General features: G+C 51.1%; 401 protein-coding genes, 3 tRNA genes, 1 rRNA gene, 1 pseudogene and 1 riboswitch (1 of these 407 running past the window's edge). Of the genes and pseudogenes, 216 read left to right on the forward strand and 190 right to left on the reverse strand.

What is annotated here, in order from left to right; translation table 11 throughout:
• Positions 1-36 precede the first annotated feature (36 nt).
• The 8 genes from ACPAOP_RS04720 to ACPAOP_RS04755 form a co-directional block, all read right to left on the reverse strand.
• Positions 37-1,299 carry a putative Na+/H+ antiporter gene (locus tag ACPAOP_RS04720; protein WP_423709493.1) on the reverse strand — a complete coding sequence of 421 codons (1,263 nt, stop codon included), beginning with the start codon at positions 1,297-1,299 and terminating at the stop codon, positions 37-39.
• 138 nt (positions 1,300-1,437) lie between these two features.
• Entirely contained in the window at positions 1,438-3,723 is a 2,286-nt protein-coding gene (locus tag ACPAOP_RS04725; RefSeq protein WP_423709494.1) for a UvrD-helicase domain-containing protein, read from the reverse strand.
• Between the two features lie 266 nt (positions 3,724-3,989).
• Complete coding sequence (gene thiE / locus ACPAOP_RS04730) at positions 3,990-4,613, reverse strand: thiamine phosphate synthase (protein WP_423709495.1); 624 nt, start codon at positions 4,611-4,613, stop codon at positions 3,990-3,992.
• A complete protein-coding gene (gene thiD, locus ACPAOP_RS04735; RefSeq protein ID WP_423709496.1) occupies positions 4,610-5,407 on the reverse strand; it encodes a bifunctional hydroxymethylpyrimidine kinase/phosphomethylpyrimidine kinase in 798 nt (265 codons plus the stop codon). The genes thiE and thiD overlap by 4 nt, the downstream gene beginning before the upstream one ends.
• Complete coding sequence (locus ACPAOP_RS04740; protein WP_423709497.1) at positions 5,407-6,216, reverse strand: thiazole synthase; 810 nt, start codon at positions 6,214-6,216, stop codon at positions 5,407-5,409. Before ACPAOP_RS04740 ends, thiD begins: the two co-directional genes overlap by 1 nt.
• 64 nt (positions 6,217-6,280) lie before the next feature.
• Positions 6,281-6,481: a sulfur carrier protein ThiS gene (gene thiS, locus ACPAOP_RS04745; protein WP_423709498.1), complete on the reverse strand. Its 201-nt coding sequence runs from the start codon at positions 6,479-6,481 to the stop codon at positions 6,281-6,283.
• A 12-nt stretch (positions 6,482-6,493) separates the two neighbouring features.
• Positions 6,494-8,407 (reverse strand): phosphomethylpyrimidine synthase ThiC, encoded by a 1,914-nt coding sequence (gene thiC / locus ACPAOP_RS04750; RefSeq protein WP_423709499.1) that lies wholly within the window; start codon positions 8,405-8,407, stop codon positions 6,494-6,496.
• 75 nt (positions 8,408-8,482) lie between these two features.
• A riboswitch (TPP riboswitch) is annotated at positions 8,483-8,586 on the reverse strand.
• Positions 8,587-8,735: 149 nt separating this feature from the next.
• Positions 8,736-10,841, reverse strand: a complete 2,106-nt coding sequence (locus tag ACPAOP_RS04755; RefSeq protein ID WP_423709500.1) for a tetratricopeptide repeat-containing diguanylate cyclase — start codon at positions 10,839-10,841, stop codon at positions 8,736-8,738.
• A 237-nt stretch (positions 10,842-11,078) separates the two neighbouring features.
• Here ACPAOP_RS04755 and ACPAOP_RS04760 point away from each other — a divergent pair, with 237 nt between their 5' ends.
• Together ACPAOP_RS04760 and ACPAOP_RS04765 are read left to right on the forward strand one after the other, a co-directional pair.
• Positions 11,079-13,904, forward strand: coding sequence for a valine--tRNA ligase (locus tag ACPAOP_RS04760; RefSeq protein ID WP_423709501.1), 2,826 nt, complete (start codon positions 11,079-11,081; stop codon positions 13,902-13,904).
• 188 nt (positions 13,905-14,092) lie between these two features.
• Positions 14,093-14,536 (forward strand): DUF2147 domain-containing protein, encoded by a 444-nt coding sequence (locus ACPAOP_RS04765; protein ID WP_423681515.1) that lies wholly within the window; start codon positions 14,093-14,095, stop codon positions 14,534-14,536.
• Between the two features lie 15 nt (positions 14,537-14,551).
• Here ACPAOP_RS04765 and ACPAOP_RS04770 read toward each other — a convergent pair whose 3' ends face one another.
• The gene (locus ACPAOP_RS04770) at positions 14,552-14,821 is read right to left on the reverse strand and encodes a hypothetical protein (RefSeq protein WP_423709502.1); all 270 of its coding nucleotides are present in this window, start codon (positions 14,819-14,821) and stop codon (positions 14,552-14,554) included.
• 48 nt (positions 14,822-14,869) lie between these two features.
• Here ACPAOP_RS04770 and ACPAOP_RS04775 point away from each other — a divergent pair, with 48 nt between their 5' ends.
• The 3 genes from ACPAOP_RS04775 (at position 14,870) to ACPAOP_RS04785 (ending at position 18,812) form a co-directional block, all read left to right on the forward strand.
• Positions 14,870-16,474: a methyl-accepting chemotaxis protein gene (locus ACPAOP_RS04775; RefSeq protein ID WP_423709503.1), complete on the forward strand. Its 1,605-nt coding sequence runs from the start codon at positions 14,870-14,872 to the stop codon at positions 16,472-16,474.
• Between the two features lie 125 nt (positions 16,475-16,599).
• Positions 16,600-16,842: a YdcH family protein gene (locus ACPAOP_RS04780; protein ID WP_186897111.1), complete on the forward strand. Its 243-nt coding sequence runs from the start codon at positions 16,600-16,602 to the stop codon at positions 16,840-16,842.
• A gap of 296 nt (positions 16,843-17,138) precedes the next feature.
• A complete protein-coding gene (locus ACPAOP_RS04785) occupies positions 17,139-18,812 on the forward strand; it encodes a methyl-accepting chemotaxis protein (protein ID WP_423709504.1) in 1,674 nt (557 codons plus the stop codon).
• A gap of 102 nt (positions 18,813-18,914) precedes the next feature.
• On the opposite strand, the gene ACPAOP_RS04790 is transcribed toward ACPAOP_RS04785, so the two are convergent.
• The 10 genes from ACPAOP_RS04790 to ACPAOP_RS04835 form a co-directional block, all read right to left on the reverse strand.
• Positions 18,915-19,733 carry a DUF3025 domain-containing protein gene (locus tag ACPAOP_RS04790; RefSeq protein ID WP_423709505.1) on the reverse strand — a complete coding sequence of 273 codons (819 nt, stop codon included), beginning with the start codon at positions 19,731-19,733 and terminating at the stop codon, positions 18,915-18,917.
• Between the two features lie 5 nt (positions 19,734-19,738).
• Positions 19,739-20,791, reverse strand: coding sequence for a dihydroorotase (gene pyrC, locus ACPAOP_RS04795; RefSeq protein ID WP_423709506.1), 1,053 nt, complete (start codon positions 20,789-20,791; stop codon positions 19,739-19,741).
• A gap of 239 nt (positions 20,792-21,030) precedes the next feature.
• Positions 21,031-21,759 carry an amino acid ABC transporter ATP-binding protein gene (locus ACPAOP_RS04800; protein ID WP_423681524.1) on the reverse strand — a complete coding sequence of 243 codons (729 nt, stop codon included), beginning with the start codon at positions 21,757-21,759 and terminating at the stop codon, positions 21,031-21,033.
• A gap of 99 nt (positions 21,760-21,858) precedes the next feature.
• Positions 21,859-22,551: an amino acid ABC transporter permease gene (locus ACPAOP_RS04805; RefSeq protein ID WP_423681526.1), complete on the reverse strand. Its 693-nt coding sequence runs from the start codon at positions 22,549-22,551 to the stop codon at positions 21,859-21,861.
• 2 nt (positions 22,552-22,553) lie between these two features.
• The gene (locus ACPAOP_RS04810) at positions 22,554-23,306 is read right to left on the reverse strand and encodes an amino acid ABC transporter permease (protein ID WP_423681527.1); all 753 of its coding nucleotides are present in this window, start codon (positions 23,304-23,306) and stop codon (positions 22,554-22,556) included.
• 201 nt (positions 23,307-23,507) lie between these two features.
• Positions 23,508-24,455: an amino acid ABC transporter substrate-binding protein gene (locus tag ACPAOP_RS04815; RefSeq protein ID WP_423681528.1), complete on the reverse strand. Its 948-nt coding sequence runs from the start codon at positions 24,453-24,455 to the stop codon at positions 23,508-23,510.
• A gap of 170 nt (positions 24,456-24,625) precedes the next feature.
• Complete coding sequence (locus ACPAOP_RS04820) at positions 24,626-25,525, reverse strand: amino acid ABC transporter substrate-binding protein (RefSeq protein ID WP_423709507.1); 900 nt, start codon at positions 25,523-25,525, stop codon at positions 24,626-24,628.
• A 265-nt stretch (positions 25,526-25,790) separates the two neighbouring features.
• A complete protein-coding gene (locus ACPAOP_RS04825) occupies positions 25,791-27,077 on the reverse strand; it encodes a Glu/Leu/Phe/Val family dehydrogenase (protein ID WP_423681530.1) in 1,287 nt (428 codons plus the stop codon).
• Positions 27,078-27,278: 201 nt separating this feature from the next.
• Entirely contained in the window at positions 27,279-28,232 is a 954-nt protein-coding gene (locus ACPAOP_RS04830; protein ID WP_423681531.1) for a LysR family transcriptional regulator, read from the reverse strand.
• The gene (locus tag ACPAOP_RS04835) at positions 28,233-30,116 is read right to left on the reverse strand and encodes an ABCB family ABC transporter ATP-binding protein/permease (RefSeq protein WP_423709508.1); all 1,884 of its coding nucleotides are present in this window, start codon (positions 30,114-30,116) and stop codon (positions 28,233-28,235) included.
• A gap of 284 nt (positions 30,117-30,400) precedes the next feature.
• Between ACPAOP_RS04835 and ACPAOP_RS04840 the strand changes: the two genes are divergently transcribed.
• Positions 30,401-30,820, forward strand: coding sequence for an acyl-CoA thioesterase (locus ACPAOP_RS04840; protein ID WP_186882749.1), 420 nt, complete (start codon positions 30,401-30,403; stop codon positions 30,818-30,820).
• Positions 30,821-30,831: 11 nt separating this feature from the next.
• Positions 30,832-32,415: an alkaline phosphatase D family protein gene (locus ACPAOP_RS04845; RefSeq protein WP_423709509.1), complete on the forward strand. Its 1,584-nt coding sequence runs from the start codon at positions 30,832-30,834 to the stop codon at positions 32,413-32,415.
• A 254-nt stretch (positions 32,416-32,669) separates the two neighbouring features.
• Here ACPAOP_RS04845 and ACPAOP_RS04850 read toward each other — a convergent pair whose 3' ends face one another.
• The 3 genes from ACPAOP_RS04850 to ACPAOP_RS04860 form a co-directional block, all read right to left on the reverse strand.
• Positions 32,670-34,355 carry a long-chain fatty acid--CoA ligase gene (locus tag ACPAOP_RS04850; RefSeq protein ID WP_423681534.1) on the reverse strand — a complete coding sequence of 562 codons (1,686 nt, stop codon included), beginning with the start codon at positions 34,353-34,355 and terminating at the stop codon, positions 32,670-32,672.
• A 262-nt stretch (positions 34,356-34,617) separates the two neighbouring features.
• Positions 34,618-36,696 (reverse strand): molybdopterin-containing oxidoreductase family protein, encoded by a 2,079-nt coding sequence (locus ACPAOP_RS04855; RefSeq protein ID WP_423709510.1) that lies wholly within the window; start codon positions 36,694-36,696, stop codon positions 34,618-34,620.
• Positions 36,697-36,815: 119 nt separating this feature from the next.
• On the reverse strand, positions 36,816-37,730 hold the full coding sequence (locus tag ACPAOP_RS04860) for an NAD(P)-dependent oxidoreductase (protein WP_423709511.1): 915 nt from the start codon (positions 37,728-37,730) through the stop codon (positions 36,816-36,818).
• A gap of 117 nt (positions 37,731-37,847) precedes the next feature.
• Here ACPAOP_RS04860 and ACPAOP_RS04865 point away from each other — a divergent pair, with 117 nt between their 5' ends.
• Positions 37,848-38,390, forward strand: coding sequence for an acyloxyacyl hydrolase (locus ACPAOP_RS04865; protein WP_423681537.1), 543 nt, complete (start codon positions 37,848-37,850; stop codon positions 38,388-38,390).
• Between the two features lie 731 nt (positions 38,391-39,121).
• Here the strand turns inward: ACPAOP_RS04865 and ACPAOP_RS04870 are convergent.
• The 5 genes from ACPAOP_RS04870 to ACPAOP_RS04890 form a co-directional block, all read right to left on the reverse strand.
• Positions 39,122-41,695 carry a DUF1631 family protein gene (locus tag ACPAOP_RS04870; protein ID WP_423709512.1) on the reverse strand — a complete coding sequence of 858 codons (2,574 nt, stop codon included), beginning with the start codon at positions 41,693-41,695 and terminating at the stop codon, positions 39,122-39,124.
• 107 nt (positions 41,696-41,802) lie between these two features.
• Positions 41,803-44,379 carry a DNA topoisomerase III gene (locus ACPAOP_RS04875; protein WP_423709513.1) on the reverse strand — a complete coding sequence of 859 codons (2,577 nt, stop codon included), beginning with the start codon at positions 44,377-44,379 and terminating at the stop codon, positions 41,803-41,805.
• 164 nt (positions 44,380-44,543) lie between these two features.
• The gene (locus tag ACPAOP_RS04880) at positions 44,544-45,008 is read right to left on the reverse strand and encodes a DUF494 family protein (RefSeq protein ID WP_423679832.1); all 465 of its coding nucleotides are present in this window, start codon (positions 45,006-45,008) and stop codon (positions 44,544-44,546) included.
• 189 nt (positions 45,009-45,197) lie between these two features.
• Positions 45,198-46,301 (reverse strand): DNA-processing protein DprA, encoded by a 1,104-nt coding sequence (gene dprA / locus ACPAOP_RS04885; protein WP_423709978.1) that lies wholly within the window; start codon positions 46,299-46,301, stop codon positions 45,198-45,200.
• Positions 46,302-46,314: 13 nt separating this feature from the next.
• The gene (locus ACPAOP_RS04890) at positions 46,315-47,430 is read right to left on the reverse strand and encodes a LysM peptidoglycan-binding domain-containing protein (RefSeq protein ID WP_423709514.1); all 1,116 of its coding nucleotides are present in this window, start codon (positions 47,428-47,430) and stop codon (positions 46,315-46,317) included.
• A 159-nt stretch (positions 47,431-47,589) separates the two neighbouring features.
• Between ACPAOP_RS04890 and def the strand changes: the two genes are divergently transcribed.
• From def to ACPAOP_RS04910, 4 genes are all read left to right on the forward strand, one after another.
• Complete coding sequence (gene def, locus ACPAOP_RS04895; protein WP_423709515.1) at positions 47,590-48,117, forward strand: peptide deformylase; 528 nt, start codon at positions 47,590-47,592, stop codon at positions 48,115-48,117.
• A complete protein-coding gene (fmt, locus tag ACPAOP_RS04900) occupies positions 48,114-49,079 on the forward strand; it encodes a methionyl-tRNA formyltransferase (RefSeq protein WP_423709516.1) in 966 nt (321 codons plus the stop codon). Before def ends, fmt begins: the two co-directional genes overlap by 4 nt.
• A gap of 198 nt (positions 49,080-49,277) precedes the next feature.
• Positions 49,278-49,955 (forward strand): hypothetical protein, encoded by a 678-nt coding sequence (locus ACPAOP_RS04905; protein ID WP_423679838.1) that lies wholly within the window; start codon positions 49,278-49,280, stop codon positions 49,953-49,955.
• Between the two features lies 1 nt (position 49,956).
• Positions 49,957-50,538: a FlgO family outer membrane protein gene (locus ACPAOP_RS04910; protein WP_423679839.1), complete on the forward strand. Its 582-nt coding sequence runs from the start codon at positions 49,957-49,959 to the stop codon at positions 50,536-50,538.
• A gap of 134 nt (positions 50,539-50,672) precedes the next feature.
• Here ACPAOP_RS04910 and nhaR read toward each other — a convergent pair whose 3' ends face one another.
• A complete protein-coding gene (gene nhaR, locus ACPAOP_RS04915; RefSeq protein ID WP_423679841.1) occupies positions 50,673-51,587 on the reverse strand; it encodes a transcriptional activator NhaR in 915 nt (304 codons plus the stop codon).
• Between the two features lie 160 nt (positions 51,588-51,747).
• On the opposite strand from nhaR, the gene ACPAOP_RS04920 reads away from it, so the two are divergent.
• The 7 genes from ACPAOP_RS04920 (at position 51,748) to ACPAOP_RS04950 (ending at position 62,805) form a co-directional block, all read left to right on the forward strand.
• Complete coding sequence (locus ACPAOP_RS04920; protein ID WP_423679842.1) at positions 51,748-52,434, forward strand: Bax inhibitor-1/YccA family protein; 687 nt, start codon at positions 51,748-51,750, stop codon at positions 52,432-52,434.
• Positions 52,435-52,437: 3 nt separating this feature from the next.
• Positions 52,438-53,394, forward strand: a complete 957-nt coding sequence (locus ACPAOP_RS04925) for a TerC family protein (RefSeq protein ID WP_423709517.1) — start codon at positions 52,438-52,440, stop codon at positions 53,392-53,394.
• A 452-nt stretch (positions 53,395-53,846) separates the two neighbouring features.
• A complete protein-coding gene (gene metH, locus ACPAOP_RS04930) occupies positions 53,847-57,590 on the forward strand; it encodes a methionine synthase (protein WP_423709518.1) in 3,744 nt (1,247 codons plus the stop codon).
• A 197-nt stretch (positions 57,591-57,787) separates the two neighbouring features.
• Positions 57,788-57,910 carry a hypothetical protein gene (locus tag ACPAOP_RS04935; protein WP_423709519.1) on the forward strand — a complete coding sequence of 41 codons (123 nt, stop codon included), beginning with the start codon at positions 57,788-57,790 and terminating at the stop codon, positions 57,908-57,910.
• Entirely contained in the window at positions 57,865-58,884 is a 1,020-nt protein-coding gene (locus ACPAOP_RS04940) for a transporter (protein ID WP_423679847.1), read from the forward strand. Before ACPAOP_RS04935 ends, ACPAOP_RS04940 begins: the two co-directional genes overlap by 46 nt.
• A 250-nt stretch (positions 58,885-59,134) precedes the next feature.
• Positions 59,135-60,415: an HD-GYP domain-containing protein gene (locus ACPAOP_RS04945; protein WP_423709520.1), complete on the forward strand. Its 1,281-nt coding sequence runs from the start codon at positions 59,135-59,137 to the stop codon at positions 60,413-60,415.
• Entirely contained in the window at positions 60,412-62,805 is a 2,394-nt protein-coding gene (locus ACPAOP_RS04950; RefSeq protein ID WP_423679849.1) for a sensor domain-containing protein, read from the forward strand. Before ACPAOP_RS04945 ends, ACPAOP_RS04950 begins: the two co-directional genes overlap by 4 nt.
• A gap of 5 nt (positions 62,806-62,810) precedes the next feature.
• Here the strand turns inward: ACPAOP_RS04950 and ACPAOP_RS04955 are convergent, their stop codons facing one another.
• Positions 62,811-63,575: a tetratricopeptide repeat protein gene (locus ACPAOP_RS04955; RefSeq protein ID WP_423709521.1), complete on the reverse strand. Its 765-nt coding sequence runs from the start codon at positions 63,573-63,575 to the stop codon at positions 62,811-62,813.
• A 161-nt stretch (positions 63,576-63,736) separates the two neighbouring features.
• On the opposite strand from ACPAOP_RS04955, the gene ACPAOP_RS04960 reads away from it, so the two are divergent.
• From ACPAOP_RS04960 to ACPAOP_RS04975, 4 genes are all read left to right on the forward strand, one after another.
• Positions 63,737-64,630 carry a methylglyoxal synthase gene (locus ACPAOP_RS04960; protein ID WP_423709522.1) on the forward strand — a complete coding sequence of 298 codons (894 nt, stop codon included), beginning with the start codon at positions 63,737-63,739 and terminating at the stop codon, positions 64,628-64,630.
• 155 nt (positions 64,631-64,785) lie between these two features.
• Positions 64,786-65,274, forward strand: a complete 489-nt coding sequence (locus ACPAOP_RS04965; protein WP_423679852.1) for a phage regulatory CII family protein — start codon at positions 64,786-64,788, stop codon at positions 65,272-65,274.
• A gap of 60 nt (positions 65,275-65,334) precedes the next feature.
• Positions 65,335-65,907, forward strand: a complete 573-nt coding sequence (locus ACPAOP_RS04970; RefSeq protein ID WP_423709523.1) for a chromate transporter — start codon at positions 65,335-65,337, stop codon at positions 65,905-65,907.
• The gene (locus ACPAOP_RS04975; protein ID WP_423679855.1) at positions 65,907-66,503 is read left to right on the forward strand and encodes a chromate transporter; all 597 of its coding nucleotides are present in this window, start codon (positions 65,907-65,909) and stop codon (positions 66,501-66,503) included. Before ACPAOP_RS04970 ends, ACPAOP_RS04975 begins: the two co-directional genes overlap by 1 nt.
• On the opposite strand, the gene ACPAOP_RS04980 is transcribed toward ACPAOP_RS04975, so the two are convergent.
• Together ACPAOP_RS04980 and ACPAOP_RS04985 are read right to left on the reverse strand one after the other, a co-directional pair.
• On the reverse strand, positions 66,500-67,900 hold the full coding sequence (locus ACPAOP_RS04980) for a DUF1501 domain-containing protein (RefSeq protein WP_423709524.1): 1,401 nt from the start codon (positions 67,898-67,900) through the stop codon (positions 66,500-66,502). The two genes, ACPAOP_RS04975 and ACPAOP_RS04980, sit on opposite strands and share 4 nt — an antisense overlap.
• A 10-nt stretch (positions 67,901-67,910) precedes the next feature.
• The gene (locus ACPAOP_RS04985; RefSeq protein WP_423679858.1) at positions 67,911-69,722 is read right to left on the reverse strand and encodes a DUF1800 domain-containing protein; all 1,812 of its coding nucleotides are present in this window, start codon (positions 69,720-69,722) and stop codon (positions 67,911-67,913) included.
• Between the two features lie 218 nt (positions 69,723-69,940).
• Between ACPAOP_RS04985 and ACPAOP_RS04990 the strand changes: the two genes are divergently transcribed.
• Both ACPAOP_RS04990 and ACPAOP_RS04995 read left to right on the forward strand, forming a co-directional pair.
• Positions 69,941-70,801 carry a hypothetical protein gene (locus ACPAOP_RS04990; protein WP_423679859.1) on the forward strand — a complete coding sequence of 287 codons (861 nt, stop codon included), beginning with the start codon at positions 69,941-69,943 and terminating at the stop codon, positions 70,799-70,801.
• 328 nt (positions 70,802-71,129) lie between these two features.
• Complete coding sequence (locus ACPAOP_RS04995) at positions 71,130-72,440, forward strand: dicarboxylate/amino acid:cation symporter (RefSeq protein WP_423709525.1); 1,311 nt, start codon at positions 71,130-71,132, stop codon at positions 72,438-72,440.
• Between the two features lie 77 nt (positions 72,441-72,517).
• Here ACPAOP_RS04995 and ACPAOP_RS05000 read toward each other — a convergent pair whose 3' ends face one another.
• The gene (locus tag ACPAOP_RS05000) at positions 72,518-73,741 is read right to left on the reverse strand and encodes a TCR/Tet family MFS transporter (protein ID WP_423709526.1); all 1,224 of its coding nucleotides are present in this window, start codon (positions 73,739-73,741) and stop codon (positions 72,518-72,520) included.
• Between the two features lie 127 nt (positions 73,742-73,868).
• Between ACPAOP_RS05000 and ACPAOP_RS05005 the strand changes: the two genes are divergently transcribed.
• Positions 73,869-75,179 (forward strand): hemolysin family protein, encoded by a 1,311-nt coding sequence (locus ACPAOP_RS05005; protein ID WP_423679862.1) that lies wholly within the window; start codon positions 73,869-73,871, stop codon positions 75,177-75,179.
• An 81-nt stretch (positions 75,180-75,260) separates the two neighbouring features.
• Entirely contained in the window at positions 75,261-76,535 is a 1,275-nt protein-coding gene (locus tag ACPAOP_RS05010; protein ID WP_423709527.1) for an Hsp70 family protein, read from the forward strand.
• A 79-nt stretch (positions 76,536-76,614) separates the two neighbouring features.
• Here the strand turns inward: ACPAOP_RS05010 and ACPAOP_RS05015 are convergent, their stop codons facing one another.
• Entirely contained in the window at positions 76,615-77,133 is a 519-nt protein-coding gene (locus ACPAOP_RS05015; RefSeq protein ID WP_423709528.1) for a Spy/CpxP family protein refolding chaperone, read from the reverse strand.
• A 303-nt stretch (positions 77,134-77,436) separates the two neighbouring features.
• Between ACPAOP_RS05015 and ACPAOP_RS05020 the strand changes: the two genes are divergently transcribed.
• Positions 77,437-78,162 (forward strand): response regulator, encoded by a 726-nt coding sequence (locus ACPAOP_RS05020; RefSeq protein WP_423679865.1) that lies wholly within the window; start codon positions 77,437-77,439, stop codon positions 78,160-78,162.
• Complete coding sequence (locus tag ACPAOP_RS05025; protein WP_423709529.1) at positions 78,162-79,508, forward strand: ATP-binding protein; 1,347 nt, start codon at positions 78,162-78,164, stop codon at positions 79,506-79,508. The genes ACPAOP_RS05020 and ACPAOP_RS05025 overlap by 1 nt, the downstream gene beginning before the upstream one ends.
• 50 nt (positions 79,509-79,558) lie before the next feature.
• Here the strand turns inward: ACPAOP_RS05025 and ygiD are convergent, their stop codons facing one another.
• Positions 79,559-80,335 carry a 4,5-DOPA dioxygenase extradiol gene (ygiD, locus tag ACPAOP_RS05030; RefSeq protein WP_423709530.1) on the reverse strand — a complete coding sequence of 259 codons (777 nt, stop codon included), beginning with the start codon at positions 80,333-80,335 and terminating at the stop codon, positions 79,559-79,561.
• A 220-nt stretch (positions 80,336-80,555) separates the two neighbouring features.
• Between ygiD and ACPAOP_RS05035 the strand changes: the two genes are divergently transcribed.
• Positions 80,556-81,011 (forward strand): DUF2721 domain-containing protein, encoded by a 456-nt coding sequence (locus ACPAOP_RS05035; protein ID WP_423709531.1) that lies wholly within the window; start codon positions 80,556-80,558, stop codon positions 81,009-81,011.
• 36 nt (positions 81,012-81,047) lie between these two features.
• Here the strand turns inward: ACPAOP_RS05035 and ACPAOP_RS05040 are convergent, their stop codons facing one another.
• On the reverse strand, positions 81,048-82,433 hold the full coding sequence (locus ACPAOP_RS05040; protein WP_423709532.1) for a hypothetical protein: 1,386 nt from the start codon (positions 82,431-82,433) through the stop codon (positions 81,048-81,050).
• Positions 82,434-82,601: 168 nt separating this feature from the next.
• Here ACPAOP_RS05040 and ACPAOP_RS05045 point away from each other — a divergent pair, with 168 nt between their 5' ends.
• Positions 82,602-84,269, forward strand: coding sequence for a long-chain fatty acid--CoA ligase (locus ACPAOP_RS05045; protein ID WP_423709533.1), 1,668 nt, complete (start codon positions 82,602-82,604; stop codon positions 84,267-84,269).
• A gap of 61 nt (positions 84,270-84,330) precedes the next feature.
• Here the strand turns inward: ACPAOP_RS05045 and ACPAOP_RS05050 are convergent, their stop codons facing one another.
• Positions 84,331-84,759 carry a PaaI family thioesterase gene (locus ACPAOP_RS05050; protein WP_423679872.1) on the reverse strand — a complete coding sequence of 143 codons (429 nt, stop codon included), beginning with the start codon at positions 84,757-84,759 and terminating at the stop codon, positions 84,331-84,333.
• Between the two features lie 39 nt (positions 84,760-84,798).
• Positions 84,799-85,482 carry a glycine-rich domain-containing protein gene (locus ACPAOP_RS05055; RefSeq protein ID WP_423709534.1) on the reverse strand — a complete coding sequence of 228 codons (684 nt, stop codon included), beginning with the start codon at positions 85,480-85,482 and terminating at the stop codon, positions 84,799-84,801.
• A gap of 230 nt (positions 85,483-85,712) precedes the next feature.
• Here ACPAOP_RS05055 and ACPAOP_RS05060 point away from each other — a divergent pair, with 230 nt between their 5' ends.
• The 3 genes from ACPAOP_RS05060 to ACPAOP_RS05070 all read left to right on the forward strand — a co-directional run bounded on the left by ACPAOP_RS05060 (position 85,713) and on the right by ACPAOP_RS05070 (position 89,388).
• Positions 85,713-87,380, forward strand: coding sequence for a methyl-accepting chemotaxis protein (locus ACPAOP_RS05060; RefSeq protein WP_423679874.1), 1,668 nt, complete (start codon positions 85,713-85,715; stop codon positions 87,378-87,380).
• Between the two features lie 45 nt (positions 87,381-87,425).
• Positions 87,426-88,289, forward strand: coding sequence for an HDOD domain-containing protein (locus ACPAOP_RS05065; RefSeq protein WP_423679875.1), 864 nt, complete (start codon positions 87,426-87,428; stop codon positions 88,287-88,289).
• A gap of 133 nt (positions 88,290-88,422) precedes the next feature.
• Positions 88,423-89,388, forward strand: coding sequence for an MBL fold metallo-hydrolase (locus tag ACPAOP_RS05070; protein ID WP_423679877.1), 966 nt, complete (start codon positions 88,423-88,425; stop codon positions 89,386-89,388).
• A 117-nt stretch (positions 89,389-89,505) separates the two neighbouring features.
• Here the strand turns inward: ACPAOP_RS05070 and ACPAOP_RS05075 are convergent, their stop codons facing one another.
• Both ACPAOP_RS05075 and ACPAOP_RS05080 read right to left on the reverse strand, forming a co-directional pair.
• Positions 89,506-89,832: a SlyX family protein gene (locus ACPAOP_RS05075; protein WP_423679878.1), complete on the reverse strand. Its 327-nt coding sequence runs from the start codon at positions 89,830-89,832 to the stop codon at positions 89,506-89,508.
• A gap of 107 nt (positions 89,833-89,939) precedes the next feature.
• Entirely contained in the window at positions 89,940-90,254 is a 315-nt protein-coding gene (locus tag ACPAOP_RS05080; protein WP_423679879.1) for a hypothetical protein, read from the reverse strand.
• Positions 90,255-90,526: 272 nt separating this feature from the next.
• Here ACPAOP_RS05080 and ACPAOP_RS05085 point away from each other — a divergent pair, with 272 nt between their 5' ends.
• Positions 90,527-92,047, forward strand: a complete 1,521-nt coding sequence (locus ACPAOP_RS05085) for a DUF4080 domain-containing protein (protein ID WP_423709535.1) — start codon at positions 90,527-90,529, stop codon at positions 92,045-92,047.
• Positions 92,048-92,102: 55 nt separating this feature from the next.
• Here ACPAOP_RS05085 and ACPAOP_RS05090 read toward each other — a convergent pair whose 3' ends face one another.
• Positions 92,103-92,417: a metal-sensitive transcriptional regulator gene (locus ACPAOP_RS05090; RefSeq protein WP_423709536.1), complete on the reverse strand. Its 315-nt coding sequence runs from the start codon at positions 92,415-92,417 to the stop codon at positions 92,103-92,105.
• Positions 92,418-92,826: 409 nt separating this feature from the next.
• Between ACPAOP_RS05090 and ACPAOP_RS05095 the strand changes: the two are divergent.
• Positions 92,827-95,745, forward strand: a pseudogene (locus tag ACPAOP_RS05095) (bifunctional diguanylate cyclase/phosphodiesterase).
• Here the strand turns inward: ACPAOP_RS05095 and ACPAOP_RS05100 are convergent.
• Positions 95,704-96,579 (reverse strand): Dyp-type peroxidase, encoded by an 876-nt coding sequence (locus tag ACPAOP_RS05100; protein WP_423709537.1) that lies wholly within the window; start codon positions 96,577-96,579, stop codon positions 95,704-95,706. The pseudogene ACPAOP_RS05095 and the gene ACPAOP_RS05100 sit on opposite strands and share 42 nt — an antisense overlap.
• Before the next feature lie 181 nt (positions 96,580-96,760).
• On the opposite strand from ACPAOP_RS05100, the gene alaC reads away from it, so the two are divergent.
• Both alaC and hisC read left to right on the forward strand, forming a co-directional pair.
• Entirely contained in the window at positions 96,761-98,026 is a 1,266-nt protein-coding gene (alaC, locus tag ACPAOP_RS05105) for an alanine transaminase (RefSeq protein WP_423709538.1), read from the forward strand.
• A 143-nt stretch (positions 98,027-98,169) separates the two neighbouring features.
• On the forward strand, positions 98,170-99,231 hold the full coding sequence (gene hisC, locus ACPAOP_RS05110; protein WP_423709539.1) for a histidinol-phosphate transaminase: 1,062 nt from the start codon (positions 98,170-98,172) through the stop codon (positions 99,229-99,231).
• Between the two features lie 125 nt (positions 99,232-99,356).
• On the opposite strand, the gene ACPAOP_RS05115 is transcribed toward hisC, so the two are convergent.
• Positions 99,357-99,851 (reverse strand): hypothetical protein, encoded by a 495-nt coding sequence (locus ACPAOP_RS05115; protein WP_423679886.1) that lies wholly within the window; start codon positions 99,849-99,851, stop codon positions 99,357-99,359.
• Positions 99,852-99,861: 10 nt separating this feature from the next.
• Positions 99,862-100,347 (reverse strand): asparaginase domain-containing protein, encoded by a 486-nt coding sequence (locus tag ACPAOP_RS05120; RefSeq protein WP_423679887.1) that lies wholly within the window; start codon positions 100,345-100,347, stop codon positions 99,862-99,864.
• A gap of 120 nt (positions 100,348-100,467) precedes the next feature.
• On the opposite strand from ACPAOP_RS05120, the gene ACPAOP_RS05125 reads away from it, so the two are divergent.
• Both ACPAOP_RS05125 and sugE read left to right on the forward strand, forming a co-directional pair.
• On the forward strand, positions 100,468-101,241 hold the full coding sequence (locus ACPAOP_RS05125; protein WP_423709540.1) for an L-asparaginase: 774 nt from the start codon (positions 100,468-100,470) through the stop codon (positions 101,239-101,241).
• Between the two features lie 319 nt (positions 101,242-101,560).
• On the forward strand, positions 101,561-101,881 hold the full coding sequence (gene sugE, locus ACPAOP_RS05130; RefSeq protein WP_423709541.1) for a quaternary ammonium compound efflux SMR transporter SugE: 321 nt from the start codon (positions 101,561-101,563) through the stop codon (positions 101,879-101,881).
• Between the two features lie 365 nt (positions 101,882-102,246).
• On the opposite strand, the gene ACPAOP_RS05135 is transcribed toward sugE, so the two are convergent.
• From ACPAOP_RS05135 to ACPAOP_RS05180, 10 genes are all read right to left on the reverse strand, one after another.
• Positions 102,247-102,621, reverse strand: coding sequence for a hypothetical protein (locus ACPAOP_RS05135; protein ID WP_423709542.1), 375 nt, complete (start codon positions 102,619-102,621; stop codon positions 102,247-102,249).
• 99 nt (positions 102,622-102,720) lie between these two features.
• Positions 102,721-103,863 (reverse strand): DNA adenine methylase, encoded by a 1,143-nt coding sequence (locus ACPAOP_RS05140; protein WP_423709543.1) that lies wholly within the window; start codon positions 103,861-103,863, stop codon positions 102,721-102,723.
• On the reverse strand, positions 103,856-104,701 hold the full coding sequence (locus ACPAOP_RS05145) for a hypothetical protein (RefSeq protein ID WP_423709544.1): 846 nt from the start codon (positions 104,699-104,701) through the stop codon (positions 103,856-103,858). The genes ACPAOP_RS05140 and ACPAOP_RS05145 overlap by 8 nt, the downstream gene beginning before the upstream one ends.
• A gap of 501 nt (positions 104,702-105,202) precedes the next feature.
• Complete coding sequence (locus ACPAOP_RS05150) at positions 105,203-105,595, reverse strand: VOC family protein (RefSeq protein ID WP_423709545.1); 393 nt, start codon at positions 105,593-105,595, stop codon at positions 105,203-105,205.
• A gap of 161 nt (positions 105,596-105,756) precedes the next feature.
• Positions 105,757-106,257: a RidA family protein gene (locus tag ACPAOP_RS05155; RefSeq protein WP_423709546.1), complete on the reverse strand. Its 501-nt coding sequence runs from the start codon at positions 106,255-106,257 to the stop codon at positions 105,757-105,759.
• Between the two features lie 10 nt (positions 106,258-106,267).
• Entirely contained in the window at positions 106,268-106,678 is a 411-nt protein-coding gene (locus ACPAOP_RS05160; RefSeq protein WP_423709547.1) for an ester cyclase, read from the reverse strand.
• A gap of 239 nt (positions 106,679-106,917) precedes the next feature.
• The gene (gene rnk, locus ACPAOP_RS05165; RefSeq protein WP_423709548.1) at positions 106,918-107,331 is read right to left on the reverse strand and encodes a nucleoside diphosphate kinase regulator; all 414 of its coding nucleotides are present in this window, start codon (positions 107,329-107,331) and stop codon (positions 106,918-106,920) included.
• Positions 107,332-107,913: 582 nt separating this feature from the next.
• Positions 107,914-108,174 carry a hypothetical protein gene (locus ACPAOP_RS05170; RefSeq protein ID WP_423709549.1) on the reverse strand — a complete coding sequence of 87 codons (261 nt, stop codon included), beginning with the start codon at positions 108,172-108,174 and terminating at the stop codon, positions 107,914-107,916.
• A 128-nt stretch (positions 108,175-108,302) separates the two neighbouring features.
• Positions 108,303-108,698, reverse strand: coding sequence for a hypothetical protein (locus ACPAOP_RS05175; RefSeq protein ID WP_423709550.1), 396 nt, complete (start codon positions 108,696-108,698; stop codon positions 108,303-108,305).
• A gap of 675 nt (positions 108,699-109,373) precedes the next feature.
• Entirely contained in the window at positions 109,374-110,348 is a 975-nt protein-coding gene (locus ACPAOP_RS05180; RefSeq protein WP_423709551.1) for a D-2-hydroxyacid dehydrogenase family protein, read from the reverse strand.
• A 343-nt stretch (positions 110,349-110,691) separates the two neighbouring features.
• On the opposite strand from ACPAOP_RS05180, the gene ACPAOP_RS05185 reads away from it, so the two are divergent.
• Complete coding sequence (locus ACPAOP_RS05185; protein WP_423709552.1) at positions 110,692-112,554, forward strand: phosphoenolpyruvate carboxykinase (GTP); 1,863 nt, start codon at positions 110,692-110,694, stop codon at positions 112,552-112,554.
• A 227-nt stretch (positions 112,555-112,781) separates the two neighbouring features.
• On the opposite strand, the gene ACPAOP_RS05190 is transcribed toward ACPAOP_RS05185, so the two are convergent.
• Both ACPAOP_RS05190 and ACPAOP_RS05195 read right to left on the reverse strand, forming a co-directional pair.
• Positions 112,782-113,174 (reverse strand): DUF2798 domain-containing protein, encoded by a 393-nt coding sequence (locus tag ACPAOP_RS05190; RefSeq protein WP_423679900.1) that lies wholly within the window; start codon positions 113,172-113,174, stop codon positions 112,782-112,784.
• A 55-nt stretch (positions 113,175-113,229) separates the two neighbouring features.
• On the reverse strand, positions 113,230-113,547 hold the full coding sequence (locus ACPAOP_RS05195; RefSeq protein WP_423679901.1) for a hypothetical protein: 318 nt from the start codon (positions 113,545-113,547) through the stop codon (positions 113,230-113,232).
• A 139-nt stretch (positions 113,548-113,686) separates the two neighbouring features.
• On the opposite strand from ACPAOP_RS05195, the gene ACPAOP_RS05200 reads away from it, so the two are divergent.
• The 3 genes from ACPAOP_RS05200 (at position 113,687) to ACPAOP_RS05210 (ending at position 117,650) form a co-directional block, all read left to right on the forward strand.
• Positions 113,687-114,658 carry a LysR family transcriptional regulator gene (locus ACPAOP_RS05200; protein WP_423679902.1) on the forward strand — a complete coding sequence of 324 codons (972 nt, stop codon included), beginning with the start codon at positions 113,687-113,689 and terminating at the stop codon, positions 114,656-114,658.
• Between the two features lie 137 nt (positions 114,659-114,795).
• Positions 114,796-116,841, forward strand: coding sequence for a sensor histidine kinase (locus ACPAOP_RS05205; RefSeq protein WP_423709553.1), 2,046 nt, complete (start codon positions 114,796-114,798; stop codon positions 116,839-116,841).
• Between the two features lie 104 nt (positions 116,842-116,945).
• Complete coding sequence (locus ACPAOP_RS05210; protein ID WP_423679904.1) at positions 116,946-117,650, forward strand: riboflavin synthase subunit alpha; 705 nt, start codon at positions 116,946-116,948, stop codon at positions 117,648-117,650.
• 73 nt (positions 117,651-117,723) lie between these two features.
• On the opposite strand, the gene ACPAOP_RS05215 is transcribed toward ACPAOP_RS05210, so the two are convergent.
• A complete protein-coding gene (locus tag ACPAOP_RS05215; RefSeq protein WP_423709554.1) occupies positions 117,724-118,608 on the reverse strand; it encodes an EamA family transporter in 885 nt (294 codons plus the stop codon).
• A 93-nt stretch (positions 118,609-118,701) separates the two neighbouring features.
• Here ACPAOP_RS05215 and ACPAOP_RS05220 point away from each other — a divergent pair, with 93 nt between their 5' ends.
• Positions 118,702-119,214, forward strand: a complete 513-nt coding sequence (locus ACPAOP_RS05220) for a MarR family winged helix-turn-helix transcriptional regulator (protein WP_423709555.1) — start codon at positions 118,702-118,704, stop codon at positions 119,212-119,214.
• A gap of 125 nt (positions 119,215-119,339) precedes the next feature.
• Here ACPAOP_RS05220 and ACPAOP_RS05225 read toward each other — a convergent pair whose 3' ends face one another.
• Complete coding sequence (locus ACPAOP_RS05225) at positions 119,340-119,798, reverse strand: Lrp/AsnC ligand binding domain-containing protein (RefSeq protein ID WP_110254407.1); 459 nt, start codon at positions 119,796-119,798, stop codon at positions 119,340-119,342.
• Between the two features lie 151 nt (positions 119,799-119,949).
• Here ACPAOP_RS05225 and putA point away from each other — a divergent pair, with 151 nt between their 5' ends.
• A complete protein-coding gene (gene putA / locus ACPAOP_RS05230) occupies positions 119,950-123,609 on the forward strand; it encodes a trifunctional transcriptional regulator/proline dehydrogenase/L-glutamate gamma-semialdehyde dehydrogenase (RefSeq protein WP_423709556.1) in 3,660 nt (1,219 codons plus the stop codon).
• A 145-nt stretch (positions 123,610-123,754) separates the two neighbouring features.
• On the opposite strand, the gene ACPAOP_RS05235 is transcribed toward putA, so the two are convergent.
• The 6 genes from ACPAOP_RS05235 to glpK form a co-directional block, all read right to left on the reverse strand.
• Positions 123,755-124,225: a GNAT family N-acetyltransferase gene (locus ACPAOP_RS05235; RefSeq protein ID WP_423709557.1), complete on the reverse strand. Its 471-nt coding sequence runs from the start codon at positions 124,223-124,225 to the stop codon at positions 123,755-123,757.
• Positions 124,226-124,501: 276 nt separating this feature from the next.
• Positions 124,502-125,035, reverse strand: coding sequence for a DUF2059 domain-containing protein (locus ACPAOP_RS05240; RefSeq protein WP_423709558.1), 534 nt, complete (start codon positions 125,033-125,035; stop codon positions 124,502-124,504).
• 1,027 nt (positions 125,036-126,062) lie between these two features.
• Positions 126,063-127,160 (reverse strand): hypothetical protein, encoded by a 1,098-nt coding sequence (locus tag ACPAOP_RS05245; protein ID WP_423709559.1) that lies wholly within the window; start codon positions 127,158-127,160, stop codon positions 126,063-126,065.
• A 13-nt stretch (positions 127,161-127,173) separates the two neighbouring features.
• The gene (locus tag ACPAOP_RS05250; RefSeq protein WP_423709560.1) at positions 127,174-128,388 is read right to left on the reverse strand and encodes a DUF3419 family protein; all 1,215 of its coding nucleotides are present in this window, start codon (positions 128,386-128,388) and stop codon (positions 127,174-127,176) included.
• 124 nt (positions 128,389-128,512) lie between these two features.
• On the reverse strand, positions 128,513-128,893 hold the full coding sequence (locus ACPAOP_RS05255; protein ID WP_423709561.1) for a hypothetical protein: 381 nt from the start codon (positions 128,891-128,893) through the stop codon (positions 128,513-128,515).
• Between the two features lie 209 nt (positions 128,894-129,102).
• On the reverse strand, positions 129,103-130,572 hold the full coding sequence (gene glpK / locus ACPAOP_RS05260) for a glycerol kinase GlpK (RefSeq protein WP_423709562.1): 1,470 nt from the start codon (positions 130,570-130,572) through the stop codon (positions 129,103-129,105).
• Positions 130,573-130,675: 103 nt separating this feature from the next.
• Between glpK and ACPAOP_RS05265 the strand changes: the two genes are divergently transcribed.
• Entirely contained in the window at positions 130,676-130,954 is a 279-nt protein-coding gene (locus tag ACPAOP_RS05265; protein WP_423709563.1) for a hypothetical protein, read from the forward strand.
• 37 nt (positions 130,955-130,991) lie between these two features.
• Here the strand turns inward: ACPAOP_RS05265 and ACPAOP_RS05270 are convergent, their stop codons facing one another.
• The 4 genes from ACPAOP_RS05270 to ACPAOP_RS05285 all read right to left on the reverse strand — a co-directional run bounded on the left by ACPAOP_RS05270 (position 130,992) and on the right by ACPAOP_RS05285 (position 133,645).
• Positions 130,992-131,432 (reverse strand): FKBP-type peptidyl-prolyl cis-trans isomerase, encoded by a 441-nt coding sequence (locus ACPAOP_RS05270; RefSeq protein ID WP_423679098.1) that lies wholly within the window; start codon positions 131,430-131,432, stop codon positions 130,992-130,994.
• Between the two features lie 79 nt (positions 131,433-131,511).
• Positions 131,512-131,775: a hypothetical protein gene (locus ACPAOP_RS05275; RefSeq protein WP_423709564.1), complete on the reverse strand. Its 264-nt coding sequence runs from the start codon at positions 131,773-131,775 to the stop codon at positions 131,512-131,514.
• Complete coding sequence (locus ACPAOP_RS05280; RefSeq protein ID WP_423709565.1) at positions 131,775-132,506, reverse strand: substrate-binding periplasmic protein; 732 nt, start codon at positions 132,504-132,506, stop codon at positions 131,775-131,777. Before ACPAOP_RS05280 ends, ACPAOP_RS05275 begins: the two co-directional genes overlap by 1 nt.
• Positions 132,507-132,751: 245 nt before the next feature.
• Positions 132,752-133,645, reverse strand: a complete 894-nt coding sequence (locus tag ACPAOP_RS05285; protein WP_423679101.1) for a LysR family transcriptional regulator — start codon at positions 133,643-133,645, stop codon at positions 132,752-132,754.
• Between the two features lie 169 nt (positions 133,646-133,814).
• Between ACPAOP_RS05285 and ACPAOP_RS05290 the strand changes: the two genes are divergently transcribed.
• The 8 genes from ACPAOP_RS05290 to ACPAOP_RS05325 all read left to right on the forward strand — a co-directional run bounded on the left by ACPAOP_RS05290 (position 133,815) and on the right by ACPAOP_RS05325 (position 143,318).
• Positions 133,815-135,311 (forward strand): CoA-acylating methylmalonate-semialdehyde dehydrogenase, encoded by a 1,497-nt coding sequence (locus tag ACPAOP_RS05290; protein WP_423709566.1) that lies wholly within the window; start codon positions 133,815-133,817, stop codon positions 135,309-135,311.
• A gap of 186 nt (positions 135,312-135,497) precedes the next feature.
• On the forward strand, positions 135,498-136,559 hold the full coding sequence (locus ACPAOP_RS05295) for an NAD(P)H-dependent flavin oxidoreductase (protein WP_423709567.1): 1,062 nt from the start codon (positions 135,498-135,500) through the stop codon (positions 136,557-136,559).
• An 11-nt stretch (positions 136,560-136,570) separates the two neighbouring features.
• Positions 136,571-138,196 carry a GMC family oxidoreductase gene (locus tag ACPAOP_RS05300; protein ID WP_423709568.1) on the forward strand — a complete coding sequence of 542 codons (1,626 nt, stop codon included), beginning with the start codon at positions 136,571-136,573 and terminating at the stop codon, positions 138,194-138,196.
• 292 nt (positions 138,197-138,488) lie between these two features.
• Positions 138,489-139,262: an ABC transporter ATP-binding protein gene (locus tag ACPAOP_RS05305; RefSeq protein ID WP_423709569.1), complete on the forward strand. Its 774-nt coding sequence runs from the start codon at positions 138,489-138,491 to the stop codon at positions 139,260-139,262.
• Positions 139,259-139,993 carry an ABC transporter ATP-binding protein gene (locus ACPAOP_RS05310; protein WP_423709570.1) on the forward strand — a complete coding sequence of 245 codons (735 nt, stop codon included), beginning with the start codon at positions 139,259-139,261 and terminating at the stop codon, positions 139,991-139,993. The genes ACPAOP_RS05305 and ACPAOP_RS05310 overlap by 4 nt, the downstream gene beginning before the upstream one ends.
• 66 nt (positions 139,994-140,059) lie before the next feature.
• Positions 140,060-141,271, forward strand: a complete 1,212-nt coding sequence (locus tag ACPAOP_RS05315; RefSeq protein WP_423679107.1) for an ABC transporter substrate-binding protein — start codon at positions 140,060-140,062, stop codon at positions 141,269-141,271.
• 170 nt (positions 141,272-141,441) lie between these two features.
• Positions 141,442-142,326 carry a branched-chain amino acid ABC transporter permease gene (locus ACPAOP_RS05320; protein WP_423679108.1) on the forward strand — a complete coding sequence of 295 codons (885 nt, stop codon included), beginning with the start codon at positions 141,442-141,444 and terminating at the stop codon, positions 142,324-142,326.
• Positions 142,327-142,337: 11 nt separating this feature from the next.
• Entirely contained in the window at positions 142,338-143,318 is a 981-nt protein-coding gene (locus ACPAOP_RS05325; protein ID WP_423709571.1) for a branched-chain amino acid ABC transporter permease, read from the forward strand.
• A 286-nt stretch (positions 143,319-143,604) separates the two neighbouring features.
• Here the strand turns inward: ACPAOP_RS05325 and ACPAOP_RS05330 are convergent, their stop codons facing one another.
• The gene (locus tag ACPAOP_RS05330; protein WP_423709572.1) at positions 143,605-144,762 is read right to left on the reverse strand and encodes an iron-containing alcohol dehydrogenase; all 1,158 of its coding nucleotides are present in this window, start codon (positions 144,760-144,762) and stop codon (positions 143,605-143,607) included.
• 123 nt (positions 144,763-144,885) lie between these two features.
• On the opposite strand from ACPAOP_RS05330, the gene ACPAOP_RS05335 reads away from it, so the two are divergent.
• The 19 genes from ACPAOP_RS05335 to ACPAOP_RS05425 all read left to right on the forward strand — a co-directional run bounded on the left by ACPAOP_RS05335 (position 144,886) and on the right by ACPAOP_RS05425 (position 163,206).
• Entirely contained in the window at positions 144,886-145,647 is a 762-nt protein-coding gene (locus ACPAOP_RS05335) for a sulfite exporter TauE/SafE family protein (protein WP_423679111.1), read from the forward strand.
• A gap of 178 nt (positions 145,648-145,825) precedes the next feature.
• On the forward strand, positions 145,826-147,778 hold the full coding sequence (gene mnmG / locus ACPAOP_RS05340) for a tRNA uridine-5-carboxymethylaminomethyl(34) synthesis enzyme MnmG (RefSeq protein ID WP_423709573.1): 1,953 nt from the start codon (positions 145,826-145,828) through the stop codon (positions 147,776-147,778).
• On the forward strand, positions 147,775-148,422 hold the full coding sequence (gene rsmG / locus ACPAOP_RS05345) for a 16S rRNA (guanine(527)-N(7))-methyltransferase RsmG (protein WP_423709574.1): 648 nt from the start codon (positions 147,775-147,777) through the stop codon (positions 148,420-148,422). Before mnmG ends, rsmG begins: the two co-directional genes overlap by 4 nt.
• An 18-nt stretch (positions 148,423-148,440) precedes the next feature.
• Positions 148,441-149,217 carry a ParA family protein gene (locus tag ACPAOP_RS05350; protein WP_423679114.1) on the forward strand — a complete coding sequence of 259 codons (777 nt, stop codon included), beginning with the start codon at positions 148,441-148,443 and terminating at the stop codon, positions 149,215-149,217.
• A 2-nt stretch (positions 149,218-149,219) separates the two neighbouring features.
• A complete protein-coding gene (locus tag ACPAOP_RS05355; protein WP_423679115.1) occupies positions 149,220-150,113 on the forward strand; it encodes a ParB/RepB/Spo0J family partition protein in 894 nt (297 codons plus the stop codon).
• Between the two features lie 7 nt (positions 150,114-150,120).
• Positions 150,121-150,681 carry an RBBP9/YdeN family alpha/beta hydrolase gene (locus ACPAOP_RS05360; RefSeq protein WP_423709575.1) on the forward strand — a complete coding sequence of 187 codons (561 nt, stop codon included), beginning with the start codon at positions 150,121-150,123 and terminating at the stop codon, positions 150,679-150,681.
• A gap of 159 nt (positions 150,682-150,840) precedes the next feature.
• Positions 150,841-151,185: an ATP synthase subunit I gene (locus ACPAOP_RS05365; RefSeq protein WP_423679117.1), complete on the forward strand. Its 345-nt coding sequence runs from the start codon at positions 150,841-150,843 to the stop codon at positions 151,183-151,185.
• Entirely contained in the window at positions 151,182-152,003 is an 822-nt protein-coding gene (atpB, locus tag ACPAOP_RS05370; protein ID WP_423679118.1) for a F0F1 ATP synthase subunit A, read from the forward strand. Before ACPAOP_RS05365 ends, atpB begins: the two co-directional genes overlap by 4 nt.
• A 77-nt stretch (positions 152,004-152,080) precedes the next feature.
• On the forward strand, positions 152,081-152,320 hold the full coding sequence (atpE, locus tag ACPAOP_RS05375; RefSeq protein WP_423679119.1) for a F0F1 ATP synthase subunit C: 240 nt from the start codon (positions 152,081-152,083) through the stop codon (positions 152,318-152,320).
• Between the two features lie 67 nt (positions 152,321-152,387).
• Complete coding sequence (locus ACPAOP_RS05380; RefSeq protein WP_423679120.1) at positions 152,388-152,858, forward strand: F0F1 ATP synthase subunit B; 471 nt, start codon at positions 152,388-152,390, stop codon at positions 152,856-152,858.
• Between the two features lie 2 nt (positions 152,859-152,860).
• Positions 152,861-153,394 (forward strand): F0F1 ATP synthase subunit delta, encoded by a 534-nt coding sequence (locus ACPAOP_RS05385; RefSeq protein WP_423679121.1) that lies wholly within the window; start codon positions 152,861-152,863, stop codon positions 153,392-153,394.
• Positions 153,395-153,419: 25 nt separating this feature from the next.
• Entirely contained in the window at positions 153,420-154,961 is a 1,542-nt protein-coding gene (gene atpA, locus ACPAOP_RS05390) for a F0F1 ATP synthase subunit alpha (RefSeq protein ID WP_423679122.1), read from the forward strand.
• 18 nt (positions 154,962-154,979) lie between these two features.
• Entirely contained in the window at positions 154,980-155,849 is an 870-nt protein-coding gene (atpG, locus tag ACPAOP_RS05395; RefSeq protein ID WP_186884086.1) for a F0F1 ATP synthase subunit gamma, read from the forward strand.
• A gap of 29 nt (positions 155,850-155,878) precedes the next feature.
• Positions 155,879-157,285, forward strand: coding sequence for a F0F1 ATP synthase subunit beta (atpD, locus tag ACPAOP_RS05400; RefSeq protein ID WP_423679123.1), 1,407 nt, complete (start codon positions 155,879-155,881; stop codon positions 157,283-157,285).
• A 76-nt stretch (positions 157,286-157,361) separates the two neighbouring features.
• Positions 157,362-157,784 (forward strand): F0F1 ATP synthase subunit epsilon, encoded by a 423-nt coding sequence (locus ACPAOP_RS05405; protein WP_186884084.1) that lies wholly within the window; start codon positions 157,362-157,364, stop codon positions 157,782-157,784.
• 84 nt (positions 157,785-157,868) lie between these two features.
• Positions 157,869-158,324, forward strand: a complete 456-nt coding sequence (locus tag ACPAOP_RS05410; RefSeq protein ID WP_423709576.1) for a CoA-binding protein — start codon at positions 157,869-157,871, stop codon at positions 158,322-158,324.
• A 3-nt stretch (positions 158,325-158,327) separates the two neighbouring features.
• Entirely contained in the window at positions 158,328-159,152 is an 825-nt protein-coding gene (locus tag ACPAOP_RS05415; protein ID WP_423679125.1) for a PPK2 family polyphosphate kinase, read from the forward strand.
• 430 nt (positions 159,153-159,582) lie between these two features.
• The gene (gene hemE, locus ACPAOP_RS05420) at positions 159,583-160,674 is read left to right on the forward strand and encodes a uroporphyrinogen decarboxylase (protein ID WP_423679126.1); all 1,092 of its coding nucleotides are present in this window, start codon (positions 159,583-159,585) and stop codon (positions 160,672-160,674) included.
• A 495-nt stretch (positions 160,675-161,169) separates the two neighbouring features.
• Positions 161,170-163,206 carry a primosomal protein N' gene (locus tag ACPAOP_RS05425; RefSeq protein ID WP_423709577.1) on the forward strand — a complete coding sequence of 679 codons (2,037 nt, stop codon included), beginning with the start codon at positions 161,170-161,172 and terminating at the stop codon, positions 163,204-163,206.
• 155 nt (positions 163,207-163,361) lie between these two features.
• Here ACPAOP_RS05425 and ACPAOP_RS05430 read toward each other — a convergent pair whose 3' ends face one another.
• On the reverse strand, positions 163,362-168,707 hold the full coding sequence (locus tag ACPAOP_RS05430) for a fibronectin type III domain-containing protein (protein WP_423709578.1): 5,346 nt from the start codon (positions 168,705-168,707) through the stop codon (positions 163,362-163,364).
• 510 nt (positions 168,708-169,217) lie between these two features.
• On the opposite strand from ACPAOP_RS05430, the gene ACPAOP_RS05435 reads away from it, so the two are divergent.
• The 5 genes from ACPAOP_RS05435 to ACPAOP_RS05455 are packed head-to-tail and all read left to right on the forward strand — an operon-like array spanning position 169,218 to position 171,642.
• Entirely contained in the window at positions 169,218-169,727 is a 510-nt protein-coding gene (locus ACPAOP_RS05435) for a phage tail protein (protein ID WP_423679129.1), read from the forward strand.
• Positions 169,728-169,737: 10 nt separating this feature from the next.
• Positions 169,738-170,271 carry a phage tail protein gene (locus ACPAOP_RS05440; RefSeq protein WP_423679130.1) on the forward strand — a complete coding sequence of 178 codons (534 nt, stop codon included), beginning with the start codon at positions 169,738-169,740 and terminating at the stop codon, positions 170,269-170,271.
• 10 nt (positions 170,272-170,281) lie between these two features.
• Entirely contained in the window at positions 170,282-170,797 is a 516-nt protein-coding gene (locus ACPAOP_RS05445) for a phage tail protein (protein ID WP_423709579.1), read from the forward strand.
• Positions 170,798-170,847: 50 nt separating this feature from the next.
• Positions 170,848-171,141 (forward strand): DUF6916 family protein, encoded by a 294-nt coding sequence (locus ACPAOP_RS05450; protein WP_423679132.1) that lies wholly within the window; start codon positions 170,848-170,850, stop codon positions 171,139-171,141.
• Positions 171,142-171,156: 15 nt separating this feature from the next.
• Positions 171,157-171,642, forward strand: coding sequence for a GNAT family N-acetyltransferase (locus ACPAOP_RS05455; protein WP_423709580.1), 486 nt, complete (start codon positions 171,157-171,159; stop codon positions 171,640-171,642).
• Positions 171,643-171,918: 276 nt separating this feature from the next.
• Here ACPAOP_RS05455 and dbpA read toward each other — a convergent pair whose 3' ends face one another.
• On the reverse strand, positions 171,919-173,310 hold the full coding sequence (gene dbpA, locus ACPAOP_RS05460) for an ATP-dependent RNA helicase DbpA (protein ID WP_423709581.1): 1,392 nt from the start codon (positions 173,308-173,310) through the stop codon (positions 171,919-171,921).
• Positions 173,311-173,624: 314 nt separating this feature from the next.
• Positions 173,625-175,748 carry a S46 family peptidase gene (locus tag ACPAOP_RS05465; RefSeq protein ID WP_423709979.1) on the reverse strand — a complete coding sequence of 708 codons (2,124 nt, stop codon included), beginning with the start codon at positions 175,746-175,748 and terminating at the stop codon, positions 173,625-173,627.
• A gap of 265 nt (positions 175,749-176,013) precedes the next feature.
• Between ACPAOP_RS05465 and ACPAOP_RS05470 the strand changes: the two genes are divergently transcribed.
• From ACPAOP_RS05470 to ACPAOP_RS05500, 7 genes are all read left to right on the forward strand, one after another.
• Entirely contained in the window at positions 176,014-176,172 is a 159-nt protein-coding gene (locus tag ACPAOP_RS05470) for a hypothetical protein (protein ID WP_423709582.1), read from the forward strand.
• Positions 176,173-176,466: 294 nt separating this feature from the next.
• The gene (locus ACPAOP_RS05475) at positions 176,467-177,117 is read left to right on the forward strand and encodes a hypothetical protein (protein ID WP_423709583.1); all 651 of its coding nucleotides are present in this window, start codon (positions 176,467-176,469) and stop codon (positions 177,115-177,117) included.
• A gap of 116 nt (positions 177,118-177,233) precedes the next feature.
• Complete coding sequence (locus tag ACPAOP_RS05480) at positions 177,234-177,545, forward strand: hypothetical protein (protein WP_423709584.1); 312 nt, start codon at positions 177,234-177,236, stop codon at positions 177,543-177,545.
• Positions 177,546-177,672: 127 nt separating this feature from the next.
• The gene (locus ACPAOP_RS05485; protein WP_423709585.1) at positions 177,673-178,296 is read left to right on the forward strand and encodes a DUF2238 domain-containing protein; all 624 of its coding nucleotides are present in this window, start codon (positions 177,673-177,675) and stop codon (positions 178,294-178,296) included.
• A gap of 2 nt (positions 178,297-178,298) precedes the next feature.
• Entirely contained in the window at positions 178,299-178,796 is a 498-nt protein-coding gene (locus tag ACPAOP_RS05490) for a hypothetical protein (RefSeq protein ID WP_423709586.1), read from the forward strand.
• Positions 178,797-178,953: 157 nt separating this feature from the next.
• Entirely contained in the window at positions 178,954-179,334 is a 381-nt protein-coding gene (locus tag ACPAOP_RS05495; RefSeq protein WP_423679138.1) for a hypothetical protein, read from the forward strand.
• 109 nt (positions 179,335-179,443) lie between these two features.
• On the forward strand, positions 179,444-179,689 hold the full coding sequence (locus tag ACPAOP_RS05500) for a hypothetical protein (RefSeq protein WP_423679139.1): 246 nt from the start codon (positions 179,444-179,446) through the stop codon (positions 179,687-179,689).
• Between the two features lie 87 nt (positions 179,690-179,776).
• On the opposite strand, the gene ACPAOP_RS05505 is transcribed toward ACPAOP_RS05500, so the two are convergent.
• On the reverse strand, positions 179,777-180,868 hold the full coding sequence (locus ACPAOP_RS05505; RefSeq protein WP_423709587.1) for a hypothetical protein: 1,092 nt from the start codon (positions 180,866-180,868) through the stop codon (positions 179,777-179,779).
• A 21-nt stretch (positions 180,869-180,889) separates the two neighbouring features.
• On the opposite strand from ACPAOP_RS05505, the gene ACPAOP_RS05510 reads away from it, so the two are divergent.
• Positions 180,890-181,195, forward strand: a complete 306-nt coding sequence (locus ACPAOP_RS05510; protein WP_423709588.1) for a hypothetical protein — start codon at positions 180,890-180,892, stop codon at positions 181,193-181,195.
• 125 nt (positions 181,196-181,320) lie between these two features.
• Here the strand turns inward: ACPAOP_RS05510 and ACPAOP_RS05515 are convergent, their stop codons facing one another.
• The gene (locus ACPAOP_RS05515; protein WP_423679141.1) at positions 181,321-181,803 is read right to left on the reverse strand and encodes an AtaL-like protein; all 483 of its coding nucleotides are present in this window, start codon (positions 181,801-181,803) and stop codon (positions 181,321-181,323) included.
• 178 nt (positions 181,804-181,981) lie between these two features.
• Here ACPAOP_RS05515 and ACPAOP_RS05520 point away from each other — a divergent pair, with 178 nt between their 5' ends.
• The 4 genes from ACPAOP_RS05520 to ACPAOP_RS05535 all read left to right on the forward strand — a co-directional run bounded on the left by ACPAOP_RS05520 (position 181,982) and on the right by ACPAOP_RS05535 (position 186,503).
• A complete protein-coding gene (locus ACPAOP_RS05520; RefSeq protein ID WP_423679142.1) occupies positions 181,982-182,947 on the forward strand; it encodes a phytanoyl-CoA dioxygenase family protein in 966 nt (321 codons plus the stop codon).
• 129 nt (positions 182,948-183,076) lie between these two features.
• Positions 183,077-185,119, forward strand: coding sequence for a UvrD-helicase domain-containing protein (locus tag ACPAOP_RS05525; RefSeq protein WP_423709589.1), 2,043 nt, complete (start codon positions 183,077-183,079; stop codon positions 185,117-185,119).
• Between the two features lie 13 nt (positions 185,120-185,132).
• Positions 185,133-186,095 (forward strand): TraB/GumN family protein, encoded by a 963-nt coding sequence (locus tag ACPAOP_RS05530; protein WP_423709590.1) that lies wholly within the window; start codon positions 185,133-185,135, stop codon positions 186,093-186,095.
• Between the two features lie 3 nt (positions 186,096-186,098).
• Entirely contained in the window at positions 186,099-186,503 is a 405-nt protein-coding gene (locus ACPAOP_RS05535) for a hypothetical protein (protein WP_423709591.1), read from the forward strand.
• A gap of 81 nt (positions 186,504-186,584) precedes the next feature.
• Here ACPAOP_RS05535 and ACPAOP_RS05540 read toward each other — a convergent pair whose 3' ends face one another.
• Entirely contained in the window at positions 186,585-187,775 is a 1,191-nt protein-coding gene (locus ACPAOP_RS05540; RefSeq protein ID WP_423679146.1) for a GIN domain-containing protein, read from the reverse strand.
• Between the two features lie 268 nt (positions 187,776-188,043).
• Between ACPAOP_RS05540 and ACPAOP_RS05545 the strand changes: the two genes are divergently transcribed.
• On the forward strand, positions 188,044-188,685 hold the full coding sequence (locus ACPAOP_RS05545; protein WP_423679147.1) for a YcbK family protein: 642 nt from the start codon (positions 188,044-188,046) through the stop codon (positions 188,683-188,685).
• Between the two features lie 67 nt (positions 188,686-188,752).
• Here the strand turns inward: ACPAOP_RS05545 and ACPAOP_RS05550 are convergent, their stop codons facing one another.
• From ACPAOP_RS05550 to ACPAOP_RS05560, 3 genes are all read right to left on the reverse strand, one after another.
• Positions 188,753-191,503: a M16 family metallopeptidase gene (locus tag ACPAOP_RS05550; RefSeq protein WP_423709592.1), complete on the reverse strand. Its 2,751-nt coding sequence runs from the start codon at positions 191,501-191,503 to the stop codon at positions 188,753-188,755.
• Positions 191,504-191,740: 237 nt separating this feature from the next.
• Positions 191,741-192,565, reverse strand: coding sequence for a D-hexose-6-phosphate mutarotase (locus tag ACPAOP_RS05555; protein WP_423709593.1), 825 nt, complete (start codon positions 192,563-192,565; stop codon positions 191,741-191,743).
• Between the two features lie 79 nt (positions 192,566-192,644).
• Positions 192,645-194,246 carry a GMC family oxidoreductase gene (locus tag ACPAOP_RS05560; RefSeq protein ID WP_423709594.1) on the reverse strand — a complete coding sequence of 534 codons (1,602 nt, stop codon included), beginning with the start codon at positions 194,244-194,246 and terminating at the stop codon, positions 192,645-192,647.
• A 222-nt stretch (positions 194,247-194,468) separates the two neighbouring features.
• On the opposite strand from ACPAOP_RS05560, the gene ACPAOP_RS05565 reads away from it, so the two are divergent.
• Complete coding sequence (locus ACPAOP_RS05565) at positions 194,469-195,485, forward strand: AraC family transcriptional regulator ligand-binding domain-containing protein (RefSeq protein ID WP_423709595.1); 1,017 nt, start codon at positions 194,469-194,471, stop codon at positions 195,483-195,485.
• 10 nt (positions 195,486-195,495) lie between these two features.
• Here the strand turns inward: ACPAOP_RS05565 and ACPAOP_RS05570 are convergent, their stop codons facing one another.
• Both ACPAOP_RS05570 and ACPAOP_RS05575 read right to left on the reverse strand, forming a co-directional pair.
• Positions 195,496-197,856 carry a PAS domain-containing sensor histidine kinase gene (locus ACPAOP_RS05570; RefSeq protein WP_423709596.1) on the reverse strand — a complete coding sequence of 787 codons (2,361 nt, stop codon included), beginning with the start codon at positions 197,854-197,856 and terminating at the stop codon, positions 195,496-195,498.
• Between the two features lie 124 nt (positions 197,857-197,980).
• Positions 197,981-198,460 (reverse strand): thioredoxin family protein, encoded by a 480-nt coding sequence (locus ACPAOP_RS05575; RefSeq protein WP_423679153.1) that lies wholly within the window; start codon positions 198,458-198,460, stop codon positions 197,981-197,983.
• Positions 198,461-198,732: 272 nt separating this feature from the next.
• On the opposite strand from ACPAOP_RS05575, the gene dinB reads away from it, so the two are divergent.
• A complete protein-coding gene (gene dinB, locus ACPAOP_RS05580) occupies positions 198,733-199,911 on the forward strand; it encodes a DNA polymerase IV (RefSeq protein ID WP_423709597.1) in 1,179 nt (392 codons plus the stop codon).
• A gap of 29 nt (positions 199,912-199,940) precedes the next feature.
• Here the strand turns inward: dinB and ACPAOP_RS05585 are convergent, their stop codons facing one another.
• Both ACPAOP_RS05585 and ACPAOP_RS05590 read right to left on the reverse strand, forming a co-directional pair.
• Positions 199,941-201,062, reverse strand: coding sequence for a YbdK family carboxylate-amine ligase (locus tag ACPAOP_RS05585; protein ID WP_423709598.1), 1,122 nt, complete (start codon positions 201,060-201,062; stop codon positions 199,941-199,943).
• A gap of 1 nt (position 201,063) precedes the next feature.
• Positions 201,064-202,251 carry a cation:proton antiporter gene (locus ACPAOP_RS05590; protein WP_423709599.1) on the reverse strand — a complete coding sequence of 396 codons (1,188 nt, stop codon included), beginning with the start codon at positions 202,249-202,251 and terminating at the stop codon, positions 201,064-201,066.
• A 557-nt stretch (positions 202,252-202,808) separates the two neighbouring features.
• Between ACPAOP_RS05590 and ACPAOP_RS05595 the strand changes: the two genes are divergently transcribed.
• From ACPAOP_RS05595 to ACPAOP_RS05605, 3 genes are all read left to right on the forward strand, one after another.
• The gene (locus ACPAOP_RS05595) at positions 202,809-203,336 is read left to right on the forward strand and encodes a MarR family winged helix-turn-helix transcriptional regulator (protein ID WP_423709600.1); all 528 of its coding nucleotides are present in this window, start codon (positions 202,809-202,811) and stop codon (positions 203,334-203,336) included.
• A 177-nt stretch (positions 203,337-203,513) separates the two neighbouring features.
• Positions 203,514-204,035, forward strand: a complete 522-nt coding sequence (gene pal / locus ACPAOP_RS05600; RefSeq protein ID WP_423679158.1) for a peptidoglycan-associated lipoprotein Pal — start codon at positions 203,514-203,516, stop codon at positions 204,033-204,035.
• Between the two features lie 133 nt (positions 204,036-204,168).
• Entirely contained in the window at positions 204,169-204,966 is a 798-nt protein-coding gene (locus ACPAOP_RS05605) for a serine hydrolase (RefSeq protein ID WP_423709601.1), read from the forward strand.
• Positions 204,967-205,226: 260 nt separating this feature from the next.
• On the opposite strand, the gene ACPAOP_RS05610 is transcribed toward ACPAOP_RS05605, so the two are convergent.
• The 5 genes from ACPAOP_RS05610 to ACPAOP_RS05630 all read right to left on the reverse strand — a co-directional run bounded on the left by ACPAOP_RS05610 (position 205,227) and on the right by ACPAOP_RS05630 (position 210,414).
• A complete protein-coding gene (locus ACPAOP_RS05610; RefSeq protein ID WP_423709602.1) occupies positions 205,227-205,559 on the reverse strand; it encodes a hypothetical protein in 333 nt (110 codons plus the stop codon).
• 114 nt (positions 205,560-205,673) lie between these two features.
• Positions 205,674-205,988, reverse strand: coding sequence for a transporter substrate-binding domain-containing protein (locus ACPAOP_RS05615; protein WP_423709603.1), 315 nt, complete (start codon positions 205,986-205,988; stop codon positions 205,674-205,676).
• Positions 205,989-206,187: 199 nt separating this feature from the next.
• Positions 206,188-207,525 carry an aminotransferase class V-fold PLP-dependent enzyme gene (locus ACPAOP_RS05620; protein ID WP_423709604.1) on the reverse strand — a complete coding sequence of 446 codons (1,338 nt, stop codon included), beginning with the start codon at positions 207,523-207,525 and terminating at the stop codon, positions 206,188-206,190.
• Positions 207,522-209,930, reverse strand: coding sequence for a TonB-dependent receptor plug domain-containing protein (locus ACPAOP_RS05625; RefSeq protein WP_423709605.1), 2,409 nt, complete (start codon positions 209,928-209,930; stop codon positions 207,522-207,524). Before ACPAOP_RS05625 ends, ACPAOP_RS05620 begins: the two co-directional genes overlap by 4 nt.
• Positions 209,931-210,337: 407 nt before the next feature.
• Positions 210,338-210,414 (reverse strand) — tRNA-Arg (locus tag ACPAOP_RS05630).
• Positions 210,415-210,644: 230 nt separating this feature from the next.
• On the opposite strand from ACPAOP_RS05630, the gene ACPAOP_RS05635 reads away from it, so the two are divergent.
• From ACPAOP_RS05635 to ACPAOP_RS05645, 3 genes are all read left to right on the forward strand, one after another.
• Complete coding sequence (locus ACPAOP_RS05635; RefSeq protein WP_423679163.1) at positions 210,645-211,184, forward strand: c-type cytochrome; 540 nt, start codon at positions 210,645-210,647, stop codon at positions 211,182-211,184.
• 865 nt (positions 211,185-212,049) lie between these two features.
• Positions 212,050-215,187 (forward strand): TonB-dependent receptor, encoded by a 3,138-nt coding sequence (locus ACPAOP_RS05640; protein WP_423709606.1) that lies wholly within the window; start codon positions 212,050-212,052, stop codon positions 215,185-215,187.
• Between the two features lie 105 nt (positions 215,188-215,292).
• Positions 215,293-215,481 carry a hypothetical protein gene (locus tag ACPAOP_RS05645; RefSeq protein WP_423709607.1) on the forward strand — a complete coding sequence of 63 codons (189 nt, stop codon included), beginning with the start codon at positions 215,293-215,295 and terminating at the stop codon, positions 215,479-215,481.
• Positions 215,482-215,484: 3 nt separating this feature from the next.
• Here the strand turns inward: ACPAOP_RS05645 and guaD are convergent, their stop codons facing one another.
• From guaD to xdhA, 3 genes are all read right to left on the reverse strand, one after another.
• Positions 215,485-216,789 (reverse strand): guanine deaminase, encoded by a 1,305-nt coding sequence (guaD, locus tag ACPAOP_RS05650; protein ID WP_423709608.1) that lies wholly within the window; start codon positions 216,787-216,789, stop codon positions 215,485-215,487.
• A 109-nt stretch (positions 216,790-216,898) separates the two neighbouring features.
• Entirely contained in the window at positions 216,899-219,214 is a 2,316-nt protein-coding gene (gene xdhB, locus ACPAOP_RS05655) for a xanthine dehydrogenase molybdopterin binding subunit (RefSeq protein WP_423679167.1), read from the reverse strand.
• Entirely contained in the window at positions 219,211-220,704 is a 1,494-nt protein-coding gene (gene xdhA, locus ACPAOP_RS05660) for a xanthine dehydrogenase small subunit (protein WP_423679168.1), read from the reverse strand. The genes xdhB and xdhA overlap by 4 nt, the downstream gene beginning before the upstream one ends.
• 475 nt (positions 220,705-221,179) lie before the next feature.
• Here xdhA and ACPAOP_RS05665 point away from each other — a divergent pair, with 475 nt between their 5' ends.
• Positions 221,180-222,949: a methyl-accepting chemotaxis protein gene (locus tag ACPAOP_RS05665; protein ID WP_423679169.1), complete on the forward strand. Its 1,770-nt coding sequence runs from the start codon at positions 221,180-221,182 to the stop codon at positions 222,947-222,949.
• 86 nt (positions 222,950-223,035) lie between these two features.
• On the forward strand, positions 223,036-223,383 hold the full coding sequence (locus tag ACPAOP_RS05670; RefSeq protein WP_423709609.1) for an energy transducer TonB: 348 nt from the start codon (positions 223,036-223,038) through the stop codon (positions 223,381-223,383).
• A 90-nt stretch (positions 223,384-223,473) separates the two neighbouring features.
• Here the strand turns inward: ACPAOP_RS05670 and ACPAOP_RS05675 are convergent, their stop codons facing one another.
• Entirely contained in the window at positions 223,474-225,627 is a 2,154-nt protein-coding gene (locus ACPAOP_RS05675) for a M3 family metallopeptidase (protein ID WP_423709610.1), read from the reverse strand.
• Between the two features lie 275 nt (positions 225,628-225,902).
• Positions 225,903-227,114 (reverse strand): MFS transporter, encoded by a 1,212-nt coding sequence (locus tag ACPAOP_RS05680; protein WP_423709611.1) that lies wholly within the window; start codon positions 227,112-227,114, stop codon positions 225,903-225,905.
• 209 nt (positions 227,115-227,323) lie between these two features.
• Here ACPAOP_RS05680 and ACPAOP_RS05685 point away from each other — a divergent pair, with 209 nt between their 5' ends.
• The 4 genes from ACPAOP_RS05685 (at position 227,324) to ACPAOP_RS05700 (ending at position 231,557) form a co-directional block, all read left to right on the forward strand.
• The gene (locus tag ACPAOP_RS05685; RefSeq protein ID WP_423709612.1) at positions 227,324-228,907 is read left to right on the forward strand and encodes an AlkA N-terminal domain-containing protein; all 1,584 of its coding nucleotides are present in this window, start codon (positions 227,324-227,326) and stop codon (positions 228,905-228,907) included.
• Positions 228,908-228,916: 9 nt separating this feature from the next.
• A complete protein-coding gene (locus ACPAOP_RS05690; protein WP_423709613.1) occupies positions 228,917-229,420 on the forward strand; it encodes a methylated-DNA--[protein]-cysteine S-methyltransferase in 504 nt (167 codons plus the stop codon).
• A gap of 206 nt (positions 229,421-229,626) precedes the next feature.
• On the forward strand, positions 229,627-230,187 hold the full coding sequence (locus ACPAOP_RS05695) for a phasin family protein (RefSeq protein WP_423679176.1): 561 nt from the start codon (positions 229,627-229,629) through the stop codon (positions 230,185-230,187).
• Between the two features lie 191 nt (positions 230,188-230,378).
• On the forward strand, positions 230,379-231,557 hold the full coding sequence (locus tag ACPAOP_RS05700) for an acetyl-CoA C-acetyltransferase (protein ID WP_423679177.1): 1,179 nt from the start codon (positions 230,379-230,381) through the stop codon (positions 231,555-231,557).
• A gap of 94 nt (positions 231,558-231,651) precedes the next feature.
• On the opposite strand, the gene ACPAOP_RS05705 is transcribed toward ACPAOP_RS05700, so the two are convergent.
• Positions 231,652-233,190: a peptide MFS transporter gene (locus ACPAOP_RS05705; protein WP_423709614.1), complete on the reverse strand. Its 1,539-nt coding sequence runs from the start codon at positions 233,188-233,190 to the stop codon at positions 231,652-231,654.
• Positions 233,191-233,527: 337 nt separating this feature from the next.
• Between ACPAOP_RS05705 and ACPAOP_RS05710 the strand changes: the two genes are divergently transcribed.
• The 5 genes from ACPAOP_RS05710 (at position 233,528) to ACPAOP_RS05730 (ending at position 239,789) form a co-directional block, all read left to right on the forward strand.
• Positions 233,528-236,017, forward strand: coding sequence for a prolyl oligopeptidase family serine peptidase (locus ACPAOP_RS05710; RefSeq protein ID WP_423709615.1), 2,490 nt, complete (start codon positions 233,528-233,530; stop codon positions 236,015-236,017).
• A 151-nt stretch (positions 236,018-236,168) separates the two neighbouring features.
• Positions 236,169-236,591 carry an ANTAR domain-containing response regulator gene (locus ACPAOP_RS05715; protein ID WP_423709616.1) on the forward strand — a complete coding sequence of 141 codons (423 nt, stop codon included), beginning with the start codon at positions 236,169-236,171 and terminating at the stop codon, positions 236,589-236,591.
• Between the two features lie 113 nt (positions 236,592-236,704).
• Positions 236,705-238,081 carry a sensor histidine kinase gene (locus ACPAOP_RS05720; protein ID WP_423709617.1) on the forward strand — a complete coding sequence of 459 codons (1,377 nt, stop codon included), beginning with the start codon at positions 236,705-236,707 and terminating at the stop codon, positions 238,079-238,081.
• Positions 238,078-238,833 (forward strand): LytR/AlgR family response regulator transcription factor, encoded by a 756-nt coding sequence (locus ACPAOP_RS05725; protein ID WP_423679182.1) that lies wholly within the window; start codon positions 238,078-238,080, stop codon positions 238,831-238,833. Before ACPAOP_RS05720 ends, ACPAOP_RS05725 begins: the two co-directional genes overlap by 4 nt.
• An 89-nt stretch (positions 238,834-238,922) precedes the next feature.
• Entirely contained in the window at positions 238,923-239,789 is an 867-nt protein-coding gene (locus ACPAOP_RS05730; RefSeq protein WP_423679183.1) for a DMT family transporter, read from the forward strand.
• 180 nt (positions 239,790-239,969) lie between these two features.
• On the opposite strand, the gene ACPAOP_RS05735 is transcribed toward ACPAOP_RS05730, so the two are convergent.
• Both ACPAOP_RS05735 and ACPAOP_RS05740 read right to left on the reverse strand, forming a co-directional pair.
• Entirely contained in the window at positions 239,970-241,898 is a 1,929-nt protein-coding gene (locus ACPAOP_RS05735; protein WP_423709618.1) for a CocE/NonD family hydrolase, read from the reverse strand.
• A gap of 172 nt (positions 241,899-242,070) precedes the next feature.
• Positions 242,071-242,733, reverse strand: a complete 663-nt coding sequence (locus tag ACPAOP_RS05740) for a GGDEF domain-containing protein (protein WP_423679185.1) — start codon at positions 242,731-242,733, stop codon at positions 242,071-242,073.
• Between the two features lie 304 nt (positions 242,734-243,037).
• Here ACPAOP_RS05740 and ACPAOP_RS05745 point away from each other — a divergent pair, with 304 nt between their 5' ends.
• From ACPAOP_RS05745 to ACPAOP_RS05755, 3 genes are all read left to right on the forward strand, one after another.
• Positions 243,038-243,874, forward strand: coding sequence for a 1-aminocyclopropane-1-carboxylate deaminase/D-cysteine desulfhydrase (locus tag ACPAOP_RS05745; RefSeq protein WP_423709619.1), 837 nt, complete (start codon positions 243,038-243,040; stop codon positions 243,872-243,874).
• A gap of 5 nt (positions 243,875-243,879) precedes the next feature.
• The gene (locus ACPAOP_RS05750; protein WP_423709620.1) at positions 243,880-244,779 is read left to right on the forward strand and encodes a substrate-binding periplasmic protein; all 900 of its coding nucleotides are present in this window, start codon (positions 243,880-243,882) and stop codon (positions 244,777-244,779) included.
• Positions 244,780-245,036: 257 nt separating this feature from the next.
• On the forward strand, positions 245,037-247,334 hold the full coding sequence (locus tag ACPAOP_RS05755; RefSeq protein ID WP_423709621.1) for a DEAD/DEAH box helicase: 2,298 nt from the start codon (positions 245,037-245,039) through the stop codon (positions 247,332-247,334).
• A gap of 82 nt (positions 247,335-247,416) precedes the next feature.
• Here the strand turns inward: ACPAOP_RS05755 and ACPAOP_RS05760 are convergent, their stop codons facing one another.
• Positions 247,417-248,358, reverse strand: a complete 942-nt coding sequence (locus ACPAOP_RS05760; protein ID WP_423679189.1) for a peptidylprolyl isomerase — start codon at positions 248,356-248,358, stop codon at positions 247,417-247,419.
• A gap of 309 nt (positions 248,359-248,667) precedes the next feature.
• On the opposite strand from ACPAOP_RS05760, the gene ACPAOP_RS05765 reads away from it, so the two are divergent.
• Positions 248,668-249,183 (forward strand): hypothetical protein, encoded by a 516-nt coding sequence (locus ACPAOP_RS05765; protein ID WP_423679190.1) that lies wholly within the window; start codon positions 248,668-248,670, stop codon positions 249,181-249,183.
• Between the two features lie 120 nt (positions 249,184-249,303).
• On the opposite strand, the gene ACPAOP_RS05770 is transcribed toward ACPAOP_RS05765, so the two are convergent.
• On the reverse strand, positions 249,304-250,209 hold the full coding sequence (locus ACPAOP_RS05770) for a DNA ligase (protein WP_423709622.1): 906 nt from the start codon (positions 250,207-250,209) through the stop codon (positions 249,304-249,306).
• 107 nt (positions 250,210-250,316) lie between these two features.
• Positions 250,317-250,802 (reverse strand): arsinothricin resistance N-acetyltransferase ArsN1 family B, encoded by a 486-nt coding sequence (locus ACPAOP_RS05775; RefSeq protein WP_423679192.1) that lies wholly within the window; start codon positions 250,800-250,802, stop codon positions 250,317-250,319.
• A gap of 382 nt (positions 250,803-251,184) precedes the next feature.
• Here ACPAOP_RS05775 and ACPAOP_RS05780 point away from each other — a divergent pair, with 382 nt between their 5' ends.
• Positions 251,185-252,174, forward strand: coding sequence for an LLM class flavin-dependent oxidoreductase (locus ACPAOP_RS05780; protein ID WP_423679193.1), 990 nt, complete (start codon positions 251,185-251,187; stop codon positions 252,172-252,174).
• Between the two features lie 96 nt (positions 252,175-252,270).
• Here the strand turns inward: ACPAOP_RS05780 and ACPAOP_RS05785 are convergent, their stop codons facing one another.
• The 6 genes from ACPAOP_RS05785 to ACPAOP_RS05810 form a co-directional block, all read right to left on the reverse strand.
• On the reverse strand, positions 252,271-255,519 hold the full coding sequence (locus tag ACPAOP_RS05785) for an efflux RND transporter permease subunit (RefSeq protein ID WP_423679194.1): 3,249 nt from the start codon (positions 255,517-255,519) through the stop codon (positions 252,271-252,273).
• 2 nt (positions 255,520-255,521) lie between these two features.
• Complete coding sequence (locus tag ACPAOP_RS05790; RefSeq protein WP_423709623.1) at positions 255,522-256,724, reverse strand: efflux RND transporter periplasmic adaptor subunit; 1,203 nt, start codon at positions 256,722-256,724, stop codon at positions 255,522-255,524.
• Between the two features lie 280 nt (positions 256,725-257,004).
• Positions 257,005-257,484, reverse strand: a complete 480-nt coding sequence (locus ACPAOP_RS05795; protein ID WP_423679196.1) for a low molecular weight protein-tyrosine-phosphatase — start codon at positions 257,482-257,484, stop codon at positions 257,005-257,007.
• Between the two features lie 236 nt (positions 257,485-257,720).
• Positions 257,721-257,972, reverse strand: coding sequence for a hypothetical protein (locus ACPAOP_RS05800; protein WP_423709624.1), 252 nt, complete (start codon positions 257,970-257,972; stop codon positions 257,721-257,723).
• 27 nt (positions 257,973-257,999) lie between these two features.
• Entirely contained in the window at positions 258,000-258,392 is a 393-nt protein-coding gene (locus ACPAOP_RS05805) for an MAPEG family protein (RefSeq protein ID WP_423709625.1), read from the reverse strand.
• Positions 258,393-258,589: 197 nt separating this feature from the next.
• Positions 258,590-259,177: a hypothetical protein gene (locus ACPAOP_RS05810; RefSeq protein ID WP_423709626.1), complete on the reverse strand. Its 588-nt coding sequence runs from the start codon at positions 259,175-259,177 to the stop codon at positions 258,590-258,592.
• A 100-nt stretch (positions 259,178-259,277) separates the two neighbouring features.
• Here ACPAOP_RS05810 and ACPAOP_RS05815 point away from each other — a divergent pair, with 100 nt between their 5' ends.
• Positions 259,278-259,514: a hypothetical protein gene (locus tag ACPAOP_RS05815; RefSeq protein ID WP_423709627.1), complete on the forward strand. Its 237-nt coding sequence runs from the start codon at positions 259,278-259,280 to the stop codon at positions 259,512-259,514.
• 208 nt (positions 259,515-259,722) lie between these two features.
• Here the strand turns inward: ACPAOP_RS05815 and ACPAOP_RS05820 are convergent, their stop codons facing one another.
• A complete protein-coding gene (locus tag ACPAOP_RS05820) occupies positions 259,723-259,950 on the reverse strand; it encodes a hypothetical protein (protein ID WP_423709629.1) in 228 nt (75 codons plus the stop codon).
• Positions 259,951-260,303: 353 nt separating this feature from the next.
• Between ACPAOP_RS05820 and ACPAOP_RS05825 the strand changes: the two genes are divergently transcribed.
• The gene (locus ACPAOP_RS05825) at positions 260,304-261,056 is read left to right on the forward strand and encodes a substrate-binding periplasmic protein (protein WP_423709630.1); all 753 of its coding nucleotides are present in this window, start codon (positions 260,304-260,306) and stop codon (positions 261,054-261,056) included.
• A gap of 46 nt (positions 261,057-261,102) precedes the next feature.
• Here the strand turns inward: ACPAOP_RS05825 and ACPAOP_RS05830 are convergent, their stop codons facing one another.
• The 4 genes from ACPAOP_RS05830 to ACPAOP_RS05845 all read right to left on the reverse strand — a co-directional run bounded on the left by ACPAOP_RS05830 (position 261,103) and on the right by ACPAOP_RS05845 (position 263,963).
• On the reverse strand, positions 261,103-261,693 hold the full coding sequence (locus ACPAOP_RS05830; RefSeq protein WP_423709631.1) for a hypothetical protein: 591 nt from the start codon (positions 261,691-261,693) through the stop codon (positions 261,103-261,105).
• Between the two features lie 147 nt (positions 261,694-261,840).
• Positions 261,841-262,089, reverse strand: a complete 249-nt coding sequence (locus ACPAOP_RS05835) for a DUF3297 family protein (RefSeq protein WP_423680305.1) — start codon at positions 262,087-262,089, stop codon at positions 261,841-261,843.
• A 93-nt stretch (positions 262,090-262,182) separates the two neighbouring features.
• The gene (locus ACPAOP_RS05840) at positions 262,183-262,977 is read right to left on the reverse strand and encodes a tRNA-uridine aminocarboxypropyltransferase (protein ID WP_423680307.1); all 795 of its coding nucleotides are present in this window, start codon (positions 262,975-262,977) and stop codon (positions 262,183-262,185) included.
• 290 nt (positions 262,978-263,267) lie between these two features.
• Positions 263,268-263,963 (reverse strand): DUF3334 family protein, encoded by a 696-nt coding sequence (locus ACPAOP_RS05845; protein WP_423680308.1) that lies wholly within the window; start codon positions 263,961-263,963, stop codon positions 263,268-263,270.
• A gap of 648 nt (positions 263,964-264,611) precedes the next feature.
• Here ACPAOP_RS05845 and ACPAOP_RS05850 point away from each other — a divergent pair.
• On the forward strand, positions 264,612-264,809 hold the full coding sequence (locus tag ACPAOP_RS05850; RefSeq protein WP_423680309.1) for a hypothetical protein: 198 nt from the start codon (positions 264,612-264,614) through the stop codon (positions 264,807-264,809).
• 194 nt (positions 264,810-265,003) lie between these two features.
• On the opposite strand, the gene ACPAOP_RS05855 is transcribed toward ACPAOP_RS05850, so the two are convergent.
• Complete coding sequence (locus ACPAOP_RS05855) at positions 265,004-265,624, reverse strand: glutathione S-transferase (RefSeq protein WP_423709632.1); 621 nt, start codon at positions 265,622-265,624, stop codon at positions 265,004-265,006.
• A 258-nt stretch (positions 265,625-265,882) separates the two neighbouring features.
• On the opposite strand from ACPAOP_RS05855, the gene ACPAOP_RS05860 reads away from it, so the two are divergent.
• On the forward strand, positions 265,883-266,104 hold the full coding sequence (locus tag ACPAOP_RS05860; RefSeq protein ID WP_423680312.1) for a helix-turn-helix domain-containing protein: 222 nt from the start codon (positions 265,883-265,885) through the stop codon (positions 266,102-266,104).
• A 2-nt stretch (positions 266,105-266,106) separates the two neighbouring features.
• Positions 266,107-268,065 carry a DUF2075 domain-containing protein gene (locus ACPAOP_RS05865; protein WP_423709633.1) on the forward strand — a complete coding sequence of 653 codons (1,959 nt, stop codon included), beginning with the start codon at positions 266,107-266,109 and terminating at the stop codon, positions 268,063-268,065.
• 75 nt (positions 268,066-268,140) lie between these two features.
• On the opposite strand, the gene ACPAOP_RS05870 is transcribed toward ACPAOP_RS05865, so the two are convergent.
• The 5 genes from ACPAOP_RS05870 to dnaA form a co-directional block, all read right to left on the reverse strand.
• Positions 268,141-268,461 (reverse strand): nucleotidyltransferase family protein, encoded by a 321-nt coding sequence (locus ACPAOP_RS05870; protein WP_423709634.1) that lies wholly within the window; start codon positions 268,459-268,461, stop codon positions 268,141-268,143.
• An 8-nt stretch (positions 268,462-268,469) separates the two neighbouring features.
• A complete protein-coding gene (locus tag ACPAOP_RS05875) occupies positions 268,470-268,889 on the reverse strand; it encodes an HI0074 family nucleotidyltransferase substrate-binding subunit (RefSeq protein ID WP_423709635.1) in 420 nt (139 codons plus the stop codon).
• Positions 268,890-269,088: 199 nt separating this feature from the next.
• On the reverse strand, positions 269,089-271,593 hold the full coding sequence (gene gyrB / locus ACPAOP_RS05880) for a DNA topoisomerase (ATP-hydrolyzing) subunit B (protein WP_423709636.1): 2,505 nt from the start codon (positions 271,591-271,593) through the stop codon (positions 269,089-269,091).
• 194 nt (positions 271,594-271,787) lie between these two features.
• Positions 271,788-272,894, reverse strand: a complete 1,107-nt coding sequence (gene dnaN / locus ACPAOP_RS05885) for a DNA polymerase III subunit beta (protein WP_423680334.1) — start codon at positions 272,892-272,894, stop codon at positions 271,788-271,790.
• 264 nt (positions 272,895-273,158) lie between these two features.
• Complete coding sequence (gene dnaA, locus ACPAOP_RS05890; RefSeq protein WP_423680335.1) at positions 273,159-274,541, reverse strand: chromosomal replication initiator protein DnaA; 1,383 nt, start codon at positions 274,539-274,541, stop codon at positions 273,159-273,161.
• A gap of 520 nt (positions 274,542-275,061) precedes the next feature.
• Here dnaA and rpmH point away from each other — a divergent pair.
• The 12 genes from rpmH to ACPAOP_RS05950 all read left to right on the forward strand — a co-directional run bounded on the left by rpmH (position 275,062) and on the right by ACPAOP_RS05950 (position 287,581).
• Complete coding sequence (gene rpmH, locus ACPAOP_RS05895) at positions 275,062-275,196, forward strand: 50S ribosomal protein L34 (protein ID WP_061535510.1); 135 nt, start codon at positions 275,062-275,064, stop codon at positions 275,194-275,196.
• Between the two features lie 40 nt (positions 275,197-275,236).
• Positions 275,237-275,644, forward strand: coding sequence for a ribonuclease P protein component (gene rnpA, locus ACPAOP_RS05900; protein WP_423709637.1), 408 nt, complete (start codon positions 275,237-275,239; stop codon positions 275,642-275,644).
• A gap of 1 nt (position 275,645) precedes the next feature.
• Positions 275,646-275,945: a membrane protein insertion efficiency factor YidD gene (yidD, locus tag ACPAOP_RS05905; protein WP_186896068.1), complete on the forward strand. Its 300-nt coding sequence runs from the start codon at positions 275,646-275,648 to the stop codon at positions 275,943-275,945.
• A 9-nt stretch (positions 275,946-275,954) separates the two neighbouring features.
• Positions 275,955-277,700 (forward strand): membrane protein insertase YidC, encoded by a 1,746-nt coding sequence (yidC, locus tag ACPAOP_RS05910; protein WP_423709638.1) that lies wholly within the window; start codon positions 275,955-275,957, stop codon positions 277,698-277,700.
• Between the two features lie 156 nt (positions 277,701-277,856).
• A complete protein-coding gene (gene mnmE, locus ACPAOP_RS05915; protein WP_423709639.1) occupies positions 277,857-279,263 on the forward strand; it encodes a tRNA uridine-5-carboxymethylaminomethyl(34) synthesis GTPase MnmE in 1,407 nt (468 codons plus the stop codon).
• Between the two features lie 165 nt (positions 279,264-279,428).
• Positions 279,429-280,664 (forward strand): tyrosine-type recombinase/integrase, encoded by a 1,236-nt coding sequence (locus ACPAOP_RS05920; RefSeq protein ID WP_423709640.1) that lies wholly within the window; start codon positions 279,429-279,431, stop codon positions 280,662-280,664.
• A 103-nt stretch (positions 280,665-280,767) separates the two neighbouring features.
• Entirely contained in the window at positions 280,768-281,013 is a 246-nt protein-coding gene (locus tag ACPAOP_RS05925) for a hypothetical protein (RefSeq protein WP_423709641.1), read from the forward strand.
• 837 nt (positions 281,014-281,850) lie between these two features.
• Positions 281,851-283,992 (forward strand): AAA family ATPase, encoded by a 2,142-nt coding sequence (locus tag ACPAOP_RS05930; RefSeq protein WP_423709642.1) that lies wholly within the window; start codon positions 281,851-281,853, stop codon positions 283,990-283,992.
• Positions 283,989-284,387 (forward strand): hypothetical protein, encoded by a 399-nt coding sequence (locus tag ACPAOP_RS05935; RefSeq protein WP_423709643.1) that lies wholly within the window; start codon positions 283,989-283,991, stop codon positions 284,385-284,387. The genes ACPAOP_RS05930 and ACPAOP_RS05935 overlap by 4 nt, the downstream gene beginning before the upstream one ends.
• Positions 284,380-285,078: a hypothetical protein gene (locus ACPAOP_RS05940; RefSeq protein ID WP_423709644.1), complete on the forward strand. Its 699-nt coding sequence runs from the start codon at positions 284,380-284,382 to the stop codon at positions 285,076-285,078. The genes ACPAOP_RS05935 and ACPAOP_RS05940 overlap by 8 nt, the downstream gene beginning before the upstream one ends.
• An 800-nt stretch (positions 285,079-285,878) precedes the next feature.
• Complete coding sequence (locus ACPAOP_RS05945) at positions 285,879-286,658, forward strand: class II glutamine amidotransferase (protein WP_423709645.1); 780 nt, start codon at positions 285,879-285,881, stop codon at positions 286,656-286,658.
• Positions 286,655-287,581 (forward strand): LysR family transcriptional regulator, encoded by a 927-nt coding sequence (locus tag ACPAOP_RS05950; RefSeq protein WP_423680351.1) that lies wholly within the window; start codon positions 286,655-286,657, stop codon positions 287,579-287,581. The genes ACPAOP_RS05945 and ACPAOP_RS05950 overlap by 4 nt, the downstream gene beginning before the upstream one ends.
• 77 nt (positions 287,582-287,658) lie before the next feature.
• On the opposite strand, the gene ACPAOP_RS05955 is transcribed toward ACPAOP_RS05950, so the two are convergent.
• From ACPAOP_RS05955 to ACPAOP_RS05975, 5 genes are all read right to left on the reverse strand, one after another.
• On the reverse strand, positions 287,659-288,798 hold the full coding sequence (locus tag ACPAOP_RS05955) for a BMP family ABC transporter substrate-binding protein (protein ID WP_423680353.1): 1,140 nt from the start codon (positions 288,796-288,798) through the stop codon (positions 287,659-287,661).
• A 70-nt stretch (positions 288,799-288,868) separates the two neighbouring features.
• Positions 288,869-289,780, reverse strand: a complete 912-nt coding sequence (locus tag ACPAOP_RS05960) for an ABC transporter permease (protein WP_423680354.1) — start codon at positions 289,778-289,780, stop codon at positions 288,869-288,871.
• A 2-nt stretch (positions 289,781-289,782) separates the two neighbouring features.
• Positions 289,783-290,859: an ABC transporter permease gene (locus ACPAOP_RS05965; protein WP_423709646.1), complete on the reverse strand. Its 1,077-nt coding sequence runs from the start codon at positions 290,857-290,859 to the stop codon at positions 289,783-289,785.
• Positions 290,852-292,399, reverse strand: coding sequence for an ABC transporter ATP-binding protein (locus ACPAOP_RS05970; RefSeq protein WP_423709980.1), 1,548 nt, complete (start codon positions 292,397-292,399; stop codon positions 290,852-290,854). Before ACPAOP_RS05970 ends, ACPAOP_RS05965 begins: the two co-directional genes overlap by 8 nt.
• 298 nt (positions 292,400-292,697) lie before the next feature.
• Complete coding sequence (locus ACPAOP_RS05975) at positions 292,698-293,966, reverse strand: glycerate kinase type-2 family protein (RefSeq protein ID WP_423709647.1); 1,269 nt, start codon at positions 293,964-293,966, stop codon at positions 292,698-292,700.
• 106 nt (positions 293,967-294,072) lie between these two features.
• Here ACPAOP_RS05975 and ACPAOP_RS05980 point away from each other — a divergent pair, with 106 nt between their 5' ends.
• The 6 genes from ACPAOP_RS05980 (at position 294,073) to ACPAOP_RS06005 (ending at position 303,260) form a co-directional block, all read left to right on the forward strand.
• Complete coding sequence (locus ACPAOP_RS05980) at positions 294,073-295,251, forward strand: serine hydrolase domain-containing protein (protein WP_423709648.1); 1,179 nt, start codon at positions 294,073-294,075, stop codon at positions 295,249-295,251.
• An 88-nt stretch (positions 295,252-295,339) separates the two neighbouring features.
• Complete coding sequence (locus tag ACPAOP_RS05985; RefSeq protein WP_423709649.1) at positions 295,340-296,773, forward strand: metallophosphoesterase family protein; 1,434 nt, start codon at positions 295,340-295,342, stop codon at positions 296,771-296,773.
• A gap of 225 nt (positions 296,774-296,998) precedes the next feature.
• Positions 296,999-299,227, forward strand: coding sequence for a TonB-dependent receptor (locus tag ACPAOP_RS05990; RefSeq protein ID WP_423709650.1), 2,229 nt, complete (start codon positions 296,999-297,001; stop codon positions 299,225-299,227).
• A gap of 345 nt (positions 299,228-299,572) precedes the next feature.
• On the forward strand, positions 299,573-300,730 hold the full coding sequence (locus ACPAOP_RS05995; protein ID WP_423709651.1) for a hypothetical protein: 1,158 nt from the start codon (positions 299,573-299,575) through the stop codon (positions 300,728-300,730).
• Between the two features lie 10 nt (positions 300,731-300,740).
• Positions 300,741-301,154: a hypothetical protein gene (locus ACPAOP_RS06000; protein WP_423709652.1), complete on the forward strand. Its 414-nt coding sequence runs from the start codon at positions 300,741-300,743 to the stop codon at positions 301,152-301,154.
• A gap of 351 nt (positions 301,155-301,505) precedes the next feature.
• Positions 301,506-303,260: a methyl-accepting chemotaxis protein gene (locus tag ACPAOP_RS06005; RefSeq protein WP_423709653.1), complete on the forward strand. Its 1,755-nt coding sequence runs from the start codon at positions 301,506-301,508 to the stop codon at positions 303,258-303,260.
• A 187-nt stretch (positions 303,261-303,447) separates the two neighbouring features.
• On the opposite strand, the gene ACPAOP_RS06010 is transcribed toward ACPAOP_RS06005, so the two are convergent.
• From ACPAOP_RS06010 to uraH, 6 genes are all read right to left on the reverse strand, one after another.
• A complete protein-coding gene (locus ACPAOP_RS06010) occupies positions 303,448-304,026 on the reverse strand; it encodes an ATP-dependent Clp protease proteolytic subunit (RefSeq protein WP_423709654.1) in 579 nt (192 codons plus the stop codon).
• Between the two features lie 50 nt (positions 304,027-304,076).
• Positions 304,077-305,285, reverse strand: coding sequence for a M20 aminoacylase family protein (locus ACPAOP_RS06015; protein ID WP_423709655.1), 1,209 nt, complete (start codon positions 305,283-305,285; stop codon positions 304,077-304,079).
• Positions 305,286-306,079: 794 nt separating this feature from the next.
• Positions 306,080-306,574, reverse strand: coding sequence for an ureidoglycolate lyase (locus tag ACPAOP_RS06020; protein ID WP_423709656.1), 495 nt, complete (start codon positions 306,572-306,574; stop codon positions 306,080-306,082).
• 30 nt (positions 306,575-306,604) lie between these two features.
• On the reverse strand, positions 306,605-307,615 hold the full coding sequence (alc, locus tag ACPAOP_RS06025; RefSeq protein WP_423709657.1) for an allantoicase: 1,011 nt from the start codon (positions 307,613-307,615) through the stop codon (positions 306,605-306,607).
• A 28-nt stretch (positions 307,616-307,643) separates the two neighbouring features.
• On the reverse strand, positions 307,644-308,849 hold the full coding sequence (locus ACPAOP_RS06030) for a urate hydroxylase PuuD (protein ID WP_423709658.1): 1,206 nt from the start codon (positions 308,847-308,849) through the stop codon (positions 307,644-307,646).
• Between the two features lie 203 nt (positions 308,850-309,052).
• Entirely contained in the window at positions 309,053-309,406 is a 354-nt protein-coding gene (gene uraH / locus ACPAOP_RS06035; RefSeq protein WP_423709659.1) for a hydroxyisourate hydrolase, read from the reverse strand.
• Positions 309,407-309,675: 269 nt separating this feature from the next.
• Between uraH and ACPAOP_RS06040 the strand changes: the two genes are divergently transcribed.
• From ACPAOP_RS06040 to ACPAOP_RS06055, 4 genes are all read left to right on the forward strand, one after another.
• The gene (locus tag ACPAOP_RS06040; protein WP_423709660.1) at positions 309,676-310,383 is read left to right on the forward strand and encodes a GntR family transcriptional regulator; all 708 of its coding nucleotides are present in this window, start codon (positions 309,676-309,678) and stop codon (positions 310,381-310,383) included.
• A gap of 3 nt (positions 310,384-310,386) precedes the next feature.
• Positions 310,387-311,349, forward strand: a complete 963-nt coding sequence (puuE, locus tag ACPAOP_RS06045) for an allantoinase PuuE (RefSeq protein WP_423709661.1) — start codon at positions 310,387-310,389, stop codon at positions 311,347-311,349.
• Entirely contained in the window at positions 311,346-311,864 is a 519-nt protein-coding gene (gene uraD, locus ACPAOP_RS06050; RefSeq protein WP_423680377.1) for a 2-oxo-4-hydroxy-4-carboxy-5-ureidoimidazoline decarboxylase, read from the forward strand. Before puuE ends, uraD begins: the two co-directional genes overlap by 4 nt.
• A gap of 92 nt (positions 311,865-311,956) precedes the next feature.
• Positions 311,957-313,048 carry a porin gene (locus ACPAOP_RS06055; protein ID WP_423709662.1) on the forward strand — a complete coding sequence of 364 codons (1,092 nt, stop codon included), beginning with the start codon at positions 311,957-311,959 and terminating at the stop codon, positions 313,046-313,048.
• A 97-nt stretch (positions 313,049-313,145) separates the two neighbouring features.
• On the opposite strand, the gene ACPAOP_RS06060 is transcribed toward ACPAOP_RS06055, so the two are convergent.
• The 14 genes from ACPAOP_RS06060 to ACPAOP_RS06125 form a co-directional block, all read right to left on the reverse strand.
• Positions 313,146-313,676 carry a DUF6985 domain-containing protein gene (locus ACPAOP_RS06060; protein WP_423709663.1) on the reverse strand — a complete coding sequence of 177 codons (531 nt, stop codon included), beginning with the start codon at positions 313,674-313,676 and terminating at the stop codon, positions 313,146-313,148.
• 346 nt (positions 313,677-314,022) lie between these two features.
• Positions 314,023-315,051, reverse strand: a complete 1,029-nt coding sequence (locus ACPAOP_RS06065) for an adenosine deaminase (protein WP_423709664.1) — start codon at positions 315,049-315,051, stop codon at positions 314,023-314,025.
• 5 nt (positions 315,052-315,056) lie between these two features.
• Positions 315,057-315,941, reverse strand: coding sequence for a xanthine dehydrogenase accessory protein XdhC (gene xdhC / locus ACPAOP_RS06070; protein ID WP_423709665.1), 885 nt, complete (start codon positions 315,939-315,941; stop codon positions 315,057-315,059).
• Between the two features lie 121 nt (positions 315,942-316,062).
• A complete protein-coding gene (locus tag ACPAOP_RS06075) occupies positions 316,063-316,320 on the reverse strand; it encodes a BTH_I0359 family protein (protein WP_423709666.1) in 258 nt (85 codons plus the stop codon).
• Between the two features lie 253 nt (positions 316,321-316,573).
• Positions 316,574-316,993 (reverse strand): GTPase, encoded by a 420-nt coding sequence (locus ACPAOP_RS06080; protein ID WP_423709667.1) that lies wholly within the window; start codon positions 316,991-316,993, stop codon positions 316,574-316,576.
• Complete coding sequence (locus tag ACPAOP_RS06085) at positions 316,956-317,678, reverse strand: response regulator (RefSeq protein ID WP_423680383.1); 723 nt, start codon at positions 317,676-317,678, stop codon at positions 316,956-316,958. Before ACPAOP_RS06085 ends, ACPAOP_RS06080 begins: the two co-directional genes overlap by 38 nt.
• A gap of 85 nt (positions 317,679-317,763) precedes the next feature.
• The gene (locus tag ACPAOP_RS06090) at positions 317,764-320,118 is read right to left on the reverse strand and encodes an ATP-binding protein (RefSeq protein ID WP_423680384.1); all 2,355 of its coding nucleotides are present in this window, start codon (positions 320,116-320,118) and stop codon (positions 317,764-317,766) included.
• Positions 320,115-320,702, reverse strand: a complete 588-nt coding sequence (locus tag ACPAOP_RS06095) for a DUF4390 domain-containing protein (protein WP_423709668.1) — start codon at positions 320,700-320,702, stop codon at positions 320,115-320,117. The genes ACPAOP_RS06090 and ACPAOP_RS06095 overlap by 4 nt, the downstream gene beginning before the upstream one ends.
• 56 nt (positions 320,703-320,758) lie before the next feature.
• Positions 320,759-322,171 (reverse strand): 16S rRNA (cytosine(967)-C(5))-methyltransferase RsmB, encoded by a 1,413-nt coding sequence (gene rsmB, locus ACPAOP_RS06100; protein ID WP_423709669.1) that lies wholly within the window; start codon positions 322,169-322,171, stop codon positions 320,759-320,761.
• 1 nt (position 322,172) lies between these two features.
• Positions 322,173-322,811 carry a LysE family translocator gene (locus ACPAOP_RS06105; RefSeq protein ID WP_423680388.1) on the reverse strand — a complete coding sequence of 213 codons (639 nt, stop codon included), beginning with the start codon at positions 322,809-322,811 and terminating at the stop codon, positions 322,173-322,175.
• Positions 322,812-322,836: 25 nt separating this feature from the next.
• A complete protein-coding gene (locus tag ACPAOP_RS06110) occupies positions 322,837-323,724 on the reverse strand; it encodes a lysophospholipase (protein WP_423709670.1) in 888 nt (295 codons plus the stop codon).
• Between the two features lie 3 nt (positions 323,725-323,727).
• Complete coding sequence (locus ACPAOP_RS06115) at positions 323,728-324,072, reverse strand: DUF1840 domain-containing protein (protein ID WP_423680390.1); 345 nt, start codon at positions 324,070-324,072, stop codon at positions 323,728-323,730.
• 157 nt (positions 324,073-324,229) lie between these two features.
• The gene (locus ACPAOP_RS06120; protein WP_423709671.1) at positions 324,230-324,727 is read right to left on the reverse strand and encodes a hypothetical protein; all 498 of its coding nucleotides are present in this window, start codon (positions 324,725-324,727) and stop codon (positions 324,230-324,232) included.
• Between the two features lie 35 nt (positions 324,728-324,762).
• Positions 324,763-325,710 carry a DMT family transporter gene (locus ACPAOP_RS06125; protein ID WP_423709672.1) on the reverse strand — a complete coding sequence of 316 codons (948 nt, stop codon included), beginning with the start codon at positions 325,708-325,710 and terminating at the stop codon, positions 324,763-324,765.
• Between the two features lie 231 nt (positions 325,711-325,941).
• Here ACPAOP_RS06125 and ACPAOP_RS06130 point away from each other — a divergent pair, with 231 nt between their 5' ends.
• On the forward strand, positions 325,942-326,307 hold the full coding sequence (locus ACPAOP_RS06130) for a hypothetical protein (RefSeq protein ID WP_423680393.1): 366 nt from the start codon (positions 325,942-325,944) through the stop codon (positions 326,305-326,307).
• A 12-nt stretch (positions 326,308-326,319) separates the two neighbouring features.
• Positions 326,320-326,823, forward strand: coding sequence for a GNAT family N-acetyltransferase (locus ACPAOP_RS06135; RefSeq protein WP_423709673.1), 504 nt, complete (start codon positions 326,320-326,322; stop codon positions 326,821-326,823).
• Between the two features lie 18 nt (positions 326,824-326,841).
• Here the strand turns inward: ACPAOP_RS06135 and ACPAOP_RS06140 are convergent, their stop codons facing one another.
• Together ACPAOP_RS06140 and ACPAOP_RS06145 are read right to left on the reverse strand one after the other, a co-directional pair.
• Positions 326,842-327,102 (reverse strand): DUF1161 domain-containing protein, encoded by a 261-nt coding sequence (locus ACPAOP_RS06140; protein WP_423709674.1) that lies wholly within the window; start codon positions 327,100-327,102, stop codon positions 326,842-326,844.
• Between the two features lie 216 nt (positions 327,103-327,318).
• Positions 327,319-328,857 (reverse strand): M20 family peptidase, encoded by a 1,539-nt coding sequence (locus tag ACPAOP_RS06145; RefSeq protein ID WP_423680395.1) that lies wholly within the window; start codon positions 328,855-328,857, stop codon positions 327,319-327,321.
• 174 nt (positions 328,858-329,031) lie between these two features.
• On the opposite strand from ACPAOP_RS06145, the gene ACPAOP_RS06150 reads away from it, so the two are divergent.
• Entirely contained in the window at positions 329,032-331,224 is a 2,193-nt protein-coding gene (locus tag ACPAOP_RS06150) for a PAS domain S-box protein (protein WP_423709675.1), read from the forward strand.
• Here ACPAOP_RS06150 and ACPAOP_RS06155 read toward each other — a convergent pair.
• The 5 genes from ACPAOP_RS06155 to ACPAOP_RS06175 all read right to left on the reverse strand — a co-directional run bounded on the left by ACPAOP_RS06155 (position 331,196) and on the right by ACPAOP_RS06175 (position 336,734).
• Entirely contained in the window at positions 331,196-332,410 is a 1,215-nt protein-coding gene (locus ACPAOP_RS06155; RefSeq protein WP_423680397.1) for a DUF1501 domain-containing protein, read from the reverse strand. The two genes, ACPAOP_RS06150 and ACPAOP_RS06155, sit on opposite strands and share 29 nt — an antisense overlap.
• A 69-nt stretch (positions 332,411-332,479) precedes the next feature.
• The gene (locus ACPAOP_RS06160; RefSeq protein ID WP_423709676.1) at positions 332,480-334,069 is read right to left on the reverse strand and encodes a DUF1800 domain-containing protein; all 1,590 of its coding nucleotides are present in this window, start codon (positions 334,067-334,069) and stop codon (positions 332,480-332,482) included.
• Between the two features lie 125 nt (positions 334,070-334,194).
• The gene (locus ACPAOP_RS06165) at positions 334,195-334,884 is read right to left on the reverse strand and encodes a DUF2076 family protein (RefSeq protein ID WP_423709677.1); all 690 of its coding nucleotides are present in this window, start codon (positions 334,882-334,884) and stop codon (positions 334,195-334,197) included.
• Between the two features lie 71 nt (positions 334,885-334,955).
• Positions 334,956-336,479, reverse strand: coding sequence for a YifB family Mg chelatase-like AAA ATPase (locus ACPAOP_RS06170; protein ID WP_423709678.1), 1,524 nt, complete (start codon positions 336,477-336,479; stop codon positions 334,956-334,958).
• A 15-nt stretch (positions 336,480-336,494) separates the two neighbouring features.
• On the reverse strand, positions 336,495-336,734 hold the full coding sequence (locus ACPAOP_RS06175; protein WP_186884197.1) for an accessory factor UbiK family protein: 240 nt from the start codon (positions 336,732-336,734) through the stop codon (positions 336,495-336,497).
• Between the two features lie 435 nt (positions 336,735-337,169).
• On the opposite strand from ACPAOP_RS06175, the gene ACPAOP_RS06180 reads away from it, so the two are divergent.
• The 3 genes from ACPAOP_RS06180 to ACPAOP_RS06190 are packed head-to-tail and all read left to right on the forward strand — an operon-like array spanning position 337,170 to position 339,868.
• Positions 337,170-337,916: a TorF family putative porin gene (locus ACPAOP_RS06180; RefSeq protein WP_423680401.1), complete on the forward strand. Its 747-nt coding sequence runs from the start codon at positions 337,170-337,172 to the stop codon at positions 337,914-337,916.
• 14 nt (positions 337,917-337,930) lie between these two features.
• Positions 337,931-338,269, forward strand: a complete 339-nt coding sequence (locus ACPAOP_RS06185) for a P-II family nitrogen regulator (protein WP_186883931.1) — start codon at positions 337,931-337,933, stop codon at positions 338,267-338,269.
• A gap of 21 nt (positions 338,270-338,290) precedes the next feature.
• The gene (locus ACPAOP_RS06190) at positions 338,291-339,868 is read left to right on the forward strand and encodes an ammonium transporter (protein WP_423709679.1); all 1,578 of its coding nucleotides are present in this window, start codon (positions 338,291-338,293) and stop codon (positions 339,866-339,868) included.
• Between the two features lie 208 nt (positions 339,869-340,076).
• On the opposite strand, the gene ACPAOP_RS06195 is transcribed toward ACPAOP_RS06190, so the two are convergent.
• The 6 genes from ACPAOP_RS06195 to ettA form a co-directional block, all read right to left on the reverse strand.
• On the reverse strand, positions 340,077-341,354 hold the full coding sequence (locus ACPAOP_RS06195; protein WP_423709680.1) for a tetratricopeptide repeat protein: 1,278 nt from the start codon (positions 341,352-341,354) through the stop codon (positions 340,077-340,079).
• Positions 341,355-341,483: 129 nt separating this feature from the next.
• Entirely contained in the window at positions 341,484-342,074 is a 591-nt protein-coding gene (locus ACPAOP_RS06200; protein WP_423709681.1) for a hypothetical protein, read from the reverse strand.
• 158 nt (positions 342,075-342,232) lie between these two features.
• Positions 342,233-342,535: a DUF2288 domain-containing protein gene (locus ACPAOP_RS06205; RefSeq protein ID WP_423709682.1), complete on the reverse strand. Its 303-nt coding sequence runs from the start codon at positions 342,533-342,535 to the stop codon at positions 342,233-342,235.
• Between the two features lie 114 nt (positions 342,536-342,649).
• Positions 342,650-343,231, reverse strand: coding sequence for an IMPACT family protein (locus ACPAOP_RS06210; protein ID WP_423680407.1), 582 nt, complete (start codon positions 343,229-343,231; stop codon positions 342,650-342,652).
• Positions 343,232-343,310: 79 nt separating this feature from the next.
• The gene (locus ACPAOP_RS06215) at positions 343,311-343,742 is read right to left on the reverse strand and encodes a flagellar basal body-associated FliL family protein (protein WP_423680408.1); all 432 of its coding nucleotides are present in this window, start codon (positions 343,740-343,742) and stop codon (positions 343,311-343,313) included.
• 69 nt (positions 343,743-343,811) lie between these two features.
• On the reverse strand, positions 343,812-345,479 hold the full coding sequence (gene ettA / locus ACPAOP_RS06220; protein WP_423680409.1) for an energy-dependent translational throttle protein EttA: 1,668 nt from the start codon (positions 345,477-345,479) through the stop codon (positions 343,812-343,814).
• Between the two features lie 182 nt (positions 345,480-345,661).
• Between ettA and ACPAOP_RS06225 the strand changes: the two genes are divergently transcribed.
• Both ACPAOP_RS06225 and ACPAOP_RS06230 read left to right on the forward strand, forming a co-directional pair.
• The gene (locus ACPAOP_RS06225) at positions 345,662-346,273 is read left to right on the forward strand and encodes an OmpW/AlkL family protein (RefSeq protein WP_423680410.1); all 612 of its coding nucleotides are present in this window, start codon (positions 345,662-345,664) and stop codon (positions 346,271-346,273) included.
• 292 nt (positions 346,274-346,565) lie between these two features.
• Positions 346,566-347,075, forward strand: a complete 510-nt coding sequence (locus ACPAOP_RS06230; RefSeq protein WP_423709683.1) for a DUF1993 domain-containing protein — start codon at positions 346,566-346,568, stop codon at positions 347,073-347,075.
• A 167-nt stretch (positions 347,076-347,242) separates the two neighbouring features.
• Here the strand turns inward: ACPAOP_RS06230 and ACPAOP_RS06235 are convergent, their stop codons facing one another.
• Positions 347,243-347,689 carry a group I truncated hemoglobin gene (locus ACPAOP_RS06235; protein ID WP_423680412.1) on the reverse strand — a complete coding sequence of 149 codons (447 nt, stop codon included), beginning with the start codon at positions 347,687-347,689 and terminating at the stop codon, positions 347,243-347,245.
• Positions 347,690-347,691: 2 nt separating this feature from the next.
• Positions 347,692-348,591 (reverse strand): DUF3034 family protein, encoded by a 900-nt coding sequence (locus tag ACPAOP_RS06240; protein WP_423680414.1) that lies wholly within the window; start codon positions 348,589-348,591, stop codon positions 347,692-347,694.
• A gap of 476 nt (positions 348,592-349,067) precedes the next feature.
• Here ACPAOP_RS06240 and ACPAOP_RS06245 point away from each other — a divergent pair, with 476 nt between their 5' ends.
• On the forward strand, positions 349,068-350,780 hold the full coding sequence (locus ACPAOP_RS06245; RefSeq protein WP_423709684.1) for a diguanylate cyclase domain-containing protein: 1,713 nt from the start codon (positions 349,068-349,070) through the stop codon (positions 350,778-350,780).
• On the opposite strand, the gene ACPAOP_RS06250 is transcribed toward ACPAOP_RS06245, so the two are convergent.
• The 3 genes from ACPAOP_RS06250 to yedA form a co-directional block, all read right to left on the reverse strand.
• A complete protein-coding gene (locus ACPAOP_RS06250) occupies positions 350,768-353,125 on the reverse strand; it encodes an EAL domain-containing protein (protein ID WP_423709685.1) in 2,358 nt (785 codons plus the stop codon). The two genes, ACPAOP_RS06245 and ACPAOP_RS06250, sit on opposite strands and share 13 nt — an antisense overlap.
• Positions 353,126-353,210: 85 nt before the next feature.
• Complete coding sequence (locus ACPAOP_RS06255) at positions 353,211-353,813, reverse strand: methylamine utilization protein (RefSeq protein ID WP_423680418.1); 603 nt, start codon at positions 353,811-353,813, stop codon at positions 353,211-353,213.
• Positions 353,814-353,997: 184 nt separating this feature from the next.
• On the reverse strand, positions 353,998-354,870 hold the full coding sequence (gene yedA, locus ACPAOP_RS06260) for a drug/metabolite exporter YedA (RefSeq protein ID WP_423709686.1): 873 nt from the start codon (positions 354,868-354,870) through the stop codon (positions 353,998-354,000).
• A gap of 131 nt (positions 354,871-355,001) precedes the next feature.
• On the opposite strand from yedA, the gene ACPAOP_RS06265 reads away from it, so the two are divergent.
• The 9 genes from ACPAOP_RS06265 to ACPAOP_RS06305 all read left to right on the forward strand — a co-directional run bounded on the left by ACPAOP_RS06265 (position 355,002) and on the right by ACPAOP_RS06305 (position 368,202).
• Positions 355,002-355,448: an Lrp/AsnC family transcriptional regulator gene (locus tag ACPAOP_RS06265; protein ID WP_423709687.1), complete on the forward strand. Its 447-nt coding sequence runs from the start codon at positions 355,002-355,004 to the stop codon at positions 355,446-355,448.
• 2 nt (positions 355,449-355,450) lie between these two features.
• Positions 355,451-356,389 carry a LysR substrate-binding domain-containing protein gene (locus ACPAOP_RS06270; RefSeq protein ID WP_423709688.1) on the forward strand — a complete coding sequence of 313 codons (939 nt, stop codon included), beginning with the start codon at positions 355,451-355,453 and terminating at the stop codon, positions 356,387-356,389.
• Between the two features lie 134 nt (positions 356,390-356,523).
• Positions 356,524-358,479, forward strand: a complete 1,956-nt coding sequence (locus ACPAOP_RS06275) for a prolyl oligopeptidase family serine peptidase (RefSeq protein WP_423709689.1) — start codon at positions 356,524-356,526, stop codon at positions 358,477-358,479.
• Positions 358,480-358,952: 473 nt separating this feature from the next.
• A complete protein-coding gene (locus ACPAOP_RS06280; protein WP_423709690.1) occupies positions 358,953-362,534 on the forward strand; it encodes an indolepyruvate ferredoxin oxidoreductase family protein in 3,582 nt (1,193 codons plus the stop codon).
• A 279-nt stretch (positions 362,535-362,813) separates the two neighbouring features.
• The gene (gene icmF / locus ACPAOP_RS06285) at positions 362,814-366,182 is read left to right on the forward strand and encodes a fused isobutyryl-CoA mutase/GTPase IcmF (RefSeq protein WP_423709691.1); all 3,369 of its coding nucleotides are present in this window, start codon (positions 362,814-362,816) and stop codon (positions 366,180-366,182) included.
• Positions 366,183-366,906: 724 nt separating this feature from the next.
• Positions 366,907-367,302 (forward strand): VOC family protein, encoded by a 396-nt coding sequence (locus tag ACPAOP_RS06290; RefSeq protein WP_423680432.1) that lies wholly within the window; start codon positions 366,907-366,909, stop codon positions 367,300-367,302.
• A gap of 395 nt (positions 367,303-367,697) precedes the next feature.
• Positions 367,698-367,810 (forward strand): 5S ribosomal RNA (gene rrf, locus ACPAOP_RS06295).
• Positions 367,811-368,015: 205 nt separating this feature from the next.
• Positions 368,016-368,091 (forward strand) — tRNA-Val (locus ACPAOP_RS06300).
• Positions 368,092-368,125: 34 nt separating this feature from the next.
• Positions 368,126-368,202: transfer RNA gene (locus ACPAOP_RS06305), tRNA-Asp, on the forward strand.
• A 160-nt stretch (positions 368,203-368,362) separates the two neighbouring features.
• On the opposite strand, the gene ACPAOP_RS06310 is transcribed toward ACPAOP_RS06305, so the two are convergent.
• Positions 368,363-369,271 (reverse strand): recombination-associated protein RdgC, encoded by a 909-nt coding sequence (locus tag ACPAOP_RS06310; protein ID WP_423709692.1) that lies wholly within the window; start codon positions 369,269-369,271, stop codon positions 368,363-368,365.
• Between the two features lie 178 nt (positions 369,272-369,449).
• On the opposite strand from ACPAOP_RS06310, the gene ACPAOP_RS06315 reads away from it, so the two are divergent.
• The 7 genes from ACPAOP_RS06315 to ACPAOP_RS06345 all read left to right on the forward strand — a co-directional run bounded on the left by ACPAOP_RS06315 (position 369,450) and on the right by ACPAOP_RS06345 (position 377,609).
• Positions 369,450-370,010 carry a DUF6622 family protein gene (locus ACPAOP_RS06315; RefSeq protein ID WP_423709693.1) on the forward strand — a complete coding sequence of 187 codons (561 nt, stop codon included), beginning with the start codon at positions 369,450-369,452 and terminating at the stop codon, positions 370,008-370,010.
• 55 nt (positions 370,011-370,065) lie between these two features.
• On the forward strand, positions 370,066-371,778 hold the full coding sequence (argS, locus tag ACPAOP_RS06320) for an arginine--tRNA ligase (RefSeq protein WP_423709694.1): 1,713 nt from the start codon (positions 370,066-370,068) through the stop codon (positions 371,776-371,778).
• Positions 371,779-371,897: 119 nt separating this feature from the next.
• Entirely contained in the window at positions 371,898-372,533 is a 636-nt protein-coding gene (locus tag ACPAOP_RS06325; protein WP_423680027.1) for an SPOR domain-containing protein, read from the forward strand.
• A 36-nt stretch (positions 372,534-372,569) separates the two neighbouring features.
• A complete protein-coding gene (locus tag ACPAOP_RS06330; protein ID WP_423709695.1) occupies positions 372,570-373,286 on the forward strand; it encodes a thiol:disulfide interchange protein DsbA/DsbL in 717 nt (238 codons plus the stop codon).
• Between the two features lie 58 nt (positions 373,287-373,344).
• Entirely contained in the window at positions 373,345-374,127 is a 783-nt protein-coding gene (locus ACPAOP_RS06335) for an SDR family oxidoreductase (RefSeq protein ID WP_423709696.1), read from the forward strand.
• Positions 374,128-374,163: 36 nt separating this feature from the next.
• Complete coding sequence (locus ACPAOP_RS06340) at positions 374,164-374,958, forward strand: helical backbone metal receptor (RefSeq protein ID WP_423680030.1); 795 nt, start codon at positions 374,164-374,166, stop codon at positions 374,956-374,958.
• 254 nt (positions 374,959-375,212) lie between these two features.
• Entirely contained in the window at positions 375,213-377,609 is a 2,397-nt protein-coding gene (locus tag ACPAOP_RS06345) for a TonB-dependent receptor plug domain-containing protein (RefSeq protein ID WP_423680032.1), read from the forward strand.
• 97 nt (positions 377,610-377,706) lie between these two features.
• Here ACPAOP_RS06345 and ACPAOP_RS06350 read toward each other — a convergent pair whose 3' ends face one another.
• On the reverse strand, positions 377,707-378,573 hold the full coding sequence (locus ACPAOP_RS06350) for a DMT family transporter (RefSeq protein ID WP_423709981.1): 867 nt from the start codon (positions 378,571-378,573) through the stop codon (positions 377,707-377,709).
• 137 nt (positions 378,574-378,710) lie between these two features.
• Between ACPAOP_RS06350 and ACPAOP_RS06355 the strand changes: the two genes are divergently transcribed.
• From ACPAOP_RS06355 to ACPAOP_RS06380, 6 genes are all read left to right on the forward strand, one after another.
• Entirely contained in the window at positions 378,711-378,878 is a 168-nt protein-coding gene (locus ACPAOP_RS06355) for a hypothetical protein (protein WP_423709697.1), read from the forward strand.
• Positions 378,879-378,958: 80 nt separating this feature from the next.
• The gene (locus ACPAOP_RS06360) at positions 378,959-379,258 is read left to right on the forward strand and encodes a helix-hairpin-helix domain-containing protein (protein ID WP_423709698.1); all 300 of its coding nucleotides are present in this window, start codon (positions 378,959-378,961) and stop codon (positions 379,256-379,258) included.
• Between the two features lie 278 nt (positions 379,259-379,536).
• Complete coding sequence (locus tag ACPAOP_RS06365; RefSeq protein ID WP_423709699.1) at positions 379,537-380,604, forward strand: zinc-ribbon domain-containing protein; 1,068 nt, start codon at positions 379,537-379,539, stop codon at positions 380,602-380,604.
• A 136-nt stretch (positions 380,605-380,740) separates the two neighbouring features.
• A complete protein-coding gene (locus ACPAOP_RS06370; protein ID WP_423709700.1) occupies positions 380,741-381,964 on the forward strand; it encodes a zinc ribbon domain-containing protein in 1,224 nt (407 codons plus the stop codon).
• A gap of 227 nt (positions 381,965-382,191) precedes the next feature.
• A complete protein-coding gene (locus ACPAOP_RS06375; RefSeq protein WP_423709701.1) occupies positions 382,192-382,689 on the forward strand; it encodes a YfbM family protein in 498 nt (165 codons plus the stop codon).
• Between the two features lie 44 nt (positions 382,690-382,733).
• Positions 382,734-383,606, forward strand: coding sequence for an alpha/beta hydrolase family protein (locus ACPAOP_RS06380; RefSeq protein WP_423709702.1), 873 nt, complete (start codon positions 382,734-382,736; stop codon positions 383,604-383,606).
• Positions 383,607-383,670: 64 nt separating this feature from the next.
• Here ACPAOP_RS06380 and ACPAOP_RS06385 read toward each other — a convergent pair whose 3' ends face one another.
• Entirely contained in the window at positions 383,671-384,744 is a 1,074-nt protein-coding gene (locus tag ACPAOP_RS06385) for an MBL fold metallo-hydrolase (protein ID WP_423709703.1), read from the reverse strand.
• Between the two features lie 131 nt (positions 384,745-384,875).
• On the opposite strand from ACPAOP_RS06385, the gene ACPAOP_RS06390 reads away from it, so the two are divergent.
• From ACPAOP_RS06390 to ACPAOP_RS06500, 23 genes are all read left to right on the forward strand, one after another.
• Positions 384,876-385,277 carry a MerR family transcriptional regulator gene (locus ACPAOP_RS06390; protein ID WP_423682345.1) on the forward strand — a complete coding sequence of 134 codons (402 nt, stop codon included), beginning with the start codon at positions 384,876-384,878 and terminating at the stop codon, positions 385,275-385,277.
• 100 nt (positions 385,278-385,377) lie between these two features.
• Entirely contained in the window at positions 385,378-385,839 is a 462-nt protein-coding gene (locus ACPAOP_RS06395) for a PaaI family thioesterase (protein WP_423680040.1), read from the forward strand.
• Between the two features lie 147 nt (positions 385,840-385,986).
• Positions 385,987-387,171: an isovaleryl-CoA dehydrogenase gene (locus ACPAOP_RS06400; protein ID WP_423709704.1), complete on the forward strand. Its 1,185-nt coding sequence runs from the start codon at positions 385,987-385,989 to the stop codon at positions 387,169-387,171.
• Between the two features lie 94 nt (positions 387,172-387,265).
• A complete protein-coding gene (locus tag ACPAOP_RS06405) occupies positions 387,266-387,544 on the forward strand; it encodes a hypothetical protein (protein ID WP_423709705.1) in 279 nt (92 codons plus the stop codon).
• Positions 387,545-387,553: 9 nt separating this feature from the next.
• Positions 387,554-389,338 (forward strand): bifunctional isocitrate dehydrogenase kinase/phosphatase, encoded by a 1,785-nt coding sequence (gene aceK / locus ACPAOP_RS06410; protein WP_423709706.1) that lies wholly within the window; start codon positions 387,554-387,556, stop codon positions 389,336-389,338.
• Between the two features lie 111 nt (positions 389,339-389,449).
• The gene (locus tag ACPAOP_RS06415) at positions 389,450-390,631 is read left to right on the forward strand and encodes an acetyl-CoA C-acetyltransferase (protein ID WP_423709707.1); all 1,182 of its coding nucleotides are present in this window, start codon (positions 389,450-389,452) and stop codon (positions 390,629-390,631) included.
• Positions 390,632-390,869: 238 nt separating this feature from the next.
• A complete protein-coding gene (locus ACPAOP_RS06420) occupies positions 390,870-391,538 on the forward strand; it encodes an SDR family oxidoreductase (RefSeq protein WP_423680044.1) in 669 nt (222 codons plus the stop codon).
• A 40-nt stretch (positions 391,539-391,578) separates the two neighbouring features.
• On the forward strand, positions 391,579-392,709 hold the full coding sequence (locus ACPAOP_RS06425; RefSeq protein WP_423709708.1) for an acyl-CoA dehydrogenase family protein: 1,131 nt from the start codon (positions 391,579-391,581) through the stop codon (positions 392,707-392,709).
• Positions 392,710-392,756: 47 nt separating this feature from the next.
• The gene (locus ACPAOP_RS06430; RefSeq protein WP_186897551.1) at positions 392,757-393,362 is read left to right on the forward strand and encodes a 2-hydroxychromene-2-carboxylate isomerase; all 606 of its coding nucleotides are present in this window, start codon (positions 392,757-392,759) and stop codon (positions 393,360-393,362) included.
• An 87-nt stretch (positions 393,363-393,449) separates the two neighbouring features.
• Positions 393,450-393,854 (forward strand): rhodanese-like domain-containing protein, encoded by a 405-nt coding sequence (locus tag ACPAOP_RS06435; RefSeq protein ID WP_186863423.1) that lies wholly within the window; start codon positions 393,450-393,452, stop codon positions 393,852-393,854.
• Complete coding sequence (locus ACPAOP_RS06440) at positions 393,851-394,252, forward strand: YchJ family protein (protein WP_186897552.1); 402 nt, start codon at positions 393,851-393,853, stop codon at positions 394,250-394,252. Before ACPAOP_RS06435 ends, ACPAOP_RS06440 begins: the two co-directional genes overlap by 4 nt.
• 21 nt (positions 394,253-394,273) lie before the next feature.
• The gene (locus tag ACPAOP_RS06445; protein ID WP_423680047.1) at positions 394,274-395,896 is read left to right on the forward strand and encodes a carboxyl transferase domain-containing protein; all 1,623 of its coding nucleotides are present in this window, start codon (positions 394,274-394,276) and stop codon (positions 395,894-395,896) included.
• A 5-nt stretch (positions 395,897-395,901) separates the two neighbouring features.
• Positions 395,902-396,834, forward strand: coding sequence for a dienelactone hydrolase family protein (locus ACPAOP_RS06450; RefSeq protein WP_423709709.1), 933 nt, complete (start codon positions 395,902-395,904; stop codon positions 396,832-396,834).
• A 36-nt stretch (positions 396,835-396,870) separates the two neighbouring features.
• The gene (locus tag ACPAOP_RS06455) at positions 396,871-397,671 is read left to right on the forward strand and encodes an enoyl-CoA hydratase/isomerase family protein (RefSeq protein WP_423680049.1); all 801 of its coding nucleotides are present in this window, start codon (positions 396,871-396,873) and stop codon (positions 397,669-397,671) included.
• Complete coding sequence (locus tag ACPAOP_RS06460) at positions 397,668-398,189, forward strand: DUF1569 domain-containing protein (protein ID WP_423709710.1); 522 nt, start codon at positions 397,668-397,670, stop codon at positions 398,187-398,189. The genes ACPAOP_RS06455 and ACPAOP_RS06460 overlap by 4 nt, the downstream gene beginning before the upstream one ends.
• 199 nt (positions 398,190-398,388) lie before the next feature.
• Positions 398,389-399,726, forward strand: a complete 1,338-nt coding sequence (bioA, locus tag ACPAOP_RS06465) for an adenosylmethionine--8-amino-7-oxononanoate transaminase (protein WP_423709711.1) — start codon at positions 398,389-398,391, stop codon at positions 399,724-399,726.
• 71 nt (positions 399,727-399,797) lie between these two features.
• Entirely contained in the window at positions 399,798-401,009 is a 1,212-nt protein-coding gene (gene bioF, locus ACPAOP_RS06470; RefSeq protein ID WP_423709982.1) for an 8-amino-7-oxononanoate synthase, read from the forward strand.
• A complete protein-coding gene (gene bioD / locus ACPAOP_RS06475; RefSeq protein WP_423709712.1) occupies positions 401,009-401,707 on the forward strand; it encodes a dethiobiotin synthase in 699 nt (232 codons plus the stop codon). Before bioF ends, bioD begins: the two co-directional genes overlap by 1 nt.
• A 10-nt stretch (positions 401,708-401,717) precedes the next feature.
• Positions 401,718-402,746 carry a biotin synthase BioB gene (bioB, locus tag ACPAOP_RS06480; RefSeq protein ID WP_423709713.1) on the forward strand — a complete coding sequence of 343 codons (1,029 nt, stop codon included), beginning with the start codon at positions 401,718-401,720 and terminating at the stop codon, positions 402,744-402,746.
• A 215-nt stretch (positions 402,747-402,961) separates the two neighbouring features.
• Complete coding sequence (locus tag ACPAOP_RS06485) at positions 402,962-404,965, forward strand: acetyl/propionyl/methylcrotonyl-CoA carboxylase subunit alpha (RefSeq protein WP_423709714.1); 2,004 nt, start codon at positions 402,962-402,964, stop codon at positions 404,963-404,965.
• 234 nt (positions 404,966-405,199) lie between these two features.
• On the forward strand, positions 405,200-405,601 hold the full coding sequence (locus tag ACPAOP_RS06490; protein WP_423680056.1) for an endonuclease domain-containing protein: 402 nt from the start codon (positions 405,200-405,202) through the stop codon (positions 405,599-405,601).
• Between the two features lie 9 nt (positions 405,602-405,610).
• Entirely contained in the window at positions 405,611-406,354 is a 744-nt protein-coding gene (locus tag ACPAOP_RS06495) for a pyridoxine 5'-phosphate synthase (RefSeq protein WP_423709715.1), read from the forward strand.
• Between the two features lie 78 nt (positions 406,355-406,432).
• Complete coding sequence (locus tag ACPAOP_RS06500; RefSeq protein WP_423709716.1) at positions 406,433-407,347, forward strand: hydroxymethylglutaryl-CoA lyase; 915 nt, start codon at positions 406,433-406,435, stop codon at positions 407,345-407,347.
• Between the two features lie 254 nt (positions 407,348-407,601).
• Here ACPAOP_RS06500 and ACPAOP_RS06505 read toward each other — a convergent pair whose 3' ends face one another.
• The 10 genes from ACPAOP_RS06505 to ACPAOP_RS06550 all read right to left on the reverse strand — a co-directional run bounded on the left by ACPAOP_RS06505 (position 407,602) and on the right by ACPAOP_RS06550 (position 415,686).
• Positions 407,602-408,438 (reverse strand): hypothetical protein, encoded by an 837-nt coding sequence (locus ACPAOP_RS06505; RefSeq protein WP_423680059.1) that lies wholly within the window; start codon positions 408,436-408,438, stop codon positions 407,602-407,604.
• Between the two features lie 110 nt (positions 408,439-408,548).
• Complete coding sequence (locus tag ACPAOP_RS06510) at positions 408,549-408,821, reverse strand: hypothetical protein (protein ID WP_423680060.1); 273 nt, start codon at positions 408,819-408,821, stop codon at positions 408,549-408,551.
• A 110-nt stretch (positions 408,822-408,931) separates the two neighbouring features.
• Entirely contained in the window at positions 408,932-409,438 is a 507-nt protein-coding gene (locus ACPAOP_RS06515; protein ID WP_423709717.1) for a hypothetical protein, read from the reverse strand.
• Positions 409,439-410,063: 625 nt separating this feature from the next.
• Positions 410,064-410,960 carry a DUF535 family protein gene (locus ACPAOP_RS06520; protein WP_423709718.1) on the reverse strand — a complete coding sequence of 299 codons (897 nt, stop codon included), beginning with the start codon at positions 410,958-410,960 and terminating at the stop codon, positions 410,064-410,066.
• Between the two features lie 464 nt (positions 410,961-411,424).
• Positions 411,425-411,811, reverse strand: a complete 387-nt coding sequence (locus ACPAOP_RS06525) for a VOC family protein (RefSeq protein WP_423678863.1) — start codon at positions 411,809-411,811, stop codon at positions 411,425-411,427.
• Positions 411,812-411,963: 152 nt separating this feature from the next.
• Positions 411,964-412,263 (reverse strand): hypothetical protein, encoded by a 300-nt coding sequence (locus ACPAOP_RS06530; protein WP_423709719.1) that lies wholly within the window; start codon positions 412,261-412,263, stop codon positions 411,964-411,966.
• 24 nt (positions 412,264-412,287) lie between these two features.
• A complete protein-coding gene (locus ACPAOP_RS06535) occupies positions 412,288-413,157 on the reverse strand; it encodes a hypothetical protein (RefSeq protein WP_423709720.1) in 870 nt (289 codons plus the stop codon).
• A gap of 231 nt (positions 413,158-413,388) precedes the next feature.
• Entirely contained in the window at positions 413,389-413,748 is a 360-nt protein-coding gene (locus ACPAOP_RS06540; RefSeq protein WP_423709721.1) for a hypothetical protein, read from the reverse strand.
• A gap of 151 nt (positions 413,749-413,899) precedes the next feature.
• On the reverse strand, positions 413,900-414,649 hold the full coding sequence (locus ACPAOP_RS06545) for an alpha/beta fold hydrolase (RefSeq protein WP_423678867.1): 750 nt from the start codon (positions 414,647-414,649) through the stop codon (positions 413,900-413,902).
• Positions 414,646-415,686 (reverse strand): M14 family zinc carboxypeptidase, encoded by a 1,041-nt coding sequence (locus ACPAOP_RS06550; RefSeq protein ID WP_423709722.1) that lies wholly within the window; start codon positions 415,684-415,686, stop codon positions 414,646-414,648. The genes ACPAOP_RS06545 and ACPAOP_RS06550 overlap by 4 nt, the downstream gene beginning before the upstream one ends.
• Before the next feature lie 247 nt (positions 415,687-415,933).
• Here ACPAOP_RS06550 and ACPAOP_RS06555 point away from each other — a divergent pair, with 247 nt between their 5' ends.
• On the forward strand, positions 415,934-416,725 hold the full coding sequence (locus ACPAOP_RS06555) for a TIGR00266 family protein (RefSeq protein ID WP_423709723.1): 792 nt from the start codon (positions 415,934-415,936) through the stop codon (positions 416,723-416,725).
• An 85-nt stretch (positions 416,726-416,810) separates the two neighbouring features.
• On the opposite strand, the gene gshA is transcribed toward ACPAOP_RS06555, so the two are convergent.
• On the reverse strand, positions 416,811-418,403 hold the full coding sequence (gene gshA / locus ACPAOP_RS06560) for a glutamate--cysteine ligase (RefSeq protein ID WP_423709724.1): 1,593 nt from the start codon (positions 418,401-418,403) through the stop codon (positions 416,811-416,813).
• Positions 418,404-418,679: 276 nt separating this feature from the next.
• On the opposite strand from gshA, the gene ACPAOP_RS06565 reads away from it, so the two are divergent.
• Positions 418,680-419,072 (forward strand): VOC family protein, encoded by a 393-nt coding sequence (locus ACPAOP_RS06565; RefSeq protein WP_423678871.1) that lies wholly within the window; start codon positions 418,680-418,682, stop codon positions 419,070-419,072.
• Between the two features lie 107 nt (positions 419,073-419,179).
• On the forward strand, positions 419,180-419,683 hold the full coding sequence (locus tag ACPAOP_RS06570) for a hypothetical protein (protein WP_423678872.1): 504 nt from the start codon (positions 419,180-419,182) through the stop codon (positions 419,681-419,683).
• A 43-nt stretch (positions 419,684-419,726) separates the two neighbouring features.
• Here the strand turns inward: ACPAOP_RS06570 and ACPAOP_RS06575 are convergent, their stop codons facing one another.
• A complete protein-coding gene (locus ACPAOP_RS06575; RefSeq protein ID WP_423709725.1) occupies positions 419,727-424,706 on the reverse strand; it encodes a PAS domain S-box protein in 4,980 nt (1,659 codons plus the stop codon).
• Between the two features lie 184 nt (positions 424,707-424,890).
• The gene (locus ACPAOP_RS06580) at positions 424,891-426,063 is read right to left on the reverse strand and encodes a response regulator (protein ID WP_423709726.1); all 1,173 of its coding nucleotides are present in this window, start codon (positions 426,061-426,063) and stop codon (positions 424,891-424,893) included.
• A gap of 314 nt (positions 426,064-426,377) precedes the next feature.
• On the opposite strand from ACPAOP_RS06580, the gene ACPAOP_RS06585 reads away from it, so the two are divergent.
• From ACPAOP_RS06585 to ACPAOP_RS06595, 3 genes are all read left to right on the forward strand, one after another.
• Positions 426,378-427,136, forward strand: coding sequence for a DUF1700 domain-containing protein (locus ACPAOP_RS06585; protein WP_423709727.1), 759 nt, complete (start codon positions 426,378-426,380; stop codon positions 427,134-427,136).
• Between the two features lie 76 nt (positions 427,137-427,212).
• Positions 427,213-428,037, forward strand: coding sequence for a head GIN domain-containing protein (locus tag ACPAOP_RS06590; RefSeq protein WP_423678875.1), 825 nt, complete (start codon positions 427,213-427,215; stop codon positions 428,035-428,037).
• A 405-nt stretch (positions 428,038-428,442) separates the two neighbouring features.
• Positions 428,443-429,549, forward strand: coding sequence for a substrate-binding domain-containing protein (locus ACPAOP_RS06595; protein ID WP_423709728.1), 1,107 nt, complete (start codon positions 428,443-428,445; stop codon positions 429,547-429,549).
• 86 nt (positions 429,550-429,635) lie between these two features.
• Here the strand turns inward: ACPAOP_RS06595 and ACPAOP_RS06600 are convergent, their stop codons facing one another.
• Genes ACPAOP_RS06600 through ACPAOP_RS06615 form a run of 4 tightly spaced genes read right to left on the reverse strand, consistent with a single transcriptional unit; the run spans position 429,636 to position 435,512 of the window.
• Positions 429,636-430,910, reverse strand: a complete 1,275-nt coding sequence (locus ACPAOP_RS06600; RefSeq protein WP_423709729.1) for a TolC family protein — start codon at positions 430,908-430,910, stop codon at positions 429,636-429,638.
• The gene (locus ACPAOP_RS06605) at positions 430,907-431,230 is read right to left on the reverse strand and encodes a DUF3240 family protein (protein ID WP_423709730.1); all 324 of its coding nucleotides are present in this window, start codon (positions 431,228-431,230) and stop codon (positions 430,907-430,909) included. Before ACPAOP_RS06605 ends, ACPAOP_RS06600 begins: the two co-directional genes overlap by 4 nt.
• An 11-nt stretch (positions 431,231-431,241) precedes the next feature.
• Positions 431,242-434,322 carry an efflux RND transporter permease subunit gene (locus tag ACPAOP_RS06610; protein ID WP_423709731.1) on the reverse strand — a complete coding sequence of 1,027 codons (3,081 nt, stop codon included), beginning with the start codon at positions 434,320-434,322 and terminating at the stop codon, positions 431,242-431,244.
• A complete protein-coding gene (locus tag ACPAOP_RS06615; protein WP_423709732.1) occupies positions 434,322-435,512 on the reverse strand; it encodes an efflux RND transporter periplasmic adaptor subunit in 1,191 nt (396 codons plus the stop codon). The genes ACPAOP_RS06610 and ACPAOP_RS06615 overlap by 1 nt, the downstream gene beginning before the upstream one ends.
• A gap of 112 nt (positions 435,513-435,624) precedes the next feature.
• Between ACPAOP_RS06615 and ACPAOP_RS06620 the strand changes: the two genes are divergently transcribed.
• The 7 genes from ACPAOP_RS06620 (at position 435,625) to ACPAOP_RS06650 (ending at position 441,314) form a co-directional block, all read left to right on the forward strand.
• Positions 435,625-436,311, forward strand: a complete 687-nt coding sequence (locus ACPAOP_RS06620) for a response regulator (protein WP_423709733.1) — start codon at positions 435,625-435,627, stop codon at positions 436,309-436,311.
• A complete protein-coding gene (locus tag ACPAOP_RS06625; RefSeq protein WP_423709734.1) occupies positions 436,308-437,741 on the forward strand; it encodes an ATP-binding protein in 1,434 nt (477 codons plus the stop codon). Before ACPAOP_RS06620 ends, ACPAOP_RS06625 begins: the two co-directional genes overlap by 4 nt.
• A gap of 125 nt (positions 437,742-437,866) precedes the next feature.
• Entirely contained in the window at positions 437,867-439,144 is a 1,278-nt protein-coding gene (locus tag ACPAOP_RS06630; RefSeq protein ID WP_423709735.1) for a TIGR03862 family flavoprotein, read from the forward strand.
• Between the two features lie 101 nt (positions 439,145-439,245).
• Positions 439,246-439,572 (forward strand): PilZ domain-containing protein, encoded by a 327-nt coding sequence (locus ACPAOP_RS06635; RefSeq protein WP_423678884.1) that lies wholly within the window; start codon positions 439,246-439,248, stop codon positions 439,570-439,572.
• Positions 439,573-439,671: 99 nt separating this feature from the next.
• Positions 439,672-440,169, forward strand: coding sequence for a YbaK/EbsC family protein (locus tag ACPAOP_RS06640; protein ID WP_423678885.1), 498 nt, complete (start codon positions 439,672-439,674; stop codon positions 440,167-440,169).
• Positions 440,166-440,372, forward strand: a complete 207-nt coding sequence (locus ACPAOP_RS06645; protein ID WP_423678886.1) for a DUF1289 domain-containing protein — start codon at positions 440,166-440,168, stop codon at positions 440,370-440,372. Before ACPAOP_RS06640 ends, ACPAOP_RS06645 begins: the two co-directional genes overlap by 4 nt.
• Before the next feature lie 21 nt (positions 440,373-440,393).
• Positions 440,394-441,314, forward strand: coding sequence for an MBL fold metallo-hydrolase (locus ACPAOP_RS06650; RefSeq protein ID WP_423709736.1), 921 nt, complete (start codon positions 440,394-440,396; stop codon positions 441,312-441,314).
• A gap of 14 nt (positions 441,315-441,328) precedes the next feature.
• Here the strand turns inward: ACPAOP_RS06650 and ACPAOP_RS06655 are convergent, their stop codons facing one another.
• Together ACPAOP_RS06655 and ACPAOP_RS06660 are read right to left on the reverse strand one after the other, a co-directional pair.
• Positions 441,329-442,183 (reverse strand): enoyl-CoA hydratase-related protein, encoded by an 855-nt coding sequence (locus tag ACPAOP_RS06655; protein WP_423709737.1) that lies wholly within the window; start codon positions 442,181-442,183, stop codon positions 441,329-441,331.
• On the reverse strand, positions 442,180-442,839 hold the full coding sequence (locus ACPAOP_RS06660) for a TetR/AcrR family transcriptional regulator (protein ID WP_423678889.1): 660 nt from the start codon (positions 442,837-442,839) through the stop codon (positions 442,180-442,182). The genes ACPAOP_RS06655 and ACPAOP_RS06660 overlap by 4 nt, the downstream gene beginning before the upstream one ends.
• A 161-nt stretch (positions 442,840-443,000) precedes the next feature.
• On the opposite strand from ACPAOP_RS06660, the gene ACPAOP_RS06665 reads away from it, so the two are divergent.
• Together ACPAOP_RS06665 and ACPAOP_RS06670 are read left to right on the forward strand one after the other, a co-directional pair.
• Entirely contained in the window at positions 443,001-443,978 is a 978-nt protein-coding gene (locus ACPAOP_RS06665; RefSeq protein WP_423678890.1) for an NAD(P)H-dependent flavin oxidoreductase, read from the forward strand.
• Positions 443,979-444,146: 168 nt separating this feature from the next.
• Entirely contained in the window at positions 444,147-445,238 is a 1,092-nt protein-coding gene (locus tag ACPAOP_RS06670) for a carbonic anhydrase (protein WP_423709738.1), read from the forward strand.
• Positions 445,239-445,514: 276 nt separating this feature from the next.
• On the opposite strand, the gene ACPAOP_RS06675 is transcribed toward ACPAOP_RS06670, so the two are convergent.
• Positions 445,515-445,658, reverse strand: coding sequence for a hypothetical protein (locus ACPAOP_RS06675; RefSeq protein WP_423709739.1), 144 nt, complete (start codon positions 445,656-445,658; stop codon positions 445,515-445,517).
• Between ACPAOP_RS06675 and ACPAOP_RS06680 the strand changes: the two genes are divergently transcribed.
• The gene (locus ACPAOP_RS06680) at positions 445,657-446,436 is read left to right on the forward strand and encodes an EAL domain-containing protein (protein WP_423709740.1); all 780 of its coding nucleotides are present in this window, start codon (positions 445,657-445,659) and stop codon (positions 446,434-446,436) included. The genes ACPAOP_RS06675 and ACPAOP_RS06680 overlap by 2 nt on opposite strands.
• A 161-nt stretch (positions 446,437-446,597) precedes the next feature.
• On the opposite strand, the gene ACPAOP_RS06685 is transcribed toward ACPAOP_RS06680, so the two are convergent.
• Entirely contained in the window at positions 446,598-447,056 is a 459-nt protein-coding gene (locus tag ACPAOP_RS06685; protein ID WP_423709741.1) for a cache domain-containing protein, read from the reverse strand.
• Between the two features lie 372 nt (positions 447,057-447,428).
• Here ACPAOP_RS06685 and ACPAOP_RS06690 point away from each other — a divergent pair, with 372 nt between their 5' ends.
• Positions 447,429-447,887 (forward strand): hypothetical protein, encoded by a 459-nt coding sequence (locus ACPAOP_RS06690; RefSeq protein ID WP_423709742.1) that lies wholly within the window; start codon positions 447,429-447,431, stop codon positions 447,885-447,887.
• 188 nt (positions 447,888-448,075) lie between these two features.
• Here the strand turns inward: ACPAOP_RS06690 and ACPAOP_RS06695 are convergent, their stop codons facing one another.
• The 9 genes from ACPAOP_RS06695 to ACPAOP_RS06735 form a co-directional block, all read right to left on the reverse strand.
• Positions 448,076-450,328, reverse strand: a complete 2,253-nt coding sequence (locus ACPAOP_RS06695) for a molybdopterin cofactor-binding domain-containing protein (RefSeq protein WP_423709743.1) — start codon at positions 450,326-450,328, stop codon at positions 448,076-448,078.
• Between the two features lie 13 nt (positions 450,329-450,341).
• Positions 450,342-450,800 carry a (2Fe-2S)-binding protein gene (locus ACPAOP_RS06700; RefSeq protein ID WP_423678896.1) on the reverse strand — a complete coding sequence of 153 codons (459 nt, stop codon included), beginning with the start codon at positions 450,798-450,800 and terminating at the stop codon, positions 450,342-450,344.
• Between the two features lie 205 nt (positions 450,801-451,005).
• A complete protein-coding gene (locus ACPAOP_RS06705; protein WP_423709744.1) occupies positions 451,006-452,253 on the reverse strand; it encodes a phenylacetate--CoA ligase family protein in 1,248 nt (415 codons plus the stop codon).
• A gap of 82 nt (positions 452,254-452,335) precedes the next feature.
• On the reverse strand, positions 452,336-453,178 hold the full coding sequence (locus tag ACPAOP_RS06710) for an ABC transporter ATP-binding protein (RefSeq protein ID WP_423678898.1): 843 nt from the start codon (positions 453,176-453,178) through the stop codon (positions 452,336-452,338).
• A 69-nt stretch (positions 453,179-453,247) separates the two neighbouring features.
• Entirely contained in the window at positions 453,248-454,549 is a 1,302-nt protein-coding gene (locus tag ACPAOP_RS06715; protein ID WP_423709745.1) for an ABC transporter substrate-binding protein, read from the reverse strand.
• Positions 454,550-454,630: 81 nt separating this feature from the next.
• Complete coding sequence (locus ACPAOP_RS06720) at positions 454,631-455,689, reverse strand: branched-chain amino acid ABC transporter permease (RefSeq protein WP_423709746.1); 1,059 nt, start codon at positions 455,687-455,689, stop codon at positions 454,631-454,633.
• Positions 455,690-455,808: 119 nt separating this feature from the next.
• The gene (locus ACPAOP_RS06725) at positions 455,809-456,711 is read right to left on the reverse strand and encodes a branched-chain amino acid ABC transporter permease (RefSeq protein WP_423709747.1); all 903 of its coding nucleotides are present in this window, start codon (positions 456,709-456,711) and stop codon (positions 455,809-455,811) included.
• A 24-nt stretch (positions 456,712-456,735) separates the two neighbouring features.
• The gene (locus tag ACPAOP_RS06730; protein ID WP_423678902.1) at positions 456,736-457,524 is read right to left on the reverse strand and encodes an ABC transporter ATP-binding protein; all 789 of its coding nucleotides are present in this window, start codon (positions 457,522-457,524) and stop codon (positions 456,736-456,738) included.
• A gap of 9 nt (positions 457,525-457,533) precedes the next feature.
• Complete coding sequence (locus tag ACPAOP_RS06735) at positions 457,534-459,480, reverse strand: AMP-dependent synthetase/ligase (protein WP_423709748.1); 1,947 nt, start codon at positions 459,478-459,480, stop codon at positions 457,534-457,536.
• Between the two features lie 465 nt (positions 459,481-459,945).
• On the opposite strand from ACPAOP_RS06735, the gene ACPAOP_RS06740 reads away from it, so the two are divergent.
• Positions 459,946-460,599 carry a Crp/Fnr family transcriptional regulator gene (locus ACPAOP_RS06740; protein WP_423682289.1) on the forward strand — a complete coding sequence of 218 codons (654 nt, stop codon included), beginning with the start codon at positions 459,946-459,948 and terminating at the stop codon, positions 460,597-460,599.
• A protein-coding gene (locus ACPAOP_RS06745) for a Rossmann-like and DUF2520 domain-containing protein (RefSeq protein WP_423709749.1) crosses the window boundary here: on the forward strand, positions 460,596-461,373 show its 5' portion. The gene runs 56 nt beyond the window's last position; the window shows 778 of its 834 coding nt (coding positions 1-778); the start codon lies at positions 460,596-460,598; the stop codon falls past the right edge of the window. Before ACPAOP_RS06740 ends, ACPAOP_RS06745 begins: the two co-directional genes overlap by 4 nt.

Genomic DNA, 461,373 nt, shown 5'->3' on the forward strand with positions numbered 1-461,373 from the left:
AGGTATTTTTGCTACCCTGATGACAATACGACGGGCTTACAGAAAATGTAAAAACAGCGTGGCGATCACCGTCGGCAGCGCGGCGGCGGCGATCAGACCCAGCGGGCTGATCGCTTTTTCATTAAACGTATCTTTTAATATCGCAAACCCGGCAGGATTCGGCGCATTGGCAATCACCGTCAAACCACCACCCGTGACAGCACCGGACACCAGCGCATATTTCGCCGCATCAGGCAAACCAACGACCAGCGACCCCAGATAAGTCAGCGCGGCATTATCGGTCACCGCCGTTAATGCAACCGCACCGAAAAACAGGACGGCATTATCCATACCGGCCAGCAAAGGTTGCAGCCACCATTCCTGCTTACCGCCCAGAACCACTAGGCCCGCCAGAAAAAATGCGACCAGCAAGCCTTCTCTCAACATCAGCCTGTCCTGATACTGTTTGTACGCCTCAGTAAATCCAAGGAAAAATAAAAACAGCCCCAGAAATACGACAGGATAATGTGCAAACCAGACCGTGGCCGCGAGAAAAGTAAAATGAATTGCCACGACATAAAAAGGCACAGGCGCATCCGCTGTCGTCGGCTCCGGCGCTTTCAGTGACGTCAGTTCTTTACGGAAGAACAGGCTCAGCAACAAGGCATTTAATACGACGGCACCTGCGGCCTTCCAACCAAACATCTGCATCATGAACGCACTGTTCCAGCCCCATTTCTCCGCAACCATCAGCACCGGCGGTGCCGCAAACGAAGTGAGTACGCCACCGATAGAAATGTTGACGAATAAAACGCCCAGCGTCATGTATTTCATGCGCTCGGAAATCGCTTGCGAATAAAAACGATCCCGCAACATCAGCGCTGCCAGTGTCATGGCCGCAGGCTCAGTGATAAATGAACCAAACAATGGTACCAATGACAGACACAGAAAATACGAAGCCAGCTGCGTATTGAACGGCAGCAGACGCGCAATACGGGAGACAAAAGCCTGCACTGCCCACAATACTGGGCGGGTGCCAGCCACCACCAGAATGACAAAGACGAATAAAGGCTCAGTAAAATTCTGCGCTTCAAGATAATGAATCGCCTCTTTCTGATTCATCAGTAAAGCCATCACGGCAACCAGCACAAAAGCCCAGAAGCCGAAGACGACCTCGACTTCCCCCAGCAAATGCCAGAGACCAGCATGATGCTGACTTTTGTGTGCCAGCGAAATAAAAAATTTGGTGGAAAAAGTATGCAGCACAGCGATGCCGAAGATCGCCGCCGCTACATACTGAATCAACATATCCGTTGTCATTCTGTGTCCTTTTCCCTTCAATAGATCAACTCACCAGCATCGCGGACATCGTGAATGCTGTTACCGGCGTATATCCAACAATACTGAAACAGCACTGAGCGGCATCGCCGGTACAGTGTGGCAGATCTGATTAAAAAATCAGATTTTTTCCAGTTTGGCGATACTCAGGTCCAGCAGCTTCATTCCGAACTTACCGAAATTGATATGCGCACGCGCATTCGTGCCGCTGCCTTCGATATTTACGATCACCCCTTCACCAAACTTAGGATGCGCGACGCCCTGCCCGATACGCCATGCATTCGCATCCGCGACCTGATTGAAATTCTGTGCAATGCGATTCGCGCCTGCAGCAGGAGCATCATCCCATGCCGATTTTTTATTGCCAAACCATTGCGGCTGAATTTTTGGCGACAGCCATTTCAAGGATTCTTCCGGCAACTCTTCCAGAAAGCGCGAGCGCATGTTGTAGCGTGTCTGCCCATGCAGCATGCGGGTTTGCGAAAAGCTCAGATACAAACGTTGCCGCGCACGGGTAATCGCTACATACATCAGACGCCGTTCTTCTTCGACGCCGCTATCTTCCTGCGCACTGTTCTCATGCGGAAACAAGCCCTCTTCCAGACCGGTGATAAATACCGCATCGAACTCCAGCCCTTTAGCCGAATGCACCGTCATCAACTGCATCGCATCCTGCCCGGCCTGTGCCTGATTGTCACCCGCTTCCAGCGAGGCGTGCGACAGAAAAGCCGACAATGGCGACATTACCGTAGGTAAGGCAGCATCGGCATCGATGATGACATTACCGTCGCTGTTCTCCAGCAAAACAGTGTTGGCCGATGCCGGGCCGGTCAGTGCAGGAGCATCTTTGCCAAAGCCTTCTTCCGAGACAAATAAACTCGCCGCATTCACCAGCTGATCCAAGTTTTCTATGCGGTCTGCGCCTTCTTTTTCTGTCTGATAATGCGTCTTCAAAGTACTGAGTTCGATAACGATCTGCACCATTTCAGGCAAAGGCAGATACTGCGTTTCAAAGCGCGCACCTTCGATCAGTTTGATGAACGCTGCCAGCGATGAGCCCGCTTTGCCGCCGACATACGGCACCGCCGCATAGAGCGAGCAACCGTGCTGTTTAGCGGCATCCTGCAGCTGTTCCAGAGAGCGTGCACCGATGCCCCGGGCTGGGAAATTGACCACCCGCAAAAAGGCGGAATCATTATGCAGGTTATCCATCAACTGCAGATACGCAATCGCATGTTTGATTTCAGCGCGTTCAAAAAAGCGCTGACCACCATACACACGATACGGAATATTCGCGCTGAACAAGGCATGTTCGATCACGCGCGACTGCGCATTCGAGCGATACAGAATAGCGATTTCGCTGCGCGGCAAACCTTCGCGGATCAGATTTTTGGCCTCTTCAATAATCCAGTTCGCCTCTTGTATATCGCTGCTGGCTTCCATCACGCGTACAGGTTCACCATGCCCGGCATCGGTACGCAGATTTTTGCCGAGACGCTTGCTGTTATTCGCAATCAGAATATTGGCGCTGTCCAGAATGTGGCCATGCGAGCGGTAATTCTGTTCCAGCTTGATCAGATTCTGCACTTCAAACTCACGTTCAAATGCCGACATATTGCCAACATTCGCACCGCGGAAAGCGTAAATACTCTGATCATCATCGCCGACCGCAAACACTGCAGCACCACGGCTGCTGCCAGCGCCAGCCATAAGCTTCAGCCATTTGTACTGCAGATCATTGGTATCCTGAAACTCATCGACCAGTATATGTTTGAAGCGAGCCTGATAATGTTCGCGCAAAGGCTGGTTGCGACTGAGTAATTCATACGTGCGCAACAACAGTTCTGCAAAATCGACCACACCTTCACGCTGGCACTGGGCGTCATACAAATCGTACAGCCCCACCAGTTTGCGATTGAAATCATCGTAAGCATCGACCTGCGCAGCGCGCAAACCCTGATCTTTGGCGCTGTTAATGAAATACATCAGCGTCTTCGGCGGGAATTTTTCGTCGTCGATATTATTGGCTTTCAACAAGCGCTTGATGAACGACAACTGATCGCCGGAATCAAGAATCTGAAATGTTTGCGGCAAACCGGCATCGCGGTGATGCGCTCGCAACAGGCGATTACACAGGCCGTGAAACGTGCCTATCCACATGCCACGGGTATTGATCGGTAACATCGCCGACAAGCGTGTCAGCAATTCTTTCGCCGCCTTGTTGGTAAAGGTCACCGCCAGCACACCCTGCGGGGACACCTGGCCGGTTTGGATCAGCCACGCAATACGGGTCGTCAGCACGCGGGTTTTGCCGGAACCGGCACCCGCTAAAATCAGCGCCGACTGCGCCGGCAACGTCACAGCGGCTAGCTGTTCAGGATTGAGATTGTGAAGTAAATTTTGCATACCCCGATTATACGGGACAGACCCTGCGCTGCCGCGCCGATCTGCAGAATATCCGGCAGACCGATCACCGTGATCTGATGCAGAAATGCCGCTGATCCGGTTGCCCGTGAAACCCGGGCCACAGTTCAGCATGCCGCCCAACTATATGCAGAAACATCAGAAATTCTGCATACTCCCCCTCAAAAATAAGAAAACCTGCTTTATCTCCTTATAAACAAAGGGCTTCAAAATATACTCCCGGGAGTATATTTATGCTCAAAATGTGCTCAAAACAAGCCACAGAAATCAGCAGCGGCCTGACGCGGATTTTCTGCCATATACACGCTGCTGATGGCAGCGACCATTTCCGCCCCGTTGGCAATCAGCGGCTGGCAGTTTTGCAGCGTCATACCACCAATCACGACCCGCGGCAGATCGAATTCTTTACCCGCTGTGGTCACGATATCGGCTGACGTGGTGACCGCATATTTTTTGATTCGCGACGGATAAAACCCACCGAATGCAATGTAGCTGGCACCACTCGCAACCGCGCTGCGGGCGAGTTGCATATCACCGTAACACGAGGCACCCAGAATTTTACCGGCGCCGATCTGCGCCCGCGCTTCGGCTACGGAAATATCGGTGCCGCCGACATGCAAACCATCGGCATCAATTTCCATGCACAAATCCAGATGGTCGTTGATGATCAGTGGCTTGTGATAGCGTCGGCATAACTCCAGCAAAGCCGTCGCCTGTTGCCGCCGCAATGACATGTCTGCCGTTTTGTGGCGATACTGAACCAGCGCCGCGCCGCCCAGCAAAGCCTGTTCCGTAACAGCAAGTAAGCGTGCGGTATCGTCCCAGTCTGGCGTCACGATATATAAACCACGTAATGCATGTGTCTTAGTCATTTGAATGATCTGCCCGGAATAAATTGCCCGTCTGCGATCGCGTAAGCACGCTGCAGACATTGTTGTGTGTAGATTTGCGCCTGATCTAAGGCATGTCGCATGGAATGCCCCAGCGCCAGCTGAGCCGCAATCGCAGACGCCAGCGTGCAACCGCTGCCGTGAAATTCACCGGATAAGCGCGGCCATTGCCAACGCTGTTCGCCACCGGCATGTGAATACCAAAAATTATCCACCAGCGCCGCCGCTGCATGCCCGCCTTTCAGCAACACATCGGCTGGTGTCATCTGCATCAACATTTCCACCTGCGCCTGCTGTTCTGCGGCGTGCGGCACCAGTCTTTGCAACTCAGGCAGATTCGGCGTGAGCAGCGTCGCGACTTTCAGCAAAGGCTGTATCGCAACGACGGCGTCGTCCAACGATAAACGATCACCGTGACCGCTGCCCAGCACGGTATCCACGACTACAGGCAGACGCGGATTTTGTGTCCGCAACTGCTGTATCAGTGCAGCGATGGCGCGCGCATTTTCTGTATTGCCAGCGATACCGACTTTCATCGCAGCCACCGGTATTTTGTCCAGTAAGCACTGTGCCTGTTGAATTATCAGCGTGTGCGGCACCGCCTTCAGCGCATAGACATGATCATTGTCTTGCACAGTTAATGCCGTAATGACCGGCAAGGCATGCGCGCCCTGCGCGGCGATCGCTTCGATATCTGCCTGTATGCCCGCGCCGCCACTCGGGTCATGGCCGGCAAACACCAGCACGCTCGGGCGCTGCGGGATGGTCGTTACCATCAGACGATGCGCCCTGCCATCGGCGAGGATGGCGATGCTGCAAACTTGCGCGGCATACGTCCCGCTAAAAATGCTTCACGCCCCGCCGCTACCGCCAGCCCCATCGCCCGCGCCATACGCACCGGGTCTTTAGCACCGGCAATCGCGGTATTCATCAGCACGCCATCACAACCGAGCTCCATCGCAATCGCAGCGTCAGATGCAGTACCAACACCTGCATCCACCAGCACTGGCACCCTGGTCTGTTCGATAATCAGCGATAGATTCCATGGATTCAGTATCCCCATGCCGGAACCGATGAGTGACGCCAGCGGCATCACTGCAACGCAGCCGATGTCTTCCAGCATACGCGCCTGTATCGGATCGTCGCTGCAATACACCATCACATCAAAGCCGTCCTGCACCAGTGTTTTCGCGGCTTTCAGGGTTTCCGGCATATTCGGGAACAAGGTCTTTTCATCGCCCAGCACTTCGAGTTTGCACAGTTTGTGACCGCCTAATAATTCACGCCCTAACTGCAAGGTGTAAACCGCATCTTCGGCGTTATAGCATCCGGCTGAATTCGGCAGTATCGTGTATTTGGATGGTGGCACCGCATCCAGCAAGCTAGGTGCACTCGGGTCCTGACCGATGTTCACGCGACGAATCGCGACCGTGATGATTTCCGCGTCTGCGGCTTCGGTTGCCAGTCTGGTCTGTTCCAGATCTTTGTATTTTCCGCTGCCAACCAGCAAGCGTGAACGGTAGGTTTTACCGGCGATTGTCAGGCCGCTGTCAGCGTCGATTTCCTTATTTATTTCTGTTTGCATATTCCAATCCTTTTCTGTATTTTCTGTAAGTGCGGTAAGCTTTGTCTGAGTTAATTTTCAGCGATCAGCCACCGCCGATAGCACGCACCACATCGACTTTGTCTCCAGCTTGCAATGCGTGATCTGCCCAGCATGAACGCGGAATAATCTGGCGGTTCACCGCCACTGCAATCGCTTTATCCATCAGGCTCAGATCGGCAATCAACTCAGCCAGCAGTTGTGCAGACCTGATCTGATGCGGCGCGCCATTTAACTGAATTTCCATCATCCTCACCGCTTACTGTTTTTTATAAATTTCAGCGCCGGATTGGATGAATTCAACCGCCTTGACTGCCATACCTTTTTTCAGCGCATCGATTTCGCTGATACCCTGATTCGCCGCGTAATCACGGACTTCCTGCGTGATTTTCATCGAACAGAAATGCGGCCCGCACATCGAGCAAAAATGCGCGACTTTGGCAGAATCTTTCGGTAGAGTTTCATCATGAAATTCGCGCGCTTTGTCAGGGTCAAGACCGATGTTGAACTGATCTTCCCAGCGGAATTCAAAACGTGCTTTCGACAAGGCGTTATCGCGGATTTGTGCACCAGGATGGCCTTTCGCCAGATCGGCTGCATGGGCGGCAATTTTGTAGGTGATGATGCCGTCTTTGACATCGGTTTTATTCGGCAGTCCCAGATGTTCTTTCGGTGTCACGTAGCACAGCATCGCAGTGCCATACCAGCCGATTTGCGCCGCCCCTATGCCGGAAGTGATGTGGTCGTAACCGGGGGCGATATCGGTCGTCAATGGTCCCAGTGTGTAGAACGGCGCTTCGTAGCATTGCTCTAATTGCAGATCCATATTTTCTTTGATCAGATGCATAGGCACATGACCCGGCCCTTCTATCATGACCTGTACATCATGTTTCCAGGCGATTTGCGTCAGTTCACCCAGCGTTTTCAATTCACCGAGCTGCGCTTCATCGTTGGCGTCGTAAATCGAACCCGGACGCAAACCGTCACCTAAAGAGAAGGAAACGTCGTAGGCTTTCATGATCTCGCAGATTTCCTCAAAATGCTCGTACAGAAAGCTTTCTTTATGATGCGCCAGACACCATTTCGCCATAATCGACCCACCGCGCGATACGATGCCTGTCATACGCTTGGCTGTCAGCGGCACATATTGCAAACGCACGCCGGCATGGATCGTAAAGTAATCGACGCCCTGCTCTGCTTGCTCAATCAGCGTGTCACGGAAAATCTCCCAGGTCAGGTCTTCCGCTTTGCCATTCACTTTTTCCAACGCCTGATAAATAGGCACGGTACCAATAGGGACCGGCGAATTACGGATAATCCATTCGCGGGTTTCGTGTATGTGTTTGCCTGTTGACAGATCCATCACGTTGTCGCCGCCCCAGCGTATCGCCCAGGTCATTTTTTCGACTTCTTCACCTATTGATGAAGTCACTGCAGAGTTACCGATATTCGCGTTAATTTTCACCAGAAAATTACGACCGATGATCATCGGTTCAACTTCCGGATGATTGATATTCGCAGGAATAATCGCACGACCGCGTGCGACTTCTGAACGCACGAATTCCGGCGTGATCTCGTCCGGAATCGATGCGCCGAAAGACTGCCCCGGATGCTGGCGTCCCATCAACTCTGCGAGTTTATTTCCCATCGGGCCGGATACTTTTAATTGCTCGAGATATGCTTTGCGTTGCAGGTTTTCGCGAATCGCGATGTATTCCATTTCCGGCGTGATGATGCCTTGCCGTGCATAGTGCATCTGCGTCACGTTTTTGCCAGCGAGTGCGCGACGTGGTTTGCGTTTCAGATTGAAACGCAGTTCCGCCAGTTTGGGATCATTCAGCCGCGCGATGCCATATTCAGACGTCGGGCCTGCCAGTTCTTCCGTATCGTTTCGCTCTGCAATCCAGCGACCGCGCACCAATGGCAGACCGGAACGGATATCGATGTTGACGTCAGGATCGGTGTACGGGCCCGATGTATCGTAGACATAAATCGGCGGATTTTTTTCAGAACCGAACATCGCTGGCGTATCAGACTGGCTGATTTCGCGCATGGGCACGCGGATATCGGGGCGACTGCCCTGTACATAGATTTTGCGGGAATTCGGCAGCGGCTGTATCGCGGCCTCATCGACTGTCGCGGTGGCGGACAGAAATTGTGGGTTGGCATTCATTTTGGCTCCTTTGCGTGTTGGCAGGAGCCAGCAAAGGAGTTTGTAAAGAGGTGGCAGTCGTCGCGAAACGACGTTGGCGTTCTTTAGCAGCTTCCCTTCGCTGGCATTATCCAGATCAGGTTCGAGGGTATTTCTCACCCGTCATCGCACAAGTGCGGACAGGACCCCTAGCATTTTTTCCGGGCAAAAACGGTGCTGCTGTTTTTTTACGGAAGACCGCCATTATAGCGGCTTCATTAAGGTTGGTAACGGTTTAATAGTGGATAAATAGAGGCTGAGCAGCAGTGTTCTTTTTTGGGCTGACTCACGATGATCAGATACACCCGTATCACTGCATGCCTGTATACGACTCCGCTGCTTTACTGACGGATAAATCGAGTTTGGGCGGACCAAAAACTTCGATCAGCTCCACCATACCGTTCGCAACTGCAGTCGAGAGATCGGTTTCCAGAACAGGTAACGCGCGTTCAGACGGCACCAGCAAGTGCGAAATGCCGTAAGCACGGTTACGGCCATTTGCCTTTCCAAGATACAGCGCCATATCGGCAATCTGCAGCACTTTTTCCCAGCCGAAAACCGACTCCGGCACATTAGAAAATGGCAGAGAAATAAAGCCCGCAGTCACCGTCACTTGTATTTCCTTGTCACCTGCCATGACGGGTTCTGTTCCCACGGCTTGCAGCAAGCGCTCGACCAGCCCCGCACTCTGGGACGGCGACGATTTCGGTGAGAACACCAGAAATTCTTCTCCGCCCCAGCGCAGCACCATATCACTATCACGTACCGCTTTGCGCAGGCGATGTGCAACTTCCATCAGTACGGCATCACCGATGGCATGACCCAGTCCATCGTTAATCTGCTTGAAATGGTCGATATCCAGCAGGATCAGGCAATCAGGATTGTTTTCCTGCGCGTCACGCCGCTCTGCTTCGGCCTGAGCAATCCTGGTCTTCATCATGTCGAGGAAAGAGCGCCGGTTGTACAGACCGGTGAGAGGATCGCGCACCGCATGAAATTCCAGCTGCGAATTTGCTTCGCGCAGTTGCAGATTAATCCGCTTGACGCGGCGATACAGCAGGAAAAGAAACGCCCCCACCAGCACCGTGAGAATCGCTGCCAGTATCGTAATGATCTGCTGCTGACGATGATTACGGATATCCGCGTCCTTCAGGTCATTTTCTTTTGCCAGCAATTCAATCTGTTTTTGTCTTTGTTGTGCGTGGAACTGTTCCTGCAAAGCGGCGACAGCCTTGGCTCTGTCTGAGCGGAATAATTCATTGCTGAGTTTTTGCTGATAGCGTACGGTCTGCAGGGCTTCTTTAAACATACCGGCACGCTCGTACATTGCTGCCTGCTCGCCAAGCACGGCTTCAGCATCCGGCTTCTGGTCAGCGTCAAGAAAGTACTGCACCACTTCATTAATCAGTTCAACACCCTGAGAAATCTTACCCTGCCCCGCCAGCGCAAACCCTATATTCACGCGGGCAACAGCAATCGATTGTTTATCCTTCAGCACTTCCGCCTGTTTCAATGCCTGCCTTGCGTAATTTTCCGCCTGCTTGTACTGATTCATGATCAGATAATGGTCACTGATGTTGATCAGGCTAGTCACCGCCATAGAGGCTAATCCGGCTTCGGTCGCAAGTTTCAGAGCGCGCTTATACGCCTCGCCAGCTTCCTCGTTTCTGTGCAGCGCCGATAAGGCAATGCCCTGACTGATATTCAGCGATGCCGCTGTCTTCGGGGAGTGCGACAAAGGCGACAAAGAAAAAGCTTCATCGATCGTTGCCAGCGCCTTTTCAGGATCTTTCATATTGGTGTACAGCTTGGCGATGGCGTCCAACTTGTACATGCGGTTTTCGACTTTGCGCGTTGTCAGCTCATCGGTCAGTCGCAGTGCTTCGAGATAATGCTGTAATGAAGCGGCAAAATTACCTGTGATGTAATACGCAGAACCAAATGCGCTCTGCAAACGCATGCGGACTTCCGCGCTGGCAGAAGTATGTAAACCAGCACTGATCTGCGACAAATTTTTCAGCGCGTCATCAGGTTTACCGTCATCAATCAGAGCATAGCTTTCCATGATGCGGGCAATCGCTGCACCGTCCTGATCGTGTTCAGATTCCGCCAGAGTTTTTAATTCAGCAATACTATTGAGCGCAGACTGTATGCGCCCTGCATCGTAATACAGGCTGACCATCACCTTGAGCGCCTCCAGACGCACCTTAGGCGTCGACTTGGAAAGCTGTTTCTGCTTCAGGTATTCCAGCTGCTTTAAAGCTTCTGTATTGTCGGTATCGGATAATTTCCGGATCCTGCTGATATGTTCAAGATCGGCTTTTTCGTCCGCTCTCGCAGGAGATCCCGATAGCGAAAGAGCTAACGCACCACAGACACACAGAGATATAAAAGTCCACGTTCTGAGGTTCGCCATCGGTATTTATAAGCAAGGAAAAGTAGAGACAAGAAGATCTATCCTAACACTATATATCGCCCGGAAATACCATTTTCGGTACAAATGTGGTGCGTCCGGAAAAACCGGTAGCAAAACTTCTACAACAATTGACAGGACTATACGGTAAAAAGCCGGACAGAATTAAGTATTAGCACGATGACAGGCACCACTGTCATTTATAATCAAAGGTTTAGCACACTCAACTTTCAGACAATCATGGAATTAGCGAAGTCTTTCGAACCGGCAGAAATCGAACAACAATGGCGCTCCGAGTGGGAGAAACGCGGTTATTTCGCGGCCAGCATGGACGATGGCAAACCCTCATTTTCTATCCAGCTGCCACCGCCGAACGTGACCGGCACGCTGCACATGGGCCACGCATTTAACCAGACCATCATGGATGGTCTGACGCGTTACTATCGTATGCGTGGTTACAACACGGCATGGATCCCCGGCACCGATCACGCCGGTATCGCGACACAAATCGTAGTGGAGCGTCAGCTCGACGCGCAAAAAATTTCACGCCATGATCTTGGCCGTGAAAAATTCCTTGAAAAAGTCTGGGAATGGAAAGAAAAATCCGGCTCCACGATCACCGGCCAGATGCGCCGCATGGGCGCGTCCGCTGATTGGGATCGTGAATATTTCACGATGGATGCCGAGCGCTCGAAATCCGTCACCGAAGTCTTTGTGCGCCTGGTCGAGCAAGGTCTGATCTATCGCGGCAAACGCCTGGTGAACTGGGACCCGGTGCTGGGCACGGCAGTCTCCGATCTGGAAGTGGTATCGGAAGAAGAAGACGGCTCGATGTGGCATATCCGTTATCCGTTTGCGGATGGTTCCGGTCATCTGACAGTGGCGACGACACGTCCGGAAACCTTGTTAGGTGACGTAGCCGTGGCCGTGGATCCAACTGACGAACGTTATATCCATCTGGTCGGCAAGATGTTGAAACTGCCGCTGACCGACCGTGAAATTCCGGTGATTGCCGACAGCTATGTTGATAAAGAATTCGGTACCGGTTGTGTGAAAATCACGCCAGCGCATGACTTCAACGATTACGCCGTTGGTCAGCGCCACAACCTCGACAAAATCAGCATCCTGACACTGGATGCAAAGATCAATGAAAACGCACCGGCGGCTTATCAGGGCATGGATCGTTTCGTCGCTCGTAAGCAAATCGTCGCCGACCTCGATGCACAAGGCTTACTCGAATCCGTTAAACCGCACAAACTGATGGTGCCACGCGGTGACCGTACGAATGTGGTGATTGAACCTATGCTGACCGATCAGTGGTTCATGGCGATGAGCAAACCTGCACCGGAAGGCACGCACTTCCCGGGCAAATCGATCGCTGAAGTCGCGATTGAAAAAGTCGCTTCCGGCGAAATCAAATTCGTGCCGGAAAACTGGACCAATACCTACAACCAATGGCTGAATAACATTCAGGACTGGTGTATTTCACGCCAGTTGTGGTGGGGTCATCAGATTCCGGCATGGTATGGCGACAACGGCGAAATTTTCGTGGCACGTAATGAGACCGATGCTAAAGCCAAAGCTGCTGCTGCAGGTTACAGCGGTACACTGAAACGCGATGATGACGTGCTCGATACCTGGTTCTCTTCTGCACTGGTCCCGTTCTCAACCATGGGCTGGCCGGAAGAAACACCGGATATCAAACACTTCCTGCCGTCATCCGTACTGGTCACCGGTTTCGACATCATTTTCTTCTGGGTGGCACGCATGGTCATGATGACCACGCATTTCACCGGCAAAGTACCGTTTAACACCGTGTATGTGCATGGTCTGGTGCGCGATTCCAGCGGTCAGAAAATGTCCAAATCAAAAGGCAACACCCTTGATCCGATTGATCTGATCGATGGCATCAAAGTCGATGATCTGGTCGCCAAACGCACGGCTGGCCTGATGAATCCGAAACAGGCAACGGCGATTGAAAAAGCCACCCGCAAAGAATTCGCCGATGGCATTCCGGCCTACGGTACAGATGCATTGCGCTTCACAATGGCGAGCTATGCTTCGCTCGGTCGCAATATCAACTTCGATCTGGGACGCTGCGAAGGTTACCGCAATTTCTGCAACAAGCTGTGGAATGCAACCCGCTTCGTGCTGATGAATACGGAAGGTAAAGATTGCGGTTTCGGCGCAGACGTGACCGATGCGGATCTCGATTATTCACAAGCTGATAAATGGATCATTTCGACGCTGCAACGCGCAGAAGCAGAAATCGAAAAAGGTTTTGCCGACTACCGTTTCGATAATATCGCTTCCGCAATTTATAAATTCGTCTGGGATGAATACTGTGACTGGTATCTGGAAGTTTCCAAAGTCCAGGTGCAACAAGGTACAGAAGCACAACAGCGCGCCACCCGCCATACACTGCTGCGCGTACTCGAAGTCACGCTGCGTCTGGCGCACCCTGTTATTCCTTTCGTGACCGAAGCGCTGTGGCAAACCGTGGCACCGCTGGCTGGTAAGACTTTAAATCCAGCAGGCGACTCCATCATGGTGCAGCCATATCCGCTTGCCGTGGCAGCGAATATCGATGAGACAGCCGAAGCCTGGATGCATGCGCTGAAAGCCATGACCGACGCTTGCCGCAATCTGCGCGGTGAAATGCAATTATCACCAGCATTGCGTGTACCTCTGCTGTTACAAGCAGCCAATGCAGAAGACAAGGCGCGTCTGCAATCCTTTGCACCGTATCTGCAGGCATTAGCCAAACTGTCTGAAGTGCAGGTGCTGGATGCTTTGCCGGAATCACCGGCACCGGTTTCCATCGTTGGAGAATCAAAACTGATGCTGAAAGTGGAGATCGATGTTGCGGCTGAACGCGAACGTCTGAGCAAAGAAATCACGCGTCTGGAAACAGAAATCGGCAAGGCAGAAGCCAAGCTCGGCAATGAAAGTTTTGTCGCGCGTGCGCCGGCTGCTGTGGTCGCCCAGGAGAAAGAAAGAATGGCGAATTTTTCTGCCACACTGGCCAAACTGCGCGAGCAATTCGGGAAATTACCTGCAGCCTGAGACGACGTATTTTGCGACTGAGCTGGTCTGCTGAATTAAAGTAGTTGCTCTAAAAATATTGTACGTGGCACAAGTATCGCCACGTACAATCAACGCTTAGGAAAGCGATCGTTAAACGTATGACGGCGTATGACAGCTGATCACAGCGGATAACATTCGCAATAATAATAAATTTATTTGGTGAGACTATGAAAAAAACAGCACTCCTGGCGACATTTCTTTCCCTCTTATTTTCCTCTTTTGCGCATGCAGAAGAAGCTGCTGTCGGCCTCTGGAAGAATATCGATGATAAAACCGGAAAACCGAAAGCACTGATCCGTATCACTGAAACCGGCGGCGAGTTACAAGGGAAAATCGAAAAATTATTTCTCGAAGCCGATGCAGATAAAAACCCTAAGTGTGACAAGTGCGAAGGCACCAATAAAGATCAGCCGATTATCGGTATGACGATTCTGTTTGGTCTGAAGAAAGACGGTAACGAATATAGCGGTGGCAAAATTCTTGATCCTGCCAACGGTAAGTTATACAGCAGCAAGCTGACTCTGGCGGATGATAAGAAAAAACTGAATGTCCGTGGTTATATCGGCACACCATTCCTTGGTCGCACACAGGTCTGGGTAAGGGAACAATAAGTCTCGCGCTGATCGCTATCGATTAAAAAAAGGAAGCCTTGTGCTTCCTTTTTTATTTTTCCCGAACAAGACCGCTGCGGTCAGGCAGATTTCAGTACAGCAGAAAACAGCCTGCTGGCTCAATCCTGCGGAGCACATCATAACTAATAAGCCGGACTGGTAAAAATAAGAACCTTCCTTGCGCAAAGAATCTCTGCCTTCAACAGCGGTATTTTTGAGAAAATAATTCCACAGGTAAATTTTTGCACTAAGATGAAACACCCTGCCCGGTACGGTCAGCAGCATCCGTAACGGATATTCTGGCAGATACTATTTATAGAAAAGAAACTGACCATGAACTACCTGACCGAACTCAAGATTCGTACTCGTCTGATGCTGGGCTTTGGCATTGTGTTGCTGTTTGCAACGGTCTTGCTGATACTCGGCTTATATAAAATGAGCCAGTTACAGGGTTCCACCGATTATATTTTCCAGACCAAAGTGGCGAGTCTGAATGCCGCTACCGAAATGCGCGAGCAAGGCCGTGCCTTAGCGCTGGTACTCAGAAAAATGAGTTCGCCGCGCGACCTGGCAGAGGCCGCGGCAGAATCGAAGCGGCTCGCCAACACACTTGAAATCTACGACAAATCTGAGACGCTGGCGAAAAAACTCATTGACGATGCGGCAGGTCAGAAAACACTGAAGCAAGCGCTGGATCAGAAAACAGCCATTCTGGCGATCTCAAAAAAAATCAATGATTTTGTCGTTGAGGGAAATTACTTCGATGCTTCTGCCCTGCTGCAAACGGAGTTCGTTGTACCCCATGAAAAATGGATGAACGAATTATCTGAACTGGCCAAGCAGCAGCATGAAGCGATGCAGATGACTTACGATGCTTCCAGCAGCAATTACAAAAAATCGCTGACCAGTATGCTGATCATCGGTTTGCTGACGCTGGCACTGGGCGGCGTCGCGGCATGGCTGATAGCCCGCAGCATTATCGGCCCAATCCGGAATGCAGCAGCATTTGCCGACCGTATCGCCAACAGCGATCTTAGTTCCAGTATGGAAGCCGAAGGACAGGATGAACTCGGCGATCTGCTGCGCTCGCTGCTGCAGATGCAAAACAACCTGCTGACAACGGTGACCCAGATCAAACAGGGAACCGAAACCATTACTGTCGCCTCGCAGGAAATTGCCCGCGGTAATGCGGATCTGTCAGGCCGTACAGAATCACAGGCAGGCTCGCTGGAAGAAACCGCCAGTTCCATGGAAGAACTGACCAGCACCGTCAAGCAAAATGCAGATAATGCGCGCCAGGCGAATCAGCTGGTCGTATCTGCTACGCAGGTCGCGGTGCGGGGTGGAAATGTGGTGAAAGAAGTGGTGACGACGATGGGGTCAATCAAAGACAGCTCTAAAAAGATTGTTGATATCATCAGCGTCATTGATGGCATTGCTTTCCAGACCAATATTCTGGCACTGAATGCTGCTGTGGAAGCCGCGCGCGCCGGGGAACAAGGCCGCGGCTTTGCCGTGGTTGCATCTGAAGTACGCAATCTGGCGCAACGCAGCGCCACCGCCGCCAAAGAAATCAAACAACTGATTGATGATTCTGTCAGCAAGGTCGATCAGGGCGGCGTGCTGGTCGACAATGCCGGCAAAACCATGGATGAAATCGTCAAGAGTGTGCAGCACGTGGCAGATATTATGAGTGAAATCACAGCGGCCAGTTCGGAACAGAGTTCCGGTATCGAGCAGGTGAACCTGGCGATTACCCAGATGGATGAAATGACGCAGCAAAATGCGGCACTGGTGGAACAAGCTGCCGCCGCTGCGGAAAGCATGGAGGAACAGGCAATGGCGCTGACGCAGGCAGTCAGTATTTTCAAGCTGCCAGGCACACACCGAGCCGGAACAATGCTCGCTGCCGGTCAGCCTGCATTGCATCTGAACTGAGTAACGCCTGAGCGCATTTGCACGCCCCGCATACTGTGAGAGAATTGATCTATATCACGATGTAAAAAGAGGAACCTGATACCATAAAGCTTGTCTGGCATTTTATTATTTTAACTGGAGCACTTATGCAAGTAGAACATCATCCTTTAGCAATGGAATTTCCTGAATTTAAAGACAAAATTCACAGCTTGAAATTGCAGAACGCGCACTTTGCAAAATTATTCGGTGAATATGATGAAACAGACAAAGCGATCAATCGTGCCGAAAATGACGTTGATCACGTGACAGATGAAGCTCTAGAAAATCTGAAAAAAATCCGTATCAGCCTGAAAGATCAGTTATTCCATTTGCTGCAGACAGCGTCCTGATCAGGATGCCTGTGCCTCCGGATAGTTGCTACTAGCCGGAGCTGGCATTCAACAGTACGTGGGATAAGACTACTTATCCGTCATAAGCGGTCCTTACACACGTTACCTGTTGAATGCTGTTCATATCTGCGACGGCCGGATATGACAATTCACGTTACACAAGTACAAACAGTATTGTTTAACGTTACCCGTTGCCGTAGCTTTTTGCGGGATATTTTTTCTTCGCCCGGACAACACTCTGATTTTTAATTCTCTCCATTTGTTTTCACAATGGCTGTATCTGCACGTCTATTACTATGAATCTCAATCACTTAAAAATCAGCACACGGCTTGGTCTTTGCTTTTTCATGATTCTGTTGCTCGCATTTATTGCGACCGGGTTTGCGCAATGGCGACTGGCACTGACCGCCTCAGAAACTAAGCTAATGATGGAACAGCCCCTGGCAAAAGAACGCATGATTTCAGACTGGTATCGCTATATTCAGGTTGGCGTCCGCCGTACTGCGGCGATCGCAAAAAGCAGTGACCCCTCGCTTGCCGGTTTCTTCTCTGAAGATGCGTCTGTCACCATGAAGGGCGCGACTGAAATGCGGGACAAAATCGAGCCCCTTTTGGTCACAGATGAAGAGAAGCGTTTGTTCACCGGAATTACAGAACAAAGGAAAATTTATACCGCTGCACGGGAAGATATTTTGCGTGCAAAAAATAGCGGTCAGGCAGATGAGGCAAACCGGATTATCGAACAGGTGTTTATGCCAGCAGCCAAGAAATATCAGGAGCTGGTGCAGCAATTGCTGGAAGCACAACGCGGACATCTGAATCAACTTGCCAACGCGGTTCAGAATAATTATCAGAGCGCAAAAAACGCGATTCTGGCGCTGTCGCTGGCAGCATTGATCTGCGGTGTGATCTGCGCCTGGCTACTGTCCCGCAGTATCACGCGTGAGCTGGGCGGTGAGCCTTCTTATGCGGCAGATATCGCACGCCACATCGCTGCCGGTAATCTGGCCACCGATATCAAGATTGAATCCAGCGATCACAGCAGCTTGCTGTATGCGATGAAAAATATGCGCGACAGTCTGGCGGAGATTGTCAGTCAGGTCAGAGCCGGTACCGAAACCATCGCCTCGGCATCAAACCAGATCGCCGCCGGTAACATGGATTTATCTGCACGCACCGAAGCAGAAGCCAGCGCACTGGAAGAGACTGCCGCCTCTATGGAAGAATTAAACGCCACGGTACGTCAGAATGCAGACAATGCGCGGCAGGCAAATCAGTTCGCAGCTTCCGCATCAGAAGTCGCGGCAAAAGGTGGCGCTGTCGTCAGCGAAGTGGTCAGCACTATGCATGGTATTAACAGTTCAGCGTCAAAGATTACCGAAATTATCGGCGTGATTGACGGCATCGCATTTCAGACCAATATCCTTGCATTGAATGCGGCAGTCGAGGCCGCACGCGCCGGTGAACAGGGGCGTGGCTTTGCCGTGGTGGCGACCGAAGTGCGCAATCTGGCGCAGCGCAGCGCGGCAGCCGCAAAGGAAATCAAAGTTCTGATCGGTGACTCGCTGGATCAGGTGCAGACGGGCAGCAAGCTGGTCGAACAGGCCGGTGCAACCATGCGCGATATTGTCAACAGCGTCGGGCAAGTGGCTGCGATTATGCAAGACATCACTAATGCCAGCCAGGAACAAAGCCTCGGTATCGCGCAGGTGAATCAGGCGATCTCGCAAATGGACGATACGACGCAGCAGAATTCTGCGCTGGTGGAAGAAGCTGCCACCGCCTCAGTATCGTTGCAGGATCAGGCGCAGAATCTGGCGCAAATGGTCAGTGTGTTTAAGCTCGCTGATCAGAGTACTCAGACGCACGTACGGCCTGTGTCAGTGAGATCGCAGAAAATCGCAGTATCTGGCGAGATGAGCACTGTGCTGCAAAAACAGAAGCAACAGCGCATCAGTGCAGCCTACTGAAACGGTGATGTCATCTCCGGCCTTTAGCGCTCTGTCGCGTTGAACGTGCCGGGCAAAACAATGCAGCTTATGTGCTTATGTAGCGGATACAGCGGACAAAATTTATGCAGCCTGTTCCGCTTTGTTTTGCCGCGCCGGACGAAATACCTGAGTGTCCTGATAAAACGCCAGATCCTGTGCATGCCACCATCCGGGAATCCCCAGCACCGGCAACGGTGTATAACCCGCTGTCGTTAGAGGCTGCGCTTGCAGTTGTGCCGTGACCAACTGATCTATCACGGCATAACGCTCCGGCGTACTCAGAGAAAAATAATCCGCATCCACGCGCACCAGCCAGCTGTGCGCCGTAATCGCCTTATACGGTTGCACCAGCTTTTCCATCAGGGCGTGACCAAAACTCAGCACTTCGGCTTGCACACCAAACTGTGCCCGGCAGTCGATAAATGCCGTGCTCCATTGATGCTGACGCAAAGCCGCCACCAGCGCATCGCCATCAGCGGAATTTTCCACCACCAGCAAGGCGGCATTTTCATCAAAAATCGTTGCAGCATCACGCGCAGGGCCACGTGATTTTCCTATCCCTAGTTCAGCAATCTGTGCCGCCTGTAAGGCATTGAGCTGACGTTTAATCCGGGGAAACGTCAGCCAGACCAGCGCATTAAAAAAATCATGCAGGTTTTCGCGGGTCGGCACATTTCCTGTCGCGCTGATATGCGCTTCGTACGCCACGCCTTCCGGCAAATCTTCCTGCGGAATGAATTGCGTCGGCAGCGAACGGTGATTCTGCAGGTGCATTTCCTGCGCCATGCGATTCAGTGCAGGACGCCACTCCGGCGCGGCAACTAACTGCATTGCCGCCGGACGTACCGTTGCAAACCAGGCTTGCGACCAGTCGATCTGATCAAAAAAACGCGATGGCATGCGACTTAATCCGCCTGCATTTTCCAATGGATGGTTTCACCGCTGTTCAGGGGCACGATGGTGGTGCCGGCAAATGGTAATTCTGCGGGTAAAGTCCAGTCTTCGCGCTGGAGTGTGATCGTGCCGCTGTTACGTGGCAGACGATAAAAATCCGGACCATTGAAACTCGCAAAAGCTTCCAGCTTATCTAAAGCGCCAGCCTGATCAAACGCCTCAGTGTACAACTCCATCGCATGCAGCGCGGTGTAGCAACCGGCGCAGCCACACGCGTGTTCTTTCAGCCCTTTAGGATGCGGCGCCGAATCGGTACCGAGGAAGAAACGGGGGCTGCCGGATGTCGCCGCTTTCAGCAGCGCCTGGCGATGCGTTTCACGTTTCAATACAGGCAGACAATAGTAATGCGGACGAATACCGCCTTTGAAAATCTCATTCCGGTTATACAGCAGATGATGCGCGGTAATCGTCGCGGCAACTGGGCCGGCAGCCTCGGCCACATACGCTGCGGCTTCGCTGGTGGTGATATGTTCAAACACTACGCGCAGTTCCGGCATGTCTTTGCGCAGCGGCTGCATGACGCGCTCGATAAAGACGGCTTCGCGGTCAAACAGATCAATCGCGGCATCCGTCACTTCACCATGCACCAGAAACGGCAGCCCGACTTCCTGCATGACTTCCAGCGTCTTGTAGCATTTTTTCAGGTCAGTTACGCCGGCATCGGAATTCGTGGTGGCACCGGCAGGATACAGTTTGACTGCATGTACAAAGCCGCTGTCTTTGGCACGGCGAATTTCGTCGGGCGGCGTATTGTCTGTCAGGTACAAGGTCATCAGCGGCTCAAACTGCATTCCGGCTGGTAAGGCGGCGAGGATGCGCTGACGATAAGCGGCCGCCTGCTCCGTTGTCGTGACCGGTGGTTTCAGATTCGGCATCACAATCGCGCGCGCGAATTGTGCTGCGGTATGCGGCAATACGCTGGCTAAGGCATCGCCATCGCGCAGATGCAAGTGCCAGTCATCGGGACGGGTAATCGTCAGTGTCTGAAGTGGGGAAGTCGTCATGGTGGCTTTCAGTAGCAAAATTCCGGATAGCCGCCATTCTACCTTTCCGGACCGTACGCAGAAAGCATAAAAATATACTCCCCCCAGTATTTATAAACACCCTTTGTTTTTGCTGACATCAGGGCGTTTTTTATAAAAACAGGGGGGTGTATATGAAAAACGCATTCCTTTGAGGGAATGCGTTTTTTGTTCAGACCGCGATCAATACACGACAGCGCAGCGCTGCGCCGACGATGTGATCAGTGCGTGATGATCTTCGCAAGGAAATCGCGGGCACGGTCAGAGCGCGCATTAGTGAAGAATTCGTCTTTCTTACAATCCTCCACAATCACACCTTTATCCATGAAGACGATACGATTCGCGACTTTTTTCGCAAAACCCATTTCATGCGTCACGACCATCATCGTCATGCCTTCTTGCGCCAGACCAACCATGACATCGAGCACTTCGTTAATCATTTCAGGATCGAGCGCCGATGTCGGTTCATCGAATAACATCGCAATCGGGTCCATCGACAAAGCGCGTGCAATCGCTACGCGCTGCTGCTGACCACCGGACAACTGACCGGGGAATTTATCTTTCTGTGCCAGCAGGCCGACACGGTCGAGATATTTCAGGCCACGTTCAGTTGCTTCCTCTTCCGAGCGCCCCAGCACTTTCATCTGACCGAGTGTCAGATTCTGGCGTATCGACAGATGCGGAAACAGCTCAAAGTTCTGAAATACCATACCGATACGGGCGCGCAATTTGGATAAATCTGTTTTCGGATCGCCGACAGAAATACCTTCCACCGTGATCTCACCTTTCTGGAATGGTTCGAGACCATTGACGGTTTTTATCAGTGTCGATTTGCCTGAGCCGGACGGGCCGCAAACCACCACCACTTCGCCTTTGGCAACCTCGGTTGTGCAATCGGTCAGGACCTGAAACTGTCCATACCACTTACTGACGTTATTTAATTTGATCATTTTTATCTCCAATATCTCAACAAGAGAAGTAACGGAAAATGTACTGGCGACAGAACCTGGCAGCGCGTTATTTTTCCGGCGTTTCTCAGGGAATAATCCTCAGCGAATAATCGCTACTTTCTGCTGCAGTTTTTTCACCAGGCTGGACAAGCCAAAGCACATAATGAAATACACGACAGCGACAAATGAATACATTTCCACCAGACGGCCATCGCGTTGTGCGACTTTGGATGCCGCACCGACAAAGTCAGTGATCGACAATACATACACCAGCGAAACGTCCTGGAACAGCACGATGGTTTGCGTCAGCAATACCGGGATCATGTTACGGAAAGCCTGTGGCAACACGATGTGTCCCATGGTCTGCCAGTAATTCATGCCCAGTGCATAACCGGCCCAGATCTGGCCGCGCGGAATCGACTGAATGCCGGAGCGCATGATTTCGCAATAATACGCGGCCTCAAACATCACAAACGTGATCAGACTCGACGAAAACGCCCCCACCTGTATCGGCTCGGTTGCACCGGTCAGCCAGGCACCGATGTACGGTACCAGAAAGTAAAACCAGAAAATCACCATCACCAGCGGAATCGACCGCATGATGTTGACATAGGTTGTTGCCACCAGTGAAATCAGTTTATTGCTGGACAGGCGCATCATTGCCAGTATGGTACCGAGTACCGTACCGCCTATCATCGCCATGAAGGTCAGCTTGAGCGTGAATGTCATGCCGGTCGTGAAAAGATAAACCCACGAACGCTGGATGACATCAAAATCGAAATTAGAAAACATGATTAATGCCCTCCTGTCTTGGCAGAACCCGAAGTGATGAAGCCGGGCACTGCGAGCAGTTTTTCCAGCACGTTGGCCAGTACCAACGCAATCACGGATACGATCAGATAAATCAGAGTAGCGGCAGTAAATGCCTCAAATACCTGGAATGAAAATTCCTGCATGGAGCGGGCACTGGCTGTCAGTTCCATCAAGCCAATCGTCAGCGCAACCGAGCTGTTTTTGATAATCGCCGCCAGTTCATTCGTCAGTGAAGGAATGATGATGCGGAACGCCATCGGCAACAGCACGTAACGGTAAGTTTGCGGCAAGGTCAGCCCTAAAGCCGTGCCCGCCATACGCTGACCGCGTGGTAACGCGTTAATACCGGCAGACACCTGTACCGCAACACGTGCCGAAGTAAAGAAACCTAAGCTCAGCACGGCAGTGATAAACGGCGCATTCGGCATGGATTTGAGCCAGTTGCCCATCTCTGTCGGTACCAGTTCCGGCATCACGAAATACCAGAGAAACATTTGCACCAGCAACGGTATGTTACGGAACAATTCTACGTAGCCATTCGCCAGCTTTGCTGCCCATTTATTCGGTGCGGTGCGTATCGTACCTATGATCGCCCCCAGAATCAGGGCGATAATCCACGCCAGTCCTGCTGTGGCTAAGGTCCACAACACGCCGGAAAGCAAAGAATCAAGATAGGTGCCGCTGCCGTCAGGCGCAGCCTCCCAAAAAATATTCCAGTTCCAGTTGTAATTCATCTTACTCCCCTAAAACAAACACCCATCATCTTATTGTCCGGACACAGTATTCCTCTGTCGTGACATCTTTTGTATCCAGGTGCAGAACACCGGATAGCTGCAACGCTGGAAATGCACGGCCAGCTCGCCGGCCATCCAAAAATAAAACGGGAGGCAAGTAACACCCCCCGTCAAGATGACTTCGATCTCAACTACTAAAAATTATTTTTTCTTCTTCAATACTGCTTTTTGTGCTTCCGGTACTGCAGCGTAAGCAGAAGGCTCACCGGAATCAGTTGGTTTTGCCATCACTGCTTTAAGTTGCTCAGAAACAGGCCAGTTCAGAGAAATACCTTTTGGCGGAATCGGTTGCATGAACCATTTGTGGTAGATGCGGTTGATATCACCCGAAGTCAGAACATTGCCGATCGCTGTATCAACCACTTTCTTGAAGGCAGGATCATCTTTACGCAACATGATGCCGTATGGTTCTACCGACAGCGCTTCTTTGCTGATCTCATATTCGCCAGGATTCTTGGAATTAGCCGCCAGCGATGCCATCAGAATATCGTCCATGACGAAAGCAACGGCACGTCCGGTTTCCACCATCAGGAACGCTTCAGCGTGATCTTTGGCCGGCAAAATATTCATGCCCAGATTCTGATCAGCATTGAGTGTGGTCAGCTGTTTCAGATTGGCTGTACCGGATGTCGATACCACTGCTTTACCTTTCAGGTCAGCCAGCGTTTTGATATTGGAGGATTTTTTTGCCAGGATACGGTTTGCTGTAACGAATGTCGTCGGTGCAAATGCCACCTGTTTTTGACGCTCAACGTTATTCGTTGTCGAGCCGCACTCAAGATCGATCGTGCCATTCGCCATCAGCGGAATACGGGTTGCGGATGTGACAGGATTGAGTTTGACATTGAGACTGCTCAAACCGAGTTGCTTTTGCACTGCGCTGACGATCTTCATGCACAAATCAATCGAATAACCCTGATATGATTGCTTATCGTCCAGATACGAAAACGGGATAGAAGAATCACGCACACCCAAAGTGATGGTGCCGGTATCTTTAATTTTTTTCAGTGTACCGGTTTCCTGTGCTTGTGCTGCACCAGCAATCGCACCTGCGCTGAGCATCAGCGCCAGAATTTTAATCAATTTCATACTATCTCCCAAAGTTAAACCAAAAGATCATCCAGCTAACGCAAAGTTTATCAAAACCACTTCACCGCAGATTCTTATTTTCGGCGATTTTAATAAGTAAAAACACGTATCTCATCGAAAAAAGTGACTAATCCTGTCACAAAAGGACGAAGTTCTGTCCTTTTTGATAATTAATAATCACCCACTTTATCGTTAGGAAAACGGATTGTGTCCCGCAACAAAACGCCCATAGGCATATTCAGGTTAGCACCTTTAGGCGGGATTGGCTTCTTAAACCATTTTTCATACAGCTTAGTCAACTCGCCATCGTTCATCATCCTTGCCATCTCACGGTCCAGCAATTCTTTGAACGCATTATCGTCTTTACGCAACATGATCGCATAAGGCTCTGTCGATAAGGAGTCGCCGACGACAGCAAATTTTTCCGGATTCTTGCTGTTGGCGCGGAATCCATACAGCAATACGTCATCCATAGGAAACGCATCGGCCTGGAATGTTTCAACCATGCTGAACGACTCCGCGTGATCAGTGCCCTCCAGTAAACGCAGATTCAGGCTACGCGCCTTATCCCTGTCATGTAACAATTTCACAGTGGTCGTGCCTTTGGTCGTGACGACTTTTTTATCTTTCAGATCTACCCAGTTTTTAATGCCGGCGTCAGCACGCACCAGCATACGGGTGGCGGCAAAAAAATGCGGAATCGTGAAGCTGACTTGCTTGCGACGCTCTGCATTGTTCGTTGTGGAGCCACATTCCATATCTGCTTTACCTTCAACAATGGCAGGAATACGGGTACTGGGAGTCACCAGCAAATAGTGCACCTTCAGATTCGGCGCTTTCAGTTCTTTCTTGATGGCCTCGACAAATTTGTGGCAGATGTCAACGGCATAGCCGGTCGGTACCTTGGCATCCGTCATGTAAGAGAACGGCAAAGATGCCTCGCGATGCGCAATTGTGACTGTCTGGGTTTCTTTGATATGGCTGAGCGTATCTGCCATCACTGAGGGGGAAAAGCTAAGAGCGAGAATACATAGTGACCAGAATTTCATCCGGCAGGTAACGGCTTTCATACAAACTCCTTTTAATCATGCTCAGGATAGTAATGAAAAATCTTTCCTTGTTTCAACCAAATATCTCTCTGTTTACAAAATTTAATTCGGTTCCGGCTGCTATTTTGCAGAAAATTTCAAAAATAATTACAAAAAAGCACAATACCCACGGTTTTGTATTCCGGCAGAGAATACAGAACCGTGGGTATTACGCTCTCAAAAAACACCGCCTGACGGCGATTGCAGACGATGCAGCGTCTGCCGCATCGTCTTATCAACGCAAAGATTACGGATACAGACCGCGTACTTCACGTGCCTGCAATACACGGGAACAACCAATAATGAAGGCTGCCGTACGCAAAGACACTTTTTTATCTTCGGTCACCTGCCATACTGAATTGAATGCATCACGCATGATGCGGGTCAGACGCTGATTAATTTCGTCTTCGGTCCAGAAATAGCTGGAGAAATCCTGTACCCATTCAAAGTACGACACAGTCACACCACCTGCATTGGCGATCACGTCAGGCACTACCAGCACGCCTTTGTCGCGCAAAATATCATCGGCTTCAGGTGTCGTCGGGCCGTTCGCGCCTTCCAGGATGATGGAAGCACGGATCTGGTTCGCATTTTTTGCTGTGATCTGCTGTTCCAGCGCGGCCGGAATCATGATGTCGCAATTGACTGCCCAGAATTCTTCATTCGGCAGCACTGCTTCAATTTCTTTGAAACCGGCGACACTGCCTTTTTCAGCAACGTGTGCCAGAAGTTTGTTCACGTCCAGACCGTTAGAATGGAAAATCGTGCCGCCATGATCCTGCACTGCGACGATTTTTGCACCGGCTTCCGCAAACAGACGTGCAGCAATACCGCCTACATTACCGAAACCCTGTACTGCAATTTTTGCGCCGACGACATTCAGGCCACGTTTCGCTGCGGCTTCACTACCGACCACAAACACGCCACGTCCGGTCGCCTCGCGGCGACCCAGACTGCCGCCGAGAGAAATCGGCTTACCTGTCACAACGCCAGTCGCAGTGCGGCCTTCGTTCATCGAATAGGTATCCATCATCCACGCCATCGTCTGTTCGTTGGTGTTGACGTCGGGCGCCGGAATATCTTTGTCCGGGCCAATGATGATACCGATTTCAGAGGTATAACGACGTGTCATCCGCATCAGTTCGCCGCGGGATAAAGTTTTAGGATCAACGCGGATACCGCCTTTTGCGCCACCGTAAGGCACGTTCACCGCGGAGTTTTTAATTGTCATCCAGGCCGACAAGGCCATCACTTCAGACAAGGTCACATCCTGGTGGAAACGCACGCCACCCTTTCCCGGGCCGCGCGAGGTGTTGTGCTGTACACGATAGCCTTCAAAATGAGAAATGCTGCCATCATCACGTTCAATAGGTACATCAACAATCAGGATACGTTTCGGACGTTTCAGCGTTTCCACCCAACGCGACAGATGGCCGAGGTAAGGGGTAACACGATCGATTTGCTCAAGGTAAACGGACCAAGGACCTGTCTCTGTCGGGGTAAGATAGGACGGGATCTGGTGTTGGCTGGACATGGTATGACCTCCTGATATGTTGAGATAGTTTTATCTGTCTTTTCCGGAATACTGTTTGCAGTTTCATCCGGAAGATGATGCATGGTAGTCTTCCCGCGTGAAATTCAGCCAATGCTTTGTTTGCATCAATCTATGCAAGAAACGCATAACTTTAATATAGGCGATTTCAGCATCAATCCGGCGCGCTGCCAGCAACCGTAATCAGGAGGATTTCTTCTGTTTCGTAGCGGTTTTTTTCTGCAACTCTTCGAGATATTCCCATAAGCGCGACACGATCATTTTTCCCGGACGCTGCGCCGAAGGTCGTTCACGATACAAACGAATTTCCATGTTAACTTCCCACGCACCGCTGCCGCCATCTGCGCGTGCCAGCAACTTTTGCTTCACTTCACGCGTCACCGCAGACTCCGGCAAAAAGGCGATGCCGCGCCCTTCCAGCGCCATCATTTTCAAGCCCTCGGCCATATCTGTTTCATAGCGTTTCTCCAGATGCAAAGGCATACGGCCATCATTCAGAATCAGATCCACCATACGTCCCAGATAAGCATTGTTTGCATAAGCTAAAAATGGCAAAGGTGCTTTATCCGTACCGGGAAATTCAAACGCAGGCACGCCTTGCTTATTGCAGCGAGTGTAGGCACGCAAAGCCTCGGTGCCCATGCTGATCATGTCGTACTGGCTTGCGTCCAGCAGCAAAGGTTGACGCGGGTGGTGATAACACAGCAGCAGGTCACAACCGCCTTCGACTAGCGTCATGACGGCGTCATGCACATTCAGCGCCAGCAGACGGCTGTTGATTTCCCCAAATGCAGATTCAAGGCCGGTCAACCAGCGCGGCACGTAGGTCAGTGACAAGGTGTGTGGTACTGCAAAATCGACGGTGGTTTGTGTACTCGGGCGTTTTCCGCGCAACAAAGCACGGGCGTTATTGATCTGCCCCAGCATCGCCAGCGCCTGCTCATAAAACACTTCACCGGCGTGTGTTAAGCGTGTCGGATAAGAAGTGCGGTCGATCAGATCGCTGCCCAGCCATGCTTCCAGCGATTGTATGCGCCGCGAAAAAGCCGGTTGCGTGACATGTCTTAATTCTGCCGAACGGCTGAAACTATTGGTCTCTGCAAGCGAGACAAAATCTTCTAACCACTTGGTTTCCATTTACGCCCCCGCTGCCGACAAAGACTGCGCTGATAGTGTGCTGCCGTCTTCGTCACTGACCTCATTACCGCTGCTTTGCTGGCGCTCCCACATCTGTGCGTACGCTCCTTGCAGTGCCAGCAAATCCTGATGTGTACCGCGCTCGATAATCCGGCCTGTATCCATGACCAGAATCTGTCCGGCATCAACGATGGTCGATAAGCGGTGCGCGATCACAAGACTGGTGCGGCTGCGCGCGATTTCTTTCAATTGCGCCTGTATCATCTGCTCGGAACGGGAATCCAGCGCCGACGTGGCTTCATCGAAAATCAGTATCGACGGATTTTTTAATAAGGTGCGGGCGATCGCCACACGCTGTTTTTCACCACCGGATAATTTCAGCCCGCGCTCGCCCACCATGGTGTTGTAACCATCGGGTAATGTCTCGATAAATTCATGAATATAAGCAGCTCTGGCAACGGCAATGATTTCATCTTTGGTCGCACCCGGTTTGCCGTACGCGATGTTGTATTCAATCGTATCGTTAAACAGCACAGTATCTTGCGGCACGATGCCTATCGCGGCACGCACAGAAGCCTGAGTCATATCGCGCAGATCCTGACCGGCAATGCTGATGCTGCCACTCTGAATATCGTAAAAACGAAACAGCAAACGTGACAAGGTTGATTTACCGGAACCGCTGTGACCAACCACCGCCGTGGTCGTTCCGGCGGGGATAGTGAAATCGACATCAAACAGAATCTGACGATTGCTTTCGTAGCTGAAATTAACATGTGCAAAGCGTATCTCTGCACCATTCTGCGCGGTGATCAGCAGCGGCTTTGCCTCAGCAGAATCAGCAATATCCTGGTTCTGATCGAGCAGTGAAAACAGTTTCTCAATATCGGCCAGGCTTTGCTTAATCTCACGGTAAAGCACACCCAGAAAATTGAGCGGCATATACAGCTGCAGCATGAAAGAATTGACCAGCACCAGATCGCCGAGACTCATCGTGCCATCGATCACACCCTGCGTCGCACGCCATAAAATCAGTGTGATGGCGCTTGCAATAATCAGTGATTGTCCGGTGTTCAACAGCGATAAACTGCTTTGCGATTTGACCGCGGCCGTCTCAAAATTTTTCAGTCCCTGATCGTAACGCTGCGCTTCGTATTCTTCATTGCCGAAGTACTTGACCGTTTCATAATTCAGTAAAGAATCAATCGCCTTGGTGTGTGCTTTCGAGTCCAGCTCATTCATCGTGCGGCGGAAATGGGTGCGCCATTCGGTCACGGTGATCGTGAAAATAATATACATCACCAGTGCGCCGAAAGTAATCACGCTGAACCAGATGTCGTAATGCGTACTCAGATAAACCAGTACCAGCGAAATCTCCAGCAAAGTCGGCACGATACTGAATAGTGCATACGACACCAGCGATGAAACGGCACGGGTACCGCGTTCGATATCGCGGGTGACACCGCCGGTCTGGCGATTCAGATGAAAACGCAAAGACAAGGCGTGCAAATGCCGGAACACCCGCAATGCTATCGTGCGTACCGCTCTCTGCGTTACTTTGGCAAAAATGAATTCACGCAGTTCGGTGAACAAAGTCGTCGATAAGCGCAACGCACCATAGCCGATCAGCAGACTCACCGGCAATACCATCAATGCCGCCGGATGGCTTGCCGTTACGGTCAGGCTATCGACCAGTTTTTTCAGTACCACAGGAACGCCGACATTCGCCAGCTTGGCGCCGACCAGAAATGTCAACGCCAGTAATACCCGCCATTTGTAAGCCCATAGATAGGGCAACAAAGTTTTAATGGTCGAGAAATCGCCGCGTGGCTGGTCAGTCGGTGGTAGGTGGGAAGCACTGTTACCTGTATTTTCTCTGCGACGCATCGTAAGAGTCTTTTCCTGAAGTGGTTTATCATGTCGGCAATGCCTGCAATTTGCGCAAAGAATTCTGAGCAACACCATCCGGTCTGATCGTTTACCCTTCTCAGAGCATGATTCCCGATGACTTTTTCTCTGCCAGTGTGCAGGCACATACAACGCCGTATCTCATTTTTTATCATTTTGACGTCTTTGGTCTGAGCAAGATTAAAAAGAACAGCCAGGCAGACGTTGAATAAATATCTGAGAGATGGATTTACTCTGATTGTAACGTTTTAAGGAAACTCCCGATGACTGATCATCACCAAACCACTCTTCCGGCAGGTATGCCAACCCTGCGCGTCATGCCTATGCCATCGGATGCGAATGTACATGGCGACGTTTTTGGCGGCTGGATCATGTCGCAAGTCGATATTGCCGGCGCTATTCCGGCTGCCCGCCGCGCCAACGGCCGGGTGGCAACGATTGCCGTGAATTCTTTCCTGTTTAAACAACCGGTGTTTGTCGGCGATTTATTGTCGTTTTACGCGCAGATCGTCAAGGTAGGCAATACCTCTATCACGATAGAAGTCGAAGTTTACGCAGAACGTAATCGCCTGCAAGCCAGCACTGTCAAGGTGACCGAGGCGACCTTAACTTATGTTGCAACGGGTGAAGACAGAAAACCACGTCAGATTCCGCCACTGGAATCCGTTTCGTCCGGCGTCTGAGGATAAATCAAGTGCCGTCACGTCGCCTGTTTTTACAGCGCAGCCTGCAACTGGCTGCGCTTGCTGCCTTGTCGCAGGCCTACCCTGGTTATGCAGCGGAACGCAGTAAAGTTTATCCGTTCACGCTGGGTGTTGCATCGGGATCGCCACGCCACGACAGCGTTGTCATCTGGACGCGCTTACTGCCGGATCCATTGAATGCACAGGCGCTAGCGCCTGCGGTGTACAAAGTCCTGTGGGAAGTCGCTGAAGACGAGGGATTTAAGCGTATCGTCAGCAAAGGTGAAGTGTTCGCGCTGCCGGATCTGGCTCATAGTGTCCATGTCGATGTGACGGGTTTGTCACCCGGGCGCTGGTATTGGTATCGCTTTATTCATGGCGAAACGATCAGCCCGGTCGCCCGCACACGAACCGCACCAGCGATGGACGCTCCGCTCAGTACCTTGAAATTAGCCGTGGCATCCTGCCAGCATTGGGAATTCGGTGAATATGCGGCACATCGCCACATCGCGCAGGCCAATCCCGATCTGGTCGCCTTCCTCGGCGATTACATTTACGAATGGGGCCCATACGACCTCAAGCATCCAGCCAAACCGCGCCGGCGCGATATTGAAAGCAGCAACCTGGATCAGTACCGCGCCCGTTATGCGCAATACAAATCTGATCCGCAACTGCAGGCAGCGCACCATGCGGCTCCCTGGCTGGTGACCTGGGACGACCACGAAGTCTGCAATGATTACGGCAATGAGCGCGACGAACGTCTGGATGCCAATTTCATTCTGCGCCGCGCTGCGGCCTATCAGGCGTTTTACGAACACATGCCGGTGCGCCTGCACAAAGTAACAGTGCTGCCATCACAGTTTGCCCACATGCGTATTTACGATCGATTTGACTGGGGCAGACTGGCACGTTTCCATGTACTTGATGACCGACAGTATCGTTCGCCGCAAGTTTGTGCAAAACCGGGGCGCGGCGGTTCGAATGTCGTTACTCAGGCCGAATGTGCCAATCGCAACGACAGCGCTTTAACGCTGCTCGGTGCGGAACAGGAAAAATGGCTGGCACAAGGTCTGGCAAGTTCGCAGGCGAAGTGGAATATTCTGACGCAGCAAACCTTCATGGCACAGACCAATCTGAGTAATGTGAATGTCGATGGCGAAGGAAAATTCTGGACCGACGGCTGGGACGGTTATCCGGCCGCGCGCCAGCGTCTGTTTGACGATATAGAAAAACACCGGCCTGCGAATCCGGTTGTTATTTCCGGCGACGTTCACACGTTTTACGCCGCCAACCTGAAACGCGATTTCTGGAAAAAATCTTCGCCGGACAACCCGGTACTGGCGACAGAATTTTGCGGCACCTCGATCACCTCCAATTCGCGCCCACAAGAACGTACCGATCATATCGTTGCACAGAATCCGCATATCAAATATGGTCGCAGCGATAAACGCGGATTCATGTTGCTCGACATTTCCGGCAGCAACATGCTGACGCAGTTCGTGGCACTGGATGATGTCAGCAAAGCAGATTCGGGCATCAGTACGCTCAAAAGTTTTATGGTCGAAGACGGTAAAGCCGGGCTCGTCAGTCTCTGAAACTGCGTATCTGAACCTGATGCGGCAATAAAAAAAGGAAGGCGATGCCTTCCTTTTTGCGTTGTAAAGCTGCTTTTATGCCGCTAGCATACTCCCACCAGTATCTAAAACACCCCCTTATTTTATGCTGACGATCAGCGGTTTTTATATAAAAAGAGGGGGAGTATCCTCAAAAGTGGCAATGAGATGCGTTTAAAACTATGGTCAGACGAACTCAGCACCGCCTGACGCAAGTCTGAACGACTGTTGTGCTATCAGGCCGGTTTCTTTTCGTCACGTAATTCGCGACGCAGGATTTTACCGACATTCGTCTTCGGCAATTCCAAGCGGAATTCTATGTACTTCGGCTTTTTGTAACCAGTGAATTGCTCTTTGCAGTAATCCATTAACTGATCAACCGTCAATGAAGGATCTTTGCGCACCACAAACAATTTCACGGCTTCACCGGAATTCGCATCAGGCACACCGACGCAGGCACATTCCAGCACGCCCGGGTGTAATGCGACCACGCCTTCGATTTCATTCGGATAGACATTGAAGCCGGATACCAGGATCATGTCTTTTTTACGATCGACAATCGTGGTGTAACCGCGGAAATCCATGATGCCGACGTCACCGCTTTTAAAGAAGCCGTCAGGCGTCATTACTTTTGCCGTTTCTTCCGGCATATTCCAGTAACCTGCCATCACTTGCGGGCCACGGATCGCGATTTCACCGGCGTGTCCCAGTGGCAGACGATTACCATCGTCATCCAGAATCACGATTTCTGTGGATGGAATCGGCAGACCGATCGTGCCGGAAAATTCTTTGGTATCCGGTAAGTTAGCGGTCGCGACTGGTGATGTTTCGGACAAACCGTAACCTTCTGCAATCGCACAGCCGGTAATTTTCAACCATTTATCAGCCACGGCTTTCTGCACCGCCATACCGCCACCACTGCAGATTTCGTAACCGGAAAAATCGAGTTTGGCGAATTCAGGATTATTCAGCAAACCGTTATACAAGGTATTCACGGCTGGGAAAATATTGACCTTGTAGTTTTTGAGTTCTTTGATGAAACCCGGGATATCACGTGGATTCGGAATCAGCAGATTCATCGCACCGATACGGGTTCCCAGCAGACTGCAGACTGTCAGCGCGAAGATATGGTATAGAGGCAGAGCGCAAACGATGATACGCGCGTCTTCTTTATGCCCGGACATACTCGGAGTCAGCCATGCATCGTTCTGCAAGACATTCGCCACCACATTTCTGTGCAGCAGCGTCGCGCCTTTGGACACACCCGTGGTTCCACCGGTGTATTGCAGGAAGGCGACGTCGTCACGCTGAATATCGACCGATTTCAGACTCAGTGAATCGGCCTCGGACAAGACTTGATTAAATCGTTTTGCGTTAGGCAAAGAAAAAGCCGGCACCATTTTCTTGACGTTGCGGACAACAAAATTCACCAGCACGCCTTTCAGCCCGAGCATGTCGCCCATGCTGGCGACGACAACGTGCTTCACCTGCGTTTTCTGGATTACATGTTCCAGTGTGGTCGCAAAGTTTTCGAGAATAAAGATGGCTTCTGCACCCGAGTCTTTTAACTGATGCTCAAGTTCACGCGGGGTGTACAGTGGATTAACATTGACGACAACATAACCGGCACGCAGGATCGCCGCCATGACGACCGGATACTGCAAGACATTCGGCATCATGATCGCGACGCGGGCGCCTTTTTTCAGACCGCGCTGCTGCAACCATGCACCAATTTTTTGCGACATCAGATCCAGCTTGCCATAAGTCAGATATTTACCCATGCAGGCGTAGGCATTACGATCAGAAAATTTCTTGAATGCCTCTTCTAATAACTGCACCAGTGACTGATATTGCGTCACATCTATTTCTGCGGGCATACCTTCCGGATAGGATTTGAGCCAGAATTTTTCCGTCGTTTGCATCTGTATTTCCTTGTCTCTGATTGTTGTTCTGTTAATCATCTGTCACTACACAGAATATTAAAGCATGGTCGTTCTTTTTAATAGTCACAATACTCCGAGAGCCGATGCTATCGGCTAAGTGAAAGTAAGGCAAGCATTTTGCGTTAATCTGAAAGCATCCTCTAGTAACTTGCTGCAACGCACAATAACTTACACTCAAATCCGGTAATTTTACTGATCAAGAACAAAGCGGCGCAGGCAAAACCCGGCTGCTTGCCTATATTCAGGCTTTCTCTACCTGCACCAGAACATCGTAAAAAGTCGGGCCGCCGCCCATATCGGTCAGTTGCTGACTGGTGACTTCATTCGCATTTTTATGATCGCTGGCGAGTTTCTTCCACCAGATAGACAAACCCACAACCAGCCCCCGTCGCGCTTTGTCCGTGACACGCGCTGTCGCCACAAAACTGCCGCGGTCATTAAAAATTCTGACCTGATCTCCGTCATGAATCTGGCGGAAAGCAGCATCGTCAGGATGCATATCCAGATGAGGCACGCCTTCTGTATCGCGCAGGCTTTGTACATTCACAAACGTCGAATTCAGGAAATTCCGCGCTGGCGGTGAAATCATGGCCAGCGGAAAACGTGCGCCCAATCGCGGATTCGCCGCGACGGATTCGTAAGGCGGAATATAAGTCGGCAAAGGATCCAATCCGTCTATACGCATGCTTTCGCTGTAAAACTCACACTTGCCGGATGGTGTGGCAAAGCCGCCTTCGGCAAAGGGCGCTGGCTTGACATTGACTTTCTGCCAACCGGCTTTCTTCAGCGATGCCCAGTCAAAATGGATCGCGCGCTCATCATTTTTATCAAATGCATGACTCGCCATCTCATCGTCAGACTCGTCAAAACACGCATCATCGAAGCCCATTTTCTTCGCCAGCAATCTGAAAATTTCGCTGTTTGGTTTTGCTTCGCCCAAAGGAGCGATTGCGGGATTATTTGCCATCATGTAGAGATGACCGTAAGTCGTGTGGATATCGGTGTGTTCCAGCTGCGTCGTTGCAGGCAACAAGATATCGGCGTAATCCGCGGTATCCGTTTGGAAATGCTCGATCACAACAGTAAACAAATCTTCGCGGGCGAATCCCTGTGCCACTTTTGAAGACTGCGGTGCGACCGCGACCGGGTTCGAGTTATAAACAATGACCGCATCAATTTTCGCGCCGAACTCTACGCTGCTCTGCTTTAACAAATCATCACCGATGGTACTCATATTGATGGTACGTCGTGGCTGTCCTCGCGGAAACAGATCCGGCCGCTGCAAATAAGATACGTTTTTGGGAAATGCATCGGATAAAGATAATTGAACGCCACCAGCCGCATGTCGCCACGCACCAACTAAGGCGGGTAAGCTGGCAATATTCCGCACAGCCATACCGCCACCGTGTACGCGCTGCACGCCGTAATTCATACGTATCAGGCTCGCCTCACCGCGTTGCGCACAATGTCCGTAATCGCGTGCAAGCTGAATTACTTCCTCTGCTGTAATACCACAAGTGGCGGCGACACGCTGCGGGGTCCATTCGGCGACACGCTGCCGGAGCTGCTCGAAACCCAGAGTGTGTTGCGCGATGTAGTCGTGGTCAAGCAGATCTTCTGCAATCAGAACATGCATTAAACCCAGAGCCAGTGCGGCATCAGTTCCAGGCAGTAGAGCGATATGCTGATGGCATTTTTCTGCTGTCAGCGAACGATAGGGATCAATCGCAATTAATTTGGCGCCATTGCGTTTGGCTTCCTGAACCCGCATCCAGAAATGCAGATTCGATGCAATCGGATTACCACCCCAGATCAGAATCAGTCTGGCATTTTGCGTCTGCTCAGTGTCAGTACCGATACGGGAACCAAGAGTATATTTATAGCCGACACCGCCCGCCGTGGCGCATATTGTACGATCCAGAAACGATGCGCCTATCTTATGAAAAAATCGCTGCGCCATGCCATCACCCTGCAGCAAACCCATGGTTCCGGCATAGCTGTATGGCAAAATCGCCAGCGGATCTCTGCTGGCCACTGTCTTCAGCTTGTCACTGATGATATTCAGCGCTTCTTCCCAACTGATGCGTTCAAACTTACCTTCTCCTTTTTTACCTGTCCGCTTCTGTGGATATAACAGGCGATCGGCATGATAAGTCCGCTCGGTATAACGGGAAACCTTAGTACACAAAACACCGGCAGTCGTTGGATGCTCAGGATCTCCTTTTACTGCAATGGCTTTACCATCCTCTACATGTACCAATAGCGCACAGGTATCCGGGCAATCATGCGGACAAACCGCACGTACTATTTCACTACTCATTCTGACTCCTGAAAAGATGGCTCACGAAGAAAAATAGTGAGTGAGCATCCATAAATTTTTTCCATTTGATCGGCACGCTCGTTGACGCACACCTCTGACGTTCGCTCTGGCAAACAAAATCAAGGCAACTGATCCTGTGCCGTACCGAGGCGAATTCCTGCATTCAGTCTTTCTAATTCGAGCAGAGCCGCTGAATGGTCTGCGGTTGGGTAACGAGTAGATAGGTTTCGATAAATATCCGTGACCAGGCTGGTCAATGGCAAGTCCAAACCCGCATCTGACGCCGCCCTCTGAATATTTTCCATATCTTTGGTCTGCGTTTTGACTTGTCCTCCGGGCATAAAACTACGATCCAGCATGCGCTGCCCATGTACTTCCAGAATCCGGCTCTCAGCGAATCCGCCCCGCAAAGCCTGGCGTACAGCGACGGGATCAGCGCCGCCGGCCTGTGCCAGCAACAATGCCTCCGCAACGATATTGATTGTGCCGCCCACAATGAGCTGATTACACAATTTCGCCAGTTGCCCACAACCCGGAGCGCCAACGTATGTCGGATGCCCCAGAACTTTTAATATTTCCTCTATCCGTACATACGTGTCAGGTGTCGCACCAACCATGATGGCCAGCGTTCCGGCCTGAGCGCCAATCACACCGCCAGAAACCGGAGCATCAGCAAAAGCAATGCCTTTGCTCAACAATGCCTCGTTTAGTCCTTTCGCCTCTGATTGGCGGGTTGAACTCATATCGATAACAATGCTGCCAGCTTTCAGGTAGGGCATGACTTGTCGCATGACATCTTCAACTACCGGCCCCGAGTCCAGCATAGTAATAAGCACGTCGGCAAACCAGTCACCCGCATTGACCGCATCCTCTGGTCTGTCCGCGGTGAGCGCGCCGTATTGTCGCAAGGCGTCGGCCTTTGAACTGGTACGGTTCCAGACCGTAAGCGCATAACCTGCCTCGAGCAAACGAATTGCCATTGGGCGTCCCATCAAACCAATCCCTAAAAATCCTATACGTATTTTCTTTGTCATTATATTTTCCGATAGTTGAACGGATTAAATATTATCGCCTTTTCGCGTCCGGTGAAGCTGAATGAAAATTCCAGCCATGTTATTCTTCAACTTTTACTCCACCTTCTTAAGCAGCGTATGACAACCTTTAATAAAAAAATCCTCTTGGCCGGAGTTGGACTTCTGCTAGCCCATGCCAGTTCATTTGCCGTAGATTCAGTTTCCGCAGAATTTGCCAGTGGCAATAAGTCACAGTTTGTGCGTGGCGGAGCTCAATGGGACTGGGACAACGCCTGGTTCAAATCGAATGGTACACAAGTAGGCGGGTACTGGGATGCTACGCTGACTCAATGGCGTAATAATGCCTATCAAGGAGTATCGGGAGCGACTCAAAATATTACTGATGTCGGCATCACCCCAGTCTTTCGCTTTCAGAATGAAAATAAAAAAGGGCTTTATGCCGAAGCAGGGATAGGTCTGCATTTATTCTCCCACGTCTATAACAATAACGGCCGCGCCTTTTCGACAGCATTCCAGTTCGGAGACCATATCGGAGTCGGCTACGTATTCAACAACGGCTGGGAAGCCGGTCTCAAGATTCAGCATTTCTCCAATGGCGCGATTAAAAAGCCGAACCCTGGAGTGAATGTGGCGACGCTCAAAGTGGGCTATCACTTCTGAGCAGAAGCAAAGAGTGAAGTTGAGAAGAAGAATAAAAAAGGGGCGAAAGCCCCGTTTTTATTGTTACGTTCAGGAATCAGTGTCCGGCATCAGACAAACCGGCTGAGAGTGAGCCTGTACGAACCGATCAACGGCCATCACAGCACCGCCAATGCGTAAGGACATCGGCGATCAGATGAACGCATTCAAAGCAAAGCCTAAAAGCTGTCGCTCACTCAAAATACTGACAGTTCAGATTCCATTTCTGAAATCCGTCTTGCTTTATTTCTTGTGAAGCATTTGATATTTTTTAAGCATGCCAATCAGTTCAACTGATCGGTGCGCTTTCATCAAGTGCTCACATTTATTGACTGTTAATTGTTAAAGAACCGCGAATACTTACATTCTTTTTCACTCAACTCTTCCGAGTTTTGCTTCGCATCGTTGTGTGCGTCAGCAGCAGAGAAACGAGATTATGAAGCACTTCACTCTCACTGTCAACTCCCTTCACGCTTCAGATCCGCTTTTTCTTCTCGGCGCATTCACTTCGTTGTGCGCGCACCAATCAAATCGCTTGGCATGGCTTCGGTCTGTTGACTGTCTGGCTGCTTTTTTACTTGCAGCGCTTCACTTTCTTCCCCGCCTTTCAGCGCGGGACCGGACGATAGCAAAGCCTCCACCTCCGGGCAATCTGTGAGGGAGATTATTTTGATTAATAGTGTTATTGGTTCTGGCGTATCAGCCTGAATCCGTCAGCTCACTTGCATATCAAGTATCTCTGCCGATTTGATTACGGCCTGCACAGCTCTGTCGATCAGAGGAGCGCTTTCGACAAATGTCAGCGCACCATTGCCGGAATAGTGGACGAAACTGTCATAGCTGATAATGACCGGCTCAGCTTGTTGATTCAGACTCAATACGAGATTACTCATATTAGGGTTGACCCAGACTATGCATCCCCGTTTGATTGACTGATCAATAGCGATTTCTATCGGTACACCACTACATAAGCGTGATTGGACTTCCGAAGATTTACTTTGTTCCAACGCAGTCATTGCAGGCAAGCTATCTTCGTCCTCCAGATCAGCTCTCGTGTCATTATCCTCAATGAAGATGACTTTTAAATGCAATTCCGCGAGCACTTCGCGCAAATGTTTTTCGACTTGATGGTACCTGTTTCTCTCGATAACATCGGATAGGATAACTGGTGGCTGCCGTATAAAGTTCGCGAACAACTCCCGCATCTGCGCCAAGGTCTCAGACGTTGAAAATTCTTGCGTGGCAAGTAATACGCGGCGATGGTTCTCATGCAGCCAGTTTAATAGAGCGTTCTGTTTAAACTGTGTCCAATCCAGCATCGCAATACCAAGCTTGAGGTCTGCCAGCATTCCGGGCAACATTGCAGTGAGCTGACTCTGTTCGTCCTGAGAATTTTTGGCTTGTATGCTCCACAGTATGTCAGGTACCAGTGTTCGCATACGATCGACCAGTGATGGATCTGTTCTTTCAGCGATATTTATTGCCCGCACCCATTCCGTGGCGAGAAAATTGGCGAAATGCTGAGGAACATTCAGCTTCGTCATTCCTTCCATCAGCAATGACGATGTTTGCTCAGAACGCAGGTAGCGGATTTGAGCCTCTTCGATCGACTTGACGGTACGTCTGAAAGACTTATCCTGCGTTCTTAATTCTGTAGAGATAAACGTGTCAAACCGGTTATAAATACGCTGGAATAGTTCAGGTACGTGACAATCATGTCTGGACAAAGTTTTAAATACCCGGGAAATTTCTTCCTCAATTTTGTGCTGACTCGCAGGTAAATGCTGCGTACCAAGTAACACAGAAGCCATCCGGTTCAGCAACAACCGGGCCGATTGCAGTGGATTACTCAGGAAAGTACGATCACTCAGAGCCAGTTGCAACAACAGAAATTGAAGGCGTCCCAGCTGTTCCCGCAGTGCTTTTGATAGCAGGTCATCAAATAAGATAGTCTCGAATAACATCGCCAGCACATCAATGATCATCAGCTCGTCGGCAGAACGGGCTAAAGCTGAAAGTGCCTCGCGTTGTTCTCGTATCAGGTTTCGTACCTCTCCGCGTTCATTCACGATATTCAGATCCGGCTTCATCGACAGATGTAAATAGCCAAGCGTACGAATCAGATCCCGCTCGCTGAGCAGCTCATCTAATTCAGCAGGCGCGGTATTCATTTGTTCGGGCGCAGGCAAATGACTGAAACGCTCTAATAAATCCCGGATAGCAAACTGGGCGATATCTGAACCTGGTAAAGGGAACTCTGTATTTACCTGCTGGCTGGCGAGATCAAAATCTCTTCCGCGCTGAGCCTCGCCAGACTGACCGAAGGTTGTTCGTAAAAGCGCAGGTAAATCGGATGTATTCGCAAGCCAGACAGGTGGCGGCAAATCATCTTTCACTGCAACAGCTGGCTGATACGCTGAAAACGTCGTTCTTTCCACGCCGCGTAAAGCCTGAAATAACTGTTCTATATTAATGGGTGAATTAACCGGTTGCGCCGGCACCGCCGACCTGAAAACAGCATCTGCAACAAAATCGGCCTGATTCAATGCAGGAAAAGCGTTACCACCATCTGGATTAACGACAAAATTCTGCTGCCGCCCGGCACCACTCGCCCCCCGGGGATGCAAGGTCTCTGCCGATTTGTTTATTTTTAAAGAAAGGTGCGCATGAACGCCCAGCCTTTCTAACTCGGCGTTGGTCTGATGGTAGATATCCGGAATATCTGCGGTCAGTGTTTCTCCCATTTGCGTCGACAATACAGAAAACATTTCCTGCGGCAAATGCAGACTTTCTACAGCCAGAAAAATGCAACGTGTTATCAGGTAAGGCCGGAAAGGGTTTTCGCGCTCGCGTATATCGTCCTGTGCAAACAAAACCGCGATACGGATATTCAGATCAACCAACTCCTGCTCTGCGGCATTCCTGAACAGTTGTGTGACGTCATTAAAGCGCAGCGAGCTTTCAAATGCAGAAGAATCGAGCAAGCTCAGATTATCGGCAGAAATGGCGAGGGCGGATAAATTGGGACGGAAGTTCTGATAGGTCGTTTCCATACTCCTATCAAGCAACTGTTGCATCTGTTTCGTCAGTTGCAGCTCAATTTCATGGCGATGTTCCTGCAACAGAAGCTGAGCACGGACAATGTCGGCCTGTTCTATCGGGCTGTTTTCTGAGTTGACCTTGGAAAATAAGGTCTCAACTGTACGCGGAACCAGAGTTGCAGCAGCATTTTGAAATGCGTTAAAAAATTCTCTGCGTGCGCTCGACAGTGTGTCAACCAATCCCATATATACCTTATTGCAGGAAAATCATTTCAGACAATATACCGAAGGAAGAGTATATCCTGCAACTTAAAGCGAAACGGTAGGAGCTGGAGGAATCGGCTCAGGCAATATCAGGCAGTTTTTTTCTTTCTGGTGGTCGCTTTTTTGACTGGTTTGTCAGCTTCATCCGCCGCCACTTCCGCCTTGACTTTACCCGCGGCGGGTGCCTTTGCTTTGCGCTCCTCAAATTCAAAGCTCACCTTGCCATCTTTTGCCCTGACCAGAAAGGCTTTGAACGGCCGACGTGTACGCTGAGAGATAAAACCCGGCAATAAATCTGTTTTACCGTCGATCAGTAATTTACTCATCTGCTCGGGTAAGATCTCTTGCTGCAAAATGATGCGGCCACTGCGGAAATCGCATGCCTTCGGTTTAGCGACGGTTTTCTCACAGACATAGGCAAGACCCATTTCGAATACGCCGCTGCCACATTTCGGGCAAGGGCCCAAAGACGTCTGACCAGTAAAATCTACGCCTTCGCCGTCCTCGCCCTCGTCCTGACTCTGGCCAAAGTCAAATTCCAGTTTTAAATTATTGTGTTCTGTATCCGGCACAATTTTCAAAATAGCCGCAAATGGTCTGCCCATTTTCGAGCGGAACCCTTGCAGAGGACCGATTTCACGCTTACTCAGCAACTCTTCAACCTCGGCCACCTCGAACTGACGGCTGCCAGGCGTTTTGCTCATAGAGAATTCACACTTCGTACAGGCAAATCGACGATAGTTTTCTTTGACAACACCGCCGCAATGCGGACAAGGTGTGTGTAGCGTCGCATAATCGCCGGGAATCGTGTCGTTGTCATACTCTTTAGCGCGTTTGACGATGATTTGTGTCATCTGGGCAATTTCGCGCATGAATTCTTCACGGCTGATTTTGCCCTTCTCCATTTGCGATAACTTGTATTCCCATTCGCCGGTTAATTCCGGTGAAGTCAACTCATCCACGCCCAAACCACGCAACAAGGTCATTAATTGAAAGGCTTTGGCCGTCGGCATCAACTCACGGCCTTCACGCAGCAAGTATTTCTCGGTCAGCAAGCCTTCAATAATTGCCGCCCGTGTTGCAGGAGTACCAAGACCCTTGCCCGCCATCGCTTCACGCAATTCTCCGTCATCCACCAATTTGCCGGCACCTTCCATTGCTGACAATAAGGTCGCCTCGCTGTAGCGAGCGGGTGGTTTCGTGACTAAACCATGCGCTTCAATTTTATCGGCGAGCACTTTTTCGCCTTTGGCAACAGGAACCAGCGTGCCTTTGCCTTCCGTATCTTTTTCTTCCAGTGCTTCTTTACCGTAAATAGCCAGCCAACCAGCGTTGGTCATGACTTTACCTTCGGTTTTGAAGTGGTGCCCTGTCACTTCCGTGATGCGCGTTGTCACCTGAAATTCTGCTGCCGGGAAAAACACCGCCATAAAACGACGGGTTACCAGATCGTAGAGCTTTTGCTCGGGCTCAGACAGATTTTTAGGTATCTGCCCGGTAGGAATGATCGCGAAGTGATCACTGATTTTCGTGTTATCGAAAATGCGTTTGTTCGGCTTGATCCAGTTATTTTTCAGAATCTGGGTAGCAAACTGATGATAATTATTACTTTCCGAAACCGTTTCTAAGGTCTGTTTAACGGTATCCAGATAATCTTCCGGCAAATGGCGGGAATCGGTACGCGGATACGTCAGCACTTTGTGTTTTTCATACAAAGCCTGCGCCAGACCCAAAGTATTTTTCGCGGAGAAACCGAATTTGGCATTAGCCTCACGCTGCAGGCTGGTCAGATCAAACAGTGCCGGTGCCATCTGGGTAGCAGGCTTAGATTCCTCGGTGACATTGCCCTGACGTCCACGGCATGCCGCAACGATGGACTCGGCGGCCAGCTTACTCCACAGCCGCTCCGCCTTCTTCTCTGGATCATGTTCATCTTTTTTGAACTGCTGATCCATCCAGCGTCCTTCGTAAATGCCGGCAGCACAAACGAATTCAGCACGCACTTCCCAAAAATCGCGGGCAACGAATTTCTTTATTTTTTCTTCACGCTCAACCACGATCGATAAGGTTGGCGTCTGTACCCGCCCGACGGTCGTCAGATAAAATCCGCCTTCTTTGGAGTTGAACGCCGTCATAGCGCGGGTACCGTTAATACCGATCAGCCAGTCCGATTCCGAACGGCAGCGCGCAGCGTCTGCCAGAGGCTTCATTTCCGCGTCACTGCGTAATTTTTTAAAGCCCTCGCGGATGGCTGCCGGCGTCATCGATTGCAGCCACAAACGTTGTACCGGTTGTTTTGCTTTCGCGTGCTGTGCAATCAGACGGAAAATAAGTTCACCTTCACGCCCCGCGTCGCATGCATTAATCAGTGCCGAAACATCTTTACGCTTGATCAGCTTATTCAGAACTTTCAGGCGAGTTTCGGTTTTGGCAATAGGATTGAGCGCAAAATGCGGCGGAATCATAGGTAAATGTGCAAAACTCCATTTACCGCGCTTGACGTCGTATTCCTCTGGAACAGTAATTTCGAGTAAATGACCGACGGCCGACGACAACACATATTCATCGGACTCGAAATAGTCATCATGCTTAGTGAAACCTCCAAGCGCTTTGGCAATGTCAGCAGCGACAGAAGGTTTTTCGGCAATGATGAGCGTTTTTGTCATTTCGGAATTCTCGAATGTTTTTGCACAAAAAATGATTAACAAGCAACATTTTTTGCTAAATAAGCGTAAGACTAACCTGAGTTAGTGCGGAATGATAAACGTGCAAACGCAAAACCCGCAACCACGCTGCGATTTTTGCCAGAAATTTTCTGTTTATGAAACGATTAATGCAAAAGACGTGGTGTATTGTCGTCATCTGACAACAATAGCTCATCAAACATCAACATATCAGGCTCAGCGCCCTGGCTCCACAGCATCATCAGGACAATGATGCGCAGTTTATTAAGAGGCAGCGGTGATTCGTTGACAGCGAGCGCGCGTTCGATAACGATTTCACGTTGCAAAGAGGACAATAATCCTGCTGACTCAAGAAACTGAATAAAACCTATCGCTTCAGTACCGAGAGCGGCAAGCTCGGCTGCCGCATAGACCCGGAACCCGCTTGAACTTAAGGGTGATGGCAACGACTGACCGGTCGTCTTTGCCAGACCAGTCAGCCAATCCAGAGCCTCAGAAATTTCGTCTTCAGGAAAACCGACAGCAGACAACTTTTTGACCAGAGCGGCCGTGTCCGGACATGCGTCAGGACGATAATAAGTTTCGTAGAGGTAAACAAGAATATCAAACATGTCGGTACTCTATCTGCTGAAACAGTTTCAAACAAGTCCCGCTCAGAAATATCACCGCAGTTTTTTTAATTTTTAACCATTCCGGGGCAGTATCCGCGTTTTTGGCAAAGAACTCCGCGCTAACACTGGGCTTTAAAATATACTCCCCCGGGTATATTCAACGCCAACGGCGCTGTTTATCACGGCTTGTCAGCCAAGGCGGCGAAACATCCCGCCCGGCAATGATTCAATCTGCCCGCTCAGCTCCAGTTCTAATAAATGCCCGGTTAAACTCGCAACATCCTGGCCGGTACGCAATGCCAGCACATCGACGGGAACCGGATCATAACCCATCAGTGCCAGCAAGCCAGTAGTCGCGACAACGCCCGGTGCAGGCGGGATCAGACCCGGCGCAACAACTGATTGAGGCAGATTCAGTTGCAACTCTTCTAAAATATCCTGAGCAGACTCGACGAGTTTTGCACCTTGCCGAATCAACTGATGGCAGCCTTTTGCTAATGGCGAATGGATAGAACCAGGAATTGCAAACACTTCCCGCCCCTGATCGGCCGCCATCCTCGCCGTAATTAAAGAGCCAGACTGCGCGGCGGCCTCCACCACCAGCACACCTCTGGTCAGGCCGGAAATAATCCGGTTGCGACGAGGGAAGTTAGAGGCAATCGCCGGAGTTCCAAGTGAGTATTCACTGACAATACAAGCCTCCGTGGCAATCTGATGTGCCAGCGAGCGATTTCTGGCAGGATAAACAATGTCCGCACCGGTACCGATCACTGCGATTGTCGAACCCATGCCACGAAGTGCGCCCTGATGCGCCGCAGTATCAATGCCTGCAGCCAGACCGGAACTGATCGTTAATCCGGCATGACTTAAGGCTTCGGAAAACTGTTCCGCATTCCGTATTCCCTGCGCAGTCGCATTGCGGCTACCCACGACACCTATTCCGGGATGCCGCAGTAAGTCGGGGCGTCCTTTCACATACAGCATCAGCGGCGGGTCGGGAATTTCCAGTAAGGTCGGAGGATATGCCGCATCGGCAAGCGTGACAACGTAGTTGCCTTGCTGCATTGTCCAGGATGCAGTGATCTCGGATAATCTGAGAAAATCATCACCCGGTGGAATTAACAGGGCGCGGGCAACTTTTGGTGTGACAACAGCACACAGTGCCTCATAACTTGCCGAAAAGATATGTTCTGGCAAACCAAAGCTGGTAAGCAGCTTGCGGGCCGTACCGGGACCGACGCCCGGCGTTTGTTCCAGCCTTAACCAGAAATAGAAGTCCGGTAACAATTCCAGACCTCCACGATCATTATTGAGGTGATTTGGCTACGTCGCCAACTTTGACAAAATCCGTCACCTGCATCACCAGACCATAAGAAATATGATCAAACAGACGGAATATAAATACGTGCCCGTATTGTTCATTTGGTAATTTTATTTTACGGTTACCGTCTGTACGGTCGGCAATCACACCACCGTAGCGTTGCAGGGACAGTACGGTACCAAGATCTAAGCCATCCTCTTTTCCGCGATTAATCGTGATGATCTGGTTTTGTCCGGCAACCGAAACACCACCATAGACACTGACGACACGTCCGCGGACTTCCTCTTCCGGTGGGTGCGGTACATAGCTGAGAATAGGAGTAGGCGTTACAGGCAGCAAGCGGTCGCCGACAGACATTTCCTCTTTTGAATTAACGACATTAAAGGTATACACGTCGTTGTTTGCATCCGGCTCACGTGCCAGCTTTAAGGTACCGACAAACGCTGCCTCATAGCCAATAATTTCGCCGTTATCAGGATCTTTCAAAGGGACGCCGGGACGGAATACCTGAAATGAGGTGCCGCCATCAAGATCACCGCGGACATAGGCCTTTTCGCCTTGCCCCATGTTTACTTTACTTTCCGGTGCGGCGACGATACGCGGTGTATTTTCGAGCGTATTAGCCTCAACAATCATCGGATGTGACAGGAACGGCTCAATCGCCGACGCGGGAATCGCTGGGATCGCATTTGCTCCCAGCCCCTCAACGCGCGATTTTGGGGATAACTTGACAGTAGGCACGCCGCCGACAACGCCATTTGCCGACACATTTCCCAGACGCAGACGCTGATTCGTACGGTCAAAATAGACAATCTGTCCCGGATAAATCCAGTGCGGATTACGGATTTCTTCTTTGTTCATGCCCCACACTTGTGGCCAGCACCATGGATTTTGCAGGAACTTGGAAGAAATTCCCCACAAGGTATCACCACTGACGACAACATGTTTATCCGGTGCATCCGGCAGGAAATCACATTTGCTGCTGCGGGCTAACGCCTGAGCTTGCGCAATCGTCGCTTCTGCCGGCGCCGCAACTGCAGAACTATAAGCGAATGGCAGACTGCCAACGAGGATGGCAGCGATTGTGCTAAACTTTTTCATAAACATATCCGATACGAGATGCTGTCTTACAGCAAACAGGCGAGCAAGCATGGAAACTGCTTGTAATAATTGCCAAATTGAATCAAATTCTGCCCACAAATCCTTGAACTAGCAAGAAAAACAGCGCAAAAGCCAAATCAGCTTGTTGCGAAATGTAATATGCCTCTACTAAATATACTGCGTTATCCCGACCCGCGCCTCCATAAAGTGGCAAAACCGGTGACTACTTTTGATGCACGTCTCAAGCAACTGATCGCGGACATGGCTGAAACGATGTACGACGCACCCGGCGTCGGTCTGGCAGCATCACAGGTTGACGTACATGAACAACTGGTGGTCATCGATATTTCTGAAACTAATGATCAGTTACAGGTATTCATTAATCCGGAAATTATCTGGGCCAGCGAAGAGAAAAAAGTTTACGACGAAGGTTGTCTGTCCGTACCGGGGATTTACGACGGCGTGGAGCGACCAGCCGAAGTCAAAGTCAAAGCGCTGGACGCCGACGGCAAAGAGTTCGAAATTCATGCCAAAGATTTGCTTGCTGTCTGCATACAGCACGAGATCGATCACCTTAAGGGAAAAGTGTTCGTCGAATATCTGTCTCCGCTGAAGCGAAACCGCATCAAGACGAAACTGGTTAAAGAAGAACGTGAGATGCAACGCCGTCCCGGGAATCGCAAATGAAAGTGATCTTCGCCGGTACGCCGGAATTCGCCGCCACAGCCTTGGCTTCATTACATGAGGCAGGTTTTGAAATTCCGCTGGTGCTCACGCAACCAGACCGGCCGGCCGGCCGGGGTATGCATCTGCATGCATCGGCAGTCAAACAATACGCACTGGAACACAATATTCCCGTTGCCCAACCCGTTTCGTTGAAATTAAACGGAAAATATCCGGATGTTGCAGCTGAGGCACACGACTTGCTGCGTAAAACCGCGCACGATGTCATGGTGGTCGCCGCTTACGGTCTGATATTGCCGGTCTCTGTGCTGGACATTCCACGTCTGGGCTGTCTGAATATCCATGGCTCACTCTTGCCTCGCTGGCGCGGGGCGGCGCCTATCCACCGAGCGATTGAAGCCGGTGACCAGGAAACCGGTATCACAATCATGCAAATGGAAGAGGGTCTGGATACCGGCCCTATGCTTTTAAAACAAAGTATCGCCATCAACAGCACCGATACGACCGGCAGTCTGCACGATAAACTGGCTGCGATGGGCGGCAACATGATCGTACAGGCTTTACAGCAATTAGAACGCGGCTCCCTGACTGCGGCCGTGCAGCCGGAACAAGGTGTTACTTACGCCGCCAAAATCAGCAAAGAAGAAGCGGCTCTCGACTTCCATCTGCCCGCCTGTGTACTAGAGAGAAAAATCCGTGCCTTTAATCCATTTCCGGGTACGCATGCTCAGTATGGCAACAGCACCATCAAGATCTGGGCAGCACAGATGATCACCGGTGCGAAAACCTCTGCAATACCCGGACAAGTTCTGACAGCGTCCGCGCAAGATGGCATTCTGATTGCCTGCGGAGAGGGTGTACTCAAACTGACGGAACTGCAAAAACCCGGTGGGAAACGCCTGCTTGCAGCAGAATTTCTGCAGGGCTTTCCACTGACCCCGGACACACAATTCAACCGGCTCTGAAGCTTGTTGCCTGTGAAGCAAAAAAACGACACTTTTAATCAAAGATCATGTCGTTAAACAAAGTTTGTCTCTATCTCTAATTAATTTAATGGCAAATTCTTTGTTGCTTTGCGGGACTTGCTGTATTCTCGCAAGCGGAATTCGGTTCGCCCACTTGTCGTGGACGACTCATTACAAGCATCCAGTAAAGGTAAACAAATGAAGAAATTTCTTCCGGTTGTCCTCGCAACGATGGCGCTCACGGCTTGTTCCACTCAATATAGTGAGACGCCACTTGCAGGAAATTTTGCAACCAGCACACAAAACAAATTACAAGCATCTGCGCACTGGTTATCGATTGCGAAAAATGTTGCTGAACAAATCAAACTGGGTACAGACAAAGTGGGAGCACCGGTTTATGTGACTCCACCTTCACAAAACAGTAAGTTTTCACACGTATTTTATGAGCAGATTGTGACGTCCTTAGTGAACCAAGGTGTCACTGTCAGACGAGTGCATGATCAAACGGTTCAAGTTGTTGATATTGATACACAATTAGTACGATTCTCCGCCGATCGCTCGCAAAATAAACGCTTTACAAGCGCAACAGCGATTGCCGGCGGCATCGCTGCTTTATATGGTGTGAACTGGGCGCCAGGAACGAAAGCGGCAGTTGGTGGCTTAGCCGCAACCGCCTCGTATGACTGGCTTAGCTGGGTTGACCAAGAATATGCAAAGGGAAGCACTCCTTCCTACGAGCTGATAGTAACAACGTCTCTCACTAAAAATGCCCAGTACTTAGCACGCCGCACAGATGCTTACTATATCAGCGACAGCGACGCGTCCTTGTATACAAAAGAATCTGATTTCAGTTTTAAGGTTGTCGGAGGACAATAAGATGAAAAAAATCCTAGTATGTACTTCTGTTGTCATGGCGCTGTCAGCCTGCTCAAGTCTCAACATGGGTAATAATTCAGGTCTGGCAAGTGCATCTCAGCCAACCTGGAGAGACGCTGAGAACAATGAATTCATTCCATCAAATCAAAAAGCTGCCAACGCTTTGATTTCTGCTGCAAACGCGGCGACTTCTGGAATACCTCTGGATAAGTCGCGCCCACTGATCGTTGCCACACTGGCAAACATCAACGCACTCGAAGAATCTTCACCATTTGGCCGTATTGTTGCGGAACAGGTTTCTGGTCAGTTCACGCGCAGCGGCTACAAAATGGTGGAAATGAAGTTCCGCGATAAAGTATTTATCAAACAAAACGTCGGCGAACTGCTGCTGACCCGCGAAATCAAAGAAGTTGCTCAAAACCACCAGGCACAAGCGGTCATTGTTGGTACCTATGCAGAGAGCGATAAGCTGGTATTCGTCAATTTAAAACTTATTCGTCCTGGTGATAACATCGTTCTGGCAACGTACGATTACGCCGTGCCACTGGATAAAACAGTCAAATCGCTGCTGGGCCGTCGCTGATACGTCGTTCTTACTCTGCCATACTGGCGATGCAACCCGAAAAAAAGCACCTGAATTGCAGGTGCTTTTTTTAATCTCTTTTCAGCAGCCAACCCCGTATCCGTTTTCAACACTGGGTCGATTCCGGCATCACTTTAGTCTGGTGAAAATGATTGAACCCAGTTTTGCTGTGCGGCCTGACTGATAGCTAACACAGCAGGGTGAGTCAGTTTACGCTGAACCGATATCGCGTAAAACTGTTCCTGAATTGCCTGCGTCTGGCCGATCAGCTCAACGTCATACTGGCGTATCACGCGATCAACGATGACGGTCGGCGCGGCAAACACGCCGGCACCAGCCTGACCGAATGCACTCATCAACGCACTATCGTCAAACTCGCCGGTAATCTTTGGATGCAATTGTTGCTGATCCAGCCATTGCAACAAACGCCCGCGCAGCGCAGCATCTTCGCCTGGCAATAAAAGTGGCGCACCATCCAAAAGTTCAGGAAAAGGTCCGGACAAACGGGCACGCAAATCACGGGTGGCAAAAAAACTGATGCCGGATTCGGCCAGCAAATGACTGTAACCGCGAACATTGGCTGTCACCGGCATGGGGCTATCGGATAGCACAACGTCCAGTTTATGCATCGCCAGCTCTGCTAACAGCAATTCGAGTTTGCCCTCACGACAATTAATTCTTAAGGTCTGCGGCAGAGTCATCGCGGGCTCCAGCAATTGATACGCGACCGTTTTCGGCACCGCGTCCGACACCCCGACACGCAATTGCACTGTGCGCGCGGTCGGCCGGTGATGCAGCACTTCTTCCAGCTCCCGCCCCAGTGCGAATATATCTTCTGCATAACTGAGCACCAAGCGGCCAGCCTCTGTCAGTTCCAGATTTCGCCCCTGCTTACGGAATAAAGTCTCACCCTGCATTTCCTCAAACAACGCAAGCTGTCCGCTGATGGTTTGCGGCGTCAGATGCAATTGTTCACTGGCGCGCGCAATACTGCCTGACTTGGCGACCATCCAGAAATAATGCAGGTGTTTGTAATTCAGTGTGGGCATAGCAGAACGATCAGCAATAAATCATCGGTTTTTACGAAGTATTTATCAATTATATTCGACTTTTCTTTCAATTTTCTAGCAACTAGACTGTCACCACCTTCTGTTGAGAAGGGGAAGTCCTGTGTCTTTTCATCAGACTTCAACATTTCAGGAGAAAAGCATGAAAATCTTGAGTCGCTCTACTGCACATGATGTGCAAACCGTTGACTATATCGACACCACAGCCAGTGACAGTCAGAAAGTCTTGCGCAACACATATATGTTGCTGTCAATGACTTTATTGTTTTCTGCACTGACGGCCGGCGCGACCATCGCTTTCGCAATTCCGGGTCCCGGCATCTTTCTTACCCTGATCGGCTATTTTGGTCTGCTGTTTGCGACCAACAAACTGCGTAACAGTGCATGGGGTATTGCCAGTGTGTTTGCCCTGACAGGTTTCATGGGTTACACCCTGGGTCCGATTCTTTCCCACTATCTGAAAATGCCGGGCGGCACTTCCATTGTGATGACCGCAATGGGGATGACAGGTCTGATTTTCATGGGTCTGTCTGCCTACGTACTGATCAGCAAACGTAATTTCAGCTTCATGAGCGGCTTCCTGATGGTCGGCATGATCGTCGCACTGGTGGCGAGTCTGGGCGCGATTTTCTTCCAGATTCCAGCCTTGTCGTTGACGATTTCTGCGGTCATGGTGTTGCTGATGTCCGGCATGATCTTGTTTGAAACCAGCAATATCATCCACGGTGGCGAAACCAATTACATCATGGCGACCGTCAATCTGTACGTCACAATTTTTAATCTGTTCACCAGCCTGCTGCAATTGCTGGGCTTTATCGAAAAAGAGTAAATCATGTTGCACTCCGTCGCTCAACCCTGGATGTGGGTCGCATTTATCGCTTTTGTCTTAGCGATGTTAGCCATAGACGTTGTGGCGCTGGGTGGTTCGCGCGCTCACAAAGTCAGCGTCAGGGAAGCGGCGGCCTGGTCCGTTGTCTGGGTCAGTTTGGCGCTGGCGTTTGATCTTGGTCTGTGGATGTATCTGACGGAAACCGTCGGGCGTGAAATCGCCAACGCGAAAGCGATGGAATTCCTGACCGGTTACGTCATCGAGAAATCGCTGTCGGTCGATAATATCTTTATCTTCCTGCTGATTTTCGGACATTTCTCAGTACCGCCGCAATATCAGCGCAAAGTCCTGCTCTACGGTGTTCTGGGTGCGATCGTCATGCGAGTCATCATGATTCTCGCCGGCAGCTGGGTCGTCACGCAGTTCGCATGGGTGCTGTATCTGTTCGGTGTGTTCCTGCTGATCACCGGTTTCCGCATGTTGGTCTCAACAGAAGCCGAACCGGATCTGGATGCTAATCCGGTATTGAAACTGGCGAAGAAATTACTGCCATTCACCAAAGAGTTTCACAAAGAAAAATTCAGTATCAAGGTCAATGGTAAGCGCGTCTTTACGCCTTTGCTGCTGGTCCTGATCCTGATTGAAGTATCCGATGTGATCTTTGCAGTGGATTCGATTCCGGCAATTTTTGCGGTGACGACTGATCCGTTCATCGTGTTCACCTCTAACATTTTCGCGATTATGGGTTTGCGGGCCTTGTATTTCCTGCTGGCCGATATGGCAGACCGTTTCCATTTACTGAAATTCGGTCTTGCATTTGTGCTGATGTTTGTCGGAATCAAGATGCTGATCGTGAAATGGATGCATGTGCCGACCGAGGTTTCGCTGATGGTGATTGGCCTGATACTTGGCGGTTCTATTATTGCCAGCCTGATCGCAACCCGTCATAAAAAGCATTAATCACACTTTCTCACGCTGTTAATTTCATCGTCATAAGCATTCCCTTTGGGCATATCTCTCATCTGAGGATATGCCCTTTTTTGTTAATACTTAAACAAAATAGTGTCACCCTCAGACGGTCAGCATATATCGATCTAACCACAATGTATAAGCAAAACCCGGTAAAAACCAGTAACCACGGCGTCAAGTCCTTGATCTGACGTATAATTTGACTTCCCAGCGCCGATTTGAGATTCAGATTGCGGGCGCGTAATAAGTGCTGCTAAAAGGACGTCGCCCGATCCGCCTGCATGCATGAGCCGATCGGGTTTTTGTTTTTCTGGACTGATGCAACATCGCCCTGGCGGCGTAATGGCTTCTGGTCGTACTAACTAATGTACTGCCCGCGTCGCCATGCCTTGCCGGAACAATGTTGCATCAGTCCTATTGATACGACGATGCGAGTAAAGATCATGACCAGAACCCTGCCTGTCTCCGCTACCGAAACCCGTTTGCGCGAATTACTGCAACAACGCATCCTGATCCTGGATGGCGCGATGGGCACCATGATCCAGCGTTACAAGCTGACGGAAGAAGATTATCGTGGTGGGCGTTTCAAGGATTTTTCGGTTCCGGGTAAGGAATTATTCGTCAAAGGCAACAATGAATTACTGACCCTGACGCAGCCACACATCATTCAGGAAATTCACGAACAATATCTGGCCGCCGGTGCCGATCTGATTGAAACCAATACCTTCGGTGCGACGACCGTCGCACAAGACGATTACCACATGGCGCATCTGGCTTATGAGATGAACGTGCAGGCGGCAAAAATCGCCCGTGCTGCCTGTGACAAATACAGCAGTGCCGACAAACCGCGTTTCGTCGCCGGCGCATTAGGGCCAACGCCAAAGACCGCCTCGATTTCACCGGATGTGAATGATCCTGCGGCGCGCAATGTCACGTTCGATCAATTGGTGGCTGCCTACCATGAGCAAACCCGTGGTCTGGTCGAAGGCGGCGCCGATGTGCTGCTGGTCGAAACGATTTTCGACACCCTGAACTGCAAAGCAGCGTTGTTCGCGATTGATCAGTATTTTGAAGAAACCGGCCAGACTTTACCAATCATGATTTCCGGCACCGTGACCGATGCTTCGGGTCGCATACTGTCTGGTCAGACCGTGCCGGCATTCTGGAATTCCGTGCGTCACGCCAAGCCGCTGACCATCGGTCTGAACTGCGCACTCGGTGCGGCGCTGATGCGTCCGTATGCAGAAGAGCTGTCGAAAATTGCCGATACCTTCGTCTGCATTTATCCGAATGCAGGTTTGCCCAATCCTATGAGCGATACCGGTTTCGATGAGCTGCCTGCCGACACATCCGCCTTGCTGAAAGAATTTGCCGAAGCCGGGTTTATCAATATCGCCGGTGGTTGCTGCGGCACTACGCCACCGCACATCAAGGCGATTGCCGATATCCTGCAAACCCAGGCGCCACGTATTGTTCCTGCCATTCCGCCGGCCTGTCGCTTATCCGGTTTAGAGCCATTCACCATCGATGAACACTCTCTGTTTGTGAATGTCGGTGAACGCACGAATGTCACGGGTTCCAAAGCTTTTGCACGTCTGATTCTGAATGAGCAATACGACGAAGCCTTAGCTGTCGCCCGCCAGCAAGTGGAAAACGGTGCCCAGATCATCGACATTAATATGGATGAAGCGATGCTCGATTCTCAGGCGGCCATGACGCGCTTCCTGAATCTGATCGCGTCTGAACCGGACATCGCCCGCGTGCCGCTGATGATCGATTCGTCGAAATGGAGTGTGATTGAAGCCGGTCTGAAATGCGTGCAAGGCAAAGCCATCGTCAATTCGATTTCGATGAAAGAAGGCGAAGCAGAATTTTTACGTCAGGCCAACTTGTGCAAGCGTTATGGCGCAGCGGTCATCGTGATGGCATTTGATGAAAAAGGCCAGGCGGACACCTATCAACGCAAAATCGAAATCTGCGAACGCGCTTATCGACTGCTGGTTGATCAACTCGATTTCGATCCGCAAGACATTATTTTCGATCCGAATATTTTCGCGGTCGCCACCGGTATTGAAGAACACAATAACTACGCGGTCGATTTCATTGAAGCGACACGCTGGATACATCAGAACTTACCCGGCGCCAAAATCAGCGGCGGTGTCTCGAATGTGAGTTTCTCTTTCCGTGGCAATGACCCGGCACGTGAAGCGATCCACACCGTTTTCCTGTATCACGCGATTCAGGCCGGGATGACGATGGGCATCGTGAATGCCGGTATGGTCGGCGTATACAGCGAGCTCGATCCCGAATTACGCGAACGTGTCGAAGACGTGGTGTTAAATCGCCGTGAAGATGCCACCGAACGCATGATCGAATTTGCAGCGACACTGAAAGCGGGTGGCAAGAAAGAAGAAGCCACGCTGGAATGGCGCAGCGAGCCGGTTGAAAAACGCTTGGCTCACGCGATGGTGCATGGCATCACGCAGTGGATCGTTGAAGATACTGAAGAAGCGCGCGTCGCTATCATGAACAATGGCGGCCGCCCGATACAGGTGATCGAAGGCCCGCTGATGGACGGCATGAATATCGTCGGTGATTTATTCGGTCAGGGCAAAATGTTCCTGCCACAGGTAGTGAAATCAGCACGCGTCATGAAGCAGGCGGTCGCGCATCTGGTACCTTTCATCGAAGAAGAAAAAAAACGCAGCGGCGACAATAAACCGAAAGGCAAGATCGTCATCGCCACCGTCAAAGGCGACGTACATGACATCGGTAAAAACATCGTCACCGTGGTACTGCAATGTAATAACTTTGAAGTCGTGAACATGGGTGTGATGGTGCCATGCTCCGAAATTCTGGCCAAAGCCAAAGCCGAAAATGCCGACATCATCGGTCTCTCCGGCCTGATCACACCATCACTCGAAGAGATGGCTTATGTCGCTAAAGAGATGCAGCGCGACCCGCATTTCCGCATGATGAAAATCCCGCTGCTGATCGGCGGCGCCACCACCAGCCGCGCCCATACCGCTGTCAAAATCGCGCCGAATTATGAAGGCCCGGTCGTATATGTGCCGGATGCTTCGCGCTCGGTATCGGTCGCGCAATCACTGCTGACGCCGGAAAGCCGCGAGCAGTATATCGATGAGCTGGTAACGGATTACGAACGTATCCGCGTGCAGCATGCGAACAAAAAAACCACGCCATTGCTGACGCTGGCGCAAGCGCGTGCGAATAAAATGAAGCTCAGCTTTGACGGTGCGAACGCGCCTGTGAAGCCAAAATTCATCGGTCGCCGCGTGTTTAAAAACGTTGATCTGGCAACAATTGCACAGTACATCGACTGGGGTCCGTTCTTCCAGACCTGGGATCTGGCCGGGCCATTTCCTGCGATACTGACCGACAGCGTGGTCGGTGAAGCCGCCAGCAAAGTGTTTGCCGAAGGTCAGGCGATGCTCAAGAAAATCATCGATGGCCGCTGGCTGACAGCCAACGGCGTCGTCTCTTTGCTGCCTGCAAATAGCGTGCATGACGACGACATCGAAATTTACACCGACGACAGCCGCAGCCAGGTCGCATTCACCTATTACGGCACGCGCCAGCAAACCGAGAAGCCGGTGGTTGATGGCGTACAGCGGCCGAATCAATGCCTCGCTGATTTCATCGCGCCGAAAGACAGCGGCATAGCAGACTACATCGGTATGTTCGCCGTCACTGCCGGTCTGGGAATCGAAAAATACGAAAAACGTTTTGAAGACGCACATGACGATTACAGCAGCATCATGCTGAAATCGCTGGCAGACCGTCTGGCCGAAGCCTTTGCCGAATATCTGCATGAACGTGTCCGCACCGATCTGTGGGGCTATGCCGCCGATGAAAAACTCAGCAATGAAGAACTGATCAAAGAATCCTATCAGGGCATACGTCCGGCACCCGGCTATCCGGCCTGCCCGGAACACACGGTCAAGACCGCGATGTTTAAGCAGATGCAATGCGAAGAAATCGACATGCACATCACCGAATCATGGGCGATGATTCCGGGCGCTGCGGTCTCTGGTTTCTACTTTGCACATCCGCAATCCAAATACTTCAGCGTCGGTAAAATCGGTGATGATCAGGTGGCGGACATGGCGGCACGGCGCGGTGTGGCAAAAGAAGAAGTCGAACGCTGGCTGGCACCGAATCTGTAGTCCTTTTCTCAAAAAATGGGGGGTATATGGCGTTTTACGCCGATTCTCAGCGGATTGACTTGGCTTTAAAATATACTCCCCCCCAGTATATTTATCCGCCGGGAAGCGCTCTGAGCGCCTTTTTGAGATGTCTGATGACAGCGTGAGCGACATAAGTGGGGGCGTCGGGGATTGTGACTCCCGCATGAAATCTGACCATGACAGACATTAAAAATGTCGTACCGGTAGGGGTGCTGTCTTACAATAGCGGCTCTATCGTTGTGCAGGAAAGCAGATGGTGCTGGATAACTTATCGTATGGCTCAGATCAGTCTGGTTTAATTTGTGGCTATCTGTTTGCGCATGGCCGGGCCGGCAAAACGCTGCATACCGATGAAGCGCTGGCATGGCTGCAGGCACCGCGTGCCGCCAGTGACAACAGCTTTATCTGGCTGCATTTCAATCTGACCAACGTGGCAGCCGAAAAATGGCTGCATGAACACGTGCAGCTACCGGAAGAATTCTACGAAGCACTGCACGAAGGTTCGCGTTCAACCCGGATTGAACATGCAGACCACAATCTGATTGCGGTGATTAACGATGTGCTGCACGACTTTGCATTTGAAGCGTCGGATATTGCGACCTTGTGGCTGAGTGTGACCAATAACATCATGATCAGCGCGCGCCGAAAACCTTTACAGTCGGTTGACCGCTTGCGCAATGCCGTCAATCACGGTGAAATTTTCCATTCTCCCAGCGAATTGCTGACGCATCTGTTACGCGATCAGGCCGATGTGCTGATCGGCATCGTGCGCAATGTCATCAAAAAAATTGACGACATCGAAGACCATTTGCTGGCGGACAGGCTGAACAAAAAACGCGCCAATCTGGGCGAAATCCGGCGTGTACTGGTGCGCCTGCAACGCTTGCTGGCACCGGAGCCTGCAGCCTTGTTCCGCCTGCTGCAAAAACCGCCGGTATGGCTGGCGGAAACCGATGTGCAGGAACTGCGTCAGTCCACAGAGGAGTTTGCGGTGGTGCTGAGTGACATGGCGTCCCTGCAGGAGCGCATCAAGTTATTGCAGGAAGAAATCGCCGCCAGCGAAAATGAACAGAATAACCGCTCGCTGTTTGTGCTGACTGTCGTCACGGTGCTGGCCTTGCCTATCAATATGATTGCCGGCTTACTCGGCATGAATGTCGGTGGCATTCCACTCGCGCAACACGAATACGGCTTCTGGATTGTGGTGGCGATCGTGCTGACATTCACGGTCATTGCCGGCTGGCTGGCGTTCCGTAAACGGGATCGCGATTAAAAAGCCGACCCTCTTCTGCTACCATAGGGCATGCAGGCGCTGGCTCGTGTATTCGATAACAACACCCTCACAGAATTACACCCGTACAAATCATTTTTCGGGAAGATTTCAGTTAGTATTGGAAAAAATGACGTGGTATTTTTTACAAAAAGCTGTTTTCCGTTAAAAATTTTGCTTTTTAAATGATTAAAATTGAAAATACCGCGGGGATCACCCCTACTATGTTGCAAGTTTTGGGTCAGCAAACGTGATGACTGACACTCATACCCAATTTATAGAACTATCCGAACTGCGGATAGGGATGTACGTCTATCTTGACGTCGGCTGGATGGATCATCCATTTCCGATCAGCAACTTCAAAATCAGCTCTCAGGAACAGATCGACACCATACGTTCGCTGGGCATAGAACGTATCCGTTATGCCCCCGATAAAAGCTCAGTCACCGACACCACTGACACTATCACGCCAGCAGAAACTGTCAGCGCAGTAACGGAAACGTCGACAGAATATGCGTTACGCCGCCGCCGGGCATTGCTTGCTGGTCAGGCTGCCAGTCTGCAGGTGTGCGAGCGGCAATTCAATCACGCCGCGCAGACATATAAACAAGTCACCGAGCAGGTCCATGCGCAACCGGGACTGGCAAAGCAACTGGTCGAACAACTGATACAGGGTTTCCTCGGACAAATCCTCAGCGAAGATGAGGCTGCGATCCGCCTGTTGTCAGAAAAAGCCGGCGAAAAGACTTCCCTGCATTCGATTAACGTTACCGTCATTTCGCTGTTGCTGGGTAAAGCAATGGGGCTGAATAAAACCGAGATGCTCAATCTGGGGGTCGGTGCGCTCATGCACGACATCGGTAAAATCGAATTGCCTGACCGGGTACGCTGGATCGATGAACATTTCAGCGCCCCCGAAAAACTGGCATATCAGGAACATGTGGTACACAGCGTGAATCTGGCACGTAAAATGGATCTGGCGCCGAACGCCATGCTGCTGATGGCACAACATCACGAACATTACGACAGCAGCGGCTATCCCAGCCGCATTCCGGGTGAAAAGATGTCGCCGTTAAGCCGTATCGTGGCGCTCGTGAATCAGTACGATAACCTGTGTAATCCGCCGAATCCGGCACTGGCGCTAACACCGCACGAAGCCTTGTCGCAGATCTTCACCAAGTTCAAAACCCGCTTTCACGCGCCAACACTGACAACCTTCATCCGTATGATGGGGATATATCCACCAGGCTCGGTTGTGCAGTTGAGTGACGACAGATACGCGCTGGTGGTCTCGGTAAATTCCGCTCGTCCGATCAAGCCCAAAGTGATCATTCATGACTCCTCAATTGACCGCGATGAAGCGCTGGTGATTAACCTCGAACACGAGCAGCAGCTGTGCATACATCGCAGTCTCAAACCCTTGCAATTACCTAAGTCCGCGTACGATTATCTGTCGCCACGCAAGCGTTTGTGCTATTTCTTCGAACGCGGACTGGAAGCGCAATCAGATACATCCAGCGAGAGTCCGCCATGAAGGCGCATCAACTGCAGGCACTGATAGAGGGAATGCTGGAAGCCGTGATTCTGGTCGATCCTATCTCTTTGCGCATACTTGCGGCAAACCGGGCAATACACACGCTGCTCAAAGTGCAGGAAGGCAGCCTGCGCGACAAGGGTATTGTCGAGCTGGCGGCAGCGCCCGAAGATGTATTTTTCTGGGAAGACGTCGCCGCAGGCCTGTCAGAAAATATTTACTCTGAAACCTTGCTCGAATGCGCGGATAAAACCGTGGTGCAGGTGGAACGCCGGGTCAGTCTGGTCAGAGTTGGTATGGACAACTCGATTTTTGTTGTCGCAGTACGCGACTACACCAGCCAGAAACAAACGGAAAATGAACTCGAGAAACTGATCGCAGAATTGCGTGCAACGCTGGAATCGACTGCTGACGGCATACTCGTTACCGATCTGGATGGCGCTATCCGCAGTTATAACCATTTGTTTGCCAGTCTCTGGGGGCTGCCTGACGAGCTGATGACGCAGCGTGACGATGCAGCAATTTATGCCTGGATGGATAAGTGCATGATAGACGCCGATCATTATACCGAGCGTCTCGGTACGATCAGCCGCTCACCACTGATGGAAGCCAGTGACGTGCTGGTCCTTCGTTCCGGCAAAATTCTCGAGCGCGTGACACTGCCGCAATATGCACGTGGCCGCCCGATCGGCAGAGTGTATTCGTATCGCGATATCACGCAAAAACTCGCTGATGAAGCACGCCTGCAGCTGGCGGCAAAAGTATTTGAATCCAGTACAGATGCGATTTTCATCACCGACAAAGATCAGCGCATCATCACCACCAATCCGAGTTTTGAGCGGCTGAGCGGTTACACCGAAAGCGAAATGCAAAAAAAGACGCCGCGCGATTTTTTTGCCGCAGAAAGTAATCCGGATCTGATCGATCAGTTACTGGCAAAGCTGGAAAAAGACGGCTGCTGGGAAGGTGAACTCTGGAATCGCCGTAAAAACGGACATGCGTATCTGTGCATGATCACTCTGGTCAAAGTGCAGGATGAAAAAAATAATACTCTGCACTACATCGGTTTTTTCAAAGACAGAACCGAAACCCACGTTGCCAAGCAAAAAATCGAGGAACTGGCTTTTTCAGATGCGCTGACTGGCTTGCCGAATCGCCTGCTGCTGTCAGAACGGATCAAGCAATCGATTACGATTTCCAGCCGCGATCACAGTAATTTTGCTGTTCTGTTTCTCGATCTTGATCACTTCAAACAAATCAACGATTCTCTTGGTCATCAGTTTGGTGACCGGGTGCTGCTGGAAGTCACTGAGCGCCTGAAAAAATGTATCCGACAGGTCGATACCGCCGCCCGTCTCGGCGGCGACGAATTTGTGTTACTGCTGCATGAGGCCGATGCCGCCGGTGCTGAAGTGTGCGCACAGCGCGTGCTAGAAGAATTATCTGTACCGATCAATCTGGAAGGAATGAGCTTTACCGTGACGTCCAGTATCGGCATTGCTTTGTTCCCCGATGACGGAACAAATATGGATGATCTGATCAAAAATGCCGACAGCGCCATGTATCACGTCAAGGAACGCGGCCGTTCGGATTTCCGTTTCTATCAGCGCCAGATGAACATCGGTTTGTTATCACGCATGAAGCTTGATCACGCCATGCGTCAGGCACTGGAACATCAGCGTTTCCGCCTGCATTACCAGCCACAGATCAACCTGAGTACCGGCGAAATCTTTGGCGTTGAAGCCTTGTTGCGCTGGAATGACAAGGATCTCGGCGAAATCGGCCCGGCACAGTTTATTCCGATTGCCGAAGAAACCGGCGTCATTGTTCCTATCGGTAACTGGGTCATGCAGACGGCAATCAGCCAGGCCGCGCAATGGAACCGCGCGGGGCATACATTACGGATGGGTTTCAATGTCTCGGCACTGCAATTTCAGCAAGCCAATTTTGTGGAGTCGATAGCCGCTGCGCTGGAAGAACATCAACTGAGCCCGGATAAAATTGAACTGGAACTGACTGAATCCGTACTGATACGGGATGTCGAGGAAAATTTAAAGAAACTGGAATCGCTGGCAAAACTGGGGGTGAAGTTATCGATTGATGATTTCGGTACTGGCTACTCCAGCCTCAGTTATCTGAAGCGTTTTCCTATCCATAAGCTGAAAATTGACCGTTCTTTCATCGATGAATTACCAACTGACGAAAGCGATGTTGCTATCGTCACGGCAATCATCCATCTGGCACATGCCTTGAAACTGCAAGTCATTGCTGAGGGCGTAGAAACTGAGGAACAGAAAAATTTCCTGCTCAATCTGCACTGCGACGAATTTCAGGGTTATCTGTTCTCACCGGCGATATCCGCCGGTGAATTTGAGGAAAAATTTCTGTAAATCATTCAGGATTTGAATTGCCAGTGGCGGCTCTCTTGCTGAATCGCTGCAACCTGTTCAGCAGTCAGCCCGGTATTGACCAGATCCCGGCTGTCTATCGCTTTGCTGCCGACATTGATGCTGGCTCTGAGTAAATACTGATAAGCCAGGAAAATATCCTTTGGCACACCAGCGCCATATAAATATTGACGGCCAAGTTCAAATTCAGCGGATGATAATTCCTGAGCAGCAGCAAGATTGAGCCAGTACACCGCCTGCTTTTCGTCTTTAGGCACACCCCATCCATTAAGGTACAACATCGCCAGATGGTACTGTGCGCTTGCGTTCCCCTGTTCGGCCGCATCCTGATACCAGACAGCTGCCTCACTATAGCTGTGCGGCACCAGCGTCCCCGCTTCATGCAGGGAACCAAGCACTAACTGGGCAGCGGCAAATTCCTGTTCAGCCGCCTGATACAAAAGCTCAAGTGCCTTCTGTTTTTCTTCCGGACTGGTATAACTGGATAAATACAGCAGACCGAGATTCGTCTGGGCACCGGGATGACCCTGATCTGCGGCACGCTTGAGCCAGAAACGTGCCTCATCCACGTTCTTATAACCAAAATCACCGTTCAGATACGACAACGCCAGGGCATTTTGTGCCTGCATGTCGCCGAGTACAGCCCAACGCTGAATCTGCAGTTCGTCATCGTCAAAATCATCATCGCCTGATGCCGTCGCACACGAAGACATGATCGCGAGCGCGCAAAACAAATGTCGCCACTTTTTCATGATTCTCTTCCACTATTGTCGGTACTCACGATGTTACGTCTTAACCTGAGAGAAACATATTTCCATACTGTCGATTAAGGTAACAAATTGTAGTCGTCACTGATGACGAGTTCCTGAGCAGGGGTTACACTGACGGTCTGCCCCTCTGAAAAGGATGAACCGTGAGTTTTACCATCGCTAAAAAATTGCGTATTGGCCTGATTGCAAACCGTTCTCATCAGGATGCACAGGATTCCGCCTTAGTTCAGTTAATTCGGGGTTCGCGTCAGGCTATCACATTCTTGCAACCGGAGTTTGTGGTCGTCGGCAGAACGCTGGACGCGATGGTCACACATGGATTACTCGATATTTGCCAGCATGTTGAGCGTTTTCCCTATGGTCGCGACGGCGGTCTGATGAAGCTGGTCTCACGCGTGGTTGACAGCGACCCGGCCAAGGCCGTGGATGCGGTGATTTATCTGATCGATCCGGTCGATCCCTCATCTGTTTTCCCGGAAGCAGTCGCATTAAAACGGCAATGTGTGATTCATAAAAAGCCGTTTCTGGCCAGTCTGGCCGGCGCACGCGAATGGCTGGAACTGGAAGCGACCGTCAATGGTGCACCTGCCGACCCTGTGCTCAATGCCAGTTTCAGTCTGGACAATGAAGGTATCGCTCTGATCGCGCACGATGCAATGAAAGATAAAATGCTGGCACTGGCAGAAAAACATTTCAGCGTACTGGATAAATTTGCGCACCGGTATGCGACCGGCACCACCGGTGGTCTGCTGAATCAGCTGGCAAAAAAAATCAAAGGCGAAACAGGACGTGACTGGGTGCAGCCCTTTCTGTCCGGCCCGCTGGGCGGCGATGCCCAATTAGCGGAACTGGTGCTCGACAGAAAAATACGGCGCATCCTGTTTCTGGAAGACCCGCATGTCGCCCGTCAGCATGAAGCCGATATCCAGTTACTCGAACGTGCCGCCCGCACCGTGACCGATTTCGCGCAGGTCTTTAGCGAAGTGGAAGGTGCCGATCGCTGGCTGACCTTCCTCAGTGAGCGTTCCTCCCTGTGAGCGATGAAAGTGGCCGCCACCGATATTCCCTGCGGTGGGCAACGCCTTGATTGCAACTGATTGATAAGCAGATATTGAATCAGTACAATCGCGTACCACTGCGCTGCTGCATGCGGCCTGGTCATGATCAATCTCCCGGCAATCAAGGACGCACGATGACACGTAAATATTCAGATATGAACCAGCACGACGCATTGTATAAAGTGGCGCGTGCTTATCCGGGCGGGCTGGAAGCGCTGGCACTGCGCATGGATATGTCTGTCAACGTGCTCAGGAACAAACTGGCTCCGGGCATAGACTCACACTATCCTTCGTTTGAGGAACTGTCAGTCATCATCGAACACTGTCATAACGCGGGAGTGAAAGAAGCGCATCTGCCATTGCACGCCTTGCTCGGACGCCACGGCATGGCCGCATTCGTCGTGCCGGAACCGGATGAAGTGCTGAAAGATGATCTCTCACAAACCGTGTGCCGGGTCATGAGTCAGGTGGGGGATGTCGCTGAAGCGGTCTCCACAGCGCTGCTTGATGGCGTCATCACCGATGCTGAAGCCGATCTGATCGAGCGTGAATTTCAGGGTGCGCTGACCGCGCTTGGCGAATGGCGCGCGCGTATCCGCGCTCATCGCAAGTCTCAGGAGTGAGTCTCTGCGTCAGCTGCAGCTCTGTTTTACAATAGCGCTCCTGCTGACCTTTCCATCACCATGTCTACCGAGCCTGAATCCGCACGACCGCGCCCGACGTCTTTAGCAGACATCTTCTTCTCATTTACTGTGCTGGCACTGCAAGGTTTTGGCGGTGTCGTCGCCATCGTGCAAAGAGAAATGGTAGAACGCAAACGCTGGCTGACCAACGAGGAATTCGTGGAGGACTGGGCCGTTGCGCAAATCATGCCCGGCCCGAATGTCATCAATCTTTGTCTGATGATAGGCAACCGCTACTTTGGTCTGCGGGGCGCACTGACGGCGCTGGCCGGTTTATTGCTGATTCCGCTGATCATCGTTTTGCTGATGGCAGCGGTATACGTTCAGTTTGCGCAACATCCCGGCGTAGCCGGAGCTTTGCGCGGCATGAGCGCCGTGACGTCCGGGCTGATTGCTGCCACCGGTCTGAAGCTGATTCCTGCACTCAATCATCATCCATTAGGCAAACGTCTGGCACTGTTATTCAGCGCTGTCTGTTTTGTCTGTGTCGCCATCTTCAAACTGCCATTGGTCTATGTATTACTGGGGCTGGGTGCCATCAGCTGGGCGCTGGTGTTCAGGAAACTGAAATAATGAGCGAAGCTATCCATCCGGTTTTACACATCAGCATGAATTGGGGCGACTGGCTTCATCTGTGGCTGCATTATCTGATGCTTTCCTTGCTGTCGATAGGCGGCGCCGTATCGACCTTACCGGACATGCACCGTTATCTGGTTGATCAGCAGCACTGGCTCACGGATGCGCAATTCAACGCCTCAATCGCGATTGCACAGGCCGCACCTGGGCCGAATGTGCTGTTTATCGCTCTGATGGGCTGGAATATCGGCCTCAACAGCGGCAGCATGTGGGCGGGCTTGCTCGGTGTGCTGATCACGATGTCAGGCATCCTGCTGCCAAGCACCACGCTCACGTATATGGCGGCCCGCTGGGGTCATGAAAACCGCGATCTGCTTGGCGTACGCAGTTTTAAACTCGCGATGACGCCTATCGTGATTGGCCTGCTGCTCGCGACAGGCTGGATCATGGCGAGTTCACACAATGTTGTGGCGCGCGACTGGTCACTGTGGCTGCTCTCGGCAGCATGTGCCTTCATGGTCTGGCGCACCAGCCTGCATTTGTTGTGGCTGCTGGCGGCGGGTGCGCTGCTGGGCTGGTTCGGGCTGGTCTAAACAAAACCCAGAGTACGGTTGCTGACATTATAGTTCGCCAGATTCGGTAACAGCATCAGTAAATCGCTGTCCGACACGCCCAGCCATTTACCGAGCGTTGCGGCATACTGATCTACCGACGTGGTCGGCAGTAAGCGCCCCTGACCAACATCATCCGGACCATTCGACGCAACAACGGGCGGTGTGCCGAAATAGCGCTGACCATTCACCGCACCGCCCATCACAAAATGCATACTACCCCAGCCGTGGTCTGACCCATCGTTATTACCACTGAGCGTACGGCCAAAATCGGATGCGGTGAACGTGGTTACCCGGTCCGCCACGCCTAACTCCAGTGTTGCGTTATAAAACGCAGCCATAGCGTCTGCCAGCGTTTTCATCAGACCGGGATGATTTGCCACCAGACCGTCATGCGTATCAAAACCACCCATAGACACAAAAAATACCTGGCGTTTTGCGCCCAGTGTGGTCGCACTGCAAATCATACGGGCCACTAATTTCAGCTGATCGCCCAGGCTGTTTTTCGTCGGGAAAGGCGTATTCAGTACAGGTGCGCTGGCCAAAGCCGAAGACAAAATGACGTTCGCATCAATCGCCCGTTTAGTCACGCGGTTGTATTCATTTTCAAATACATGCGTGCGGCTTTGTGTGATTAAGGCTTGTAAAGCCGCAGAGCATTCTTTCGAGCCGAACATAGGTGTCTGCAACGCAGATAACGGTACTGATCCGCTGGTCGATACCTGATACTGGACTGCCGTGTTGCCCGATAAATAGACAGCGTTGCCGGACACATTAATACAAGTGAACGTGGAGTTGGTATTCGCGGCCTGAAACAAATCTCCCATACGACCGCCCCAGCCGGTGCGTGCACCTTCAGCAGCACTCGACTGCCATACGGATTGCTGGTCGTTATGCGAAAACAGTTTCGGCGGTAAAGGTACGCTCTTGTTTGTGTACTGTAATTTGGTAGTCGGTTGTACCAGCGTGCCGGCATTCAGGATCACGCCTAATTTTCCGGCATTAAAAATAGGCATCAGCGGTGCCAGATTCGGTGCCAGCGCATATTGATGGCTGACACCTGCGCTGTCTTTCGGGTCGTTGAGCGAGGTCAGCGCTGTTGCCGTCAGCGCATCCCGTGCATATGCCAGAGTCGGGCGCAAGCTTGAATACGCATTGTAGGAGCTGGTATCGTAAGGCACCAAGGTGTTGCCGTAATCATTACCGCCGTATAAAAATACACAGACAATGGCTTTGTAATCCGTTGCGGTCGCTGCAGCTGCCTCTGACATCGCTGCCAGATTTAAAGCCCACGGTGTCGCAATACCTGCCACCGATAACGCTGAGGCGCGCTGTAAAAATGCGCGGCGTGATGCATTCATCCTGGTTTGATCGGTCATGATAAATTCCTTATTTAATGACGAGAAATTCTGGCGCTGCCAGAACCAGGGTCAGTGCGGCGTAAATGCGGTTATTCCGGCGTGCATCGGTACCGCTAGGCATGGTGTTGACGGCTGTAGCAATGGTGTTGAGGGTTTCATCACTGAGCTGCCCTGCTGCCAGCACGATATTGATTTCTTTCAACAGCGCCGGTACGTTGTCAGTTAAAGGCAGCAAACTGCTGTAATCGGGAATTAAATCCGTATTACCAAGGCTGACCAGCCGCTGCATATAATTGACATAACCGACGACCGTCGATTCATTCGTGATCTGAAATTCCGGGGCGACCAGGGATACTGCAGCAATCGCGCTATTTGGCGGTACGTAACCCGGTCGGAAAAAATTGAAAACCGACGAAGAACGCAAGGGACTTTGCCCGAGACGGGTAGCCGGGTCACTGGTATTACCTATGCTCCAGTTACCACTGACGGAAGAAAGCTTATACGCACGTGCCCATGCCAGCAAGCGCAACACCGGTTCACGCAATTTACCTGCGAGCGGATTGCTGAGAATTTCTGCGTTGCGCGCTTCATCATCCAGCAGCAAGGCTTTGATCACCGCACCCAGATTGCCTTTCACTCCTTTGCCATCGTTCAGGAATACACTCGCAACACGCTGTACATAGGCCGGCGTCGGGTTACTGGTCACCAATCGCTGTATCAGCTGACGGCAGATAAAAGGGGCCACATTCGGATGTGCAAAAATAATATCCAGAGCCGCTTTTAAACTTTGCGCTCCGTTTAAACCGGCGGGCACCGTCGCTCCCAGAAATGTCGAAGCGCCTGTTTCATGGCGACTATCAACCTGCGTCATCGGACGCCGTAAAAAATCCGGCGTGTCGGTTTTGCTGGTGGATAAATCGAAATCCCAGCCAGTGAAAATTCTGGCAAGACCGGTGATGTCATCAAGAGTGTAGGTTTCCTGCTGGACGCCATTCACGGTCTGTGGCGTCCCGTCAGGATTAAGCTTTAACAGGCCGATAGAAAATAACTGCATCAGTTCGCGCGCATAATTCTCGTCGGGGAGCGCACCGGTTTTGGCATTGTATTTGGTGTTGCCGCGATAGGTCAGGTATTGCCCCATGGCGGCACTGGTGGACACGTTTTCCAGCAAAGTACGGAAATTGCCAAAACATTGTGCTTCCAGTAAATCGAGAAACTGTGCAGCAGAAAACGCCTGCCAGCCCGCGCCGACCAAACCATCAATACCGATCACGATAATTTCCGACAAAGCCAGCGTCACGCGTTGACGTAAGGTATCCGGCGCGTTAATCAGCCTGTACCAGACCACAGAATCAAAACCGTTCTGGGTAAAAATATTCGCCGCCGCATTAAAGCCTTTGGCGACCAGCCAGTCCCAGCGGCTCTGGGACAACGGCATCGCCATCTGTTCATCTATCCACGCTGCGTAGCCTATCGCACTGACACGCGCAATCTGTTCGCGTGTCGCACCGGTTGACGCCTGAGCCAGAAAGCGGGACGCCTGAATATCGGTAACCGGTGGCCCACTGGTGACAGGGGGAGTGCCGCCGATACTGCCGGTCGTTCCGCCACCACAGGCACTCAGCAGCGTCGCCGACGCCACTACTGCTGCTGATAAATCCGCACCGGCATTGGTATACGGGCGGGACGGGGCAGCCACGGCCACCATCTCATCTTCTGTCTGAACCTGCATGTCTTTCCCCTTCTGTATGTACATGGCGCCGGACGCTGCTGACAACTCCGGCAACAGCATAAACGAGAGACTGCCGGTCCGCACACCGAATTTGTATGTGCTCTTCACAAAATAAATACATAAGCTGCTCAAAAAATAGCATGTTTCATAGGAGAACATCGCCGTTGGGACAAACCAACAGCATGAATTCTTGTTACATATTCGCTACTTAAAGCAACTCCCTTTAGCGGATACCCGCTACCGCATCATCAATCTTTGTTACAGTCCGCACCACAGATTAAGGTATCCTTGTCAATTCGCCACCCTGAAATTCCTGACCGCTATCCATGAAGTTGAGTATCGAAGCACCAGAAAATGACCCTGCCAAGTCTGGCGAAATTCATCTGCATATACGGTTTCGACCCGCCAATTTCGTAGGTATCCTGATTGTTCTGATCATTCACGCCTTGCTGCTGTATTTTTTACTGAACATGCATCCGGTCAAGAAAAAAAAACAGGGGGATGATGCTGCCGCACAAAATCCCATCGTTCTGATGCTGGATAAGGCCACTGTCGCCAAGATGGCTGTCCCTGAACCGAAAAAACCGGTTACCAAACCTGTGGTTATTCAACGGCCGAAAAAGTCTGTAGCCTCACCTGCAACACCAGCGGTCGCACCGGTTCAGATGGCGCAAACAACTGTCACACCGCCGACACCCATCGTTCAGGCACCACCTGAACAGGATATGATGAGTATGCTCAATGCTGCACGCGAACGCCGCCGTGCACAGGAACAGTCCAGCCAGGAGGCCGCCGTGAATCAGCCGGCGCGTGGCATGACTCCGCAAGAAGTCGCGGAAGCCAATGTCCGCCGTAGTATGCAACAAGCGAATGGTCGCGAAGGTACAGGCGGGGTGTTCCAGATCACCAGCAAAAGCTTGCGCGTAGCAACCTTTACTTTCCGCGGCTGGAAGCCCGACCGGCAAAACAGCTTCAAAAAGACTATTGAAGTGGATGCAGGTCTTGGCGGCGACATTGATATCGCCATCATCCGCCGCATGATCATGTTAATCCGCGAAGAATATCAGGGCGACTTCAGCTGGGAGTCACATCGCCTTGGCCGAGTCGTCACCTTATCAGCCAGACCACAGGACACGGCAGAGCTGGAAAATTTCATGATGAAAGAATTTTTCGGTAACGGTCGCTAACAACTGCGGAATCTGAATTCCACAAGATGTGCTGATGCTCTGCCATAGGGTGAGAAGGTGTCACTGCGAACCTGAACACGAAGACATTGGGTGTCTGCTGATATTGATTACACATCCCCGCAAAACTGTCCGGCACGCATATTAAACCCATACTCAGAGCCGGTTTACCGCATACAGCAGCGTGCTTGGCAGATTGGCAATCGTGTGGAAACCCACAATTGTCTGGCTTTCGCTATTTTTTGATAATGCTCCGATAGAAGTCATTGTGATTGTCATGGCGCATTCATTCACGCCATCAATTTCCCGCAACAATTCTCGGAGACGGCAAATGAATAAGCCACCAATTTACAAATCCCTGTATTTCCAGGTGATCAGCGCCATTATCATCGGCGTTTTGTTAGGTCACTATTATCCTGAAACCGGTGCGGCAATGAAACCGCTGGGCGATGGGTTCATCAAGCTGATCAAGATGATGATTGCACCGATTATTTTCTGTACCGTAGTCGTCGGTATTGCCGGTATGGAAGATATGAAAAAAGTCGGTAAAACCGGTGGTATGGCACTGCTGTACTTTGAGATTGTCAGTACGCTGGCGCTGATAGTTGGTCTCCTCATGATCAATTTCGTGCAACCCGGCGCCGGCATGCATATCGATGTGAATGCGCTCGATACCAAAGGAATCGCGGCCTACACAGCTCCGGGAAAAATGCAGACCACGACTGAATTTCTGATGGCGATTATTCCGACGACGATCGTCGACGCATTTGCCAAAGGGGAGATTCTGCAAGTCTTGCTGATTTCGGTCTTTTTTGGTTTTGCATTACATCGTTTCGGTGGTCGTGGCACGCTGATTTTTGACTTTATCGAAAAATTTTCCCACGTCTTATTCGTCATCGTTGGCTACATCATGAAAGCAGCGCCGATCGGTGCATTCGGCGCGATGGCATTTACAATCGGAAAATTCGGTGTTTCCTCACTGCTGTCACTCGGTTATCTGATGGCGACTTTTTACGGAACCTGCCTGATTTTCATTTTCGTTGTCCTCGGCACTATTGCTAAGTTCCACGGTTTCAGCATCTGGAAATTCGTCAAATACATCAAAGAAGAATTACTGATCGTGCTCGGCACGTCGTCGTCAGAATCGGCATTGCCAGGCATTATTGCGAAACTGGAAAAACTGGGTGTAAAAAAATCCGTCGTTGGTCTGGTTGTTCCGACCGGTTATTCATTCAACCTTGACGGTACCTCAATTTATCTGACGATGGCCGCCGTGTTCATCGCTCAGGCCACCGATACACCGATGAGCCTGATGCAGCAAATCACTTTACTGGCCGTACTGTTGCTGACATCCAAAGGCGCGGCGGGTATTACCGGCAGCGGCTTTATCGTGCTGGCCGCCACCTTATCTGCGGTAGGCCACGTGCCAGTTGCGGGTCTCGCCCTGATACTCGGTATTGACCGCTTTATGTCAGAAGCCCGCGCTTTGACGAATCTGATCGGGAACGGCGTTGCAACCATCGTCGTGGCAAAGTGGGGAAATGACGTCAACATGCAGCAACTGGAAGATGGTCTGAATTCAGTCAGTCCGGTCGGCAGCAATGATTACGAAGCGATGATGGATGTACCAAAGCATCGCTGATCAACTGAAGATAAAAAAAGCGGACTGATGTCCGCTTTTTTTATGAGAGTAAATTATCGTACGCAAATGATAATGCGCTATTTTTTCAGATGGCGTATCGCCAGCAAAAGCGCAAAGAATTGTACTGTTGCCGCCATAAAAAACGGTGCGCCCAGCATCCAGCTACCTCGCGGAAAATGACTCACCTGTGCCAGCAATGCTGTACCAGCGAGTGTCGCAGCAACACTCATGATACTCGCCAGTGCACTCAGTGAACCCATGGCTAAGCCTTGCGAACGCACATTCACAGCACGCGAAAAAAAAGCCTGTAAAGCGGGCCCGGAAGCAAATGCCAACATATTGCACAGGATCAGGACATACATCATCCAACCCTGCGTAGCCACGCCGTACAAACTCAGCGCAATACACGAAGACGTAAGGCCATACAAAACAGCATTCGCATCACCGACGCGCTGAATATAACGCGTAAGAAAAACACCTTGCATCAGCACACTGGAAATACCGACCATAAACAGGGAAAAACCATTTTGCATCGGTGTCCAGCCGAAACGTAATTCCGTTGATAAGACCCAGGTTGTTTGCAAAATAAACTGAGCAAACATCGACAAGGCGTACACCCATACCAATGGTCCCACGCTCTGTAAATGCGCGAGCCCATTCAATCCGGCAAATGGGTTGGCCGACAACAGTGAAAAGGCTTTACGGTGTTCCGGCGATAAGGATTCAGGCAAAGAGAAATAGCCGTAGACCACGTTTGCCAGCGACACAAGAGCCGCCAGATAAAACGGATAATGAATATTGGCTTCACCGACCAGCCCGCCGATCACAGGTCCGCAGATAAAGCCAAGACCAAACATCGCACCAATTTTTCCCAGCGCCTTGCTGCGATTTTCCGGAGCGCTGACGTCCGCAATATAGGCCGTTGCAACTGACAGATTACCCGCTGTCACACCGCCTAAAGCACGGATAAACAGGAGCCAGTATATGGATGTTGCCTGAGTCAGTAAAACAAAATTCAGCCCCAGTCCGAAGACACAGGTCAGCAACACCGGACGGCGACCAAAGCGGTCACTCAGTGCGCCGATCACCGGTGCAAAGAAAAACTGCATCACGCCATATATGGCGACAATCGCACCATACCAGTACGCCTGCATATCGCTCTGCAGAGTGAACGATGCCACCAGCCGGGGCAGAACAGGAATGATCAGACCGATGCCGAGAATATCCAGAAAGACAGTAATCAGCACAAAACGCACATTCGTCGACAAAGACGTTTGCTCAGAAGAATCCGGTGGAGGCATCTGCACTCTCTTTCGATACAATAAATTTTGGGAATTAATGCGAGATGACGCTGTCTTACGTGCAATCTCAGGCCAGCGTTTGCATAGTATATGATTAACCCTGACAACATGCTTCACGGGAGTTAACATGGCCTTATTTGATCATTTTCTGGTGATTGCTTTACTGGTTGCGATCAGTGCATTTTTCTCGATGGCAGAGATTTCTCTTGCCGCAGCAAGGAAAATGAAATTACAGGTACTGGAATCAGAAGGGGAGTTGCGCGCCACGAAAGTACTGGAGCTGCAACAGGCGCCCGGTCATTTTTTTACTGTCGTGCAGATCGGTCTGAACGCGGTCGCGATACTTGGCGGTATTCTGGGTGAACAAGCGCTGACGCCGTATTTTTCTGCGGTATTCCAAGCATTGTTCGGTAATACCAGCTGGGGCGATACCGCGGGCTTTCTGATCTCGTTTGTTTTTGTTACTTCGGTTTTTATTCTGTTCGCAGATCTGATCCCGAAAAAGCTGGCGATGATCGCGCCGGAATCGGTGGCGATGGTAGTCATTACCCCGATGCGCTTATGTGCGGGCATATTCAAGCCACTAGTCTGGATATTCAATGGTTTATCCAATCTGATGTTCAAGTTACTGAATCTGCCGACAGTCCGCGATGAACAGATCACCTCGGATGAAATTTATGCGATGGTGGATGCCGGAGCTGAGGCAGGGGTGTTGCAGGAACGCGAGCACCACATGATAGGCAATGTCTTTGAACTGGAAAGCCGCACCGTCCCGAGTGCGATGTCACAGCGCGACAGCATCGTCTTTTTTACCTTGCAAGACACGGATGCCGTCATACGTCAGAAAATTGCAGATAATCCGCACAGTAAGTTTCTGGTCTGTGACGGGCATATCGATAATGTCGTCGGTTACGTCGAATCCAAGGATATTCTGAAGCGCGTGCTGACCAATCAGGCTTTTTCCAAAGTGCAGGAACTGTCGATCAGAACCGCGCTGGCGGTACCGGATTCACTGACTTTGTCGGAGATGCTTGAGCAATTTAAAGGGACGCGCGAGGATTTCGCCGTGATCCTCAATGAATACGCGCTGGTAGTCGGTGTCATCACGCTCAATGATGTCCTGAGTACGCTGATGGGAAATCTGGTGCATCCGTTTCTGGAAGACCAGATCGTCCAGCGTGACACAAACTCATGGCTGATAGACGGTGCGACAACGATAGAAGACGTATGTCGTGCGCTGAACATAGACTCCTTGCCCGGGCAGGGCAGCTATGAGACTATTGCGGGCTTCATGATGACGATGCTCAAAAAGATACCGAAGCGTACCGATTTCGTGATGGTCGACAGGTATAAATTTGAAGTGGTTGATATCGACCATTACCGGATAGATCAGTTGCTGGTCGTTCTTCAGGAAGAACCACCGCTATCGCCGGAATGATGGTTCAGTTGACAGCTCATTCATTATCAGCGCCGCCAGCTTATGCTTGACGGCGTTTTCGTTTTTTTATCAGGAAGTTTCATGTCGCAAGCTTGTGGAGTAGATTTTGGTACCTCAAACTCAACCGTGGGTTGGCATCGTGGCGCGCAATCCGTTCTGCTGGCACTGGAGCAGGAAAAGCTGACTTTGCCATCGGTTATTTTCTTCAATGCCGAAGAACATGAGGTCAGCTACGGACGCGCCGCACTGGCGAATTATCTGGCGGGTTATGAAGGGCGCCTGATGCGCTCGATGAAAAGCTTGCTGGGTACCAGTCTGATTGATGGTCAGACTGAAGTGATGGGCAAACCACTCGCATTTCGCGATTTGTTATCGCAATTTATCGGTGAGCTGAAAAAGCGTGCTGAACACTCTGCAGGACAAGCGTTTGAACATGCCGTATTCGGTCGTCCCGTCCATTTCATCGACGATAACCGCCAGGCGGATCAGATCGCCCAGAACACGCTGGAAGATATTGCGCATGCGGTTGGTTTCAAAGAGGTGCATTTTCAGTTTGAGCCTATCGCGGCCGCCTTCGATTATGAGTCGCGCATAGGAAAAGAAGAGTTGGTACTGATTGCAGATATCGGCGGTGGTACTTCCGATTTTTCTCTGGTGCGTCTGGCACCGGAACGCGCGCATTTGCTGGATCGCCGTGATGATATTCTGGGCAATGGCGGCATCCATATCGGTGGTACGGATTTCGATAAATACCTGAGTCTGACGCATATCATGCCCATGCTGGGCTTAGGCGGCAGACTGGGAAATCAGACCGATGTGCCATCGAGTTATTATTTTAATCTGGCGACGTGGCATACAATTAATCTGGCCTACACGCAAAAAGTCTGGCGAGAATTACAGGATGTATATCGCGATATACAAAGCAGCGATGTGCGTCAGCGTTTTGAACGCTTGCTGAATTTAGTCGAAGACCGTGATGGACACTGGCTGGCAATCAAATCGGAAGAAGCGAAAATCTTATTGTCAGATCAGGATGCCATTAATCTGCCACTGGAACGTCTGCGCAGCAAACCGGTATCTGTGCCCTGTTCACTGATACTGGAGCAAGAAGGTTTGCAATCCGCCATCGGCCATCTGAGCCGCGATATTGCACAGGCGGTCTCCAAAGTATTGCAGCAGGCCGGTATTCGCCCGGATCAGGTGGACACCGTGTTCTTTACAGGTGGATCAAGCGGTGTACGTGGCTTACGCCAGCAAATCGCAGCGATTGTCCCGAATGCACGCAAGGTGGAAGGGGATCTATTCGGCAGCATCGGTGCCGGTCTGGGATTAGATGCGGCAAGAAGATTTGCCTGATGAGAAAAGATCGTACTGCGTAAAAAAACAAACGGGCATCCTGGTACAGATGCCCGTTTGCTTTTTCTTTTGTGTCGTTTTATGGCTTATTCATCATGCCGGGAGCATCACCGCGTTTATGCATTTGCCGCGCAATGTGGCTTTGCATTTTGTGCTGCAGACGGCGATGGCTTTCATCAAAAATCTTTTGCTGTTCCGGCGTCAGCGTTGCATAGAAAGTCTTGGTGGCCGCCAGACGATCCTGCATCTGTGTCTGATGCTCTTTCATTCTTTCCAGCATTTTTTCCATGCGCTGCGGTGTGGTCAGCTTATCCAGCTCTTTAAAATCTTCGCGCGGTGGCATAGCTTTCGGCGTGACCGATTGTATGAATGCTTTCCATGCGGGCTCCTGCGCCGCTGTGATCTTCAGGGTATCGTGCAGCTCTGCCTGATGCTTGGCAAAACGTTCTTTCATCTGCTCAGGATTTTTACCAGGCTCGCCCATAGGATGTTGCGGACGCGGAGGGACATCCGGTGCGGTTTGTGCCAACGCTATCGCGCTGACGCCACAACAGGAAGTAAGGACAACTGCCAGCAAAGTTTGTTTGAAATTTTTCATCATGTATCTTTCCGAATGCTCGAAAAAAGCTCAGACTTTGCAGATACTTATTCTGTAAATAAAACTACTGCAGTTGAGCAACGTTGACCGGTACACCTTTTTCCGTGGCCACAGTCATGGGTCTCATTGTGCTTGAGTCTTGTAACCAGTAAATATCAATTCCGCTCAGGTTTGTATCTCTGTGTAACAACCGCAGAATACGTGCCAGTCTGATGTTTCGTACTATGTCAGTGAAGCGTTATCATAACAAGACGATACAAAATCAGAATGCCTTTCGCAGAGACACGGTTCATAATGAAAACCATGGATACCCCAAATAAAATACTCATTGTTGATGATGACCGCGACATCCGCAGTTTGCTGGCGGAATACCTAGATCAGAATGGCTATTCAGCCGTCATGGCCGCTGATGGCACAGCGATGTGGGCGGCATTACAGGAACATCAGTTCGAGCTGATCGTTCTCGACCTGAATTTGCCCGGAGATGATGGGCTGACCTTGTGCCGCAATCTCCGTAGCAAATCGTCGGTCCCCGTCATTATGCTGACAGCACGTGGAGAACCCCTGGACCGTATACTCGGACTGGAAATGGGTGCGGATGACTATCTGCCCAAGCCATTTGAACCACGCGAATTGCTGGCCCGCATACGCAGCGTGTTAAGACGCACGCAGAATAATTCGCTGAGCTCGAATAATGAAGGCCTGCAAAAACTGAAGTTTGCCGGGTGGGTGCTGGATATGACAGCGCGTCACCTGATCAGCCCGGATGGTATGGTTGTATCCTTATCCGGTGCAGAATACAGAATGCTGACGATTTTTCTCGAGCATCCGAACCGCGTCCTGAATCGTGATCAGTTGCTGAATATGACGCATGGCCGCGATGCAGATCCGTTTGATCGTTCTATCGATATCCAGATCAGCCGTCTGCGCCAGAAACTAAGGGAAGATGCACGGTCTCCGCAGATCATTAAAACTGTCCGTAACGGCGGCTACGTACTGGCGGTCACGGTGACGACAGAGAAACACTGATGGCGATGTTGTCGTCCATGTGGGGGCGAGTGTTCAGCGCGCTTCTGATCGGTGTTTTATTATCCGCGACCCTGACCGTCTGGCTCGCCTTTGGTGAGCGCGAGAAGACGCTGATGCAGTATCGCGAGTCACATTCGATAGACCGGATAGAACAGTTAATCAGCGCACTCGATACCTTACCCACCGCTAACCGTGAGAGTTTTCTGGCGACAGCGCCGCGACTCGGCTTACAGATCACGACGTTGCCTGACAACATGGCTGACACAACCCCACATTCGGATTACGCGAAAGCGGTCAGTGAACGACTCGGTAAAAATTTTCGCGTGCAGTCTCTGCCGGCAGATCCGGCCACATGCCCGCGTCCACCTAAAAACGCAGTGCTGATGCGGGTTCCATGTGAAGCGCTCAGCATTACTCTGCACGACGGAACCGTGTTGCGACTAACGGTTATGCCACCGAAAACACCGGCACCACCGCTGCGCGATGATTTCGTTCAGTATCTCTTTTTATTCCTGATCTTCATCGCGGTACTGGCTCTGGTAATTGCACGTATGACGATGCGTCCCCTGCGCCAGATGGCAGAAGCTGCCACCGCGCTGGGGCAGGATATTAACCGCCCGCCCTTACCGGAAAAAGGCGCCAGTGAAATCGTCACCGCAACACGCGCATTCAATGCGATGCAGGCACGCATACGCCACCATATTTCACAGCGCACACACATGCTGGCGGCGATTACACACGATTTACAGACTCCCTTAACCCGTCTGCGTCTGCGCCTTGAAAAAGTCAGTGATGCTGAATTGCGCGATAAACTGATCGGTGACCTATCTGCGATGCAGATGATGATCAGGGAAGGTCTGGATCTTGCCCGCAGTATAGAAAGCAGCGAAGCGCGCCAGCCGCTGGATATTGATTCATTGCTGGACAGTGTCTGCAGCGATGCGACTGAGGCAAGACAGGATGTCAGCTTTTCAGGACTGCCGGGAATAACGGTACTGGCCAAACCTCAGGCTCTGCGACGCTGTCTGACGAATCTGATTGATAATGCAGTGAAATACGGACACTACGCTAAAGTCAGTATGTCAAAAGAAAAAGACGGCGGCAAAGATATCGTGCAGATTTTCGTAAGGGATGGCGGCCCCGGCATTCCGGCAGAACAGCAGGAAAAAGTGTTTGAGCCGTTTTACCGCATCGAGACCTCACGCTCGCGCGAATCCGGTGGTTCCGGTCTGGGCCTGACCATCGCGCAAAATATCGCTCAACAACATGACGGACAATTGCAGTTGCGCAATTTACCCGAGGGGGGACTGGAAGTGCGCCTGACCCTGCCGATTCATCATCCGTAGCAAACCACAGAGCGGAAAACCCGGAAGTCACGGGCTTTACCGCATCTGCATCAAGAGATGAGGACGCTCATCATGCTGATGGAACCGAGATCCATACCATCGACCACGATCTCGGTTTTGTCATGCGGATTTTTACTTCCTATCACATACAGCAAAGGCAGAAAGTGTTCAGAGGTGGGGACGGAAAGTGCCGCATCCTGACCGAATTGCTGGTAGTTCACCAATTTTTCAGTGTCATCTTCAAGTATCGCCTTGCGCATAACATCATTGAAGCGGTGCGCCCAGTCAAAGCCGGGCGACTGCAGCGCAATCCGGCGCAGATTGTGTACCACGTTGCCGCTGGCCATCAGCATGACACCGTCATCCCGCAAAGCCGCCAGCCGTTGTCCTAATTCGAAATGCCAGCTCGCTGGCTGAGTCAGATCCAGACTCAGTTGTATCACCGGAATTTGTGCCTGCGGATACATTTTCACCAGCACCGACCAGGTGCCGTGATCCAGCCCCCATTCCTGATCGAGTACCACCGGTAAAGGTGCAAGATGTTCAGCAATACTCTGAGCGAGCTCCGGATTTCCCGGAGCCGGATACCGGATATCAAACAAAGCTTGTGGAAATCCGCCGAAGTCGTGAATCGTCCGCGGCTGTTGCATTGCTGTTACTGCTACGCCACGCGTCATCCAGTGTGCCGATATCATCAGTATCGCCCTGGGTTCAGGAAAGCGTCGCCCCAGCGCCTCCCAGGCCTGCGTATAGACGTTATCTTCGATGGCATTCATAGGACTGCCATGTCCTATGAAAATGGCGGGCATACGCTGTGGCTGAGTCATAAATCGATCCTGACGCTTATCTGGAGTTAAACCGGTGAATAATCAATGTAAGCTGAGACGGCTTATCGCACGCACAAACCGGGTTCAGACCGGCACACAAGCTACAGATCATTCTCACTAACAGCCTCTAGGATAGAATATTTTTGAAAAGCAGGTATGCAAGAGGCTCAATACGATTCCGCCACAAGGTAGAATCACGCGAAATTAGAAAGGAATTTTCATGATCAGTCTTCAACTTGGCGATGTCAGCCATATTATCCAACTCGCGATTGCACCCGTTTTTTTACTTACCGGGGTGGGAACCAAACTGTCCGTACTGACCAGCCGTCTGGCACGGATTATCGACAGAGCGCGGGTAGTGGAAAATTTACTGCAGACCAAGGCAACGGTGGGTCTTGAAGAAGAACTGGTTGAGTTATTTCAACGTTCACACCTGATTAATCGCGCGATCACGCTGAGCACAACCTGCGGCTTACTGATCTGCCTGGTGATTGCATCACTCTTCGTCGGCGATGCAATGGGTCTGAATCTGGATAAGCTGATTGCGGGTCTTTTCGTTGGTGGTATTTTGTCGCTGATCGGCAGCTTCATTTATTTTATGAGTGAGATCATCGTCGCCACCCGAACCCTCGATCGCCAGCATCAACGCGACAGAATCAGACATTTGCAACGCTGATTCTGTCGCCGGAAATTCTGTTCCGGGAACTCTGTTTCAATTCTTCGGCTGCACCTGTACCAGCAGATCGACACTGGCACTTCCGGGATTGGCCACCGTGATCGGAAAATAATCTGCCGACACCCGGAAACTCAGGGTTGTAGCGACAGATACAGTCGGTGCGATAAAACCCGCAATCTGCGAATTTGTGCCGACCAGTGTGACCAGCGGTGTATTGGTCTGGGTCCAGCTGAAATACAGTGGCGCAGCCCCGTTATAATTCGGTGTTTCTGCTTTCAGCTGCACACTGGCTCCACTCTGCACTACCTGCACCAGATTATATGAAGTCAGCGTAATCGGCGGCAGCGCACTGACAAAGAACACCACGTCTTTTTGCTTAACGGTATCTGTCGAAGTACCATCCGCCGCAATCGGCGCAGTCGAAGCATTCAGCGTGAATACGTAAGTGGATGTGGTCGTGACGATGCTGGGAAAGACAACACTGGCAATGCTGCTGGTCGGATTATAGATTGTCAGCGGAACGGCACCCGCCGGACCTGATTTGAATTGCCACAGATAATAAATCGTACCGCTGACTTCTTTGCCAAAGACGTCATACATAGTGGTTTTGCTGCCATCCAGCGCCACCGCAGCGCCAGGTTGCACAGTGCCGCCACTGTAAGAAATCGGGACAATTGTCGGCTTGAGAACAGGCGTGATCGTGATTTTCTGCGTCGCAGTACCAGTCTTCTGTTTATCGTCTGTCACCCGGCATTGCAACTTCACTGTCGTCGCATCTTTCACCACGGGTGCGACAAAACTGCTGCTGGCACCGGTCGTGTTCGCGAGAGAAATTGCCAGACCGGCTGCATCTTCAACCACCCATTGATAGGCATAAGCTGCACCACTGGTGGCGGGAGTTCCACCGCTGCCGGTGCAATTCAGGCTGACTTTATCACCGGCAGTAACAGTCGCATCAGCACCGGTCTGAGCCACAGGATTATTGGTCACCGAAGCGGATTGCAATACCTTTAATGTCGTTGACGTACTGGACGTATTTCCCTTCGCATCGGTTGCCAGCAAGGTCAGCTTGTAGGTGTAATCGGCGCTCAGTTTTGCAGGTGGCGTCACTTGCAAAGTGCAACTCGCTGAATTGCCGGAAATCTGCATCGTCTTGCAATCCGCATTCGTGATCGCTGTCAGCGGATTCGCACCCAGCGTCAACGCTTCAGTCTGCCAGGACATTTGCGTTATCTGTCCGGCAGAGCTGCTGGCCTGGCCGACAAAGCTGAGCGGATCGCCGACAGATACCGTGGAAGCAGAGGGTACGCTGACAGCAACCGCAGCATTATTCACACTACCGCTGGTGCCGCCACTACCACCGCCGCAAGCGGATAACAGAAGACTGATTGCACTGAAAGTAATTAATCTGCTGAGAAACACACTGACTCCGATAAAAAATGGGACTGGCGGTCATTGTAACGTCAGGGGAAAACAGAATATGTTTAAAAATACAAAACGCAGTGATTAGTTAACAATTTTTTCGAACGATCATGCAATTTTCGTTGAAATATGGCAATCTCAATATAAACGATACCATGGAGACGTTGAATGAATACTGCTCACTACGCCCACTGGCCTCAAGGCCTGCCGCATCATCTGATCGTTCCCGCTACCAGCGTGTATGAAAATCTGCAGATTTCCGCACAACGCTATCCGGATAAAGCCGCAATTATTTTTTACGACTCGGTACTGACCTACCGCCAGCTCCATCAGGAAGTGCTGGCTCTGGCAGGATATTTGCAGCAGGTCTGCGGTATCCGGCGTGGCGACCGGGTGCTGTTGGATATGCAGAACAGTCCGCAGTTCGTCATCGCCTATTATGCAATCCTGCGGGCAGATGCGATGGTCGTGCCGGTCAACCCCATGCTGATGACGGAAGAGCTTGACTATTACATCAAAGATAGTGGTGCCAGAGCTGCACTGGTGTCACAGGATGTGTTTCCGCGATTAGCGCCACTCGTCGGCAGCACAGTGCTCAGTCACGCCGTGGTGGCGACCTATTCCGATCATCTGACCTGCGACACCACGCTGACCGTGCCTGATTTCGTTAAAGCCGCTGCAGATGTAGCGGCATCACCTCAGATCACACCGTGGAAGACAGCGATTGCTGCCGGCTTGTCACCGTCCGCTCATCTGGCGACACCGGATGATCTGGCCTGCATGCCATATACATCGGGCACAACTGGGCATCCGAAAGGTTGCATACATATCCATCGCTCGGTCATGTTCAATATTGTCGCCAGTCCGACCTGGTCCGGTCCTATCGTTCCGAATAATGTCGCGCTTGCCGTACTGCCGTTTTTTCATGTGACCGGTATGCAGTCGGTGATGAATGCCATGCTTTACAGTGGTGGCACGCTGGTGATTTTGCCACGCTGGGACAGAGACGTTGCCGGACAACTGATTACCCGCTACCACGTGACAAGCTGGACACTTGTGCCATCGATGATGATCGATTTTTTATCGAATCCGCGTCTTCCTGAATACGATATTTCCAAACTGACCCGCGTTTCCGGAGGCGGTGCAGCGATGCCGGCGGCGATCGCACAAAAATTACTGGATCTGTCTGGTCAGGTTTACATGGAGGGTTATGGCTTATCAGAAACGATGGCGCCCTCACATCTGAATCCGCCGCAAAGAATGAAACAGCAATGTCTGGGCATCCCCTTTTTCAACGTCGATTCCCGCGTTGTTGACCCGGTCACGATGCAGGAAGTCAGACAAGGTGAGACCGGTGAGATCTGGATACACGGCCCACAATTATTTCAGGGTTATTGGAATGATCCGGAAAAAACTGCGAATGCGTTTGCCGAACTCGACGGTAAAAAATTTTTCCGCTCGGGCGATCTTGGCTATATCGATGAAGAAGGATTTTTCTTTTTTACGGACCGCCTGAAACGTATGATCAATGCCAGTGGATTTAAAGTCTGGCCTGCCGAAGTCGAGTCCATGATGTATCAGCATCCTGCGGTACAGGAGTGCTGCATTATTTCGGCAAAAGATGCGTATCGTGGTGAAACAGTTAAGGCGCTGATAGTCAGAAAACCCGGCGCAGAGATTCATCCCGAAGAAATCATCGCCTGGGCACATGAAAAAATGGCGGCTTATAAAGTCCCGCGTCTGATTGAGTTTGTCGAATCTTTACCGAGATCCGGTTCAGGCAAAATCATGTGGCGCCTGCTGCAGGAAAAAGAAGCCGCGAATAACCGGGTATAACTGACTGAAAGACTGACGCTGAGATGGTGCATAAAATGATGCACCATCAGCACAGCCAGTCTCATTTTGGATAAAGTATCATCTGCGTGCATCGGAATAAGGCGATCGTCTTTCCTTCGTAAGTCACTTCAGCATCCCATAACTGAGTTGTGCGTCCGAGGTGCGAAGCTTTCGCCACCACTTCGATTTTGCCGCTGCGGGCCGTTCCCAGATGATTCGATTTTAATTCTATGGTTGTAAAACTGTGCGCGCCTTCCGGCAAACTTGCCATGCACGCATATCCGCAAGCGGTGTCAGCCAGCGTCACCACACTGCCGGCATGTAAAAATCCGTTCGGTGCCAGCAAATGAGGCAGTACGTCCAGTTCGCCATGCGAACGACCTTTTTCTACAGACAACATCCGTATGCCAAGGTGACCGGGTAAAAAACTGCTACCCAGCTGATTCAGTTTTTCAGCCTCTGCTGTCTGATTTGATAATACTTTTTCCATCTTCATCTTTCTGTTGTTTCATTCACTGGCAAACTATTATTAGTCGCCGCCACATCCACCACCGCATGACGAGCTGTCGCTGCCGCTGTCAGCGACATCACCAAAAGAACTGGTATCGCCGAAATCGACGCTGTCTCCTGCTCCTCCGGAAAAATCACCGCCGCAGTAAACCGTGCCATCACCATTTCTGCGTAAGGCACTGCAATCCGGTTCATAACGAAAACCATCTGCAATATTCCATTTCGCATCGAGCGCAAACAGCAGAGGTAAGCGAGTGGCACGACGCGGATTGATGTTTTCTTCGAGACAGGCAAACCACCAGGTACGGCGCAGCCCGATATTACTACGCTGGTTCTCACCTAATACGGCAGCCGGCGTGTGATGCATGTAACGACCGAAAGCTTTTTGACAAAACACGTCGTAGTTTTTTGTGTACAAAATGAATTCGTGCCACAAATCATCCACCACTTGCGACGGCATAGAGATATGCTTGTATCCAGACTTCAGATACACCAAAAAAAATTGTCGCAAAGCTCTGGCCACCAGTTGCCGGTCTTTCAGGGATAAGTCAGGGCGACGTTGATGTAAGCGTTCCAGCAAACCGGGAGGAAACATATAACTGCGGATGTAGTCAGCTCTCGTCAATAGTCGGGACCGCTGCCAGACATACCACAACGCAGCGGCAAGAGCGGTCATCAATACAAAAGTAAGGGCCAGAATCATACTGATCAATTTCTTTCTTATCTTATGTGTAATGAAGCGGATATGGGATACAGACGCTTATCACCTGATTAGGAAAAACGATAGCTCTGGCATCGTGCTTGCTTAAAAGATGAACGACACTGAGTAATAAGTAAAACCCGGTAATCGACGAGATGGATGTGCGTTGATTATTTCACGGACATTATTTTCTGTGCAATCGTATTTCGTTATATTTTGTAAAGGACGCCCAAATGAATCTGCGCCAACTTCGTATCGGAACCCGTCTCGCAACCGGCTTCGGCGTTATCCTGGTTTCTTTGCTTGCGATGCTGATGATCGGCAGCGCGCTCAGTGCACGCAACCGTCAACAGATGCTGACGGGCATAGAACTGTCCCATAGCAAAACAGCACTGGCAGCAAAGATGAGAAGCAGTTTGCTCGAAGGTGGTCTGGCGATCCGGAATATAGGATTGCAGACAGATCTGGCCGAAATCGACAAACAGAAAGTGATCGTCAAAAATCAGCAGAATGCGTTTAACGAGGCACATCAGAAATTGATTGCACTCGGTCTCAATGATGCAGAGAAAAAAATTCTCGACGCCGTGCTCAGCTTCAATCAGCAAGTCGATGCTCCGACCAAAGAAGCCTTCAAAATGTTACTCTCGTTTAATGGCGAAGAAGCGGTCAAAGTCATCTCCACGCAGATCGATCCTTTACAGCAGAAAGCCCTGCTGGAAATTAACAAACTGGTTGCCTTGCAGGATGCGGCCTCGGCAGAACTGGCATCGCGATCCGAAAGTACGGCAAACAAAACCGTGGGAACGCTGGTAATCATGGCGCTGCTGGTTTTATGCGCAGGTATTGCCATTTCCGTTTTCCTCACACGCAGTATCACTGCTCCGCTACGTGAGGCCGTCGCGATAGCAAAACGGGTTGCTGCCGGTGAGTTGTCTTTTCATGAAGAGCCTGAAGGTCACGATGAAATCAGCGAGTTACTGCTGGCACTCAAGGAAATGAACGACAACCTGTATCACATCGTCAGCGAAGTCAGACAAGGTACTGACGCGATTGCGATTGCATCCGTCGAAATCTCGACCGGGAATGCCGATCTGTCATCACGCACAGAATCGCAGGCAGGCGCACTGGAGGAAACGGCAAGCTCCATGGAAGAAATCACCGCAACCGTACGGCATAATGCCGATAACGCTCGGCAGGCAAACGCGCTGGTGACTTCCGCATCCAGTTTTGCGATCAAGGGTGGTGAAGAAGTCGGCAAAGTTGTTGACACCATGAATTCGATTAAAGAAAGTTCGCGTAAAATAGTCGATATCATCAGTGTGATTGATGGAATTGCCTTTCAGACCAATATTCTTGCACTCAATGCTGCAGTTGAAGCAGCCCGCGCTGGCGAACAAGGGCGTGGATTTGCCGTGGTGGCAAGCGAGGTCAGGAATCTGGCACAGCGCAGCGCCAACGCCGCCAAAGAAATCAAAACGCTGATTGGCGACTCAGTAGAAAAAGTCGGGGCCGGCGACAAATTAGTTGAAGCAGCAGGTAAAACCATGGAAGAAATTGTCCGTTCCGTCAGACATGTCGCGGACATCATGGAAGAAATCACTGCTGCGGGTCAGGAACAAAGTTCCGGCATTGAAGAAGTCAATCGTGCAATCACACAGATGGACGAAATGACCCAGCAGAATGCGGCATTGGTAGAACAGGCAGCAGCAGCGGCAGAAAGTATGGAAGAACAGGCTGGCAATCTTGCGCGGGCTGTTTCTGCATTTAAACTTGATACGGACGGACGTTATCATCGCCCCGCACAGCGGGTGCAGACCGGTATCACCGATGCGACTGCACCGGTATCTTTGCTATCTGCAACGGCAGGAAGAATTGTAAAAACTCTGGGGATGAAAACATGATTCCCGCCACCATACGTTTGGTAAAACAGACGGTTATCAGTATTTATGAAGAAGTCAGAAGTAATAAAGTCGCAAGCATTACGTAACATCGTTGCACAAATCAGCTCGGGCGAACTGGTGTTTCCTGCCAACGTCCGGGCAACACTCAAAATTCAGAAGGCACTGGACACTCCGCAATACGGAATCGACAACATCGCCAGACTGATTATTCAGGAGCCATTAGTCGCCGCACGTATCATCGCTGTCGCCAATTCGGTTGCCTACAGCCGCTTTGGTGGTGGTATTACCAATGTGCGCATGGCCATTTCGATTCTGGGATTCAGCACTTTACGATCCGTCGTTGCCGCTGTCATCATGCGTCAGATATGCCTGGCAATTTCGGATCATGCCATCCGGGAAAAAATGGAATATCTGTGGGTGCATTCTGCAACCGTCGCGGCAATCGCCCATCTTTTAGCACGCAAAGTCAGCAAGATTGATCCTGAAACGGCACTATTTGCCGGCGTCGTGCATGAAGTTGGCGGTTTCTATTTGCTATCGCGTGCAGAAGAATTTCCTGCGTTATTAGAAGCCGGAACAGAAGTGGATTCTCCATCCGCTGACGAATCCCATGAGCTGGAAATCGCCCGCGCAGTGCTGCAGAAATTAATGATCCCCAAGCGGGTACTGACCGGCATAGAAAGTTTCTGGCAAGGTGACCCCGCCATCCCTCCCGTCAGTCTGGGCGATACCTTATTGTTGGCGAATCATCTTACCGATACGGTCTCTCCGCTGAGACAACGCCATCAGACCAGGATAACAGCGAACACCGATACCATCGACTTCATGGTCGGAGACAAGTCTTTACAAGAAATTCTGACTGAGTCGCAAGAAGATATCGGTTCGCTGACCGACGCGCTGATCAACTAATTCTTCACGCAGCCGGCCAGGTCAATGATGGCTGCGCCGCAAAAAAAATAGACCGGTCGTCTGCAAACTTTGCATTTATTCGGCATAATCAGCTTTCCATGTTTGTCCGATCAATAACTTTGAAGGAAAAAAAATGAAAGTATCGCATCTGTTGTCTGCCGGAATATTTGCTACTGCCAGCGTATTGGCACTCTCCGTCAACACTGCTTATGCTGCAGCGCCCTTGGTAAAAACTGCTGCACCTGGCTTTTACAGAACGATGTTGGGTGACTTTGAAGTCACAGCAATATCAGACGGTACGGTGCAACTTCCTGTGGATAAGTTACTGACCAATACCACACCGGCGAAAGTCAATCAGGCACTCGCTAAATTGCATCAACACAGCCCGCTGGATACCTCCGTCAACGCTTATCTGATCAATACCGGCAGCAAACTGGTCCTGATTGATGCTGGTGCCGGCGCTTTGTTCGGCCCTACTCTGGGAAAAATGCAGGCTAACCTGAAAGCCGCCGGTTATCAGCCAGAGCAGGTCGATGAAATTTACATCACACACATGCATCCTGACCATGTCGGTGGTCTGATGGATGGCGAAAAAATGGTGTTCCCGAATGCCGTCGTACGTGCCGATCAGCACGATGTTGATTTCTGGCTGAATCAGGCCAATCTGGACAAAGCACCGCAGGACAGCAAAGGTTTCTTCCAGGGTGCGATGGCTTCACTGAATCCTTATGTCAAAGCCGGAAAATTCAAAGCGTTTGACGGAGCGACAGAACTGGTGCCTGGTATCAAGGCCTTGCCAGCACACGGTCACACAGCCGGCCACAGCATTTATAAAATCGAAAGCAAAGGTCAGACACTGGTACTGTGGGGGGATCTGATGCACGTCGCTGCGGTACAGTTTGCGAATCCATCCGTCACTATTCAATTTGACACCGACTCTAAAGCGGCAGCTGTTGAACGTAAAAAAGGCTATGCCGATGCAGCGCAGCAGTCTTATCTGGTGGGTGCATCACACCTGGCATTCCCAGGCTTGGGCTACGTGCGCAAAGAAGGCAAAGGCTATGCCTGGGCACCTTTGAATTACGCGCCACAACCATAACCAGCTTCATTCCTGCGTCGTCACGCAGGCCATAACAAAAAAGGACGAAACGCCTTGCAGCTTTCGTCCTTTTTTCATCTGCCGTATTTTCAGTAACCGGTAATGCTGAGTGAAAATTTAATAATGCGGTGGTCTTTCGTCGATGACTGTATTTTTCTGGCTCGCCATTACCGCCAGTTCACGGATACGGCCTGCCATCGCAGCACACAAGGCTTCCAGCTCATCAATTTTTTTCTGTTGACGATACACCTGCGTATTCAGGGTATCGACCAGATCATCCTGTCGTGACAAACGGATTTCCAGATCAATCAGACGTTCTTCGGTATTCATCATGCGACCACTTTGTTTGAAAGAGGTCGCAGTATGCCACATACTGCGGGCGACAAAAAATTCTCGTTCCGGCATGTTTTCAAAGCAAAACAATCCACAATCTTTCAGGTGCATCGCTTTGTTTTAAAAACGCACCTGCTCTAATTGGTCGCAGCTCCTGACAGCCCATCGCCTTTTTGAACCACTGATTTCAATAATTTATACCTCATCAATGTTTCCCCTCAGATCGCAGTGCGGCGACTGTTTTTCTCTGCGACAGATTGCTGTTTGAACTGGTCCTTTTGGTCTTGCTGATCCATTGCCAGTTTTTGCTCCGTCGTCAGGCGTTTAGCGGAAATCACGACAGTTTGTATCCCGTTTTGTTCAGCGTCATACGCCAGTTTTTGCGCTTCCGTCATTGCCTTTGCAGTGATGGTGACAGTCTGGATTTTATTCTGTGTACCATGATTGACAGTGTTGAAAGCACTGCCGGTAACGAAAACTGCAGCACACACAGCGACTGCAAAAATGGTGGTGTTTTTCAGTGATGATGTCATTTTATTTCTCCTTCAGTGGTTGTTTGATGTGTGTACTGTAGAAGAACGTTTGTCGAGCAGCGAGCGGTATGCGACGAACTGCAGAAACGCAGGAGTGAAATTACAAATAGCCGGAATAAAGAAGACATCGCGAGCCTTCTTACACTGCTCTGCATTGCAATGACAACGCCGGATATGCTGCTACCAGACAAGTTCCGGCATACCCCAAGACCACCAATCAGCATTGTCCGCGCACAGCGTACAATAGCGACTTTCTGCCTGCTCTCTGCTCCATGACTATCCTGCTGACTACCCTGAATGCCCGCTATACCCATGCCTCACTGGGTCTGCGTTATCTGCTCGCAAATATGGGAGAGTTACAGGAACAGACAAAAATTCGTGAGTTCGTGATCGGGGCGCGCAGCACTGACGTGGTGGAAAAAATTCTTGCCTTTCGTCAACCAGGGCAAAAATTCATCGTCGGCTTCGGTGTATATATCTGGAACGTGGTTGAAACGACCCAGATCGTTGCGATTCTGAAACGGGTGGCGCCGGATGTGGTCGTGATTCTTGGCGGGCCAGAGGTATCGCACGAAACAGGTGATCAGGAAATTATCCGTCTTGCAGACTATGTGATTACCGGCTGGGGCGATATCAGCTTTGCCCATTTGTGCCAGCAAATTTTGCGTGGCCCGCAACCTTTAATGAAAATCCATGCGGGGCTGCAGCCACCGATGAACGATATCCGTCTGCCGTATCAGCTCTACAGCGATCAGGATATCCGCCACCGCACTTTGTACGTCGAAGCCTCACGCGGTTGTCCGTTCAAATGCGAATTCTGTTTATCGTCACTCGATAAAACCGCCTGGCCGTTTGATATCGATGTCTTTCTGGCGGAGATGGAAAGCCTGTATCAGCGCGGTGCACGCTTATTCAAATTTGTTGACCGTACATTCAATCTGAATATCAAGACCAGCCTGAAAATCATGCAGTTTTTTCTGGATAAGCTGGCTGCCGCACCGGATGATCCGGTGTTTGCCCATTTTGAAGTGGTTCCCGATCATTTGCCCGACGCACTGAAAGAAGGGATACAAAAATTCCCCGAAGGCACGCTGCAATTTGAAATCGGTATTCAGAGTTTTAATCCTGAAGTGCAAAGCCTGATCAGCCGTAAGCAAAACAACGACAAAGCAGCCGAAAATATACGCTGGTTGTGCGAACACTCACACGCCCATTTGCATGTCGATCTGATTGCTGGTCTCCCCGGGGAAACGATGCAAAGTTTTGCGGCGGGCTTTAACAAACTGGTCGCGCTCGGTCCGCATGAAATTCAGTTCGGTATTTTGAAACGCTTACGCGGCACGCCGGTGATACGTCACACCGAAGCGTTCCAGCTGACATTCGATCCGCAACCACCGTACACGATACTGGCGAATAAAGATGTGCCCTTCGCCGACATGCAAAAGCTGGTGCGCTTTGCGCGTTACTGGGACATGGTGGCGAACTCGGGACGCTTTGCAAATACTTTACCCGTGGTTCTGGGCGACGCGCCGTTTGAAAATTTCCTGGCTTTCTCTGACTGGATGTATACGAATACAGATGCCACCCACAAAATTGCCCTTGATCGTCTGGCAGGTCTGGTCAGCAGATGGTTACAGGAAGAACGCGGCATGGAAAGAGAAGCTGCGCTGGCGCTGGTATCCAGCGACTATGCGGGCGATGCCAGGCATAAACAAACCAGCAGTAAACCCGCAGCAGAAAAAACGACAGCCAAAGCCACTCCGCAACGCCAGAGCAGACATATCGCGGCCTGAATCCCCCCCGCAAACGCTGATGCTGCCGGCAAGCAGCGTCGGCGGCATTACGGCATCAGGCGAATTTTTCTAACAGTGCAGCGAGGCGCTTGCTGCCCTCAATCGCCTCTGCAGTGGTCTTCGCTTTTTCAGCCTGAGTGACGACAGAATCCGTCAGCAAAGTCACAAAAGAACGATCCAGTGCCTTGCGTGCTGCCGACATCTGTTGCGCGATACCTTCACAATCTTCTGCCGTATCTGCCTTGGCAATCAGTTTTTGCACACCGCGCAACTGGCCTTCGATACGCGCCAGCCTGTGCATCAGATCTTTTTTCTGTGCATCGCTTAACGCATTCCCTGAAACTATCTTTAACGGGGGAGTATCTGCCATCTTCGTTCTCCTGAGTAGTGTTTATATGAGTTATACGGGCATGATTCCCTATACTCTACCGAGTATGCTAACAGCATTCAAGCCAGACAAGGAAACTGTGTCGCCTCATGCGACACACGCAAAAATGCCGGACAGCATTCTGCACAAAAGAACCGATCAGACTCAGACAGAACCCGCAGCATCATTTTATTAGAATGATTCATTCCGCTAAGAAAGAGATACATCAAAAGAGAGACATCAGTTCTTTATGTCTGCACAAAAAATTCCGGCAATGTCCCAACTCAATTCATTGCCGTTATAACGCATAATAGCCAGGCTTAGTCATCATTCAATTTTCATGTTAAAGACGCAGAACCCCAGCTTGTTTGCCCGCTTCAGATCAAAGCAGTCGCTTCCCCGGATACTGTCAGTGATACTGATCTATTTTCTCGCTTGCAGCCTGGCAATCTCCATTACTTATCGCGATTCAAATCTCAGCCTGCTCTGGTTGCCTGCCGGTGTCTCGATTGCCGTTATTTTTCGCTATGGCAAAGTGATGATTCCAGCAATTTTCATTGCGATTCTGCTCACGGAGTTATGGTGGAAATTATCCATTTATCAAGCAATCTTACTTGCCATCGGTTCCACGACCGGGCCTGCGGCAACCTGCTGGATGCTTCATAAAAAAAATTTCGACCTGCACTTTGCGGCGCGCCGCGATGTACTGTGGTTTACGATGTCTTCGCTCGCCGGCGCGATGATTTCTGCGACATTTGGCACACTGGCTTTAAGCATTCTGTCTGGTAAACCCTTCACCGTTAGCACCTGGTACATCTGGGTTGCCGGTGACACCGTGGGTGCTTTACTGGCCAGCCCGGTGTTACTTGCAATATCGCGACACTCTTTACGTGCACTTGAGCATAAAAAAGAAATTTTGATGTTTCTGATTCTGCTCGTAGCTGCGAACTGGTTCGTTTTTTTGTCGCCGTATAACTATCTGCGTCTCAGTTTCGTGATTGTCGCCATGATGATCTGGGCCGCGATGCGATTCAGCCTGTTGACGGTCAGCAGCATCACCCTGGCCTTGGCCATATTCTCGACCTGGGCCGCATCGAATAATCTCGGCAGGTTTTCCAGTTTCGAGGCGTCCGGTCTGGTTGTAGTCTGGGCATATGTGACCACGATTGCCTTGATTGCTCTGATGATCAACGCCATGCGATCAGAAAACGCAATCGCCAGTAAAAAAATAAACGAAACCTATCAGCAGCTCAATAAAGTGACGTCCCGCCTGCCCGGCCTGGCAATACAATACCGGGTACGTTCTGACAAAACCACGAGCATCCCTTACGCCAGTATCGGCATCTTGCAGATGTTAGAAGTCAGTCATCAAGACGTCAAAGATAACGCGCAGCAGCTCATAGACCGAATCGATCCTCGTGATGTAGAGACAGCCAGACAACAACTCGCACAGGCAACCCGAGAACTGTCGCCATGGCAAACGGAATTTCGCTTTTATCGCCTTGACGGCAGTGTGCGCTGGTTGTTTGTCGATGGACTGCCTGAGCGCGAAGCCGATGGCGCTATGCTCTGGCATTGTTTTCTCAGCGATATTACAGACCGCAAACAAGCGGAAAGAGATTTGCATATCGCTGCCTGCACCTTCGAATCACAAGAAGGTATTTTCATCACCGATGCCAATTGGAAAATTCTGAAAGTTAATCAGGCATTCACCCGGATCACAGGATTCACCGCAGAAGATATGCTGGGAAAACGCCCCCCTGTTTACAGAAGCGATGAGCAGGACAGCGCTTTTTTTCAAAGAATTTTTGACTCATTGAAAGAGAAACATTTCTGGAACGGAGAACTGTGGAGCCTCCGCCGCAATGGCGAAGCGTTCCCGCAAATGCTGACACTGACAGCCATCATGGAAGGCCAGGAAATCAGCAACTATGTTGCCTCATTCACCGACATCAGTCTTTCCAAAAGTTATGAAGCAGATATCCGCAAACTCGCATTTTACGATTCGCTGACGCAGTTACCGAATCGCCGCTTGCTGATGGATCGCCTGGAACATCTGATTTCTGTTCGTCAGCGCAACAGCAGTCACAGCGCCATCTTTTTCATCGATCTGGATAACTTCAAAAATCTGAACGACACCCGTGGGCACGACGCGGGTGATTTGTTATTGATAGAAACAGCAAAGCGTTTAAGCAGTTGCATACGCGAAAGCGACACCGTTGGCCGACTAGGTGGCGATGAGTTTGTTGTCATACTTGAAGAACTCAGTGCAGACAGAAAAGAAGCGATTATTCAGGCAGATAAAATTTCAGAAAAAGTCCGCCAGATTCTGAGTGAACCATACCAGATTGCCGATTTTTAACATCATGGTTCCAGCAGCATAGGCGTATGCTTATTTCAGGGTGACGAAATCACGGTCAAAGACTTGTTCAAGCGGGCTGATACCGCCATGTATGAAGCCAAGACTGCCGGGCGAAATACCGTTCGCTTTTTCGATCCGGCAATGCAGGCGATATTACTGGTGCGCATGCTGCTGGAATCGAATCTGCGACTGGCATTATCACAGAACCAGTTCCAGCTTTACTATCAGGTGCAAGTGAATGCTGACGGTAAATTTCTGGGCGCTGAAGCACTGATACGCTGGTGGTATCCGGATCGCGGCTTCATCTCGCCGGCTGAATTTATTCCGCTGGCAGAAGAAACCGGGTTGATCATTCCTATCGGTCAGTGGGTTTTAGAAACCGCTTGTGCGCAATTGAAGCAATGGGAAAAATCAGCCGCCACTTCAAACCTGAGCCTGGCAGTGAATGTCAGTGCCAAACAATTTCAACTCACGTCGTTTGTCGAAACACTGAGTGAGATCGTCGCACGGCATCAGATTAATCCAGCGCTGCTTAAAATTGAGCTGACCGAAAGTGCCATTCTCGACAACATCGATGCCACCACAGAAAAAATGCGCGAGTTGAAAAAACTCGGTATCGCTTTTTCTATGGATGATTTCGGTACCGGGTATTCTTCATTAGCCTATCTGCAGCGACTGCCGCTGAATCAGCTGAAAATCGATCAGTCATTTGTACGAGATCTGAGCCACGATGAAAATGATGCGACCATCGTTCGCGCCATCATCGCACTGGGTATCAATCTCGGTCTGAACGTTATTGCGGAAGGTGTGGAAACCAGCGCCCAGCGTGCATTTCTGATTAAACACAGCTGCACGGCATTTCAGGGCTATCTGTTTTCCAAACCTTTGCCGATGGAAGAATTTATGTGCTTGTTAGAACAGGAACATTCAGGCCACACCAAGCAAGCGCAGATCGGCTTTACCGGATAACAGCGGCGGGCACCAGAAATAACTGCCGGTTTGCGGCTGCGTGAATTGAAACAACGCATCGGTTATACCATCTTCAGCACCCGACATGCGACGCAACTGTGCTTCAAACGCCGCATAAGAAGTCGCAAATGCGACGAAATACAAACCGCCGCGCGCGCCATCTGCCCACGGCATAGAACGGCGCATCACGAAGGCTTCCGGCTCGAAATTTTCCTGCGCGGTGCGTTTCACATGGGCCGATTCCGGCGCCTCGTCCAATTCTTCATTGTCGTCTTTACGCCGCCCTATCATATTGTCCTGTTCCGCTTGCGGCATTGCCTGCAAACGTTCAAAACGGTGTTCCCATTGCTGTATCGCGACGTAGCTGCCGCCATCAGCTGCAATCGCAACCGCCAGCACCTCATCGCCTTGCGGATTTTCTGTTCCGTCTTCGTAACCGCTGAGATCGCGGCCACCGGCATATTTGAACGCCTCGGTTTTTTGCTGCAAAACAAACGCGCCAGCCAGTGCCTGTTGCAAGCGGATTTGCTGATGCAACAACTCGCCACGTTCATCTTCACGCAACCAACACCACAACGCCGCCGGTGTGACAGGCAAGCGGACTTTGCTGCCTGCTATGCCGGTGAATTCGCGTAAGCCAGGCACGCTGACCTGTAAAAATCCGGCCAGCGACGCACCGATGCCGATCACCACACGCTGCCCGTCAGCCAGCGCCTGTAATTGTTGTAAAGCCTGACGTACCGCAGTTTGACTGGCGTTTTCCTGTAAATCAAAACTCAGATATACCGCGTGCAATGGTAAATCCTGCACGATTGCTGCCTGATGCTGCGACATAATTTTCTCCGTATTTCTGTGAACGCTGATGAATGACGACAGCATAGCGTAAGCATCTTTTTTTAGCAGTACAAAAGTCTTGTGAACATCGTCATTTGGTGAGTACAATGAAAAAGGAAGTTCGCGCTTCCACGTCGCTCGGACGGTTCCGGGCGCTACGTTAACCACACACAAACTGATCATGACAAACACACTTACTCCGCCGGGCCGGGGTTCAACGGGTGAAAATACACCTGCATCCACGCCTGCTTCCTCGCCAAAATTTTCGTTCTCCCGCATCAATCGTCTGCCGCCTTACGTGTTTAATATCACGGCCGAACTCAAGATGGCCGCCCGTCGCCGTGGCGAAGACATCATCGATATGTCCATGGGCAATCCGGATGGCGCGACACCAAAACACATCGTCGATAAACTCGTCGAAGTCGCGCAACGGCCTGATACGCATGGGTATTCAGCTTCCAAAGGCATACCGCGCCTGCGTCGTGCGATTGCGCGCTGGTATAAAGACCGTTACGCGGTTGATCTGAATCCCGATTCCGAAGCCATCGTCACCATAGGTTCAAAAGAAGGTCTGGCGCATCTGATGCTGGCGACGCTGGACAAAGGCGACACCGTACTGGTACCGAATCCGAGTTACCCGATACACATTTACGGCGCGGTGATTGCGGGTGCCGATATCCGCTCGATACGCATGAGTCCGGACGTGGATTTTTTCAGCGAACTGGAACGCGCGATACGCGAAACTTATCCGAAACCGAAGATGATGATTTTCGGTTTCCCATCAAATCCGACCGCGCAATGTGTCGAGCTGGAATTTTTCGAACGTGTGGTGAAACTCGCCAGAGAACACAATATTCTGATCGTGCATGATCTGGCGTATGCCGATATCGTGTATGACGGCTGGAAAGCGCCATCCATTATGCAGGTGCCGGGCGCGCGTGACGTGGCGGTGGAATTTTTCACGCTGTCGAAAAGTTATAACATGGCAGGCTGGCGCATCGGTTTCATGGTCGGCAACAAAGAATTAGTCGCCGCACTGGCGCGCATCAAGAGCTATCACGATTACGGCAGTTTCACGCCGGTGCAGGTGGCGGCAATTGCCGCGCTGGAAGGCGATCAGACCTGTGTGCACGAGATTCGCGATCAGTATCAGAATCGCCGCGATGTGCTGGTCAAAGGTTTACACGACATCGGCTGGATGGTCGATAAGCCGAAAGCGTCGATGTATATCTGGGCGCATATTCCAGAACATTACCGCCATCTCGGCTCACTCGAATTTGCCAAGCAAGTGCTGGAAAAAGCCAAACTCTGCGTCTCGCCCGGCATCGGTTTCGGTGAATACGGTGACGACTACGTGCGCTTTGCGCTGATCGAAAACGAGTCGCGCATCCGTCAGGCTTTGCGTGGTCTCAAGCACATGTTCAAAGAAGATGGTCTGATCGGCTAAACTATGTCTGATAAAAAGTAAGGGCCGATTGCCCTTACTTTTTTGCGGCAAGACCAACGTCATCACAAACACCAGCGATATTTTTATCTTCACCCGATCAGCGCCAGACAACGGTTGTGCGCGGTCCCACTTGTAAAAACATCATGAGCCAATACTGGAGCAAGCTTGTACACACCCTGACACCGTATGTGCCGGGCGAACAACCCAAGCTGCAAAATCTGATCAAACTCAACACCAACGAAAACCCGTATCCACCGTCGCCGAAAGTGCTGGCAGCGATCACGCAAGCCACCTCTGGTGATCTGCGCCTGTATCCTGATCCGGGCTCAGACCGTCTGCGCGAAGTGATTGCTGATTATTACGGGGTCACACCGCAACACGTGTTTGTTGGCAACAGTTCAGATGAAGTGCTGGCGCATACGTTTCAGGCATTGCTGAAACACGATAGCGCCTTGCTGTTTCCGGATATTACTTACAGTTTTTATCCGGTCTATTGCGGCCTGTACGACATCGCGTACAAAACCATTCCGCTGAATGCGCAATTTCAGATTGATATCGAGGATTATGCACAGGCAGATGGCGGCGCGATTATTTTCCCCAATCCGAATGCACCAACCGGCTGTGCGCTTGGTCTGGCAAAAATCACTGAGTTGCTGAAGAATAATCCGCGCTCCGTCGTGGTGGTAGATGAAGCCTATATTGATTTCGGCGGTACTTCGGCGATCAGCCTGGTAGCGCAGTTTCCGAATCTGCTGGTGGTGCAGACCTTGTCAAAATCACGTTCGCTGGCAGGCTTACGGGTCGGGCTGGCGGTTGGCCATCCTGATCTGATCGAAGCGCTGAACCGCGTTAAAAACAGTTTCAATTCTTACCCGCTGGATAGACTTGCGGTTGCCGGTGCGATTGCCGCGTTTCAAGATCAGGACTATTTCAAACTGACCTGTGATGCCGTCATCAACACGCGGCAAAAGCTCACGGCACGTTTGCAGGAACTCGGATTTGAAGTCCTGCCTTCATCCGCCAATTTTGTGTTTGCGCGCCATCCTCAGCAAGATGCGGCAACGCTGGCACAGCGCCTGCGGGAGCGACATATCATCGTGCGCCATTTCCGGTTGCCACGCATAGAACAGTTCCTGCGGATTTCCATTGGCACCGATGCCGAATCGCAATTGCTGACCGAAGCGCTGGAAGCATTGCTGGCCTAATCATTCGCTACTGCAGCGAACCGTCAACAGACTACTATCCATACAAAAACGGCGTGATTTCCTTACTCAGAAATCACGCCGTTTTTTTAATGCGATGAAAAATACGATGTTCGCTGCTGCAATTTTTAATCCGGCCAGAGCGACATCACCAGTTCTTCAATGTTATTCGGATTGCTGATTTTTTTTCTTGCTGCCGGCCAGTCGGCAGGCTCAGGAACGGCTTTTCTGGTGAAGACCGGGGTATCGATCGCCATCTTCATCGCAAACACAAAGATGCCGGTTTTCACTTCCGGTGGCGGCAGTTTCTGTACGATATCGTAAATCTGATTATCAAAATATTCGTGCACCGTCGGCGTCATATCCAGCCATGAATAGGTCGCACCATCCGAGCGGATCGCGATCACGACATAACCTGTACTGGGTGCGACTTTCGTCTTTTTAAATGCCTTGTAAATCTGCGATTGCAACGCCCGCGTGTACCGGCCGAGGCTATCGACATTGATGCCTTTTTGTTGCATCACACTTTCAGACTGAAAGAAATAAAACGAGTCAAAACGCACATCCGCCGCCGATGCCAGCGCGGAGATCGTCAGCAGTGCGACTGCCAGCAGCCATCTCATGATGTCATCCTCATTTATTCACAAATACGCCCGCCGTGCGGTTTTTCTGCACGTCGTTCCACGGAAAGACTTTGCCGTTCATCGCCACATACACGCCCGGCGACAGTAATTGCGCAGCGGCACAGGCAAAACCCAGATTAAACAAAGCATCGGAATTGGCAATTTCATACGGAATCATCGCGCCGGTAAACACGATGGTTTTCCCAAGATTTGCCGCGCCCAGCACCTCAGCTGTTTCACGCATGGTGTCGGTGCCGTGAATAATCACAATCGCTTTTTCGGCCGACGCCTGACAAGCCGCTAATATCGTCTGGCGGTGGCTGTCATCCATATCCAGCGAATCCATCAGCATGCAGATGTCCAGCTCGACTGGCACCGTCAGCCGCGCACGGCGTATCACTTCCGGCAAATGGCTGTCGGCAAAACTCAGCTTGCCCGCGATTTCATCATAATGTTTATCAAAAGTGCCGCCGGTGGCGAGGATACGCAAGCTCATAGTGTGCCGGAAAAATGAAGTCTCAGAGGCTGTCATTGTAACGCGCCAGGCGGTGTGCTGAAAGCTGCTACACTTGCGCCTCATCATCGCTGAGCTGTTTTTTCTGTCCCACGCACCATCATGAAAACGATCGCCCCTGGCACTGTTATTTTTCACCGTCACCGCGGCTACGGCGTGCTGACCGCGGTGAATCTGCTGACCGGCTGGGTCGCCGCCCGTTTTGGCGATGAAAAGCGCACCCTTGATCTGAACTTATCCACCGACGACGTCCAGCATGCCGACGGCAGCCCGATCCTGTTTCGGCGCGACCCGCCGGAACGCATGCCGCAGGCGCGCCTGATGGCGATGGTGCGCGAGTTGCACGCCGCCGGTTATCAAAAACTGTATCTGTATATCTGGCCGAAAGCCTCCGGCCTGCATTGGCGCTGGCAGTTATTCACAGGCACGCGCAACTGGATGCAACGCCCCTGCCGCGAAGGCTGGTATGGTTCCGGCGCTGACTATATTTTTAATCCGGTGATGGGCTGGGGCGACGCGCCCGGTGCCAGCAGCGCCGAACTGTGTCAGGCACTGGCGCAGTTCGACCCCGCCGGGTTGGCGCAGGCATTGGGCCGCGACGAAGATCACAGCGCCTGGTTTGCCGACGTCTGCGATGCGCTGCTGCCCGATTACGCCTACAGCCTCGGTGCCGACACTGCCGACAACCCGCTGCCGCTGTATCTGCCCGTCATTGGCGTGCGCCAGCGCCAGCCCGCGCTCGACCGGCAATTACCGTATCCGCCCGGTTGGGAACGCACCTGGAGCCCCGACAGCCTCGCCCGCCGCCACCAGCAACGCGCCGTCGTGCGCCACGATGTGATTCCGTCCGGCTGGAGCCTGCCCATCGATTTTTAAACAGTGTCGGCAGATATACTCCCCCCTGTTTTTAAGAAAACACCCCAAATCTCAGCATAAACATTGGGCTGTAAAATATACTGGGGGGAGTATTTTTAGTGCCTGTAGCAGCCTGATGGCCGCACAATGACTGGCACTATCGGCACCACCGAGTACACAACAATGAGCACAACAATGCAGGCCACGACGCAAATGCGGCAAAACCGCAGCCACCACCACTGCCGATAACGCCGAATTCAGCAGCATCCCCGCCAGAGGACGACCTCTGCGGTTCCGATTTTTTGCAGGGACGACCCTGCCACCGCACAAGGAACACAATATGAACTGGCTCATCCTCATCGCCGCAGGCTTGTTTGAAATCGTCTGGGCGATCGGCCTCAAATATACCGAAGGTTTTTCCCGCTTCTGGCCCAGTGCCTTGACACTGGCCGCGATGGCAGTGAGCGTGGGCTTACTCGGTATCGCCATGAAAGCCCTGCCGGTCGGCACGGCCTACGCGATCTGGGTCGGCGTCGGCGCCGTCGGCACCGCGATTTTTGGCATCCTTCTGTTCGGCGAACCCGCCAACCCGGCCCGCCTGCTCAGCCTCGTCCTGATCGTCTGCGGCATCATCGGCCTGAAACTCGCCACGCCTGCCTGAGTTCACCGCCGGAAACTCATCTGTGCATAAAGGCGGATTTATGCACAGGCGCATCGGTCAAGCGTGTTAGTCATCCTGTGAAAGGTTACCGAACCGCCCGAATTTTGCATACTCCCCCCATTTTTTAAGAAAACACCCCAAACCCCTGCATCAACATTGGGCTTGTATCGATACCTAGGGGAGTATATTTTTGGCGTTTTTTGGGGCGGTGGATTGGATCGCCGAGGGCAGATGGGCAATGCCAGACTCAGGCTGATGCGATGATTGTTGAAGGAAGCTTGAGGATTTAGGGAACAACGCCGAGCTAACCGGCGCATAAGGCGGAAGGACCTCCCTCTCGATTGCAGGTTCAGGCCCGTACCTCATTAATTTGAACCATCAACCGAAATCCATTGCTCAAGAGCACAGTTTTTGTTGTAGCGGATCCGAGTGTTCTCCTGCAACACAAAGGCACGATAGCTCTTGTCTCGCGCCATCGCAGCGACAATCATTTGATAGCCCGTGCCAGTAACGCCTTGGATATTGATTTGTAGGACAACAGATTTTTGCGCCCCAAATTTCTTTTCTTCTGGCCACGGCGAACCAAGAACATCAACCCCTCGAAACCTCGCCGACTTGTGATAACACTTCACAGCCTGCATCGCAAAATCGGCGACGCTTTGTTGTAACTGAGCCGCCTCAACTCTACCAGGCGCATTGTAATTTTCAATCGCCGAGGTTGTGGCCTGAGGATTTTTCATGGCCAACGCAAAAATCATTGAAACTGGATCAAAAACTCCTTCTAGTGATAACAATGTCGCATAACGTTTGAGTCCAGCGGAGTCCGCTGGAACGAATTGTTATGCCTGCTTGTCGATTAGAAAGATGAATTCTCGGTTTGGTTCTTCAGCATCTCGCAACCATTCGTTCGTCCATTTCATATCTGCCATCACATTCTTTTTGTGATCTATTTCTATGGTCTTTATCAGCTTCCCGTGGCGATTCAATATATCGTTGAGTTCTTCCGCGGTAGCCTTTCCGCCAGAACTATAAGAGAGTGCCACATATTTTGCATTGACGTTTTGAATCAATCTTTCAATTGCCTTTACGGCAATAAACTGGCCGTCGTTATCTTTTCTAAACTCTTCAAAAACCGTGGCGGCCAATCGATCTGAGGTGTCTTCTCTACGGAGAGCTGCGCCGAAAACAGGCGGCTTGTCGTTTTTGCAAATGGTTGCCCAAACATGGTAGTAGGAGGCGTAGCGCACCCTCGATGGAGGCATTTTTTCATTATTGGAACCGTAGGGCGGATCAAAATACGCGAAGTCGACCGCAATGTTTTTCATCGAGTCAAATATATCGCCTTTCAGAACTATATTTTCTTCAGTATTTTCGAAAACTTTCGGCACCTTCAGCCGCATTTCTTTATACGAGCGTGAAGACCAATCTTTTAAATAAGAGGTGAAATGACCAAGCGTGCTGTCAACCTCATCCATCGCAAGGATTAGACTAGTTAATGCAACTGCCTTTTCTATTTCTGGCAAACACAGCGCATCAATTTCATCTCGTATTCCATCAAGCCTCCTTGTGTTGTGCACTTGCCAAGGCTTTTTGGTTCCGTCTGGTTGTACTGCACTACCCGAAAAATCATGGCCACCATAGTTTTTAGTGAACCAGCCGTCGTAGCCTTTCACTGAGTTCAAATGTTCTATTAATTCTTTGTATTCGGAAACCTTCTTTTTGTTTTTTAAAAAGCACAAGCCGAATACATGCGACCACTCAGAAATATCGTTGCTTGTGACTTTGAAGCCGGATTTTGCAAAAGCCTGCGATACTCTCGTAGTTCCTGAGAATCCATCGAATACTGTTTTTACTTCCAGATCATCAAATAATGACAAAATGTGTGGAATGAGTTTCAGCTTTGATCCTGCGTACTTAACCCCTTGGGTCTCTGGGGTGTTAAGCATGGTGCCACCAAATAAAGACAGCGTTGAATTACGCATTTATTCCATTCGCCTGTTTTAATCTAGCAATGTCACTTTTAATTTCTTCAAGCGCGGTTTCATGTCCTTTTGCGCTGGATACCAGCGCATGTGAAAACAGCTTTACTAAAACCAAGTTGTGAGAGTAGTCAACCCATCCATTTGTGACACTGTAAAAAAATGGGGTTGCATTTTTTGTGTTTGTCCAAAGTCCTCGCTGCAAGGCGTTAGCCGCTGCATTTCCATATCTGACTTCGCAGATGTAGCAGTCATTTTTATCGAAAAATCTATATGCCGGATGTTTGCGGCCAGCACCTTCGGTTTCTTTCTTTATATAAGCAGTCTCGTCCCTAGCGCGTTCCGCATCGAAAACCAAAATGTTACAGCGCTGTTTTTTTTCGTTGTAAATTAGGGGAAGGACGTTAATGTCACTGAAGCATGAAAACGCCGGATTTGAAAAAATATTGCTTATCTGGTCTTTGGCGGTAATTTGTTCGCCGATGCTTTCAAGCAAAGGGTACATCTGAAAATTCTTATCAGTAGATAGCTGGAGCGGGCCATCGCCATAGGCTTTAAGGCTTATGGGAAACTTTTCGTTTGTTATCTCATTCTCAACGGTTATGTCTTCTTCTTTTGACTTGGCTCTGTAAAGATCTTTTCCAACATGGACTGATTTGAAATCATACATGTATTGATTTATAAACTCAGAAATTGCAATTTCCGCAAGATCTCCATGCGTTTTGTTGCCAATAAGACGCATGGTGAAAATATTACTTAGCGTCATGGTTATAAGGGCTGGGTGCTTCTTAATCAGTAGCCCGAAGCGCCTTGTAAAATCTTTGTATGCGTCTTTACTCACAATTTCCTCATTATTTATTTTGTTCTTTTCAAGAACGGTTTCGTAAGTTTACACGACGCCATGCAGTTGCAGGCCTAACTTGTTTTAAAGTGCAAAATGGCAAAATATCAGTTCGATGAAAAATAAGCAACAATTTTTAATGTGTCGCAAGTCCTTATCTGGTCAAGTTTTTTTCGTTATACTGATTAAAAATACAGTATAACAACAGGAGCCTGCCTGCGCTCGTCGCAGGCTCAAATATTTCGGGTTATCACATCAGTTTGGCGCACAGACGCATGCGCCCAAATCCGTGAGGAAAACGCTCTCATTCTGCATACTCCCCCCTGTTTTTAATAAAAACCCCGAAATCCCTGCATAAACATTGGGCTTGTATACATACCCCGGGAAGTATATTTTTGGCGTTTTGAAGGCTTCAGACGCAGCAGATTGGATCACCGGGGGCGGATAGACCAAGCCGGGCTCGTCTTGCCGTGCCGTGCTACGACCGTGGCTGTGCCTGTGTCAGGCTGGCGGCAGTGCTTGCAGCATGGCAACGCGGTTGCCTTCGGTGTCGAGGAAGGAGACGTAGGTGCCGATGCCCGGGATGTTCATGGGCTCGCCGAGAACGGTTCCTCCCGCGCTGGTCACTTTGGCGATGGCGGCCTGCATGTTGTCGACCGCGATGACCACCGATGGCTGCTGCGCCGGGCTGTCCGGTGTTTTCTCGAAAAAGCCGCCGTTGATGGTGCCTGGCTGCGTGGGTCGTCCATCGGCGGTTTCGCAGGTGTTGGCAACGACGTAATTGTTCATCGCGGGGCCGAGCGCCTGTGTCTGCCAGCCAAAGGCGGCGCTGTAAAAATCCGCCACGCGGGCAGCGTCCTGATATGGCATTTCAAAGTGGATGACGGGATTCATCTTTCGCTCCTTCGCTCAAAAGGCGTTTGTGATCGTGACGTTTTTACCGCGTCGTATTTGGCATGAAGCCTGAGCAGTAAATTCAGCGGATGGCAAAATGCCGCTATCTGATGATCCGCTGAAATGATCGCTCAGGTTTGTTTCAGAACGGGTTGCGGCTGTTAATCAGGCAGCCGGACAACCAGTTCCATTTCCACCTGCAGATCCGGTGCCGCCAGCGCCGCCACGCCGATGCCGGTCACACAGGGTTGTGCGCCTTCAAAGGTGGCCAGAAACGGTGGCATCAGTTGTTCCATGCGTTCAGGCGTCAGGTTGACCAGATAAACACGCGCCAGCACAACATCGTGCGGCGTGGCACCGACGGCGTCCAGTGCGGCTTTGGCATTCAGCGCGACGAGCTGCATTTGCTCGGCCAGCCCGGCCGGCACCGGCTGACCATCTGCCCGCCACGCGACCTGGCCGGAGATATACGCCATGCGTCCCGGCGTAACGATGGATATTTGTGAATAGCCCATATCGCCAGCGTTTGGCAAGGTCGGTGGGTTCAGGCGGACGATGGATTGCGTCATGGTTGCTCCGGTGGGTAAATTGCAGAGGGTGTCGGGCGCATCGCTGCGCCCCGGTGTGTGGCGCACGCGCAGTGGGTAACCGGGCGCGCGCATGGTGCTGCCATTACTTCATTTGCGCCAATGCGCCGTGCAGATCAGCGTTGCCCCAGTGCTCGGCATACTGGCCATTCTTGATGCGGACGATGTCGGTCACGTTAATGCGGATGCGGCGCCCGGTCGCCGGAACGCCGAGAAACATGCCCTGGTGTGTGCCGGAAATCGTCTTGCGGGTGACGACTTTGTCGCCTTCGGCGATCTGATCGTGTAACTCGACCGTCAGATCGGGCAGGGCTGGCCGCAGGACGTTAGTAAAAAACGCAGCGAAACCATCACGCCCATTGGGTGTGCCGGGTGGCGCAGTATGATTGACGAAGTCGGCAGCCACCAGCTCATTGAAGGTCTGCATATTGCCTTGTTCTATGACTTCACGATTAAAGCGTGCAACGATGTGTTTGTTGTCAGACAGTGTATTCATAGCAGTGAGAAAATGAGGTGAGCCCGGATGTTCAACTGCAACGGGCGGGAAGGAAAACGCGGCCCGCAATCATGGAGCCACGGATAACGAACACGGTGAATAATTTCATGCGGACTCCTTTTCTCTGACCTGCAAGCACAACAAGAAAAAATCACCCTGTTCGTCATGCAGCGCAACGTGCTACTGATCCGTTGCGCAGACATGGTTTCGCCTGGCGACACAGCGTCGCCGGCCGCGGTCTATCGCAGGAAATCGCCGGCGCGCTCGGGCTGATAGACCACTTTCAGAATACGTACCTTGAGCAAGCCGCCACCGGGCTTAGGCCAGGACATTTCGTCGCCTTCGCGCAATCCTAAAAGAGCGCTGCCGACAGGCGCGAGTACGGAAATTTTTCCGGTGCCATCGTCAATATCATTGGGATACACCAGCGTCAGCGAGAACTCTTTGCTGGACGATTCCATCTGAAAGGTCACGGTTGAATTCATCGTCACCACGTCATGCGGCATTTCTTCAGGCTCGACAATGTGGGCACGATCCAGCTCGGCTTGCAGATCGTCCTTGTTCGGAATCTGTCTGCCGCCCACCGAAGCAAGCATTTTTTCAAGTCGCGCCGCGTCGAGTGTGGAGATGGTGATCGGTAATTTCTGTTCCATTGCAAATAAGCCTTATGTGATGGTTGTCTGACTCGCCCCTGATGTCATTGCATTTGACAAAGTAAAAGCCTCACGATGAATGTCAGAAAAGAGTCACTGTTCGCTCTGCCCTGAACACCATATAGAAGCTAATTGCTAACGATTATACTGCATTTATATACAGCATTGCCGGATGAACAAAAATTACGGTCTGTGTACAGAAAGAACCTGTAAATTCTGCATACTCCCCCTGATTTTTAAGAAAACACCCTTAATCTCTGCATGAACGTTGGGCTTTTTTAAATACCCCTGGGAGTATATTTTTGGCGTTTTAAGGGTGTGAGGCGGGCAGAAGCGATGATCGTTGAAGGAAACATACTTGGTAATCAGGGTTCAACATCAGAGCTTTGTGGCAGGCGACAGAGCGACGCCGCCGGGCAAGAATGAAAAGATGCCCGGCAGTGGAACGCCGGGGACTGTCCGATTGAACAATGGCTTAGCCGCGTTTGTCATTGGCGTACTGTTTCCGAAAGCTGGCAGCTTTCATTGCGCCATTGGAAAAACACCCTCGTTTAAAGCTAACTTGCCGAATGGCGGAGAGGTTTAATGCACAGCGCCATGCAGCATTGCAAAGAAAATCGCCAGCAGGATCAGAAATGCGGCTGAGTCCAGAAAGTCAATTTCTTTCAGCCCAAAGACCGGCGGCAAAACACGATTCCAACAAATCTTGAAAGTCCAGACGAACAAAGCAAGCATGAATGGCCCGATGACCAAAATTGGAATCGTGGTAATAGCAAATTGCACAACAGAATCAGACATTAAACTTCCTTTTTTTGATAATAGAAACTCAGGCCACTCGTTCATTTAATGTACAACGGGTGAACTGCTGCACAGATACATGCCTAGCGTTGGACGTAACCGGATGGCAAAAAGCGCAGCTTTTTGGCGTCCAGTGAGCGAAGCGAGCAGCCTTGAGCGACTTGTTAGGCGATTCATTTTTTTAGTGCCTCAACTACCGGCCACAGCCGATTAAGATAAGAAGAAACAGACTTGGCTTTTTGACTCTCACTTAGATCTACGGAATGAGCAACCTGAGCCATCTTTGAGCTGTCATCTGTAAGAATCTTTGTTTGGCGAGTTGAAAGAATCTTTTTTGTATTTATTTCTTTCGCAAGGGAAGCATATTGACTAATTAGTTCAAACTTCTCGGAGTAGACCTTATATCCATGCATCTCCATCTCTCTGAAGATAATTTCAAGCTTAATTCCGTACTCCCTCCGCTCCTTTTGACGAGGATAGTGATAAGAAAGAAGCCACGCGATAACCAATCCTGCGATTGTAAGAGGAACACCTAGAACGGTGGCAATATCTACGATCTCTTTTTGCATGGTAAATATCGCCTAACGTTTTAGTTGTATGGCGGCGAAGCCGTCCGAAACGAACGACCAGTTATGTTTTAGTTTGATTAACACACCACCTCCACGCTAATAAACAAGCAGCGACTGGAAGTAAAATGCTAATGCTACCTATGAGGACTATATTATCTAAATAAGGCAAAGAAGAAGTCGACAACGTCGCGACGATTACTGAAATAACATATATGGAAAACACTATCGCTCGATATCTTAAAGCGAGTTTTGAGACAAATGTAAAAATTAGAATCGCGATAAACAATCCAAGTTCCATCCACATTAAGATCAAAATATCGCCACCGCTAGCATAAGCAACAGATGGAATCACTAGCTGTAAAACAGCCGCGCTAATCTTCATGGTTTGGAAACATAACGTGATTTATTTTTCATTTTGCAACATTAATCATTAATGATCAAAATGTCAACGTAATCAAAATCCCTTGAAAACCGCATGAACATTGACTTCATGTATTTATACCGAGTCAGTTGAGCGAACGTTTGCCTGATCAGCATGACAGCTTTTCGACAGAAAAAGTGTACGTGTACTGGATATACGTTTCTTCCTTCGCTGGTGAAAACGCACACGTTCTGCCGCCACATCGCGTACCGCCGCTAATTGTGGATATATTCAATTTTATCCACACCCCACCTTCACCCCTGCAATAAATTAGTCGGTGTTCCGGCGGCGAAATTCAGGATGTTTTGAAATGCGGCGGCGAAATAGAGTTCGTAGCTGTCTTGTTCGACGTAGCCGATGTGCGGTGTGACGAGGACGTTTTCACGGCGTAGCAGCGGGTGATTTTGCGGTACGGGTTCGGTTTCAAAGACGTCGATGGCGGCGAAGCCGGGGCGGCCGGCATCAAGCGCGTGGACGAGGGCGTCCGGTGCCAGCAGTTCGGCACGGCTGGTGTTGACGAACAGGGCATCCGGTTTCATGCGGGCCAGATCGTCTGGCTGCACGATGCCACGTGTGGCGTCATTCAAGCGCAGGTGCAGGGTGACAATATCGCTGTCGGTAAAAAATGCCTCGCGCGAAGCGGCGGCCTGATAGCCATCCTGCAGCGCTTGTGCGCGGCTGGTTTCACTGCCCCAGACCGTGACGTGCATACCAAACGCGGCAGCGTAACTGGCGATGCGTTTGCCGATTTTGCCGTAACCCCAGATGCCGAGGCGGCGTTGTTTTAACACGCGCCCCAGTCGGTTGCGCTCCGGCTGAACGGAAGATGCTTGCCAGGTTCCCTGTTGCAGTAAAGACGAGTAATTAGTCAGGCGGCGCGAGGCGGCCATGATCAGCGCCCAGGTCAGCTCGGCGGGGGCGGTGGCGTCGCCGACGCCTTCGGCAATGGCGATGCCTTTTTCTCTGGCGGCGGCGAGGTCGATGTGTCCGGCGACTTTGCCGGTTTGCGAGATGAGTTTTAAATTCGGCAGGCGTTGCAGCAGGGCGCGGTTAAAGCGGGTGCGTTCACGGATCAGGACGAGGGCGTCAAACGGGGCAAGGCGTATTGCCAGCTGGCCGACGCCAACCGCGCTGCTGTTGAACACTTTGACGTCATGGTCTTTGAGCATGGCAAAACAGGCGCAATGCCGGACAACATCCTGGTAATCATCGAGGATGGCAATCTTCATGATTTTTTTTCCTTATGCAGCGAAACCGTTGAAACAGTTTCACTTTCAAAAACAGTATTACTGTGATAATAAATCTGATGTGAACTGCACCCAAATGGGCGCGTCCGTGTAGAATATCCGGTTACGTAGCTTTTTGATTCTTCCGTCCGCCTACCGCGCCGACGCAAGCTGGAGTCGGGATCATCCTCCTGATTGCCTATTATCCGACAGAACCGCCGCCATCGTGTTCGCCTTGCTGGAGCTGGGATCGTTTTCCAACCGTGCTCGCATCGCCTGACTTTCTAACGACGACACTGCCGCGCTGCTACCCCGGTTTTTTTATTGCAATCTTATTGGAGTCAGTATGAGTCAAACAACCGCCAACGACATCGCGGCAACCGGCGCAAAAATTAATGCGCCCGCTTATGTCAAACATCCTAAGCTGATCAGCTGGATCGCTGATATCGCTGCGCTGACGAAGCCAGACAATATCGTCTGGTGCGACGGCACACAGGAAGAATATGATCGTCTGTGCGCACAAATGGTCGCTTCCGGCACCATGAAAAAACTGAACGAAGCCAAACGCCCGAACAGTTATCTGGCGTGTTCTGATCCTACCGATGTGGCGCGCGTGGAAGACCGCACGTATATCTGTTCTGAGAAAAAAGAAGATGCGGGCCCGACCAATAACTGGATGGCGCCGGCAGAAATGCGCGCGACGCTGAACCCGCTGTTCGACGGTTGCATGAAAGGCCGCACGATGTATGTGGTGCCTTTCTCTATGGGCCCGCTGGGTTCACCGATTGCGCATATCGGCGTTGAATTGTCTGATTCACCTTACGTGGTGGTGAACATGCGCATCATGACGCGCATGGGCAAAGCGGTGTATGACGTGCTGGGTACGGATGGTGATTTCGTTCCTTGCGTGCATACCGTTGGTAAGCCGCTAGCTGCGGGTGAAAAAGATGTAGCATGGCCATGCAATGCAACGAAATACATCGTGCATTACCCTGAAACCCGCGAAATCTGGTCGTTTGGTTCCGGTTACGGCGGCAATGCGCTGCTGGGTAAAAAATGCTTCGCGCTGCGCATCGCTTCGACCATGGGTCGCGATCAGGGCTGGCTGGCAGAACACATGCTGATTCTGGGTGTGGAATCACCGGAAGGTAAAAAACATTATGTGGCAGCGGCGTTCCCGTCGGCTTGCGGTAAAACGAATTTTGCAATGCTGATTCCGGCAATCAAGGGCTGGAAAGTGACGACGATCGGCGACGATATTGCGTGGATCAAACCAGGTAAAGACGGGCGCTTGTATGCGATCAACCCGGAAGCCGGTTATTTCGGCGTGGCACCGGGCACGAACACAGCCACCAATTCAAATTGCATGGCATCGCTGACAGCCAACACGATTTTCACGAACGTCGCGCTGACCGATGATGGCGATGTCTGGTGGGAAGGCATGACGAAAGAAGCGCCAGCGCATCTGATTGACTGGCAAGGTAAAGACTGGACTCCGGAAATCGCTAAGGAAACCGGCCGTAAAGCAGCACATCCAAATGCGCGCTTCACTGTCGCCGCAACACAAAACCCTGTGATTGACGCTGCATGGGATGACCCAGCCGGTGTGCCGATTTCTGCATTTATCTTTGGTGGCCGTCGCTCAACGACAGTACCGCTGGTAACGGAAGCACGTAACTGGATCGAAGGCGTTTATATGGCTGCGACCATGGGCTCTGAAACCACTGCGGCAGCGGCTGGTCAGCAAGGTGTGGTGCGTCGTGATCCGTTCGCGATGCTGCCATTCATGGGTTACAACATGAGTGACTATTTCCAGCACTGGCTGAATATGGGTAAGAAGATCAACGAGATCGGCGCGACCCTGCCATCGATTTACTGCGTAAACTGGTTCCGTACTGATGCGAACGGTAAATTTGTCTGGCCTGGCTTTGGCGACAATATGCGCGTACTGAAATGGATGCTGGAACGTATCGAAGGCAAAGCCAATGGCGTGGAACACGTCTTTGGTGTGACACCGGCCTTTGATGATCTGAGCTGGGACGGTCTGGAATTCACCGAAGAACAATTCCAGACGATTACATCAATCGATGTGGAAGCCTGGGAAGAAGAACTGGTATTGCATACCGAGTTGTTTGAAAAACTGGCTTACCGTCTGCCGGCAGAGCTGGAAGCAACCCGCGTTGCTTTGAAAAACCGCCTGAGTATGTAAATTTCAGCGCAACAAGTTCTGTTGTTTAAAAAGCGCGACGTGGTCGCGCTTTTTTTATGCCACCATTTTTTGCGCTGTTGAGACACTGCCGGCGTGTGATCAGGGCTTACCGTCAGGCGCAGCAACAATGCTGGCGCTGCTGTTCATGCCGATGAATGCAAAAAAAAAAAGCCGCTGATGCACAGCGGCTTTTTTGTTCAGATCAGCTTTAATCAGCAATCTTTGCATTAATGGGTGATTTTCGGCACCCGGGGAGGTCTGAGAGTCAGTCCATTCTGCGCAGTCACTTCATCAGACACCTGCTGTACTGCTGCAATACCGATGCCCTGTGTACGATGTTGAAGCACGACAGGTTTGCTCAGGCTGCGTGAAATTTTTTGCACCACAGGCAAGGCCATGTACGCCAGCGGAAACGCGATAGGCCAGGTCGTCAGCCATGCTTCCATCCACGATGCGAAGAAGTCACTCGTCATTCCGACCCACAATAAACGCAAAATGGCAGTGACGAACAAGGTCAGCAAACCTGTCATCAGCAGACTAGGCAGCATTGATGCCAGACTTCTGGAACCAACGACTTCACGTGGTGTTGTGCGCTGGTAAGCTGTGGTATAGGCAGACATGGTTAACTCGCTGTACACTGGGCTATGTTGCATTGCAAAATTCTGAGCTTACCGCTTAAGCGCGGGAAGCAAGAGCGCGCAGTTCAGCGGCCATATTCGGCGATGTGCTGTCGAGCTCGTTAGCGATACGGCGCACCGCCAGCATGCTGCGCAAATTGCGTAAAGCAGATTTTTCTTCACGTGTTTTGTTTGGGAATATCGTCAGTTTCAATGCACGTAACATGCCTGTAATCAATGGCTTAAAGACCAATAACATTGTGGTCAGGATACTCAGGCCGATCAAAGGACGGGCGGCAGCAACTAAAGCGCTGATGGCAACTTCAGCGACAGGCAGTGCGCTGGTGGCAGGGAAAGCAATATTGAGGAAATTCATGATCATCTCTACTTTTATTTACATTTGGGAATAATCAGATAATATTGCATTGCAACATATAATTCTAATTTCGATTTCCTATAATCAATATATTGTTTGTGAATAATTGCAGATAACAATACCAACGGAGACAAACAACATGAACTTTTTGACACTGGATCTGAATTTATTGCGGGTGTTTGATGCGGTGATGATTGAGCAAAACCTGACCCGCGCAGCAGACAAACTGGCAATGACACAGCCAGCCGTGTCAAATGCGTTAAAACGCCTGCGCCATTCGCTGAACGATGAATTATTAATACGTACCGCTTATGGTGTGAAGCCGACCCCGCGTGCCGAGGCCTTGTGGCCGACCATACGTCAGGCCCTGTCCAGCCTCGAAGCAGCAATTGCGCCGGGCGTTTTTGATGTGTCGCAGGCGCAGCTGACCTTTCGCATGGCAATGGCGGATGCGACTGCTGCACTGTGGATGCCAACCCTGGTGCGATCCATTCAGAATGAGGCTCCCGGCATTAATGTCAGGATGATGCCACTGACAACGCGCGAACCGCGTCCTATGTTGTTGCACGGCGATATTGATATTGCAGTCGGTTTTTTCCCGGGTGTGGTTGCCCAGCTGGCAGGCGGACAAGCCGCTGGCACCAGCGCGATTCGCCATGAGCGGCTGTACTCGGGTCACTATATTTGTGTGATGCGGCAAAACCATCCTCTGGCGAACAAAACGCTGACGCTGGATGACTACTGCGCCGCAAATCACTTGCTGGTCAGTTTTTCAGGGCGGGCGCACGGTCTGATTGATGAAACTTTAAGCAAAATGGGACGTGAACGACGCATACTGCTGACCATTAACCAGTTTTTCACCGCCGGCCGCGTCGTTGCCAATTCTGACTTACTGACAGTCTTGCCGAGGCACCTGATTTCCGCCACCGGTATGACGGATGCGCTGATCTGGAAAGAATTGCCGTTTGAGACACCGGCAGTACATATCGACATGCTGTGGCATGAACGCGATGCGCGCAATCCTGCACATCAATGGCTGAGAAATAATCTGATCACAATGACGCATTCCAATCTGATCCCGGAATTACAGCAGGACAAAGAGGCAGAGTAAGGGAGAAAATTTTATTCTTGTTTCTGATTGCTAAGCTGATAGAAACTTGTTAGGCTGCTTCATCTGTTTAACAGTTTTTTACATTTTGTGTTGATTTTTCGCTTTTCTCCCTCGTAGCGACTTAACCGCCCAGAAAGATGCACACAGCCAGCTATCGCCGATTAATTATTTTCGCCCTGTTGCTGTTATCTTTATTTTTCAAAGGATACGCAGCGCAGGCAGCGGTAACTTCTCTGGAAAAGGGCGAACAGAAAATTCCTCTGAATGCCCATTTTCAGATGCTGGAAGATAAAACCGGTAAGCTCGATATTCAGGATATTCTGACGCCCTCAATCAATCAGCAATTCAGACCGCTGCACGGAAGTCTGAGTCAGGGTTATACCTCGTCAGCCTTCTGGTTACGTCTGGATATACAAAGAAGCAGTGCCGAAGCCAGCAATACCTGGTTGCTGGAAATGATGCCTATCATGCTCGATGATATCCGCATGTATCGTCTGGCAAACAATGGCAGCATCAGCGTGCAGCGCGCCGGTGACCATATCCCGTTCTCACAACAGGAAATGCGGCATCACTACCCGGTTTTTAAGATCAATCTTCCCGATACAGCTGTCACGACGATATATCTGCGGGTGCAAAGTACCAGTTCAGTTTTCTTCCGCGCGATATTGTGGACACCGGATAAATTCACTGAAACCTCGGATTTTTTGGCCAGTCTGATGGGGATTTATTACGGTGTCATGCTGGCAATGATTATCTACAATGCCTTACTGATGATCAGCTACCGCGATGTGTCGATGTTGTATTACCTGCTGCTGTCGTTCGGTACCTTAACGATAGGAATGTGCGTGAACGGCCACATCGGTATGTTTATCGCGCCCGATTCACCCTGGGTGGTGGACATCATTCCGGCACTGATGCCGCAAGTGATTATTCTTGTTTCGGCTTTGTTTATCAGCAGCTTTCTGCGGCTCAAAGAGACTATGCCTTTCTTCGCCCGTGTTTTCAGAGCAGTGCAAATCATGGTGCTGGTTTTCATCGCTCTGATTCTCGCCGGATACAACACGCAGATCGCTGAATTTGTGCAGGTGATCAATCTGCTGCAGGTCATTTTCTTTTTGCCTATCTGTTTGTTAGCCGGTCTGCGTGGTTATCCGCCTGGTTATATCGTCTGTATCGCGTCACTCTCATGGATCGTCAGCGTATTGCTGATCCCTTTGCGCAATCTCGGCATACTTGAATCAAGCTGGATCACGGATTACGGCTTCCAGATAGGCTCGGCAATGGAAGCCATCTTGCTGGCTTTAGCACAGGCCTACAGAATCAGCCTGATCAAAAAAGAGAGTGCCGATATACAGAGACAGTTGCTGAAAATATCGCAGCAGGCTGAATATGAACTGGAAGCCAAAGTACAGTTGCGGACCGCGGAACTCGACAACGCGATTCAGCGTATGAAACTGCTGGATAAAGAAAAAGACGATATTCTCGGAATTGCGGCGCATGATCTCAAAAATCCTTTAACCAGCATCATCGGTATGAGTGATCTGCTGCGTAAAACGCGTCACCAGATTTCTGAAGAACAGCAGCATCAGTATCTTGAACGCATCAGTAACAGCGGCCAGCGGATGATGCATATCGTCACCAATCTGCTGGATGTGAATGCACTGGAATCCGGACATTTTCACCTGTCGGCAGAAACCGTCAGTGTCAGTCAGTTATCACGCGATATCCTCCAACAATATGAATCGGCACTCAAGGCAAAAAATCTGCATACGGTTGTTGATATTGATGGCAGTGTTTTTGTCACCGCCGATCTGAATGCCTGCATCCGTATTGTTGATAATCTGTTGTCAAACGCGATCAAATTCTCACCGGCAGGAAAAACCATATGGCTGACCATCAGTCAGCACCACGGCATGGGCCGACTCGAAGTACGTGACGAAGGACCGGGTCTGTCCGGCGAGGATCAACAACACCTGTTCACCAAGTTTTCCAAACTGTCACCGACCCCGACAGCAGGAGAACATTCGAGCGGGCTGGGTCTGTCCATCGTCAAAAAACTCAGTGAAGCGCAGGGCGGCAGTGTGCGTTGTATCAGTGCTCTGGGTGCCGGCACCAGTTTCATCTTTGAATTGCCGCTGGCGGAGGTCTCGCTGGCACACATACCAGCGATGACCGGAACCTGAGCAAACAGATACCGCACTAATCGTGTGATTGCATCTGCACAGGCAATTCACCTTACAATCATGGCTGCTCGCTATCTTCCAAATTACTTTCGATTGTTATCATCATGTTTACAGGCATAGTACAAGGCATCGCCCGCATCGCAAAAGTCAGCGACAAACCGGGCTTGCGCACATTTCAGATTGAATTTCCCGAAGGCTTTGCAAAACAGCTGGAAATCGGCGCCAGCGTTGCCGTGGACGGCGTTTGTCTGACCGTGACTCAATTGCATGGCGAACGGGCAGCCGATTTCGATGTGATGCAGCAAAGTCTGGCGATCACTACGCTCGGTAGTTATTCTGAAAACAGCCGTGTCAACGTTGAACGTGCTGCCAGAGACGGTGCGGAAATCGGCGGACATCCTTTATCCGGACACGTTGATTTCACAGCACACGTCGCTCAGATTCGCGAACTGGAAAATAACTACGTGATCCGTATCGCGGTTCCACCGGAATGGTTACGCTATATCTTTGCGAAAGGCTATATCGCCATTAACGGTGCCAGCCTGACGATCGCAGAAGTCAACCGCGAAGAATCCTGGTTTGAAGTATGGCTGATTCCGGAAACCCTGCGCATGACAGTGTTTGCAGAAAAAAAAGCAGGTGCGGCACTGAATATAGAAATTGAACGCAGCACACAAGTCATCGTCGATACTGTGCGCAATATATTGAGTGAAACACTGGGTCCGCTGTTACCTGCACTTGAATCTGTCCTGCAACAACAAGGCGTCAGCAGCGCGCATCTGTTGAACAGCATCAAAGCTGAGAAGTGATCACAGGAACTCATTTCATCTTTCACAGCGAAATGGGTTCTGTCGTGTGAGACCGGACAGACAGCGATTGATACTATGTCTTGGCCGTTGCCGGCTTACTCAGCCATTGCACCGCAAGTATGCTGAACAGCACCATCAACAATCCGGCAAACGATAACCCGCGTATCGTTTGCCCGAGTAACACCCAGCCCAGTAGAACTGCAGTCAGCGGACTAAACAAACCTAATGACGATATCGCAACTGCCGGTAATCGTGCCACACCTCTGAACCACAGAACATACGCCAATAAGGCTCCTATCAAGCTCAAATATGCGTATCCACCAATATTCACAGGAGTCAGCAGTGGCAATGGCGGATCAAACAAACAGGCAAGTGGCAGTAATATCAATCCCCCCAGAAGCAATTGCCATCCGGTGAATGCCAGTACTGGTAAAACAATATTCCAACGCCGCGCCAAGTACGTACCTACCGCCATACATGCCGTACCGGTCAGCGCAGCGGTAATACCGAGCGGATCCCAGACAGAACCAGGTCCCAGTAAAAGAGCAGCCATACCTGCGACACCGGTAATCGCAGCGGCAATCACCGATATCCCCGGCTTGTGGTGATCAAATAGCCAGACCAGCACCATCATCAGTAAAGGTTGTAAAGCACCGACCACCGCAGCTAAACCTCCGGGCAACCGGTAGGCTGCAACAAATAACAAGGCCTGAAAAAATCCTATATTCAATGCTGCAAGTATCAGTAATCGTGGCCAGGCTGCGAACTGCGGAAGGCGGCGGGTCATCAGCAATAACAACATTCCGGCGGGTAGAACCCGTATCAGCGCTGCGGTAAATGGCCGATCCGGTGGTAATAACTGCGTTGTGACGATATACGTACTGCCCCAGATAACAGGGGCAAGTGCTGTGAGTAAGATATCTTTCAATGCGACCGTACCAACAGAACTATTTTTCATTATTTATCTTCAATTCAAGATAAATAATCTTAACACAGAATAAAAATAAATTAGCGATATAATCTTGATATCAAGATAAATGGAGAAATCAGAATGACACAGATTCAGCCCGATGCGGTCGATGTCGTACTGGAACAATGGCGCAATGAAAGGCCCGATCTGGATGTCAGCCCTATGGCTATTATCGGGCGGCTTGGACGTTGTACAGCATTGCTACGACCGCAGTTGGACGCTACATTTGCCGAGTTTAATCTCAGCGCCTGGGAGTTTGATGTGCTGGCGACACTGCGGCGTTCAGGTAAGCCATTTCGCCTGACGCCAACGGCTTTATTTTCCAGCATGATGATTACCTCCGGGACGATGACGCACCGTCTGCAAAGTCTGGAAAACCGCGCACTGATCAAGCGTCTGCCGAACCCGGCCGATGCCCGCAGTATGCTGGTGCAATTATCTGCCAGTGGCCTGAAGCTGATTGATCGTGCTGTCGCCGCTCATGTGGAAAATGAAAGACGGATACTGGCACCGCTGAAAGCAAGCAGTCAGGCAGCGCTGAAAGCGCGTCTGACGGAATTGCTTGCAGTGCTTGAGGAACTTAACCAGCAATAACAACACAGCATGAAAATTGGCCACCTGCATCAGGTGGCCAATTTTTTTACAGCGTTTATATTTAGCGGGTCATCTACTCTCGTTGTGACCTCATCACCGGCGTGATACCGGCAACTGTAAGTCACTTATTTGATTGGCAGACAGCTGGTATTTTTAACTTCTTCCATCACTGCATAGGTATGCGTTTCACGTACACCATTTAATTGCAGCAATGATTTACCGAGGAAGTCGCGGTAGGCGTTCATGTCTTTCACACGCGCTTTGACCAGGTAATCAAAACCACCGGCAACCATATGGCATTCCAGTACTTCGGGAATCGCCTGCACGCCACGGCGGAACGCGTCAAAAACATCGGGTGTGGTTCTGTCGAGCACAACTTCGATGAACACCAGCAAAGCCACATCCAGAAGATGCGGGTTGAGTTGTGCTGTGTAACCAAGAATGTAGCCGGACTCCTGCAATTTACGCACGCGTTCGAGGCAGGCAGCCGGGGATAGGTTAACCCGCGTCGCCAGTTCTACATTACTGATACGGCCATCGTTTTGTAATTCGGCCAGAATTCTTTTACTGATTTTGTCTAGCATAAGAAGTCAAAAATTGATCAGAGTGATGATTAATAATATTCGGGATAATTTTCTCATAAAAAAGAAAATTTCGATATGAGTTCTATTTTCCAGAATTAATCATTGAGCAGCGTCGATACAATGAAATCATATTTGTTTTAATTATTTCTATATGACTGCGACCTCTGTGACTACTTCTACATCCCCGTTTGCGGCACTGCGTGCCGAGCTGTTAGTGAATATCAGCCCACTCAGAAACGCCATTACCAGCGCTTACCGTCGCAATGAAACCGAGGCTGTGCAGTATCTGCTGTCACAAGTTAATTCTTACCCCTCGTTACAAAATAATGTTGCAGAACTTGCGAAAAAATTAGTCAGCAACGTCCGTCAGCAACGCACACGTGCTTCCGGCGTCGATGCGCTGATGCATGAATTTTCTTTGTCTTCCGAAGAAGGTGTCGCTCTGATGTGTCTGGCCGAAGCGTTGTTGCGCATTCCTGACCATCAGACCGCAGATCGCCTGATTGCGGACAAAATCAGTAAAGGCGACTGGGCAAAACATCTGGGCGAGTCACCATCAATGTTCGTCAATGCTGCGACCTGGGGTTTGCTGGTGACAGGAAAACTGGTCGCAACCAATAGCGAACAAGGCCTGGGTGCGGCATTGACGCGGCTGATTGCCAAAGGCGGCGAACCCTTGATCCGTAAAGGTGTGGATCTCGCTATGCGTATGCTCGGCAATCAGTTTGTCACCGGACAGACGATAGAAGAAGCGCTGAAAAACAGTCAGGAAAATGAAAAACGCGGTTACCGCTATTCGTATGACATGCTGGGTGAAGCAGCACTGACCGCCAAAGACGCGGCCTATTATTATCAGTCTTACGAAACCGCAATCCACGCGATCGGTAAAGCCTCAAATGGTCGCGGCATCAAAGATGGCCCGGGTATTTCGGTGAAATTGTCGGCCTTGCATCCGCGTTACTCACGTGCACAACGTGAGCGCACGATGACAGAATTATTGCCGCTGCTGAAAAATTTATTGCTGCTGGCAAAGCACTACAACATCGGCCTGAACATCGATGCGGAAGAAACTGACAGGCTAGAATTATCGCTCGATCTGATGGAAGCACTGGCATTCGATCCCGACCTGAAAGGCTTTGAAGGCATAGGCTACGTGGTGCAGGGTTATCAGAAACGCTGCCCGTATGCGATTGATTATCTGATTGATCTGGCGCGGCGCAGTGGCAGCAAATTTATGGTGCGTCTGGTGAAAGGCGCTTACTGGGATGCCGAAATCAAACGTGCGCAAGTCGATGGCATGAGTGATTTTCCGGTCTATACCCGTAAAGTGTATACCGACTTATCGTATCTGACCTGTGCGCAACGCTTGCTGGCGGCGACCGACGTGATTTATCCACAGTTCGCCACGCACAACGCACTGACGCTGGCGACAATTTATACCTGGGCAAAAGAAGCAGGTGTGACGGATTATGAGTTCCAGTGTCTGCACGGTATGGGCGAAACTTTATACGATCAGGTTGTCGGAAAAGATAAGCTGAATAAGCCTTGCCGTATCTATGCACCAGTTGGTTCGCATCAGACTTTACTCGCCTACCTGGTGCGTCGCTTGCTGGAAAACGGCGCCAACTCGTCGTTTGTGAATCAGATCGTCGATGAAAGCGTGTCGATTGAGTCACTGATCGCGGATCCGATTGCGATTGCGCGCGAACTCGGTGGCAAGCCACATGCAGGCATCGCCTTACCGCGCGAATTGTTTGGTCATGAACGTCAGAATTCTGCCGGTCTGGATTTTTCGAATGAAATCACGCTGCAGGAAATATCAGCACAGTTCACTACAGCAGCCAGTGAGTTCATCGTTGCGACACCATTATTAGCGAATGACAACAGCGCCAGCGAAAGGCGTGATGTACGCAACCCGGCCTGTCTGTCGGATACCGTGGGCGCAGTGATTGAAGCTAACACGCAAGACGTGCAACATGCCTTGCATGCAGCCGAACACTACGCACTGGAATGGCAAACGACTGCCCCATCGAACCGTGCGGCCAGCCTGAAAAAAGCGGCTGATTTACTGGAAGCAAATACTTCTGAATTCATGGCACTGGCCATACGCGAAGCAGGAAAATCACTGCCGAATGCGATTGCAGAAGTGCGTGAGGCGGTCGATTTTTTACGTTATTACGCAGCGCAGGTGGAGTCGCATAGCAATACCAAAGCCCTCGGTCCGGTAGTTTGTATCAGCCCGTGGAATTTCCCGCTGGCGATTTTTATCGGCGAAGTCAGCGCAGCGCTGGCGGCAGGTAACGTGGTGTTGGCGAAGCCAGCTGAGCAAACGCCTTTGATCGCGTATCGCGCAATACAGCTGTTGCACGAAGCAGGCATCCCGCGTGCTGCGTTACAGTTTTTGCCAGGAACCGGCGAAGTCGTCGGTGCGCAGCTGGTCGCAGATCATCGTGTTAAAGGTGTCATTTTTACCGGCTCAACCGAAGTCGCACAGATTATCAACCGCACCCTCAGCAAACGTGCGGTTGCAGAGGGTATCGATATACCGCTGATCGCTGAAACCGGCGGGCAAAATGCGATGATCGTTGATAGCAGCGCCTTACCTGAACAAGTCGTCAACGATGTCCTGACCTCTGCCTTTGACAGCGCAGGTCAGCGTTGTTCCGCACTGCGTATTTTGTGTCTGCAGGAAGATATCGCTGACAAAACGATAGAAATGCTACACGGTGCGATGCAGGAATTGCGTATCGGTCAGACCGATAGGCTGGCAACGGATATCGGCCCGGTCATCGATGCTGAAGCGCAAAACAATTTACAACGGCACATCAACGCAATGCGTGATCTGGGTAAATCGGTATTCAGTCTGACACTGCCGGAAAGCTGCCAGCAAGGCACCTTTATTGCGCCGACTGTCATTGAAATCAGCAATCTGGCTGAACTGAAAAATGAGGTATTCGGCCCGGTACTGCATATTTTGCGCTTCCGCCGCGATCAATTGCCTGAACTGATTGATCAGATCAATGGCACTGGCTTTGGCCTGACGCTGGGCATCCATTCCCGTATCGATGAAACGATCAATTTCATCACCAGCCGTGCACACGTCGGCAATATTTATGTGAACCGTAACATCGTCGGTGCGGTCGTCGGCGTGCAGCCTTTCGGTGGTGAAGGAAAATCCGGCACAGGCCCGAAAGCCGGCGGACCGCTGTATCTGAAACGTCTGCAAAGAACACCGAATACCAGCCTCGGTGGTCACACCGTTTATGAACGGCAAGAGCCTGCGGCACTCAGTACCTTGCTGGTCTGGATCAAGACGCAGCAGATGCAGGAACTGGCGACTACAGGCGAACAATACAGCCATCAGACGCCATATAAGATCACGCAAGTGCTACCCGGCCCGACAGGTGAGCGTAATACCTTATCGTTTGTGCCGCGTGGCCGTATCTATTGCGTCGCCAGCGGGCTGCCTTGCCTGCTGAATCAACTGGCAGCGACACTGGCAACCGGTAACACACCTGTCTTGCCAAAACAGGCACTGACGCTGTTGCCGGACAGTTTTCCGACAGAACTGCGACAGCAGATCATCAGCGCTGAAGTGCAGGATTGCGGTGCGCAGATTGTACTGGTGGAAAGCGGCTTGCTGAATATCTATAAGCCTGTTTTTGCGGCTCTCGAGGGGGCCATCGCCTCTGTGATTGAAACCTCAGACAACACAGAGATTCCGCTGTGGCGCCTGGTGGCAGAACGCGCTCTGTGCATCAACACAACTGCTGCCGGCGGTAATGCCAGCCTGATGGCAATGGCAAGTTAATCACCGCTTTCGCAGCTATCAACATCCAGCAAAAAGCCCGCAAATGCGGGCTTTTTTTTCTATATTGATCAGATCTCGCACTTCGCAGTCGCTGAGGTCATTTACAACCGTCGCTGCCTGAGCCGTTTTTACGACATTAGCAGCATCATTGTAAACGACAGCATCCGCGTACCAGAAATTGCTTAAAACCCTGGCTGTGCCAGAAAGCGGATGCCTGCACGTCTTCACTGAGCCAGTTAACCTCAATACTGCCGAGTTTCTGTTCTATTGCATACGATCTCGCGGCAGCAACCAGTTGTGCACCCAGACCGCGCCGCCGCTGTTGCGGGTGTACGTCGAGGTCCTGCAGATACAGACACGGCGTTTGCGCGAATTCCGGTTCAGGCAGATAAATTTTTGCCGTCAGATAAGCAAACAGATTTGTTGTTGCAGTGTCAAAAATTCCCCAGCCTAAACAAGTCTGCGCAGCCAGCTCATCAGCAATGATCTGGGCGTATGCTTGCTGCGACACTTGCGGCAGATAAGCAGCTTCGGTTTTTGCGCTTTCTGCTGCGCCTGTCAGCCAGAGTCCGGCTATCTGTGGCGCATCGGCAGTTTCAAGAGGTCGTAAATACATGATTGATCAGAAAAATCTGCAACTGAAGGCGCTCAGAACTGGCCTGGTGAGAAATAAATACTGGGGGGAGTATATTTTAAAACCCAGCGTTTACGAGGACATAAAGGCTAAAACTACGGATACTCCCCTAAAAAATCTTAAAACCCTGAAAATTTGCTTATATATTTTTCCGACAAAAAATATGTTTCGATGTCAAAAAAATCAGAAATAAAAAAATAAATTAACTACTTTTAATGGTATTTATTTTATTTTTAACGATAGTTAAGAGAAGATAAATTATTTTAATGATTTTTTCTTTTTATCAATACTGGCAAATTCTTCATTCAATTCTTTTTGTGCCTGTTTTATTTTTTCCGCCATTGGCTTTAATTTTGCCTGCATTTGGTTCATGGTTTGCTGCATGATCGCAGGGATTTTCTGTACATAAGCTTTGCCGGCGGGAGATTTATAAAACGCCGTAATGCCGTCAACGTCTTCCTGTGTCAGCGAGCTGGCGTAGATGTTGATCAGCATCGGTTCCATTTTTTCCCACGACAATTCTTCTTTTTGTATTGCAATAATCTTGTCGCGGAATTTATCGAGCGCTTTTTGCTTTTCTTCGTCAACTTTGGTGCCGTACGCTGCATCACGCATGATGGTGGCCGTCATGTTGTCCGTCTGTGACTGTACCGATTGCAGCAATTCTTTGCTCTGCGTTGCCAGTAACAACTCTCTGATGGACGCATCCGTCGGTTTTGCCGTCTGAGCGTGAGCAACGCTCAGTAAAAGACTGAACAACAGACTGAATGTCACGGTATGCCGGAGTTTCATAAATATCCTCAGAAAAAAAGGAGCACCTATTACAAGCGGTGCTGGATTTCTAAGTAACGGATTCTAAAGGAAATTTTTGCTTGCGGGGGTTTCCGTTTTTTTGCCTGTGGATACCTTTAAAGATAATAACTTTATATATACGTAGTAGTAGTTGTTAACATCTTGCCTGTTCTGTGGATAAGTCAGTAAACATCCACAGAATCAATTATTTAAGCAATTGATAAGGCGGTGCAAAAAGTCTGTATATGCACAGGACAAAATCGGGATAGAAAAATGTCAGAACAGCATTTACTTGTTTACGCACAATATATGCAGTGGATATCAGTGAGCTTATCCACAAAAATATTTTTCAATTTCGTGGTTTTTCTGCCTTTTTATGGCTGTTTTTATAAAAAAGTGTCTGCAAAAACGGGGATTTTCTGTCCTCGCTGTCAGCAGCGTTAAAAAAATCTGACTTTTCAACACGTGTTTTTTTGTTTTTTCATTGCTGATTGAAAAAACAGGCAGGCTTTTTTTAAAAAATACATATTCTTGAAATCCGATTGCCGGAATCCGGATCATTTTTTTTAAGTCCTTGCTAATACCGGATCTGGTTCGAGCAATTTTTCAATCTGACTCTGTTTTTTGTTTCACCAACGGCAGAAATGCTGAAAAGCGTCTGTAACAGGTTTACTTATATGACTTACTTTATATATACATAGTAGTGATAGTTAACGTCGCAATATTTTGTGGGTAAGTCTATATTTATTCACATAAACAAAGACTTATCGACTGTATATCTGTTCTGATAAACCTTGTATCGTTTGATGACAGTTTTGGGATAAATAAATGCCTGGGGAAAACTATGCTGGTTTTCCCCAAAGCATACCGTGGATATACAAGGCTTTATCCACAGGGTTTTTGCGTGATTTTGAGCCGGGTTTGCTGAGTACAGATGAACACAGCACTGGCCAGGCAACTGTTATCTTTTATACGGACCTGGTCAAAAAATGAGGATGCAGGCTGCTTGATTCATCAGGAATAACGCTTATTCTGATCGCCGCTTGATGGTTGCGGCTGATGACCGGAAAACACATTGCTGAAAAACTGCAGAGAACCAGTGGAGAGCGGTTTTCTGAGAAGATGGCAGATGTTGATCGTAAATCGCGGTATATTCAACAGCAACGCTGCTGTTACCGGGATCTGTTTTCAGTTCAGCTCCCCAGTGCACGTTGAGTTGTTTTTGCTTCGCTTCATCGATGAACAGTTGTTGCAGAATGCGATAGGCGTCTACTGCTGCGGGCAGCTTGTGATCCCATGCCATTAATGGCGCACTAAGCCAGCTGCAGCCTGGCTGTGTATAGGTTCCGAGCACACCGGCCCAGCGCCCTCGCCAGCGCAGACCGGTCAGCCCGGCAAAACCGGTTTCCAGACATAATTCAAAAAATGCCAGACTGAAATCAGCCTGCAGATGATTTTTATGCTGCGCCTGGTGCTGCTTGTACAGCGCATACAATTCGTGCAGGTCATGATCAGTGAGCTGATCATGAGGAACAATACTGACGTCAGCCTCAGCTAATAAATCGCTCTGATGACTTTGCTGCGGGTCCGCCAGCATAACCCGGCGTGTCGCTATCATTTTCCAGCCCAGATTACGCAGATGCTGCATCAGTTGCGGGCAGACTTCTGTGCTGAGATGCTGCATCATCAATGGACGTTGCGGATGGGCTGTCTGCAATTTTTCTGTCATCAGTCTGATATCGTCAGCATTCCAGGCTGGATAAAACGTAACAGGCAGCAGGTAATTGCCAACCAGCGCTGCCTGATCCAGCTTGCCAGTGTGCATGAGTGCCGATAGCGGCCCGTAGATCAGGCAGGACAGCGTATCAACCATACGGGCAACGGCGGATACCGGTGACGACCGGCAGTAACGGTTGACACGCAGTAAGGCCGTACGCGGGCTGGACGCGGCGCATTCCTGCCATTGGCTGTGTTCAAGCAGGCTGACGGGATGGCTGTGGCCACCAAATTCTATGGTCTGGATCTGGCAATGGGCATTACTGACCCAATGATTGCCGCCGCGCGAACGTGCGGTCAGCAACCAGAGGGCATCAGCCACCAGACGTGGTGGGATGGAAGTATTCAAATCAGGAAAAGACTCAGTTTTTTTGATAAAGATGCATGCCGCCATAGATGGCCGAACGGTCGGTCGCGTGTAAAGCACGGTTATGTTCCGTATCGGTATGCCATGTGGATAACAATGCTGTTGGTAATGCCGCTTCCAGTGGAGATGACTGACCCGCCGTACGGAACACGACTCTTGCGCCGGGAGCCGCAGTGCGGTTGACTTCTTCCCACAGACTGACGAGTTGCTGTTTGTCCATCCAGTCCTGGACATCGTGGAACACATAAGCATCCATCGAGGCACGCGGCTGAGTACGCAGGAAATCCGTCAGTGTCAGATGATGCGCATGCAGGCGGTCGATATTACGGCGCAGGCTGAAAAAATGGGCCTGTTGCAAATACATGGGCAAAGCTGCCTGTCGCCGTATGTCATAACACCGGCCAAACGCCTGTTGCGCGAAACAATTCTGATCGAGTGGAAAATCGCAGGATAAATGGCGCATTCTTTCTTTGAACAAGACATGCAAACCTTCTCCTGCATCTTTTTTTAACGCTGCGAATTGCGAGAGTGGTACACCCAGGCTATACAGCGCCAGCGGCTGTTGCGCCAGCAGTTTGAACAAGCCTGTATCAAATACCGGGGCAATGTCATGGTCGAATATATCGCGTTGTTCCTGCACGCTGCGGGCTTCGAGCATTTTGCTCATGTCGCCGCCCATCAATCTGACAAAACTGTGCGCAACGCTGATGAAGCGGCCCAGCAAACCATATTGATAAGCCTGATTGGTAAAGTAGTAATAACGAGGCTTGCCTGTAATCGTGCGGCTTTCCCAGAAGTTACTCGCATCTTCGGATAAGTGCTGGCGGATATGACGTTTATACCGTTTCAGATTATCGGCATGATTCGCGTCACCGAGATAGGCCAGCACAGCATCATAATCGGGCAGATGTTTGATTGCGGTCTGTTTGATGTTGAGCATCGCCAGATGGGCGGCGTTCAGATCAACCGCGTGTACGGCTGCCGGTTCAGCAGATAAATACGCCAGCGCGTTGCAACCGCCGGAAGAAATTGTGACGATGTTGGCACCGGGACGTAATTGCAGCGCATGCAGATCGGCTTGCGGGTCTTCCCAGACCTGCGCATGGACGAGGCGGCTGAACCAGTGCGCGAACAGTTTGTCAGCGATGCCTTTACGACCCTGGGTCGTCGAGTTAAACACCGCGCTGGCGATCAGTGCTTTGCTGGACATATTGTTCTCCGATTATCGTTATGGATAACAGAGACTGTAGGCCGGGCAGGTGACATGCTGGTGACAAACAGATGAAGTTTTGGTGAAAAACGATTTGCGTTCGCCGCGTCGGCGAACGTTACGCTCAGTTATCCTGAATATGCCGCACAGCTAAGCGACGGCGACGGGCAACGATGAACAGATACAACTGATACGCGAAATAAAGCGAGGCTAACACCGGCATCGATGCGACCAGAAAAAACAAACCACCCGATAACGGCACTGGGCCAGACCAGACTTGTGCGGCGGTGATAGGAGGAGATTCTTTTTTCTTTTCCGGTTCCGGCATTTTTGGCGTATCGATCACGACGCCGGCAGGTTGTTTTGGCAAATCTTCCGGCGCGACGACGAACACGGATTGGGAAACTGATACCGATGGTGAAGCTGGCGTTGACGGCGCGTCAGCAGCAAAGACTGAGACACTGAATAATTGCATGGCCAGAACCAGAGCGCACTTGAGTTTCATGAGTGGAGAGCAGTAAAAAGTACAGAAAATATAAAATGCTGAGCATCAAATGCTGCGTCAATCGCAGGTGAAGCTACGCTGTGTTCCGCAAAACGAAAGCAGATCCGCTTTGTTCATCGTCATTGCCGATGACGAACCAGCCTCCATTTTATCCATAAACCGTGTTCACGGTGACCTTATCGCTGGCTGACTGCCTTGTGCGTTAATGTTCAGCGTACCCGGTTTACCGCCGTTTCCCATTCAGTCATCAGCGATTGCGCCTGCGTACGGCTCATGGTCGGTATAAATTGTCTGTCCATTTTCCAGGTCGCTGCGCATTCATCCTGATTCGCAAAAATACCGGCACCCAGCCCCGCGAGAAAAGCCGCCCCCAGCGCCGTAGTTTCAGTGACTTTCGGTCGTATGACGGGAATGCCGAGTAAATTTGCCTGAAATTGCAGCAACAGATTATTGGCTGCCGCACCACCATCAACGCGCAATTCTGTGATCGGGGAGACCGCATCTTTCACCATGGCCAGCAACACCGCTGTACTCTGAAATGCAATCGATTCCAGCGCTGCGCGGGCAATATGGGCAACGGTGCTGCCACGGCTGAGGCCGACTATCGCCGCTTTGGCATCGGCCACCCAGTACGGTGCGCCAAGGCCGGTGAACGAAGGCACAAAGACCACACCGCCCGAATCCGGCACGCTGCTGGCGAGTTGTTCGACGTCGGTGGAATGTTGTATCGCCTGCAGCCCATCGCGTAGCCATTGCACAACGGCTCCCCCAATAAAGACGCTGCCTTCAAGCGCATATTGGCTGGTGAGGCCCGTCTGACAAGCACTTGTGCTGATTAAACCATTGTGCGATGTGGCGACTTGCGCGCCGGTGTGCATCAGCATGAAACAGCCGGTGCCATAGGTATTCTTTGCCATGCCGGGTGTAAAACACGCCTGCCCGAACAGCGCTGCTTGCTGATCACCAGCGATACCGGCGATGGGGATGGCGCTGCCAAGTAAAGCGCAGTGACCAAATAGATGGCTTGACGGCGACACGTCGGGTAACACCGCAGCCGGAATATCAAACAGATCAAGTAATTCCTGATCCCATTGTCCCTGATGAATATTCAGCAGCATGGTGCGTGAGGCATTCGTGATATCGGTCACATGCAGCTTACCTTCGCTGAGTTGCCACGCCAGCCAGGTATCGATTGTGCCGAATGCCAGTTCACCGCGTGCCGCCCGCTGGCGTGCGCCGGGAATATGATCGAGCAGCCATTTGAGTTTGCTTGCCGAAAAATACGGATCGAGTATCAGCCCGGTTTTTGCCTGGATTTTTTCAGCATAGCCCTGTGTGCGCAGCTCTTCGCAATACGCGGCGGTGCGGCGGTCTTGCCAGACGATCGCATTGTACAAAGGCTGGCCGGTTTTTCTGTCCCATAACACCGTGGTTTCGCGCTGATTCGTGATGCCGATGGCGCTGATGTCATTTGCCTGTAAAGCGGCGTTGCGCATCGCTTGCTGACAAGTCGCAAACTGACTTTGCCAGATCTCGATGGCATCATGTTCAACCCAGCCCGGTTGCGGAAACAGCTGACGGAATTCTTGCTGTGCCGAAGCGATAATCTGACCTTGCTCATCAAAAATTATGCTGCGTGAACTGGAGGTTCCCTGATCAAGTGCGAGCAAATAAGCCATTGGTGATCCTGCTGTGTGGATATTTTAAAACGACGTAAAACTCAAGCCGGGACAATACCATTATGTTATTTTTCTAAGATTACAAAAAATAAAAGGTCTTATTGTGATGGGATTTGTCAGCTTTTTATTATCTCTGTTGGTCATGCTGTTGTTTGCGGCAGCGACCATGCGTCGGTCTGGTCTGTTAATGAATATCTCTTTCGCCGTAATGATATTGTCCGGCCTCATTAACTGGTATCAGTTTGTTTTTCCGCTGGGTCTGGAACCGCTGTTTTTTATTGGAACAGCGGTGACCGTGCTGGCGGTCTCCTGTTTTTTCTATGCGGTGTATACATTCTATCCACCGCAGCCAGAAGCCCCGCAAGCTACTGACACCAAGTAAGCACATCCGGTTCAGGATGTGCATCAGCAGAATTTTTTTACCGTATTCCGACTAATTCCACATCAAAAATCAGGGTGGCATTCGGTGGTATGACGCCACCAGCACCACGCGTACCGTATGCCAGCTCCGGCGGAATAATCAGGGTACGTTTGCCGCCGACTTTCATGCCGATAATGCCCTGCTCCCAGCCCTTAATCACTCTGCCTGCACCGACAGTAAAACTGAATGGTGGCCGGCCGGATGAACTGTCAAACTGAGTACCGTGTTCTTTCGCAGCAAGAGGATCATGCAGCCAGCCGGTGTAATGAACCAGGGCATTATTTCCGGTCGCAATTTCTTGTCCTGTGCCGATTTTGATGTCGATTTTTTGCAGTGTGCTGGCCACAACGCTGGTATCACTTTGCATCTGTGCAGTGGCAACGCCGCTTGTGAAAAAAACAGATAAGCCAAAAGCTGCAACAAGCAGATGGGATTTCATAAATAAAACATCCTTTTTGAGTAAATCATGACTGGGATAATAAATAACAGACTCATGATGAGCACGTCATGTGTGTGGATTATTTTTTTGCGTTTTGTAATTTTTGTTCAAATGCCTGATCGAGCTTACTGACTTTTTTAGGCGCCTGTTTTTCGAGAGAATTGACGAAAGCGACAAAGGCATCGATTTCCATCGGCTCGCTTAATCTCTCCGGTGTAGCGGTACCGTCAGAACGGGTCAGAAAAAAGCGGCCATCGGCCATGCTGACCATAGAATAGGCTGCACCCTTACTCCGTTCTTTCAGTCTTTGTACGGCATTGCTTGCTTTTGTTGTGCGTGCCATCAGCGGATTCCATATTTACGCATCAGTTTTTCCATCGTGCCGTCGTTCTCTAAGTCGCGGTTGATTTTGTTAAAGAGATCAATGCGTTGTTTATCCATGCGGATATTACACAGCATATTGAGTTCGATATTTTTGTAACGGGCGGCGCGTACGATGTCATTGGCATAGCCCATTTGCTGTGCCAATGACATACCGTGTAATTCAGAAACCACCCAGTAATCGATACGTTTGTTGACGAGTAAACGCGGGTTGTCATCGTCTTCACTGGCGAAAATGATGTGATAACCCTGTTCGCTCAGTTGTATACCTGTTGCCGCATTTTTGTAGGAACCGATAGCGTAGGGTTTTGCATCTTCAAATTTTTTTAATACGCGGCTATCGTTTTTCCGGCCGTACAGTACCCAGTTATCATTGGTCAGCGGGCCGACCCATTTGAATAGATTTTCACGTTCGGGAGTGCGGCGAAAAGCGAACAGGCAAGTGTTATCGTCGTTCAGTGTGGCGTTCAATCCGCGTGCGAGTGAGGTGCTGCTGATCTCCGTTGTTTCGCCTGCCCGCCGCATGATTTCCATAATTTTGTCTGTGACGAAGCCGCGGATTTCACCCGTCTTCGGGTCAGTATATGAAAACGGTGCGTATTCCTGTATCAGCAAACGCAGATCTGCCGCTTGCGCGGTCAGCGGCAGAGTGGCGACACAGGCTGAGAGAAGAATAAGAGTCTGGGTTTTCAAAGCATTTACTTTCTGTACGTCCCTGAAGATCAGCACCAGTGCTGAGATTTATTTTTGTCAGTGGCGGTCTGGAGTGGATTGTATACCTTGTATCAGTTTTTTCTGAAAAACAGATGTCCTTAATGGTAATAAAAATGGCAGATAATAAAAACTGCAAATACTATGTGAATCTGATGTAACGAAATTCGGCTGAATGTTATTTTTTGATCGTGTTTTTGCGCGCTCATCATCCACCCGTACAACAGCTAAATCAGTAATTGCCAGCATTGTTTGATCAGCTCAAAACTGGCGGCGATCATCGCTTCGTTCTTGCGTTTTTCCTGACAAATAATACATAGTTGGGTTTCAACGCTGACGGCATCGGCGATGACCAGACCATGTGCATGTGCTTCCCGTATCGCAATCGAATCGCGGATCAGACTCAGACCAACACCCGATTTCACCAGATCCAGCATCGACGGTTCCTGATCGACCAGAGCGACTTTATTCGGCGTCAGATTGAGTCCGGCAAAGATTTTTGTCAGCAGACGATTGTGTGCCGATTCGGGCGGTGTCCATATCCATGGTAGCTGTGCAAGGCTTTGCCAGCTCTGACCGAGCACGCGCTTATTCCAGCCGCTGGGTGCGACCACGCGATAAGTAAAATTAGTCAGCACCACACTGTAGATAGGTGTTTTAACGTCGTCGGGGGCTTCACCTATGTAAAAGCCGACATCAAGACTACCCGCGCGGATTTGTTGTAACACCGAGCCGGACATCCCTTGTTGCAGTCGTGTGGATAACTGTGGATAAGTTTCCACCAGCCGTTTCAGAAACGCACCGAGGCGGGTGAACTCAGGGTCAAGTATCGTTCCTATCGCCAGTTCTCCACTCAGCGTGGAGTGTAAAGAATTCGATGCCTGACGAAATTCAACGATACAACTCAAGACGCGTTCTGCATACGGCAGTAATTTGGCGCCGTCATTGGTCAGTGTCATGCCGCTGGCACTGCGGCTGAACAGTTGCAAATTCAGGCTTTCCTGCAATGCTTTGATTTGCAGGCTGACGGCGGGTTGTGTGACATGCAGACGCTCGGCGGCGCGGGTCAGATTACCTTCTCTGGCGACAGTCACAAAGGCACGTAATTGAGTGAAATCCATGTTGTCTCCATCAGCGTGGGATATAAACTGGTGTTGATAACACTGGCACGCAGAATTTTTTGAATATTATAAGCATGTCTTATGTTGCTATTGAAAATAATTAATTGGATTTGCTATGGGTAGTCTATTAATCTGCGATTGAACTTCCATTTCTGACTAAGGGTTTCTTATGACATCGTTGATACAGCATTTTATGAATGGCCAGGTAGTAAGCTCGGCCAGTGGCCGTCAGCAGGACGTGTATAATCCGGCAACGGGCGCGGTGGTAGCGCAAGTGGTGCTGGCGAATCTGGACGAAGTGAATGCGGTGGTAGCTGCGGCCAAAGCGGCAGCACCGGCGTGGGCGGATACCGCACCACTCAAACGTGCGCGCATTATGTTCAAATTCAAAGAACTGCTGGATCAGCATCATAAGGAGATCGCCGCGCTGATCACGCGTGAACATGGCAAGGTCCTGTCGGATGCGATGGGCGAAGTCACCCGTGGTATAGAAATCGTTGAATTTGCCTGCGGTATGCCGCAACTGTTGAAAACCCAGTTTTCCGACAACATCGGCGGCGGTATTGATAACTACAATCTGCGTCAGCCGCTGGGTGTGACTGCGGGTATTACGCCATTTAATTTCCCTTTCATGGTGCCGATGTGGATGGCACCGCTGGCGATTGCGACTGGCAATACGTTTATTCTGAAACCGTCCGAGCGCGATCCTTCCTGCGCATTGCTGATTGCTGATCTGTTGAAAAAAGCCGGTTTGCCGGACGGTGTGTTCGGCGTTTTGCAAGGCGATAAAGTCGCGGTGGATGGCTTGCTGCAGCATCCGGATGTGTCCGCAATTTCATTCGTTGGTTCAACGCCGATTGCCGAATATATTTACAGCGAAGGCACACGCCTGGGCAAGCGCGTACAGGCGCTCGGTGGTGCGAAAAATCATCTGGTTGTGATGCCGGATGCAAATCTGGATCAGGCTGTCGATGCCTTGATGGGCGCGGCCTATGGTTCCGCCGGTGAACGTTGCATGGCGATTTCTGTCGCGGTGGCGGTCGGTGATGTGGCCGATAAACTGGTGGCTGCGCTGGTACCACGGGTGAAATCCCTGAAAATCAAAAACGGTATGGAGGCCGATGCCGAAATGGGCCCGGTCGTGACCGCCGTGCACAAGGCAAAAATCGAAGGCTATATTGCTGACGGTGTTGCTGAAGGTGCGCAATTGCTGGTCGATGGACGCGGTTTTTCTGTACCTGGTCATGAAGGCGGCTTCTTCCTCGGCGGCACACTGTTTGACCACGTCAAAGAAGGCATGAAAATTCATCGCGAAGAAATTTTCGGGCCGGTATTGTGCATTGTCCGCGTACCGGATTTTGCCTCGGCCGTGGAGCTGATCAACCGCCATGAATTCGGTAATGGCGTGTCCTTGTTCACTTCTGACGGCAACACCGCACGCGAATTTTCACGCCGCATTCAGGTCGGGATGGTCGGTATTAACGTGCCTATTCCTGTACCGATGGCATGGCATTCATTTGGTGGCTGGAAACGTTCTTTATTTGGTGATCAGCATGCGTATGGCGAAGAAGGCATACGCTTCTACACCCGCTACAAATCCGTGATGCAGCGTTGGCCAGACAGCATAGGCAAAGGTGCTGAATTCACGATGCCGGTAGCGAAGTAATTTCCTCTGCTCTCGGTGCGTTGATGTTGTAAAGACGTGCCGGGAGCAGCCCGAATAACCCTCCGCACCCAGATTACCTCTGCGGGATAGGGGAGTATCTTTCGGTTTGCATCTGATGTCCTTATAAATAAAAGGGATAACGGGTGCAGTAACTCATACTCCTCCCCAGTATGTGAAAGAACCACGATGTTCACGATCAACACCTTATGCCAGTACCCGATTATCCAGGCACCGATGGCAGGCGGCGCGACGACGCCGGAACTGGTGGCGGCAGTATCGGAAGCCGGTGCGCTCGGCTCTCTCGCTGCGCCTTTGCTGACGCCGCTGGCGATCATTGAGCAGGCCGAACATATCCGCCGCCTGATGGATAAACCCTTTGCCATCAATCTGTTTGTACAGACGCGCCCGCAAGTCGATTTTGCCCAGATAGAGGCGGCCAAATTATTGCTGCAACCGGTGTGCGCTGAATTAGGCTGGAGCACCTTGCCGACACCGACCCGCTGGTGCGAGGATTTTGAAGCGCAATTAGATGCCTTGATCACCGCACGACCAGCCGTCGCCAGTTTTACTTTCGATGTTTTGCATGGCAGCCAGGTACAGCGTCTGCACGAGGCCGGAATACTGGTGATCGGTACCGCGACGAATCTGGCGGAAGCCGTCGTCTGGCAAGCGATCGGTGCCGATGCGATTTGCCTGCAGGGCACGGAGGCTGGTGGACATCGCGGCACTTTCATCGGGGCGCAGCAGGATGCAACGCTGAGGACCGCAGAATTGCTGGCCGTTTGCCGCCCGCAGATACAGATTCCGCTGATCGTTGCGGGCGGCATCATGGACGGTGGGGATATCGCTGCTGCCCTTGCTGCCGGTGCGCAATGGGTGCAGATGGGCACGGCATTTCTGACCACGAAAGAATCCGGCATTCATCCGGCTTACAAGCATCGCTTACTTGATGCCCGCACTGATGGCGGAGATACCACGCGTCAGACGCGCGCGTTTTCCGGCCGTTTTGCGCGTGGTCTGGATAACCGTTTCATGCAACTGATGGAATCCGTGGCAGATCAGGTGCCGGCCTATCCTGTGCAAAACGCGCTGACCGGAGCAATACGCTCGGCAGCGGCAAAAGAAAATAAAACTGAATTCATGTCGCTGTGGTGTGGGCAGGGCGTTGCCCGCGCGCGTGATGTGCATGCTGCGGATCTGGTCGCCACGCTGGTGCAGGAAATGCAGGCAGCGACTCGTAAAAGCTAAGGAAAAAATACATGGAATCAGCAGGACAGTTTGATTACATCGTGATCGGTGCCGGTACTGCCGGCTGTGTATTGGCGAATCGTTTGTCGAAGAACCCGGACAAGCGCGTGCTGCTGCTCGAAGCCGGTGGTAAAGACGATTATGTGTGGATACATATTCCGGTCGGCTATCTGTATTGCATTAATAATCCACGCACAGACTGGATGCTGCGTACCGAAGCCGAACCTGGTCTGAACGGGCGCAGCCTGATCTATCCGCGTGGCAAAGTGCTGGGTGGTTGTTCATCGATCAACGGCATGATTTATATGCGTGGTCAGCAGCGTGATTACGATGAATGGGCGGCGCTGACCGGGGACGATAGCTGGCGCTGGGATCAGGTGTTGCCGCTGTTTAAAAAGAGCGAAGATCATTACAGTGGCAATGCGGAATTTCATGGTCAGGGTGGTGAATGGCGCGTAGAAAAGCAGCGCTTGTCGTGGGAAATTCTGGATGCATTTCGCGATGCGGCGGCAGAAGTCGGCATCCCGAATACCGACGACTTCAATCGCGGCAATAACGAAGGCTGCGGCTATTTTGATGTGAACCAGAAACGCGGCATACGCTGGAATGCGTCGAAAGCTTTTCTGAAACCGGCAGCGACACGCAGTAACCTGACGATCATGACCGGCTGCCAGGTCCGGCGTCTGCGTATTGTTGATGGCGAACATGGCAAACGTTGTACCGGCGTCGAATTTATTGGCGGTGGCCGCGAGTGGTTTGCTGATGCCGTTCAGGAAACGGTGCTGGCCGCAGGCGCGATAGGATCACCCGCGATTTTGCAGTATTCCGGAATTGGCAACGGCAGCCAGTTGCAGCAAGCCGGTGTATCGGTGGTGCATGAGCTGGCGGGTGTCGGCGCGAATTTACAGGATCATTTGCAGATACGTTCTGCCTTCAAAATTTCGGGTGCAAAAACACTGAACAAGATGGCCAACAGTTTGCTTGGCAAGGCGCGTATCGGTCTCGAATATGCATTATTCCAGAGTGGCCCGATGTCGATGGCGCCGTCGCAGCTGGGCGCTTTTACCCGCTCAGATGCATCGCAGGCGACACCGAATCTGCAATACCACGTGCAACCTTTGTCGCTGGAAAAATTCGGCGACCCTTTGCATGATTTTCCGGCGTTCACCGCAAGTGTCTGCAACCTGCGCCCAACGTCGCGCGGCTATGTCAGAATTACCGGAGCCGATCCTTTGGCGGCACCAAAAATTGTGCCGAATTATCTGAGTACGAATGAAGACCGTAAGATTGCGGCGGACTCGCTGACGCTGACACGCAAGATCGTTGCAGCACCTGCGTTGAAAAAATATCAGCCGGAAGAAATGAAACCGGGTGCGCAATTCCGCACGGAAGAAGAATTAGCCAAAGCAGCCGGTGATATCGGCACGACGATTTTTCATCCGGTCGGTACCTGCAAGATGGGCAGGCGAGATGATACCAATGCGGTTGTTGACAGCGCTTTACGCATCATAGGCATTGCGGGACTGCGGGTAGCAGATGCTTCTGTGATGCCGACAATCACATCGGGTAATACCAATTCGCCGACCGTCATGATTGCGGAAAAAGCGGCACAGGCGATTTTGTTAGAAGAAAGGTAAACGCACTTTATTTTCAGGTCGGCTTGCGTGAAACTACGTACAGTAGTTATACCGTATTGTTGAAAAAACCGTTTGATAGGTACTATCAAAAACTCAGAGAAACGCCGGTGACCTATTTGTTGAAAGGCGCGTCGCATATAGCTTAAATGCATTGACGTGTGGCAACATCAATATCGGTGACCGGAGCTTTCTGAATAAAATAATAAATGCTTGCTGCACGATCAGTAAGTTTGTCATGTTAAAAATACTGGATCCCCGAAGAGGGCCTGAAGCAAGACAATAAGGAGACGCGATGACCAATGTCATCCTCGAGACTAAGCGCTTGACCAAAGAGTTCAAGGGCTTCACCGCTGTGAGCGAAGTGAATTTGCAGGTGCAGCGTGGGCATATCCACGCGCTGATCGGACCGAACGGTGCCGGCAAAACCACCTGTTTTAATTTACTCACCAAATTCCTGGTACCGACTTCCGGTCAGATTCTGTTTAACGGGCGTGATATCACGTCGGCTAAACCGGCACAGATTTCACGCCAGGGCATCATTCGTTCATTCCAGATTTCCGCTGTTTTTCCGCACATGACCGTGCTGGAAAATGTACGTATAGGTTTGCAACGCAGCCTTGGTACCTCGTTTCATTTCTGGAAAAGTGCGAACAGCCTCAACAACCTGAATGAGCGCGCGATGCAGTTGCTGGCAGAAGTCGATCTGACAGAGTTTGCCGATACCAAGACCGTGGATTTGCCTTATGGCCGCAAACGCGCTCTGGAAATTGCCACGACGCTGGCGATGGAGCCGGAGATGATGTTGCTGGATGAACCGACGCAGGGGATGGGGCATGAAGATGTGCATCGTGTGACCGAGCTCATCAAAAAGGTATCAGCAGGACGCACTATTCTGATGGTCGAACACAATATGAGCGTGGTGTCCGGTATCTGCGACAAAATTTCTGTGTTGCAGCGTGGTGCCATGCTGGCCGAAGGCACTTACGCTGAAGTATCGAAAAATCCTAAAGTCATGGAAGCCTATATGGGAAGCACCAGCGGCGAACTGGAAGGAGCGCACGCATGAGTGTTGCAACGAATCAATCCGGAAAAGTACCTGCGCTGGAGATCACGCATCTGCAAGCCTGGTACGGTGAATCGCATATTTTGCATGATGTGAACCTGGTGGTGAATCAGGGTGAAGTCGTGACTTTGCTTGGTCGGAATGGCGCAGGCCGCACGACAACGATGCGCGCGATCATGGGGCTAACAGGCGCCCGCAAAGGCTCGATCAAAATTAACGGTGTCGAAGCCATTCATTTGCCGACGCATAAAGTTGCGCATCTCGGCGTTGGCTATTGCCCCGAAGAACGAGGGATATTTTCATCCTTATCCACAGAAGAAAATCTGATGTTGCCGCCGCTGGTGTCACGCGATGTGCAGGGCATGTCCATCGAAGAAATTTACGACATGTTTCCGAATCTGGCCGAGCGTAAAAACAGTCAGGGTACGCGATTGTCCGGTGGTGAACAGCAAATGCTGGCAGTCGCGCGCATTCTGCGTACAGGCGCGCGTTTGTTATTACTCGATGAAATTTCCGAAGGTCTGGCACCGGTGATCGTACAGGCTTTAGCGCGCATGATTACCACCCTGAAAGCGAAGGGTTACACCATCGTCATGGTGGAACAGAATTTCCGTTTCGCTGCACCATTGGCGGACCGGTTTTATGTGATGGAACATGGGCAGATAGTCGAGACTTTTGCAGCCTCGCAATTGCAGGAAAAAATGCCTGTGTTGAATGAGTTGTTGGGAGTGTGAATTGGTGGTGGTTCCTGCAGCCATAGCAATGGCGCGGGCGTTTATAAAAACGATAGGAGAAGACAAATGAATACAAAATTTAAAATTGCCAGTCTGGCAGTGGGTGCAGCATTTGCGGCTTTCACAGGCTCAGCAAGTGCGCAGGTATCGGGCGATGTTGTGAAAATTGGTTTTATCACGGATATTTCCGGCTTGTATTCTGATATCGACGGCAACGGTGGTGCAGAAGCGATCAGAATGGCAATTGCTGATTTCGGCGGTACCGTGCTTGGTAAAAAGATTGTGCTGGTGACGGCTGATCATCAGAACAAAGCGGATATCGCTGCAAGCCGCGCCCGTGAATGGTTTGACCGCGATGGCGTGGATATGCTGATCGGCGGCACCAATTCCGGTACTTCTTTGTCGATGTCTAAAGTTGCGGCAGAAAAGAAAAAAGTATTCATTTCTATCGGTGCCGGTACAGCGCGTCTGACTAACGAAGAATGCACGCCGAATACCATTCACTATGCTTACGATACTGTTGCTCTGGCGAAGGGCACAGGTTCTGCTGTCGTGAAACAAGGTGGCAAAAGCTGGTATTTCCTGACAGCTGACTATGCGTTTGGTGCATCGCTGGAAAGTGACACTGCGAGTGTGGTTAAAGCTGCCGGCGGTAGCGTCGCCGGATCGGTAAAACATCCTTTGTCTGCCTCTGATTTCTCTTCATTCCTGTTACAGGCGCAGGCATCGAAAGCTCAGATTCTGGGCCTGGCCAATGCCGGTGGCGATACGATCAATGCGATTAAAGCAGCGAATGAATTCGGTGTGACCAAGACCATGAAACTGGCTGGTCTGCTGATGTTTATTAATGATATTCACTCTCTGGGATTGAATCTGACGAGTGGTATGTACCTGACCGACAGCTGGTACTGGAATCAGAATGAAGAAGCGCGTAAATGGTCGCGTCGTTATTTTGAAAAAATGAAAAAAATGCCATCCAGTCTGCAGGCCGCTGACTATTCTGCAACCCTGCAATATCTGAACGCGGTCAAAGCAGCCGGCAGCGATGATACCGAAAAAGTGATGGCAAAAATGAAGTCCGCCAAAATCAACGATATCTACGCTAAAAATGGCTATATCCGTGCCGACGGCAGCATGATTCACGACATGTATCTGATGCAGGTGAAGTCACCAGCAGAATCGAAAGAACCTTGGGATTACTACAAAGTGGCGCAGACTATTCCTGGTGAACAGGCTTTCACTACGAAAGCCGAATCCAAGTGCGCTTTGTGGAAATAAAGAAAAGATTTCCCTGCGCCTGTAACAGGTGCAGGGAAGTTTAAGCTGCTTGTATTGATACATAAACCGGATGTGCGTGGCTACGTAATTATCGTGAATTGCAACGCAGAAGCACATCCCTTTCCTGACATCTGCCCGCTGATTCTGTGGGTTATTTTCTAAAGAGTGCCATGGAAATATTTGGTATTCCGCTTCAGGCGATGCTGAGCCAGCTGTTGCTGGGCTTGGTCAATGGCTCGTTTTACGCGATGCTGTCTCTCGGACTGGCAGTCATTTTTGGCTTGCTGAATGTGATTAATTTTGCGCATGGTGCGTTGTATATGATGGGCGCATTTTTGGCCTGGATGGGCTTGAATTATTTTGGCGTCAACTACTGGGTGATGCTGATTCTGGCTCCGGTACTGGTCGGTATATTCGGCGTCATCATAGAAAAGACCATGTTGCGCTGGTTGTATAAGCTCGATCATTTATACGGATTGCTGCTGACCTTTGGTATCACCCTGATGCTTGAAGGTATTTTCCGTTCTGTCTATGGTGTGTCCGGGCAACCGTATTCTGTGCCGGATGCCTTAATGGGCGCAACGAATCTCGGTTTTATGATTCTGCCTAACTATCGCGCATGGGTGGTGATTGCCTCGCTCGCAGTCTGTTTTGCGACCTGGTTTGTGATTGAAAAAACTAAACTAGGTGCTTATCTGCGTGCCGGTACAGAAAACCCGAAACTGGTGGAAGCCTTCGGTGTGAATGTGCCGTTGATGGTGACGCTGACGTATGGTTTCGGTGTGGCGCTGGCGGCGTTCGCCGGTGTTCTGGCGGCGCCGGTGATACAGGTGTCGCCGCTGATGGGTTCTAACCTGATCATTACCGTGTTTGCGGTTGTTGTGATCGGTGGTATGGGTTCGATACTCGGTTCCATACTGACGGGGCTGGCACTTGGTGTTATCGAAGGTTTGACGCGTGTGTTTTACCCTGAGTTATCAGCGACAGTGGTCTTCATTGTGATGGCGATCGTACTGATGATTCGCCCAGCTGGCCTGTTCGGTAAAGAAAAATAATCGGAGCTTCTATGAATAAAAAAATTGGCTACGGGATTGCCCTTGCCGTATTGCTGGCGGCACCGTTTTTTGTTTATCCCGTCTTTTTAATGAAGCTGCTGTGCTTTGCTTTGTTTGCCTGTGCTTTTAATTTGCTGATCGGTTTTACCGGCTTGCTGTCATTTGGTCATGCAGCATTTTTTGGTGGTGCAGGTTACATTGCCGGCTGGGCTATCCGTGATGCGGGTTTGCCGACGGAACTGGGTATTGTGCTTGGCGTTCTCGCTGCGGCCCTGATCGGTCTTGTTATGGGGGCATTGGCAATACGGCGACAGGGTATTTATTTCACCATGATTACTCTGGCATTGGCGCAGATGTTGTACTTCGTGTTTTTGCAAGCGAAGTTCACCGGCGGTGAAGATGGCTTGCAAGGCGTCCCACGAGGCAAATTGCTGGGAAGCCTGGATCTGACATCGGATCTGACTTTGTATTACGTGGTGCTGGCAATTGCGATTGCAGGTTTCGCAGTGGTCGTGCGGGCGATTCATTCGCCTTTCGGCCATGTCTTGAAGGCGGTCAAGGAGAATGAGCCGCGTGCCGTATCGCTTGGTTACGATGTTGATAAGTACAAACTGGTTGCTTTCGTCTTGTCTGCCGCACTCGCCGGATTAGCTGGTGCGACTAAAACGCTGGTACTCGGTTTTGAGACGCTGACCGATGTGCACTGGACTATGTCAGGCCTCGTGGTGTTAATGACCCTGGTGGGCGGTTTAGGTACCTTGGTGGGCCCGATTGTCGGCGCCATCATTATCATCGCGTTGGAGAATAAACTTGGTGACCTCGGCAATCTGCTCGCCGACTGGACGACGGTGGACTGGTTCCGCAACCTAGGTGATTCTGTGACCATCGTGACCGGCTTAATTTTTATTGTTTGCGTACTCGCATTCCGTAAAGGGATAGTCGGAGAGCTGAGTGAGTGGCTTCAGCGGGCACGCAAAGCGAAGCTGAGTTAAGACAGCTCAGATTTTGTCCTTCCGTAAAAATACCCCGCTTTTGCGGGGTATTTCATTTATGACATTAATTTCAATATGATGCAAAAATAGCAATTAATGTTCATCTTAAGCCGAGCCTGCTTTTACTGATTTCACGTGAAACCCGGAGGTTTTCCACTGCCGGATAACCACAGCTCTTTGTAAAAAGACGTATGGCTAATATCCATCATCCCCGCAGCAGGATTATGTCGGTAAGCCCGCGCAGCTATTCAGTCTTGTCTTTACCGTTTTTTCAATTAGCTGCAGTTCACAGTGCTGCTGCATAAATTGCTCTTGCGTCGGCGAGGCTGACTTCTCTGGGGTTATTACCCAGTAAACGCGTTTGCAGCATTGCGTCCGCCGCCAGACGGTCGAGATCGCTCTCAGTAACGCCAACCTGAGTAAGACGGGTTTCGATACCGGTACGCTCAGCGAGGTCTTCCATGGCGCTAATAAGGGCATTGCTGCGCGATTCTGCGCTACCCATGGCCTCTGGAGCGATAATCTCAGCGAGTTCTGCATACAGTTCTGCCGCCGCGGGTGCGTTGAACCGTAATACGTGCGGTAAAACCAGTGAGTTTGATAAACCGTGTGGAACATGGAAGATACCGCCAATAGGATAGGCCAGCGCATGAATAGCCGCACACGGTGCATTGGCGAACGACTGACCGGCCATCATCGCGCCTACCAGCATGGCCTGGCGCGCCGGTAGATTACTGCCATTGCTGCAGGCCTGATCAATGTTATTCCATAATAATTTCAGTGCCTGACGCGCCAGCATGTCAGAAATCGGATTTTTTTTATGGCGCGTTGTATAGGCCTCAATCGCATGCACCATCGCATCAATTCCGGTTGCTGCGGTTACTTTTGTCGGTAGCCCTGTCGTCAGTGTTGCATCGAGGATAGCGATGTCAGCGTAGAGTTGCGGTGCCACGACCCCCATTTTGGTGGTGTTGCCGGTAGTAACAATAGAGATTGGGGTCACTTCTGAACCCGTGCCTGCCGTTGTCGGAATCTGTATTAAGGGTAAGCGTTCGCCTTTTACATTACCTATTCCATACATGGTCGATAATGGCTGTTCGCTTCCGGCCAGAACGGCGATCAGTTTGGCCACATCCATTGAACTGCCACCTCCGAGGCCGACCACGAGATCGATACCAAGTTTGCGCGCGTTGGCAACCGCCTGCAGGACGACAGCTTCCGGTGGATCGGCAATCACATCCGAAAAAACACTGACCTGGATTTGCTGGCTTTTTATGTTATCGAGAGCCGGTTGCACTAATCCCGTTTTTAGAAATCCGGTATCGGTGACGACCAGCACATGGCGGGCTTCCGGATAGTATTTACGTATGATGTCGCCGCAACGACTGGCCGCACCGGATTCACTGATGAGGTGAGGGACGGTCTGGAATTCGAAATTATTCATGGCACAAGCCTTTCTTGACGGGCAAAAGATAATTGTGTCGGTGTTACCTAAGACTGCGAAGAATTGTTATTCTCCCTAGCTTGCCAGATGTTGTCTGTATTTTGATTAAGGTTAATAAATTTCATGATAGATATGCTTTTGTTGGGACTAGCTGCATTTTTCGCAGGTTTTGTCGATTCGATTGTGGGCGGCGGTGGATTAGTGCAAGTTCCGGCATTGTTTTCTTTTTTTCCAGGCACGACACCAGCAACTTTATTAGGGACAAATAAATTTGCGGGGGTCTGGGGAACGACAGTAGCAGCAAGAAATTATTTGAAGAAGGTGAGGGTGCGCTGGGCAATGTTGGTACCAGCAGCTTTGATGGCTTTTCTTTTTTCTTTTTTTGGGGCGTATCTCGTCACACATATTCCTCCTACCCATTTGCGTAAAACCTTGCCTTTTGTGTTAATCGCTGTTGCTATCTACACGTTTAAAAAAAAGGATTTCGGTTCGGCGGATAAGCCGCTGTTTTCCGGAAATAAGGAAATCCGGTTGGCAATGCTGGTTGCCGCGGCTATTGGGTTTTATGATGGATTTTTCGGCCCGGGAACTGGTAGTTTTTTTATGTTTCTGTTCGTCAGATTTTTTGGCTACGATTTTTTAAGAGCATCGGCTGTCGCGAAGGTATTGAACGTCGCATGTAATGCTGCGGCTTTGTCGTGGTTTGGCTTCAGCGGACATGTCTTGTGGATGCTCGGGGGCTTAATGGCGGTTTGTGGCATAGGCGGGTCTTTACTTGGAACGCATCTCGCTATTAAACATGGTACTGGGTTTGTCAGAAAAATGTTTTTGTTCGTCGTTATCTGCCTGATTTGCAAAACAAGTTACGATGGATTTTTGAGATGATTGTTTCACGTGAAACACAATCTTTGAGATAAAACGAATGTTTATTTATTTAGCCCTATTGTTTCACGTGAAACAATAGGGCTAAATTTTTTGGCTGTTTTGCTTTGTTAAAAGTGAGTGGGGCGTAAAACAAACTATAATCGAGCCTCGTGCAATCCTTGTTTGTCAGAAGCTAGCTATGTTTTATCCTAAAGAATTCGATGTAATTGTTGTTGGCGGTGGTCACGCCGGTACCGAAGCCGCGCTTGCCTCGGCACGTATGGGGCAGTCCACACTATTATTAAGCCACAATATTGAGACGCTTGGCCAGATGTCCTGCAATCCATCTATTGGTGGTATTGGTAAGGGACATCTTGTCAAAGAGGTTGATGCAATGGGTGGCGCCATGGCGATTGCGACAGACGAGGCGGGCATCCAATTTCGTATTTTGAATTCATCGAAGGGGCCGGCGGTACGGGCGACACGGGCGCAGGCCGACAGAATTTTATACAAACAAGCGATACGCAGTCGCCTGGAAAATCAGCCTAATCTGTGGTTGTTTCAGCAGGCAGTAGATGATTTGCTAGTGGAGGGTAATCGTGTCGTCGGTGCAGTAACGCAAGTAGGCATACAATTCCGCGCCCGCGCAGTGGTGCTAACCGCAGGTACTTTCTTAGATGGCAAAATTCACGTTGGCCTGAATAATTATTCGGCAGGCAGAGCGGGCGACCCTCCAGCAATTTCTTTATCTGCCAGACTGAAAGAGCTGGCGTTGCCACAAGGCCGTTTGAAAACAGGTACGCCGCCTCGTATTGACGGGCGGAGTATCGATTTTTCCGTGATGCAAGAACAGCCCGGCGATCTTGATCCGGTGCCGGTGTTTTCCTATATGGGTAAGGCCAGTATGCATCCTAAGCAGATGCCGTGCTGGATCACGCATACCAATGAAAAGACACACGATATCATCCGTGCTGGCTTAGACCGCAGCCCGATGTACACAGGGGTGATTGAGGGTGTGGGTCCGCGTTATTGTCCATCTATTGAAGATAAAATCCATCGCTTCGCCAGCAAAGAGTCTCATCAGATTTTCCTGGAACCAGAAGGTTTGACGACAAACGAGTTCTATCCGAATGGGATCTCCACCAGCTTGCCATTTGATGTGCAGTTGGATCTGGTGCGATCTATGTGCGGTATGGAAAATGCCTACATTCTGCGTCCAGGGTATGCGATTGAATATGATTATTTCGATCCTCGTGGTTTGAAGTCCTCGCTGGAAACGCGGCAAATTCAGGGCTTGTTCTTTGCTGGTCAGATTAATGGCACCACAGGATACGAAGAGGCTGCAGCTCAAGGGATGCTGGCGGGCCTGAATGCAGCATTGCAAACGCAGGGCAAGGAGGCGTGGGTACCTCGCCGTGATGAGGCTTACCTCGGGGTATTGGTGGATGATCTGATTACTAAAGGTGTACAGGAACCTTACCGGATGTTCACCAGCCGGGCGGAATTCAGATTAAGTCTGCGCGAAGATAACGCTGATATGCGACTGACGGAAATCGGTCGCCAGCTTGGTTGCGTCAGTGATGCGCAATGGCAGATGTTCGAGCAAAAACGTGAAAGTGTTTCACGTGAATTAGAACGCCTGCGCTCGACCTGGGTAAACCCACGTATTTTGGCAGACGCTGAAGCTGAACGTGTCGTCGGTAAGGCTTTAGAGCGCGAATATTCATTGGCAGATTTGCTGCGCCGGCCACAAGTGACCTATGAAAGTCTGATGAGTCTGCAGGGTGTAGAAGGGCAGGCGCTGGCTGGTCCGGGCGTTGACGAAGAGGCCGTCCGAGAGCAGGTTGAGATTCAGATTAAATATGCGGGCTATATTGATCGGCAGGCAAAAGAAGTGGAGCGCCATGCTCATTTTGAAAATCTGAAAATGCCAGTTGGTTTTGATTACATGGAAGTCAGTGGTTTATCGATTGAGGTTCGTCAGAAGCTCAATAAACATCAGCCCGAAACCTTGGGGCAATGTGGGCGTATCTCAGGTGTGACGCCTGCTGCCATTTCTCTGCTGCTCGTGCATTTGAAAAAAAGGGGATTTAAAGAATTTGCGGCAACCCGGGAGCTGGTCGCTGAGGATGCAGGAGACGACGTAGAATGAGTGGTGATTTTTCAGCATTGCGTATGATGCTTGCCAGTGGTATCCAGGAATTAAGTCTCGATTTGAGTGATGCTCAAATCGATAAAATGATTGCCTATTTGATACTATTGTCGAAATGGAATACGGTTTATAACCTGACCGCTATCCGTGATCCTAAAGAAATGGTGAAACAGCATTTGCTGGACTCCCTGTCTGCGGCACCTGCATTTAAAGACGCAAAAAACATTTTGGATGTCGGCGCTGGCGGAGGCTTACCAGGAATGATGCTGGCAATTGCTTATCCTGATATCCGCATTTCCATGATCGATACCGTCAGCAAAAAAACTGCTTTCCTGACGCAAGCAAAAACTGAGCTTGGCCTAAGTAATGTGACGGTCTACACGGGAAGGGTCGAGTCTTTGCAAGTAAAGGAAAAGTTCGACGTCATTACTTCACGTGCATTTTCCGAGCTGTGTAACTTCATTAACTGGTCTGGGCATTTATTAGCTGATGGCGGCCAGTTTATTGCGATGAAAGGCGTCGCTCCTGCACAGGAGATTGAGCGTTTGCCAGAGGGGTGGCTTGTGACGGGTGTACAAGCGCTGACCGTACCTGGTTTGCAGGCAGAACGTCACCTGGTCTTTGTCAAGAAAATTGCAGTCTGAAATTTACACGGAACCTTTATGGCGAAAATATTTTGTGTTGCAAATCAAAAAGGTGGTGTCGGAAAAACGACCACCACCGTTAATCTTGCCGCCGGGCTGGCGAAACTGGAACAGCGTGTGTTGCTGGTCGATCTCGATCCGCAAGGCAATGCCACTATGGGAGCCGGCATCAACAAGGCAAAGCTGACAGCGTCTGTTTATGAAGTGTTACTTGGCATGTCCGATGTCGAAACTGCCCGTCAGCGTTCTGAATCGGGCAGGTTTGACGTGCTGCCGGCGAACCGTGAACTGGCTGGTGCCGAAGTTGAGATGGTTGAGCTAGACAACCGTGATAAACGTCTGCGTGATGCGCTTTCTGTCGTTGCCGATGAATATGATTTCGTTCTGATCGACTGTCCTCCTGCTTTGTCTATGCTGACCCTGAATGGTTTATGCGCAGCGCATGGTGTAATTATTCCTATGCAGTGTGAATACTATGCACTCGAAGGTTTGTCAGACCTGGCAAATACCATTAAGAAGGTCTCTGCCAACCTGAACCCTGATCTGAAAATCGTTGGTTTACTGCGTGTCATGTTTGATCCGCGCATGACCTTGTCGCAGCAGGTATCAGATCAATTAGAGCAACATTTTGGCGACAAGGTTTTCAAAACACTGATTCCGCGTAACGTGCGCCTGGCGGAAGCCCCTTCGTATGGTATTCCTGGTGTGGTATTTGACCCTTCATCGAAAGGGGCGCAGGCGTATATCGCGTTCGGTGCAGAAATGGTTGAAAGAATTAAACAATTGGACAAATAAGCATGGTCACAAAAAAACAAAAAGGCTTAGGCCGTGGCTTGGACGCATTATTAGGTGGTGCAGGGGATTTTGCAGAAGCAGTACCCACGGTCAGTGGCGCACCGACGAGCTTGCCGGTAACGCAAATGCAAGCGGGTAAATATCAGCCGCGCACACGCATGGACGAAGGCGCACTGACTGAGCTTGCAGCCTCAATCAAGGCGCAAGGGCTGATGCAACCGATACTGGTGCGTCCGGTAGGGCAAAGTAATGGAGTGATTCGCTACGAAATTATTGCCGGTGAACGCCGTTTCCGCGCCTCACAAATGGCCGGGTTGGATGAAGTACCGGTACTGGTCAAGGATGTTGATGATCAGGCCGCCGCTGCGATGGCATTGATTGAAAACATCCAGCGTGAAGATCTGAATCCTCTCGAGGAAGCGCAAGGCATTCACCGTTTGATTACTGATTTTTCGTTTACGCATGAACAGGCGGCAACGGCAGTCGGACGATCACGCAGTGCCGTGTCGAATTTATTGCGTTTGTTGAACCTGGCAAAGCCCGTACAAACCATGCTGATGGCGGGTGATATTGATATGGGGCATGCACGTTCATTGTTGGCGACGGATGCAGCAACACAGATACAGCTGGCAAATCAGATTGTCGCCAAGCGCATGTCCGTTCGGGAAGCTGAAAAATTAGTTGCAAAAACGACACTTGAGATGAGTTCCGGCGCGAAGCCGCGTGATAAGGCAGAAAAATCGCGCGATATCACCCGCCTTGAGGAAGAATTATCGGATCTCTTAGCGACTCAGGTAAGCCTGAAAATGGGGAGCAAGGGGCGAGGACAGATGTTGATTGATTTCGCCGATCTGGATTCTCTGGATGGCATTATTTTAAAAATTCGTGGTCAATAAATTCAAGATGAAAATTTTTCTTCTGCCGGGTTTGTACAATTCCGGGCCCGGACATTGGCAGAGTTTATGGGAAACATCTTTGCCGGACGCTGAACGTGTCCAGCAAGCGAATTGGGAGCAGCCTGAGCGGGACTTATGGGTGCAGACGTTGTCTACAGCGATTAATGCTTGTGACGACGATGTTGTGTTGGTAGCTCACAGTCTGGGATGCGCGCTGACAGCATGGTGGGTTGCTCATCATTGTAATAGAGATAATTATGAGGGGAAGGTGAAGGGCGCCTTATTGGTCGCGCCACCGGGAGTGAACCGGGAAAATTTTCCTGCACCGAGTTTCGCACCTATGCCTACGGTAAGTTTTCCATTTCCTACGGTCGTCGTTGCCTCTGACGACGATCCCTGGTGTGAAATCGAAGTTGCTGCGAACTGGGCAGGGATCTGGGGGGCTGAATTTCACAATATTGGTGCTTACGGCCACATCAACGGCAGTTCAGGATTAGGCGTCTGGAAGCAAGGTCAGGACTATCTTTCCGGCTTATTGAACAGAATAAAGAAGGGGCAGAAAAATTAAAAATGTCTCATTCTGATGCATTACATCAAACGTTTGACGATGTTACGCACTACCACGTATAATTCCGTGGTTTTGATTGGCGAGGGTTCGCGCTGCCTGATAATATTTTGTGGCTAGCGCTTGAATATCAACAGTCATTTGTAAATAAGCGAGGAAAGCATGGCCCGTATCGTACTGTTGCAGATGGCAACAGCGTTGGTTGTGGCTCTGTTGGCCGGAGTTTTTGGTAACGCTTCACTGGCTTTATCCGCTTTTATTGGTGGAATGTGTTGCTCGCTGCCGAATGCGTTTTTTGCGTTGCGCCTCTATATAGGGACCAAAAAACCTGGTGGAGCAAATCCGATGACATTTTTCATCGGTGAATTTATCAAGATTGCACTGACAATTGCGCTGATGGCTGCGGTTGTCTACTGGTATCACGATGTCAACTGGCCGGCTTTTTTGATCGCCTTCATCGTAGTACTGAAAAGTTATTTTATTTTACTATTTAGACAACGACCATGAGCGCAACTGAGCACGCACCAACCGCGTCAGAATATATTGTCCATCACTTAGGACATTTCTCGACCCATCACCAAGACAAAATCGTTGATTTTTCTATCTTCAATATGGATACCATTTTCTGGTCCATATTTTCCGGCATTGTTGGCAGTCTGCTTTTGTGGCTTGCAGCCCGTAAGGCGACTTCGGGTGTGCCTGGACGCTTCCAGGCTGCTGTTGAGATTCTGGTTGAGATGGTGGAAGAACAATCTAAGAGTATTGTCCACGGTGACCGTAGTTTCATCGCCCCGCTTGCTCTGACTGTGTTTGTATGGGTTGCTCTGATGAACTCACTGGATTTCCTGCCTGTTGATATGTTTTCCGGTTTGTTTGCCCTCTTGGGTGTAGAACATATTTTTACTCACCACCGTGTTGTTCCTACTGCTGACTTGAATGGTACCTTAGGTATTTCTCTCGGCGTACTTGCTCTGATGCTGTACTACAGTGTCAAGATCAAAGGTCTCGGTGGTTTCCTGCATGAATTGGTATCCGCTCCATTCGGTATCAAAATGGCGCCATTTAATCTGATTTTGCAAATGATCGAATTTGCTGCAAAAACCGTTTCTCTCGGTATGCGACTGTTCGGTAACATGTTTGCTGGTGAATTGTTGTTCTTGTTGATCGCTTTGTTGGGTTCGATGGCAACAGTATTTGGTGTGTTTGGTCATCTGGTGGCTGGTTCTATCTGGGCGATCTTCCATATTCTGATTGTGTTCTTACAAGCGTTTATTTTCATGATGCTGACTCTGGTCTACATCGGTCAAGCGCATGAACATCATTAATTGAGTTTTGCAGTAACTGTTTCGATTTGGTTTTTTAGTTTTAGTCTTTTATTATTTTTAACTTTTAAGGAAATGTCATGACTGATTTATCTTTTGTTGCTTTGGCTTGCGGTTTGATCATCGGCTTGGGCGCGATCGGTGCTTGTATCGGTATCGCTCTGATGGGTGGTAAGTACCTCGAAGCATCTGCTCGTCAACCAGAATTGATGAACACATTGCAAACTAAGATGTTCCTGTTGGCTGGTCTGATCGACGCGGCGTTCCTGATTGGTGTTGGTATCGCGATGTTGTTCGCATTTGCTAACCCATTCAAATAATCAGTTTTTCCTTCTACTGCCGGAAGCAATGTGCTTTCGGCTTGATCCATTTAGATAAGGAATTACCGTGAACTTAAACGCAACATTGTTCGTTCAGTTTGGGGTTTTCTTCATCTTGGCAATGTTCACAATGAAGTTTGTGTGGCCGCCACTGATGAACGCTCTCGACGAGCGTGCGAAGAAAATCGCAGACGGACTGGCTGCAGCCGACAAAGCGCGTCAGACTTTGCAAGATGGCGCAAAAGAAGCGCAAGCTGCATTGAACAGCGCCCGTGAAGAAGGCCAGAAGCAGATCATCAACGCTGAAAAACGCGCAGCTCTGATCGTGGATGAAGCCAAAAATACTGCCGCTGCTGAAGCTGCCCGCATTATTGCTGCTGCAAAAGCTGATGCTGAAAACCAGATGACTAAAGCGCGCGAAGAATTGCGTGACCAGGTTGCTACCTTGGCAGTCAAAGGCGCAGAGCAAATTCTGAAACGTGAAGTCAATGCATCCGCTCACGCAGATCTGTTGAATCAACTGAAAACCGAGCTGTAATCATGGCCGAACTCGCAACGATCGCTCGTCCTTACGCAGAAGCGCTGTTTCGTGTTGCCCTGACCGGTAACCTGTCCGCCTGGTCGGATCTGGTTGCCGAAATGGCACAGGCTGGTGCGCATCCCGATGTACAAGCTCTTGCACACAACCCTAAAGTCTCGGCTTCTCAAAAAGCTGAGATTTTCCTGTCTGCGCTCAAATCTCCAGTGACTGCTGAAGCGAAAAACTTCATCAGTACACTCGCTGACTATGATCGCCTGACTTTGCTGCCCGAAATCGCTTTCCAGTTCCATGCATTGAAAAACGCCCACGAAGGTGCGGCAGATGCAGAGGTAACCAGCGCATTTGAATTGTCGGCAGCTCAGTTGAGCGACCTAGCGATTACATTGGAAAAGAAATTTGGCCGCAAGTTGCATCCTACCGTCAAAGTAGATCCTGCTTTGATCGGTGGTGTGCGCATCGTGGTTGGTGATCAGGTGCTTGACACGTCGGTTCGCGCTAAGCTGCAAAAAATGCACTCAGCCCTGACCGCGTAAGAACGTATAAATATTAGGAGTTAGTATGCAACTCAACCCATCTGAAATCAGCGAGCTGATCAAGAGCCGGATTCAAGGCCTTGGTGAAACTGCTGAGATTCGTAATCAAGGTACGGTTATTTCCGTTACCGACGGTATCTGCCGCATCCACGGTCTGTCTGACGCGATGCAAGGTGAGATGCTGGAATTCCCAGGCAATACATTTGGTCTGGCATTGAATCTGGAACGTGATTCTGTTGGTGCCGTTATTCTCGGTGACTACGAGCATATTTCCGAAGGCGATACAGTCAAATGTACTGGTCGTATTCTGGAAGTACCTATCGGTCCTGAACTGCGTGGTCGTGTTGTTAACGCGTTGGGTCAGCCTATCGACGGTAAAGGTCCTGTCAATGCGAAATTGTCTGCACCTATCGAAAAGATCGCTCCAGGCGTTATTGCGCGTCAGTCTGTTTCTGAACCTATGCAAACAGGTATCAAGTCAATTGACGCGATGGTTCCTGTTGGTCGCGGTCAGCGCGAATTGATCATTGGCGATCGTCAGACTGGTAAAACAGCTGTTGCGATTGATGCTGTGATCAATCAAAAAGGTCAGAACGTTACCTGTATCTATGTCGCGATCGGTCAAAAAGCTTCTTCCGTTAAAAACGTTGTGCGTGCTCTCGAAGCGCACGGTGCGATGGAGTACACCATTGTCGTTGCGGCGACTGCGGCGGAATCTGCAGCGATGCAATACGTCTCCGCTTACTCCGGTTGCGCCATGGGCGAATACTTCCGTGACCGCGGTGAAGATGCATTGATCATCTATGATGACTTGTCTAAACAAGCCGTTGCTTACCGTCAGGTTTCCCTGTTGCTGCGCCGCCCACCAGGCCGTGAAGCTTATCCAGGTGACGTGTTCTATCTGCATTCTCGTTTGCTGGAACGTGCAGCACGTGTTAACCCAGACTACGTTGAAGCATTCACTAAAGGTGAAGTCAAAGGCAAAACAGGTTCATTGACAGCATTGCCTATCATTGAAACTCAGGCTGGTGACGTTTCTGCTTTCGTCCCGACTAACGTCATTTCGATTACTGACGGTCAGATCTTCCTGGAAACATCCCTGTTCAACTCTGGTATTCGTCCAGCGATTAACGCGGGTATTTCTGTGTCTCGTGTTGGTGGTGCTGCTCAGACTAAAGTTATTAAAAACCTGTCCGGTGGTATTCGTACCGATTTGGCGCAGTATCGTGAATTGGCAGCATTTGCTCAGTTCGCATCTGACCTCGATGAGTCCACACGTAAGCAGTTGGATCGCGGTGCGCGTGTTACAGAATTGCTCAAGCAAGCACAGTATGCTCCATTGCCGATTTCTCTGATGGCGGCTTCCCTGTTCGCAGTAAACAAGGGCTACCTGGATGATGTCGAAGTGAAGAAAGTATTGTCTTTCGAAGCTGGTCTGCATAACTATCTGAAGACTAGCCACGCAGCATTGCTCGCTAAGATTGAAGAAACCAAGCAACTCGATAAAGATGGTGAAGCCACTTTGTCAGCAGCTGTTGCTGATTTCAAAAAATCTGGCGCGTACTGATCTTAACTGGAGCTAAACATGGCCTCAGGCAAAGAGATACGTGGCAAGATCAAAAGTGTAGAAAACACGAAAAAGATCACCAAGGCGATGGAAATGGTCGCCGCATCCAAAATGCGTAAAGCGCAGGACCGGATGCGTGCAGCCCGCCCTTACAGTGAAAAAATTCGTAATATCACTGCGAACTTGTCACAAGCGAATCCTGAGTACACGCATCCTTTCATGGTTCAGCAAGATCAGTCCAAGAAGGTTGGACTGATCGTTGTGACAACTGACAAGGGTTTATGCGGTGGCCTGAATACGAACGTATTGCGTTTGGTCACCAACAAACTGCGTGAACTAGAAGCTAAGGGTTCAAAGATAGAAGCGGTCGCAATTGGTAATAAAGGTCTTGGTTTCCTGAATCGTATTGGGGCACCAGTCGTATCGCATGCGGTACAACTGGGTGATACTCCTCATCTCGACAAACTGATCGGTCCGGTAAAAGTATTACTGGATGCTTATCAGGAAGGCAAACTGGACGCGGTTTATCTGAGTTATACCAAGTTCATTAACACCATGAAGCAAGAGCCGGTCATTGAGCAATTATTGCCGCTGACATCGGACAAACTGGCGACAGATAAAAATGCTCATTCCTGGGATTATCTGTACGAGCCAGATGCGGCGACGGTCATTGATGAATTGCTGATACGCTATGTTGAAGCGCTGATTTTCCAGGCAGTCGCAGAAAACATGGCATCTGAACAGTCGGCCCGTATGGTGGCGATGAAGTCGGCAAGTGATAACGCAGGTAACGTAATTGGCGAACTGAAACTGGTTTACAACAAAACCCGTCAAGCCGCTATTACCAAAGAGCTCTCCGAGATCGTCGCCGGCGCGGCAGCGGTCTAAACTGAATACTAATTATTGAAGGAACGAACATGGCTAATGGCAAAATCGTTCAGTGTATCGGCGCTGTGGTGGACGTTGAGTTTCCACGCGACGCGATGCCTAAAGTTTACGATGCCTTGAAAATGGAAGGCTCCGACCTGACTCTGGAAGTTCAGCAGCAATTGGGTGACGGCATAGTCCGTACGATTGCGCTGGGTACTTCTGACGGTCTGCGTCGCGGCATGATGATTTCCAACACCGGCAACCCTATCATGGTCCCAACTGGCAAAGCAACGCTGGGTCGTATCATGGACGTACTGGGTAACCCTATCGATGAATGCGGTCCTGTCAGCCACGCGCAGACAGCATCGATTCACCGTAAAGCACCTGCTTACGACGAACTGTCTCCATCGCAAGAATTGCTGGAAACCGGTATTAAAGTTATTGATCTGGTTTGCCCATTCGCTAAAGGTGGTAAGGTCGGTCTGTTTGGTGGTGCGGGTGTGGGTAAAACCGTGAACATGATGGAACTGATCAACAACATCGCTAAAGCACACAGCGGTTTGTCCGTGTTTGCCGGTGTTGGTGAACGTACTCGTGAAGGTAATGACTTCTATCACGAAATGGCTGACGCAAAAGTGGTTGATCTGGAAAACCCAGAAAACTCCAAAGTTGCGATGGTATACGGTCAGATGAATGAACCACCAGGTAACCGTCTGCGCGTTGCTCTGACAGGCCTGACGATTGCTGAAGGTTTCCGTGACGAAGGCAAAGACGTTTTGTTCTTCGTGGATAACATCTATCGTTATACACTGGCCGGTACCGAAGTTTCCGCGCTGTTGGGTCGTATGCCTTCTGCTGTGGGTTATCAACCGACACTGGCTGAAGAAATGGGCCGTCTGCAAGAGCGTATTACATCGACTAAAACTGGTTCGATCACATCGATCCAAGCTGTTTATGTTCCAGCCGATGACTTGACCGATCCATCTCCTGCGACAACGTTTGCTCACTTGGATTCCACCGTTGTTCTGTCCCGTGACATCGCTTCTCTGGGTATTTACCCTGCGGTTGATCCACTGGATTCCACATCCCGTCAGCTGGACCCACAAGTGGTTGGTGCAGAACACTATGAAACAGCACGCGCTGTTCAGGGTACGCTGCAACGCTACAAAGAATTGCGTGACATTATCGCGATTCTGGGTATGGATGAATTGGCACCTGAAGACAAACTGATCGTTGCCCGTGCACGTAAAATGCAACGTTTCCTGTCTCAGCCTTTCCACGTTGCTGAAGTATTTACCGGTGCTCCAGGTAAATATGTTTCACTGAAAGATACGATCAAGGGCTTCAAAATGATCGCTTCCGGTGAACTCGATCACCTGCCAGAACAAGCGTTCTATATGGTTGGTACTATCGACGAAGCAATCGAAAAAGCGAAAAAACTGGCTGCTGCTTAATTGTCAGCATCGTGGTGCGACAGAGTTGAATCAACTGAGTCGCACCCCAGCTTTTAGCGAATAAAAAGGGTCGAACATGGCACACACTATTCACGTTGACGTTGTTTCTGCGGAAGAGTTGATCTTTTCCGGTGAAGCCGAATTCGTCGCGTTGCCGGGTGAGGCTGGTGAATTGGGTATTTACCCAAAACATACGCCACTGATTACCCGTATCAAACCGGGCGCAGTGCGCATCAAGGTTCCGGGCAAGACTGAAGACGAATTTGTATTCGTTGCCGGTGGCCTGCTTGAAGTGCAACCAGATACAGTGACTGTTCTGGCAGATACTGCGATTCGCGGTCATGATCTGGACGAAGCCAAAGCCGTTGAAGCCAAAAAACTGGCGGAAGAAGCATTGGTTAATCGTGATTCCAAAATTGACTATGCGCAAGCACAGGCAGAGTTGGCATCAGCGATCGCACAGTTGGCAGCGATACAGAAATTGCGTCAAAAGCGTTAACTCGTTTGCGTTCTTAACTATCGCGACGAAGGCAATACAACAAAAAGGCAGCTTTGGCTGCCTTTTTGTTTTACTGGAGTATGAATGAATTTAGTTACGATCAACGACCCGGACGCTATTTCCGCATTACTTAACTCAAGCAAAAATATTGCTGTTGTCGGCCTCTCCCCCAAGCAACACCGGGCGAGTTATATGGTCGCTGCTTATATGCAAGCGCATGGCTACCGGATTATTCCGGTTAACCCCGTCTATGCTGGCGACATGATACTCGGTGAGCTTTGCTACCCGGACCTGATCGAGGCGGCGGTTGTTAATTCTATCGATATTGTTGACTGCTTCAGAAATGCTGACGATATTCCACCGATTGCCGAACAAGCGAAGACTATATCTGCGCCATGTCTGTGGATGCAATCGGGTATAGTCAATGCCAATATCGCTGCTGAGTTACAGGCAGCAGGTATGTTTGTGGTGATGGACCGATGTTTGAAAATTGAACATCAGATCCGTCACAGCCACCATGCAGATAAATTAAATGGGTAAATTATGATGATTGCGGATCAGTTCAGGGTGAAATCAGGCTTAGTCCTAAAAGAAACAGATGCGAACCGTAAGCTTCTTGGCGCGGCAGCTACCGCTCAAATTGATGCAAAATCGATAGACAAACTTCAGACATTTAATCTTGCCGAGAAGATTGCAGATTTGCAAAATGTTTTCGTGGCTTCAAAAAATCCCAAATTACTGATCATCTTGCAAGGCATGGATACGTCCGGGAAAGACGGTACAGTCAAGGGCGTGTTCGGACAGATTAATCCGCTGGGTGCGAGGACTGTAGCATTTAAGGCACCGAGTCAGGCAGAGAAAGACCGCGACTATTTATGGCGCATACACCGTGAGGTGCCTGCGAAAGGCGAAATTGTCATTTTTAATCGCAGCCATTACGAGGACGTTCTGATCAGCAAAGTGCACGGCTGGATTGATGAAGCGGAATGTATCAGGCGTTATGCCCACATCCGTGAATTCGAGCGTATGTTGACCGAAACAGGAACCACCATTCTGAAGTTTTTCTTACACATATCTAAAGCGGAGCAAAAAAGGCGACTGGAAGAACGTTTAGCTGATCCGGAAAAACACTGGAAGTTTGATTTACAGGATCTCGCCGAGCGCCAATACTGGGACGCGTATCAACACGCTTATGAGGCAGCCCTCAGCGCTACGGACACCGATGCGGCGCCATGGTATGTCATTCCATCTGATTCCAAGACGCAGCGTAATCTGGCTATCGCCAGTATTGTTCTGGAAAAACTGGAAAGTATGAAGTTGAAATATCCTCCGCCGAATCCCGATTATGCAAAAATCAGGGTCGAGTAAGTCAGGCGGTACAGCAAGGTCATCGTCTGTAATTGAGAAAGGCGCTGTAAAAAGGCGTAAAGCATCCCTGTGAGGATAGGTAAGTTTTTTAAAATCTCATTGACAATTCGACTTATGCACAAGCTATTACAAATATGTTTTTGAGGAAATTTTTCTTTATCGCAAGTGATATAAAATAAATCGATTAAAATCAATAAGTTACGATCATATTTTGTTAACTATATTTAACAGTCAAAGCTAAATGCGAAAATAGATAAAGCTATCCACAAAGTTATCCACAATTTATCTCACTGGTATTGCGTAACTATTGCGCCACTTGCGTAAGATCAGATGATGTTCGATGCAGCTTAGGCGATAATGTCAGCTATTCCGAGGTTTCGCAGTGTTTTCGGTAACTTCACAAAATTAAAACAGTGTTCTGAAAGTCAACATGTCCCACAATTTTTCTCCTCTCAAAAACGATACCTTCATCAGAGCTCTGCTGCGCCAGGAGACTGAATATACGCCATTGTGGCTGATGCGCCAGGCTGGACGCTATCTGCCCGAATACCGCGCTACTCGCAAAGGCGCAGGTTCGTTTATGAATCTTGCAAAGAATCCACAATTTGCGACGGAAGTTACTTTGCAGCCGATAGACCGCTTTGCGTTGGATGCGGCTATCCTGTTTTCAGATATTTTGACCGTCCCGGACGCGATGGGGCTGGGTCTTTATTTTGAAGAAGGTGAGGGGCCAAAATTTGAACGGCCGTTAAAAGACGAAAAAGACGTTCTGGCATTAAAAGTTCCTGAAGAAGGCAGCCTGCAATATGTGTTTGATGCCGTAACGCAGATCCGGACTGCGCTTGATGGCAGAGTACCGCTGATCGGTTTCTCTGGCAGTCCGTGGACCCTCGCTTGTTATATGGTAGAAGGACATGGGTCACGTGAATTCCATACGGTCAAGACCATGTTGTATAAACGTCCTGATCTGATGCACCACATTTTACGGGTCAATGCAGAAGCGGTCGCCAGCTATTTGAATGCGCAAATCGACGCGGGAGCGCAGGCAGTCATGATTTTCGATAGCTGGGGTGGTGCGTTGGCTGACGCAGCCTATCAGGAGTTCTCACTGAACTACATGCAGGACATCGTCAATAAATTGCAAAAAGAAAAAGACGGAAAACGTATTCCATCGATTGTTTTTACAAAAGGCGGTGGTTTGTGGCTGGAAAAAATTGCGGCTAGCGGTGCCGATGCTGTTGGCTTGGATTGGACCGTCAATCTCGGACAAGCGCGGGCCAAGGTCGGTGATAAAGTAGCGCTGCAGGGCAATCTTGACCCCGCGATTTTATTTGCAGAACCAGAGCAAATTCGTCAGCAGGTTATACAAACACTGGATAGTTACGGTACTCCTGCAGCGGGTCATGGGCATGTATTCAATCTTGGCCATGGAATTTCACAATTTACCTCACCGGATTCCGTGAGCGTCCTGGTCGAGACTGTGCACGACTACAGTCGTAGCCAGCGCCAAAAAGTAGCATAAGTAATGGTATCCAAGTGCTCAATGATTGAAGATGCACTTTGGGGATGCATGACAAAATAAATAGAAAAGCCGGCATTTAAAATTTCGTTTCTTGGATATCCCGGCTGTTGCTGATCAGGTCAGCATGTTGCTTTGCAAAACCTTGTATTCATGCCCTTTTCAAGCCTAAAATCAGTGGAAAACCAAGGCATACAAAGAGATTTATGGCATGAAACCTGGCTTGATTTATCTTACTTATGCACAAATTCAGGGCAATTGGAAAAAACTTTAAAAAATATTTTTAAGTAAGCTAATGATTTTCGTAACTCATTGATTTTAAATGATAAATTAATTTGCCTTCAGAATGAGCATTTTGTTGAAACCCGCGTAAACCTTAGCAAAAAGCGATGTCAATAGACCTTTACCCACAAAGTTATCCACAAAAATTGTGGATAACTGACAAAGTACTCATAAAATCAATGCTTAACGTCATTTTTTACGAAAAAAACTAGACACGTGACAGCTCTTTTCCTGCGTGTCGCGTTAGATACACCGCTTGACACTTTCTTTGATTACCGCTGGGATTCCCCGTCGGAAGAGACGAATGTATCCAGTACTCCACGCGTAGGGCAATTGGTACTGGTACCGTTTGGTCGCCAGGAAATGACAGGTATCATCGTTGATATCGTAAAAACAACAATGGTGCCAGCAGATAAGTTACGTGATGTGATCGCGGTGCGTAGTGCACTTCCAGCATTGAATGCGGAATGGCTGGCGTTGATAAAGTTTGCGGCGGAGTATTATCAGCGACCCTTGGGGGAAGTGGCTTTACCTGCCTTACCTAAGAATTTAAAAGCATCGAAAACCGTCTCTCTGGACCGCGCACTGAAGAAATTAGCCAAGTTAACGGTTTCTGAAAATACTGTCGCACAAGCGGAACCGGTGCTCAATACAGAGCAACAGGCGGCAGTCGATACGATAACGCACACCCGCGAATTTAGTCCCTATCTGTTGTTCGGCGTGACAGGTAGTGGAAAAACAGAAGTGTACTTGCAGTCAGCAGCCAGAATTCTGGCTGAGTCAGCGTCCGGACAAATATTAATTCTGGTGCCGGAAATTAATCTGACACCACAATTTGAGGCCAGGATACGTGACCGCTTTCCCTGCATACTGTTGGCGACTTTACACAGCGGCATGGCTGAGGGCGAACGCTTGCTGCACTGGCTGGCGGCACATCAGGGCAGGGCGCGGATTGTATTAGGCACGCGTCTGGCAATGCTGGCATCGATGCCGGATTTAAGACTGATCATCGTTGATGAAGAGCACGACCCATCGTATAAGCAGCAGGAAGGTTTGCGCTATTCCGCGCGTGATCTGGCAATATGGCGCGCGCATCAGTTGCGAATTCCTGTTGTGCTGGGATCGGCAACGCCATCGCTTGAAAGTTGGCACGGAGCGCAAAGTGGGCGTTATCGCTTGCTGGAATTACATGAGCGTGCGGTCAAAGACGCTGTGTTGCCAGTTGTCAAAATCATCAATCTGGAACGAGAAAAACCGAGTGAAGGTTTAACGCCAAGATTGATCACCTCTATTCGTCAGCGTTTGGAGAAGGGTGAGCAGTCACTACTTTTTCTCAACCGGCGTGGCTACGCACCTGTGCTGGCCTGTGATGCTTGTGGCTGGATCAGTAACTGCACGCGGTGTACCGCTCATCTTGTGTTACATAAAGGCGATCATCGTCTGCGTTGCCACCACTGCGGGCTGGAGCAACGTATCCCCCGTTCTTGTCCGACATGCGGCAATATCGATTTACAGCCGCTGGGTCGCGGCACACAAAGGCTGGAAGAGACACTGGCAAACATTTTCCCGGAGGCGCGGTTATTTCGCATCGATGCTGATTCGACCCGCCTGAAAGGCAGCGCGGCAGCCGCCTTTGAGCGGGTACATGACGGCGAGGTCGATATTTTGATCGGCACCCAGATGGTTGCCAAAGGACATGACTTCAAACGCCTGACCCTGGTTGCGGCGTTGAACCCGGATGCCGCTTTGTTTTCTCAGGATTATCGCGCCAGCGAGCGCTTGTTTGCCCAACTGATGCAGGTATCGGGGCGTGCCGGCAGAACGGCGCAGAAAGAGGGAGGCAGCATCTCTGAGGTGCTGATCCAGACGCGTTATCCTGATCATCCTTTGTATCACGCGTTGATGGCACATAACTATCAGAGCTTCGCGACCGATTTATTGCAGGAACGCCAACAGGCACAATTGCCGCCGTTTATGTATCAGGCTTTATTGCGTGCGGAGGCGCGCGAGTTAGCGACGGCGATAGAATTTTTGCAGCAGGCTGCAAGCTGCACTCAACATATCGGCATCACGATCAATGATCCGATTCCCATGACCATGACCAGAGTAGCCAATGTCGACCGGGCGCAATTATTGGTTGAATCGGTTTCGCGCCCGGCATTGCAGGCGTTTGTCAAAGAATGGATAGTGACTTTGCGGGTAATGAAAAGCCGGGTGAAGTGGTCGGTAGAAATTGACCCTGTGGATATCTGAAGCGCACTTTCCACGATGATGATGCGTTGAAAATCTATCGCCAGTTTTTTATCAGATAGCTGCTGAGCAGGCGTTCATGTTCAGCCGCCATAAAGAAAAAGCCCCCGTTATTGCTAACGGGGGTTTTTATTTGAAATACGCATTAACTCAATGCATCAGAAGCCAAAGCGTAAATCCAGTCGGAAGCTGTTATTACGATAAGCATTCGCACCCATCGAACCCAGCCACGCGAAGTTTGCCTGGAAACCCCGGCGGTTTTTGAAATTCAGTCCTAAACCTAAAGACTGAACATCTTCCGGAATACCTGTCACGATCGCGTTATACGTTGGACCGTTCACGCCCATGTCAGTGTAGTACACGGCTTGATTTACATCGCCGCTGGTACGGTGTGACAACTGCAGCTTAAGCGAAGGTGTTACCTGACCGCCGGCAAAGAAGTAGTCTTTAAAGATATCCAGACCACCAGTGACGGTAGAGTTGGTAAAGCTGCTATCTTTAAACGTTAACGCCATCGGACTGCCTTGTTCTGAGTAGCTGTCGAGTTTGACATTGATCACATCAACACGGCCAAACGGATGAACACGGAACTGTTGCAGAATCATTTCACGTGTCAGGCTCAGCGAACCGTAAATGATCTTACCTTTGCGGTCACCAGACAACAGGACATTATTGCTGCTGTCCCAGCGGCGGTTGTCATAGGTCACATGACCGCCACCAAGTACACCATCAATAAACCAACGTTTTTCTGGTTTGTAAGTTGCATACAGCGAGCCAGACCATTGCTTTGCTTTACTTTCGCTACCGAGATTATCAAAAGTAGCGTTGTCTTTAGCGTAGCCGATGGAGCCGCCGGCAATCAACTTGGAATTGACCATCACGTCCATACCCAGCGTCAGACCTGCACTGGAGAATTTAGTACGAGAGCCATCCTGCGCATCCAGAGAGCCGACGTCGATATTGCCCGCAGTCCAGAAACCTGCCGGCATGCCGGCAATCCGTGGAACATCATCGCTGATGACCGGTTCCTGATCTGCTTCCTCGTCTTTCGCTATGCGTTTTTCTTTCTGATGGCTTGTACCGTCCTGAGCAAACGGCGCTCTTGCACGGCGTTGATTTTCAGCAGTTTTCACTGTTCCGAATTCTCCTGCAAGAACATCTTTCTCCTGGGTACCACTGAAATTATCCAGAATTTTTCCACCAACCAGACGCAACGTATCCAGATACGGCACATTCAGACCTGCCCCGAAACGGTTACGGATATTAAAGTCACTATGCAGAATCTGCACATGGTTGTAGATGTTGGTCATCTGCGCCACGGTAAAGCGTTGAGTTGTCGTTGCTTGCGAAACGATATTTTGTTTCACCACCGGATTGCTTACCGGATCTGGTCGGGCATTGACGTTCACAACAATGGCACCGCTGGTGGAACTGGCCAGATTGGCATCACCAGAATACACCACGGTCAGATTGTGGCTGCCGACAGCAAGTGTACTGGTTGACAGATTCGCGATACCGCCGCTGAGACTTACTTTGGCAATCAGCGTTGATCCATCCATAAAGCTGGCAGTTCCTGTTGCCGTACCTGGATTAACCGTCGCGGTCAGATTAACGCTTTGTCCTAACATCGGATTCAGCGAAGAACTAGCCAGAGTGACAGTAGATGTCGCCATACTCAGGATCTGGATACTGACTGTTGCCGTTGCTGCGTTGTAGTTAGCATCCGCCGCCTTCGTCGCAGTAATGACACAGGTTTCTGCAACCGCACCGGCAGTCACCACGTTACCAGCAACAGAACAACTACCCGTAGTGACAGCAGTAGTGACGGCGCCGGTACCAGAGCCCCCGGTTGTAGTCAGTGTTGCTGTACCTGTAACTTTAAAGATACTTGATTTATCGCTGACGACACTAAGTGTTGCCTGTGCATTTTTTCCAACCGTCAGTACATAAGTTTGTGTTGCCTGAGCATTCACACCGGCCACAGCAGCCTGTGTTGCCGTGATCGTACTTGTCCCGGCACTGACAGGAGTGATTGTGCCGTTGGCGCTCACTGTTGCCACAGCCGTATTTGAACTACTGTAGCTGATCGTCCCGTAACTACCGCCTGTCAGGGTCGATGTTGCAGGATTGGTCAGCGTACCGCCCATCACGACTGTTGCTGCATTCGGCGTACTGAAACTCAGGATACCAACTGGCAGAGGAGCAACCGTCAGCGTATAGGTTTGTGTTGCCTGGTCATTTACACCAGGCACAGCAGCTTGCGTTGCCGTAATCGTGCTTGTGCCGGGGCTGACAGGAGTGACGACACCGGTTGCACTCACCGTTGCCACTGCGGTGTTGGAACTGCTGTAACTGATAGCACCGAAGCCGCCACCACTCAGGTTTGAAGTTGCCACGTTTGTGAAACTTGAACCCATTGTCACCAGAGCTGAGCCGGGTTTGGCAAACGTCAGCACGCCAACCGGCAGAGGATTAATGGTAAATGATTGAACAACCGTTGTCGCCGCTGCGAAGTTTGTATTACCCGCCTGATTAGCATTGATGGTACAAACACCCGCAGAGATAGAGGAAACGACACCGCCCGGGGTAACAGAGCAAACACCGGGAGTTGACGAAGTGAATGTCACCGCTAAGCCGGAAGAAGCGGTAGCTGTCAGTGTCAATGCGTTACCGAGAGTCTGTGTTCCCGGATTACCAAACGTGATCGTCTGCGGTGCTTTTGGTGTGACCGCGGTCGATGCTGTCGATGCCGCGCCGGTACCTGCCAGATTGGTTGCCGTCACTGTGAAAGTGTATGGCGTTCCGTTAGTCAGGCCAGTCACGATCAGTGGGCTGGCTACACCGCTGGCAGTCGCCCCACCGGGACTCGCAGTCACTGTGTAACCTGTGATCGCGCTACCTCCGGTGAAGACTGGTGCAGTAAAGGCGACAGACGCCTGAGCCGCACCGGCTGTGCCCACGACACTGGTAGGCGCACCAGGCACAACAGGATTTACGGTAAATGTTCTGCTGACCGTCGTTGCTGCGCCATAAGTGCCGTCTCCTGCCTGATCAGCATTAATCGTACAAGTGCCAGTTGTCACAAACGTCAACGCACCACCGGAAGTGATCGTACAAACACCGGTTGTGGAGGAGGTGAATGTCGGAATCAGACCGGAAGAAGCAGTCGCAGACAAGGTTGGTGTCGTACCGAAGTTTTGCGCACCGGGATTGGCAAAGGTAATGGTCTGAGTTCCCTTCGGTGTCACTGCCGCAGAAGCGGAGGAGGCAGGGCCAGTACCAGCCAGATTGGTTGCCGTCACAGTGAAAGTGTATGGCGTTCCGTTAGTTAGGCCAGTCACGGTCACTGGGCTGGCCACACCGCTGGCAGTCGCCCCGCCGGGATTCGCAGTCACTGTGTAACCTGTGATCGCGCTACCTCCGGTGAAGACCGGCGCGGTAAAGGCGACTGAAACTTGTCCACCTCCGGCTGTACCAACGGCACCGGTTGGAGCACCAGGAACAACGGCATTCACAGTGAATGTTCTGCCGACGGTAGTTGCTGCCAGATAAGTGCCGTTACCTGCCTGATCGGCATTAATCGTACAAGTGCCTGCCGTGACAAACGTCAATGCGCCACCGGAAGTGATCGTACAGACACCGGTTGTAATTGAGCTGAACGTGGGTGTCAGTCCGGAACTGGCGGTTGCTGTCAGGGTTGGGCTAGTACCGAAGTTCTGTGCACCGGGATTGGCAAAGGTAATGGTTTGATTTGCCTTCGGTGTGACTGCAGCGGATGCGGTGGAGGCAGCACCAGAGCCAGCCGAGTTTCTCGCAGTGACGGTAAATGTATAAGCCTGCCCGTTTGTCAGACCAGTGACGGTCAGTGGGCTGGCCGCGCCGGTCGCAGTAAAGCCGCCTGGGCTGGATGTGACCGTATAGTCAATGATGGCACTGCCGCCAGTGGAAGCTGGCGCGGTAAAGGATACAGAGGCTTGCCCGGCGCCAGCGGTAGCAGTCGCACCCGTTGGTGCACCAGGTGCGACGGCGTTGACAGCAAATGTCTGGCTGACCGTCGTTGCCGCCGTATAGGTGCCGTTACCTGCCTGATCGGCATTAATCGTACAAGAGCCGGCCGTTACAAACGTGAGCGCGCCACCGGAAGTGATCGTACAGACACCGGTTGTGGAAGAGGTGAATGTCGGAGTCAGACCGGAAGAAGCAGTCGCAGACAAGGTTGGTGTCGTACCGAAGTTTTGCGCACCGGGATTGGTAAAGGTAATGGTCTGGGTTGCCTTCGGTGTGACTGCAGCGGATGCGGTAGATGCCGAACCAGAGCCAGCCGAGTTTCTCGCAGTGACGGTAAATGTATAAGCCTGCCCATTGATCAGACCAGTGACGGTCAGTGGGCTGGCCGCGCCGGTCGCAGTAAAGCCGCCGGGGCTGGATGTGACCGTATAGTCAATGATAGCACTGCCGCCAGTGGAAGCTGGCGCGGTAAAGGATACAGAGGCTTGCCCGGCGCCAGCGGCAGCAGTCGCACCCGTTGGTGCACCAGGTGCGACGGCGTTGACAGCAAAGGTCTGAGCAACTGTTGTAGCGGCTGAATAGCTCGTGCTACCTGCCTGATCGGCGTTAATCGTACAAGAGCCTGCTGTGACAAAGGTGAGTGCACCTCCGGTTGTTACTGTACAAACACCCGTAGTTGCCGACGTGAACGCTACCGTTAAACCGGAAGACGCCGTTGCCGTCAAGGTTGGTGTGGTACCGAAGTTTTGCGCACCGGGATTGGTAAACGTGATCGTTTGCGGCGCCTTAGGCGTGACCGCAGCAGAAGCACTGGAGGCGGGGCTTGAGCCATTGGCATTTCTTGCTGTGACCGTAAAAGTATAAGCGGTGCCGTTTGTCAGACCAGTGACGATCAGCGGGCTGGCTGCGCCGGTCGCAGTCTTGCTGCCGGGGTTGGATGTGACGGTATAGTCAAGAATGGCACTACCTCCATCGGACGCGGGGGCAGTAAAGGCAACCGACGCCTGCGTATTTCCTGCCGTTGCCGTACCAATTGTTGGTGCGCCGGGAGTTGCTGCCGGAATGGTGACCGTTACAGTTTGCAGGGTGCCACTGCCATCATAAAACTGGAACGTATCGGTGGTATTCGATAAGCCTGCTGGAATGGAATAATAAAAAGCGTTGAAATCGTATGCTCCACCACCGTTTGTCGAATGCACAAGAACATTCGACGAACCACCACTTTTGGTACTGGGTGCCATCAGGGCACCGGCACCCGTCGTTACACCGGTATTATTAAAATTGGCCTGAGTAAGCGCATCGTATATGCCATATAGATCGGCACTACCGCAATTAGTGTTATCGCTGGCAGAAAATAAGTACTTGTACCTTGCTGGCTGTCCGGCGTATTGACTGTTTGCAGCTTCAAAAGTGACCTGTCCCCCAGCCGCTGCAGTAAAAGTAATATTACAGGCAGCAAATACCTGGCCGTACATCATCAGTAAAAAAAGCACCATGCAGAGTTTGCCAAAGGTACTTCTCCAATGCTGTTGTATGGCGATAAAAATCAGGTTTAACCAGGTATGACAAGATCTCCTGTCTTCCTGGCTAACATGATAATGGCTGGGCGATATCATCATTTTTTCCTCGGGATGTTCCGTGTTAATTGAATGGTAATAGGTGATAATGATTAGGACTGAATTGCTCTGAAGCAGAGATTCGGAAAGCCCAAAAATTGCTAAAAGTCAAATTTTTTTCTTGACAAAAAGTGAATTATTAGGCTGATAGTCGGAAACCATAGTATTTTAACTATATTGCATAAAAAAAAGGCAAATTAAAACTGAATTGCCTGTAAGTGTCTTCTTTTCGCCTCCTTAGTCTGAATAGATGATTGACGAAAAGTCTTTATCATTGAATCATTTAAAATTGCAAAATTGCAAAATTGCAAAATTGCAAAATTGCAAAATTGCAAAAGTGAAAATTTGTAAACACTATTCAGCGTCAGCACACTCTTTAAGGAGAACACTGTGGACCCGTTTTTAGGTGAAATTAAGATTTGCGCGTTTCCGTTTGCGCCGAAAGGCTGGGCATTCTGCAATGGTGCCTTAATGAGCATACAACAAAACAATGCCCTGTTTGCTTTGTTGGGAGTGCAGTACGGTGGCGATGGAAAGACGACATTTGCTTTGCCGGATTTACGCGGGCGCGTCGCGATGCACAGGGATGGCAGCACCTATGTACAAGGTCGTACCGGTGGTCAGGAAACGGTTGCCCTGCAGGCCGCACATTTACCTTTGCATAACCATGGCGTTGTGGTCGCCAGTTCGCCGGCAACTTCTCCGCGTGTCGGCGGCACAGCGCAGAACATACTTGCCGCAACGGCGACCAACATCTATGGCGCCGCCACCAATCTGGTCCCAATGGAAGCTGGCATGACCTCGACAATAGGTGCTGGCGCTGCGCATGAAAACATGCAGCCATCACTGGTCATTAATTACATCATTGCCACTACTGGCATTTTCCCATCCAGAAATTAAGGAGAACAGAATGGCTGATCCTTTTGTTGGCGAAATTCGCTTGTTTGCTGGTTCCTATGCGCCACAGGGCTGGTTAGCCTGTGATGGAAGTCAGGTGTTGATTTCAGAAAACGAGATCCTGTTTACATTATTGGGCACCACCTACGGCGGCGATGGTGTCCGCACATTTGCTCTGCCTGATCTGCGTAACCGTTTACCGGTCGGACAGGGAAGTGGACCCGGTCTGACGCCACGCGTTATGGGGCAGACATTCGGGGTGGCAAATGTGTCACTGACACAAGCGCAACTCCCTGCGCATAGCCATACGATACAAGGCAGTGCGGATGTTGCCAGTACCGGTACTCCCGGCGCGGCATCTGTGCTGGCAACGCTGGCCAGCGGTACTTTATATGATTCCGGCGTGCCAAATCCCACGCTGGAACGCAAGCTCAGTCCGCAATCAATCCCTGTTGTTGGCGGCCAGGCAGCGCACAGTAATCTGATGCCCACCACGGCACTGAATTACATCATCGCAACAATCGGCGTTTACCCGCAGCAAGCTTAAGGAGAACATGATGGCAGATCCATTTATCGGAGAAATCCGCGCGTTTGGTTTCAATTATGCCCCTTATCAATGGGCATTTTGTGATGGCGCGCTGGTACCTATCCAGCAAAATACCCCCCTGTTCTCGATTCTCGGTGTCAATTATGGCGGGAATGGCACAACAACTTTTGGCTTGCCGAATCTGATGGGGCAGGCCGTGATTGGCGCGCAAAATAATCAGGTCGGTGTGCAACAAGGCGACAGCGCGGTGAGTCTGACTATGGGGGAAATGCCTGCGCATACGCATGATCTGGTTGTCAATGCAAGTCAATCCGTATCGGCGGGGCCCGGTGGTCACCTGGTGTCTAAACTGACAAGCGGCAATCTGTATGCCGCCACGACTGATGCACCTGCACCGACGCTGACAACGCTGTCACCACAGGGGATCAGTGTTGTCGGTCAGGGCGCTGCGCACGAAAATCGTCAGCCTTTCAGTGTGTTGAATTTCTGTATTTCTTTGTACGGCGTGTTTCCGTCGCGTCCTTAAATTCCGGCCAGAGCTTGCTCTGGCATTTTTGTTTGTACGTTTGACTATATATGACTTTTACCGCTGCACAATTTTTACCGCATGTCGGTTCCAAATTCACTATTCCATTCGGTGACGGCCTGAGCCTGACGCTGACACTCGATGAGGTCAAAGAAAGCGCGACCACATCTTCCCCATACCACTTTTTTTCGCTGAATTTTTCCAGTGATGCCAGCACGGCTCTGCCGCAGGGAATCTACGCCTTGCAGCATGCCAGCTTGCCGACGCAGGAAATTTTTCTGGTGCCGTTTTCGAAAACAGAGCGTGGCGTTTCTTATTCCGCGACGTTCAGTATCGAAAAATAAGCAATGCTGTCTGCGATGAATTTTCAGCATCCCCAACTTGCCTTGCGCGCTGTCAGCGACGCCGATTTGCCGTTTTTGCAGGCATTGTATGCGTCGGTTCGTGACGAAGAACTGCGTCCGACAGGGTGGCCTGAGGCTCAGAAGTCCGCGTTTCTGACGATGCAGTTTCAGGCGCAACAACGTGCGTACGCTGCTTATACCGAGACGGACTATTTTATTGTGCAGCGTGGTCAGCAAGACATCGGTCGTCTTTATCTGCAACATCAGCCTGAGGCGATTTCTATCGTCGATATTTCGCTGATGGCCGACACGCGGGGGCAGGGCATAGGCACCGATCTGTTGCAGGCGGTATTTGCACAGGCGCGGGCTGCGCATAAAGCAGTGCAGATTCATGTGGAAAAATTTAATCCGGCGTTACGTCTGTATCAACGGCTAGGCTTTGTGGAGGTCGAAGATAAAGGCGTGTATCTGCTGATGCGGCGTCCAGCTGAAACGGACTGAGCACGACGATCTGCGCCTTGCATACGCGCAGCGTTTCGCTGTTGGCAGCGCGCAGAAAGCGTCACCACAGGTGTTTTTCAGGCATTTGGGGCTGTAAATATACTCCCGGGAGTATATTTACAGCCCCTTTGTTTATGCAGACATCTTAGCGAAAATGCCGGATACTCCCCCAAAAAAAGTAAATTACAGCAATTTTCCGGGCTGCATCGCGACAGTCTTGCAGCCTCATGATGATGTGACGATGACGGGGATCACATCACGCTTAAGCACACATAATTAGACGCTGTCGATCAGGCGCATTTTGAACTGGCGGCCTTTGATATTTGTACGGCTGAGTCTGTCGACTGTTCTGACGGCGACGTGGCGGTCGAGTGCAACGTAGGTCACAAACTCGGAGACATTGATTTTGCCGACCTGTTCTTTTTTCAGGCCGATATCAGCGGTCAGCGCACCGAGTAAATCACCGGGGCGCAGTTTGTCTTTTTTGCCGCCCATAATGCACACCGTCATCATCGGTGCCGCCAGAGTTTGTTCCGGCGCTGCGTCGAGTTCGTTGATATCGGCCCAGGTGACGGCTTCACCCTGATATTCCTCAATCAGCCTGACCCATTTTTTTTCATTCGGTGTTGCCAGGCTCAGTGCCAGCCCTTTTTCACCAGCGCGGCCAGTCCGACCGATACGATGGATATGCACTTCGGTATCTTTTGAGACATCAACGTTAATCACCGCGCCCAGCGTCTGAATATCAAGCCCGCGCGCCGCCACATCGGTTGCCACCAGCACCGAACAGCTTTGATTCGCAAAGCGGATCAGCACTTCATCGCGGTCGCGTTGTTCCAGATCGCCATGCAAGGCCAGCGCGCTGATGCCCTGCGCCTGCAATTCTTCGGTCAGCTCGCGGCAGTGAATTTTGGTATTACAAAACGCAATCGTTGATACCGGCTGATAGTGGTGCAGCAAACGCGCGACGGCTTCATTACGTTCTTCCGGTGATACCAGATAAAACTTTTGCTCGATGTGATTGGCCGCATGTTGTGATTCGACCTTGATTTCCACCGGATCGCGCAGCAATTGTTCGCTGGCTTTGCGGATATTGTCCGGGTAAGTCGCTGAGAATAACAAGGTCTGGCGACGCGGTGAACAGGCCGCAACGATGGTGTAGATATCATCGTAAAAGCCCATGTCCACCATGCGATCTGCCTCATCCAGCACCAGCGTCTGCACCGTATGCAGATTGATGGTGCCGCGGCTGACGTGATCAATTAAGCGCCCCGGCGTGCCGACGACGATATGCGCGCCGTGTTCGAGCGAGGCGATTTGCGGGCGCATCGCGGTGCCGCCGCATAAGGTCAGAATTTTCACATTCTCGATTGCGCGCGCCAGACGGCGTAATTCATTCGCCACCTGATCCGCCAGTTCACGCGTCGGGCATAACACCAAGCCTTGTACTGCGAAATATGTGGGATTCAGTTTTGCCAGTATGCCCAGCCCGAAAGCCGCAGTTTTGCCGCTGCCGGTTTTTGCCTGCGCGATCAGATCACGTTGCTGCAACACCACCGGCAGACTTTCTGCCTGAATTGCCGTCATGGTGGTGTAACCGAGGCTCTCCAGATTCGCGAGCATGGTGGCAGATAAAGGTAAGGAATTGAAAGCAGTAGCGTCAGACATGGATGACTTTTCTTGGAGCAGGTGAAAACAAGGATAAAAAATACGACGGGAAAAACGGGCAGGATGCCAGCGGCTGGCACAGGGGTCATGGCCTGGCTGCTGCGCTCCTTGTTTTGTTCACTTCCTGACGCATATTGCGACAAGCGAAGAGCACTTATAACAAGGGTTGTGTGAACCAACAGGCGCTATTGTAGGCGATCGGGCTGATCACCGCCGAATTGCTTTCGTCGCAAATGCCGCTGCACCGGATGCAGCATAAAAAATGGCACACATCATTACAGAGGTGTGCCGCTGTTGATTATTGCTTACGCTGTTTATTTTGCCGGGTAGCGTATCGTCATTTCTTTCAGCAGGTTATCTGCATGATCGACTTCTTTCATCACCCACAGCATGTAACGGATATCGACATGAATCGCGCGTGTGATGGCGCTGTCAAAGTACCAGTCTTTGGTGATCGATTCATAAGTCGAATCAAAATTCAGCCCGACCAGTTCACTGTTTTTATTCATTACTGCTGAACCCGAATTACCACCGGTGGTATCTGCACTCGACAAGAAATTCACCGGTACTGTGCCGAGCACATTGTCTTTGAATACGCCGTAACGTTTTTCTTTAACAGCGGTCAGCAAACTTTCCGGCGCATCGAATGGCGCTTTACCGGTATGTTTTTCAACGATACCTTCAACCGTCGTGAACGGGCCTTTGCTGATGCCATCACGCGGGCTGTAAGGGGCAACAGTGCCATAAGTCACGCGCAGTGTGGAGTTCGCATCCGGATACACAGGTTTGCCCTGCGATTTTTTCCAGGCAATCACCGCTTGCATATATTGCGGAATCACCCGTTCCAGATTGCCATCGACTTCTTTACGGCGCTCTTCCAGTGACAGGCCGATGTCATGCAGCTTCACTGCCAGACGGATAAACGCATCGTCTGATTGCTGGAATGCCGCCGCATCTTTTTTCAGCCATGCCAGACGCGTCGCTGTATTGCCGAGTTCTGACTGCTGGTACATCGCCGCGACAGATTCCGGTGTCGGCAACAACACATCCAGACCTTGCGGGCGAAGTTTGGCTTCCAGACGGTTATAGCGCTGCAGCGATGCCGTGTAACGTGCCTGATCCACATTGCTGAGATACGACTGTTCCAGACGAGCGAGTCGCGCTGAAATAAACGAGATATCACGTTGCTGATAACCCGCTTTACGCTCTGCATCCGGTTTGGTGCTTTCCAGCGCGAGGCGGTATAAAGTACGTGCCGCTTTCAGCAGATCACTATTGGTGGCGACGCTCCACGCAAATTCTTCTTCATTCAGGGTCATGTCACTGGCGATCACTGCATCCAGCTCTTTCAGCAGACTTTGATCGGCACTGTGCTGACTGAACCAACTGCGGAATTCCGCATCCTGTCCGTCTTTAATGGCTGCAATATCTTTACGCGCAAACCCCGCCAGCAAACCTTCGGTTTTTTTCAGACGGTTGTTGATGCTCTTGACCACGCTTGCATAACGTACTTCAGCATTCGCATTCCCTTGCGTTGCTGCCGCAATCACCGAAAGATCGGATTTTGCCTCGGCCACCCGCGCCGGATAGCTGACATCCCGCGCAAAGCGGATTTCTTCCGGCAATTTGTAACGGCTGGTCGTGCCCGGATAACCCGCCAGCAAAATCGGGTCGCCATTTTTCAGACCCTGTGCCGACACCACCAGAAAATCTTTGGAGTGATACGGTACGTTATCCGCCGAAGGATCCGCCGGGCGGCCATCTTTACCGACATACGCGCGCAGGAAAGAAAAATCGCCGGTATGACGCGGCCATTCAAAGTTATCCACTTCGCCGCCATAATTACCGATCTTGTCCGATGGCGCATACACCAGGCGCACATCGCGGATCATCATCTGGCGTATCCGGTAATACTCCATCCCGCGATGGAAACTCGGCACCGAGCAACGATACGCTTTATCCTGTTCACATTCCGCAATCAGCGCTTTGATGCGGTTCTGCACATGCTCATGGCGCTGCTTGCCCGACATTGTCGCTGTCATGCCCTGCATCACACGGTCAGTCACGTTCTCCACTTTATCGGTGATATACATGCGCGAATCCGGGCCGGCAGGTAATTCCTCAGCGCGGGTTTTCGCCAGAAAGCCATTGCTGATGTAATTTTTTTCGGCTGTCGAATTCCGTTGCACCGCGCCGTAAGCACAGTGATGATTCGTCACCACCAGCCCGCTGTCAGACACAAACGAGGCCGAACAGCCGCCCAGCGACACCATCGCACTCATAGGATGCTTAGACAAATCCGCCAGCTTTTCTGCCGGAATCGTGATGCCTATGCGTTTCAGCTCCGCTTTTAATTGCGGCAACTGATGCGGCTGCCATTGGCCTTCATCGGCATAGCTCAGCGGGCTGCTGGCCAGACTCAGCCCGGCCAGCGCCAGACTCCATGCATACGATTGTTTCAACTTACTCTCCGTCTATGGTCAAAAGCGCTGGCACAGTGTGCAGCCAGCGCGTTGCAGGTGGGGGCGGGTGACCAGCGCCAAAAAAGTGTCAAGTGCGATGCGAAAACAGTGTCCGGAAAACACCCAGATGCACACACGCAGCAACCCACATCACATCAGAACAGCGCTGTACTCCGCTCATTATTATCGAATTGCGACTCCAGAACCAGACCCGCCGCCGCAGGAAAAGTTCCGGTAAAGAATGAAATTTGACAGATATCTTTACGACCGTAAAGAAAAAAAGGAAAAATTATTTACATTTATGCGGCGTGGCGTTGGTCAGGCAGATGGATTGAGAGGATGGTGGTGGCGATGGTGGGCGAAAGCGAAGGTATCTGCTACGCATACCGTTCTTCCGTGACTAAGTAAAAATTCCGATAAAGCAATCTTCCTGCGTCTGATCGGGTAAACGGTGTTTTAACGATGTCGGTGATGTTTTTTTGTAGTTTATTTATACTGTATATATAAACAGCATTGCAAAATGTAGCTAATATCCATGCGGTTTTCAAGAGGATTACAACATGTTGACAGTTTTATCATTGATGGTTAATGTTGCAAAATGAAAATTAAATCACGTTAGGCCCCTGAAATGCCAACCTGCCACCTTTGCAGAAGGGATAAACGACTGTGCGAGTCACACATCGTCCCGAAATTCATGTATGCCGAACTGAAGAACCAAAATCGACAGATCATGGGCATCACAGGACAAGGCAAAAAGGGATGGGCACCAGTCCAAGACGGCGCCAAGGAACTACTGCTCTGCGAAGACTGCGAACAGCATATCAATGAGCACTATGAAAAGCCGTTCAAAGCGTTCTGGCTTGACAATTCACCCCTACCGGACCCATGGCAAGATGAAGACCCACGGTGGATAACAACGGACTACAAGTCATTCAAACTATTCCACTTAAGTGTCCTGTTTCGTGCCAGCATTAGCAGCCTACCGATGTATAGTGCGGTAGATCTGGGACCGCACACTGATCGACTACGCATAATGCTACTCAATGAGGATCCCGGCAGAGAATACGAATATCCAATTGGTGGATACGGCGTCATTCATCACGAGAACAGGCAACTAATCAAGATGATCACCAAACCCCAAAGCTTCAGGCTTGGTGGGAAACCATGCTACGCGATCATGTATGGCGGAGTCGAATGGTGGTTCAGTGTCTCATCCGAACGCAACCCGAAATTTGACCAGTTTTCACTCAAGGAAGACGGAAGAATATGTCTAGCCGCGCATCCTTGGACCGAAGTCGCTGCTGTACAAAAGGCAAGTATGGCACTGCGGAGCGCAGGGGCCTAACCATTCGCTCAACCGGACCCATTGCGGCATGTGGCTAAAGGCCCGCCATTTCATTCTGGGCCTTTAGCCACATACCGCAACAGTCCGGTTAGCTCAAACGTTAAACATCAGAATAAATGCAAACGACAGTAACCTTTTCAAATCTGGTTGAACACTCAAATCCTGATGTGCAGAGTGATGTTACGCATCGTATAAAGATTGCAGTTGATTCTGCGGGAAATCACATACTATTTGAGTGCGCATCTAGAGAGGCCTTGTTTGAGTTTGGTCGCTCACTGATGGAGGAGGCGCTATTTGGAACTGGTGAGGTTGAATACTTTCCATTAGTATCAGATAAACAGATACTTGTAGTAAATGGTGTACGACTCACGGAAGATAGTTCTCGAATTTTTGTGCATTACCCACGCGAAGGAAAACATGATGTTTAACATAGCGCTCTGCACGGAAACTGCGCATATTGGCGCGTCGACGCGCAGCATCTTTTCAATTATTTACTCTCCGATTTCTGCGTGTTTTGCGTAGTTCCGGGCAGCTCGACGTTAGACCTCACAACCTATGCCCCGCACCCAAACCCTCCTTGTCGCTCTCTTCGTCCTGCTCGGTCTGTTGGCCTGGTCTGGCTGGCATCCTTATGACCGCGCCACGTGGCTGATGGAGGTGCTGCCGATATTTATTGTCGTGCCTGTGCTGATCGTAAGCTACACGCGTTTTCCGCTGACGCACTTGCTTTACATTTGTATTTTCGTGCATGCCGTCATTCTGCTGGTCGGTGGCGCGTATACCTATGCCAGAGTACCTTTTGGTTTCCAGATCGCCGAGGCGCTTGGTCTGCATCGGAATCCATACGACAAGATCGGTCACTTTGCCCAGGGCTTTGTTCCGGCGCTGGCGGCGCGGGAAATTTTGCTGCGCGGTGGATATGTCCGTGCGGGAAAAATGCTGAGCTTTCTGGTGACCTGTGTTGTGCTCGCCATCAGCGCATCGTATGAACTCATCGAGTGGGCCGCTGCCGTCGCGCTCGGGCAGGGCGCTGACGAATTTCTTGGTACTCAGGGCGATCCTTGGGATACACAATCCGACATGCTGTTCGCGCTCATCGGGGCAGTTGTCGCACAGGCAGCGCTGGCACGAACGCAAGACCGTCAGATAGTGCGCATGTACCCCACTCAATCGAGTTGAATATGACTCCCTATATTTGCATCACAAGATACCCTTACGAAGAGCCGTATCACTTGAATCTGGTGATGTCGGTGTCGAATGGATCGACCTCTAGTGCGCTTGAGTTTTACCTTGGTGCAGATACGCTGACCGAATGGGCGGATGCATACGAGAAGTTTCCCCAGCATGCGCAAAGTGTTTATCTGTGGGAGCTTGGTTCTGAGCGCGCCGAAGACAGGTTTGCCTATTACCTGCGTATGCAATTGTTCACGACCGATGCCTGGGGGCACAGCGCACTGCAAATCCGACTCAATAATAATCAGGATTTGCCGTATCGCGAAATCGTCGATATGTGTATCCGGGCAGAACCGGCGCAGATCAATCAACTTGGCGCTTTGTTCAGGTGGTTTTCAAGACTGGAGCATCAGGTTCTTTTTTGGTCGCCTTCAGAAGGCCAACTGTTTGAAACGATAGAACAGGCGGAACAATGTCTTCCGGTTGACGTTTTGCGACCCAGCTAGCGGTTTATTTCCGTCACAGGAGAGGCATAAGTTCGGGGCTCGCACCGTCATCGGGATTTCTGCATGATGGACTTGCTGCCATTGGTGTACCCTGATTCTGATTTCATCGCCGCAAGGCGATGACCGATCGTTTTTATACTCATTCATGAGGTGAACAATGGCTAAAAACAGTGCATCTGAAAAAATTGTATGGCTGCCTGATGTTGAGGAGCATGACTATCCGGCGGCTGATTCTTATCTGAGAATTATCTACAACGATAAGAAGGTCGCTGACATGGTCGCTCGCCTCAGAAAGGCGGCGATCGTTGAGTTTAAATCCAAGGATATTTTCAGGGCGTCACAATTGTCTTTGCTCGGCATCAGTAATTCGCACGTAGAGAAAGACAGAAAGAAAATCGCGAACGGCGTTGCGTTGTCGCCGCTGTTACTGGTCAGAGATGAAAGCAACGGCAAAGTGATTATTGCCGATGGCTACCACAGGCTGTGTGCGATTTATGGATTTGATGAAGATGCGGTTATCCGTTGCAAGATCATCTGACGTGGGCCGGTTCACGACCTTGCTCGAGCTGGCAGTGTTGATTCAGTTATTTGTTTTCCGCCGTTGATGTCCGTGGTCTGCGTGCCACTTCAGAAAAAGGAGTAACAAAATGGGCAACGAAAATCTTTTCCTTCAATTTAATAACGGTACGGCTGCGAGTTATGAACTCGCCAGTCAGGGGGATCTGAAAAATTTCCAGAATGATTTTCTGGCTTATCTGTCCGCTGGAAAGTTACCGCCGTCTGCGCTCAAACGCTATGAAGTAAAGCAAAACGGCGTGAAGCTTTTTCTGGCGATTGATTTGTCGAAGATCACGTCTGTGGCGATTACGGATGACGGTGGTCGCCCTGCATAAAACAAAGCGGCGATGACATGAAAAAGCGGGCGCCTCAGATGCGCCCGCTTTTCAGAACTCTTCCTATGGATGAGATGCGTTCCGGTTTTACTCCGCCAGCATTTCGCGTTTCACGCGGCGGGCGATTTCCCAGTCGAGTTCTTTATCGCGCTTTTTTTCCAGTGCGTCGATGTGGCGTAGTTTTTTGCCTTCGACAAATTCACCCGACAAAATCAGGCGTGGTTTGCTGTCGGCAGAGATCATGCCTTGCTTGGCCCACGCCGAACGCGGCAGGGTGGAGCCAGCGAAGATGCCGTAGTCTTTACCGCAGTGGATGCCTTTTTCACCGATCACCGATTCACCTGCCTTGATATATTTCGCCGCGTATAAAGTGGCAGCGGTGGCGATCCAGCGCCCGGCGTGGATTTCACCAAACAGGCTGCTGAGTTCGCCTTTGGCGCGGATACTGCCCCACGCGCTGATGTCGCCCTGACAGCCAATCGCACCGGCGGCGACATTGCCCTGACAGACGATTTCACCGGCAAACAGGCTGCCTTCGACTTCGATATTGGTTTCGCTGAACACTTCGCCCTGGCAATTGCAATCACCGGCAACGTGGATCGCGCTGGCAGCCAGATGGCCGCCGACGAATTGCACTTCGCTGGCTTCGAGGTCATCATCGAGTTGCAGGTTGCCCTGGCAATCGAGATCGGCGCAGGACAAATAACCCAGGCCCTGAATATCGCCAAAGCCGCCGAACACATCGTTGTGTTGCTGGCGGTCGAGTATCGCCGGATGCACCAGCAGATCGATAAAATTTTCACCTTCTTTGAGTTTGCGCTGATCGAGTTCCAGCACGCGCGCCATCCATTCGGCATTGCAGCCGGTTTTGACGAGGAATTCGACATCGATATTGCCGCCCGCATCGAGCGTCTGGCCGATGTACAGCGATTGCACTTGAATATCGCCGGTGACGGTGAGTTTGCCGAGGCAAAACACTTCTTCGGCAATCAGATCGCCATCCACCAGCAGATCACCGCCGACGATGAGTTGCGTGGTGATGGTCACATCGCCCTGAATATGCACGTCGCCGGTGCTGGCGAATTGTTTACGTTTGAGCGTTTTGGCCTGAAATGGTTCGGGTGCTGCCGGAATCTCAGCAACAGGTTGGGCGGCAGATTTGGCGGCACGTTTCATCATGATGAACCTTAGAAGGTGAAGGTGGAAACAGGAATTCGCGCCATTATCCCAGAATCCGGCGGGCAGACGAAGAAATCCCGCCTGACACACGCAGGCGGGGCAACAAAGGGGATGCGAATTTGGTCGCACGCTGCGTGCCTGATGGGTCATTGCGGCGTTGATGCGGAGTCGCTGCCTTACGCGGTTTTAGCGTTGGTTTATCGCAGCCCGGTACTGCTGATGATGATGCTGGCGACGTTGTTGATAGCGGCCTGTTCTGCCTGTACATACCCAGCAAAAATGAAAAAAGGAGGAGTATCTGCCATTTTGCCCCTTATGTCCTTATAAACATTGGGCTTTAAAATATACTCCCCCCCAGTATTATTTGACCTTACAGCCGCGTTTTTGGGTTTGCTGCGGGTCAGCGCAAGCCAGTTCAGGCCAATACAGATCGGCGAGATTGCGGGCGGCGCTTAACTTGGCAAGGCGTCGAGGCGACCTGCTTCGGCAAATTCGCGTATCTGCCGTATCGTGTCGATGTCGGCGGCCTGATAGGCGGAACGGCGATAGTCGTTATACATTTCGTTCTCTTTGTCCTGCTCTTCGGTCGCACCATCGTCGTATTGAAAGCGCACAAACAGCGAGTCTGGCTGCGGCTCTTCTATCGTCATACGCAACGATGACTGGCGTATCTCGCCCTGCGCGGGGACATCGTAATGCACGTGCTCCAGATGCACAAAACGCACGGTGTCGGTGACGCTCAGCTCACCGTATTTCAGGGTGCGGGTCATGCTGGCTTCGGTGCGGTCTTCGATCAGCGCATCGTCAAGGTAAGACACAAACAGTTTTGGCGACTCTGCACGCAGCACCAGCCCGCGCCACAATTGTTCGCGGGTGATGACTTCGGCTAAGGGATTCAGGATGTCGTTAATTTCGATTAAATGTTCGAATTTCATGGCAATGCCTCAATAGTGAATGCACATTAGTTTACTCTTCTTCTCTGATTGGGAAGTCTTATTGATTTGCCGCTTCTTCAAACCCTAGATATAAAAATCTGCTTAAGAGGAAATTGTCTCCCGTATAATGCCATCAGGTTTTTGCATGCCAAAACGAGTTGAAAGTTTAGGACTGATGATGAAAAAATTTTTACCAAAAGACTGGATCAATTCCGCTACATGGATTGATCAGGAAAATGCCAATATTGATGAATACGTTAAACGTCATGGCGATAGCGTTGATTTTGACTTACATGAAAAATTAACGTCCTGGCGGGAGAAAGGATATGTCGCATTTGAACAAGTCGTTCCGCATGACTTAATTGATGCTCTGGTCGGCGATATAGAGTATCTGCGCAAACATTATCGTGATTTCGAACTTTACGCTGAACTCAGAGGCGTGATCAAACCGATTGGCGAGTTTTCCGAAGAGGAATTGAGTCTGGATGGGGTGAAGTTCAACAGCATACAGACGGTTTCTTTGGCTGCTGCGCGGCTCAGTCTGGTAAAAGAAGTATCTTCTTTTTTAGGACATGTATTTCAATCACCTGCCTGTGCTTTGCAGTCACTGACTTTCTACAAGGGAAGTCAGCAGTCGATCCATGTCGACTATCCGTATGTGCGATGCCAGACGCAATTGGCAAAATTGGCGGCGAGCTGGATTCCTCTTGAAGATATTCATCCGGAATCAGGTCCGTTGGTCTATTATCCAGGTTCACACAAAACAGAGATCAGCGATTTTTTTGATTGGGGTGAAGGTAGCATCTTATTCGAGCAAGACAGTCAGCGTCAGCCCCACGAATTATCGGTTTATTTGGCTGAGCGGATGAAGAATGCCGGTATCGAACCAGAAGTATTCTGTCCTAAGAAGGGCGACGTATTTATCTGGCACGGCAATTTATCTCACGAAGGAAGCAAGATTCTGAATGAGGAATTAACTCGCAGATCCTACGTGACACACTTTACCTCGCTTGACGCATATCCACCGGAACACAAGCATCCATCTGCGAAAAACGGTAGCGGTGCAGTAGTGGAAAACGGTGGCTATTGCTTTGATTATCCATGGCTGAAACAAACCAATAAATTGCCGAGCTGGACTATCTGACGATCCCGCTGAAGCACTGATGTCGTTTGCTTGTCGAAAATATGATGATTTGTATCTGAGTCTGAGCGTACACAATAATATCTCCATGAAAATTCATGGAGATAATCCGGATATAACCCCATTTTTTCGATGACCACGATGTCCCACGGCCTGAATACTCCCCAGCGCAATGCAGTGAACTACATGGACGGCCCTTGTCTGGTGCTGGCCGGGGCGGGTTCGGGCAAAACGCGGGTGATCACGCAGAAAATCGTCAATCTGATCGAGCTGCATGGCTACGAACCCAAACACATCGCAGCGCTGACCTTCACCAATAAAGCCGCGCATGAAATGCAGGAGCGTATCGCCAAACTGCTGGCGGAGCCGCGTCAGGCCAAGCAACTGACGGTCTCGACGTTTCACTCGCTGGGCGTCAAAATTTTACGGCAGGAAGCGCAGGCGCTGGGGCTGAAAGACCGGTTTTCGATTATGGACAGCGACGATTGTTTTTCGTTGGTGCAGGATCTGGCGATCACCACCGATAAGCAATTAATCCGCCGCATACAGACCGCAATGTCGCTGTGGAAAAATGCACTGATCACGCCTGAGCTGGCGCTGAAGCAGGCAAAAGATGATGACGAAGCGACGGCGGCGCGCATCTACGCAAGCTATGTCGCCACGCTGTCGGCGTATCAGGCGGTGGATTTCGATGATCTGATCCGGCTGCCGGTCGAGCTGTTCCGCAGCAACGAGCAGGTGCGCGACAAATGGCAGCGCCGTCTGCGTTATCTGCTGGTCGATGAATATCAGGACACCAATACCTGCCAGTATGAGCTGGTGAAATTACTGGTCACCGGCGTTGGTAAAAAGCCGATGTTTACCGCTGTGGGCGACGATGATCAGGCGATTTACGCGTGGCGCGGTGCGACCATAGAAAATCTGAAAACGCTGCAAGTCGATTTTCCGGACCTGGAAATTATCAAGCTCGAACAAAATTACCGTTCCAGCACCCGCATTTTGCAAGCGGCGAATGCCGTGATTGGCAATAATCCCAAGCTGTTTGAAAAATCGCTGTGGTCAGAACATGGCCTCGGTGATCCGGTTAAAGTGCTGGGCATGCAGGATGATGAGCAGGAGGCCGAGCAAGTCGCGATCATGATCTCGGCGCACCGTTTTGAGCGGCGCGCCAAGTATTCTGATTACGCGATCCTGTATCGCGGCAACCATCAGGCGCGCGTGATCGAACAGGCGCTGCGGCGCGAACGGATTCCGTACACCATTTCCGGCGGCCAGAGTTTTTTTGACCGCGCCGAAATCAAAGACATCATTGCGTATCTGCGCCTGATTGCGAATGAAGACGATGACCCGGCGTTCATCCGCGCGATCACCACACCGAAACGCGGCGTCGGTCAGGCGACGCTGGAAGTGCTGGGCGCATTCGCCGGGCAGTGGCAATGTTCGCTGTTTGCCGCCGTATTCAAGGGCGGTATCGAAGCGAAACTGACAGACCGCCAATTGCGCCCGCTGCGCGAATTCTGCACCTTCATCAATCAGGTTGAAGCGCATGCTCATCGCGAAGGTCATGCCAGCGAATTGCTGGATGATCTGATGAAGGAAATCAATTACGAAGGCTATCTGTACGACAGTTTCGATGACCGCGCCGCGCAGAATAAATGGCAAAACGTGCTCGATTTCACGCAATGGCTGAAAACCAAAGGCAGTGGCGGTAAAGACGGCACTGACGATCACCGCAGCCTGCTCGATCTGACGCAGATGGTGGCGTTGATGTCGATGATGGAAGGCAAGGACGAAGAGCCAGATGCTGTGCGCATGTCCACCTTGCACGCGTCGAAAGGGCTGGAATATCCGCACGTGTTTCTGGTCGGCGTCGAAGAAGGCATTTTGCCGCATAAAGGCGACCCCGATACGCCGATAGAAATTCTGGCGGCACGCATAGAAGAAGAACGCCGCCTGATGTATGTCGGCATCACGCGCGCGCAGCGCAGCCTGCACATCACCTGGTGCAAAAAACGCAAGCGCGCAGGTGTGCCCGTACATTGCGATCCGTCACGCTTTATTAAAGAAATGAAACTCGACGAAGGCGACGCCGTTCCCACAGAAGCCGAAGCCCTGACACCAAAAGAGCGGCTGGCCAATCTGAAAGCTTTGCTGAGCCAGCCTAAATCAGAATAAGAGAAAATCTATCATGCCCCTTTTTCATCTTCCGCGCCCCATACTCAAACGCGCCATTGGCGTACTGGCAGGTGCCGCCATCGCATTTCATGGTCTTGCGCAGGCAGCGGATGAGACGCCTGCGAATGGCATTATGTGGGAAGTGAAATCGGTGACGAATACAGCGTATTTATTTGGCTCATTTCATCTTGCCAAAGCCAGTTTTTATCCTCTGCCGGCCGCAGTGCAAAACGCGTATCAACAAGCCGATACGCTGGCTGTGGAGGTGGATGCCAGCGATCCGCAATTCAGCCGCAAGATGATGCCTTTGCTGACGTATGCTGCGCCGGACAAGCTGGAAAATCATGTGCAGAAAGCGACCTGGGAAAGCATGCAGAAATTGTTAGGGGCTTCTGCCGCGCAGTTTCAGAGCCTGAAACCGGCGATGGTGGCGACGGGTCTGATGATAGGTATCGTGGCGCAGCAGGGCTATGATCCGGCGCAGGGTGTGGATCTGCATTTCATCAAAAGAGCAAAGAAAGACGGCAAGCAACTGGTGGAATTAGAAAGTCTGGAATTTCAGGCGCGCATGCTGGGTGGTCTCAGTGATGAAGATGGCGATGCGATGCTGTCTATGACTTTACAAAGTCTGAGCAATGGCGATGCCGTGCGGGATACGGCGCAGATGGTGCAGGCATGGAAAGCCGGTGACGCCGAGGCATTGGCAACGATGCTGGAAGAAACGGCAAATAAGGATGCCGGTTCGCGTAAGCTCATGAAGCTTTTGCTCGATGACCGTAACCCGGCAATGGCAGATCAGATCGTGGCCTTGATGAACGCGGGCAAAAAAGTGATGATCGTGGTTGGTGCCGGACATATCACCGGCAAAAACAGCATTACCGATTTACTCAGACAACGTGGCTTGCAGGTACGTCAGATGAAGCCGGAAGCCGGCGCATCGACGGTTTCATCCGCAACGACAGCACCAAAAAAGTAAGGCATGACATTGAACGCTATTTCTACAGAAAAAAATTATCCTGATCTGCCTTGGGTTTCGCTGGAATCGGTCAACGATGTCGAGGCCTGGCTGGATTTGTATGATCGCGAATTGCAGCAGCTGGCAGGCAAAAATCCGCAGGCCGGTTATGGCGTGTGTTTTACCTTACTGCACGGTGGCGAAGTCTATCTGCACACCAATAGCGACGGCGATATTTTGCTGGATGTGACGCCGGATGCAGCATGGGTCACGCCGGTACTGACCGCTCTAACACAAGTGTCGCCGCCGCGCGGGCAGATCTGGCTGGTGCCGGGGCAGGTGCTGATGCAACTGATACTGGGGTTAAATAGTCTGATTGCTACCAGCCGTCTGGTGGTGCAGCATGAATACCGGATTGTGAAGCGTTGAACTTGTCATGTGGCGTAAAAAAAGCCTGATCTGATGCGATCAGGCTTTTTCATTTCTGCGTCAGTATCTTCGTTATAACAATCAGCTGACAACGCCGTTGCGATCCACTTTCACCACCCGTGAGCCGCCCGCTTTTTTGACATTCACCTGTGCTTCACAATTGCCGGTGACTTTAACGCTGGCGGTGTCGAGTATTAATTCCTGTGCGTGCAAATCACCGGTACCGCTGAGTCTGGCCACCAGCCGTTTCGCCGTGCCGTCAAGAGTGACATCGCCGCTGCGCGACATAATCAGTTCCGCGAACATCGCATTGTCCAGCGTGGTATGCAGATTGCCTGAGCCAGACAGGTCTGCTTTCAGACTTTCGCGTATGCTGTTAAAACGCAGGTCGCCGCTGCCATGACTTTCGATGCGCACATTATCGGCGCTGAGCTGGCTGGCCTTGACTTCGCCGGAACCGCGCAGATTAAGATTGAGCACGGCGATATGACCACGCAAGATCAGATCACCGGAACCATTGAGCTGGACGTTGGCCAGTGCTAACTGCGGGCTGTCGATATCGAGATCACCGGAGCCCGACGCATCGACCTGCAATTGTTGCAGGTCTCCGTGCAGACTGATGTCGCCGGAACTGTTGCGATGAATGTTAGCAGAGGCATTTTGCAGTGCATCGACTTTCAGGCTGCCACTGCCACGAACTTCGGCAACCAGGGCATCGGTCAGCTGATGCATCCTGACTTCGCCGGAACTGTGCATATTGACGTTGGCGCTGCCTAACTGCACTTGCCGCAGATCGATATCGCCACTGCCGCCGACGCTGAGTTCGAGTTGTTTGATGTGTCCGCTGACTTTGATATCGCCGGAAGAACTTTGTGTCAGTTCAAATTTTTCGGCCTGGACATCGTTCAGTTCGATATCCCCGCTGCCGGATTGCAACAATTGTTGCAGCTGATTGGCGCTGATGCGGATATTCCCTTGCGGACTGTTACCTAGGGTGACCGTCACATTTTTTTTACGGATGATCAGGCGCTGGTTTTCGACCACGGTTTCGATCTCCGGCAGCAGTTTTTCATCGGCAGTGATCTCGAGTGCCGGTTGTCCGGGCGTAATTACGAGATCAAGAAAACTGCGGTTTTCTATGCTGGTAAAAGCGGTCAGCGTTCGTTTTTCGGTCACGGTTTTACCGCTGCTGATGTGTTTGCCATCAATCTGTATGTCGCATCCGGCGAGCATGAGGATGAACAGGCTGGTCCAGGTGATAGATTTAAGCATGATATGAATGTGATCAATAGTAGAAGTTACATCGGGCTGACATCTGTTCGAGGTCAGATCTCGCAGGATCAAATTTGCAATAGTGCTCAGTGTAATGTGAAAACGGCAATGGCCGGGAGCTGTTTGCGACAGAATGCAGAATCAGGATTATCAACGGTCAATTTTGCAGACAGATTCACATCTGCCAGCCAGAGAAGTACACTATATAGAACTCATCCCTATTGATGAAATGAGTTCTAAGAACTTCACCAACGGATTTATCAGGCTCATGACAACCCGCCGCCACATACTCAAAAGCAGTTTAGTTCTGACCACACTTGGTTTATTTCGCGAAACCGCCTTCGCAAACGGCAATGACAGCAATGCCGGGAAATCGACGCAATTAGCACCACCGCCGGATTTATTCGATTCACAGGCACTCGATCTGGATTTCTGGGTCAAACCGCGTACTCTCGACCTGATACGGCCGCAATCCGGCGAACGCAGTAAATTACTGTACTGGAAAGACGGCGAGATGATTGACTCTGCTTATCAGGAATTGTGTCACTTATTGCGCGATGTGAATGGCAAAAAGTCGGCACCGATGGACCCGAAATTACTCGAAACCCTGTGGGCGACACAGGCCTATATCGCGCGCTTCGGCATGACCAAGCCACTCGAAATTTTGTCCGGCTACCGCACGCCGGAATCGAATAAACGCCTGATAGAACAGGGTGTGCCGGCTGCGCGTAAATCCTTGCACATGGATGGCAAGGCTGCCGATATCCGCATTTCTCAGTTGCATGAAGAAGTGCTGGGCGGCCTGATCAGCAGCTTCCGTCAGGGTGGCGTCGGCTTTTATTATCGCGCAACGGCAAACGGCGGCTGGATACACACCGACACCGGTTTGCAGCGCAGCTGGAAAGGCTGATTAAAAAAATCCCGGTGCATTGACCGGGATTTTTTAATATGCTGTTCGTCTTGCCGTTACCTCGCTATTACTTTGCCGCTGCTTTCGCTTTGGCTTCATCCAGCGCAATAAACACGCTGATTTTTGAAGGATCAATATAACGGCGGAATGCGGCATTGACCTGGTCCAGCGTCAGCGCCTGAAGTTTTTCGTCCAGCGCCTGCGCTTCAGACCAGTTCTGCTGGCGATACAGATAGTGAATCCAGTCGCCGGCAATACCGCTGTCGCTGGTACGGCTTTGCTGACGCTTTTGCAGTATGCCGGATTTTGCTTTAGCGAGTTCTTCCGCAGTGAAACCGTCTTTCAGTGCTTTGCTGAGTTCTTCCTGTATCGCCTTTTCCAGTTTTTCCATATTCTGCGGCGCTGCGGTGGCTCTGATGCCGAAACTGCCGACCGGGTCGATATTACCCGCACTCAGGCTGGAACCACCACCATACGATAAACCATCTTTCTGACGGATGCGCTCCATCAGACGGGAATTCAGACCTGCACCGCCGAAGATATAGTTGGCAACACTCAGCGCTGGATAATCTGCATCGTCTTCGCGCAACGCCAGCGTCATTTTGCTGCTGTAAACGGCATTTTCCTTGTCCGGTGTGTTGAATACCTTTCGTATCGCCGGTGGATCAATTCGTTTGCTGACCATGCGGGTGTAAGGTGCTTTGCTGACCCAGCCATCAAACATCTGTGCGATCACGGCTTTGGTACTATCGGTATCGAAATCACCGACCACGGACAACTCGCCTTTGGAGGCACCGTAGAATTCTTTGTAAAAGGCTTTTACATCATCGAGTTTCACTGCCTTGAAATCAGCAATGAGTTCGTCTAGTGTTTTGGCTTCCCGGTAATCGCCTTTCGGATAAGGATTGAAATACTGCGACATCTCACGCGAGAGTATGCTGCCGGGTTCTTTGCGCGAAGCTTCCAGATTCACAAGGGCGCGTTCTTTCATCTGTGCAAATTCATTGTCCGGGAAACTGGCTTCGCGCAGCACATGCGCTACCAGCGCCAGTGCCCCAGGCAGATTGGCTTTGGTGGTCTGGAATGAAAAGATGCTGCCGCTCATTTTGAGTTTGGACATTTCATCCGAGAGCTGGGCGCGGCTGTATTTGCTGGTGCCTGTGCTTAACATGCTATTGGCGATACCGCTGACAATAGATTTGCCGCGCAGGCTGGTTTCATCGCCCCAATGCAGGTTCAGCGCGACATTCACGGTTTCGCCGCGGGTTTTTTTCGGTAACAGGGCGATTTGCAGATTGCCCGCTTTGCCTACTTGTGTGCGCTGATTAATATTTGCCGGAGAAGAATCAAACGCCTCGCCGCTCAGCGTTGATGGTTTGGCTTTGAAGTCTTTCATGAATTCTGCTACGTCCGGTGCCGCCGGAATCTCGGCGCGTTGTGGCTTGTCTTCCGGAATGAACATGCCTATGGTGCGGTTGTCGCGTACCAGATAACGTTTTGCGGCTGCAGCGACACGCTCGGCACTCACTGCATCGATTGAATCACGTTCTTTGAACATATAGCGCCAGTCGCCCAGAGCGATCGCTTCGGACATACCGATACCGATGGCTTCGTGGTTGTTCAGGAATTTTTCATACGCATTGATCGAATTGCGTTTGATCCTGTCGATCTCTTCCCTGGTCGGCGGATTATTTTTAAATTCCTCGATGCCGGCCAGCAAAGCCTCTTTGGCAGCGTCGACGGATTCGCCTTTTTTGACGATCGCGCCTATGGTCAGCAAGCCGGGTGCCGCCATCCCTATACTGTCGGAAAATACCTGTACTACTTTGCCGGTTTCCACCAGTTGTTTATGCAAACGGCCATGCGGGGAGCTGGTCAGAATACTGCCCGCAAAACTGATATCGGTGCGGTCGCTGTGCAGACGGGCGGGGACTTTATAGCCGAGCATGACGATCTGAATATCACCGCTGCGGCGCACGACGAAACTGCGTTCACCATCCTGCGTCGGTTCGGTCGTCCAGAATTGCGGCAGTGTGCGGGTTGGCCTGGCGATTTTGCCGAACGCAGCACTGATCCATTGCAACACTTTATCGGTATCGAATTGACCGGCGACCAGCAGCACCGCATTATCCGGCTGGTAGTACATGCGATAAAACGCCTGCAGGTTTTCTATCTTGACGTTTTCGATATCGCTGCGATTGCCTATCGTCGAATTGCCATAATTGTGCCAGTCGAAAGCCACGCTTTGCATGCGTTTTTGCAAGACATTGAACGGTGAATTTTCGCCGCGTTCATATTCATTGCGCACCACGCTCATTTCGGTATCGAGATCATTTTTCGCGATAAAGGAATTGACCATGCGGTCGGCTTCCATCGTCAGCGCCCATTTCAGATTGTCATCGTCGGCCTTGAACAATTCAAAATAATTGGTGCGGTCGAGCGAGGTCGTGCCGTTCGAGCGCATGCCGCGCTTGTTGAACTCGTCATCGATTTTCGGATTTGTCGGCGTGCCTTTGAAAAGCAGATGTTCGAGCAAATGCGCCATCCCGGTTTCGCCATAGTTTTCATGACGCGAGCCAACCAGATAAGTCATGTTAACGGTGACGGTGGGTTTGGTCGCATCCGGCATCAGCAATACCCGCAAGCCATTCGGCAGGCGATATTCGGTCAGACCTTCGACACTGGTGATCTGGCTCACACCTTTCGGCAGCGCATCGGCCAGCACGGCGGGCGTGGTGAACAGAACGGCACCGCCCAGAACCAGCGCGCGCAACACCGGCGTGAGTGAAAACGGAAATATAGCAGAACGAGATGACATAGTGATCCTGATAGCAGAAACAACAAAATAAGCGTGAAATATACGGGTTAAATACTGGGGGGGAGTATGTTTCACACGTCCTTTAAATATGAGGACAACAGAGCAATTTTTTTAGAAACAAGGGGGAGTATCTTTAAAAATGGCAATAATAGCCACTAATGGTCATAGTGGCAACGGTGCCGATAATAATGGCAAATCACGCGATGCATTTCAGCATGCATATTTTTTAGCCGATTTTTACGCCGACTGCACGCTGGCTATCAATGTCTGACTTCCGCTCCAGCTCGCGCCTGGCGCCAGATGTAACGGTTGCAGAACGGTGGCGGCTTCCACGCATAACATGCGCTGTTCGCCACCGCTTTCCAGGTCACTGAGTCCAGCTGTAGCGTTGCCGGGATTCCATACCACCACGTCGGCGAAACCCTGTTTGCGTATCTGTACATGCTGATGTGGCTGCTGCAAACGGAGAAGGGCAGGGGCATTGGCATAAATGCGGTCGGTTTCGCCGTCGATGTGCAGATATCCGGCATGTTCGACGCAGTCATCGGTATTGGTGAGGCTGTCGCGGTAACGGCATCCTTGCAAACCATGCAGGGATGCAGCGTGAATGTCAGTGACTGCCAGATAAGTGTGGAGTGCGCTGGTAAAGCTGAACGGCTGCCCGCCGGTATTGTGGATGGTCAGCGCGATTTCCATGATATTACCAAGTACGCTGACGCTTAACTCTGCACGGAAAGGATGCGGCCACAGCGCCAGCGTGGCTGTGTTGTCCTGCAAACCGAATACGGCAACTGCTGCTCCGTTATCGTGCTGAGACTGGCTTAATAATTGCCATTCAGCAGTACGCGCGAAACCGTGTTTGGGTAAAGGACCGGTACTGGCGAATTGCGGAAAAATCACCGGAACGCCGCCACGGATTGCCACGCCCGGCGCGTAGCCGGAGGTTTTGCTCAGAAACAGTTGCTCGGTACCATGCGCCGGTATCCATGAGCATACATGCGCGCCCTGTGTGCAAATCCGGCTGCTGGCGCCATCGCTGGCTGTCAGTGTATAAAACTCCATATCGCCCCATTCCGTCAGAAGAAAAGAATGGCTATTCTATGCGAAGCCAGCACTGCTGTTGGCAACCGGACCGAGCAATTTACGCGCGCAGTGCGGCCTTGATCATGTCCGCCGCTTTCTCGCCTATCATCATGGTAGGTGCATTGGTATTACCGCCCAGCAGGGTAGGCATGACCGACGCATCGACGATGCGCAGACCATCGACGCCGATCACCTTCAGCGCAGGATCGACCACCGCCATGCTGTCTGTACCCATTTTGCAGGTACCGACCGGGTGATACACGGTGTCAGCGGTCTGGCGGATGACGGCGCGGATCTCATCGTCGGTATGCACATTGGCGGTCTGGTAATCGCTGCTGCGGGCATTCGCCAGTGCCGGTGCATCCATCAGTTTGCGGGTCAGCTTAAAGCCTTTCAGCATGACTTCCATATCGTCCGGATGTTCGAGGAAGCGCGGGTTGATCAGTGGCGCGGCCATAGGATCGGGTTTCGCCAGCGTCACTTCGCCTATGCTTTTCGGGCGCAGCAGACAGACGTGGCAGGAGTAACCATGACCGAGATGTAATTTGCGTGCATGGTCATCGAGCATCGCCATGACGAAATGCAACTGGATATCCGGCGCTGACAAAGACGGATCGGTTTTCAGAAAACCACCGCCTTCGGCGCCGTTCGAGGTCAGCATACCGCGCCGTTGCGAACGGTAACGCCCCAGTTCACGTAGCAGACGCAGACTGCCAGCGGCGGAAACGCCAAGCAGATCAAGGCTTTTCGCGCGATATTTGAACACGAAATCCGGATGATCCTGCAAATTCTGACCAACCCCGGGCAGGTCGTGCACCACAGGAATTCCCATGCTTTGCAGCGCATTCGCATTGCCGACGCCGGACAGCATCAGTAATTGCGGCGTTTGCAGCGCACCGCCTGCTAGCAAGACTTCATGCCGTGCGCGCAGGGTTTTTTTCTGACCGTTTTGCAGCATTTCGACGCCGACGGCGCGCTTGCCTTCAAACAGAATTCTGGTGACATAGCAGCCGGTTTCCACGCGCAGATTTGGTCGCTTGCCCATGTGCGGCCGCAGATACGCGCGCGACGCACTCCAGCGTTCGCCATTGTGCTGGGTCAGCTGATACAGGCCTATGCCTTCCTGCTCTGCACCATTGAAATCGGTATTGATACGAAAGCCCGCCTGCTTGCCGGCTTCGATCAGCAATTGCTGATACGGGTTATCGGTGCGCAGTTCGCTGACATGCAGCGGCCCGGCGTTACCGTGGTAGTCGTCATGATGGGTTTCATTGTTTTCTGAACGCTTAAAATACGGCAAAACCTCGTCATATGACCAGCCGGTGTTGCCCAGCGCAGCCCAGTGATCGTAATCCTGCCGGTGGCCACGGACATAGATCATGGCGTTGATGCCTGATGAGCCACCCAGCATTTTGCCGCGCGGCTGATAGCCACGGCGACCATTCAGGCCCGGTTGCGGCACGGTTTCAAATGCCCAGTTATTCAGTTTGCCCGGCAGCATCGCAACGACGCCGGCCGGTGTATTCACCACCAGGCTGTCGCCACCGCCACCGGCTTCCAGTACGGTTACGCTGAGATCCGGGTCTTCCGTCAGGCGTCCGGCCACGGCACAGCCGCCGGAACCACCGCCGACAACAATATAGTCGCTGATATGATTCATCTGTCTCTCTCTTTGGATGAGGCTGCACGCAGGGGCATCGCCGGCGTCAGGCCTGTCGTTTTATTTTCAGGGTGAGTCTGTTTCATAATGCATGACATTTCACATGCTCACCTTGCTGATTTTGTTTTTCCGATGTACGGTATGGCGATATTAGTATGCGCTTTCGCGTAAAGTAAGGACATTTACTGCCACGTTGTCTTGCCATCACAAATGAATCCGTCTGTGTCATCCATATCTGCGCTCTTGTCGGTACAAGACGCGGTCTTTCCCGCTCATCCGTTCAGCGGAGTGCTGGCGATCGCGCGTGAGCAGGACTGGCGCTGGCAGGAGATGTTTCCGGCCTTTGCCGATCATCACAATAACCGTATCAGTTATGCCCAGGCACGCGAAGGCTTGCTGCAGGCGCGATACCGTGGCGGCGCTGATCTCGGGTTGCAATCCGGCGCGCGGAAAGCGTTGCCGCAACTGGGGCAGATGGCTGCCGGTATGCGCGCTCAGCCGACGCTCGCAGAGGCGTTGCAATTCGGTCTCGACTATCAGCTGATCGCCGGTTCCATGGTGCATCTGCAACTGCAAGCCGGGCCGCAGCAATCGGCATTGCTTGCCTCGCCCTTATTCGACGATGCGGAATTGCAGGATTTTCTGGAAGTCGATCATCTGGTCACAGCCATCAATGCGGCGCGCCAGTTGTGCGGCGGCAGTTATCCTCTGGTTCGCGTCGAACTGCGTTCACCGCCCGGCGCAGGCCTGACGGCATATCAGCAGTTTTTTGCCTGTCCTGTAATTACCGGTGCCGATGTCAGCCGTATCGTTATCGACAATCAGGTATTGCAGATGGCTTTACCGGAACCGGATGCCGCACTGGTCGATGCATCACGCGATGCCTGTCAGGCTGAGTTATCTGCGCTGGGCGTGCTCGGGAGGCAAAGCCTGCTGTGCGCTTTGACTGCACTTCAGTGTGAATTACTCAGCGTCGCAGAAACGGCCTCTGCACTGGGAACCAGTGAACGTTCTCTGCACCGTTTGCTGGCACGGGAAGGAACTTCGTATTTTCAGATCACTGAACATATCCGTACCGGAAGGGCCAGGCAATTATTGCAAACCGGTCTGAGTCTGGAACGCATCGCGGAAGAACTCGGCTATTCCGACAGTCGCAGTTTCAGGCGCGCATTCCGGCGCTGGACGACACAGACACCGGCCGAATTCCGACGGAGTCTCGCCACAACCGGCCTGCGCTGAATCCCGCTCTTCAGCTTGCGGAAGGAGTTGGCGGCAGGTACGCCGGCAAGCTGAACCAGAACGTCGAACCTTCGCCGGGGCAACTCAGGAAAAAGATTTCACCCTGCATTTTTTCCACCAGAGCCTTGGTGATAGCCAGCCCCAGGCCTGTTCCGCCTTGCCGGCGCGTATTGGTGCCATCGGCTTGTGTGAACGGCGCAAACAGCTGGCTCTGGAAATTCAGCGGAATTCCCGGGCCGCGGTCACTGACGGCGATGTGATAGCGTTCCTGTTCCTGGTAAATTCGGACGGTGATGCTTTCACCTTCAGGTGAGAATTTGGCCGCGTTAGAGATCAGATTCGCCATCACCTGCATCAGCCTGTCGTGATCGCCAAGACTCCATGCCTGCATCACCTGCTGTTCCATAATCAGGCCGACACGCAGGGAGCTGGCGTAGGCTTCGTTCGCTTCCATCGCGTTGTGGAGCATCTCGATCAGATCGACAGGCTCAGAACGGATATTCATTTTGCCATTACTCAGTTTGTCGATGTCGAGAATATCGTTGACCAGATTGACCAGACGCTTGCTGTTATTGTGCGCAATCCGTATCAGTTGCCGGGCTGATTCGGGCAGACTGCCGGCGACGCCGGATTCCAGCAAACCGAGTGAGCCGCGTATCGAAGTCAGCGGCGTACGCAGTTCGTGACTGACCACCGAGACAAATTCGGTCTTGAGCTGATTGATCCGCTGCCGTTCACTGATGTCCATGACAAAAACGACCCACTCACGCGGCGAATTTTCCAGATAACCCAGACCCACCAGCACGGGTATGGCGGAACCATCGGCACGCCGCAGCATGACTTCAAACGGCGAGGTGGTACCGGTGCTGAGCATTTCGGTGTATGCCTGATGCACCAGATACTGATCCGGTTCTGATAACACGACCCGCCACAGAAACTGCTCTGCCAGCAGATGTTCACGTGTGTATCCGGACATCTGACAAAACATGCGGTTGACATCCGTCAGCCTGGGACCGTCACTGCCATACAAAATACCGATCAGGCTGGAATTCATGATGCGCTGCAAGCGGCTTTCGCTTTCGCGCAGCGCATCAAGGGTCTGGCGCTGTCCGGTAATGTCTTCGACCATCCAGACCGCACCCTGTTCATAGGATTCGGCCGGCAGTGCCCGTCCGGCAACCCGGGCCATGAAGGATTCGCCATTGGCGCGGCGCAGATACCATTCCAGCTCTACCAGTTCATCCGCAATCAGGCTGGGTATGACCGCTTCACTGAATGAACGGTAGTCGTCATCGTCATGGTACAGAAACGTGGTTCTGATTCCTATCATCGATTGCGCATCTGGGAAGCGGCATAATTCTGCGAGCGCATCATTGGCGCGGATGATGACGCCTTTGCTGACGAACATAATGCCCACCGGTGCATTGGCGATCAGGATTTCCAGTTCGCGCGCCAGTTCCTTATAGCGGGCATTATTCGATCGCAACAATTCCTGATTCAGACGTAATTGCTCTTCCGTGCGTTTGCGTTCCGTAATGTCGATATGGGTGCCGACAATACGAACAGCACGTTGATTTTCATCCCATTCAACGGCGGCCCCCAGCGACATAATCCAGCGCCATTCACCGGCACGGTTTTTCTGCCGGAACTCGGCGTGGTAATCGGTTTTTCCTTTGGACGCAAAATGAGTCCGATAGGCATTTCTGACAGCATCTACATCATCCGGATGGATACTGTGTTTCCAGAAGTAATCCCAGAATGCAAACGGATCGGCAAACTCGTCGATCGAGTGTTCGATCATGTTGCTGTATTCGGGGCTGAAGGTGGCGGCGCCGGTGTTCAGATTGATGTCGTACAAACCCTGATTTGACGCCTGCATCACGAGGCGTCGCTGTTGTTCGGCGGTGATTAAATTCTGTTCAGTTTTTTTACTCCGGGTCTGATCCATGAAACAGCCGTGCCACAGCAGACTGCCATCTTCCTGGCGTTCCGGGCTGGCCTCGCCCGCCATCCAGCGTTCCTCTCCATTCCTGAGAACGATGCGGAATTCATGCGTCCACAGACGCAGGTCTTTCGCAGCGGTACGCACGCTGAGCATGAATGCAGGCAGATCTGCCGGATGGACTTTGCTGAACAGAATATTGATGTCTGCGCACAGTTCCGCCGCACTAAATTCAAACAAGCGTTCGACCGCATCGCTCGCGTAATTGAAACAAAAGCGTTCGTCTGAAAAACGCTGATACTGGAAAAAGACTGCCGGCAGAAAGCGCGAAAAATTATTCAGCAAGGTCTGACTGGCCTGCAGCGCTCTCAGCTCTGCTGCCCTGATCTCTGCAGCAAGCGGATTCGGTGGCGGTGGTGTGACAGACATCTGCTTGCTTAAAAATAGACAGAAAAAACGGACAGAAAAAAGGGGCGATCAACGTAAAACCGCTATTCTGCCCCTGACCGGCAACGCCGGCGATGCATGTCTCAGATGACAGCCGCAGTTGTGATTAAGGGTGCTGCGTCACGATCTGATTGAAGAAATCATACACGCCTTGTTCACTCATTTTGCGCGCATTTGATAATTCGCCACCTTTAGAGGCAAATAAGACACTGTTATCTGCTTTTAATACGACAGCAGCAGGAATACCTTTTTTAATCGGATTGCCGTAACTGTTTGCCAGCGTCAGGTTTTTATCAAACTGACCGACGTCCACTTTCACCACGATGAATTTACTGGCGATCAGCGCAGCGCTTTGTCCTTGCATAGAGCGGTCGAGCTCCAGACAATCCTTGCACCAGTTCGCACCGAAAATCACCAGCACTTTTTTGTTGCTGGCCTGTGCCTGTGTCAGTGCCCTGGCGACTGCGGCGGGCGCGTCGGCGGTTTCATCATATGGCCTGGCAACGTCAGCATGTGCAAGGTTGAACGCAAGACCAATAGCGCACGCGGAAATGAGTCTGGAGAGAAAGGAGAAAGTTTTTTTCATGCTGAAGCAGGAGGAAAGGAAAATTCTCAGATAGTGACGTAATTTTTGCGCTTTGTCATCGCTGATCTGGCGCAAAAAAGGTGTAATTAACTGTATGTTTATACAGTTTTGTGACAAAAAACGGATAAAATAGACATATTCAGAACAATGATACGCAGGCTCAAAATTTCATTCATTGAGATTTCAATCAATGTATCCCGTACAGGAAAATCAGATGTCCGGGTTACTGACGTCTTGTCCATCGCAGATGCAACCTTCTTCCTATTGTCATTATGACGCCGACTTCAACGCTGAATCCTGAGTTGATTCATACGCGCCGCATTGCGCATTTAGATATGGATGCATTTTATGCATCCGTAGAGCTGTTGCGTTATCCGGAACTGAAAGGGCATTCGGTTGTGATCGGCGGGCGTCAGGAGTATGCGCCTATCGTTGATGCAGATGGCAGTCGCCGGTTTTTTTACCTGAAAAATTATGCGGGCCGTGGTGTTGCGACCACCTCTACATATGAAGCGCGCGCACTTGGTGTTTTTTCTGCGATGGGTCTGATGAAAGCGGCGCAATTAGCCCCGGATGCGTTTTTATTGCCAGCGAATTTTGATGCTTATCGCCATTATTCGAGGTTGTTTAAAAATGCCGTTGCCAGTATCGCGCCTGAGATTGAAGACCGGGGTATCGATGAAATCTATATTGATTTGAGCAGCATTCCTGAAGAATCGGCGACGCTCGCTGCAAGAATTAAACAAGCGGTCGTCGCGGCAACGGGCTTGTCCTGCTCAATTTGTGTCGCACCGAACAAGTTACTGGCCAAGATCGGTTCCGAGTTAGACAAACCCAATGGTTTGACGATTTTACATGAGGCCGATATCCCGCAACGGATATGGCCTTTACCTGTAAAGAAAATAAATGGCATCGGCCCAAAAGCGGCGGAACAGTTGCTGCGCCTGAATATCGTCACCATCGGGCAATTGGCTGATGCAGATCCAGAGTTGCTGCAGAATACCTTCGGGCGAAATTATGCGCTATGGTTGTATAACAGTGCGCGCGGTATCGACGAGCGGGAAATCACGACAAGTTCGGCCCCTAAAGTGATTAGTCGTGAGACGACTTTTGAGCGTGACTTGCATGCACATCGTGATCGCGAAACGCTGTCGGTCATCTTTACCGATCTCTGTAAACGTGTGAGCAATGATCTCAGAAATAAAGGCTATGTCTGTCGCACGATAGGCATCAAGGTCCGGTATGCGGATTTCCGCATTGCGACCCGGGACATCCGATTGCCAGCGACAACGGCAAGCGCAGAAGTGATCCGCCGGTATGCCGGTGAGTGTGTACGCCGCTTACCTTTGGATCAAAAACTGCGATTGCTCGGCGTGAAGGCCAGCAATTTATCTAAAGCTGGAGCAGATGAAGACAAAACAAAGCAATTGCAAATTGATTTGTTCAACTGATCATCGTCACCTATTCGGATGTATGCGCATCAGACGGCCTGACGAAAGCGCTGTATTGCGGCATTGACCACTCCCTCTGTACTGCCACTTTCATCATATTGATGACGAAGATAATGGGCGTCGTTGCCTTCATGCGTAATTTGTTCCAAATGCGAGAGTGCTTCCTGGCTGCCGAGCGTTGCAGCATAAGGTTCCATGCGTCGCAGACTGGTTAAAATGTCTTCGCGTAATGAACAACCGACATAAGTCTTAGGATGCACCACGGTTCCGTCGAGGCCGAAGCGGCATGCCTGGAAGCGGTTATAGTTGTAGACAAGGTAGTCGTCTTCTTCGGGCGCTGCTTCGCGTTTTTCTAACAAATAGGCGCATAGCATTTGCAGATAGGCGGCCAATGCTGCTGCCCGTTCCACTGTCAGCGGTGTATCGCAGACGCGGAGTTCTATCGTTCCGTATTCAGGTTTTGGCCGGATATCCCAATAAAAATCTTTCATGCTTTTGACGACACCGGTCTTTTCCATTTTCGCGAAATACTGATGTTCAAAATCGTCCCACTTCAATAGAAATGGTGCGCGGCCCGATAAGGGAAACGCAAACACCGAGTTCAGCCTGGCGGAGTTGAACAGGGTATCGCCGCCCTGAACGTAGGGCGATGACGCCGATAACGCGATGAAATGCGGAACATAGCGGCTCAGTGCATGCAACAGGAACAAAGCATTGTCGCCAGAAGTGCAACCGATATGAACGTGCTGCCCGAAAATAGTGAATTGTTTGGCCAGATAGCCATACAGTTGCGAAACCTCTTTAAAGCGTGGCTTGGAATAAATTTTCCGGTCGGTCCATTTTTGAAACGGATGCGTACCGCCACCGCAGATACCGATATTGAGCCGGTCTGCTGCCGTGACGAGTGTGTCGCGTATCTCTTGTAGTTGTTTTTCTATGCCGTGGTGATTGCGTTGAACATCGGTACAAATCTCTATCATGCTTTCCGTAATTTCGGGCGTGACGTTTCCCGGAAACGGCGCACGTTTCAGGAGATGCAATAAATCAGGGCTGGCGGGCGTTAAATCAAAACTCGATAAGCTGATTAATTGCAACTCGAGTTCCACACCGACCGACAAGGCTTCTGAATCGTTGAATATTTCTAATGGCATGTTATTTCTCCGAATGTTCAGGGGTTTCTTGCGCCCAGATCAGTGCGCGTTGTGTTAACAGCGGGCCGATAATTTCCAGCAGTAAGGTCATCGCGGCCAAAGCTGTCAATTCATCGACCAAAGCGATACCCAGATAGCGTGTTTGTTCCAGCATCAGAATGACAAAAACCGAAATGGGTGACAGCGCCAGACCCGTCAGTAGCCCTTTGCGACAGGTGATTCCGCTGACGCGGGCAAACGCCGTACTAATGACGGCTTTTGTCAGCAGACGGGCGCAAACCAGCAGAATACCCAGACCAGCACCAGCCCAGACGCGTGACCATTCCAGTGTTGATGCTGCATAAAAAAACAGCATGACTGTCAGCATATCTCCCAGTGCGCCGAAATTGCGCTGCGCCTGATTCAACGTCACGCGCCGGTGACGCGCCATTAAGCCAAAACTCAGCGTGGCCAGGATAGGTGAGAGTTTTGCGACATGGGTCAGTGCCACCAATGCGATGACGGCAAAGGCAAATGCGATCGTTGCGTCGCGTGCCAGACTGCCAAGCTCACGCAACACCAGCGGCAGTAAAATGCCAAACGCTGCGCCCAACAAAGCGGATAAAACTAATACCTGAAGGCTGCCGGTGATCGCTTGCAAGATACTGCCGGAACTCTGGAATATCCAGAAGGCCACAACTACCTTGAAAGTAAATACGGCGAGCACACAATTAATGGCGGTCAAATGCAATATCCTCTCTGTCACCTGACCCGCGCTGCGCTGTTCGTTGATGACGCGCAGAATCCCGGCGGGAGAGGTGGACATCGCCAGGGCAGCAAGCAATAGTGCGGTGAAGTTAGTGCTCCCGTACCATTGTGCGATGGCAAACACGACGATAAAGCTCAAGCCTGATTCGAGTAGGCCGGTGATGCCTATCCACGGATTGGTACGCATCCAGCGTAAATTAATCCGGTAGCCAAATTCAAACAGAATCAAGCCGAAGGCAACATTGGCCATCAGCAGCAGGGAGCTGTTATCCGGCAGCGTTAAGATGCCCCATTCGACGTTCGCCAGAGTGAAACCGCACACACCGTAACTACTGATGCGGGGTAAGCCAGTCCAGCGATACAGAAATTCCCCGGCCAGCCACGTCAGGGCAATTGCTAAAGGCCACATGAGTTCGGGGGTCATAAAATTGATGTCGGGCATGCTTCCGCCTTTCTTAGGTTTTATGTTGATCGCATCACATCGTTGAACAAATGTTCGGGTATGGATGCAGAGAAAGTTGCCGTGTTTCCAGCAACAAGATGTAGGCGGATCAGCTTGTTGCTGAAGCCGCAGATGTTCCGTGTCTGTTGACCCGAACCGAACCTGGTACGGTACAGATTTGTATCGGATTTCCAGCCAGTGTTGCAGCTGCAGTTGCTGTGGTTTAGCCCGTTAAACAGAGATGCTCAGACGGGTACTACTGAATTTAACCTTAATAGATAGCAACAGATTGCAATATGGTCTGATGCGCGTTGCACTGACTACCTCGTCGCCAGGGTGACAGCGACGTCGGAACAGACGTCATCTGTCTTTTCAAACGCCTGTGCGACATGATGGATTCGATACGCTCACTGCCAGACACATGTTGTGTGAGAACGAAAAAATACACAAATACACACAAACGCAGACGAACAGACACAAAATCCTGAAATACATTCGCGCAAATTATATTTGCGTAAATGTATATATGATACACTTTAAATCGTTGGAGGTTCTTGATGACAAAAAAAGCCATGTCAAAAAAGGCAACAGTTTTAGTGGCAGAGGAGAGCGATAGCGATGCGCAGGCGCGTCTTGAAATATTAAAAAAAATGCGCATCGTGATTCGTGCTGCTCAACAGCATTCCTTATGGATAGAAAAGCAATGTGGTGTGAATGGCGCGCAGTTATGGCTGATGCAGGAGCTGCATGAAGAACCTGATTCGCGCGTAGGAGATCTGGCAAAAAAGCTGGCGATTCATCAAACCACGGCGAGCAATTTGCTCGACGGTCTGGAGAAGCGTGGCTATGTGAGCAAGATGCGCGATCCGAAAGATCAGCGGGTAGTCAGAGTCAGTCTGACGGAAGAAGGAATGAATGTATTTATACGTTCGCCCAGACCGGCACGCGGCTTATTGCCGGAAGCATTGCGGCAGCTGGATGCCGAAAAAATCCGGGAACTGAACAGCGGGCTGCAGGGTTTGCTCGACAGCATTGATGCCCTGGATGAAGGATTTGCATTATTGCCGCTGCCTTTTACGATGTAGCGGCGCAAAAAAGAACGCTGGAAAGCCGAATTTTGCTTTCTGTGATCGCCTCCCCCGCAGGGAGGATTTTTTTAGCTTTTTGAAAAATTTGTTAAGCATGGCGCCGGAAAATCAGGGGATGCCGGAGAACATGCTCATTACCCAAAAGCCCCGAATTTACTTCCGAAGGAGATTCAAATGCGCGTTCTTACCCTGGCAAGCAGTTTTACCATCGCGACTGCATTACTTGCCGGTTGCAGCACATCACCGAAAGTGGCAGAAAAACCGGCGGAAGCGCCGGCAACACCTGTGGTGCAAGACAATCGTGCGGTCGCGACAGTCACGGCACCTGTGATTGATCCCTTAGATGATCCAAAAAATATCTTGTCCAAGCGCAGCGTTTATTTTGATTTTGATGCGTATGTGGTGAAACCTGAGTATGCGAATATTGTCTCTGCGCATTCAACTTATATCCGCGACAGCAAAAGCCGCAAAGTCCTGATTCAAGGCAATACCGACGAGCGCGGTGGCAGCGAATACAATCTCGCACTGGGTCAGAAACGTGCGGAAGCCTTGCGTAAGGCGATGGTGATTTTGGGTACACCGGACAGCCAGATTGAAGCGGTGTCATACGGTAAAGAAAAACCTAAGGCCACTGGCCACGACGAAGCATCCTGGGCAGAAAATCGCCGTGATGACATCGTGTACACCAGCCGCTAATTCATCATCGTCCGTGTTTCTAACGGGTCCTCACTGCACTTGCGGCAGTGGGGACTTTGATCTTTAAGAAGGTGCGTTCATCGTGTGCGGTAAGAGTGAGCTGGATGTCGCACACAGCAGCAAATATAAAATGATGCGACTACGATATTTGGTGTGGATTTTCTTTTTTTGTGCAAGCAGCGCTCACGCGAAGTCATTTGATTCAGAACATATTCTGGTGGTCGATGATGCCAGTGGAAAAGTGATACTGGAAAAAAATGCGAATAACATCACACCCATCGCGTCACTTACAAAGTTGCTGACGGCGATGCTGGTGATTGACAGCCATGCAACTATGGATGAAAAAATCACAGTGGAAGAAGCCGATGTTGATAAGCTCAAGCACAGCTCCTCACGCTTGCCTGTTGGCGCCACGTTAACCCGTGGTGAAATGCTGCAAATTGCATTGATGTCGTCAGAAAACCGGGCGGCTTCTGCGCTGGCTCGTCATTATCCGGGTGGCTACGCGGCGTTTATGGCCGCCGCTGCGGCCAAGGTGAAAGCACTTGGTATGACGCAGACGGTGATCGTCGAGCCGACCGGTTTGTCGCCGCAAAACGTGTCCACCGCCGCAGATCTAATGAAACTGGCGAAAGCGGCATCTCAATACAAACTGATCCGCGAAGCGACCTCGGATGAGGCTGAGCAACTGCATGTCAGGCGCAGGGATATCGAATTTCATAATACCAACAGCCTGGTCGGCAAAAATGGCTGGAAGATTTTGCTGTCCAAAACCGGATTTACGAATGAGGCGGGCAATTGCCTGATCATGCAGATGCTCATCGCTAAAAAGAAGGCAACGATGGTCATACTGAAGGCCAGAGCCAGATCGACCAGGTTGAGAGATATCGTCAATATTCGTCGCCTGCTGGAAGCCCGCTTTGATGACTGAGCACCGTCAGAATGCAATCCTTGCCTGATTCTGGGCTGAGGGGGCAGGAGCAGCCAGCCCGTTACGATGACATCGCCGGGTCGATTTACCGGTGATTTGGCCTGAAATATACTGGGGGGAGTATATGTGGAAGCCCTTTAAATATCAGGACATTCGGGATGCTTTAAGAAAAAATGGGGGGAGTATATAAAAATACGACCTGATACAACGCGCCCTCAGGTCGCTTATGTCGTCAGTCTGCTGCTTGGGCAGCGGTGATGTCAGCGCAGGTATTTGTGCCGCAGTTTTTCAAATAAACCTGACTGCTGTACTTTTTCAAAGGCTTTGCGGATTTTTTTGACCAGATCAGGATCGCTGTTTTTGCTCATCGCCAGATAATACTGATTATTGCCATCAATCAGCATCACTGGTTCAAGTTCGTCCATCGCACGATTCTGCGATTTCATTAAAAACGCGGCGCTCCAGTTCTGGAAGATCGCCAGATCAACCCGGCCCAGCAGGAATTTCTTCATATTGGATTCATCTGTCGGCGCGTAATCGACCACGTGCTCAGAAAGCTGACTTTTACGCAGGAACTCTTTTGTGGACGCCATTTCCCGCACCAGCCCGGTTTTATAGGCACCGGCATCACTCAGCGTCTTGATCCGTATGTCTGTGCGCGACTTGAGTTTGTACAGATAAATCTGACGGTTGCTGAGCGCTCCTATTCATTCAAACTGCGCATCACGTTCGGGCGTGCGGGTGATGGAAAAAATCAGGGTATTCGGTTGTTGCAGAGCACGCTGGTAAGCGCGTGCCCACGGTATCAACTCTATCGGTGCCGACAGTCCGGCCTCCTGTAACACTGCCTGCACAATTTCCGTGGAATAACCGGTGACGTTGCCACGCTCTTCATAATTCAGCGGTGGTAAATTTTCAGTGACGACTGACAGCTGACTCGCGCTGACGACTGCAGGTAGCAGACTGCATCCGCACAGCAGAAACAAACAAGCGTGTAAAAAAGAAAAAGTTAAACGAGGCATGTCCTGATTCTAACACCGGCTTATCGCCGAGATTTCGTATCACTGGCTTATTGACAATGTTTAACCTGCAGTACCGGGTCAGCGTCTGGCTGCTCTGATGTACAACGGCGGGCAGCGCGCCCGGACGCAGACCGGGTACAGTCGGGAATCATTGGTGCGTCATCGCATTTTGCCGGGGGGAAATACGATGACGCGTTCTTTATGCGGCGGTGATTTGCTGCATCGCCTTGAGCAAAGCGTCGATATGCGATTCGGGCGTCTGAATTCCGGGCGTGACTCTGAGGCAGCTGCCGGATGCAAGACCATCGCGCGGAACGACAAAAATGCCATGTTGTAAAGCCAGCGTCTTCGCCAGCGCCGCATTCTCTTTCGTGCTGCGTTTTCCTTTCAGACGGAATGAAGTGATGGCGCTGCTGAGTCGCGCATCGGACGATGCCAGCACATCAAGCCCACTGATCTGGCGTGCGCCCTCGACCCAGCGATTGCGCAAATACTGCAGCCGTGCCTGTTTGTTAGCCACGCCAATCGCCGCGTGCACATCGAGCGCTTTCGGCAGACTCAGATAAGCTGCGAAATTCAGTGTACCGGTGTGCACCCGTGTGCTGATGTCATCACCGTCGGGTTCACCCAGATAAGGGGCGATATCGCGCACACGGCCGCGCTTGATATACACCGCGCCGACTCCGACCGGCGCTCCTATCCATTTGTGCAGATTAATGCCGACAAAATCTGCCTGCAAATCAGGGATGCGCATGTCGAGCTGCCCGAAGCCGTGAGCGGTATCGACGATGACATCGATGCCGCGTTCACGCGCCAGCCTTGCGATATGGGCGACCGGTAAGACCATACCGTTGCGGTGATTGACGTGTGTGAGCAGCATCAGTTTAAGACGCGGATTCTGGTCCATCGCCGCCACATAGGCTGCGATCACGGCGTCGTAACTGAATGGTTCGGGCATATTGATCGCCACAACATTGACGCCACGGCGTTGCTTTAGCCAGCGCATGGTGGTGATCATATTGTCGTAATCGATATCAGCGTACAGCACGCTGTCACCCGCATTCAGGCACTGATAACCTGCGATCAATACCTGTAAGGCTTCTGTTGCGCCGCGCGTCAATACGATTTCATCGTGATGGACACCGAGCGCATCTGCAGTTCGTTTGCGCGCGCTCTCGAACTCCGCCGGAAATCGCACCCGGCCGTACCAGGCGTTGCCACGGTTAACCATCGCCAGTTGCTGCTGATAATCCGCCAGCACAGACTTCGACATCGAACCCCAGTAGGCGTTGTCGAGCAATACGACTTCATCCGTGATGTCGTATTGTGCTGCAATCGCGTTCCAGTAGGCGTTGTCGCGCGCCAGCGCCGCCGGTGTTATGCCGGCAGGGACGAGCGGCATGGCTGGCAACGCCGCTGACGTCTGGTTTGCGCCACTGACATTCGCGGAAGCCAGCGGCAAGGCGCTGAGCAGCGCCCCCGTGCGTAACAAGTGGCGGCGCCTGGCGTCTATGTTGTTGATGCGTTCACGGCTCAAAATTTCACCTTGTATTCAACGTAAAGGCTGCGGCCATCGGTGTCATAAGGTGCGTTGCGTGAGTAGATCAGGCCACGGCTGGCCTGGAAGGTAGCTTCGTCGGGGTATTTGTTGAGCAGATTATCGATACCGGCGCGTATCGATTGCTTTTGACTGAGCTTGTAACTGAGGGCGACATCGAGAAACTGAATGCTACCAAAACGCTGGAAAATATCGCCGGTTGCATTGCCGGAATTATCGGTCCATGCGCCGTAATAACGGACGCGTGCCAGTGCATCCCAGTTGCCGCTCTCATAGTTACCGCTGATCGTCGCTTTATGGCGTGGCAGACGTTCTTCGAATACCTTACGTTGTGCTGCATTAGTCGCAACGCTGGATTTCCCGCTGTCAACGGTGGTTGTATTGTAGTTATACGCCAGTGTCAGATTGAGTTTGCCGTTGCCCAGCTTGCTTAGATGACTACCGACAATATCAATACCGCGTGTCGTGGTGTCGAAGTCATTCGTGAAATAACTGACTGAAGTGTAACGCAGCGGATTCGCGATACCCGCTGGTACGGCAAACGAAGCTGAGGTACTGAAGCGGTCCGTGACCTTAATGTTGTACACATCCACAGAGCCGGAAAAGCCCAGCGCATTTTTCCATGTCAGGCCGAGCGACAGGTTTTGTGATTTTTCGGGTTTCAATGGCTGCGCGCCGAGCAGAATCGCGAGCGGATCATTATTCGCCAGACGTCCGCTGGTGAACAGCAAGAGCGTCTTGGTATCCAGACCCTGGCTGGTACTGTTGGTATTCGATTGCCCCGGCGTCGGTGCGCGGAAACCGGTGGAATACGAACCACGCAAGGCCATATCCGGATTCAATGCATAGCGCGCCGACAACTTGCCGTTGACGGTATTGCCGAATTCTGAAAAATGCTCGTAACGCACTGCCGCACCCAGATTCAGCGCCTTGCTGACGGGCGCTTCGACGTCAAGGTAGGCGGCATAACTGTCCTGACCCCAGCTGCCTGCCTGCCTGTCGCTGAAACCCGGTGCGCCGTTAGAATTTGCATCCAGTCCTACCGCAGCGCCGGGGCCGACGGTATAAGAAGCGACCTCACCTGCTTTGACGCCGTAGGTTTCATTTCTGAGTTCCGCGCCAAACGCGATATTGACTGGTTGCGCCATGGATGCGACTGGTAACTCATAGTTGACGTTCGCATTCAGAATTTTTTCTTCCTGCGACAGACGTCCGAGGTAAAACGCCGTCGGGCTGGCCGGTCCCATCGACGCATTGATGGAATTCGCCAGCTTATAGTCGATGCGGTTGCGACCATAAGAGGCGCTGACATCCCAATTCATGCGTTCACTTGCCTGCCCGCGTATGCCAGCGACGAACTGCATATCATCCTGTTCATTGGAATAGCTGGGGCTGAAGCCAACCGGATACAAACGACGTAAATCCCAGCCGGGGAACACGCTGCTGGTTTTGTATGCACCAGTGCTGGTGTCCGGATTGCGCCAGTTAAAATCAGAAGTGCCGTCACCGCTGCTGTATAAGCCGTAGCTGTACAGCGCTATCGTGTCGCTGAGGTTCATGCTGGCATTAAAGCCGACACGTTTGTTGTCGAGTTCCGGCTGTCCCCAGCGTTGTACCGGATTCGGTACATTCAGTTCCGGATGCGCTGCCTGAAACGCAATCGCATCTGCCCGCTGGCGGGTGCGTGAAGTCGGATCAGACTTCGCCAGTGCGCCGAAGATGGTCGCTTTTCCGGCGTCGCCAAAGGTAAAGCCCGTTTTCAGATTTACTTCATTACTTTTCCCATCGCCTTCGGAATATTGCGAATGGCGAACCGAGATTTCCGTACCCGGCGTATCGTCAAGAATGATGTTGATCACACCGGCAATTGCGTCCGAGCCATATTGTGCAGAAGCACCATCGCGCAGAACTTCTATGCGTTTGATCGCGCTGACGGGAATCTGTGCCAGATCTGCGGCCTGCGCCCCGCGTGAACCGAGCAGTGCACTGCGATGGAAGCGTTTGCCGTTGATCAGTACCAGCGTCTGATCCGGCGACAAGCCTCGCAAAGTGGCTGGACGCACGAACACCTGCCCATCCGCCATCGGCAGACGCTGTACCACATACGACGGCACCAGTTGTGCCAGCACGTTATTCAGATCAGATGAATCGACGGAGCGGATATCTTCCCGGTTAAACACATCGACTGGTGCCATCGTATCAAACTGGGTGCGGTTGCTGCCGCGCGTGCCGGTGACGATCACTGCCTGCGCGGCTGCATCTTCATTACCGGCGGTGGATGGTGTGATCAGATTATTTTGCGCTTGTGTCTGCGGGATCAACAATGCGTTCAGGCTACACAGTAATGCCACGGCTTGCGCGATGCGGGTACGGGATAAAATCATTGGGTGCGTTCTCTGAGTTGAATAAGTCTGTCAGGCAACTCCGCGTGCTTCACAAAAGTCATGAGTCAGTTGCAGCATGTACCGCGAAGTTAATTTTACTCATATTAAAAGCATGTAACTCATGCGAATGATCTGAGGCAGTCAGATACTAAGAAGAGAATGTTTCTCTGGCGTGACACGAGTGACTTGTGTTTTCTGTGGATATGACCGATAGACAACCCAGCCACAGGATGTCCGGGCTTGAACATAAGAAGTAGCTAAGCTTGTTGCACATTACCTGTATGGCAGCAGTCCCGCAGAAAGACGGGTACAGACAGTGAGGTGCAGTGACATGAGATGGTTTCCCAAATCTTTCCGGAACCACGGTATTTGCTGATCAGCGCAGGAAATTAGAAAGAAAGGAAGTGTGGTGCGCCAGACACGAATCGAACGTGCGACCCCAGCCTTCGGAGGGCTGTACTCTATCCAACTGAGCTACTGGCGCGGTGAGAATGTTGCAAGGCCCGCATTTTAACCTAATTTCCACCGTTTCTTGTAAATCACTTCGCGCTTTTTGTCGCAGATGATCTGCAGATTCGCTGATACTGATCATAGAAACATCGCTTTTCGTTCCAAACCCTTATCTTTCGCTCTATAATCAAAAACTTTGATACCAGCCACTTCCAGTCGCTGGCGGGCAACCGGAACCACCATTTCATTTGCAACGAGGAAACCATGAGTGACGCGCACGACGAACACGAATCAGCGATTAAGACACCAAAGCAACTTATCGTTGCAATTCTCGCTGGATTTCTGGTCCCTATTATCGCTATTGTTTTATTGGTTCAGTATGTCGCCAATGATAAAAAAGTAGGCGCAGGCTCATCAGCGCAGACCCCCGAAGCGATTGCTGCCCGGATTCAGCCGGTGGCTGATCAGGGTTTTACCTTCAAAGATAACAGCGGCCCTAAGCAATTGCAGTCAGGCGAAGCTGTCTACAAAATGGTCTGCTCAGCATGTCATGACTCTGGTGCAGCCGGCGCGCCAAAATTTGGTGATGCCGCCGCCTGGGCACCACGCATTGCTCAGGGTTACGATACTGTGTTGACTCACGCGCTGGGCGGTTTGCGCGCAATGCCAGCGAAAGGCGGCAATCCGGATCTGGATGACGTTGAAGTTGCCCGCGCCGTCGTGCATCTGGCAAACGCTGGCGGTGCTAAATTTAAAGAGCCCGAAGTCAAAGCTGCAGCAGAGGCAGAGGCGTCTGCTAAATAAACTGATGCTTTATTCTTTCACAGCGGGGTGACGTTGCCCGATGTAAAAAAGCCCTCGTTTTTACGAGGGCTTTTTTATTGCGCCTTCTATGGGCCGGAGATCAGAAAAAGATTGCTATTCCTATATGTCAGTACAGTTATGGTGTTCAGATATGAACTTCAACTTTGCTCTCGGCTGATTAAATAAATTTATCGCAACAGTCTGAAAATATTACTGTCCCGCTTGAAGTATCAATTTTCCTCAAAATGTGGCAAAAAAATTTTTTGCCACATTTTGGTGCAATTGGGTTGGAAAAATAAAGTTCCGAGGTTTTCTTTCATTTCAAAACAAACTTTTCCCAAAGTGAGTACAAATCAGACTATTTGCTAATTTTCATAACTAGACATGCATTATTCAGTCATCTGCGATTATTTGATAAATAAAATGCAGATTCAACAAAAAACGACAATCGATCAAATCATTTATATTGCTTTGCACAAAAAAGAAGCGTGCCTGTGACAGAGGTTTCTTTACTGAAAAATCGATGTTGTTTTTTTGCGAAGGCAAAGAAAGCATGATTGACACTAAGTATCACCAGATGTTTCTATGGCAGATAATATTTTTTTGACAGAATTATTTACATAAATTAGTTCAATCCAATGGACTAATTTACAAAGAAAAAAAGCACTGCAATGTGTAAAAAAATCTGCAAAAAATATTTATCGGGGTGTTGGTTATTGTGTATCAGAACAAGATAAAGCCATGTTTTATTCAGCATTGATGTGGCTGTTAATTGGAATTGATATACAAAAATGACAAGCGTCAGAAAATGGTTTTTTCAACGTTTGCTGATGCTTATTGTTGAATTGGATACTTAGGAACTCACATGTCTAAAAAAAATCTTGTATTTAAAAAGACACTGGTCGCACGCGCATTGACGCTGGCGTTCGGTGTAGGTGTTGCCTCCTTTGGCTTTACACCAGAAGTAATGGCGCAGTCTAATGCTGCCGGTACTGTCTACGGTACCGTTGCAACTGGCACTGCTACGAGTGTGGTATTGAAAAATACAGATACCAACTTAACCCGTACTGTGACTATTGATGCGAATGGTAAGTACCAGGCTACGGCTTTGCCAGCGGGTCATTACAAAGCAACTTTAATGAAAGACTCCACAGTTCTGTCTACTGCTGAGTTTGATGTGCTGGCAGGTCAGGGTGTGGAGCCAGCGTTTACTTCTGCATCAACTGCAGCAGCAGGTGTTCAATCTGTTGAAGTTTCTGCACGCCGCAGCCGTATCGACGTATCCAGTGCAACAAATGGCGCAACATTTACTGCGAAAGAATTGGCTAAATTGCCTGTCGCGCAAAGCGTTGACGGCATTATTCAATTGGCACCAAATACGACTCGCGCAGATAGCCGTTATGCTGGTGGCGCAAGTTTCGGTGGTGGTGGTGCATCTGAAAATGCTTACTACATCAACGGTTTCCCGGTAACAAACCCATTGACGCAGTTGGGTGCCTCTGAATTGCCATTCGGCGCGATTGGTCAGGCACAAATTCTGACCGGTGGCTTCGGTGCTGAGTTCGGCCGCTCTGTTGGCGGTGTAGTGAATATCACGACAAAAAGTGGTACGAATAACTGGGAAGCTGGTGCAAGTGTGAGCGTTACTCCAAATGCTTTACGTTCCAAACCTCTTGATATTTATTACCCAAATACCGGGTTGTATCCAGTAAAAATAGACCCAGTAACAAATAAGATAGCTAGCGGAACAGACGGCTCCGTATATCGTAGTAGGCAAGAAAACACTGTTGACTCAAGACGCTACGGTGCATATATCGGTGGGCCAATCGTTCAAGATAAACTGTTTATGTTTTTGTCTGCAGAAACGACAACAACAAATTACAACACTGTAGCAGCACTAAGAACGGCTCCTGTTAATAAAGAAGGATATGTACCGGATGGGTTCTTGGCTCAACATGATGAGACAACTCGTTATCTTGGGAAGTTCGACTGGAATATTTCCGATGATCATCGTCTGGAACTGACCTTGATTGGCGATAAACCGACTAGTGATCAGCAGTTGTCTGGATACCAGTATATAACCGATGGAGCAAATGTAATCGGTGGTAAGCGACTTGGTACTGTTGTCAGTTCGGCACATTACACGAACGTTCCTACTTATGCGCCTTCGACAGGTGCTGATACGCAAATCCTGAAATACACCGGTAATCTGACAGAAAATCTGACTCTGACAGCACTGTATGGTGAGAGTTTGACGAAGAACATCAATACCTATGACGGTTACGATATTAATCAGAAGAAGTATCAGGTAGTTGCTCAAGAAATTGCAAAAGTTAAGGGTGTTGATTATCCGAATCCACAGCCGCTGACAGGTAACATTTTACCACCAGGTGCGCAAGATAAAGTTAAGTCGACACGTCTGGATCTGGAATACAAATTAGGTAGCCACACAATTCGTGCTGGTCTTGACGATAACAAATTGTCTTCTATCAATGCGGGTGATTTCCGTGCCGGTGGCGGTATTTATCAGTATTTGTTCACAAAGACTCCCAACACGGCTATCAGTATGTCTGGTGTAAGAAGAAAAACTGCTGATTATGGCGGTTACGGCGTCAATGGTTACTATGGTCGTGAGCGTATTTTTACTGACGTAACGAATGCGTATTCCGACCAATCTGCACAATACATCGAAGATCGTTACCAAGTGACTAAAGACGTGTTGGTCACATTCGGTGTACGTAACGAGCAGTTTAAAAACAAAAACGGTGATCAGCAAACTTTCCTGGAAATGAAGAACCAGTTCGCTCCACGTCTGGCTGCAGCATGGGACGTAAATGGTGATTCATCGATGAAAGTATTCGGTAGTGCCGGTCGCTACATGTTGCAGATTCCAACACACTTAGCTGTGCGTGGCGCTAGCCGTTCAACATTTACTGATCAGTACTTCACTTACACCGGTGTTGATCCACAAGGTGTACCGATCGGACGCGTCAATATGACAACTCCAGTATCGACTAATAATGAATACGGTCAGGCTAAGGACGTCAACACGGTATCCGCTTTGGATATGAAACCAACGTATCAAGATGAAATTACGCTCGGTTTCGAAAAAGCGTATTCTCCATCGATGAACTTCGGTGCTAAGTTCACGTATCGTCAGTTGAAATCTACAATTGATGACTTCTGTGATCAACGTCCGTTTGATAAATGGTTAGCGAAACACCCAGAAGTTAACGCTGATAACTGGGGTGGCTTCGGTTGTGCTTCGTTTAATCCAGGTATTGGTAATACTTTCTTAGTTGATTTTGCTGGTACTCAGAAAAACTACACCAAGGTATTTTTGAGTAAAGAAGATCTGGGCTTTGATTCTGCTGAACGTAAGTACACAGCAATTGACCTGTTTATCGAGCATCCATATCGCAATGGCTGGTACGGTAAAGTGAACTACACCTGGTCTCGCAGCAAAGGTAATACTGAAGGTCAAACTAAGTCTGATAATGCTCAAACAGACGTGGCAGCAACGTCTACATGGGATACAGCTGAGTTGATGCAGTATTCAAACGGCTTGTTACCAAATGATCGTACTCACCAAATCAAGGCTTATGGTTTCTATGATCTGACACCAGAATGGACTGTCGGTGGTAATTTCCTGGCAGCTTCCGGACGTCCGAAGAACTGCTTTGGTAATCATCCGAATCTGGGTGATTCCCCAGACTATGGTTCAGTCTATTTCTACTGTGATGGTAAACCAGCACCACGCGGTACAAACGGTAACTTACCATGGGATGTTCGTTTAGATATGAATCTTGCTTATAAACCGCAAGCTGTTAAAGGGCTTACTTTGAAGGTCGACGTCTTTAACTTGTTTAATAAACAGACAATTCAGACTATCGATGAAACGTACAATTCGGGTTCTGCTGTGTCAGAAACATATGGTCGTGTCATCAGCTACACAGCACCTCGTAGCGTAAGACTGACAGCTGAGTACAATCACAAATTCTGATTTTGATGATTGCAGTGATGGACTTTATGTATTTACAAAGAAGTCTTAGCTGAGAAATGAAATTGCCCCGGTCTATGCCGGGGCTTTTTTTTTGAAGGAACAGAAATGATTGTCGCGAATAATTCAGATCAGAACGATGGAAAAAAATTTTTGGTGAACGCAGAGAGAGGACGAGAAAGTATGCGGAAAGCTCAATCAATGCCGATTTATGCACATGAATTACAGTTGAATAAGGCTGCTTTCGGTCGTAACAAAAAATACGTGCCAGACTGCAGAAGCTTGGTTAAAGAGTAACGTTTATTGTGCTGGGCTGACGATTTTCCCATTTGCATAAGTCGCTGCAATACTGCGGTCGTCTCCCAATAACGCCAGTGCAAACAGCAATTCTTCCAAAGAATTGCAATTGCTGGTACGGCGTTTCAGGAGTGGTGTGGCTTGCGGGTCGAGTACGTTAAAGTCTGCTTCGGCACCGGCCACGAAATTGCCGATACAAGTTTCGAGTTGCATGCTGCGTGCGCCGCCTAAGGTGGCGAGATAAAACATCCTTGTCGCTGACAGATAGGTACCACCCATACGCGCCACTTTGTAGGCGGCATTCATCGTTTGCAGCATGGAAAATGAGGTACCGCCGCCGACGTCGGTCGCCAGCGACAGCGTAACGTTTTGGGCTTCTGCGTGTTGGAAATCAAATAAACCGCTGCCCAGAAACAGATTAGATATCGGGCATAAGGCAACTGCGGATCGGGTGGCCGCCATACGCGCGCGGTCTTCATCGTTGAGCCAGATACAGTGGGCAAACATCGCACGTTCCCGCATCAGCCCGTAGCGATCATAAATATCGAGATAACTGCGTGCTTCTGGAAACAGTGAGCGCGCCCATGCACATTCATCCTGATTTTCTGCCACGTGTGTCTGAATAAAGGTATCTGGGTAGGCACGTGCTAACTCACCCGCAAGCTGCATTTGTGCCGGGCTGGAAGTTGGCGCAAAACGTGGTGTGATCGCATATAGCTGGCGGCCATGCTTATGCCATTTTTTGATCAGGGTTTCGCTGTCGCGGATACCGCCTTCTGCGGTGTCGCGTAAAAACTCGGGGCAGTTTCTGTCCATCAACACTTTCCCCGCAACCATGCGCAAATTGCGTTTGGCGCTCGCTTCAAAAAAAGCATCGACTGATTCCGGATGTACGGTGCAATACACCATCGCGGTGGTAGTGCCGCAACGCACTAATTCATCCAGAAAAAAGTTGGCTACTTCTCTAGCGTGCAGAGGGTTTTCAAACTGCCTTTCCGCTGGAAACGTATATTGCTCCAGCCAGGGCAACAGCCCTGGTGCCGGTGATGCAATGATGTCGGTTTGCGGATAATGAATATGCGTATCGATGAACCCGGGAGTAATGATTTTGCCGGGAAAGTGTTCAATAACGACATCGGCAGGCAGCGTCGGTTTTAGTTGCTGATAGTCTCCCGCAGCCTGTACCCGGCCATCATTGACGATCAGCAGGCCATCTTGATGCCAATGTGTTCCGTCCGGATTATGCAGAGGGTCATCGGTAAAGTGCAGCAAGCTCGCACGGTAGGCTTGTATTTTATGAATAGTCATCTGTTTCTGTCGGACAGAGATTTGATGCGGCTCGCAGGGTTAATTTGCCCGAAATGCCGCATCAATATTGGGTGATTGTTTGAAAAAATGTACTCTAGATGCGCGTATCTTAATCGCGAATCACATTCACTGCGCGCAGAATTGCCTCACTGGTTGCAGGCGCAGTTAAGGGGGGATGACGCTGATGGTCCGCAACGCTGGCAATCGCATCGCGTATCGCAAAGAATACGGAAAACGGCAATAACAGCGGCGGTTCACCAACGGCTTTTGATCTGTGTATGCTGTCAGCGACGTTCTTATTCTTAAACAGGCTGATGCGGAAATCTTCCGGGCAATCTGATATTGCCGGTATCTTATACGTCGATGGTGCATGCGTGGTTAATTTGCCGCTGGCATTCCAAACCAGCTCTTCCGTTGTCAGCCAGCCCATGCCTTGTATGAATGCGCCTTCTACCTGACCTTTGTCGATCGCCGGATTGAGTGAATTACCCGCATCGTATAACACATCGGCACGTAGTAATTTCCATTCGCCCGTCAGGGTATCGACGACCACTTCAGACACCGCCGCACCGTAGGAGTAATATGAAAACGGATTACCCTTCATCGATTTGCCGTCCCAATGTAAATCCGGCGTCGCGTAAAAGCCGTCAGACCATAATTGCACCCGCGCCAGATAGGCTTTTTGTACCAGTTCAGAAAACAAAACCGTGTTGCCGCCTGAACTGATGTTGCCATCTGAGAAGCTCACTTCGCTGGCAACGCCGCCCAAGGTGGTTACCGCAAATGTGGCGAGCCGATCGCGTATCTGGCGTGCAGCAGCCTGCGCCGCCTTGCCGTTCAGATCGGTGCCGGTTGATGCTGCTGTGGCAGATGTATTGGCGACCTTCGTGGTGTCGGTTGCTGTGACTTTGACGGCGCTCAGCGGCACACCCATTTCGTGCGCCACCACCTGTGCGACTTTGGTATTGAGTCCCTGGCCCATTTCTGTGCCGCCATGATTGACCAGCACAGAACCATCCAGATACACATGTACTAGGGCACCAGCCTGATTCAGATGCGTCACGTTGAAGGCGATACCGAATTTGTGTGGCGTCAGTGCCAACCCTTTTTTCAGTACCGGGCTGGTCGCGTTGAATTTGGCGAGCTCAGCCCGGCGCGCCCGATAGCTGCTGCTTTGCTCTAATTCAGCAACCAGCTCGTGTATCACGTTATCGACGACTTTCTGACCATAGTGAGTAACGTTCCTGCCCTCGCCGTCGTTGCGTCCGTAAAAATTCAGTCGCCGTACATCCAGCGCATCTTTACCAAGACGGAGGGCGATATCGTCGATGATATGTTCTATCAGTATCGCCCCTTGCGGGCCGCCAAAGCCACGAAATGCGGTGTTTGATTGCGTATTTGTTTTGCAGCACATGGCGCGGATATCGACATCGGACAGAAAGTAAGCGTTATCCAGATGACAGACCGCACGGGTAGCGACAGGCCCGGACAGATCGGCGGAAAAGCCGGCGCGTGACAGCATTTGTACCTTGACGCCGAGAATCAGCCCTTCGTCGTTGTACCCGGCTTCATAGTCGTAATGAAATTCGTGGCGTTTTCCTGTGACCAGCATATCGTCGTCGCGATCCGCACGGAGCTTGACCGGTCGTTGCAGTCTGAACGCGCACAGAGCAGCAACACCAGCCCATAACGCTGATTGCGATTCTTTACCGCCGAAGCCACCGCCCATACGTCTGCATTCGACTTGCACACTGTGCGACGGAATGGCTAGCGCATGTGCGACGACGTGCTGCATTTCACTCGGATGCTGAGTCGAGCAGGCAACGTACATGCCATTCGCTTCTAAAGGAATCGCATAGGCGATCTGACCCTCAAGATAAAACTGTTCCTGGCCGCCGACTTGCCATTCGCCGCTAATGCGATTTGGCGCATTAGCGATGGCATGCTGTGCATCGCCACGCGTCAGAGACATCGGTGGCAGCACATATGATTGTTGATCGTGCGCGGCGCGTGGATGCAAGATAGCAGGTAGTGTTTCGTAATCGATTTTTGCTAGCCTAGCAGCGCGGCGCGCCAGTTCATGGCTGCGGGCGACCACGGCGAACAGCGGTTGGCCGACATACTCGACGACACCATCCGCCAGTATCGGGTCATCTTTGATGATGGGGCCGCATTGGTTACTGCCGGGGAAATCACGCGCCGTGAACACAGCTATTACGCCCTGCGCCTGACGCACGGCATCCAGATCCATATGGCGTACCAGTGCATGCGCTTGCGTTGATAAGCCGAGTGCTGCATGCAGTGTGCCTTGCGTTTCCGGAATGTCGTCGGTGTAATTTGCCCTGCCACTGACGTGCAATAATGCGGATTCATGCGGATGTGATTTGCCTACTTCTGCCCACTGTGTTTCGTTTTGCCTGATCATATGGACTCCTCTGCTGAGCTTGTGCCTTCTGCGGCAAACGGATTGAGCGAGGCTGCTGGCAGCGGGCTGTCTGCCCGGGTTTCCAGCCAGAAGCGGCGCAACAGATTTTGTGCGGTCTGCAGGCGATACTCTGACGATGCCCGCATGTCACTGAGCGGTGCGTAATCATCGGATAACGCTAGCATCGCCGCTTGCAATGTCGCTTCATTCCAGACTTGTTGTTCCAGCGCGGCTTCGGCATGCGTTGCCCGTTTCGGCGTTGCCGCCATTCCGCCGAAGGCGATTCTGACTTCTGACAAAATCCCGTTTTGCAACTGTGCTGAAAAGGCGGCACAAACGGCTGAAATATCCTGATCAAAACGTTTCGCCAGTTTATAAGTACGAAAAATTTTTCCGCTGCGTGGTAAAGGAATCCGTATCGCAGCGACAATCTCGTGTGGACCTAAATCTTTATGCTGATAACCGAGATAGAAATCTTCGAGAGCCAGCTCACGTTCGCCATCAGCGCTTTTCAGGACGATGCGACTACCAAGCGCAATCAGCCACGGCATAGAGTCGCCGATCGGTGAACCATTGGCGACATTGCCACCCAGTGTTCCCGCGTGGCGTATCGGTAACGACGCGAAACGCTGCCACAACTCGCTTAATTCCTGCGGATAATATTCACACAATGCGCGATAGGCCTCGTCCAGCGTGACTGCGGCACCGATCTCCAGAACATCATTTTTCTCAGTTACCGAGCGCAACTCTTCAACGTGTCCTAGATAAATAATATCGCCCAGTTCACGGAATTGTTTGGTGATCCACAAGCCAATATCTGTGCCGCCTGCGAGCAGACATGCTTGCGGATGGGCGGCCCGCAAGCGGACTAATTCCGATATTGTTCGCGGCGCAAAAAAGTGTTGACCCTGATAAATATATTCCAGTGTTTCACTGCGAACCAAGCTCGCCAGTATGGCTGCCAACCCGGCCTGATCGAAATCCTGACGCGGGAGTTCTTCCATGCGATGCGCGGCGTCAATGATGGGGCGGTAACCGGTACAACGGCACAGATTACCGGAAAGGGCGATATCGATCTGTTTGCGTTGCAGTGGAGCGGACTCCGGGCTTCTTTGCAAATACAGGTCCCACAGGGACATCACAAAGCCCGGCGTGCAAAAGCCGCATTGTGATGCGTGGCATTCGACCATCGCCTGTTGCACCGGATGTAAAGATTCTCCATCACCCAGGTCTTCCACCGTGAAAATAGCCTTGCCATCGAGCGTAGGCATGAGCTGCAGACAGGCATTCACGGATTTCATTTCGACTTTGCCATCCCGCAACTCGCCGGTGACAACGGTGCAGGCACCGCAATCACCTTCGGCACAGCCTTCTTTGGTGCCGGTGCAATGCAGGTCTTCGCGCAGATGCTGGAGCAGGGTACGGGTAGGTGGCACATGATCTGCCTCGCGAATTTGCCCCTGAAAAAAATAACGTATCAGCCCAGACATGAGAATCCTGTGTAGAAGTGTTGTGAAATTGCACGCAGCAGTCGAGAGTGCTGTGTACCGTGAAGGTTAGCATTCAGATAAATTAAATTTATATCGAAATGATGATGCTGACTATCAACAGCAGAATTTATGCCAGCGAATCGGGGAAAAACAGGGGAATAGCAAAGAAAGTTCAGGCCAGGGGGGATCTCACAAAAGCATAATTAGTTTGCACAAAAACAGGGCAGTCAGGATTAGTTGCCAAGTGATAAATGTCAATGATTTATTTCGCACTCGTTACCAGAAGTCAGTCTAAAAAAAGTGTAAAAAAATGTTTCCATCTGGAAAAATTGCAGTATATTTCCTACCTGATTGTTACAAAGTGCAAGTTGATTCTGAACAAAACCAGGACTTGCAATCAGGGGACAGGCACATAAGTTGCTGAAATTTTCGGCGCTTTTGAATGTTTTAATTCTTTTTCAAAGTAGTGGCGTAAATGAATCTATCAAAAATGACTGTTGGTAAACGCCTGGGGCTGGGATTTGCTCTGGTTTTAATATTTTTGATCGCACTGACGATCGTTGGTGTTTTCCGGATGTCGCAAATTCAGGGGCGTCTTGAAAAAATCGTCAACGTCAGTAACGTCGAAACCCGTCTGGCGCTCGATATGCGGGCAATTGTCTATGATCGTATGGTCGCCTTGCGTAACCTGACCTTGCTCAATGACGAAGCGGATATGGAAAAGGATCTGAAAAATATCGCTGAACAATCCAAAAAATATGCGGAGGCGAGTGACAAACTGATCAAGTTGGCACAATCGGCCGATACGGTTTCGGGCGAAAAGAAAGCCTTGTTCGACAAACTGAAAGAACGCGAAACAGCTGCTGCTTCCTTACCAGAAAAAGCCAAGGCGCTTGGTCTTGCGAATGATCAGGAAATGGCAACCATCACGCTGATTAAAAAACTGCGTCCGGTACAGCAAGCCTGGCTTGATACCCTCGATGAACTGGTTGTATTGGAAGATAAACTGAATTCTGAAGTCGCCAGTGAAGCGAATTCTGCTTTTAAATCAGCGACCAGCCTGATGTTGATTCTGGGTCTGATGGCGTTAGCGGGTGGCGTTGCCGCGGCATTTTTTATCAGCCGTAGTCTGACCAGACAACTCGGTGGCGAACCGGATTATGCGGCGCAGATTGCAGGTCAGATTGCTGCGGGTGAACTGAGTGCACCGATAGAGGTAAGAAAAGGTGATCAGTCCAGTCTGATATTTGAAATGAAAAACATGCGTGACAGTCTGGTCAATATCGTGGCGCAAGTGCGCTCCGGCACCGACACGATCGCCACGGCCTCCAGTGAGATCGCTACTGGTAACCTGGATCTGTCTTCCCGCACTGAGCAACAGGCGAGTTCACTGGAAAAAACGACGTCATCCATGCGTGAACTGACGACTACCGTGAAGCAGAACGCTGATAACGCCCGCGAAGCGAATCAGCTGGCAGCTTCTGCTTCGGAAGTGGCGCGTCAGGGTGGCGAGGTGGTCGCCCAAGTGGTCGAGACTATGGGGGATATTAACGCTTCCTCGAACAAGATTGTGGACATCATCAGCGTGATCGATGGCATTGCATTCCAGACGAATATTCTGGCGCTGAATGCTGCAGTCGAGGCTGCACGTGCTGGTGAGCAAGGACGTGGTTTTGCGGTTGTGGCCGCTGAAGTCCGCAATCTGGCGCAACGCAGTGCCGCTGCTGCAAAAGAAATCAAAACGCTGATTGATAATTCCGTTGAAAAAGTTGAAATCGGCGCGCGCTTGGTGGGGCAGGCCGGCGTGACAATCGATCAGGTTGTCACCAGCGTTAAACATGTGACAGAAATCATGACGGAAATTACCGCGGCAAGTCAGGAACAGAGTGCCGGTATTGAGCGTGTGAATCATGCGATTATCGAAATGGACAGCGTGACACAGCAAAATGCAGCCTTAGTCGAACAGGCAGCCGCTGCTGCACAAAGTCTGCAGGATCAGGCGGCAGAACTGGCGAATGTGGTGAGTGTATTCAAACTCGACAAAAATGAAGGCTTATTATCATTTCAGTCTGCACCACAGAAACCCGCAGCACCTGTTGTCAAGCGCATAGAACCGGCAATGAGAGCGGCGAAATCCAAAGCGAAAGTCAGCCCGGTGAAGTCATTACCGACGGCAAAACCTGCGCCGAAGAAGTCTGCAACCGCCGCGTCTGCTGCCAGCGATGATGGCTGGGAAGAATTCTGATAAGTCAGCAAACTCAGCCGCAGAATCAGCAGTAATAAGACATAAGCACCCCATTTTTATATTGATCAGAAATGAAAAGAAATACCATGATGAAATCCTCACGTTCTTTCCTTATTTCAGCCATGTTGTGTGTGGCTGCGTCTTCGGCAATGGCTGCTGAAACAGCGCCTGTTATGGATAACAAGTCCTGCGATCCGCCAAAGTATCCGAAAGCTGCTTTGATGAATGAAGAGAGCGGCACGGTCACCATGGGGTTTCTGGTGTCTGTGGACGGCAAAGTTGTGGATTCGAAAGTTGAAAAATCCAGCGGCTCCCGCAGTCTGGATAAAGCCGCATTGGGTGCGTTAAGCCAGTGTAAATTCAAACCCGGCACTAAAGACGGTAAGCCTGAACAGGCATGGGTGAAAACAGATTTTGTCTGGAAGCTGGAATAAGTTCAGCGAGAAACTGAAAAAAGGGGAAGACATAAGTCTTCCTCTTTTTTATTGTCAGGCAAGACCCGCAGATCCCGCCACCGATCTCACTTATTTCAAGCCGCGACGTAACAGCAGCGGATCAATTTTAGGATCGCGTCCACGGAAGTTGCGGAACGACTCCATAGGATCGATACTCCCCCCGCGTGACAGCAATTGCTGACGGAACCAGTCGCCATTTTTCCGCGTCAGGCCGCCATTTTCCTTAAACCATTCAACGGTATCTGCATCTAGTACTTCACTCCACAGATAGGCGTAGTAGCCCGCCGAGTAACCGCCGCCGAATATGTGGGAAAAATATGTGGAACGATAACGTGGTGGTACCGGTGCAAAATCAACGCCGGCTTCTTGCAAAGCTGCTTTTTCAAATGCAATCGCGTCGCTTGGTATTTGTGCCGGTGTCAGCTGATGCCAGCGCTGATCAAGTAAAGATGCCGCCAGATATTCGGTGGTCGCAAAGCCTTGATTGAACTTGTTGCTGGCGCTGATTTTATCAACCAGTGCCTGTGGAATCACTTCTCCGGTTTTGTAATGCTTGGCGTAGTTTTTCAGGACTTCAGGCCAGGTTGCCCACATCTCATTGACTTGTGAAGGATACTCAACAAAATCACGTGGCACATTGGTGCCGGAGAAGCGTGGGTAGTGTACTTGTGAAAACAGTCCGTGCAGTGCATGTCCAAACTCATGGAACGCCGTTTTCACCTCATCCGCAGTCAGTAAGGTGGGTTCGCCTTGTGGTGGTTGCGGGATATTCAGGTGATTCGCAATCACAGGTTTTTTGTTGAACAGCCTTGACTGATCAACATATGAATTCATCCATGCACCGCCACGTTTGCTGTCGCGGGCGTACATATCGGCAATAAACAAAGCCATCGATTTACCGTCGGCATCAAATACTTCGAAAACCCGTACGCTGGGGTGATAGACAGGCAAATCTTTACGTTCTTTAAAACTGATGCCGTACAACTGATGCGCGGCAAAGAACACGCCGTTTTGCAATACGCTGTCGAGTTCAAAATACGGGCGTAACTGGGTATCGTCAAACGCATATTTTGCGGTACGCAATTGCTCTGTGTAGTAAGCCCAGTCCCATGCCGCCAGCTTAAAGTTGCCGTGATTTGCATCGATGATTTTTTGCAATTCAGCTGCTTCATTTTTCGCATTGGCGACTGCTGCCGGTGCCAGCTCGCTCAGCATTTTATTAACGGCTGTGGTGGTCTTTGCGGTTTCATCTTCGAGGCCGTAGGCAGCGTAATTCGGATAGCCCAGCAATTGCGCTCGCTCTGCACGCAGACGGGCTAATTGCAGCGCTGTATCGCGGTTATCGAAATCACCACCGTGGCTGCCACGATTGACCGAGGCTTCATGTAAACGCTGACGCACAGCACGGTCTTCGAGGCTGGCCAGATAAGGTTGCCCGGAGGTATTCATCAACGGAATCAGATATTTTCCATCCAGGCCTTTGGCTTTTGCTGCTGACGCTGCGGTGTTGATTTCACCTTCAGACAAGCCTTTTAACTGCTCTTTATGTTCAACGATGACGGCCGATGCATTGGTTTCTTTCAATACATTCTGGCTGAATTTTGTGCCTAACGATGCCAGTTGGGCATTGATCGCTTTGAGTTTGGCTTTATCGCTGTCGGATAACTTAGCGCCGGCCCGCACGAAATCGGTGTAGTAGCGATCCAGCAGGCGATTGGATTCGGCGTCTAGTTTCAGTTTGTCGCGCTGACTGATGATGGCGTTGATGCGTTTAAACAGTTTCGCATTCATCAGAATCACGTCCTGATGAGCGGACAATTTCGGTGCCAGATCGGTGGACAGTGCTTCCAGTGTCGGGTTGGTGTTGGTGGCGATCTGATTGAAAAAGATCGTGCTGACGCGGTTCAGCGTCTGCCCGGCGCGTTCCAGTGCGACCACCGTATTCTCAAAAGTCGGTTTGGTAGCATTGTTGGCAATCGCATTGATTTCGGCCAGGTGCAAACGCATGCCTTCTGCAAATGCTGGCGCATAGTGTTCGTTTCTGATCTGATCGAAGGCAGGATATTCATAAGCCAGAGTGCTGGCTTTCAGCAGAGGATTGGCTGCAAGCGCTTTATTCATAAGGGGTTTGCTGGTCGGTGCTGAAGTGACGGAATTATCTGCGGCAACGCTGGATTGTATTGCCAGCGCAGAACACAGCAGCATGAGCATGGATTTGTTCATGGGAATCAGATCTGAAAAATAGGAGTTGAAAAGAATAGCATCAGACTCCGTACACAGAAAATAATTCCTTAACATTATCTAAACCGATCAGCAGAAGCGATCAGCAGTGCCGATCAGCTCAAGCAAATAGTCAAGGAGTCAGCAAAGCACAAAACGATTGGCGAGATCAAGCACAAACCCAGGCTGCAGATAAGCCAGAAACGCCACTGCCAACACGAGTAGCAGCAACAGGAGCAGAGACAGTTTCAACAATGTCTGGCGCAGTTTCATTATCGTTATGCCGTTGCCGTCTGACGTTCAACCGGGCTTTCATTTACCGGCAGGTTGATGAGTGCGGCAAATATACCGAGCCCCAGCGTAATGCCCCAGACGAGGTTGTAATTACCCATCATCGTATAGATGTAGCCACCGAGCCAGACTCCCATAAAACTGCCGACCTGATGCGAGAAAAAGACAAAGCCGGACAACATAGAAAGATATTTCAATCCGAAGATGCTGGCGATCACGCCATTGGTCAGCGGTACTGTCGATAACCATAGCAAGCCCATGCCGGCGGCGAATATGTATACCGAGTAGGACGACAGTGGCGCCAGCAGAAACAGGCTGATCACGATTGTGCGCGACAGATAGATCGATGACAGCAGGTAGCGTTTCTGGAACATGCCACCGAGCTTGCCGGCGTAATAGGAACCGAAAATATTGAACAAGCCTATGAGGGCAAGCGCCGACACAGCCACGTTAGGGTCGAGTATGCCTTTGTCCTTCAGATAGGCTGGCATATGCACGCCTATGAAAACCACCTGAAAACCGCAGACAAAATAACCTGCGACTAAAAACAAGAATGGCTTATGAGAGAACGCTTCGTGGATGGCCTCTTTGATACTTTGCTGCGGGCCATGACTGTGATCAATCGCTGGTTCGCGCAGTTTCCACGCCATCGGCAGCATGACGGCGATCAGTAAGCCAGCCAGCAGATAAAACGCAGTCTGCCAGCCGCTGTGAGTAATGAGTTGCTGCTCAACCGGCATCATCACAAACTGACCAAACGAACTCGCTGCGGATGAAATGCCGAATGCCCATGAACGCTTATGCGCGGGTGCCGTGCGCCCGATTATGCTGCTGACAGCACCAAAAGCGGTACAGGCGAGCGCCCCTCCTAATAAAACACCGGAACCGATGACAAACAGCAACGGATGACTCACCGTTGCCATCCACAACAAACCCGCCGCATACATCAGTGCGCCGAAGATCACGACGCGGGCTGTGCCAAATTTGTCGACTGCCATACCGGCGAATGGCCCGAATAAACCCCACAACAGATTCTGGATTGCCATCGCCATCGAATAGGTTTCGCGGGTCCAGCCGTGCGCTTGTGAAATGGGCTGTAACCAGAAACCAAAGCCATGACGCACGCCCATGGCTAGCGTCAGTACAAAGCCGCTGGCGATGAGGACGGTTTTCAGATCGGGAGATTGCTTGACAGTCATGGCTTATGCTTTCTGCACATATATTTATAAGGTGAACGCGCTAGTGTAGTGGAAACGCCGAAAGTATGTGGACTGCCGGTTTTACCATGACGCCTGCGCTGAGCATGGCGCGGGGTCAGCCGGTACTGTGATTATCCGGCTTCCCGGTCAATAATACACATGTCCGGAAATGGCCAGATCCGGTACTGATCAACGCGTATAAAGGGCACATGCGTACCGATAACGACATCACGATGAATACAACAGAGATCCCGCACGGCAGGCTGACGCACGAGGCACATCAGTACTATCGTGCGCTCGCCGCAAAAGACAGCCGCTTTGACGGCGTCTTTTTTACCGGCGTAAAAACAACAGGAATATATTGCCGCCCGGTTTGCGCGGTCAGAACACCGCGTGAAAGTTCCTGCGAGTTTTTTTCGACCGCGGCAGCAGCAGAAGCGGCGGGCTATCGACCGTGTCTGCGTTGTCGTCCCGAGCTGGCTCCGTATGCGATACAACAGAATCTCGCGCATGCGATCTGGAAAAAAATTGCTGACGGCGCTTTGAATGCAATGAGTGTCGAAGTTTTCTCGCAACAGATAGGTTTGTCGTCCCGCCAGCTCAGGCGCGTGTTATTGCAGGAATTCGGTGCCAGCCCGGTCGAACTCGCGCAAACCCAGCGGTTGTTATTTGCCAAAAAATTGCTGCAGGAAACCAGCCTGTCTATGACAGAAATCGCGTTTGCCGCTGGTTTTGGCAGCGTCCGTCGTTTCAATGCGCTGTTTTTGCAGCGTTATCAGATGGCACCCGGCTCGGTGCGACGTACGGCAGATGGGCGTGGCGAAACTATTTCTTTGCGCCTCGCGTATCGTCCGCCGTATGCGTGGGATGCAGTCATCAGCTATTTACGTGGACGTGCGATGCCAGGGCTGGAAGCCGTGATTCAGGAAGGTCAGGACGGTGATCAGGCCGCCTATGTGCGCAGCGTGCGCATACAGGGTATCTCAGGCTGGTTGAAAGTCAGTCATTTACCGCAGAAAAACCAGTTATTGCTGCAACTCGCGCCGCAACTGACGCCGGTATTGATGACGGTGCTGGCACGTGTACGGCAGCAATTCGATCTGGAAGCGAATCCCGCATTTATTCAAAGCCACTTGCAGCAAGATGCTTTGCTGGCTGCGCAGATTCAGGCAACACCGGGTTTGCGTGTGCCGGGTGCTTTTGACAGCTTTGAACTGGCGATCCGTGCGGTGCTGGGGCAACAGGTCAGCGTCGCTGGCGCAACCACCGTTGCTGGCCGTCTGGTGCAGCGCTTTGGTGATCCGGTGGAAACGCCGTTGGCGACGATTACGCGTCATTTTCCGACACCTGAAACGATTATCGGGCTGCCCGTCAATGAATTGGCAGGCATAGGAATTCCAGCAACGCGTGCCCAAACCTTGCAGAATGTCGCCCGCTTTGCACTGGATGGCGGTTTTGAACGCTTGCCGGATAGCACTCAGGCGACGATGCTGGACAACATGAAAAGCGTACGCGGTATCGGTGAATGGACGGCACAATATATCGCAATGCGTGCGCTGCGTTTTCCCGATGCTTTTCCTGCCGGTGATCTCGGTTTGCAAAAGGCAGCGGCACAATTATCAGGACAGGTAGTGTCGGCCCCACAGACGCGCTGGACAGAGAAACAGTTGCTGTTGCAGGCACAAGCGTGGTCACCCTGGCGCGCCTATGCTGCGATGCTGCTGTGGCAGTCGCTTAACACGGCGGACAGCCTTAGTGAGCGCAATGCAGCAAGCAAAGCGACAGAAAAATAAGGTGTAGCGATGAAATATACAGAATTCAACAGCCCGCTCGGCGTGCTTTGTCTGGCCGCGAGTGACACGGGATTGAGCGGCGTTTACTTTGAACAGCACCGCCATTTCAAAGGCATACAGGGATGGCAAGCCGCACCGGAGCATCCGGTGTTACAACTGGCGACACAACAACTGCACGAATACTTTGCCGGTCAGCGTCAGCATTTCGACCTTCCGCTCGACATATCGTCGGGCACGCCGTTTCAGCAAAGCGTATGGCGGGCATTGCAGCAGATACCTTTCGGGCAGACCTGCAGTTATGGTGACCTTGCCGCCAGTATCGGCAAGTCTTCGGCGGTCAGGGCGGTTGGCGCAGCCAACGGACGCAATCCCTTGTCAATCATTGTTCCTTGTCACCGGGTGATCGCAACGAACGGTGCGCTGACTGGCTATGCCGGTGGCTTAAAAAATAAGCAGGCCTTGCTGCAATTTGAGGCAGGTCTGCCGCTGTATTCAAGTCCGCTATCTATATGAGCTTTAGCCGGAAAAAGTCTGGAAAGCCGCATGGATACTGGATATTCCATTTTTAGGATGATATGATTTACATCATTTTGTTGCATTGCACAAAAAAAGCTTGACGTAGGAATTCTGGGGTGTACAATCGAACTTGTTGCGGTGCACCATTTAAAGAATTTGTGGAAGGCGCTGCCGATTATTAATCCCCTTTGACGGAGAATGCCATGTCTACATCACCAGAACAATTTATTGCTGCAACTAAAGCCAATCTCGAAGCACAATTTGCTTCTCTGACTGCACTGAACAAAAAAGCGTTTGAAGGTCTGGAGCAATTGTTTGCCCTGAACGTCAATGCTGCAAAAGCCAGTATCGAAGAAGGTACTGCGACTGCCAAGCAATTGCTGAGTGCCAAAGATCCACAGGAATTTTTCACGCTGACTAGCGCACAGGCACAGCCAACCGCAGAAAAAGCACTGGCTTATGGTCGTCACCTGGCCAGCATTACTTCTGCGACTCAGCAAGAGTTCACGAAAGCAGTCGAAGCACATATTGCTGAAACAAACACTAAAGTCATTTCCCTGATCGACGAAGTAACTAAAAACGCACCAGCTGGTTCCGAACAAGCGGTGACTGCATTGAAATCGATGGTTGGTAACATCAACGCAGGTTACGAGCAATTGTCTAAAACAACAAAGCAGGCAGTAGAAACGCTGGAAGAAAATCTGGCAAAAGCGACACAACAGTTCACCCAAGCTGCCGAAAAAGTAACGCCAAAGAAAAAATAAGTAACACGAGGATAAGTTCGGAATAAACTTCGCCTGAATCAAAAAGCTCCCTTTCAACGGGAGCTTTTTTTTGCACAAAATTTACGCAGAAAGCAGATCGCAAGATGAGCTGATGTGAGCCAGATGCTGCCGGATCAGCCGGAATAGGCATTTTTATCTGATATACCATTTTTAAAAACAGGAGATATAACATGCAAGACGTCGTCATTGTTGCTGCTGGCCGTACAGCAGTTGGTAAATTCGGTGGTTCCCTGGCTAAAATCCCGGCCGCCGAATTGGGTGCGATTGTGATTAAAGGCCTGCTCGCCAAAACGGGTCTGAGCGGCGACCAGATCAGCGAAGTTCTGCTAGGTCAGGTGCTGACTGCCGGTGTAGGGCAGAATGCAGCACGTCAGGCCGTCATCAAAGCGGGTTTGCCTGTGATGGTGCCAGCGATGACGATCAATAAAGTTTGCGGCAGCGGTTTGAAAGCAACGCATCTGGCGGCGCAGGCGATTAAAGTTGGTGATGCTGACATTATTATCGCTGGCGGTCAGGAAAATATGAGTGCTTCGCCACACGTGCTGAATGGCTCGCGCGATGGTTTCCGTATGGGCGACACGAAACTGGTTGACACCATGATCGTGGACGGTTTGTGGGATGTCTATAACCAATACCACATGGGTATCACCGCTGAAAACGTCGCGAAGAAATACACTATCAGTCGTGAAGAGCAGGACGTATTCGCGCTTGCCTCACAAAACAAAGCGGAAGCGGCACAAAAAGCCGGCAAGTTCAAAGATGAAATCATACCGGTCGAAATCGTGTCGAAAAAAGGCACGGTCGTCTTTGATACCGACGAATTCATCAAACATGGCGCAACCCTGGAATCCTTGTCAGCATTGCGCCCGGCCTTCGACAAAAACGGTACCGTCACCGCAGGTAATGCATCCGGCCTGAACGATGGTGCTGCCGCAGTGATCATGATGTCGGCAAAGAAAGCAGAAGAGCTGGGATTACCGGTGCTGGCGCGAATCAAAGCATATTCGTCGGCAGGTGTTGACCCGACTATCATGGGTATGGGCCCCGTGCCTGCAGCGCAACTGTGCCTGAAAAAAGCCGGCTGGACACATGCCGATCTTGATTTAATGGAGATCAACGAAGCATTTGCTGCGCAGGCCATAGGCGTGAATAAAGAAATGGGCTGGGACACCAGCAAGATCAACGTCAATGGCGGTGCGATTGCGATTGGCCATCCTATCGGAGCCTCTGGTTGCCGTATTCTGGTCAGCCTGATTCATGAAATGATACGCCGCGATGCTAAAAAAGGTCTGGCGAGTTTGTGTATCGGTGGCGGTATGGGCGTGGCTCTGGCGATCGAACGTTCTTAATAAATCTGAGGGAGAATCCCGCTAGGATTTGTCGGAAATAGTTAAAAAAATCCCCGCTTTTGGCGGGGATTTTTGTTGGGTCGGATATTCCTGATTAGTGGATACCGTGCATTTTCTTTGCCATCCATTTATTCATCAGCATCAGAACAACGCCGGCAGAAATCGGGATGATGGTGAAGATCAGGAAGAAAGTCGACATCGAATACGTGTTCGAAATTTCGTCAATATAACTACCCGTCAGACCAGCCAGTTTATTCGCAATGGCGGTATTCAGGAACCACAAACCGAACATCAGACCAAGCAAACGCGGCGGTGCGAGCTTACTGATGTAAGACAAGCCGACCGGAGACAGGCAAAGCTCACCCATGGTATGGAAGAAGTACGCCAGAATCAGATAAACCATGCTGATCGAGGCAGTCTTCGCACCGGCCGGAATAGTGGACGAGCCATAGGCCAGCGCCGCAAATCCGATACCAAGCAGAACCAGACCCGTACCGAATTTAACCGGGCCGCTAGGATCCCAGTATTTGTCCCACATTTTGGAAAACATCGGTGCCAGAATCACCAGGAAAAACGAGTTCAGCACACCAAACCAGGTAGCAGGAACGCTGGACTGATCCAGCGCAAATTCACGTTGCAGCATCCACAGGACTAATGCCCAGATCGTTCCCAGACAGACGACTAACAACAGATTAGATACCAGATAGTTCTTAGCGGTACCGGCGAACAGCTTCACCAGCAACCAGCTGAGAATCATGGTCGGAATCACCGTCATCAGGCTGTTGATAATTTTAAAGGTAGTACCTGCGGTTCCCACCAAATTACGGTCGGTGTAATCGGCCGCGAAGATCGTCATTGAACCACCGGCCTGTTCAAATGCGAACCAGAAGAAAATTGTGAAGAAAGAGAAAACGGCAATTGCTTTAATGCGGTCAGCGACGATGTTGGCCGCTGGTTCTTCGACGACGACTTCAACAGTATTGGTCGCCGCTCTTTGGTCTTTCGATAAACCGATGTTGCCGAAAATGCCTTGTCCCAGATAAAACTGGATCGCGCCTAACAGCATGAAAATACCGGCGAGTCCAAAACCATAAGACCAGGAGATTTTTTCACCAATATAACCGCACAGCAAAATACCGAAAAACGCGCCGGAATTGACACCCATATAAAACAAGGTATAGCCGGAATCGCGCAAGTGTTCGTTATCTTTGGTGTACAACTGGCCGACAATCGCAGAAATATTCGGCTTGAACATCCCGGTACCGGCAACGATCAGTGACAGACCAACGTAGAACATAGCTGGCGTATCAAACAGTAATGACGCATGACCGGCGGCGATGATGAATCCGCCGAGTACGACAGCACGACGGCTGCCGAGGAATTTATCGGCAATATAGCCACCGATGATTGGTGTCAGATAGACGAGACCGGTGTACCAGCCATACAGATTGGCGGCGTCTGCGCGGGTCCAGCCCCAGCCGCCTTTGGCCGTTTCTGTGACCAGAAACAAGACCAGCAATGCGCGCATGCCATAATAAGAAAATCGTTCCCACATTTCTGTGAAAAACAAAACAAATAAGCTATCGGGGTGTCCCAAGATAGTGTTCGCCCCGGGATTTTGAATTTTGTCCAAATTGCTCTCCGTTGTTGGTTTTAATTGGATGCTGATTCACCAGCAAATATATTTTCAAAGCTTATGCCAGAATGATTTGAATTGAATCAATTCGGCGCGTAGCTTACCACGATGAAAAACTCATATAGAAAGACATATTGTGCGTCGCAGCAAATGTTGTGCCATCGCATGTAAATGAGGATGGACAAGGCTTTCGTCGCATCATGCAGGGACGTTCCGGGATCGCTTGTTTTCCGTATCACAGGTTTGCCTGGTAACGATTTTGTGCGATCCTGATGCGAACTTGGGTAAAACTGCTCGTTTTGGTGCAGTGTTTAATTGAATAATGAATATCATCATGCTTCTGTCTTCTCAACGCTTTATCCCTTCGCTGCTGGTCGCTGTCGCAGCACTGTTGTTCGCTCCCCATGTCAGCGCGGTCACAACGACGACCAACGGGCATGGTACCGAGGGGAGTTACCGTTTACCTCCGCCGGAATTACAGGCCATTGTTGACGCACCGCGCGGGCCGGTTTTTAAACTCGGACCACAGCGTAAAACTGCATTGCTGGTCAGTTTGCCAGGCTTACCTAGCATTGCCGAAGTCGCGCAGCCGGAACTCAGGCTGGCAGGCTTGCGTATTAATCCGCGCACCCGTGCTGCGAGTCATTTTGATTTCGGTAACAGCCTGAGTCTGCTCGATGTTGCGAGCGGCAAAATCCGTGAAGTCAGCGGCTTACCGGCAAAGCCACGGATCGCTGACACTCTCTGGTCACCGGATGAAAAATGGTTGGCGTTCAGTCGCTGGACCGATGACGGCGTGGAACTATGGCTGCTGGATGTGAAGAAAGCACATGCACAAAGACTGATTGATGAGAAGCTGAACGCCGTCGCCAGTGCCGGATTTGCGTGGAGTAATGGCTCTGAACAATTGCTGGTACGTTTGCTGCCACTTCGTCAGAAGCCGGCACCAAACCTCATGCAAAAACCATTGGGACCGAATACACTGGAGAGCAAAGGCGGTAAGCTGACGCAGAACCGTACTTATCCTGACATGCTGAAAACACCGGCAGACGCCGATATGCTGGACTGGCAACTGCAAACACAACTGGCATTTGTCAGTGTCAGTGGCGACGTGCGCCGCATAGGCCCGGTCATGACGCTGACCAAAGCGCAGGCGTCGCCCGACGGTAATCTGATTCTGACCACACAATTACGTCGCCCTTATTCAACGATGCTGCCAGTAGATCGTTTTCCGCAGCTGATCGAATTGTGGGATGAGAATGGCAGGAAAGTAAAAACCATCGCAGAACGTCCTATGCGGGAGCGCCTGCCGACCGGGAATGATGCGGTACAGGCCGGGCCGCGTGATTTTGCCTGGCGCAACGACAAACCCGCGACCTTATACTGGCTGGAAGCACAGGCTGGCGGTGATCCAGATGCGCCAGTTAAAGTGCATGATGTTCTGATGCAGCAGGCGGCACCGTTTGACGCGCCGCCACAAAAACTGATGGATCTGGCGTGGCGCTTTAATAATATTCAATGGGGTAATGACGGGCTGGCGCTGGTGACAGAAAGCTGGTGGAAAACCCGTGATACCCGCATGTGGCGCATACGTCCCGGCGTCGCCGACAGCAAACCGGAACTCTTGTTTGCGCGTAAATCAGAAGACCAGTACGCCCATCCGGGGCAGCCAGTGATGACGCAAAATCAGTACGGCCGCGCGGTGCTGAGGCTGGCACCGGACGGCAAGTCGATTTTCCTGATTGGCAATGGTGCCAGTTCTGAAGGTGACCGTCCGTTTCTGGACCGGTTTGATCTCAACAGCAAGCAAGCGGTGCGCATGTTCCGTTCGCATGCACCGTATTACGAAGAAGTGCTTGGCTTGTTGAATGACAAAGGCACCAGCATCGTCACCAGCCGCGAATCGAACGAGGAAAGGCCAAATTATTTCGTGCGTGATCTGGCACATAATGACGCAGCGCGGGCGCTGACGCAGTTCCCGCATCCATTGCCGCAACTCAAAGGCGTTAAAAAACAGCAGCTCCGTTATGAACGTGAAGATGGTGTCGATCTGACCGCGACCCTGTATCTGCCGCCGGGCTACGACCCGAAACGCGATGGTCCGCGCCCCATGATTATGTGGGCCTATCCGCGTGAATTTAAAACGGCGGAGGCCGCAGGTCAGGTGAACGGTTCGCCGTATAAATTCAACCGGATTTCCTATAACGGTCCGCAAGTGATGCTGGCACGTGGTTATACCGTGCTGGATGGCCCGACGATGCCGATTATCGGCGAAGGCAAGAAAGAGCCGAATGATACTTATCTTGAACAACTCAAAATGAGTGCCGAAGCAGCAGTTGACGAAGTTGTGCGGCTTGGTGTCGCCGACCGCAATCGTATCGCGATCGGTGGCCACAGTTACGGCGCGTTCATGACCGCCAATCTGCTGACGCACACGCGCTTGTTCCGCGCCGGCATTGCACGTTCTGGCGCTTACAACCGTACACTGACGCCGTTTGGTTTTCAGTCAGAAGAGCGCAATTTCTGGCAGGCGCGCAAGACGTATCAGGAAATGTCACCGTTTAATTTTGCTAACCAGATCAAAGACCCGATACTCTTTATTCACGGTGAACAAGACAACAACCCCGGCACTTTCCCTATCCAAAGTGAGCGCATGTATCAGGCGTTGCAAGGTCTGGGCGCGGTCACGCGTCTGGTAATGCTGCCGAATGAAAGTCATAGTTATCGTGCGCGGGAATCCGTGCTGCACATGTTGTGGGAACAGGATCGCTGGCTGGAAACCTATGTTAAAAATGCGAAAGGCGAAGCCGGAGAGAAGGACTGAATATCTGCGAAAGAGGGTGCCTGATGATGCGTGGATTGCACGGCACCCGCATCGCCGGATGTGGCTTTTTCCGCCTTTTTCCTCTTACTTAATGTTTTACATTAAAGTTTTGCATTAAGATGCAAATTGCTTTTATCTTGTCAGGTTTTCTATGCTTAAAGCCGTTATTCTGGACGCGAATGCGATCGCCCGCAATTTACTGACTTCCGTGCTGAGTAACGGCGGTCATGAAGTGGTCGCGGATGCCAATCTCGCGCCAGCCAGCCTGGCGCGCGTGATCCGGCTCAGGCCGCAGATTGTCTGCATTGATATCGGCGAGGCCAATGAAGCCGGCTGGGCCATCATCACTCAGTTACGCACCGAGTTGCCGAAGTCGTTGTTGTTTATGGTGTCGTCCGGAATTAATGCTGGGATGATTCAGGATGCGCAGCAGCGCGGTGTGCATGGTTTTATTGTGAAACCTTTCAACTCTGTCGCCGTTCTGACTTCTATTCGTAACACCATCCTGCGCATCGCCAAGCAACAGCGCGCGAATGCCGAAGCCGCCAGCAGCGGTGACACTGAATCTGCCTGAATCGTTTCATCCGGCACGACGCCTGTTTTATCCGCCCTGATCCGCATTCGTCGCATACCCGCGCAATCTCATGAGCTCCGCGTAGACTGTATCTGTCGTTGAAAGGGAAGATCATGTCAGTCACACCTGCAAGCCTTATGTCGCCATCGGCGAATGAAGAAATCCTGCCACCGGAAGTGTCCGCCAGAAGCGAATCCTGGCTGACCCGAGCGCGCAATTACCCGGTGTTTTCACGCACCTGGTATCGCTATCGCGCACGCGCCTGGATGGGTACGCTGATTCCCGCGCTGCTGCTGATTTTTCTGATCGATGCGGCGCGCGGCGCTGACTGGCGTACCTTCTTTGTTGTCTGGATACCGCTGGCGCTGGCGGGTACCGGTATGCATCTTGGTGGCGCCGCACTCGCCGTCTGGGTGCGACAACGCGGCTATGCGGAAAAAAAAGAATGGCGTTGTCTGATCACGGTCTTATGTGCCGGATTATTGTGCAGTCTGTTGCTATTTTTTGCGGCGAGGCAGGCGACACAGCAATTATTGCATTACGAGGCACCGATGCTGACCGCGCTGAAATTGCATTATTCTGGTTCGCCGGATCCTGCAAAAACAACCGCGGCTACGCCTGCGGGAAACTGGTTATCGGAATTCAAAGCCGGATTTGAGCAGGGTTTGCAGGATGGCAGCCAGAACCGCGCGCCACGTCCACCGGATACTGCAGGCTCGGATTTCTGGAAAGGTTTTTATATTGGTTTGGTATTGTCTTCCGTCTGTATTTACCTCAGCGGCGGCTATGATCTCTGGCTGTTTTCTCGCCAGCGCAATATGTTGAAAGTCGCACAGAGCAAGCGCGCCTCAGAACAGGCGCAGGCGATGCAAAGAGAAACCGAATTACGCTTGTCGGTATTGGCCGCGCAGGTGGAACCGCACTTTCTGTTCAACACACTGGCCGGTGTACGTTCGGCGATCAGCACTGAGCCAGCGCGGGCGGTCGCGATTGTCGATCATCTGGTCGATTATCTGCGCGCAACCATACCGCAGATGCGCGATGACGGCGGCTCGGTGCAGTCGCGTTTGAGCAAGCAACTTGATGCGGTGCATGCGTATCTGAGTCTGATGCAGGCCCGTATTCCGCGTCTGAGTTTCAGTGTCGAATCACAGATTGCGGACGCCGCGGTGCCGCCGTTGATGCTGATTTCTTTAGTCGAGAATGCGATCAAACACGGCATAGAACCCAAGGTCGGCGCGGCGCACATTGCCGTGAAGGTCAGCGTTATCGCCATCCAGGAACAGCCCATGCTGGAAATGCGCGTCGAAGATGATGGCGTCGGCTTTGGCGGTCACAACAGTGGCTCTGGCATTGGTCTGGCGAATATCCATCAGCGGCTGGCGGCGATGTACGGTGACCGCGCCAGCCTGTTGCTGAAAGCCCGCCCCGAGGGCGGGGTTGCTGCCATCATCACAATTCCTTTAGAAAAACAGACGGAGGCTGCATGATCACCGCCATCATCGCTGAAGATGAAGATTTACCACGTAAAGAATTACGCCGCATGCTCAATGATCTATGGCCGGAATTGCAGATCGTTGCTGAATGCGAGCATGGCGCTGATGCGCTCGATGCAATTTATACCCATCAGCCCGACATCGCATTTCTGGATATCCGCATGCCCGGCATGTCGGGACTGGATGTGGCAAATGCCGTCAAAGGGCGTTGCCATGCGGTGTTCACCACCGCTTACGATAATCATGCACTCGATGCGTTTGCCGCCGGTGCGATCGACTATCTGTTGAAGCCAGTGGCACAGGCGCGTTTGGCGGAAGCAATCGCGCGTTTAAAAGCGCGCCTGGCCAGCAAACAAGCCGCACCCGATCTGAGCCAGCTGATGTCGGAACTCGACAAGCGCATCCGTGGTAATGCCGCCGAGCGCATACGCTGGATCAGTGCCAGCGTCGGCGATACGATCAAGATGTTCCCGATAGAAAAAATTCTGTTTTTCAGTTCCGATGAAAAATATACCCGTGTCGTATGCGGGCATGATGAAGCGCATGTGCGCAAGCCGCTGAAAGAATTAATGGAAGGACTCGACCCCGACATTTTCTGGCAGATCCATCGCGGCACCGTGGTGCGTGCCGATGCGATCGCGCGCGCACAGCGTGACGACATGGGGCGCTATCTGGTTGAACTGCATGGCAGTCCGGAAAAACTCAAAGTCAGTCAGGCCTATGCGTGGCGCTTCAAGCCCATGTAAATAGTCTTCGCACCTGATGACCGGAAATAGCCAGCGGCGCGCACGCTAATTTGTTAAGCTGAGCGTTTTTCATCGATACGGAAAACCGCATGCGCAGTGTTGATCTTCTTCGCCTTTTATCGCTGGCTGCGATCTGGGGTGCTTCGTTTCTGTTCATGCGGGTGCTGGCACCTGTTCTGGGCGCATTATGGACTGCAGAAATCCGCGTAGGATTGGCGGGGCTTGCCTTAACTTTATTGATGCTGGCAACGCAAAAGCCTGTCGATATCCGGCGCCACTGGCGGCAATATCTGGTGCTGGGTCTGGTGAATTCGGCACTGCCTTTTGCCTTGTATTCGTTTGCCGCGATGCGCATGCCCGCTGGTTATTCCGCGATTGTGAATGCCACGAGCCCCTTATGGGGCGCGGTGATGGGCGCGATTTTTCTGAGTGAACGTTTCACCGGCCGCAAAATGCTGGGCATGTTGTGCGGTGTGGTCGGCGTCGGCTTTCTGGTGCGTCTGGGGCCGGTCGCATTCACCGGTGATTTGCTGCTCGGTGTACTGGCTTGCGTCGGTGCGACGATCTGTTATGCGCTGGCAGGCATTTATTCCAAAAAAGTATCCGGCGCGATGAATTCCATGCAGATGGCGACGGGCTCGCAAGTCGGTGCTGCGTTTGTGTTGCTGCCGTTTCTGCCGCTGGTACCAGTGCAGGGCGAAATCACCAGCCAGATTTTGCTGCTCGGCGCGGCGCTGGCGCTGTTATGCAGCGCTGTTGCCTATCTGATTTACTTCCGCCTGATGACGGATGTGGGGCCGACCAAAGCGCTGACGGTGACGTTTCTGATTCCCTTGTTTGCCTTGTTGTGGGGACATTTATTTTTGCATGAAGCGATCACCATGAGCACGCTGATCGGCTGCGCGGGCGTGGTGCTGGCGACCTGGCTGGTGGTGTTTGCACCTAAAAGTTCTTGAAAACGCCGCAAAAGCACGAAAATATACTGGGGGGAGTATGTTTTAAAGTCCTTTTTTTATAAGGACAATAAGCATTTTTTGTCACATACTCCCCCGAAAGTGTAAAAAAGCCCGGAAATTCCGGGCTTTTTTTATTGCTACGTGTATTGCTGAAGATTTCGCTCAGTGTCGCTGCCGGTATCATTCGCCGAGTGCAGGCAACACCTTCACTTTTAACGCACTCGCCTGATTGCTGCTGTGATACACGCGATGCGTGGCCTTAACAAAATCGCTGTCTTTGGCCGCGTAAATATTCGGCACAAAGGTTTGCGGATTGCGGTCGATAAACGGGAACCAGCTCGACTGCACCTGCACCATGATGCGGTGACCGCGCTGAAAGGTATGGAACACATCGTTGATATTGAAGGCGACCCTGGTCACTTCACCCGGTGTCATCGCTTTCGGCGTTTCAAAGCCATCGCGGAAGCGCGCGCGGAAAGGTTCGCCGCGTACCAGGGTTTGCTGATTACCGCGATTGATTGGCCCGTCTTTCGCATCTGCTGGCGACACATCGATCAGCTTGACCACGAAATCGGCATCGGTGCCGGTGACGCTGACAAATAAATCCGCATTCAGCGGTCCCGCCAGTGTCACATCTTTATCCAGCACCTCGGTTTGCCAGGTCAGCACATCCGGGCGGCGGCTGGCAAAACGCTGATCGGCAGCGACATATTGTTTGCTCCAGCCGTTCAGAATCTCGGTTGTGTACGGTACTGGTTTGGCCGGATCGCTGATGTATTCATCAAAGCCGTTCTCGTTTGCCGCCGGCGCTGTGAAACTCAGTTTGCCGTTCGCATGGAAATACAAAGTCTGCTCTTTACTTTCTTTCGGCGGCCAGGCATCGAAGCTACGCCAGCGATTCGCGCCGGTTTCAAACATCCACGCTTCCGGCAACGTCGGTTTCTCGCCGCCTTTCAGATGATGTTTGAAGAACGCGAATTCGACCGGCTGATAATTGCGCACCGTCTTGAAACCGAAATTCGCATCGCCGACTTTATCGCCATCACTGCGCGTCCAGCCGCCGTGCGTCCACGGGCCGATCACCAGCGTATTTTGTATGCCCGGATTCTGCTTTTCTATCGCGCGATAGGTTTGCAGCGGGCCGTATAAATCTTCGGTGTCATACCAGCCACCAACCGTCAGCACGGCTGCTTTAATATTTTTCAGATGCGGCAGCAGATTGCGGCTTTGCCAGAACTGATCGTAATCCGGATGGGCGACGATCTCATTCCAGAACGGAATCCCGTTTTTAAAGTATTTGTCGTTTGCATTCGCAACCGAACCGAGTTCGAGAAAAAACTGATAGCCGTCAGGCGTGCCGTAATTAAATTCTTTCCAGCCGCGTTTGTCTGTCGGTTGCGGGCGCGGCTGACCAAAGCTGTTAAAGAAGCCGAATGCCATCTGCAGATTAAACGCGCCGTTTCTGTGCATATCGTCGCCACGGAACCAGTCCGCAATCGGTGCCTGCGGCGAAACCGCCTTCAGTGCCGGATGCGAATCAATTGCGCCAGCCGAAGTGTAAAAGCCCGGATACGAAATACCCCACTGACCGACCTTGCCGTTATTGTGCGGCAGGTGTTTGATCAGCCAGTCTATGCTGTCATAGGTGTCGCTGCTTTCATCAATATCCGCCGGTGTTTTTTTCACATCCAGATGCGGCCGCATATTGACGAATTCGCCTTCCGACATATTCGTGCCGCGCACATCCTGAAACACAAAAATGAAACCCTCTTTGTCATACTCGGCGGTTGGCCCCAGAGCAGTTTTGTAATTGTCTGCACCATACGGCGCGACCGAATACGGCGTGCGCACCAGCAGTATCGGATAGGTTTTTTTCGCACTCGCATCGTTCGGCACATACACCGACGTGAACAAGGTCTTACCGTCGCGCATAGGAATCCGGTATTCGAATTTGCTGTAATGCTCGCGGATATAGTCGGCATGCTGCTTCATCGCATCGGCGCGGTTGTCCAGACTGACGGCAGCTTGCTGCGCAGCAGACACCGGCAACGCCGCACCGTTCAATACAAAAGCGGCCAGCAGACTGACCAGCAGGGGGGAGAGTTTCATGGAGAATCCTGAATTAACTGAGGCATGAATAAGATAAGTGCTAAGCCTGAATGAGGTAAGCAGTGCAAGTTTAGTGCCTGATATTCATCATAAGTTCCGTAAGACGTGCAGCAAAATCCCCGCATCTTGTGAATGACAAGTCGCTGGCTTATTGATTGCTTTATCCGTCTTTTTACTCATCGTCTTCCGGATTGTATTCCGGTAGCGGTAATTCGGCTTCCGCGATGCTGTCGCTGCCTTTGGCTTTGGCTGTGTGTAAGGCCGAGGTGGCGCGCGCCAGCATGATGTCTGCGGTGTCTTTGATGGCGTTGGTTGTCAGACCGGTTGAAAACGTCACCTGCAAGCCGGGGGCGACGGCATTCCAGTCGCAGCCCGCGACGCGTTTTTTGAGGCGGGCGATGGCTTTCAGGCTTTGATCCAGCCAGGTGGTTGGCATCACGATCGCAAATTCATTGGCGGCAACGCGACCGAAAGAATCCAGCGTGCGCAGCATGTCCAGCGCTTCTTTGGCGACCATTTGCAATACCTGACGGGCAACGGCCTGTCCGTGTTGCTCCAGAATTTTTTCGAGATGATCGACGCTGATGACAGCAAATGAAAATGTGTGGCCGGTACGGTAAGAGCGCGCCAGTTCAATGTCGAGGTTGCTCAGCAAGGCGCGGCGGTTCAGTGCGCCGGTCAGCTGGTCATGTTTGCTCAGACTTTCTAACTGGGTCAGCACGGTTTGCAGCGTCGGCAGCAGATTGTCCTGTTTGCCGTTTTCTTTAATTTGCTTGATAAGCTGCGTCAGCTGTTGTCTGGCACTCGCCAGGGGCTGATCGTGATCTGCAGGCATGTACTCTCCAACTTCATTGAATGTTCAGTGCGGCCAGTCCGGCTGGTATGGCCAGTGTGGCGAATGAGCGCCGTGACACCAGTCAGCCCGGATGCTGACACTGGGCGATACAATCCCAGCGAAGTTGAACGCTGCGATTGCCGTTTGCTTTACTATGTCATCGTCTTTGTCGTCACGCCTTGCCAGAGCAATTTTGCGTCAGCCCTGACAATATAATACTTTACCATCCGGCAATAAAAATAATATTGTGTTTTCCGCTCCTTTTTCACCCTGTCAACGCATACACAGCAGCTTGTTTCCGCAAATGAATCTGTGGATCAAGCGCGACGATCTTTTGCATCCGCAGGTTTCGGGTAATAAATTCCGTAAGCTGAAATATCCTTTGCAGGCACTGGCGGGTCAGCCTGCGCATCTGGTCAGCATGGGCGGCTTATGGTCGAATCATCTGCATGCACTGGCGCATGCAGCGGCGATCGCCGGGTTTCCGGCGACAGCGCTGGTGCGTGGTTCTGAGGGCATGAACAGCGCGATGCTGGACGATTGCCGCGCGCTGGGAATGCACATTCGCTTTGTTTCGCGCGAGGCGTATCGCGCTTTGCGGGACGATACTGAGGCGTGGCGTCAGCATCTGTCTTATAGCAGCGCGCAGCATGTCTGGCTGCCCGAAGGCGGCAGTGCGGCGACGGCATTACATGGTGTTGCCGAGCTGGTCGGGGAGCTGGAATTTACTCCTGATCTGATGGTGCTTGCCTGCGGCACCGGGGCGACGATGGCGGGCGTACTGGCTGGATTGCGCGGACAGGGCAACGTGATCGGCGTTGCTGCATTTAAAAATGCGGAGTATCTGCATGCCGAAGTCGCACGCTTATTGACTGCAGCGGGTTACCCTGCACATCAGAATTATCAATTGTTAACTACCTTCCACCATGGCGGATACGCTAAAGTAAGCGCTGAGCTCAGCGCGTTTTGCCAGAATTTTTTTGAAGATACCGGAATATTGCTGGAGCCGGTATATACCGGAAAAATGTTGTTTGCCCTTCGCCAGTTGTGGCTGAGCGGGCAGATCGCGCGGGAAGCGAAAGTGGTGGCGGTGCATACCGGTGGCTTGCAAGGCTTGCGTGGCTATACGCAAGTACCGTGAAGTAAATGGACAGTAACATTCAGAGAGCAGAAGTAGTGATGAAATCAGTGATGCACGCAACACAGCACGTCTTGAAGCCAGTCTTATATTCAGTTTTGACGCCACTGTTAACCCGGGTTCAGCAGCATACTGTAATCGCAGATGTCCGCTCTTTCTGCCTGCCGATGACACTGGGCGCTATTTTTTGTCTGCCTGTGCAAGCGCAGGCGCAGGACCTGCTCCGGGTTGCCGGCTTTGAGACGCTGAGTGATCCGCTGATTGTTTTTGATAAACGGCATCATGTGGTAGGCGGTCTGCTGAAAGACTATACCGATGCGATTGCCAGAGGGCTTGATGCCAAGCCGGTCTATATTCCGTATTCGCGCCGCCGGATTGAGCCTGCGATTAAAAGCGGTGAAGCTGATCTGGTCTGTTATCACAGCCCCAAATGGGTCGATCATCCCGCTGATTTCGCATGGACTATTCCGAATCTGCCGCAGACAGAGCGTGTGGTGGTGCGCAAGGACACACCGGTACCGCATGAGCTTCCTGAAGATTTGTCGGGTAAAAAAATCGCGACCCAGATCGGCTATCACTATGCACTGATTGAGCCGGATCTGGCTGCCGGCCGGACGACCCGGATCGATATGACCGATGTGCCCAGTATGTTTCGTCTGCTCGCGCTTGGAGGCGCTGATGCACTGATCACGTCAGAATCTGAAATTGCCGGTTATTTCAAAAAATTCCCTGATAAGCATGCTTCGTTCAGCGTGTCGAAAACCGCTTTTTCAGTGGTATATACGCAGTGCGCTTTATCGCTGAAATCACCGTGGAAGATAGAACAGATCAATCGTATCGTGTTGCGTCTGCAAGAGAACGGCACGCAGGACAAGCTGATGCGCAAATACGGTTTGTCTGAGAAATAAGTCAGCCCACAGACTGCTGACTGCATTTATAAACAGCGATCTAATCAGGCACCAGACCGGCCACCGGATGGTCTGGGGTTGCCGAAAAGAACAGAGTCATTGCACGCTTGTCGCCGGTACTTAGTCTTTTATTCCGTACTTGCCTAAAAAATGAGCAAAATCGTAGCCAGGTTTCTCCCTGAGTCCATGACAACAGGGTACACTACGCCCCAAATCTCGTCGCATCCTGCGATATGAATGAAATAAGCGAGCATCGCATGTCTGAATCTACTTCCCCCCTCACTTTTTCCGATCTGCAACTGAGTGCGCCTTTGCTGCGCGCCTTGCAAGATGTCGGTTACGAAACCCCGTCGCCAATCCAGGCGGCGACTATTCCATATCTGATGGATAACCGCGATGTGCTTGGTCAGGCACAAACCGGTACTGGTAAAACCGCCTCATTTGCGCTGCCGGTATTGTCGCGTATCGATATTCGTCAAACTTCGCCGCAAGCCTTGGTGCTGGCACCGACCCGCGAACTGGCGATACAGGTTGCCGAAGCATTCCAGACCTATGCGCGTCACATTCCCGGTTTTCATGTGCTGCCGATTTACGGTGGACAAAGCTATGGCCCGCAATTATCGGCATTGCGCCGTGGTGTGCATGTGGTGGTCGGTACGCCGGGTCGCGTGATTGATCACCTCGACAAAGGTTCACTCGATTTATCTGCCTTGAAAACACTGGTGCTGGATGAGGCCGATGAAATGCTGCGCATGGGTTTTATCGATGATGTTGAGCGCATCCTGCAGGAAACGCCGGAAACGCGGCAGACGGCTTTGTTTTCGGCAACGATGCCATCGGCCATCAAACGTATTGCTCAGACTTATCTGAACAAGCCTGCCGAAGTCACGATTGCGGCTAAAACCGGAACCGCAGACAATATTCGTCAGCGTTACTGGCTGGTGTCGGGTATGCATAAACTCGATGCGCTGACCCGTATTCTGGAAGCAGAAACTTTTGACGGCATGATTATCTTTGCACGTACCAAACTGGGTACCGAAGAACTTGCCGCTAAACTCGATGCGCGCGGGTTCTCGGTTGCCGCGATCAATGGTGACATCAACCAGCAGCAACGTGAACGCACAATACAACAGCTGAAAGATGGCAAGATTGATATTCTCGTGGCGACCGATGTGGCAGCGCGTGGTCTGGACGTCGAACGTATCAGTCACGTCATTAACTACGATGTGCCGTATGATCCGGAAAGCTATACGCACCGTATAGGCCGTACTGGTCGTGCGGGGCGCAGCGGTGAAGCGATTCTGTTCATCACACCGCGCGAAAAAAATCTGCTGAAAGCGATAGAACGTGCTACCCGCCAGCCGGTGTCGCCATTGGAATTACCGACGATACAAACCGTCAATAATGTCCGTATTGCCCGTTTTAAAGACCAGATTTCAACTGCATTGGCCGAAGGTGGTCTGGATGAATACACTGCGCTGATTGAGGCCTACGAGCAGGAACACAATATTCCTGCCATCGAAATCGCGGCGGCATTGGCGAAAATGGCGCGCGGTGATGAACCCTTGCTGCTCGATAAAAATCGTCGTGAAGTCAAAAACGATGACAGCTGGCGTGATGAACGGCCTTCACGCAGTGATCGCGGTGAGCGTCCTTCACGTGATCGTGGTGAGCGCGAAGAACGCGGCGCTCGTCGCGAACACAGCCCGCGCGTTGCTGAACCAGGCATGCAAACCTACCGTATCGCCGTTGGCCATGAGCATGGCGTGAAACCCGGCAATATCGTCGGCGCGATAGCAAACGAAGCGAATATCGAATCGAAATTTATCGGCCGCATCGATATTTACGACGATTACACGATTCTCGATCTGCCTGATGATTTGCCGGTGGAAACACTTGATCATCTGAAATCGGTACGGGTCGCCGGTCAGTCTTTGCGTATCAGTGCCGAAAAAGCCGGTGTCGCCGCTGCACCAGCTGCGCGCGCTGCCCGTAGTGAAACTCGTGCTGAGCGCGCACCGCGTATCGCTGACAGCGCACCCGGCAGCCGCCTGAATCAGGTGGTGGAGCGGGCTGTTTCGACCCGCGACGACGAACAGCAACGTCCGGCGAAAGCAAAAAAAGACAAGGAAAAAGTCAGCATTCCTATGCAGACGTATCGTATCGAAGTCGGCAAAGCGGATGCCGTCACGCCAGCGAATATCGTTGGTGCGATAGCCAACGAAGCGGGACTGGAAGCAAAGTACATCGGACGCATTGCCATTTTTGATGATCACAGCACGCTGGATCTGCCGGATGGGATGCCCAAGGAATTGTTGCAGCATCTGAAGGATGTCTGGGTTGCCGGTAAGCAGATCCGTATCAGCGCGGTCGGTCCATCCAGCGGCGGTATTGCGGCAGACTTTCCGTCAGGCCCTAAACGCAGTGGGGGGGATCGCCGTGTTGCGGAAAAAGCAGGTGGTAAACCGGGCTTCAAATCGGGCAAACCCGGCGAACGCCGTCCGTCTAAGTTTGATAAAGACAGCGGCACGACGCGCCGTAAGTCAGGAAAATAAGTCTGTCGTTATTGCGATATGAAGGAATAAAAAACCGCCGGTTAAGGCGGTTTTTTTATCGCTGAACAGAAGCGTGTTGCAATTATTTCTTTGCTGCTTCTGCTGGCGCTGCAACCGGTGCAGGTGTTGCAGCCGGGCTTGCTGCAGCAGCGGAAGCTGGCGCGGCTGGCACTACCGCAGTGATTTCAATTTTTGCTTTGGCTTTCAGATCATCAAAAGTCTTTTTCAGATTTTGCTGTTGCAATTGCTGAGTCAGCGGTCCTTTGACATCGTCCAGCGCAGGCACGGCCAATGGGCGGCTGTCATCGAGAATGATGACGTGGTAACCAAATTGCGATTTGACTGGTGTTTCAGTGAATTTGCCTTTTTCCAGTTTCGCGACGGCTTCGCCGAATTCCGGCACCATGCTACGCGGATTAAACCAGCCGAGATCGCCGCCTTTGCCTTTGGAACCAGGGTCTTGTGATTTTGCTTTTGCCAGACCGTCGAATGCTTTCACATCTTTTTTGATTTTAGCGATGATGTCTTTGGCCTCATCTTCGCTGGCGACCAGAATATGGCGCGCTTTAAATTCTGTGCCGCCGGCCGTCGTTTTGAATTTGTCGTATTCCGCTTTCAGCGCTTCATCGCTGACGGTCGCGTTTTTCATGTAGTCTTTAACGTAGGAATTGGCGAGGATAGACAAACGCGCCATGTCCAGTTGTTCTTTGACTTCAGGTACTTTATCCAGACCTTTGTTCGTTGCTTCCTGTGCGACCAGAATCTGCATCGCCAGTTGGTCGATCACCATTTTGCGTGTTTCAGGATTATCCGGCATGCCTTGGGCTGCCTGCTGCTGCATGATCTGATCCAATTGCTTTTTGCTGATCGGCGTGCCATTCACAGTCGCGGCGACTGCTTCTTTGCTCTCAGCGACAGCAGATGCAGAGGCCGATGCTGAAGCCGCTTTATCCTTATCATTACAAGCGCTGAGCGCGAACAGAGCGATAGCGCTACCCAAAACGACACGGGATTTGATCGACATGAAAATTTCCTTAAATGTGAGCTGTGGTTGAAATTCGTTGCGGCTGCAATACAGCGTTGCCACGATTCTGCAGCAGACGACGATGTCCGCCGCTTCCAGAATAAAATTGCCGCTGAATTTTACCCGCAATGTGTGGTGAGTTGTTGGTTATTCATTTTTCATGACTTTCTCGGGATTTTCTTCTTTGAGCAATGTTCTGCCAACGGTACAGAAATCCAGATAAATCCCTCTATCCTGCAGTGTATTACTTTCCGGGTGTGCGCCTGGCGGCATACAATGTCAGCTGATTTTATATAGTGAGTTTGTACTATGAGCGATATCAGTAAAGAGACGATTCCTGATAATCTTGCTGACATGCTGCCGGTCGGCATGATTAATGGCGGTGGTACTGCAGCGGCGGCGATGGCGCAAGTCGCCCAGCGCAAGCGTGGTGTACCGGGTTGGGAGGCATTTCATTACGAGCGGATATCACCGACAGAATTTGAAGTAACCGGCGGTGTTGCGGTCAACATAGGTGGGGTGAAAAAATTCCAGAGTATGGACGACGCACTCACTGTGACCGAAGCGGAAGTGCTGGCGGCGATGCGCGCGGCGCAGGAAGCCTTGCCGCCCGCGCCGCAGGCTTTACTGGAACAGGATTTACTGGCGGCTGATATAGGTAAAACTGTCCGTAGCGGTGAACAACAGTTTTTGCGCGTGGTTTTCGCTTTGCCTGCCGATGCCGCAGGCCGGCAGAGAATTTTGCAGGCATTTCAGTTACAGGCGGATTTCTTTGGTGCGAAAGTGCAAGCCTGTTCTTTGCATGAAACGCATCCTCTGAACTGAGTTTCAGACTGATGGTCGCGGACAGAAGATCTGTACGAATGTCCGAATAAAATAAGGCTTACAGCCGTAAATAAGGCTGTAAGCCTTATTTATCAAGGGGATTGATTTTGCACAGACTGCTTACTCACTCTCCCTGACACGCAGGAAGCTGGCAAATTTCGGTATGCCATTCGCGTTCAGATCGCGATAGCGATAAGTAACCGTGCTGCCGATGGCGGGTGGTGATTGCCGTTGCGCGTCGCTCAGACCACTACCGAGCCGGAAGCGCTGACCTTCCGGTGTTTGAACCAGTAAGGCACCGAGTAAGCCCTGATATTTTCCACGCCCCGGTTCGTGACCGATCACCACCGCCTCTGCATCCTCATGCAGTTTTAGCTTCAGCAAGACATCTGAACGCCCGGTCTGCCACCGCGCATCCGCCTGATGCAGCATCAGGCCTTCGGCTCCCTCGCTGACGATTTTTTTCAACAGCGCCTGCAGTTCGGCATCATCGCTGACGCGCTGCTGCGGCAATACCTGCAACCAGGGTGCCTGACTAGCCGCAATGCTCTGCCTAAGCGAGACCAAACGTTCGCTGAAAGTGCCGCTGCCTTCGGGGAGTTCATAAATCTGATAACTGATTTGTCGCCATTCGGCATCGTCAGGAATCTGCCGCCGGACTGCCGCAGACAAGGCTTCAAAGCGGCGTCGCCCCATCCATAATTCACCATCCAGCCGATGTGCCGGCAGGGCGGCAATGAACCATGCGGGTGCCTGTATCAGGCGGCCACTACGAAAACGCAATTGCTTACCATCCCAGATTGCCCGCACGCCATCAAGCTTTTCACTGACCAGATACGCCGCCGGATTGATTTTCGCATGATAGTTACGCGCCAGCAGTATCGCCGGTGTCTCAATGTCGGTCGCCGCGACGGTGGTGTCTGGCAGCAACGCCAGTGGCGTGACTACACCGGCAATACACAGGCTCAGGACGAGCACGCGTAACCGGGGCAGAGGCAAACGTGAAGGCAGATGAGTGCAATACATATTGAGCTTTCTGTCGGATGAATCATCAGTATGAAGTAAAAAAACTGAGAACTGATACAGGTGCCTGACAAGACCGCAACAAGACCGTCAGGCTGTACGGTCTTTTTTCATATTTGCTTTTCCCAGTAGCCGACATCGATCCAGCGACCAAATTTAAAGCCGACTTCCTTGAAGTGAGCGACTTGCGTCATGCCGAATTTTTCGTGTAACGCGACGCTGGCCGGATTCGGCAGGGAAATAGCCGCGATCACCGAATGCATACCGCGTCGTTGCAGATCGTCGATCAAATGATCATACAGTTGTGAGCCTATGCCGCTTTGCTTATGGTCGGGGCTGACATAGGCAGATATTTCAACAGAAAAGCGGTAAGCATGACGCGTGCGCCACGGACTGGCGTAGGCATAACCCAGAATTTTGTCATCTTGCTCATAGACATACCACGGCAAACCCGCCGCAAACACAGTGCTGATGCGCTCTGCCATCGCTGGCACCCGTACCGTCGTATCTTCAAAGCTGATAGTGGTATTGAGGACGTAGCGGTTATAAATCGCGCAGATGGCAGAGGCGTCGTCGGTACTGGCTAAACGAATCACAATTCATCCTTTGACAAAATCAATATATTGCAAAATTAATATTGAAAAAGTGGATGCGATATTTACTTATCAGGACGGATGTCTAATCGTTCCGGTCGCGCCATGGCTCCTCGTCGTGCAATACATAGTGTCGTTATTGCCACGTCTTGCCGGACACGTTGCGTCAGTCCTGTTATTTGTAAAACGCATCAAAAGTCGGTTTGATTATGATATTTATTTATTATTTTGTCTTGTAGCTTTTGCATCTTATTTGTTCTTTGTCATATCTGTTCCGGCCGTTCGCAGCAGGCTTATGTGACTTGGCTGATAATAGGCGTCCAACGCATTGCTTGTCTGAGTCCGGGAATCGCCCGCTGCAAGCTTTGCATGACAGGCAAACGATATGGCTCTTCTTTCTATTCTTGATCTTTCCCCGATTGCACAAGGGACGGAACCTGCGCAATCCTTTAAAAATTCGCTCGATCTGGCGCAGCATGCCGAACGCTGGGCTTATCACCGTTTCTGGCTGGCAGAGCATCACGGCATGCCTGGCATTGCCAGTGCCGCCACAGCTGTCCTCATTGCCCACGTAGCTGGCGGTACGCGGACTATCCGCGTCGGTGCTGGCGGCATCATGCTGCCGAATCACTCGCCGTTGGTGATCGCCGAACAGTTCGGTACGCTGGAATCGCTGTTTCCGGGTCGGATTGATCTTGGTCTGGGCCGGGCACCCGGTTCCGATCAGCGCACTGCCAGGGCATTGCGGCGGAACCTGAGTTCAGATGCCGATGAATTTCCGCAGGATGTCGCGGAATTACTCGATTATTTTTCTGATGAGCCGCATTCTGCCGTGAAAGCGGTACCGGGTGCGGGCCTGCATGTGCCGGTATGGATACTCGGCTCCAGCCTGTACGGCGCGCAACTGGCAGCGGCGATGGGCTTGCCGTATGCGTTTGCGTCGCATTTTGCTCCACAGCAGATGATGCAGGCAGTGGGCATTTATCGTGCCACGTTCCGGCCATCGGCGTATCTGGCGAAGCCGTATGTGATGCTGGGATTCAATGTGTTTGCCGCCGATACCGATGACCAGGCGCATCTGCTGGCGAGCTCGGCGCAGCAGGCTTTCGTCAATTTACGCAGCGGCAGACCGGCGAAAATTCCACCGCCGGTAGAAAATTTCATGCAACAACTGGGTGAAGGCGAGCGCGCATTGCTGAACCAGATTCTGGCCTGTTCAGCCATCGGTTCGCCAGCGACAGTAACCCAGCAGATGCGTGATTTCATTCGTCACACCGGTGCCGATGAACTGATGATCGCCTCGAATATTTTTGATCATCAGGCACGTCTGCATTCGTATGAAATCGTCGCAAAAATAAGTTCTGCTTTATCGTAAAAAAAGCCTGCCAACTTTCGGTTGGCAGGCTGTAAAAAATGCTGGAGGATACTTAGGAGAAAACCCCAGCATCGGGATAGACGTGACAGGCAGTCGTTATTTCATCTGATCTGCACCTGACAGGCTGGCAGTGGCGATGCCGGCACTACCTTTGCGTCCGCTGATGAGCCGCCACAATTTCAACAGGCTGCGATAGATCAGGCGGACAAAGGTCAGTGTGAAAAAAGCTTCCAGCATGGTGACGATAAATGCCAGCGACGGATGATAACGGGTGCCACGTGCATGCATTTTGTCCATCATGCGGTCTTTCGCAATTTCTATGCTGTCGTAGAAGGTAGGTACTACCAGCAAAGTCAGCAAGGTCGAGGTGATGGTGCCGCCGATAATGGCGATTGCCAGTGGACGGTAAAATTCACCACCTTCACCCAGCCCCAGAGCGACCGGCATCATGCCGGCGATCAGCGCAAATGTCGTCATCAGAATCGGGCGCAGACGCACACGGCCAGCCTGCATCAGGGCTTCTTCGCGGTTCATGCCTTCGGCTTCATTTTTACGTGCCGCATCGAGCAACAGAATCGCGTTTTTCGCCACCAGACCCATCAACATGATGACGCCGATCAGACTCATCAGATTGATGGTGCTGCCGGTAACCAGCAACGCGATGACGACGCCGATCAGCGATAAAGGCAGCGACAGCATCACGCCCAGCGGCGCGGTGAACGAGCCGAATTGTATGACCAGAATCAGATACATCAGGCCAATACCGGACAACAATGCAATCATCATTGCGCCGAACACTTCTTCCTGATCCTGACCCGAGCCGGTAATGTTCAGACCGTAGCCCGGTGGATAGTTAAACGACTCCGCCAGCTTCTTCGCATCGGCAATCACTTCACCGTTAGAGCGACCCTGTGCATTGGCAGAAACGGTGATCGTCCGTTTGCCGTTGCTGTGCTCAATGCCGGAAGGGCCTTTCCCCATGCTGATCGTGGCGATCTGATCCAGTGGCACCATCTGATTCGTTCCGGAGATAGCGATTGGCAAACGTTCGATATTTTCTTTGCTGACGCGGTCATCCGGATGCAAGCGGACAGCGACATCGCGGGTTTCACCGGTAGGATCAACCCAGTCGCCAACCTCGATACCGGCAAACGCGATGCGCAATGCCTGTGCTGCATCATTCGATGAGATACCCATAGAATTTGCCAGGCCGCGGTTCAGTTCTATCTTCAGCTCTTTTTTCGGATCTTGCTGCGACAGGCCGATATCGACCGCTCCGGGCACACTTTGCAGTTTCTCCATATAGGCGCTGGTAATTTCCAGCAGCTTACGGGAATCCGGACCGGTGAATTCGATTTGTACCGGCTTGCGGGCACCGTTATTCAGATCGTCCAGAACCGTGTATTCAGCACCGACCAGAGGTTTAATTTTGTTGCGCAATTCAACCGCTATTTCCTTCGCACTGCGTTTGCGTTCCGTACGTTTGCCGATATCGACATAGATACGGCCACCGGCTGGCGTGATATTACTGTTGGTTTCTTTGGTTTCAGAGATCGTGCGCGCAATGGCTGCTGCTCTTTCCATTTTCAGTCGCGCATATTCCAGAGATGACGACGCCGGTGTCCGGACTTCTATCATCAGATTGCCGGAGTCTGCGGCCGGTAAGAAACTGGTGCCCCCCCATTTTGCCTGCAGACCCAGAGCGGTAATCAGACTCACCAGTGCAATGGTTCCCATCCAGCGGCGATGATGCAAAGCCCAGGCGATGACATGGCCGTAGCGATCAGACTGATGGTCAAACCAGTCATTGAAGCGAGCCAGTATTTTTCCCAGACCTTTTTTGGGTGCGGTGTGATGATCTGGCGGATCGCCCCAGTATGCTGACAACATCGGATCCAGCGTGAATGAAATACCCAGACTGACTAATACCGAGCAGGTCACAGTCAGCGCAAACGGACGGAACCATTCACCAGGCATCCCCGGCATAAAAGCGACCGGAATAAAGACAGCAATAATCGAAAACGTGGTTGCTGCCACTGCCAGACCGATTTCCGCTGTACCTTCCAGCGCGGCAGTGCGGCGGTCTGACCCCATTTGCATGTGCCGCACAATGTTTTCACGGACCACGATCGCATCATCAATCAGCACACCAATTGCCAGTGACAAACCAAGCAGGGTCATGAAATTCAGGGTGAAGCCACACAACCATACCGCGATAAAAGCTGCGACCACCGAGGTTGGTAAGCTGAGTGCGGTAATCAGTGTGGAGCGCCAGGAATTGAGGAACGCATACACCACGAAAATCGTCAGACCGGCACCGAGTACCAGCGATTCAATCACGTTATTCAGGCTGTTCTGAGCATCTTTACCGCCATCGCGTGTGATTTCAAGCTTGGTGCCGGGCTGATCTTTTTCAAAACCGGCATTGATTTCCTTCACCATTTCACGTACAGACGTGGCAACGCTGACAGTGCTTGCCTCACGCGATTTCGTGATTTGCATACCCACATTCGGTTTGCCGCTGCGTATGCTTAAACCATTGATGTCGGCAAAGCTGTCTTCAATAGTAGCGACCTGCGCAAGACGTACGATCTGATCGCCATTCCGTTTCACGACAATGCCCTGAAATTCTTCCGGTGACTCGATACGTCCAACCAGACGTATACTTTCTTCATCCAGCTTGCCGCGAATTTTTCCTACCGGTGCATTGGTATTCTGATTCCGCAGAGCATTCACGACTTCGCCGACGGACACGTTAAATTCGCGCAGTTTTTCAGCACGGAGTAAGACCGATAACTCGCGTTTCAGTGAGCCATTCACAACTACTGTGGCAACACCGGGAACCGCGCGGAATTTATCCGCCAGCAGATCCTCCGCGAGTCTTGAAATTTCGGCGTGGGTAAGTTTGCTCGATGACAGCGCCAGGTTGATGATAGGTTGTGCCGACGGATCCCAGCGTTTGATGACAGGCTCCCGCATTTCTGTCGGCATTTTGTAGCGAACCGAAGAAATCACGTTACGAACGTCGTCGCTGGCCTCGATCATGTTCTTCTTAAATACGAATTCAATGTCGAACTCAGCAAATCCTTCATTTGCCGACGAATACAGAGCTTTTACGCCCTGTACGCTTTGCAGCGATTTTTCAAGACGGTTGATAATCTCCCGTTCCGCCGTATCCGGTGAAGCACCGGGATAGGTAATGATCACTGATAAGCCGGGAACTTCGACATCCGGATTCTGATTGACCCGTAATTTGCTGAGTGCCAGCAAACCCAGTGCCATCAGGGCGATGATCATCACGATAGTGGCAATCGGTCGCTTGATACTGAAATCAGATAAAAACATAATCAGTTGCCTCCGCTGGCGGTGGTGGTTGAGGCCGGCAGCTTCGTACTGGCAATAATGTCGGCTCTGGGTGCTGCTGCCATTTCGATTGCCTGTCCGTCTTTGAAACTGGAATTCGGATTGCGCATGACAACATCACCTTCTGCCAGACCGCTGCGTATTTCGTAATTGCCAGTGCGCTGATCGCGTTTTCCTACGTTCAGATCAACCCGTTTCAGGGATTTGCCCGCGACACGCCAGGCATAGGATTTATCGCCAGCTTTGACCAATGCACCTTCTGGCAGCGTTAAGGCATTAACTGTGGTGGATTCAATATTGCCTTCCGCATATAAGCCGGAAACACGCGGCTGATTACTGTCGGCAAATGCCACCAGCACTTCCACCTGACGTGTGACGTCGTTGGCCGCAGGATCAACCCGGGTTACTTTGCCGCGGAACTCCTGTCCGCCGTAGCCGTTGATGCGGAAGCTGACGGGCTGACCGATTCTGACCTGGGCAATTTTGTCGGCCGAGACACGTCCGGCAAAACGCATACTGGTTGGATCGATGACTTTGACCAGTTCCTTACCGATGGCGGCGGTATCACCTGCAGAGACTTTGCGTTCGCTGACGACACCGTCAAACGGAGCCCGTACAACTGTGCGTTGCAATTGCTGACGGGCGGTACTTGCACGGGCGCGCGAAGCAGAGAGTTCACTGCGTGCCGCATTCACCTTGACCTCGGCTTCATCGAGTGCCTGCAATGAAGTCATTCCTGAGGCACGCAGGGTTTTCAGGCGCTGCAAGGCACGTTCAGACTGATCCAGAGCCAGTGCCGCACTGCGGGCGTTATCCTCAGCAGAATTCAGATTGTCGCGAATCGCAGTTTCATCCAGTCGTACGAGAATATCGCCGCGTTTGACGACATCGCCGTTTTCTTTCAGCACCTGCAGCACGATCGTTGATACTTCCGCGCGCAGATCTGCTTTGCGTTCCGGTTGGATGGAACCCGTCACCACCGGGCCAGATGCGAGCGCATTGCTTTGCACGGTCATCATGTCTTCGGGAGCAATAATCAGCTTTGTTACCGCCGATTTATCCTGTTTTTCTGCGCTGCTGGCGGCGACACTGGCAGATGCCGCATTTTTGGGTTTATCTGCTTCTTTATTACCGCAAGCGGTCAGTGCCGAGGCAATACTGAGGACAATAAGTGTTTTTCGTAACATGAGAGGTCTCTTGCACAAGTGAGAGGGACGGGATGATACTGTGCGGGCAGTATTCCGAAATCGCCCTGCTTGGACAAGTAGCAAGGATTTAAGTTGCCATTTTTGATGGATGAAATGCTAATTTCCGGGGATGAGCTGCAAACAGGCGTGAAATGACACTGGGTGCCAGCCGGGTTTTATGCCTGGTCAGGACTGGTCGAAGGGGGCAGCGAATCGCCGGTAAGAGCGTGCCGGATGCCTGTCTGTAGTGAGCGGTGGATGCAAAAACGACTTTTACGGTTTATTTCTGTAACCGCGCGACCAGCCCTTCGGATGCGTCTTCGATGTAATCCAGCACCAGATCAAAGCCGCTTGCACCGCCATAATAAGGGTCGGGTACTTCTTCTGCCTGCGTATGTTGTGCGTAGTGCATCAGCAGATCGAGTTTGTGCTGATATGCTTCGGGACATGCTGCCTGAAGCAAAGCAAGATTGCTTTTATCCATCGCCAGCAGCAGATCGAAGTTAACGAAGTCTTCGGCTTTGATCTGGCGTGCCCGTTGTTGTGACAAATCAAAACCCCGTTTGACAGCAAAGCCGTGTGAGCGCGCATCAGGTGGTTCGCCGATGTGATAGGCGTGCGTGCCTGCCGAGTCGATAATCAGTTGTTCTGCTATCCCGGCTGCTTTCGCTTTAGCGCGAAATACGCCTTCCGCCGTTGGAGAGCGGCAGATATTCCCCATGCAAATGAAGAGAATCGAGGTGACTTTGGGAGAGTTCATCTTAGCGCAACGGCCAGTAGCTGCAATTTGTATCGAGCGGGGGACTGATGTTAACACGCTGGGAAAGGTAAAAAGCCGTTTGCCGGGCGAGTAAATGTCAACGATTTATAAATTTACCTGTTCCCGCGTTGGGGCGTCGTGATGTTCCGCGAGAGAAACTCCGAAGCATTGTCAGAATACACAGAAAAAATGCCGCAATCACTACGGCATATCGCAGCAAGTCAGTTCTGTACTGCCTATTCGTTACGGTAGATGTACAGGGCCGCGCACAGTATTGTCCCGGTGGCATAGAGTAAACGCGTATTGCTGCCGGTCAGGTAAGGGTAGAGCATCAGTGCGATTCCCAGCCATTTACACTTCGTTTGTTCCATCTTTTTGCCGTAGCGATATGCTGCGAAACCGATGACCCCAAAAAGAACAGCGCCGAAAATATAAGCCGGTGTCGGCAACATGCTGAATAAAGTTATCTGTAATTCCCGCTCATCCATTATCGGGTCCTGCGATTGAAAGTTGAATCAGGACATCAATAAGATAGCGACATTGACTGCGACACCGGCGGTCCAGACCAGGCTGCGCAGATTGCTCATATTTGCCAGATAGGTCGCAATGTAGATCAGCCGCAGACCAATAAATGTCATCGCCAGCATATCAATCCGACCCTGATCTGCATGCGCTTGCTGTGCGAGGACGACGGCCGCGATAAACAAAGGTAATGCTTCCCATCCATTTTGTTGCGCGGCATTTGCACGTTGTCGCCAGCCTTCTAATTGCTGCGCCCACAAACGTGGTTCCCGGTTGTTATAACCGCCTTCTTCCGGTTTCAGTTTTGCCGAACCGGCCTTCGCCAATCCTACAGTGATGACAGGTAAAAGACATGCTGCCAGTACACACCAGTTTGCCAGAGTCATTAACTTTCCTTTTTCTGAATTTTCAAATTCGTCACGTACCGTATGTGGCAGATAGTAGCCAAGTTTACCTAAAGCTGCAGGGCGCGCTACAAAGATACGATCAGTAAATGCAACATCGACATAGAAAATAAATTCTCCTTATTTTAACGACGTAACAATTGGCTACAATTCTGTGGCAAATATCGTGTCAACAGAAATCAAGCGGACAGCGTTCTTGGCTTACGTAGATTGACTACGCAAACCAAACTCAACGAAAGAACAGGACCTATCATGAAACAAGTTATCGCCGCTATCATCGCAACTACTTTCGCAATGGGTACAGCGTTCGCCCAGACACCAGCAGCGCCAGCTGCTCCTGCCAAAGCAAGTGCGCCAGCCGCCGCTGTAAAATCCGAAGCGAAAGCCGAAACAAAAGTAGCGCCACCAGCTGTGGTTGCAGAAGCAAAAGCAGCGAGCGCAGCAGCAGAAACAAAAGCATCCGTACCATCAGCAGAAAAAAAATCTAAGCATGTAAAACACATGAAAAAAGAAGCAAACACAGAAGTCAAAGCAGACGCAAAAACAGAAGTAAAAGCGGATACAACAAAAGCGACACCTGCAAAATAATACTTCGTTTTTGTGACCTCTGAACTGAGGTCAACAGCCGGCGTAACATCATAGATGTACGCCGGTTTTTTTATGTGAAAAAACAGAAAAACGAAATGCGGAAAACAAACATTGAGCAGATTTTCTTGATAAAAATAACTGCGACAGAAGATCGGAAAAATAAAAAATAAAAGACTCAATTTTTTTCAAAAACATGTCAACACAATGCAGCAAGGTGGCGTTATTAGCTTACGTAGACTGACTACGAAAACCAAATTCAACGAAAGAACAGGACCTATCATGAAACAAGTTATCGCCGCTATCATCGCAACTACTTTCGCAATGGGTACAGCGTTCGCCCAGACACCAGCAGCACCAGTAGTGGAAGCGAAAGCAGCCAGTGCAACAGCAGAGAAAAAAGTAAAGCATGTAAAACATGCGAAAAAAGAAGCGAAGGCAGAGGCTAAAGCTGATGCAAAAGCAGAAGTCAAAACTGAAGGAAAAGCAGAAGCAGCGAAGACAGCTCCAGCTAAATAATTCAGATCAAAAAAAACGGCGCATATCAGGTGGTATGCGCCGTTTTTTTTTGAGCAAAGCATCTGTGAAACGTAATCATCATCGTAATGAAAATACATAATTCAAAGCAGAGATTTTCTGATCTGTATTTTTAAAAATTTTTTCTTTAACAGATTAATGCCTGTGAACGATGAGAAAAAATTTCATCTGTTTTGATTCCAACTCATTCTCAAAGTAATCCGATTATTTTCAGTGAATTTTTCAGTTCTTTTATATTTCCCTGTTCCGGCCAGCCGGTAACCTTGCTGCTGAGCTTTCCATTTTTAAAAAAATAAAAAGTCGGCGTTCCCCAATGGTCAATGTCTTTCCATTCCTGCCTTTGATAAACCATGGTCATTTGAAAGTTGGGAAAAGAACGATTCCACTTTTGGATGTCGTGAAAGTAACTGTGGCGCATTTGCGGAACCAGCCATTTTCCATGTGCTCTGAATACAGAGCATTAGTGTGGCGTCTTGCGGAATATCAGGTAACGCATGTTGGGAAAAAAGGGCATCTGGGACTGAATACCACAATAACTTTTACATCTTTACTGATATCCGCATTGCATCGTAACAAAGATAAATTACCTGATTTAATTAGCTATTCAGTGGCTTTTTTATCACTTGGGCTGTTTCAAAAAATCGTCATTCTTAAATCAAAATCAAATAAATACGCATAAACGCAGATATCGTGATGTCCTGTGGACGGGTATGGTGCAACGATGTGGTTAAATATGTTTTCAGCATTCATTGCCACAGATAAACTTCAGGTATGAAGAAACAAGCGTTTTTCTTTTTTGGATGGTTTTTTGCCTCCCAGGTATTTGCGACGGATTTACGTGTCGCGATATGGGAAAGTGCGGCACCGTACAATGTGAAAACTGAAAGCGGCTGGAAGGGACCATGCATTGATGTTTATCATGCGATAGAGGCGATTGATCCTCAGCTCCATTTTGTGATCGACGATGAGCCTATGCCGATTCGCCGTATCGAATATGAGCTCAGTGCAGGGCGGCGTGACATTATCTGTGGCGCCAGAAAGAATGCATCGCGTGAAGCTGCCGGCATGCAGTTTCTGAAACAGGGTTTGCACACAACGGGCTATCGGCTGGCAGTCAGAGCCGGTGATGATGTTGTTGTGAATAACTGGAACGACGTGAAAAAAATGGGCAAGGCCGGCAAAGTGCTGATCATGCAGGGGCATGCAGAGATAGAACGTTTACAGCAGTTGGGTGTGATCCTCGATAGCGGCACACCGACAGCTGAACAAAATCTGATCAAACTGGAAGCAGGGCGCGGCAGATTTTTTTATCACCGCGATTCTTTTTTTAAGAGCGGAGCCTACTCACCGAAAAATCATCCGAATATCCGGTTACTGCCGGTCGTACTAGACCCCAGCCCGGCGTATATTGCGGGTGGAAAAATGGTTCCCAGAGAAGTGATGGCGCAGATTGATAATGCCTTCAGCAAGCTTGTGCGTAACGGTGAATTAAACCGCATCATTAAAGCAAACACTCTCGATTAAATTTCATTCGCAAACTTGCTGAACGCGTTATCCTGCGCTGATTTTTTCAATGCTCTCCCATATAAATCACACGTGGGCAGGGCGATTGTGGTGATTTCTGCGGGCACCAGAATGACACCGTGATCGACCAGCGCCGACAAGAAATTTCAACCAGATCCGCTGTGCCGCCCATGCCCATATTGCAGGTCGATTGCAATGCAGCATCAAGCGATTTCGCCTGAAAATATCCGTAGGTGCTGATTGTTTGTATTGCTTCCGTTGCGCGTTGCGGTGGCACTGTTCCTGGTCGCACAATCAGCTTACGCGCCTTCAGTTGCACGGTTGTTTCCACCTCTGCCGCACCACAACTCCATTGTTTCCCATCTCGCCCGCATTGGGCAACGTAATATAAAGGCTGGGTCTTGAGTTGCGCATGCGGACGGCATTTCACATCGGCGTAATTTGCCTTGTCTGCCTGAGCGCTGAAAGCGCGCGCATCAATCTCGGCAACGCCGACACCGAATGGTTCGCCGCAGACCATTTTTTCTAACAACAGATGTTCGTTGCGACTGAGCCTGACCGGAAAGGTTTGCTCATCTGCGTTTGCATAGGCGTTTGCGGTCAGCATTGTGGCCGATGCCAGTAAAAACAAAGGCATCATCCGACGCCGCCAGCCCGCTGTGTTCATGCGCGTAGTGGCGCAAAAAAGGCCAGACAAGCGCATGAATACAGGGACTTTTTCTTTGAGAGGCATGTAATGACAGAGGCAGACGCCATCGTCAGATTCGCGTTGGCGCAGCCGGTATCAGCGATAAAACGGCTCGACCTGACCTTTAACTTTGATCATCAGCGGATTACCTTTACGGTCACGCGCCTTGCCTGCCGGCACGCTGATCCAGCCTTCGCTGATGCAATATTCTTCGACGTCCAGACGTTCTTTGCCGTTGAGCCGGATACCTACTTCGTGTTCAAACACGGCGGCGACGTAGTAAGGACTGCGCGGATCAACCGACAGGCGATCCGGTAATGGGGGGAGTTGTGTAGTATCGTTCATAGCCCGAATTATCCATCAGATGCGCTCTCTGTTCAATGCTGCTGTCGATTTTGCTGACAGCGGCGGATATCTCACGCCAGCTTTATCATGCCATCAGACCTGTGGCGTTGATGCTGACGCCGCCGCCAATGCGCGTAAGCGCTGATGGAATTCGTCTTCCCAGTCCACCTTCAATTGCTGTTTAGCGCGCAGATAATGTTCGCTGAAGACATCCAGATACGCTTCCAGCGTTTGCGCCGCAAACACATCGCCCGCCAGTTGCAGGCATAAACCTGCGACCTCCGATGTGCACAAATGTTCGTCGCGGCGCGAGCGGCGCAGGCGATAGCGCGATAATTGTTCCGGCAGCAGACTTAACACCGGAAACTGTTCCAGATACGGGCTTTTTTTGAATATCTTGCGCGCTTCCGGCCAGGTTGCATCGAGCAGAATAAACAGTGGCCGTTTTTTTGTGCTTGCGGCTGTGGGTTCGTTGGCATCTGCGCCGTCTTGTTCTGGCAGCAGTTGCGTAATCACCCGCTCTGGCGCAACAAATTCACCGGGAAACACCACATACGGTTGCCATTGCGGGTCGGCCAGCACAGCCAGCAAGGCGGGGTCCACTTCGGTACGCGCCCAGCCAAATGCCATCGTATCCGGCACTACATCCGCGATTAGCCAGCCTGTGTTGCTGGGTTTGAGCGCTTCATGTTCTGCCATGATCAGACACACACCGGCACGCGTCGGCACCACAGGACGCAAGGCACAGATGCAATGGCTGAGTATCAGGCGGCAGCCGCCGCAACGTTCACCATGCGGCCCGCCGCGCGCCAGAAAAGGACGCGTGCTGCGAGCCAGACGGGCCGTACGTAAGCGGGAGACAGCATGCGGCGGGTAAGTGGTATTCATTCAGGAAACTCAGACGTGACAGATGATTGTCGCACTATGCATCATTCAGACAGGGCGCGTATCTTGGCATGCCCCACGCGACATTGCAAACCCCGCGTCAAATGGACTTCTGCGGGGTGATGCCGCCAGCAGCGAGTATTCATGAGGAGATGCAGGGGGGGGTATCCTGAAACCCGCATCAATACTGGAAGCATTTTTGAGCAAATCTGCCGAAAAGACGTTTTTCCGATAAAAAAAAGCCACGCGGGCTTTGCAGCCGCATGGCACTTTTTTGTTGTACATAGCGCTGATTACATGCCTAAGGAACGCAACAGTTCATCGCTATCATCATTACCTGCCGGCGCAACTGCTAAAGGTTCTGTTTTTGTCTGATCTGCCTGCTGCATATCCAGCAAGGCATCCGGATCGATGATTTCAGTCGTATCGAAATCATGCAATTTGATGAATTCGGTGCGATCGATCGCGAGTTCGAGATAAAAAATATTATTGTTCTCAGTGAAAAACGACACGCGGCGGATTTCAGGGCGATCCAGCGGTGTATCGACACTCAGCATCACTTGCTTATTGAGTACCAGCATTTTTGGCTGGTTCTGGGTGATGTTGGTTTGCAGCTCGCGGCGTATCTTACCGGTGAAATCACCGACGATCTGATTCATCAGTTCGCCCAGTATATTTGCCACTTCATCCGAGCTGAACGACGAGGCCAGTTCAGATTTTGGCATGCCCATGCTGAGCATATATTTTTCATAAATTTCCAGTGCAGCGTTGCCCGCGAAATTCAGCACCACCAGTCCGGAAAATCCACCGTCAAATAAAACAAAACAACCAATATCCGGCTTCAGACCGATTTTGGTAATTCTTTGTACCATCGCAGAGTAATGAATCTTGCTTTGCGTCGCGACGTTCAGCACGCGTGTGACCGAATTACACAAACTGGTCAGCAGATCTTCGGTTCCGTAGACGACGGTTTTTTCTTCTTCACTCATGAACAACTCCTGAAATATATTTCTTGAACATTCTTTTTATCTTATTCGCCGGGTGTGACATGCCTGATTGTCTGTACTTCAATTTTCCCGGATCACAGTGATTGGTTGGCTGCCATCGTTCGCGGGAGTGCACCTCGTGAGCGGACGAGGATGTGGCAGACAGCGCATAGCCTCTCGCAATATCAGGCATCGTTTCCGCGCATCGCTGTGTGGTGATGAGATGAATCCGGCCATGATTTTCCCCTTTGCATGGCAGTATTGCCTTCCACCAGAGCGGTGCCTGCCTGTATGCTCAGGCAACTTGTCTCATGGAAATACCTAAGAATATTCAATGGTACACGCTGCGTCCAGATGTTTCACGTTTTCTGTGCAATTTGCTACGTTCTGATGTCAGCTTTCATGCAGTTACCAGCAGCAGATCATCGTGCCAGCACAGGTTTTTTGGCTAATACTGTCAGTTGCGAGCCGATAACACGCGCTGTGGAGACAGAATGGCGATGATGATAAGGTTTCCCGTCAACCAACTCTTTTGTCTATACGTTAAGATGCGTAGTGGTTACCATCCACCACTTCACACCGCGGCCGAACAGCAGAACACGCGGATCTGGCTGCTAAACCTCCGGCTTTATAACAAATGAGAGTGAGACGATGAAAAAAATCCTGTATATCCTGAGCCTTGGCATGATCACCACCAGTTTAAGCGCCTGTATTTCTGTCAGCGAAAGCACCGTTGAAGCTGGTAAACAGATCAGCGTGATGTCGCAACAGGCAGTTGCCACCTGTGGTCAGGGCAATGTCGATAAAGTCACTACCACCAGTTTCACTTGCAAACAAAACAGCCGCTGAATAAAGCTCAGCGCGATTAAAAAAGCCGGTATTGCTACCGGCTTTTTTATTATATGGATATGAAATCAGATATGGCATTGTATGGCTGAATCTCTGTGCGCCTGCTGGCAGCAATTTAGCCGGCAGGCCTCATCAGCACTCAGTCCTACATTTTTCGCGGTCTGATTTTTGCTATGTTTTCGTCAGTTGCCGTATTAGCTGGCAAACTTTGCGTAATACGCCTGCACCGCAGGCAAGGCCGCGATGCGCTGATTATGCGCATTCAGCGCCGGTGCCACTTGCGCCACCAGATCGGTCGGCACATGATCCAGACGACCGGCATTCAAACTGCGGATATCCACAAACACCTTCAGATCGGCGATCGTCAGGCGACCATCCGCAAAATATTCACCGCCTTGCGCCAGCAAACGCTGCTCCAGCCAGCGCAGATACACCGGCATAGAACCATTCACCAAAGCCAGACGCGCTGCCTTTTGCTCTTCCCCCGTCATGCGGAAAGTCGGCCCCATTTTGATGCCCGCTTCTTCCACTACAAAGCTCACCTCATCGCAGTACAAAGCCCGCAAAGGATCTTGCGGATACAGCCCCGCCAGCTTGCCCGCATAACGCAGGATCGCATCACACTGAGTCAGCTGCACACCGTCCACCTCCAGCACCGGCACCTGCCCGAACGGCGTCGCTTTGCGCACGTCGGCAAATTCAGGATAACTGAAACGATGATCTTCAAACGCCACCCCACCGAGCGCTAACGCCAGACGAACCGGTTCACCACGGCCACCGTGAAAATCGAAATAAGTCAGTTTAAGTTGCGGCATGTTGTCTCCTGAAAAAGTGAAACTAAAAATTGGATTTTTTTTGGGGGGGATGAACCCAAAACCCGCGCCATCATAGCAGGGTCTGTAAGGGTTGGCAGAATGCCGGATTGTATGTGCATCTGGCGCGTTTGAAACAGGACTCGGATATTGATGCTGTCAGACTGACTAATTCAGTCAGAATGAAATGAGACTCATCGTCCGTAGACCTATAAGTCACATCTCTCCATGATTGCTTACCTGATAACGCGAGGTCAAGCGATGGAGAATCAAGACTTAATTCAATTTGGACTACGTCTCAAAAATTTAAGGATGGAGAGGGGATTAAGCCAAGAGCAACTTGGATTAATTGCGGAACTTGATCGAACCTATATCAGCGGAATAGAGCGTGGAATACGAAATGTTGGCTTAATCAATATATTTCGAATCGCAAGAGCACTGAATATATTGCCTGCTCAGTTATTCTCAATAGAAGAGAAATAGTCATGTCAAATCGAGCGTTTTATGCGGAGAGTTTGACAGCGTTCATAGCAGAGTCGCCGGATGCGATTGTCGGCAAAATCACACAAAACCATACCCAAGAATTGGTATATCAACAAACTGGCGCGTGGATTACTCAGATCGAAATTTTACAAACGGCCCTGTGTGGTTTTGGTGAAGGATATTTATTTTTTGAATTTCAAATACCACGTATGGGTAAACGTGCCGATGTCCTTTTGATATACAAAAACCTTATTTTCATTTTGGAATTTAAAGTTGGTGCGCAAGACTACGCAGCGCAAGATATGCGCCAAGCCCATGGCTATGCGATCGATCTGCATCATTTTCATGAAGGTAGTCATGAAAAAATTCTCATACCAATTTTGGTTGCCACCGCGGCGCCACCTAAGAATAATACTTTGACAGACTGCACTGACGGTGTGTATGAACCACTGCGTGCCAATAGCAATAATCTGGCGAGCGTAATTCAGTATTGTGTTGATGAAATCAATCAACCTTCAGTTATCGAATTTCAAGCTTGGCTAAATTCTTCCTACAAACCAACGCCAACCATTATTGAAGCAGCGCAAGCGCTATACGCCGATCACGATGTGAATGATATTGCTCGCAATGATGCGGGTGCACAGAATCTGCATGTGACATCGCAAGCATTGCAAGAAATCATTCACCAAGCACGGTTGCAACGACGTAAAACTATCTGCTTTGTCACGGGAGTTCCCGGAGCGGGTAAGACCTTAGTCGGGTTAAATATTGCCACCAATGTTGGTGCAGATAAAGAAGAGCAAGCTGTTTTTTTATCGGGTAACGGCCCGTTGGTAGAAGTATTAACCGAAGCGTTAGCGCGTGACTCAGTACAACGACATGCACACAAGAACAAAGCCACCGCACTTCGCGCTGCATCTGCATCGATTCAAAATATTCATAAGTTCCGTGATGAATACATTAAAGACTTGTCGGCGCCAAACGAGCATGTCGTTATATTTGATGAAGCACAACGAGCATGGGATCAAGAAAATACGTCAAAGTTTATGACGACCAAACGTGGTCAAAAAAACTTTGCGCAATCTGAGCCCGAGTTTCTCATTAGTGTTATGGATAGGCACGAGGATTGGTGTGTGATCATTGCCCTCATTGGTGGCGGGCAAGAGATCAATACTGGCGAGGCCGGCTTACAAGGATGGGCTGATGCACTGGAGTTGCACTTTCCAAACTGGGATGTGTACTACTCGGATAAACTCATACAAGTTGAATATGCCGGGCGCGATGTGAGTTTTGATCAGGTCTCTAATGCGCAAGCTGTATCTAGTTTGCATTTGGCGATATCGATGCGTTCCTTCCGTGCGGAGAAACTGTCGCACATGGTCCATCACGTCATTCACAATAATCCGCAAGCAGCCATTGAAATTTATCACACGTTTAAAGACAAATTTCCTATCGTCGCCACTCGCGATTTACAAGCAGCTAAGGCTTGGATCAAACAACGTGGTCGTGCGAACGAAACCAAAGGAGTCATCGCATCTTCAGGTGCAGTACGTCTCAAACCCGAAGGTATCTTCGTTAAAAATCGACTATCCGCGGCAGATTGGTTTTTGAATGAGCAAGACGATATACGTTCATGCCATTTTTTAGAAGATGTGGCGACAGAATTTGATATTCAGGGGCTAGAGCTTGATTGGTGTTTAGTCGGCTGGGACGCAGATTATCGTTATAACAATGGACAATTTGAACATTGGAAATTCACAGGCACAACATGGAAACGCCGGCAGCAAGAAGACCAACAACGTTATCTTGAAAATGCTTACCGTGTTTTGCTCACCCGAGCAAGACAAGGCATGGTAATTTTTGTGCCGCGCGGTGACATACATGATGAAACTCGGCAGCCTGGATATTTTGATAAAACTTTTGAGTATTTACTTCATTGTGGAGTTGAGATTTTAGAGTAAGAGCTTTCAAAGTCAGTAGATAATCAGATATAAAAATTAATCGGAGGTGATACCAAAGATGAACCACGCAATTTTTTACTTGAGCTTGACTCTATGACTTTGAACAATTTCACGAAACGCTGGACTTAGCGTCGCCCAATCCACCACATCCACCTTGAACGGCAAATTTGATTCGGAGAAATCGTGTTCGATTGTGGCGAGCAGACTGAGTGTCAACGGGGTATCGCCGATGATGGCGAGATCTAGATCGGAGTACGGTTTTTCTGTGTGGGTTGCTCTTGAACCAAAAGCCCAAACTTCGTTCTCTGGTACGTGTTTTTGTAATATGGCGGAGACGATCAGCCATTGCTCTGGCGTGATGGCGATGTTTGGCTGTGTGTTTGCTGGATTTGTCATCACGTGTTTCATGTCGGAGGCGTACCGCGTTTTTTCAGTTCTGCCAGTAATGCTTGCCCCTCAAGCAGAAAATCCGGCACGATTTGCATGACTTCAATGGCTTTGGATTCGTCATGGGTGTAGCTGGCGATACTCCGTGCTTTACGGTAATCTTTCCAACGATCCCAGCCGTTGCGCAGTAAGCCTTGTTCGCTGCCGGTTCTGATTAAGTCTGCGAATGGTAGTTCATCGATTTCAACCGGATTAGCCGCAGCAAGTTCGAGATAACGCTTGAGCATTTTGTGCGAAAGCTCGTAGCAGAATTCAAAGCGTTGAATACAAGCGTCGCGATAAAGTGAATTGTGTGCATCAGCAGCGTAGGCTTGTAATGCTTCGCTCAGACGTTGCAAGGCATTTTCTAATGAACTTAGATCGAGTTGAATAGCCATGATTTCTCCGCTGGAATTCTGATAAAGAAAAATCTTAATTCAGAGTAGCCTTGTCGCGTAATGTCTATGCGCCTTGCGGGGGCGAATGACTGGAAGTGCGCGTGGATGATATGTGTCCGTGGCCTTAATGTTTCATATTTTCTCATTCAATAAAAAAGCCCAACCAAATGGCAGGGCCTTTTTATTATTCAACGTTATATCAAACGTCAATATTCCCCGCCCTTAACGCATTGCTTTCAATGAAAGCGCGGCGGGGTTCCACATCGTCGCCCATCAATGTCGTAAAGATCTGGTCGGCGGCGATCGCGTCTTCGATTTGCACTTTCAGCAGGCGGCGCACGGTTGGGTCCATGGTGGTTTCCCACAGTTGTTCCGGATTCATTTCACCCAGACCTTTGTAGCGCTGTTTAGAGACGCCGCGTTCGGCTTCTTCGCGCAGCCACAGCATGGCGTGGTGGAAGTCTTGTACGGCAATTTCTTTGACGCGTTCGCCTTCGCCACGGCGGATGAAGGCGCCTTCGCTCAATAAGCCTTTGAATGTGGCCGCTGCGTTTGCCAACACTTTGTAATCGGCGCTGACAACGAAATCAGATTCGATATTGCTGACTTTGATGTTGCCATGATGCAGGCGTTCCACGCGCAGGCTGCGCGCACCGCTGGCATCGTCGATGACGGCGACGACTTTAACAGCTGGATCGTTGATGGCGGCTGTCATGAGTCGGGCAGTTTCTTCGGTGCTTTCTACGCTTTCAAAATTCAGGGTGACACCGGTCATGATTGCTGTCAGCGCGGCACGATCAATCAGGCGTGTCAGGCGCGTCATGATGGCGTTGGCCAGATTGTATTGGCGTACCAATTCGGCCAGCGCGTCACCGGTAATCGGCGCGGCGCCTGTGCCTGGTATCAGCGATGCGTTGGTCAGTGCCACGGTCATCATGTATTGCGCTTCTTCGACATCGTCTTTGAGGTAGCGTTCATCGCGGCCTGCCTTGACTTTGTAGAGTGGTGGTTGCGCAATATAGATGTGGCCGCGTTCGACCAGTTGCGGCATCTGGCGATAGAACAGGGTCAGCAGCAGGGTGCGGATGTGGGCACCGTCCACGTCCGCATCAGTCATGATGATGATGCGGTGATAGCGTAATTTATCGGCATTGAATTCATCGGGGCCGATGGATGTGCCGAGTGTCGCGATCAGGGTGGTGATCTGTTCACTCGACAGCATTTTTTCAAAGCGGGCTTTTTCTACGTTCAGCACTTTACCGCGCAGTGGCAGAATCGCCTGGAATTTACGATCGCGGCCTTGTTTGGCCGAGCCGCCCGCAGAGTCACCTTCGACGATATACAGTTCGCTCAGTGCAGGGTCTTTTTCCTGGCAGTCAGCGAGTTTAGAAGACAAGCCTAAACCATCCATCACACCTTTACGACGGGTCAGTTCGCGGGCTTTGCGAGCCGCTTCGCGCGCGCGTGAGGCTTCCACGATTTTGCTGCAAATGATTTTGGCATCGTTTGGTTTTTCAGCCAGATAATCCGTCAACGTTTTTGTGACGATTTCTTCGACAGGACCGCGCACTTCTGAGGAGACTAATTTGTCTTTGGTCTGCGAGCTGAACTTTGGTTCCGGCACTTTGACGGACAAGACGCAGGTGAGGCCTTCGCGCATGTCATCACCGGTGACTTCGACTTTGGCTTTCTTCGCGTATTCGTGTTCGTCGATATATTTATTGATGACGCGGGTCATCGCTGCGCGCAAACCGGTCAGATGCGTACCGCCATCGCGCTGTGGAATATTGTTGGTGAAGCACAGCACTTGTTCGTTGTAGGCATCGTTCCATTGCATGGAAACGTCCACGGTGATGTTGGTACCCTGATCTGACATTTTTTCGCCAGTTGCCTGGAAAATAGTCGGATGCAAAACGGATTTATTTTTGTTGATGTATTCAACGAAACCGCGCGTGCCACCTTCGAACGCAAATAATTCTTCTTTGCCGGTGCGGTGGTCATTCAGTTTGATGCGCACACCATTGTTCAGGAAAGACAGTTCGCGGATACGTTTTGCCAGAATTTCGTAATGGAATTCTACGTGCGTGAAGATTTCTTCATCGGCCCAGAAATGCACTTCGGTGCCGCGTTTGTCTGTTTCGCCGATCACTTTAATCGGTGATGTCAGCACGCCATCCACGGTTTCGAGTTCGCGGTTCTGTACTACACCTTTGGCAAATTCCATGGTGTGCACTTTGCCATCGCGACGTATCGTGAGTTTCAGTAATTTTGACAGGCCATTTACGCAGGAAACGCCCACACCGTGCAGACCGCCGGATACTTTGTAGGAGTTCTGATCGAATTTACCGCCCGCATGCAATTCTGTCATGACGATTTCAGCGGCGCTGCGTTTTGGTTCGTGTTTATCGTCCCATTTGATGCCGGTAGGAATACCGCGTCCGTTATCGGTAATCGAGATGGAATTGTCGGTATGGATCGTGACGTTGATTTCGGTACAGTGACCCGCCAGCGATTCGTCAATCGAGTTATCTAAAACTTCGAATACCAGATGATGTAAGCCGGTGCCGTCCGATGTATCGCCAATGTACATGCCGGGGCGCTTACGCACGGCTTCCAGGCCTTCCAGAATCTGGATGGAGGATGCGCCGTATTGCGCTGAACTGGCGGCTTGGGCTGGAGTATTGTCTTGGTTGTTATCGGACATGGCTACCTTCTATTGTGTTTACTGCGTGTTCAAGGGTGTTAACGCCCTCTTGCGTAACTGTAAGAGGGGGAGTGAAGGGCGTGTTCTTTTCAGATCGTAGTCGCAACCGGGGCAGAGAATGCCTGATTGGTGGCGGAATGACGCTGGCTTCACTCCATCCCGTTTTCTGCAAACAGAAAACGGGGTAAAGCATATTAGATCCGCATTGGCATGACGACGTATTTAAAGTCAGCGTTATCAGGAATCGTAATCAGCGCAGATGAATTGGAATCACCTAAAGCAATGTTCACTTGCTCGCACTTCAGGTTATTCAACACATCCAGCAGATAACTGACATTGAAACCGATATCGACGTTATCGCCACCGTAGTCGATTTCAATTTCTTCCATCGCTTCTTCCTGATCGGCATTCGTTGACAGGATTTGCATGCTGCCAGGCGCGATGACACAACGCACACCTTTAAACTTGTCGCTGGTCATGATGGCCGCACGTTGCAGCGAACGCAGTAACTGTTCGCGACCAAGCGTGAAATTGTTTTTGTAACCTTTAGGAATCACGCGGTTGAAGTCGGGGAATTTGCCTTCGACCAGTTTGGAAATCAATTCGATATCAGCAAAGGTCAGTTTGACCTGGTTATTCGCGATGTCGATCTGCACAGGATCATCTTTGTCTTCCAGCAAGCGCTGCAATTCAATGATAGTTTTACGCGGGATGATGACTTCGTGGCGTGGAAATTCCTGTTCGACCTCGACCTGGCAATACGCCAGACGGTGACCATCAGTGGCAACCGCGATGACGTTCTTGCCATCGACCACCAGCAACAGGCCATTCAGATAATAACGAATATCTTGTTGCGCCATGGAGAAATGCACCATGTTGAACAAGTGTTTCAGGGTCTTTTGTGGCAGATTCACGCTGGCATTGAAGTGCTCAGCCTGAGCGACGGTGGGAAATTCTTCCGCCGCCAGTGTCTGCAATGAGAAACGGGATTTGCCCGATTGCACACTCATGCGCTTGTTATCCAGTTTCAAGACAACATCATTGTCATCCGGCAGGGCGCGCAGAATGTCGAGCAATTTACGTGCAGCGACGGTAGTAGCGACGTTGTCACCGCCAGAGCCGATTTCTGCTTTGGTCGTGATCTGCACCTCAATGTCCGTTGAGAGGAACGACACTTGTTCGCCATCTTTGCGAATGAGGATATTGGCCAAAATCGGCAATGTGTGCCGACGCTCGACAATACCACTCACAATTTGCAAAGGCCGGAGCAGGGTATCCCGGTGGGTTTTAACCAATTGCATTTGAATATCCTCACTTATGTTGTTGATAAGGAACCTGATTTGTGGGCGCCTCAGTTAAGCTCACAGGCAGTTGCATCTCACTTGCTGCTGCCTGTGACTTTATCTGTTTCGTCTCTTATTACTTTTTATGTACTGCCTGACTACTTAAAAACTCAAGCCTGACCGGAAAAACGGGCGAGGCCTTTATACTTTGATTGCTGCTGTCACTTCTGCATCCTGATGGTTCGGTTATTTTAGCCCGACCAGACTTTCAAGCTTCAGCGATCAGCCCTTGAGCGTTTGTTCCAACACATGCAGCTCATGGTTGCACTCAGGGTTTTTCGCGCGATCAGCCGTGATCTTGCGTACCGCATGCAAGACCGTGGTGTGATCGCGTCCGCCAAATAATTCACCAATCTCAGGCAAACTCTTTTGCGTCAGTTCTTTTGCCAGATACATCGCAATCTGGCGCGGTCTGGCGATATTAGCCGGACGTTTTTTCGAATACATATCGGCGACTTTGATATTGAAAAAGTCAGCCACGGTTTTCTGGATGTTCTCTACCGAAATCTGGCGGTTTTGTACTGACAATAAATCTTTCAGCGCTTCTTTCACGACATCAATCGTGATGTCTTTGCCGTGGAAGCGGGAGTAAGCAAGAATCTTGCGCAGTGCGCCTTCCAACTCACGCACATTTGAGCGCAGATGCTTGGCGACGAAAAACGCGACGTCGTCTGAAAAATGCACACCTTCGGAATGCGCTTTTTTGAGCAGAATCGCGACCCGCATTTCCAGCTCCGGTGGTTCAATGGCGACGGTTAAACCAGAGTCAAAACGGGAAATCAGGCGGTCATCCATGCCCGTGATTTCTTTTGGATAAGTATCACTGGTGATGATGATCTGTTTTTTCGCGGCGATCAGCGCTTCAAACGCATAGAAAAATTCTTCCTGTGTACGGCTTTTACCACCAAAGAATTGAATATCATCGATCAGCAACAGATCGAGCGAATGGTAATAGCGTTTGAATTCATCAAAACCCTTGCGCTGATATGCCGTGACAACGTCGCGTACATATTGCTCAGCGTGGATGTAGCGGATTTTCGCGTTCGGGTTGTCCACCAGAATCTGGTTACCGATGGCATGAATCAAGTGCGTTTTACCGAGTCCGACGCCGCCATACAAAAACAGCGGGTTGTAAGACACACCCGGATTATTCGCCACCTGTATCGCCGCAGCACGTGCCAGTTGGTTGGCCTTACCCGTTACAAAGCTGTCAAAAGTCAGTTCGACATTGATGCGGCTCAGGTCGCGCCGTGGCGATGCCTCAGGTGCAGCCACCGTTTCCTGGACAATTTCGACATTGGCCGTGGAATGATCACCATCACTGCCGTTGCTGCGAGGGGTTGGTACAGCAGGCTTTTTGCCACCACGCGGATCGAGTACAAACTGCACTTCGACTTCATCATCCCAATATTGATTAGCTAATTCTGAAATGCGGTTAGCGAACTGGGCTTTGACCCAGTCGAGTTTAAAACGGTTAGGCGCAGCAATGCGCAGCTTGCCTTCTTCGAAGTCGAGCGGTACGAGAGGTTTGATCCAGGCGCTGTATTGTTGCGGTGGAAGCTCTTGCTCAAGTTGGGACGAACAGGCTTGCCAGAAATTTTCCATGTATGACTTTAATCTATTAAATGCAAATGCGCGGTGCCGAATCTATGAAGCGATTGCGAAATCGGTTCGCCATCCGGAAGCCGGAACGGCGCGTGTAGTTGAGTGAACACAGACGAATTTCGCAACAGTTTCTATTATCCTTTTTGAACTCATTGTATCTGAGTCAGATCAAAAAAGTTGCCTTAAAGGCATAAACCGGTGCCGCGCTAATCCTCTATTTTAACCTCGACTGCAAGAGTTATCCACAGCCTTGCGATTAAATTTATTCTTCCCGGTGCTACGATGAGCGTAAACGGACCTTGATTAAATTTTGTGCTAAGTGATTGACACGTAAGCTAAAAATGGTGTCTAATTCAGGGTTCCCTACCCTCTTTTATTGGATGGTGCATCGTTTTCACGACGTGCAGCAAGCCATGAGCAGCGGTTTTGGGGCAGTAAAGGTGAAAAGCCTGACGTCAATTGAACGCAAGCCTTTACCCGTAATTCCGATTTTTTTTATTGCTCAAATAGCGAGACCAACATGAAACGTACTTACCAACCTTCCGTCGTTCGCCGCAAGCGCACCCACGGTTTCCGCGCACGTATGGCAACCCGCGGTGGCCGCGCTGTTCTGAACGCACGCCGTGCCAAAGGCCGTAAACGCCTGGCAGCTTGATTGTAAATCGTTGGTCTGCGGCAGCTCTGGCTGACATCGCATGATCAATCATTTAACTGACCAAGTTCAGGCAGATGCGGGCGGCGCAGATTTTGCCCGCGTTCGTCGCATCGTTAAAACGGATGAGTTTTCATCCGTTTTTCGTTTGCGCCCCGTGCAAAAAACGCCGCATTTTGTGCTGTATGCCCGAAGTAATGATTTGCCGCATGCTCGTCTGGGCGTTGTCGCAGCCAAGCGCTTTGCGCCCCGTGCAGTGACACGCAACACGATTAAGCGCGTCACGCGCGAGATTTTCAGGCGTTCAGCGTTGCAAAACGTGGATTGTATTGTGCGCTTATCCAGACCAGTGAACAGCAAAGACGGTCCTGCGACAACTGCCCGGCTCAAACGTGAGCTGCGGGTGGAAATCGTGCGTCTGTTCGCTGCGCCTGCTTGTAAGGCTGGCTGACATGAAAACACTGCTGCTCCTGTTGCTACGCTTTTATAAGTATGCAATCAGTCCTATGCTGGGGCAGAATTGTCGTTTTTACCCCAGTTGTTCCGAGTATGCAGCAGAGGCGATTCAGCTGCATGGCGCCGTTAAGGGAAGTTATTTAGCTGGCAAACGCCTGTGCAAATGTCATCCCTGGCATCCTGGTGGCGTGGATAATGTTCCACCTGCCGGTGAAAAAAATAAGACCGTCCCCACATCCGACAAGTGTTGCCACGATCATACTGGCGACACTGGTCATTCCTCACACCTTTCCTGACATACACAAATGGATATCAAACGTACCGTCCTGTGGGTTATTTTCTCTATGTCGCTGTTGCTCCTGTGGGATAACTGGATGCGCCACAACGGCAAATCATCCATGTTTTTTCCTTCCGCGACCACGCAGCAAAGTAAAAATGCCAGTGCCTCGGCTTCTGCCTCCGCTGTGGCCGCACCAACACCGGCAGTCAGTGCAAATGGCGCTCCGGTTTCTGCGAATAACCCTGCCGTTGCTCCTGTCAAGAGCGAGATCATCACGATCACGACTGACGTGATGAAAGCCGATATCGACACGCTGGGTGGTGAGGTTCGACGTCTTGAATTGTTGAAATACAAAGAAGACGCCAAACACGAGCATTTCTACACACCGTTTCTGGAAGCCGTTGGCCTGAAACAAAAAACAGAAAATCATAAAAACGTGGTTCTGTTTGATGCAGGTGAAAAGCGGATCTATCTGGCGCAGACAGGCCTGATCAATGGTGCGTTCCCGAACCATAAATCCTTATTCGTTGCGAAGCCCGGTAAACGTACGCTGGATGCAGATAGCAGCGTTCAATTGGTGCTTGAGTCAGAACAGAATGGCGTGAAACTGACTAAAACCTTTACCTTCAAAAAAGGTGATTACGCAGTTGGTGTTCAACATACGGTCAGCAACAACAGCACTGCGGCGATTACACCATCGCTGTACTTGCAGTTAATTCACGACGGCACGAAACCAGAGGGTGGCTCTATGTTCACCGGCCCAAGTGAATTTTATGCACCTGCAATCTATACCGATGCTGAAAAATTCCAGAAACTGGATTTTGAAAAAATTCATAAAGCCGAAAAAGAACTGGCTGGCAGCAGCAACAACAGCCATGCGAAATCAGCCGATAACGGCTGGGTTGCAGTGATACAGCATTTCTTTGTTTCCGCATTTGTACCGCAAGACAAGGGCGCGCGTGAGTTCCGCACGGAACAAGTGAAAGAAAATGTCTTCTCAGTCAGCACCGTATTGCCGCTGGGTAGTATCGCTCCGGGTGCAAGCAAATCCAGTGATGCCGTTTTATATTCTGGTCCGCAATCGACTGCCACATTGGAAAAAATTGCCCCAGGTTTAGAGCTGGTGAAAGACTACGGCATCCTGGCAATTATCGCTAAACCATTGTTTGGTCTGATGGAGTTGATACACGGCCTGATTGGTAACTGGGGCTGGACTATCGTTGCCTTCACTATTGCCATCAAACTGGCTTTGTTCCCGTTGTCGGCTGCCGGTTATCGTAGCATGGCTAAAATGAAAGTCGTCACACCGAAGATGCAGGCAGTGCGCGAGCGTTATAAAAACGATCCGCAAAAAATGAATCAGGCGATGATGGAGTTGTACAAAACTGAGAAGATCAATCCGCTTGGTGGCTGCTTCCCTATCCTGATCCAGATGCCGATTTTCCTGGCCTTGTACTGGGTATTGCAAGCCAGCGTGGAAATGCGCGGCGCGCCGTGGATGGGCTGGATCACAGATCTGACCGCACCTGATCCGTTGTTCATTTTGCCCGTGATTTACGCGATCTCGATGTACATCACAACCAAGCTCAATCCGGCACCGGCAGATCCTATGCAAGCGAAGATGATGATGTTCATGCCGTTAGCGTTTTCCGTCATGTTCTTCTTCTTCCCATCTGGTCTGGTATTGTACTGGGTCGTGAATAATATTCTGTCGATAGGTCAGCAATGGGTGATCAACAATAAATTGATTCCACCAGAGCACAAGGCTTAACGTCACACCAGAAAAAAGCCCGCGTTGCGCGGGCTTTTTTTTTATCGCTGAAACGATGTTCAGGCAGCAAGGTGTACTCTCAGCCTGTCGCATTTCAGTCACAGCTATTCAGACAATTCTGCACTTGATCAGTGCAAGCACAGATAAAATTTCAACATGACTTACGATCCTATTCCCATCGCCGCCATTGCCACTGCCCCCGGACGCGGAGGCATCGGCGTGGTGCGGATTTCTGGCAGAAATCTGGCTGCCGTGATGACAGCGCTGTTTGGCAGCACCCAGTTAAAGCCTCGTCACGCAACCTATCTGCCTTTCACACAAGCCGATGGCACGGTCATCGATCAGGGCATCGCCTTATATTTCAAAGCGCCGCATTCATATACCGGCGAAGACGTGATTGAGTTACAAGGACATGGTGGTCCGGTCGTCATGCAAATGTTGCTGAGTCGCTGTCTGGAAGCCGGTAAAGAATCTGGTCTGCGCCTGGCAGAGCCGGGTGAATTCACACAACGCGCGTTTTTGAATGACAAACTCGATCTGGCACAGGCAGAGGCGGTTTCCGATCTGATCGAAGCATCGACCGAAGCTGCCGCAAAATCGGCTTCGCAATCTTTGTCCGGCGCGTTTTCTAAAGTGATCCATGCATTGGTGGAGAAAGTTGTCCATCTGCGTATGCTGGTCGAAGCAACACTGGATTTTCCTGAGGAAGAAATCGATTTTCTCGAAAAGTCGAATGCGCGGGGCCAGCTATCGCAGATCCAGACTGCTTTGCAAAACGTGTTCGAGCAGGCAGCGCAGGGCGCTTTACTGCGTCAGGGCCTGAATGTCGTGCTGGCTGGTCAGCCCAATGTCGGTAAATCTTCTTTACTGAATGCCCTGGCGGGTGATGATGTGGCCATCGTCACACCGATCGCCGGTACGACACGCGATAAAGTGACGGAAACCATCCACATCGAAGGCATACCACTGAACATCATTGATACCGCAGGCATACGTCATGAACATGACGATACTGAGCCGGGTGGCATCGTGAATGCGATTGATACCGTTGAGCGTATTGGCATTGAGCGCACCTGGGCTGAGGTTGAAAAGGCGGATGTGATTTTGCATCTGCTGGACGCCAGCCGTGGCCCGACCCGTGCCGACGAAACTATCGTTGCGCGTTTTCCTGATGGTGTTCCGGTGATTCGCGTCTGGAACAAAATCGATCTCTCCGGTCATCATGCCAGCGTTGATCCCATGGAAGATGCAACGCATATTTATCTGTCCGCCTCTGAGCATATCGGCATTGATTTGTTGCGCAAGGAGTTATTGCGTATCGCGGGCTGGCAGCAAACAGGTGAGTCCTTATATCTGGCTCGTGAACGGCATCTGATTGCGTTGAAGCAAGCACATGAACATCTGCAAAATGCCGCTGAATACGCCGCGCAAAATGATCAGTCGCTGGATTTATTCGCCGAAGAACTGCGCCTGACTCAGGATCGTCTCAACAGCATCACAGGTGAATTCACATCGGACGATTTGCTGGGCGTGATTTTCTCGCGTTTTTGTATAGGCAAATAAGCTGTCTCCTAGCTACTGCAAAGGTTGCCCATTAATTTTCAATTTTCACTAAGAAAAACAAGTAGTTAGTACAAAGTTTGCCCATAGTTAGCAATTGACAGCAACAAGTTTTTAGTACACAGTTTAGTACACAAAGTTAACAACATTATGAATTGTGTACTAACGATGCCTAAAGCCGCCACTCCCCTATCTGACACTAAGATCAAATCCCTGCAACCGAAGGGGAGCCGCTACACCGTTTCTGATGGGGCGGGGTTGTCGCTTGAGGTCATGACTTCAGGGTCAAAGATATGGCGGTATCGTTATTCACTTCACGGTAAGCAGCAGCCACTCTTATCACTGGGCGAGTATCCAGCGGTAGGATTGAAGGACGCAAGAAAGCTGGCTGCAAAATATGCCGAGATCGTTGCGAAAGGCGTTTCCCCAGTAGCGGATATTCAAAAAGATCGGGGAAGCGCCAAAGCGTTGAATACGCTACGCACGTTTGGCGATTACTGGTTTCTTTCCGAGATTCAAGATAAATCACTTGCATACAGAACCCAGACGCGCAGGGCGTTGGACAAAGACATTTATCCTGCGATTGGTAACAAGGCATTGACTGAAGTTAATGCAGGTGACGTGCTGACCATTTGCGACAAGATCAAAAGCAGAGGCTCACCACAATCCGCACTGTTCGCCAGAAACACATTAAAGCGCATGTTCTCGTTTGCTATTTCACGTCAAGCCACATTAACAAACCCCGCGCAGCAACTCATCGCCCGATATATTGCGACACCACAAAGCAGAACCCGTGTTCTTTCCCCAGATGAGCTTGGCACTATGCTGAGAAAAATTTATGCGTCAGACATGGCGAGACCTTCCAAGCTGGCGCTGCATCTTTTGGTTATTACGATGGTGCGCAAATCTGAAATGATCGAGGCGGAATGGTCAGAGATTGATTTTGATGCTGGCATTTGGCGGATTCCAGCAGAGCGCATGAAAAAAGATAAAGAGCACTGGGTTTATCTGCCAAGACAAGCAATCAGCATGTTTGCAGAGTTAAAAGAGTTATCTCACAGCCAGCGGTTTGTTTTTCCGATGCGCAGAGGGAACGAAGATAAGCCTATTCACAAATCAACTCTGAATGTCGCCGTTCGCGCAATGGACGCAGGGATACAGCATTTTGTGATTCATGATTTCCGGCGCACAGCATCTACTCATTTGCATGAAATGGGGCAATCATCAGACGCAATAGAAAAGGCGCTGGCGCATAGTATCAAGGGCATCAAGGGCGTATATAACCGCGCAGAATATGCTGATGAGCGCAAGAAGATCATGCAGCTATGGGCGGATTTTGTGGATGCTCAGATAGAGGAAGGCCGCAAAGTAGTGATCGGTAATTTTGGTAAAACAGCAGCATAAACAGAGTTTCACCGAGCCTGACGGCATCAGGCAAAGCGGCGGACTAGGTGCTGTAACACTCAGGCCGCCTGACCACAAAGCAAACTAACAAGGAGTTTGAATCATGGCTGAAGCAGATTTTACACACACCGCAGACTTTTCCGACCGCCGTGTAATTCTTACCACCTATGACGACGACAGACTAGCGCAAGTTTCTGACAATTCAATTCGCTACGAACAGACGTGCGATGAGCCGACATACCTTGTCATACGAAAGAATGCTACGGACGAATCTTTAACTAAGGCAGCGGCAAGGTTTGGCGTAGCAATACGCGACCTGCTCGAGTTTAGAGAGCACCAAGCAAGATAACCAGTTTAACCATGCCTACCGCGACGGCGGGAAAACAAGCATTGCCCCTTTGCTTGCTGGCATGGTTTCCGATTTAAATCAGAATAATTGCGCGCGTTTAAATTACTTTTATAACTTATAGGTCTTAGAAATAAAAAATTCATAACCATTTAATATAAATAATTGCCAATAAATATATTTTCATAGCGTAGAATTGGCAACGCTGGTGCTGTATAGGCAATCAGTGAATTTTGTATTTAAGAGAAGCCATTCCTTCTCAAATCCAACGTAACACCGCAACAACCTTAAGAGACGTACCGCAATAACTTGGAGAAACAAAATGAGCAAGCCAAAAAAAGCTCCCGTTTTCGTCCGGTGCGGATCAGCTAAAGTACATATTTAAAATTACCCATACAAAGGGCACACCGGACTTAATCGCGTCCGCTTGCCCATAAATAATGCAGGTGGACGCTTAATTAAGGCTCCCCATGCAGCATAAAATCAAACCTGAAACAGCCGAGTACAGCTTATCAAAAGTAACTCGTGCAGAGTCACAATCCCTTCCAGCCGATGGCATGAGCCGTTGGAATCAAATAGCCCCGTTCTCCCCCTTCTGCCGCGAAAAATTCCGCCAGTTAGTCAAGGCAGGTAAAGCACCGCAGCCCGTCAGATTTTCCGAACGATGCACCGCCTACCCTAACCGAGAGCTTCACCGATTCTTTGCAGACCCTCTGAATTACCGTGCAGAGGTAAGCAAATGAGCGGCCGCATATTGTCCACCTGCATACTGCTGGAGATCATCCCAGACCTTGCGCCCTTGGCTGTCCTTGCCTTGTGTTTTGCGATAAGGGGATGCGTATGAGCCTAGCTATAACAGACAGCGCCAGCGGCTTTATTGAGGCGATGGCGGCCTATCTATTAGAGCCGTCAGAGATTATCAGTGACGGTAAGGTTCACCGCTTCGCTACTTCTGAAGATAAAGGACAGTCAAAAACTGGATGGTATGTTTTCTATGATGACGGAAACTTTGCCGCTGGCGCTTATGGCGACTGGCGCACAGGATTATCAGAAAAATGGTGTAGCAAGCGTAAAGAGCAGGTAAGCCCGAGTGATTGGCAAAAGCATATAGAACTGATGCAACAAGCCAAAGAGAAAGCCGAGGCCGAGCGAATCAGGGCGCAGGAGAAGGCCGCGAGCTTATGCACTGATCTATGGGATAACGCCTCACCAGCGCCAGCAGATAACCCCTATTGCCAGCGCAAAGGGATTGCCGCTCATGGAGTTAGAGAGCTTGCCGATAAGCGTACCTTATTAATTCCCATGCGTGATGAAACAGGGAATCTGACCAGCTTGCAATTTATTGAGCCGGACGGGACAAAGAGATTTAAAGCTGATGGCAAGATTAAAGGCAGCTATCACAGCTTTGGCGGAAAGCCTGTTCACACCTTGCTGATATGTGAGGGCTACGCTACTGGCGCGAGCTTACATCAGGCGACAGGCTACCCCGTGGCAGTGGCTTTCCATGCTGGAAACATGGAGACCGTGGCACTTGCCTTGCGTGCCAAGCTGGGGGCGGCTATCAAGATCATTATCTGCGCGGACAATGATAAAAAGACGGAAAGCAAGACGGGCATCAATACCGGCGTAGCAGCAGCGACCAAAGCAGCACAGGCAGTATCTGGCCTGATCGCTATTCCGCACTTCCAAAGTGGAGACACTGCACTGACGGACTTTAACGACCTGCACCAGTCAGAGGGATTACAGGCCGTTAAAGCCATCATAGATAAAGCCAATAGCACAGCGCCAGCACCACAAAAGACTAACAGCCAAGACCGTGCCGTCAATATTCGCAGTGGAGCCGATATTACCCCAGTGCCGATTACGTGGCTATGGAGTGGATGGCTACCCGCTGGAAAACTCACCATCTTGGCAGGTACAGCAGGAACAGGTAAGACGACCCTTGCCTTAGGATTGGCGGCAACGCTTTCCACCGCTGGGAAATGGCCTGATGGCAGTCATTGCCTTAAACGCGGAAACGTTCTTATCTGGTCTAGTGAGGACGTGGCAGAGGATACCTTGTTACCCCGTCTAATTGCCTCTGGCGCTGATGTGAAGCGATGCCATTTTATCGAGGGCATTACACATCATGGCGAAAATGTACCGTTTGACCCTTCGCAGGATATGCCAGACCTGCACCGTGCAGTAGAGAGCATTGGCGGAATCTCATTGCTTATCATTGACCCGATAGTGTCAGCGGTATCAGGCGACATGCACAAAGCCAACGATGTACGACGAAGCCTACAGGCCATTGTTGATTTTGCAGAGGCTCATCAGTGCGCAGTGATCGGTATCACTCACTTTGCCAAAGGCGGCGCAGGAAAAGCCCCGCAAGACCGTGTAATTGGTTCTCAGGCATTTGGGGCGCTGGCGCGTATGGTATTAGTGGCAGCCAAAGACGAAGAAGGCGAGCGGCGCGTATTAGCCAGAGCAAAATCTAACATTGCCCCAGATGATGGCGGCGTGGCCTATAACCTGAATGTCACCACGATAGAGGGCAACATAGAAACGACTTATGCCACATGGGATGGGGCTATCGAAGGAACCGCCCGCGAGATATTGGGCGATGTTGAACAGGACGGAAGTGATGATGGCAGCGAAAGAAAAGACGCGGAACAGTTTTTAAAGGACTTGCTTGCAGATGGCGATAAGCCCACCAAAGTTATTAAGGCAGAATCAAGTGATGCCGGGCATGCTTGGCGAACTATTGAGCGTGCAAAGCGTTCTTTAAGCGTAGAGGCTTACCGTGAGGGAGGACAAGGCAAGGGTAAGGGTAACTGGTTCTGGAGTATGCCAAAAGTGATTAACACCGCCAAAAATCATTTAGACCGCCAAGACCGCCAAGAAAAAAACGTGGCGGTCTTAACAGATTTTGGCGGTCTTAATGAATTTAACCCTGATTCTGATGCTAACCAGCAAGATCACATGGAGATTGAATTATGAGCGTTTGCGACCTTTTAAGAGAATGTGAGCAAAGCGGCGTATCAGTCTATTTGGTGAATGGAAGCGTGAAGGCCAGCGGAAAAAGGGAGGCCGTCAGTAAATATGCGCCATTGCTCAAAACCCATAAAGCAGAGATCGAGCGGCACTTATCAAACCCGAAAGAGCTAAATTCACTTTTTCGCTTTGACTTGGTAAAGCAAGAAATAGCAGCAGGACACTCCGAGGCCGAAATGCGGCGCATTCATAACATGGCGTATGGCTTTATGCGTGACGACCATTTACCGCTTGGAGAGGCTTTGCAGATAGCTGCACAGATCGTTATTCACTGCCCCGTAGCAGAGTGTGAGGCGGCCTATATGGATGTGATGAACTTATGGAGTAAAGGCAATGACTAAGAAAACACAAAAAGAACTTGCTGGCGCTGGCAACATTCACCCATTGAAAGCAAAGCCGGAGAATCCAAGTTTGGATGCTGTCACCGTTAAAGAGCTGGCGCGACCGCTGATACAGGCTCGCCACAGCATCAGGAAGGCGGTGCAATCGTTGAATGCAAGCCGTGATGAGGCATATCAACATGGAAGGAGAGCGAGGCAGCTAAAAGCCTATGGCAGCCCGTTCTATGCTGGCAGAATCGCAGAGTTAGAGCAGGCAGCCAGCGCCATACACAAAGGGACGGAAAGCCTCAGGGGGAAATTAAAGGCATGGGGTTATTTGCTCACAGACATAGCCCATGTACTGGATAGCTGCACTACGCTGGCGCAGAGGTGCGACCTGTTGAACGTGAACATTGCTGACCGTGGCGACCTGACAGAATCTGACGGACTGATTCAGATCATCTTTGCGCATGGCTTGGAAGATTCAGCAGAACACCGAGGAAAAGACTTTAAGGAAGGTGCGATGTTTGAAGCCTTGCAAATGGTGTTCATGGACTTCCTGACCAATACCGACGAAGGGAAAGCATTAGGTGAATCGCTATTTGAAGAAGGTGGGCTATTTGAGTCCATAGCGACCTACACAAAAGACAATGACGGCAATTTGAAGCCCACGCCACCAAAGCTAAGTTTGGTGAAGCCTACCTACCACTAACACCAGCGCCAGCCATGTACTAACCCCGTGCCAGCCCCGTGCTGGCTTTTTCATTGGTTCGCATTGGCAAGGTGCGCAAACGAAGGTACGCAGAAGGTACGCAGCCATAAGTGGATAAACCCGAACCAGAAGCAGCCAGCCACATAGAGAAAACCAGCACAGACGGAAAAATATAATTCCGCCATGCTGTCAAATAAGTGCGCAATGAGGTACGCAGCCTGTCACCTATTCAGACTTTTCCGAGGTCATAAAAAAGGACGCGCACGCATCTGCAAAATAACCCCATGAAAGCGAATGTCAACTTACCGATGTGGCGGAGGCTCCTGAAGGTCTGATTTAGTTCGAGGGGGCGCAGAGGCTCGGACACAGACACTTTTTGCGATGGAAATACTTGATAGCCTATCGGATAGAACGAAATGATATTTAAATATTATGATGTGCTGATCTGATTAATTATTAAGCAAACCGATTGCGAGGTGTGACGGATGGCGATTACGCTTAGTAAGCATGGGGTACATTTTGTTTTTAGTACACAAGTTAGTACACAAAACGTATCGTAATTTTGAAAACCCTTACTGGGATTAGCTTTTAAGACCCTCTCTAGCTTCTGTATAGATAAGCAGGGCGCTTTATCTTAGCCGTTATCGCGAGAAACGTCGCGAGACTGTATTGCTGAAACCACTGATATGTTACCTGTTGACACCAGGCTGACTATCTCAGACTGAATATACATCGCTGGGGAGCATAAACAAGTTCGCCTATGTTAAGGTGTGCGGATACCGAATTTTTCTGTTTGCATCATGTGTCAATTACTAGGAATGAACTGCAATACCCCGACCGACATCGTGTTCAGTTTCACGGGTTTTGCGACGCGCGGCGGACGTACCGACGAGCATAAGGATGGCTGGGGCATCGCTTTTTTTGAGGGTAATGGCGTACGTCATTTTGTCGATCATCAACCCGCAGTCAGCTCACCGGTGGCTGATCTGATCAAGCGCTTACCGATACAGTCAAAAAATGTGATTGCACATATCCGTAAGGCGACACAAGGTGAAGTCATGCTGGAAAACTGCCATCCGTTTGTACGTGAATGCTGGGGACGTTACTGGGTATTTGCCCATAATGGCGACCTGAAAGAATTTGCGCCCGAATTCGACGGCAGTTTTTTACCGGTAGGAACGACGGATAGCGAACGCGCTTTTTGCTACATTCTGCAGCAAATGCGTCAGCGGTTCGGGCGAACCTTACCGGCATTGCCCGAGCTGACTGCTTTTCTGCGCGGCATTGTCAGCGACATCGCCGCTTACGGCACATTCAATATGATGCTGTCGAATGGTGAGGCCTTATTCACCCACTGTTCGACCAAATTACATTACATCATCCGGCAGTATCCGTTCACGACCGCGAATTTATCTGATGAACAGGTGACGGTCGATTTTGCCGAGGTCACCACACCGGATGACAGAGTGGCGGTGATCGTTACAGAACCGCTGACCAGCGACGAAATATGGACGCAGTTTGCCCCTGGAGAAATGAAAGTGTTTGTCGACGGCAAGGTGCTGACGGAGTTACCGGCATGAGTGCGCGTCCGGTCGATCAGCTTGATGCGAATCTGCTGCGGGTGCTGCATACTTTGCTGAGTGAACGCAGCGTCACGCGTACTGCAATGAAGCTGGGGCAATCTCAACCTGCCATCAGCAATATGCTGAAACGCTTACGCGATATCACTGGCGACGCGATTCTGGTCCGCGGTAAAAACGGCATGACACCGACTGAACGCGGGCAGGAGTTACTGGTGCTGGCGGGGCGGGGACTGAGTTTACTGGAAAGTATCGCCAGTCCGCCGCCAGCATTTGTCGCCGCAACCAGCGAACGGGTATTTCATCTTGGTGCGCCCGATTACCTCAGTGTTTTACTGATTCCTCTGGTCATGGAAAAAGTGCGGGAACTCGCGCCCAACGCAGTTCTGGTTGTGCATGCACTGAATGCCGGTTTTGATTATGCCGCCGCGCTGGAAAGCGGCGAGCTCGATTGCGTGATCGGTAACTGGCCGGATTTGCCACCGCATTTGCATATCGCACAGTTGTTTGAAGACGATGTCGTTTGCATGGTGAATCGCAAGCATCCTGTTGTCAGCAAAGGATTGTCACTGAAATACTATCTTGAAATGGCACATCTGGCACCAACGCCTTACATGATGGGACATCGCAGCATTATCGATACCGCCCTGGCAGAACAGGGGCTGAAACGTAAGATACAGATGACGATACCGTATTTCGGCATGGTGCCGTATATCTTGTCGAAAACAGATTTAATTTTTACTACCAGCCGCAGTTTTGCTGTTCAGTGTGCGAAAGACTGGCCGATAGAAATATTAGCGATGCCGATTGCGATGCCGAAGATGCAGTTCTTCATGTTATGGCACGAGCGGGTACATGCGGCAACCGAGGTGCAATGGCTGCGTCGCATCGTGGCGGAGGCCGCTGGCGAAGTCTATGCCTGAGTTCGGGCAAAGATAAAAAAACGTCGCCTGGTGTGCTACCGGGCGACGTTTTTTTTAACTATGTGAGCGGAAGCAGATCAGCCTGGTACTTTGCCATCCACGCCTTCAACATAGAATTTGATTTCGTGCAGGAATTTGTCGTCAGCAACGACATCTTTACCCAGCACTTCTTTACCTGTGTTGTCTTTGATCGGACCTTTCCAGATTGGTGCTGTGCCATCAATTACACCCTGGCGTTTTTCTGCGATGAGTTTTTTAATATCATCAGATAAATTCGCGTTGAATGCTTTCAGGTCTATCATGTTTTCTTTCAGACCCCACCAGGTGGTTTCTGATTTCCATTTGCCTTCCATTGCTTCGCCAACGCGTTTGATGTAGTAGCCGCTCCAGTCGATTACCGACGCTGCCGCATGCGCTTTCGGGCCAAATTTGGTCATGTCGCTATCCCAACCGAATGCGACCACGCCTTTTTCTTCTGCTGTCTGTACAACTGCTGCGGAATCCGTGTTTTGCATCAAGACGTCAACACCCTGACCAACCAGTGTTGTTGCTGCTTCGCGTTCTTTACCCGGATCAAACCATTTGTTGACCCATACAACTTTGGTTGTTGCTTTAGGATTCACGCTGCGCGCGCCGAGGGTAAAGGCATTGATGTTACGCAGCACTTCCGGAATTGGTACGGAAGCGACCACGCCCAGTTTGCCGGATTTAGTCAATTTACCGGCAGCGATACCCGCCAGATAAGCGCCTTCATACGTGCGGACGTCGTATTGCGCCAGATTGTCTGCCGTTTTGTAGCCTGTTGCGTGTTCAAATTTCACATCAGGAAAGTCTTTCGCCACTTTCAGCATCGCTTCCATGTAACCGAAGGTGGTGCCGAAAATCACTTTGTTACCTTGTGTCGCCAGATCGCGAATTACGCGTTCCGCATCAGCGGCACTTTCCGGTACGTTTTCGACAAATGTCGTTTTCACTTTGTCGCCGAATTTGGCTTCAACCTGTTTGCGCGCTGCATCGTGTGCGTAAGTCCAGCCTGCGTCGCCAACCGGGCCAACATAGATGAAGCCGACTTTCAAAGGCTCAGCTGCCGCTGTTGCGGCAACCGCGCTCGCAGCTGCGGCTTCTGGCTTTGCTTCTTCTTTTTTACCGCAAGCAGCAAGGCCAAAGACGGCCAGTGACATTGCTGCCACCAGTGTTTTTCTACGGGAAATTTTCATAATGAGCTTCCTTCGGTGAATAAAAAATCAGGTTTTCAGAAAACGGTACAGCGTGAACCATCTGCCCGGTTCATGGGCGGAAAGGTTTTCCCAGAGATGCAGGCATATTCAGGCGTATCCAGTCCGGATTGCGCGAAATGAGTACCAACACAAGTATTGTGGCTGCATACGGCAGCATCGATAAAATTTGTGAAGGAACCGCAATACCGATGGCCTGAAAATGAAACTGCAAGATAGTCACGCTGCCAAACAGCAAGGAACCCAGCAAGACGCGTGCCGGACGCCAGGTAGCGAATGTCGTCAGTGCGAGGGCAATCCAGCCGCGTCCAGCGACCAGACCTTCCACCCACATCGGTGTATAGACGACTGACAGATAGGCGCCTGCAATACCGCAACAGGCACCACTAAACAGTAATGCAGCGTAGCGGATTTTTCTGACGGGATAACCGAGAGCATGCGCAGATTCCGGCGATTCACCAACGGCGCGCAACACCAGGCCGGCGCGGGTGCGATATAAGAACCAGATAATGCCGACACATAACAACAGGCTGAAATACACAGCCCAGTGCTGGTCAAAGAACGCCTTACCGAGAAACGGCAATTCCGATAAAAATGGAATACCATGCGCGCCCGCTGGTAAGGATTGACCGACGAAAGATTGCCCGATAAACGCCGATAGTCCGGCACCAAAAATCGATAATGCCAGACCCGTCGCTACCTGATTGGTGGTCAGTACCAGTGTCAGCCATGCAAACAGGCTGGACATCAGCATGCCTGCGAGCGCACCTGCGACAAAACCAAGAGCAGGAACATGGGTCTGATGAGCCACCGCAAAGCCGACAATAGCAGCGACCAGCATCATGCCTTCGGCACCAAGATTGAGCACGCCTGCACGTTCATTGATCAGTAAACCCAGGGCAGCGATCAGCAGAGGCGTACCAGAATTGATTGACGCAGCAATCAGAGCAGCAAAATTTTCCATGCTTATTTCTTCCAGCGCAGGCGGTAATTGATTAAGGTGTCACAGGCCAGCAACATGAATAACAGCATGCCCTGAAACAAGCCGGTAATCGCCGAAGGCAGACCGAGACGCGACTGTGCCATTTCTCCACCAAGGTAAAACAGAGACAGCACCAGTCCGCCGAAAATGGTGCCGATAGGATTTAAGCGACCGATAAAGGCAACGATAATGGCAGCAAAGCCATATCCGGGCGAAATCGACGGCAACACCTGACCGATAGGTCCTGCGACTTCAAATGCGCCAGCCATGCCCGCGAAGCCGCCGGAAATCAACAGCGAAGTCCATAAAGCCTTGCGACTGGAAAAACCCGCATAACGGGCGGCCAGTGGTGCTAGCCCACCGACGGTCAGACGAAAGCCAGCAAAGCTGCGATAGATAAAAAGCGCCATGCCACTGCTGGCGGCCAGCATCACGAGAAAGCCGATGTGCAGGCGGCTGCCGTGGAAGATATGGGGCAACAGAAATTCGCTGGAAAAAACTTTTGATTGCGGAAAGTTCATCCCATTCGGATCTTTCAGCGGACCATTGACGGCATACATCAGCAATAACTGCGCGATATACGTCAGCATCAGCGATACCAGAATTTCATTCGCATTAAAACGATCACGTAATAACGCCGTGACAGATGCCCATGCGGCGCCACCGGCGATACCCGCCAGCGTTGCCAGTAATAACACCAGACCGCCCGGAATATTCGACATGCCAGGTGTGCCCTGGTCGAAAAAAAGTATGGTCGTTCCGGCAGCGAGGCCGCCTGCAATCAACTGACCTTCAGCACCGATGTTCCAGATATTTGCTCGGTAGCAGACCGACAGTCCCAGCGCGCACAGCACCAGTGGCGTGGTTTTCAGCAATAAATCAGCGATGGTCGAAGCGTTACGTAAAGGTTCCAGCAAAAATACCTGTAACGCAGTCAGTGGATTTTTACCAAGTGCGAGAAACAGCAGACCACCAAAAAAAACCGTCAACAACAGAGCGAATACTGGCGAAAAATAAGCCATCACCCGTGATGATGCCGGACGTAATTCCAGTTTAAACATGAGCGGCCTCTTGCATTGATGTCACCTGATCTTCCCATAAACCACTCATCCATAATCCTATCTGTTCTCTACTGGCGTCAGCCGTAGCCACTGAGGGAGACAAGCGTCCTTTGGCAATGACATACATGCGATCGCACAACTCAAATAATTCATCTAATTCTTCGGAAATCACCAGCACTGCGCAGCCTGCCTGTTTCAACTGACGGATTTCACCGTGAATCTGAGCGGCAGCGCCGACATCCACACCCCACGTAGGTTGTGCCACGATGAACACATCGGGATGTCGCATGATTTCGCGACCCACAATAAATTTCTGCAAATTCCCACCGGATAAGCTGCGTGCGGCTGCCGCAGGCCCTGAGGCTTTCACGCGAAAACGGCCGATGATGTCGCTGGCGGCTTGTATCGTATGTTTAAAATTGATCATGCCGTGGCGTATAAATGGTGCTTTTTGCTGCGACAACAGCATGTTGTCGGTCAGGCTGAGCTCAGGTACTGCGCCACGTCCCAGGCGTTCCTCCGGCACCAGACTTTGTCCCAGTTCGCGCCGTGCTTCCGGGCCGTAGCGGCCGACAGCTATGCCTTTGAGCTGTATCATCTGTGCCGCCGGACGACGGTCTTCACCGGACAGGGCTGCCAGCAATTCCTGCTGACCATTACCGGAGACGCCGGCAATGCCAACAATCTCACCACCAAATAAACTCAGATCAATCTGCTCTAATGCCGTCGCAAATGTATGCGCTTTCGGCAGGCTGAGTCGCTCTATCTGCAGTCGCAATGGTCCTTTTTGTATGCTTGCATCATGCGGGTGGTGCTGAACGGCGTCACCGATCATCATGCGCGACAGGCTGGCTGCGGTTTCCTCGCGTGGATCGCAATGGCCGGTGACTTTGCCCATGCGCATCACAGTCGCCGAATGGCACAGTTCACGGATTTCATCGAGCTTATGGCTGATATATAAAATGCTGCAACCTTCTGCAGCAATTTTGCGCAGGGTGACAAATAATTTTTGTACCGCTTGCGGCGTCAGGACTGAGGTTGGTTCATCCAGAATTAATAACTGCGGATGTGTCAGTAGGGCACGCACAATTTCCACACGCTGACGTTCACCGACAGATAAAGTGTGAACATGCCGTTGTGGTTCCAGCTCTAGTCCGTAATTTTCACCAGTCTGACGGATTTGCTCTGCCAGTTGCGCCATATCCGTCGCAGCATCAAGGCCGAGCGCGATATTTTCTGTCACTGTCAAAGTATCAAACAGGGAGAAATGCTGAAACACCATCGAAATGCCGAGTTTGCGCGCATCTTGCGGCGTTGCTATTTTTACTTCCTGACCATTCCACAGCACCTTGCCAGAGTCTGGTTTGACAGCGCCGAAAATAATTTTCATCAGCGTCGATTTTCCGGCACCGTTTTCGCCCAGTACTGCATGAATTTCGCCGGGAGCAACGCTGAGATTAATATGATCGTTGGCGATGACCGAAGGATAGCTTTTACAGATATCGGACAGTGCTAACCTCGGCGATAGCGGTGCTGCGATAGAAGTCACAATGACCTTTCTATGGAAAAAACGGTTGGGGCGCTGGTGAACATGGACGTCGTTTTTATAAATCCTGCACGAATGATGGATGACGAGACCAGCCGGTGTCATATTGTCATCGATAGCACGACGTTATTGATTCACCATCCTCTGCGCCATTCGCTACATCAGGAATGCTTCATGAATACTCTTTTTAAGCAAGAACAATGCCCTCAGATTAAGAGGCTTGTTGTGCAGGAATTATCATGAAAACCGCATGTTGAGTATTCGGCCGACATTATAAATGCGACTGACACATTCACAAAACCAAAATTACCCGGAAATCATTGACATTTGTGCGAGTCGGCCCGCTGACGATCAAATCTCCCAGCGCCGAAAAATAGCCATAGCCATCATTATTTTCCAGCATGTGTTTTGGCGATAAATTGAGTGCCATGGCTCTTTGTGCAGATGCAGGTTCGTAGTAGGCGCCGGCGTTGTCTTCCGAGCCATCAATGCCATCAGTGTCGCAGGCCAGTGCGTAAATGCCGGGGTGACCGTTGAGCGTTGCGGCCAGGCTCAGTAAAAATTCTGCATTACGGCCACCGCGACCATTGCCGCGGACCGTTACCGTGGTCTCGCCGCCGGACAAAATGACGCAAGGCTTGGGGAATGGCTGGCTTTTACGGACGACCTGTAATGCCAGCGCTGCATGCATGAGGCCGATATCGCGCGCTTCGCCTTCAATGCCATCCGATAATATGTGGGCCGCAACACCCATGGTTCTGGCCTGATACGCTGCCGCGTCGAGCGCATGCTGCGCGGTGGCGATGATGTGATGTTCGTGGCGGGCAAAGCGCGGGTCGCTGGACTTCGGCGTTTCCCCACGTCCTGACTGCAGATGGGCGGCGATATTGTCAGGTATCGCAATCGCATATTTTTGCAAAATAGCGAGTGCATCATCACAAGTTGTGTCATCCGGCAGTGTCGGGCCGCTGGCGATAATACTGGCGTCATCGCCGGGCACATCTGAAATCATCAGGGTGATCACTCTTGCCGGGGCGCAGGCTAATCCTAATCTGCCGCCTTTGATTGCGGACAGATGCTTGCGTACGCAATTCATTTCGCTGATGGCTGCGCCGCTTTTCAAGAGCGCTTTGTTGATGGCTTGTTTTTGTTCCAGTGAGATGCCCTCTGCTGGCAGAGCCAGTAAAGCAGAACCGCCGCCGGAAATCAGACACAGCACCAGATCGTCTTTTGTCAGTCCCTGTACCATATCCAAAATCCTCGCAGCCACTTGCTGTCCGGCGCTATCAGGGACAGGATGGGCAGCTTCGATAACCTCAATTTTCTCGCACGCGACACCGTGACCATAACGCGTCACGACCAGCCCTGATAATTCACCCTTCCAGTGTTGCTCAACCGTGTGCGCCATCGCTGCCGCGCCTTTGCCTGCGCCGATCACGATGGTGCGACCGTGCCGTGGTGGTTCCGGCAAAAAAGCAGGCAGACATTTTTCTGCGCTGACGGCATTGACCGCTGCCTGATACAGTGAATTCAGAAATTCGCGTGGAGATGAGATGGACATAGTGTTGAGTAGTAAGATGGCGGTTCGACAAAAACAGCACTTCGGATTACAACTCGCAAGTGCCACTGAACAACATACATAAATCAGAAAAATCATCATAAACGATATGGCTTACGATTTCGGTGAAGTAAATTCAACAATGCAGCAATACGTGGACCGTCAGATACTGGCGGGGGTATCGACAGCAGTGCTGGTGGGGCGTGATCTGGTGCATGAACACCACGCCGGTTGGGCTGACATTGAGAACCAGATTCCTCTGCGTGGTGATCATTTGTTCCGGGTTTTTTCGAATACTAAGCTGATCACCTCGATGGCGATCATGCTGTTAATCGAGGATGGAAAAATCGCACTCGATGATCCGCTGGGAAATTATTTGCCGCAATTGGGAAAGCGTCGTGTGTTGAAGGCTGGTGCGAACAGCCTTGATGATACTGAACCGGCACGTTCATCGATCACTATCCGTCATTTGCTGAACCATACGTCTGGTTTGAGTTACGGACTGCTGGATCACGGCAGCCTGATGTACAAGGCTTATAACGAACGTAAAGTGTTGAATGCCTTCCAGACGCTGGCGGAAATGATTGATATTCTGGAAGAATTGCCGCTGAGTTTTCATCCCGGTGAAGCCTGGCAATATTCAATTGCTACTGACGTGTTGTCGCGTGTGGTCGAGGTGGTCAGTGGCAGAAATTTTGATCAGTTTCTGCGTTTGCGGATACTCAATCCGCTGGGGATGGATGACACCAGTTTCTATGTTCCGGAAAATAAACTGAATCGTCTGACAGCTTATTACGGCGGTGCTGATCCTGCAAATGTGTTGCAGCGTGGTTTGCGCAGGCTGGATAAATCGCCTTACCCCGGCGCGTTCACGATGCCGGTGCCGCGCTTGTCCGGTGGCGGTGGTCTGGTATCGAGTATGCACGATATGCTGGCGCTGATGCGCAGCTTTATGCCCGATGGCGATCATTTGCTGAAGCCCGAAACGCTGCATCTGATGATGCAGAATCAGTTACCGGCCGGCACCGGCATCAGTTTTCCTGGCGTTGGTGATGTGCCCGGCAAGGGTTTTGGATTCGGTGGCGCAGTGACTTTACGGCCGTCGTCGATAGATCCGGCCGGGTCCGAAGGTGAGTTTGAATGGGGCGGCATCGCAGGTACTCACTGGTGGATCAACCCGCGCCACAATATTGCTGGGATACTGATGACGCAAAGATTAATGAGCTTTTGGCATCCGTTTTCATTTGATTTCAAGCGCCTCGCGTATGCGGCAATCGGCGTGAAATAAATAGTTGTCGCGCCCAGAAAAAGCAATTCATATTGCCGACACATCCTTCGCTTAGCATAGTCATCATTAACAAATACTGTGAGGAAAAATGTATATTTGTTCAATTCGTTCTTTATTGTCGTCTGTGTCGGTATTGCCAGTCGCAACTGTTCTGACTTTATCCGCTTGTAGTACGTCACCCCAACTGTCTGCACAACAAGATGGCCTGCAACAAGCATGGACTGTGCTTGGTGAACAGGGGCAAGCAGTGGCACGTGTCGTGACCACGGATACAGTTTGTCCGGTGTTGACGCAAGATGGTAAAGCGCAAATGATGACCGCGCGTGCCGACGCCGCGACCATCCCGCAACGCAAGACCGCAAGTAGTGCGAACGATTCTAAACCGTCCGCATTTCCGGTGCTGACTTGCGAGGCGGCATTATCACCAACAACTATGTCTGCCAGCGTTGGCGGGCGCGAGTTGCCGTTGCCGCAGCCTGTCGCAAAAAAAATTGTCGTGATTGGCGATACCGGTTGCCGTCTGAAACTGGCGGATAACTATTTTCAGTCATGTAGCGACAGCGAGAAATGGGCCTTCAGATCGATGGTCGAAGCCGCTGCGAAAACAAAGCCGGACCTGGTGATTCATGTCGGTGATTATCATTACCGCGAGAATGCCTGCCCGGAGGGGAATAAAGATTGTGCCGGCAGTCCCTGGGGTTATGGCTGGGATACGTGGAAAGCGGATTTTTTTGACCCGGCACAGGCATTATTGCAAGCCGCACCGTGGGTGATGGTACGTGGCAATCATGAATCCTGTCTGCGTGCCGGACAAGGTTGGTGGCGTTTCCTTGATCCACGGCCGTTACAGGGCGGGCGTGATTGTAATGCAGAACGTGATGATGCCATTGGAGATTACAGCCCGCCTTACGCTGTACCCTTGGGACGTGTCGGGAAGGAGTCAGCGCAACTGATCGTATTTGACTCGTCTAAAGTACCGAACAAGGCATTAGGTAAAAATGATGTGCCGTATCAGGTTTACATGGAACAATTCAAGACCGTGAATCAATTGTCTGATTCTGCCGACTTTAATATTTTCATCAATCATCATCCTATCCTCGGTCTGGGGGCGGGCAGGAATAAACAGGGTGGATTAACGATCTGGCCCGGAAATGCTGCCTTGCAGGGCGTGATGAATGATATTAATCCGACGCGTCTGTTTCCGTCCAAAGTGCAGGCGACACTGGCCGGACACGTGCATTTATTCGAGGCACTGACGTTTGCCAGCGATCATCCGGTGCAGTTTGTTTCGGGTAATGGTGGCTCGTCACTTGACTCACCGCTGCCAGCCGCTTTACCGGCGGGAACCACGCCGTATGCCGCAGCAGAAATTGCACATTTCAGCAATTCCAACGACGTTGGTTTCATGGTGATGGAACGCGAACCGCAGTCCTGGAAAATTCAGGCCTGGAATAAAAATGGCAAGCTGATGACCGAATGCCGTACTCAGGGTAAACAGACTCAGTGCCAATCCATGCAATAGTGCAGATGTTCGCATGGTGCTTTGAAATGAGCACCATGCGAGCAGCATACTGAACATTCAGCGTTTTAAGTAAAGACAGTACCGGGATACTGAGTCAGATACAGAAGCAGATACCTTCATACTGTTGTTATGTCATCAAACTGTCAGGTAAATTCATTCTGACGTCACACCGCCTTCCTAGACTTGTGAGTTTTCTACCCACCAAGTTCAATGGAAGGCAAGATGATGTCCCGGCACAAGCAACAATACAAGAAACAATTTACACGCAAGCTGATGTCAGTTCAGGTCGTGCTTGCGGTCACGCTGATGGTCGCGCAGCACGCTCAGGCGCAGTCAATGACAAAGACTGACAGCAGTGTTGAATCTGATTCTGCGCTCGATGCGGAAGCGATCAAATCACGTGTAGTGATCAGTGGTTCCAGCGTTGGCAATCGTGCGCCGGTACAGAGTTCTCTGAAAGCGACACAACCACAATCGATTATCACTGCGACATTTATTGAGCAGTCAGTGACTGATCTGGCTGATTTCAATGCCGTTGCGCGGATTGCGCCAAGTGTGGGTTCCGGCGTGTCTGCCAATGGTCCCGGCCTGGCCGAATCCAAAGTCACGTTACGTGGTTTTCAGGATGGCGAATACAACATGACGTATGACGGCATCCCTTTTGGTGATACGAATAATCCTACGCATCATTCCACGTCTTATTTCCCTGCACGCATCATCGGCGGAATGGTGATCGAGCGCGGCCCGGGCAATGCCAGCAATCTGGGGCAAGCCACGTTTGGCGGTTCTATCAATTTGTTCTCAAAAGAATTATCGTCGGATTTTAATTTCACACCGTATTCGACTTTTGGTTCATGGAATACCCGCATGTATGGTGCGCAAATCGACAGCGGTATGTTGTCGAACTTTGGCAATGCACAGATGATGTTCAATGCTTCACGTCTGACATCCGACGGTTATCTGACATACAGCAGCGTCACTGAAGATAATTACCAGTTCAAATTCCAGCGTAATCTTGGTCGGGATACCGTGCTGACTGTGTTTTCCACCTATAACAAGATCAACAGCTATGTTCCGGATAAAGGTGGTGTGACCTTGAGTCAGGTTGCCCAGTTTGGTAAAAACTATGCCCTGAACAATGATCCGGCGAGCCAGAATTATTACGGTTATAACTTCAACTACAAAACGACGGATTTTGATTATATCCGCCTGCAATCGAAGTTAGCTGGCTGGAATATCGACAACACTCTGTACACCTATTCGTATAACAACGATACCTATTCCGGTCAGGATGCCAGCGGTGCAACCGCCAACGGTACCAAAGCCGGTGCTGCCGGGAACAAGAATGTTCCTGGCTACAACAAACTCAATGCATATCGTGTTAACGGCGATATTTTCAAAGCCACCAATCAGTTTGAAGCAGGCTTACTGCGTGCCGGTGTCTGGCTGGAAAGTTCAAATACCAACCGTCATACCTATGATCTCGACTGGACCTTAGGGGTGCCGAATCCTAAAGAATCAAGTGCACCGAAAAGCGTATCTTACGAACAGCGTTCTTCATGGAAGCAGTATCAACCGTTTGTAGAGTTTGAATGGAATGCTGCGCCCGATTTAACGATTACGCCGGGTATCAAGTATCTGCACTTCAAACGCGAAATCGATGCGCCTGTGAATCAGGGTACACGGATTGCAACGACTGCAGAGCAAACCTACACATCGACTTTGCCATTCCTGACAGCGAATTACAGTGTGAATAAAGAATGGTCTGCGTATGCACAGATTGCCAAAGGCTTTCTGGTGCCGGATCTGTCCATGTTTTATGTGAACAACCCGAATCTGAGCACACCGAAACCACAGACATCGACGAATTATCAGCTGGGTACGGTGCATCAGTCGCGCAATCTGACACTGGATGCCGATATTTATTACATCGACTTTGATAATAAGATCGCGTCCACCGGCAGTGGTAATGATCTGGTGTATTACAACCAGGGTGGTGTTGTCTATAAAGGTATTGAGGCGGCTGCCACTTATTACATCGGTAGTGGTTTCTCTGTTCACGCGAATGCGTCTGTCAACAGTGCTAAAGCCAAAGACACCGGCCTGCAGGTAGCAAAAGCGCCGGAGAGCACCAGTGCGCTTGGACTCTTGTATAAAGCAAACGGTTTGTATGGTTCGCTGATTGCAAAAAATGTCGGCACGCAATATGCGAAAGACGGTGAGCCAGCTGCTTACAAAATACCTTCTTACATGACGACCGATCTGACGATAGGTTATCGCTGGAAAGCGGTTGGTTCACTGGTCAAGAATGTCAAGACGCAGTTAGGAATCAACAATCTGTTTGATAAGCAGGATGTAACTTCTGTCTCAGCCAGCAGCAAAGGCGTCGCTTTCGATCAGTACACTTTCCAGCCTGCCCGTAGCTGGAGCTTGTCTGTCAGCGCTGACTTCTGATTCTCATTCGGGGTCGTATTTATTTTCCAAATCCGTCGCTTATTTCTTGTTTTTCATGTATGGAATAAGCAACGGATTTGTTAGAAATCGTCAAATGGATGCTCCACTCTAAGCCATTTTTCTGATTCTGCAGCGGCCTGTTGAAAGAATCCGAACTACTCTGCATCATATGAGAGAAATCTATATTTTTGATTTTTCTTCGTCAGAATTGCACGAAATTGGTGCAACATTTGCCCTGATTTCATCCGTTTTGCTTCTTTGTGGAAATAATTCTGAAGGCTAGAATTATTTCATTGCGAGGAGGAAACATGAAATTAAATAAAAACTTTAACTGCCTTAGTGGCAATGTCAGTCGCAGCATCCGCTGCATGGGCTGACGACAGTTCTAATGTAACGATCAGCGGCTTTGGTACTGCGGCTCTGACACGCACGAATACATCCGATGCGGAGTTCGCGCGTCCGAATCAGGCCGCAGGTGTGACGACGGATGCGAAAACCGGCGTTGATTCCAATTTCGGTATCCAGGTCACGGCAAAAGCAACTGACTGGTTGTCTTTCACCGGTCAGGGTCTGGTACGTAAAAATGTCACAGATAATTTTGGCGCGGAACTGACATGGGCGTTTGCCAAAGCGAAAGTGAATGATCAATTGAGTGTGCGCGTTGGTCGTATGGGCTTACCTGTGTACATGATTTCTGATTACCGCAATGTTGGTTATGCAAACACGATGTTGCGTCCGCCAGTCGAGATGTACACACAGGTTATTCTCGAAAGTATCGACGGTATTGATGGTACTTATCAGACATCGGTTGGCGAAACGAATGTGACTGCGCAACTGGCATATGGCGTGACAGAGAGCGAAAGTCCTGGCTACAAAGCGAAATTTAAAAAGCTTTCCAGCTTCAACATAGCACTGGAAAACGGCCCGTTCACGGTGCGTTTGGGTCGTGTTGATACCAACGTGTCTGTTGATAATTCTGTCAACCTGAACACACTAGTCAGCGGCCTGAATAAATATGGTTACACCAGTGCCGCGAATGCGATTGCGGTGCAGGACACTAAAGCGTCGTTTACTTCTCTGGGCTTAGGCGTGGATTGGAAAAACGTTGTTGTGCAGGCGGAATACGGTAAGCGTAAATCCGGCAGTTTATCTGTTGCTGACACCACATCGTGGTACACCATGTTTGGTTATCGCGTCGGCAGCTTCCTGCCTTATGTTGTTCATGCTTCTGCCAAACAGGACAGCGCAAGAACAGTTGCCGGAACACCGACCGCTGGTCCTTTGCTGGCGTACACCGCAGGTGCTAATGCACTGGCTTCAGCTTCCCCGATTCAGACCAGCAACAGCATAGGCGTACGCTGGGACTTCCATAAATCGGCTGCATTAAAAGTGCAATTTGATCGTATGTCTCCAGACAATGGCAATGGCGTATTTATCAATGCCAAACCTGGTTTTAAAGGCCCGGTAAACGTGTTGGCTGCTGCGGTTGATTTTGTATTCTGAGGAGATGGCGATGACAACATTTTTGAAAAAAGTCATGCTTGCCGCAGCGTTTTCCTCTGTTGCAGCGAGTGCAAGTGCCTCTGATATCGTCGTGATCGTGAATCCGGCGAATCCGGCGACTGCGATGACGGCAGCTCAGGCATCGCAATTTTTCCTGGGTAAATCACCGATGTTTACACCGGTAGATCTGGCAGAAAATTCACCGGTACGCGCTGAGTTTTACAAAAGAGTCGCCGGTAAGGATTTGTCGGAAGTGAAAGCGATCTGGTCCAAACTGGTGTTTACGGGGAAGGCTACTGCACCAAAAGAGTACCAGTCTGCCGCAGAGGTGAAAAAAGCGATTGCGGCCAATCCTACCGGAATCGGCTACATAGAAAAATCCGCCGTGGATTCATCTGTCAAAGTGATTACGACACTGCAATAATCGTCGCATGATCTGTAAAAAGGGGAAAAGCAGAAATTGCTTTTCCCCTTTTGCTTTTTTGTTCACGAACAGTTAGTCTCTTTTCTGAGTGCTGAAAAACCAGCGCAGTCAATCGCGCTTGCCATACCCCGTCGCAATTTCACATCGATTTCACACAAAGTGTTCGGTATTTGTCGCAATATTGATGTCTGACCCTGTTCAGGAGCCTCACATGAGTTTGTCTTGCAATACCTGCGTTTCTGTCGTGCCTGACCGGCATTTCCTGTCGTACTGATTCACCGCTGCAAATACTTTGTCCGTCACATTGTTCGTTTGCTGTTCGCCATATCAACATTACTTCCGGAGTGCGCTATGTCGTTTTTTTATGATCTGAAAATATCGGTAAAGCTGTTAATCAGCTTTCTTTGCCTGCTATTGATTACGATTTTCATCGGCATGTTTTCTGTCATTGAATTAGCGCAGGTCAATCATGCTGCCAGGGATCTGGGAGAAAACTGGATGCCCAGTGTGAAGGCAGCGATGGGTATCAAAGAACGTGTCTCGCGCATACGTTCGCAAGAGGCACAAATGGTTTTTGCGGAAAATCCTGAGGAAGTCGAAAAATATGTCGGTCGCACCAGAGAAGCTATTGATGGCTTGCGTCAGATTGAAGCGGATTACAGCCGCATGATCATCAATCCGACTGAAAAATCGAACTACGATGAGTATGTAAAACTGATGGCAGATTATTTGCAGATCACCGATAAGATGATTGCTGCTGCCAAAGCCGGCAATCAGACGGAAGCGGTCAATCTGCTGCGTACCAGTTCTTCCAAAGCAAATACCCGACTGCGCGATCACGTCGATAAGATGGTGAAAATTCAGTCTGACGGTGGCATCGCTGCCTATGAACATAGCACGCAGGTTTATGAAACGGCACGTTCGCTGATTTTAGTCGCGCTGGCGATCTGCGTTGTGCTGGGACTGGCATTGTCTTTCTGGATCGCCCGTCTGGTATCACGGCCACTGATGAATGCTGTGAAGGTTGCGCAGACGGTTGCTTCTGGTGATCTGACCAGCCGCATTGAAGCCAGCAGTAAAGACGAAACCGGCATGCTGTTGCAAGCCTTGAAAGAGATGAACGACAACTTGCTGAAGGTGGTCAGCGAAGTGCGGCAGGGAACGGATCACATCACCATTGCGGCGACAGAAATCGCGCAAGGCAATCTTGATCTCTCGGGACGCACTGAAAGTCAGGCAAGTTCACTCGAAGAAACCGCGTCCTCGATGGAAGAAATCACTTCGACGATTCATCACAATGCAGACAATGCGCGCCAGGCGAATCAGTTATCGGATTCTGCCTCGGCCGTGGCGCAAAGAGGCGGCGACGTGGTTTCGCAAGTGGTGCAGACCATGGGCTCGATCAACGAGTCCTCACGTAAGATTGTCGACATCATCGGTGTGATTGATGGCATTGCTTTTCAGACGAATATTCTGGCGCTGAACGCAGCGGTGGAGGCGGCGCGCGCCGGTGAGCAGGGACGCGGCTTTGCGGTGGTCGCGTCGGAAGTGCGTAATCTGGCGCAACGGTCTGCCAGTGCGGCGAAAGAAATCAAAGAGCTGATCAACGATTCTGTCGATAAAGTCGCACAAGGCACGCGGCTGGTCGATCAGGCGGGCGACACGATGAGCGAAGTGGTGGCCAGCGTGCGGCGCGTCAGCGACATGATTAACGAGATTACGGCCGCCGGTCAGGAGCAAAGCGCTGGTATTGCGCAGATCAATGATGCGATTACTAATATGGATACGCTGACGCAGCAAAATGCAGCTCTGGTCGAAGAAGCCGCTGCTGCTGCTGCCGGATTGCAGGAGCAGGCAGAAAAACTCAGCAGCGTCGTCAGCGTGTTCAAATTAGATCAGAGCCAGACGGCGGCGCCGAACGCATCTGCAATGCTGGTGAATCACAATACTGCTGACGCGACAAAAAAGACGATGGCAAAGCCGGGTAAAAAGGAAACGAACAGCACGGCAATCAAACCTGCGCCAGCCAGTGTCCGGCAAAGTCCGCAGCGGACAGCGAAAGCAGTTGAAAAAGCAGGCGACACCGCAGACTGGGAAGAGTTTTGATGTTGCTTAGTCTTGTACTGGCAGTCACAGCCGTGGCGTAAAAAAAGCAGGGCGGAGCATATACTCCCCCTGCTTTTTTAGTATTCACCGCTCATGTCCTTATATTTAAAGGGCTTCAAAATATACTGGGAGGAGTATATTTATCCCCTGGTAAGCCCTGAAATGCAGGAATCAGGATGAATGGTAATTAAGCGATGTCGCTTTGTTTGACGATGGTGCGTGAAATCAGACCGTATTCCAGTGCTTCTTCTGCGCTCATCCAGTAATCGCGGTCGATATCATTCGTCACGCGTTCCAGCGTCTGACCGGATTCGCGCGCGATCAGTGCCGAGATACGTTCACGCACTTTGACGATTTCGCGTGCCTGAATCGCAATGTCTGTTGCCTGCCCGCCGCAGCCGCCGCTGGGTTGATGAATCAGGAAACGTGTGTTCGGCAAACAGACACGGCGTTCTTTTGGCACCGACAGGAAGACACTGACAGCAGCGCTGCCTACCCAACCAGTACCGACCATATTCACCGGTACATCGATGAATTTAATCATGTCATGAATCACGTCGCCGGATTCAACATGACCGCCTGGTGACGAAACCAGCATAGTGATCGGATCTTTTGACTCGGCCGCCAGCGCGATCAGGCGTTTGCTGACATCCGCTGCGAGTTTATCGTTGATGGTGCCGAAAACCAGCACGGTGCGGGATTTAAATGCTTTCTCTTCGAGGAAAGGGCTGCGTTGTACGTCGTTATTGTCTTTTTCGTCTGCCATGTGAAATCGTGTCCGGTTATGAAGGTTGAAATTGTAGCTTGTCTGCTGTCTCAGGTGGCTGCGTCGGTGGCTTTTTTCAAGTAGGCTTCTGCCAGCCTGACCCAGTATGTCGCGCCGATAGGCAGCAAATCATCATTGAAGTCATAACTGGGATTATGCAGATTGCAGGGGCCCAGACCATGACCGGCATCGCGATGACCACCTTCGCCATTGCCGATGAAGACGTAGCAGCCCGGTTTCGCTTGCAGCATGAACGCGAAATCTTCCGCGCCCATGGTTGGTTCGGTCTGTGCATTTACGCGCTCTGCACCAACCACGGAACGCAGCACCTCGGTGGCAAATGCGGTCTCAACAGGATGATTGATCAGTGGCGGGTAATTGCGGCGGAATTCAAATTCAATCTCGGCATCGAACGCCGCCGCTGTGTGTGTCGCAATGGCGCGCATGCGTTGTTCGACCAGATCGATCATGTCATTGCTGAAGGCCCGCACCGTGCCGACCAGTTGTGCATCGTCGGGAATCACATTGGTGGCGCTGCCTGCGTGAATCTGCGTGACTGACAACACTACCGATTCCAGCGGGCTGGCATTACGACTGACGATAGTTTGCCAGCTTTGCGCAATCTGTATCGCGATCATGATCGGATCGATACCTTTGTGCGGCTGCGCTGCGTGAGCGCCTTTGCCTTTGATGGTGACAAAAAATTCATTTGAAGAGGCCATCATTGGTCCCGGCGTCAGACCAAACGAGCCGGTAGGAATCCCCGGCCAGTTATGCATACCGAACACCGCTTCCATAGGGTATTTCTCAAACAGGCCATCGTTGATCATCGCTGAAGCACCGCCGCCACCTTCTTCTGCTGGTTGGAAAATCAGATATACCGTGCCGTCGAAATTGCGGTGTTGCGCCAGATAATGCGCGGCACCCAGCAGCATCGCGGTATGCCCGTCATGCCCGCAGGCATGCATTTTTCCTTCGTGCTGCGAGCGGTGCGGGAAGCTGTTGATTTCCTGCATCGGTAAAGCATCCATGTCGGCGCGCAAACCAATCGCCCGCGTACTGTTACCATTTTTAATGATGCCCAGGACGCCAGTGCCGCCTAAACCCGAAACAACAGGAATGCCCCACTGTTGCAACTGGCGCGTAATAACGTCTGCGGTGCGGTGTTCTTCGTAACAAAGCTCAGGGTGAGCGTGAATATCACGGCGGATTTGTTGAATTTCTGCCTGGAATTGAACAATAGGATCTATTAGTTTCATACGAGTCTCCGGATTGCGTTGCAGATGTGCTGGCTGGTATCGGGATGGATAGTGAGCCGCAGCAGGACGCAATTTAATTTTTCGACGTGAAGTTGCTGCATCGTCTGCAGCAAGCACATCAGAGAGAACGATACCAGATTCCACAGAGGCGGGCATCAGCACTGACGCGGAATTTGAATAAAAACAAGGAAAGTGTTCCTGAGTCGTTCAGACGCCAAGGCCACTGCCTGATCTTGAGCCGCGGAAGGTTGTGTTGCGCTGATTTTTTCATTCACCCGCATGCGTAGTCGGTATAAGAAAACATCTTCAACAGACATTCGCAGAGCATGGTGCGCAGATATTCTTTGCGGTGATGATTGATATATCGAAAATAAAGCAGACATGTTTGCTGCACTGCAGTAAAGTTACACCTGTCTCCTCCAACACCTCCTAAGGTTTGGATTTAACCCGCAACCGCAAGGTCGCGGGTTTTTTTTGTCTTTTTTCCGGTACGCACTAAAAAATTCAATAGAAACGATAAAAATTTGAAATAAGATTTCTTCTAGGTAATTTGTTATCGTTTTCAGATATCTGATTTGTGAATGTTTGATATGCAAAAATAGTCGTTTGCGTATTTGTTGCGGTGCGATATAGTTACACCTGTCTCCTCCAACACCTCCTAAGGTTTGGATTTAAGCCCGCTCTTAGCGGGCTATTTTTTTGCCTGCGTTTTTGTTTGTACCTTCCATCTGATACGCGAAAAGAATAGCGCAGGGGCTTGCGAATGTTGATTTAATGCGCAGTGTGTGAAATGTTCAGGCGAGTACCCAACTGCCATCCAGCGTGATTTCATCGCAGTTGTGACCGTGGCCGATGCGATCCATGACGATGAAGTCGCTGATTTTATGCAGGGCGATCAGCGGATGATGCCAGACGCCTTTAGCGTAATTCACGCCTTGCAAGCCTTTGCACAAAAAAGCCTGCATCTTGTTTTCATCAAATTCCCCCGCCGGTGCGACAACGACCAGATATTCGTCTTCCTCATTTTGTGTCAGCGGGACAAATGCCTGACTGCCTAGCGGATGCCTTTCCATAATGGTAATTGGCAGCGGCAGTTGGCGTGGCTGCGCGCGAAACAGGCTGAGTATGGTTTGTCCATTTTCACTGTGCGTGTCAGCGCAGGCGAGGGCATGAAAACGCTCGGTAGTACCCTGATTAATCGGGTAATGGCGCGCGCCATCGGTCATGATCACTTCGCCAAACGGCGCAAACGTCGCCCGTGTCAGAGGAGAGATAGTGAGTGTTTTCATGTCGCGGACATTGTGATTTGGTGAAGGTTGTCAGGCGATTTTACTCAACAGACGCAAGCGTGATACCCCGCCGTCCGGGAAAATATTCAGACGAATATGCGTGATAGTCCCCAGTGATTGCAGCTCTTCTGCAAAATAATGCTGATGATCCATTTGCAGCTTTTGTTGCGGTAACAGCGTAGGCCAGAACATCGATTGCGTGATCAGCGAAGTGTCAGTGCCTCCCGCCATCGACGCTGCCTGTATCGAACAGCTGTCTGGATAGTTGCCTTTGAAATGGCAAGTATCGACTTCGATTTTTTGCACGATCCCGGCATGGGCCAGCGCAATGATGCACCAGTCATTGCCGGGCTCGCGGCGGCGTCGCGTTTCCCAGCCATCGCCCATATTCACACCGCGCCCTGGCATCAGCAGATTGGATGCCAGCCCAAAATGCTGGTTGTTCGTTGCCACAATATAGCCGCCGTTTTCCATCGCAATCAGATCGTGCAGCGCATGCGGATCAGCGTTGGCCCAATCGTTTGCCGGTTGTGCATACACGCGCAAACGGGCGACGCCGCCGTCCGGATAAATGTTAAGGCGCAAGTGGCTGAATATTTGTGTGCTCTGAATGGCGTGGTAATGATGGCTGTTGCCTTGCAGGTTCACCGACGGCAGCACTTCTTGCCAAACGGTCTGGTCATCCGGTTCGCCACTGGCGAGAAATGCGCCTTCAAGTGCGGCGGCTGGCGGGTAATTGCCGGTGAAATGGCTGGTATCGATATCGACACCTTTAAGCATCCCGGCGCGACCAAGTTTCAACACGCACCAGTCATGACCATTGACCCGTTTGCGACGGGATTCCCAGCCATCCATCCATTTGCCATTGGTATCGTACTTGCCGGGAATGAAGACAGCGGGTTCAGGATTCAACATGCGCGCCATCTCGGCAAAAAAATCATCGCTGCAGGCCAGTGTTCTGGCCCCCAGGCGTGGGTCAGCGAGATTCGGATAGCGGCGGGTAAATTCAGGAGCATTCGGGTCGAGCGTGATGATGGCCATAGTATGTCTTTCTCGATTACTTTCTTGATTATTTCTTGCCAGCCATATTGGCCGTATCGTTTTCTACCCAGCGCGCGATGACAGCGCGTTCTTCGTCGGTGATGTGCGTCAGATTCCCCAGCGGCATCAGCTTTTGTTGCACCACTTGCTGATAAATCAGTTGCGATGCCGCCCTGATCTGCTCAGGTTTATCCAGCATCAGTCCTTTGGCGGGAAATTCCGTTAGCGTCGGATGTTCTGCGTGACATTGTATGCAGCGTGCCTGTATCACTTGCTGAACCTGGGCAAACTGCGCTGCCGGTGATTCCTTTGTGCTGCTCACAGGCGCGGACTTTGGAGCCATCCACGCCGCCAGCGCGGCGAGGATGACGATCGCCAGCACCGGATAGATGGGACTGGTTTTGCCTTTATGGCGCAGGATGAAAAATTGTCGCACCAGTACGCCGACAATCATGATCAAGACCAGCACCAGCCAGTTTTGCGCGTGGTTATACGTCATGCTGTAATGATTCGACAGCATCGCAAACAAGACCGGCAGCGTGAAGTAGGTGTTATGTACACTGCGTTGTTTGCCGCGCTGACCATGCACCGGATCAACCGGATCTCCCGCTTTCATGGCCGCCACGACTTTGCGCTGTCCCGGAATAATCCAGAAAAATACGTTGGCGCTCATGATGGTGGCGATCATTGCGCCAGTAATCAGAAACGCGGCACGTCCGGAAAATAAATGGCAGGCAGCCCAGGCGGCGGCGATGACATACGCGATAATCAATGCCGACAATACCTTTTCATTCTTGCCGAATAAGCGGCACAACAAGTCATACACCAGCCAGCCGAGTGCCAGAAAACCTAAGGCTGCTGCAATTGCGAGGGCAGGCGTGAGATTGGCAACAGACGGGTCGATCAGATAAGTGCGGGCATTAAAAATATACACCAGCAAAAACAGGCTGAACCCCGACAGCCAGGTGCTGTAAGACTCCCAGTAAAACCAGTGCAGATGCTCCGGCAATTTCGGTGGGGCGCCCAGATATTTTTGCGGATTGTAAAAGCCGCCGCCATGCACCGCCCATAATTCACCGCCGACACCTTGTGCCTTGAGTTGCGGATCACTTGGCGCAGTCAGATGGTTATCCAGCCAGACGAAATAAAAAGATGAACCTATCCAGGCAATCGCAACGATGACATGCAGCCAGCGCAGCAACAGATTTGCCCAGTCAAATAAATATGCTTCCATTTTTTCCCCATAGGACTGACGCAAAATCGCCCCAGCGGCGTTATGGCTCCTAGCCGTACTATTCGTACTGTCTTCGTCGCCATGCCTTGCTGGGACAACTTTGCGTCAGTCCTGTCCCAGATTATTTTTCCGAGATGAAGAGGCAACGGCGTTGCCAAGATGTTGTTACATCTGCCACCTCATCTACTATCTCATTTACGAAATTAACTGCCGCGATAGGTTGAATAACTCCACGGCGTCGCGACCAGCGGCACGTGATAATGCGCACTGGCATCGGCGATAGAAAACCGCAAAGTCACGATACTCAGAAACGCTGGTTGCGGCAGATCAGGTACCAAACCAGCGAAATAAGTGCCGATGTCGAAATCAAGTTCATAGGTGCCGGTTTGCATGGCGCTATCTTCCAACAAAGGCTGATCGCAGCGTCCATCGGCATTGGTGACGCGCTCACACAGCAAACTGCGTTGCTGTGGGCTGACACGATATAGCGCAATGCTGATGCCTCGCCCGGGCTTGCCGTGGGCGGTGTCGAGTATATGTGTGGTCAAACGTCCCATGTGTTCCTTATTTCATAGGACTGACGCAAAGTAGCCCCGGCTTTGTTGCTATGCCTTGCCGGGACAAATTGCGTCAGTCTTGTTTGATTGATTTGAAAATATTGTCGACAATCTTAATTGCCATAATTTAAGCCTGTCAAATGAAAATAAATAAAATCGAATAAAAACAGCTATTTATGTAAATGATTTCGTAAAGAACACTGCGGTATATTTAATATTGTCGACAATCGTGATTAAATATGCCTCACTATTTTTATTCTTCACTCAGCATGAATTCATCTGAAACACGCCGTACATCGACACTGGCAGAGAAGGAAGAGCACATGTATCGTGATATTTATGATGCGATCATGGATCATCGTTTGCCGGCGCGGACTAAATTGACTGAGCAATCTCTGAGCCAGATTTATCAGATGGCCAGACACGGAGTACGTAAAGTATTAAGCCAGCTGGCTGCTGACGGACTGGTCGAGCTGGAGCCCAACCGTGGTGCGTTTATTGCCAGCCCGGGCGAAAAAGAGGCGCACGACATGTTTGAATTGCGCCAGACGCTGGAACAGCTGGCGCTGGAAAAAGTTTTGCAGCACGCTGATGCCAGCGCGGTTGCTGAACTGCGGCGCATGGTCGAGCGTGAACGGGATGCCTATGAAAGTGGCGACCGGCCACAATGGATACGTCTTTCGGCCGATTTTCATATCGCCCTCGCGCGTCTGAGTGGCAATGATTTACTGGTCGATATGCTGCGTCGCCTCGTTTCTCGCACGACGCTGATGATTTCGAATAAGGAAGTGGTAACGACGCGTCCCTGTTCATTTGATGAGCATTTTCAGGTGTTGGCGGCATTGGAGCGTCAGGATAAAAAAGCGGCCTTGCACGCAATGGCACAACATTTGCATCAATGTGCCTGTCGCACGCCGAAAAATGCTGGCAAGGGTTTTGACTTAAAAGCCGTTCTCGGGCATTCACGGAGTAACTAATTTATGAGTATGACAGCAGCTTATCCACGCGACCTGATTGGCTACGGAGCGCAGGTACCGCATGCGCAATGGCCGGGTCAGGCAAGAATTGCGGTGCAGTTTGTTCTGAATTACGAAGAAGGCGGTGAAAACTGCGTGCTGCATGGCGACAAGGCATCCGAACAGTTTTTATCAGAAATCGTCGGTGCGGCGGCATATGAAGCGCGGCACATGTCGATGGAGTCAATTTACGAATACGGTTCGCGCGCTGGTGTCTGGCGGATTTTGCGCGAATTTGAAAAACGTGGCTTACCGCTGACGGTGTTTGGTGTGGCGATGGCGTTGCAGCGGCATCCCGAGCTGACCCAGGCATTTGGTGCGCTCGGGCATGAAATCGCCTGTCATGGTTTGCGCTGGATACATTACCAGAATCTGGATGAAGCGATAGAACGCGAACATATGCAACAGGCAGTGCAGATCATGCGTGAACTGACAGGCACCGCGCCGTTGGGATGGTACACCGGGCGCGATTCGCCGAATACGCGGCGTTTGCTGGTTGAGCATGGCGGCTTTACTTATGATGCCGATTACTATGGCGATGATTTGCCATTCTGGGCCGAAGTCAGCACCAGCGCGGGCGAGCAACAGCCGCATCTGGTGGTGCCGTATACGCTGGACAGTAATGACATGCGATTTGCCACGCCGCAGGGATTTAATACGGCCGAGCATTTTTATACGTATTTAAAAGATAGTTTTGACGTGTTGTATGCAGAAGGTGATCCGGATGGCGATAACGCGCCGAAAATGCTGTCGGTCGGCATGCACTGCCGCTTGCTGGGTCGGCCCGGGCGGTTCCGCGCTTTGCAGCGTTTTCTGGATTATATACAGTCACACGACAAGGTCTGGATCTGCCGCCGCATCGATATTGCGCATCACTGGATGAAGACGCATCCTTACCAGCCGCAAACAACAGGAGCGGCAGCATGAGCAAGACTTACAGTTTTGATGAATTGAACCTTTGTTCTGCGCAGGCGTTTGTCGATGTTCTGGGCGGTATTTTTGAACATTCGCCGTGGGTGGCCGAGGCAGTTGTCGCGCAGCGACCATTTGCCAGTACGGCGGCCTTACACCAGGCGATGGCGGATGCCGTCAGAACTGCGGCGGAAAGTGCGCAACTGAAGCTGATCCGCGCCCATCCTGAATTAGCGGGAAAAGCAGCGATACGTGGCGAGCTGACGGCAGAGTCCAGTCGTGAACAAAGTGGCGCAGGTCTGACACAGTGCAGCGCGGAAGAATTTGCGCAGTTACAACGTTTAAATGCCGAATATAAGGAAAAATTCGGTTTTCCGTTCATCATCGCTGTACGCAATCATGACCGGCAAAGTATTATCCGCAACTTCACGCAACGTCTGGCTGCCAGTCGCGCCGACGAAATGCGGGAATGCATAGAACAGATTATCCGTATCGGGGAATTCCGGCTGGCTGATCTCATCAGCACCTGAATACACAGCAGACACACTGTACAAGACGCGACGCTGATTGCCGGTAACCGCATACGAAACAATTTTTTTATCACATCAATCAAGGAAAACCGATGAAATTTCAATTGAAAAGTATGGTGTTGGCAGTGTCTTGTCTGCTTGCTGGCGGTGCATCTGCACAATCACAGGTGTCCGTCGAAGGTTTGCTCGACGTGACTCTGGGTTCCGTTAAATACAGTGGCGACAGCGGTCGTCAGGCTGTCGTTAACAGTGGCGGTATGACGACATCGTGGGTCGGTTTCAAAGGTGTTGAAGATCTGGGCGGCGGTTTGAAAGCTGATTTTGCATTAACCAGTTTCTTGCAGGCAGATACCGGCGCCTCTGGCCGTTTCAGCGGCGACACCATGTTTTCGCGCGATGCGAACGTTGGTTTGTCCGGCTCTTTCGGTAAAGTGTCGCTGGGTCGCGGTCTGGCACCAAGTTTTTTGCCAACCGTGATTTTCAATCCGTTCGGTGATTCTTTCAGCTTCTCGCCATTGGTATTACACACCTGGGTTTCCAGCGGTAATTATGCTGCCCGCACCTGGGCCAATTCCGCCGCAGGTGACTCTGGCTGGAGTAACGAGATCGTTTACACGACACCGAATTTTGATGGTCTGAGTGCGAATCTGCATTACCAGTTCGGTGAAAAAGCAGGCAGTACCGGTACTAAAAACGTCGGTATCAATGCCTTGTATTTCAATGGTCCACTCGCTCTGGGCGCTTACTATCATCAGGTGCAGGTCAGCAATCCGCTCAGTGGTGGCGCGATTGTGGATGCAACAGCAGCGCCTGTGAATTATGCGTCGATCAATAATCAGAAAACTTACTTTGTTGCCGGTAGCTATGACCTGACAGTAGCAAAACTGTTTGCGACATATTCTTCGAGCAAAGATGACACGACCAGCCCGAAATCACTGGATGACAAAACTTACAGTCTGGGTGTGAAAGCACCGGCTGGCGGTGGCGACATTTTGCTGGCATTTGCGAATACTAAACGCACAGGCAGCCTGGTTGGTGCGGATCTGAAGCGTGATACCTTCTCCGCAGGCTACGACTACAATCTGTCGAAACGTACTGACGTCTACGCGTTAGTGATGAGCGACAAACTCAACACGGCTGACCGTGCAACCAGCGTTGCTGCCGGTATCCGTCACCGTTTCTGATCATCAGTCACTCAGCAATAAAACAAAAAACCGCATGAATCATGCGGTTTTTTTTTATGGTGATGCGATTGTGCAGCGAGCCTGCTGCGCGCTTTGTTTAACCCGGGCTTTGATAAATCACTTTATCGAGTTCCGGCAAACCGTACACATCTTCATTGCTTAAAAAATCATCAAACGGGCCGACCTTGCTGACCTGGTTGCCGTGTTTGAAAACGATCTGCAAACCGTCTTCCTGATTCCAGTCGCAATCACATTCGAATAACACATACACCGCGCGGTCACCATTGCTGCGGCGGCAAACCAGCGCTTCATTGCCGAACTGAATGTGCTGCCAGATACCAGCTGGTTCGCTGATTTCCACACAGGGCAGACCTTCCGCTTTCGCCAGACGTGCCCAGTCGAGATAGTAGTTAAAGACCGGCGTTTCTGCGGCCTTCAGCGTAGCGCTGCTGAGCGTGATGAAATTGCTGATCGCATCGGAAAAATCCTGCGGACGCGGATCGGTTTCATAGCCTTCGATCAGAAATTCACATGGCGTATTGTTAAAAGCGGCGATGTTAAACGCGTCGCTGATCAGCCAGTCGTTTTCTTCGTCTTTGATCAGTGTGCCGAGTGGAGGGATTTGCATAGAGATTCCATAAAAACAGGCGTGAGGTGCAGCGTCCACAGATGCCGTGGCGCTGATCAGTCCGGGCGACGCATTTTATCAATATATCCACCCGGACGGTGAGCTAATTCGCGTGGTGTTGATGCAGGCCAGCCTTGTCGGACTGAAAGGAGAACCCCGTTTTTGCCAGCTTAAATTATTTGTCCGGACACGCCATGTGAGTCAGAAATGATGGTTTCGGGACGTTCAGGGCTCTAAATATACTCCCACCAGTATATTTTAAAGCCCTTTGTTTATAAGGAGGTAAAGGCATTTTTTACACATACTCCCCTTTTTTACTGTTTTTTTTTGCGTTTTCAGGAGATTTTTAAGCGTTTTTCAGATAGGCATCGAGCGCGTCGTACCAGACCTGTTTCTGCGCATCTGAGACGAAGGACGCTTCAAAACTATTCCGCGCCAGTTGCACCAGTTCTTCGCGACTCAACGCCAGCGCATCGGCGGTGGCGATGAAATTGGCGTTCATATAGCCACCGAAATAAGCCGGGTCATCTGAATTGATCGTCACACATAAGCCATCACGCAGCATGCGCGCCAGATTGTGTTCGCGCAAATCCTTCACCACGCATAATTTGAGATTCGACAGCGGGCAAACCGTCAGCGGAATGCGGCTGGTTTTTAAACGCTGCATCAGCGCCGGATCTTCTTCCGCCCGTACACCGTGGTCGATACGTTCGACTTCCAGCACATCCAGCGCACTATGGATATACGCTGGTGGGCCTTCTTCACCGGCATGGGCGACCAGCCGGAAACCCATGGCCTGGGCGATCGTAAACACATGGGCGAATTTTTCCGGCGGATTGCCGACTTCGGCCGAATCCAGACCGACACCGGTCCAGACATCAGCATAGGCCTCACGCAACGGCAATGCGGCTTCCAGCGTTGCCAGCGCACTTTCTTCACTCAGATGCCGGAGGAAACACAAAATCATGCTGCCGGAAAAACCGTATGCTGCTTTCGCTTCACGCAAGGCGCGGGCAATACCGGAAAACACCGTTTCTATGGCGATGCCGCGTTCGGTGTGGGTTTGCGGATCGAAGAATAATTCGACGTGGCAGACATGATCGGCGCGGGCGCGCTGTATGTAAGCATGGGTCAGATCGAAGAAATCCTGTTCGGTCTGCAAGACGGCGGCACCGGCGTAATACAGATTCAGAAACGATTGTAGATCTTCAAAGTCGTAGGCGGCACGGACTTCTTCGACACTGGCATACGGCAGGCTGACGCCGTTTTTCCGGGCAAGCTCGAACATCATTTCCGGCTCCAGCGAGCCTTCGATGTGTAAGTGAAGTTCGGCTTTCGGCAAGCCGCGGATAAATTCGTGTAAAGAATTACTCATGCTGTTTATTCCGCTGTGTGAGTGATGGAGGCGAAGTCCGGCAGTGTAGGTGTCTTCGCCCAGAGTTGCAATAACTGTGCCGCGACGGCAATGGCGATGACACCGGGTTCTTTGCCGCTGATACCGTCGATACCGATAGGGCAGACCATCGTCGCCAGCCGCGCGGCACTTATCTGACGCTCCTGCAAACGGTGTTCAAAGCGGGCGCGTTTCGTTTGTGAGCCGATCAGACCGAACCAGGCGGCATCGTTCTTACGCAGAATATGCTCACTCAGCAGCAGATCCAGACCGTGGTGATGGGTCATAACTAGAAAGTAAGCGCCTGCTTCGGCTTGAGCAATCACAGCTTCGGGGCTGTCAGTGGCTTCAGTTTGTACCGATAGTGGTAAATGCGGCGGGAACAAATGGTCGCGCTCATCGACCCAGGTAATGCGGCAAGGGGTTTGCTGTAATACGTTGACCAGCGCACTACCGACATGACCGGCACCGAACAGGTACAGATGCGGTAATTGCGCTTGCTGTCGCTGAAATTCGGCATAGCGCGCCAGCTTTTGTTCGGTCGTCCAGCTATCGGTGCGTTCGAGCATGATGCTGACTGCGCCGCCACAACATTGACCGAGGCTGGGGCCAAGCGCCAGATCGAGATGGCGGGTGGCGGCATTATGCTCAGCGCTTTCCGCCAGCCACAGACGGGCATGCGCAATCGCTTTCCATTCGAGATGACCACCGCCTATCGTGTCGTACTGGTGCTGCGCCGTGACCAGCATGCGCGTGCCAGTGCCGCGCGGCGTCGAGCCTTTAGCTGCCGTGACCGTGATCAGGATCGCAGGCGCATTGTCGGGCAGAGTCAGCAGGCTTTCCAGCCAGCTTTTGTGGGAGTGGATATGCATGACCAGATGGTTGAGCGGTGCAGAGTAGCAAAAACAGCAAAGTAGCAAGATAGCAGTTTGCCGGAGCGAAGATATACACGGCAGCTGATGCCGTGTATAGGCGGACGGATATCAGTAAGGATCAGTGCAGCAGAACACTTTGCCGCATACATCCATCATACTGACCGAGAAAATCGTCGATCTCTTCTATGCTGGGTTCGCTTGCGATCAGCTCGGTGACGCCATGCCGGAAACTCAGTGCCTGCGGACCACCGATAAACCATTCACGACGTACTGCTTTGTCGGTAATTTCGTAGCCGCCAAAACGCAGAGCCTCGTGCTCGGCATCTTCGCTGTATTCAACGACGCTGTAGTTTTCGCTGTTATAAATAAGATTCATTTTGCATCCTTTCTGGCTGGAGAAATGACTTCCTCATATAGACCGGACATGGTGCTGTTAGCAGCAAATTTCAAGTTAGGACTTGCGCAAAGTCACCCCAGCGGTGTTATGGCTCCTAGCCGTACTATTCGTACTGCCTTCGTCGCCACGCCGTGCCGGGACAAATTGCGTCAGTCCTGCAAGTAAGCAAAAAACGTGCTGCCTGACAGAGGTTACGGTGCCGCGATGAATAGCTTTAGTTTATTCTGAAAATTTACAGAGAAACAGATTCTTCTGTTGTCAGTAACTGGTCGTAAGGTGCTTGTTGTAAAGTCAGCCTGAGATTGTCGAGATGTTCACTACTGGCAACGCCGAGATAAACGCGTTGTGGCCGTTGCCGGAGCGCGCGGTTGAGGCTGACCCGCATGGTCAGATTGCCGATACAGCAAAAACAGCCGGGGGCAATTCTTTGCAAATGGAGTTGAACGCTGTTGTCCAGTAGCAGATCGCCCTCTGGCAAGCCTTCCAGCAGAACGGCGATGAAGGCAGAGCCGGTATTACTTGCCTGATCACGGGCAATGCGGGCGGCGATGTGGGCTTCCCGCTGGCGATAGCTGCCACCGCTGACGAGCGTCAGCGGCACGGCAGTTTGCAGATTATTCGCCGCGTTTGGCGTATTTGACAGACTCGACACCGAGTTGTTTGAGTTTGCGGTAAAGGTGGGTGCGTTCAAGGCCGGTTTTTTCGGCAACGCGCGTCATGCTGCCGCCTTCACGGTTTAAATGATATTCAAAATAAATCCGTTCAAACGCGTCCCGGGCTTCGCGCAAAGGTAAATCAAACGACAGACTGGCGAATTGATTTGCAGGCGCACTCGCTGCTGCCGGAGTGGCATTGAACTGGCGAGACTCAAAGGCGCCGCCACTAGCTTGTACGCCGCCCTGAGTCAGGCTGGGATGGTTGTGATCGCTGCTGATGACGCGCAATGCTGGCGCTGCCGGACGTACAGGCTCAGGTGTACGGGTCAGCCCTTGTTGCACGGCTTTGAGCAGTTTTTGCAGAGCAATGGGTTTTTCCAGAAAGTTCAGCGCACCAATACGGGTTGCTTCGACCGCGGTGTCGATAGTTGCATGACCCGACATCATGATGACCGGCATGGTCAGCAAACCATCGCGCTGCCACTCTTTGAGTAAGGTGACGCCGTCGGTATCGGGCATCCAGATATCCAACAACACCAGATCGGGTTTTGCTTCCTGTCGGGCCAGTCGTGCCTGCTGCGCGTTTTCCGCGAGTTGCACCACATGTCCCTCATCTCCCAGAATTTCCGAGAGTAATTCCCGGATACCCATTTCATCATCTACGACCAGAATATTTGCCATAAATCTACCCTATTACTGCCCTTGTGGTTTTGTCTTTCTTATTTCCGCATTAATCTTCGTTAATGTCGAATGGAAATCAGCCTGTTCATGCTGTTTTTGAGTCCGGTGCTAACTTTAACAGCAAAATCGCTACTTTTGCACCGTTTGTATCACTGCGATTCTGAATATCGATACGACCACCGTGTTCATCGATGATTTTTTTCACCATGGCAAGTCCTAACCCGGTTCCACGTGGTTTCGACGTCGCATAAGGCTCAAAAGCGCGCGCCAGAATTTTGCTGGAAAATCCGGGTCCGTTATCGATAATCGACAGTTTCACTGCGCTGCAGACGTCCTGCGCTTTGCTATTGTAATGAACGACTTCGGTGATCACATCAATGCGAGCCGGCTCTTCGGATTGAGGGCGGTCAGCAACGGCATCCTGCGCATTTTGCAGCAGGTTATGGATGACCTGACGCAGTTGCGTTGCATCGCCCATAATTTTTGGCAAATCCGGTGCCAGATGCAGGCGGATGATATCGCGGTCATCGCCCGCCAGATACAGATGCAGCACTTCATCGATCAGTTCACCGAGATCAAGTTGCGACAAGACTGCCGGCGGAGTTTTTGCATAATCGCGGAAGTCGTCAACCATGCGCTTCATCGACGACACCTGATTCACGATTGTCGTTGTACTCTTATTCAGAATGGCAGCGTCGGTTTCATTCAGCTTATCCTGCAATTTCATCTGCAGACGTTCTGCGGAGAGTTGTATCGGCGTCAGGGGATTTTTAATTTCGTGCGCCAGTCGTCGAGCGACCTCGCCCCAGGCGATGGAGCGCTGCGCCGAGATGATATTGCTGATGTCATCGAACACGATGACGTAACCATTGCCGGCGCCGACCGGTAAATGCGAACCGCGGGCGAGCAGGGTAATGCTCTGTTTGTCGTCATTCGGCATCGCATCGGACGCTGGCTCTGTGGTTTTGACAGCATCAGGACGCGGCACTTCGATTTGTTGTTGCCAGTGTTCCTGCTGCTCTTTGCCACCGGCGGCCGATTGTGCATGCTGTTCTGAAAAGGCTTTGTCGATGGCATCGGCAAATTCATGCATGCCATTGATATCCGTCAGCGGCCGGCCGATCTCAGCTTCCAGCGGTCGTTGCAGTATGCGTTCGACGGATTCATTACAGGTAACCAGATGGCCGGCCTGGTCCAGCACCATCACACCGGCTGACATATTGGCCAGCACCGATTCCAGATAGGCCTTGGCATTTTCCAGTTCACTGCGGTTTTTTTCGACGGCGGCACGCGCATCGAATAACTGGCGTGTCATAGTGTTAAACGATTTCGTCAGGCTGCCGAGTTCATCCGTGCTGGTGACGATAGGGCGTGGTGAAAAATCACCTTCGGTGACTGCTTTCGTTCCTTCTGCGAGTAACAGCAAGGGGCGTGCGAGTTCGCCGGAAATCAGAAAGGCACTGGTAATGGCGGCAAAAATAGCCAGTAACAGGGTCAGCGTCAGCGTGAAAATATACATCGTTTTCAGACTGCCACGGCCGAGCGAACGCAACTGATATTCGGTCGATGCGTTGCGCAGGGCTTCGGCATGTGCTGCCAGATTTGCGGGAACCGGTTGTATCAGTTGCAGGAAATAGGTCTCCCGCTGCAAGGACAGCGCCATATCGCTGGCCTGCAATTGTACAACCACGCGTGAACGCAGGGTTTTATTGCTTTCCTGAGGAAGAATCGGCCGCTTTGTATCGTTCAGTCCGGTGTTTTTACTTATTTCGGCGGCCTCCGGTGCATTAATTTTTTCATCGATGGCGGCAAAGATGCGCGAATTACGTGCCTGCCGCAGCATGTCTGCTGTCGGTAATTCCGGTACCAGGTGTCCGAAATTCTGGCTGGCGGTGGCTACCAGTCTGCCGCGGCTGTTAACGATTGTGGCTTCCTGCACCAGTGCCCGTTCACGCAGACGCGATAACTTGATAGATAAAGGAGTATCTGATGGTGTTGATAACTCACTCGCCATTTCACGTGCTTTCGCCTGCAGATCAGCCAGCAGAAAATCAAGCGCCGCCAGACCGAGGTTTTTACCAGAATCCAGCGCCGATTCGACTTTAACGTCAAACCAGGATTCTATTGAGCGCGATACGAAGGTGACGGACACCGCGTAGATGACCGAGCCCGGCAGTATGCCCACCAGTGCAAACAGCAGCACCAGTCTGGTCATCAGTTTGGAACCGAATTCACGACTGCGGAAACGGCTGAATAAACGCCAGACCAGCGCTGAAATCAACAGCAGTAAAGCGGAAGCGACGACCGCATTGGCGCCGAGCAGCCAGCCATAGTAAGGCTCAAAATTGGCGGAATTCTCAGAGGCGGTAGTCAGTAAAAACAGCAGGATACTCATCAGAGCACCGCCGATAATCAAGGCATACCGCAAAAATCTGGTCACTTGTCTTCAACCTTGAAGGTAAAGCGTTTCCAGTCTGAAGAGAAGCGCCAGTCGCTGTTGTTGAGCGAGGTAATCAGGAAAGTCTTGGGCAAATAACTCAGATCGAGTTTCAGTTTTACCGCGACGTTATAGACTGCACCGGCCGTCAGCGTCCCTTTATCGGCGACGACCCAGCGCCGAGGTCGCAATACCAGCGCGAGCGCTTCTTCTAGGGTTGCAAAATTCTGTTGCAAGCCCTGATTGATCGTGGCGGTGTATTGACGCGTCCAGGGGTTATAGCCTATCCGAACCGTCTGTATTGCACGTATCGTTTTTTCATCGAACCAGTACCAGCGGGGGCGGGTCAGCTCGACTTCGGTGGTGAATGAGATGGGAATTTCTTTAGCGATCGCATCGGTCAGCGCATGGCTGAGCTCGAACGAAAAGCTGGCTGCCAGGCGGTAGCCTTCATCGCTCGCTTCGATTCTGGCTGAGGTGACTTCAGCTTCCGCCGCATGCACAGCCGGAACGATGAGCAACGCCAATAGCGCTAACACAAGTGTCAGCGCTAAGCGGCGTATGTGATTGTTCAGACGAAGGAGCATGCAATCAGGAAATAAAAAACTGAGCCCCAATGATAACGTGAAGCTCGTGTTTTCCGTTAGCTTTGCCCGGGTTTTTGAAACAAGGCATAGAACAAACCGTCATGTTCGTTGTTTGCATCGGACGGATTGGCCATGGTTGGCAATAATTGACCTGGTGCATCAAGACGTATGGCACCATGCCGGGCAGCAAAGGCGGCTGCCTGCGCTTCTGATTCGGCAGGCCAGATCGAGCAGGTGACCATCAGCATTTTGCCGCCGGGAGCCAGCATGCGCCACAAATTATCGAGGATGCGCGACGATAAAGCAGCGAGCTGCGCAGTATCGGTTTTGCGGCGTAACCAGCGGCTATCCGGATGACGGCGTACGACGCCCGAGGCTGTGCAAGGGACATCGGCAAGTATCCGGTCAAACGGCTTGTTATCCCACCAGCCGGAACGACTGGCATCACCTTCTTTGATGGTGGCAGATAATTTCAATCTGGTCAGATTTTCCTGTATGCGTTTGACGCGCAAAGGGTCGATATCCAGCGCCAGCAGGTTGATATCGGCAAGTTCCAGTAAGTGGCAGGTTTTTCCGCCCGGCGCCGCACAGGCATCGAGTACTCGCATCCCGTCCTGTACGTCTAACAGCGGTGCTGCGAGTTGTGCCGCCGCATCCTGCACCGACACCATGCCTGCGTCAAAGCCAGGAATACTGCTGACCGGCATTGGCCTGGACAGACGTACCGCAAACGGCCCGATTTGTGAGGCCTCAATCTGCTGTTCTGCTAATAGCTGCAAATAGGCGGCCGTAGTGATGAGACGGCGATTCACGCGCAAGGTCAGCGGCGGTGCATGATTGCCGGCCGTTAAGATCGCTTGCCAGGCATCCGGATAGGCTGCTTTCGTCTGATCCACCCACCACTGCGGATAATTCCAGACCGCTGCTGGTTGTTTCATGACAAGCTTGAGTAATTCTTCTTTTTCACGAAGATAACGGCGTAACACTGCATTTACCATGCCTTTGGCAAATACCATGTGAGCATTGGCGCTGGCAGCAGTCACCGCCTGATCAACCACCACAAATTCTTCATACGGCGCGTCTTCTCCCTCATTTCTTACCAGCAAAGTCAGTGCGCAGCAGAGCAAACCGTACAACAGCGCCGGTTCCGGTGTCTTGTTCGTCATGGCTTTGAGCAAAGCATCCACACGTCCGACCTGACGCATCGTCCGGTAAGAAATATCCTGAATTGCACCACGCGCCTGCGGCAATGCATTGTTTTGCTGAAAAACCTTGGCCAGTGCCTGTGGCAATGCCGTTCCTTCGAGCACATAGGCGACTGCCTGCGCTGCACCGGAAAGGCTGAAAGCCAGTGAATCCGGCTTCAGCTCCAGCAGTGGCGCTGGTGGCTGAGATTCAGTTGCAGCAGCGACTGTACGAGCCGGTTTGATGGCAGGTTTGCCGAGGATTTTTCTTGGTTGTTCGTGCATATTATTGTTTGGTGAGTAGCAATTTGATTCCCAGACCGACAAATGCTGTTCCGACAAAGCGCTCCAGCCAGAGTTTGTAGCGGGGATTCTGACTTGCGCGGCGCGCTAGTGTACCAGCCAGAAAGGCCGTGCCGCTATTCCACAGCGTGCTCATTAGTACAAAGGTTGCACCCAGCAGCAGAAATGCAGAGGTTTTGTGATTTGCATCAGTTGAGACAAATTGCGGGAAAAACGACAGAAAAAACAGCACTACTTTCGGGTTGAGGATATTGGTGAGTACCGCTTGCCAAAAAATTTTCTGCAGCGGGCGCCGTTCAGGTTCGGTTGAGCGCGCAATCAAGACGGCCGGTTTGCTGAATAACATTCTGACACCAAGATAAATCAGATAGGCACCGCCGGCCAGTTTAATGAGGGTGAAGGCGAGCGCCGAGGTGGCAATGATTGCGGTCAGCCCGAATGCAGATGCGAATGCGTGAAACAGACAGCCAACCGAGATACCGAGCGCAGAAATGAGGCCGGCAGTGCGACCCTGAGCGATGCTGCGACCGACGATATAGGCGGTATCAGGCCCGGGTGTTGCATTGAGCAACATCACAGCCAGACAAAACAAGCCGAAATGAATGATGCCGAATTGTTCCATACTGATTCCTTGGTGATGCTGAGACTCAGGTTCCGCTGTGATAGCTTATTGCAGTGGGTGGTGCGAGATGTTGTTCCTCCAGCCATGTGCGCAGATCGTCAAAGACAGGGGTCGCATCAAGTTCATTAAAAATTTCGTGATAAAAACCCGCGTAATAATGCGCGGTCATCAGTGCCGGTGCGACACCTTTTTCAAAGCGGCGGCTGCCGTCCGGATCGACCAGATGATCATCTTCAGCGACCAGCAGCAGCACCGGTACGGCAATATCTCTGACGTGCTGATGGGTGAACGCCATGGCTGCCTGCATACTGCGCAGCAGACGGGCACTGATTTTAGGGTGTACCAGCGCGTCATTCTGATAGGCCTGAATGACTTCGGCATCATGCGACAGATAGCGGGTTTTCAGACCATTCGGTAACCCGGTTCCAGGAAACAGCGCTAACGCCACTTTGGCAAGTTGCCGTTCAAAGCCGGACATGCGGATTGCTAATGCGGGGGACGACAGTATCAGCGCTTTGAGCGGCGCCAGGTTGGCGGCGGCAAAACGGGCTGCGAACAAGCCTCCCATGCTGTGCCCCAGCAGAATAGGCGGTCCTGCCAGTTGCCGGCTGAAATCCTGAATGATGGTCTGTGCGTCTCTGAGTATTGCCTCGTCGTCAGGCACGTCTCCGGCACCGCCGGAAGACTTGCCGTGACCACGGTGGTCGTAGGTACGGACGGCAAAACCGAGGGCGTTAAAAAAGCGGGCCAGATGCGCATAGCGGCCACAGTGTTCACCCAGACCGTGCATCAGCAGCACACCTGGCGGCGGCTGGTCGCCGTTGGTAGCGAGTGGCCAGTCGCGTACAAACAGACGGGCGCCGTCTTGCATCAGTAAATCAAATTCCTTCGTGTTTTCGATGTGAGCAGTCATGAATCAGACACCCCACACGACGTCTTTTTGCATTTTCTGGGCAGCCTGCAGCATCTCAAGTACCGGAAATGCCCGTGTGGCGAATGACACCGTCACCGACTTTTCATGTTCATTGTCATCTTCGGTCGCATTGTGGTGCATATCGACGTCATGGACGACTTCCGTGGACGCAGGGTGAATTTTGCTCTCGGCAATCGCGGCTTGTATGCTGGCGATCGCTGCGGGTAATTCTGCAGTTGTGATGATGCCTTGCTCGACGTCTTTGTGCAGCAGATCCAGAATGCGCTTTGCATGTTCTTTGTACATGACGATTTCTGCCGCTGCTTTTGATTTGAATGTGATCAGCATAGTGGTCTCCTTATTGGAGTATCAGAGAATAGTTGTCAGATAATTGAGTACAGGTATGCGCTGATATTACCGTGTAAAACGACGCCATGACTACGATGGCAGAGCATAGAGAATCTGATGGAGGCTATCATAATCGGAATTATCTGTGATTGGTGCTTTACTCGGTGCTGAAAGAACTCATGTAAGTGTCGATGATGTCCTGTTTCAATTGTCGTGCCGGCCCGATCGCAATCACCTGATAGACACGCGGTCCTTTTATGATGAAACGCGCCGCCATCGTAACGGCTTCACCGCCAGGTAATTTCCCCTGCACTTCCACCACACCGTCAGGGCTGTCTGCCGTTTTCGTAATCTGTCCCTGTACATTTTTCAGCATTCCGTCTTTCATTGCTTCCGCAACAATGCCAGCTTTGCCTGGCTCATCCAGTCTGACGCTGCCGACAGCAAAATTGACGCCTGCCGCGTCCGCGGCGGTCATCTGCATGTTCAGCTTCAGTCCGGCGAGTTGCACCTCTCGGCTGAAGCTGGCCGCTTTTGCCGGCATCAGTACACGGAAAGGCACATCGCTGCCGCGGACTTCGCGCCAGTCGAACTGCGGACTGCATGCCAGCAGCATCAGTATTGCGGCAGTGCTCAGAATTTTTTTCGTTAACATAGTTTCACTGGCAGACAGTAGAAATAGGGGGAGTATCACTCCTGCTTAATCTGAAACCCGCGTAAAGCAAAGGCGACACCAAGACAAAGTAATAATACTCCCATGAGTATCTGCGGTGCCGGGAGTGTCTGGCGCAAAATGAACGCGTACAACAGAGCCGCCAGAGTTTCAAATACAATCAACTGACCGCTGAGGCTGGTGGCTAATTTCTGACTTGCCCGATTCCACAGCAGCGTACCCAGCCATGATGCCAGTAATCCCAGTGTCAGCATACCCGCAATAAATTTCCCCGGGCTGCTGCCGAACGGGAAAACATAGACCAGTGCCGGCTGCATCATCTGTACTAATCCATACAACAGAAAGCCGCACAGGGCGAGTGGCAGGGTTGCCAAGCCTTGTGCAGTGGCCCAGGTGCCGGAGGTAATTTCCGGGTGATTTTTCAGATAACGGCTGTTCATGATCGGATACCAGGTCCATGCAGCGACGGCAATCAGGGCCAGACCTGTCCCTGTTACATAATCGCTGATGGAACGCTTGCCATCAAGATGGCGTAGCTCTTCACTGTTGACCAGCATGATGCCGCAAAAAATCAGTAACAGCGGCAGCACGAGTTTTTTCCACGCGATAGATTCGGAAGGATGATGCGGTGACCAGTTAGCAAAGACGGCAATCATGACCGGCAAAGTGCCGATGAGCATGGTCGGCAGCGGCGCATCGGCAAGCTGAATCGCACTGGCTAATGCGGCGTAATAAATGATATTGCCGACCGCAGCCAGTTTCAGTGCGCTGCGCCAGTCGGTTTTGCTGAGGGCAAGAATGCGCCGGCGGTCAAACCATGCCGGAATCAGGGCGATCAGACCAAACGCCAGATAGCGGCCAAATGAAAGCACCACGCCGGGATAATCCGGCAATAACAAGGGCGTGATAAATACCAGTCCCCACAATAAACCTGCACCCAGAGCAGCGAGAACGCCGCCTAACATCTTGCCACACTCATTAAAGATCTCTGTTATTGAATCAAGCTGACATCATAGTGGGTTTGATATTGTGAAAGGAAGTTGCGTCACAAAAACAACAACGGGTGTGCCTTTTGCTAACTGATTCAGCGCTATGGGCTTCTTATGCCAGTGGAGTATCATAGAGAACGATAAAACGGCTTCATCTGATCCGGGTGAGGCTGACGAATTTTTCCTCTTTTTTTCATTGGTGCTGCGATGTCGCTTCGTCATTCCGTCCTGCTGGTTGTGTGTCCTTTATTGTTGCTGAGCGCATGTGAACGTCTGGGTATCGCAGATCCGGCGAAGGAAGCGGCACAAAAAGAATCCGATGCGCGGGCAACCGGCAGTGCCTGCCGTCATGCCGGACGCGCGATAGAGGATTGCTACGCGCTCAATCCCGATGCCGCCCGTTCGGCCGTCTATGCCGGATGGAAAGAGATGAACGACTACATGCGCGAAAACAAGATAGAGAATGTGAAACCGGAAATTGCACCGAATGCGCCACCAGTCAAAGAGGAAGAAGCCAGTGCCTCTGAATCCGCATCGGCTTCTGAGTCTGCGTCTGCCAAGTCAAAAAAATAAGCCTGTACCGGTATGTCAGTACATATTCGTCTGATGCGTGAGCAGGATATTCCAGCTGTGTTCCGGGTTCAGACACAGGCTTACGTGAGTGCAATGGTCGAAGCTGAGAGTATCTTCCGCAAGCGGCTGGCGGCTGCACCTGCGACCTGCTGGGTTGCAGAAGATGCGTCAGCTGGCGTCTGCGCCTACCTGATGGCTTATCCGTCAACCAGCGGGAAGATTTCATCTCTGGGCAGTGATTTTCATCCTGCAACCGAGGCGGATAGTTTGTATCTGCACGATCTGGCTGTCGGTACTGCGATGCATGGACGCGGCGTAGGCGTACAACTGGTCAGACACGCGGAGGCTTACGCGACAAGTGCAGGCTGGACGACACTGCATCTGGTTTCGGTACAAAGTACGAAAGCGTTCTGGCAAAAGCAGGGATTTGTTGAAGTGACGGCCTTATCGCCAGAGCAGACATCGGCACTGATGACTTACTCTGGCCCAGCTTATTACTGTGTGAAACAGTTATAGATGAATCGAAGAGACGGTTTATTCTTCGGTTTTTTTCTTGGCTTTCTGTTTCTGGTAAATGATTTTTTTGCTGCCACCTTCACAAACCCCGACGACGCGCAGCTTGGTTTCGGTATCTTTTGGTACGACTTTGAGAGCGTAATCACTGACACCTTTGCCCTCTAACTTGGCATTGATTTTGTCCATGATCGCTTCGCATGGCGTGATGGCTGCCCAGCTCGAAGCGCTGCACAGCAGTAAGCCAGATACCAGACTCTTAGTAAAAATGGGATTCCTCATTTTGTCTTCTCCTTTTCCATGGATGATTTGCTGTTATAAGAACTCATTTCATCAATAGGGGTGAGATGCGTTTGTCTTATAACGTGGGCTGGCAAGGCGGACGAGGCAGTCAATAGCGGGTCTATTGACAACGAGTCCAACGCAGTCCGGCACGCGTTATGAGGCAAACCCTCCGGGAGCGGGCGATTCGGGCGCATTGCTACGTTGCGCCGCTTGCTAAGGCGCCAGCCTTAGCTGCACGTCACGCCTTGCACTGCATCCCGAATCACCTTGCTCGCACTCATCCCTATTGCTGAAATGAGTTCTGGTTAAAAGCTGGTGATAAAACCGTACCATTTCCAGATAGTTTTTAACAGAGATGCGTTCATTTGTTCCATGAAAACGTGGTAAATCCTCACTAGTTGCCCGGACGGGTGAAAATTTAAATATGTTCGGGCTCAGTTTTTCGAAATGCCGTGAGTCTGTTGCGCCCAGCATCAGACCCGGGGCGACGATGGTATTCGCGAAGACTTCACGTATGGTCTTGTGCAATGTCCGGTAAGCTTCAGAGTCAACCGGCGATACTCTGGATGGTTCAGAATTACCGTTGAGAGAGTTGATACGGATCGCATCATTACCGATCGTGGTTTTGATATGTTCCATCACGCTGGCCTGAGTGTCGCCTGGCAAGGTACGGAAATTCACGGTTGCCTGAATATGTCCCGGCAGGACGTTATCTTTATTCCCCGCATGAATCATCGTCAGTGCCGTGGTCGTTCTCAGCGTTGCGTTGGTACTGGCGCTTTTTTCAAGCTCATGTTGTACCAACGGCGCAAATAACCACAGATTCGATAACAAGACACGGTTCAGACCGTGCATTTCGGGCGCAATGGTTTCAAACATATCGAGCGCAACACCACGGATATTAGCTGGTAACTGATGTTGTTCAAGTTTGCTCAGCGCGCTGCTCATCATACCTATCGCTGTTTTTTGTGGCGGCATAGACGAATGACCAGGCGTGGCATCCAGACTGAGCTGCATGCTGGCATAGCCTTTTTCGGCAACACCGATCAATGCTGCAGACTGGTCGAGTCCTTTTAAAATACCTTCCGTGACCAGCATTCCTTCATCCAGTATGAAATCAAAGCGGATATTCCGGTGTTCTAACAATGCTGCAATCGCTTTCGCACCGTGCAGACCGCCGGATTCTTCGTCATGCCCAAAGGCGAGATAAATTGTCTGGCGCGGTTGAAATCCTGTGGCAAGCGCGGTTTCTATGGCTTCCATGATGGCAAATAAATTGCCCTTATCGTCCCACGCACCGCGTCCCCAGATATAGCCATCTTTGACCTCGCCTCCAAACGGCGCTTCCTGCCACAAGTGCTCTGTACCGGGAGCAACCGGTACGACATCTTGGTGTGCCATCAGCAATATCGGTTTGGCATTAGTGTCCGTGCCTTGCCAGCGATACAGCAAGCTATACTGGGCGACGATATCGCGCTGCAATTTTGCGTGAACCAAGGGAAACGACTTTTCCAGTAAGGTGTGTAATGCAGTAAATGCTGCTGCATGTACCTGCTCCTTGTCCGCCCCCGAGATTGTTTGCAGACGCAGTGCACTTGCCAGACGTTGTGCCGCCCCTTGCTCATCCAGTTGAATGATCGCTGCCGCTTGCACCGGTATTTGTCTGGAAGACTGGCGCAGCGTGTTGGCGCCAATGATCAGAACTAAACTCAGTAAAGTAATGGAGAGAAATAAAAAAATCCGCCTGATCATGGTACTTTCTCATTGAATAGGATAAATTGCCAATTTAGACAGCCTATCATTTCACAAATTTCAGATTCCAGGTGAGTTACGCATCGTATGAATAAACGTTTTTTTAACGCACCCATTGCAGTGCTGGATACACCCGGGCTGAAATTCGATTTTTGATTAAGACTGATTTTCAACATGATACAAACGGGACTCCACACCAGCCGGATTGCCAAAACATTTGCAATCAGTCTGGTCGTGGCTATTTTTTTTGCTGCCGGCATATTTGTCTGGACGCTGCGTTTGCAGGAAATACATAAATGGGAAAAGCAGACTGAAACCTTCAGTGTGGTGGTAGCAGAGAACACCAGTCAGCAAATGGACTTTGCTTATACCGCGCTCGGCAATATCGCTGAACGGATACAAGATCGCTGGAGTATCAGTGCCGAATACCTGTCGTCCAAACTGGGTACTTACGACTTTCATCAGTTTCTGAAAGAGAAAGTCGCTTTATTCCCGGCGATTGAAGTGATTTCGATACTCGACGTCAACGGGAATGTCATCAGTACGTCCAGAAACTTTCCCTCGCCCACCTATAACCTTGCTGATCGCGACTATTTTCAGGTGCAGCGCGATCATCCGGCGCAGGGCATTTATCTCAGTAATCCGGTACGTAGCAAAACGACCGGAGACTGGATATTTTTTCTGAGTCACCGCCTGACTGGCAGTGACGGTGAGTTTATCGGCGTTGCCATCATCGGCATATCACCCAGGTTTTATACCCGGTTTTATGAAAAACTGCATGTTGATGGCCATGTTTCAATCTCACTGCTGAGAGATGATTTTACTTACCTCGCCCGCTGGCCGGATAACGATGCGGCGATGGGAGGGAAACATGATGGTGCAGAACTTCGCCAGCGGATTAAAGATGCCGGAGATAAAAAGTCACTGGTAGTTACCTCAGATACTTCCGCTTTTGAATATGGTAATTCTCGTATCACGGCGATTCAGCATATCGAAAAATATCCGTTAATCGTTTACTTTTCTGTGGACGATAAGCTGTATTTATCCGACTGGCGTGCGATCAGTCTGGCGGTTGCCATCGTCACTGCCGCTGCGATTGCTGCTGTTATCGCCGCATTCCGCGTGCTGATACAGTTATTCACACAAAAAGAAAGTGATATGCAGGTGATGACGGAGCTCAAGTTTGAAGCTGATGTCATTAACCGGAATCAGACCAGACTGTTACAAAATCTGACGGAACAACAGAAAGCCTTAAAAGAATCCTCGGATCGCCTGCAGGCGATTTTCCAGAATGCCGCCGATGGTATCGTCATGACAGATGACGCCGGTATTGTCGAGGCCATTAATCCTGCTGCGGTTGCGATCTACGGTTATTCTTCAGAGGAGGTGGTGGGTAAACCAAATCATCTGTTCGCGCCGGAAGGCAAGCTCGATATGCTGGAAATCGCGATCAATAACGACGATTTTCTGGAAACGCGACGTTTGCGGATAGAAACGGAACGCTTGCGCAAAGACGGCAGTCTGTTTCCGGCGGAATTGTCGATCAGTGAATACAGCCTGGCCGGAAAACGCAAGCTGATTACCATCGTCCGCGATATCTCAGAGCGGCGCAAAATAGACCGGATGAAGAATGAATTTATTTCCACCGTCAGCCATGAATTACGCACACCGTTAACCGCAATTCGTGGCGCACTCGGATTGCTTGTCGGAGGTGCTGCGGGCGGGATACCGGAAAAACTCCAGCCTCTGATTCTGATGGCGCATAAAAACAGTGAAAGCCTGACCCGTCTGATCAACGATTTACTCGATATTCAGAAAATTGAAGCTGGAAAAATGGATTTCACATTTGAGCGCCTGAATTTACTCAGCTTGCTCGAACTTGCTGTGCAACAAAATCAAAGTATTGCAGAGGAGCTCGGAGTCCGGCTGGAAATCGATTTGGACGTCGCAAGGATACAGCCAATTGAAATTAATGTGGATCAGGGACGTTTCCAGCAGGTACTCGCCAATCTGATCTCGAATGCCTGCAAATACTCCCCGCAAGGAGGTGTCGTACGCATCATTGCATTGGTCGTCAGCGCTTGTTCAGTACGTGTGCTTGTCACTGATCAGGGTGGCGGTGTTCCGGAAAATTTCAGGGACAGGATCTTTAAGAAATTTTCTCAGGCGGACTCGTCTGATACGCGGGCAAAAGGCGGAACCGGTCTGGGATTGGCGATTTCCAAAGTCCTTATTGAGCAAATGCACGGTGAAATAGGTTTTTATAATCTCCCCCCGGAACAAGGTGGCGGTGCCCATTTTTACATCGATTTACCGATGACGGCAGCAACGCCATCCCTTATATCAAACCTAAGTCCAGTCCTTTAACACCATGAAAAACGCTGTCGAGTTGTTGCGGAGAGAGGCCATAGATGCGGCTGAACAGACCGCCAAGCACGGCACGATATTCATTCAATACCGGATAGTCGCGATTTTGAAATAATTTGCCGGGTGTCAGAGGTATCTGTTCACCGGAAATCTGGCCGCCACGAATGCCACCACCGAGCACCCAGTAGACGCTACCATGCCCATGATCGGTGCCACGTTTTCCATTTTCGCGGAATGTACGGCCGAATTCACTGATGACAACGACAGTCGTGTTACGCCACTGGTCGCCCATGGCATTTTTGTAGGCAAGCAGACCGCGTCCGAGTTCCTCGAACTTATTTGCCAGCACGCCTGTTTCTGCACCCTGATTCACATGGGTATCCCAGCCACCGACATCAATGAATCCGAGCGCGTATTTTTCCCGCATCATTCTGGCGATACGTTGCGCTTCCAGCTCAAATCCTTTAGTGCTGATCGCATTGCGGTTCGCGGCGTTCATTTCTTCCTGCATTTCTTTGACCACTTCCTGACGAACAGCGAAACCTTCATTGACTTGCTGCGCCAGCGCGGTTTTCCGATACATTTGTTCTATCAGTTGATTCTGGCGTTCGTTGACGCCGGATTTTGCTATGTTCTTTAAGGCAGTGTTTCCGACCTGCGCATTGCCTTGCAGGATCAGCGGAAGTTGGTCGGTAAATGCCATTGCAGGTGTGGACAGGGCGCTATTTTTCCCTCCATTTAATACGGCGGTCAGACGGTTCAAAAAGCCTGAATGGAAATTCCGGCTGGTATTGAGTGCTTGCCCGAGTTCTATGCTGTCCTGTGTTTCAAAATGACTACGGGACAGATCGTCAATCCCGGCAAAAGGAATAAAGGCGATTTCTTTATTCTGATACATAGGGAAGAGCGTGTCGCGCAAGGCCGGATGCAAACCCCAGTCTGCATTCAGGGAAATTGCACCGCCAGGTTCGTTGCCGGGACGTCTGATTGCAATAGTCGGACGGGATTCATAATAAAAATCACTGGCCGTCGGCACCAGAAAATTGCTGGCATCGTAAGCGCCACGTAAAAATACCAGCAACAGACGGTTTTGCGTAGCTGGTGCCGCAAGTAACTGACTACTGTAAGTAATACCCGGCAACGCAGCCATACTGGCCAGGCACTGTAATAATTGGCGACGATTCATGTTGATTTTCATCCGGTCTGCTTGTTCATCATATGCTCAGTTGTCGATCGCTGTACCCGCGCTTATTTGCTAACGGCGCATCATTTCCGGCGAAGCGAGAAATAAGGTACTCCACTCTGCGGGTGTGGCTGCCTGTTGTAATGTCTGTTGTGTATCCTTGCTGAATGTCTGTACCCAGTTTTTGACATACTGGGAGCTTGCAATGGCTGGCGTACGTGGTTTTTCTGTTGAAATCTGCTGATCTGTTTTGAAGAGTGCAGGCGTGCCATAGGAGATACTGCGGGCGACATCAAAGCGGACTGTCATTTGTCCGGGGCTCGCCCAGGCGCTTTCTGTCATGGCGTATCCGTCAGGCGTCTGTCTGCCATTCAATGGCTGCCCCATCATATTGAGCCAGTTGAGTAGTGGCGTCGCGTTGACGATGCAGCTTCCATCATACGCGAGTCGCATGGAAGACACTGCGTAATGCACAGGGTCTTTGAACTTATGCCCCAGCGAGGCAATAAATTCCTGCGAGTCAAACATCGTACGCAAGGTGACAGGAATATCGCCGTCGCTCTGCAGAAAGCTGTCAGCCATTGCTTGTATCAGGTTTTCTGACGGCGTGTCAGAGACGAAATACGTCGCCAGTTTCCGGCTGATAAAACGCGCTGTCGCTGGTTGCCGGCTCAGCAGTGTCAGCGTTTCCTCAACTTCACTGATACCGCGACCTTTGATGTTGTTACCTAATATTTGCTTGTTGCCAAAGTCGTGTCGCTGCGGATTGAATTCAAACAAACCCTTGCGCACATAAAATTTACTTAATTCAGCCTTCATTCGAGGTGTGTCCGTACCCAGATTGACGCCGACCCCAGTCAGCACCCGTGCCAGTTCCTGCACATCTTTCTGGGTATAGCCACTATTGACGCCCATCGTGTGTAATTCCATTAATTCACGGGCATAGTTTTCGTTAATGCGGCCATTGGCATTATGTTCGTTATCCAGATAGCGCAACATCGCCGGGTGATACACGGTGGCTTTGAGTAATTCGCGGAAATTACCCAGAGCATGCGGGCGTATCGCGTGTTCCTCAAAATCACCGACCATGGCCCTCAGATTATGTTTGCCCGCGTGAATGTTGAAATGATTCATCCAGAACCATGTCATTTGTTCCTGCAACTGATTCGGTGAATAGATGTCGCGTAAAAGCGAGCGCGTCGCCGCTTCTTTGGTCAGACGGTTCAACTCTTGCTGATACTCTTTCCGCAGGCTGTCATCGGTGCCTTTTTGCTGTTCGGCGACGATGCGCTTGTGTTCCAGTTCTCTGACGATATTCTCTATCGGTTGCTGTGAAATCGTCAGCGCGCTGATTTGCGCCTGCACTGTTGGCGGTACGACGCTGGTCCGTCCACGCAGCTGCTGATCGAGGAACTTGTCCATGCCAACCGCTTGCAATTGTTGATAAGCAGAGAAGTTATTACCCCAGGTCAACCGATTGAGCAGCAGCTCTGGCTGGACGTTTGCTTTAGTAAAAGTATTACCGCTCGGAGGAAGAAAGCGGGATGGGCCTGCGTCAGTCACCCGGTTTGTCGTGGGTGACGTGGTACATCCCGACATCGCAAAAACAAGAATCAGCAGCGGGCATAACACCAGCAGGCGCTGTAAAGGTGAGTCGCTCATCATGAAAGTCACTTCTCCGGATCCTATCGATGTGTATCAGCATACAACGGATTGTCCGGTGATTGGATGACTGGTAAGTGACGAAATGCAACCGAGTGTGGCGTTACATCAGGAAACGTCACAGATCATACGATGTTGTCACTCTCGTCCGGCAGACTTTCCAGCGGCGAGCTGTCAGTCTGATCCTGATCAAAATAGCCGGGGAGCAGGCCGCCGTCAGCATTGTTGAGATTGGCCGTTGAGGAGTTGTCTGCGATGGCCTGATGCGAATTACCGTTCAACAGATGGCTGATGCCCTGAAACAAAAAGGCGCCGGCAGCGACACTCGCGGCTGTTGCGGCGACGGTTCCCAGCATACTGCCACCGGTATTACCGAAAAAACTGCTTGCAGGCGCTGTTGCAACGGCAGTTGGCTGGCTGACAGGTGCGGCTGCCATCGCCGGATAGGCCGCTAACGGTGCACCAGTGACAGAAGTCGCGGTATTGGATGGGATGTTTAACGGGCGGCTGCTGGCGCTATTACCCCAGCCGCTGGCGGCAGGATCGAGAAACTGTGTAGGTGCCGCCTGATTATGTGTGGCGTTGAGCGCCTGTTGCTCGCGCAAATCTGCCTGCAGGCTGGCGATCTGGCTGTTCGCATTTGCCAGTGCCTGTTCCAGTAATAGTGCACGTTGCACTAAAAGGTAGCTTGCATCGGTTTGCTTGCTGACTGCCTCGTTGATCAGGCTGGCAGCTTGCGGGTCTTTGACCACGCCTTGTACCTGAACCAGCTGGGCGAGAAAGTTCTGCAGAATCTGCATTTCCTGAGGTGACATATTTTTCTCCTGAAAAAGCACTATGTGCACTATCTGGTTATGACATGGCTTTTTTCAATGCACGCTATGATTTAATGCTCACGCAGCGCGCGCCGGTATTGTATTGCCTCTGCGACATGGGCAGAATTGATCTGATCTGCAGCAGCCAAATCAGCAATCGTACGGGCGACTTTCAGCACACGGTGATAGGCGCGCGCCGACCAGTTAAATTTGCTCATGGCATTTTTCAGTAACTGATCTGCATTCCCATCAGGGCGGCAGTAGGTATCAATTTCTGTGGTGGAAAGTAAATTATTGACCTTGCCTTGCCGCCGTTGCTGGCGTTCAAATGCGGCTTCTACCCGCTGCGCCACGATTGCGCTGGATTCTCCGCTTGCTTGTTTCAGCAGATCCTCATGCGGTAGTGCCGCTACCTGAATCTGTAAATCGATACGATCCAGCAAAGGGCCGGAAATTTTATCCTGATAACGGGCAATACTGTCTGGCGTGCAGCGGCATTTGCCATTACTATGGCCGAAGTAGCCGCAAGGACATGGATTCATGGCAGCGATCAGCTGAAAACGTGCCGGAAAATCGGCTTGCCGGGCCGCGCGGGAAATGGTGATGTGCCCGGATTCCAGCGGTTCCCGCAACACTTCCAGAACACGTCGGTCAAACTCTGGAAGTTCATCAAGAAATAAAACGCCCTGATGCGCCAGTGATATTTCACCCGGACGCGGCGTACCGCCACCGCCAACCAGTGCCACGGCAGAAGCAGTATGGTGCGGAGCACGGTAAGGGCGCGATTTCCACTTATCGATAGAGAAACCTGACGTCAGGGATTGTACCGCCGCCGATTCCAGTGCCTCCTGGTCTGTCATTGATGGCAGTATTCCCGGAAAGCGGGCAGCCAGCATGGATTTTCCTGTCCCGGGTGGGCCGACCATCAGTACAGAATGACTACCTGCAGCGGCAACCTCAAGCGCACGTTTTGCCTGTAACTGGCCTTTGACTTCGGAAAAATCAGGATAGGCGCGACTTTGCATCGCAGCCTGCGGACGATGCCTCTGCAACTTGTTTTCTTCGGCAATCGCAGCGAAGTGTGCACAAACCTGGAGCAGGGAGTCGGCAGGATAAATTGCCGCGTCCGTTACCAAAGCAGCTTCATCGGCATTAGCTCTGGGTAAAATAAACGCGGGTTCTGTCTGTCCTGCTGTCGTGCTTTTACAAATCGCAAAGGTCATTGCCAGTGCACCGCGGATGGGGCGCAATTCACCTGACAGTGATAATTCACCTGCAAATTCGTATTGTTCCAGTGCATCTGCGGGAATTTGCCCGGATGCTGCAAGTATGCCCAGTGCAATAGGTAAATCGAAACGACCGGATTCTTTAGGTAAATCTGCCGGTGCCAGATTGACAGTGATTCTTTTTGCCGGGAATTCAAAGCGGGCATTTTGTAATGCGGCTCTGACGCGGTCCTTCGACTCTTTGACTTCTGTCTCAGGGAGCCCAACGATAGTAAAAGCAGGTAAACCATTGGCCAGATGGACCTCCACCGTGACTTGCGGAGCATCCATCCCATTGAGTGCGCGACTTTTAAGAACCGCCAGCGACATATCCCGAGCGCCCTGTTATTCCGTTATCTGTGCTTCTAATGCGGCGACACGTGCTTCCAGCGCTTCCAGCTTGCTGCGGGTCTTTGCCAGCACTTGTGCCTGTATATCGAATTCTTCCCGCGTGACCAGATCCAGTTTGGAGAAGCCCTGAGTCATGATGGCTTTGACATTTTTTTCTATGTCTTTGGCCGGCGAGTTTTCCAGAGCCTGACTGATTTTTGCCTGTACATCACTGAAGAAATTTTGCTTATCCATAATATTCCTGCCTGTATTTTTGTGTGAGATTGTTGTTGCACTCTGCTAGTGCGAAAAAAGTACAGCGATAAAACACATCGCTTGCCCTGCGTCAAAACAGTGCGGCGGGCGGTAGCCAGCATGTTATGCGGCTTGTTTGCATGCAGCGGAAATCATAACGTAAAGCCGGTGCCATGCCCACCAGAGCGTTCTTCTCATTGTATTCCTATAGCGGATTGTTATGCCCTTATTCCATTAATGCGAACGGGCTGTACACGAAAAATTACAGTTGGCACGACTTCTGCTAATAGTGAAGCGTTCGTAACTTTCCGAAGTTCATTTCCTGCAAAGCCACGAACGATCTTCTGGCTTTGCGTACCACCGGTGGTTGATGAAGTGAGTTCAGTTCAGTTTTTTTATTTAAATCGATGTTGACTATATACAAGGGGAAGCATAATGAAAAAATCAGTACTCGCCGCTGCAGTGACCGCAACTTTGTTAAGCAGTTTTGCATACGCAGATGAACCAAAACCAGACAATGAACTGAGTTTTAACATTGGCGTTGCCAGTGAATATCGTTATCGTGGTATTGCGCAGACACGTCTGGAGCCGGCATTACAAGGCGGTGCGGATTACACCCACAATCCTAGTGGCTTTTACGCCGGTACATGGTTATCGACCATTAAATGGGTGAAAGACGCAGGTGGCAGTGGCGATGTCGAATGGGATATTTACGCTGGTAAGAAAGGCGAGATCACGAAGGATGTCAGCTATGACGCCGGTGTTCTGACTTATGTCTATCTGTCAAACGGTCTCGACAAGGTTCCGGGGTTTGTTGATGCGAATACGACTGAAATTTACGGTCAGATCGGCACTGGACCTGTGTACGCAAAGTATTCTCACTCTGTGACGAATCTGTTTGGCTTCGTCAATAGTAAGAACAGTGGCTACCTGGATCTGGGTGCAAACATTGAGTTGCCGGATGCGTATACCCTGAATTTGCATGTCGGTCGCCAGATGATAAAAAACAATTCAGCGTCTTCGTATACCGACTGGAAGGTGGGCGTTACAAAAGAATTCTTTGGTGTGAATTTCAGTCTGGCCGCAGTTGGCACCAATGCTGACAAAAAACTGTATGTCACGCCAGCAGGCAAATTTACCGGCAAGACCACTTTGTTGTTGACTGCTGTAAAAACTTTCTGAAATGAGAGAACAACATGAAACTGATTACTGCCATTATTAAACCGTTTAAGCTCGACGAAGTCCGCGAAGCTTTATCAGAAATGGGTGTGCAAGGAATTACCGTGACTGAGGTCAAAGGTTTCGGTCGTCAGAAAGGACATACCGAGTTGTACCGTGGTGCTGAGTATGTCGTCGATTTTTTGCCGAAAACAAAAATTGAAGCGGCTGTCGATGATGCGATTGTGGATCGCGCGATTGAGGCGATTGAAAGCGCTGCACGTACCGGAAAAATCGGTGACGGCAAGATTTTCGTCTATGACCTGCAACAGGTTGTGCGTATTCGTACCGGCGAAACCGGCAACGACGCACTCTGATTGGCACACTAGGGAGTTCATATGAAAAAAGTACTGAAGAGTATGCTGGTTGCGGGCGCATTTCTCGCATCCATAGGAATGACAGCGATGGCGTGGGCTGACGATGCTCCGGCCAAAGCAGATGCGATTGCCGCATCTGCGGTTGCCACCAGTGCCTCGACACCCGCAGTGACGGAGGCGGCGACTGCTTCGGCGGCGGCAACTGCGCCAGCGGTGGCTCCGGCTGCAGCGACCGCATCAGCACCAGAGGCAGCGGCGACACCAGCGCCTGTTCCGAATAAAGGTGACACTGCATGGATGCTGGTTGCGACGTTGCTGGTGATTCTGATGACATTGCCGGGTCTGGCATTGTTCTATGGTGGTCTGGTTCGCTCTAAAAACATGTTATCGATTCTGGTGCAGGTATTCATGATCTTTGCCGTGATCGTCGTTTTATGGTGCATCTATGGTTATTCACTGACCTTTACTGAGGGCGGCAAATTTATCGGTTCGTTTGACCGTCTGTTCCTCAACGGAATCTGGGACCCAGCCAAGGCGTCATTCTCGACTGCCGCAACGTTCAGTAAAGGCGTCGTGATTCCTGAGTTTGTCTATGTCGCGTTCCAGGCTACTTTTGCCGCAATCACTTGTGCGCTGATCATCGGTGCATTTGCGGAACGTGCAAAATTCGTCGCAGTATTGTTATTCGTGGTCTTATGGTTCACCTTCAGCTATCTGCCAGTCGCGCACATGGTTTGGTTCTGGACTGGTCCAGATGCGATTAAAGATGCTGCAACGCTGGCCACAGAAACAGCCAAAGCCGGTTTCCTGTTCCAGAAGGGTGCACTCGATTTTGCCGGTGGCACAGTGGTTCACATTAATGCTGCAGTAGCAGGTCTGGTGGGTGCTTTCATGATTGGCAAACGTGTCGGTTACGGTAAGGAATCGATGGCGCCACACTCCCTGACGATGACCATGATCGGTGCTTCCTTGTTGTGGGTGGGCTGGTTTGGTTTCAATGCTGGTTCAGCGTTAGAAGCGGGTGATATTGCAGCGCTGGCATTCATCAATACTTTGCTGGCAACGGCAGCAGCGACAGTGTCATGGGTCTTCGGTGAATGGATGTCCAAAGGTAAGCCATCTATGTTGGGTGGTGCATCCGGTGCAGTTGCTGGTCTGGTTGCGATTACACCAGCATGTGGCTTCGTCGGACCTATGGGGGCATTAATCATCGGTCTGCTGGCAGGTATCGTCTGCCTGTGGGGTGTGAATGGTTTGAAACGTCTGATCGGTGCGGATGATTCTCTGGATGTCTTCGGTGTGCACGGCGTCGGCGGTATTCTCGGTGCGCTGCTGACTGGCGTATTTGCTTCGCCATCCTTGGGCGGTCAGGGTATTGTTGATTACGTTGCGAATAAGATGTCTGCTGATCCGTACTCCATCATCGATCAGGTGATCACACAGGCAACAGCGGTCGGCGTCACGATTCTGTGGTCGGCGGTGGTTTCCGTGATCGCGTACAAACTGGTTGATCTGGTTGTAGGTCTGCGTGTACCGGAAGATGAAGAACGTGAAGGTCTCGACATTACCAGCCACGGTGAGTCTGCCTACCACTCTTAATACAGGAATGAAATTGTTGTAGTAACGCTAGTATCCTCAGTGCATGAAACAGAGCGCATGCGACTGATTTACAAGCGGTTTGGCCACACAGCCAGACCGCTTTTTTTTATTTGAACTGGCGCTGACGGTGTGCCGGCAAGCATAAAAAAACACCGGCAACGATGCCGGTGCTTTGGATGCAGCCTGAAAAAAAGCTTATTGAAAACGCTTATTTTGTTTCAGCAGGGCGAACGTATGTCCAGAGGCGCGCAAGGTCGGCCGCGCCATCCGTACCCTGAATGGATTTAAACACTTCCAGTGCTTTGTCGCGATTGCCCGATTGCAGGTAAGCCATACCGAGGTGAAGTTTTGCCTCATCGACCGATTTCAGCCCGCCTTTGGCAATTCCCTGTTCCATCAGTGCAATGCCTTTTTCTGCCTGCGCATTGATCACGTAGTTATAACCAATGTTCACCAGACCGGTACCGGTTTTAGCATTTTTAGCAGAAGTCTCACCGGCATCGAGTGTTTTGATATCTTCCGCCGCTTGTTTGTAGACGCGATCACGCAATTGCTTATGTTTAGCCGCTTCTTTTCCTGTTCCCAGCAAACCGGAAGCATAGCCAGCGTCGATCGCTGTTTTAGCTTCTGCCGGCAAGCCTGCGAGCAGTGCCAGTTCTGCCATTTCTACATATTGTCCGGCATCGTCGATATTTTTTGTGACCAGCAGCAGGCGGTACAAGTCCAGACGCAGGCGGTCAGAGAAACCTGGTTTGTGTTCGGTACGATAAATCAGATCGCCCCAGTATTCTCTGGTCGGATAGTGCTGTACCACGCGCTCTAACACCGCTGCGTAACCGGCGTTGTCTTTCAGTTGCTGGTAGCTGCTGGCCAGCAGGCGCAGATTTTCCTCGGAAGGAACGCGTTTTGCACTCTCATCTTCGGCCAGCATGATGTTCAGTTGTTTGATCGCGCTGTTGAAATCGTTTTTCAGATAGTAGCCGCGGGCAACCATATTTTTGACCTGCGCGTTGCTGTTATCTTTTTCGAGATAACGTTTTGCCCACAGGATGGCCTGATCATATTTTTTCTCGTTGTAGTAAGTACCGGCGAGGCCTTCGATCAGGCGCAGTTTTTCATTATCCTTCAGAAATTCTGAACCGATCATGCCTTCAAATGCGGTGGCCAGTTGCTCGGTGTTATTGGTGCCTGAAGCAATCACTGCGTTCAGACGATGCAGTGCAAAGCTTTCGTAGGGTGTCTTTTTCTCAAGCGCATTGAGTTCATTCACTTTGTCCTGTGCTTCTTTGTACTGTTTTTTATCGAGCAATTCCTGAATTTCAGTTAAAGGACGCACCATTTCTTTGCGAACAACAGATTTTTTGGCCAGCTCCGCAGCTTTGTCGGCTGCTTCATCTGCGTGCGCTACGCCAGCGGTGACTGGGGCAATGCCTGTGCCGAGTGCTGCAAACATCATCGCAGCGAACAGAAAAGAGATTTTTTTCATGGAATATCCGGTAAAAAATGAACATGACCGCATGGACACGGTTCTTACTTAGCGTCACACTCAGCCAAGCATTCTGCCCTGGCTGGGGATGGGGCGAAGAGCGAATTATAACTGAGCCGGCGAGCGCGTTCACCAGTTGCAGCCGGTATCGACAACTGTGCTGACGGCGAGTGGAATAATGGCCAGCAAACCTGCGCCGGAGTATGCTTTCAGGCAGTCTTTGCGTTCCGCTTTTTTGGTGCCATCCGCCAGTTTTTTTTCAAACCCGTCATCACGCCGGTGACTTTGCTGGATTTTCTCTATGGTTCCGGGCTGGCGCTGTTTGTCTATCGCCAGCGCTGAGCGCTTTAATTCATCCAGATTCAGGCGTGGCTCTTCTGTCGTTATATTGGCAGGACGGGTGATGCCTGGATTGCTGTCCGCTACCGGATTGACCGTGGTGATGGCTTTGTCATTTTGTCCGCCGTGCGGTGAAATCCTGCGGCGCTGGATTGCTGGCGGCTGATGCGTCTCCGGTGGCGGCACGGAACTGACCTCAGGAACTGGCGGAGGGCGGATATCTGTCAACTGCAGATAATGGATGACGCTTGCATCAGCGCGGCTGCTGACGCCATGTTGCTGCTGCCAGGCGAGCCACAAGAGTCCGTGTACTGATAATACCAGCACTGACGCCAGCGCTCGGCGGGTATAGGGAAGTGGTTGTTGCAGCTGAAATTGCATAGCATTTCCTGTTGCATTGAGTATGGCACTCAGACCGGGAGCTTTTATTTAAAGTTCAACATATTCATATACTGGGAGGGAGTATCCGTAGTTGTATTGCTGAAAACATTTAAAAATAAGGGGGATTTTCTGAATATCAGTCATACTCCCCCATCTTCTTAAGATGCCCGGTGTTGCACCAGTATCCACGGCTTGACCACCACGGTCCAGAGTTGCAGATCATTTTCCAGCCAGGCTCTGGCTTGTTCGTCACTGACTTTATACAATCGCCCTGCACTCAGGAGAGTCTGAATTTCGGCAGCATTATCGTTTGCCATGTGTACAGCAACTTCTACCAGATCAAGATCCGGGGCAATAGCAAGCACATTGCCGGAGGCAAAATGTTTGAGCAGTTCGCTCCAGGGAAAACGTGCTGTTTCCTGATTGATTTTGGTACGCAGAAGGTCGTTAGCAGAAGACATAAAAACGGAAAATGATAAGAATGATTCGGAGGTGTGTCTCAACAGTGCGGTATCAGTTGGTGCATCATGATACCTAAACTGTGGCCGCGCCGGTTCTTTGCCAGAGCGCTTGTGTCAGGAAAGAATTTCAACCCGGCCTTTGAGTAGTTCGGAAAGCTCGTCCAGAAACGGGCTGAGCTGTTTTTCTTTCATACTGAGTTGCATTTGCGCTGATTCCGTGTAGCTGACGGCTATCACTTGTGCCTGATATTTCTCAATCAGGCGCCGGACCTGAGATTCATCGGCAAATGCGATCCGGAACATGATGTCAGCCATCGTTTCAACGGCGATCAGGCTGGCGGTTTTAAATGCATCGGAGATCGCCTGTCCATAGGCGCGCGTCAATCCGCCGGCGCCTAATTTCGTGCCGCCCCAGTAACGGACAACCACCGCAAGAACGTTGGTCACATCTTTGTGTACTAATACGTTGTACATCGGTTTGGCGGCGGTGCCTGAAGGTTCGCCATCGTCGTCGAGGCCTGAGTCGCCAGCACAAATCAGCGCCCAGCAGACATGCACGGCTCCCGGATGCTGCGCGCGTATCTCTGTCAGGCGCGCACGCGCTTCAGCGCGCGTATGCAGCGGGTACAACTGACCCAGAAAGCGGCTTTTTTTTATCTCTATTTCCGCGAATGCGGGTGCTGCCAGTTGATACATGGAATCGAGGATGAAATGGGGAACAGCAGACCCGGAAAATCTGCTGAGGAAATAGTCGGTACAGCTTGCGTGTATCCGTTTATTGGATCACAAAATTAACAAAGAAAATATCCGTGACACCGTCACGCTCTTTGACATCGAGTACACGATTGATTCTTTCTTTGATTTCATCGATCAATTCATTTTTACCTTCGGCAGTCTGAATCTGTGTCGATTCTTTGCCACTCAGCAGCATGATCAGGGAATGACGCACGACCGGCATCATTAATTTAACTTTTTCTGCCACTTCCGGTTTTGCTAATTGCAGGGTGATACCGATTTGCAGATAACGGTCAAAGCTCGACAGGTTGACGATAATCGGCTCCAACGGAGCAGTCGGAGCACCGGCAGACGCACTGGCTTCTTTACCGCCGGAATTGGCCATCACATGACCGGATAACAGCGTGAAAATACAGAAAATACTGGTGAAAATCGCTTTTATTAAAGAAAGGGAGCGCCTGTGAATAAACATAATGAAATTCCGGAAATCTTGTTTTTATTAAGAGGGCGGCAATACGATGTTGGCAGCCCTCTGGTGCGGTTACACCGTCAGCGGTTTGTAGCGGATACGCTTAGGTTTGGCTCCTTCTTCACCGAGACGTTTTTTCTTGTCCGCTTCATATTCCTGGTAGTTACCATCGAAGAAAACAACCTGGGAATCACCTTCAAACGCGAGGATGTGGGTCGCAATACGATCGAGGAACCAGCGGTCATGCGAGATCACCATCACGCTGCCTGCAAATTCCAGCAAGGCATCTTCCAGTGCACGCAGGGTTTCTACGTCCAGATCATTCGATGGTTCATCCAACAGCAAGACATTACCGCCCTGCAGTAGAGTTTTTGCCAGATGCAGACGACCACGTTCACCACCGGACAGATTACCGACGATCTTTTGCTGATCACCGCCTTTGAAGTTGAAGCGGCCAAGATAGGCGCGTGACGGCATTTCAAAACGACCGACAGTCAGAATATCGGCGCCGTTGGCGACGTCTTCAAACACGGTTTTGGTATTGCTGAGATCTTCACGCGACTGATCCACCAGCGAGATTTTGGCAGTTTGACCGAGCACTACTTCACCGCTGTCCGGCTGTTCCAGTCCCTTGATCATTTTGAACAGCGTCGATTTACCGGCGCCGTTGGGGCCAATAATGCCGACGATCGCGCCCGGTGGGATTCTGAAACTCAGGTTATCGATCAGCAGACGGTCGCCAAACGCTTTGGAGACATTCTTGAACTCGATGACTTCATTACCCAGACGCTCAGCGACCGGGATAAAGATCTCCTGAGTTTCATTGCGTTTCTGGTATTCGTGCTCGCTCATCTCATTGAAACGGGCCAGACGTGCCTTACTCTTGGCCTGACGTGCTTTCGGATTCTGACGTGACCACTCCAGCTCTTTCTGCAGTGCTTTCTGGCGCGCTGATTCGGTCGCTTCTTCCTGCTTCAGACGGGCTTGTTTCTGATCCAGCCAGGAAGAGTAATTGCCTTTCCATGGAATGCCAGCACCACGATCCAGCTCCAATATCCATTCTGCAGCGTTATCAAGGAAGTAGCGGTCATGCGTGATCGCCACCACGGTGCCGGGGAAGCGCAACAGGAATTGCTCGAGCCAGTCAACAGATTCTGCATCCAGATGGTTGGTTGGTTCATCAAGCAGCAACATGTCGGGTTTTGACAACAATAAACGACACAAGGCAACGCGGCGTTTTTCACCACCGGACAGCACACCGATTTTGGCATCCCATGGTGGCAGGCGCAGCGCGTCAGCAGCCATTTCCAGTTGTAATTCAACATTATCGCCCGCAGAAGCGGAGATGATCGCTTCCAGTCGCGCCTGTTCTTCCGCTAAGGCATCGAAATCGGCATTTTCCTCGGCGTAGGCGGCATACACTTCTTCCAGCCTTGCCTTTGCTGCAAATACCTCACCGAGTGCAGATTCGACTGCTTCGCGGACGGTTTGTTCAGGGGCCAGCTGAGGTTCCTGTGGCAGATACCCGATGTTCAGATTCGGCATAGGTACGGCTTCGCCCTGAATATCGGTATCCAGTCCCGCCATAATTTTCAGCAAAGATGATTTACCTGAACCATTCAGACCAAGCACGCCAATTTTGGCGCCGGGAAAGAAGGAAAGTGAAATATCTTTCAGGATTTGACGTTTCGGCGGAACAATTTTTCCGACACGATTCATGGTGTAAACGTAATTAGCCATTATTTCTTTGTTGTTAAATGTAGACAATGCCCGCAAGGATACCTCATGCGCGCTGGGACAAACGTATTTTGCCAAATTTCACATAAATTTGTGCCTCGCATCAAATTTGATGTAGCGCAAATTGCAAGGTGTATCGCAGAACTACACTTCATTCATCAACTTAGACAACCGAGGAAAACAAAATGAAAAAGATCGTTATCGCTCTCTCTTTAGCTGCAATGGGTTTAACAGCAACGCAAGCTATGGCTCAGCAAAGTCCATGGCAAGTACGTGCCCGTGCAGTCAACATCAGCCCAGATAACAAGTCTGATGCTATCGCAGGTCTGGCACCGGCAGATGCTATCCACGTCAGCAACAAAACTATTGCTGAAGTCGATATCACTTATTTCGTTACACCAAACTGGTCTGCAGAACTGATCCTGACTTACCCACAAAAACATGATGTGTCACTGAACGGTACTAACATCGGTACATTCAAACATCTGCCACCAACACTGACAGCGCAATACCACTTCGCTCCAGAAGCGCAAGTAAGCCCATACCTCGGTGCTGGCGTGAACTACACACGTATTTCTGACGTGAACCTGCTCGGTGGTAAAGCTGATCTGGACAACAACAGCTTTGGTTTCGCACTGCAAGCTGGTGTGGATTTCAAACTGGATAAAAACTGGTCTCTGAATCTGGATGTGAAAAAAGTACAGATTCGCAGCGATGTCACTTTGGGTGGCGCAAAAATCAGTAACGTCAAGGTTGATCCATGGCTGGTAGGCGTAGGCGTAGGCTATCGCTTCTAATCAATAACAAGTTCGTCTTGTGAAAAAAGCCGGTCATCAGACCGGCTTTTTTATTTCCCGCCGTATTGCTTTTAGTATTCGGGAAGTAGAGTAAAGGTATATCTTGCCTGTTTCCGTACGGATCTGTTGCCGGTAAGACCGCAGTTACGCTGACCGGTATCGCAAATCAATGCTGATGTTGTGGATGCCTTTTATGGCATACATACACGGAATATCTGCCGGGCCTATAATCAGCGCGCTTGATCAGCTTTGATTTTACGCGTTTTTTCAGCCATTCACGGAGAACCCCAATATGACGATTTCTATGTATACCGCATCAGTGCCCGTATTCACCCAAATGCTGGATAGTCTCAGCGATGTTCTGAAGAAAGCTGAAGAGCACGCTATTGCAAAAAATATCGCACCAGAAGTTTTCTTGCAGGCGCGTTTGTTTCCTGACATGTTTGCGCTGATACGTCAGGTACAGATTGCCGCTGATTTCGCCAAAAGCGTCGCAGGCCGTCTGGCAGAAACTGACTTACCTGTATACGAAGACAATGAGCAGACGTTTGCCGATTTACAGGCACGTATCGCAAAAACGAAAGCATTTATCACGTCTTTAGACGTAGCGAGATTTATCGGCAGCGAAGAGCGTGACATTATTTTGCGTCCTGGCACTCCTAAAGAGAAAAAGCTGAACGGCCAGACTTATTTGCTGCAATACGGTTTGCCGCAGTTCTTTTTCCACGTTACAACGACTTATGCGATATTGCGTCACAACGGTGTCGTGCTTGGTAAAAAAGACTTCATGGGTGCTTATTAATTACGCAGTAAAGTAAAACTTGAACAACACCCCGGCCTCATTGTGACGATAGATCCGGTTGGGTGTTGTTTTTTCCCCGAAAAATCATTTGTTTTGATGCGCATTGATGTTGGGGCTGGCGCAAATGTTATCCATATTTCTCCTGCAGTCTGACACGGGCATCAGCTTCATTTTCGGACAACAATATCCCGTTTCATTGGCGCTAGCCTGGCGATCAGCTTGTTTTGGGCCGAAGAGGAAATATTCAGATTTTCCATTGCTAATTGAATATCTTCCGCCAGAGCATTGAACTGGGCGCTGCTGACATTCTGCCCTTCGTGTGTGAGTTTCATATCGTCGCCGCTATAACGACAGGGGCCGCCGCTGATCTCGCAGAATTGTTCCTTCAGCAATCCGGCCAGCCGTTTGATGTTGGTATCTTTAAACGCTGCTTTTATTCGCGGGTCTTGCAAGACAAGGAGCAGGGTGTCGTCAACAATGCGGCTGATGCCAGCGTCGCCGCCCAGTTCCTCATACAAGCTTGCGGTCTGCGCCATGCTGGTGTTGCTATGGCTGCTCAGTACTATCGTCAGCATGATCGCCGCAGAGCAGAAGACAGAATGTAGTCGTCGCATGTTTAATTCCCGACCTGAACAGAGACATACCAGCCGCGCTGGCTTTTGGGGTTGAAAACCGTAATATCGCCGAGATTTGCGTAAGCAAGTGTCAGCGACGTAGTCTTATTCGGAAACCAGGCGACAAATGCATCGTAATACGCTTTCTCGTTGTCGATACTCAGATTGTTTGGCTTCCGTCGATATTCTAGGCCGGCAACCAGCTTACGATTCAGCAGATAGGCTACGGATGCTTCCGGCATGACCTGATACTGGTCTTTTTTGTCTCCGCCAAAACCCAGCAAGCCCATCTGGTTCGCCTTGGTCATCCTGAGTGTCCCATTGACGAGCAAGCTTTGCGCCAGAAATAGTTTGCTCGCGGATGCATAGTAATCAACACCGGTATCACTCTTGGCGCCGAGTTGCCTGACATTGCTGACGCCTAGCGCATCCAGCCCTTGAACCCCCTGATGATGTTTGAGCATAGCACCGATGGCAAGCTGAGGGTTCCAGTTATCCTGATCGGCAATGAGATCACCGGATATTCTGAGTTTGATCCCCGCGATGTCCTGTTGCAGCGTGAGTTTATCCAATGGCACCTTGCTGCCGGTGAATTCCTGCTTCCCCAGAGACAATTCGAGTTTGTCAAAAAGTCCGACGGCGACACCATAGCTCTTGAGGCGGTAGTCCTGAGTTGAGAGCATAGTCAGATAGGCATTGGCGCCGTAACTGTCCTCTGTGCCATAACTGGTAATTAATGCCCATGGCACCACGCCGCCGCCGCCCGCGCCTTCCACTTGTCTGACGCCTGCGGTCGCCAGAAATTTGCCACTGTCTGGTGCCGCGATCTGTGCATAGGCATTTTGCTGCGCAAACAATAGCAGTACGCTGGCGATGACGGGAAAATTGATCTTGGCTGGCATGAATATCCCTCCCCCGAGAAATGAAAAAGCAAAAATGAAAGCGATAATCTCGCTTCTGATATCTTCTGAACTGATCAGTGCAAAAAGGAAACAGTAATCTGTCGCTTTACAACAAGAATATCCTACCACCTGCCACGCAGTATGTTTTTCCGGTTCATCGTTTCTCTATCATTCCATGATGATATGTTCCTGAACAGAGCAGACAACCGCGCTCATTTTGTCTGAAAATCTCTAAAACAAACTTGTGGCAATGACTGGCCTTCTGTATTTCGTGGATCACGGCAATAAAATTTTTCGACCTGTTTACCGAGTAAGTGCTCTATCGGCACTCACATAGTTCATAGTATGCTGCACCACTTCTGTGTTTCCTAGATTGCTCCTTTGTAATACGATAGTGACATATACGAGTGCATGCGATCAGATTGCGCCGCCGCCTGTTGTTTCTCCCTATTTTTGTTGTTTAGCCTGAATCTGATATGAGTCATTCGTCGCTACGCCGCCAACTCGTCATTCCGATTACCTTACTGGTGATCGGTGTTTCGGCAGCGATCGGCTGGATATCCATGAAAGCCGGAACAGATGCGGTGCATACGCTGACGCAACGCATGCAGGTCGATATGGTCAACCGTATCAATCTCTCTACCGAGAGGCATCTTGAAGGTGCGCTGATTGCGCTTGAATCCGTAGCGCCCAGTGCTGACCGCATGCCGAAAGAGCATGATTTTTCCACTGACATGCGTATCCTCGAAGATAAATTCTGGGCTGCCAGCGGTTTATTCATGGATGTGAATAATTACGTCTATTTTGGCGGAAAAGACGGGCGTTTTGTCGGTGTTTACCGTATCTCCAAGCGGGACGTACAACTGTTCTGGCGTGAACCCGATGGCAAACGTCGTGATGTGTATCATGTGACTGGTATCGGTGACCGTTCTGAACTGATACGTAGCGATGATTTTGACCCCCGCAAGCGCCCCTGGTATCAGACGGCAATGCGTTCTGATAAACCGGTGTGGTCGAAGATTTACAACAATTTTTCGTTTAACTTCCCGACCATTACGCTGGCGAAGGCTGTATTTCAGAAAAATCACGAGTTTGCCGGCGTGTTGGCGACGGATGTGACCTTGATTGAGTTATCGAATTTTTTACGCAAACTCGACATCAGCAAAAATAGCGTGGCTTACATCGTTGATGCGGACGGCTATATCGTCGCCACATCGGGCGAGGAAATTCCGCAACGTACCGTCAACGGCGTACCTGAGCGTATACGTGCAGTCGATATGAAAACGGCTTTAATCAGCGGCACATTTTCGAATATCGGTAAGTCAAAAACGACAGAGCCGGAAGTCGTGTCGATGGAACTCAGCAGCGGCACAGTGGATGTCGCGATTTCTCCCCTCGGTGGCAGGCAAGGTTTGAACTGGCAGACGATCGTGGTGGTACCGCGTGCCGACTTCATGCGTGAGATCAATCAGGGGTTCATGCAAAGTATGGTGATCGCTATTGCATGTATTATTTTTGCCCTGACGATAGCGCTGACGATTGTTGAGAGGGTGGTCCGCGATATCCGGAAGCTTACTTCAGCAGCAGAAAAATTCGGTAACGGCGAGCCTATGCCCAAGCTGCACATCCATCGTCAGGATGAGATAGGCTTACTGACGCAAACCTTTGTTGAAATGGAGAAGAAGCTGCGTTTTGACAAACTGACGCAAGTCGCTAATCGCGAGTCCTTGTTCGCAAAAATCACTTACCTGCAAAAAAATTCGAAAGAAAATCCGGACCAGGAAAACGGCTTTACTTTACTGTTTGTTGATCTCGATCGTTTTAAACAGGTGAACGACAGCTATGGTCACGATGCCGGTGATCAGGTGCTGATGATTACTGCCGCACGTCTCTTATCCGCGATCCGTGATACTGATGATGTTGCCCGTTACGGTGGCGATGAATTTGTGCTGCTGCTGAGAGACACCAAAAATTCTATTGACATTCATAATATGGTGGAGAAGATTTCATCTCTGGTCGAACAACCCATCGCGTTGGATAATGCAGTGGTTGACATTGGTGCGTCGATAGGCTGGGCTTCCTTCCCCGAAGATGGCGACGATTATGTACAACTGATCAAGATTGCCGACAGCCGTATGTACAATTCCAAGCGCGACCGCAAGTCAGGGCAACTGATTCATATTGTCTGATAATCTTGCCGGGTCAGCAGCCATGGCTGCAATTCACTTGCTAGCATCGGTCTGCTGATGTAGTAACCTTGTCCCTGATCGCATCCCAGTTCTTTTAATAAGTTCATTACTTCCGTATTTTCTATACCTTCGGCGACAACCCTCAACCCCATGTTGTGTCCCAGATCGATAGTCGATTTGACTATTTTCGTGTCGTCAATATCCTGTTCCATTTTTAATACGAATGATTTATCAATCTTCAGTTCATTCACTGGCAGCCGTTTCAGATAAGCCAGAGATGAATAACCGGTTCCGAAATCATCGATCGATAACTCCATTCCCATTGCATGTAATTTATCCAGCGTCAGATGGGCGCGTACAGGGTCATCCATGATGGCGCTTTCCGTAATTTCCAGACAAAAATCGGCGGCCTGTACCTGATGCAGCGCCAGAATTTTTGCAAATTTCTCCGGTAGTTCCTGATCCATCAGATCCCGCGTCGAAATATTGACTGATATTTTCAGACGAATTCCGGCATTTTTCCATTCACGGCAAGCTTGGGCTGAAGCGTTCATCATCCAGTGTGTCAGCTGACGGATGAAGCCTGTCTGCTCAGCAAAGGGAATGAACTGATCCGGGTAGATAAAATTGCGCTCCGGATGTAACCATCGGACTAAAGCTTCGACCGCAACGACCTCACCAGTCATCAGCGAGACTTTGGGTTGTACGTAGAGACGGAAATCGTTGCGTTCAAGCGCGGTGCGCATTTCGCTCAGCAGCGATAAACTTTGCTGGCTGGATTTGTCGATGTCCGGCGAGTAAATCACCGCACCATTCTTCGCCTGCTTGGCTGCATACATGGCGACCTCAACCCGGCTTAACAGCGTGGCGGCATCGGCGGCATGCGCTGGGTAGCCTGCAATGCCTATGCTGGCACCGATATCGACGGTCTGATCTTCTATCGATATCGGATGTTCCAGTGCATGCAGTATCTTTTCTGCGATCTGCAGTGCGGCGTCTTCTTTAGTTTCTGGCATCAGCACAGCAAATTCATCGCCGCCGAGACGGGCAGGTTGAATATTGCCTGCACCTAGTTCCACTTTCAGACGATTGGCGACTTCTTGCAGCAAAATATCGCCGAAGCTGTGCCCCATGACGTCATTGACGTGTTTGAATCTGTCCAGATCCATCATCAGCACATAGCATGTGCTGGCACGGCTTCTAGCTTGCGTGATCGCCTCGTCCAGCATATCTCTGAATAAGGCGCGGTTCGGCAAGGCAGTCAGCGTATCCCAGTAAGCGAGACGGCTGATTTCCTGTTCACGTGAAGCGATGGCGTCACGCATATGTGAAAAGCTATTTGCCAGATCACCGATTTCATCTTTTCTTTCGACCTTGATCGGCGTCAGATAATCACCAGCGCCAAGGCGACGGGCGGTATCGGCCAGCTGTCGGACGGGTTCGATGACACGCCGTGCAGTGACTGCGCTGATGACGCTGGCAACAATACATCCGAGCACGGTCAGTATCAGCAGATTTCTCTGTAATTTTTTATAGGGAGCAACAGCTTGGTCAATCGACAATTGAAGCACTGCGACGGCTCTGTTATTGCCGTTGCTGGCCAGTGGCAATACATTTGTACGGTAACGATTGTCACCGATTTCCATATCGCGCATGAGGCCGGGGCCAGCCTCGTTTTTTGACAAAGTACTTACCAGTTGCAAGGCGTCTTGCTGCTCCAGCGTGGAGACATTCATTTTCCACGGCGAACGGTTTTGCGAGGTGAGCAAGCTGATTTGCATCGTCGATAATTCACGCATATCGCTTACCAGCGTCTGATCCAGTGGAATCGCCATGACAACCCAACTGATAGTGACAGGAGCCTGTACCGGAACCATCACCATCTGATAGGGCTTACCGTCAACGATATCAATATTACCGGCGCTGCCTTTTTCAGTGGCGGTCTTGATCATGGAGGAAACCGATTGCTGCAAACCATGCGCCAGTGTGTCGCTACTGGCTGCTGTGATTTTTCCATCCAGATCAACCAGCATGGTCAAATCTGCGCCTAAGCGCTGACCATGATTCAATAAGGTGGAGACGATGGTTTCTGTGTCATGCGTACCGATGGCTTCACGAAACGCATAATCTTTCGACAGTAGCGTCGCACCTTGTATCAGTTTTTGTGCATTCTGATCAAGTAAGCGTGAAAAAACTTTTGTGCTGATCTTCAGTTCAGATTCAATGGCGCTACGTGCATTGGTATCAATGGCGTTTCCAATCGCAAAATAGGCGACCAGTTGCAAGGTCAGAAGCAAGCTGATGAATAAGACGACAACCCGGCTTTCCAAACTGTGAAAACGCATGTTCTATTTTCCTTTTACTTCGTTTTCGACCATTTTCTTCAACTGCACAGGCAGCGGCTTTGTTGAATTCAATTCTGTTTTTCGTTTAGCTGGCTTTGACATTCAGACGTATGGTCAGTGGTGTATTTTCTGTTCCGGTCTGTAAACTTTGTTCTTTAATTTCTGTTCCGGGAGCCTGCAGATAATGCCAGACCTTGAGTGTGTATTTTCCCGTCGGAAGATTGCTTAGTCTGGCCGTACCTTTTGCATCTGTCTTGGCAAAATACGGCGTGTTCACCACATGAATATAGGCCACCATCTGATCGTGAATATTGCAGCCGACGACCACCGTACCTGGCTTATCGAACAACACAGGTGCCGATGGCTTTCCCGAATACAGCTTCAATTCAAACTGCTTTGGTGCTGAAAATGAATAGGCGTGATGTTTTACCTTGTCGTTGTTCGGAAACGCAACCGAAGTACCGGTTTGTATTACTGACACCAGCGGAATAAATTTTTTATCTTTTTGTTCGATTTCAGCGCTGCCGGGTTTGCTCGTATTGGTAAGGCCGGGCGCTTCTGCATATACAACGGCATTTTCCAAAGGATTGCCGGTACTGTCGACAACATGAATGATGTGATCGGCAGCGCTCACCTGACCGGCAAGCAATATGCTGACAAGAGCGACAGGAAAAATAGATAAGCCCATACAGACTTCCTCGCACAGTTGGTGGCGACACAAGCAGCAGTCGCCGAGGGAGACTTAGCTTAACATTTTTCGACAGGGAGTATGAAAAGCAGCATGGCAGACGGTGTTAGTTATCGTTTCAAACCGATGCCTGTTGTGGATACTGTGCTGTGAGAGCATGAGCTTATAAGGAGTGTGCACTCCTTTATTTGCTGGTCTGACGTGCCGTGGTCAGTAACACCACGCTGCCGAGTATCACTACCATGGCCAGCATTGCTTTGGCTGACAGATGTTCACCGCCAAACAAGACACCGAGAGTGACCGCAATCACAGGATTCACATAAGCGTAGCTGGCGGCAAGCCCGGCGGATACTTTCGACAGTAAATACATATACGCAGTGAATGCCAGTAAAGAACCTGCGATCACCAGATAAGCCCAGGCAGCGAGTGAGTCAACAGTGACTGGCCCTGTCATGGTTTCTCCTTTTAACAGGCTGACGATGACCAGAAACAAGCCACCGATCAGCATTTCACTCGCAAAGCCCATGCCGCCCGCCGCCATTTTCAGTTTTTTCTGCGACAGAACGGAGCCGACATCCCAGCATAAGATCGCACCAAGCAGAAACAGCACACCGACTGGCTTTGCCGCGAAATCACCGTCGGATGCGAGTAACATCGCACCGATGAAACCAGCAAGTATGCCTATCCATTCGCGTCGCTTCGGCCAGTCGCCGAACAGTCCTGACAAGCCGGATAAAATCATGGGAGAGCAGGCAATGAAAACCGCCGTCAGTCCCGAGGAAACATACTGTTGTGCGCAAGCGGTCAGCCCCGTACCGCCACCCAACATTAAGATGCCGACGATGCCGCCGTCGCGCCATTCACGGATTGTAGGATTTGCTGCTCCCCGCCATTTTTGCCAGGCAAATAAAATTCCCCCCGCAGCCAGAAAGCGCGTGCCTATCATCATAAAAGGCGGGAATGCCTGCAAAGCGACTTGTATCGCGAAATAGGTAGAGCCCCAGACAATATAAACAGTCAGCAGGGCGGCAAGAACAGAACGGGGAAGATGGCGCATACAAGGAAAAAGCGAAGACGAAACCTCAGAATGCTGAATAGTGTATGAGACTCAGTAGCGTTTTTGAATGGATAGTTAAAGGTAAATCAGATATATTTCTTTGAAATTAATTCAAAAACGATGATTTCACCATGAAGATAGAATTAGATGTGATGGACGCCCGCATCCTGGATATTTTGCAGACCGATGCGCGTGTGACGCTGGCTGAGATTGGTCGTCGCATCCATCTGAGCCAGCCAGCGGTCGCTGAGCGGATCAAACGCATGGAAGCAGCGAAGGTGATCACGGGTTACCACGCCCATGTCAATCCCGAAGCCCTCGGTTATGGCATCACCGCCTTTGTGCGGATAGCGAGCCGTACCAGCGACATGCCTGTCGTCAAAATTGCCGAGCAAGTACCGGAAGTGATCGAACGCCACGCCATTACCGGTGAGGATTGCGTCATCGTCAAAGTTGTCGCTTCTTCAGTCCGCGAGCTGGAGCGTGTGATTGCGAGCCTGGCACGCTGCGGCGTGACATCGACTTCGCTGATTTTGTCTTCGTCAATAGAGCGGCGTGCGATCAGGCCGGTGGAGTAAGTATGGAACTGCGTCAGTTACGTTATTTCATCGCGATTGTGGATCATGGTTCTTTGTCACGTGCGGCGAAAGTGCTGCATATCGTACAGCCGGCACTGACGCAACAGTTGCAACATCTTGAAGAGGAGCTGGGTGCGACTTTGCTGCACCGGTCAGCGCAGGGCATGCAGGCAACTGATGCTGGCAAGCTGTTTTATGAACATGCACAAGCCATACTGAAACAGGTCAGCGATGCCAGATCGGCCGTCAGGCAATCCACCGATAAGCCAAGCGGTACTGTGGCACTCGGTATACCGCAAAGCGTTTCCGGCGCGCTCGCTTTCCCGCTCCTCAAAGCGGTGCGCGCTGCGTTTCCGGATATCGTGTTTCAACTCACAGAAGAGCTCACCGGTAATCTGACTGAGCAGTTGAAATCAGGCCGCCTGAATCTGGCGATACTATTTGACGACGGGCAACTGCAGAATCATTTCTCATGCATACCGCTGGTTGAAGAAGAGATGATGTACATCACCCGCGCTCATTCGCAGTTTGCCTGCAAACGTAAGAGCATCAGTCTGAAAAAAGCCTTGCAGACGTCGTTGATTCTGCCAAGTGTGCAGCACGGCGTGCGGCCTGGAATAGAAAAAGTGGCACGTGAACACGGGCTGGAAATCAGCAATGTGATCGACATTACGTCGATTACGATTCTGAAATCAGCACTCTTGGCGGATATGGGGGCAACCATCTTGCCTGCCGCACCGATGCTGGCAGAAATCGAGCGCGGTGAATTGCTGACCTGGCCCATCAGCGACGTGCAATTGTCGCGAACCGTGACGCTCTGTTCCTCTAAAAATATCCCGCTGACAAATGCGGCGATGGCCATAGAAAAATTAGTGACAGAACTCAGTCAGGGACTGGTCGTAAGCGGGAAATGGCCGGGAGCAAAAGTATCAAATCGTTGAAAAATCAAAGGGCGCCATATTTTTTAATACCATCCCGATACTATCAAGTAGCTACTTGTTGAGAAAAGTTAAATTTAAATACACATTTTTAGTTTATTAATTAATAATGTTGTTTTTAAAAAAATAATACTTTTATGTTAAAACATCTCACGATTAGCTTCATTGCGGCGTTCGTCCTCATGAATTCAGCAAGAGCAGAGGAAAAACTAATTCCTGTTGACGCTTTTGTTGAACAAGAAAAATTTAATATTCCCCATTTATCACCTGATGGAAAACATATCGCAGTCAGCGTCCGCATAAAACGTGAAAAACGCAATATGCTGACGATGGTTGTCTATAGATTGCCTGAACTCAAAATTGTCGCAACGCATATCCTGCCCGGATTTGAAGTCCCTGTTAATTTTTTTTGGGTCAACAACCAAAGATTAGCAATCAAAAAAGGGTTAGAAGTTGGTTACCGTGAACCTCCTGTTTCAACCGGAGAGATTATCGCTACAAATATAGATGGTACTCAGGTTGAATATTTATACGGCTATCAGAATTTTAAACAGTCGAAGCGTGGTGAACGTTATGGGGATGATTATGCCTTTGGCGTCATCGCGGATGTTCCGTACTCCCGTAATGGCAATATCATGGTCAGCTCGCACGAGTGGCGCAGAGCCCGCACAAATCTTTACGAGATCAACACCAATACCGCAGTTCGTCGTTTAGTCGCTGACATCAGCATGTCAGACTTGGATTTTACTTTCCAGCATGACGGTAAAGCGAGATTTGCCTCGGGCTATGACGATAACAATAAAATGGTTTTATTTCGTTTCGATGATCAGGCCAAAGAATGGCAACGCACGGACAGCAGCAAACTCGGAAGTCATTTCTCACCTCTTGTCTTCCTTCCCGGCGATGATGAGTTTTACGCCTTACAAAGCAATCTCGGTGAGCCGGACAGCCTGATTATCGAGAATATGAATTCAGGTCAAAGAAAAGTTCTCTTCAAAGATCCTGTCGGTAGCGTAGAGCAGATCGAGTTTAGCGCAAAACCTGAAATACCTTTCGCTATCACGTCATCCGTTGGCATTCCAAAAGCGGTTTATATCATGCCAGATGCGCCGGATGCGAAACTGCATAAAATATTGAGTGAATCGTTTCCTGATTCTTACGTCCACTTTATCAATTTTTCGGATGATGGACAGAAACTTTTATTTAATGTCAGCAGTGATCGCGATCCGGGGTCTTTCTATATTTATGACCGTCAGACGGGGAAAGCAGATTTATTGTTTTTAAATATGTCCGGCCTTGAACCTGATCAAATGGCTTCGCGAAAGCCGATCGATTTCATCACGCGTGATGGTGAAAAAATCATGGGTTACCTGACAGTTCCGAATAATCCCCAAAAGAAAAAATTACCGCTCATTTTGCTACCGCATGGTGGACCAATTGACATTCACGATGGCTGGTATTTTGATAGAGATGCGCAGTTCCTGGCGAGCAGAGGTTATGCTGTATTACAGGTTAATTTCAGGGGCTCTTCCGGCCGTGGCCCTAAATTCAGAGATGCAGGAATGAAAGAGTTTGGCGGAAAAATGATTGATGATTTAGTTGATGGCTTAAAGTGGGCGAATACACTTCCGGAAATTGATTCGCAACGAGTTTGTGTGTACGGAGCAAGCTACGGTGCCTATGCGGCAATGATGGTACCGGTAAAGGCACCATCACTCGTACGTTGTGCTGTCGGGTATTCAGGTCGATACGACCTTGTTTCCCGTTACAGTCAGGACGTTACCAAGGAGAGCAAGAAAGTTGAAAACTGGCTACGTAAATATATGGGTGATGATATGAATAAATTAGCATCTGAATCACCTGTTAATCTGGCAGAAAAAATTAAGGTACCGGTTTTTCTTGCACATGGAACAAAGGACGAAAAAACGGAACTCGGTCAGGCGGAAAATATGCGACGCGCTCTGCAAAATGCCGGAAATGATCCCGAATGGTTATTAATAAAAAATGAGGGACACGGTTTTTACGATAGTGAACATCAAAAAGAGTTCTACATGCGTCTGGAAACATTTTTAAAAAAACACCTCGGTAGTTAAACATAGGCGCGATAACTCTGCAGCCATTCCCTTTCGGGGGAATGGCTTTTTTATTTTAATCTGAAAACTGATGGCTATCATTTTTCATGATACCTGTATTTGAATTCCGTATTTTCGCTATCTTCTGCTGAGAGCTACACTGTGAAAACAGCAGATTTCAAAGGAAGTCGGGAAAGCGCTGCAGCGATAATTTCGAAAGCTTTCTTTGAACTCTTTCCGGATCTGGACAAAAGACGGTACTGCAAATAACTGCGTCATCAATCGTGTTTCTGGTGGCGACGTCTATAGCATTGCCGTGGTGATAGCTGGTCTGGCTATCGAGTTTTGTCCCGGATTCGCATAAAATGGCTGCTATCTCAGCCAACGCAATGAACCTGTACCCGATACCTCGCTACAGGTGACGAACAAATTTGTGTCTTACCGGACGCTTTGCATGTTCTTTGCGATCAAAAATCACAAATTTTGGAGCCACTATGTCAACCGACACCACGATGGAGTCTGCTGGACTCTCGTCCGCGCCTGCCGCGCAACACAGCACAACAACATCCTCTCCCCCCGCTTTGCATGATGTCAGCCTCGATGATAAATATACGTCGAACAGCGGAACGATTTTCCTTTCCGGCATACAGGCTCTAGTCCGTCTGCCGATGATACAGCGCCAGCGCGATCTGGCTGCGGGTCTGAATACGGCCGGTTTTATTTCCGGTTATCGCGGTTCGCCGCTTGGTGGTCTCGATGAGACTTTGTGGAAAACCAAAAAATTATTAGAACAAAATCACGTACAGTTCGTACCGGGTGTGAATGAAGATCTGGCCGCAACTGCGGTCTGGGGCACCCAGACCGTCGATCTGATTGGCCCGGCTAAATACGATGGCGTGTTTTCTATGTGGTATGGCAAAGGCCCGGGCGTGGATCGCTGCGGCGATGTGTTCAAGCACATGAACCATGCCGGTACCGCCAGACATGGCGGTGTGTTGCTGGTGGCCGGTGATGACCATGGCGCCTATTCGTCAACCTTGCCGCATCAGTCCGACCATATTTTTTCTGCCTGCATGATCCCTATGCTGTATCCCTGCAATGTGCAGGAATACCTGGATCTGGGCTTGCATGCCTGGGCGATGTCGCGTTTTTCCGGCTGCGCAGTTGGCTTCAAGGCGCTCGCAGATACGGTGGAATCCACCGCTTCGGTCGATGCTGATCCCTTCCGTTTACAGATCAAGATACCTGAGGATTTTGTGATGCCCGAAGGCGGCCTCAATACGCGTTTATCGCTCGATACACTGGGCATACAGGCGCGTAAGCAGGAAGCGCTGATGCAGGATTACAAAATCTATGCGGCGCTGGCGTATGCGCGTGCCAATAAGCTCAATCACATAACGATAGACAGCCCGCATGCCAGACTGGGTATTGTCGCGTCGGGTAAATCTTATCTGGATGTGCTGGAAGCACTGGAAGAACTGGGTATTGATGAACAGTTCGCCGCCGAGATCGGTATCCGCCTGTATAAAGTAGCGATGCCGTGGCCGCTGGAACCGGATGGCATACGTGAATTTGCACAAGGGCTGGATGAGATTCTGGTCGTCGAAGAAAAACGCCAGATGGTGGAATACCAGCTCAAAGAACAGTTGTATAACTGGCGCGACGATGTTCGTCCCCGCGTGATTGGTAAGTTCGACGAAAAAGGTGAATGGGTACATCCGCGTGGCGAATGGTTGCTGACGTCCAAGGCAGATTTTTCTGTAGCGCAGATTGCACGTGTGATTTCTTCACGGATTGCACGCTTTCACACCAGTGATCTGATCAAGGCACGTCTGGCTTTTCTGGAAGCGAAAGATGTGGTGCTGACTAAGCAGGTGAATACCCCGGCGCGTCCGGCTTACTATTGCTCGGGCTGCCCGCACAACACCTCGACTAAAGTACCGGAAGGCAGTCTGGCGCTGGCCGGTATCGGTTGCCACGTGATGGCGACCGCGATTTATCCTGAACACAACAAGCTCACGACCCACATGGGTGGCGAGGGCGCACCGTGGATAGGTCAGGCGGCGTTTTCCACATTACCGCATGTGTTTCAGAATCTCGGCGACGGCACGTATTTCCATTCCGGCTATCTGGCGATACGCGCGGCGGTGGCTGCTAAAGTGAATATCACTTATAAAATTTTGTATAACGATGCCGTCGCGATGACCGGTGGTCAGCCCGTTGATGGCACCATTACCGTGCCTATGATGGCGCAGCAAATGGCAGCCGAAGGCGTGCAACGTATTGCGCTGGTGACGGAAGATTTGTCGCGTTACAGCGACCGCTCGCAATTGCCGGCCATGGTTACGCTGCACGACCGTAAAGATATGGATGCGGTACAGCGCGAATTACGTGAAATCGCTGGCTGCAGCGTGCTGATTTACGATCAGACCTGCGCCGCTGAAAAACGGCGCCGCCGCAAAAAGGGCGAATTCCCCGACCCGAATCAGCGTCTGTTTATCAACGACGCCGTATGTGAAGGCTGTGGTGATTGCGGCGCGCAATCCAACTGTACCTCGCTGATGCCACTGGAGACAGAATTTGGCCGCAAACGCGTGATCGATCAGTCTTCCTGCAACAAGGATTATTCCTGCGTCAAAGGCTTTTGCCCCAGCTTTGTCACGGTCGAAGGCGGCAAGCTGCGCAAATCAAAAACCGGCACCGCAAAGAATGATGATTTTGGTGCTTTGCCCGAGCCACAACTGCCAGCTTGCAGCAGTGCATACAACATCTTGCTCAATGGTATCGGCGGTACCGGTGTGATTACCGTCGGCGCTTTGCTCGGCATGGCGGCACATCTGGAAGGCAAGGGTGCATCGGTGCTCGATATGACGGGCATGTCGCAGAAAAACGGCTCGGTGACTTCGCATATCCGCATCATCGAACAGGCTGGCAAACTGCGAGCGCAACGCATCGCCACCGGTGAAGCCGATCTGATTCTGGGGTGCGACATTCTGACGGCTGGTGCGCATGATGCGATTTCTAAAATGCGTGCAGGCCGTACCCGTGCCGTGGTGAATACCCATGAACAGCCAACCGGCGCATTTGCCAAAAATGCAGACTGGCAGTTCCCGCTGGAGTCAGTTGAACATCTGATCAGCGAATCAGTTGATGGCAAGGTCGATTTTATCAACGCAACCCGTCTGGCGACCGCGCTGATGGGTGACTCAATTGCGACCAATCTGTTCATGCTGGGCTTCGCCTATCAGAAAGGCGCAATTCCGGTATCAGAAGCTGCGCTGATGCGGGCGATTGAACTCAATGGCGTGGCGGTTGACGCGAATAAAAAAGCTTTCCTGTGGGGCCGTCGCGCTGCGGTCGATTTGGCGAAAGTCGAAAAAATTGCGATTCCGGCGCAGAACGTCGTTGTGAATATGCCGCAAAGTCTGGATAAGCTGATCCAGCGTCGCGTTGATTATCTGACGGCATATCAGAATGCTGCCTATGCCGCTCAATACAGCGATCTGGTCAGCCGGGTCCGCAGCGCAGAAAGTGCTCTGGGTCAGGGGAACCGTCTGAGTACCGCGGTGGCGAAATACTATTTCAAACTGATGGCGTACAAAGACGAGTACGAAGTTGCGCGTCTGTATACCAATGGTGAATTTACCGACAAACTTAAACAACAGTTTGAGGGTGATTTCAGTCTGAAATTCAACCTGGCACCACCTATTTTTTCGAAGAAGGATGGGCAAGGTCATCTTGTCAAAGCGCAATACGGCTCCTGGATCTGGCAGGCATTCAAACTGCTGGCGAAATGCAAAGGCGTGCGCGGCACGGCGTTCGATATTTTTGGCTATACCGCAGAACGTCGCTCTGAGCGCGCCTTGATCACCGACTACCGCGATCTGATCCTGAACCTGATTTCAGGTCTGAATCAGGACAATCTGGAACAGGCAGTGGCGCTGGCAAACTTACCGGAGCATATTCGTGGTTTCGGTCACGTGAAGGAAAAATCAGTGCAAACCTACTATGCTGAAAAAGCCGCATTGCTCAATCAGCAAAAAGCGACGGTCACCGAACTTTCCCGCGTCGCCTGAGGTTGACAAGCGCGCCTCTGCCGTTGTTGGCAATTGGCGCACTTGAAACCGGAAATAGTTACCGGAATGGTGAATATTTTCATACACCTAAGCTGTATCGGCATGCTGCGCCATTTTTGGTCTGCAAGCCGCGCCAGTATTGAGTATCGCGTTTTTCACCTGCTGATATATACTCATTGACGTTTACGTTAACGTCATATAACTTAGCTGCATAATTCATCAGCAAAGGAAATCCGCCGCCCAGAGCGCACACCTTTGCCAAACCTTGTTGAGGAAGACATGACTGACCTGTCCGTAGCCCAGAATCTGACCGAATATAAACCTGCTAACAAAGTCCGTTTCGTCACGGCTGCTTCGCTGTTCGACGGCCATGATGCCTCGATCAATATCATGCGCCGCATCCTGATGGCGAATGGCGCCGAAGTGATTCATCTCGGACATAACCGCTCGGTCGAAGAAATCGTCACCGCCGCCTTGCAGGAAGACGCGCAAGGTATTGCGATTTCCAGCTATCAGGGCGGCCACGTCGAGTATTTCAAATACATGATCGATCTGCTCAGACAGCGTGGCGGCGCGCACATCAAAGTGTTCGGCGGTGGCGGCGGTGTGATCGTGCCGGAAGAAATCGCTGATCTGCATGCGTATGGCGTAAGCCGTATTTTCAGCCCGGAAGACGGGCAACGCATGGGCCTCGTCGGCATGATATTGTCCATGATCCAAGCGTGTGATGTGAATTTATCGGGCTATGCGCCGACCTCACTGGATGTGCTGAAAGAAGGCGACATGACGACCCGGCATCGTCCGCTGGCGCAGCTGATTACAGCACTCGAAAACGGTAGTGTGCAAGCGGAACTACGCGCAGAATTATTGAAAGCCGCAGAGCAAACCACCGTGCCAGCGTTCGGTATTACTGGTACCGGTGGCGCGGGTAAATCCTCGCTGACTGATGAGCTGATCCGCCGTATCCGTCTTGATCAGGATGATCAGCTGAATATCGCACTGATTTCCATCGATCCATCACGCCGCAAATCCGGTGGTGCTTTGCTCGGTGACCGCATCCGTATGAATGCGATTAATCCGTGGAGCGGTCAGTCGCGCGTGTTCATGCGCTCGTTGGCGACGCGCGAAGCCGGTTCGGAAATTTCCCAGGCGTTGCCGGATGTGATTGCGGCCTGCAAAGTGGCGGGCTTCGATCTGGTGATTGTGGAAACCTCGGGTATTGGTCAGGGCGATGCGGCGATCGTGCCGCATGTTGATTTGTCGATGTACGTGATGACGCCAGAATTCGGCGCTGCATCGCAGCTCGAAAAAATCGACATGCTGGACTTTGCCGATTTCGTGGCGATCAACAAATTCGACCGCAAAGGTGCTCAGGATGCCTTGCGTGACGTGGCGAAACAATATCAGCGCAACCGCGAACTATGGAGCAAAAAACCGGAAGACATGCCGGTCTATGGTACGCAGGCATCGCGCTTTAATGATGATGGAGTGACCGCGCTGTATCAGGGCTTGCTGCCAGCGCTGACCGCCCGTGGTCTGAAAACGATCCCGGGAAAACTGGCACCGGTAACCGTGAAATTTTCCAGCGCTAAAAATGTCATCGTGCCACCGGCCCGCAGCCGTTATCTTGCAGAAATCGCCGACACCGTGCGTGGCTATCATAAGCATACTGCCAAGCAAGTGGTGCTGGCGCGCGAACGCCAGCAGTTGCACGAATCGGCGCGTATGCTGCATGAGCATCTGCAGGCGAATGGCCGCGCTCCGGTGCTTGTCCGTCCACAGGCAAAGCAGAGCGGGTCAGCAGAATTACAATCCCGCCTGCGCGAAAACGATATTTTGTTTGAACTGAATCAGCTGGCCAGCGACAAAGATGCTCAGCTTGATGCTGAATCCAAAAAACTGATCAGCATGTGGCCTGATATGCAGCAGGCGTATTCGGGTGATGAGTATGTCGTCAAAATCCGCGATAAAGAAATCCGCACCCGCCTGACTTACAAATCCTTGTCTGGCACGACAATTCGTAAAGTATCCTTGCCACGCTTTGCCGATCACGGTGAAATCTTGCGCTGGCTGATGCTGGAAAATGTGCCAGGCTCTTTCCCTTACACCGCCGGTGTGTTTGCGTTTAAGCGCGAAGGCGAAGACCCGACCCGTATGTTTGCTGGTGAAGGCGATCCTTACCGTACCAACCGCCGCTTTAAACTGGTGTCGCAAGGCATGGATGCCAAGCGTTTGTCGACCGCGTTTGATTCGGTCACGCTGTATGGCGCTGACCCCGCAATCCGTCCTGATATTTACGGCAAAATCGGTAACTCCGGTGTTTCCGTTGCGACGCTGGATGATATGAAAGTGCTGTACGACGGTTTTGATCTGTGCGATCCGGCGACTTCGGTTTCGATGACGATCAATGGCCCAGCACCGACCATTTTGGCCTTCTTCATGAACACCGCGATTGATCAGCAAATGGATAAATTCCGTGCGGATAACAAACGCGAACCAACTGCCGACGAAGCCGCGAAAATCCGTGCATGGGTGCTGATGAATGTGCGCGGCACGGTGCAAGCCGATATTCTGAAAGAAGATCAGGGTCAGAATACCTGCATCTTCTCGACTGAATTTTCGCTCAAGGTGATGGGCGATATTCAAGAGTATTTCGTGCATCATCAGGTGCGTAATTTTTACTCGGTATCGATCTCCGGTTACCACATCGCTGAAGCAGGTGCGAATCCGATTTCGCAGCTTGCATTCACGCTGTCGAACGGATTCACGTTTGTTGAAGCCTACCTCGCACGCGGCATGCACATCGACGATTTCGCCGCGAATCTGTCGTTCTTCTTCAGCAATGGCATGGACCCGGAATACACCGTGCTGGGCCGCGTCGCGCGCCGTATCTGGGCGGTGGCAATGCGCGACAAATATGGTGCGAATGATCGCAGTCAGAAACTGAAATACCATATTCAGACTTCGGGCCGCAGCCTGCATGCGCAGGAAATCGACTTCAACGACATCCGCACCACGCTGCAAGCACTGATCGCGATTTACGATAACTGCAACAGCCTGCATACCAATGCCTACGATGAAGCCATCACCACGCCGACTGACGAATCGGTCCGTCGCGCGCTGGCGATACAACTGATCATCAACCGTGAATGGGGTCTGGCGAAAAACGAAAATCCGATTCAGGGCAGCTTCATCATCGAAGAACTGACTGATCTGGTCGAAGAAGCCGTGTTGCAGGAATTCGAGCGTATCGCCGAACGCGGCGGCGTGCTTGGTGCGATGGAAACCGGCTATCAGCGCGGCAAGATACAGGAAGAGTCCATGCATTATGAACACCTGAAGCATGACGGCACGCTGCCTATCATTGGCGTCAACACCTTCCGCAATCCTAAGGCAAACGATGTGCCGCAAAAGATAGAACTGGCGCGTTCGACCGAAGAGGAAAAACAATCGCAACTCACACGCCTGGCAGATTTCCATCAACGCCATGCAAACGTGGCACCGCAAGCGCTGGCAGCGTTGCAGCAAGCCGCGATCAACAACGAAAACGTGTTTGCCAAACTGATGGACGCAGCACGGGTTTGCTCACTTGGACAGATCACAACTGCCTTGTTTGAAGTGGGCGGCCAGTATCGCCGTAATATGTGAGCCCATTGGCGGACTTTGTACACCTATGAAAATCCCGGACTGGTTCCGGGATTTTTTATGATTAACGTAAGTGTTTTCAGCAAGCACCTCATCGTCAGGGTCGTCAAAAACGCTTCCACTTCACTTGCAGCAAATAAGCTATGTCACCTAACCTCTCGTATATGGACTCACCCCAAAGTACAAGAAATAAATCAATAGTTCCGGCGCGTGGAATAAGCCTGCAGTCGACTATCCGGCATCTGGTGTGGAATCTATAGTGTTTCGTGCCGACATGGAATTTGCTTGACCATTGCGCCACTCGCTACAAGCGGCAGGCGTAAAGCTGCCGGAAGAGTTATCGTCGTTCAATGATCTGGTTGCGTTTCGTTGTGCCATGATGGGTGATTAATCTCTACGCAAAGGCTGGTGAGGAACTGGTATTTCAATTGTCAAGTCGATCAAGCTGGCATTGCATACGAAATTTTCTCTGATTTCTTGTTCATACGTTGAGTTGAAATACAGATTTGGCCAAATCCACTGCCACAGTAGTAGTATCCATATTGGACTCCTGGCGTTGAAATTTGATTCCCGTCCTCCATGTGAACCAGTGCGCTTAAGATCGCGCAAAAAAAGGAGAGGTTCGCCCCATCAGTCAAGCGGACAGTTGTCGGTATCGCCAACTGGCGCTCATGTCGAACGTTAGGCCGTAAATACAACCGGTGTTTCACTATCAAAGGAGAGCAGTGTGATTAATCAAATTTTCTTGACACTCCCAGTAGCAAACTTGCCGAAATCGGTTAGTTTTTTCAAGGCACTCGGATTCGTGCAGAACGAGCAATTTAGCGATGACACTGCCGCTTGCTTCGTCGTGAACAGCACTGTTTCTGTGATGCTCGGAACTCACGAAAAGTTTAAGTGTTTCACGCCGAAGGAAATTTGCGATACGAGTAAGGCTGTTGAAGTCCTAATCTCGCTGGCATGCGATTCGCGTGAAGGCGTAGATCAATTAGTTGCCAAGGCACTTGCGGCCGGAGCAACGACCTATGACGAGCCGGAGGATCTGGGATTTATGTACTCGCATAGCTTCGTCGATCCAGATGGTCACGGCTGGGGAGTCCTGTATCTCAGCCCGCAGTCATAAGGTTGTAGTTATGCTTCGCTGCGAAGACACCTGGATGGATCGTGGTGCTTAACAAGACGGTCGGCTGGGAATCGCCAACGGATTTCTCTGTTTATTAATTTTGAGCCTGTAAGAATTTCTGTGTGAACCGGGGTCATGAAATAATACCGAAAGGGATTTGCCATGACCGATACGATGACCACGAAAAAACCTCGCAAAAAGAAAGAACCATACTAGGCTGCAAGTGAGCAATATGAAGTGTGAGCCAATGAATGTTGGTACAAATCATAACCAGGAATAAATAATAAATTGAGATTGGTGCGAGTGAAAAACGACGCACATTCTGCTGAACTCTTCTGAATTGGATTTGTTGTGCCCCACAGAGCAAGGTGGCCACAGCAAGTCGACAAGTTATGCCTGATGACCATAGCGAGTTGGTACCACCCCTTCCCATCCCGAACAGGACCGTGAAACGACTCTGCGCCAATGATAGTGCTGCAACCAGTGTGAAAGTAGGTTATCGTCAGGCTTGTATTCTGCGAACCCCCCGTTACCCAGCGTAACGGGGGGTTTTGCTTTTAGTGAGAGTACTGGTTTTTTAAAGACGTTTTCGAAGAAATTAAGCGAAAAAACTCATTGAAAGACTAGACAAAAATCAGAAGCTAAACTATAATATTGCTTCTGTTGACGTTGCTGACACAGCGTTAGACGTTTATCTGACTAAGCAAGAATATGGGTGCTTAGCTCAGTTGGTAGAGCGGCGCCCTTACAAGGCGTAGGTCGGGAGTTCGAGCCTCTCAGCACCCACCACAGATAAACATAGCAGTACAGGTTAAGTAGTTTCGGAGTGGTAGTTCAGTTGGTTAGAATACCGGCCTGTCACGCCGGGGGTCGCGGGTTCGAGCCCCGTCCGCTCCGCCAGTAATCAAAAAAACGAGTTGCGTAAGCAGCTCGTTTTTTTATTTTTCATTACTGAATCGTGATGATCGGTTGAAGTTCTGAAAAATGATACTCGCCATCTGATCACGCATAAAAAAAGACGAGCAGTACACCCGTCTTTGCATTTATTCAGTCAACCCGCTTATGCCGCTTTAGGACTATCAAGTTCTCCGTCCAGCGCAAAAACGATGTCGTCCAGCATTTTTGATAATTCGGCCGTCATCAGCATAAAGTCGGCATCGAAGCGCTCTTCTTCGTTTGTTCCTTTGTCTTTATCTTCGTCGAGAATATCCAGCGGCTTAATTCGTTTGATCGTTAATGTATCGGTCAGCACAAAGCTGATGCGATCATCCCAGGTTAATGCCAGTTTGGTGCACTGCTTACCAGCCGCGATATGTTTCTGCACGTCGTCAGGATCAAGTGTATGACGCACATAACGCACAGTTGCCTTATCTTCAGTTGATGACTTCAACTCTGTATCCTGGTCTATGGTAAAGCCGTTAGGAGCTTCATTTCCAGCTAGCCATCCGGTCATTGCTGCCTGAGGTGAGGATTTAACCCGTAAACCCTCGAGCGGCAACTTGTCGCAGCACTTCAACAACAATTTGACGACTTCATCAGCTCGTGACGGACTCGATGCATCAATGACCACCCAACGATTGACCGGATCAATCCAGACAAACGTGTTTCGTCTGACGCCAAATGCGCGTGGCAGCAGTTCGTCTGTAACGCGTTCTTTCAAGTCTTTCATCGCTTTACGCCCGGGAGCAAAGCCTTGCTGTTCTTCTATTTCTGCGGCACGTGCTTTCGTAACCTGATTGATGACACTGGAGGGAAGCAGTTTTTTTTCTGTCGCCAGCGTTATCAGAAACTGACGATTGACACTGTGAACCAGCATATCGTTGTTGCGAGGTGAGGCCCAGCCCTGGCTTTGCATTTCATTCGAGGCACATTGCGCGAAAGAGATTCTGGATAATTGCGCATTTAATTCCTCTGCGCTGATGTCCCAGGGAGAGGCAAGACGAAAAACCTGTAAGTTCTTAAACCACATAGCAAATCCAAACGAAGAAAACTGACATTCTACACGCCGCCCCAACGCAACTCACGCCGTAAAACGCCGTCTTCACGACATCCGGCATCCATTGATCGTATGGAGTTGGAAAACGCTCTGATTGCGCGCCATACTTGAATTGCGAATATATCCATCCACCACTTATCGAGGGGCAATCATGTTGCAACAAATACTGATCAATACACCAGTCTGGGTATGGGCATTACTGGCATTTCTTGTTTATCGTGGTGTGGTGATGAGCCGGGACCGTCAGGTCACATTACGCTCACTGTTTATCTTGCCTGTGCTGATGACTGCTCTGTCCCTGCAAGGCCTGATACAGCATTTCGGCATCCGTTTTGAGTCGGTCGGATTCTGGTTTATCTCCACCGTTTGCGTCAGTCTTTTAAATGCGGCATTCTTGAATAAAACGGGTTTCCGTGTTGTGTCGGAACGCTACATTCATATGCGGGGAAGCTGGATGCCCCTCGTTCTTATGATGCTGATTTTCTCCTGTAAATATGCCGAAAACATCGCGGTAGCAGTGCAGCCGGCACTGCGCGATAGCACTGTGTTTATCGGCGTCTGCAGCATCAGTTTTGGCATCATGAATGGACTGTTTTTCGGTAAACTTTTAGCTATATTAAGTTTGCTGACAAAACATAAACAAGCAGCTTCGATAAAAACCGCGTCTATGCTTACACTTGCAGACGGACATGGCGCGGGGGAGACAGTATAATGGCCGCTGTCCTTATTCAGATTTGTTGCGCGAAACGCAATAAACCCCATGTGCCATGTTAGCTGAACAAAAACAAGAAATTCTCAATTCCTTAAAAAATGCGGTTGCCCCGATTTTGGAAGGCAGCGATCTGCAGCCGACGATATTGCTAGAACGCCCGCGAGATCCTTCGCATGGCGATATCGCTTGTAATATCGCCATGCAGATTGCCAAACCTTTGCGTAAAAATCCGCGAGAAATCGCTCAGGCAGTTGTTGCGAACCTGGAGGCCCAAAATAATCCGTTGATCAGTTCGGTAGAGATCGCGGGACCGGGTTTTATTAATATCCGGATCGCAACAGCAGCTAAACAATCGGTCGTAAAAACGGTGCTGCAACAAGGGGCGGCTTACGGTAAGAGCCAGCGCGGAAACGGACAAAAAGTTGTCGTTGAATTCGTGTCAGCAAATCCGACCGGTCCTCTGCATGTCGGCCATGGTCGTCAGGGCGCACTGGGCGACGCACTGGCAGCGTTGCTGGATGTACAGGGTTATGCTGTCACTCGCGAGTTTTACTATAACGATGCCGGCGTACAAATCGGTAATCTTGCCTTATCTGTGCAGGCGCGCGCCAAGGGGCATGTGCCGGGTGATGCAGAGTGGCCGGAATCAGCCTACAACGGTGATTACATCGCTGACATTGCCCGCGATTTTCTTGACAAGAAAACCGTGTCTGCCAGCAATGGTCAGCCAGTCACCGCGACAGGTGATGTTGACGATATAAATTCCATTCGTGAATTCAGCGTGACTTATCTGCGTCGCGAACAAGATACCGATCTGCTCGCATTCGGTGTCAAGTTTGATAATTATTACCTTGAAACTTCTTTATACACCGACGGTAAAGTCGAAGCTGCTGTCAGCGCGCTCAAAGCTGCCGGTAAAACATACGAGCAGGATGGTGCATTATGGTTGCGCACCACTGAGTATGGTGATGACAAAGACCGCGTAATGAAGAAGACCGACGGTACTTACACTTATTTTGTACCGGACGTCGCTTATCACGTGACCAAGTGGGAACGTGGTTATCGCCAGGCCATCAATGTCCAGGGCAGCGACCATCACGGTACGATAGCCCGCGTCCGTGCTGGCTTGCAGGCATTGGATATCGGTATTCCAAAAGGCTATCCCGACTATGTGCTGCACAAGATGGTGACGGTCATGAAAGACGGTGCCGAGGTGAAGATTTCCAAGCGTGCCGGTTCTTATGTCACAGTCCGTGACCTGATCGAATGGTCTGGTAACGGTGATGTGGTCAAAGGGCGCGATGCAGTGCGCTTCTTCCTGATCTCGCGTAAAGCGGATACCGAATTTGTGTTCGATGTCGATGTCGCCCTGGCGCAGTCGGATGAAAATCCAGTGTATTACGTTCAGTACGCCCATGCGCGTATCTGCTCTGTCCTCGCGCAATATGCGACGGACGAAACCGCATTTGCACCGTTGCTCGACGTTGATCTGTCGCCGCTGACAGCGCCGCGTGAAGCGAGCCTGCTGGCCAAACTGGCCGAATACCCGGAAGCGCTGGAAAAAGCGCTGGATGAACTTGGCCCGCATCAGGTTGCTTTCTATTTACGCGATCTGGCTGGTGAGTTGCATAGTTATTACAATGCGGAACGTGTGCTGGTAGATGATGAGCCGACCAAGATGGCCCGTCTGGCACTGATGCTGGCAACGCGTCAGGTGATCCGCAATGGTCTGGCCCTGATCGGTGTCTCTGCACCGAATAAAATGTAATGCGCATTGGCTGTCTGTCATTCTGCTTGTGCCTCGCGCATGTTTATCAGTAGCATGACAGATCACCTGGGCCATACCGGTAAAGTATTCAAAGAGGACAATTTTTTCGTCGGAGACGCATGAAATCACATCACTCAACGCTGCAACGTCAGCAAGGTAATACCTTCACAGGCATCATTATTGGTCTCGTCATCGGACTGGCCATCGCGGTGGCAGTCGCATTGCTGATCACGAAATCATCCACGCCTTTTACCAATAAAGGTGGAAAATCCGACAAGCCGGATCAGCCTGTAACACAACTGCAGGATCCGAACCGTCCTATGTACGGCAAGCCTGATGCGGTTAAAGAAGCGGCAAAGGAACAGGCAAAAGATGCCGCGGTGGCCAAACCGGCCGATGCTGCACCGGTGCAGGCCGCTGTCCGCCCACCGGAAGTAAAAGCGGAAACAAAGCCAGCTCAGGAAAAGCCAGCGGCTGACAAAGCCAGCGAAAAAGCAGCAGATGCGGCGGCAGATGATAAATACATCTATTTCCTGCAGGCTGGCGCGTTCAAAGAGCAGGCCGATGCGGACAGTGCCCGCGCCAAGCTGGCTCTGATCGGTTTTGAAGCAAAAGTGACTGAAAAGAATTCAGATACCGGCACCATGTACCGGGTTCGTGTCGGCCCGATCAGTAATGCCGAAACAATGAACCGAATGAAAGCCAAATTGTCTGAGAATGGCGTTGATGTGGCAATTGTCAGAACTGCGAAGTAATCAGATTCAGTAATACAGCTTAATAAAGGAAAAGATATGCGTAGATTTACTCAAGCGATGTATGCAGTAATTTTGCTGGGCTTAGGCCTGGTTTCAGCAGGTGCGGGAGCTTCTCCTGCCATGCCGCAATCCGGTGTTGAATACCGTGTACTTGGACGTCCGCAGCCAACCGAGGCTGGTAAGAAAATTGAAGTCATTGAATTTTTTGGCTATTTCTGCCCGCATTGCAATGCGCTCGAGCCTTTGATCGCAGAATGGGTCAAGAAACAGGGTGACAATATCGTGTTCAAACGTGTGCACGTGAACTTCCATAACCTGGTTCAGCAACAGAAACTGTATCTGACACTGGAAGCGATGGGAAAAGCCGACGAATATCAGATGAAAGCATTCAATGCATTGCACATCGAGCGTAACCGTTTGCAGTCTGATACTGACGTCATGAACTTTGTCGCCAAGTCTGGTCTGGATAAACAGAAGTTTACTGATGTCTACAATTCCTTTGCGATTCAAAGCAAGCTGAACCGTACTAATCAGTTGCTGGAATCGTATCAGGTTGATAGTGTTCCTATGGTTGCTGTGGATGGTCGCTTCATGACGTCGCCGGTAGAATCAGTGCGCACAATGGGTCGCGTGTCTGAAGAAACCCAGAACCGTTCATTGTTGCAGGTACTCGATTTCCTGGTCAGTAAAGCGCAAAAAGAAAAAGCGGCTGCAGCACCTGCACCTGCTGCTGACAGCGGTAAGAAAAAATAAGCCGAAGTAAGATGCAATAAGTCCGCTTTTTGGCGGACTTTTTTTTTAATTAAATAATATGAAAAATGTTTTCATTACAGGGGCATCTTCCGGCATAGGCGCTGCGCTCGCGCGTGAATATGCGGCGCAAGGCGCAACGCTGGGCTTGCTGGCTCGACGCCGCGACAAGCTTGAGCAATTGCGGCGCAGCCTGCCAAATTCTGAACGGCACCATATTTACGCGCTCGACGTGACCGATCATGCCGCACTGGCTGCCGCCGCTGCCGATTTCATACAAAACACTGGTACCGTGCATGTGGTGATTGCAAATGCCGGTATTTCTGTCGGTACCTTGACCGAATACGCTGGCGATCTGGCAATTTTTGAACGCGTTGTACAAACTAATCTGACCGCCACCGTGGCGACATTTGCGCCTTTTATCCAGACCATGAAACGCGATGCGCAACAGGATGCGTGCCGCCTGGTCGGGATTGCCAGCGTTGCCGGTATCCGTGGCTTGCCCGGTGCCGAAGCCTACAGCGCATCCAAAGCTGCTGTCATCAGCTATTGCGAATCGCTGCGGGTGGAATTGAAAAAAAGCGGCATCCGTGTCGTGACGATTGCACCGGGCTACATCGACACGCCGATGACGCAGATCAACACCTATCGCATGCCGTTCCTGATGCCGGTGCAAAAATTTGCGGCGAAAGCAGTACAGACGATAGACGCAGGTTGCTCGTATCGTGTTATTCCGTGGCAGATGGGTGTGGTCGCTAAGTGTTTAAGACTGCTGCCAAATGCGCTGTACGATGCCGCATTTTCACGCGCCCCGCACAAGGCGCGCGCAGACGATCAGCATTAGTTCACACCCGATACCTACGATGACGATAGTCAAAAAATGACGAACGATATCTCCCTTACCGATGCTATCGGGCAGCAACATCAGCCCGTGGCGGCAGCGCAAGCCAGAATCGTCAGTCTGGTACCATCGATCACGGAGCTGATCTGCGATCTCGGTCTGGCATCTTCACTGGTCGGGCGTACCGGGTTTTGTATACATCCTGCCGACGTGGTAAAAGCGATTCCCAAAATCGGCGGTACTAAGGACGTAAATATAGAAAAAATCCGCCGGCTTGCACCGACGCATCTGATTGTGAATATCGATGAAAATGAAAAACCGACGGTGGACTTGCTGGCGGAATTTATTCCGCATGTGATCGTCACCCATCCGAATACTCCGCGTGACAACCTCGCGTTATATCGCTTACTAGGCGGGATTTTTCAGGCTGATGCCGCCGCTGAACAACTCTGCATTGCGTTTGAAAATGCGTATGCGGATCTGGGATTGCCCGTCATTACACAACGTGTTTTGTACTGTATCTGGAAAGACCCGTGGATGAGCATCTCGGGCGATACGTATATCGCAAATATGCTGAGGCTGGCGGGTTGTCAGGTCTGGGAGCCGGAAAATAACAGCCTGCGTTATCCTGCCTTCAGCTGGGACGACACGATGGCGCGTCAGTTTGACAGCGTCTTATTATCGACCGAACCTTACCGTTTCACGGAAACCCATGTCGATGCGCTGGAGCGCCAGTTGGGTAAGCCCGTACAGCTGGTTGATGGCGAAATGCTGTCGTGGTATGGCAGCAGGGCAATCAAGGGTTTGATATATTTGAAGACATTGAAATTCTGAATCTGAAAATATTTTTACAAAAAAAACTAATTTCAGATAAATGTCACACTGATGACACAAACCAGTCACACTGAGATTGACAGGTTTTTCTTCAGGGGCTGATACTGAAATGCATAGAAATCTGTCTGAAAGTAAGAGCATGCCTGCACCTCGCTAGGGCATGGCCCGCAGCTCCCGCACATGTGACCGGCTGGCAGATTTCTCACCACATTGAATATCCCCCAATTAACAATGCAATTCTAAGGAATCTTGTCATGACCAAAATGCGTAAGGCCATTTTGCTCGCCCTCTATGGAGCCAGCTCTGCTGCCGCAGTTTCTCCGCTTTGCGCTTCTGCGCAGAGCAGTACAGAAAAAGCCTCGGAAGCACCGATACAAACGATGACGATCGTCGGTTCCCGCCGGGTCAATTCCTCTGCAACTGAAACCCCGTTACCGGTGGATTTTATTTCGATTTCCAAGTCGGCAGAACAAGGCGGCCAGTTTGATCTGGCCCAGACACTGGCGAATATCTCGCCCTCATTCAACTCCACGCGTCAGACCGGAGCTGACGGCGCTGATCTGGTAGACTCTGCCGCATTGCGTGGTCTGGGCTCCGATCAGACGCTGGTGCTGGTGAATGGTAAACGTCGCCATACCGTATCGCTGGTGAATCTGTTCGGTGCGCGTAACCGCGGCAATACCGGTACCGACCTGAATGCGATTCCGGTCATGGCGATCAGCAATGTCCAGGTCTTGCGTGACGGCGCAGCGGCACAGTACGGTTCCGATGCGATTGCCGGTGTGATGGATATCAGCCTGAAAAAATCACTTGGTTGCGAAGCCAGTTTCGGTTACAGCCAGTATTCTGTCGGCGATGGTAAAAACTATCTGCCCTCAGCCTATTGCGGTATCCGGATAGGTGAAAACGGCGTGCTCGGCGTGACCGCAGAATACACCGATCGCGGTCGTTCAAACCGCGCTGATCCGGGCAATCCGCGCACCATCGGTGACACCAAAGTCACGGGGCCCACCGTTTATCTGAACGGTGAAGTGCCGAATGGCGGCGGTGATAAATTCTATTTCACTCTGGGGACGCAGCAACGTAAGGCGTCTTCTGCGGCGTGGGCACGCGGTGGTGTGGGCTCCGACGATATTCCTTCACGCAATTCTGCGGCGATGTATCCGAATGGCTTTGTGCCTTACATCAACGGCGATATCAACGATATCTACGGCATCGCCGGTTATCGTTTCAGCATTGGTGAATGGCGTGCGGATTTGTCGCAGACTTATGGTTTCAACGAACTCAAGTACAACATCAGCAATACTCTGAATGCCTCCATCGCCAATAAAGATTTGCTGAGCGGCGGCAAGGGTATCAGCCCGAGCAGTTTTGATGCTGGTGGTTTCTCATTTTCACAAGCGACGACGAATCTGGATTTCAGCCGTTTCTTTGACGGTTTCATGAATGGCGTGAACGTCGCGTTTGGTGGCGAATACCGTCGTGAAAATTACAAAATTTTCGCCGGTGAACCAGGCTCTTACAATGATGTCGATGGTGTTGGCTTCGGCGGCAATGCCGGTAGTCAGGGTTTCCCGGGCTTCCAGCCAGGTGACCGCACCGACCGCAACCGCAACAGCCTCGCTGCTTATGTCGATATCGAAACCGACGTGACGAATCGCCTCAAAGTACAAACCGCAGTGCGTGGTGAACGTTACAGCGATTTCGGTTCCACGCTCACCGGTAAGCTTGCTGGTAGCTACAAAGCGACTGACGATGTGAATCTGCGCGGCTCCCTGAGCACAGGTTTCCGTGCGCCATCACTGCAGCAAGTGTATTTTTCCTCGACGTTCACCGACTTCATTTCCGGCGTACCGATGGACGTGGTACTGGCACCGAATGGCGGTACCGTTGCCAATGCCGCAGGTATCCCGAAACTGCATGAAGAAAAATCGAAAAACTACACGCTGGGTCTGACCTACAAACCGAGCAATGTGTTCTCTATGACGGCTGATTTGTACCGCATCGATATTTCTGATCGCATCGTTTTGTCGGGTCGTTTTGACGCAAATAATTATCCTGCACTGGGGGCGACGCTGTCCTCGCTCGGCGTCGGTCAGGCACAGTTTTTTGTGAACTCCATCAATACCAAAACACAAGGTATCGATCTGACTGCATCGCATAAAACCAGTCTGGGTTCCGGCAAACTGTCGACCTATCTGGGTCTGAATTACAGCAAAACCGAAGTCACGAAAGTGAATGCACCGGCATCGCTGAAAGGCTATGAAGACGTATTGCTGTCCGAGCGTGAACGCCTGTTCATCGAGCAAGGCGGCCCGCGCGTGAAAGGCACGCTGGCATTCAACTACGAGCAAGGTCCTTGGGCCAGCGAATTCAAAGTCATCCACTATGGTTCGCAAACACTGGGCACTTTCTCCGGTACCGCAGCAGGTGTGCCGAATGCGTATTACGAACCAAAAACTTCTGCCGATCTGGCAGTGACGTATGCATTCAATGACACCACCAAACTGACGGTGGGCGGCACGAATATTTTCAACGTCAAACCGACCCGTCAGGATCCGAACGAAACGGATAACGGCTTCTACTACGACAGCGTGCAGTTCGGTCTGGGCGGTGCGGCGTATTTCGTCAAACTGTGGAAAAAATTCTGATCAGGACGATGATCTGTCCACCGGTATTTCCGGTGTAAAAAAAGGAGGCGCTGGCCTCCTTTTTTATTTGATCATCAATGCAGAACATGCGCTGATATTATTGCCGGTTAGTCAGTGACACGCCCGCAATCACCAGCAAACCGCCGAAAATCATCGACAACAAAATTGGCTCGCCAAGTAATAGCGCACCGAGGCTGATACCGAATACCGGCACCAGATTATTGAAGACCGCGGTTCGCGCCGGGCCTATGGCTTTCACGCCTTCGTAATACCAGACAAAACCGATCACCGTACCGAAAGCGCCCAGATACACAATCGCCGCCAGTACCGGCCAGGTCAGATGGCTGGTATCGAATTGCGGCCATTCCGTGACCGCGCCGCAAACCAATAGCGACAAACCCCACAGCGATGCATACGTCGTCGCTGCAATCGGCGACAAGCCGCGCAGCGCATGTTTGCCGATGATGGTGTAAGCGGCCCAGCCGCAGACCGCGCACAACATGAATAATTCACCCTTACCGACTGATTGCGACAGATCATGCATCGCGCTGCCCAGATCGCCGCGCGTGATCACCACTGCGGCACCGGCAAACGCAATCGCGATGCCCAGCCAGCGCCGCGCACCGAGCCGTTCACCAAACAATGCCGCCAGTGCCAGCGCCGTGACAATCGGATTCAGTGCGACAAACAAAGCCGTACGCCCGGCGGGCATCAGTGCCAGCGCGGAAAAAAAGCAGATATTGTATAAAAAGATGCCCGTCGCACCGAGCGCAAACGTCGCCTGCATTTGTTGCCGCGTCAGTTTCGGCAAGCCGCCTTCGAGCTTCCATGCCATTAGCCACAGCAGGCCGCTGGCCACCGCAAAACGCAGCGCCGCCGCTGTCATGTGCGGAATTTCACTCGCCACAATACGACCGGCAATAAAAGTGCCGCCCCAGAACAAGGCGACCGCAACCAGTTTCAGATAAGTGGTGACAGGAACAGGAGTATGGGCAGATTTCACGATAGCGCGCTTCAACAGAAAGCGTGAAGGGTACACGAAAACGCCGGTTCGCCACACCGGTGCGACGCTGAGTGGTTCCGTGTTGCGTGTAGCCCGGTATGAAAACAGCTGAAAAGCTGCTGAAAAATGCTATAAAAAGACAGAAAAAAGGGGAGTATCAGCCATTTTTGCCATTATCTCCTTATAAACAAAGGATGTTAGAAAATACTGGGGGGGAGTATATTTTTGCCTTTGGAAGTCCGGAATCAGCGTTGTCGGCTACCTGAAAACGTATTGCCAATGGATTAGCATACGGTTATCGTGCTGTGACCAGCACACCACCAGCACACTGATATGGAGCGCATCCATGCACCCCGACAAAGTTGATAGAAACCGTCTGCGCGCGCTGACGGATTTACCGAATATCGGCAAGGCCGGTGCGGCAGATCTGCGTTTGCTGGGCATCAGCGCGCCTGCGGATTTGGTGGGGCAGTGTCCGTGGCAGATGTATGAAAAGCTGTACGAGCTGACCGGCGTGCGGCACGATCCCTGCGTGATTGATGTGTTCATGTCCATCACCGCATTCATGAATGGCGAACCGGCGAAATCGTGGTGGGAATTTACCGACGCCCGCAAGCTGGCGCAGGCTGCGAAAGTCGCTTCCTGATCAAAAATGGGGGGAGTATTTGCCTTTTTTAATGGAATCTCTGCGTCAATAAAGGGCTTTGAAAAATACTCTCCCCAGTATATTTAAGGGCAGTCATGCAGTATGGCGACCTTGTTGTGTTGTTTATCATGCTCTCCGCGATCGTATTCCCGATTTTTGATCAGCCATTTAATTGTCTTGTTACAAAGCCCTTGTATAATTTTTTGCAATAAATTCGAGCGACTGCGCAACTTATCGGCGCGTTCCGTTACCGGATGAAACGACAAAAAGGAAGAGGGATGACGACTTGTGCGAGCTGTGGTGCTGATAACCGTGATGGTGCCAAATTTTGTAAATCCTGTGGCACTGCGATGTTACCGCCAGCGCCGCCGATGCCCGAGTGTCATCAATGCCATGTGCCACTGACCCCGGGGGCGCGTTTCTGCAAAAAATGCGGTGCCAGCACTGGCGCTGATGCTGCAGTTACCACTGCTACGGTAGCGGATGTTGTGACGGCAAACGCCAGCGATGCATCGGTCAGTGTGACAGAAAGAGCAGCAGAACAAGCAGCAGATCTGCCGACAGCACAGGTGCCTGTCACCAGCGAAGCCGTGACTATTCCGCCTGAGCAAAGCGTGAGTGCTGCTGATGATGCTGCGGTCTCACCCGCAAACCCGGATGTCCCTGTCACAGCCGCGACGCCAGCCGCAAGTACCGCGAGCATCACAGAGGCCCCGGCTAGCGTGAATCCAGCGGTGCAGCCATCGCAGCCAATAGGCTCTGACGCGTTGCCTTCCTACAATGCCCTGCCGGTCAGCAAGACGGCGACGCCGGTGAAAGCGATCGTGGTGGTTGCGGTGGTCGTGGCAATTGCCGTGTGCGCTGGTGCTTATGTCTGGTATGCAAAATCCCGTTCGCAGACCGGGCCTGTTGTGACCAGTGGTGAACCTGTTGCGGCCTCATCGCCGGACAGCAGCCTGCCGGCGGATGTCACTCCGGCACCGGCTTCCGCCATTGCTGCGCCGGAAGTGGCGTCAGCACCGACGACATCGGCAGCCAAGGAAGCGCCTGCACCCGTGACCGCCAAAAAGAAACGCTGGAATGACGATGATGAATTTGACGAAGACGACGATTTTTACGATGAACCGGTCAACGTTAAACGCCCGCAGGGGGCACAGGCACAGCCAGGCGGCGACATGATGCATGGTAAGGCGACCGCTTTGCTGAGTCGTGCCGACAGTTTTATCGCCAGCGGTGACTACGATAATGCGCTGGCAACGGCGCAGACGGCGCTGGCGCTGGACCCCGGAAATACGGCCGCTCTCGCAAAAATCAGGAAAATCAAGCAACTGCGTTCACGCTATTAAACCAGTTCCGCACATGGGCATACGCATGATGTCGTCTGCCCATGTTCCGGCGTGGTACTGATTGTTCGTGCCGCACATCTTCCATCACCCAGCATTGTTAACCCCGTCCAGAGTGACGACATCCATCGGAGACACCATGAGCAGCAATCCAACGACTTCCGGCAGCCCATTTGTGTTGCTGCGTGCGGCTGAGGCCGCAACGAACTGGCGCGCACTCGCCATGACAGGCATTGCAGCGCTCGCATTTTTTCTGTCCCTGGCGATGACCGCCTGGCTGACACGCCACAGCTTTTTGTTGGGCGGCCTGTTTTCCATTGTGTCGCTGATCGTCGGTATCACCGGCTATTCTGCCGTCGGCATTCTGCTGATGCGCCAGTCCCAGGGCCGTGAGCTCAGTTTTCCTGACGCGATCATACAAGGCATCTTTACGGTCCATCGTATGCTGGGCGTGGCACTGGTGTTGCTGGTGATATTTTTGCTGATGGTGCTGGCAGCGTTTGCGGTACTGTTTTTGTGTAAATTGCCCGGACTCGGCCCCTTGCTGTATGCGGTCATGTTGCCATTTCTGACGGTCGTCATCGGTGTCACTTTCGCTGGCATATTTTATGTGGCGATGCCACTGGCGGCACCGGCAATCTGGGCCGGTAACTCGGTAATGGAAACGATTGCCCGTTTGTTTGTGATTGTCCGTCAGCGTTTGCTGATGACGATCACTTATATCGTCGTGTTGTCTTTCCTGGTGCTGTTTTTATCCGGTGTGGTGTCCTTCATTCTGTTTTCCGGCTATGTCACAACGATGGGAATTTCTCAGGCCGTCGGCGTCAATCCTGTGGGGAATATGATGGGGATGATGTCAGGCATCATGGGCAACCATATGGGAAATCCGATGGGAAATTATATGGGTTACGGCGGTGGTTTTGAGGCGCTGGAGAGCGGCATGGCTTACACCGGCGCCTTTGGTTTTGCAACCGGGCTGCTGTTCAGTGTCGGCATGGTGATTCCGTTTCTGACGATGATTAACGGTACCTGCCTGATTTATCTGCAAGTGACGGATGGTCTGAATTTCACCGAAGCGGAAGCACAATTGCAGGCGCAGATGCAGGAAGCAAAACGTCGGGCCAACGAAGCGAAAGAACGTGCTGGTGCAAAATTGCAGGAAGCGAAAGACGCTGCTGCCGCAGCCGCGGCCAAGAATAATCAGCCAGCGGCGAAAGCGGAAGCAGATATCGCCCCAACAGTGACGCCAGCAGCGCCGCCTGCGCCTGTTGCACCAGTTGCCAGAGTATGTTCTGCCTGCAAAGCACCATTGGCAGCAGACGACATTTTCTGCGGTGAATGCGGCACAAAAAATCCTCTGTAAAACTCTTATAAATCCGGTGCGATACAAACTTCAGGCCAGTCGTCAAAGCGATATTTCAGCGTTGTACGACTGGCCTGACAGATCAGCTCAAACGCCATAGGCGGGTTGTTTCGGACGACAGAAATTTATGCGGAAATGGGCTGCACTCAGTTATATTGTGAATGCTGTTCGTGTTGAAAGCAGTGGTTTTTGACTGAGTGACGATAGTCGATATTCGGGAGCATTTCATGGGCATGAGCTGTTTTTATCTGACGCTGACACAGGAAAAACTGGATGAACTGAAGCAGCATCCCGGACAAGTCCGCCAATTTATTTTTGCCAAAAACGGCAGCAACGGCGAAGCGGAATTGTTTGATCTCGAAAAAGCCTGGCACGGCATACAGTATTTGCTCAACGGCGCGACATTTGGCGGCGACGAACCTCTGGGGTGGGCGGTGTTTGGCGATCAGGAAGTCAGCGATGATCTTGGTAAAGGCCCCGCCCGTTGCTTGACCGCGCGTCAGGTCGCCGCAGTCAGTGCCGCGTTGCAGGAAATGCCCGCATCCGCGCTGGCGCAGCGCTTTGACGCAGCAAAGATGGAAAAAGCGCAGGTTTATCCTGAAGGGATGTGGATCACCGACGGGGTGCAGGCATTAAATTATTTGCTGGAACATTATTCCCATCTGCAAAATTTCTATGCAAATGCCGCCGCACATGGCAAGGCGGTCATCTGTTTTATCAGTTAGATCGTTGAGGTGTGTGTTATCCAGATTAGTTAAGGAGCGGCGTGATGCATACAGCAACAGGATTCAGAAAGCGTTCATACATCGGTATGTTGATCGGTTTGACGGCATTGACGGTCACGTCGACTCAGGTTGTCGCGGCGGAGCGTATTTCGCTGACGCGTCAGGATGGTCAGAGCGTTCCTGCTCTCGTGTATCAGAATGCGGGAGCATGTCAGGGGGTGGCGATTATTTCCCATGGTGCCGGTGGTTCGGAAAAAGGCTATGTCTATCTGGCTGAATTCATGGCGAAAGAAGGTTTTCTGAGCGTTGTGCCGGGTCATCTGGAAAGTGGCCGGCAATCTTTGCGTGAAGCCAAGCGCGGCGGCAGTTTGCAGGACGGTCTGACAGAATTAGTCACCGATGCACCCGCCTATTCGGCGCGGCTGATGGATATACAAGCCGTGCGCCAATGGGCTGCGGCACGTTGTACCGGCAAACGCGCGGTTTTGCTCGGTCATTCGATGGGGGCGGCGGTGGCCATGATGGAAGCCGGTGCCGACAATAAAATGGGCGTGACGGGTACTGCCAGTTTCGATGCGTATATTGCCTTGTCACCGCAAGGCGAGGGACTGATTTTTCCCGCCCATGCCTGGTACAAAATCAGTAAACCGGTCTTGTTGATGACGGGAACCCGCGACGATGATCTGGCGCATGCTTCCTGGCGTACCCGTACCGAACCGTTTGCCGACATGGCACCGGGTTGCAAATGGCTGGGTGTCGTGAACGGGGCAACACACATGAATTTCGGTGGCAACGGTTTATTGCATCGTACCGAAGGACTGACGACACAAACGATCCATGCGTTTTTACAGGGCGTGCAAAGCGGCAATTGTGCGGCTCCGCCACCGTTGGCGGGCATGGAACTCAGAACAAAATAACCGACTGCCACCAATTCGTGTGATCGGTGGCAGGCAGGTCAGCTTGCTTGCCCAATGACAATGGCTATGTTCTGACAACAAAACGGATGATGCCGTCAGCGCCCGTTTGTCGCTGCAAGACGCCGTCAAACCATAATTTGTGCAGATGCGCGAGCGCTTCGCCGATGGCAAATGTCAGTTGGTGGGCATCGAGCGGGCGGCGGAACATCAGTGGCACGATGTCACACGCTGATTGCGGCGTCGTACAAGCCGCAACGACTTCGGCCAGACGTTCAGCGTGATGTTCTTCTAATTGCCTGATGCGCGTATGCAGCCCTTTGAACGGCTTGCCATGCGAAGGCAGGATCAGCACATCTTCAGGTAGCGGCAGGTATTTTTTGAGGGAATCGAGATACTGCTGTACCGGATTGGCCTCCGGCTCAATCGCAAACACGGACACATTCGTGGAAATGCGCGGCAACAGCATATCGCCGGAAATCAGAATATTCAGGTCGGCACAATACAATGAGGCGTGTTCTGGTGAGTGACCAAAACCGGTGATGATTTCCCAGCGCCGCTGATGAATCGTCAGGTCGATGCCTTCCTGCAAACGGCGATACGAAGTCGGCACCGTCGGTACCATGCGGCTGTAGTGGCTCTTTCTTTCCTGTATCTGCTCCTGCATCGCCGGGTCCAGCCCGTGTTTGCGGAAATGCGGAAACATCGCTGTGCCATCCGCACCCGGCAAGCCAGCCGACATCATGCGGGCAAATGCGTACTCACCTGCAGTCATCCATAGCGGAACATTCCACAAGGTGCATAACCAGTCAGCCAGACCGATGTGATCGGGATGGCAATGAGTGGCGATCACCCGTACCACTGGCAATCCACGCAGATGATTGTGCAGATCACCGAACAACACTTCCCAGGCGTCACGCGTGGCGTCGCTGGCGATGCCGCAATCGACCACCGTCCAGCCATGCACCCGCCCCTGTACGGTCTCGACTTCATCTTCGAGCAGCCACAGATTAATGTGGTTCAGTGCAAACGGCAGACCCATCCGTATCCATAAAACGCCGGGCGCTATTTCCATCGTCTTGCCGGATTCCGGCAGGGTTTCGCCAAACGGATAATCGAGTTGTTGTTCCAGGTGATTCATTGTTGTCTCTTCTGTTTTTGGTACGGACGTTGCAGCCGGAATAGCCTACAATGCGTTTTTATTCAATTGACGTTAACGTCAATTCGATTCCAGCGATTGTAATCAGAAAAACGATTTTGTGTACTAAAACTATGGCTACCTACACCATTACTGACTTAGCCCGCGAATTTGACATCACGCCACGCGCGATTCGTTTTTATGAAGATCAGGGTTTGTTAAGTCCGACCCGCGAAGGTCCCAGCGGCCGCAACCGCGTCTATACCGCGCGCGAACGCACACAACTGAAGCTGACCCTGCGTGGTAAGCGTCTGGGCCTGAGCCTGTCGGATATCAAGAGCCTGGTCGATATGTACCGCTCACCAAAAGATACCGAAGCGCAGTTACAAAGCTTTCTGGTGGTGCTCGCACGGCACCGCGCTTCACTTGAGCAGCAGCGCGAGGATATTGAAGTCATGCTGGCGGAAATCAGCGCACATGAAGATAAAAGCCGGCGTTTGCTGGCTTTACACACGAAAGCGGCTCAGACAGAGTAAAAATACCAGTCTGCACAAAACGCAATGAATTGACGTTTACGTTAACGTCAATTAGTCGTATTATTTCCCGTGCTCAGATTTTGTATTCGTAAGGGACTTTATGCATCAGGACACCACATCTGCTGTACCCGCCGCACTCGATCCCACGCTGGCGCTGACCCTGCTGCAAAGCTTCAACGGGCAAGGTGCGTTGATGGCGTGGAATGCGAAACTGACAGGAATGACGCCCGGCACCTGTGAAATCAGCTTGCCGTACAGCGATGCCGTCAGTCAGCAACATGGCTATTTTCATGGCGGCGTGATTGGTACATTGGCGGATGCTGCCGGTGGTTATGCAGCAAATACATTGCTGATGCCAGTAAGTGAGTGCTTAACTGCAGAGTACAAAATCAATATCGTTGCACCCGGCATAGGCGATGCCCTGATCGCCCGTGGCAAGGTCTTGAAATCAGGAAAAACTCTGGTTGTTTCAAGCGCCGAGGTGTTTGTTGTGAATCAGGGGCAGGAAAAATTGTGTGCGATCATGCAACAGACGCTGTTTGTGATCGCAAAAAATAAATGACGGTCAGACATGACAGTCAAAGCAGTTGCAGTAAAAAAATAACAGAAGAGATGCAAAACCGGTTCGCAATGTTGTCGCTGCGTATCCTGTTGAACACCACTCTGATCAATAAAAACGAATCTGTTCCAATATTACAGTGAGGATGACATGCTCCATTTACCCGGTTTAACTTTCGATCATGGCGAAGATATCGCCGCTCTGCGCGAAGCTGTGCAACAGTTCGCTGCAGCTGAAATCGCGCCGCGTGCAGCGGAAATCGACCGCAACGACCAGTTCCCTATGGATCTGTGGCGTAAGATGGGGGAGCTGGGCATACTCGGTATTACTGTCAGCGAAGAATACGGTGGTGCGAATATGGGCTATCTGGCCCACATCATCGCGATGGAAGAAATCTCACGCGCCTCTGCTTCCGTTGGCCTGTCGTACGGTGCCCACTCGAATCTGTGCGTGAACCAGATCAAACGCAACGGTACAGAAGAGCAAAAACAAAAATACCTGCCGAAACTGATTTCCGGTGAACACATCGGTGCGCTCGCGATGTCCGAGCCGAATGCCGGTTCCGATGTCGTCAGCATGAAACTGCGCGCAGACTTTAAAGGCGACCGCTGGGTGCTGAACGGCACCAAGATGTGGATCACCAATGGCCCTGACGCTGACGTACTGGTGGTGTACGCCAAAAATGATCTGGAAGCTGGCCCACGTGGTATGACCGCTTTCCTGATCGAAAAGAATTTCAAAGGTTTCAGCATTGCGCAAAAACTCGACAAGCTCGGCATGCGCGGTTCCCATACCGGTGAACTGGTATTTGAAGATTGCGAAGTACCTGCAGAAAACGTGCTTGGTGGCCTCGGCAAAGGCGTGAATGTCCTGATGTCCGGCCTCGATTTTGAACGCACAGTTTTGTCCGGCGGCCCGCTGGGTATCATGCAGGCGTGTATGGATGTTGTCGTGCCTTACGTGCATGACCGCAAACAATTCGGTCAGCCGATTGGTGAATTCCAGTTAATGCAGGGCAAGCTGGCGGATATGTATTCGACCATGATGGCGAGTAAAGCTTATGTGTACGCAGTCGGCCAGGCTTGCGACCGCGCCACTAATCCGGAACAGGTTCGCGCTTTGCGCAAAGATGCTGCGGGCGCGATTTTGTACTCGGCAGAAAAAGCGACCTGGATGGCAGGTGAAGCGATCCAGACGCTGGGCGGCAATGGCTATATCAATGAGTATCCGGTCGGTCGTCTGTGGCGCGACGCCAAGTTGTACGAAATCGGCGCCGGCACCAGCGAAATCCGTCGCATGCTGATAGGCCGTGAGCTGTTTGCGGAAACGAAGTAAACTGGTTTGACGTACCGTTGCGCAGTTCCTTAAGACCGTAAGTAATTAATCCCCGGACTGAAACGACTGCGCATACGTTGCCACGATTTCCGCCATGACCCGATCAGATCTCACCACACCGGTGCCCGCACATCGCCAGTTTTTTGCCCGTCTGCATCAGTCAGTCTGGCGGAAGATGGCTGATGTGCAGCCCGCTGGCTGGTGCAGATGTTGTCTTATTGGTGTGCGTTCAGGCATCGTTATGCTGCTTGCAAGGTATCAGAATTTGTCTGTATCCATAGAATTTACGCATCCCTTGATCATCGTATGTGATGGTATTACCGTTGATATGGTAAAACTAGAGGCTTGGAAAACCCGGTTTAACCTGCCCTGAGCCATCGCCATGCCAAACACACATTTTCCGAAATTATTGTCGTCTCAGATCGCGTTTGATATTGCACGCACGATACTGGATGGCTTTGACAAGCATTACCATTTATTCCGCATCAGTAGTCAGAAGGCGAAGCGGTTTTTTGAAACCGGTGATTGGAAGGCTGCACAGATTGCGGCACGTGAGCGTATCCAGTTTTACGATACGCGTGTGCGCGAATGCGTACGCACGCTGGAAGATGACTACGACGAAAATGATCTGACCGATGAGGTCTGGCGCGAAGTCAAACTGCATTACATGGGTTTGCTGATTGATCATCTGCGTCCGGAACTGGCCGAGACTTTTTTCAATACCGTCTGCACAAAATTACTTAACAGAAATTATTTTCATAATGATTTCATTTTCGTGCGTCCGGCAACCTCAACCGAATACATAGAGCGTGATGACACACCACCGACTTATCGCGTGTATTACCCGGCAACCGATGGTCTGAATTACACGATCAAACGTATAGTCACCAATTTCCAGCTTGAAACACCATTTGAAGATCTCGATCGCGATGTAGCAGCCGTCGAGGCGCGCCTGCGTGAGCATTTCGGGCGTGAAAAACTGGAACCGAATCATCAGATTCAGGTACTGGCGAATTTGTTTTACCGGAATAAATCTGCCTACATCATCGGTAAAGGCATTAACGGCAATCGCGAATATCCGTTTGTGATTCCGCTGATGCATAAACGCAAGAACGAGCTGGTACTTGATACGATCTTGTTTGATGTGATGCAGATTACGGTACTGTTTTCATTCACCCGTGCGTATTTCATGGTCGATATGGAAGTACCATCGGCTTATGTGCAGTTCATCCGCAGCATTTTGCCGAAGAAGCCGCGCAGCGAAATCTACACCATGATAGGCCTGCAAAAGCACGGTAAAAACCTGTTTTACCGTGATTTTTTGCATCATCTGAAATATTCATCGGACTGCATAGACGCAGCACCCGGTATCCGCGGTCTGGTTATGCTGGTATTTGCGTTGCCTTCATTCCCGTATGTGTTCAAGCTGATCAAAGACAGTTTCCCACCGCCGAAAGAAACCACCCGGGCGCTGATTAAAGAAAAATATCTGCTGGTAAAAAACCATGACCGTGTAGGTCGCATGGCGGACACGCTCGAATATTCCGACGTTGCGTTTCCACGTTCACGGTTTTCTGAAGAGTTGCTTGAGGAAATTCGTCAGAACGCACCATCCATGCTCGAAGTCAATGATGAAGAAGTCGTCATCAAGCATCTTTATATAGAACGCCGCATGACACCGCTCAATATCTGGCTGACGGAAGCCGAACAGCGGGGTGATATGCAGGCGATGGAGCAGGGGGTACTGGAATATGGCAACGCGATTAAAGATCTGGTGTCGGCCAATATTTTCCCCGGCGACATGCTGTATAAAAACTTCGGTGTGACACGTCATGGCCGTGTCGTTTTTTATGACTACGATGAAATCGAATACATCACCGACTGCAACTTTCGCAAGATACCGTTGCCGCGCAATGAAGAAGATGAGATGTCAGCTGAGCCCTGGTATCCGATTGCAAAGAATGACGTCTTTCCTGAGCAATTCGGTACCTTCCTGCTTGGAAATCAGAAAGTGAAAGAATTTTTTATGAAACACCATGCTGATCTGCTGACCGCCGAATACTGGCAGGGACGCAAGCAGCGTATTGTCGAGGGTAAGGTTGATGATGTCTTCCCTTATCCGCAGGAAGTCAGATTTATCAATAAAGAATTAGCGCAGCAAAAATAATTTTTTTATCGTCTTAAAAGTATTTGCAGTCTTAATCGTGCTTGCAGATGTTTTCAGAGAAAAGCAGACAAGCAGAAATTTTGTATCACCTTACATTCAATGGAGAAAAACATGACAGACCCTATCGTAATCGTTGGCGCAGCCCGTACCCCTATGGGGGCATTTCAGAGTGATTTCGCATCCCTGACCGCCAGTCAGCTCGGTGCAGTGGCAATCAAAGCTGCAGTTGAACGTGCTGGTGTCAAGCCGGAGCTGGTGGAAGAAGTTCTGTTCGGTAACTGCCTGATGGCCGGTCAGGGGCAGGCACCTGCACGTCAGGCTTTGCTGGCGGCAGGTTTGCCTATGTCCACAGGCGCGGTCACTTTGTCCAAAATGTGCGGCTCTGCGATGAAGGCAACCATGATGGCGTTTGACTCTATCAGCGCAGGCAGCAATGAAGTGATGGTCACCGGCGGTATGGAATCGATGACTAACGCACCTTACATCATTCCAAAGGCACGCGGCGGCTATCGTATCGGCCACGGCATGATTTACGATCACATGATGCTCGACGGTCTCGAAGACGCCTATGACAAAGGCCGCTCCATGGGTACTTTTGCCGAAGATTGCTCCGCCAAATACCAGTTCAGCCGCGAAGATCAGGATGCATTTGCGATTGCTTCCGTCAAACGTGCGCAAGCAGCGACAGCAGACGGCTCGTTTGCGTGGGAAATCGCACCGGTTACCGTTTCCGGTCGTGGTGGTGACGTTGTGATCGATAAAGATGAAGGCCCGCTGAAAGCCAAACTCGACAAAATCCCAGCTCTGAAGCCAGCCTTCAAAAAAGACGGCACAATCACTGCTGCATCTTCTTCCTCCATCAACGATGGCGCTGCAGCGCTGGTGCTGATGCGTGAGTCCAAAGCCAAAGAACTCGGTCTGACACCGATCGCTAAAATCGTCGCTCACGCATCGCATGCACAGGAACCTGGTTGGTTCACCACAGCGCCGATCGGTGCGATTCAAAAGCTGTACAAAAAGACCGGCTGGACGACGGACACAGTGGATCTGTTTGAAATCAACGAAGCGTTCGCTGCCGTACCGATGGCAGCAATGAAAGACCTTGGCATCTCCCACGACAAAGTCAACGTTCACGGTGGCGCCTGTGCACTCGGCCATCCTATCGGCGCATCCGGTGCCCGTATCATCATCACGCTGATCGGTGCGTTGAAAAAACAAGGTAAGAAGCGCGGTGTGGCATCCCTGTGTATCGGAGGTGGTGAAGGGACAGCGATGGCCATTGAGTTGTTCTAAATAGTGTGCGCTGCGTTCATCCAATATCCGGGCGCATAGCGGCGTTGCAAAGCCTCGCAATACCGACGTATTGCTGCGTTTTGCGCCTTGCCCTGCATTCTGGATATTGAATGAACTTGTGCACTTGATATGCGGACGTAGCGTGCGCCGCGCGCATCGTTAATCGCGGTAAGCGTGTCGGTAATGAGATTACAGCTACATCGTCGACATGCGGTTGAAAACACGAAAAGGAAGCAAGATGCCCACAGCATTGATTATCGGCGCGTCACGCGGTATCGGTCACGAACTGGCCTTGCAATATAAAGCGGCGGGCTGGCGTGTGATTGCCACGGCGCGTAAGGCAGTTGATCTGAGCACATTACAAGCGCAGGGTTGTGAAGCTATCCCTTTGGATGTCACGAACATCAACGATTGCGGTGGTCTTGGCTGGCGGCTCGATGATGAAAAAATCGATGTCGCTATTCTGAATGCCGGTGTGTATGGCCCGCGCACCACAGGATTGCAGACGCCGCATGATACGCAGTTTGATGAAGTGATGCATACCAATGTGCTGGCCGCGATGCGGATTCTTCCTATCGTGCTGCCGCTGGTCGAGAACGCCGGTGGCCGTCTTGCTGTCATCTCGTCGATGATGGGTTCCATCAGTGAGCGTAACGGTAATCATGGATGGTTATATCGTGCCAGCAAAGCCGCGTTGAATTCTGTACTGAAGGATGTGTCTTTACAGACGCGACAGGCAATCTGCGTGGCCTTGCATCCGGGCTGGGTTAAAACAGAAATGGGCGGCGTCGGTGCTGAACTTCCGGTGACAGACAGTGCGCAAGGTATACGCAAAACGCTGGCAGGTCTGCAGCCGGACGACAACGGCAGGTTTTTTAATTACAACGGTGCCAGCCTGAACTGGTAAGCAGAAAAAAAGACAGAACAACATCAGAACGAGACCAGGTATGTTACTTACAGCAGAACACGAAATGATCCGCGATGCGATACGCGCATTTGCACAGGAAAAACTGGTGCCGAATGCGGCACGCTGGGATAAAGAACACCATTTTCCCGCCGCCGAATTAAAAGAGCTGGCACAGATGGGTGCGTACGGCGTTGCGGTACCGGAGGAGTTTGGCGGTGCCGGCATGGATTACCTGTCGCTGGCGCTGGTGCTGGAAGAAATCGCTGCCGGCGACGGCGGTACATCGACAGTCGTGTCCGTGAATAACTGCCCGGTGTGCAGTATTGCGATGATGTATGCGAATGATGCACAGAAGCAGCAGTGGCTGCGGCCACTCGCACAAGGCGAGATGCTGGGTGCGTTTTGTCTGACAGAGCCACATGCGGGCAGCGATGCATCTGATCTGAAAACGACTGCGCGTCGTGAAGGTAACGATTATGTACTGAACGGTGTCAAACAATTCATTACCAGCGGCAAACATGCAGACGTCGCGATTGTGATGGCGGTGACGGATAAAGCCGCGGGTAAAAAAGGGATCAGCGCATTCTGGGTACCGACCAAAACGCCGGGTTACATCGTTGCCGGGCTCGAAAACAAAATGGGTCAGCATTCTTCTGATACCGCGCAAATTCTGTTTGAGAACTGCCGTATCCCGGCTGAAAACCTGATTGGCGAAGAAGGCATGGGTTACAAAATCGCGCTGTCGGGATTGGAAGGTGGTCGTATCGGTATTGCATCTCAATCGGTCGGTATGGCGCGCGCCGCGTTTGAAGCGGCGCTGGCGTATGCGAAAGACCGCAACAGCTTCGGTAAATCAATTTACGAACATCAGGCAGTGCAATTCAAGCTGGCGGACATGGCAACGCAGATCGAAGCTGCACGTCAGCTGATCTGGCATGCAGCGAGCATGAAAGATGCTGGTAAGCCTTGTCTGAAAGAAGCAGCGATGGCGAAATTGTTTGCGTCTGAAATGGCAGAAAAAGTTTGCTCCGATGCGATACAAATACACGGTGGCTACGGCTACGTCAGTGATTTTCCGGTAGAACGGATTTATCGCGATGTACGCGTGTGCCAGATTTACGAAGGCACCTCAGAAATACAAAAAATCCTGATCAGCCGCGCGCTGGCCTGAGCGTATACCTTGTCAACAGCATCCTGCATTTATAAAAGGACACCGTGATGAAAGCACCTGTCGAATTCTGGTTTGATTTTGTTTCGCCGTATGCATATATCGCTGCGCAATCCATAGAACAACTGGCGGCCAGGCACGGTCGCGAAGTGAGCTGGAAACCGATGTTGCTGGGGGCTGTATTCAAAGTGACCGGATCGAGTCCGCTGACCATGCGGCCACCGCAAATGGCGGATTATTTCAAGCATGATTTTTTACGCTCCGCGCGTTATGCAGGCGTGCCGTTTGTTTTGCCTGAACCGTTTCCTATCGCAACCCAGAATACCGCAAGGGTTTGCCTGTGGCTGCAGGACACTGCGCCGAAGCGTGTCGGTGAATTCGTGCGTCAGGTCACACGTGCATATTTCTCCGGACCGGCAGCATTGAACGACACTGACTGGCTGGCGGCGCAGATAAGCGCGATGGGGCTGGCTGGTGCCGCTGCAGCGGCTGCCTGCGAAGATACTCATTACAAGCAGGCGCTGAAAGAGCAATGCGAACAGGCGATAGAAAAAGGCATCTTTGGTGCACCGTGGATCATCGTCGATAGCGAATCTTTCTGGGGCAATGATCGCCTGCCGCAAGTCGAACACTGGCTGGCGCAAGGTGGTTTTTAATCAGCATCATCCAGATAAAAAATCGGACTCATCAAAACATAACCGGTCAGCAAACGCAGAATTTTTCTGCGTCACGAGGAGAACAGCATGTTGAAAAAGGGCTATCAGCAGTTAGTGGACGAAGCATACGCACAGATCAGGACTTACAGCGTCGCAGAAGCACTGACGAAGCTGGATAAAGGTGACGTGCAATTTATCGATGTGCGCGACATTCGTGAGCTTGAGCGTGAAGGCGTGATTGCGGGAGCATTCCACGCACCGCGCGGCATGATCGAATTCTGGGTTGATCCGGACTCACCTTACTTCCGCCCTGTATTCGGTGAGAATAAAGAATTTATTTTATTTTGCGCTGCAGGCTGGCGTAGTGCCCTGACCACCAAGACGTTGATGGATATGGGCTTGGAAAATGTTGCTCATATCGAAGGTGGTTTTACTGCCTGGAAAGCCGCAGGCGCACCGACTGTTGCTAAGGAAATCAAGAAAGTGGTATGAGTCGTCAAGAGCAAAAAAATGCGAACCTGTGTCCCTGCGGTTCAGCAAAAAAGTATGAACTATGCTGTGGCGTTTATATCAGCGGTGCAGAAGTCGCACCAACAGCAGAAGCGCTGATGCGTTCGCGTTACAGCGCTTATACGCGCAATGATGAAGCCTATCTGCGCGCGACCTGGGATGAGCGCACTTGTCCGTCAGAGCGCATCACACATGATGATCCGACTAACTGGCTGGGGCTGGAAGTCAGGAAACATCAGCAGGACGGCGATCAGGCCATCGTGGAGTTTGTCGCTCGCTACAAAATTGCAGGTAAGGCGCACCGCCTGCACGAAGTCAGCCGTTTTGTGAAATATGACGGCAAATGGTTGTATGTCGACGGCAGCTTTCCTCAAAAATAAATCAATACCGGAATCCAAATAATGACAATCCTAGAATCCAAACTGAACCCACGTTCTGATGATTACAAAGCCAATGCCGCTGCAATGCAGGTGGTGGTGGATGATCTGAAAGCTAAAATAGAAAAAATAGCGTTGGGTGGCGGAGACGAAGCGCGCAGCAAACATCTGGCGCGCGGTAAATTGTTGCCGCGTGATCGTGTGCAAATGCTGCTGGATGCAGGCACGCCGTTTCTGGAATTTTCCCAGCTTGCGGCCTATGACATGTACAAGGAAAAAAATGGCAATGATGCGGCACCGTCGGCAGGCGTGATTACCGGTATCGGTCGTGTCGCCGGTCAGGAATGCGTGATCGTTTGTAACGATGCGACCGTTAAAGGCGGTACCTATTATCCGATGACCGTCAAAAAACATCTGCGCGCACAGGAGATTGCTGAGCAAAATAATCTGCCCTGCATTTATCTGGTCGATAGCGGTGGTGCGAATCTGCCGAATCAGGATGATGTGTTCCCGGATCGCGATCACTTCGGTCGCATTTTCTACAATCAGGCAACGATGTCGGCCAAAGGCATTCCGCAAATCGCGGTGGTGATGGGGTCCTGTACTGCTGGCGGCGCGTATGTACCGGCGATGAGTGATGAATCCATTATCGTTAAAAATCAGGGCACGATTTTCCTCGGCGGCCCGCCATTGGTAAAAGCCGCAACGGGTGAAGTCGTCAGCGCCGAAGACCTCGGCGGTGGCGATGTGCATACGCGTTTATCCGGCGTGGTCGATCATCTGGCGCAGAACGATACGCATGCGTTGTCGCTGGCGCGCACCATTGTCTCGAATCTGAACCGTCAGAAGCCACAGACCGTGGTGCTGAAAGCAGTCGAAGAACCGAAGTATCCGGCCAGTGAATTGTATGGCGTGATTCCGGTCGATACGCGCAAGCCTTTCGATGTGCGCGAAGTGATTGCGCGGATCGTCGATGGCAGCCATTTCGACGAATTTAAAGCGCGCTATGGCACGACCTTAGTCTGCGGCTTTGCACATATTCACGGCATGCCGGTCGGCATCATTGCAAACAATGGCATTTTGTTTTCTGAGTCTGCATTGAAAGGCACGCACTTCATCGAACTGTGCTGCCAGCGCAAAATTCCGCTGGTGTTTTTGCAGAACATTACTGGCTTTATGGTCGGGCGCAAATATGAAAACGAAGGCATTGCACGTAACGGCGCGAAGATGGTGACGGCCGTAGCGACAGCGAATGTACCGAAGTTTACTGTCATTATCGGCGGTAGTTTTGGTGCCGGTAATTACGGTATGTGCGGCCGCGCTTTCTCGCCGCGCTTCATGTGGATGTGGCCTAACGCACGTATCAGCGTCATGGGCGGCGAACAGGCCGCCAGTGTGTTGGCGACCGTGAAACGCGATGGCATCGAAAGCAAAGGCGGCAGCTGGAGTGCCGACGAAGAAGCCGCATTCAAGCAACCGATCAAAGAGCAATACGAACATCAGGGGCATCCGTATTACGCCTCCGCCCGTTTATGGGATGACGGTGTGATCGATCCTGCCGATACCCGCATGGTGTTGGGGTTGGGCTTGAGTGCCGCGCTGAATGCGCCGATTCCGGATCTGAAGTTTGGGTTATTCAGGATGTAATGATCATGAGACGCGGTGATTTTATTTGCGGATTTGCATTAATGCTGTTGTGGGTGTCTGCGTTCACCCCCGCGCATGCACAGGCACAGAATGCCGATACGTTGGCTGCTGCACCAGCTGCCGCAACGGCAAAGCTGGCAAAAGATTTAAATGAATCGGTCAGCGCAATTGATGTTACGGTGAAGGATATGTATGGCCGTTCCATTACAGGCAAAGTCGTCATCACGCAATTTAAGCCCGATGGCGACGGACCTTTTCCGATTCTGATTTTAAATCATGGGCGCAGTGCGACGAACCGTGCCGAACCGCCGCGTTTTCGCTATACCCAGCAAGTCCGTTATTTTGTCCGGCGGGGATTCGCGGTATTTGAACCGACCCGTATCGGTTATGGCGAAATGGGCACTGATCCTGATCCCGAAGACAGTGGCGCATGTAACCGGAAGAATTACGCACCGATGGCAGAAGCGGCCAGCACCGAAATTCTGGCGGTAATCGACCATGCGCGTCAGCAAAAATTTGTTGATCCCAGCCGTCTGGTGATCGTCGGTCAGTCGGTCGGTGGTTACAGCACAGTCGCAACGACGGCGAAGAATCCGCCTGGCTTAGTTGCCGCGATTAATTTTGCCGGTGGTTCCGGTGGTGATCCTGTCGGTCATCCGGGTGAGCCTTGCGAAGGACATAAACTCGAAAAAATGTATGCGACTTTCGGACAGACCAGCAAAGCACCGATGCTCTGGATTTACACCGAAAACGATCAGTATTTTTCACCGCGTTACAGCCAGGCATGGCATGCCGCATTTGTAAAAGCCGGTGGCAAGGCCGAGTTCAGATTAATGTCGCCGTTCGCGAAAGATGGCCACAGCCTCTTTTCGTCGGGGATAAAAATCTGGGAGCCGCTGGTCAGCGAATTTTTAGATGCCAATGGCTTCCGTCAATAATCAAAAAATAATTGCAGAATATAAGAGACATGCACAATGACAGTTAATAATGATTCCCTGCAAACGCTGACCGTTCACGTAGATCAGCGAGTTGCCACCGTGACCCTGAATCGTCCCGATGTGCGCAATGCGTTCAATGAAACTACGATAGCGGAAATCACGCAGGTGTTTCAGGCACTCGATGCGGACGCGGCTGTGCGTGCGATTGTGCTGGCAGCGAATGGCCCGGCGTTTTGTGCCGGTGCTGATCTGAACTGGATGAAGAAGATGGCGGATTACACGCATGCCGAAAATCTTGCCGATGCTGCTCAGCTGGCAGCGATGCTGGCGGCGATTTACCGTTGCAGCAAGCCGGTGGTCGCGAAAGTGCAGGGCGATTGCTATGCCGGTGGCATGGGGCTGGTGGCCGCATGTGATATTGCGGTCAGTGTGGATAGCGCAAATTACTGCCTCAGTGAAGTGAAGCTCGGCCTGATTCCGGCGACGATTTCGCCGTATGTGATCAAGGCCATGGGCGAGAGCGCGGCGCGGCGTTATTTCATCACAGCCGAACGTTTCAGTGCGACAGAGGCGCATCGTACCGGCTTCGTGCATGAAGTGGTGAGCGCTGACATGCTCGATAGCAAAGTGGCAGAGATCGTCAAGGCGCTGGTATCGAACAGCCCGCATGCCGTGCGTCAGGCCAAGCGTCTGGTACAGGACGTCGCCAGCCGTGAGCTGACGCCGGAACTGATCGCGGCGACGGTGGAAGGCATTGCGCAGATACGCGCGTCTGATGAAGGGCGCGAGGGCGTGCGTTCTTTCCTGGAAAAACGCAAACCGGAGTGGTTAGTATGAAAAAGCGCACCTTATTGACGGGGGCCGTCGCAGTGACGGCGCTGGCAGCAGCAGGTCTGGCGACGTACCGCAAATCGACCGTAGAAATCACATCGGTAGAGCGTATGCTGACCCTGTTAGACAGCCTGAAGTCCCGGCAGTTGATCGCCAAAAGCGGCTGGTCGCCGTACAAGGTGTTTGTGCATCTGGCGCAGAGCATACAGTATTCGATGACTGGTTATCCTGAGCTGAAATCAGAGGTATTCCAGCATACTGCAGGTAGTGCGGCTTTTTACGCATTTTCCGTTGCAGGTGCGATGCGCCACAATCTGACTGAGCCTATTCCCGGTGCTCCGGTTATTGCTGACGAAGGCAATGTAGATGAGGCGATAGATCAGGTGATCACTGCTCTGCGGCAGTTTCAGGCATACCGTGCTCAGTTGCAACCGCACTTCGCGTATGGCTTGCTGAGTAAGACGGAATTTGCGCATGCCCATGTGATGCATATTGAAAACCATCTGCTCGAAATGCAGACTTGATAATGCGCCTTGGGCATCGCATTGCGGCAATCCTTTTAGCCGAGACTTTCTTCGTTGAATGTGTGGTTATCCGGCAGGAATAACATGGTTTTTTTAAAAACTTTCAATACAGATGCTCAGTATTTATGCGGCTTGCGAAATTAAATTAGCTGGAAATGCCCGTAAAATGTGCGGGTTTTAAAAGTAGTCTGGAGCAAGTTTGAATTTCAATACACAAAATGAATGGGTCGCACGCAGCCTGCAACATGTCTGGCATCCGTGTACCCAGATGCAGCACCATGAAACGGTGCCCCTGATTCCGGTCAGTCACGGGCGCGGTGCATGGCTGTACGATATGGATGGCAAGCGTTATCTCGATGCCATCAGCTCATGGTGGGTGAATCTGTTTGGTCACGCCAATCCACGCATTAATGCCGCACTCAAGGATCAGCTTGATCAGTTAGAACATGCAATGCTGGCCGGTTTTACGCATACGCCGGTCATAGAATTATCAGAAAAATTAGCCGCGTTAACCAGCCATCAACTTGGTCATTGCTTTTACGCTTCCGATGGTGCATCGGCGGTCGAAATTGCGCTGAAGATGAGTTTCCATTCGTGGCGTAACCGCGGTCAAACTGATAAGCAGGAGTTTATCTGCATCCAAGGCAGCTATCACGGTGAAACCGTCGGTGCGCTGGCAGTCACGGATGTCAGCCTGTTCCGCGAAGCCTATGGCCCCATGCTGCAACGGGCACACGTGGTTGCTTCGCCTGATGCGCGATTGGCGCAGGCAGGCGAAACGGCGGCCGATGTCGCTTTGCGTGCTGCAGCTGATCTGGAACGTGTGTTGCAGCAGCGCGAAGGCAAAATTGCTGCGGTGATTATCGAGCCGCTGGTGCAATGTGCGACTGGCATGGCGATGCATGATCCTGTGTATCTGCGGCGTCTGCGCGAATTGTGCGATCAGTATCAGGTGCATCTGATCGCTGATGAAATTGCGGTCGGTTGTGGCCGCACCGGCACTTTCTTTGCCTGTGAATCAGCGCAGATCTGGCCTGATTTTTTATGTCTGTCAAAAGGCATCAGCGGTGGTTATCTGCCCCTGAGTCTGGTAATGACGACCGATGCGGTTTATCAATCGTTTTACGATGCAGACGTGCGGCGTGGCTTTTTGCATTCGCATTCGTACACCGGCAATCCGCTGGCCTGTCGCGCGGCACTGGCGACGCTGGCGATTTTTGCAGAGGATGATGTGCTGGTGCAGAACCGTCGCAAAGCACAGATGTTTGCCGATGCGTTTGCGCCATTGCGCGATAATCCGCGTGTGCAGCATGTGCGCCAGCAAGGGATGATTTTTGCGTTTGATGCGATCGTCGATGACGCTGAAAAAGCGACGACATTTTCGCGCCGTTTTTTCAGCGCTGCCTTGCAGCAGGAATTATTGATGCGCCCGATCGGGCGCAGCGTCTATCTGATGCCGCCGTATATGTTGAGCGACGATGAAATCGCTTTGTTGGCACAGAAGACCATGAAAGTATTTGAAGAGGTTATGGCATGAGCGGTATGAGTAGTAATCAAAGTAATCAAGCGAATGACAAGAGCGGCAATCTGCGGATTGCTGCTGCCAGAATGCCGCTGTTGCAAACCTTGCGTGATGATCTCGATGCGCTGGAAGCACAGCATCTGATCCGTCGTCGCCGCACCGTAGAAACGCCATGCGCACCGGATGTGCGTGCCGATGGTAAAGACTACGTCGCCTTTTGCAGCAACGATTATCTGGGGCTGGCGGCGCATCCGCTGGTAACGCAGGCTTTGCAAAAAGGTGTCAGTCTGTATGGCGCAGGCAGCGGTGCATCGCATCTGATCAGCGGCCACAGTCGCGCGCATACGAATCTGGAACAGAAGCTGGCAGAATTCATGGCACCGAATATCGATCAGGCGCGTGCTTTGTATTTCTGCACCGGTTACATGGCGAATCAGGCCGTGATCACTGCGCTGGCAGGCAAAGATGCTGCCGTGTTTTCAGAAGAACTGAACCACGCTTCGCTGATTGACGGTGTGCGTTTATCGCGTGCCGCAACCCAGGTGTTCGCGCACCGCGATTACGCCGCGCTGGAAGCCATGCTGAAAAATTGTACGAGCAAAAAACGTATCGTCGTCACCGACAGCGTTTTCAGTATGGATGGCAATATCGCGGACATCCCGGCCTTGCTGGCTTTATGCGAACAATATGATGCGTGGCTGATTGTCGATGACGCGCATGGCTTCGGTGTACTGGGTGAACATGGTCGCGGTGTGCTGGAACATTTCCATCTGCGCTCACCGAATCTGGTCTATATGGGCACGCTGGGTAAAGCTGCCGGTGTCGGTGGCGCGTTTGTCGCCGCGCATGAAACCGTGATCGAATGGCTGATACAAAAAGCCCGTGCCTATATTTTCACCACTGCTGCGGCGCCTGCGCTGGCGCATGCACTGCTGACCAGCATCGATATTATTGCCGGTGAAGAAGGGCAGCAAAGACGCGCACATCTGAACAAGCTCATACACATGTTCCGCCACGGTCAGGACTTAAAAGTCTGGCACGGCATGCCGTCTGACACCGCGATTCAACCGGTGGTTATCGGCAAAAATGATGCGATGCTGGCCGTTGCCGGCAATCTGCTGGATCAGGGTTACTGGGTAGGGGCGATACGTCCACCAACGGTACCGCTCGATACAGCGCGTCTGCGCGTGACCTTGTCTGCCGCCCATACGGAAGTGCAGGTACTGCAATTAGTGCAGGCGATTAACCGTCTGGATCAGATACATTATGTGGCGCAGTGTTTTGCGGAGGTGGCCTGATGTCCGCGTTGCGTCCGCATGATTATTTTGTGACCGGTACTGACACCGAAATTGGCAAGACGCTGGTCAGCAGTGCTTTGTTGCTGGCCTTGTCACAACGAGGTGTTCGCAGTCTGGGGATGAAACCCATCGCAGCTGGTGCAGTATTACGAGATGGCGTCTGGCATAACGAGGATGTTGATAGCCTGGTGCAGGCGTCCGACGTGAAAGCACCGCAACACATCATTTGTCCGTATCTGATGCAGACACCGGCAGCGCCGCATATCGTGGCGCAACGCGAGAAGATCAGTATTTCATTGCCACAGATTGTGGATGCCTATCAACAGGCGATGCAGCTCGCTGATGCCGTGATCGTCGAAGGCGTTGGTGGTTTCTGCGTGCCGCTGGATGAGCGCCATGACACCGCAGACATGGCGCAGGTATTGAATCTGCCAGTGATTATGGTGGTTGGTATACGCCTCGGTTGTATCAATCATGCGCTGCTGACGGCGCAAGCAATTGCCGCCCGTGGTTTGCGACTGGCGGGCTGGGTTGCAAATATTGTCGATACGCAGATGTTGTATCCCGACGAAAATATCGCCGCCCTGCGTGATCGTTTATCCGCGCCGCTGCTGGGAAGTATTCCGCGTCTGAACCTTGAGGATACGCAGAAGGCACATGCTGCCGCTGCATATCTTGATCTGAATTTTTTGAAGTAAAGGAAGTTTTATGCAAGCCAATGACACTCAGCAACACGCCGTACAGTTTCAAGCGCCCGTCAAAAAAATCGAAGCCGAAACCTGGCCGGTTGATGAGGTGCTGGCGCTGTTTGATTTGCCATTCAACGATCTGATGTTCAGAGCACAGACCGCCCATCGCGCCAATTTCCCGGATGGCGATGTCGAGCTGGCGACACTGTTGTCGATCAAGACCGGCGGCTGCGAAGAAGACTGCGGCTACTGCCCGCAAGCCGCGCGTTACGACACCGGCGTCGAAGCGAAAAAAATGCTGGACGTGCGCGAAGTGCTGGATGCCGCCAAAGCCGCCCGTGAAAACGGTGCGACCCGTTTCTGCATGGGCGCAGCATGGCGCTCACCAAAAGACCGCGACATGGAAAAAGTTGAAACCATGGTGCGTGAAGTGAAAGCCATGGGTCTGGAAACTTGTGCCACGCTCGGCATGCTGAAAGAAGAACAGGCACAACGTCTGGCGGCTGCAGGTCTCGATTACTACAACCACAATCTGGATACCGCACCGGAGTTTTACAGCAATGTGATTTCGACTCGCGAATATCAGGATAGGCTCGATACGCTGGGACATGTACGCACCGCTGGTCTGAAAGTCTGCTGCGGCGGCATCGTCGGTATGGGCGAATCACGCCGCCAGCGCGCGGGCTTAATCGCACAGCTGGCAAATCTGAATCCGTATCCTGAATCAGTGCCGGTCAATCATCTGGTACAGGTTGAGGGCACGCCATTGCACGGGCTGGATCCGCTTGATCCGCTGGAATTCGTGCGCACGATCGCGGTGGCTCGCATCACCATGCCGAAAGCGCGCGTCCGTTTGTCCGCAGGTCGCCGTCAGATGGGCGAAGCGGTGCAGGCAATGTGCTTCCTGGCTGGCGCGAATTCGATTTTCTACGGCGATAAATTGCTGACGACAGAAAATCCCGAAGCTGCGGATGATCGTGTGCTGCTGGATAAATTAGGTTTGAAAACACGTGGCAAAGTCGAAGCAAAAGCGGGTAGCTGCAATTAAAAAAACGGATGATCACAACGCGATGCCAACTGATCACAAGTCATGCGGTTCACGTTCATCCTTGCATAGGACTTACGCAAAACCGCCCCAGTGGCGTTATGGCTCCTAGTCGTACTATTCGTACTGTCTTCGTCGCCATGCCTTGCCGGAGCAGCTTTGCGTAAGTCCTAAAAAGAACGCTATTTCCGATTCACTATAACTAAGAGCAAAGAGACATGTTCACCAAAATCCTGATCGCCAATCGTGGCGAAATCGCCTGCCGTGTCGCTGCTACTGCACGCCGCATGGGTATCAAAACCGTCGCCGTTTATTCGGAAGCGGACGCCAATGCCAAGCATGTGGCGGTTTGCGACGAAGCCGTGCTGATCGGTCCGGCTGCCGCCAAAGAAAGCTATCTGTGTGCTGACAAAATTATTGCAGTGGCTTTAGCGACGGGTGCACAGGCGATCCATCCGGGTTATGGTTTCTTGTCTGAAAACAGTGAATTTGCCGAAGCCTGCGCTAAAAACGGCATTGCTTTTATCGGCCCGCCAGCCTCTGCGATCGAAGCAATGGGCAGCAAATCGGCAGCAAAATCGCTAATGGAAAAAGCCAATGTGCCGCTGGTGCCCGGCTATCACGGCGACAATCAGGATGCCGATTTTTTACAGAATGAAGCAGACCGCATCGGTTATCCGGTCTTGCTGAAAGCCAGTGCCGGTGGTGGTGGCAAAGGCATGCGCGTGATTGAACACAGCAAGGATTTCAAAGAGGCGCTGGCGTCCTGCAAACGCGAAGCGATCAATTCTTTTGGCGACGATAAAGTGCTGGCAGAAAAATATCTGCAACGTCCGCGCCATATCGAGATTCAGGTGTTTGCCGATACGCATGGCAATTGCGTATATCTGTTTGAACGCGATTGCTCGGTACAGCGTCGTCATCAGAAAGTATTAGAAGAAGCACCGGCACCCGGCATGACGCCGGAACGCCGCGCCGCGATGGGTGAAGCGGCGGTTGCCGCAGCCAAAGCGGTGGGTTATGTCGGCGCGGGCACGGTCGAGTTCATTGCTAACCAAGATGGTTCTTTCTATTTCATGGAAATGAATACGCGCTTGCAGGTAGAACATCCGGTCACAGAAATGATCACCGGCACCGATCTGGTGGAGTGGCAATTGCGTGTCGCAGCAGGCGAAGCCTTGCCACTGCAACAGGAACAATTGCAAATACACGGCCATGCGATAGAAGCGCGTGTGTATGCAGAAAATCCTGAAAAAGGTTTCCTTCCATCGATAGGCACTTTGCGTCATGCGCGCACCCCGGCAGCCGTGAATTTTGAACTCGGCGGCAGCGCAGAGCCAGCAGGTTTCCGCATCGACAGCGGCGTGCGCGAAGGCGATACGATTTCACCGTTTTATGATCCTATGATCGCCAAAATGATCGTCTGGGGCAAAGACCGCACCGAAGCATTGGCACGCATGGCGCAGGCCTTGTCGCAATACCAGATCGTCGGTTTGTCATCGAATATCGCCTTCCTGTCGCGCCTGATACACAGCGACGCCTTTGCCAATGCCGATCTCGATACCGGGCTGATTGCGCGTAACGAAGCACAGTTATTTCCAGCAGCGCAACCCGCAGCGGCAGATGTGATTGCACTGGCCGTGGTGTCTCTGTTGCTGTCTGAAAAATCCGGCGGCAGTGACCCGTGGCAGAGCAGCCACGGCTGGCGCATGAACAGCCTGATGCAGCGCAGCTTGCAGTTCGCTGAAGAACATCACCAGCACAGTGTGCAGCTCACGTATCTGGCCGATGGCTGGACATTACGCACCGACAGTGGCGCGGTTGATGTCCGGCTCGCGTCTGTCAGTGGTAGCGGCAGCAGCGATCTGGTACTGAAAATCGCAGACCGCACCGTCAGCGGCACCGTCGTGCGCGATGGCGAACACTTCCACGTGTTCAGCCAGGGCGTGCATACCGATCTGCATTACAGCGATGCACTTGCCCATGCCGGTGAAACCGAAGCCGAAGGCGGCCGCCTGACCGCACCGATGCCGGGCAAGATCGTCGCCGTGTTAGTTGCGAAAGCACAGGAAGTCAAAAAAGGCGATGCGCTGCTGATTATGGAAGCCATGAAAATGGAACACACGATTTCCGCTCCGCACGATGGCGTGATCGACGACGTGTTGTACGCGATCGGCGATCAGGTCAGCGAAGGCGCACAATTGCTGGCGTTTGCGCAGTAAGAGCGAAGATAGAATGAGCAGTCAGAACCCTTCTCCCGCACGCGGGAGAAGGGCAGGGATGAGGGCGCTGGATCAGCCGTGGAATGATCAACGGCATTACCCTCACCCCCAGCCCCTCTCCCGCCAGCGGGTGAGGGGAGTAAAAAGCAGCCCTCTTTCGAAATCGGGCGAGGGAAGCACACTGCAAAACAAAGCAAACTTTACCGACAGATAGTGCCGTTGAGAGTGAACAATATGCCTGACCTCTTTCCTCGTCATCCCAGCGTTGTGCCGGAAGATTTAAAGCGCTATGCCAGGGCAATGCGAACGTCGATGCCGGATGCAGAGGCCTTGTTATGGAGTTTGTTACGTAACCGCCGTCTGGCGAATGCCAAGTTCCGGCGGCAACATGTGATTGCGCCTTACATCGTTGATTTTTATTGTGCAGAACACCGACTGGTGATCGAACTCGATGGCGGGCAGCATAGCGAACAGCAAAACTACGATCAGCGGCGCGATGCATTTTTAGAACAGAAAAATATCACGGTGCTCCGTTTCTGGAATCATCAGATGCTCAATGAAACAGAAGCCGTGCTGGAAGAAATTTACCGTATTTGTGTCAACCGCGATCACGCCTGCAATGCGCGTATCGCCTAAGGAATAAGCATGACTCTACTCTCTGTCAATATCAACAAAATCGCCTTACTCCGCAATTCGCGCGGTCGCAATTATCCTGATGTCGATGCGTTTGCTGCGCGTTTTCTCGATCTTGGTGCGGCAGGCATCACACTGCATCCGCGTCAGGATCAACGCCATGCGCGTTATTCTGATGTCGAAAGTCTGGGGCAGTTATGCCAGCAGCGCGGTGCTGAATTGAATGTTGAAGGTTATCCGGCAGCGGAATTCATGGAAGTCGTGTATCGCTATCGCCCCGCGCAATGCACGCTGGTGCCCGATGCGCCGGATCAGCTGACTTCCGATCACGGCTGGGACATGCGCAAAGATGCCGCCTTATTGCAGCCAGTGCTGGCAGGCTTGAAAGCCGCTGGCATACGCAGCAGCCTGTTTGTGGATGCCGGTATCAGCGATGCCGATCTGGCGCTGGCAAAACAAATGGGTGCTGACCGCGTTGAGTTATATACCGAGCCGTATGCCGAAACCTATGGCACACCAAAAAACGATGCGGTGCTGCAGACCTTTGCCGACACTGCTATGCGCGCGCAACGCGCCGGTCTGGGTGTGAATGCCGGGCATGATCTGAACCTGCAAAACCTGAGCAAATTTTTGCAGATCAAAGACATACTCGAAGTTTCTATCGGCCATGCCGTGATTGTTGAAAGCCTGGAACAAGGCATGGACAATGTCACGCGCCAGTATCTCGACATCATCCGTCGCGCAGCGCAGGCATAGGCGCAGGCATAAACATAAACATAAGCCAGCCGCCGCTATTCACAGACTACACAGACTATGCAGGCAAAAGGAAAACAGATGAACACATCACTACCGCAACAAGTCAAAATCGTTGAAGTCGGGCCGCGTGACGGCCTGCAAAACGAAAAAGAAAGCATCCCCGCCGACATTAAAATCGAACTCGTCAATCGCCTCACCGCTGCCGGTTTTGTGAACATCGAAGCGGCTTCTTTCGTCTCGCCAAAATGGGTGCCACAGATGGCCACGTCGGCCGAAGTCATGGCTGGCATCAGCCGCAAACCCGGCGTGATTTATTCGGTGCTAACGCCGAATATGAAAGGCTTTGAAGCCGCGCTCGCTGCCGGTGCTGATGAAGTCGTGATTTTCAGCTCCGCTTCCGAAGCCTTTGCGCAAAAAAATATCAATTGCTCGATAGCAGAATCGATAGAACGTTTCCGCGATGTCGCGCTGGCGGCCAAGCAAAATAACATCCGTTTGCGCGGCTCCATCAGTTGCGCTTTCGGTTGCCCGTATCAGGGCGAAGTCGCACCTGCCAGCGTCACCGATGTCGTCCGCCGCCTGCGCGATCTGGGCTGCGATGAAATCGACATCGCCGACACCATCGGCGTCGGCACTGCGCGCCAGGTGCAACACGTGATGCAACTCGTCGCACAAGAATTTCCGCTGCACAGTTTATCCGGCCATTTTCATGACACCTACGGCCAGGCGCTGGCGAATATTTACGCCAGTCTGGAAGTCGGCATCAGTATCTTCCATTCCAGCGTCGCTGGCCTCGGCGGCTGCCCTTACGCCAAAGGCGCCACCGGCAACGTCGCCACCGAAGACGTGCTGTTCCTGATGCAGGGATTAGGCATCCACACAGGCATTGATCTGGACGCAGTGGTCGACGCCGGACAATTCATCTCCACCCACCTCGGCCGCAAAGCCGTCAGCCGCGCAGGCAATGCGATAGCGGCGAAACGGGCGGGGTGAAACAGAAAGGGGGCTGCTGAGGAGTGAGGAAATCAGCAGTGCTCAAACTGCTGGAAAGTGGTGGCGGATAGCGTAATCGTTTGCTGCGTTTTCTCCGATGCTGGCGCTGGTTTATGCACCAACCGTCATACGCCGCTTTGCTAAGGAGTCGTCTAACACGAACACCAGCGAACGGCTTGAGTGTCTGATCCATGAGAGGCTCAACGCCCAAGGTAAGCGACGTCCGCTTGACCGCCTAGTTAGGCAGTGACGGGTTATCCGAGTGCCTCAAGGCGTTGCTGTAGACGTGTTTGCAATTGTGTAAGACCTTCGCCATTGTTGAGGTACTGGACATAACGAAGATGCCGAAGATCAAATGGAATGTCTTCCGCGCTCTGAGTGATAAGTATTACTTCACGTCCGAGCGTGTGAGCAATACCAGCCTCATAAAAAACGTTGGGATTTCGGCCCGTGCAGTCACAGATGACAATCCGAGATTTATCGATCAGAGAAACAACATCTTGAATGACGGCTGGGTTTTCCCAGATGTCGTCAGCCCTACGGCACCGCAGGCCACAAGCAGCAGCCACTCTCTGTAACGCTTCATACACCGGAGTGAAGTTGGGGTGGAATGGCATCATGGCCGATATGAGTGTGGGCTCGATGGACTCGGGGTCTTGCAATTGAAAGACGGTCGGCCGACTCCTGCGGGGCTGGAGGTTCCGAAGAAGCGAGCGGAATAGGTCGGCTGATTTCACTGACCAATGCGTCCGGCTGAACTGGAAATCCGTAATTTCCAGCTCAGCCGCAAAGGTTTGAAAATGGCGATTGGTGAGAGGTGGAATTCCTGGATCGTAGATGTATTCAAGAACGAGTTCGCGATTAACTAAGTGTCCAGCAACCAGACGCCCGACTCGCGCCACTTGATCTCCACGCCCACTGGTCTCTTCGACAAATACGGTCGGCAGTTGCATAAGTGCCGCCAAATCTAAGACGCCATTTGGTTGGAATCGAGTCTGTAGATCAGCGTCTGTGTACTCGAACACGCGGCTGCTAGGGAATCTGTCTTGGTCGTCGGCCCACGCATTGCCTTTAACTATGAGGCTGAACATTGCTACTCCTGCTTATTCGGTGTTTGTGTTTGTCGCCTGCGAGCGGATTTCTTGCGGCCTAACGCTTAAGTTAAGCCGCGCCGCGAAGCGGCATCGGCTTGAATGAATTGTTAGAACGGACCATAAGCCGCCTTGATTAGATCGACTATTGCATTGGCCTCTTGCTGAGACAGGGTGATCTTGCTGTCTCGATGAGAGAGAACCACCTTGCCTTCATACTGAAAGAAGCCTGCATTCGGGTCAGTGTTGATTGACTTGGCGTAGTCGATAGCGACTTGTCGCGGAATGCCAATAGTCCATCCGGATATCACATAGAGACCGTGCTCGTTAGCGGAAGCAAGCACGTTGTCTATGTTGCGAGGGAATTCGATTTCATGTGCCACAGGACACCTCTTGTTGTGAGTTCTAACGTGAAAGTGAGGGGCAGCCGGAGCGGGAAGCGCGGAGGGCACCAACAAGCGCAGCTTGTTGGTTGTCCCGCTCGACTGCAGAGTTAGGCATTGTTACCAGGTGCTTTGCGTACGTTTAGTAGCAAGGCATTTTTAACTTTTATCCATTTGTTCTGTTCAAACTGAACGTCCGCAAATCCAAATGATATAGGCCCTTTTGTACCTTTTTTAAACTTTTCCTCCTTCTTTTTAGTGTAGATATCTCTAACCTCTTTTGAGGTTAAAACATGATAACTTGGGGTGCTGGCGCCAATCTCTGCAATTTGCGCTCGACTAGCAGCATCGTTAGGTTTAGGCATGTAAACAAATACCCAAATTATGTGTCGCTCAACATTAAGGGCTCGTGCATCAACAACCCATCCCTTTAATACGCTAGTTTTAACTTCAACCTTAATTGAACGACCGAGCTTTCCGTCTATGACAAAAACATCGGCACTTTTGCTATTCCCGTAGGTCAATGAGGCCTGTATTTGACGACGACAAAGCTCAGACACAACGCCAAATTCCCCAGATAGTTGCGTGAATTGTTTTTCTTCGTATGATTTAGCCATTTTCAGTAATTGAAAGAGTGTTAATTGTCAAAGTGCCTAACATGATTTAATTTTCATTTTTGAAAGATAACCGACCGCCTAAACAAATGCAATTTTTTTAATCCTTTTGAAGCCCGTACGACGCTTGATTGCTTTTGCTGGTACCTGATCAATAGCAGGTACCAGCAGATCGACAAAAAGTGCAGATCAAATTGTCTCAACACGCATCTTGTCAGCACGAGGCAGGCAGCAAAAAAAGCAACCAAAGCCATCGTTTTTCATCAGACCAAAAAATCAGAATCTGACATTGCCCGGCGTAGGCGGAAACAGAGCTACAGCGCTCTTTAAATCATGCCATTTTTGGCAAAAATAGGGGGGTATCTGCCAAAAATACCTTAATGTCTGAATAAAACAAAGGGGTTTTAAATATACTCCACCCAGTATATTTTTAGCTCAGGCAGGCAAAAAAGAGGAAAAAACAGGCAATGCTGGTCTCAGTGTTCCAGCGATGTCAGTAATTTGGGGACGGCGGAAATGCCGCTGTGGGCGAGTGTGGTTTGTGGCGTGACGCCGATTGACGCGATGCGCGTATGACCGCGGCGATGGCTTGTTTTATGGCGACATTCAGTCGTGCCAGATCGTCCGCTTAATGTGAGGTGTAGCTGTGGGCGCGGTGCAAGTGGTGGCCGTGGGCATGGATGGCGGCGTGTATCTGGGCGCGCATGGCTTCGGTCAGCGCGGCGCGGCGGCGATATTCGCTGCGTTTGTTGGATGGCCGCGATTCTATGGGTTTTTCATCCTGCGTATGCGGGATTTCAAAATTCCCTCTCTGATTCTGACTGCCGCCGGCGAGCAGCCACAGCTGGTCGTATTCGGCATGAATACATTTTTTCTGGCGATAGCGCCAGGCGCGGTAGATGTGGTTTTGTTCACTGACGCATTCTATTGTCGTGCAATTGATCTGTGCGGCAAGATTGCGTAACACTTCAATCAACAGCAGGCGCGGCTGAATGCCATGCAAGGCGCTGGTGGCTGTGCGCGCCAGTTGGCGGCAATTGCCACGGTTGGATTGTATGCCGCCGACCCTGATTGCATTGCCGTGGCGATTTTTCACGAGGGTAAACGTGACATACAGCAGTGCCTGCTCATTCATGCTCAGTGCCAGTGTGATGCCGCCCTCGCGTTTGAAGGCATCATCGCGCAGCAGATGAATGGTGAAGTGCTCGTCATTTTTCCCGGTACACTGTGACAGTAAAAAGCGATGACCACTGACAATGTTCGCCGTAGTTTTTGTACCGAGCAGAGTATGCAGTAATTCAAAATGGCAGACGAGCGTGTTCACCCGCTCCATGGCGCTGGTGTTGCGGTCAAAGAAAGGGCGATGAATGACGTCGAGCAGGTTGGCATCGTTGCCGACAAGTGGCCGTAAATAGCTGCTTCTGACAAATTGATACCACGATACGCTGGGTTTTAAATTGAGCAGTGTACGTGCGACAAATTTACTTTTTCGTTCCAGGTTGACCGTGTTTGTCACCGACGTCATTTTGTACGCCCATGCCAGGCTCGTTGCGATCTCATTTGTCCACTGACAGCATCGTTTCAGATGGGCAAAAAGACCGGGCGTCAATACAGTGGGAATGTTTCGTTCAACCTGAGGCACAGCGCTACCTATTCATGCAACATAATGCACCTGATTGTAACTCAATGTATCTGCATCGTAATTGGAACCATTCTTCGGTAACGAAGAGAGCGCTGCACAAACCGGTCTGATTTCTGATGATTTAACAATATTTATCTTTTTGAGGCACTTGCGCAGTTGATCAGGGATGCGGCCAGAACACCCCGTATCTGCCCCGGGGCGACCCGCGCCGGCGTCAGCCGGACTTGTTCAGCCGATGGTATCTGCATAGGAAGACAAGCGTGCCGGCGTTTTTGCAACAACGCCGCACGCTGGTTATCTGTGTTGACAGCGGGCAGGTATCCCGCAATTTGAATGTGAAAGTGCGATTACTGGCCTGGCGGCGGTTGCCACAGTTCGACTTTATTTCCCTCGGGATCAATCACCCAGGCGAATTTTCCATAGTCGGAGTCATCTGTCTGATCAAGCACGTGACAGCCTTCTTCCTTTAATGCCCTGACTAATGCGTGCAGGTCTTCCACCCGGTAATTCACCATGAACGGGGCAGAACCCGGCGCGAAATGATCGCTGTCTTGCGGATGTATGGCCCATGCCGTAGTGCCAGCAACTGGCTTGCCATCAGCATCTGCCCAGTCAAAAGCTGCGCCGCCCCAGACCTGCACATCGATTCCCAGATGTTGCTTGTACCATGCCTGCAATGCCGGTGCATCTTTGGCTTTGAAGAAAATACCGCCTATGCCTGTGACTCGTTTCATAACAACTCCGCTGCGTGATGATAGAAAAAGAAATGGGTGATCATGGGGCAATCTGAGAACACAGAAGTCTGAACGCAGAGAGAACAGCCATCGGAGCGCCCCGCCGCTGTAAAGGATACTTGCAATGTACTAATTCTGCGATGAGACCGCGCTCAGGCAGCTGCAATCAGGGCGACGATTTTTGCGATGGCGACCAGCAAATCCTGGCGGTCGGCATCGTCGCTGATGGCGGTTTGTATGGCTTTCATTTGCGCCAGTTCGGCATCAGTGGTAATCGTGCCGGCTTTCAACAAACGTGCCTGATAGTCGCCGTAGTCTTGCAGCAGTTCTTTGAGTGGCGCGATCAGCACCGCCTGATCGTCCAGCGTCGCAGCGCGATACCGGATTTGCAGATCGGTGATGGTGTTGCCCATCACGCGCAGCATGTCAGCATCATTGTCTTTGACAGGCATGGTGTCTCTCCCTTTAACAGCACATTATTTCTGGCTGACGACGGCATCCAGCAAAGGACTGAGCGCCGGGTCATTTTTCAGGTTTGCTTCTACGCGGTTGATACTACTGATAGCGCTTTGTGCTGTGGCCGCTCGGCTGGTGATGCTGCCGTACAGGGCAGAAAATTCTCTGAGTGATTCCAGTAAATCCGCCACTGTCATTTGATCGTAATGGACGCTGGTTTTTGCTAGTTTTTCTCCGAGTACCGTCGCTTTTGCAAACTGGCTGAGGATGAGGTCACGGCTTTGCGCCTCGTTGGTTTGATTCTGCAGGATATCGTCGGCAACGCTGCCGAGCAATGCGGTACGGGCTTTTTCGTCAGCAACGGCCATGGCTCTGCTGCGGGCTTCGATAATGCGGATGCGGGCAATATTATCGCGACCGGTTGACGGTAATTCAGCAAAGATGTGGCCCAGTCTGGCAAAACGTGCTGTGACATTGACCACGAGTTTTTGCGCTTTCTTCACGTCGTCAGTTGCCAGCAAGTAGCCGCGCGGCAGATCGGTGTACATGGCGGCGAGCTGCCGGTGCGCCTCGCAGGCCTGATTCAGCGCAGTCAGCGCTGGTGCGTTTGCGCTGTCGGTGATGCTGTTGTCGGCATAGATTAAATCGAGCTCAGTAGCACCGAATTTTTTAGCCTGCGCCAGTGATGTGGCGATGTCTGAGCGGGTAAGTGCTGGCATGGCCACAGCCGCCTGCAAACTATCGGCACCCATCTTGCAGGCGCGGTCTGCTTCATTGCTGAATGTGGTCGCGGCAAGCTGCAAGGCCTGAGCTTTTTCCTGATTGCACGCAGAAAGACAACAAACGGTGAATAAGATCAGGACGCATTTGATTGCTGGCAGGGTATTCACATGTGACTCCTGTTGAGAGAGGTCAGGCGGGCAGAGAATAACTGTTAGCAATGTAGCAGCAGGACTGGGAATGTCAATAATTTAATAATACAGCGGGTATGACCGCATACCAGGCGTCGTCATAAAGCGAAATCCGGCGCAATTAAGCAAGGAAGGCATAGACGTGATGCGCGTTTGCGGCTGAAACGCTGCCAGCAGGCGCATTCTGACTGGGTACGTGTTGAACGCGGTCTATTTTTTTAACGCGGGCAGATTATATTTGGCGCGGCAGGATTGGCGCATTTCCATTTCCTGTTTCAGGGTTTCCTGCAACGGTGTCCGGCTGGCTCCGGGTTGGGATTGTATTGCTCGGGTGAGAAATTTATCGGCAAAACATTTGCAATAATCATCCAGCTTAGGATTGTCTTTGAGGTCACTTTCCCCAGTCGGCATATTGACCGATTTTTTGCACATATCAGCATAAGCATTCGATGCCTGCACGAGTTGTGCGGCGGTCTGCGCGGATGCGGTGACACTGAATAATGTGGCGGCAATGCAGGCAGAAATGATGGAAGCGATAGAAGTGAGATGACGAGCTGAAGGGTGGCTCATAAAGTTTCCTGCTGATGTGTTTTGATATGAATAGAAGTTTAATTTTAACAATGCATGCTTTTTATCTCTTATTAAAAGTGTAAGTAAATGTACGTGAGGCGACAGCTCGGCGTGCTGTGTATATCGTGTTGATGCAGAGCTGACGCAATGATTAAGTCAGCGTTTGCTGTATGACCCAGGCGGGATCGTCGAGTGGCAGATCGTGTCCGGCATCGGGATGAATGCGTAATTCGACCTGCCAGTGGTGAGCCAGAGTGGCGGAGCATTGCGGGCTGACCAGCACGTCCCTGGCGCCGGCCAGCATCAGTAGCGGCACTTGAGGTGCCTGTGCGGGTGCGCGGTAGCGCATCGCGGCAACCAGTTGACGCAGGATATTGCGGCGGCGGATAGGGTATTGCTTCGCGTAATGAACCCAGTCGTTGAGCAGTTGTTCTGCTTGAGGGGCATCGCTCTGATGGCTGGTCAGGCGCAGGATCAGTTGCTCGCGCTGACGCTGTGTTCCTGTCAGCATGGTAGCGATGATGGCGGGGTAATTGGCCGGGCGCAGGCGCTGATAAAACGGGTTGTGCGGCGCGAGGCTGGTGTTGATCAGCACCATGCGTTGCAGCTCTTGCGGATAGCGTTCTGCCCATGCCACCGCGACCATGCCACCGAGCGAGATGGCGAGCAGTTTGATCTTGTCTTCGCTTTGCTGTTGTTGAAGTTGTTGTTGAACTTGCCCACGCGCCTGCTCGACCATTGCGCCTATGCTGGTGGCGCTGGCTTGCTGATATAAAGCGCCATTGCCTGCGAAATCGAGAGTGATGATGTGTTCGTGCGGATGGGCTTGTGCAAACTGTTGCGTGAAGTTGCCCCAATGCCGTTGTTCGCGCATCAGGCCGCGCAGCAGTACCCAGGTCATGGGCGATACCAGCGTTGTACGGCGCGTTCCTGCAGGCGCAGGCGGGTCGGGCCTTGCGCCAGCCATTCCTGATGACCGCAGGTGGCGCGCATTAAAAAATCCAGCCACGAAGTATGCCGCCGTAAAACACGGTGCAGGCGATGCTCTGCTACCGGATTAAACATGCCGTGGCGCGAAAATAATTGACGCGGATTTTTTTTAACCCACAGCCACGAGCCCATTTCCAGCGTCAGAGGCAAAAAAGTTTTGCCGGGTTGTTCTTGTGATTGCAAATAAAGATAATCCCAGACGTCGCCATGCGTGCGGTATTGCAGGCTTTGCGGCTCAAACAGGTAGCGATGATTCGGATGCGTTTGTTGGAACAGTTCTTCCAGCGACAAAATATCGGCCAGATGCGGAATCGGATGCACGCTGTGCGCATGCGGAAACCAGACGCGGTCGCGCAGACCAAAACCAGAGTGGCAGTCGATGGCGATACTGAACTGACGTGACAATAATTCCTGCTGCACGGTGCGCACCAGCGCCTTGTTTTCAGCTTCCATGTCAGCGTCTGCTGGCCCCCGGTACCACGGCAAGTGTTTGCTGATGCGATGCCCGCCGAGCAGGAACGGTACTTTTTCGGTTGCTTCTACCGGTGCATTGCGCATCAGATCAACACCATTCGGATTGGCACGCGTTGCCTGCCACATGCCGCCGGGGTTCACCAGTGGCATGAATACCAGCCGCACTTCCTGTAGCATGTGTTGCAGGCTTTTATCCCACTTCAGGCGGGTCAGTAATCCGCGCAGAAAAGACAGCAGCACTTGCGAACCTATGCGTTCCAGTCCGTGTATACCGCCAAAAAAACCGATCGCAGGCAAAGACGGGTCGGGGTTGCCCAGTGCCAGTTTGTAGACTGGAAAGCGCTTGTGCTGGACATCGATTTCGCACAGTACGTCAACCTCCAGATGCGGCTGTCCGAGTTGAATGATGCGTTCGAGTTCTTTTAATTCAGGCAAGGCGGGCATGGAGATGTGCTTGAAAATGGACTGTGCCATGCTAGGGGAGTGGCGGCAAGAATGCAAGAATATCCTTGCGCAGTGCGCATGGATCAGACGCTGACAGCCGATGGCCGTTGGTGCTCAGAAAAATAGCTGCCGGGCGACGAACTGATGTGTTTTGTATTGCGGTATTTTCTGAAAAATATTACCGGGCGAAAAACTGGCATTTGCATAAGTGTTCTGGCTACAATGCCGCTCGCTGTGTTTTGCACCGGTCAACCTTTTTTCATCAGGAAAATTCATCATGGCAATGGACGTTATTGATTATCAGATTTTCGGCGACGACATGCAGTTTGTCGAAATTGAACTCGACCCGAATGAAGCGGCTGTCGGCGAAGCGGGTGCGATGTTTTACATGGAAGACGACGTCCAGATGGAGACGATCTTCGGTGACGGCTCTGCTGCACAAAGCGGCATTTTCGGTAAATTGCTCGGTGCCGGTAAGCGTCTGGTGACTGGCGAATCCTTGTTCACGACGGTATTCATGAACGGCGGCAGACAAAAACGCAAAGTCGCATTTGGCGCCGCATATCCCGGCAAAATCCTTCCTATGGATCTGGCACAACTGGGCGGCACTTTGCTGTGTCAGAAAGATGCTTTCCTGTGCGCAGCAAAAGGTGTGGCGCTCGGTATCGCATTTCAGAAACGTCTGGGTGCCGGGTTCTTTGGCGGTGAAGGTTTTGTGTTGCAAAAGCTCGAAGGCGACGGCCTCGCATTTATTCACGCCGGTGGCGCGATCATAGAAAAAACTTTGCAACCCGGCCAGACCTTGCGCGTCGATAGCGGCTGCGTGGTCGCCTTTACGCAGGACATTGATTTCGATATTCAGTTTGTCGGCGGTGTGAAGACCGCCTTGTTTGGTGGTGAGGGCATGTTCTTTGCGACTTTGCGTGGCCCGGGCAAAGTCTGGCTGCAGTCGCTGCCATTATCCCGCCTCGCTAACCGCATTGTCGGTGCGTCTAAAATCGGTGGTGGTAAAGGCGCAGAACAGGGCTCAGTACTTGGTGGCCTGGGTAATCTGTTTGAGGACGAATAAGTCGTTCTGTCTGAATAAAAAGCCGCCAGCAGTCTCATTTGCTGGCGGCTTTTTTAAGCCTCATCAAATCAGCATCGTTGCTGAATCAGCTTTCGCAGCACAACTGACTGGACGTGCGGGAACGGTAATCGGTGATGAATTCATCAAAGCTGCCGGTTTGCGACCGCTCCATTTCTTCCTGTTCGGCGACCGAGACTCTGGCCAGTTCTTCGAAGTAGCGGCGCTCTTCTGCGCTTGGCGGGCGGGCGCGGAATTGTTCTGCCAGTACCTTGCTTTGTTTCAGAGCAAACTGATAAAAGGAATTATTTTCGGCACGAATTGCGGCCAAAACCTGCGCCGATGGCGTCAGATCTGGGTTCTGCAATTTTTCGCGCTGTACCTGCAGCGAATCAGCATGGACATGATCGCCGCGTTGTGCATCCAGCAGTGCGGCTACCGGAGCAATTTTTTCCAGTAATTCCAGCCCCCAGTTTTGCAGGGAAATTTCTTGTCCGCCACGACGCAGCATCAGGCCGGGGCGGCGTCCTTCTTTGACTGTCAGTGCAAAATTACGGGTATTTTCCTCGCCTTCAGCCTGATCGGTGAGCGGGCTTTCATCCAGTGCACAGAATAATAAAAACGCATCCAGAAAACGCGAGGTTTCCAGATTAATCCCCAGCGGGTCAAATGGATTCACATCCATGCAACGCACTTCGACATATTGCACACCACGTGCGCAAAGCGCTTCAATAGGGCGCTCGCCGGTATGGATCACGCGTTTCGGGCGTATGGTCGCGTAAAACTCATTTTCAATTTGCAAAATATTGGTATTGATCTGTACCCATTCGCCATTGATTTTGGTGCCGATTTTTTCGTAAGCAGGATAAGGTTTGCGAACAGCGATGGACAAGCTGCGCATGTAATCCATCAGGCTGTTATACGGCGGAACCAGACCATCCTGCGCATTATTCTGATAACCCAGATCGCTCATACGCAGGCTGGTCGCGTAAGGCAGATACAGCGTATCTTCCGACAGGCTTTGTAACTGATGCGTACGGCCACGCAAAAACGATGTTGCCAGCGCTGGCGAGGCACCGAACAAGTACATCAGCAACCAGCTGTAACGCTTGAAGTTGCGGATCATAGCGATGTAATTTTCCGACTGCACATACATCGCATCGCCGCTGGTGTTTTCTGCTTTTTGCAAAACTTTCCAGATGTTTTCAGAAATCGAGTAGTTGTAATGAATACCGGCAATGCATTGCATGCTCTTGCCATAGCGTAGTGCCAGACCGCGCCGGTACACATGCTTGATCATGCCGATGTGCGAGTTGCCATACCAGGCGATCTGTATGTCTTTTTCGTCCGGCAAAGGGCAGGGCATGGAATGGCTCCACAGCATTTCGTCGCCCAGTTCTGCATAGGTGAATCGGTGAATCTGATCCAGTTTTTCCAATGCCAGCGAGATATCCTGTTCTGCCGGCGTAATGAACTCCATCAGTGACTCGGCATAGTCGGTCGTAATCTGTGGATGGGTCAGCGTTGCACCCAATGCGGCCGGGTGTGGCTTCGGCGACAGGTGGCCGTCTGCATCAACGCGCAGGGTTTCACGTTCGATACCACGCAAGCCCTGTCCGAGCAGAGGGCGGTACGTGTCGTTATCCAGTAGTGCCAGTCGTCGGTTTAACAAGTTGCTCACGAGAATTCCTTCTAAATTACGGTGTTTTGCATCATCTGCATCAATTTCCGAGCAAGCATAGCCGAAATTTGGATTTGGCATCGTGACCCGCATCAGTATTTGCTTTGCAGGCACTGATATACACAAAAAATAAAAGAGCAAAGAATTGTAATTTTGATTATATTGTAATAATGCTGCTCAGAAATTGTACGGTGGATTTATTGCAGCTATATTTTTCCGGACAGAATCTGTTTTTTTTCGCACTAGCTTTATCCCATATTCACGGAGAGTCAGTTGATGCACTTTGCCTACACAATTATTTATGTACCTGAGGTCGCCGCTTCGCTCAGTTTTTTTGAAAAGGCTTTTGGCTGCCGTCGCCGCTTTCTGGATGATTCCGGTATGTATGGCGAACTCGATACAGGTGCGACGACGCTGGCATTTGCAGCGCATGAGATGGGTACATTCAATTATCCCGGTGGGCATGTCGAAGCCCATACCTCTGTAAAACCGCTGGGTTTTGAAGTTGCATTTGTGACCGATGATGTGTTCAAGGCACACGCTCATGCATTGCAGAGCGGTGCCGCCGAGCTCGCAGCGCCGGCACAAAAGCCATGGGGACAGACGGTATCTTATCTGCGCTGTCCCGATGGGATCATGGTTGAGTTATGTACCGCACTGCCAGTCTGAATCAGTGTATATTTCCTGCCCGGGACTGCTTAAAAAACTTGCAGAACTTGGGCGGTAGTACAGAATACATGGTTACCTTTGCCTAACATTTTCAGTCGGAGTCTGCCATGATGACCGTACCTATTGTGATTGCGTTCGAAGCCTCGGGTTTTGGCAGAGGCAGTTATCCGGTTGAAGTCGGTTTTTCTCAACGTCACGGCGAAGGCTGGTGTAGTCTGATCCGGCCAGAACAAGACTGGAATCTGTGGGATGAGATTGCTGCGGGCTTGCACCAGATCCCGCGTGAAATTCTGGTGGCGAATGGTAATCCCGTACGGATGGTGGCTGAACAGCTTAATGCGATGCTTGATGGTTACACCGTCTACACAGATGGCTGGGTCCACGATTACATATTGATGGCCCGATTATTTGAGGCAGCAGCATGTTCGCCGAATTTCCGGCTCGCGGATCTGCGGGAAATCATTTCGCCACAGCAGGAGTCTATGTGGCAGGCAACCAAAATAAAGATCGAGGATGAACTCAATCTGGAGCGCCATCGGGCCAGCAATGAGGCGCGTATTCTGCAATTGACATGGTTACGTACTTTTGATGCCTGTCGCGTACTGCATTAATGAGCGCCATCTTGCAGTGGCGTTCATTAGTCGGTCTTGCGGCTCAGATCTCTATTTTGTGTACAGCCAGTGCTTCTCGCAGCAGATCTGTGGCACGTGAAAAGTTGAAATCGTGTATCGCAGATGCAAGCGCCGTATAGCGCTCTCCGAGTGCTGCCCTCATAAGAGCCTCGCGCTGATCGAAGGTATCGCTGCTGGCAAAATCATCGGCAGCCAGTTCCGCTGCCAGCTGTGTACCTGTCCTGCGCAACTCCTGCAGATCGATATTGGTAGCAGCCTGTACTGACTCTGCTGAAGGAAAGCGCTGATTAATTGTGCTGACGAGTTCTGCCAGAGGACCAGGAATGATTTCCAGTGCCGCTGTTATTTTCTCAGCCGGTTCGCCGTCTCTGATACGCTGCTCCAGAGACTCTGCCATCAGGCGTAAAGCTCCGGCACCGATTTGTCCGCATAAACCCTTGAAGGTATGTGCCAGCCGTTCTGCAGAGACCAGATCATTCTGCTTCATGGCTTCTTCCAGTCGTTCCGGAAAATCTTTCTGACCGTCGCTGAACTTGCGCAGAAATGAGATATACAGTGCTTCTTTTCCCAGCGCGTGATGTAAACCTGCCTTCACATCAAGACCCGCAACAGGCGCTATCGTTACAACCGCAGTTTGCTCAGGTAAAGCCTGGATCACAGCAGACGCAGTCGTTTCCCGCAGGGGTTTAATCCAGCGCCGCAGTGTTTTCCATAACTGATCAGGGTCGATAGGCTTGACGAGGTAATCATTCATACCGGCTTCGATACAGCGATCGCGGTCGCTCGCCATCACATTGGCTGTCATCGCGACCACAGGTAACGCTGACCATTTAGCCTGTTTGCGAATTTCACGTGTCGCAGTGATGCCATCCATGACCGGCATTTGCATATCCATCAGAACCATGTCGTAGTTCTGGTCCTGACGGTTCAGCATACTGAGTGCAACCTCACCATTGTCAGCAACATCAACCATAAAACCGGCCTGCTGCAGTAATTCTACGGCGACTTCCTGATTCAATTCATTGTCCTCAACCAGTAAGATCCGGGCCCCGGTCACTGCCGACAGATCCGTTCCCGGGGTAGCGTTTTCTGCAGTGTATAACTGACTGGTCGGGGTTGTACCGAGGATGCGCATCGCCGTGTCAAACAACAAAGACGAGGTTACAGGCTTGATCAGTACATCATCAATTTTGGCGTCGTCTGCTGCTTTCATCACTTCGTCGCGCCCATAGGCTGTGATCATCACCATGTGCGGCGCATTGTTTGGCATACTCTCGCTGATTTTTCTGGCGGTGGCGATGCCGTCCAGAACTGGCATCTGCCAGTCGAGAAACACAATTTCATAGGGCTCTCCAGCATCTGCCGCGCGTGCGATTTCGGCGATACCGGCTAAGCCTGACGATGCGAGCGAAACGACAAACGACATATTGCTCAACATATCACCAATGACCTCGCGCGCGTGATCATTGTCATCCACCACCAGGACACGGCGGCCACGCAGATCCGGTGCCGGTATCAGTTGTATTTGTTTTTCCTCACGATGACCGAGGGGTACCGTGAACCAGAAAGTGGAGCCAATGCCAAGCTTACTGTCGACACCGACTTCGCCCCCCATCAGGCTGACCAGCTGTCGTGAAATCGCCAGACCCAGACCGGTACCGCCGTATTTACGGGTCGTCGAGGAATCTGCTTGTTCGAAACTCTGAAACAGCCGGCTGCGTTGTTCTTCATCCAGACCAATTCCGGTGTCGCTGACAGAAAAACTGAGAACAAGCTCGCTCGGAGAGGAGCGTTCAACCGCAACCCGGATCGCAATATCTCCCTGCTCTGTGAACTTGACAGCATTATTGGCATAGTTGATCAGCACCTGACCGATACGCAAAGGATCGCCGATCAGACTGTGGGGCACGTCTTTGTCAATTTCCACGATCAGTTCAAGATCTTTGGCGGCTGCTTTTTCAGAAATCAAACCTACGACATTTTGTAATACATGATCCAGTTCAAAGTCGATAGATTCGACAGTCATTTTGCCTGCCTCTATTTTCGACAGATCCAGAATATCGTTAATGATGCCGAGCAAATGCTGACTCGACCACTGTATCTTTTTCATGTAATCACGCTGACGCGGCGTCAGTTCAGTTTTCATCGCCAGATGCGACATGCCTATGATGGCGTTCATAGGTGTACGGATCTCATGACTCATGTTGGCGAGGAAGTCTGATTTCATACGCACAGCGTTTTCAGCCAGAATTCTGGCCGCACGCATTTGCTCTGTGGCAGCGCGTTCGGTGGTGATGTCTTCGAAGACAACGACGTTGCCACGTGTCAGATCAGCAGGGTCAATGGCGCGGCTGAAGGTGCGGCACCAGAATGAGCTGCCATCTTTACGTAACATATTCATTTCACGGACAACGATTTCTCCGTCGGCAATACTCTTATAGATATCCTCACCTGCATTGTTGTAGCTGAGATCATCTGGGAACCAGATGCGGGTCGGTTGCCCGATCTGCTCGCCGAGCGCATACCCGAACATCTCATCCATACGCCGGTTGCAGCGCATGATGATTCTGTCTTTCAACAAGGCAATACCGATACTCGCCGCGTCGAACAGCGCATCCCGTTCGTGTATCGTGGTATTTAATTCGGCAGTTCTTATCTCGACAAGCTGCTCAAGGTGTTCACGATGACGTTCAAGTTCACCGGCCATCGCTTTTTTCTCGGTGATGTCTTCCTTGATCGCCAGATAGTGAGTAATTTGACCATCGGGTTGACGGATGGGCGTGATTGTGGCGAATTCCACGTATTCGCTGTGGTCTTTACGTCGGTTAATAAGTTCGCCGCGCCAGACCTCGCCTTGTGAAAGTGTTGCCCACATATCGTCATAGATTGCTCTCTGCGTCAGGCCAGACTGCAGGATACGCGGATTGATGCCTATCACTTCTTCGCGGGTATATCCGGTGTTACGATGAAAGGCTTCGTTGACGTATTCGATACGTGCATCGATGTCAGTAATGACGATGCTTTCGGGACTTTGCTCTACCGCAAGAATCAATTTACGTAATTGATTTTCCTGTTGTTTCCTGATCGTAATATCTTCTTTGATCGCGACATAATGAGAGAAGCTGCCGTCCGGTTGTCGCAGCGGCACGATAATCGCCAGCTCAGTCTGCTCTTGCCCGGCTTTATTGCAGTTAATGAATTCGCCGCGCCAGGCTTCGCCGCTCGTCAGGGTTTGCCACATAGACTCATAGACAGCAGGCGGAGTCTTGCCAGATTTGAGTAAGCGTGGGTTTTTGCCCAGTACGTCCTCGCGTTGATAACCTGTATTCCGGGTGAAGGCATCATTGACATACTCGATGTGGCAATCCAGATCGGTGATGATGATGGAATTCGGGCTTTGTTCGATGACCAGCGATAGCTTCCGTATTTCTGTCGACGCCGCATTCTCGGCCGTAATATCGCGCCAGATTACCACCAGGTAATCGCGCTCTTTCTGACGTATCGCCTGTACGTTGACACGAACATCAAGCATCCTGCCATCCTTACAGCGATGATGATTCTCGAACTCGACGCTGCCGTGGTCTGCAATATTTTTTCTGAGAGCGGCGAACTTCTCATCAGAGTCCAGCATTATCTGCATATCGGTGACACGCATGTTGAGCATTTCTTCACGCGAATAGCCAAGTAGTCGGCAACTGGTAGCATTTGCTTCGATAAAGTGAAGTGTTTCCATGTCTACGAGTTCAATGGCGTCAGGGGCTTCGGCGATCACAGCATTAATCAGCGCTCGCCGGTCAGCTTCCGCAGCAGCGACGCGGTGTCGTTCGACCGCCGCTGCCATGTGCGTGGCAATGCCTTCGAGCAGAGTCTGTTCCTCAGCAAGGAATGGTGTACCCACATCGGCAGGCAATGCTCCGGTATAGACGATGCTCACCTGTGCATGCTGTCCGTCAATTCCGGTGAAGGAGGCACTCAGCTTTTCACCTTCGGCCAGTTGACCGTAATGTTTGTCGCCGCAATCGATAAATCCGGTGGCAATCTCAGGGAAACGCATAGCTGCCGGCAGTCGCGCTGCAACTAAATCAAACATAGCTTCAATACTGATGTCATCACGGACGGTAATGCGCAGAATGTCGAACAGGCAGGAAAGTTCTTTCATGCGCTTGCCAAGGTCATACTGTGCTTTGCTATGCGCCAGAGTAGTTTCATGAAAAGACAGCACGGCTCTCGCCAGATCGCCCAGCAAACTCCCCCTGTTCTGAGCGATTACCCGCACATCGGGCAGCGTTTCCGGACCCATCACACCTTCTGAAAGACGATCCAGAGCCAGGGTTAACATTGACAAACGATTGCTCAGACGCAGTATCACGCGCAGCCAAAGCAGGATCAAGATCAGTAACAAGACGCCACCGGTCACAAGGTTGCGAATCGCATGTTCCTGAAAATTTTTCTCGCGTGTTGCGTTGCGTTCTGCGATTTGTTTGTTGATGCCGGCAGCGATCGTACGCACTTGCTGCGAGATATGGTGTTCGCTGACGGTTGCCAGATAAGCATGACTCATAGCGGAAGATGGATCGGTCACAGCCTGACTGGTTGCGGCAAGAACGGCACTGCGATAATCCTGAAAGTGTTGTTGCAGATCCAGCAGATTCTCTTTGTCCAGCGCTTCTTCTGCCTGCATCAGCTGTTGGTCCATTTCGCTCAGCTGATTTGCCAGCTGTGAATGAATACGGTCAGCGACAGATTGATCGATCTTCTGCAAGCGTGCTTGCTCCATCAACGCTGCCAGCTGCACCTGAACTGCAGAAATTCCGTTGTTGATATTCCGGTTGAGACTCAGTTTCTTTTGATCGTGTGCTGTCTCGGCAAGCGCAGCCTGATGATCCTTGCTCAGTTCACGGAAGGACAAGAGATTAAGCGTGCCTGCAAGCATTACAAACAGCGCTACCGGCAGGAATATGCCCATCATGTAAGAGACTATCGGGCTACGCAAAAGCTTCATTTGTCATCCTGACGTTCATTGATGAGGTGTCCTGGTTATTGAAATCCCGGCAAATTTTATGCTTTTAATTTCTGGCTGCCTGATCGTATTCATCCAGACCCTGGATGGCCAGACTGTCCGCTGTCGTCAAAGTCATACAGACCAGAAATATTGTCTGACACATGTTCATGAAAATATTCCCAGCTCAGTCGTGCTCCGTTAACGGATCGGCGTAACGCGCAGCAATTTCGGCAAAGCGTTCGCGGCATGCGATAAAAGCGTCAACGACTGCTGGATCGAAGTGCTTACCCCGGCCATCCACGATAATTTTTGTCGCTTCATCGAGTGTCATCGGTGGTTTGTATACACGTCGGGTCATCAGCGCATCCAAAACATCTGCCAGTGCCATCAGCCTTGCCGACACCGGAATCGCATCTCCGGTAAGACCGGCGGGATAACCGCTGCCATCCCATTTTTCCTGATGGCTCAGTGAGATTTCACGCGCCACCTTGAGAAACGCGAAGGCACTACCTGCCACTTCGGTCATCGCATCATCGGCTCCGGCCAGAGCTTGCTCCATCGCTTTGGTAATCGCATCGGCACCGATTGTCGTATGCGTTTTCATAATCTCGAATTCTTCGGGAGTCAGCCGACCTGGTTTGAGGAGGATCGCATCCGGTATGCCAACCTTGCCTAGATCGTGCAGCGGCGCTGCTTTGACAATCATGTTTAGTCTGGAGCCGGCCAGCGCATCGCGGAAACGCTCATGTTCAGCCAGCTTGCGGGCCAGCAATTCGACGTAGATCTGGGTGCGCACGATGTGCTGTCCGGTCTCGTTATCCCGTGCTTCGGCCAGACAAGCGAGAGCCCGTATACTCAGATCCTGTATCAGCAGGTTTTCGCGCATGCGGCGCGCCACCTCGCGCTCAAGCCAGTCGTTTTCATCTGCCAGGCGGTCGCGCGCACGTTTGAGTTCGAGTTGCGTGTGAACACGCGCCAATACTATTGAGGGATTGAAGGGTTTAGTAATGTAATCAACCGCACCGAGTTCCAGACAAAATTCTTCATTTTCCGCAGTTGCCATAGCGGTGATGAAGATGACCGGGATATTTTTTGTATCATTTTCAGCGCGCAGACGGCGTAATACTTCGTAGCCATTCATTCCCGACATCATCACGTCCAGCAGAATGAGATCAGGGCGTGGATCAGAGTTGGCTGCATGCAAAGCCCGCTCACCGGAGTTGGCTGCGCGGATATGGTAGTCGTGCTTCAGCAGTTCGCCGAGCACCTTGATGTTTTGCGGAGTATCGTCAACGACCAGAATGGTGGTGGGTGGCACAGAGTCCGGAAGGGAACTTTGCGGTATGCTTTCGTGCATGACATTATTCTCTTGTTTCAACCGGCGGTTGAGGGGAGTTTAAGTTCAGTATATCTGAGATACCGTGCTCTGGAAAGCGCTGTTTCCACGGTGTTTTATGGATGTCAGATTGCTTCCGCCGTTCACTCTGACGGCTGTTATTTTCAGCGTATTTTTTCTGACCGGCGTGACTATTTTTCACAATTCCGTCTGCCGTTTCTGCATTTCATTCCCGGCTTTTGACACGCTGTCGCATGGTCATCGTGTCTTGCAGAATAAATCCGTATTCTGCCTCCATCACATCCGGAATAAGAGATCACGGGAGGTAACTGAATATGACAAAAACTGATTACATGAATGCGCTCAGGCTGGCTTTGCAGGATTTGCCGGGAGATATTCAGGAAGAACTTTTGTGGAGCTACGAGGGAAAGTTTATTGACGGCATGGTAGCCGGCAAAAGCGAGCAGGAAATTATCTCTCAGTTACCCGCACCGGCGTTGGTTGCAAGTCAGCAAAAAGCGGCCATGCATTTCCGTCAGTTTAAAAGCAAGGTCAGCGTCGGTAACCTTGCCCGCTTGATCGTCGCCTTATTAGGACTGGCGATTTTTAACCTGCTGATGCTGATTCCCGCGATTGTTTGCTTCGCTATGTTAAGCAGTGCTTTTGTTATGGCATTGTTTTTTTATATTTTCGGTATTTTGCTGACCGCCGGCGGTATTTCAGGTGTCGATGAATTACATATTTATGATGCTCCGCATCGTGTCACTGTCGGGTACTCACCGACGCCTGACAACGGTCAGACAAAGAGGCCGGCGGAGCTGGAGATTTCAGCATCAGGGATAGAGGCGAATGGTCAATCTGTTCCAGAGGGTGGACACCAGGCTGGACGGACGCGGGTCGCAGATCCACTTGATATTCACATCCGCCTTGGTAAACAACAGGGCCTTTACGATGTATTGAAAGGCATCGTCATGATCATAGGATCGATCTTGTTGCTGATGCTGAGTATGTTTCTGAGCAGACTCAGTTTCCGTGGGTTCAGACAATATCTGCGTTGGAATTTTTCCCAGCTCAGACTGATGCCGGTGGCCTGAGCTACTGCGACATCTGCTCAATATTATTGATCAATCGCGCGTCACAATTAACCTTAACGACTGAAAGGAATTCCCAATGAAACTGATACTTCGCACCGGAGCGGTCATGCTGGTGCTGGCAATCATCCTGACTGCTGTGTCCGCTATGTTCATGAAAGCGCATGCAGCTGTCATAATGACAGAGGCTGCTGCCGGTCATTTTTTTTCAGGGGACAGCAACGATAACCGCCCGGTGACAGCACAGGTGACGCAGGTAGTGTTAAGTGGCCCGGTTGATTTATTGCTTCAATCCTCAACGGTACCATCTTTATCGGTGAAAGGCGATCCTAAACTGGCTTCACGGGTGACCACCAGGGTGGACGGCAATACTCTCTACATTGCGACGCGCGGCATTTTCATCTCGTTAGGTAAGTCCGAAGCTATCAGGGTGGAACTGAATTTACCTGTGTTGGAGAAATTGCAGTTATCCGGCAGCGGTGACGCGAATGTTAAAGGCTTTAAGGGAAAGCGGCTGGAGTTCAGCATGCGCGGTTCTGGTGATCTGTTGTTTGATGGTGATTTCAGCCAGATACTGGGCGCGATGAGCGGTAGCGGCGACGCCAATTTATCACTCTCCAATGCCGAGCAGCTTACCTTAACTATGCGGGGATCGGGTGATGCAATTCTCAAAGGTCAGAGTAATGTGCTCAACGTCAGAATGTCGGGCTCAGGGGATTTGTACGCGGAAGCGTTGAAAGTCAAACGGGCACTCATCGAATCCAGCGGCTCTGCAGACAGCAAGATTTTCGCGACAGAAGAAGTGAACGCGCGTCTGACGGGTAGCGGTGATTTGTCTGTAACCGGAAATCCCTTGCGGCGGCATGCTGAACGACTGGGCTCAGGTGACATCATCTGGCAGTAAAAGTTGAAAACATCCGAAAAGTGTTGCAAATTCAACTCAAAAATTGCCTTCTTTTAGTGCAAAACAAAATTTTGATTGGTGCATTGAATTTTACGTAATTCAAAATATTGTTTAGTTGCCTATATGAAAAATTAAATTGTATTTCGTGGAACTTGGTGTTGAAACTCTATTTATCTGGAAAAAATTTCTGCAATAATCGTTTCGGAAATGTAAATATTTGTTTCAATTTAATTGATGCGACAACAAGTAATACAGGAGCCTGACATCTCACGATTGTTTCTTCGCGCAAGAGCAGTTGTTGTGTTGAGTTTTGTATGATCTTCGTTGTTGCCATCCGGAAAAGATGAAATGTCCAGCTGCGTAATAATTGCGCAGTGTCGTTTTTAACCTGACCAACCAAGAACCATGACTGCTAAGCTAAGTAAATGCCTGACCGTGTTGTTTGTTGTGTTTAGTTTCATCTCTGGCGCGACAGCCCAAGAGAACCCTGTGCAATTCATGAGCCGTGCCAATGCGAAAGTGGCCCGCGCCGCAGCATTGAAAAACCGCTGGGAAGGCCCGGCAGATGGCCCCCGGATTCACAAGAAAAAGAAAATTATTTTTATCGCTGGCGATATGAGTGATGCTGCGATTGCCGGGGTTTTTCACGGTGTCCGTGAAGCCGGTGCGGCGGGTGCCTGGGAAATTTTATCGATCGATTGCCGCGGCCGCTGTAATCAGGGCGCAGCCATTATTTCTCAGGCAATTGATATGAAAGCAGACGGCATTATTCTGGCGGGTGTCGATGCTGCGACACAGACCAAAGGAATTGCTGCTGCGGCGAAAGCAAAAGTGCCTGTCGTTGGCTGGCATGCTTCGGTCAAGAGTGGCCCTACCGATGGTTTATTCACGAATATCACGTCGAACCCGAAAGAAGCTGCGCAAGTGGCGGCCTTATTTACGGTTGTTGAGTCAAACAGCAAAGCTGGTATTGTTGTGTTCACCGATTCCGGTAATCCTTACTTGGCGGCAAAATCGGCGGCGATGATAGAAACGATCAAGCAATGTGATGGCTGCCGTATTCTGAGTGTGGAAGATGTGCCACTTAGTGACGCCTATCTGAAAATGAAAGGCGTGGTGGAAAATCTGGTCAAACGTCACGGCACCAAATGGACGCATGTGATGGCCGTGAATGACTTTTACTTTGATTTGCTGGATGCATCCAGTATCGCACCATTGGTGGCCTCCAATAAACTCAGCGGTATTTCTGCCGGAGATGGTTCTGCGACTGCTTACCGCCGTATCCGTAGTAAAGGAATACAAAGTGGCAGTGTTCCTGAGCCACTGACTATGCATGCATGGCAACTGGTGGATGAGCTTAACCGGGCATTTTCAGATCAGCCGCCGAGCGGTTTTGTCACACCGGTACATCTGGTGACATCGCAAAATATCGCCTATGACGGTGGCGAGAAAAATACTTTTGATCCTGCCAATGACTATCGCAGTCATTATCAGCATATCTGGGGGAAATAAGCCGCAGATACAGAGGCGCAGTTTCCTTTGTAAATGAAAAAAGGCAGCCGGGGCTGCCTTTTTTTATGCTGCATTTTTTTCTGATATCAGTCAATCGCCCATAACTTGTGGGCATCCAGTTCCAGGCGGGCGTGGGCAAACAAAGCATCGATTTGTGCGGCTTCGGCGGCGAGTGTTGCATCAATCGCATTGCGACGGATTTGCAGCGTATCGCTGAGGGAAACCTCGCCCAGTTTATACGCTGTCAGCGCGGTTGCCGCCTGCGCCTGACTTTGCTGCTGTACCGCGTACATGGTTTTCCAGATGTGATACAGCTTCTGACTTTCCGATACTACACGCTGCGCCTCGCGCGTTACTTTGAGTCGCGTGAACTGGTATTTTTCTTCTGCCATTTTCGATTTCAGTGCCGCGGCACTGGCATCTGCTTTGCGTGCCGTGCCTGATAATGGAATGGAGATACTGATGCCGTAGATACGTTCCTGTCCGCTGCGTTCGCGTGCTGCACGGATACCTACGGTCGGATCCGGCATCGTTTCGGCAGCAACGCGCGATGCCTGCAATTTTGACAGCGCCGCTTCTGCTTCGGCCAGTTCCAGTTCATGATTGTCGTCGAGAATCTGATGCAGCCAGTCAGTCTGACTTTGTTCCGTATTCAGTGGCACCGGCAATTGTGGCAGGTCGATGATTTGTAATCCCGAATACAAAGTTGCCAGCGCCTGCTTCTGCTGTTCTTCACGCAGCTGTGCCTGCTGTAATTGCGCCTCTATCCGTTTTGCTTCGGTATCGGCCAGCATCAGTTCTAGTCTGGCGGCATCACCTGCTTTCACCCGTTTTTCTGCCATACTGCGCAGTTGTGAGGTGATATCGGCTTGTTCCTGCAGACGCTGGCGATAGGCAACAGTGCGCAAGGTATCGAACCAGTCATTAAGCAAGCTGCGACCTGCCTCATGCCAGCTGTCGGCATACGCAAGTTGTGCCAGATCGACGGTTTTGTCGCCGATCGCGGCATCTTTACTGGCCTTACCAAACCAGCGCACGGGGCGTTCTATGGCAATTTCCTGATCGCGCAAACTGTCACCGCTTTGTTCGGTACGACGTGCCTGCGATACCCGCATGACCCATTCGTGACTACCCGCTTCCAGGCGTTGCTTGCTGGCTTGTGCCAGTTCTTTATTCAGCGCACCGGAACGCAATTGCGGTAAATTTTCCAGCGTTTTTCTTACCACTTGCTCTGGCGGCAGAATGGCAGCGATATCTGCAGGCGTTGCCGGAGGCAACACATTGGTCGCTCCTGCGATGGCTGAATAACTGGCGATACTGATCAGAGCAAGACGCATGGCGGTAGGTAAGATGTTGTTCATGACAGTCTCCCGAATTGCAAAACGGGGGTAATCCAATAGCTGATGTCCTGGCTTTTGATTTCCAGCGACAATTCTTTTAACAGCTGGCGCAGTTTCTCCTGCTCGCCGACGACCAGGAACAGCTTGCGTTTGCAGCGCCCCTGCACCTGTTCCATTGAGCTCAGCAGGTTCGCGCCTTGTCCCATGCCTTGTGCTGCGACGATAGTGAAGCCGCTCACCAACGCAGGGCGGAGTAATAAGAAGTCAGCAACCTCGTCTTCGAGTGTGACCGGGATCGCCAGATTCAGCAGGGCGTCCATGATTTTTTCAGATTGAGTCATGCCATATCCGTTCAGTTTTGCTTAGCGCGCTTGTCGGCAGGAATGCCGAAACGCTGAAACAGTATCGGTAACAGGATCAGGGTCAGCAGCGTGGCGGACACCAGACCACCGATCACCACGATCGCCAGCGGTTTCTGAATTTCAGAACCGGGGCCGGTCGCCATCAGCAGAGGAATCAGGCCAAAACCGGTGATGCTGGCGGTCATCATGACCGGGCGGAAGCGGCGTAATGCCCCTTCAGAAACCACTTCTTTGAGGGCAATACCGCGCGCCACCAGTTGATTGAAATAGCTGATCATGACCAGACCATTGAGCACCGCAATCCCCATCAGCGCAATGAAGCCGACCGATGCCGGTACCGAAAGATATTCGCCAGTGATGGCCAGCGCAATCACGCCACCCAGCAACGCAAACGGGATATTCACGAATACCAGCAAAGCCTGACGTATGCTGTGCAGGGTAGTAAACAGCAACAGGAAAATCAGTGCCAGTGCGACTGGTACCACAACCGTCAGGCGCGCAGCTGCCCGTTGCTGATTTTCAAATTGCCCGCCCCAGCTCAGGCGATAGCCAGCTGGCAACTTCACCTGTTGCGCCACCTTTGCTTTCGCTTCATCGACGAAGCTGACCAGATCGCGATCACGGACATTGGCTCGGACGACAGTCAGACGGGAAGAATTTTCGCGTTCGACTTTGACCGGCCCTTCAACCGTGCGCAGACTGGCAACTTGTGACAACGGGATAGACAAATTGTCGGTTACTGGCAGACGCAGTTGCTGGAACAGTGACGGTGAAATCTGCATCTGATCGCTGCCGCGTATCAGTAAAGGCAGGCGCTGCCCTTCCTGTATCACAACACCGCTGATCTTACCTTCCACCAGGGTACGCAAGTCATTTTGTATCTGTTCGACACTCAGACCTAAACGGCCTGCGGCTTCGCGGTTGATATCGACTTGCAGGTACTGCACGCCTTCATTTTTGACGCTGAGTACATCCTGACTGCCGCTGATACCCGAGACGACTTTCACGATCTGTTCTGCCAGCCCACCCAGAATCTGAGTATTCGGGCCATAAATTTTAATCGCCAGATCACCGCGCACACCAGACAACATTTCTGAGGTACGCATTTCAATAGGCTGGGTGAAACTGAAGTTCACACCGGAAAATTCTGCTGTGACCTTCCGTAACTGATCAATCAGTTCGTCTTTGCTTTTGACCTTCCAGCTGGCGCGCGGTTTCAGGACCAGAAAGGTATCGGTCTCGTTGAGCCCCATCGGGTCCAGTCCAAGTTCATCGGAACCGGCGCGGGCGACAATGCTGGTCACTTCCGGTACTTTTTCCAGAATACGCTGTTGTACAGCCATGTCGATGCGGGCGGACTCCTGCAGATTGATCGAAGGCAGTTTTTCTATCTGCATAATGATGTCGCCTTCGTCCAGAGTCGGCATGAATGATTTACCGATGAACGGAAACAGACAGGCGGTCAGCAGCAGGGCGGCAACAGAGGCAATGGCGACTTTGCGTCCGTTCGCCAGCGCTTTTGTGAGTATCGCGCGGTATGCCGCTTCCAGTTTCTGTACCAGTTTAGGTGAGCCGCTGTGACCGTCTTTCAGCAGGAAAGAGGACAGCACCGGAATCACCGTCAGTGACAACATTAACGAAGAGGCCAGTGCGAAAATAATCGTCAGCGCGACTGGTATAAATAATTTTCCTTCCAGCCCCTGTAACGATAACAGTGGCAGAAACACGATCATAATCACCAGCATACCGGCAGTTACCGGCACCGCGACTTCCTTCACTGCGCGATAAATCACATGCAGCCGGCCCAGTTTAGGCTGACCGTGATTGCCGCTGTGCGCTTCAATATTCTCGACTACGACAACAGCGGCATCGACCAGCATACCAATCGCGATTGCCAGTCCGCCCAGCGACATCAGATTGGCAGTCAGTCCGAAATTTTGCATCAGCAGGAAAGTACCGAGTGCCGATAAAGGCAGGATGCAGGCTACGACCAGTGCCGAGCGTACGTTACCGAGGAACAGATACAGCAACACAACGACCAGGATGGTTGCTTCAGCGAGTGCTTTGGTGACCGTCGAGACTGCGCGTTCGACCAGATTACCGCGGTCATAAAAAGGCTTGATACTGGTGCCGGCCGGCAGCGTCTGATTGATCGTGACCAGGCGTTCGCGGATATGATCAACAACCTGTTGCGCATTCGCGCCGCGCATCGCCAGTACCAGCGCTTCTACCGCTTCACCTTTACCGTCTTTCGTGACAGTACCGTAGCGCGTCAGCTGGCCTATCCTGACCTGTGCCACATCGCCGACTTTAATCGATACACCATCTCTTTGCGCGATCGCAATCGCCCTGACATCGTCGAGTGTGCGGATATTGCCATCACTGCGCACCAGTAATGATTCTTCACCCGACGACAGACGCCCGGCGCCGTCATTACGGTTATTTGTCTCCAGTGCTGTCTGTAACTGCGCCAGTGAGATACCGCGCGCAATCAGCGCGTCGGGATCCGGGACGATCTCAAAACTCTTGACCATGCCGCCGAGCGAATTCACATCTGCGACACCGGCGATATTACGCAGCTGCGGACGTATCGTCCATTCCAGCAGACTGCGCTTTTCCATCAGCGACAACGGGCCTTCGATGGTGAACATGAAAATTTCACCGAGCGGCGTGGTGATCGGTGCCAGGCCGCCGCTGACAGATGCCGGCAGATCTTTCATTACATTGCTGAGGCGCTCGCTGACTTGCTGGCGGGCCCAGAACACATCGGTGCCATCCTGAAAATCGAGCGTGATGTCGGCAATCGCATATTTGGATTGTGAGCGCAGTATGGCTTGCTTTGGAATGCCCAGCAATTCCTGTTCTATCGGCGCGACAATACGTGCTTCGATTTCTTCCGGTGTCATGCCCGGCGCTTTCATGATCAGCTTGACCTGCGTCGTGGACACGTCCGGAAACGCGTCGATAGGCAAGCCCTTAAATGCCTGATAACCGGCCGCGATCATCAGTATGCTGGCAACGATGATCAGCAGGCGCTGAGCGAGTGAAAATGCAATCAGTCGGGATAACATTATTGAGCTCCGCCTTCTTCAGCGCCAAGTCCGGCACGTGCGCCTTTGAGCTGAATAATGCCCTGAGTGGCAACCTGGCTGCCGGCTTGCAGTTTCGGATTACTGCTGACCCAGGCATGTTGCCCGACGGTGCTTAACAGCTTGACTTTGACCGCTTCAAATCCCTGCGCATTTTTGACAAACACATAGTGTTCATTTTTGCTCTGGATCAGGGCTTTGGCAGGTACACCGATGCTATTGACCGGTATCACGCCACTCTGGTGGCGCGCATCGACAAACTGATTGAGTTTCAGACATGGATTACCATCGATGACCTGTGTGCGTATCAGTGTGGTCTGGTTACCGCTCTGAATCTGAGAGGAAATCGCGGTGACTTTGGCACTGGCGCAGTTATTCACCTGCATCAGATCGCCGACACGGATGCTGGCTGCCTGTTGTGCCGATGCCTGCAATTCGACCCAGAACGCGCCGTCTTTGCTGATGCTTGCGATTGGTGTTCCGGCTTCTATCCGCTGACCCGGCTTGACATTAATTTCCGTCAGTATGCCGTTCGTGTTGGCGCTGATCCGGACTACCGGAGTCAGGTTCTGATTGCTGAGTAACTGACGAATCTGGGTCTCGCCCATACCCGCGCTGCGCAGCGCCTGATAGCGCTCTCTGGCGGCGACATCGGCCTGTACCGCTGCGGCACGACTGTCTTGCAGACGGCTTTGGGCGATAATGCCTTCATTAAATAAGCCTTCATCCCGTTCGCGTTTTTCTTTCGCCAGTCTGGACTGGGTGGCGAGTTGTACGTATTCGCGTTGCATCTCCATCAGTTGCTGACTGAAGATAGAGACAATCGGGTTACCGCTGCGTATCGGCTGCATAGACTGGTGCTGCACTTCCTGTACAACGCCGCTGACTGTACTGCTGATCATGCTGACCGCATTGGGCGGGGCCACGACCGTACCGGATAAATGCTGACCTTCGGTCGCACTTGTTTTGCTATCGCTTTTGGCGGTATCTGCTGCGATCGCCGCTTCGGTTTTAATCCCTGCCCGCAACAGCTGCTCATTGGTCAGTTTAATCTGGTTACTGGTTTCTGCGACTGCAGCGCCGCTGCTTAACAGCGCTGATAAAGTACAGAGAATCAGTTGTTTGCGGACGCCGCTGCGGTGTTGCATTTGTCGTTCTTTCTTGATCATCATGATGTACCCTTGGCTTGAATAGACGTATTCTGGAATGAATATCTTAAGAACTCCTTAACAACTCGCCGTTACAATGAATCCGACAGTTACAGGAGGCAATAGGAGGCATGCGGTGCGCATATTATTAGTGGAAGATGATCCTCAGTTAGGGCGGGCGACGCAGATCGGTCTGGATCAGTCCGGTTATGCTGTTGACTGGGTGCAGACAGCGGACAGTGCCTTATGGGCGGTAAAGACCCATGAATATGCATGTATTCTGCTCGATCTCGGCTTGCCTCAGGTTGATGGTATGGTTGTTCTCACGCGGCTGCGGGCGTCTGGATTTGCCGGAGCGATACTGATCGTCACGGCACGTGAACAGATTGCTGACCGTGTTGCAGGGCTCGATGCCGGCGCCGATGACTTTATTATAAAACCTTTCGATCTTGATGAGCTCGCGGCGCGCATCCGTTCTGCATCCCGCCGCAGTGGCGGCCGTACCCGCGAAGTGATTCATCATGGTGACATTGTGATGGATATTGCTGCCCGTTCAGTCATGCTTAAAGGTGTTCCTGTTGTCCTCACTGCCAAGGAGTTCCGGGTATTGCTGATGTTGTTTGAACATATGGGACGGGTCCTCACCCGCGAACAATTGGAAGAGACGCTGTATAGCTGGGGTGAAGAAATCGAGAGTAATGCGATACAGGTACATATTCATCATCTGCGCAAAAAACTCGGTAAGCATCTGATCCGTACGATACATGCTGTCGGTTATGTGATCGATAAGCCGGGGGCGGGCGGCACTGAGGAACAGCAATGAATATAAGAATGCCCGCGCGCTGGTCTTTACGCCGCACTTTGCTGGCGCTGGTACTGACGCTGACAGTCAGCATCTGGTGTTTCAGTGCAGTGGTTGTGTATCTGGATGCGGATACCGAAAGCCGCGAACTTTTCGATCAGTCATTATCCGAAACCGGACATCTGTTGCTGGCACTGGCCGATCATGAACTCGAAGAACATGTGGACACGGCAGCACCAACGCTGACCGAAGTACACGATGGCAAGCACAGCAAATATCTGTTGTTCCAGATCTGGGACGGAGGCCACCGGCTGATCTACCGCAGCGCCGGTGCGCCGGAAACGGCGTTCACCTCCTTATCGCCGGACAGCGATAATCAGTTTGGCTGGATAAGCATGGGCGGGCAGGAATGGCGCACCTACAGCAGCTGGAATGCACGTCAGAATATGCAGATACAAGTGGCAGAACCCAGCAGTCACCGCAAGGAGATCAGTGGCCGCTTTGCGTATAAATTAATGTTGTTCGCCTTGTTGGTAGTACCTCTGCTTATCATTGGTCTGTGGTGGAGTGTGAATCGCGTCTTCCGTAGCCTGCAAACCGTCGCGAACGAGGTTTCTCAGCGTATGCCGGGTGATTTGCATCAGTTGAACCTGCGTGGAGCACCGACAGAAATTCACCCTTTACTGCATGCGATTAACCGATTGTTTGAACGCGTCAGCCAGACGCTGGAACGAGAACAACGATTTACTGCCGATGCGGCACATGAGCTGCGCACGCCGCTGGCTGCCATCAAAACCAATCTGCAAGTCATACAGCGCGCACGTAACGACGATGAGCGAGCCGAGGCCGCAGCGGGCTTAGGCACCAGCGTTGATCGTGCGACCCGTCTGGTCGGGCAATTGATGACGCTGGCAAAGCTGGAGCCGCCCTATGACAAAAATCTGGTGTTGCAGGAAACCGATGTGGCACATTTGCTTCAGCCTCAGATGACGGAATGGCAGAAGCAGGCTGAAAAAGCACAGATCAGTTTGACTGCAGATCTGCAGTCCGGCATCGCCCTGTTACATGCGGAAAGCATACTGATTTTATTCCGCAATCTGATGGACAATGCCCTGCGCTATACGCCGGCGGGCGGGCGCGTGCAGGTTACCTGCGGACTGGCAGAACAGGGCATGAGTCTCTGTATTGCCGACAATGGTGCTGGCATACCGGCAGAGATGCGTGAACAGGTATTTCAGCGTTTCGTGCGCTTATCCGACGCAACGATTCCGGGCAGTGGTCTGGGCTTGTCTATCGTCAAAAGCATCGCCGACAGTCACCATGCGACGCTGCGTCTGGCGGAGGGGCTCGATGGCCGGGGCTTAAGTGTGACACTGCTGTTTCCCTTAGCCGCTGCAGCAGCCGGATCTGCAACAGCGGTCACATCACAAGCAGCATCGCAGCAAACATAAGCGTTCGTGCTGCCCGCACACTAATCGTGTTCGCGCAGGCATATCCGGCGTAAAATGTCGCCCCGTTCTACTTTTTATGCGTCGGGGTGTCTGTCTTTAAGACGCCGCGCCTGTTCTGCCCATTCATGTCAATCAGATCTGTTCCTCCTTCCACCAGTTCAACCAGCAGCACGCGGACACCTCATGTGATTGTGATCGGTGGTGGTCCTGCAGGTCTGATGGCGGCAGAAACGCTGTCGCAGTGCGGTGTGCAAGTGGATCTGTATGACGCCATGCCGTCGGTGGGACGCAAATTTTTGCTGGCGGGTAAGGGCGGCATGAACCTGACCCATTCAGAAGAATTTTCTGCGTTTATCCAGCGTTACGGCAGCCGTGCCGCCGATTTGCAGCCACTCTTGCAAGCGTTTGATGCGCGGGCGTTACGCACCTGGGCGCAAGGGCTGGGTGTAGAGACTTTTGTCGGTAGTTCCGGCCGGGTGTTTCCTGTGGATATGAAAGCCGCACCTTTGCTGCGCGCATGGTTGCATCGCTTACGTGAACAGGGCGTGCGGTTTCACATGCGCCATCGCTGGACAGGCTGGGGCGATGCGCCGCAGTCCTTGCGTTTTCAGACGCCTGAGGGTGATTTGAATGTCAGCGCCGATGCAGTGGTACTGGCGCTGGGCGGTGCCAGCTGGGCGCGGCTGGGGTCTGATGGCGCCTGGGTGCCATTATTGCAGCAACGTGGCGTTGAGATTGCAGCTTTGCAGCCGGCCAATTGCGGCTTTGATGTGCCGTGGACAGATTTTCTGAAAAACAAATTTGCCGGTCAGCCTTTGCTGACGGTGGCTGCCCGTGTCCATGATGCCGATGTATCCACCGCCATGCGCAAAGGGCAATTCGTGATCACGACCGGCGGTGTTGAAGGCAGCCTGATTTACGCCTTGTCTGCAGCCTTGCGCGAGCAGATCAATCGTCGCGGGCATGCGGTGCTGGAACTCGATCTGCTGCCCGATACAAGTGCTGAGCGTGTGCTGAGCGAAGTCAGCGCTGGGCGCGGTTCACGCTCATTATCGAGTCATTTGCAGAGCAAGCTCGGGCTCGATGCATTGAAAATCGCCTTACTGCATGAAGTGCTGAGCAAAGAGCAAATGCAACAGGCAGACGTTCTTGCCAGCGCCATTAAACAGCTGCCACTGCGCCTTATTTCACCGCGTCCGATTGATGAAGCCATCAGCACTGCCGGTGGCGTTCGTTTTGAGGCGCTGGATGACAGCGCCATGCTGCGTACCTGTCCCGATGTTTTCTGCGCCGGTGAAATGCTCGATTGGGAAGCACCGACCGGCGGTTATCTGCTGACCGCCTGTTTCGCCAGTGGTCGCCATGCTGCGCAGGCGGCGTTGCGATATCTCAGCACCCGCTAATACCCTTGTCATTAACAAGGGCGTCGCCAGCTTCTTTCTGATTCATTGTTACAATTCAAAATCATTTCCCAATAGTAATTTTTATATCAGCTGCATTTTTTATGAGTGAAGCCAGAAATACCCCGCGCCTTGTTGTCTCCTGGCGGGCTGCAATTCAAGTTGTTCCAGGTCGTATCGTTCCTGCCAAAGTGGTCAATTTTTCTGCTGCCGGCATACAGTTACAGACAGGCGTGATGCTGAAAGAAAAACAGACGTATCAGATGATGATGGAAGTGCCCAGTACCAAAGATGCATCCAACCGTACCCAGGTCGTCTGCAAAGCGAGTTGCGTGTACACGATACTGAGTGGCGATGCTTATCGTGCCGGTCTGAAGTGCATCGATTATCCGCCCGAACACCGCCATTTACTGGAGAGCTGGGGCGGCTGACAGATTACCCTTGCAACGCATTTCTGCGCGTATACCCGGCAACAGCATTGCCGCTGTGTTATAAACATGGCGTGTGAATGACAGAATTTTTCAGAACCGATGACTATGAGTACAGAGACTTCTCTTCCGGATAGCGCCCAGCGTGTTGCCGGCTTGTTACGCGAATTAGGCCATGATCAGCCGGTCGTGATGTTGCCCGAAAGTGGCAGAACATCCGCCGAAGCGGCAGCCGGATTAGGCTGCAGTGTTGCCGAGATTGCCAAATCTATCGTTTTTCGCCGGGTTGCTGATGATGCTGCGGTGATGGTGGTTGCCAGTGGCAGCAATCGGGTTGACGAGAAAAAAGTGGCTGCAATCGTCGGGCCGCTGGCGAAAGCCGATGCCCGCTTTGTCCGCGAAAAAATCGGTTATGCGATTGGCGGCGTGTGCCCCGTCGGTCATCTGCAAAAAAGCGTGATGCTGATCGATCAGGATTTATTGCAATACCCCAAAGTCTGGGCGGCGGCTGGTCATCCGCATGCGGTATTCAGCCTGACTCCGCAACAATTGCTCGCCATGACCGCCGCACCGGTGGCCGATATCGCTTTGCAAGCATGAGTATTCTGTACGATTACGATCCGGATGCCGCCAGGCCTGAGCAGGCAGTTCCCTCGCCATGCGTCGGTGTTTGCCGCATGGATGAAAAAAATGCCTGGTGTGCCGGTTGCTTTCGCACGTTGGACGAGCTGGCCGGCTGGAGCACCGCCAGCACTACGGTCAAACTGCAGATCTGGCGCCGGGTGAAAGAACGGATGTTTTAAGCCTGCCAGGGAGAGAGTTATATGCCAGACAAGCTGATGCAACTTCCTGTCACTATGCGTGTATTTGAGCGCGGCTGGCTGTCGTCGAACAATATCCTGTTCATGGATGATGATGCGGCCGCGCTGATTGACAGTGGCTACGTGACTCATGCACCGCAAACGCTGGCGTTGTTACAGTATGCTTTGCAAGGGCGCGCACTCGATTTACTGGTCAATACTCATTTACATTCAGATCATTGCGGCGGCAATGCCTTGCTGCAGCAGACTTACGACTGCCGCACCCTGATTCCCGTTGCCGATATGCCAGCAGTGGCAGCGTGGGATGAGGAGGCACTCACCTACGCCGCAACCGGCCAGCAGTGCGCGCCTTTTCGTTTTGACGGCAGTATCGCGGATGGTGATCAGCTGCGTCTGGGCGGGCTGGACTGGCAGGTACTGGCGGCACCCGGCCATGATCCGCATTCGATGATTCTGTATTGCCCGCAAGAAGGCATACTGATTTCTGCCGACGCATTGTGGGAAAACGGCTTTGGTGTGATTTTCCCTGAACTGGAAGGGGAATCCGGCTTTGCTGAGCAGGCGGCTATTTTGCAAACCATCAGCGAACTCGATGTGCGGCTGGTGATACCGGGTCATGGTGCGCCATTCTCCGATGTGCAGGGAGCTTTGGAACGCGCCCGTCAGCGGCTGGATTATCTGAGCGCCGACCCGCAGCGTAATGCCCGCAATGCGCTGAAAGTCCTGCTGGCGTTTATTTTGCTCGACACGCAAAAGCTGCACCTGGATCAGGCATTATTGCAATTTAACAGCAGCCGCCTGATGCGTTCTGCCGCCCGTCAGCTAGCTATGCCAGCGCAGGAATTGCTGCAACAGATCGCCGCCGAGCTGGTACGTGCCGGTGTCGCCCGCCTGGAAGACGGGCTGTTGCTCAATAATCGCTAAGATCTGAAGCTGACTTATTTCAACTGATAGTTCGCTTCTGTGAATGGATGCAGCGGTGCCAGATCACCAAATTGCGTCGCGCGTCCCTGCTGTTTTGCCATAAACGCTTCCATCAGATTTGCACTTTGCCAGATACCCGATTGCAGCCAGCCCATTTGTTGCAAGGCATCGTGGGTAGAATGATCGCGCGCATAATGTATCGCCTGCTTGCTGCCCCAGATCGCGACCGGTGGCTTTTCAGTAATTTCTTTCGCCATTTGCAAGGCTGCTTCCAGCATCGCTTCTTGCGTATCAAATACCTCATTCACCAGACCCACCGCTTGCGCACGCTGGGCTGGTAAACGGCGTCCGGTGTACGCCATTTCATGCACAATACCTTCCGGGATCAGTTTCGGTAAGCGTTGCAGTGTACCCAGATCAGCCGTCATGCCAATATTGATTTCCTGTATGCAGAAGAATGCGTCTTTGCTGGCAAGGCGGATATCGCTGGCGCAGATCAGATCGACACCTCCACCGATACAGCCGCCCTGAATGGCGGTGATGACCGGCATACGCAATTGCTCGATCAGGTTGAATGACTGATGCATATCCTGCAGCACCAGTGCAATATTGGCGCGGCCAATTGCATTGTTATCATCCAGCGTGATGCCGTTACCGGAAAACACATCCAGTGCCATGCCCGCAGTGAAATGCTTACCAGTGGATGAAATAATCAGCACTCGCGCCGACGCTTCTCGCTGTAATTGTTGCAGTATCTCGACCAGCTCGCGGAAAAAAACCGGTTGCATGGTATTGAGGCTGTCGGGGCGATTAAAGCGCAGATGGGCGATTTTCTGATCGATGCTGAAGTCAAAACACTGATAAGTCATAAGAGTTCCTTGTTTGAAGGCTGGGGAGATTGCAGAGAAATCAAAACGGCACTTACAGCAGACTGGAACAGCGCATCGGCGTGTTCCTGTTTCAGATAAAACCCTTTCAGTTCCAGGCTGATGACGCCATGCATGGCGGCCCATAACAGACGCGCCGCAGCACTGGGGCTGGATGGCGGCAGGCTACCGGTTTGCATGCAGTGTTCAAATTCGTCTATCAGCGGCGTGAACGATTCCCATGCGGCCTGGCGCGATTCCGGCGGCGGCACAAAACCGGCAATCGCATCGCCAAACATCACCATGTAATAGCTGGGATAACGGCGCGCAAACGCATGATAATTATTCGCATACAGCCATAAGCGCTGTATGCCACGGACTTTCTTTTCTACGGGGAGCGTCGCTTCGTATGCCAGAAATTCCTGCTTAAAGCGCTCAAATCCTTCCAGATACAGCGCATTGGATAAACCGTCCTTGCCACCGAAAATCGAATACAGCAAGGTCGTCGAGCAATTCACCGCTTCGGCTACTTTACGCACCGTCAGCGCGGCAGCGCCTTCGGTTTGCAGCAAATGACTGGCGGCATCCAGCATTCCTTCGCGCAGCGAATGGCGCAGGGCTTCCTGACTCTGGCGGAAATCAACAACTTTCGGTTTCATCGGTATCACTTAATAGCGAATGGGCTTGCTTCTGAGTTGGTTCACGCTGATGCTTGTGAATAACAACGTTTTTTCTGATAACATCATATCAGGCATGTAAAAAATTACCAAAAAAAGCAGCAAAAATATCTACTACGATCTGTTCACCGGAGACCATCAGCATGACCAGTACCTCGCACTTGCCGAAAGCCTTACAAAATCTGGCTTTACCTGTTATCGCCTCGCCGATGTTTATCGCCAGCGGCCCTAAGCTGGTTGCCGCACAATGTAAAGCGGGTATCGTCGGCTCGTTCCCCGCGCTCAACGCCCGTCCGGCAGAATTGCTTGATACCTGGCTGACTGATCTGCAAAACGAACTGGCTGCCTACAAAGCAGCGAATCCTGATGCGAAAGTTGGCCCGATTGCCGTGAATCAGATCGTACATCAGTCGAATGACAGGCTCGCGCATGATGTCGAAGTCTGCGTCAAGCATCAGGTTCCTATCATCATTTCGTCACTGCGCGCGCCGCCGAAAGAGATGCTCGATGCGATACACAGCTATGGCGGCATCGTTCTGCATGATGTGATTTCTATTCGTCACGCCCAGAAAGCGCTGGAAGCCGGTGTCGATGGCCTGATTCTGGTGGCGGCCGGTGCTGGTGGTCATGCCGGTGGTTTGTCACCGTTCGCGCTGGTTGGTGAAGTGCGTAAGTTCTTCAAGGGACCGGTTGCATTGTCCGGTTCGATTGCGACCGGCGACGCGATTCTGGCAGCGCAGGCGATGGGCGCAGATTTCGCATATATCGGTTCACGCTGGCTGGCAACGCAGGAATCGAATGTCGATGATGCTTATCGTCAGGCGATCATCGAGTCGAACGCGGCGGACATTATCTACACCAATCTGTTCACCGGTGTGCACGGCAACTACCTCAGAAAATCCATCGTTGCGGCCGGGCTCGACCCCGATAATCTGCCGGTATCAGATAAATCCAAAATGAATTTCGGTTCCGGCGGTAACAGCAGTGCGAAAGCCTGGCGCGACATCTGGGGCGCTGGTCAGGGGGTCGGTATGATGGACGATGCCCCCAGCGTTGCCGAAGTCGTACAACGCCTGAGCGCCGAGTATCAGGCTGCAAAAGCACGCCTGCTGGCGCTGTAAAGCGGCCATCCGGTCACAATAGGCAGATTGCCGTTTGCCTGTTGTGGCGCAGGTGTTGCAGTTGTGGAGGCTTTGGCGGCTGTGGCGGATTGTTAAATTGCCTGAGGGAATTCAAGTTTAAACAGCATGGGCCGTAAACAGACTATCCCGACCTGATACCGTCTAATTATGCGCCGCTGCTCTGCTCTCCTGATTTCCCTGATGCTTGCGATCTCCGCTCAGGCGAATGACGCATCAACACCTCCGTCCAAGCCGATCAAACAGGCATCCGCTTCTGCCAAAGAAGAAGTGTCCGCGCCGAAGGAAAAAGAAAAAGAGACGCGCAAATCTTCCAAAGAAAAAGAGTCGAAAGAGAGCAAAGACGCTGCCAAAGATACCATGGCTGCTGATGAGCTGGCGGTCAAAATTGCAGAACGTCTCGCCCTTTTGCGTAAAGAAAAAGACGATGTGGCACGTGCCTCAACCCGCGCCTCGGTTCGTTCTCCTGCGTATGTCGCGCCTGCCAGAAAAGTCACGCCAGCCAAACCAAAAGAAGGAAACGAAACCGGTTCTTCAGCGATTATCGCCGCGATGGGCGGACACGGCGCCTTGCACTGGAGTTATGACGGTGAAGGCGGGCCGGCTAACTGGGGTAAGCTCAGTCCGGCAAACGCGAAATGCGATAGTGGCGAGCGACAGTCTCCAATCGACATCCGCGACGGTATCCGGGTTGACCTTGAACCGATCGCTTTTGATTACAAACCGTCTGGTTTCAGCGTGATTGATAATGGCCATACGATACAGGTGAATGTGGCGGCGGGTAATTACATCAGCATCATGGGCCGCAATTATGAATTGCAGCAATTCCATTTCCATAAGCCATCCGAAGAGCGCGTCAATGGCCGGAGTTTTGATATGGTCGTGCATTTGATGCACAAAGATGCCGACGGCAAGCTGGCGGTGGTCGCCGTATTGTTAGAACGTGGCAAAGCGCAAAACATCGTGCAACAGATCTGGAACAATCTCCCGCTGGAAAAAAACCAGGCGCTGGCTGCACCAACCGCAATCGATATTAATCAGCTCTTGCCAGAGAAGCGCGATTACTACACTTATATGGGCTCGCTCACCACGCCACCTTGCAGCGAAGACGTATTGTGGATGGTGATGAAAGAAGCCGTGGAAATGTCGTCTGAGCAGATCGCGATTTTTGGTCGTCTGTATCCGATGAATGCCCGCCCGCTGCAAAAAACGGCAGGCCGCCTGATTAAAGAATCGCGCTGAAATCAGCATACTCCCCCCTTATTTTAGATAAAAAGCCTTTACCTCATTAAGAATAAAGGGCTTTAAAATATACTGGGGGGAGTATATTTAGTGCCGTCCCGCATGTTTCAACTGATAAGCGGGTGTCAGTGGCGCCGTTCATGTTCATATCTTTCCCGCCCGGATCCCGTCCATGATGCTCATTTTTAAACCGCGGTCCGCATGCGCAGACCACCGGCACAAGTAAAGCGTGCATGCTACGAATGCTTATTGATGGTGCTCTGCTGAACCCTGTCTTCAAGAACTGGTGTAAGCGGTCTGATTGCCTTGCATGACGGCAGCGCTGAATCGAAGTACCATACTAGCAGTACCATATGGCATCAACGCATTTATCGCCTGATTGTTGCTTTGCCCTTTCTCCAGAAATAATAGGTTAAACATGAATTTGCCTCCTCTTAAGCAGAGTAACTCGACGCCAATTGGTTGCCAGAAATGTAAAGAAGATCAGAAACTCGGCTTCGACATTGCTTTTGCTTACCAGCCCATCGTGAATCTGAGCACCCGCACGATCTTTGCCCACGAGGCGCTGGTGCGCGGGCCGAATGGCGAGTCGGCGTTTTCGGTGTTGTCTCAGGTGACCGATGAAAATCGCTATTCTTTCGATCAGGCATGCCGGGTAGAAGCGATACGGGGCGCAGCAGAACTCGGCATACAGGAATACTTGTCGATCAATTTTCTGCCGAACGCGGTCTATCAGCCCGCGGCCTGTATACGCAGCACGTTTGAAGCAGCGCGGCGCTATCAGTTTCCTATTGAACGCATCATTTTTGAAGTGACAGAAGGTGAGCGCGTGGATGACAGACCGCATCTGGTCAATATTTTCCGTGAATACAGCCGCTTTGGTTTCCGCACCGCCATCGACGATTTCGGTGCTGGTTATGCCGGCCTGAATCTGTTGTCTGAATACCAGCCGGATATTGTGAAGATTGATATGGAGCTGATTCGCGATATTGATACCAGCAAACCTAAGCAAGTGATCGTGAACGGTATCGTGGCGATCTGCGCGGGTCTGAATGTGCGGGTGTTGGCTGAAGGGATAGAAACCAGGGCAGAGCGGGATTTCCTGCGCGCTGCCGGCATCGAATTAATGCAGGGATATTTATTTTGTAAGCCGGCATTCCGGGCGATAGGCGAGATTGATCCTGCGGCCTGGGATTAACATTGTTTGCTGCTGATCCGGTTCGTGATCTGATTTGCAGCCACCTGGAAAAAAAGAAGCGGATCGATAAAAAACGGCGCATGACTCAGAGAGTCGATGCGCCGTTTCTTTTTATCTCATCAGCGTTTTACCGCGCGCGAAATATCACCACAAAGATTGGCTTATTTATAAACGCCGCAAGCGAAAACCAGGTCGCCGGCTTTTTCATAATAAGTGGATTTCTGTTCGATTGCCTTGGTAGTCGGATTTGGCCATTTGTAGTCAACCCAGCCTTTGCCCTTGCTTGCAACACCTGCCAATACTTCTTCAATAAATGCCTTGTTATCGACATCACGCAGACTACGCAAATCTTTGCCGACCAGACGCGCATTCGCGCCATGCGCAATTGCTTTGCCATTCAGCTCAGCAACCCAGATATACAAGTCACGATCAACGAAACTGCCTTTAGGATTATTGAATTCAGCCAGTGCTTTTTCCTGACCATTCGCCTTCAGATAGGCAATCGCTTTTTTAACCAGCGCTTCCGCCTCTTGCGGTGTTCCATGTTCTGCTGCCATGACTGAGTGGCTGATGAACAAAGAAAAAATAGCAAAGCTAAAAAATTTCAATAATGAACGCATAAACTTGTCTCCGGTTTTGAAAATATAAAAATTATTTTTATTTAAAACGCTGTGCTTGTCATCGCGAGCAACAGCGCATAGATGATCTTACTTCATGTCTCACCGCCACAGCTCTTTTTTCAACGGAAACGTCGCATTCCCGCAAAGCAAAAGTAGCTTTGGGCTGAATTTGATTTTCGGGTTGATGGATTAGTAAAACGATATGAGTTTATTGCATCTGATGCTAGGATGATGCGGGTTCAAATGCATGTTGCACCCTAAGCCTAAGCGTTCTTTGAAAAACGGGATAGCGCTCTGTCGTTCTGGCATCGCAAATCAACTTGCAGGCGGGAAGTTGCCAGATTTTTCAGTGAAATTAACAGGAGTACGTAAATGGATCGACGTATCAATACGATTTTTGATTGTTTAACACATCTGACCTCACTACCCGCACCATATCGATCACTTCAGAAAGATCACATAGATCAAATGAGGAATGTAGAAGACAAGTTATTTGCCGTTGCCCCATTTCTTTGGAAGTCAGGAGGCAAAGATGGCTTTACTCTGCAAGCCTATCGTCGGAAAGACGCACTCGGATTTTGTTTATTAACAAAAGAAGAAATAGAAAATGAGGGCCTACCAAAGGGCGGGCGTGCACATAAAAATTTTTTGGAAATTAAGCCGGATGAGGCGTTAGATTTTTATAGGCGAAATCACAAGAACCCAGACCACCCTAGTTTTGACTCAATTCGATTTGATGCGTTTTTAAAATTGAGTTCTACAGACTTTATTAAGCTGTTTCTCGGTGCCGCTCAAAGTCGTGCAGAAAATACAAATACATTTATTTATTGAGCGAGAAAGCAGCTATTGGAAGCCAGGCTGATTTTGTGCTTGGTTTGAGTTGTGGAATATTCGCCGAAAGTGATGTGAATAAATAGAAAAACGGCGCATCGCTGAATCAGCGATGCGCCGTTTTTTTGGGTAGAAATAAGAGCTGATACAGCGTGCTGTCAGCTCGCTTATTTCTGCGGACGGATGACTTATGCTATTTTAAATGGCAATTCGCGTAAGCGTTTTCCATTCAGGCGTGCCAGTGCATTCGCAAATGCCGGGGCGAGCGGAGGCAGTCCAGGTTCACCCATGCCTGTCGGTGCATCGGCGCTTGGCACGATATGCACGGCAACTTTTGGCATGTCGGTAATGCGTGGCACGACATAATCACCGAAATTGCTTTGTTCAACCACGCCGTCTTTGAGTGTGATTGCTGCACCCGGCAGACACATGGACAAGCCCATTAACGCACCCCCCTGTACCTGCGCTTCTATGCTCTTAGGATTGACCGCCAGATTGCAATGAACACCTGCAGTGGCGGTCAGCAGTTTTGGCACACCGTTTTTGATCGTGGCAGTAACAACATAGGCCACCACGGATTCAAAAGACTCATGCACGGCAACGCCCCAGGCCTGACCAGCGGGCAACTTCTTTTTACCATAGCCGGATTTTTCCACCGCCATCTGCAGCGCTGCCTCGTGACGCGGATGTTTGCCTGCCATGAGTTTCAGGCGATAGGCGACCGGGTCTTGTTTTGTGGTGGCAGCGATTTCGTCGATCAGCGTTTCCATCACAAAGGCGGTGTGGGTTGAACCGACACTGCGCCACCACAATACAGGCACATTCTGTTTAGGATGATGCACGGTCAGGCGCATCGGCATGGTGTACGGTTCTTTCATGCCTTCAACCGCGGTGCCATCGATACCGTCTTTGATCATCATGGATTCAAACAGGGTACCGGCAACAATCGATTGCCCGACGATCACATGATCCCAGCCGAGGATATTACCGTTGGCATCAAAGCCCAGATGCGCGGTGTGCAGATGCGCGGGACGGTAGTAGCCGCCTTTGACGTCGTCTTCGCGGCTCCATAATGTGCGTACGGGTGCTGTCAGACCTGCGCTCTGTGCGGCCTTGGCAACCTGACAGGCTTCGCTGACATAATCGCTGGTGGTGACGCCGCGACGACCGAAGCCACCACCGGCCATCAGCGTATGCACCAGTACTTTTTCAGGGGCGATACCGAGTATTTTTGCTGCCGCCAGACCATCGAAACCCGGCATTTGTGTACCTGTCCACACTTCAGCGCTATCGCCTTTAATCGCGACGGTGCAGTTCAGCGGCTCCATCGGCGTGTGTGCCAGATAAGGGAAAACGAATTCTGCTTTGATCTGATGCGGCGCGGTTGCCAGCGCAGAAATATCGTCTTTGTATTTCTGATTGCCGGCTTGTTTTGCCAGCGCTTTGTAACTCGCTAATTGCGCCACGCTGTCGACTTTTTCAACTGCGCTGGTATCCCATTCTATTTTCAGCGCATCGCGGCCCTGTTTCGCCGGCCAGTAGCCATTCGCAATGATGGCGACAGATTCGCCGCCACGGTCGGCCGGAATACGCAGTACTGCCTGCACGCCTTTGATTGCTTTGGCTGCACTGTCATCGACGGATTTTATTTTCGCGCCGAAGACGGGTGGGCGGGCGATCAGTGCCGTCAGCATACCTGGCAGATGGACGTCAATACCGTAATCCTGTGTGCCGGTGGACTTGGCTCTCGCATCCAGACGACCGACAGGTTTGCCTATCAGCCGGAATTGTTTCGGGTCTTTCAGTGTCACGGTTTCCGGTACGGCCTGTTGCATCGCTGCTTCAGCGAGTTCGCCGTAGCTGAGTTTTTTACCGCCTGGGCCGATGACGACACCGTTTTCAGTGACCAGACGAGCCGCATCGACTTTCCATTGTGCTGCAGCGGCATTGACCAGCATTGCTTTAGTACGGGCGCCGAGTTCGCGGTACTGGGTGTATGAATGTTTGATCGAAGTTGAGCCACCGGTCAGATGAATACCATAGGCCGGGTCTGCATAAGCCGGGTTATTAGTGCCGTGGACGCTGCGTACTTTCGACCAGTCGGCATCGAGTTCTTCCGCCAGAATCAACGGCAGACCGGTTTGCACGCCCTGACCAAAATCGAGACGATTAATGGTGACGGTGACGATGCCATTTTTGTCTATGCTGACAAAAGCGCCGGGTTGCTGCGTCGGTTTCAGTGTGCTGGCCGCCTGTGTTGCTGCGTCTGTCTTATTATCAGCTGCGCTTGCCAGCAATGGATAACAACCGAGCGCAAAGCCGGAAGCGCCGGCCATTTTCAGGAAAGTACGGCGCGGTAAATTGTCACTTGTCGCCTGGTTTTTTTCTGTGAGTGCCAGTAAGTGTTTCGGCAATTCCAGCTGGTGAGATTCAAAATGCATGGTCTTCTCCTGATTAAGCCAGCATGCTGGCAGCATCGTGAATCGCAGCGCGAATACGCACATACGTGCCGCAGCGGCAGATATTACCTGCCATGGCTGCATCAATATCAGCGTCCGCCGGCTTTTTATTGGCTTTGAGCAGAGCGGTAGCGCTCATGATCTGACCGCTCTGGCAGTAGCCACACTGTGCGACATCATGTTTGATCCATGCTGCCTGCACCGCTTTGCCGACCTTATCGTTGGCTATGGCTTCAATTGTCGTTATTTTTTGTCCGGCGACAGCAGATACCGGTGTTACACAAGAACGGGTCGCCTGTCCATTAACGTGGACGGTGCAAGCGCCGCACAGTGCCTGACCGCAACCGAATTTCGTGCCTGTCAGACCCAGTGCGTCACGTAATGCCCACAATACGGGCGTGGATGGATCAACGTCCACCTGATGTTGTTTGCTATTAATATCGAGCGTCGTCATGGAATGTGTCTCCGGCCAGTTGATGGTAGGGAATGTGAAAACGGGCAAAAAAGCGTTCCGTGCGGATGCGCTTTGGGGTGCACTATAGAATATTTTCAACTTTTCTGCGCGGGAGTGAAAAAAAGGGCGCCATTCAGCGCCCAGTACAGGTGAACAATCGGTGTTGTGAGTCTTAAGTCCTGCGTCATCAGCAGTTCAAAGCACCTCATTCATAGCGACGTGTATCGTCGATGACTTTGCCATCATTCGGCAGACTGCCTGCTGCGACAAACAGCACCTCGCCACGCAATTTGGTCACATCGCGCAGACTGGCGACGATACTGGCTTGCAGTGCGTCGCTGTCATCGGCTGCTTCGCAATGGAGGGTCATCACATCGTTTGCCATCTCACCGCTGACGACCAAACGCGCCTTTTGCACTTGCGGATGGCGTTTCACAACTTCCGCGACCTGCGACGGATGAACGAACATGCCTTTGACTTTGGTGGTCTGATCGGCACGTCCCATCCAGCCCTTAATACGTTGATTGGTGCGGCCACAGGGTGAAATGCCGGGCAGGATCGCTGACATATCGCCGGTGGCGAAACGTATCAGCGGGTAATCCGGGTTGAACGAAGTCACGACAATTTCACCGACTTCACCTTCAGCGACCGGATCGCCGGTGCCAGGACGTACGATTTCGAGAATGATCTCTTCATCCAGCACCATACCGGGATTGAGCACACCATCGCTCATGGTTTCATAGGCGATATTGCCGATATCGGCGCTGGCATACATCTGTAAGACATGCGGCACGCCGTGATCTTTCAGCCATTGGCGCAATGAAGGCGGTAAAGCTTCTGCACCGACCAGCGCTTTTTTGATACTGGAAATATCGGTACCGCTGTCGATGGCTTTTTCCAGAATGATTTTTAAAAAACTCGGGGTACCGATATATGCATCCGGACGTAATGCCGCCATCGCCTGCACCTGCATTTCTGTCTGGCCTATGCCCGCCGGAATCACGGTGCAGCCGAGTCTGGTAGCCGCGCTTTCGACCATGAATGCCGCAGGTGTGAAATGATAGGAAAAGCAATTCTGTATCAGATCACCGCTGCGTAAGCCTGCTGCATACATAGGTCGTGCAAAGCGCCACCAGTCCGTCGATGTTCCCTCAGGATCAAAAATCGGGCCGGGTGACATAAAAATTCGGCCGAGTGCGCGAGGCTCTGTCGTTGTCAGGCCACCGAATGGCAACTGTTGCTGCTGCAAGGTTTTGAGATCTGATTTGCGCGTCACGGGTAACTGCGCGAGCGCCTGCCGTGAGTTGATGTCATTTGCCGGCACATCTTTCAGTATCGCTGCCCATCCTGCGGCAGTCTTTGCCTGTGCAATCAATGAAGGCAGCCGCTGCATCAGCGCCTGCTCGCGGCTGTGCGGGGTGCGGGTTTCCAGCGCGTCCAGATATTCCATCATGGCGTTCTCTTTGTAATAGGAGTTGGTGAAGCCGGTTTTATGCGATGTGTTGCGACGTATTTGCCGATTGTTGCGATTACAGCTATGCCAGCCAGCGCTTGCGACGGCGATAGAATTTCATGTCGCGGAAACTCTTACGACCCGCACCTGAAACACCGAGATAAAATTCTTTCACGTCTTCATTACTGGAGAGATCACTGGCATCCCCCTCCATCACGACGCGGCCGTTTTCGAGGATGTAACCGAAGTCGGCATAGCGCAACGCGATATTGGTGTTTTGTTCGGCCAGTAAGAAGGAAACCTGTTCTTGCTGATTCAGGCTTTTGACGATCTCAAAAATTTCTTCCACCAGTTGCGGTGCGATACCCATCGATGGTTCATCCAGCAAAATCATGCTGGGCTTGGCCATCAGCGCACGGCCGATCGCGCACATCTGTTGTTCGCCACCCGAGGTGTAGCCCGCTTGCGAATGGCGGCGTTCACGCAGGCGCGGGAAGTAGTGATAGACCTTTTCCAGTTCGGCTTTCAGCTCGGTCCGGCTGAGCGCGCGCGTGTATGCGCCTGTCAGCAGATTTTCTTCCACGCTTAAATGGCCGAAACAATGGCGTCCTTCCATCACTTGCGACAGACCACGTTTCACCAGTTCGTTTGGCGTCAGATGATCGACACGTTGTCCCTGAAATGTAATGTCACCCTTGGTGATATCGCCGCGTTCGTTTTTCAGTAAAGTGGAAATAGCCTTCAGCGTGGTCGATTTTCCGGCGCCATTCGCCCCCAGCAGTGCAACGATTTTTCCTTGCGGTACTTGCAGGGAAATGCCTTTCAATACCAGAATCACGTGATCGTAGATCACTTCGATATTGTTGACGCTGAGATAGGCGGGGTTGTTGATGGCGCTCTCAGACGAAATGGAATGTATGCTCATAATATGCCTGTATTGACGGTCGGCGTAACAGAGATATCCGTTGCCGGATATCTCCTGATTCAGGAAAAATTACTTCAGACAAGCCGGAGTGATTTTTTTCTCTGCGGCATATTTGTTTGACGATTCTTCCAGCATCGCGCGGGTCAGCGCTTTATCACCGACTACCCAGTTCGGTGTGATGGCTTTCCACTTATCGCCTGTCCACTGCTGCACTTTGACTGCACCTGAGCCTTCATGGTCTTCGCAAGAAGTTTTCACTGGCGGGAACATACCAAGTGCACCGAGAGCTTTCTGACGTGCTTCATCGACATTCAGATTTTCAAAGCCCCAGCGTATCTGCTCGGAAGTCATCTGTTTGCCTTTACCGTATTTTTCCTGCGCTTTCAGAATCGCTTCTGACCACAAGATCGCGGCAGTCACACCACGCATGTGATAGACCGAGCCGATACGGGATTTGTCGCTGAGATTACCTTTACCCGCCGCGTACACCTTACTGCGCAATTCATCGAGTACAGGATAGTTGCCCGGCGTGTTAAAGGTCATTGAGGTATAACCTTTTGCTGCATCACCTGCAGGCACTGCATCTTCCTCAGAGCCTGCCCACCATACGCCCAGCATTTTTTCACGCGAATAACCATTACGCTGCGCCGTTTTAATCGCAACCGCATTCATCACGCCCCAGCCCCACAGAATCACATAATCAGGATTGGCCTGACGGATTTGCAGCCATTGTGATTGTTGTTCGTTGCCCGGATGTGCGACCGGGATTTTGATCAGCTCAAAGCCATATTGTTTGGCCTGGGCTTCGAGGACAGGAATCGGTTCTTTACCGAACGCAGAATCGTGATACAGATGAACGATCTTTTTCCCTTTAAGCTTGTCCATTCCACCGGATTTATCACCCAGATATTTCGTCATCGCTGCTGCCTGATTCCAGTAGCTGGTAATCAGCGGGAAAATATACGGAAACACTTTACCGTTAGCCGCATCGGAACGGCCGTAGCCCAACGTGGTCATCGGAATTTTATCTTCGGCAACGCGGTCCAGAATGCCGTAAGCAATGCCGGTGGACAGCGGCTCGACTAATGATGCGCCACCTTGTGCTTTTTTCAGTCGTTCATAGCATTCAACACCACGCGAGGCATTGTATTCAGTCTCGCACTCTTCCCATGTAATCTTGACGCCATTGAGTCCGCCTTTGGCATTGACCAGATTGAAGTAATCAATGACACCGCCGTAAAAGCCGGAGCCACCCGCCGCGTAAGGGCCGACGCGGTATGAGAGCAGTGGAATGTACTGGTCATCTGCCTGTGCCACATTCACCGCACCTATCATTGCCGATGCCAGTAGTATTGATTTCATCAGTTTCATGTTGTCTCCTGTTGGTTGTATGGGTAGAACGACGCCTTCATCATGGCGTTCTGTATTTATAAAAACGACGACAGTAAAAACTTAATGCGGGAAAGGCCATAATCTCAGTTTTTCTTTCGTGATCTGCCACAAACGTGCAAGGCCATGTGGTTCAACAATCAGAAAGAAAATAATCAGCGCGCCGAATACCATCAATTCAAGATTCGACGCGATGTTGGTCGGTAACGATAAAAAATGGGCGATCAGATTCAGAAATACCGGCAGCAAAACGATAAATGCCGAACCAAGAAATGAACCGAGAATAGAGCCGACGCCGCCGATGATGATCATGAACAAAATGCGGAAAGACAGATCGAGGTTATAGGCTTCCGGTTCGACCGTGCCCAGATAAGCATAGGCATATAACGCACCCGCGATGCCGCAGTAAAACGAAGACACGGCAAACGCCAGCAGCTTGGTACGCATCAGCCGGAATCCGATCACTTCTGCGGCAACGTCCATATCACGCACTGCCATCCACGAACGACCAACGTTTGAACGCACCATATTCTTTGCCAGTAAGGCCATCACACAGACGATGCCTAATGTCAGCAGATATTTTTTGACCGGTGTGTTGAAGCTCATGCCCATGATCACAATTTCCTGTGCGGTGATTACTCCGGAAGCACTGTAATTGGTGAACCATTGGATTTTAGTCAGACACCAGACCACAAAAAACTGCGTTGCCAGCGTGGCGGCAGCCAGATAAAAACCACGTATGCGCAGCGACGGTAAACCGAAAGCGATACCGACCATTGCCGCTGAAATACCGCCGAGTACAAATGCCAGCAAGATTGGAATACCAGGTATACGCAGCATGAAATTGTAGGAAGCAAACGCACCGACTGCCATGAATGCAGCCGAACCCAGCGACAATTGCCCGGCGTAACCAGTCAGGATATTTAAGCCCAGTGCCGCCAGTGAAAAAATCAGAAAAGGAATAAAGATCGCGGAAAAAGCATAATCAGAGGCGAGCAATGGTACCGCAAAAAAAGCGGCGCACAGCAACAGGGCAACGCCGATTCTGTCCTGGCGCAGTGGAAATATCTGGTTGTCTGCCTGATAGCTGGTTTTAAATTGTCCTGCTTCACGATAGAACATAGTGTTTCCTTAAGTCTTAATACAAGTCTTAGTGTAAGTCTTCGTATTCATGCGCCTTACCAGCCATTTTTGTCTGGCAAGGCAGAATATGATTGGGGGGGTGCTCAGAACAATGTGGTTTAAATCCTGCGTATGATTTTTTCGCCAAACAAACCTTCCGGCCGTACCAGCAGAAACAGCAATGCCAGTACATACGGGAACCAGCCCTCGATACCGCCACCGACCAGAGGGCCGATATACACTTCTGCCAGTTTTTCTGAGGCACCGATAATCAGACCACCAACGATTGCGCCGGGTACCGACGTGAAACCGCCCAGAATCAGCACTGGCAGCGCTTTCAGTGCAACAAACGTCAGTGCAAACTGCACCCCATTACGTGCACCCCACAGCAAACCTGCCACCAGTGCGACAAAACCGGCAACCGCCCAGACGATGCCCCAGATTTGTTGCAACGGAATACCGACTGCCAGCGCGGCCTGATGATCGTCCGCGACTGCCCGCAGCGCGCGTCCGATTTTTGTTTTGGAAAACAGCAGTGCCAGACCGATGACCAGAACAGCACAGATCAGGGCGGCAATCACGTCGAACTGCGACACCAGAATATTGAATTTTTCCATCAGAAATTCGATAGGCACGTCTTCGATCGGTAAGGTCAGCTTGTGCGGTTGTGAACCCCACAGTAATTGCGCCAGCCCTTCGATGAAAAAGGTCAGACCGATGGTGGCCATGAAGAGTGTGATCTCCGGCTGATTCACCAGTGGTCGCAAGACGATTTTTTCGATTGCCAGACCCAGGACGATCATCACTGCCATCGTCAGCGGTATGGCGACCCACATCAATAGATCAAATTTTTCACTGAGACCAACACAGGTCAGGGCGGCAAAAAACACCATCGCCCCTTGCGCGAAATTGAATACGCCGGAGGCTTTGTAGATCAGCACAAAACCTAGTGCAACCAGTGCATACATCACGCCGGACAGCAAGCCACCGATGAGCACTTCAAAGAAAAAACTGAGATTCATTTTGTTTTCCTCAAGACGGTGGTGTCAGTGTGCAACGCCAAGATAGGCATTGATCACTTCCTGATTTGCCAGCACTTCAGCCGGTGTGCCGTCGCCGATTTTTTTACCGTAATCCAAAACGACAACCCGGTCAGAAATATCCATCACGACGCCCATATCATGCTCGATCAGAACAATAGTGGTGCCGAGCTGATCATTCACATCAAGGATGAAACGGCTCATGTCCTGTTTTTCCTCGACATTCATACCAGCCATCGGTTCATCCAGCAATAAAATCTCAGGTTCAGCGGCAAGCGCGCGACCGAGTTCAACCCGCTTTTGCAAACCGTAAGATAATCGTCCGACCGGCGTTTTGCGGATGTGCTGAATTTCAAGAAAATCGATGATTTCTTCGACTTTTTCACGGTGAGCAATTTCCTCTCTGCGCGCAGGCCCCAGATACAGTGCCTGCATCAGGAAATTGGATTTCATCTTCAGATTTCGCCCCGTCATGATGTTGTCGAGCACGCTCATTCCCTTAAACAGAGCGATGTTCTGAAACGTGCGGGCGATGCCGCTTTTGGCAGCCGCGTAGGTATTCATGTCTTTGCGCTGGCGGCCACGGTAGGTGATCTGCCCTTCCTGCGGCCGGTACACACCATTGATTACATTCAGCATCGAGCTTTTACCTGCACCGTTTGGGCCGATAATCGCGCGGATTTCGTGTTCTCTGACGTTGAACGAAATATTTGTCAGCGCTTTGACGCCACCAAACGACAAGGAAATGCCTTGCAAATCAAGAATGACTTCACCGGTTTTTCTGTTATTGGTCATTGCTTTTCCTTATGCCGCATGCTGCTGGGCAGCAAATGTCTTGACATCACTGATGTGCAGGTCGGCACTGACGGTGCCCTGACGACCATCTTCAAATTTGACTTGCGTTTCTATGTATTGCGAGCGTTTGCCTGAATACAGCGCTTCTATCAGTACCGCATATTTTTCTGCAATAAATTTGCGCCGGACTTTGCGTGTACGGGTCAGCTCGTCGTCGTCCGGATCAAGCTCTTTGTGCAGGATCAGGAAGCGATGTATCTGTGTGCCTGCCATCAGGATTTCATTGGCCAGATCGGCATTCACCTTTTCTATGCACGACATGATGAGCTGATACGTTTCAGCTTTGGCAGCGAGATCGGTATAACCGGAATAGGCTATGCCGCGGCGTTCTGACCAGTTGCCAACGGCCTCCATATCAATGTTAATGAAGGCGCAGACATGGTCTCTGTTATGACCAAAGGCGACAACCTCTTTGATGAAAGGGAAAAACTTGAGTTTGTTTTCGATGTAGTTCGGTGCAAAGATATCACCATTGGTGAGCTTGCCGACATCCGCGGCGCGGTCGATGATTTTCAGATGCCCTTCTCCGTCAAAGATACCGGCATCACCAGTATGGAAATAGCCCTGTTCATCGATGACTTCGGCGGTCGCATCCGGTCGTTTGTAGTAACCGGTCAGCATGGCGCTCGATTTCACCAGCACTTCACCATTCTCTGCCAGCGTCACTTGCACACCCGGTGCAGCCTGACCGACGCTGTCAAATTTGATGTTGCCATCCGGTTGCAGGCAAACGTAGGCACAGGTTTCGGTGGAGCCATACAACTGCTTCAGATTGATGCCGATAGAGCGATAGAAACGGAACAGATCAGGGCCAATTGCAGCACCCGCGGTATACGCGACTCTGACGCGAGATAAGCCGAGTACATTTTTCAGCGGCCCGTAAATCAGAAATTCGCCGATGCGGTAATTGAGTCTGGCGAGGGCTGAAACCGGCTTGCCATCAAGAATGTCGGCACCATACTGCCGTGCGATTTCCATGTAATACTGAAACAGATGCTGTTTGACAGCACCTGCATCTTCCATGCGTATCATGACGGTGGTCAGCATGTTTTCAAACACGCGTGGCGGTGCGAAATAATAGGTAGGACCAACTTCACGCAGATCGGTCAGCACGGTTTCGCTGGATTCCGGACAGTTGACGGTAAAGCCTGTGACCAGCGCCTGTGCAAATGAAAACAAGTGATCGCCAACCCACGCCATCGGCAGATAGGAAAGTATATCTTCGTCGGCGCTCAGTTGATCAAAGCCTGCACCGCCGACAGCAGCGGTCATGAATGAGCGATGACTCTGGCATACGCCTTTGGGCTTACCGGTCGTGCCCGAGGTGTACAGCATGACCGCGGTATCTTCAGGTTGCCCGAGTCCGATCTGCTGTAAGAAAAATTCAGGATGGGTACGGTCATACATGCGCCCGGTTTCCTGCAAAGCTGCATAGGAGATCAGCTCTGGCTGATGATAATGCCGCATGCCGCGTTCATCTTCAAAACAGATGTGCTGTATGCCGGCATAGTGCTGTTTGATGTCGAGTAATTTATCGACCTGCTCCTGATCTTCGACAACGGCAAAAGCAATTTCTGCGTTTTCCAGCACATACGCCATGTCGGCTGCCGGCGCATCCTGATACAAAGGCACCGGAATACCACCGAGGCACTGTGCTGCCATCATCGCCCAGTATAGGCGCGGGCGATTGTCACCGATAATCGCGAGGTTCATGCCGCGCTGAAATCCCTGTGCTGCCAGACCACAGGCGAGCGCGCGCACTTCTTCGTTGACCTGTTGCCAGTTCCAGGTTTGCCAGATTCCCAGATCTTTTTCACGGAACGCCGGATGCTGCGGACGTGTTGTTCCGTGTTCCAGCAACAGTCGCGGGAACGTTGTGTTCTCTGTCTTTGTCATGTCTCCACCACCAGCCTTATTTGTATTGGCCTGTCTGGTCAGCTGTACGATACTCTGATCGTTCAAGCAGCCAGTATGATTGCTTCTTTTTTTATGAGTTTCTGTACTGCGTCTTACATCAGACTTACTGCGGTTGTTATCTGTGGCTACTGCAAGCTGGATGGCATTGTCGTTACCGTTGAATACGTAAATCGAAACGGTGTTTAAGTGGCTGGATTATGTGTCAGCTCGCTTACAATGTCTCCATCAGGATGACGGTCATGTATTCCGGCGGTCGGTGTATTGAGGCCGGATGATAATCTGTCGATCCTGAATAATTATTTTTGTTGATCAGATACTAGTTGCTTGTATCAGCTGCGGCTGTCGTTTGACTGACAATCTGACGGAATGAACCAACTTTCGGTGGTGCGTTGCACAAATATGGCGAATATAAAAAGTGAACTGAAACAAGGCTTGGCAAAGACAATGTGGGCGCACATGCTGGCGCCGGATCACATGCAAAAAGTCGAGGAAGAGGTGGTGGAGCGCTTTATTCCGGCCGGTGGTTATGTTTGCCGTAAAGGCGATCCTGTCGATCATTGGATGGGCGTGCTCGACGGCTTTCTGAAAATGAGCAGTATTTCGCCGGAAGGAAAAACGGTCACCTTCAGTTGTATGCTGGCGGGCGGCTGGTTCGGCGAGGGTTCCTTATTAAAAACTGAACCGCGCCGTTACGACGTCGTTGCCTTGCGTGATACCCGCGTCGCGTACATGCCGCGCAGCACCTTCACGTTTTTGCTGGATAACAGCATTCCATTCAATCGCTTTCTTTTGCATCAGTTGAACGAACGGCTGGGCTTGTTTATTTCTCTGGTGGAATATGATCGCATGCTTGATCCTGATACCCGCGTCGCGCGTTGTCTGGCGGCGATGTTTCATCCTTATCTGAATCCCGGCAGCAGTATGCAATTGCAGATATCGCAGGAGGAGATTGGCTATATTTCCAGTGTGTCGCGGCAAAGAGCGAATCAGGCTTTGCAACTGCTCGAAAAGAAGCAATTGCTGTCCGTTGATTATGGCGGCATCACGATACTGAATCTGGAAGGTTTGCGGCGTTATCCTGAACCGGTGGTCGCATGAAGACGATGGCGATAGTCGGTGCCGGCAAAGTCGGTCAGGTATTTGGGCGCTGCTTTCAGCAACAGAACGTATTTTCTGTCACACAGATATTGAACCGGACATCTGCCAGCGCCCAGGCTGCCCGGACGTTTATTGGTGCCGGTGCTGCACTTGCCAACTGGCAGGAATTAGTTGCGGCAGATGTCTGGATGCTGGCGGTCGGCGATGATCATATTTCCGATGTTTGCAATGCTTTAAGTGAACGAGGACTGATCAATGAACATACTATCGTGTTTCATTGCAGCGGCTCGAAGGCATCAAACGAGCTCGCTGCTGCAGCAGCAACCGGCGCTGCTGTGGCCAGCGTGCATCCGGTACGCAGCTTCGCAGATCCGCAAGCAGTAGCGGGTCATTTTTCCGGAACCATATGCAGTCTCGAAGGTGATCGCCGGGCGCTGGACGTATTATTGCCGGCGATGCAGGCCATCGGTGCGCAAACGGTTGAGATCAGCGCTGAATCGAAATTGTTGTATCACGCAGGTTCGGTGTTTGCCAGCAATTATCTGGTGAGTCTGATGGACGTTGCATTGCGTGCTTATCAGTCGGCTGGGATTCCACCTGAACTGGCGCGGGCAATGGCGAAGCCGCTGGCACGTCAGTCACTGGAGAATGTATTTCAGCTCGGAGCACCCGCGGCACTGACCGGGCCGATCGCGCGCGGCGATATGACAACGGTCAGCCGGCAGCAGGCGGTCGTTTCTCAGTGGGATCAGGCGGCGGGAGAGTTGTATCAGG

The organism is Undibacterium sp. WLX3042, assembly GCF_049544825.1.
In the GTDB taxonomy this organism is placed as follows: Bacteria; Pseudomonadota; Gammaproteobacteria; order Burkholderiales; family Burkholderiaceae_D; genus Undibacterium.

Coding starts and splice junctions, on each gene's coding strand:
- ACPAOP_RS04720 (WP_423709493.1), bottom strand. CDS start 1,299: ATGACAACGGATATGTTGATTCAGTATGTAGCGGCGGCGATCTTCGGC.
- ACPAOP_RS04725 (WP_423709494.1), bottom strand. CDS start 3,723: ATGCAAAATTTACTTCACAATCTCAATCCTGAACAGCTAGCCGCTGTG.
- thiE (WP_423709495.1), bottom strand. CDS start 4,613: ATGACTAAGACACATGCATTACGTGGTTTATATATCGTGACGCCAGAC.
- thiD (WP_423709496.1), bottom strand. CDS start 5,407: ATGGTAACGACCATCCCGCAGCGCCCGAGCGTGCTGGTGTTTGCCGGC.
- ACPAOP_RS04740 (WP_423709497.1), bottom strand. CDS start 6,216: ATGCAAACAGAAATAAATAAGGAAATCGACGCTGACAGCGGCCTGACA.
- thiS (WP_423709498.1), bottom strand. CDS start 6,481: ATGGAAATTCAGTTAAATGGCGCGCCGCATCAGATCAGGTCTGCACAA.
- thiC (WP_423709499.1), bottom strand. CDS start 8,407: ATGAATGCCAACCCACAATTTCTGTCCGCCACCGCGACAGTCGATGAG.
- ACPAOP_RS04755 (WP_423709500.1), bottom strand. CDS start 10,841: ATGGCGAACCTCAGAACGTGGACTTTTATATCTCTGTGTGTCTGTGGT.
- ACPAOP_RS04760 (WP_423709501.1), top strand. CDS start 11,079: ATGGAATTAGCGAAGTCTTTCGAACCGGCAGAAATCGAACAACAATGG.
- ACPAOP_RS04765 (WP_423681515.1), top strand. CDS start 14,093: ATGAAAAAAACAGCACTCCTGGCGACATTTCTTTCCCTCTTATTTTCC.
- ACPAOP_RS04770 (WP_423709502.1), bottom strand. CDS start 14,821: ATGCTGCTGACCGTACCGGGCAGGGTGTTTCATCTTAGTGCAAAAATT.
- ACPAOP_RS04775 (WP_423709503.1), top strand. CDS start 14,870: ATGAACTACCTGACCGAACTCAAGATTCGTACTCGTCTGATGCTGGGC.
- ACPAOP_RS04780 (WP_186897111.1), top strand. CDS start 16,600: ATGCAAGTAGAACATCATCCTTTAGCAATGGAATTTCCTGAATTTAAA.
- ACPAOP_RS04785 (WP_423709504.1), top strand. CDS start 17,139: ATGAATCTCAATCACTTAAAAATCAGCACACGGCTTGGTCTTTGCTTT.
- ACPAOP_RS04790 (WP_423709505.1), bottom strand. CDS start 19,733: ATGCCATCGCGTTTTTTTGATCAGATCGACTGGTCGCAAGCCTGGTTT.
- pyrC (WP_423709506.1), bottom strand. CDS start 20,791: ATGACGACTTCCCCACTTCAGACACTGACGATTACCCGTCCCGATGAC.
- ACPAOP_RS04800 (WP_423681524.1), bottom strand. CDS start 21,759: ATGATCAAATTAAATAACGTCAGTAAGTGGTATGGACAGTTTCAGGTC.
- ACPAOP_RS04805 (WP_423681526.1), bottom strand. CDS start 22,551: ATGTTTTCTAATTTCGATTTTGATGTCATCCAGCGTTCGTGGGTTTAT.
- ACPAOP_RS04810 (WP_423681527.1), bottom strand. CDS start 23,306: ATGAATTACAACTGGAACTGGAATATTTTTTGGGAGGCTGCGCCTGAC.
- ACPAOP_RS04815 (WP_423681528.1), bottom strand. CDS start 24,455: ATGAAATTGATTAAAATTCTGGCGCTGATGCTCAGCGCAGGTGCGATT.
- ACPAOP_RS04820 (WP_423709507.1), bottom strand. CDS start 25,525: ATGAAAGCCGTTACCTGCCGGATGAAATTCTGGTCACTATGTATTCTC.
- ACPAOP_RS04825 (WP_423681530.1), bottom strand. CDS start 27,077: ATGTCCAGCCAACACCAGATCCCGTCCTATCTTACCCCGACAGAGACA.
- ACPAOP_RS04830 (WP_423681531.1), bottom strand. CDS start 28,232: ATGGAAACCAAGTGGTTAGAAGATTTTGTCTCGCTTGCAGAGACCAAT.
- ACPAOP_RS04835 (WP_423709508.1), bottom strand. CDS start 30,116: ATGCGTCGCAGAGAAAATACAGGTAACAGTGCTTCCCACCTACCACCG.
- ACPAOP_RS04840 (WP_186882749.1), top strand. CDS start 30,401: ATGACTGATCATCACCAAACCACTCTTCCGGCAGGTATGCCAACCCTG.
- ACPAOP_RS04850 (WP_423681534.1), bottom strand. CDS start 34,355: ATGCAAACGACGGAAAAATTCTGGCTCAAATCCTATCCGGAAGGTATG.
- ACPAOP_RS04855 (WP_423709510.1), bottom strand. CDS start 36,696: ATGAGTAGTGAAATAGTACGTGCGGTTTGTCCGCATGATTGCCCGGAT.
- ACPAOP_RS04860 (WP_423709511.1), bottom strand. CDS start 37,730: ATGACAAAGAAAATACGTATAGGATTTTTAGGGATTGGTTTGATGGGA.
- ACPAOP_RS04865 (WP_423681537.1), top strand. CDS start 37,848: ATGACAACCTTTAATAAAAAAATCCTCTTGGCCGGAGTTGGACTTCTG.
- ACPAOP_RS04870 (WP_423709512.1), bottom strand. CDS start 41,695: ATGGGATTGGTTGACACACTGTCGAGCGCACGCAGAGAATTTTTTAAC.
- ACPAOP_RS04875 (WP_423709513.1), bottom strand. CDS start 44,379: ATGACAAAAACGCTCATCATTGCCGAAAAACCTTCTGTCGCTGCTGAC.
- ACPAOP_RS04880 (WP_423679832.1), bottom strand. CDS start 45,008: ATGTTTGATATTCTTGTTTACCTCTACGAAACTTATTATCGTCCTGAC.
- ACPAOP_RS04890 (WP_423709514.1), bottom strand. CDS start 47,430: ATGAAAAAGTTTAGCACAATCGCTGCCATCCTCGTTGGCAGTCTGCCA.
- def (WP_423709515.1), top strand. CDS start 47,590: ATGCCTCTACTAAATATACTGCGTTATCCCGACCCGCGCCTCCATAAA.
- fmt (WP_423709516.1), top strand. CDS start 48,114: ATGAAAGTGATCTTCGCCGGTACGCCGGAATTCGCCGCCACAGCCTTG.
- ACPAOP_RS04905 (WP_423679838.1), top strand. CDS start 49,278: ATGAAGAAATTTCTTCCGGTTGTCCTCGCAACGATGGCGCTCACGGCT.
- ACPAOP_RS04910 (WP_423679839.1), top strand. CDS start 49,957: ATGAAAAAAATCCTAGTATGTACTTCTGTTGTCATGGCGCTGTCAGCC.
- nhaR (WP_423679841.1), bottom strand. CDS start 51,587: ATGCCCACACTGAATTACAAACACCTGCATTATTTCTGGATGGTCGCC.
- ACPAOP_RS04920 (WP_423679842.1), top strand. CDS start 51,748: ATGAAAATCTTGAGTCGCTCTACTGCACATGATGTGCAAACCGTTGAC.
- ACPAOP_RS04925 (WP_423709517.1), top strand. CDS start 52,438: ATGTTGCACTCCGTCGCTCAACCCTGGATGTGGGTCGCATTTATCGCT.
- metH (WP_423709518.1), top strand. CDS start 53,847: ATGACCAGAACCCTGCCTGTCTCCGCTACCGAAACCCGTTTGCGCGAA.
- ACPAOP_RS04935 (WP_423709519.1), top strand. CDS start 57,788: ATGACAGACATTAAAAATGTCGTACCGGTAGGGGTGCTGTCTTACAAT.
- ACPAOP_RS04940 (WP_423679847.1), top strand. CDS start 57,865: ATGGTGCTGGATAACTTATCGTATGGCTCAGATCAGTCTGGTTTAATT.
- ACPAOP_RS04945 (WP_423709520.1), top strand. CDS start 59,135: ATGACTGACACTCATACCCAATTTATAGAACTATCCGAACTGCGGATA.
- ACPAOP_RS04950 (WP_423679849.1), top strand. CDS start 60,412: ATGAAGGCGCATCAACTGCAGGCACTGATAGAGGGAATGCTGGAAGCC.
- ACPAOP_RS04955 (WP_423709521.1), bottom strand. CDS start 63,575: ATGAAAAAGTGGCGACATTTGTTTTGCGCGCTCGCGATCATGTCTTCG.
- ACPAOP_RS04965 (WP_423679852.1), top strand. CDS start 64,786: ATGACACGTAAATATTCAGATATGAACCAGCACGACGCATTGTATAAA.
- ACPAOP_RS04970 (WP_423709523.1), top strand. CDS start 65,335: ATGTCTACCGAGCCTGAATCCGCACGACCGCGCCCGACGTCTTTAGCA.
- ACPAOP_RS04975 (WP_423679855.1), top strand. CDS start 65,907: ATGAGCGAAGCTATCCATCCGGTTTTACACATCAGCATGAATTGGGGC.
- ACPAOP_RS04980 (WP_423709524.1), bottom strand. CDS start 67,900: ATGACCGATCAAACCAGGATGAATGCATCACGCCGCGCATTTTTACAG.
- ACPAOP_RS04990 (WP_423679859.1), top strand. CDS start 69,941: ATGAAGTTGAGTATCGAAGCACCAGAAAATGACCCTGCCAAGTCTGGC.
- ACPAOP_RS04995 (WP_423709525.1), top strand. CDS start 71,130: ATGAATAAGCCACCAATTTACAAATCCCTGTATTTCCAGGTGATCAGC.
- ACPAOP_RS05000 (WP_423709526.1), bottom strand. CDS start 73,741: ATGCCTCCACCGGATTCTTCTGAGCAAACGTCTTTGTCGACGAATGTG.
- ACPAOP_RS05005 (WP_423679862.1), top strand. CDS start 73,869: ATGGCCTTATTTGATCATTTTCTGGTGATTGCTTTACTGGTTGCGATC.
- ACPAOP_RS05010 (WP_423709527.1), top strand. CDS start 75,261: ATGTCGCAAGCTTGTGGAGTAGATTTTGGTACCTCAAACTCAACCGTG.
- ACPAOP_RS05015 (WP_423709528.1), bottom strand. CDS start 77,133: ATGAAAAATTTCAAACAAACTTTGCTGGCAGTTGTCCTTACTTCCTGT.
- ACPAOP_RS05020 (WP_423679865.1), top strand. CDS start 77,437: ATGGATACCCCAAATAAAATACTCATTGTTGATGATGACCGCGACATC.
- ACPAOP_RS05025 (WP_423709529.1), top strand. CDS start 78,162: ATGGCGATGTTGTCGTCCATGTGGGGGCGAGTGTTCAGCGCGCTTCTG.
- ygiD (WP_423709530.1), bottom strand. CDS start 80,335: ATGACTCAGCCACAGCGTATGCCCGCCATTTTCATAGGACATGGCAGT.
- ACPAOP_RS05035 (WP_423709531.1), top strand. CDS start 80,556: ATGATCAGTCTTCAACTTGGCGATGTCAGCCATATTATCCAACTCGCG.
- ACPAOP_RS05045 (WP_423709533.1), top strand. CDS start 82,602: ATGAATACTGCTCACTACGCCCACTGGCCTCAAGGCCTGCCGCATCAT.
- ACPAOP_RS05050 (WP_423679872.1), bottom strand. CDS start 84,759: ATGGAAAAAGTATTATCAAATCAGACAGCAGAGGCTGAAAAACTGAAT.
- ACPAOP_RS05055 (WP_423709534.1), bottom strand. CDS start 85,482: ATGATTCTGGCCCTTACTTTTGTATTGATGACCGCTCTTGCCGCTGCG.
- ACPAOP_RS05060 (WP_423679874.1), top strand. CDS start 85,713: ATGAATCTGCGCCAACTTCGTATCGGAACCCGTCTCGCAACCGGCTTC.
- ACPAOP_RS05065 (WP_423679875.1), top strand. CDS start 87,426: ATGAAGAAGTCAGAAGTAATAAAGTCGCAAGCATTACGTAACATCGTT.
- ACPAOP_RS05070 (WP_423679877.1), top strand. CDS start 88,423: ATGAAAGTATCGCATCTGTTGTCTGCCGGAATATTTGCTACTGCCAGC.
- ACPAOP_RS05075 (WP_423679878.1), bottom strand. CDS start 89,832: ATGCACCTGAAAGATTGTGGATTGTTTTGCTTTGAAAACATGCCGGAA.
- ACPAOP_RS05080 (WP_423679879.1), bottom strand. CDS start 90,254: ATGACATCATCACTGAAAAACACCACCATTTTTGCAGTCGCTGTGTGT.
- ACPAOP_RS05085 (WP_423709535.1), top strand. CDS start 90,527: ATGACTATCCTGCTGACTACCCTGAATGCCCGCTATACCCATGCCTCA.
- ACPAOP_RS05090 (WP_423709536.1), bottom strand. CDS start 92,417: ATGGCAGATACTCCCCCGTTAAAGATAGTTTCAGGGAATGCGTTAAGC.
- ACPAOP_RS05100 (WP_423709537.1), bottom strand. CDS start 96,579: ATGTCGCAGCATCAGGCAGCAATCGTGCAGGATTTACCATTGCACGCG.
- alaC (WP_423709538.1), top strand. CDS start 96,761: ATGACAAACACACTTACTCCGCCGGGCCGGGGTTCAACGGGTGAAAAT.
- hisC (WP_423709539.1), top strand. CDS start 98,170: ATGAGCCAATACTGGAGCAAGCTTGTACACACCCTGACACCGTATGTG.
- ACPAOP_RS05115 (WP_423679886.1), bottom strand. CDS start 99,851: ATGAGATGGCTGCTGGCAGTCGCACTGCTGACGATCTCCGCGCTGGCA.
- ACPAOP_RS05120 (WP_423679887.1), bottom strand. CDS start 100,347: ATGAGCTTGCGTATCCTCGCCACCGGCGGCACTTTTGATAAACATTAT.
- ACPAOP_RS05125 (WP_423709540.1), top strand. CDS start 100,468: ATGAAAACGATCGCCCCTGGCACTGTTATTTTTCACCGTCACCGCGGC.
- sugE (WP_423709541.1), top strand. CDS start 101,561: ATGAACTGGCTCATCCTCATCGCCGCAGGCTTGTTTGAAATCGTCTGG.
- ACPAOP_RS05135 (WP_423709542.1), bottom strand. CDS start 102,621: ATGAAAAATCCTCAGGCCACAACCTCGGCGATTGAAAATTACAATGCG.
- ACPAOP_RS05140 (WP_423709543.1), bottom strand. CDS start 103,863: ATGCGTAATTCAACGCTGTCTTTATTTGGTGGCACCATGCTTAACACC.
- ACPAOP_RS05150 (WP_423709545.1), bottom strand. CDS start 105,595: ATGAATCCCGTCATCCACTTTGAAATGCCATATCAGGACGCTGCCCGC.
- ACPAOP_RS05155 (WP_423709546.1), bottom strand. CDS start 106,257: ATGCGCGCGCCCGGTTACCCACTGCGCGTGCGCCACACACCGGGGCGC.
- ACPAOP_RS05160 (WP_423709547.1), bottom strand. CDS start 106,678: ATGAATACACTGTCTGACAACAAACACATCGTTGCACGCTTTAATCGT.
- rnk (WP_423709548.1), bottom strand. CDS start 107,331: ATGGAACAGAAATTACCGATCACCATCTCCACACTCGACGCGGCGCGA.
- ACPAOP_RS05170 (WP_423709549.1), bottom strand. CDS start 108,174: ATGAACGAGTGGCCTGAGTTTCTATTATCAAAAAAAGGAAGTTTAATG.
- ACPAOP_RS05175 (WP_423709550.1), bottom strand. CDS start 108,698: ATGCAAAAAGAGATCGTAGATATTGCCACCGTTCTAGGTGTTCCTCTT.
- ACPAOP_RS05180 (WP_423709551.1), bottom strand. CDS start 110,348: ATGAAGATTGCCATCCTCGATGATTACCAGGATGTTGTCCGGCATTGC.
- ACPAOP_RS05185 (WP_423709552.1), top strand. CDS start 110,692: ATGAGTCAAACAACCGCCAACGACATCGCGGCAACCGGCGCAAAAATT.
- ACPAOP_RS05190 (WP_423679900.1), bottom strand. CDS start 113,174: ATGTCTGCCTATACCACAGCTTACCAGCGCACAACACCACGTGAAGTC.
- ACPAOP_RS05195 (WP_423679901.1), bottom strand. CDS start 113,547: ATGAATTTCCTCAATATTGCTTTCCCTGCCACCAGCGCACTGCCTGTC.
- ACPAOP_RS05200 (WP_423679902.1), top strand. CDS start 113,687: ATGAACTTTTTGACACTGGATCTGAATTTATTGCGGGTGTTTGATGCG.
- ACPAOP_RS05205 (WP_423709553.1), top strand. CDS start 114,796: ATGCACACAGCCAGCTATCGCCGATTAATTATTTTCGCCCTGTTGCTG.
- ACPAOP_RS05210 (WP_423679904.1), top strand. CDS start 116,946: ATGTTTACAGGCATAGTACAAGGCATCGCCCGCATCGCAAAAGTCAGC.
- ACPAOP_RS05215 (WP_423709554.1), bottom strand. CDS start 118,608: ATGAAAAATAGTTCTGTTGGTACGGTCGCATTGAAAGATATCTTACTC.
- ACPAOP_RS05220 (WP_423709555.1), top strand. CDS start 118,702: ATGACACAGATTCAGCCCGATGCGGTCGATGTCGTACTGGAACAATGG.
- ACPAOP_RS05225 (WP_110254407.1), bottom strand. CDS start 119,798: ATGCTAGACAAAATCAGTAAAAGAATTCTGGCCGAATTACAAAACGAT.
- putA (WP_423709556.1), top strand. CDS start 119,950: ATGACTGCGACCTCTGTGACTACTTCTACATCCCCGTTTGCGGCACTG.
- ACPAOP_RS05235 (WP_423709557.1), bottom strand. CDS start 124,225: ATGTATTTACGACCTCTTGAAACTGCCGATGCGCCACAGATAGCCGGA.
- ACPAOP_RS05240 (WP_423709558.1), bottom strand. CDS start 125,035: ATGAAACTCCGGCATACCGTGACATTCAGTCTGTTGTTCAGTCTTTTA.
- ACPAOP_RS05250 (WP_423709560.1), bottom strand. CDS start 128,388: ATGTCCAGCAAAGCACTGATCGCCAGCGCGGTGTTTAACTCGACGACC.
- ACPAOP_RS05255 (WP_423709561.1), bottom strand. CDS start 128,893: ATGAAACTCAAGTGCGCTCTGGTTCTGGCCATGCAATTATTCAGTGTC.
- glpK (WP_423709562.1), bottom strand. CDS start 130,572: ATGGCTTATTTGCTCGCACTTGATCAGGGAACCTCCAGTTCACGCAGC.
- ACPAOP_RS05270 (WP_423679098.1), bottom strand. CDS start 131,432: ATGAAATCCCATCTGCTTGTTGCAGCTTTTGGCTTATCTGTTTTTTTC.
- ACPAOP_RS05275 (WP_423709564.1), bottom strand. CDS start 131,775: ATGGCACGCACAACAAAAGCAAGCAATGCCGTACAAAGACTGAAAGAA.
- ACPAOP_RS05285 (WP_423679101.1), bottom strand. CDS start 133,645: ATGGATTTCACTCAATTACGTGCCTTTGTGACTGTCGCCAGAGAAGGT.
- ACPAOP_RS05290 (WP_423709566.1), top strand. CDS start 133,815: ATGACATCGTTGATACAGCATTTTATGAATGGCCAGGTAGTAAGCTCG.
- ACPAOP_RS05295 (WP_423709567.1), top strand. CDS start 135,498: ATGTTCACGATCAACACCTTATGCCAGTACCCGATTATCCAGGCACCG.
- ACPAOP_RS05300 (WP_423709568.1), top strand. CDS start 136,571: ATGGAATCAGCAGGACAGTTTGATTACATCGTGATCGGTGCCGGTACT.
- ACPAOP_RS05305 (WP_423709569.1), top strand. CDS start 138,489: ATGACCAATGTCATCCTCGAGACTAAGCGCTTGACCAAAGAGTTCAAG.
- ACPAOP_RS05310 (WP_423709570.1), top strand. CDS start 139,259: ATGAGTGTTGCAACGAATCAATCCGGAAAAGTACCTGCGCTGGAGATC.
- ACPAOP_RS05315 (WP_423679107.1), top strand. CDS start 140,060: ATGAATACAAAATTTAAAATTGCCAGTCTGGCAGTGGGTGCAGCATTT.
- ACPAOP_RS05320 (WP_423679108.1), top strand. CDS start 141,442: ATGGAAATATTTGGTATTCCGCTTCAGGCGATGCTGAGCCAGCTGTTG.
- ACPAOP_RS05325 (WP_423709571.1), top strand. CDS start 142,338: ATGAATAAAAAAATTGGCTACGGGATTGCCCTTGCCGTATTGCTGGCG.
- ACPAOP_RS05330 (WP_423709572.1), bottom strand. CDS start 144,762: ATGAATAATTTCGAATTCCAGACCGTCCCTCACCTCATCAGTGAATCC.
- ACPAOP_RS05335 (WP_423679111.1), top strand. CDS start 144,886: ATGATAGATATGCTTTTGTTGGGACTAGCTGCATTTTTCGCAGGTTTT.
- mnmG (WP_423709573.1), top strand. CDS start 145,826: ATGTTTTATCCTAAAGAATTCGATGTAATTGTTGTTGGCGGTGGTCAC.
- rsmG (WP_423709574.1), top strand. CDS start 147,775: ATGAGTGGTGATTTTTCAGCATTGCGTATGATGCTTGCCAGTGGTATC.
- ACPAOP_RS05350 (WP_423679114.1), top strand. CDS start 148,441: ATGGCGAAAATATTTTGTGTTGCAAATCAAAAAGGTGGTGTCGGAAAA.
- ACPAOP_RS05355 (WP_423679115.1), top strand. CDS start 149,220: ATGGTCACAAAAAAACAAAAAGGCTTAGGCCGTGGCTTGGACGCATTA.
- ACPAOP_RS05360 (WP_423709575.1), top strand. CDS start 150,121: ATGAAAATTTTTCTTCTGCCGGGTTTGTACAATTCCGGGCCCGGACAT.
- ACPAOP_RS05365 (WP_423679117.1), top strand. CDS start 150,841: ATGGCCCGTATCGTACTGTTGCAGATGGCAACAGCGTTGGTTGTGGCT.
- atpB (WP_423679118.1), top strand. CDS start 151,182: ATGAGCGCAACTGAGCACGCACCAACCGCGTCAGAATATATTGTCCAT.
- atpE (WP_423679119.1), top strand. CDS start 152,081: ATGACTGATTTATCTTTTGTTGCTTTGGCTTGCGGTTTGATCATCGGC.
- ACPAOP_RS05385 (WP_423679121.1), top strand. CDS start 152,861: ATGGCCGAACTCGCAACGATCGCTCGTCCTTACGCAGAAGCGCTGTTT.
- atpA (WP_423679122.1), top strand. CDS start 153,420: ATGCAACTCAACCCATCTGAAATCAGCGAGCTGATCAAGAGCCGGATT.
- atpG (WP_186884086.1), top strand. CDS start 154,980: ATGGCCTCAGGCAAAGAGATACGTGGCAAGATCAAAAGTGTAGAAAAC.
- atpD (WP_423679123.1), top strand. CDS start 155,879: ATGGCTAATGGCAAAATCGTTCAGTGTATCGGCGCTGTGGTGGACGTT.
- ACPAOP_RS05405 (WP_186884084.1), top strand. CDS start 157,362: ATGGCACACACTATTCACGTTGACGTTGTTTCTGCGGAAGAGTTGATC.
- ACPAOP_RS05410 (WP_423709576.1), top strand. CDS start 157,869: ATGAATTTAGTTACGATCAACGACCCGGACGCTATTTCCGCATTACTT.
- ACPAOP_RS05415 (WP_423679125.1), top strand. CDS start 158,328: ATGATGATTGCGGATCAGTTCAGGGTGAAATCAGGCTTAGTCCTAAAA.
- hemE (WP_423679126.1), top strand. CDS start 159,583: ATGTCCCACAATTTTTCTCCTCTCAAAAACGATACCTTCATCAGAGCT.
- ACPAOP_RS05430 (WP_423709578.1), bottom strand. CDS start 168,707: ATGGTGCTTTTTTTACTGATGATGTACGGCCAGGTATTTGCTGCCTGT.
- ACPAOP_RS05440 (WP_423679130.1), top strand. CDS start 169,738: ATGGCTGATCCTTTTGTTGGCGAAATTCGCTTGTTTGCTGGTTCCTAT.
- ACPAOP_RS05445 (WP_423709579.1), top strand. CDS start 170,282: ATGGCAGATCCATTTATCGGAGAAATCCGCGCGTTTGGTTTCAATTAT.
- ACPAOP_RS05450 (WP_423679132.1), top strand. CDS start 170,848: ATGACTTTTACCGCTGCACAATTTTTACCGCATGTCGGTTCCAAATTC.
- ACPAOP_RS05455 (WP_423709580.1), top strand. CDS start 171,157: ATGAATTTTCAGCATCCCCAACTTGCCTTGCGCGCTGTCAGCGACGCC.
- dbpA (WP_423709581.1), bottom strand. CDS start 173,310: ATGTCTGACGCTACTGCTTTCAATTCCTTACCTTTATCTGCCACCATG.
- ACPAOP_RS05470 (WP_423709582.1), top strand. CDS start 176,014: ATGAAATTTGACAGATATCTTTACGACCGTAAAGAAAAAAAGGAAAAA.
- ACPAOP_RS05475 (WP_423709583.1), top strand. CDS start 176,467: ATGTATGCCGAACTGAAGAACCAAAATCGACAGATCATGGGCATCACA.
- ACPAOP_RS05480 (WP_423709584.1), top strand. CDS start 177,234: ATGCAAACGACAGTAACCTTTTCAAATCTGGTTGAACACTCAAATCCT.
- ACPAOP_RS05485 (WP_423709585.1), top strand. CDS start 177,673: ATGCCCCGCACCCAAACCCTCCTTGTCGCTCTCTTCGTCCTGCTCGGT.
- ACPAOP_RS05490 (WP_423709586.1), top strand. CDS start 178,299: ATGACTCCCTATATTTGCATCACAAGATACCCTTACGAAGAGCCGTAT.
- ACPAOP_RS05495 (WP_423679138.1), top strand. CDS start 178,954: ATGGCTAAAAACAGTGCATCTGAAAAAATTGTATGGCTGCCTGATGTT.
- ACPAOP_RS05500 (WP_423679139.1), top strand. CDS start 179,444: ATGGGCAACGAAAATCTTTTCCTTCAATTTAATAACGGTACGGCTGCG.
- ACPAOP_RS05505 (WP_423709587.1), bottom strand. CDS start 180,868: ATGATGAAACGTGCCGCCAAATCTGCCGCCCAACCTGTTGCTGAGATT.
- ACPAOP_RS05515 (WP_423679141.1), bottom strand. CDS start 181,803: ATGAAATTCGAACATTTAATCGAAATTAACGACATCCTGAATCCCTTA.
- ACPAOP_RS05520 (WP_423679142.1), top strand. CDS start 181,982: ATGAAAAAATTTTTACCAAAAGACTGGATCAATTCCGCTACATGGATT.
- ACPAOP_RS05525 (WP_423709589.1), top strand. CDS start 183,077: ATGACCACGATGTCCCACGGCCTGAATACTCCCCAGCGCAATGCAGTG.
- ACPAOP_RS05530 (WP_423709590.1), top strand. CDS start 185,133: ATGCCCCTTTTTCATCTTCCGCGCCCCATACTCAAACGCGCCATTGGC.
- ACPAOP_RS05535 (WP_423709591.1), top strand. CDS start 186,099: ATGACATTGAACGCTATTTCTACAGAAAAAAATTATCCTGATCTGCCT.
- ACPAOP_RS05540 (WP_423679146.1), bottom strand. CDS start 187,775: ATGCTTAAATCTATCACCTGGACCAGCCTGTTCATCCTCATGCTCGCC.
- ACPAOP_RS05545 (WP_423679147.1), top strand. CDS start 188,044: ATGACAACCCGCCGCCACATACTCAAAAGCAGTTTAGTTCTGACCACA.
- ACPAOP_RS05550 (WP_423709592.1), bottom strand. CDS start 191,503: ATGTCATCTCGTTCTGCTATATTTCCGTTTTCACTCACGCCGGTGTTG.
- ACPAOP_RS05555 (WP_423709593.1), bottom strand. CDS start 192,565: ATGGAGTTTTATACACTGACAGCCAGCGATGGCGCCAGCAGCCGGATT.
- ACPAOP_RS05560 (WP_423709594.1), bottom strand. CDS start 194,246: ATGAATCATATCAGCGACTATATTGTTGTCGGCGGTGGTTCCGGCGGC.
- ACPAOP_RS05570 (WP_423709596.1), bottom strand. CDS start 197,856: ATGTCTGTCACACCACCGCCACCGAATCCGCTTGCTGCAGAGATCAGG.
- ACPAOP_RS05575 (WP_423679153.1), bottom strand. CDS start 198,460: ATGAAAAAAACTTTCTCCTTTCTCTCCAGACTCATTTCCGCGTGCGCT.
- dinB (WP_423709597.1), top strand. CDS start 198,733: ATGACGCCGACTTCAACGCTGAATCCTGAGTTGATTCATACGCGCCGC.
- ACPAOP_RS05585 (WP_423709598.1), bottom strand. CDS start 201,062: ATGCCATTAGAAATATTCAACGATTCAGAAGCCTTGTCGGTCGGTGTG.
- ACPAOP_RS05590 (WP_423709599.1), bottom strand. CDS start 202,251: ATGCCCGACATCAATTTTATGACCCCCGAACTCATGTGGCCTTTAGCA.
- ACPAOP_RS05595 (WP_423709600.1), top strand. CDS start 202,809: ATGACAAAAAAAGCCATGTCAAAAAAGGCAACAGTTTTAGTGGCAGAG.
- pal (WP_423679158.1), top strand. CDS start 203,514: ATGCGCGTTCTTACCCTGGCAAGCAGTTTTACCATCGCGACTGCATTA.
- ACPAOP_RS05605 (WP_423709601.1), top strand. CDS start 204,169: ATGCGACTACGATATTTGGTGTGGATTTTCTTTTTTTGTGCAAGCAGC.
- ACPAOP_RS05610 (WP_423709602.1), bottom strand. CDS start 205,559: ATGGCGTCCACAAAAGAGTTCCTGCGTAAAAGTCAGCTTTCTGAGCAC.
- ACPAOP_RS05615 (WP_423709603.1), bottom strand. CDS start 205,988: ATGCCTCGTTTAACTTTTTCTTTTTTACACGCTTGTTTGTTTCTGCTG.
- ACPAOP_RS05625 (WP_423709605.1), bottom strand. CDS start 209,930: ATGATTTTATCCCGTACCCGCATCGCGCAAGCCGTGGCATTACTGTGT.
- ACPAOP_RS05635 (WP_423679163.1), top strand. CDS start 210,645: ATGAGTGACGCGCACGACGAACACGAATCAGCGATTAAGACACCAAAG.
- ACPAOP_RS05640 (WP_423709606.1), top strand. CDS start 212,050: ATGTCTAAAAAAAATCTTGTATTTAAAAAGACACTGGTCGCACGCGCA.
- ACPAOP_RS05645 (WP_423709607.1), top strand. CDS start 215,293: ATGATTGTCGCGAATAATTCAGATCAGAACGATGGAAAAAAATTTTTG.
- guaD (WP_423709608.1), bottom strand. CDS start 216,789: ATGACTATTCATAAAATACAAGCCTACCGTGCGAGCTTGCTGCACTTT.
- xdhB (WP_423679167.1), bottom strand. CDS start 219,214: ATGATCAGGCAAAACGAAACACAGTGGGCAGAAGTAGGCAAATCACAT.
- xdhA (WP_423679168.1), bottom strand. CDS start 220,704: ATGTCTGGGCTGATACGTTATTTTTTTCAGGGGCAAATTCGCGAGGCA.
- ACPAOP_RS05665 (WP_423679169.1), top strand. CDS start 221,180: ATGAATCTATCAAAAATGACTGTTGGTAAACGCCTGGGGCTGGGATTT.
- ACPAOP_RS05670 (WP_423709609.1), top strand. CDS start 223,036: ATGATGAAATCCTCACGTTCTTTCCTTATTTCAGCCATGTTGTGTGTG.
- ACPAOP_RS05675 (WP_423709610.1), bottom strand. CDS start 225,627: ATGAACAAATCCATGCTCATGCTGCTGTGTTCTGCGCTGGCAATACAA.
- ACPAOP_RS05680 (WP_423709611.1), bottom strand. CDS start 227,114: ATGACTGTCAAGCAATCTCCCGATCTGAAAACCGTCCTCATCGCCAGC.
- ACPAOP_RS05685 (WP_423709612.1), top strand. CDS start 227,324: ATGCGTACCGATAACGACATCACGATGAATACAACAGAGATCCCGCAC.
- ACPAOP_RS05690 (WP_423709613.1), top strand. CDS start 228,917: ATGAAATATACAGAATTCAACAGCCCGCTCGGCGTGCTTTGTCTGGCC.
- ACPAOP_RS05695 (WP_423679176.1), top strand. CDS start 229,627: ATGTCTACATCACCAGAACAATTTATTGCTGCAACTAAAGCCAATCTC.
- ACPAOP_RS05700 (WP_423679177.1), top strand. CDS start 230,379: ATGCAAGACGTCGTCATTGTTGCTGCTGGCCGTACAGCAGTTGGTAAA.
- ACPAOP_RS05710 (WP_423709615.1), top strand. CDS start 233,528: ATGCTTCTGTCTTCTCAACGCTTTATCCCTTCGCTGCTGGTCGCTGTC.
- ACPAOP_RS05715 (WP_423709616.1), top strand. CDS start 236,169: ATGCTTAAAGCCGTTATTCTGGACGCGAATGCGATCGCCCGCAATTTA.
- ACPAOP_RS05720 (WP_423709617.1), top strand. CDS start 236,705: ATGTCAGTCACACCTGCAAGCCTTATGTCGCCATCGGCGAATGAAGAA.
- ACPAOP_RS05725 (WP_423679182.1), top strand. CDS start 238,078: ATGATCACCGCCATCATCGCTGAAGATGAAGATTTACCACGTAAAGAA.
- ACPAOP_RS05730 (WP_423679183.1), top strand. CDS start 238,923: ATGCGCAGTGTTGATCTTCTTCGCCTTTTATCGCTGGCTGCGATCTGG.
- ACPAOP_RS05735 (WP_423709618.1), bottom strand. CDS start 241,898: ATGAAACTCTCCCCCCTGCTGGTCAGTCTGCTGGCCGCTTTTGTATTG.
- ACPAOP_RS05740 (WP_423679185.1), bottom strand. CDS start 242,733: ATGCCTGCAGATCACGATCAGCCCCTGGCGAGTGCCAGACAACAGCTG.
- ACPAOP_RS05745 (WP_423709619.1), top strand. CDS start 243,038: ATGAATCTGTGGATCAAGCGCGACGATCTTTTGCATCCGCAGGTTTCG.
- ACPAOP_RS05750 (WP_423709620.1), top strand. CDS start 243,880: ATGGACAGTAACATTCAGAGAGCAGAAGTAGTGATGAAATCAGTGATG.
- ACPAOP_RS05755 (WP_423709621.1), top strand. CDS start 245,037: ATGTCTGAATCTACTTCCCCCCTCACTTTTTCCGATCTGCAACTGAGT.
- ACPAOP_RS05760 (WP_423679189.1), bottom strand. CDS start 248,358: ATGTCGATCAAATCCCGTGTCGTTTTGGGTAGCGCTATCGCTCTGTTC.
- ACPAOP_RS05765 (WP_423679190.1), top strand. CDS start 248,668: ATGAGCGATATCAGTAAAGAGACGATTCCTGATAATCTTGCTGACATG.
- ACPAOP_RS05770 (WP_423709622.1), bottom strand. CDS start 250,209: ATGTATTGCACTCATCTGCCTTCACGTTTGCCTCTGCCCCGGTTACGC.
- ACPAOP_RS05780 (WP_423679193.1), top strand. CDS start 251,185: ATGGCTCTTCTTTCTATTCTTGATCTTTCCCCGATTGCACAAGGGACG.
- ACPAOP_RS05785 (WP_423679194.1), bottom strand. CDS start 255,519: ATGTTTTTATCTGATTTCAGTATCAAGCGACCGATTGCCACTATCGTG.
- ACPAOP_RS05790 (WP_423709623.1), bottom strand. CDS start 256,724: ATGTTACGAAAAACACTTATTGTCCTCAGTATTGCCTCGGCACTGACC.
- ACPAOP_RS05795 (WP_423679196.1), bottom strand. CDS start 257,484: ATGAACTCTCCCAAAGTCACCTCGATTCTCTTCATTTGCATGGGGAAT.
- ACPAOP_RS05800 (WP_423709624.1), bottom strand. CDS start 257,972: ATGGATGAGCGGGAATTACAGATAACTTTATTCAGCATGTTGCCGACA.
- ACPAOP_RS05805 (WP_423709625.1), bottom strand. CDS start 258,392: ATGACTCTGGCAAACTGGTGTGTACTGGCAGCATGTCTTTTACCTGTC.
- ACPAOP_RS05815 (WP_423709627.1), top strand. CDS start 259,278: ATGAAACAAGTTATCGCCGCTATCATCGCAACTACTTTCGCAATGGGT.
- ACPAOP_RS05820 (WP_423709629.1), bottom strand. CDS start 259,950: ATGCGCCACAGTTACTTTCACGACATCCAAAAGTGGAATCGTTCTTTT.
- ACPAOP_RS05825 (WP_423709630.1), top strand. CDS start 260,304: ATGAAGAAACAAGCGTTTTTCTTTTTTGGATGGTTTTTTGCCTCCCAG.
- ACPAOP_RS05830 (WP_423709631.1), bottom strand. CDS start 261,693: ATGCCTTTGTTTTTACTGGCATCGGCCACAATGCTGACCGCAAACGCC.
- ACPAOP_RS05835 (WP_423680305.1), bottom strand. CDS start 262,089: ATGAACGATACTACACAACTCCCCCCATTACCGGATCGCCTGTCGGTT.
- ACPAOP_RS05840 (WP_423680307.1), bottom strand. CDS start 262,977: ATGAATACCACTTACCCGCCGCATGCTGTCTCCCGCTTACGTACGGCC.
- ACPAOP_RS05845 (WP_423680308.1), bottom strand. CDS start 263,963: ATGAGTGAAGAAGAAAAAACCGTCGTCTACGGAACCGAAGATCTGCTG.
- ACPAOP_RS05850 (WP_423680309.1), top strand. CDS start 264,612: ATGAAAAAAATCCTGTATATCCTGAGCCTTGGCATGATCACCACCAGT.
- ACPAOP_RS05855 (WP_423709632.1), bottom strand. CDS start 265,624: ATGCCGCAACTTAAACTGACTTATTTCGATTTTCACGGTGGCCGTGGT.
- ACPAOP_RS05860 (WP_423680312.1), top strand. CDS start 265,883: ATGGAGAATCAAGACTTAATTCAATTTGGACTACGTCTCAAAAATTTA.
- ACPAOP_RS05865 (WP_423709633.1), top strand. CDS start 266,107: ATGTCAAATCGAGCGTTTTATGCGGAGAGTTTGACAGCGTTCATAGCA.
- ACPAOP_RS05870 (WP_423709634.1), bottom strand. CDS start 268,461: ATGACAAATCCAGCAAACACACAGCCAAACATCGCCATCACGCCAGAG.
- ACPAOP_RS05875 (WP_423709635.1), bottom strand. CDS start 268,889: ATGGCTATTCAACTCGATCTAAGTTCATTAGAAAATGCCTTGCAACGT.
- gyrB (WP_423709636.1), bottom strand. CDS start 271,593: ATGTCCGATAACAACCAAGACAATACTCCAGCCCAAGCCGCCAGTTCA.
- dnaN (WP_423680334.1), bottom strand. CDS start 272,894: ATGCAATTGGTTAAAACCCACCGGGATACCCTGCTCCGGCCTTTGCAA.
- dnaA (WP_423680335.1), bottom strand. CDS start 274,541: ATGGAAAATTTCTGGCAAGCCTGTTCGTCCCAACTTGAGCAAGAGCTT.
- rpmH (WP_061535510.1), top strand. CDS start 275,062: ATGAAACGTACTTACCAACCTTCCGTCGTTCGCCGCAAGCGCACCCAC.
- rnpA (WP_423709637.1), top strand. CDS start 275,237: ATGATCAATCATTTAACTGACCAAGTTCAGGCAGATGCGGGCGGCGCA.
- yidD (WP_186896068.1), top strand. CDS start 275,646: ATGAAAACACTGCTGCTCCTGTTGCTACGCTTTTATAAGTATGCAATC.
- yidC (WP_423709638.1), top strand. CDS start 275,955: ATGGATATCAAACGTACCGTCCTGTGGGTTATTTTCTCTATGTCGCTG.
- mnmE (WP_423709639.1), top strand. CDS start 277,857: ATGACTTACGATCCTATTCCCATCGCCGCCATTGCCACTGCCCCCGGA.
- ACPAOP_RS05920 (WP_423709640.1), top strand. CDS start 279,429: ATGCCTAAAGCCGCCACTCCCCTATCTGACACTAAGATCAAATCCCTG.
- ACPAOP_RS05925 (WP_423709641.1), top strand. CDS start 280,768: ATGGCTGAAGCAGATTTTACACACACCGCAGACTTTTCCGACCGCCGT.
- ACPAOP_RS05930 (WP_423709642.1), top strand. CDS start 281,851: ATGAGCCTAGCTATAACAGACAGCGCCAGCGGCTTTATTGAGGCGATG.
- ACPAOP_RS05935 (WP_423709643.1), top strand. CDS start 283,989: ATGAGCGTTTGCGACCTTTTAAGAGAATGTGAGCAAAGCGGCGTATCA.
- ACPAOP_RS05940 (WP_423709644.1), top strand. CDS start 284,380: ATGACTAAGAAAACACAAAAAGAACTTGCTGGCGCTGGCAACATTCAC.
- ACPAOP_RS05945 (WP_423709645.1), top strand. CDS start 285,879: ATGTGTCAATTACTAGGAATGAACTGCAATACCCCGACCGACATCGTG.
- ACPAOP_RS05950 (WP_423680351.1), top strand. CDS start 286,655: ATGAGTGCGCGTCCGGTCGATCAGCTTGATGCGAATCTGCTGCGGGTG.
- ACPAOP_RS05955 (WP_423680353.1), bottom strand. CDS start 288,798: ATGAAAATTTCCCGTAGAAAAACACTGGTGGCAGCAATGTCACTGGCC.
- ACPAOP_RS05960 (WP_423680354.1), bottom strand. CDS start 289,780: ATGGAAAATTTTGCTGCTCTGATTGCTGCGTCAATCAATTCTGGTACG.
- ACPAOP_RS05965 (WP_423709646.1), bottom strand. CDS start 290,859: ATGTTTAAACTGGAATTACGTCCGGCATCATCACGGGTGATGGCTTAT.
- ACPAOP_RS05975 (WP_423709647.1), bottom strand. CDS start 293,966: ATGTCCATCTCATCTCCACGCGAATTTCTGAATTCACTGTATCAGGCA.
- ACPAOP_RS05980 (WP_423709648.1), top strand. CDS start 294,073: ATGGCTTACGATTTCGGTGAAGTAAATTCAACAATGCAGCAATACGTG.
- ACPAOP_RS05985 (WP_423709649.1), top strand. CDS start 295,340: ATGTATATTTGTTCAATTCGTTCTTTATTGTCGTCTGTGTCGGTATTG.
- ACPAOP_RS05990 (WP_423709650.1), top strand. CDS start 296,999: ATGTCCCGGCACAAGCAACAATACAAGAAACAATTTACACGCAAGCTG.
- ACPAOP_RS05995 (WP_423709651.1), top strand. CDS start 299,573: ATGTCAGTCGCAGCATCCGCTGCATGGGCTGACGACAGTTCTAATGTA.
- ACPAOP_RS06000 (WP_423709652.1), top strand. CDS start 300,741: ATGACAACATTTTTGAAAAAAGTCATGCTTGCCGCAGCGTTTTCCTCT.
- ACPAOP_RS06005 (WP_423709653.1), top strand. CDS start 301,506: ATGTCGTTTTTTTATGATCTGAAAATATCGGTAAAGCTGTTAATCAGC.
- ACPAOP_RS06010 (WP_423709654.1), bottom strand. CDS start 304,026: ATGGCAGACGAAAAAGACAATAACGACGTACAACGCAGCCCTTTCCTC.
- ACPAOP_RS06015 (WP_423709655.1), bottom strand. CDS start 305,285: ATGAAACTAATAGATCCTATTGTTCAATTCCAGGCAGAAATTCAACAA.
- ACPAOP_RS06020 (WP_423709656.1), bottom strand. CDS start 306,574: ATGAAAACACTCACTATCTCTCCTCTGACACGGGCGACGTTTGCGCCG.
- alc (WP_423709657.1), bottom strand. CDS start 307,615: ATGGCCATCATCACGCTCGACCCGAATGCTCCTGAATTTACCCGCCGC.
- ACPAOP_RS06030 (WP_423709658.1), bottom strand. CDS start 308,849: ATGGAAGCATATTTATTTGACTGGGCAAATCTGTTGCTGCGCTGGCTG.
- uraH (WP_423709659.1), bottom strand. CDS start 309,406: ATGGGACGTTTGACCACACATATACTCGACACCGCCCACGGCAAGCCC.
- ACPAOP_RS06040 (WP_423709660.1), top strand. CDS start 309,676: ATGAATTCATCTGAAACACGCCGTACATCGACACTGGCAGAGAAGGAA.
- puuE (WP_423709661.1), top strand. CDS start 310,387: ATGAGTATGACAGCAGCTTATCCACGCGACCTGATTGGCTACGGAGCG.
- uraD (WP_423680377.1), top strand. CDS start 311,346: ATGAGCAAGACTTACAGTTTTGATGAATTGAACCTTTGTTCTGCGCAG.
- ACPAOP_RS06055 (WP_423709662.1), top strand. CDS start 311,957: ATGAAATTTCAATTGAAAAGTATGGTGTTGGCAGTGTCTTGTCTGCTT.
- ACPAOP_RS06060 (WP_423709663.1), bottom strand. CDS start 313,676: ATGCAAATCCCTCCACTCGGCACACTGATCAAAGACGAAGAAAACGAC.
- ACPAOP_RS06065 (WP_423709664.1), bottom strand. CDS start 315,051: ATGAGTAATTCTTTACACGAATTTATCCGCGGCTTGCCGAAAGCCGAA.
- xdhC (WP_423709665.1), bottom strand. CDS start 315,941: ATGCATATCCACTCCCACAAAAGCTGGCTGGAAAGCCTGCTGACTCTG.
- ACPAOP_RS06075 (WP_423709666.1), bottom strand. CDS start 316,320: ATGAATCTTATTTATAACAGCGAAAACTACAGCGTCGTTGAATACAGC.
- ACPAOP_RS06085 (WP_423680383.1), bottom strand. CDS start 317,678: ATGGCAAATATTCTGGTCGTAGATGATGAAATGGGTATCCGGGAATTA.
- ACPAOP_RS06095 (WP_423709668.1), bottom strand. CDS start 320,702: ATGCTCCTTCGTCTGAACAATCACATACGCCGCTTAGCGCTGACACTT.
- rsmB (WP_423709669.1), bottom strand. CDS start 322,171: ATGCACGAACAACCAAGAAAAATCCTCGGCAAACCTGCCATCAAACCG.
- ACPAOP_RS06105 (WP_423680388.1), bottom strand. CDS start 322,811: ATGGAACAATTCGGCATCATTCATTTCGGCTTGTTTTGTCTGGCTGTG.
- ACPAOP_RS06110 (WP_423709670.1), bottom strand. CDS start 323,724: ATGACTGCTCACATCGAAAACACGAAGGAATTTGATTTACTGATGCAA.
- ACPAOP_RS06115 (WP_423680390.1), bottom strand. CDS start 324,072: ATGCTGATCACATTCAAATCAAAAGCAGCGGCAGAAATCGTCATGTAC.
- ACPAOP_RS06120 (WP_423709671.1), bottom strand. CDS start 324,727: ATGTTAACGAAAAAAATTCTGAGCACTGCCGCAATACTGATGCTGCTG.
- ACPAOP_RS06125 (WP_423709672.1), bottom strand. CDS start 325,710: ATGTTAGGCGGCGTTCTCGCTGCTCTGGGTGCAGGTTTATTGTGGGGA.
- ACPAOP_RS06130 (WP_423680393.1), top strand. CDS start 325,942: ATGTCGCTTCGTCATTCCGTCCTGCTGGTTGTGTGTCCTTTATTGTTG.
- ACPAOP_RS06135 (WP_423709673.1), top strand. CDS start 326,320: ATGTCAGTACATATTCGTCTGATGCGTGAGCAGGATATTCCAGCTGTG.
- ACPAOP_RS06140 (WP_423709674.1), bottom strand. CDS start 327,102: ATGAGGAATCCCATTTTTACTAAGAGTCTGGTATCTGGCTTACTGCTG.
- ACPAOP_RS06145 (WP_423680395.1), bottom strand. CDS start 328,857: ATGATCAGGCGGATTTTTTTATTTCTCTCCATTACTTTACTGAGTTTA.
- ACPAOP_RS06150 (WP_423709675.1), top strand. CDS start 329,032: ATGATACAAACGGGACTCCACACCAGCCGGATTGCCAAAACATTTGCA.
- ACPAOP_RS06155 (WP_423680397.1), bottom strand. CDS start 332,410: ATGAATCGTCGCCAATTATTACAGTGCCTGGCCAGTATGGCTGCGTTG.
- ACPAOP_RS06160 (WP_423709676.1), bottom strand. CDS start 334,069: ATGAGCGACTCACCTTTACAGCGCCTGCTGGTGTTATGCCCGCTGCTG.
- ACPAOP_RS06165 (WP_423709677.1), bottom strand. CDS start 334,884: ATGTCACCTCAGGAAATGCAGATTCTGCAGAACTTTCTCGCCCAGCTG.
- ACPAOP_RS06170 (WP_423709678.1), bottom strand. CDS start 336,479: ATGTCGCTGGCGGTTCTTAAAAGTCGCGCACTCAATGGGATGGATGCT.
- ACPAOP_RS06175 (WP_186884197.1), bottom strand. CDS start 336,734: ATGGATAAGCAAAATTTCTTCAGTGATGTACAGGCAAAAATCAGTCAG.
- ACPAOP_RS06180 (WP_423680401.1), top strand. CDS start 337,170: ATGAAAAAATCAGTACTCGCCGCTGCAGTGACCGCAACTTTGTTAAGC.
- ACPAOP_RS06185 (WP_186883931.1), top strand. CDS start 337,931: ATGAAACTGATTACTGCCATTATTAAACCGTTTAAGCTCGACGAAGTC.
- ACPAOP_RS06190 (WP_423709679.1), top strand. CDS start 338,291: ATGAAAAAAGTACTGAAGAGTATGCTGGTTGCGGGCGCATTTCTCGCA.
- ACPAOP_RS06195 (WP_423709680.1), bottom strand. CDS start 341,354: ATGAAAAAAATCTCTTTTCTGTTCGCTGCGATGATGTTTGCAGCACTC.
- ACPAOP_RS06200 (WP_423709681.1), bottom strand. CDS start 342,074: ATGCAATTTCAGCTGCAACAACCACTTCCCTATACCCGCCGAGCGCTG.
- ACPAOP_RS06205 (WP_423709682.1), bottom strand. CDS start 342,535: ATGTCTTCTGCTAACGACCTTCTGCGTACCAAAATCAATCAGGAAACA.
- ACPAOP_RS06210 (WP_423680407.1), bottom strand. CDS start 343,231: ATGTATCAACTGGCAGCACCCGCATTCGCGGAAATAGAGATAAAAAAA.
- ACPAOP_RS06215 (WP_423680408.1), bottom strand. CDS start 343,742: ATGTTTATTCACAGGCGCTCCCTTTCTTTAATAAAAGCGATTTTCACC.
- ettA (WP_423680409.1), bottom strand. CDS start 345,479: ATGGCTAATTACGTTTACACCATGAATCGTGTCGGAAAAATTGTTCCG.
- ACPAOP_RS06225 (WP_423680410.1), top strand. CDS start 345,662: ATGAAAAAGATCGTTATCGCTCTCTCTTTAGCTGCAATGGGTTTAACA.
- ACPAOP_RS06230 (WP_423709683.1), top strand. CDS start 346,566: ATGACGATTTCTATGTATACCGCATCAGTGCCCGTATTCACCCAAATG.
- ACPAOP_RS06235 (WP_423680412.1), bottom strand. CDS start 347,689: ATGCGACGACTACATTCTGTCTTCTGCTCTGCGGCGATCATGCTGACG.
- ACPAOP_RS06240 (WP_423680414.1), bottom strand. CDS start 348,591: ATGCCAGCCAAGATCAATTTTCCCGTCATCGCCAGCGTACTGCTATTG.
- ACPAOP_RS06245 (WP_423709684.1), top strand. CDS start 349,068: ATGAGTCATTCGTCGCTACGCCGCCAACTCGTCATTCCGATTACCTTA.
- ACPAOP_RS06250 (WP_423709685.1), bottom strand. CDS start 353,125: ATGCGTTTTCACAGTTTGGAAAGCCGGGTTGTCGTCTTATTCATCAGC.
- ACPAOP_RS06255 (WP_423680418.1), bottom strand. CDS start 353,813: ATGGGCTTATCTATTTTTCCTGTCGCTCTTGTCAGCATATTGCTTGCC.
- yedA (WP_423709686.1), bottom strand. CDS start 354,870: ATGCGCCATCTTCCCCGTTCTGTTCTTGCCGCCCTGCTGACTGTTTAT.
- ACPAOP_RS06265 (WP_423709687.1), top strand. CDS start 355,002: ATGAAGATAGAATTAGATGTGATGGACGCCCGCATCCTGGATATTTTG.
- ACPAOP_RS06270 (WP_423709688.1), top strand. CDS start 355,451: ATGGAACTGCGTCAGTTACGTTATTTCATCGCGATTGTGGATCATGGT.
- ACPAOP_RS06275 (WP_423709689.1), top strand. CDS start 356,524: ATGTTAAAACATCTCACGATTAGCTTCATTGCGGCGTTCGTCCTCATG.
- ACPAOP_RS06280 (WP_423709690.1), top strand. CDS start 358,953: ATGTCAACCGACACCACGATGGAGTCTGCTGGACTCTCGTCCGCGCCT.
- icmF (WP_423709691.1), top strand. CDS start 362,814: ATGACTGACCTGTCCGTAGCCCAGAATCTGACCGAATATAAACCTGCT.
- ACPAOP_RS06310 (WP_423709692.1), bottom strand. CDS start 369,271: ATGTGGTTTAAGAACTTACAGGTTTTTCGTCTTGCCTCTCCCTGGGAC.
- ACPAOP_RS06315 (WP_423709693.1), top strand. CDS start 369,450: ATGTTGCAACAAATACTGATCAATACACCAGTCTGGGTATGGGCATTA.
- argS (WP_423709694.1), top strand. CDS start 370,066: ATGTTAGCTGAACAAAAACAAGAAATTCTCAATTCCTTAAAAAATGCG.
- ACPAOP_RS06325 (WP_423680027.1), top strand. CDS start 371,898: ATGAAATCACATCACTCAACGCTGCAACGTCAGCAAGGTAATACCTTC.
- ACPAOP_RS06330 (WP_423709695.1), top strand. CDS start 372,570: ATGCGTAGATTTACTCAAGCGATGTATGCAGTAATTTTGCTGGGCTTA.
- ACPAOP_RS06335 (WP_423709696.1), top strand. CDS start 373,345: ATGAAAAATGTTTTCATTACAGGGGCATCTTCCGGCATAGGCGCTGCG.
- ACPAOP_RS06340 (WP_423680030.1), top strand. CDS start 374,164: ATGACGAACGATATCTCCCTTACCGATGCTATCGGGCAGCAACATCAG.
- ACPAOP_RS06345 (WP_423680032.1), top strand. CDS start 375,213: ATGACCAAAATGCGTAAGGCCATTTTGCTCGCCCTCTATGGAGCCAGC.
- ACPAOP_RS06355 (WP_423709697.1), top strand. CDS start 378,711: ATGAAAACAGCTGAAAAGCTGCTGAAAAATGCTATAAAAAGACAGAAA.
- ACPAOP_RS06360 (WP_423709698.1), top strand. CDS start 378,959: ATGCACCCCGACAAAGTTGATAGAAACCGTCTGCGCGCGCTGACGGAT.
- ACPAOP_RS06365 (WP_423709699.1), top strand. CDS start 379,537: ATGACGACTTGTGCGAGCTGTGGTGCTGATAACCGTGATGGTGCCAAA.
- ACPAOP_RS06370 (WP_423709700.1), top strand. CDS start 380,741: ATGAGCAGCAATCCAACGACTTCCGGCAGCCCATTTGTGTTGCTGCGT.
- ACPAOP_RS06375 (WP_423709701.1), top strand. CDS start 382,192: ATGGGCATGAGCTGTTTTTATCTGACGCTGACACAGGAAAAACTGGAT.
- ACPAOP_RS06380 (WP_423709702.1), top strand. CDS start 382,734: ATGCATACAGCAACAGGATTCAGAAAGCGTTCATACATCGGTATGTTG.
- ACPAOP_RS06385 (WP_423709703.1), bottom strand. CDS start 384,744: ATGAATCACCTGGAACAACAACTCGATTATCCGTTTGGCGAAACCCTG.
- ACPAOP_RS06390 (WP_423682345.1), top strand. CDS start 384,876: ATGGCTACCTACACCATTACTGACTTAGCCCGCGAATTTGACATCACG.
- ACPAOP_RS06395 (WP_423680040.1), top strand. CDS start 385,378: ATGCATCAGGACACCACATCTGCTGTACCCGCCGCACTCGATCCCACG.
- ACPAOP_RS06400 (WP_423709704.1), top strand. CDS start 385,987: ATGCTCCATTTACCCGGTTTAACTTTCGATCATGGCGAAGATATCGCC.
- ACPAOP_RS06405 (WP_423709705.1), top strand. CDS start 387,266: ATGACCCGATCAGATCTCACCACACCGGTGCCCGCACATCGCCAGTTT.
- aceK (WP_423709706.1), top strand. CDS start 387,554: ATGCCAAACACACATTTTCCGAAATTATTGTCGTCTCAGATCGCGTTT.
- ACPAOP_RS06415 (WP_423709707.1), top strand. CDS start 389,450: ATGACAGACCCTATCGTAATCGTTGGCGCAGCCCGTACCCCTATGGGG.
- ACPAOP_RS06420 (WP_423680044.1), top strand. CDS start 390,870: ATGCCCACAGCATTGATTATCGGCGCGTCACGCGGTATCGGTCACGAA.
- ACPAOP_RS06425 (WP_423709708.1), top strand. CDS start 391,579: ATGTTACTTACAGCAGAACACGAAATGATCCGCGATGCGATACGCGCA.
- ACPAOP_RS06430 (WP_186897551.1), top strand. CDS start 392,757: ATGAAAGCACCTGTCGAATTCTGGTTTGATTTTGTTTCGCCGTATGCA.
- ACPAOP_RS06435 (WP_186863423.1), top strand. CDS start 393,450: ATGTTGAAAAAGGGCTATCAGCAGTTAGTGGACGAAGCATACGCACAG.
- ACPAOP_RS06440 (WP_186897552.1), top strand. CDS start 393,851: ATGAGTCGTCAAGAGCAAAAAAATGCGAACCTGTGTCCCTGCGGTTCA.
- ACPAOP_RS06445 (WP_423680047.1), top strand. CDS start 394,274: ATGACAATCCTAGAATCCAAACTGAACCCACGTTCTGATGATTACAAA.
- ACPAOP_RS06450 (WP_423709709.1), top strand. CDS start 395,902: ATGAGACGCGGTGATTTTATTTGCGGATTTGCATTAATGCTGTTGTGG.
- ACPAOP_RS06455 (WP_423680049.1), top strand. CDS start 396,871: ATGACAGTTAATAATGATTCCCTGCAAACGCTGACCGTTCACGTAGAT.
- ACPAOP_RS06460 (WP_423709710.1), top strand. CDS start 397,668: ATGAAAAAGCGCACCTTATTGACGGGGGCCGTCGCAGTGACGGCGCTG.
- bioF (WP_423709982.1), top strand. CDS start 399,798: ATGCCGCTGTTGCAAACCTTGCGTGATGATCTCGATGCGCTGGAAGCA.
- bioD (WP_423709712.1), top strand. CDS start 401,009: ATGTCCGCGTTGCGTCCGCATGATTATTTTGTGACCGGTACTGACACC.
- bioB (WP_423709713.1), top strand. CDS start 401,718: ATGCAAGCCAATGACACTCAGCAACACGCCGTACAGTTTCAAGCGCCC.
- ACPAOP_RS06485 (WP_423709714.1), top strand. CDS start 402,962: ATGTTCACCAAAATCCTGATCGCCAATCGTGGCGAAATCGCCTGCCGT.
- ACPAOP_RS06490 (WP_423680056.1), top strand. CDS start 405,200: ATGCCTGACCTCTTTCCTCGTCATCCCAGCGTTGTGCCGGAAGATTTA.
- ACPAOP_RS06495 (WP_423709715.1), top strand. CDS start 405,611: ATGACTCTACTCTCTGTCAATATCAACAAAATCGCCTTACTCCGCAAT.
- ACPAOP_RS06500 (WP_423709716.1), top strand. CDS start 406,433: ATGAACACATCACTACCGCAACAAGTCAAAATCGTTGAAGTCGGGCCG.
- ACPAOP_RS06505 (WP_423680059.1), bottom strand. CDS start 408,438: ATGTTCAGCCTCATAGTTAAAGGCAATGCGTGGGCCGACGACCAAGAC.
- ACPAOP_RS06515 (WP_423709717.1), bottom strand. CDS start 409,438: ATGGCTAAATCATACGAAGAAAAACAATTCACGCAACTATCTGGGGAA.
- ACPAOP_RS06520 (WP_423709718.1), bottom strand. CDS start 410,960: ATGACGTCGGTGACAAACACGGTCAACCTGGAACGAAAAAGTAAATTT.
- ACPAOP_RS06525 (WP_423678863.1), bottom strand. CDS start 411,811: ATGAAACGAGTCACAGGCATAGGCGGTATTTTCTTCAAAGCCAAAGAT.
- ACPAOP_RS06530 (WP_423709719.1), bottom strand. CDS start 412,263: ATGCCTGTCAAAGACAATGATGCTGACATGCTGCGCGTGATGGGCAAC.
- ACPAOP_RS06540 (WP_423709721.1), bottom strand. CDS start 413,748: ATGAGCCACCCTTCAGCTCGTCATCTCACTTCTATCGCTTCCATCATT.
- ACPAOP_RS06545 (WP_423678867.1), bottom strand. CDS start 414,649: ATGACCTGGGTACTGCTGCGCGGCCTGATGCGCGAACAACGGCATTGG.
- ACPAOP_RS06550 (WP_423709722.1), bottom strand. CDS start 415,686: ATGGCACAGTCCATTTTCAAGCACATCTCCATGCCCGCCTTGCCTGAA.
- ACPAOP_RS06555 (WP_423709723.1), top strand. CDS start 415,934: ATGGCAATGGACGTTATTGATTATCAGATTTTCGGCGACGACATGCAG.
- ACPAOP_RS06565 (WP_423678871.1), top strand. CDS start 418,680: ATGCACTTTGCCTACACAATTATTTATGTACCTGAGGTCGCCGCTTCG.
- ACPAOP_RS06570 (WP_423678872.1), top strand. CDS start 419,180: ATGATGACCGTACCTATTGTGATTGCGTTCGAAGCCTCGGGTTTTGGC.
- ACPAOP_RS06575 (WP_423709725.1), bottom strand. CDS start 424,706: ATGAAGCTTTTGCGTAGCCCGATAGTCTCTTACATGATGGGCATATTC.
- ACPAOP_RS06580 (WP_423709726.1), bottom strand. CDS start 426,063: ATGCACGAAAGCATACCGCAAAGTTCCCTTCCGGACTCTGTGCCACCC.
- ACPAOP_RS06585 (WP_423709727.1), top strand. CDS start 426,378: ATGACAAAAACTGATTACATGAATGCGCTCAGGCTGGCTTTGCAGGAT.
- ACPAOP_RS06590 (WP_423678875.1), top strand. CDS start 427,213: ATGAAACTGATACTTCGCACCGGAGCGGTCATGCTGGTGCTGGCAATC.
- ACPAOP_RS06595 (WP_423709728.1), top strand. CDS start 428,443: ATGACTGCTAAGCTAAGTAAATGCCTGACCGTGTTGTTTGTTGTGTTT.
- ACPAOP_RS06600 (WP_423709729.1), bottom strand. CDS start 430,910: ATGAACAACATCTTACCTACCGCCATGCGTCTTGCTCTGATCAGTATC.
- ACPAOP_RS06605 (WP_423709730.1), bottom strand. CDS start 431,230: ATGACTCAATCTGAAAAAATCATGGACGCCCTGCTGAATCTGGCGATC.
- ACPAOP_RS06610 (WP_423709731.1), bottom strand. CDS start 434,322: ATGTTATCCCGACTGATTGCATTTTCACTCGCTCAGCGCCTGCTGATC.
- ACPAOP_RS06615 (WP_423709732.1), bottom strand. CDS start 435,512: ATGATGATCAAGAAAGAACGACAAATGCAACACCGCAGCGGCGTCCGC.
- ACPAOP_RS06625 (WP_423709734.1), top strand. CDS start 436,308: ATGAATATAAGAATGCCCGCGCGCTGGTCTTTACGCCGCACTTTGCTG.
- ACPAOP_RS06630 (WP_423709735.1), top strand. CDS start 437,867: ATGTCAATCAGATCTGTTCCTCCTTCCACCAGTTCAACCAGCAGCACG.
- ACPAOP_RS06635 (WP_423678884.1), top strand. CDS start 439,246: ATGAGTGAAGCCAGAAATACCCCGCGCCTTGTTGTCTCCTGGCGGGCT.
- ACPAOP_RS06640 (WP_423678885.1), top strand. CDS start 439,672: ATGACTATGAGTACAGAGACTTCTCTTCCGGATAGCGCCCAGCGTGTT.
- ACPAOP_RS06645 (WP_423678886.1), top strand. CDS start 440,166: ATGAGTATTCTGTACGATTACGATCCGGATGCCGCCAGGCCTGAGCAG.
- ACPAOP_RS06650 (WP_423709736.1), top strand. CDS start 440,394: ATGCCAGACAAGCTGATGCAACTTCCTGTCACTATGCGTGTATTTGAG.
- ACPAOP_RS06655 (WP_423709737.1), bottom strand. CDS start 442,183: ATGACTTATCAGTGTTTTGACTTCAGCATCGATCAGAAAATCGCCCAT.
- ACPAOP_RS06660 (WP_423678889.1), bottom strand. CDS start 442,839: ATGAAACCGAAAGTTGTTGATTTCCGCCAGAGTCAGGAAGCCCTGCGC.
- ACPAOP_RS06665 (WP_423678890.1), top strand. CDS start 443,001: ATGACCAGTACCTCGCACTTGCCGAAAGCCTTACAAAATCTGGCTTTA.
- ACPAOP_RS06670 (WP_423709738.1), top strand. CDS start 444,147: ATGCGCCGCTGCTCTGCTCTCCTGATTTCCCTGATGCTTGCGATCTCC.
- ACPAOP_RS06680 (WP_423709740.1), top strand. CDS start 445,657: ATGAATTTGCCTCCTCTTAAGCAGAGTAACTCGACGCCAATTGGTTGC.
- ACPAOP_RS06675 (WP_423709739.1), bottom strand. CDS start 445,658: ATGTTTAACCTATTATTTCTGGAGAAAGGGCAAAGCAACAATCAGGCG.
- ACPAOP_RS06685 (WP_423709741.1), bottom strand. CDS start 447,056: ATGCGTTCATTATTGAAATTTTTTAGCTTTGCTATTTTTTCTTTGTTC.
- ACPAOP_RS06690 (WP_423709742.1), top strand. CDS start 447,429: ATGGATCGACGTATCAATACGATTTTTGATTGTTTAACACATCTGACC.
- ACPAOP_RS06695 (WP_423709743.1), bottom strand. CDS start 450,328: ATGCATTTTGAATCTCACCAGCTGGAATTGCCGAAACACTTACTGGCA.
- ACPAOP_RS06700 (WP_423678896.1), bottom strand. CDS start 450,800: ATGACGACGCTCGATATTAATAGCAAACAACATCAGGTGGACGTTGAT.
- ACPAOP_RS06705 (WP_423709744.1), bottom strand. CDS start 452,253: ATGATGGAATATCTGGACGCGCTGGAAACCCGCACCCCGCACAGCCGC.
- ACPAOP_RS06710 (WP_423678898.1), bottom strand. CDS start 453,178: ATGAGCATACATTCCATTTCGTCTGAGAGCGCCATCAACAACCCCGCC.
- ACPAOP_RS06715 (WP_423709745.1), bottom strand. CDS start 454,549: ATGAAACTGATGAAATCAATACTACTGGCATCGGCAATGATAGGTGCG.
- ACPAOP_RS06720 (WP_423709746.1), bottom strand. CDS start 455,689: ATGTTCTATCGTGAAGCAGGACAATTTAAAACCAGCTATCAGGCAGAC.
- ACPAOP_RS06725 (WP_423709747.1), bottom strand. CDS start 456,711: ATGAATCTCAGTTTTTTCTTTGAAGTGCTCATCGGTGGCTTGCTGTCC.
- ACPAOP_RS06730 (WP_423678902.1), bottom strand. CDS start 457,524: ATGACCAATAACAGAAAAACCGGTGAAGTCATTCTTGATTTGCAAGGC.
- ACPAOP_RS06735 (WP_423709748.1), bottom strand. CDS start 459,480: ATGACAAAGACAGAGAACACAACGTTCCCGCGACTGTTGCTGGAACAC.
- ACPAOP_RS06740 (WP_423682289.1), top strand. CDS start 459,946: ATGTGGGCGCACATGCTGGCGCCGGATCACATGCAAAAAGTCGAGGAA.